At 55.1% G+C, this 461,373-nt stretch carries 415 protein-coding genes, 1 tRNA gene, 1 other RNA gene, 9 pseudogenes, 2 riboswitches and 1 other annotated feature (2 of these 429 running past the window's edge); of the genes and pseudogenes, 265 read left to right on the top strand and 161 right to left on the bottom strand.

Annotated elements, in window-relative coordinates:
* The 5 genes from ACWI0H_RS07275 to ACWI0H_RS07295 form a co-directional block, all read left to right on the top strand.
* Window positions 1-606, top strand: partial view of a methyl-accepting chemotaxis protein gene (locus ACWI0H_RS07275; protein ID WP_485875804.1) — the 3' end only. It extends 1,572 nt beyond the left edge of the window; only the last 606 of its 2,178 coding nucleotides appear in the window; the start codon falls outside the window, past its left edge; its stop codon occupies window positions 604-606.
* Window positions 607-858: 252 nt separating this feature from the next.
* Window positions 859-2,703 (top strand): dihydroxy-acid dehydratase, encoded by a 1,845-nt coding sequence (ilvD, locus tag ACWI0H_RS07280; RefSeq protein WP_336269722.1) that lies wholly within the window; start codon window positions 859-861, stop codon window positions 2,701-2,703.
* A gap of 54 nt (window positions 2,704-2,757) precedes the next feature.
* The gene (locus ACWI0H_RS07285) at window positions 2,758-3,816 is read left to right on the top strand and encodes an oxidoreductase (protein WP_336269723.1); all 1,059 of its coding nucleotides are present in this window, start codon (window positions 2,758-2,760) and stop codon (window positions 3,814-3,816) included.
* 195 nt (window positions 3,817-4,011) lie between these two features.
* Window positions 4,012-4,629, top strand: a complete 618-nt coding sequence (locus ACWI0H_RS07290; protein WP_336269729.1) for a DUF6036 family nucleotidyltransferase — start codon at window positions 4,012-4,014, stop codon at window positions 4,627-4,629.
* 2 nt (window positions 4,630-4,631) lie between these two features.
* Window positions 4,632-5,060 (top strand): hypothetical protein, encoded by a 429-nt coding sequence (locus ACWI0H_RS07295; RefSeq protein ID WP_101145329.1) that lies wholly within the window; start codon window positions 4,632-4,634, stop codon window positions 5,058-5,060.
* 23 nt (window positions 5,061-5,083) lie between these two features.
* Here ACWI0H_RS07295 and nudE read toward each other — a convergent pair whose 3' ends face one another.
* Window positions 5,084-5,725, bottom strand: coding sequence for an ADP compounds hydrolase NudE (gene nudE, locus ACWI0H_RS07300; protein ID WP_336269732.1), 642 nt, complete (start codon window positions 5,723-5,725; stop codon window positions 5,084-5,086).
* Between the two features lie 77 nt (window positions 5,726-5,802).
* On the opposite strand from nudE, the gene yrfG reads away from it, so the two are divergent.
* The 6 genes from yrfG to ACWI0H_RS07330 all read left to right on the top strand — a co-directional run bounded on the left by yrfG (window position 5,803) and on the right by ACWI0H_RS07330 (window position 11,698).
* Window positions 5,803-6,495, top strand: coding sequence for a GMP/IMP nucleotidase (gene yrfG, locus ACWI0H_RS07305; RefSeq protein ID WP_176302781.1), 693 nt, complete (start codon window positions 5,803-5,805; stop codon window positions 6,493-6,495).
* On the top strand, window positions 6,492-6,881 hold the full coding sequence (gene hslR, locus ACWI0H_RS07310; RefSeq protein ID WP_101145327.1) for a ribosome-associated heat shock protein Hsp15: 390 nt from the start codon (window positions 6,492-6,494) through the stop codon (window positions 6,879-6,881). The genes yrfG and hslR overlap by 4 nt, the downstream gene beginning before the upstream one ends.
* Window positions 6,882-6,979: 98 nt before the next feature.
* Window positions 6,980-7,855, top strand: a complete 876-nt coding sequence (hslO, locus tag ACWI0H_RS07315; RefSeq protein ID WP_176302783.1) for an Hsp33 family molecular chaperone HslO — start codon at window positions 6,980-6,982, stop codon at window positions 7,853-7,855.
* A gap of 309 nt (window positions 7,856-8,164) precedes the next feature.
* Window positions 8,165-9,718 (top strand): phosphoenolpyruvate carboxykinase, encoded by a 1,554-nt coding sequence (locus ACWI0H_RS07320; RefSeq protein WP_336269734.1) that lies wholly within the window; start codon window positions 8,165-8,167, stop codon window positions 9,716-9,718.
* Window positions 9,719-9,935: 217 nt separating this feature from the next.
* On the top strand, window positions 9,936-10,433 hold the full coding sequence (gene msrB, locus ACWI0H_RS07325) for a peptide-methionine (R)-S-oxide reductase MsrB (RefSeq protein WP_336269736.1): 498 nt from the start codon (window positions 9,936-9,938) through the stop codon (window positions 10,431-10,433).
* 50 nt (window positions 10,434-10,483) lie between these two features.
* Entirely contained in the window at window positions 10,484-11,698 is a 1,215-nt protein-coding gene (locus tag ACWI0H_RS07330; protein WP_101145323.1) for an alpha-hydroxy acid oxidase, read from the top strand.
* Here the strand turns inward: ACWI0H_RS07330 and ACWI0H_RS07335 are convergent.
* Entirely contained in the window at window positions 11,688-12,548 is an 861-nt protein-coding gene (locus ACWI0H_RS07335; RefSeq protein ID WP_336274655.1) for a LysR substrate-binding domain-containing protein, read from the bottom strand. The two genes, ACWI0H_RS07330 and ACWI0H_RS07335, sit on opposite strands and share 11 nt — an antisense overlap.
* 121 nt (window positions 12,549-12,669) lie before the next feature.
* Between ACWI0H_RS07335 and ACWI0H_RS07340 the strand changes: the two genes are divergently transcribed.
* From ACWI0H_RS07340 to ACWI0H_RS07360, 5 genes are all read left to right on the top strand, one after another.
* The gene (locus ACWI0H_RS07340) at window positions 12,670-12,921 is read left to right on the top strand and encodes a DUF1127 domain-containing protein (protein ID WP_176302786.1); all 252 of its coding nucleotides are present in this window, start codon (window positions 12,670-12,672) and stop codon (window positions 12,919-12,921) included.
* 80 nt (window positions 12,922-13,001) lie between these two features.
* On the top strand, window positions 13,002-15,350 hold the full coding sequence (locus tag ACWI0H_RS07345) for a Tex family protein (protein ID WP_336274654.1): 2,349 nt from the start codon (window positions 13,002-13,004) through the stop codon (window positions 15,348-15,350).
* A gap of 180 nt (window positions 15,351-15,530) precedes the next feature.
* On the top strand, window positions 15,531-17,171 hold the full coding sequence (gshA, locus tag ACWI0H_RS07350; protein WP_336274653.1) for a glutamate--cysteine ligase: 1,641 nt from the start codon (window positions 15,531-15,533) through the stop codon (window positions 17,169-17,171).
* Window positions 17,168-17,665 (top strand): disulfide bond formation protein B, encoded by a 498-nt coding sequence (locus ACWI0H_RS07355; RefSeq protein ID WP_336274652.1) that lies wholly within the window; start codon window positions 17,168-17,170, stop codon window positions 17,663-17,665. Before gshA ends, ACWI0H_RS07355 begins: the two co-directional genes overlap by 4 nt.
* A gap of 43 nt (window positions 17,666-17,708) precedes the next feature.
* Window positions 17,709-18,572: an alpha/beta hydrolase gene (locus ACWI0H_RS07360; RefSeq protein WP_336274651.1), complete on the top strand. Its 864-nt coding sequence runs from the start codon at window positions 17,709-17,711 to the stop codon at window positions 18,570-18,572.
* Here ACWI0H_RS07360 and ACWI0H_RS07365 read toward each other — a convergent pair.
* The 5 genes from ACWI0H_RS07365 to ACWI0H_RS07385 form a co-directional block, all read right to left on the bottom strand.
* Window positions 18,569-19,249, bottom strand: coding sequence for an ABC transporter ATP-binding protein (locus ACWI0H_RS07365; RefSeq protein WP_336274650.1), 681 nt, complete (start codon window positions 19,247-19,249; stop codon window positions 18,569-18,571). The genes ACWI0H_RS07360 and ACWI0H_RS07365 overlap by 4 nt on opposite strands.
* Complete coding sequence (locus ACWI0H_RS07370; RefSeq protein ID WP_336274649.1) at window positions 19,242-19,994, bottom strand: ABC transporter ATP-binding protein; 753 nt, start codon at window positions 19,992-19,994, stop codon at window positions 19,242-19,244. The genes ACWI0H_RS07365 and ACWI0H_RS07370 overlap by 8 nt, the downstream gene beginning before the upstream one ends.
* Entirely contained in the window at window positions 19,987-21,042 is a 1,056-nt protein-coding gene (locus ACWI0H_RS07375; RefSeq protein ID WP_295711879.1) for a branched-chain amino acid ABC transporter permease, read from the bottom strand. The genes ACWI0H_RS07370 and ACWI0H_RS07375 overlap by 8 nt, the downstream gene beginning before the upstream one ends.
* Window positions 21,035-21,955, bottom strand: a complete 921-nt coding sequence (locus ACWI0H_RS07380; protein WP_336274648.1) for a branched-chain amino acid ABC transporter permease — start codon at window positions 21,953-21,955, stop codon at window positions 21,035-21,037. The genes ACWI0H_RS07375 and ACWI0H_RS07380 overlap by 8 nt, the downstream gene beginning before the upstream one ends.
* A 63-nt stretch (window positions 21,956-22,018) precedes the next feature.
* Window positions 22,019-23,161, bottom strand: a complete 1,143-nt coding sequence (locus ACWI0H_RS07385) for an ABC transporter substrate-binding protein (RefSeq protein ID WP_336274647.1) — start codon at window positions 23,159-23,161, stop codon at window positions 22,019-22,021.
* A 455-nt stretch (window positions 23,162-23,616) separates the two neighbouring features.
* On the opposite strand from ACWI0H_RS07385, the gene rsd reads away from it, so the two are divergent.
* Entirely contained in the window at window positions 23,617-24,105 is a 489-nt protein-coding gene (gene rsd / locus ACWI0H_RS07390; protein WP_336274646.1) for a sigma D regulator, read from the top strand.
* A gap of 29 nt (window positions 24,106-24,134) precedes the next feature.
* Here the strand turns inward: rsd and ACWI0H_RS07395 are convergent.
* A pseudogene (locus ACWI0H_RS07395) lies at window positions 24,135-27,214 on the bottom strand (efflux RND transporter permease subunit).
* The gene (locus tag ACWI0H_RS07400; RefSeq protein ID WP_485875805.1) at window positions 27,198-28,316 is read right to left on the bottom strand and encodes an efflux RND transporter periplasmic adaptor subunit; all 1,119 of its coding nucleotides are present in this window, start codon (window positions 28,314-28,316) and stop codon (window positions 27,198-27,200) included. Before ACWI0H_RS07400 ends, ACWI0H_RS07395 begins: the two are co-directional and overlap by 17 nt.
* A 243-nt stretch (window positions 28,317-28,559) precedes the next feature.
* Here ACWI0H_RS07400 and ACWI0H_RS07405 point away from each other — a divergent pair, with 243 nt between their 5' ends.
* The 3 genes from ACWI0H_RS07405 to ACWI0H_RS07415 all read left to right on the top strand — a co-directional run bounded on the left by ACWI0H_RS07405 (window position 28,560) and on the right by ACWI0H_RS07415 (window position 30,296).
* Window positions 28,560-29,534: a malate dehydrogenase gene (locus ACWI0H_RS07405; protein ID WP_101145309.1), complete on the top strand. Its 975-nt coding sequence runs from the start codon at window positions 28,560-28,562 to the stop codon at window positions 29,532-29,534.
* A 173-nt stretch (window positions 29,535-29,707) separates the two neighbouring features.
* A complete protein-coding gene (locus tag ACWI0H_RS07410; RefSeq protein ID WP_176302808.1) occupies window positions 29,708-29,938 on the top strand; it encodes a hypothetical protein in 231 nt (76 codons plus the stop codon).
* Window positions 29,928-30,296, top strand: coding sequence for a type II toxin-antitoxin system VapC family toxin (locus tag ACWI0H_RS07415; RefSeq protein WP_485875806.1), 369 nt, complete (start codon window positions 29,928-29,930; stop codon window positions 30,294-30,296). Before ACWI0H_RS07410 ends, ACWI0H_RS07415 begins: the two co-directional genes overlap by 11 nt.
* 12 nt (window positions 30,297-30,308) lie before the next feature.
* Here the strand turns inward: ACWI0H_RS07415 and ACWI0H_RS07420 are convergent, their stop codons facing one another.
* The gene (locus tag ACWI0H_RS07420; protein WP_336274642.1) at window positions 30,309-30,965 is read right to left on the bottom strand and encodes a histidinol-phosphatase; all 657 of its coding nucleotides are present in this window, start codon (window positions 30,963-30,965) and stop codon (window positions 30,309-30,311) included.
* 225 nt (window positions 30,966-31,190) lie between these two features.
* Here ACWI0H_RS07420 and ACWI0H_RS07425 point away from each other — a divergent pair, with 225 nt between their 5' ends.
* Entirely contained in the window at window positions 31,191-31,682 is a 492-nt protein-coding gene (locus ACWI0H_RS07425; protein WP_240716294.1) for an RNA pyrophosphohydrolase, read from the top strand.
* Window positions 31,683-31,770: 88 nt separating this feature from the next.
* Window positions 31,771-34,032, top strand: coding sequence for a phosphoenolpyruvate--protein phosphotransferase (gene ptsP, locus ACWI0H_RS07430; protein ID WP_336274659.1), 2,262 nt, complete (start codon window positions 31,771-31,773; stop codon window positions 34,030-34,032).
* Here the strand turns inward: ptsP and ACWI0H_RS07435 are convergent.
* A complete protein-coding gene (locus tag ACWI0H_RS07435) occupies window positions 34,029-34,829 on the bottom strand; it encodes an NRDE family protein (protein WP_336274641.1) in 801 nt (266 codons plus the stop codon). The two genes, ptsP and ACWI0H_RS07435, sit on opposite strands and share 4 nt — an antisense overlap.
* 209 nt (window positions 34,830-35,038) lie before the next feature.
* Between ACWI0H_RS07435 and ACWI0H_RS07440 the strand changes: the two genes are divergently transcribed.
* The 18 genes and pseudogenes from ACWI0H_RS07440 to ACWI0H_RS07525 all read left to right on the top strand — a co-directional run bounded on the left by ACWI0H_RS07440 (window position 35,039) and on the right by ACWI0H_RS07525 (window position 55,245).
* Window positions 35,039-36,205, top strand: coding sequence for a response regulator (locus ACWI0H_RS07440; protein WP_485875807.1), 1,167 nt, complete (start codon window positions 35,039-35,041; stop codon window positions 36,203-36,205).
* Between the two features lie 224 nt (window positions 36,206-36,429).
* Window positions 36,430-37,227, top strand: coding sequence for a prolipoprotein diacylglyceryl transferase (gene lgt, locus ACWI0H_RS07445; protein ID WP_485875808.1), 798 nt, complete (start codon window positions 36,430-36,432; stop codon window positions 37,225-37,227).
* Window positions 37,228-37,383: 156 nt separating this feature from the next.
* Entirely contained in the window at window positions 37,384-38,157 is a 774-nt protein-coding gene (locus ACWI0H_RS07450; protein ID WP_485876174.1) for a thymidylate synthase, read from the top strand.
* A complete protein-coding gene (locus ACWI0H_RS07455) occupies window positions 38,154-38,693 on the top strand; it encodes a dihydrofolate reductase (protein ID WP_485875809.1) in 540 nt (179 codons plus the stop codon). The genes ACWI0H_RS07450 and ACWI0H_RS07455 overlap by 4 nt, the downstream gene beginning before the upstream one ends.
* Before the next feature lie 20 nt (window positions 38,694-38,713).
* Complete coding sequence (locus ACWI0H_RS07460; protein WP_485875810.1) at window positions 38,714-39,502, top strand: ProQ/FINO family protein; 789 nt, start codon at window positions 38,714-38,716, stop codon at window positions 39,500-39,502.
* 264 nt (window positions 39,503-39,766) lie between these two features.
* The gene (locus tag ACWI0H_RS07465) at window positions 39,767-40,849 is read left to right on the top strand and encodes a porin (protein WP_485875811.1); all 1,083 of its coding nucleotides are present in this window, start codon (window positions 39,767-39,769) and stop codon (window positions 40,847-40,849) included.
* 338 nt (window positions 40,850-41,187) lie between these two features.
* Window positions 41,188-42,774, top strand: a complete 1,587-nt coding sequence (gene pgm / locus ACWI0H_RS07470) for a phosphoglucomutase (alpha-D-glucose-1,6-bisphosphate-dependent) (RefSeq protein ID WP_176302818.1) — start codon at window positions 41,188-41,190, stop codon at window positions 42,772-42,774.
* Window positions 42,775-43,094: 320 nt separating this feature from the next.
* The gene (locus tag ACWI0H_RS07475) at window positions 43,095-45,014 is read left to right on the top strand and encodes a sensor domain-containing diguanylate cyclase (RefSeq protein WP_485876175.1); all 1,920 of its coding nucleotides are present in this window, start codon (window positions 43,095-43,097) and stop codon (window positions 45,012-45,014) included.
* Window positions 45,015-45,158: 144 nt separating this feature from the next.
* Entirely contained in the window at window positions 45,159-46,106 is a 948-nt protein-coding gene (locus ACWI0H_RS07480; RefSeq protein ID WP_485875812.1) for an AEC family transporter, read from the top strand.
* Window positions 46,107-46,192: 86 nt separating this feature from the next.
* Window positions 46,193-46,269 (top strand) — tRNA-Arg (locus tag ACWI0H_RS07485).
* 132 nt (window positions 46,270-46,401) lie between these two features.
* A complete protein-coding gene (locus ACWI0H_RS07490; RefSeq protein ID WP_485875813.1) occupies window positions 46,402-47,652 on the top strand; it encodes a tyrosine-type recombinase/integrase in 1,251 nt (416 codons plus the stop codon).
* A gap of 544 nt (window positions 47,653-48,196) precedes the next feature.
* Complete coding sequence (locus ACWI0H_RS07495) at window positions 48,197-49,318, top strand: Fic family protein (RefSeq protein ID WP_101145296.1); 1,122 nt, start codon at window positions 48,197-48,199, stop codon at window positions 49,316-49,318.
* Between the two features lie 371 nt (window positions 49,319-49,689).
* Window positions 49,690-49,860: a hypothetical protein gene (locus ACWI0H_RS07500; RefSeq protein WP_485875814.1), complete on the top strand. Its 171-nt coding sequence runs from the start codon at window positions 49,690-49,692 to the stop codon at window positions 49,858-49,860.
* Window positions 49,861-49,917: 57 nt separating this feature from the next.
* Window positions 49,918-51,488, top strand: a pseudogene (locus ACWI0H_RS07505) (IS3 family transposase).
* 10 nt (window positions 51,489-51,498) lie between these two features.
* Window positions 51,499-51,984 carry a hypothetical protein gene (locus tag ACWI0H_RS07510; protein WP_485875815.1) on the top strand — a complete coding sequence of 162 codons (486 nt, stop codon included), beginning with the start codon at window positions 51,499-51,501 and terminating at the stop codon, window positions 51,982-51,984.
* A 577-nt stretch (window positions 51,985-52,561) separates the two neighbouring features.
* Window positions 52,562-53,778, top strand: a protein-coding gene (locus ACWI0H_RS07515; RefSeq protein ID WP_101146781.1) for an IS3 family transposase whose coding sequence is annotated in 2 segments (ribosomal slippage) — window positions 52,562-52,847 and window positions 52,847-53,778 — 1,218 coding nt in all. Because the reading frame shifts where the segments join, the coding sequence is not laid out codon by codon here.
* Window positions 52,837-52,953, top strand: a sequence feature (AL1L pseudoknot). It overlaps the preceding gene by 117 nt.
* A 90-nt stretch (window positions 53,779-53,868) precedes the next feature.
* Window positions 53,869-54,651, top strand: coding sequence for a hypothetical protein (locus ACWI0H_RS07520; protein ID WP_336270568.1), 783 nt, complete (start codon window positions 53,869-53,871; stop codon window positions 54,649-54,651).
* A 105-nt stretch (window positions 54,652-54,756) separates the two neighbouring features.
* Window positions 54,757-55,245, top strand: coding sequence for a CreA family protein (locus tag ACWI0H_RS07525; RefSeq protein WP_101146555.1), 489 nt, complete (start codon window positions 54,757-54,759; stop codon window positions 55,243-55,245).
* A 15-nt stretch (window positions 55,246-55,260) separates the two neighbouring features.
* Here the strand turns inward: ACWI0H_RS07525 and ACWI0H_RS07530 are convergent, their stop codons facing one another.
* Both ACWI0H_RS07530 and ACWI0H_RS07535 read right to left on the bottom strand, forming a co-directional pair.
* A complete protein-coding gene (locus ACWI0H_RS07530) occupies window positions 55,261-55,824 on the bottom strand; it encodes a CAP domain-containing protein (RefSeq protein ID WP_332870634.1) in 564 nt (187 codons plus the stop codon).
* Complete coding sequence (locus ACWI0H_RS07535) at window positions 55,817-56,305, bottom strand: pyridoxamine 5'-phosphate oxidase family protein (protein WP_101146553.1); 489 nt, start codon at window positions 56,303-56,305, stop codon at window positions 55,817-55,819. The genes ACWI0H_RS07530 and ACWI0H_RS07535 overlap by 8 nt, the downstream gene beginning before the upstream one ends.
* Before the next feature lie 194 nt (window positions 56,306-56,499).
* On the opposite strand from ACWI0H_RS07535, the gene ACWI0H_RS07540 reads away from it, so the two are divergent.
* The 4 genes from ACWI0H_RS07540 to ACWI0H_RS07555 all read left to right on the top strand — a co-directional run bounded on the left by ACWI0H_RS07540 (window position 56,500) and on the right by ACWI0H_RS07555 (window position 60,076).
* A complete protein-coding gene (locus ACWI0H_RS07540) occupies window positions 56,500-56,595 on the top strand; it encodes a DUF333 domain-containing protein (RefSeq protein WP_232774878.1) in 96 nt (31 codons plus the stop codon).
* Window positions 56,596-56,725: 130 nt separating this feature from the next.
* Window positions 56,726-57,838, top strand: a complete 1,113-nt coding sequence (locus ACWI0H_RS07545; protein WP_101146552.1) for an RNA-guided endonuclease InsQ/TnpB family protein — start codon at window positions 56,726-56,728, stop codon at window positions 57,836-57,838.
* 196 nt (window positions 57,839-58,034) lie between these two features.
* Window positions 58,035-59,003: a GlxA family transcriptional regulator gene (locus ACWI0H_RS07550; protein ID WP_336273025.1), complete on the top strand. Its 969-nt coding sequence runs from the start codon at window positions 58,035-58,037 to the stop codon at window positions 59,001-59,003.
* A 206-nt stretch (window positions 59,004-59,209) separates the two neighbouring features.
* Window positions 59,210-60,076, top strand: a complete 867-nt coding sequence (locus ACWI0H_RS07555) for an ABC transporter substrate-binding protein (protein ID WP_336273024.1) — start codon at window positions 59,210-59,212, stop codon at window positions 60,074-60,076.
* Window positions 60,077-60,144: 68 nt separating this feature from the next.
* On the opposite strand, the gene ACWI0H_RS07560 is transcribed toward ACWI0H_RS07555, so the two are convergent.
* From ACWI0H_RS07560 to ACWI0H_RS07575, 4 genes are read right to left on the bottom strand one after another with little or no spacing between them, the layout of a single operon-like run.
* Window positions 60,145-60,966: an alpha/beta hydrolase fold domain-containing protein gene (locus tag ACWI0H_RS07560; protein ID WP_101146549.1), complete on the bottom strand. Its 822-nt coding sequence runs from the start codon at window positions 60,964-60,966 to the stop codon at window positions 60,145-60,147.
* 14 nt (window positions 60,967-60,980) lie between these two features.
* A complete protein-coding gene (locus ACWI0H_RS07565) occupies window positions 60,981-61,436 on the bottom strand; it encodes a thioesterase family protein (protein ID WP_336273023.1) in 456 nt (151 codons plus the stop codon).
* Window positions 61,436-62,389 carry an L-carnitine dehydrogenase gene (locus tag ACWI0H_RS07570; protein WP_336273022.1) on the bottom strand — a complete coding sequence of 318 codons (954 nt, stop codon included), beginning with the start codon at window positions 62,387-62,389 and terminating at the stop codon, window positions 61,436-61,438. The genes ACWI0H_RS07565 and ACWI0H_RS07570 overlap by 1 nt, the downstream gene beginning before the upstream one ends.
* Window positions 62,386-63,279, bottom strand: a complete 894-nt coding sequence (locus ACWI0H_RS07575; protein WP_336273021.1) for a beta-keto acid cleavage family enzyme — start codon at window positions 63,277-63,279, stop codon at window positions 62,386-62,388. Before ACWI0H_RS07575 ends, ACWI0H_RS07570 begins: the two co-directional genes overlap by 4 nt.
* 284 nt (window positions 63,280-63,563) lie before the next feature.
* On the opposite strand from ACWI0H_RS07575, the gene ACWI0H_RS07580 reads away from it, so the two are divergent.
* Together ACWI0H_RS07580 and ACWI0H_RS07585 are read left to right on the top strand one after the other, a co-directional pair.
* Window positions 63,564-64,841: a PQQ-dependent sugar dehydrogenase gene (locus tag ACWI0H_RS07580; protein ID WP_336273020.1), complete on the top strand. Its 1,278-nt coding sequence runs from the start codon at window positions 63,564-63,566 to the stop codon at window positions 64,839-64,841.
* A 112-nt stretch (window positions 64,842-64,953) separates the two neighbouring features.
* Entirely contained in the window at window positions 64,954-65,271 is a 318-nt protein-coding gene (locus tag ACWI0H_RS07585; RefSeq protein ID WP_336273019.1) for a c-type cytochrome, read from the top strand.
* 50 nt (window positions 65,272-65,321) lie between these two features.
* On the opposite strand, the gene ACWI0H_RS07590 is transcribed toward ACWI0H_RS07585, so the two are convergent.
* The 7 genes from ACWI0H_RS07590 to ACWI0H_RS07620 form a co-directional block, all read right to left on the bottom strand.
* A complete protein-coding gene (locus ACWI0H_RS07590; protein WP_336273018.1) occupies window positions 65,322-66,509 on the bottom strand; it encodes a lipocalin-like domain-containing protein in 1,188 nt (395 codons plus the stop codon).
* Between the two features lie 10 nt (window positions 66,510-66,519).
* Window positions 66,520-67,578: an ABC transporter permease gene (locus tag ACWI0H_RS07595; protein ID WP_336273017.1), complete on the bottom strand. Its 1,059-nt coding sequence runs from the start codon at window positions 67,576-67,578 to the stop codon at window positions 66,520-66,522.
* Entirely contained in the window at window positions 67,484-69,001 is a 1,518-nt protein-coding gene (locus ACWI0H_RS07600) for an ABC transporter permease (protein ID WP_336273016.1), read from the bottom strand. The genes ACWI0H_RS07595 and ACWI0H_RS07600 overlap by 95 nt, the downstream gene beginning before the upstream one ends.
* Complete coding sequence (locus tag ACWI0H_RS07605) at window positions 68,998-69,663, bottom strand: ABC transporter ATP-binding protein (RefSeq protein WP_336273015.1); 666 nt, start codon at window positions 69,661-69,663, stop codon at window positions 68,998-69,000. Before ACWI0H_RS07605 ends, ACWI0H_RS07600 begins: the two co-directional genes overlap by 4 nt.
* A gap of 46 nt (window positions 69,664-69,709) precedes the next feature.
* Window positions 69,710-71,269 carry a sensor domain-containing diguanylate cyclase gene (locus tag ACWI0H_RS07610; RefSeq protein WP_336273014.1) on the bottom strand — a complete coding sequence of 520 codons (1,560 nt, stop codon included), beginning with the start codon at window positions 71,267-71,269 and terminating at the stop codon, window positions 69,710-69,712.
* Between the two features lie 482 nt (window positions 71,270-71,751).
* Window positions 71,752-72,531: an OBAP family protein gene (locus ACWI0H_RS07615; protein ID WP_336273013.1), complete on the bottom strand. Its 780-nt coding sequence runs from the start codon at window positions 72,529-72,531 to the stop codon at window positions 71,752-71,754.
* Window positions 72,532-72,573: 42 nt separating this feature from the next.
* Window positions 72,574-73,727 (bottom strand): IS3 family transposase gene (locus tag ACWI0H_RS07620; RefSeq protein ID WP_485875816.1). Its coding sequence is split into 2 segments (ribosomal slippage): window positions 72,574-73,490 and window positions 73,490-73,727, totalling 1,155 coding nucleotides; the frame shifts between segments, so codons are not numbered across the junction.
* Window positions 73,728-73,996: 269 nt separating this feature from the next.
* Here ACWI0H_RS07620 and ACWI0H_RS07625 point away from each other — a divergent pair.
* Window positions 73,997-75,205 carry an amino acid deaminase gene (locus ACWI0H_RS07625; RefSeq protein ID WP_336273012.1) on the top strand — a complete coding sequence of 403 codons (1,209 nt, stop codon included), beginning with the start codon at window positions 73,997-73,999 and terminating at the stop codon, window positions 75,203-75,205.
* A 20-nt stretch (window positions 75,206-75,225) separates the two neighbouring features.
* Here the strand turns inward: ACWI0H_RS07625 and ACWI0H_RS07630 are convergent, their stop codons facing one another.
* The 5 genes from ACWI0H_RS07630 to ACWI0H_RS07650 form a co-directional block, all read right to left on the bottom strand.
* On the bottom strand, window positions 75,226-75,906 hold the full coding sequence (locus ACWI0H_RS07630) for an HAD family hydrolase (RefSeq protein ID WP_336273011.1): 681 nt from the start codon (window positions 75,904-75,906) through the stop codon (window positions 75,226-75,228).
* The gene (locus tag ACWI0H_RS07635; protein WP_336273010.1) at window positions 75,903-76,877 is read right to left on the bottom strand and encodes a 2-hydroxyacid dehydrogenase; all 975 of its coding nucleotides are present in this window, start codon (window positions 76,875-76,877) and stop codon (window positions 75,903-75,905) included. The genes ACWI0H_RS07630 and ACWI0H_RS07635 overlap by 4 nt, the downstream gene beginning before the upstream one ends.
* 47 nt (window positions 76,878-76,924) lie before the next feature.
* The gene (locus ACWI0H_RS07640; RefSeq protein ID WP_336273039.1) at window positions 76,925-77,908 is read right to left on the bottom strand and encodes a sugar kinase; all 984 of its coding nucleotides are present in this window, start codon (window positions 77,906-77,908) and stop codon (window positions 76,925-76,927) included.
* A gap of 92 nt (window positions 77,909-78,000) precedes the next feature.
* Window positions 78,001-79,011 carry a LacI family DNA-binding transcriptional regulator gene (locus ACWI0H_RS07645; protein ID WP_431313159.1) on the bottom strand — a complete coding sequence of 337 codons (1,011 nt, stop codon included), beginning with the start codon at window positions 79,009-79,011 and terminating at the stop codon, window positions 78,001-78,003.
* A 72-nt stretch (window positions 79,012-79,083) separates the two neighbouring features.
* Window positions 79,084-80,823: an HD domain-containing phosphohydrolase gene (locus ACWI0H_RS07650; RefSeq protein ID WP_336273008.1), complete on the bottom strand. Its 1,740-nt coding sequence runs from the start codon at window positions 80,821-80,823 to the stop codon at window positions 79,084-79,086.
* A 289-nt stretch (window positions 80,824-81,112) separates the two neighbouring features.
* Here ACWI0H_RS07650 and ACWI0H_RS07655 point away from each other — a divergent pair, with 289 nt between their 5' ends.
* The 5 genes from ACWI0H_RS07655 (at window position 81,113) to ACWI0H_RS07675 (ending at window position 85,623) form a co-directional block, all read left to right on the top strand.
* Window positions 81,113-81,937, top strand: coding sequence for a methyltransferase domain-containing protein (locus ACWI0H_RS07655; RefSeq protein WP_485875817.1), 825 nt, complete (start codon window positions 81,113-81,115; stop codon window positions 81,935-81,937).
* Complete coding sequence (locus ACWI0H_RS07660; RefSeq protein WP_485875818.1) at window positions 81,934-82,938, top strand: methyltransferase; 1,005 nt, start codon at window positions 81,934-81,936, stop codon at window positions 82,936-82,938. Before ACWI0H_RS07655 ends, ACWI0H_RS07660 begins: the two co-directional genes overlap by 4 nt.
* A gap of 192 nt (window positions 82,939-83,130) precedes the next feature.
* Window positions 83,131-83,871 (top strand): SDR family oxidoreductase, encoded by a 741-nt coding sequence (locus ACWI0H_RS07665; protein ID WP_176304202.1) that lies wholly within the window; start codon window positions 83,131-83,133, stop codon window positions 83,869-83,871.
* Window positions 83,872-83,893: 22 nt separating this feature from the next.
* Entirely contained in the window at window positions 83,894-84,736 is an 843-nt protein-coding gene (locus tag ACWI0H_RS07670) for a fumarylacetoacetate hydrolase family protein (RefSeq protein ID WP_485875819.1), read from the top strand.
* Between the two features lie 158 nt (window positions 84,737-84,894).
* Window positions 84,895-85,623: an SIMPL domain-containing protein gene (locus ACWI0H_RS07675; RefSeq protein WP_336273005.1), complete on the top strand. Its 729-nt coding sequence runs from the start codon at window positions 84,895-84,897 to the stop codon at window positions 85,621-85,623.
* A 43-nt stretch (window positions 85,624-85,666) separates the two neighbouring features.
* Here the strand turns inward: ACWI0H_RS07675 and greB are convergent, their stop codons facing one another.
* Entirely contained in the window at window positions 85,667-86,197 is a 531-nt protein-coding gene (gene greB / locus ACWI0H_RS07680) for a transcription elongation factor GreB (protein ID WP_008957606.1), read from the bottom strand.
* Window positions 86,198-86,357: 160 nt separating this feature from the next.
* Here greB and ACWI0H_RS07685 point away from each other — a divergent pair, with 160 nt between their 5' ends.
* The 6 genes from ACWI0H_RS07685 (at window position 86,358) to cysN (ending at window position 91,644) form a co-directional block, all read left to right on the top strand.
* On the top strand, window positions 86,358-87,017 hold the full coding sequence (locus ACWI0H_RS07685) for a hypothetical protein (protein WP_339886209.1): 660 nt from the start codon (window positions 86,358-86,360) through the stop codon (window positions 87,015-87,017).
* A gap of 72 nt (window positions 87,018-87,089) precedes the next feature.
* On the top strand, window positions 87,090-87,782 hold the full coding sequence (locus tag ACWI0H_RS07690; RefSeq protein ID WP_485875820.1) for an NUDIX domain-containing protein: 693 nt from the start codon (window positions 87,090-87,092) through the stop codon (window positions 87,780-87,782).
* 28 nt (window positions 87,783-87,810) lie between these two features.
* The gene (locus tag ACWI0H_RS07695) at window positions 87,811-88,257 is read left to right on the top strand and encodes a DUF1249 domain-containing protein (RefSeq protein WP_176304173.1); all 447 of its coding nucleotides are present in this window, start codon (window positions 87,811-87,813) and stop codon (window positions 88,255-88,257) included.
* Complete coding sequence (locus ACWI0H_RS07700) at window positions 88,257-89,003, top strand: metallophosphoesterase (RefSeq protein ID WP_485875821.1); 747 nt, start codon at window positions 88,257-88,259, stop codon at window positions 89,001-89,003. The genes ACWI0H_RS07695 and ACWI0H_RS07700 overlap by 1 nt, the downstream gene beginning before the upstream one ends.
* Window positions 89,004-89,164: 161 nt before the next feature.
* Complete coding sequence (gene cysD / locus ACWI0H_RS07705; protein ID WP_485875822.1) at window positions 89,165-90,202, top strand: sulfate adenylyltransferase subunit CysD; 1,038 nt, start codon at window positions 89,165-89,167, stop codon at window positions 90,200-90,202.
* On the top strand, window positions 90,202-91,644 hold the full coding sequence (gene cysN / locus ACWI0H_RS07710; RefSeq protein ID WP_336273000.1) for a sulfate adenylyltransferase subunit CysN: 1,443 nt from the start codon (window positions 90,202-90,204) through the stop codon (window positions 91,642-91,644). The genes cysD and cysN overlap by 1 nt, the downstream gene beginning before the upstream one ends.
* An 81-nt stretch (window positions 91,645-91,725) precedes the next feature.
* Here cysN and ACWI0H_RS07715 read toward each other — a convergent pair whose 3' ends face one another.
* From ACWI0H_RS07715 to ACWI0H_RS07725, 3 genes are read right to left on the bottom strand one after another with little or no spacing between them, the layout of a single operon-like run.
* Window positions 91,726-92,535, bottom strand: a complete 810-nt coding sequence (locus ACWI0H_RS07715) for an ABC transporter substrate-binding protein (protein WP_336272999.1) — start codon at window positions 92,533-92,535, stop codon at window positions 91,726-91,728.
* A 53-nt stretch (window positions 92,536-92,588) separates the two neighbouring features.
* Entirely contained in the window at window positions 92,589-93,320 is a 732-nt protein-coding gene (locus ACWI0H_RS07720) for an ATP-binding cassette domain-containing protein (RefSeq protein ID WP_336272998.1), read from the bottom strand.
* Entirely contained in the window at window positions 93,317-94,021 is a 705-nt protein-coding gene (locus ACWI0H_RS07725) for an ABC transporter permease (protein ID WP_485875823.1), read from the bottom strand. Before ACWI0H_RS07725 ends, ACWI0H_RS07720 begins: the two co-directional genes overlap by 4 nt.
* Window positions 94,022-94,191: 170 nt before the next feature.
* Between ACWI0H_RS07725 and ACWI0H_RS07730 the strand changes: the two genes are divergently transcribed.
* The 5 genes from ACWI0H_RS07730 to ACWI0H_RS07750 all read left to right on the top strand — a co-directional run bounded on the left by ACWI0H_RS07730 (window position 94,192) and on the right by ACWI0H_RS07750 (window position 99,060).
* Window positions 94,192-95,079 (top strand): substrate-binding domain-containing protein, encoded by an 888-nt coding sequence (locus ACWI0H_RS07730; protein ID WP_485875824.1) that lies wholly within the window; start codon window positions 94,192-94,194, stop codon window positions 95,077-95,079.
* A gap of 109 nt (window positions 95,080-95,188) precedes the next feature.
* Window positions 95,189-95,752, top strand: coding sequence for a type 1 glutamine amidotransferase domain-containing protein (locus ACWI0H_RS07735; protein WP_485876176.1), 564 nt, complete (start codon window positions 95,189-95,191; stop codon window positions 95,750-95,752).
* Entirely contained in the window at window positions 95,752-96,870 is a 1,119-nt protein-coding gene (locus tag ACWI0H_RS07740) for an App1 family protein phosphatidate phosphatase (RefSeq protein ID WP_485875825.1), read from the top strand. Before ACWI0H_RS07735 ends, ACWI0H_RS07740 begins: the two co-directional genes overlap by 1 nt.
* 84 nt (window positions 96,871-96,954) lie before the next feature.
* Window positions 96,955-97,629 carry a zinc metallopeptidase gene (locus tag ACWI0H_RS07745; RefSeq protein ID WP_485875826.1) on the top strand — a complete coding sequence of 225 codons (675 nt, stop codon included), beginning with the start codon at window positions 96,955-96,957 and terminating at the stop codon, window positions 97,627-97,629.
* A gap of 129 nt (window positions 97,630-97,758) precedes the next feature.
* Window positions 97,759-99,060, top strand: coding sequence for an IS1380 family transposase (locus ACWI0H_RS07750; protein ID WP_035565795.1), 1,302 nt, complete (start codon window positions 97,759-97,761; stop codon window positions 99,058-99,060).
* A gap of 278 nt (window positions 99,061-99,338) precedes the next feature.
* Here the strand turns inward: ACWI0H_RS07750 and ACWI0H_RS07755 are convergent, their stop codons facing one another.
* The 5 genes from ACWI0H_RS07755 to cmoA form a co-directional block, all read right to left on the bottom strand.
* A complete protein-coding gene (locus ACWI0H_RS07755) occupies window positions 99,339-100,073 on the bottom strand; it encodes a class I SAM-dependent methyltransferase (protein ID WP_485875827.1) in 735 nt (244 codons plus the stop codon).
* 44 nt (window positions 100,074-100,117) lie between these two features.
* Entirely contained in the window at window positions 100,118-101,089 is a 972-nt protein-coding gene (locus tag ACWI0H_RS07760; protein WP_485875828.1) for a thymidylate synthase, read from the bottom strand.
* 63 nt (window positions 101,090-101,152) lie between these two features.
* Window positions 101,153-101,716 (bottom strand): NUDIX hydrolase, encoded by a 564-nt coding sequence (locus ACWI0H_RS07765; RefSeq protein WP_485875829.1) that lies wholly within the window; start codon window positions 101,714-101,716, stop codon window positions 101,153-101,155.
* A 57-nt stretch (window positions 101,717-101,773) separates the two neighbouring features.
* Window positions 101,774-101,877, bottom strand: a riboswitch (TPP riboswitch).
* Window positions 101,878-101,991: 114 nt separating this feature from the next.
* Window positions 101,992-103,002 carry a tRNA 5-methoxyuridine(34)/uridine 5-oxyacetic acid(34) synthase CmoB gene (cmoB, locus tag ACWI0H_RS07770; RefSeq protein ID WP_485875830.1) on the bottom strand — a complete coding sequence of 337 codons (1,011 nt, stop codon included), beginning with the start codon at window positions 103,000-103,002 and terminating at the stop codon, window positions 101,992-101,994.
* A 2-nt stretch (window positions 103,003-103,004) separates the two neighbouring features.
* Window positions 103,005-103,748, bottom strand: a complete 744-nt coding sequence (gene cmoA, locus ACWI0H_RS07775; RefSeq protein WP_336272988.1) for a carboxy-S-adenosyl-L-methionine synthase CmoA — start codon at window positions 103,746-103,748, stop codon at window positions 103,005-103,007.
* A 159-nt stretch (window positions 103,749-103,907) separates the two neighbouring features.
* On the opposite strand from cmoA, the gene pgi reads away from it, so the two are divergent.
* The 4 genes from pgi to serB all read left to right on the top strand — a co-directional run bounded on the left by pgi (window position 103,908) and on the right by serB (window position 110,972).
* Entirely contained in the window at window positions 103,908-105,590 is a 1,683-nt protein-coding gene (gene pgi, locus ACWI0H_RS07780; RefSeq protein WP_485875831.1) for a glucose-6-phosphate isomerase, read from the top strand.
* Between the two features lie 294 nt (window positions 105,591-105,884).
* Window positions 105,885-107,780: a DNA topoisomerase IV subunit B gene (parE, locus tag ACWI0H_RS07785; protein WP_485875832.1), complete on the top strand. Its 1,896-nt coding sequence runs from the start codon at window positions 105,885-105,887 to the stop codon at window positions 107,778-107,780.
* Between the two features lie 6 nt (window positions 107,781-107,786).
* Entirely contained in the window at window positions 107,787-110,042 is a 2,256-nt protein-coding gene (gene parC / locus ACWI0H_RS07790) for a DNA topoisomerase IV subunit A (RefSeq protein ID WP_485875833.1), read from the top strand.
* Between the two features lie 3 nt (window positions 110,043-110,045).
* Window positions 110,046-110,972: a phosphoserine phosphatase SerB gene (gene serB / locus ACWI0H_RS07795; RefSeq protein ID WP_485875834.1), complete on the top strand. Its 927-nt coding sequence runs from the start codon at window positions 110,046-110,048 to the stop codon at window positions 110,970-110,972.
* A gap of 88 nt (window positions 110,973-111,060) precedes the next feature.
* Here serB and ACWI0H_RS07800 read toward each other — a convergent pair whose 3' ends face one another.
* The 6 genes from ACWI0H_RS07800 to ACWI0H_RS07825 are packed head-to-tail and all read right to left on the bottom strand — an operon-like array spanning window position 111,061 to window position 116,931.
* Window positions 111,061-111,447 (bottom strand): Na+/H+ antiporter subunit G, encoded by a 387-nt coding sequence (locus ACWI0H_RS07800; RefSeq protein WP_008958593.1) that lies wholly within the window; start codon window positions 111,445-111,447, stop codon window positions 111,061-111,063.
* Window positions 111,448-111,490: 43 nt separating this feature from the next.
* Entirely contained in the window at window positions 111,491-111,760 is a 270-nt protein-coding gene (locus ACWI0H_RS07805) for a K+/H+ antiporter subunit F (protein WP_008958594.1), read from the bottom strand.
* The gene (locus tag ACWI0H_RS07810; protein WP_008958595.1) at window positions 111,754-112,251 is read right to left on the bottom strand and encodes a Na+/H+ antiporter subunit E; all 498 of its coding nucleotides are present in this window, start codon (window positions 112,249-112,251) and stop codon (window positions 111,754-111,756) included. Before ACWI0H_RS07810 ends, ACWI0H_RS07805 begins: the two co-directional genes overlap by 7 nt.
* On the bottom strand, window positions 112,248-113,762 hold the full coding sequence (locus tag ACWI0H_RS07815; RefSeq protein ID WP_485875835.1) for a monovalent cation/H+ antiporter subunit D: 1,515 nt from the start codon (window positions 113,760-113,762) through the stop codon (window positions 112,248-112,250). The genes ACWI0H_RS07810 and ACWI0H_RS07815 overlap by 4 nt, the downstream gene beginning before the upstream one ends.
* Window positions 113,759-114,091 carry a Na+/H+ antiporter subunit C gene (locus tag ACWI0H_RS07820; protein ID WP_101146281.1) on the bottom strand — a complete coding sequence of 111 codons (333 nt, stop codon included), beginning with the start codon at window positions 114,089-114,091 and terminating at the stop codon, window positions 113,759-113,761. The genes ACWI0H_RS07815 and ACWI0H_RS07820 overlap by 4 nt, the downstream gene beginning before the upstream one ends.
* Window positions 114,091-116,931 (bottom strand): monovalent cation/H+ antiporter subunit A, encoded by a 2,841-nt coding sequence (locus ACWI0H_RS07825; RefSeq protein WP_485875836.1) that lies wholly within the window; start codon window positions 116,929-116,931, stop codon window positions 114,091-114,093. Before ACWI0H_RS07825 ends, ACWI0H_RS07820 begins: the two co-directional genes overlap by 1 nt.
* A gap of 175 nt (window positions 116,932-117,106) precedes the next feature.
* Here ACWI0H_RS07825 and ACWI0H_RS07830 point away from each other — a divergent pair, with 175 nt between their 5' ends.
* The 3 genes from ACWI0H_RS07830 to ACWI0H_RS07840 are packed head-to-tail and all read left to right on the top strand — an operon-like array spanning window position 117,107 to window position 120,872.
* Complete coding sequence (locus ACWI0H_RS07830) at window positions 117,107-117,997, top strand: ion transporter (protein ID WP_485875837.1); 891 nt, start codon at window positions 117,107-117,109, stop codon at window positions 117,995-117,997.
* Between the two features lie 16 nt (window positions 117,998-118,013).
* On the top strand, window positions 118,014-119,720 hold the full coding sequence (gene leuA, locus ACWI0H_RS07835; RefSeq protein WP_485875838.1) for a 2-isopropylmalate synthase: 1,707 nt from the start codon (window positions 118,014-118,016) through the stop codon (window positions 119,718-119,720).
* Between the two features lie 33 nt (window positions 119,721-119,753).
* Window positions 119,754-120,872 carry a hypothetical protein gene (locus ACWI0H_RS07840; protein WP_485875839.1) on the top strand — a complete coding sequence of 373 codons (1,119 nt, stop codon included), beginning with the start codon at window positions 119,754-119,756 and terminating at the stop codon, window positions 120,870-120,872.
* A 96-nt stretch (window positions 120,873-120,968) separates the two neighbouring features.
* Here the strand turns inward: ACWI0H_RS07840 and ACWI0H_RS07845 are convergent, their stop codons facing one another.
* The 12 genes from ACWI0H_RS07845 to epmB all read right to left on the bottom strand — a co-directional run bounded on the left by ACWI0H_RS07845 (window position 120,969) and on the right by epmB (window position 136,534).
* A complete protein-coding gene (locus ACWI0H_RS07845) occupies window positions 120,969-123,005 on the bottom strand; it encodes a pyrroloquinoline quinone-dependent dehydrogenase (RefSeq protein WP_485875840.1) in 2,037 nt (678 codons plus the stop codon).
* A 10-nt stretch (window positions 123,006-123,015) separates the two neighbouring features.
* Window positions 123,016-123,381 (bottom strand): hypothetical protein, encoded by a 366-nt coding sequence (locus tag ACWI0H_RS07850; RefSeq protein WP_336272974.1) that lies wholly within the window; start codon window positions 123,379-123,381, stop codon window positions 123,016-123,018.
* Between the two features lie 271 nt (window positions 123,382-123,652).
* Window positions 123,653-125,476 (bottom strand): allophanate hydrolase, encoded by a 1,824-nt coding sequence (gene atzF / locus ACWI0H_RS07855; protein ID WP_336272973.1) that lies wholly within the window; start codon window positions 125,474-125,476, stop codon window positions 123,653-123,655.
* Between the two features lie 11 nt (window positions 125,477-125,487).
* Window positions 125,488-126,201 carry a hypothetical protein gene (locus ACWI0H_RS07860; RefSeq protein WP_336272972.1) on the bottom strand — a complete coding sequence of 238 codons (714 nt, stop codon included), beginning with the start codon at window positions 126,199-126,201 and terminating at the stop codon, window positions 125,488-125,490.
* Window positions 126,198-127,277, bottom strand: a complete 1,080-nt coding sequence (locus ACWI0H_RS07865; protein WP_336272971.1) for an isopenicillin N synthase family dioxygenase — start codon at window positions 127,275-127,277, stop codon at window positions 126,198-126,200. Before ACWI0H_RS07865 ends, ACWI0H_RS07860 begins: the two co-directional genes overlap by 4 nt.
* On the bottom strand, window positions 127,274-130,900 hold the full coding sequence (gene uca, locus ACWI0H_RS07870) for an urea carboxylase (protein ID WP_485875841.1): 3,627 nt from the start codon (window positions 130,898-130,900) through the stop codon (window positions 127,274-127,276). Before uca ends, ACWI0H_RS07865 begins: the two co-directional genes overlap by 4 nt.
* Before the next feature lie 75 nt (window positions 130,901-130,975).
* Window positions 130,976-131,614 carry an urea amidolyase associated protein UAAP2 gene (locus ACWI0H_RS07875; RefSeq protein WP_336272969.1) on the bottom strand — a complete coding sequence of 213 codons (639 nt, stop codon included), beginning with the start codon at window positions 131,612-131,614 and terminating at the stop codon, window positions 130,976-130,978.
* 10 nt (window positions 131,615-131,624) lie between these two features.
* Complete coding sequence (locus tag ACWI0H_RS07880; protein ID WP_336272968.1) at window positions 131,625-132,347, bottom strand: urea amidolyase associated protein UAAP1; 723 nt, start codon at window positions 132,345-132,347, stop codon at window positions 131,625-131,627.
* Entirely contained in the window at window positions 132,344-133,138 is a 795-nt protein-coding gene (locus tag ACWI0H_RS07885; protein ID WP_336272967.1) for an ABC transporter ATP-binding protein, read from the bottom strand. Before ACWI0H_RS07885 ends, ACWI0H_RS07880 begins: the two co-directional genes overlap by 4 nt.
* Window positions 133,135-133,962: an ABC transporter permease gene (locus ACWI0H_RS07890; RefSeq protein ID WP_336272966.1), complete on the bottom strand. Its 828-nt coding sequence runs from the start codon at window positions 133,960-133,962 to the stop codon at window positions 133,135-133,137. The genes ACWI0H_RS07885 and ACWI0H_RS07890 overlap by 4 nt, the downstream gene beginning before the upstream one ends.
* Window positions 133,963-134,023: 61 nt before the next feature.
* Window positions 134,024-135,100: a putative urea ABC transporter substrate-binding protein gene (locus ACWI0H_RS07895; RefSeq protein ID WP_336272965.1), complete on the bottom strand. Its 1,077-nt coding sequence runs from the start codon at window positions 135,098-135,100 to the stop codon at window positions 134,024-134,026.
* Between the two features lie 58 nt (window positions 135,101-135,158).
* A riboswitch (guanidine-I (ykkC/yxkD leader) is annotated at window positions 135,159-135,277 on the bottom strand.
* Window positions 135,278-135,499: 222 nt separating this feature from the next.
* Entirely contained in the window at window positions 135,500-136,534 is a 1,035-nt protein-coding gene (epmB, locus tag ACWI0H_RS07900; RefSeq protein ID WP_336272964.1) for an EF-P beta-lysylation protein EpmB, read from the bottom strand.
* A 107-nt stretch (window positions 136,535-136,641) separates the two neighbouring features.
* On the opposite strand from epmB, the gene efp reads away from it, so the two are divergent.
* Both efp and epmA read left to right on the top strand, forming a co-directional pair.
* Complete coding sequence (gene efp, locus ACWI0H_RS07905) at window positions 136,642-137,208, top strand: elongation factor P (RefSeq protein WP_176304143.1); 567 nt, start codon at window positions 136,642-136,644, stop codon at window positions 137,206-137,208.
* Window positions 137,209-137,314: 106 nt separating this feature from the next.
* Window positions 137,315-138,295, top strand: coding sequence for an EF-P lysine aminoacylase EpmA (epmA, locus tag ACWI0H_RS07910; RefSeq protein ID WP_176304142.1), 981 nt, complete (start codon window positions 137,315-137,317; stop codon window positions 138,293-138,295).
* Here the strand turns inward: epmA and asd are convergent.
* The 3 genes from asd to rsgA are packed head-to-tail and all read right to left on the bottom strand — an operon-like array spanning window position 138,292 to window position 141,067.
* Window positions 138,292-139,176, bottom strand: a complete 885-nt coding sequence (asd, locus tag ACWI0H_RS07915; protein WP_485875842.1) for an archaetidylserine decarboxylase — start codon at window positions 139,174-139,176, stop codon at window positions 138,292-138,294. The genes epmA and asd overlap by 4 nt on opposite strands.
* A gap of 10 nt (window positions 139,177-139,186) precedes the next feature.
* A complete protein-coding gene (locus tag ACWI0H_RS07920; RefSeq protein ID WP_485875843.1) occupies window positions 139,187-140,029 on the bottom strand; it encodes a sulfurtransferase in 843 nt (280 codons plus the stop codon).
* Between the two features lie 18 nt (window positions 140,030-140,047).
* Complete coding sequence (gene rsgA, locus ACWI0H_RS07925) at window positions 140,048-141,067, bottom strand: small ribosomal subunit biogenesis GTPase RsgA (protein ID WP_101146270.1); 1,020 nt, start codon at window positions 141,065-141,067, stop codon at window positions 140,048-140,050.
* A 170-nt stretch (window positions 141,068-141,237) separates the two neighbouring features.
* Here rsgA and orn point away from each other — a divergent pair, with 170 nt between their 5' ends.
* Window positions 141,238-141,831 carry an oligoribonuclease gene (gene orn / locus ACWI0H_RS07930; protein WP_485875844.1) on the top strand — a complete coding sequence of 198 codons (594 nt, stop codon included), beginning with the start codon at window positions 141,238-141,240 and terminating at the stop codon, window positions 141,829-141,831.
* Between the two features lie 5 nt (window positions 141,832-141,836).
* Here orn and queG read toward each other — a convergent pair whose 3' ends face one another.
* On the bottom strand, window positions 141,837-142,964 hold the full coding sequence (gene queG, locus ACWI0H_RS07935; RefSeq protein ID WP_485875845.1) for a tRNA epoxyqueuosine(34) reductase QueG: 1,128 nt from the start codon (window positions 142,962-142,964) through the stop codon (window positions 141,837-141,839).
* 97 nt (window positions 142,965-143,061) lie between these two features.
* Here queG and ACWI0H_RS07940 point away from each other — a divergent pair, with 97 nt between their 5' ends.
* From ACWI0H_RS07940 to ACWI0H_RS07990, 11 genes are all read left to right on the top strand, one after another.
* Entirely contained in the window at window positions 143,062-144,534 is a 1,473-nt protein-coding gene (locus ACWI0H_RS07940) for an NAD(P)H-hydrate dehydratase (protein ID WP_485876178.1), read from the top strand.
* Between the two features lie 11 nt (window positions 144,535-144,545).
* A complete protein-coding gene (tsaE, locus tag ACWI0H_RS07945; protein WP_485875846.1) occupies window positions 144,546-145,079 on the top strand; it encodes a tRNA (adenosine(37)-N6)-threonylcarbamoyltransferase complex ATPase subunit type 1 TsaE in 534 nt (177 codons plus the stop codon).
* Complete coding sequence (locus ACWI0H_RS07950) at window positions 145,070-146,533, top strand: N-acetylmuramoyl-L-alanine amidase (RefSeq protein WP_485875847.1); 1,464 nt, start codon at window positions 145,070-145,072, stop codon at window positions 146,531-146,533. Before tsaE ends, ACWI0H_RS07950 begins: the two co-directional genes overlap by 10 nt.
* Window positions 146,534-146,564: 31 nt before the next feature.
* On the top strand, window positions 146,565-148,499 hold the full coding sequence (gene mutL / locus ACWI0H_RS07955; protein WP_485876180.1) for a DNA mismatch repair endonuclease MutL: 1,935 nt from the start codon (window positions 146,565-146,567) through the stop codon (window positions 148,497-148,499).
* Window positions 148,500-148,550: 51 nt separating this feature from the next.
* Entirely contained in the window at window positions 148,551-149,489 is a 939-nt protein-coding gene (miaA, locus tag ACWI0H_RS07960) for a tRNA (adenosine(37)-N6)-dimethylallyltransferase MiaA (RefSeq protein ID WP_339882843.1), read from the top strand.
* Window positions 149,490-149,655: 166 nt separating this feature from the next.
* A complete protein-coding gene (hfq, locus tag ACWI0H_RS07965; RefSeq protein WP_007114649.1) occupies window positions 149,656-149,904 on the top strand; it encodes an RNA chaperone Hfq in 249 nt (82 codons plus the stop codon).
* Between the two features lie 37 nt (window positions 149,905-149,941).
* Window positions 149,942-151,252 carry a ribosome rescue GTPase HflX gene (gene hflX, locus ACWI0H_RS07970; RefSeq protein WP_176304135.1) on the top strand — a complete coding sequence of 437 codons (1,311 nt, stop codon included), beginning with the start codon at window positions 149,942-149,944 and terminating at the stop codon, window positions 151,250-151,252.
* 147 nt (window positions 151,253-151,399) lie between these two features.
* Window positions 151,400-152,671: an FtsH protease activity modulator HflK gene (gene hflK, locus ACWI0H_RS07975; RefSeq protein ID WP_485875848.1), complete on the top strand. Its 1,272-nt coding sequence runs from the start codon at window positions 151,400-151,402 to the stop codon at window positions 152,669-152,671.
* Entirely contained in the window at window positions 152,672-153,562 is an 891-nt protein-coding gene (hflC, locus tag ACWI0H_RS07980; protein ID WP_008958621.1) for a protease modulator HflC, read from the top strand. It abuts the gene before it with no gap.
* 199 nt (window positions 153,563-153,761) lie between these two features.
* Window positions 153,762-154,958 (top strand): ATP phosphoribosyltransferase regulatory subunit, encoded by a 1,197-nt coding sequence (locus ACWI0H_RS07985; RefSeq protein WP_485875849.1) that lies wholly within the window; start codon window positions 153,762-153,764, stop codon window positions 154,956-154,958.
* Window positions 154,958-156,253 (top strand): adenylosuccinate synthase, encoded by a 1,296-nt coding sequence (locus tag ACWI0H_RS07990; RefSeq protein ID WP_485875850.1) that lies wholly within the window; start codon window positions 154,958-154,960, stop codon window positions 156,251-156,253. Before ACWI0H_RS07985 ends, ACWI0H_RS07990 begins: the two co-directional genes overlap by 1 nt.
* A gap of 85 nt (window positions 156,254-156,338) precedes the next feature.
* Here ACWI0H_RS07990 and cobO read toward each other — a convergent pair whose 3' ends face one another.
* A complete protein-coding gene (gene cobO, locus ACWI0H_RS07995; RefSeq protein WP_472956189.1) occupies window positions 156,339-156,938 on the bottom strand; it encodes a cob(I)yrinic acid a,c-diamide adenosyltransferase in 600 nt (199 codons plus the stop codon).
* Between the two features lie 254 nt (window positions 156,939-157,192).
* Here cobO and ACWI0H_RS08000 point away from each other — a divergent pair, with 254 nt between their 5' ends.
* From ACWI0H_RS08000 to ACWI0H_RS08015, 4 genes are all read left to right on the top strand, one after another.
* A complete protein-coding gene (locus ACWI0H_RS08000; RefSeq protein WP_007114656.1) occupies window positions 157,193-157,678 on the top strand; it encodes a YajQ family cyclic di-GMP-binding protein in 486 nt (161 codons plus the stop codon).
* Window positions 157,679-157,752: 74 nt separating this feature from the next.
* On the top strand, window positions 157,753-160,383 hold the full coding sequence (gene pepN, locus ACWI0H_RS08005; protein ID WP_485875851.1) for an aminopeptidase N: 2,631 nt from the start codon (window positions 157,753-157,755) through the stop codon (window positions 160,381-160,383).
* Window positions 160,384-160,433: 50 nt separating this feature from the next.
* Complete coding sequence (gene yegS, locus ACWI0H_RS08010; protein WP_485875852.1) at window positions 160,434-161,393, top strand: lipid kinase YegS; 960 nt, start codon at window positions 160,434-160,436, stop codon at window positions 161,391-161,393.
* A gap of 43 nt (window positions 161,394-161,436) precedes the next feature.
* Complete coding sequence (locus ACWI0H_RS08015) at window positions 161,437-162,219, top strand: hypothetical protein (RefSeq protein WP_485875853.1); 783 nt, start codon at window positions 161,437-161,439, stop codon at window positions 162,217-162,219.
* 80 nt (window positions 162,220-162,299) lie between these two features.
* On the opposite strand, the gene ACWI0H_RS08020 is transcribed toward ACWI0H_RS08015, so the two are convergent.
* The gene (locus tag ACWI0H_RS08020) at window positions 162,300-162,503 is read right to left on the bottom strand and encodes a cold-shock protein (protein WP_007114660.1); all 204 of its coding nucleotides are present in this window, start codon (window positions 162,501-162,503) and stop codon (window positions 162,300-162,302) included.
* Between the two features lie 135 nt (window positions 162,504-162,638).
* Between ACWI0H_RS08020 and ACWI0H_RS08025 the strand changes: the two genes are divergently transcribed.
* Window positions 162,639-163,295: a LysE family translocator gene (locus tag ACWI0H_RS08025; protein ID WP_101146255.1), complete on the top strand. Its 657-nt coding sequence runs from the start codon at window positions 162,639-162,641 to the stop codon at window positions 163,293-163,295.
* 30 nt (window positions 163,296-163,325) lie between these two features.
* Here ACWI0H_RS08025 and ACWI0H_RS08030 read toward each other — a convergent pair whose 3' ends face one another.
* Complete coding sequence (locus ACWI0H_RS08030) at window positions 163,326-165,275, bottom strand: transglycosylase SLT domain-containing protein (protein ID WP_485875854.1); 1,950 nt, start codon at window positions 165,273-165,275, stop codon at window positions 163,326-163,328.
* A 137-nt stretch (window positions 165,276-165,412) separates the two neighbouring features.
* On the opposite strand from ACWI0H_RS08030, the gene ACWI0H_RS08035 reads away from it, so the two are divergent.
* The 4 genes from ACWI0H_RS08035 to sixA all read left to right on the top strand — a co-directional run bounded on the left by ACWI0H_RS08035 (window position 165,413) and on the right by sixA (window position 169,555).
* Complete coding sequence (locus tag ACWI0H_RS08035) at window positions 165,413-165,745, top strand: YkvA family protein (protein WP_008958631.1); 333 nt, start codon at window positions 165,413-165,415, stop codon at window positions 165,743-165,745.
* Window positions 165,746-165,878: 133 nt separating this feature from the next.
* Window positions 165,879-167,813, top strand: a complete 1,935-nt coding sequence (gene htpG / locus ACWI0H_RS08040; protein ID WP_101146252.1) for a molecular chaperone HtpG — start codon at window positions 165,879-165,881, stop codon at window positions 167,811-167,813.
* A 166-nt stretch (window positions 167,814-167,979) separates the two neighbouring features.
* Window positions 167,980-169,083: an NAD(P)H-dependent glycerol-3-phosphate dehydrogenase gene (locus tag ACWI0H_RS08045; RefSeq protein ID WP_101146251.1), complete on the top strand. Its 1,104-nt coding sequence runs from the start codon at window positions 167,980-167,982 to the stop codon at window positions 169,081-169,083.
* Entirely contained in the window at window positions 169,076-169,555 is a 480-nt protein-coding gene (gene sixA / locus ACWI0H_RS08050; protein ID WP_101146250.1) for a phosphohistidine phosphatase SixA, read from the top strand. The genes ACWI0H_RS08045 and sixA overlap by 8 nt, the downstream gene beginning before the upstream one ends.
* Window positions 169,556-169,725: 170 nt before the next feature.
* Here sixA and gatB read toward each other — a convergent pair whose 3' ends face one another.
* The 3 genes from gatB to gatC all read right to left on the bottom strand — a co-directional run bounded on the left by gatB (window position 169,726) and on the right by gatC (window position 172,999).
* Window positions 169,726-171,180, bottom strand: coding sequence for an Asp-tRNA(Asn)/Glu-tRNA(Gln) amidotransferase subunit GatB (gene gatB, locus ACWI0H_RS08055; RefSeq protein ID WP_101146249.1), 1,455 nt, complete (start codon window positions 171,178-171,180; stop codon window positions 169,726-169,728).
* On the bottom strand, window positions 171,180-172,640 hold the full coding sequence (gatA, locus tag ACWI0H_RS08060; protein ID WP_485875855.1) for an Asp-tRNA(Asn)/Glu-tRNA(Gln) amidotransferase subunit GatA: 1,461 nt from the start codon (window positions 172,638-172,640) through the stop codon (window positions 171,180-171,182). The genes gatB and gatA overlap by 1 nt, the downstream gene beginning before the upstream one ends.
* A gap of 71 nt (window positions 172,641-172,711) precedes the next feature.
* A complete protein-coding gene (gene gatC, locus ACWI0H_RS08065; protein WP_008958637.1) occupies window positions 172,712-172,999 on the bottom strand; it encodes an Asp-tRNA(Asn)/Glu-tRNA(Gln) amidotransferase subunit GatC in 288 nt (95 codons plus the stop codon).
* A gap of 228 nt (window positions 173,000-173,227) precedes the next feature.
* On the opposite strand from gatC, the gene ACWI0H_RS08070 reads away from it, so the two are divergent.
* The 7 genes from ACWI0H_RS08070 (at window position 173,228) to tldD (ending at window position 183,120) form a co-directional block, all read left to right on the top strand.
* Window positions 173,228-174,265, top strand: coding sequence for a rod shape-determining protein (locus ACWI0H_RS08070; RefSeq protein WP_008958638.1), 1,038 nt, complete (start codon window positions 173,228-173,230; stop codon window positions 174,263-174,265).
* A 23-nt stretch (window positions 174,266-174,288) separates the two neighbouring features.
* The gene (gene mreC / locus ACWI0H_RS08075) at window positions 174,289-175,218 is read left to right on the top strand and encodes a rod shape-determining protein MreC (RefSeq protein ID WP_485875856.1); all 930 of its coding nucleotides are present in this window, start codon (window positions 174,289-174,291) and stop codon (window positions 175,216-175,218) included.
* Complete coding sequence (mreD, locus tag ACWI0H_RS08080; RefSeq protein WP_176303074.1) at window positions 175,218-175,706, top strand: rod shape-determining protein MreD; 489 nt, start codon at window positions 175,218-175,220, stop codon at window positions 175,704-175,706. Before mreC ends, mreD begins: the two co-directional genes overlap by 1 nt.
* Window positions 175,703-176,284: a Maf family protein gene (locus tag ACWI0H_RS08085; RefSeq protein WP_485875857.1), complete on the top strand. Its 582-nt coding sequence runs from the start codon at window positions 175,703-175,705 to the stop codon at window positions 176,282-176,284. The genes mreD and ACWI0H_RS08085 overlap by 4 nt, the downstream gene beginning before the upstream one ends.
* A gap of 67 nt (window positions 176,285-176,351) precedes the next feature.
* Window positions 176,352-177,815: a ribonuclease G gene (gene rng, locus ACWI0H_RS08090; RefSeq protein ID WP_176303076.1), complete on the top strand. Its 1,464-nt coding sequence runs from the start codon at window positions 176,352-176,354 to the stop codon at window positions 177,813-177,815.
* A 2-nt stretch (window positions 177,816-177,817) separates the two neighbouring features.
* The gene (locus tag ACWI0H_RS08095) at window positions 177,818-181,672 is read left to right on the top strand and encodes a YhdP family phospholipid transporter (protein WP_485875858.1); all 3,855 of its coding nucleotides are present in this window, start codon (window positions 177,818-177,820) and stop codon (window positions 181,670-181,672) included.
* Entirely contained in the window at window positions 181,669-183,120 is a 1,452-nt protein-coding gene (gene tldD / locus ACWI0H_RS08100) for a metalloprotease TldD (protein WP_485875859.1), read from the top strand. The genes ACWI0H_RS08095 and tldD overlap by 4 nt, the downstream gene beginning before the upstream one ends.
* Before the next feature lie 37 nt (window positions 183,121-183,157).
* On the opposite strand, the gene yjgA is transcribed toward tldD, so the two are convergent.
* The gene (gene yjgA / locus ACWI0H_RS08105; RefSeq protein WP_336272957.1) at window positions 183,158-183,679 is read right to left on the bottom strand and encodes a ribosome biogenesis factor YjgA; all 522 of its coding nucleotides are present in this window, start codon (window positions 183,677-183,679) and stop codon (window positions 183,158-183,160) included.
* Window positions 183,680-183,787: 108 nt separating this feature from the next.
* Here yjgA and pmbA point away from each other — a divergent pair, with 108 nt between their 5' ends.
* Window positions 183,788-185,128 (top strand): metalloprotease PmbA, encoded by a 1,341-nt coding sequence (pmbA, locus tag ACWI0H_RS08110; protein WP_485875860.1) that lies wholly within the window; start codon window positions 183,788-183,790, stop codon window positions 185,126-185,128.
* A gap of 3 nt (window positions 185,129-185,131) precedes the next feature.
* On the opposite strand, the gene ACWI0H_RS08115 is transcribed toward pmbA, so the two are convergent.
* The 10 genes from ACWI0H_RS08115 to ACWI0H_RS08160 all read right to left on the bottom strand — a co-directional run bounded on the left by ACWI0H_RS08115 (window position 185,132) and on the right by ACWI0H_RS08160 (window position 192,315).
* A complete protein-coding gene (locus tag ACWI0H_RS08115) occupies window positions 185,132-185,401 on the bottom strand; it encodes an HPr family phosphocarrier protein (RefSeq protein WP_008958647.1) in 270 nt (89 codons plus the stop codon).
* Between the two features lie 45 nt (window positions 185,402-185,446).
* Complete coding sequence (rapZ, locus tag ACWI0H_RS08120) at window positions 185,447-186,379, bottom strand: RNase adapter RapZ (protein WP_008958648.1); 933 nt, start codon at window positions 186,377-186,379, stop codon at window positions 185,447-185,449.
* A gap of 89 nt (window positions 186,380-186,468) precedes the next feature.
* Window positions 186,469-186,939, bottom strand: a complete 471-nt coding sequence (locus ACWI0H_RS08125) for a PTS sugar transporter subunit IIA (RefSeq protein ID WP_485875861.1) — start codon at window positions 186,937-186,939, stop codon at window positions 186,469-186,471.
* A gap of 4 nt (window positions 186,940-186,943) precedes the next feature.
* The gene (hpf, locus tag ACWI0H_RS08130; RefSeq protein WP_007114683.1) at window positions 186,944-187,252 is read right to left on the bottom strand and encodes a ribosome hibernation-promoting factor, HPF/YfiA family; all 309 of its coding nucleotides are present in this window, start codon (window positions 187,250-187,252) and stop codon (window positions 186,944-186,946) included.
* A gap of 98 nt (window positions 187,253-187,350) precedes the next feature.
* The gene (locus ACWI0H_RS08135; RefSeq protein WP_336272953.1) at window positions 187,351-188,766 is read right to left on the bottom strand and encodes an RNA polymerase factor sigma-54; all 1,416 of its coding nucleotides are present in this window, start codon (window positions 188,764-188,766) and stop codon (window positions 187,351-187,353) included.
* 123 nt (window positions 188,767-188,889) lie between these two features.
* A complete protein-coding gene (gene lptB, locus ACWI0H_RS08140) occupies window positions 188,890-189,639 on the bottom strand; it encodes an LPS export ABC transporter ATP-binding protein (protein ID WP_485875862.1) in 750 nt (249 codons plus the stop codon).
* Between the two features lie 11 nt (window positions 189,640-189,650).
* On the bottom strand, window positions 189,651-190,142 hold the full coding sequence (lptA, locus tag ACWI0H_RS08145; RefSeq protein WP_485875863.1) for a lipopolysaccharide transport periplasmic protein LptA: 492 nt from the start codon (window positions 190,140-190,142) through the stop codon (window positions 189,651-189,653).
* Window positions 190,143-190,153: 11 nt separating this feature from the next.
* Window positions 190,154-190,723: an LPS export ABC transporter periplasmic protein LptC gene (gene lptC, locus ACWI0H_RS08150; RefSeq protein WP_176303084.1), complete on the bottom strand. Its 570-nt coding sequence runs from the start codon at window positions 190,721-190,723 to the stop codon at window positions 190,154-190,156.
* Window positions 190,723-191,265 carry a KdsC family phosphatase gene (locus ACWI0H_RS08155; RefSeq protein WP_485875864.1) on the bottom strand — a complete coding sequence of 181 codons (543 nt, stop codon included), beginning with the start codon at window positions 191,263-191,265 and terminating at the stop codon, window positions 190,723-190,725. The genes lptC and ACWI0H_RS08155 overlap by 1 nt, the downstream gene beginning before the upstream one ends.
* A gap of 63 nt (window positions 191,266-191,328) precedes the next feature.
* Window positions 191,329-192,315, bottom strand: a complete 987-nt coding sequence (locus tag ACWI0H_RS08160) for a KpsF/GutQ family sugar-phosphate isomerase (protein WP_485875865.1) — start codon at window positions 192,313-192,315, stop codon at window positions 191,329-191,331.
* A gap of 317 nt (window positions 192,316-192,632) precedes the next feature.
* On the opposite strand from ACWI0H_RS08160, the gene ACWI0H_RS08165 reads away from it, so the two are divergent.
* From ACWI0H_RS08165 to hisD, 9 genes are all read left to right on the top strand, one after another.
* A complete protein-coding gene (locus ACWI0H_RS08165) occupies window positions 192,633-193,454 on the top strand; it encodes an ABC transporter ATP-binding protein (protein ID WP_101146239.1) in 822 nt (273 codons plus the stop codon).
* A 36-nt stretch (window positions 193,455-193,490) separates the two neighbouring features.
* Window positions 193,491-194,291, top strand: a complete 801-nt coding sequence (gene mlaE / locus ACWI0H_RS08170; protein WP_176303087.1) for a lipid asymmetry maintenance ABC transporter permease subunit MlaE — start codon at window positions 193,491-193,493, stop codon at window positions 194,289-194,291.
* 16 nt (window positions 194,292-194,307) lie between these two features.
* Complete coding sequence (gene mlaD, locus ACWI0H_RS08175) at window positions 194,308-194,772, top strand: outer membrane lipid asymmetry maintenance protein MlaD (protein ID WP_179914819.1); 465 nt, start codon at window positions 194,308-194,310, stop codon at window positions 194,770-194,772.
* 74 nt (window positions 194,773-194,846) lie between these two features.
* The gene (locus tag ACWI0H_RS08180; protein WP_339886034.1) at window positions 194,847-195,488 is read left to right on the top strand and encodes an MlaC/ttg2D family ABC transporter substrate-binding protein; all 642 of its coding nucleotides are present in this window, start codon (window positions 194,847-194,849) and stop codon (window positions 195,486-195,488) included.
* The gene (locus ACWI0H_RS08185; protein WP_472956224.1) at window positions 195,485-195,823 is read left to right on the top strand and encodes an STAS domain-containing protein; all 339 of its coding nucleotides are present in this window, start codon (window positions 195,485-195,487) and stop codon (window positions 195,821-195,823) included. The genes ACWI0H_RS08180 and ACWI0H_RS08185 overlap by 4 nt, the downstream gene beginning before the upstream one ends.
* Before the next feature lie 108 nt (window positions 195,824-195,931).
* Entirely contained in the window at window positions 195,932-196,183 is a 252-nt protein-coding gene (locus tag ACWI0H_RS08190; protein WP_007114696.1) for a BolA family protein, read from the top strand.
* A gap of 10 nt (window positions 196,184-196,193) precedes the next feature.
* Window positions 196,194-197,456, top strand: coding sequence for a UDP-N-acetylglucosamine 1-carboxyvinyltransferase (gene murA / locus ACWI0H_RS08195; RefSeq protein ID WP_472956225.1), 1,263 nt, complete (start codon window positions 196,194-196,196; stop codon window positions 197,454-197,456).
* Between the two features lie 76 nt (window positions 197,457-197,532).
* Entirely contained in the window at window positions 197,533-198,186 is a 654-nt protein-coding gene (hisG, locus tag ACWI0H_RS08200) for an ATP phosphoribosyltransferase (protein WP_035566316.1), read from the top strand.
* Between the two features lie 13 nt (window positions 198,187-198,199).
* Window positions 198,200-199,528 (top strand): histidinol dehydrogenase, encoded by a 1,329-nt coding sequence (gene hisD / locus ACWI0H_RS08205; protein ID WP_472956228.1) that lies wholly within the window; start codon window positions 198,200-198,202, stop codon window positions 199,526-199,528.
* Window positions 199,529-199,569: 41 nt separating this feature from the next.
* Here hisD and ACWI0H_RS08210 read toward each other — a convergent pair whose 3' ends face one another.
* Window positions 199,570-200,835 (bottom strand): Do family serine endopeptidase, encoded by a 1,266-nt coding sequence (locus ACWI0H_RS08210; RefSeq protein WP_176303093.1) that lies wholly within the window; start codon window positions 200,833-200,835, stop codon window positions 199,570-199,572.
* A gap of 129 nt (window positions 200,836-200,964) precedes the next feature.
* On the opposite strand from ACWI0H_RS08210, the gene ACWI0H_RS08215 reads away from it, so the two are divergent.
* Window positions 200,965-201,726: a Nif3-like dinuclear metal center hexameric protein gene (locus ACWI0H_RS08215; protein WP_472956230.1), complete on the top strand. Its 762-nt coding sequence runs from the start codon at window positions 200,965-200,967 to the stop codon at window positions 201,724-201,726.
* A gap of 62 nt (window positions 201,727-201,788) precedes the next feature.
* Here the strand turns inward: ACWI0H_RS08215 and ACWI0H_RS08220 are convergent, their stop codons facing one another.
* The gene (locus tag ACWI0H_RS08220) at window positions 201,789-202,247 is read right to left on the bottom strand and encodes a ZapG family protein (protein WP_035587068.1); all 459 of its coding nucleotides are present in this window, start codon (window positions 202,245-202,247) and stop codon (window positions 201,789-201,791) included.
* A gap of 208 nt (window positions 202,248-202,455) precedes the next feature.
* On the opposite strand from ACWI0H_RS08220, the gene zapE reads away from it, so the two are divergent.
* The 8 genes from zapE to ACWI0H_RS08260 all read left to right on the top strand — a co-directional run bounded on the left by zapE (window position 202,456) and on the right by ACWI0H_RS08260 (window position 208,827).
* Window positions 202,456-203,640 (top strand): cell division protein ZapE, encoded by a 1,185-nt coding sequence (gene zapE, locus ACWI0H_RS08225; RefSeq protein ID WP_336272944.1) that lies wholly within the window; start codon window positions 202,456-202,458, stop codon window positions 203,638-203,640.
* A gap of 185 nt (window positions 203,641-203,825) precedes the next feature.
* Complete coding sequence (gene rplM / locus ACWI0H_RS08230) at window positions 203,826-204,254, top strand: 50S ribosomal protein L13 (RefSeq protein WP_008958668.1); 429 nt, start codon at window positions 203,826-203,828, stop codon at window positions 204,252-204,254.
* Between the two features lie 13 nt (window positions 204,255-204,267).
* Window positions 204,268-204,657, top strand: a complete 390-nt coding sequence (rpsI, locus tag ACWI0H_RS08235) for a 30S ribosomal protein S9 (RefSeq protein WP_008958669.1) — start codon at window positions 204,268-204,270, stop codon at window positions 204,655-204,657.
* A gap of 209 nt (window positions 204,658-204,866) precedes the next feature.
* Window positions 204,867-205,466 carry a ubiquinol-cytochrome c reductase iron-sulfur subunit gene (petA, locus tag ACWI0H_RS08240; RefSeq protein ID WP_008958670.1) on the top strand — a complete coding sequence of 200 codons (600 nt, stop codon included), beginning with the start codon at window positions 204,867-204,869 and terminating at the stop codon, window positions 205,464-205,466.
* The gene (locus tag ACWI0H_RS08245; protein ID WP_008958671.1) at window positions 205,466-206,725 is read left to right on the top strand and encodes a cytochrome b; all 1,260 of its coding nucleotides are present in this window, start codon (window positions 205,466-205,468) and stop codon (window positions 206,723-206,725) included. The genes petA and ACWI0H_RS08245 overlap by 1 nt, the downstream gene beginning before the upstream one ends.
* Window positions 206,725-207,492, top strand: coding sequence for a cytochrome c1 (locus tag ACWI0H_RS08250; protein WP_008958672.1), 768 nt, complete (start codon window positions 206,725-206,727; stop codon window positions 207,490-207,492). The genes ACWI0H_RS08245 and ACWI0H_RS08250 overlap by 1 nt, the downstream gene beginning before the upstream one ends.
* Before the next feature lie 149 nt (window positions 207,493-207,641).
* The gene (gene sspA / locus ACWI0H_RS08255; protein WP_008958673.1) at window positions 207,642-208,268 is read left to right on the top strand and encodes a stringent starvation protein SspA; all 627 of its coding nucleotides are present in this window, start codon (window positions 207,642-207,644) and stop codon (window positions 208,266-208,268) included.
* 67 nt (window positions 208,269-208,335) lie between these two features.
* On the top strand, window positions 208,336-208,827 hold the full coding sequence (locus ACWI0H_RS08260; protein WP_472956235.1) for a ClpXP protease specificity-enhancing factor: 492 nt from the start codon (window positions 208,336-208,338) through the stop codon (window positions 208,825-208,827).
* 95 nt (window positions 208,828-208,922) lie between these two features.
* Here the strand turns inward: ACWI0H_RS08260 and ACWI0H_RS08265 are convergent, their stop codons facing one another.
* From ACWI0H_RS08265 to ACWI0H_RS08280, 4 genes are all read right to left on the bottom strand, one after another.
* Window positions 208,923-209,495 carry a BON domain-containing protein gene (locus ACWI0H_RS08265; RefSeq protein ID WP_336269319.1) on the bottom strand — a complete coding sequence of 191 codons (573 nt, stop codon included), beginning with the start codon at window positions 209,493-209,495 and terminating at the stop codon, window positions 208,923-208,925.
* A gap of 86 nt (window positions 209,496-209,581) precedes the next feature.
* Window positions 209,582-210,172, bottom strand: a complete 591-nt coding sequence (locus ACWI0H_RS08270; RefSeq protein ID WP_008958676.1) for a phosphoheptose isomerase — start codon at window positions 210,170-210,172, stop codon at window positions 209,582-209,584.
* 62 nt (window positions 210,173-210,234) lie between these two features.
* Window positions 210,235-210,606 carry a YraN family protein gene (locus ACWI0H_RS08275; protein ID WP_485875866.1) on the bottom strand — a complete coding sequence of 124 codons (372 nt, stop codon included), beginning with the start codon at window positions 210,604-210,606 and terminating at the stop codon, window positions 210,235-210,237.
* A complete protein-coding gene (locus tag ACWI0H_RS08280) occupies window positions 210,596-212,101 on the bottom strand; it encodes a penicillin-binding protein activator (protein WP_485875867.1) in 1,506 nt (501 codons plus the stop codon). The genes ACWI0H_RS08275 and ACWI0H_RS08280 overlap by 11 nt, the downstream gene beginning before the upstream one ends.
* A 114-nt stretch (window positions 212,102-212,215) precedes the next feature.
* Between ACWI0H_RS08280 and rsmI the strand changes: the two genes are divergently transcribed.
* The 17 genes from rsmI (at window position 212,216) to lpxC (ending at window position 231,271) form a co-directional block, all read left to right on the top strand.
* Window positions 212,216-213,073: a 16S rRNA (cytidine(1402)-2'-O)-methyltransferase gene (gene rsmI / locus ACWI0H_RS08285; RefSeq protein WP_485875868.1), complete on the top strand. Its 858-nt coding sequence runs from the start codon at window positions 212,216-212,218 to the stop codon at window positions 213,071-213,073.
* A gap of 32 nt (window positions 213,074-213,105) precedes the next feature.
* Window positions 213,106-213,476, top strand: an RNA gene (rnpB, locus tag ACWI0H_RS08290) — RNase P RNA component class A.
* 67 nt (window positions 213,477-213,543) lie between these two features.
* Entirely contained in the window at window positions 213,544-214,500 is a 957-nt protein-coding gene (gene rsmH, locus ACWI0H_RS08295; protein ID WP_485875869.1) for a 16S rRNA (cytosine(1402)-N(4))-methyltransferase RsmH, read from the top strand.
* Window positions 214,501-214,514: 14 nt separating this feature from the next.
* Entirely contained in the window at window positions 214,515-214,850 is a 336-nt protein-coding gene (gene ftsL / locus ACWI0H_RS08300) for a cell division protein FtsL (RefSeq protein WP_485875870.1), read from the top strand.
* The gene (locus ACWI0H_RS08305; RefSeq protein ID WP_485875871.1) at window positions 214,847-216,553 is read left to right on the top strand and encodes a peptidoglycan D,D-transpeptidase FtsI family protein; all 1,707 of its coding nucleotides are present in this window, start codon (window positions 214,847-214,849) and stop codon (window positions 216,551-216,553) included. Before ftsL ends, ACWI0H_RS08305 begins: the two co-directional genes overlap by 4 nt.
* Before the next feature lie 18 nt (window positions 216,554-216,571).
* Window positions 216,572-218,065: a UDP-N-acetylmuramoyl-L-alanyl-D-glutamate--2,6-diaminopimelate ligase gene (locus ACWI0H_RS08310; protein ID WP_485875872.1), complete on the top strand. Its 1,494-nt coding sequence runs from the start codon at window positions 216,572-216,574 to the stop codon at window positions 218,063-218,065.
* Complete coding sequence (locus ACWI0H_RS08315) at window positions 218,065-219,417, top strand: UDP-N-acetylmuramoyl-tripeptide--D-alanyl-D-alanine ligase (protein WP_485875873.1); 1,353 nt, start codon at window positions 218,065-218,067, stop codon at window positions 219,415-219,417. The genes ACWI0H_RS08310 and ACWI0H_RS08315 overlap by 1 nt, the downstream gene beginning before the upstream one ends.
* A gap of 14 nt (window positions 219,418-219,431) precedes the next feature.
* A complete protein-coding gene (gene mraY / locus ACWI0H_RS08320; protein WP_008958685.1) occupies window positions 219,432-220,514 on the top strand; it encodes a phospho-N-acetylmuramoyl-pentapeptide-transferase in 1,083 nt (360 codons plus the stop codon).
* A 58-nt stretch (window positions 220,515-220,572) separates the two neighbouring features.
* On the top strand, window positions 220,573-221,961 hold the full coding sequence (gene murD / locus ACWI0H_RS08325; protein ID WP_485875874.1) for a UDP-N-acetylmuramoyl-L-alanine--D-glutamate ligase: 1,389 nt from the start codon (window positions 220,573-220,575) through the stop codon (window positions 221,959-221,961).
* Window positions 221,958-223,139 (top strand): putative lipid II flippase FtsW, encoded by a 1,182-nt coding sequence (ftsW, locus tag ACWI0H_RS08330; RefSeq protein ID WP_485875875.1) that lies wholly within the window; start codon window positions 221,958-221,960, stop codon window positions 223,137-223,139. Before murD ends, ftsW begins: the two co-directional genes overlap by 4 nt.
* 36 nt (window positions 223,140-223,175) lie before the next feature.
* Window positions 223,176-224,270, top strand: coding sequence for an undecaprenyldiphospho-muramoylpentapeptide beta-N-acetylglucosaminyltransferase (murG, locus tag ACWI0H_RS08335; protein WP_472956707.1), 1,095 nt, complete (start codon window positions 223,176-223,178; stop codon window positions 224,268-224,270).
* A 53-nt stretch (window positions 224,271-224,323) separates the two neighbouring features.
* On the top strand, window positions 224,324-225,736 hold the full coding sequence (gene murC, locus ACWI0H_RS08340; protein WP_179914899.1) for a UDP-N-acetylmuramate--L-alanine ligase: 1,413 nt from the start codon (window positions 224,324-224,326) through the stop codon (window positions 225,734-225,736).
* Entirely contained in the window at window positions 225,733-226,674 is a 942-nt protein-coding gene (locus ACWI0H_RS08345) for a D-alanine--D-alanine ligase (RefSeq protein WP_485875876.1), read from the top strand. Before murC ends, ACWI0H_RS08345 begins: the two co-directional genes overlap by 4 nt.
* Window positions 226,675-226,698: 24 nt before the next feature.
* Window positions 226,699-227,412, top strand: coding sequence for a cell division protein FtsQ/DivIB (locus ACWI0H_RS08350; protein ID WP_008958691.1), 714 nt, complete (start codon window positions 226,699-226,701; stop codon window positions 227,410-227,412).
* Between the two features lie 314 nt (window positions 227,413-227,726).
* On the top strand, window positions 227,727-229,016 hold the full coding sequence (gene ftsA / locus ACWI0H_RS08355) for a cell division protein FtsA (RefSeq protein WP_008958692.1): 1,290 nt from the start codon (window positions 227,727-227,729) through the stop codon (window positions 229,014-229,016).
* A 34-nt stretch (window positions 229,017-229,050) separates the two neighbouring features.
* Complete coding sequence (gene ftsZ, locus ACWI0H_RS08360) at window positions 229,051-230,226, top strand: cell division protein FtsZ (RefSeq protein ID WP_101146218.1); 1,176 nt, start codon at window positions 229,051-229,053, stop codon at window positions 230,224-230,226.
* 133 nt (window positions 230,227-230,359) lie between these two features.
* Window positions 230,360-231,271, top strand: coding sequence for a UDP-3-O-acyl-N-acetylglucosamine deacetylase (gene lpxC / locus ACWI0H_RS08365; RefSeq protein WP_485875877.1), 912 nt, complete (start codon window positions 230,360-230,362; stop codon window positions 231,269-231,271).
* A 182-nt stretch (window positions 231,272-231,453) separates the two neighbouring features.
* Here the strand turns inward: lpxC and ACWI0H_RS08370 are convergent, their stop codons facing one another.
* A complete protein-coding gene (locus ACWI0H_RS08370; protein ID WP_485875878.1) occupies window positions 231,454-231,918 on the bottom strand; it encodes a DUF721 domain-containing protein in 465 nt (154 codons plus the stop codon).
* Window positions 231,919-232,031: 113 nt separating this feature from the next.
* Here ACWI0H_RS08370 and ACWI0H_RS08375 point away from each other — a divergent pair, with 113 nt between their 5' ends.
* The 4 genes from ACWI0H_RS08375 to ACWI0H_RS08390 all read left to right on the top strand — a co-directional run bounded on the left by ACWI0H_RS08375 (window position 232,032) and on the right by ACWI0H_RS08390 (window position 237,592).
* Complete coding sequence (locus tag ACWI0H_RS08375; RefSeq protein ID WP_101146215.1) at window positions 232,032-232,394, top strand: hypothetical protein; 363 nt, start codon at window positions 232,032-232,034, stop codon at window positions 232,392-232,394.
* Between the two features lie 104 nt (window positions 232,395-232,498).
* Window positions 232,499-235,231, top strand: coding sequence for a preprotein translocase subunit SecA (secA, locus tag ACWI0H_RS08380; protein WP_485875879.1), 2,733 nt, complete (start codon window positions 232,499-232,501; stop codon window positions 235,229-235,231).
* A gap of 54 nt (window positions 235,232-235,285) precedes the next feature.
* Window positions 235,286-236,515 (top strand): bifunctional glutamate N-acetyltransferase/amino-acid acetyltransferase ArgJ, encoded by a 1,230-nt coding sequence (gene argJ / locus ACWI0H_RS08385; RefSeq protein ID WP_176303112.1) that lies wholly within the window; start codon window positions 235,286-235,288, stop codon window positions 236,513-236,515.
* A 120-nt stretch (window positions 236,516-236,635) separates the two neighbouring features.
* Window positions 236,636-237,592, top strand: a complete 957-nt coding sequence (locus ACWI0H_RS08390) for a Nudix family hydrolase (RefSeq protein ID WP_472956249.1) — start codon at window positions 236,636-236,638, stop codon at window positions 237,590-237,592.
* A gap of 96 nt (window positions 237,593-237,688) precedes the next feature.
* Here the strand turns inward: ACWI0H_RS08390 and ACWI0H_RS08395 are convergent, their stop codons facing one another.
* Window positions 237,689-238,591, bottom strand: a complete 903-nt coding sequence (locus tag ACWI0H_RS08395) for a carbon-nitrogen hydrolase (protein ID WP_472956251.1) — start codon at window positions 238,589-238,591, stop codon at window positions 237,689-237,691.
* Window positions 238,592-238,601: 10 nt separating this feature from the next.
* Window positions 238,602-239,669 (bottom strand): agmatine deiminase family protein, encoded by a 1,068-nt coding sequence (locus tag ACWI0H_RS08400; RefSeq protein ID WP_485875880.1) that lies wholly within the window; start codon window positions 239,667-239,669, stop codon window positions 238,602-238,604.
* Between the two features lie 180 nt (window positions 239,670-239,849).
* On the opposite strand from ACWI0H_RS08400, the gene ACWI0H_RS08405 reads away from it, so the two are divergent.
* Together ACWI0H_RS08405 and ACWI0H_RS08410 are read left to right on the top strand one after the other, a co-directional pair.
* Window positions 239,850-241,091: a lipoprotein-releasing ABC transporter permease subunit gene (locus ACWI0H_RS08405; protein ID WP_485875881.1), complete on the top strand. Its 1,242-nt coding sequence runs from the start codon at window positions 239,850-239,852 to the stop codon at window positions 241,089-241,091.
* Window positions 241,092-241,116: 25 nt separating this feature from the next.
* A complete protein-coding gene (locus ACWI0H_RS08410; protein ID WP_485876182.1) occupies window positions 241,117-241,845 on the top strand; it encodes an ABC transporter ATP-binding protein in 729 nt (242 codons plus the stop codon).
* Window positions 241,846-241,868: 23 nt separating this feature from the next.
* Here the strand turns inward: ACWI0H_RS08410 and ACWI0H_RS08415 are convergent, their stop codons facing one another.
* Window positions 241,869-242,420: a DUF2062 domain-containing protein gene (locus ACWI0H_RS08415; protein WP_485875882.1), complete on the bottom strand. Its 552-nt coding sequence runs from the start codon at window positions 242,418-242,420 to the stop codon at window positions 241,869-241,871.
* Window positions 242,421-242,517: 97 nt separating this feature from the next.
* On the opposite strand from ACWI0H_RS08415, the gene ACWI0H_RS08420 reads away from it, so the two are divergent.
* Genes ACWI0H_RS08420 through murB form a run of 7 tightly spaced genes read left to right on the top strand, consistent with a single transcriptional unit; the run spans window position 242,518 to window position 250,139 of the window.
* On the top strand, window positions 242,518-244,785 hold the full coding sequence (locus ACWI0H_RS08420) for a DNA internalization-related competence protein ComEC/Rec2 (protein ID WP_485875883.1): 2,268 nt from the start codon (window positions 242,518-242,520) through the stop codon (window positions 244,783-244,785).
* Window positions 244,786-244,841: 56 nt separating this feature from the next.
* Window positions 244,842-246,578, top strand: coding sequence for a lipid A export permease/ATP-binding protein MsbA (gene msbA, locus ACWI0H_RS08425; protein WP_485875884.1), 1,737 nt, complete (start codon window positions 244,842-244,844; stop codon window positions 246,576-246,578).
* Window positions 246,575-247,603, top strand: coding sequence for a tetraacyldisaccharide 4'-kinase (gene lpxK, locus ACWI0H_RS08430; protein WP_485875885.1), 1,029 nt, complete (start codon window positions 246,575-246,577; stop codon window positions 247,601-247,603). Before msbA ends, lpxK begins: the two co-directional genes overlap by 4 nt.
* Window positions 247,604-247,616: 13 nt before the next feature.
* Window positions 247,617-247,850, top strand: coding sequence for a Trm112 family protein (locus ACWI0H_RS08435; RefSeq protein WP_485875886.1), 234 nt, complete (start codon window positions 247,617-247,619; stop codon window positions 247,848-247,850).
* Window positions 247,850-248,626, top strand: a complete 777-nt coding sequence (gene kdsB / locus ACWI0H_RS08440; RefSeq protein WP_008956814.1) for a 3-deoxy-manno-octulosonate cytidylyltransferase — start codon at window positions 247,850-247,852, stop codon at window positions 248,624-248,626. Before ACWI0H_RS08435 ends, kdsB begins: the two co-directional genes overlap by 1 nt.
* Before the next feature lie 18 nt (window positions 248,627-248,644).
* A complete protein-coding gene (locus ACWI0H_RS08445) occupies window positions 248,645-249,109 on the top strand; it encodes a low molecular weight protein-tyrosine-phosphatase (RefSeq protein ID WP_485875887.1) in 465 nt (154 codons plus the stop codon).
* A 1-nt stretch (window position 249,110) separates the two neighbouring features.
* Window positions 249,111-250,139 carry a UDP-N-acetylmuramate dehydrogenase gene (gene murB / locus ACWI0H_RS08450; protein ID WP_485875888.1) on the top strand — a complete coding sequence of 343 codons (1,029 nt, stop codon included), beginning with the start codon at window positions 249,111-249,113 and terminating at the stop codon, window positions 250,137-250,139.
* 103 nt (window positions 250,140-250,242) lie between these two features.
* On the opposite strand, the gene rne is transcribed toward murB, so the two are convergent.
* Window positions 250,243-253,494, bottom strand: coding sequence for a ribonuclease E (gene rne / locus ACWI0H_RS08455; protein WP_485875889.1), 3,252 nt, complete (start codon window positions 253,492-253,494; stop codon window positions 250,243-250,245).
* A 731-nt stretch (window positions 253,495-254,225) separates the two neighbouring features.
* Between rne and ACWI0H_RS08460 the strand changes: the two genes are divergently transcribed.
* From ACWI0H_RS08460 to sppA, 3 genes are read left to right on the top strand one after another with little or no spacing between them, the layout of a single operon-like run.
* Window positions 254,226-255,167, top strand: a complete 942-nt coding sequence (locus ACWI0H_RS08460; RefSeq protein WP_336273032.1) for an RluA family pseudouridine synthase — start codon at window positions 254,226-254,228, stop codon at window positions 255,165-255,167.
* A gap of 35 nt (window positions 255,168-255,202) precedes the next feature.
* Window positions 255,203-255,856: an HAD family hydrolase gene (locus ACWI0H_RS08465; protein WP_176303125.1), complete on the top strand. Its 654-nt coding sequence runs from the start codon at window positions 255,203-255,205 to the stop codon at window positions 255,854-255,856.
* Between the two features lie 24 nt (window positions 255,857-255,880).
* Complete coding sequence (gene sppA, locus ACWI0H_RS08470) at window positions 255,881-256,999, top strand: signal peptide peptidase SppA (RefSeq protein WP_485875890.1); 1,119 nt, start codon at window positions 255,881-255,883, stop codon at window positions 256,997-256,999.
* Between the two features lie 42 nt (window positions 257,000-257,041).
* On the opposite strand, the gene ACWI0H_RS08475 is transcribed toward sppA, so the two are convergent.
* Window positions 257,042-257,659, bottom strand: coding sequence for a Maf family protein (locus ACWI0H_RS08475; RefSeq protein ID WP_485876184.1), 618 nt, complete (start codon window positions 257,657-257,659; stop codon window positions 257,042-257,044).
* Between the two features lie 231 nt (window positions 257,660-257,890).
* Here ACWI0H_RS08475 and ACWI0H_RS08480 point away from each other — a divergent pair, with 231 nt between their 5' ends.
* The 15 genes from ACWI0H_RS08480 to ACWI0H_RS08550 all read left to right on the top strand — a co-directional run bounded on the left by ACWI0H_RS08480 (window position 257,891) and on the right by ACWI0H_RS08550 (window position 271,037).
* Window positions 257,891-258,421, top strand: coding sequence for a YceD family protein (locus ACWI0H_RS08480; protein ID WP_485875891.1), 531 nt, complete (start codon window positions 257,891-257,893; stop codon window positions 258,419-258,421).
* Window positions 258,422-258,457: 36 nt separating this feature from the next.
* Entirely contained in the window at window positions 258,458-258,628 is a 171-nt protein-coding gene (rpmF, locus tag ACWI0H_RS08485; RefSeq protein ID WP_008956805.1) for a 50S ribosomal protein L32, read from the top strand.
* Window positions 258,629-258,671: 43 nt separating this feature from the next.
* Window positions 258,672-259,724, top strand: a complete 1,053-nt coding sequence (gene plsX, locus ACWI0H_RS08490) for a phosphate acyltransferase PlsX (RefSeq protein WP_008956804.1) — start codon at window positions 258,672-258,674, stop codon at window positions 259,722-259,724.
* Between the two features lie 108 nt (window positions 259,725-259,832).
* A complete protein-coding gene (gene fabD / locus ACWI0H_RS08495; protein ID WP_336272931.1) occupies window positions 259,833-260,792 on the top strand; it encodes an ACP S-malonyltransferase in 960 nt (319 codons plus the stop codon).
* Window positions 260,793-260,850: 58 nt separating this feature from the next.
* Window positions 260,851-261,594, top strand: coding sequence for a 3-oxoacyl-ACP reductase FabG (fabG, locus tag ACWI0H_RS08500; RefSeq protein WP_101146194.1), 744 nt, complete (start codon window positions 260,851-260,853; stop codon window positions 261,592-261,594).
* 124 nt (window positions 261,595-261,718) lie between these two features.
* Window positions 261,719-261,952, top strand: coding sequence for an acyl carrier protein (gene acpP, locus ACWI0H_RS08505; protein WP_008956801.1), 234 nt, complete (start codon window positions 261,719-261,721; stop codon window positions 261,950-261,952).
* 192 nt (window positions 261,953-262,144) lie between these two features.
* Window positions 262,145-263,383 (top strand): beta-ketoacyl-ACP synthase II, encoded by a 1,239-nt coding sequence (gene fabF, locus ACWI0H_RS08510; RefSeq protein WP_008956800.1) that lies wholly within the window; start codon window positions 262,145-262,147, stop codon window positions 263,381-263,383.
* A gap of 6 nt (window positions 263,384-263,389) precedes the next feature.
* Window positions 263,390-264,202: an aminodeoxychorismate lyase gene (gene pabC / locus ACWI0H_RS08515; protein ID WP_485875892.1), complete on the top strand. Its 813-nt coding sequence runs from the start codon at window positions 263,390-263,392 to the stop codon at window positions 264,200-264,202.
* 47 nt (window positions 264,203-264,249) lie between these two features.
* The gene (gene mltG, locus ACWI0H_RS08520; protein ID WP_485875893.1) at window positions 264,250-265,257 is read left to right on the top strand and encodes an endolytic transglycosylase MltG; all 1,008 of its coding nucleotides are present in this window, start codon (window positions 264,250-264,252) and stop codon (window positions 265,255-265,257) included.
* Window positions 265,258-265,315: 58 nt separating this feature from the next.
* Window positions 265,316-265,969 (top strand): dTMP kinase, encoded by a 654-nt coding sequence (gene tmk / locus ACWI0H_RS08525; RefSeq protein WP_008956797.1) that lies wholly within the window; start codon window positions 265,316-265,318, stop codon window positions 265,967-265,969.
* Window positions 265,960-266,946, top strand: a complete 987-nt coding sequence (locus tag ACWI0H_RS08530) for a DNA polymerase III subunit delta' (RefSeq protein WP_336269286.1) — start codon at window positions 265,960-265,962, stop codon at window positions 266,944-266,946. The genes tmk and ACWI0H_RS08530 overlap by 10 nt, the downstream gene beginning before the upstream one ends.
* A 44-nt stretch (window positions 266,947-266,990) precedes the next feature.
* Window positions 266,991-267,326: a PilZ domain-containing protein gene (locus tag ACWI0H_RS08535; RefSeq protein WP_008956795.1), complete on the top strand. Its 336-nt coding sequence runs from the start codon at window positions 266,991-266,993 to the stop codon at window positions 267,324-267,326.
* Between the two features lie 69 nt (window positions 267,327-267,395).
* Window positions 267,396-268,226 (top strand): TatD family hydrolase, encoded by an 831-nt coding sequence (locus tag ACWI0H_RS08540; protein WP_336269285.1) that lies wholly within the window; start codon window positions 267,396-267,398, stop codon window positions 268,224-268,226.
* A gap of 37 nt (window positions 268,227-268,263) precedes the next feature.
* Window positions 268,264-268,827: a DUF1285 domain-containing protein gene (locus tag ACWI0H_RS08545; protein WP_485875894.1), complete on the top strand. Its 564-nt coding sequence runs from the start codon at window positions 268,264-268,266 to the stop codon at window positions 268,825-268,827.
* Window positions 268,824-271,037: an ATP-dependent helicase gene (locus tag ACWI0H_RS08550; RefSeq protein WP_485875895.1), complete on the top strand. Its 2,214-nt coding sequence runs from the start codon at window positions 268,824-268,826 to the stop codon at window positions 271,035-271,037. Before ACWI0H_RS08545 ends, ACWI0H_RS08550 begins: the two co-directional genes overlap by 4 nt.
* A 73-nt stretch (window positions 271,038-271,110) precedes the next feature.
* On the opposite strand, the gene ACWI0H_RS08555 is transcribed toward ACWI0H_RS08550, so the two are convergent.
* Window positions 271,111-272,775, bottom strand: coding sequence for an electron transfer flavoprotein-ubiquinone oxidoreductase (locus ACWI0H_RS08555; protein WP_485875896.1), 1,665 nt, complete (start codon window positions 272,773-272,775; stop codon window positions 271,111-271,113).
* Between the two features lie 473 nt (window positions 272,776-273,248).
* Between ACWI0H_RS08555 and ACWI0H_RS08560 the strand changes: the two genes are divergently transcribed.
* The 15 genes and pseudogenes from ACWI0H_RS08560 (at window position 273,249) to ACWI0H_RS08630 (ending at window position 286,793) form a co-directional block, all read left to right on the top strand.
* Window positions 273,249-273,998 carry an electron transfer flavoprotein subunit beta/FixA family protein gene (locus ACWI0H_RS08560; RefSeq protein ID WP_035566169.1) on the top strand — a complete coding sequence of 250 codons (750 nt, stop codon included), beginning with the start codon at window positions 273,249-273,251 and terminating at the stop codon, window positions 273,996-273,998.
* Between the two features lie 56 nt (window positions 273,999-274,054).
* Window positions 274,055-274,981 carry an electron transfer flavoprotein subunit alpha/FixB family protein gene (locus ACWI0H_RS08565; protein ID WP_101146183.1) on the top strand — a complete coding sequence of 309 codons (927 nt, stop codon included), beginning with the start codon at window positions 274,055-274,057 and terminating at the stop codon, window positions 274,979-274,981.
* A 201-nt stretch (window positions 274,982-275,182) separates the two neighbouring features.
* Window positions 275,183-275,794: a superoxide dismutase gene (locus ACWI0H_RS08570; RefSeq protein WP_008956788.1), complete on the top strand. Its 612-nt coding sequence runs from the start codon at window positions 275,183-275,185 to the stop codon at window positions 275,792-275,794.
* Window positions 275,795-276,043: 249 nt separating this feature from the next.
* Window positions 276,044-276,265, top strand: a complete 222-nt coding sequence (nrdH, locus tag ACWI0H_RS08575) for a glutaredoxin-like protein NrdH (RefSeq protein WP_008956787.1) — start codon at window positions 276,044-276,046, stop codon at window positions 276,263-276,265.
* A 9-nt stretch (window positions 276,266-276,274) separates the two neighbouring features.
* Window positions 276,275-276,709, top strand: a complete 435-nt coding sequence (gene nrdI / locus ACWI0H_RS08580; RefSeq protein WP_083832196.1) for a class Ib ribonucleoside-diphosphate reductase assembly flavoprotein NrdI — start codon at window positions 276,275-276,277, stop codon at window positions 276,707-276,709.
* A complete protein-coding gene (nrdE, locus tag ACWI0H_RS08585) occupies window positions 276,691-278,871 on the top strand; it encodes a class 1b ribonucleoside-diphosphate reductase subunit alpha (RefSeq protein ID WP_485875897.1) in 2,181 nt (726 codons plus the stop codon). The genes nrdI and nrdE overlap by 19 nt, the downstream gene beginning before the upstream one ends.
* A gap of 80 nt (window positions 278,872-278,951) precedes the next feature.
* On the top strand, window positions 278,952-279,923 hold the full coding sequence (nrdF, locus tag ACWI0H_RS08590) for a class 1b ribonucleoside-diphosphate reductase subunit beta (protein WP_008956784.1): 972 nt from the start codon (window positions 278,952-278,954) through the stop codon (window positions 279,921-279,923).
* 47 nt (window positions 279,924-279,970) lie between these two features.
* Complete coding sequence (locus tag ACWI0H_RS08595) at window positions 279,971-280,375, top strand: NUDIX hydrolase (protein ID WP_485875898.1); 405 nt, start codon at window positions 279,971-279,973, stop codon at window positions 280,373-280,375.
* A 101-nt stretch (window positions 280,376-280,476) separates the two neighbouring features.
* Window positions 280,477-281,696 (top strand): annotated as a pseudogene (locus ACWI0H_RS08600) (IS3 family transposase).
* Between the two features lie 188 nt (window positions 281,697-281,884).
* Window positions 281,885-282,667 (top strand): DUF3450 domain-containing protein, encoded by a 783-nt coding sequence (locus ACWI0H_RS08605; RefSeq protein ID WP_485875899.1) that lies wholly within the window; start codon window positions 281,885-281,887, stop codon window positions 282,665-282,667.
* Window positions 282,664-284,010 (top strand): MotA/TolQ/ExbB proton channel family protein, encoded by a 1,347-nt coding sequence (locus tag ACWI0H_RS08610; RefSeq protein ID WP_485875900.1) that lies wholly within the window; start codon window positions 282,664-282,666, stop codon window positions 284,008-284,010. Before ACWI0H_RS08605 ends, ACWI0H_RS08610 begins: the two co-directional genes overlap by 4 nt.
* A 1-nt stretch (window position 284,011) precedes the next feature.
* A complete protein-coding gene (locus ACWI0H_RS08615; protein WP_101146176.1) occupies window positions 284,012-284,554 on the top strand; it encodes a MotA/TolQ/ExbB proton channel family protein in 543 nt (180 codons plus the stop codon).
* A complete protein-coding gene (locus tag ACWI0H_RS08620) occupies window positions 284,547-284,954 on the top strand; it encodes an ExbD/TolR family protein (protein ID WP_101146175.1) in 408 nt (135 codons plus the stop codon). The genes ACWI0H_RS08615 and ACWI0H_RS08620 overlap by 8 nt, the downstream gene beginning before the upstream one ends.
* On the top strand, window positions 284,951-285,727 hold the full coding sequence (locus ACWI0H_RS08625) for an energy transducer TonB (protein ID WP_485875901.1): 777 nt from the start codon (window positions 284,951-284,953) through the stop codon (window positions 285,725-285,727). The genes ACWI0H_RS08620 and ACWI0H_RS08625 overlap by 4 nt, the downstream gene beginning before the upstream one ends.
* Window positions 285,728-285,731: 4 nt before the next feature.
* On the top strand, window positions 285,732-286,793 hold the full coding sequence (locus ACWI0H_RS08630; RefSeq protein ID WP_485875902.1) for a tetratricopeptide repeat protein: 1,062 nt from the start codon (window positions 285,732-285,734) through the stop codon (window positions 286,791-286,793).
* 149 nt (window positions 286,794-286,942) lie between these two features.
* Here ACWI0H_RS08630 and xthA read toward each other — a convergent pair whose 3' ends face one another.
* Window positions 286,943-287,770, bottom strand: coding sequence for an exodeoxyribonuclease III (gene xthA, locus ACWI0H_RS08635; protein WP_485875903.1), 828 nt, complete (start codon window positions 287,768-287,770; stop codon window positions 286,943-286,945).
* On the bottom strand, window positions 287,770-288,024 hold the full coding sequence (locus tag ACWI0H_RS08640; protein WP_101146171.1) for a hypothetical protein: 255 nt from the start codon (window positions 288,022-288,024) through the stop codon (window positions 287,770-287,772). The genes xthA and ACWI0H_RS08640 overlap by 1 nt, the downstream gene beginning before the upstream one ends.
* A 144-nt stretch (window positions 288,025-288,168) precedes the next feature.
* Between ACWI0H_RS08640 and rhlB the strand changes: the two genes are divergently transcribed.
* Together rhlB and dinG are read left to right on the top strand one after the other, a co-directional pair.
* Window positions 288,169-289,443: an ATP-dependent RNA helicase RhlB gene (gene rhlB, locus ACWI0H_RS08645; protein ID WP_232774769.1), complete on the top strand. Its 1,275-nt coding sequence runs from the start codon at window positions 288,169-288,171 to the stop codon at window positions 289,441-289,443.
* Window positions 289,444-289,448: 5 nt separating this feature from the next.
* Entirely contained in the window at window positions 289,449-291,578 is a 2,130-nt protein-coding gene (gene dinG / locus ACWI0H_RS08650; protein WP_485875904.1) for an ATP-dependent DNA helicase DinG, read from the top strand.
* 56 nt (window positions 291,579-291,634) lie between these two features.
* Here dinG and ACWI0H_RS08655 read toward each other — a convergent pair whose 3' ends face one another.
* Window positions 291,635-292,711, bottom strand: coding sequence for a 3-deoxy-7-phosphoheptulonate synthase (locus ACWI0H_RS08655; protein ID WP_485875905.1), 1,077 nt, complete (start codon window positions 292,709-292,711; stop codon window positions 291,635-291,637).
* A gap of 391 nt (window positions 292,712-293,102) precedes the next feature.
* Between ACWI0H_RS08655 and rpoE the strand changes: the two genes are divergently transcribed.
* The 5 genes from rpoE (at window position 293,103) to ACWI0H_RS08680 (ending at window position 297,854) form a co-directional block, all read left to right on the top strand.
* Window positions 293,103-293,702: an RNA polymerase sigma factor RpoE gene (gene rpoE / locus ACWI0H_RS08660; protein WP_176303149.1), complete on the top strand. Its 600-nt coding sequence runs from the start codon at window positions 293,103-293,105 to the stop codon at window positions 293,700-293,702.
* Between the two features lie 297 nt (window positions 293,703-293,999).
* Window positions 294,000-294,725 carry a sigma-E factor negative regulatory protein gene (locus ACWI0H_RS08665; RefSeq protein WP_485875906.1) on the top strand — a complete coding sequence of 242 codons (726 nt, stop codon included), beginning with the start codon at window positions 294,000-294,002 and terminating at the stop codon, window positions 294,723-294,725.
* A 61-nt stretch (window positions 294,726-294,786) separates the two neighbouring features.
* Entirely contained in the window at window positions 294,787-295,824 is a 1,038-nt protein-coding gene (locus ACWI0H_RS08670; RefSeq protein WP_485876185.1) for a MucB/RseB C-terminal domain-containing protein, read from the top strand.
* 31 nt (window positions 295,825-295,855) lie between these two features.
* Complete coding sequence (locus ACWI0H_RS08675; RefSeq protein WP_485875907.1) at window positions 295,856-296,308, top strand: SoxR reducing system RseC family protein; 453 nt, start codon at window positions 295,856-295,858, stop codon at window positions 296,306-296,308.
* Between the two features lie 133 nt (window positions 296,309-296,441).
* Entirely contained in the window at window positions 296,442-297,854 is a 1,413-nt protein-coding gene (locus ACWI0H_RS08680; protein WP_485875908.1) for a DegQ family serine endoprotease, read from the top strand.
* Window positions 297,855-298,032: 178 nt separating this feature from the next.
* Here ACWI0H_RS08680 and tnpA read toward each other — a convergent pair whose 3' ends face one another.
* Window positions 298,033-298,458 carry an IS200/IS605 family transposase gene (gene tnpA, locus ACWI0H_RS08685; RefSeq protein WP_176304144.1) on the bottom strand — a complete coding sequence of 142 codons (426 nt, stop codon included), beginning with the start codon at window positions 298,456-298,458 and terminating at the stop codon, window positions 298,033-298,035.
* A gap of 21 nt (window positions 298,459-298,479) precedes the next feature.
* Between tnpA and ACWI0H_RS08690 the strand changes: the two genes are divergently transcribed.
* Entirely contained in the window at window positions 298,480-299,547 is a 1,068-nt protein-coding gene (locus ACWI0H_RS08690) for an RNA-guided endonuclease InsQ/TnpB family protein (protein WP_485875909.1), read from the top strand.
* A 36-nt stretch (window positions 299,548-299,583) separates the two neighbouring features.
* On the opposite strand, the gene ACWI0H_RS08695 is transcribed toward ACWI0H_RS08690, so the two are convergent.
* The gene (locus ACWI0H_RS08695; protein WP_101146163.1) at window positions 299,584-300,084 is read right to left on the bottom strand and encodes an MgtC/SapB family protein; all 501 of its coding nucleotides are present in this window, start codon (window positions 300,082-300,084) and stop codon (window positions 299,584-299,586) included.
* Between the two features lie 283 nt (window positions 300,085-300,367).
* Here ACWI0H_RS08695 and lepA point away from each other — a divergent pair, with 283 nt between their 5' ends.
* The 7 genes from lepA to acpS all read left to right on the top strand — a co-directional run bounded on the left by lepA (window position 300,368) and on the right by acpS (window position 306,687).
* Window positions 300,368-302,182, top strand: coding sequence for a translation elongation factor 4 (lepA, locus tag ACWI0H_RS08700; protein ID WP_176303154.1), 1,815 nt, complete (start codon window positions 300,368-300,370; stop codon window positions 302,180-302,182).
* Window positions 302,183-302,197: 15 nt separating this feature from the next.
* Window positions 302,198-303,001 (top strand): signal peptidase I, encoded by an 804-nt coding sequence (lepB, locus tag ACWI0H_RS08705; RefSeq protein WP_485875910.1) that lies wholly within the window; start codon window positions 302,198-302,200, stop codon window positions 302,999-303,001.
* Window positions 303,002-303,068: 67 nt separating this feature from the next.
* Window positions 303,069-303,761 (top strand): ribonuclease III, encoded by a 693-nt coding sequence (rnc, locus tag ACWI0H_RS08710; RefSeq protein WP_035566125.1) that lies wholly within the window; start codon window positions 303,069-303,071, stop codon window positions 303,759-303,761.
* Entirely contained in the window at window positions 303,758-304,657 is a 900-nt protein-coding gene (gene era / locus ACWI0H_RS08715; protein ID WP_176303156.1) for a GTPase Era, read from the top strand. Before rnc ends, era begins: the two co-directional genes overlap by 4 nt.
* An 8-nt stretch (window positions 304,658-304,665) precedes the next feature.
* Complete coding sequence (gene recO, locus ACWI0H_RS08720) at window positions 304,666-305,361, top strand: DNA repair protein RecO (RefSeq protein ID WP_176303157.1); 696 nt, start codon at window positions 304,666-304,668, stop codon at window positions 305,359-305,361.
* A 52-nt stretch (window positions 305,362-305,413) separates the two neighbouring features.
* On the top strand, window positions 305,414-306,244 hold the full coding sequence (gene pdxJ / locus ACWI0H_RS08725; RefSeq protein ID WP_485875911.1) for a pyridoxine 5'-phosphate synthase: 831 nt from the start codon (window positions 305,414-305,416) through the stop codon (window positions 306,242-306,244).
* 62 nt (window positions 306,245-306,306) lie between these two features.
* Window positions 306,307-306,687 (top strand): holo-ACP synthase, encoded by a 381-nt coding sequence (gene acpS, locus ACWI0H_RS08730; RefSeq protein ID WP_101146156.1) that lies wholly within the window; start codon window positions 306,307-306,309, stop codon window positions 306,685-306,687.
* Between the two features lie 54 nt (window positions 306,688-306,741).
* Here acpS and ACWI0H_RS08735 read toward each other — a convergent pair whose 3' ends face one another.
* The gene (locus tag ACWI0H_RS08735) at window positions 306,742-309,474 is read right to left on the bottom strand and encodes an ATP-binding protein (protein ID WP_485875912.1); all 2,733 of its coding nucleotides are present in this window, start codon (window positions 309,472-309,474) and stop codon (window positions 306,742-306,744) included.
* Window positions 309,475-309,565: 91 nt separating this feature from the next.
* Between ACWI0H_RS08735 and cysM the strand changes: the two genes are divergently transcribed.
* From cysM to ACWI0H_RS08775, 8 genes are all read left to right on the top strand, one after another.
* Window positions 309,566-310,474: a cysteine synthase CysM gene (gene cysM, locus ACWI0H_RS08740; RefSeq protein WP_336272916.1), complete on the top strand. Its 909-nt coding sequence runs from the start codon at window positions 309,566-309,568 to the stop codon at window positions 310,472-310,474.
* A 2-nt stretch (window positions 310,475-310,476) separates the two neighbouring features.
* A complete protein-coding gene (gene rlmD / locus ACWI0H_RS08745; RefSeq protein WP_485875913.1) occupies window positions 310,477-311,880 on the top strand; it encodes a 23S rRNA (uracil(1939)-C(5))-methyltransferase RlmD in 1,404 nt (467 codons plus the stop codon).
* A 77-nt stretch (window positions 311,881-311,957) separates the two neighbouring features.
* A complete protein-coding gene (gene relA / locus ACWI0H_RS08750) occupies window positions 311,958-314,234 on the top strand; it encodes a GTP diphosphokinase (protein ID WP_485875914.1) in 2,277 nt (758 codons plus the stop codon).
* Window positions 314,234-315,073, top strand: coding sequence for a nucleoside triphosphate pyrophosphohydrolase (mazG, locus tag ACWI0H_RS08755; protein WP_485875915.1), 840 nt, complete (start codon window positions 314,234-314,236; stop codon window positions 315,071-315,073). The genes relA and mazG overlap by 1 nt, the downstream gene beginning before the upstream one ends.
* Before the next feature lie 37 nt (window positions 315,074-315,110).
* Window positions 315,111-317,759 carry a phosphoenolpyruvate carboxylase gene (ppc, locus tag ACWI0H_RS08760; RefSeq protein ID WP_472956327.1) on the top strand — a complete coding sequence of 883 codons (2,649 nt, stop codon included), beginning with the start codon at window positions 315,111-315,113 and terminating at the stop codon, window positions 317,757-317,759.
* Between the two features lie 44 nt (window positions 317,760-317,803).
* Entirely contained in the window at window positions 317,804-318,343 is a 540-nt protein-coding gene (locus tag ACWI0H_RS08765; protein ID WP_485875916.1) for a DUF924 family protein, read from the top strand.
* Window positions 318,344-318,379: 36 nt separating this feature from the next.
* Entirely contained in the window at window positions 318,380-319,441 is a 1,062-nt protein-coding gene (gene rluF / locus ACWI0H_RS08770) for a 23S rRNA pseudouridine(2604) synthase RluF (protein ID WP_101146149.1), read from the top strand.
* Between the two features lie 26 nt (window positions 319,442-319,467).
* Window positions 319,468-319,743, top strand: a complete 276-nt coding sequence (locus tag ACWI0H_RS08775) for a DUF1294 domain-containing protein (protein WP_101146148.1) — start codon at window positions 319,468-319,470, stop codon at window positions 319,741-319,743.
* 30 nt (window positions 319,744-319,773) lie between these two features.
* On the opposite strand, the gene ACWI0H_RS08780 is transcribed toward ACWI0H_RS08775, so the two are convergent.
* Genes ACWI0H_RS08780 through ACWI0H_RS08790 form a run of 3 tightly spaced genes read right to left on the bottom strand, consistent with a single transcriptional unit; the run spans window position 319,774 to window position 322,162 of the window.
* Window positions 319,774-320,454, bottom strand: coding sequence for an anthranilate synthase component II (locus tag ACWI0H_RS08780; protein WP_101146147.1), 681 nt, complete (start codon window positions 320,452-320,454; stop codon window positions 319,774-319,776).
* A complete protein-coding gene (locus tag ACWI0H_RS08785) occupies window positions 320,451-321,869 on the bottom strand; it encodes an anthranilate synthase component I family protein (protein WP_101146146.1) in 1,419 nt (472 codons plus the stop codon). The genes ACWI0H_RS08780 and ACWI0H_RS08785 overlap by 4 nt, the downstream gene beginning before the upstream one ends.
* Window positions 321,866-322,162: a Trp family transcriptional regulator gene (locus tag ACWI0H_RS08790; protein WP_101146145.1), complete on the bottom strand. Its 297-nt coding sequence runs from the start codon at window positions 322,160-322,162 to the stop codon at window positions 321,866-321,868. Before ACWI0H_RS08790 ends, ACWI0H_RS08785 begins: the two co-directional genes overlap by 4 nt.
* Before the next feature lie 126 nt (window positions 322,163-322,288).
* Here ACWI0H_RS08790 and ACWI0H_RS08795 point away from each other — a divergent pair, with 126 nt between their 5' ends.
* Window positions 322,289-324,181 (top strand): monovalent cation:proton antiporter-2 (CPA2) family protein, encoded by a 1,893-nt coding sequence (locus tag ACWI0H_RS08795; protein WP_101146144.1) that lies wholly within the window; start codon window positions 322,289-322,291, stop codon window positions 324,179-324,181.
* On the opposite strand, the gene ACWI0H_RS08800 is transcribed toward ACWI0H_RS08795, so the two are convergent.
* From ACWI0H_RS08800 to ACWI0H_RS08840, 9 genes are all read right to left on the bottom strand, one after another.
* The gene (locus tag ACWI0H_RS08800; protein ID WP_101146143.1) at window positions 324,178-324,741 is read right to left on the bottom strand and encodes a hypothetical protein; all 564 of its coding nucleotides are present in this window, start codon (window positions 324,739-324,741) and stop codon (window positions 324,178-324,180) included. The genes ACWI0H_RS08795 and ACWI0H_RS08800 overlap by 4 nt on opposite strands.
* Window positions 324,742-324,801: 60 nt before the next feature.
* Window positions 324,802-325,626, bottom strand: coding sequence for a class I SAM-dependent methyltransferase (locus tag ACWI0H_RS08805; protein ID WP_101146142.1), 825 nt, complete (start codon window positions 325,624-325,626; stop codon window positions 324,802-324,804).
* A gap of 6 nt (window positions 325,627-325,632) precedes the next feature.
* Window positions 325,633-327,336, bottom strand: coding sequence for an AMP-binding protein (locus ACWI0H_RS08810; RefSeq protein WP_101146141.1), 1,704 nt, complete (start codon window positions 327,334-327,336; stop codon window positions 325,633-325,635).
* An 89-nt stretch (window positions 327,337-327,425) separates the two neighbouring features.
* A complete protein-coding gene (locus ACWI0H_RS08815) occupies window positions 327,426-328,331 on the bottom strand; it encodes a hydroxymethylglutaryl-CoA lyase (protein WP_101146140.1) in 906 nt (301 codons plus the stop codon).
* Window positions 328,332-328,341: 10 nt separating this feature from the next.
* Window positions 328,342-330,423 carry an acetyl/propionyl/methylcrotonyl-CoA carboxylase subunit alpha gene (locus ACWI0H_RS08820; protein WP_101146139.1) on the bottom strand — a complete coding sequence of 694 codons (2,082 nt, stop codon included), beginning with the start codon at window positions 330,421-330,423 and terminating at the stop codon, window positions 328,342-328,344.
* Window positions 330,420-331,244, bottom strand: coding sequence for an enoyl-CoA hydratase/isomerase family protein (locus ACWI0H_RS08825; RefSeq protein WP_101146138.1), 825 nt, complete (start codon window positions 331,242-331,244; stop codon window positions 330,420-330,422). Before ACWI0H_RS08825 ends, ACWI0H_RS08820 begins: the two co-directional genes overlap by 4 nt.
* A gap of 12 nt (window positions 331,245-331,256) precedes the next feature.
* Window positions 331,257-332,864 (bottom strand): carboxyl transferase domain-containing protein, encoded by a 1,608-nt coding sequence (locus ACWI0H_RS08830; RefSeq protein WP_336272899.1) that lies wholly within the window; start codon window positions 332,862-332,864, stop codon window positions 331,257-331,259.
* A gap of 10 nt (window positions 332,865-332,874) precedes the next feature.
* Window positions 332,875-334,044: an isovaleryl-CoA dehydrogenase gene (locus ACWI0H_RS08835; RefSeq protein WP_008956737.1), complete on the bottom strand. Its 1,170-nt coding sequence runs from the start codon at window positions 334,042-334,044 to the stop codon at window positions 332,875-332,877.
* A gap of 87 nt (window positions 334,045-334,131) precedes the next feature.
* Window positions 334,132-334,599: a MerR family transcriptional regulator gene (locus ACWI0H_RS08840; RefSeq protein WP_485875917.1), complete on the bottom strand. Its 468-nt coding sequence runs from the start codon at window positions 334,597-334,599 to the stop codon at window positions 334,132-334,134.
* A gap of 361 nt (window positions 334,600-334,960) precedes the next feature.
* Between ACWI0H_RS08840 and ACWI0H_RS08845 the strand changes: the two genes are divergently transcribed.
* The 10 genes from ACWI0H_RS08845 (at window position 334,961) to ACWI0H_RS08890 (ending at window position 345,037) form a co-directional block, all read left to right on the top strand.
* Window positions 334,961-335,752, top strand: a complete 792-nt coding sequence (locus ACWI0H_RS08845; RefSeq protein WP_485875918.1) for an ABC transporter ATP-binding protein — start codon at window positions 334,961-334,963, stop codon at window positions 335,750-335,752.
* The gene (locus ACWI0H_RS08850) at window positions 335,749-336,492 is read left to right on the top strand and encodes an ABC transporter ATP-binding protein (RefSeq protein WP_485875919.1); all 744 of its coding nucleotides are present in this window, start codon (window positions 335,749-335,751) and stop codon (window positions 336,490-336,492) included. The genes ACWI0H_RS08845 and ACWI0H_RS08850 overlap by 4 nt, the downstream gene beginning before the upstream one ends.
* 186 nt (window positions 336,493-336,678) lie before the next feature.
* Window positions 336,679-337,902 (top strand): ABC transporter substrate-binding protein, encoded by a 1,224-nt coding sequence (locus ACWI0H_RS08855; RefSeq protein WP_176303184.1) that lies wholly within the window; start codon window positions 336,679-336,681, stop codon window positions 337,900-337,902.
* A 90-nt stretch (window positions 337,903-337,992) separates the two neighbouring features.
* Entirely contained in the window at window positions 337,993-338,880 is an 888-nt protein-coding gene (locus tag ACWI0H_RS08860) for a branched-chain amino acid ABC transporter permease (protein ID WP_176303185.1), read from the top strand.
* A gap of 5 nt (window positions 338,881-338,885) precedes the next feature.
* Complete coding sequence (locus ACWI0H_RS08865; protein ID WP_485876187.1) at window positions 338,886-339,878, top strand: branched-chain amino acid ABC transporter permease; 993 nt, start codon at window positions 338,886-338,888, stop codon at window positions 339,876-339,878.
* A 262-nt stretch (window positions 339,879-340,140) separates the two neighbouring features.
* Complete coding sequence (locus ACWI0H_RS08870; RefSeq protein ID WP_295708962.1) at window positions 340,141-341,295, top strand: acyl-CoA dehydrogenase family protein; 1,155 nt, start codon at window positions 340,141-340,143, stop codon at window positions 341,293-341,295.
* Between the two features lie 16 nt (window positions 341,296-341,311).
* On the top strand, window positions 341,312-342,427 hold the full coding sequence (locus tag ACWI0H_RS08875) for an enoyl-CoA hydratase/isomerase family protein (RefSeq protein WP_485875920.1): 1,116 nt from the start codon (window positions 341,312-341,314) through the stop codon (window positions 342,425-342,427).
* Window positions 342,424-343,371: a 3-hydroxyisobutyrate dehydrogenase gene (gene mmsB / locus ACWI0H_RS08880; protein ID WP_485876189.1), complete on the top strand. Its 948-nt coding sequence runs from the start codon at window positions 342,424-342,426 to the stop codon at window positions 343,369-343,371. The genes ACWI0H_RS08875 and mmsB overlap by 4 nt, the downstream gene beginning before the upstream one ends.
* Before the next feature lie 190 nt (window positions 343,372-343,561).
* Complete coding sequence (locus tag ACWI0H_RS08885) at window positions 343,562-344,188, top strand: glutathione S-transferase family protein (RefSeq protein ID WP_485875921.1); 627 nt, start codon at window positions 343,562-343,564, stop codon at window positions 344,186-344,188.
* Between the two features lie 99 nt (window positions 344,189-344,287).
* Entirely contained in the window at window positions 344,288-345,037 is a 750-nt protein-coding gene (locus ACWI0H_RS08890; protein WP_485875922.1) for an SGNH/GDSL hydrolase family protein, read from the top strand.
* 44 nt (window positions 345,038-345,081) lie between these two features.
* On the opposite strand, the gene ACWI0H_RS08895 is transcribed toward ACWI0H_RS08890, so the two are convergent.
* Window positions 345,082-346,005: a ketopantoate reductase family protein gene (locus ACWI0H_RS08895; protein WP_485875923.1), complete on the bottom strand. Its 924-nt coding sequence runs from the start codon at window positions 346,003-346,005 to the stop codon at window positions 345,082-345,084.
* Between the two features lie 132 nt (window positions 346,006-346,137).
* On the opposite strand from ACWI0H_RS08895, the gene ACWI0H_RS08900 reads away from it, so the two are divergent.
* The 9 genes and pseudogenes from ACWI0H_RS08900 (at window position 346,138) to ACWI0H_RS08940 (ending at window position 357,116) form a co-directional block, all read left to right on the top strand.
* Window positions 346,138-346,764, top strand: coding sequence for a LysE family translocator (locus ACWI0H_RS08900; RefSeq protein ID WP_485875924.1), 627 nt, complete (start codon window positions 346,138-346,140; stop codon window positions 346,762-346,764).
* Window positions 346,765-346,817: 53 nt separating this feature from the next.
* On the top strand, window positions 346,818-347,408 hold the full coding sequence (locus tag ACWI0H_RS08905) for an O-methyltransferase (RefSeq protein WP_485875925.1): 591 nt from the start codon (window positions 346,818-346,820) through the stop codon (window positions 347,406-347,408).
* Window positions 347,409-347,509: 101 nt separating this feature from the next.
* On the top strand, window positions 347,510-348,001 hold the full coding sequence (locus ACWI0H_RS08910; protein ID WP_485875926.1) for an arsinothricin resistance N-acetyltransferase ArsN1 family B: 492 nt from the start codon (window positions 347,510-347,512) through the stop codon (window positions 347,999-348,001).
* A 399-nt stretch (window positions 348,002-348,400) separates the two neighbouring features.
* The gene (locus ACWI0H_RS08915; RefSeq protein ID WP_485875927.1) at window positions 348,401-349,810 is read left to right on the top strand and encodes an aminotransferase-like domain-containing protein; all 1,410 of its coding nucleotides are present in this window, start codon (window positions 348,401-348,403) and stop codon (window positions 349,808-349,810) included.
* A gap of 99 nt (window positions 349,811-349,909) precedes the next feature.
* Complete coding sequence (locus tag ACWI0H_RS08920) at window positions 349,910-350,365, top strand: FixG Ig-like domain-containing protein (protein WP_485875928.1); 456 nt, start codon at window positions 349,910-349,912, stop codon at window positions 350,363-350,365.
* Complete coding sequence (locus ACWI0H_RS08925) at window positions 350,362-352,419, top strand: putative bifunctional diguanylate cyclase/phosphodiesterase (protein WP_485875929.1); 2,058 nt, start codon at window positions 350,362-350,364, stop codon at window positions 352,417-352,419. Before ACWI0H_RS08920 ends, ACWI0H_RS08925 begins: the two co-directional genes overlap by 4 nt.
* A gap of 269 nt (window positions 352,420-352,688) precedes the next feature.
* Window positions 352,689-355,426, top strand: a pseudogene (locus tag ACWI0H_RS08930) (ATP-dependent Clp protease ATP-binding subunit).
* Window positions 355,427-355,568: 142 nt separating this feature from the next.
* Window positions 355,569-355,988, top strand: coding sequence for a phosphate-starvation-inducible PsiE family protein (locus tag ACWI0H_RS08935; protein ID WP_101147050.1), 420 nt, complete (start codon window positions 355,569-355,571; stop codon window positions 355,986-355,988).
* Between the two features lie 159 nt (window positions 355,989-356,147).
* Window positions 356,148-357,116: an LLM class oxidoreductase gene (locus ACWI0H_RS08940; RefSeq protein WP_101146953.1), complete on the top strand. Its 969-nt coding sequence runs from the start codon at window positions 356,148-356,150 to the stop codon at window positions 357,114-357,116.
* Window positions 357,117-357,163: 47 nt separating this feature from the next.
* Here ACWI0H_RS08940 and ACWI0H_RS08945 read toward each other — a convergent pair whose 3' ends face one another.
* Both ACWI0H_RS08945 and ACWI0H_RS08950 read right to left on the bottom strand, forming a co-directional pair.
* Window positions 357,164-357,985: a CmcJ/NvfI family oxidoreductase gene (locus ACWI0H_RS08945; protein ID WP_485875930.1), complete on the bottom strand. Its 822-nt coding sequence runs from the start codon at window positions 357,983-357,985 to the stop codon at window positions 357,164-357,166.
* A 283-nt stretch (window positions 357,986-358,268) separates the two neighbouring features.
* Window positions 358,269-358,451, bottom strand: a complete 183-nt coding sequence (locus ACWI0H_RS08950) for a hypothetical protein (protein WP_485875931.1) — start codon at window positions 358,449-358,451, stop codon at window positions 358,269-358,271.
* Window positions 358,452-358,562: 111 nt separating this feature from the next.
* Here ACWI0H_RS08950 and ACWI0H_RS08955 point away from each other — a divergent pair.
* A pseudogene (locus ACWI0H_RS08955) lies at window positions 358,563-359,816 on the top strand (IS256 family transposase).
* A 24-nt stretch (window positions 359,817-359,840) separates the two neighbouring features.
* A pseudogene (locus ACWI0H_RS08960) lies at window positions 359,841-360,194 on the top strand (integrase core domain-containing protein); the annotation flags it as partial.
* A 120-nt stretch (window positions 360,195-360,314) separates the two neighbouring features.
* Here the strand turns inward: ACWI0H_RS08960 and ACWI0H_RS08965 are convergent.
* From ACWI0H_RS08965 to ACWI0H_RS08990, 6 genes are all read right to left on the bottom strand, one after another.
* Window positions 360,315-362,966: an excinuclease ABC subunit UvrA gene (locus ACWI0H_RS08965; protein ID WP_101146950.1), complete on the bottom strand. Its 2,652-nt coding sequence runs from the start codon at window positions 362,964-362,966 to the stop codon at window positions 360,315-360,317.
* 58 nt (window positions 362,967-363,024) lie between these two features.
* Window positions 363,025-364,359: a DUF3422 family protein gene (locus tag ACWI0H_RS08970; RefSeq protein WP_101146949.1), complete on the bottom strand. Its 1,335-nt coding sequence runs from the start codon at window positions 364,357-364,359 to the stop codon at window positions 363,025-363,027.
* Window positions 364,360-364,544: 185 nt separating this feature from the next.
* Window positions 364,545-364,943, bottom strand: a complete 399-nt coding sequence (locus ACWI0H_RS08975; protein ID WP_101146948.1) for a VOC family protein — start codon at window positions 364,941-364,943, stop codon at window positions 364,545-364,547.
* Window positions 364,944-364,986: 43 nt separating this feature from the next.
* On the bottom strand, window positions 364,987-366,096 hold the full coding sequence (locus ACWI0H_RS08980) for an S-(hydroxymethyl)glutathione dehydrogenase/class III alcohol dehydrogenase (RefSeq protein ID WP_003291553.1): 1,110 nt from the start codon (window positions 366,094-366,096) through the stop codon (window positions 364,987-364,989).
* 59 nt (window positions 366,097-366,155) lie between these two features.
* On the bottom strand, window positions 366,156-366,380 hold the full coding sequence (locus ACWI0H_RS08985) for a metal-sensing transcriptional repressor (RefSeq protein ID WP_012218028.1): 225 nt from the start codon (window positions 366,378-366,380) through the stop codon (window positions 366,156-366,158).
* A 60-nt stretch (window positions 366,381-366,440) separates the two neighbouring features.
* Window positions 366,441-367,220, bottom strand: a complete 780-nt coding sequence (locus tag ACWI0H_RS08990; RefSeq protein WP_232774929.1) for an SDR family oxidoreductase — start codon at window positions 367,218-367,220, stop codon at window positions 366,441-366,443.
* A 108-nt stretch (window positions 367,221-367,328) separates the two neighbouring features.
* Here ACWI0H_RS08990 and ACWI0H_RS08995 point away from each other — a divergent pair, with 108 nt between their 5' ends.
* The 6 genes from ACWI0H_RS08995 to nhaA all read left to right on the top strand — a co-directional run bounded on the left by ACWI0H_RS08995 (window position 367,329) and on the right by nhaA (window position 374,708).
* Window positions 367,329-368,243 (top strand): LysR family transcriptional regulator, encoded by a 915-nt coding sequence (locus tag ACWI0H_RS08995; protein ID WP_101146947.1) that lies wholly within the window; start codon window positions 367,329-367,331, stop codon window positions 368,241-368,243.
* 409 nt (window positions 368,244-368,652) lie between these two features.
* Window positions 368,653-369,777, top strand: a complete 1,125-nt coding sequence (locus tag ACWI0H_RS09000; protein WP_485875932.1) for an alkene reductase — start codon at window positions 368,653-368,655, stop codon at window positions 369,775-369,777.
* Window positions 369,778-369,843: 66 nt separating this feature from the next.
* Complete coding sequence (locus ACWI0H_RS09005; RefSeq protein ID WP_485875933.1) at window positions 369,844-370,827, top strand: LLM class oxidoreductase; 984 nt, start codon at window positions 369,844-369,846, stop codon at window positions 370,825-370,827.
* 136 nt (window positions 370,828-370,963) lie between these two features.
* Window positions 370,964-371,269, top strand: coding sequence for an ArsR/SmtB family transcription factor (locus ACWI0H_RS09010; RefSeq protein WP_284453721.1), 306 nt, complete (start codon window positions 370,964-370,966; stop codon window positions 371,267-371,269).
* Between the two features lie 212 nt (window positions 371,270-371,481).
* On the top strand, window positions 371,482-372,471 hold the full coding sequence (locus ACWI0H_RS09015) for a zinc-dependent alcohol dehydrogenase family protein (RefSeq protein ID WP_485875934.1): 990 nt from the start codon (window positions 371,482-371,484) through the stop codon (window positions 372,469-372,471).
* A gap of 371 nt (window positions 372,472-372,842) precedes the next feature.
* The gene (gene nhaA / locus ACWI0H_RS09020; RefSeq protein WP_485875935.1) at window positions 372,843-374,708 is read left to right on the top strand and encodes a Na+/H+ antiporter NhaA; all 1,866 of its coding nucleotides are present in this window, start codon (window positions 372,843-372,845) and stop codon (window positions 374,706-374,708) included.
* A 69-nt stretch (window positions 374,709-374,777) separates the two neighbouring features.
* On the opposite strand, the pseudogene ACWI0H_RS09025 reads toward nhaA, so the two are convergent.
* A pseudogene (locus tag ACWI0H_RS09025) lies at window positions 374,778-374,972 on the bottom strand (transposase); the annotation flags it as partial.
* A 204-nt stretch (window positions 374,973-375,176) separates the two neighbouring features.
* A complete protein-coding gene (locus ACWI0H_RS09030; RefSeq protein ID WP_101146944.1) occupies window positions 375,177-376,190 on the bottom strand; it encodes a GlxA family transcriptional regulator in 1,014 nt (337 codons plus the stop codon).
* Between the two features lie 63 nt (window positions 376,191-376,253).
* Here ACWI0H_RS09030 and ACWI0H_RS09035 point away from each other — a divergent pair, with 63 nt between their 5' ends.
* Window positions 376,254-376,556, top strand: coding sequence for a putative quinol monooxygenase (locus ACWI0H_RS09035; RefSeq protein ID WP_475372294.1), 303 nt, complete (start codon window positions 376,254-376,256; stop codon window positions 376,554-376,556).
* Between the two features lie 301 nt (window positions 376,557-376,857).
* Window positions 376,858-378,651, top strand: a complete 1,794-nt coding sequence (locus ACWI0H_RS09040; protein ID WP_485875936.1) for a DUF3422 family protein — start codon at window positions 376,858-376,860, stop codon at window positions 378,649-378,651.
* Window positions 378,652-378,941: 290 nt separating this feature from the next.
* On the opposite strand, the gene ACWI0H_RS09045 is transcribed toward ACWI0H_RS09040, so the two are convergent.
* The 5 genes and pseudogenes from ACWI0H_RS09045 to ACWI0H_RS09065 all read right to left on the bottom strand — a co-directional run bounded on the left by ACWI0H_RS09045 (window position 378,942) and on the right by ACWI0H_RS09065 (window position 383,930).
* Window positions 378,942-380,822, bottom strand: coding sequence for a monovalent cation:proton antiporter-2 (CPA2) family protein (locus ACWI0H_RS09045; RefSeq protein WP_485875937.1), 1,881 nt, complete (start codon window positions 380,820-380,822; stop codon window positions 378,942-378,944).
* 368 nt (window positions 380,823-381,190) lie between these two features.
* Window positions 381,191-381,430 (bottom strand): annotated as a pseudogene (locus ACWI0H_RS09050) (IS1380 family transposase); the annotation flags it as partial.
* 141 nt (window positions 381,431-381,571) lie between these two features.
* The gene (locus ACWI0H_RS09055; protein WP_485875938.1) at window positions 381,572-382,192 is read right to left on the bottom strand and encodes a tyrosine-type recombinase/integrase; all 621 of its coding nucleotides are present in this window, start codon (window positions 382,190-382,192) and stop codon (window positions 381,572-381,574) included.
* Between the two features lie 42 nt (window positions 382,193-382,234).
* A complete protein-coding gene (locus ACWI0H_RS09060; protein WP_485875939.1) occupies window positions 382,235-383,620 on the bottom strand; it encodes an MFS transporter in 1,386 nt (461 codons plus the stop codon).
* A 34-nt stretch (window positions 383,621-383,654) separates the two neighbouring features.
* Entirely contained in the window at window positions 383,655-383,930 is a 276-nt protein-coding gene (locus tag ACWI0H_RS09065) for a metal-sensing transcriptional repressor (protein ID WP_008957440.1), read from the bottom strand.
* Window positions 383,931-384,063: 133 nt separating this feature from the next.
* Here ACWI0H_RS09065 and ACWI0H_RS09070 point away from each other — a divergent pair, with 133 nt between their 5' ends.
* Genes ACWI0H_RS09070 through ACWI0H_RS09080 form a run of 3 tightly spaced genes read left to right on the top strand, consistent with a single transcriptional unit; the run spans window position 384,064 to window position 386,052 of the window.
* Entirely contained in the window at window positions 384,064-384,432 is a 369-nt protein-coding gene (locus tag ACWI0H_RS09070) for a hypothetical protein (RefSeq protein WP_176304977.1), read from the top strand.
* Between the two features lie 53 nt (window positions 384,433-384,485).
* The gene (locus ACWI0H_RS09075) at window positions 384,486-385,220 is read left to right on the top strand and encodes a HupE/UreJ family protein (RefSeq protein WP_485875940.1); all 735 of its coding nucleotides are present in this window, start codon (window positions 384,486-384,488) and stop codon (window positions 385,218-385,220) included.
* Between the two features lie 16 nt (window positions 385,221-385,236).
* Complete coding sequence (locus tag ACWI0H_RS09080; RefSeq protein ID WP_485875941.1) at window positions 385,237-386,052, top strand: hypothetical protein; 816 nt, start codon at window positions 385,237-385,239, stop codon at window positions 386,050-386,052.
* A 396-nt stretch (window positions 386,053-386,448) separates the two neighbouring features.
* Here ACWI0H_RS09080 and ACWI0H_RS09085 read toward each other — a convergent pair.
* Window positions 386,449-387,878, bottom strand: a pseudogene (locus ACWI0H_RS09085) (IS1182 family transposase).
* 83 nt (window positions 387,879-387,961) lie between these two features.
* Here ACWI0H_RS09085 and ACWI0H_RS09090 point away from each other — a divergent pair.
* The 3 genes from ACWI0H_RS09090 to ACWI0H_RS09100 all read left to right on the top strand — a co-directional run bounded on the left by ACWI0H_RS09090 (window position 387,962) and on the right by ACWI0H_RS09100 (window position 392,349).
* Window positions 387,962-389,014, top strand: coding sequence for an efflux RND transporter periplasmic adaptor subunit (locus ACWI0H_RS09090; protein WP_485875942.1), 1,053 nt, complete (start codon window positions 387,962-387,964; stop codon window positions 389,012-389,014).
* Entirely contained in the window at window positions 389,011-392,076 is a 3,066-nt protein-coding gene (locus tag ACWI0H_RS09095) for an efflux RND transporter permease subunit (protein ID WP_485875943.1), read from the top strand. The genes ACWI0H_RS09090 and ACWI0H_RS09095 overlap by 4 nt, the downstream gene beginning before the upstream one ends.
* Before the next feature lie 129 nt (window positions 392,077-392,205).
* Entirely contained in the window at window positions 392,206-392,349 is a 144-nt protein-coding gene (locus ACWI0H_RS09100) for a hypothetical protein (RefSeq protein WP_336272868.1), read from the top strand.
* Between the two features lie 200 nt (window positions 392,350-392,549).
* Here the strand turns inward: ACWI0H_RS09100 and ACWI0H_RS09105 are convergent, their stop codons facing one another.
* The 4 genes from ACWI0H_RS09105 to ACWI0H_RS09120 all read right to left on the bottom strand — a co-directional run bounded on the left by ACWI0H_RS09105 (window position 392,550) and on the right by ACWI0H_RS09120 (window position 394,883).
* Window positions 392,550-393,104, bottom strand: coding sequence for an invasion associated locus B family protein (locus ACWI0H_RS09105; protein WP_485875944.1), 555 nt, complete (start codon window positions 393,102-393,104; stop codon window positions 392,550-392,552).
* A gap of 235 nt (window positions 393,105-393,339) precedes the next feature.
* The gene (locus ACWI0H_RS09110; protein ID WP_485875945.1) at window positions 393,340-394,095 is read right to left on the bottom strand and encodes a phosphatase PAP2 family protein; all 756 of its coding nucleotides are present in this window, start codon (window positions 394,093-394,095) and stop codon (window positions 393,340-393,342) included.
* A gap of 150 nt (window positions 394,096-394,245) precedes the next feature.
* Window positions 394,246-394,377: a hypothetical protein gene (locus ACWI0H_RS09115; protein WP_336272865.1), complete on the bottom strand. Its 132-nt coding sequence runs from the start codon at window positions 394,375-394,377 to the stop codon at window positions 394,246-394,248.
* 329 nt (window positions 394,378-394,706) lie between these two features.
* Window positions 394,707-394,883: an EAL domain-containing protein gene (locus tag ACWI0H_RS09120; RefSeq protein WP_485876190.1), complete on the bottom strand. Its 177-nt coding sequence runs from the start codon at window positions 394,881-394,883 to the stop codon at window positions 394,707-394,709.
* 73 nt (window positions 394,884-394,956) lie between these two features.
* Here ACWI0H_RS09120 and ACWI0H_RS09125 point away from each other — a divergent pair, with 73 nt between their 5' ends.
* Window positions 394,957-396,258, top strand: coding sequence for an IS1380 family transposase (locus ACWI0H_RS09125; RefSeq protein ID WP_485875946.1), 1,302 nt, complete (start codon window positions 394,957-394,959; stop codon window positions 396,256-396,258).
* A gap of 105 nt (window positions 396,259-396,363) precedes the next feature.
* On the opposite strand, the gene ACWI0H_RS09130 is transcribed toward ACWI0H_RS09125, so the two are convergent.
* The 5 genes from ACWI0H_RS09130 to ACWI0H_RS09150 form a co-directional block, all read right to left on the bottom strand.
* Window positions 396,364-398,025 (bottom strand): sensor domain-containing diguanylate cyclase, encoded by a 1,662-nt coding sequence (locus ACWI0H_RS09130; RefSeq protein ID WP_485875947.1) that lies wholly within the window; start codon window positions 398,023-398,025, stop codon window positions 396,364-396,366.
* 211 nt (window positions 398,026-398,236) lie between these two features.
* Window positions 398,237-398,824 (bottom strand): NAD(P)H-dependent oxidoreductase, encoded by a 588-nt coding sequence (locus tag ACWI0H_RS09135; RefSeq protein WP_485875948.1) that lies wholly within the window; start codon window positions 398,822-398,824, stop codon window positions 398,237-398,239.
* Window positions 398,825-399,001: 177 nt separating this feature from the next.
* A complete protein-coding gene (locus ACWI0H_RS09140) occupies window positions 399,002-401,254 on the bottom strand; it encodes a putative bifunctional diguanylate cyclase/phosphodiesterase (RefSeq protein WP_485875949.1) in 2,253 nt (750 codons plus the stop codon).
* A 35-nt stretch (window positions 401,255-401,289) separates the two neighbouring features.
* Complete coding sequence (locus ACWI0H_RS09145; RefSeq protein ID WP_485875950.1) at window positions 401,290-402,753, bottom strand: ATPase domain-containing protein; 1,464 nt, start codon at window positions 402,751-402,753, stop codon at window positions 401,290-401,292.
* Window positions 402,754-403,632: 879 nt separating this feature from the next.
* Window positions 403,633-404,577 carry an IS5 family transposase gene (locus ACWI0H_RS09150; protein WP_101147219.1) on the bottom strand — a complete coding sequence of 315 codons (945 nt, stop codon included), beginning with the start codon at window positions 404,575-404,577 and terminating at the stop codon, window positions 403,633-403,635.
* Window positions 404,578-404,744: 167 nt separating this feature from the next.
* Between ACWI0H_RS09150 and ACWI0H_RS09155 the strand changes: the two genes are divergently transcribed.
* Window positions 404,745-406,163, top strand: a complete 1,419-nt coding sequence (locus ACWI0H_RS09155; protein ID WP_485875951.1) for a methyl-accepting chemotaxis protein — start codon at window positions 404,745-404,747, stop codon at window positions 406,161-406,163.
* Window positions 406,164-406,259: 96 nt separating this feature from the next.
* Here the strand turns inward: ACWI0H_RS09155 and ACWI0H_RS09160 are convergent, their stop codons facing one another.
* The 3 genes from ACWI0H_RS09160 to ACWI0H_RS09170 are packed head-to-tail and all read right to left on the bottom strand — an operon-like array spanning window position 406,260 to window position 409,749.
* Window positions 406,260-407,240: a putative bifunctional diguanylate cyclase/phosphodiesterase gene (locus tag ACWI0H_RS09160; protein WP_485875952.1), complete on the bottom strand. Its 981-nt coding sequence runs from the start codon at window positions 407,238-407,240 to the stop codon at window positions 406,260-406,262.
* Complete coding sequence (locus ACWI0H_RS09165) at window positions 407,155-408,972, bottom strand: PAS domain S-box protein (RefSeq protein ID WP_485875953.1); 1,818 nt, start codon at window positions 408,970-408,972, stop codon at window positions 407,155-407,157. Before ACWI0H_RS09165 ends, ACWI0H_RS09160 begins: the two co-directional genes overlap by 86 nt.
* On the bottom strand, window positions 408,973-409,749 hold the full coding sequence (locus ACWI0H_RS09170; RefSeq protein WP_485875954.1) for a hypothetical protein: 777 nt from the start codon (window positions 409,747-409,749) through the stop codon (window positions 408,973-408,975).
* A 254-nt stretch (window positions 409,750-410,003) separates the two neighbouring features.
* On the opposite strand from ACWI0H_RS09170, the gene ACWI0H_RS09175 reads away from it, so the two are divergent.
* The 6 genes from ACWI0H_RS09175 (at window position 410,004) to ACWI0H_RS09200 (ending at window position 415,695) form a co-directional block, all read left to right on the top strand.
* Window positions 410,004-410,405: a DUF2784 domain-containing protein gene (locus ACWI0H_RS09175; protein ID WP_339885525.1), complete on the top strand. Its 402-nt coding sequence runs from the start codon at window positions 410,004-410,006 to the stop codon at window positions 410,403-410,405.
* Window positions 410,406-410,494: 89 nt separating this feature from the next.
* Window positions 410,495-411,730, top strand: coding sequence for a GGDEF domain-containing protein (locus ACWI0H_RS09180; protein ID WP_485875955.1), 1,236 nt, complete (start codon window positions 410,495-410,497; stop codon window positions 411,728-411,730).
* Window positions 411,731-411,783: 53 nt separating this feature from the next.
* Window positions 411,784-413,154 (top strand): CHAD domain-containing protein, encoded by a 1,371-nt coding sequence (locus ACWI0H_RS09185; protein ID WP_485875956.1) that lies wholly within the window; start codon window positions 411,784-411,786, stop codon window positions 413,152-413,154.
* A 189-nt stretch (window positions 413,155-413,343) separates the two neighbouring features.
* Complete coding sequence (locus tag ACWI0H_RS09190) at window positions 413,344-414,723, top strand: S8 family serine peptidase (protein WP_485875957.1); 1,380 nt, start codon at window positions 413,344-413,346, stop codon at window positions 414,721-414,723.
* Window positions 414,724-414,791: 68 nt separating this feature from the next.
* Window positions 414,792-415,031: a hypothetical protein gene (locus ACWI0H_RS09195; protein ID WP_336274894.1), complete on the top strand. Its 240-nt coding sequence runs from the start codon at window positions 414,792-414,794 to the stop codon at window positions 415,029-415,031.
* Between the two features lie 112 nt (window positions 415,032-415,143).
* Window positions 415,144-415,695, top strand: a complete 552-nt coding sequence (locus ACWI0H_RS09200) for a GrpB family protein (protein ID WP_485875958.1) — start codon at window positions 415,144-415,146, stop codon at window positions 415,693-415,695.
* A 165-nt stretch (window positions 415,696-415,860) separates the two neighbouring features.
* Here ACWI0H_RS09200 and ACWI0H_RS09205 read toward each other — a convergent pair whose 3' ends face one another.
* The 3 genes from ACWI0H_RS09205 to ACWI0H_RS09215 all read right to left on the bottom strand — a co-directional run bounded on the left by ACWI0H_RS09205 (window position 415,861) and on the right by ACWI0H_RS09215 (window position 419,434).
* The gene (locus tag ACWI0H_RS09205; protein ID WP_485875959.1) at window positions 415,861-416,766 is read right to left on the bottom strand and encodes a nucleotidyl transferase AbiEii/AbiGii toxin family protein; all 906 of its coding nucleotides are present in this window, start codon (window positions 416,764-416,766) and stop codon (window positions 415,861-415,863) included.
* Window positions 416,767-416,798: 32 nt separating this feature from the next.
* Window positions 416,799-417,422 (bottom strand): type IV toxin-antitoxin system AbiEi family antitoxin domain-containing protein, encoded by a 624-nt coding sequence (locus ACWI0H_RS09210; RefSeq protein ID WP_485875960.1) that lies wholly within the window; start codon window positions 417,420-417,422, stop codon window positions 416,799-416,801.
* Window positions 417,423-417,508: 86 nt separating this feature from the next.
* Window positions 417,509-419,434, bottom strand: coding sequence for a DNA topoisomerase III (locus ACWI0H_RS09215; protein ID WP_485875961.1), 1,926 nt, complete (start codon window positions 419,432-419,434; stop codon window positions 417,509-417,511).
* A gap of 209 nt (window positions 419,435-419,643) precedes the next feature.
* On the opposite strand from ACWI0H_RS09215, the gene ACWI0H_RS09220 reads away from it, so the two are divergent.
* Window positions 419,644-420,885: an ABC1 kinase family protein gene (locus ACWI0H_RS09220; protein WP_485875962.1), complete on the top strand. Its 1,242-nt coding sequence runs from the start codon at window positions 419,644-419,646 to the stop codon at window positions 420,883-420,885.
* 77 nt (window positions 420,886-420,962) lie between these two features.
* Window positions 420,963-422,777, top strand: a complete 1,815-nt coding sequence (locus tag ACWI0H_RS09225; protein WP_485876191.1) for an SEC-C metal-binding domain-containing protein — start codon at window positions 420,963-420,965, stop codon at window positions 422,775-422,777.
* A gap of 48 nt (window positions 422,778-422,825) precedes the next feature.
* Here the strand turns inward: ACWI0H_RS09225 and ACWI0H_RS09230 are convergent, their stop codons facing one another.
* Complete coding sequence (locus ACWI0H_RS09230) at window positions 422,826-424,187, bottom strand: AmpG family muropeptide MFS transporter (protein WP_485875963.1); 1,362 nt, start codon at window positions 424,185-424,187, stop codon at window positions 422,826-422,828.
* Between the two features lie 97 nt (window positions 424,188-424,284).
* Between ACWI0H_RS09230 and ACWI0H_RS09235 the strand changes: the two genes are divergently transcribed.
* From ACWI0H_RS09235 to ACWI0H_RS09250, 4 genes are all read left to right on the top strand, one after another.
* The gene (locus tag ACWI0H_RS09235; RefSeq protein WP_485875964.1) at window positions 424,285-424,803 is read left to right on the top strand and encodes an FKBP-type peptidyl-prolyl cis-trans isomerase; all 519 of its coding nucleotides are present in this window, start codon (window positions 424,285-424,287) and stop codon (window positions 424,801-424,803) included.
* Window positions 424,804-424,923: 120 nt separating this feature from the next.
* Complete coding sequence (gene ccoM / locus ACWI0H_RS09240; RefSeq protein ID WP_157826455.1) at window positions 424,924-425,079, top strand: cytochrome c oxidase subunit CcoM; 156 nt, start codon at window positions 424,924-424,926, stop codon at window positions 425,077-425,079.
* 214 nt (window positions 425,080-425,293) lie between these two features.
* Complete coding sequence (locus ACWI0H_RS09245) at window positions 425,294-425,794, top strand: hypothetical protein (protein ID WP_485875965.1); 501 nt, start codon at window positions 425,294-425,296, stop codon at window positions 425,792-425,794.
* Window positions 425,791-426,939: a GGDEF domain-containing protein gene (locus ACWI0H_RS09250; RefSeq protein WP_485876193.1), complete on the top strand. Its 1,149-nt coding sequence runs from the start codon at window positions 425,791-425,793 to the stop codon at window positions 426,937-426,939. The genes ACWI0H_RS09245 and ACWI0H_RS09250 overlap by 4 nt, the downstream gene beginning before the upstream one ends.
* Here the strand turns inward: ACWI0H_RS09250 and ACWI0H_RS09255 are convergent.
* The 4 genes from ACWI0H_RS09255 to ACWI0H_RS09270 form a co-directional block, all read right to left on the bottom strand.
* Window positions 426,923-427,357, bottom strand: coding sequence for a group I truncated hemoglobin (locus ACWI0H_RS09255; RefSeq protein WP_485875966.1), 435 nt, complete (start codon window positions 427,355-427,357; stop codon window positions 426,923-426,925). The genes ACWI0H_RS09250 and ACWI0H_RS09255 overlap by 17 nt on opposite strands.
* 63 nt (window positions 427,358-427,420) lie before the next feature.
* A complete protein-coding gene (locus ACWI0H_RS09260) occupies window positions 427,421-428,206 on the bottom strand; it encodes a DUF3034 family protein (protein WP_485875967.1) in 786 nt (261 codons plus the stop codon).
* A 122-nt stretch (window positions 428,207-428,328) separates the two neighbouring features.
* Complete coding sequence (locus tag ACWI0H_RS09265) at window positions 428,329-430,686, bottom strand: bifunctional diguanylate cyclase/phosphodiesterase (protein WP_485875968.1); 2,358 nt, start codon at window positions 430,684-430,686, stop codon at window positions 428,329-428,331.
* Between the two features lie 49 nt (window positions 430,687-430,735).
* Entirely contained in the window at window positions 430,736-431,413 is a 678-nt protein-coding gene (locus ACWI0H_RS09270; protein ID WP_485875969.1) for a carboxypeptidase regulatory-like domain-containing protein, read from the bottom strand.
* A gap of 380 nt (window positions 431,414-431,793) precedes the next feature.
* Between ACWI0H_RS09270 and ACWI0H_RS09275 the strand changes: the two genes are divergently transcribed.
* The 3 genes from ACWI0H_RS09275 to ACWI0H_RS09285 are packed head-to-tail and all read left to right on the top strand — an operon-like array spanning window position 431,794 to window position 433,333.
* Window positions 431,794-432,066, top strand: coding sequence for a hypothetical protein (locus ACWI0H_RS09275; RefSeq protein WP_157826454.1), 273 nt, complete (start codon window positions 431,794-431,796; stop codon window positions 432,064-432,066).
* Window positions 432,067-432,112: 46 nt separating this feature from the next.
* The gene (locus tag ACWI0H_RS09280) at window positions 432,113-432,880 is read left to right on the top strand and encodes a hypothetical protein (RefSeq protein WP_485875970.1); all 768 of its coding nucleotides are present in this window, start codon (window positions 432,113-432,115) and stop codon (window positions 432,878-432,880) included.
* 15 nt (window positions 432,881-432,895) lie between these two features.
* Complete coding sequence (locus tag ACWI0H_RS09285) at window positions 432,896-433,333, top strand: PqqD family protein (protein WP_485875971.1); 438 nt, start codon at window positions 432,896-432,898, stop codon at window positions 433,331-433,333.
* Here ACWI0H_RS09285 and ACWI0H_RS09290 read toward each other — a convergent pair.
* On the bottom strand, window positions 433,330-433,881 hold the full coding sequence (locus ACWI0H_RS09290; RefSeq protein ID WP_485876194.1) for a transglycosylase SLT domain-containing protein: 552 nt from the start codon (window positions 433,879-433,881) through the stop codon (window positions 433,330-433,332). The two genes, ACWI0H_RS09285 and ACWI0H_RS09290, sit on opposite strands and share 4 nt — an antisense overlap.
* Window positions 433,882-433,951: 70 nt before the next feature.
* On the bottom strand, window positions 433,952-435,670 hold the full coding sequence (locus ACWI0H_RS09295) for a proline--tRNA ligase (RefSeq protein WP_485875972.1): 1,719 nt from the start codon (window positions 435,668-435,670) through the stop codon (window positions 433,952-433,954).
* A 295-nt stretch (window positions 435,671-435,965) separates the two neighbouring features.
* Here ACWI0H_RS09295 and ACWI0H_RS09300 point away from each other — a divergent pair, with 295 nt between their 5' ends.
* A complete protein-coding gene (locus tag ACWI0H_RS09300) occupies window positions 435,966-436,400 on the top strand; it encodes a hypothetical protein (protein ID WP_485875973.1) in 435 nt (144 codons plus the stop codon).
* A gap of 70 nt (window positions 436,401-436,470) precedes the next feature.
* Here the strand turns inward: ACWI0H_RS09300 and ACWI0H_RS09305 are convergent, their stop codons facing one another.
* The 3 genes from ACWI0H_RS09305 to ACWI0H_RS09315 form a co-directional block, all read right to left on the bottom strand.
* Window positions 436,471-437,886: an amidase gene (locus ACWI0H_RS09305; RefSeq protein WP_485875974.1), complete on the bottom strand. Its 1,416-nt coding sequence runs from the start codon at window positions 437,884-437,886 to the stop codon at window positions 436,471-436,473.
* A gap of 90 nt (window positions 437,887-437,976) precedes the next feature.
* Window positions 437,977-438,840, bottom strand: a complete 864-nt coding sequence (gene nfo, locus ACWI0H_RS09310) for a deoxyribonuclease IV (protein ID WP_485875975.1) — start codon at window positions 438,838-438,840, stop codon at window positions 437,977-437,979.
* 47 nt (window positions 438,841-438,887) lie between these two features.
* The gene (locus ACWI0H_RS09315; RefSeq protein ID WP_485875976.1) at window positions 438,888-439,643 is read right to left on the bottom strand and encodes a glycerophosphoryl diester phosphodiesterase; all 756 of its coding nucleotides are present in this window, start codon (window positions 439,641-439,643) and stop codon (window positions 438,888-438,890) included.
* Between the two features lie 198 nt (window positions 439,644-439,841).
* Between ACWI0H_RS09315 and ACWI0H_RS09320 the strand changes: the two genes are divergently transcribed.
* The 5 genes from ACWI0H_RS09320 (at window position 439,842) to ACWI0H_RS09340 (ending at window position 446,230) form a co-directional block, all read left to right on the top strand.
* Complete coding sequence (locus ACWI0H_RS09320; RefSeq protein ID WP_485875977.1) at window positions 439,842-440,819, top strand: NADPH:quinone reductase; 978 nt, start codon at window positions 439,842-439,844, stop codon at window positions 440,817-440,819.
* A gap of 245 nt (window positions 440,820-441,064) precedes the next feature.
* Window positions 441,065-443,014, top strand: a complete 1,950-nt coding sequence (locus tag ACWI0H_RS09325; protein WP_485875978.1) for an SLC13 family permease — start codon at window positions 441,065-441,067, stop codon at window positions 443,012-443,014.
* 124 nt (window positions 443,015-443,138) lie between these two features.
* The gene (locus ACWI0H_RS09330) at window positions 443,139-443,897 is read left to right on the top strand and encodes a DeoR/GlpR family transcriptional regulator (protein WP_485875979.1); all 759 of its coding nucleotides are present in this window, start codon (window positions 443,139-443,141) and stop codon (window positions 443,895-443,897) included.
* Window positions 443,898-444,019: 122 nt separating this feature from the next.
* Window positions 444,020-445,507: a glycerol kinase GlpK gene (gene glpK, locus ACWI0H_RS09335; RefSeq protein ID WP_485875980.1), complete on the top strand. Its 1,488-nt coding sequence runs from the start codon at window positions 444,020-444,022 to the stop codon at window positions 445,505-445,507.
* Between the two features lie 498 nt (window positions 445,508-446,005).
* Window positions 446,006-446,230, top strand: coding sequence for a hypothetical protein (locus ACWI0H_RS09340; RefSeq protein ID WP_008956668.1), 225 nt, complete (start codon window positions 446,006-446,008; stop codon window positions 446,228-446,230).
* 73 nt (window positions 446,231-446,303) lie between these two features.
* On the opposite strand, the gene ACWI0H_RS09345 is transcribed toward ACWI0H_RS09340, so the two are convergent.
* The 11 genes from ACWI0H_RS09345 to betI form a co-directional block, all read right to left on the bottom strand.
* A complete protein-coding gene (locus ACWI0H_RS09345) occupies window positions 446,304-447,947 on the bottom strand; it encodes a glycerol-3-phosphate dehydrogenase/oxidase (RefSeq protein ID WP_485875981.1) in 1,644 nt (547 codons plus the stop codon).
* A gap of 156 nt (window positions 447,948-448,103) precedes the next feature.
* Entirely contained in the window at window positions 448,104-449,870 is a 1,767-nt protein-coding gene (locus ACWI0H_RS09350) for an ABC transporter substrate-binding protein (RefSeq protein ID WP_485875982.1), read from the bottom strand.
* A gap of 93 nt (window positions 449,871-449,963) precedes the next feature.
* Window positions 449,964-450,236: a DUF2160 domain-containing protein gene (locus ACWI0H_RS09355; protein ID WP_008956665.1), complete on the bottom strand. Its 273-nt coding sequence runs from the start codon at window positions 450,234-450,236 to the stop codon at window positions 449,964-449,966.
* Window positions 450,237-450,248: 12 nt separating this feature from the next.
* Window positions 450,249-451,145, bottom strand: a complete 897-nt coding sequence (locus ACWI0H_RS09360; RefSeq protein ID WP_176303502.1) for a carbohydrate ABC transporter permease — start codon at window positions 451,143-451,145, stop codon at window positions 450,249-450,251.
* Window position 451,146: 1 nt separating this feature from the next.
* Entirely contained in the window at window positions 451,147-452,034 is an 888-nt protein-coding gene (locus ACWI0H_RS09365; protein ID WP_101145344.1) for a carbohydrate ABC transporter permease, read from the bottom strand.
* A complete protein-coding gene (locus ACWI0H_RS09370; RefSeq protein WP_485875983.1) occupies window positions 452,027-453,127 on the bottom strand; it encodes an ABC transporter ATP-binding protein in 1,101 nt (366 codons plus the stop codon). Before ACWI0H_RS09370 ends, ACWI0H_RS09365 begins: the two co-directional genes overlap by 8 nt.
* Window positions 453,120-454,217, bottom strand: coding sequence for an ABC transporter ATP-binding protein (locus tag ACWI0H_RS09375; RefSeq protein WP_485875984.1), 1,098 nt, complete (start codon window positions 454,215-454,217; stop codon window positions 453,120-453,122). The genes ACWI0H_RS09370 and ACWI0H_RS09375 overlap by 8 nt, the downstream gene beginning before the upstream one ends.
* A gap of 224 nt (window positions 454,218-454,441) precedes the next feature.
* Entirely contained in the window at window positions 454,442-456,928 is a 2,487-nt protein-coding gene (locus ACWI0H_RS09380; RefSeq protein ID WP_485875985.1) for an acyl-CoA dehydrogenase, read from the bottom strand.
* Between the two features lie 202 nt (window positions 456,929-457,130).
* A complete protein-coding gene (betA, locus tag ACWI0H_RS09385) occupies window positions 457,131-458,804 on the bottom strand; it encodes a choline dehydrogenase (RefSeq protein ID WP_485875986.1) in 1,674 nt (557 codons plus the stop codon).
* A gap of 204 nt (window positions 458,805-459,008) precedes the next feature.
* Entirely contained in the window at window positions 459,009-460,478 is a 1,470-nt protein-coding gene (gene betB / locus ACWI0H_RS09390) for a betaine-aldehyde dehydrogenase (protein ID WP_176303507.1), read from the bottom strand.
* A 23-nt stretch (window positions 460,479-460,501) separates the two neighbouring features.
* Window positions 460,502-461,122 (bottom strand): transcriptional regulator BetI, encoded by a 621-nt coding sequence (betI, locus tag ACWI0H_RS09395; protein WP_335597262.1) that lies wholly within the window; start codon window positions 461,120-461,122, stop codon window positions 460,502-460,504.
* 191 nt (window positions 461,123-461,313) lie between these two features.
* Between betI and ACWI0H_RS09400 the strand changes: the two genes are divergently transcribed.
* A protein-coding gene (locus tag ACWI0H_RS09400) for a choline ABC transporter substrate-binding protein (RefSeq protein ID WP_339884722.1) crosses the window boundary here: on the top strand, window positions 461,314-461,373 show its 5' portion. It continues 876 nt past the right edge of the window; the window shows 60 of its 936 coding nt (coding positions 1-60); the start codon lies at window positions 461,314-461,316; the stop codon falls past the right edge of the window.

Genomic DNA, 461,373 nt, shown 5'->3' on the forward strand with positions numbered 1-461,373 from the left:
GGTATCGCCTTCCAAACCAATATTCTGGCGTTGAATGCTTCGGTGGAAGCTGCACGCGCAGGTGAGCAGGGGCGTGGCTTCGCCGTGGTGGCCAATGAAGTGCGTAATTTGGCGGGGCGCAGTGCCGATGCCGCTGGGGAAATTCGCCGCTTAATCGACTCTTCCTCCCAGGAAATCAGCGGTGGTGCCCAGGCGGTGAAAGAGGCTGAAGCGGCTATTGATCAGGTCGTGACTCAAGTAATGAAAGTCAGCGATATCATGGAAGAGATCAGCTCCGCATCTGATGAGCAGAGCAGCGGTATCGCCCAAATCAATACTGCTGTCTCCGAGATGGATCATGTCACCCAGCAGAACGCTTCCAAGGTACAGTCAATTTCCAGCGCCGCTCAGGACCTCACCCGCGAAGCATTAAGCCTCGCGAACGTCATCGCCGCCTTCCGGTTAGAGGGCGCGGCAGAAGAGAGCAGCGAAACCGCTCGCGAGCGTATGCTTAAGCAAGTAGGCTTTCAGCCAACACTTCCCTTAGCTGCCGCATCCCCTCAGGGGCACTTGCCCCAACGCACCGCTGCCCCTCAGCCAGCCGAAGAGGCGTGGGAAACGTTCTAATGAATTAGCGCCATGGAAGGCGCTTTTCTCTCTACTTCGAGCCTCTACATCTAGCCTCTGTATCTAGTCGCTGCATCTAGTCTCTGCGTGGCGCTCATGCCACAATCGAAGGCCGTTGATTATTCAGACATCCTAGCCTACGGCCTTTTATGTTGTGGGCGAATAAAAAAAGAGCATTGTCTTTAAGCTTTTATCCAAGAAAGCTTTTGCGATGGTTATTAAAAGATAGATATTAAGAGAGTAGAGGACGCCATGCCAGAGTATCGCTCACGTACCACCACCGCTGGTCGTAATATGGCCGGTGCACGCGCCCTGTGGCGCGCCACCGGTATGCAGGACGGTGACTTTCAAAAGCCGATTATTGCCGTCGCCAACTCCTTCACCCAGTTTGTGCCGGGCCATGTTCACTTAAAGGACATGGGCCAGCTAGTGGCGCGGGAGATTGAGAAAGCGGGCGGCGTAGCGAAAGAGTTCAACACCATTGCGGTGGATGACGGCATCGCCATGGGTCACGACGGCATGCTCTATTCGTTGCCTAGCCGTGACTTGATTGCCGACAGCGTCGAGTACATGTGCAACGCCCACTGTGCCGATGCGCTGGTATGTATCTCCAACTGCGACAAAATTACCCCTGGGATGCTGATGGCCGCGTTGCGCCTGAATATTCCGGTTATCTTTGTCTCTGGTGGCCCCATGGAGGCGGGTAAAACCAAGCTGCTTAACCATGGCCTTGATTTAGTAGACGCCATGGTAATGGCCGCCGATGACAGCGTTGATGACGAAACCCTCGCCGAAGTCGAGCGCAGCGCGTGCCCCACCTGCGGCAGCTGTTCAGGAATGTTCACCGCCAACTCGATGAACTGTCTGACCGAGGCGCTAGGCTTGGCTTTGCCTGGTAACGGAACCGTGCTGGCCACCCACTCAGATCGTCGTCGCCTGTTTGAAACCGCCGGTCACCGCATTGTTGAGCTGGCCAAACGCTATTACGAAGGCGATGAAGCGCACCTGCTGCCCCGTGCCATTGCTTCCAAAGCAGCGTTCAAAAACGCCATGACGCTGGATATCGCCATGGGGGGCTCTACTAACACCATTCTGCACTTCCTGGCTGCTGCCCAGGAAGCCGAGGTGGACTTCACCATGGCGGATATCGACCGCCTCTCCCGTGAAGTGCCCCAGCTCTGCAAAGTGGCGCCCAACACTCAGAAATACCATATCGAAGACGTCCATCGTGCGGGCGGTATCATGGCGATTCTCGGTGAGCTGGACCGTGCACACGTACTGGATACCTCGGTGCCCACCGTGTATGGCGACAGCCTCAAGGCCGCGCTGGATGAGTGGGACATTATGCGTTCGCCCAGCGCCGAAGTAGTTGAGTTCTTTAAAGCCGGGCCGGGCGGTATTCCCACACAGACCGCCTTTTCCCAAAGCGCCCGCTGGCCGAGCCTCGACGGCGACCGCGCCACGGGCTGTATCCGCGACCTGGAACACGCCTTCTCCCAGCAGGGTGGCTTGGCCGTGCTGTATGGCAATATCGCGCTGGATGGTTGCGTGGTGAAAACCGCCGGGGTCGACGAATCAATCCTGGTATTCGAAGGCCCCGCGCATGTGGTCGAGTCCCAGGATCAGGCGGTTGCCGATGTATTGGCGGATAAGGTCAAAGCGGGCGATGTCGTCGTGATCCGCTATGAAGGCCCCAAAGGTGGCCCCGGCATGCAAGAGATGCTTTATCCCACTTCGTATCTCAAGTCTAAAGGGTTAGGAAAAGCCTGCGCGCTGCTCACCGATGGTCGCTTTTCGGGCGGCACCTCTGGGCTTTCGATTGGTCATGTGTCGCCGGAAGCCGCAGCTGGGGGCGCCATTGGCTTAATTGAGCAGGGCGATATCATCCGTATAGATATTCCTAACCGGACGATCAACGTCAACCTGAGCGATGCGGAGCTGGCGGCTCGCCGCGAGGCGATGGAGGCAAAAGGCGCTACCGCCTGGAAGCCCGTTGAACAGCGCCCCCGCAAGATTACCCCAGCGCTGAAAGCCTATGCGCTATTGGCCACATCTGCCGACAAAGGGGCCGTTCGAGACCTAAGCAAGCTGGATTGATAGGGCACTAAGCTCGGCAATCATCAGTCGCAGTCACAACATTGAAGGAATCAAATGAAGGCAATTATTAACGTTGGATTAGTCGGCTACGGATTTGCGAGCCAAACCTTCCACGCACCGCTTATTCAGGCCACGGAGGGCCTGGATTTGGTAGCGGTATCCTCAAGCGATGCTGCTAAGGTGCAGGCGTCACTTCCTAACGTAGAGGTAGAGGCCCAGGCGTTGGCGCTTTGCAAGCGCAGTGATATTGATTTGATTGTTATTCCGACACCCAACGACACGCATTTTTCGCTCGCGAAAGCGGCGCTGTCGGCGGGCAAGCACGTGGTGGTCGATAAGCCATTCACGGTCACGCTGTCGGAAGGAAAGTTGCTCAAAAAGTTGGCGGATGAAAAAGAGTGTCTTTTGTCGGTATTTCATAACCGCCGTTGGGATAGCGATTTCTTAACCGTTAAAGCGTTGCTTGAAGCGGGGACGCTAGGGCGTGTGGTGAATTTTGAATCACATTTTGACCGCTTCCGCCCGGAAGTGCGTGATCGCTGGCGCGAGAAATCGACCCCCGGAGGTGGCATCTGGTACGACTTGGGCCCGCACCTGTTGGACCAAGCCTGTGAATTGTTTGGCATGCCTCAGGCAATCTTGCTGGAACTAGACGCACTACGTGACCGTGCCCAGGCCGACGATGACTTCCTGGCGCTGCTCGATTACGAAGGCTTTCGCGTTACCTTGGCCGCTGGCACATTAATTGCCGATCCAACCCCGCGTTTTCGGATTCATGGCACCCAAGGCAGCTTCGTTAAGTACGGCCTGGATCCCCAGGAGGGTAGGCTGAAAGCAGGCGAAGTGCCCGCACCGCAGTGGGGCGAGGATAGCCAACATGGCACGTTAACGCTGCGCGAAGGAGAGGGTGAAAACGCGCCGCTGGTGCGCCGTGAACTTCCGACGCTGCCGGGCGATTACTTAGCTTACTACCAGGGTATTACTGCTGCTATTCGTAATAAAGCGCCGCTACCGGTAAGCGTCGACGACGCCCTGCGTTCGATGGCTCTGCTGGAAGCGGGGTTGGACAGCCACCGCCAGCGGCGCTGGATTACATTGAAAAATCATCTTTAAATAAGTAAGAGATAACGATCGCGAGCTAAAGCTGCCACCATTAGTGCTACTGAGTCGTCTGGTAGCTTGTTATGGGATGTTGGCCGCTTCCGCAGTAGTTCAGGAATTCGGTGAAATGTGTACTTTTTGCTTTGACAGGCTGATGCTGAGAGCACTGCGAGAGTTGGTTTTGGGCTTATTGAGGAAGGGGATGACGTGCCGATAGAACCTGGTGAATATCCAATAATCGAGCCCAAAACAGCGTTAGGACGTGCACTCGTTGAGTTTTTCCATGTGCTTGAGTCTGTGTATGCAAGTGGCGAAAAAGGCATTTTTCAAGTGATTGTATTTGGAGGCTGCGCGGTTCACATTCATTCTCGAGCACGGGGTAGCGCGGATATAGACGCCGAAGTCGCATCTCATGGCTTGGCCAGAAAATCCGATATTGTTGCGCTTCTGGACGAAGACACCTATGTGTTCACTGATGAAGATGGCGTAGTACAAATACTAGAGCTAGATGCTAGTTTCAATGCGACGCTGGCCCCTTTACACGAAGATTACGAAGATCGCATCATTCGGTTAGTGACACAAAGCAATATCCCCAACGTAGAAGTCTACGTTGCGAGTGCGCTTGATGTAGCAATTACCAAGCTTGGTCGCTTTGGTGACCGTGATCAAAGCGATATCCAAACGTTGCTACAGCTTCCTTATATAGACATCGAAGAATTTGAACGGTTAGCCCGAGAAGCAATCAGCTACTATGTGGGGGACGAAACTCGCATTTTGGGAAACCTAAAAGTGATGCTAGATGATTATTATCGTAACGAGGACTAGTTATGGAAGCTTCTGTTAAACGCAAGCTGCTATATCGAGTGGGGGCTCATTCTCTTGAAATCGCAGTCGATGACGTCAAGCAACTTGCAGATTCCATCTGGTATAAAGGTTATCGGCCAACGTGGGCTGAGCTCGAAATACTTCGTTTAGAAATGCCTTGTGAGGCATTTCAGCGTTCGCTTTGTGTGCTTGAATTGCTAAGCCAGTACCCTGTCTGCCGTCGAGATACCGCACAGCATCTACAACGATTGACCCGTCAATATCATCATCAGTTGATTGGGCACGACAATGTCCTTCCCCAAGGCAGATATTCTCCTAGCAAGCGATGGGGGCTGACTGATACCACCATTTCACTTCGCAAGGCACTGTTACCTCTACAAACACGGATCTACGCTGATTCTAAAAAGCATCGGCATGGTCTAAGCGCTTGACGGGGGTAGAGCCAATGAGTGCCTCAAAGCAAATCCGTCGCATTATTGCGCTTCTCTTCGCGCAGCCTGTCTCGCGCAATGTAAAGCGCGGCAATCGCACGGGCTTCGTGAAAATCCTCGCGCAATAGCAGTGAAGGAAGCTCCTCAATGGCGTGAGTTTCCACAATCAATGGCTCGGGTTCATCCCCTGGCAGTCGCTTGGGGTAAAGGTCGGTGGCAAGCAGCACCTGCATGCGATGGCGCATATAGTTCGGCGCCAGGGAAAGCTCAACCAGCGGCTCGATGCGGTGCGCACCCACGCCACACTCCTCCATCAGCTCGCGATTGGCCGCGGTGATAATATCTTCACCGGGGTCGACCAGCCCTTTTGGCAAGGTGAGCACATAATCTTCAAACCCGGCGGCGTATTCGCGAATCAGCAGCACATGCTCCGGGTCAGGCATTGCTACCATCATCACCGCGCCTCGGTCCGCGCCGGTTAAACGTTCAAATTGGCGCTCTTCGCCATTGGAAAAACGCAGATCCAGTGACTCAATCTGGAATAAACGGCTTTGGGTGATCTGCTTGCGAGCAAGAATCTGTGGCTTTTGCTGGTAACCCGAGCGGTTAACGCTGCCATCTTCAGGGTGATTAAAGGTTGGGCGAGTAGGGGGGGACGTAGACATAAACATGTGCCTCCATGGCTGGTAAAAGGCGGTTAAGCTACAATAGCACGCTTACTCCTAACGTGACTGGAGCGGCAATGATTGATTGGCGCGAGATAGACACTGTCCTCCTTGATATGGATGGCACGCTGCTGGATTTACACTTCGACAGCCATTTTTGGCTTGAGCATTTACCGCGGCGCTACCGCGAATTGCACCAACTGGATGAAGCCTCTCAGGAAGCGCTGCGCGCGCGTATTATCGGCGAGCAGGGCACTTTAAACTGGTACAGCCTAGCGTACTGGAGCCGCGAGCTGGGCGTGGATATTGTCGCCCTGAAACGAGAAATCCAACATCTGATAGGCCTGCGCAGTGACGCACTGGATTTTCTCAAATGGCTTAAGCTAGCACATCCACGGGTGGTGCTTGCCACCAACGCTGATCGCGCCAGCCTTGCCCTGAAACTGCCCCTCACCGGCCTGGAAAGCTACTTGGACGCCATCGTCTCTTCCGAAGACGTGGGCGCCGCCAAAGAGGAGCAGGCGTTCTGGTTTGCGTTGCAGGAAATCGAGCCTTTCGACCCGGCGCGCACGCTGTTTATCGATGACAATGCCCGCGTGCTTGAAAGCGCTCGTGAGTTTGGTATCAAGTATTTGCTGGGCATTAAGCAACCTGACAGCCAGCGGCCCGAAAAAGAGCTACAGGAATTTATAGCCCTTGATCGGTTCGCTCATCTGTTACCCGAACAACTGCCGGAACAGCAGTCTGAAACGCAAGGAGTGCCTAAATGAGCGAGAGCGTACGCTTAGATAAATGGCTCTGGGCAGCACGTTTCTTTAAGACCCGCGCACTGGCTAAAAAAGCCATTGAAGGTGGCAAGGTTCACTACGATGGTGGCCGCGCTAAAACCAGCAAACAGGTGGAAATCGGTGCGCTTATTCGTGTACCACAGGGCTGGGAGATATTAGAGGTAGAGGTGGTATCGCTTTCGGATCAACGACGCGGTGCACCAGAAGCGCGCACACTCTATGCAGAAACCGACGCAAGTGTGCAGCGTCGTGCCAAGGAAGCTGAAGCAAGGCGCCTCACTAACGAGGCGATGCAGCATCCGCTCAAACGCCCTGATAAAAAGCAGCGCCGCGATATTCAGCGTTTCCAACGCAATCAGGGTGAGTAGCCCTCGCGGCTATTTACTCAGTGCAGCAGCATCAATAGCCCAGTTAACGATTAGTCGCAGCTAAACACCCGCCGTCCTTTATAGTAGGTTGCCAAATTATGTCCGATCAAATTCAACGCTTTATGTTCGATCACACCAATGTCCGCGGCGAGATCGTCACCCTGGCGGCCGCCTATCACGAAGTGTTGGATCGCCACGCCTACCCACCCGCGGTCAATGAGCTATTGGGTGAGCTGTTAGCTGCCGTGGCGCTACTCACCGATACCGTTAAGCTGGATGGCACGCTAAGCATCGAAGTGCGCGGCCGCGGCGTTCTGTCATTACTGATGGCCGAATCCAATCCCGGTGGTGAATTGCGGGCGATTGCCCGCATCGCGGAAGACGCCGACCTGCCTAGCGAGCATGCCTCTTTCCGTGAGCTGGTCGGTGAGGGCCAAATCGTCATCACCCTCGACCCCCGTGAAGGTCATCGCTACCAAGGCATTGTCGCGCTGGATCAGGAGACGCTAGGTGGCTGCCTGGAAGCCTACTTTACGCAATCCGAGCAGTTGCCAACCCGCCTATGGTTAGCGGCTGATGAGAAGCGCGCAGGTGGGTTGCTGCTCCAACGCCTCCCTGAAGAGTCACAAAACCAGGATGTCGATGCCTGGGACCGTAGCGTGCAGTTAGCCGATACGATTAAAACAGAAGAGCTGCTCGGCCTTGAACAGCGCGAAGTGCTGCACCGCCTTTACCATGAAGAAACCGTGCGCGTTTTTGAACCCAAAGCCCTGCGCTTTGGCTGTACCTGCTCCCGCGAACGAATGAGCCATGCACTGCACACGCTAGGCAAGGAAGAACTGCGAGATATTCTTCACGAACAGGGCGCTATCGACACCCAATGCCACTTTTGCCATACGAAATATCACTACACGGCGGCGGATATTGAAACTTTGTTAGATGACCCTGAAGCCCCATCGCCTACGATTCACTAAGTATGTAGTCGCGGCTGGGCAGTCGGGCGTTTTTTAGTGCCGCTAGGCGGACCAGTAGAACCAATGAATTTGGCCGCTGTTGCAAACGATCGTTTTAATTTTTACTGCGCTGCAACACAAAATGTAGTGCTTTTGTAGTAGTTTAACTACAAGATATTTGATCTTCGCCCCCGTTTCCTGGGGGCTTTCTTTTTGCCATAATGCGCCGGACTTCAGCGTGCCCAGCCGATTTAGCAGGCTGGGATGACATTTAAGGCGTCGGTGACGCCCGGTAACGAGATATAACGGCCTTAAGGCCCAGGAATCGACATGACCACGACTCAAGCTCCCCAAGCCCACGTCAATCTCAGCAGCGCCGAACTTATCGAGCGCGCCGTGGCACGTGGCGAAGGCCGCCTCTCGGCTAACGGTGCCCTGGTAGTTAATACCGGCCTGCGTACCGGCCGTTCACCGAAAGACCGCTTTATTGTTGATGAGCCCTCTACGCGTAGCCAAATTGATTGGGGCAGCGTCAACCGTCCCTTTGATGCTGAGAAATTCAACGCCTTGTGGGATCGGGTCGATGAATACCTGAACAGCCAAGAGCACTTTGTCTCTGAGCTTCATGTGGGTAGTGATTCTACCCACTATCTGCCGGTTCGTGTTACCACCGAAACCGCTTGGCAAAACCTGTTTGGCCGTACCATGTTTGTGCGCCCTTTGGCCTACAATCAAGCTGCTAAAGACGAGTGGGCCATTCTTAACGTGGCGGGCTTTGAGTGTGATCCCTCTCGCGATGGCACCAACTCTGATGGTTGCGTGATCATCAACTTCGCCGAGAAAAAAGTGCTTATCGCGGGCATGCGCTATGCCGGTGAAATGAAAAAAGCCATGTTCTCCGTGCAGAACTTCCTGCTACCTGCCGCCGACGTGCTGCCGATGCACTGCTCCGCGAACGTGGGGGAAGATGGTGAAACCTGCCTCTTCTTCGGTCTTTCGGGCACCGGTAAAACTACGCTTTCCGCTGACCAGGCACGCTTCTTGATTGGTGATGATGAACACGCTTGGGGCGACGGTATCGTCTTCAACATGGAGGGTGGCTGCTACGCTAAGTGCATCGATCTTTCCGAGAAGAACGAGCCGGTCATCTGGAACGCTATCAAGTTTGGTACCGTGCTGGAAAACGTAGTGTTGGATGATCGTCGTGAGCCCGACTACGCCGACGATAGCCTGACCCAGAACTCCCGCGCCGCTTACCCGCTGGAGCACGTTGAAAAGCGCGTAGCGGAAAACCTGGCGGGCGAGCCGAATGCGATTGTATTCCTGACCTGCGATATGTCAGGCGTATTGCCCCCAGTGTCGATTCTTTCCAAAGAAGCTGCGGCGTATCACTTCCTGTCTGGCTATACTGCCAAAGTGGGCTCCACTGAAATGGGCTCTTCTGAAGGCTTGGCCGCCACGTTCTCTACCTGCTTTGGTGCACCGTTCTTCCCGCGTCCAGCGCGTGAGTACGCTGACCTGCTGATCAAGCGTGTCGATAAGCAGGATGCTCAGGTTTACTTGGTCAACACCGGCTGGACCGGTGGTGCTTACGGCGAAGGTGGTTCGCGCTTCTCTATCCCGACCACGCGCGCCATCATCAGCGCGATTCAGTCGGGTGTACTGCGCGATATCGACACCAAGCATATCGATGGGCTCAATCTACAAGTGCCTGTTGCCGTGCCGGGCGTTGATTCAAGCCTGCTCGACCCGCGTGAAACGTGGCAGGACCGCGATGCCTACGACCGTCACCTTAAAGAGCTGGCGACCAAATTCGTCGATAACTTCAAGAAGTTTGAAGGCGTTAATGAAGCGATCATCCAAGCGGGCCCCCAACTAACCTGATGGTTAGCGGCTGGTAGATGATTGAACCGGTGTGTTTGCTCGTTAAAGAGGCAAGTAGAAAAGCAATTGGCGGGTGTAAGTAGTCGACGGTTAGAACGACTAAGTGCTTAGAAGTGATCGCCATTAGAAACGATTGACGCCAAAATGGGACAGCGCTTCGGCACTGTCCCATTTTTATTGTCTACTTTCTTCGCAGAACAGCAAGGGAGTGATACCCATGAAAAGACGTCAATTCTTAGGCTTAGCGGGACTCACCGGCATAGTAGGTGCCATACCAAGCCTGTCGTTTGGCTTTCCACGGCTAGATCTTGAACCTGCGCCAGGTTTGGAAACGCTCGAGCTTAGCGAAGCCGAGTGGCGGGAGCGACTCTCCGATGAAGCCTTTGATGTGCTCCGTAAGCACGGGACTGAACCTGCCTTTTCCAGCCCCTTGGATAAGGAGTGGGGGGAGGGCGAGTATCGTTGCGCTGGCTGTGATCTATTACTGTTTACCAGTGAAATGAAATATGATTCCGGTACCGGCTGGCCGAGCTTTTTTGAGCACGTAGAAGGACATATGCTCACCGAGCTTGATTTCAAACTAATTTGGCCCCGCACTGAATACCACTGTGCCCGCTGCGGTGGCCATCAGGGCCACGTATTTGAAGATGGCCCCGATCCTACCGGCCTGCGATGGTGTAATAACGGAGTGGCGCTGCGTTTTGTGCCAGCGTGAGCAAGTGGATAGATGGGCGGGTAATCTAAAATAATCAGTAGGAGGGTGGTGTGAAAGGTTGGCTCCAACAACGATGGACTCGAAAAAAACTTGCCCGTATCCATAACTTGCACGACGTAGAACGGCTCGCCAAAAGAGCGCTACCACGACCTATTTTTGGCTATATCGATCATGTCGCAGAGGATGGGCGAACCCAGCGCGCTAACCTCACTGCTTTTGATGATTATCGCTTTATGCCCAAGGCGTTTGTCAATGTGTCGCAAATTGATCTGCACACAGAGCTTTATGGCAAACGCTACGCCGTGCCTTTCGGTATTGCCCCTATGGGCATCAGTGCGCTTTCTACTTACCAGGGCGACCTAGTGCTAGCGCGAGCAGCAGCGAATCGCAACTTACCCATGATCATGAGTGGTTCATCGCTGGTGCCTATGGAAGAGGTGGCGAAGGTGGAGGGTGCCGACTGGTTCCAGGCATACTTACCCGGCACGCCAGAAGGCATCGAAGCTCTGCTCAATCGGATCAAGCGAGCCGGTTTCAAGAAGCTGGTGGTCACGCTGGATTACCCTGTGCCGCCCAATCCGGATAATTTCCGGCGTTCAGGTTTTTCATCCCCTTTGGAGCCAACGCTTCGCTTGGCAATCGATGGGTTGATGCGGCCAGGCTGGTTGTGTAATACCTTTCTTCGTACGCTCTGTAAACAGGGAATGCCGCATTTCGAAAACAACCATGCGGAACGGGGAGCACCCGTGATCTCTCGTCAAGCAGCGCGGGACTTCTCAGGGCGTCGCCATTTTGACTGGGGCTATCTCGATCTGGTGCGGCGGTTATGGCCCGACACGCTGATCGTCAAAGGGGTGCTAAACCCCGAGGATGCGGTACGTGCCCGCCAAGCCGGGGTAGATGGGATTATCCTCTCCAACCACGGCGCCCGTCAGTTGGATAGCACTATCTCTCCGCTCCAGGTGTTGCCAGAGATCAAGCGTCGCATTAGCGATATCCCCATTATGATCGACAGCGGGTTTCGCCGTGGCACCGATATCATCAAGGCCTTGGCGCTGGGCGCTGATTTTGTATTCGTGGGGCGCCCCTTTAATTACGCTGCTGCTTGCGCAGGACAGGAAGGCGTAGAGCATGTTGCCACTCTTTTAGAGCGTGAAATCGAGCGCAATATGGCGCTATTAGGGCTGACCACGCTTTCCCAGTTGGACCGTTCATGCCTCTATCAACCCTCATCCGGTAAAGTAACATCAGCCATCACAACCTAAACCCTTCAACAATATGCTCTGCTAGGCTGGCGATAATTGGTGATTGGGTAGAAGAGGTGCGCTGTAAAACGATGGACGCTTCTGGTAATTCGGGGAAGCCCTCCTTTACACCCAATATCTGCATATCGGCAGTGACCAGGCTTCGCATCCAGGCAGACACGGCCAAACCCGCGCCAACAACGGCTTGCAGGGTAGCCAAACTGGGGCTGCTGTAAGCAATTCGATAGGTTCGTCCTGCGCGGTCTAGCGCATTACAAGCGTGGCGACGGCAAAAGCAGGGTGCCTCGAATATGGCAAGCGGTACCGGTGTCTGTAAATGGGTGCTGTGGCTCTCTGCGGAGACCCATACCATGGGTTCGCGTCTTAATATGGTGCCAATCTCATCGCCTATTTCCCGGGTCATAATGATCAGATCCAGGCTCTCTTGCGGCTGCTGGGAGAGCACCGAAGAGGGCGCGCAATGTACATCGACGTCCACCAACGGCCAGGCCTGAGAGAAAGTTCTCAGAATGCCGGGTAGGAAGCGCATCACATAGTCATCCGGCACGCCCAGGCGTACACGGCCCACCATGTCCGGCTGGCGCAGCAGCGTCAGTGCTTCGCCCTGCAGCGATAAAATCTTGCGTGCATAGCCAAGCAGCGTGTGGCCCTCGCTGGTCAACAACAGTTGGCGATTCTGGCGCACGAAAAGTGGGCGCTCGATAACGTCCTCTTCCAGGCGTTTCATCTGCATACTGACGGCCGATTGAGTGCGGTTTACCGTCTGAGCGGCGCGGGTAAATCCGCCCTGGTCGACTATCGCCACAAAGGTACGCAGCAGCTCATGATCGATGGTGGGTAGTGTCGCCATGGTTATCAATCTTTTTGATGTTGGGTATAAGAAGTATTCGTTGGATTGACTTTAGGCGCTGTTCAATACTTCCTTCAACACTTATTCACTACGCCGTTGTTGGCGGCGAAGGGAGGTTGAAATGGAGCGCTCGTTAGCCTGTTTACAGCACAGCCAGTGTCCTTTACAGAACGAACACTGCCAGTCAATTAAACAGGAACAACCCAGAACTACCTGGGGAGAAAAGTTCTATCGCTGGCGCCAATTGCGTCGCGAGCGGGATACCTTGCGCCATTTGAGCGACGATATGTTGAAAGATATTGGCCTCAGCCGCGAAGCCGTTCAGCGTGAAGCACGACGCCCCTTTTGGGATGATCATGGCTGGCGGCGCTGATGCCGCAAGTCATGCCAGCCATGGCACGTTTGTGATACCTTATTGGCACTTAAAAATGCTGCATGAGTTAGTTGCAATTTATGGATGTCAATCAGCGTATTATTTCCCGCCTAGCCACCGAGCTAAGCGTAAGACCCGAACAAGTCGCCGCCACGGTAGAGCTGCTGGATGGCGGTGCCACCGTGCCGTTTATTGCCCGTTACCGTAAAGAAGTCACCGGTGCGCTGGACGATATTCAACTGCGCCAACTGGATGAGCGCCTGCGCTACCTGCGCGAGCTGGAAGAGCGCCGCGCCGCGGTGATCGCCGCCATTGATGAGCAGGGCAAGCTGGATGGCCCGCTGAAAGCAAGTATCGAGGGCGCAGAGACCAAGCAGCGGCTGGAAGATTTATACCTACCCTTTAAGAAGAAGCGCCGTACCAAAGCGCAGATTGCCCGCGAGGCGGGGCTCGAACCACTGGCCGATGCGCTGTTGGCCGACCCGACACTCAATCCCGAAAGCGAAGCTGGCAACTACCTGCGACCGGCAGAGGGTGATATCCCCGCCATCGAGGATGCCAAGGCCGCCCTGGATGGCGCCAAGCAGATATTGATGGAGCGCTTCGCGGAAGACCCCGAACTGATCGGCCAACTGCGTGAACGACTTTGGCAAGAGGGCGAACTCAGCGCCCGTGTGCTGGAAGGCAAGCAGCAGGAGGGCGCCAAATTCTCCGATTATTTCGAGCACGACGAAAAACTCGCCAAAGCGCCGTCACACCGTGCCCTGGCGATGTTCCGGGCGCGTAATGAAGGCGTGTTGAGCCTGTCGATTCGCCTGCCCGGTGAAGAGGAAGCCCCAGTGCATCCCGCCCAGGTCACGATTGCTAGGCACTTCGGCATCAGCGACCAGGGCCGCGCGGCGGATAAATGGCTAGCCGAAGTGGTGCGCTGGACTTGGCGCGTTAAGCTTTACACTGCGCTTGAGACCGAGCTGCTTGGCCGCTTACGCGAACAGGCCGAGCTCACAGCGATCGAGGTTTTTGCAGCCAACCTGAAAGACCTGCTGCTAGCCGCACCGGCGGGGCAGAAAGTGACGCTTGCCATCGACCCCGGTCAGCGCACCGGCTGCAAGATCGCGGTGATCGATGCCACCGGCCAGTTTGTCGATCACACCACCATCTACCCGCACGCACCGCAAAACCAGTGGAATGAGTCTTTGAGCGTGCTGGCCAAGCTGGTCAAGCAGCACGGCGTCGAGCTGATTGCGGTAGGCAACGGTACCGCCAGCCGTGAAACTGACAAGCTGGCGGGCGAGTTACTGAAAGCGCTGGCCCCAGCGCACCGCGTGAGTAAAGTAATGGTGTCGGAGGCGGGCGCCTCGGTCTACTCCGCTTCTGAGTACGCTTCCCGGGAAATGCCCGATCTCGATGTTACCGTGCGGGGCGCTGTCTCGATTGGCCGTCGCCTGCAAGACCCTCTCGCTGAATTGGTTAAAATCGAACCCAAATCGATTGGGGTGGGCCAGTATCAGCACGATGTCTCCCAGGTGCAGCTATCGCGTAGCCTGGAAGTCGTGATTGAAGACTGTGTTAACGCTGTGGGCGTCGACCTCAACACCGCGTCTAGTGCACTGCTTTCGCGAGTGGCGGGGTTAAGTGCTGCGCTGGCTGAAAATATCGTTGCTCAGCGCAACGTTAAGGGCGCCTTCAGAAGCCGTAAAGAGCTATTAGAAGTTAGCCGACTGGGCGCAAAAACCTTTGAACAGTGCGCCGGTTTCCTGCGCATTCACAATGCCGATAATCCCCTGGATGCCAGCGCCGTTCACCCGGAAGCCTATCCGCTGGTCGAGCGTATCGCCAAGCAGAGCGGTCGTGAAGTACGCGGCTTGATTGGCGACAGTGCCGCGTTAAAAGCGTTAAAGCCTGCCGACTTTGCCGATGAGCGCTTTGGTGTGCCCACGGTGAGCGATATCTTGAAAGAGCTGGATAAGCCTGGTCGCGATCCGCGCCCGGAATTTAAAGCCGCCGAGTTCCGCGAAGGGGTCGAAACACTTAACGATCTTAAACTCTCGATGGTGCTCGAAGGCACGGTCACCAACGTGACACACTTTGGTGCTTTTGTGGATATCGGTGTCCATCAGGATGGCTTGGTGCATATCTCAGCACTGTCGGACCGCTTTATCGACGACCCACGCAGCGTGGTGAAAGCCGGGGACATCGTCACCGTTAAGGTCATGAGTGTGGATATTCCGCGTAAGCGGGTAGGGCTGTCGATGCGGTTGGATGACCAGCCGGAAACCGAAAACGCGGCTAATAAGAGCAATGGCTCGCCAACACAACAGCATAGCGGCTCGCGTAAACCTGCGCGCAGCAGTGCAAGGACAACTGAAGCACCGGCGCCAATGGGCGCGTTAGGCGCCGCGCTGTTAAAAGCGCGTGGTGGCAAATAGTCGCGCGCTTTGAAAGCTAATGTTTGGAAAAGCGTCGTGTCTTGAATAGCGTCGTGTCTTGAAAAAAACATGGTTGCCGCCATATCCTGGTTTCTATTTTTGAAACAGCGATGATGGCGATGCCACCTGACTACACCAAGGCCCGCTCACAGCGGGCTTTACTGACAAGGAGTGTTCACCTTGCCTGAACTACTCACTGTGCCATCTGCGCTGACCGCGCAAGTCGAGCGCCTGATCCCCAGTGCGCGCCTTGGTCGGTTGGGCCGCCTGCGTCGTGGGCTTGAAAAAGAGGGGCTGCGGGTTGATGCCAATGGACACATTGCCCAAACGCCGCACCCCCACGCGTTAGGCTCTAAATTGACACATCCGCATATCACCACCGACTATTCAGAGTCGCTGCTTGAGTACATCACGCCGGTTTACTCCGACCCGAGTGAAGCGCTGTCGTTTCTGTCTGACCTGCATACCTTTACTTATCACCACCTGCAGGATGAATGGATCTGGCCTGGCAGTATGCCATCACGGCTTTCAGGTAATGACAGCGTGCCGATTGCCGACTACGGCTGCTCCAATGTCGGCACCATGAAGCATGTTTACCGCAAGGGGCTGGACATGCGCTACGGCCGCATCATGCAGGCGATTGCGGGCGTTCACTACAACGTATCGTTGCCCGATGACATGTGGCATGCCCTGCGTGAACTGGATAAAGCCACCAACATCCCGTTCAACGATTACCGCTCTACCCGCTATTTCGGCATGATCCGCCACTTTCGCCGCCACAGCTGGCTACTGCTCTATCTGTTTGGCGCCTCACCGGCTATCGACAAGAGCTTCTTGCCGGAAGGAAAAGTGCCTGAAAAGCTGCAGGCACTCAGCGACGACACCTATTTTGCGCCCTACGCGACGACGCTACGTATGTCCGACCTGGGGTACCAGAACAAGGTGCAGTCGCAGCTCAAAATCTGTTTTAACTCGCTATCTAACTACGTCAACACCCTGCGTCATGCCATCTCATCGCCATGGCCGGACTATGAGAAAATGGGCGTTAACGTCGATGGCGAATGGCGTCAGCTGAACGCCAATATTCTGCAGATCGAAAACGAGTACTACAGCGATATTCGCCCCAAGCGTGTCGCCAAGCACAACGAAACCCCCAGCCAAGCCCTCGAAGCCCGTGGCGTGGAGTACATCGAAGTGCGCTGTCTCGATCTCAATCCTTTCGACCCTCTCGGCGTGACCGAAACCCAGATGCGCTTTGTGGACACCTTCCTAATGTGGTGCCTGCTCAGCGACAGCCCGTGGATCTCCGACGAAGAGTGTGACCGCTTGGATGACAACCGTCGCTGGGTCGTCGAGCGCGGCCGTGATCCTGAGCTCAAACTGTTTAATCATGGTGAAACGACGTCGGTGCGTGAGTGGGGCGAACAAATATTCGCCGAGATGGGGGAAGTCGCCCGCCTGCTGGATGCCGTCGAAGAGGGAAGCCCTCATGCTGACGCGCTAGCAGAACTCGCTCCACGCCTAGCAGACCCTTCGCTAACGCCATCAGCCCAGGTGCTCGAACGGCTCAAAGCGAACGGCGGCTCGCTAAGTGATTTAATGCTTAGCCTGGCCCAGGAGCAGGCGGAGCAGCTGAAAGCAGAACCTATGCAGCGCAGCCGTGAAGCGCTACTTGCTCAACTGATTGAAACCTCGCACCAGCAGCAGCGCGATATTGAAGCCGCTGATAATGAAACCTTTGAAGCGTTTCTAGAGGCTTATTTCGCCAAGGCGCGCGAGTCCCGGGCCCTTTCCGCGTTGCCATCTGAGGCTCATCAATGATCCTGCATGCTTATCGTTCGGTTGCCCTGGCCGGTTTGGCCTTCTGCGTTCTAATGATGGCGGTGGCGCTTGGCCTGGAGCATATCGGTGGCTTTGAGCCTTGCCCGCTATGCATTTTCCAGCGTGTCGCGGTGATCGCGGCGGGCATTGTGTTTGCCATTGCCGCCATCCATAGCCCGGCCGGGCGGGTCGGTAAAGTAATTTACGGAGTGCTGGCGCTGGCTGCCGTAGGCACCGGTGCCTTTATCGCCGGGCGTCACGTCTGGCTGCAAGGCTTGCCCGCCGATGAAGTGCCTTCCTGCGGCCCCGGGCTTGATTACATGATGGACATCCTGCCCATGCAGGAGGTGGTGGCCATGGTGCTGACCGGCTCGGGGGAGTGCGCTAATATCGATTTCTCGCTGTTAGGCCTCTCGCTACCCGCCTGGACGCTGATCGGTTTTGCCATTCTGGCAATCGCCCCGTTATGGATGCTGGTTAAAAGCCGGGGTTAGCCATGCGCCAGGGATAAGAAGCGCCAGCTATAAGGAGATCGGCATGCTTTATCGACACTTCACGACTCAGGAAGAGATCGACCGCGCCTACGACCCGATGGTGGGGCGAGACCCGTTGGTGTTGGTAAAGGCGTGGCGTGAGCGCAGCGAAGCATCAAGAGCCAGCCATCGTACAACGCTCGATCTGCCTTATGGCCCAACGCTTGCTGAGCGCATGGATATCTTTCATGCCGATGCATCTCATGACGAGCATCCAAAAGCCCCGGTGCATGTGTTCTTCCATGGCGGCTACTGGCGCTCGCTGAGCCATCGTGAATTCAGCTTTATTGTCGATGATCTGGTGAATGCCGGTATCACTGTCGCGGTGGTCAACTACGCGCTCTGCCCGCAGGTACGCTTTAGCGAACTGGTACGGCAGAGTCAGGCCGCGATTGCCTACCTGTACAAGCATGCCGCTGAGGTGGGCGTCGATCCGGAACAGCTGAGTATTTCGGGACACTCGGCGGGCGGGCATCTATGCGCCATGCTGATGTCGACGGATTGGGAAGGCGCCTTTGGGTTGCCAAATCAACTGATTCGCGGCGCCCTCTGTATCAGCGGGTTATACGACTTGCGGCCCTTCCCATGGTCATGGCTGCAGCCCAAGCTTCAACTCAGCGGGCGGGATGTGCAGGAGTTCAGCCCATTATGGCTGCCGTGCCGGGTGCCTGCGCCTATAAAGCTGGTGGCTGGAGCAGGGGAGTCTGAAGAGTTTGAAAGGCAGATGAGTAGCTACGCTGAGCATTTGAGCCAGCAAGGCCAAACAGTGACTCAGCAGCTACTTCCCGACGTGGATCACTTCTCGATTCTTGAGCACTATCTCAACGATGGCTGCTTTGTTGAGTGGATTAAAGCATTTCACGCCTAAACGCCCAGGTAACGGTCGCGGATAACGCTGTCCAGCGCAGCGGGTTTGCCATCCCATACCGTGCAGCCTTTTTCTAAAATGGTGCAGCGGTCAGCGATGGGCAGAATTTCGCTTAACGACTTATCGACCAACAAGGTGGCCTGACCCTGCTCTTTGAGCAGCCGAATCGCCCGCCAGATCTCCTGTCGAATCACCGGTGCTAACCCTTCAGTGGCTTCATCCAGCACCAGAAGACGTGGGTTGGTCATTAGCGCACGGCCAATGGCCAGCATCTGTTGTTCGCCACCAGAGAGCGTTTTGGCCATTTGCGCGCGGCGTTCTTCCAAGCGCGGAAATAGCGTTTCCACTTTCTCCAGTGTCCACTCGCCCGGGCGGGCCGTGACCAGCAAATTTTCGCGTACCGATAAGTTGGGAAAGCAGCGACGACCCTCCGGCACCAAGCCAAGCCCCGACTTAGCAATGCGATAAGCGGGCAGGCGACGTATATTTTGAGCTTCGAACTCAATGGTGCCGCGGCTGGCTGGGGTCAGCCCAAAGATCGAGCGAATGGTGGTGGTTTTGCCCATACCGTTACGCCCCATTAAAGCCACCATTTCACCGGCGTTAACGTCAAGGCTTACGCCAAACAGCGCCTGGGAGGGTCCATAAAACGTCTCAATGTCAGCAACTTTAAGCATCAGAATCTCCCAGGTAGGCTTCCCGAACGCGTGGATCCTGCTTAATTGTCTGGCTGTCGCCATGGGCGATTACGCTGCCAGAGACCAGCACCGAAATACGATCAGCCAAACGAAAAACCGCTTCCATGTCGTGTTCGATCAGCAGAATGGGCACTTCCAGCTTCAGCGCCTCGAGCAGCTCGGTCAGTTTTGCCGAGCCCTCCGGACCCAAACCAGCCATTGGCTCATCCAGCAACAGGGCACGGGGCTTGAGCGCCAGGGCACAGGCGACTTCAACCTGACGACGCTCACCGTGGGAAAGCTCGAATACCGGTGTCCAGGCGCGGTGGCTGAGCTGCATCCGTTCCAGCGCCTCATAAGCTGGCTTTAGCAGCTGTTGATCTTTGGCGACGGGCTTCCAGAACCGAAAACTGTGACTCTGTAGCGCTTGTACGCCCATCATCACATTGCGGATCACCGATAGCGGTTCAGCCAGCGATGACACCTGAAAGCTCCGCCCCAGTCCAAGACGTGCGCGCTCGGCAATGCTCATCGTGGTAATGTCGGTACCAGCCAGATAAACGCGGCCCTCGTCGGGGCGCAGGCTGCCAGCAATCTGGCCGATTAACGTAGATTTACCCGCGCCGTTGGGACCAATCAGGGCATGGATTTCTCCCTGCTTAAGATCCAGCGACACATCGTTAGTCGCCTGTAGTGCTCCAAAGCGCTTATGTAGTTTTTGCAGTGACAGGACAGCTTCACTCATTGCGCTCACTCCCGGCCAGCCAACCCATCACACCGTGCTTGGCAAACAGCACGACGCCAAGCAGCACCAGCCCTAGAAAGAGTTGCCAGTACTCGGTGATGCCACCCAGGAAGGTTTCCATCATCACAAACAGCACCGCCCCGGCCAGCGGGCCATAAAGGCGCCCCACGCCCCCCAGGATGACGATGACCATCAGCTCGCCGGAGAAGTGCCAGCTAAGCATCGAAGGGCTGACGAAGCCGTTCAGGTCCGCGTAGAGCGCCCCGGCAAGCCCGGTGATGGCCGCCGAGATAACGAACGCCACCAGACGAATGGGATACGGGCTGACCCCCGCCGTTGCCAGTCGTACGTCATTCAGACGTGCCATGGTCAGCGCAGCACCAAAGCGCGATTTCATCAGTCGCGAGGTGATCGCCATGGCCAGTACCAGCCCGGTGAAGCAGATCAGGAAATAGGTCAATGCATCACTGCTGTCGAACAAGTTGTTACCGACCTGGGGCAGGGTGTTGCGGATATAGATAGGCAGCCCATCCTGACCGCCGTAGGTGGGCCAGGAGTTGGCAAAGTAGTAGATCATCTGCGCAAAGGCGAGGGTGATCATGATGAAGTAGACGCCGGTGGTGCGTAGCGAAATGGCGCCGATCGCCAGGGCCAGCAGGGCGCACAGCACGACGGCGGCCAGCCATACCACCAGTAGGCTATCGCTGCCCGGCACGCTGAAGGGCCAGCTCATGAATGGCGTCATGTCGAAGGCATGGTAGGCGCTGATGCCCGCCACGTAGCCACCCAGGCCAAAATAGGCCGCATGACCGAAGCTCACCATGCCGCCATAGCCAATCGCCAGGTTGAGCCCGACGGCTGCCATGGCAATGATGGTGACCCGCGAGGCCAGATTGACGTAATAAGTGTGACCCAAAAAATAGGCGGCCACGGGCAGTAACAGCAGCAGGCCGAGCAGGATCATCTGAACCAGCCCCTTGCGGTCGAAGTGGCTCTCCGCGTGGGTGGCTGGCGCAGCGTTCTTGGAAAGGGAAGTGGTATTAGTCATTGGCAGCAAACAGTCCCTTGGGCTTGAACGCGAGGATGACGGCCATGAGGATATAAATCAGCATCGCAGCCAGTGAAGAACCGACCCCAGTGGCTTCAGAAGGCGGCATGAATGTTTGGAAAAACAGCGGCAGGTAGACGCGCCCCAAGGTATCGACAACCCCCACCAGCAGCGCCCCGAACAGCGCGCCCTTGATCGAGCCGATACCGCCGATCACGATGACCACGAAGGCTAGGATCAGCACCGGCTCGCCCATGCCGACCTGCACAGACTGTAATGCCCCCACCAGCGCGCCGGCCAGGCCCGCCAGCGCAGCCCCCAGGGCAAACACCACGGTATACAGCTTGGCAATGTTGACCCCTAGTGCGCTAATCATTTCGCGGTCGCTTTCGCCCGCCCGAATGCGCATGCCTAGCCGTGTGCGGGAAATCAGCAGATAAAGGGCAATCGCGATAGCGACCCCCACCCCGATCAGCACTAGCCGGTAGACCGGGTAGCGGGTATCCCCCGGCAGAGTAACAAACCCCGTAAGCCAGGAGGGCGGACTCAGCCATAGAGGCGAAGAGCCGAAGATCCAGCGTGTGCCTTCTGAGAAGATCAGTATCAGTGCAAAGGTCGCCAACACCTGGTCGAGGTGAGGGCGGTGATAAAGACGGCGTATGACCAGCAGCTCGACCAGTGCGCCGACCAGGGCTGCGGCCGTCATGCCTGCCGCCAGGCCGATCAGAAAAGAGCCTGTTGAGGCTGTGACCGCGGCCGTGGCATAGGCGCCCACCATGTAAAAAGAGCCGTGGGCAAGATTGATCAGCCCCATCACCCCGAACACCAGGGTGAGGCCGCTGGCCATCAAAAACAGCATCGTGCCTAGCTGAACGCCGTTAAGTAGTTGCTCGATTAGCAGGGTAACGGACACGTTGGTTAACCTTGACGAAGGTGAAGAGAAATGGCTGGGTGCACGCACCCAGCCGAGGCCAGCTTACATGTCGCACTGCTCGTAGTAGACATCCTGGATATCTTCAATCGCCACACCGATCAGGCGATTGGTGGGCTCGCCATCATCACCTTCCACCACTTCACGTACATAAATATCCTGGATGGGGTGCTGGTTGGGGCCAAAGCGGAACTCACCGCGCACGCTATCAAAGTCAGCGGCCCGCAGTGCTTCGCGGAAGGCATCTTTGTCATCGGGGTGGGCAGTTTCCAGCGCGCTGAGAATCAGATTGGCAGTGTCATAACCCTGTGCCGCGTAGAGCGTCGGCATGCGGTCATAGGCGGCTTGGAAGCCCTCGACGAAGCGGTCGTTGGCTTCGTTTTCCAGATCGTAGGCCCACAGTGATGTATTGCGGGCACCAATCGCAGCACTGCCGACCGCTTTGATAAGAATTTCATCAAACGAGAACGCCGCGCCAAAGATCGGCATGTCAACGCCCGAGCTTTCCCACTGCTTCATAAACGAAATGCCCATGCCGCCGGGCAGGAAGAAAAACAGGCTGTCGGCATCGCTATCGCGAATCTGAGCGATTTCGGCCGCGTAGTCGGTCTGGCCCATTTGGGTATAGAGCTCACCGACGACTTCACCCTCATAAAGGTGCTTGAAGCCCGCCAGTGCATCGGTGCCCGCCGGGTAGTTGGGCGCCATGATGATCGGACGCTCATAACCCTGTTCGCGCATGTAGGCACCCATGGCGCCATGCAGGTTGTCGTTCTGATACGCCACGTTAAAGTAGTTTTCGTGGCACATGCGGCCAGCCAGGTCGGAAGGGCCGGCATTGGGGGAGAGGTAGAAGGTGCCCTGACGCACCACTGACGGTACGACCGCCATCGCCAGGTTCGACCAGATAATCCCGGTCAGAATATCGACCTCATCTCGCTGCATGAACTCATTAGACAAGCTGCGCGCCAGATCCGGGCGTCTAGCGTCATCCTGGATCAGCACTTCCACATCGTCCCGGCCCGACTGCTCGAGCGCCAGCATAAAGCCATCGCGAACGTCCACGCCCAGGTGCGAGCCCCCGCCTGAAAGCGTGGTGATCATACCAATTTTGACGTCTTCAGCATGTGCGCTTAGCACGCTTGAAGAGAGCAGTAAGCCAAGGCCAAAGCGGGATAGCATTTTCATGGTAATTTCCTTGTTTTAATTAACCCTTGCCGCATTTTTTAACGAATGTCATCTTGCTGAAAAATATCGTTTAGAACAACAAACTCAGCGGCCATTTGGTCGCTACTGGTTTAGAGCAAGCCATGTTATAGCCTATCGAGAGAACGGTGTCGTCATAAGGCTACAGCCCGGTGCGTTATCTGCTTGGCATACGTTGCATACGGCTTTGCTCGCAATACTGGCGCTAAAGTGAGAGCATCATTTCAGGCAAGGTCAAGCCAAGCCAGTTGGTATGAGCTGGTATGAGGGCGCTGGTTATTAGCTATAGAAGAAAGGGTTATTATTAATGAACCCTTTGTACCAAGGAAACCGCGCCTGCTGGGATTGACAGAGGTAGGTGTAGGCGCGACTCTAAGCCTACTCGTTATTTAGACCGGCTAATGGTCGTTAAATCGGTGAGTTTAAGGAGAAACCCCATGCTCGAAGATTGCAAAAATGCCCTGGAGCGCTGGGGAGGCGTGCATGCTCTGATCGACCGCTGGCTGGATCAGCGTCGTCAGTTGTTAGTCAGCTTTATTGAGCTAAAAGAGGCGTGTGACGCTGAACTGGAAGCGGTGAGCAAAGCACCCATTGATACCTTCAGTGAGCTATTGATGGACTACATCAGCGCCGGTCACTTTGAGATTTATCCTCAGCTATCGGAAGAGGCGCAGGCCTTTGGTGATGAGGCTGCGTTAGTTATCGCAGAGAAGTTGCTTGAGCGTCTGGAAATGTCAACCGAGATGGTTCTGGAGTTTGATACCGATTTCGGCTCTACCCTTCGCTGCGAGCAAAATATTGCCCGTTTGCCTGCCTGGATCGACCGTCTAGCGCGTGGCCTTACCGAACGCTTCGCGCTGGAAGACCAGCTGATCGCACGCTTACACGCCGCCCATAGCCCCGAGCACGCCAAAGCCCCCGCTTAATATTCTCATTTGGCTGGGGAAGGACAGCTTTAGCTCGCGGTTCTCTCACGCCGCAACTTACCCCCAATCACCAGCATGCAGGGGGTAAGCAGCAGCGTTAGTGCGGTGCCGAAGGTGAGGCCACCGGCGATGGCGCTCGACATTTGCGTCCACCACTGGGCGGAGGGCGCATTAAAGCCAAGGGCAGGGGTAAACAGATCGACATTGATCCCCAGCACCATCGGCATCAGACCTAAAACCGTGGTAATCGCCGTTAACAGCACCGGGCGAAGGCGTAAGCAGCCTGCTTCCAGGGCGGCCTCGCCGGGCGTCATGCCTTGGCCGCGCAGCTCGTTGTAGGTGTCGATCAACACGATATTATTATTAACCACGATACCCGCCAGGGCAATCACGCCCATGCCCACCATGACAATGCCGAACGCCTGGCCGGTAATCAGCAGGCCCATGAGCACGCCCGCGGTGGAGAATACAATCGCCGAAAGCACCAATCCCGCCTGATAGAAGCTGTTGAACTGAGTCACCAGAATCAGCGCCATCAGGCCAATCGCAATCATGAACGCGCTGGCCAGGAACTGCATCGACTCCTGCTGATCCTCCTGCTCACCGGCGGCATTGACCATTAAGCCATCAGGCAAGCTATCGCGACCCGCCTCTAGCAGCGCCGCAGGCGCTCATCGGCAAGAAAACCGGGAGCGAGATCCGCATCAATGGTAATCGCCCGGCGGCCGTCGATACGGTTAAGGGTGCCCACCTTGGGTGCCGGTTCAAGGGTCACAAAATGCGAGATAGGCACCTGTCCCCGCTGGGTGTTGATGGTCAAGCGTTCCAGCTGATCCAGCGAACGCCAGTTTTGCGGCAGGCGAACGCGGATATCCACTTCATCGCTGACTTCGGGCGGACGATAGCTCGCCACCTGCAGGCCCGTGGTCAGCAATTGCACCGCGCTACCAATGGTCGTGACATCGGTGCCCATGCGCGCCGCGGCTTCGCGGTCCATATTCACCTGCCACTCCACGCCGGGCAGGCTGCGGTTATCCTGAATGTCGGTAAAACCACCCAGTTCGCGCATTAACTGCGCTAACTGGTTAACGCCTGCATCAGCGACGTCAGGATTCGTAGCGCTCACCTCCAGTACGATGGGTTTTCCGCCGCCAGGGCCCATTTCCTGCTCCTGGAACTCCAGGGTAATGCCGGGAATATCCCGAGCGCGCTCGGCCATATCATCCAGAATAGCCTGGGCAGGGCGCCGCTCATGCCAGTCGATAAACTGGAACTGCAGCATGCCAATCACATCACTACCCATCTGCTCGTTAGGCACTGCAAACGAGCGCGCATAAAGCGCTCTCACTTCGCTCATGCCGGATAGCTTCGCTTCTACCCGCTGTACAATGGCATCGGTCTCCACGGCGGAGAAGTCGCCGCGGGCGCGTACCAATACCTGGGCACTATCCGGCTCTACGTTGGGGAAAAAGTCGACACCGTGGTTGAAACGCGCGTAGCCGGTATACAGCAACACCATTAATAGCACGGTGACCAGCAGCACCCAGGCAGGGTGCTTAAGCAGCCTGGTCAGCAGGTGGCGATAGCCACGCCCAAAGGACGTTGTAGCCTCATCATTGTTAGTCGTTGATTGCTTCGTGTCGGTGCGGGTAAACAAGCGCCCTAGGGTAGGCAAGAACACCAGCGCCATGGCCAGCGATGCCAGCAAGCATAAAATCACCGTGGCGGGCAGGTACTTCATAAACTGCCCCACTACGCCGGGCCAGAACAGCAGGGGAATAAATACCGCCAGCGTAGTGGCCGTCGAGGCAATCACCGGCCAACTCATTCGCGAGGCAGCATTGAGCCACGCTTGATGGGGCGTTTGACCATCGTGGAGATAGCGGTCGGCAAGTTCACTCACCACAATCGCGCCGTCGACCAACATGCCGGCTACCAGAATGAGCGCAAACAGCACCACGATATTGAGCGTAAATCCAAATGCCCACACCAGCAGAATGCCGGTTAAGAAGGCGCCGGGAATGGTCAAGCCTACCAACAGCGCCATACGCCAGCCCATCACCGCGACCACCACAATTAGCACCAGCACCACAGCGGTAAGCACGTTGTTGAGTAGCTCAGAGAGCATGTTTTCAACGGTGGTCGACTCATCGAGAATGGTCGTGAAGCGAAGCTGCTCAGGCAATAAATCATCGGCTTCCGCCAGGCGCTCACGCACTGCGTCAATGGTGGCGATGATATTAGCCCCGGCACGTTTGGAAACTTCCAACACCACCGCAGGCTGATCATCAATACGGGCAAAGCCTTCGGGGTCTTTGTAGGTAGGGTTGATCCACGCCACATCACCAAAGGTGACGACGCGATCCTCATCCACCTTGACCGGCATATTCATGACATCGTCAAGGGACTCAATAATGCCGGGGACTTTTAAGGCCAAGCGCCCCGCGCCAGTATCCAAACTGCCTGCTGCCACCAAGCGGTTATTGCGCGACACCTGGTTGAACAGCGTGTCGAAATCGACCCCATAGCTCTCGAGCACCAGCGGATCTACGACGATTTCCAGCAGGTCTTCCCTCTCACCGGCTATGTCCACTTCCAGCACATCGGCGATGCCTTCGATCTCCTCCTGCAGTCGCCGGGCAATCGTCATGCGTTCGCGGGTATCCAGTTGCCCGGAGAGGCCGATAGTTAACACCGGAAACTCGGATACATTGACTTCCATGACCCGCGGCTCATCGGCCTCGTCAGGCAGCTCGCTACGGGCAATATCCACGCGATCACGAACGTCGGTTAGCGCGGTATCGGGGTCAAAGCCAGGGTCGAACTCCAGCGTAATCGAACCATGGCCTTCGCTGGACTGGGCGGTAAACTTGCGCAGTCCCTCAATACCGCGCAGTTCCTGCTCCATGGGGCGTATCAGCAGCCGCTCGCCATCCTCGGGGCTGACACCCTCCAACGACAGCGAAACGTAAATCATCGGGATGGTGACGTCGGGATTGGCTTCTTTAGGGATCATCTGCCAAGCAGCGATGCCCGCCAGCAGCAGGCTCACCAGCAGCAGTAATGTCGTACGGGAGTGGGCTAGCGCTGCATTAATCAACTGGCGCATGAACGCTATCCTGTTCCGCCGGCTGTGAAATAATTGCCTCTTCAGCAGGCACAGGTGTCACCGTTTCGCCGGTATCCACCATGCCTGCGCCTAGCGTAATGAGGCGTAGCGGGTCGGGTAGGCCGGTCACGTAGGCGCGCTGCGTATCGGCACTCACCAGCTCCACAGTGGTCTGCTGCACCTGATCGTTTTCATCCAGATGTTTGACGGCCAGTTGGCCCTCACTGTTCAAGCTGAGCAGGGCAGGCGACAGGGTGTGCACCTGGCGGGGTGGCAGCGTAATTGTCAGTTCCGCGCTACCACCCGCTAGACGTTTACCGGCAGGGTTATCCAGCGTAGCTTCGATGTAAAAAGTGCGCGTGGCCTCTTCTGCGCGGTGGCTGATAAAAGTCAGCTCGCCTTCCAGGTGGTCGCCATTGAGTAATCGTGCGGTGATCGGCAATCCCTCGCTCAAATCGCCTACCTGCTGCTGAGACACCCAGGCGGCACCCTTCAAGCGGCGGTCGTCCACCAACTGGGCCCACTCTTCTCCGGGCTGTAATAGGTCACCTACCTCTACCTGCACGCGATCGATCACACCATCGAAAGGCGCAGTGGGGCGGCTGTCATCCAATTGCTTCTGCAGTTGAGCCACCGAAGCGGCGCTGGCGCTGAGCGAACTCTGCAGGCGCAAAAGCTCGGGCTGCGAAATCAGCTCCCGCTGGCGCAGGTTGCGCGCCCCGGCATACTCCGCTTCAGCGACCGCTAGCTCGTCACGGGCCTGCTGCAGTTGTTCAGGCAGGGCGTCGTTATCCAGGATCAGCAGCGTATCACCCGCCTCAACGCGGCTACCTTGGGCCACCGGCTTTTCAACAACAAAGCCTGCGACGTTGGCACGCAGGGTGGTTTCGCGCTGGGCGGTCAACTGGCCTTGAATGATCTGTTGGGGAATAAACGGCGTACTCTGCTGTTCTACCACTTCGACCCGTGGCCCCGATTCGTTACGGGGGGCAGCTTCCGGTGCCATGGTCTGAAAACGCTGGAAATTACCAAAGGCGAGCCATATCACCAACGCCAGCACCAGTAGGCTAGCCAAGGCATAAGAGAAGGGAATTCGTCGCATGGGGGCGTCCATGTCCTTAGCATTACAAGAAAGGAGGGCATTAAGCCGAAGATACCATAGCGCAACTCGGCCTTTTCAGCGAGTGGCAGGCCGCGACGAGAATGGTAAGTACGGTAAATGGGTAGTCGTCTCTTGTCTGATTGAGTTTTTGCCCAACTGGGCATACCATCTTTGCGTCTTGAGTTCTGTTGAGCCACCCCTCAGGCGAGAACCATCCCTAGGCGAACCTATCAAGGAGCAATGATGAAAGATCCAGTACGTATTGCGATTACCGGCGGTGCCGGTCAGATCAGCTACTCTCTTATTTTCCGCATCGCCGCTGGCGACATGTTGGGGCCGGATCAGCCTGTCATTCTCCAGCTGCTGGAAATTCCCCAGGCAATGGACGCCCTGAACGGCGTGGTAATGGAAGTTAACGACTGTGCTTTCCCGCTGGTTCAAGACATCGTCGCGACTGATGACCCGAACGTCGCGTTTAAAGACGCTGACTTCGCCCTGTTGGTAGGTGCGCGTCCGCGTGGTCCAGGCATGGAGCGTAAAGATCTGCTGGAAGCCAACGCCGCGATCTTCTCCGTTCAAGGTAAAGCGCTGAACGACCACGCTAGTCGCGATGTGAAAGTGCTGGTCGTGGGTAACCCGGCTAACACCAACGCGCTGATTGCTTCCTGCAACGCGCCGGATCTGGACGCTGGTCAGTTCACCGCGATGACGCGCCTGGACCACAACCGCGCCCTAACCCAGCTGGCACAGAAAACCGGCAAGCACGTCACTGACGTCGAAAACATGATCATCTGGGGCAACCACAGTGCCACCCAGTATCCGGATCTGGCCCAGTGCAAAGTCGACGGCAAAGCGGCGTTCGATCTGGTTGAGCGCGACTGGTACGAAAACGACTTCATCCCCACCGTGCAGCAGCGCGGCGCGGCAATCATCAAAGCACGTGGCGCTTCTTCTGCCGCTTCTGCTGCCTCTTCAGCCATCGACCACATGCACGACTGGGCGCTGGGCTCCAAAGGTATCGTCAGCATGGCAATTCCGTCTGACGGCAGCTACGGCATTGAAGAAGGCATCATCTACTCCTACCCGGTTCGCTGTCAGGGTGGCAAGTATGAAATCGTTCAAGGCTTCGAAATTGATGCTTTCAGCGAAGAGAAGATGAAAGCCACTGAGAAAGAACTACGCGAAGAGCGTGCAGCCGTCGAGCACCTGCTCGGCTAAACGCGCCTGCTGACGCTTTTATATTAGCGGCAGTCAACGCAAACCCCGCAAGCATAAACTTGCGGGGTTTTTTGTTGGGGCTAGTTGTGAGACCTACTCTTTTAGTTACTCGAATTTTTGGCAGAAAGAGTGTCAAATGGCTAGATGAATAAATTGGGTGCAAGGAGTTTACGATGCATGCGATAGAATTTGAGACTGATATTAAGGATGGAGTGGTCAAAATTCCCGATGAATATGGGTATTTAATGAACCAGCATGCCAGAATTGTGGTGCTGTATGAAAATACACTGGAGGAAAAGGCTTCTGTTAAACAGCATGGGATAGACTTTACGTCTGTAAAAGCCCCTTCCTTGGTCGCTCAGGATGGAGTCGAATACCAAAGGAATCTGCGGGATGAGTGGTAGCTATCTTCTTGATACCAACGTCTTCATTAATGCCATTGAGCGTCAGTTGCTCCTGCCTTCAGCCCATTACGCCTACTCTGTCATCACTGAGCTTGAGCTTCTGGCTTTTCCTGGTTTGCTAGCAGAGGAAGAGCATGCCATTAAGGCGATACTGGGTCAGTTGACAAGAGTAGAGCTGGATTATCAGGTCAAAACTGAAACCATCAAGGTGCGACGTAGTACTCAGATGAAGCTGCCGGATAGTATTATCTCTGCCTCCGCAATGGTGGCAGCATCTACGTTGGTTACTGACGACGTCAAGTTAGCAGAAAAACATGCTGGCAACGTGATCTCGCTTGATACGCTTCTGAGCCGTTAAATATTTACCACCTCAATCCCGCAAAGTCATAATACGCCACTGGCGCTCTTCGGCGACATTGCGCAGAGTGTCATCGGGGTCAACAGCGACAGGATGCTCGACTATTTCTAGTAGCGGTAAATCATTGTGCGAGTCGCTGTAGAACCAGGCGCCTTCCATGCTCAGGTCTTGGTCTTTCAGCCACTGCTCTAGGCGGGTGACTTTGCCTTCGCGGTAGCTCAGCGTGCCGGAAACACGGCCGGTGTAACGGCCCTGTTCCACTTCCGGATTCACCGCAATCAAGTGATCGACACCCAAGCGCTCAGCAATCGGCGCGGTAATAAAGCGGTTAGTGGCGGTAATAATCAGCAGCGTGTCGCCTTTAGTGCGGTGACGGGCCAGCAGCTCTTCCGCTTTGGGCAGGATGTTTGGCTCGATTTTGCTGGCCATAAACTGCTGGTGCCACGCCGAAAGCTGCTCAGGGGAGTTATCGGCCAAGGGCTTAAGCGCCATTTTCAAAAAGGCGGCCATATCCAGAGTGCCCGCGTTGTAATCGGCCATGAAACGTTCATTGGCTTCCCGGTAAGCGACCGGGTCGACGGCCCCTTGTTCGAGTAAAAACTCGCCCCAGGCATGATCGCTGTCGATGGATAGCAGCGTATTATCCAAATCGAAAATGGCCAGACTCACGGCGCTCCCCTTTTTTAGTCAGTGGTAGTAAGCGGTTAGTGTTGGTGTAAAAGCCGTTGTTAAGGCAAATAGCGGACGCGGATTATCGCAGAGTCGCACGGTCATTCCCACCAGCGATAAGGCTAATACAAAGTAAGCATTCACCACTTAGCGTTATATTGTATTGATACGCTTGTCACCCTTGTGGAAAAATGGGGACAACTGAAAATTTATAAGGTGATGTCCGTGATCGACGCTGACGGCTTTCGCCCCAATGTTGGCATCATCATTGCCAATAGCCAGGGGCAGCTGCTTTGGGCGCGTCGGGTAGGACAAAATGCGTGGCAATTTCCCCAGGGGGGCATCAATGCAAGCGAGACGCCACAAGAAGCGCTTTTTCGTGAGCTTTTCGAAGAGATCGGCCTAACCGCCGACGATGTTGATATTGTTGCCTGCACCCGGGGCTGGCTACGCTACCGTCTGCCACGACGTATGATTCGCACACATTCGCGTCCGGTCTGTATAGGCCAGAAGCAGAAGTGGTTTTTACTTAAAATCCGTTGCCAGGAAAGCCAGATCTGTATGACGGCAACCCCCACACCCGAGTTCGATGGGTGGCGGTGGGTGAGCTACTGGTACCCGCTAGGGCAGGTGGTGCCTTTTAAGCGAGAGGTATATCGGCGCGCGCTGCGAGAGTTGTCTCCCCGCGTTCAGCGCCTGGCACAGGATGAAGATTAGGGCGACGGGCCGCTGCCCAAGGTAGGGCAGCGGCAGTCTGCCAGGAAATTCCTCAGCGAGGCAAATAATAGTGAAAAGTAAAACGTCCATGCTTGAGGTGCTGCGCCGGGTGATTCAGGAAGTGAATGGCGCGCGCAACCTCGACGCCGCGCTGTCCACGATGGTACGCCGAATTCGTAAAGCGATGCAGACCGACGTGTGCTCCTTCTACCTCTACGATAAGGAGCTTGAGTCGCTGGTATTGATGGAAACCATTGGTCTGCGTACCCAAGCAGTAGGGCGCGTAGTCCTGCCGATAGGCGAAGGCCTGGTGGGTTTGGTAGCCAAACGCAGCGAGCCGCTTAACCTCGAGGACGCCCAGACCCACCCGCAGTTCCGCTATTTTGAAGCCACTGGAGAAGAGCGCTACTCCAGCTTTTTGGGCGTACCTATCATTCACCAGCGGCTGATGCTCGGCGTGCTGGTTGTTCAGCAAGCCGAAAAACGCCGCTACGACGATGAAGATGAAGCCTTCCTGGTCACCATGGCTGCGCAGTTGGCGGGGGTATTAGCCCACGCTTTAGCCACAGGGAATCTGTTACGCCCGGCGCTTGCCGGTGGGCAGGCAATGTTTAAAGGTGTGGCTGCCTCGCCAGGGATGGCCATGGGGGAGGCGGTGGTGATTACCCCTCCATCCGATCTCAATAGCGTGCCTGATCTCATTCCAAGCGATCAGGACTATGAGGTAGCGCGCTTAAAGGAGGCGATCGGTAAAACGCGCAGCGAAATTCGTGCGGCGGCCGAGCGCTTGGCAAGCCGTATCTCTGCACAGGAGCTGGCGCTGTTTGATGTCTACCAACAAATGCTTGGCGAAGCGGCGCTGGCCGATGAAGTGGAAAAGCGCATTCGCGAAGGGCAGTGGGCACCTGGGGCGCTCGCAGATGTAGTGCGCCGCCACGTGCAGTACTTAGAGCGCGTCGACGATAACTACCTGCGTGAGCGCGCCGCCGATATTCGCGACCTGGGCCGCCGGGTGCTAGCGCACCTGCAGGAAGATACGCCGTCCACGCCGGAAACCTACCCCGATAACGCGATTTTGGTCGGCGATGAGATCAGCGTGGCCATGCTGGGAGAAGTCCCCCGCGACAAGCTCAAAGGTCTGGTCTCGGTGCGCGGCTCCAGCACATCCCACGTGGCAATTGTCGCCCGCGCCATGGGCATTCCTACGGTGCTGGGCATGGTGGATTTACCGCTGCCGCGCCTAGGTGGTGCACCAGTGGTGCTGGATGGTCACCGTGGCCGTCTGTTCGTACGCCCAGCGCCTGAACTGAAAGCACGCTATGAAAGTCTGATTGCTGAAGAGATTGCGCTTAGCGAGCTGTTAGAACACGAGCAAGATCTACCCAGCGCTACCCCCGACGGCCACGCCATGCCGCTAATGGTGAATACCGGGTTAGCGGTCGATGCCACCGCGCTGCTTAAAAGTCGTATCGGGGGAGTGGGGCTCTACCGTACCGAAGTGCCGTTTATGATTACCGAGCGGTTTCCCGGCGAAAAAGAGCAAACCAAACTCTATCGCGACCAGCTTGAAGGCTTTGCGCCGCTGCCAGTGGTGATGCGTACTCTGGATATTGGTGGCGACAAAGATCTGCCTTATTTCCCGATTGAAGAGGCCAATCCTTTCCTTGGCTGGCGCGGCATGCGCGTAACGCTGGATCATCCCGAAGTGCTGATGGTGCAGCTTCGCGCGATGCTTAAAGCCTCCATTGATCTGGATAACCTGTACGTCCTCTTCCCGATGATCACCAATGTCGAAGAGGTAGATGAAGCGCTGAGGCTGCTGGATCGTGCCATTCTAGAGCTGGGCGAAGAGGGTATTACCGTCGTAAGACCCAAGGTCGGCGTCATGATTGAAGTACCCGCCACTATCTACCAAATGGACGCGCTGGCGAAGCGAGTCGACTTTTTCTCCGTAGGCAGCAACGATCTTACCCAGTACTTGCTGGCGGTAGACCGCAATAACCCACGGGTATCGAGTCTGTACGATGCCCTGCACCCAGCGCTGCTCGGTGCGCTTCTGGAACTTGCCAACGACGCTACGCGGCTTAATAAACCCATTTCTTTATGCGGTGAATTAGCCGGTGACCCGGCTGGGGCGCTGCTGCTGATGGCAATGGGCTTTACCAGCCTATCCATGAACGCGCCCAGCCTACCCAAAGTACGCGCGGCAATCCGCCGAGTACCATTTACCGATGCCCAGCAGCTGCTCAAAGAAGTGATGGGGCTGGATACACCTGCCCAAGTACATGCGCATTTAGATCAGCGTTTAGATGAGTGGCAGTTGGCGCATTTGATGCCTCCACGCGACTAGGACGCAGATACCAATGAGTCGCTGGGAAGCGCCAGGGTGGTTTCACCCTCAAAGCGCCCCAGCGGCCCGAAGCGCTGCTCGCTAATGTCGATATTCCCTTGGGCGTCTAACGTCAGCCACGAAGTGGCACGGGTGCCATATCGCTCGCCAACAATAAACGCCGCCGATAGCTGACGCTCCAATTCAAGCCCCACACCGGTATCCGGTAACTCCTCCACCGCAGCCTCCTGAGGATTTTGCATCGCGCGCTGCACGATGTGAGGCCAGGCTTGAACTGGGCCTTCTTGGAAAAGCGTATGTTCGAGTGCACTACGCACATGTAAAAGCTTTGGCCAGGGGGAGTTAAGGTCGGCATTGGAGAGGCCATGCACGCCGGGGGCCACCTCGCTTAAGGCTAGGCGGTCACGACCACGGTGCAAATGCCACATCCGCTGTGGCGTGGCAACTAACAAGTTAAAGCCTGCATAGCGTAATGCCCCGCCTTGACCAAGCTTGGTGAGCCACGCGTTAATATCGTCACACTGCAGGGCGTTCGCGACCAGTTCGCCACGGCTAGGCGCGCCGGGGGGCACGCTCAGTTGTAAATCGCGTACATTGGTCAAGGCTGCTACGACACCGCCACGCTTGGCAGCCAGCCACGAGCCACCAGCCTCCAAATCACGACCACCGATAATGGCAGGGTTATCTTTCCACTGCGCAAGTGGCGCGGTAGGGCGTACATGGAACTCATCGCGGTTGCCCATCAGCCGCAAAGGTGTCGGCGTGCCGGGTTGCCAAGCAAACGATATCAAGCACATAACAAACTCATAGGCGAAAAGGGTGAAATACGTTCAACGCAAGAGCAGCATGACAGTAACGAAGCATAGACGTACACTGCTATCAGTATCAGGTTAGTAGTATAAATTACCACCCATAGGGTGTGAGTGCCGTCATAGTGGCAGGTATCTCAGCGGTTAAACAGCGGTCACGTTATCAGCGGCCATTCGGCCAAGAGGAAGGCGAGATCATGCAACGCTATCAAAGGGAGCACTTTTGGAACGCCATTGTGTGGCCGCTGTTGTGGCCGTTACTGCTTTTACAAGCGGCACTGATTGTGCTCTGCCTGGTAGTTGGTGCAATGGTCTGGTGGGTGTCGCCAAGTTACGCTTCCTGGAGCACCCTGCTATGGTTAATGGCCGCCCTGCTCATCGGTAGCAGTTTGAATGTCGGCGCCTTCCTAATGCTGCTCAAAGCGCGTAGTCGACGTAACGATATTCGTTTCATGCAAGAGCTCGCCGAGCTTGAACGGCACAGTCAGATACTGTGCGCCACCGCTGAACGTGCGCAGCTTGAGCAACAATGCTCCTCGCCGGATGCTTCCGACGAATCTCATCTTCCCCTGCAGCGTCTGGCCAGCGTTAACGACATGCTAGCCGGGCTTAAGCGCCGCATCAACTACTCGAAAGTGGCTAATGCCGCCACTAAAAGCACCCAGCATGAGCATGAACAAACGCTACTGGACGACCTTCAACATCAGCAGCGGCAGCTCAAACACTTAATGGCGGGGCGTGACAGAGCGCGGGAAGAGTCACGTTTAAAGTCGGGTTATCTCATCCTGCTCCAGCGTGAAACTGACAGCTTGTTTGAGCACTTAAATGCAATGGCCGAAAACGATATTACCGATAGTTGTCGGCAAAATATTATGGATGTGAGCGAGCGGCTGTCAGATATTCGTGCGCTATTGGCTAACCTTGTTCAGCATACTGCTGAGGAAAGCATGGTGAAGGGAAGTGCTAATTTACGTGTGCTGGTGGTTGATGATGGGCCGGTGAATTTAATGCTGGCGCGGCAAATGCTGGAAACCCAGGGTCTTCAAGTCGAAGGTGTAAGTAGCGGCGAACAGGCGCTTGAACGCCAGCAAGGCGCCTTTTTCGACCTGGTGTTTATGGACATTTTTATGCCCACCTTGGATGGGCTTGAGACCACGCGGCGTTGGCGTGAATATGAGCGCACCCATAGTGGTAGTCAAAGCGTGCTGGTTGCGCTGACGGCCAACGTCGACAACGCCGGGCGTGATGCCTGCCTAACAGCCGGTATGGATGACCTGCTTGCCAAGCCGTACCAACCTGAAACTCTTCTCAGCATGATTAGCCACTGGTTTCCTGGCACGTTTAAACCGATACCTCCTGCATGACCATCGTCCCGAATGACCCTCGTCGTCGCGTTCGATCAATGAATCCTAGTCGCTGTCGCTCGGAGTTAGGAGCTGGCGTTGAGATGTGGTTTGCGTTTTTCAGTATTGTTGCCACCAGCGTTCCATTTGCCCGCTTAGGCGTTAAACTTGCTCGCTAGCTAATGGTGTGGGCGCTTTAGTGATTCGTGAGTGAAAATTCCCTTTGGTCAGAGTAGAGAGTGTAAATGATTAATTACCCGACGATTGACCCAGTGGCGATCTCCTTAGGGCCGCTGCAAGTCCATTGGTATGGCTTGATGTACGTAGTGGGTTTTGTCGCAGCATGGTGGCTTGGTTGTCGGCGGGCATCGCGCCTCGGCCTCAATAATGATGATATCGGCGATTTGCTTTTCTACTGTGCGATCGGGGTGGTGGCAGGTGGGCGCTTAGGTTACGCGCTGTTCTACGGGCTAGGGCAGTGGACAGCCGACCCGCTGTGGATCTTCCGCGTATGGGATGGCGGCATGAGCTTTCACGGAGGCCTACTCGGCGTACTGCTGGCGGCCTGGATATTCGCTCGGCGCAAACAGCTAGCCTTCTTAACCCTGACTGACTTTATTGCCCCCTTGGTACCCATCGGTTTGGGGGCGGGGCGCATCGGCAACTTTATCAACCACGAGCTACCGGGGCGCGTGACCTCGCTGCCCTGGGGCATGCCGTTTCCCGGTATGGCGCCTGAACCGCGCCACCCATCCGCACTCTATGAAGCTTTGCTGGAAGGCGTTGTGCTGTTCGCTATTCTCTGGTGGGTCTCCGCCAAGCCCACATCTCGCGGCTTTCTATCCGGGCTGTTTTTAGTCTGCTACGGCGTTTTCCGCTTTATGGTCGAGTTTGTCCGCATGCCCGATGCCCATATTGGCTATCTTGCGTTTGGCTGGTTCACCATGGGTATGCTGCTCAGCCTCCCCATGATTGCCCTGGGCCTATTCATTATCGCCTGGTCACGCTCCCAGCCAGTGGATGTGAAAATCCAAAAAGTGTAGAAAAAAGAGCGCTTAGCTAACTGGTTAAAAACAGGGGTAATCTTCGCATTGCCCCTTATGACCCCACCACCTAGAATAAACGGCTACACCGCCTGTTAATTTGGAAATTCTGTGACTGTACCAACGCCCGCGCTTGAGCAACCCTATTTAGACTTGATGCAAACCGTTTTGGAGCATGGCGTTGACCGCCACGACCGCACAGGCGTGGGTACGCGTTCCGTGTTTGGCCATCAAATGCGTTTCGATTTATCGCGTGGTTTTCCGCTCATTACCACTAAAAAACTGCACCTTCGCTCTATTATTCACGAACTTCTATGGTTCCTGAAAGGCGACACCAACATCGCCTACTTGAAAGAGAACGGCGTGCGGATATGGGACGAATGGGCAGATGAAAAGGGCGACCTAGGTCCCGTTTACGGCTACCAGTGGCGTAGTTGGCCTGACCCAAAAGGTGGCAGCGTTGACCAGATTGCCAAGGTGTTGGAGCAAATTCGTACCTCGCCACAGTCGCGCCGACTGATTGTTTCCGCCTGGAACCCAGCCCAGGTCGATGAAATGCAGCTACCGCCGTGTCACTGCCTGTTCCAGTTTTATGTTGCCAATGGAAAACTCTCGTGCCAGCTCTATCAGCGCAGCGCCGATATTTTCCTCGGTGTACCGTTTAACATCGCTAGCTACGCCTTGCTACTGACCATGGTGGCACAGGTGACCGGCCTTCAGCCGGGGGAGTTTATTCACACCCTTGGCGATGCGCATTTGTACAGTAACCATCTAGAACAGGCCAAAGAGCAGCTCACGCGTACGCCCAACGCTGCGCCAACGCTCGTGCTCAATCCAGACGTTGATGACCTGTTCGCGTTCCGCTTTGAAGACATTCAGATCGAAGGATACGAAGCGCACCCACACATCAAAGCCGAGGTCGCGGTATGAGCCACGCAAGCGATAGCTTCGATTCCCTGGTGCCAGTAGCAATGATCGTGGCCATGGCAAAAAACCGAGTGATTGGTGTCGAGGGCAAGCTACCCTGGTACCTGCCGGAAGATCTCAAGTTCTTCAAACGTATTACCCAGGCTAAGCCCTTGGTCATGGGCCGGAAAACTTATGCCTCTATTGGCAAACCGCTGCCGAATCGGCTGAACGTAGTCGTTACCCGCAATCCCGATTTCAGCGAGGAAGGCTTGCGTGTTTGCCACGACTTGCCCGCAGCGCTGGAACTGGCCGACCAGCATGCCACTATAGAGGCGGCAGAAGAGATCATGGTGATGGGGGGCGGAGAGATTTACCGCCAAGCGCTACCCTTTGCTCAGCGGCTTTACATCACGGAAGTGGATATCGACGTAGAAGGCGACGCCACGTTTCCTGACTTCGCACTCAGCGAATGGCAAGAAGTACAGCGCGTAGCGGGGCAGCCAGCAGAAGGGCAGCCAAACTACGATTTTGTGGTCTACGAGCGTATCGCCGACTGAAAAGGTCAAAGGAGAAGGTTATGGCCGCCAGCTTAATGAATATTTTAGATGACTTAGAAGCGCGTCTTGAACGCACACAAGCTGAGCTGCAAGCCCTGCGCGAAGAAAACCAGCGGCTAATGCAGCAGTTGGCGCTGCAAAATGCTCCAGAGCCAAGCGAGCCAGGCCAGGAGAGGGCGGCCACCGCTGAATCCCACCGCGAAGGTGCTCCTGAACCAATGGTCACTAAGAGCGAAGCGTCTGCCCAGGCAATCTCTGAACCAGCAGCGTCCGCTCCACAAGCTGTACCAGAGCATAACGAACAAGAGGGGCCTGCCGAAATAGCACAAACAGTTCAAACAGCTGAATCTGCCCAAGCACCTTCGCCGCATGCACTGCTTAATCAATGGTATGAACGCTATCCAAAAGCGTTCTTTAAAGGCCATACCAAACCGCTCAAAGTAGGTATTCACCAAGACTTGGCGGAGCGCGAAGAGTGGCCCAATAAGCTGATTCGTCGCGCACTGGCCAACTACGTAAACCTTCCCCGCTATATAAAAGCCGTGCGTGTAGGCGCTGAGCGGGTAGATTTAGACGGCCAGCCTGCCGGTAAGGTTGATAAAGAGGCAGCGCAGCATGCATCAGAAAAACGCGGCGAAAAAAAAGAGAACGAACAACCTAAGAAAAGCCCATCCAAATCAAAACCTGTTGCCCCAAAGCCCCGGCAAGTGGCGGTAGAGCAGGCTGAAAGTGAAAAAAGTGAATCGCATAAGCCGCTTAGCTTAGAAGACAAATTGCTAGGCTTGCAGCAAAAATTCAAAGGGCGCTGAGACCAGGCCTGAGCGCAGGGGTTCCATAAAAAAATGCAAATAGTAAAGAAACACTGTTTTTTTTCTATTGCGTTCTCTGGGATCCCAGTATAGAGTTTGCCTTGCGAGCATTGGACTATAACAAGGCTTAGTTGAGGACATGCCGCATACCACCGGGAAAAACCGGGGATGGAAAAAGAGCATGGCCCGCAAAAGCCACCTGCCGACTTATTAAGAGTCGAGCAGTAACGATCGAAACAGTATACGAGCTAAGGAATTAAAATCATGAAAAAGACACTTCTAGCGACTGCTATCATCGGTGCCATGGGCGCCTCCGCAGCAGCCCAAGCTGCAACCGTTTATGACCAAGACGGTACTAGGCTGGATGTCTATGGCCGTATCGCCATGGGTATTGCTGGTGGCGGCGAAGAGTTTAATGGTTCCGGTCAGCGTATTAATAATGACGCTGAATTTGTAGACGTCTTCTCACGCCTTGGCCTACGCATGAGCCATGACGTTTCACGTGACCTGACTGCTTTTGGTCGTCTTGAGTGGCGTTTCCGTGCGGACGAATCTGGTAACCGCAACGGTAACAACTTTGATGCCTTCTCTGAAACGCGCCAAGCATACCTGGGTTTACAAAGCGATCAGTTCGGTACTTTCCAGGCTGGTAACTTTGACAGCTTCTACAACCAGTTTGTTTCTCTGCCATTTTACTGGCAAATCGATCGTGGTCTAGAGTTTGCTGGTCACCCGAAACAATCGCGCGGCGACTCTATCGGTTACTACACACCCGACATGAACGGTTTTACTGCTGCCCTGCAAGCTAAGCACTACAGTTCGCGCGGCGCAGTGGAGGGAAGCCTTGAAGATGAAGATTCTGAAGTGGCAGCCCAGGGTGCCGTTCGTTACGCCCAAGGACCTGTGACCATCGGCCTAGGTTTTGTTGACGATGTTGAAGATGGTGATGGCGGCAACGGTGAAATGCTCTACGGCTTGATCGGTTCTTACGACTTCACCGATCAGTTCACTGCTCGTTTAGGTTACGAAACTCGTGACAACAACTCTGATTATACACCTAGCGCTACTGGTGAAAATGGCTACGATAAAATTGGTGTAGGCGGCACTTTTACGACGGGTCCTTGGGCATTCGCTCTTGACTACTATAATGTAGACCTTGAAAGTGACGATACTCGACATGCGTGGGCAGCAGGTACTTACTACAATGTATCCAGCAATTTCGACGTCTTCGTTGAAGTCGCTGATGGTGATTCTAGTGTTAGCAGTGACGAATCCAGCATTGGCGATAACTTCGATTCACTGAAAGAAGACGTTTACTGGCTGACTGGCGCACGTTACCACTTCTAAGCTTGGTTTAAATACCATACTTAAAGGGTAAACTGCCTAGCAGAACCAATAGAACCGGCCTCTTATGAGGTCGGTTTTTTTATGTGTAAATTAGAGCGCAGCTCGCCTATTAATTGCCTGGGGTGCGGTACTGTTTCCATAAGTATATAACTTTTCAGTTACTTAAAATTTACAAAAAAGCCAACCATTTTTCTGTGCTTGGCTTTTTGTGATGTCAATGATCTTGTTTTAAATACCAGTAATACTTGTATAACAGGGATAATAGATATCCATACGCGCGTGCAAGCGTCTAGTAAATATGATGGGATAGTTCGTTTACGTAAAAGGAGATCAGAAGAATGGAAACTATTTTAAAAGAATTCTACGAACAACAGCCGAGTGCTAGCGTTCCTAAGGAGTGCATAACGTTTGGTACCTCCGGCCACCGTGGCCGCTCCAACGAGCGTACATTTAATGCCGCACATATTTATGCAATCACCCAGGCAGTGGTCGATTATCGTATTGATGCGGGCTATCAGGGACCGCTGTTCCTGGGTTTCGATACCCACGCGCTTTCTCGCCCCGCCTGGGAGTGTGCGCTGCAGGTGCTGGCCGCCAACAGGGTGTCGGTGTTTGTTGAGAAAGATCAGGGCTACACCGCAACACCGCTGATCAGTCAGGCGATTTTGCATCATAATCACCCACAGGATCAGACGGTGCCGGCGCTCGCGGATGGCCTAATCATCACGCCTTCGCATAACCCGCCGGAAGATGGTGGCATTAAGTACAACCCACACCACGGCGGCCCAGCGGATACTGACGCCACCGGCTGGATTGAGCTGCGTGCGAATGCTTACCTTCTGCGTCAGCTAGAAGATGTGCCCACCGTGCCGGTTGATGAGGCGATCGCCCATGCCCAGGAGTACGATTTCACCGCTCATTATGTGGCTCAATTAGGCGCGGTGGTGGATATAGCCGCAATTCAGAAGGCAAACCTAGCGCTTGGTGTCGACCCGATGGGGGGCACAGCATTGCCAGTCTGGCAGGCGATAGCGGCGCACTACCATCTCAATCTTGAAGTAGCGAATACTACGATTGATGCTGATTTTGCGTTTATGCCGCCGGATCACGACGGCAAAATTCGTATGGATTGCTCAAGCTCTGCAGCAATGGCCAATTTGCTCAAGATTAAAGGCCGCTTCGATATAGCGTTTGGTAACGACCCGGATGCTGACCGACATGGAATTGTTGACGCTAATGGCTTGATGAACCCTAATCACTTTTTAGCCGTGTGTATCGATTACCTGATCACTCATCGCCCAGAGTGGGCCGCTAGCTTGAAGATTGGCAAGACGCTGGTGTCGTCTTCGATGATCGATCGTGTAGTGGCTTCCCACCAGCGCGAGCTTTATGAAGTGCCGGTAGGCTTTAAGTGGTTTGTGGATGGTTTGCACGAAGGCTGGCTGGCCTTTGGCGGCGAAGAGAGCGCAGGCGCCAGCTTGCTGACCCGTGAAGGCAGAGCGTGGTCTACCGATAAAGACGGCATTGTACTCTGTTTGTTGGCAGCGGAAATCATGTCGGTTACTGGCAAAACGCCCAGCGAGTATTACCGCACGCTCACCGAGCGCTTTGGCGAGCCTTTCTATAAACGCGTGGATACTCCCTGTTCCCCAGAAGAGAAGGCTGCGTTTAAAAACCTGACTGCAGAAAGCGTAACGGAGAAGCAGCTTGCTGGCGATCCGATTACTGCGGTGCTAGTCAACGCACCCGGCAACGGCGCTGCTATTGGCGGTATTAAAGTCACCACCGAAAACGGTTGGTTTGCCGCTCGCCCCAGCGGCACGGAATCACTTTACAAGGTATATGCCGAAAGCTTCAAAGGAGAGCAGCATCTGGACGAGCTAGTCGAAAATGCCTCCGCACTACTAGCAGGTGTGTTGCAGTAGCTAATGTGAAACCAGTTTTATTACCCATGAAATAGAGGGCTCCACAATTAAATTAATTTTAAAAGTGGCTTATAGTTGATACGTATCAACGTATGCGCGGGTCGGAATTTTGTTATGTTGGTGGATGAATTGGAGTGGACGATACTGCTCCACTTACCACCGCAAATGGGTATAAATGCTGCCGTTATTTTATAATTTAAGGCTATCCAGTGCCTCTGGCTAACCCACTGAAACTAACACTCACCTCTCGCTCATTAAAAAGCCGGCTTCTGCTGGGGCTCGCGCTTACTTGGTTTTTGGTGGTATCACTGGTGCTCGGCATGTCGTGGCAGTTGGGTAAAACCATGGTGCATGAGGCCAATATGTCTCATCTGCGTTATGAAGCTACGCTGCTTGCCGACGAAGTGACCCAGCAGATTGAACAACGTTTTCAGGCATTAGAACGCTTAAGCGACATGATTGGTGCCACCGATGATGCGAGTTGGATCAGCTACCAGCTGCGTCAGAATGATGGTCTGTTGGCTTGGTTTGAGGGAATTGTGGTTGCTAATCGTGAAGGAGAGGTCGTGGCTGACTGGCCAGCTATTGTGGGCCGAGTAGGACTCCACACGGCCGAGCTTGAATACTTCCGTATGCTGCGCGGTACTCTTCGGCCTTACGTTAGCGAGCCATTTCAAGGGCGAGCTAGTGGTATGCCTATGGTGTTAGTCAGTGTCCCACGCCTTACTGAACAGGGTGAGTTCGATGGTTTCGTGGGCGGCATTCTTAGCCTGGATTCAGGCGGAATGTTTGGTCGCTTGGCCAAGGTTCGCTTGGGTGAGAGTGGCTATGCGGCTGTTGCTACTGCATCCGGAAAAATTTTGTATCACCCTAACAGCCGCTTGATTAATGCCAGCGTACCTGACAAGGAATTTAATCCTGGATTGGATCTTGCTTTGGATGGCTGGGAAGGTGATGTTGTTGACGAATTATTAAATGGCCAAACAGCGCTACAGTCTTATGCTCAAGTGTGGCCTGCCGGTTGGGTCGTTGGCTTCTATTTGCCGATTGAGCAAGCGCAATTGCCGCTGGCTAATTTCATCCAGAAACTTTGGTGGCTATGGGTGTCGCTGGCAGTATTGATGTTGCCCCTGTTGTGGTGGCTGTTAGGTCGTGAGCTTTCGCCCCTTAAGCATCTGGAAAAACAGATTGGTGAGGTGGGGCTGGGCCACAGAGAGCACGTCAGCCTGGCCACCAATATGCAGGAACTGCAGCAAGTCGCATCCACCTTTAACCGGGTAGAAGAGGAGCGGCAGCTACTGCTCAGTAATCTTCAGGAGCGCGAGGCGTTTCTTGACTCAGTGCTCAATGCCGCACCGCAGGGCATGTTTGTCGCCAATATTAAAGGTGACATCACTTACATGAATCCAGCATTGCTTGAGATGCTGAATATTTCTCCTGATCTGGCTATGGAGTCATGGCTCACTCAAATTCACGTTGACGATATCACCGGTACCAAGGATATGTGGGTCCATAGCCTACGTACCGGCAGTGACTTTGTGCGTCAGTTACGCTTTTTACGCAGCGATCAAGAGCTGCTGTGGCTGGATATTCATGCTCGCGTGGTTATGCTTTCCCAAGATGGCCATACCCTTGGTTTGGTGGGAGTTGTGAAAGATATAACTGAGCGACGGGAACAGGAAGCTATTCAGCGTTGGGAGGCGGAGCATGACCCGCTAACGGGTTTGCTGAATCGTCGAGGTTTTGAGCGCCGCCTTGAAGAAGCTTTTGCCGATTTTCAAAAAACCAGCACGCCTTCGGCCCTGTTGCTGTTCGATTTAGATCACTTTAAGCCTATCAACGATGAAGGCGGGCATGCTTTGGGCGATGAAATGCTGCGTCGTATTGCTCAAGTGGTCGCCTGGGAGGTGCGTCGTAGCGACCATGTAGCGCGTCAGGGCGGTGACGAGTTTGGTGTACTGCTGCCTAGTTGTACCCTTTCTCGGGCGAAGGCAGTGGCGGAATCTTTGCGGCAAGCAGTGGGGGAGATATCCGTGACTCACCAAGGGAAAGAGTACATGGTGACGCTCAGTATTGGCGTCACCACCTTTGATGAAGTTGACGCCAGTGTAAGCAGCGTTTTAGAGAGAGCCGATGCCGGGAGTTACAAGGCTAAAGATCAGGGCCGAGATGGGGTGGTCGTCAATATGCCCCAAAGTCATGATGATGATGTCATGGAACTCTTCGATCAATTTAAATAGTTACCACATGCCCCAAAAGCCGTCTTGTGTGCCTGTGGCGTGCTTACTAGTCGACAAAACTTGCCCAACAGTAGAATATAAGCAGGTGCTGAACTTACTGCTAGAAGCCAGTTTTTTAAAATCAAGGCAGATCGAGATACTGTTGTGAACCTAATCGAACTCTTTGCTCGCACGCTGGATATCACGCTGCCTGTGTTTGCGATGGTGTTTATCGGCCTGAGCCTTAGGCGCTTGAAATTGATCGACAGCGCTTTCGTCTCAACTGCCTCAGCCTTAGTCTTTAAAGCGACGCTGCCCACTCTGATTTTTCTTAGTTTGATAAAAGCCGACCTAAGTGTTGCGCTAGATATTTCACTGATGGTGTTTTTTGCGGTGGCGACGCTGGGGCAGTTTCTGCTGAGCTGGGTATGGGCGCATTACCGTGTCGCGCGTGAAGATCGCGGTATATACGTGCAAGGTGCGTTTCGTGGCAATTGCGGTGTAGTGGGGCTAGCACTTGCAGCGGGTATGTACGGTAACTACGGCCTTTCAGCGGGTAGCTTGCTGTTAGGCGTGGTTATTGTGTTGTACAACGCGCTTTCGGTGGTGGTGCTGGCGTTCTATCAGCCTGGGCAGTCCACTGACTGGCGCAGCTTGCTAAAGCATGTTGCCACCAACCCGCTGATTATCTCGGTCTTTGCCGCATTGCCATTTACAGCTCTCTCTATCCCTCTGCCCAGTTGGTTGATTACTTCAGGGGATTACTTTGCTTCCTTAACCCTGCCGTTGGCGCTGATTTGTATCGGCGCTACGCTCTCTGTATCAAGCATGCGTGACAGTAGTCAGGTGGCGCTAAGCGCTAGCTGGATGAAAATGGTGATATTGCCCATTGTCTCAACGGCAGCCGCTTGGCTAGTGGGCTTTTCTGGAGCACAGCTGGGTTTGCTGTTCCTGTTTTTTGCCAGCCCTTCGGCCGCGGCAAGCTTTGTGATGGTAAAAGCGATCGGTGGCAATGTAGCGTTAGCGGCCAATATCATCGCCATTACCACACTGATGGCGAGCATTACCGTCACGCTGGGCGTGTTTGCCCTGCGTTTGCTTGGTTGGATTTAGCAATTAGGTTGAAGCGGGCCAACTCGGTTGGCCCTGCCTAACCGGACGCGTTATACTACGCGCCCTCAAGTTTGTACTCCGCTTAAGTCCCTGTAGCTCAGTAGGATAGAGCAGCCGCCTCCTAAGCGGCAGGTCGCAGGTTCGAATCCTGCCAGGGACGCCAACGGGCTATCTTGAGAAGTCCTGACAAAGCCAAAAATGATGTGTAACACTCTGAAAGACATTATTTTTTAGCCCTCATTGTTCCCCAGCATTCCTTTCAAAACCGGCTGCAAAGTGGTATACAGAATGGTATATGCCCCCATTCGAAGATGCTCGGTATACCGCCATGGCACTAACCGTTCGACAGATAAACTCAACCAAACCTAGCACGAAAATTTTAGCCCTCAACGATGGCCAAGGATTAGAACTTAGGATCTGGCCCGATGGTCGTCGTGGGTGGCGTTTGCGCTACACACGCCCTAATGGCAAGCGCAACATGATTAGCCTTGGGAAATATCCAGAAGTGAGCCTTGCCGAAGCGAGGGAGAAGCGGGCGGACATAAGGCGTTTAATATCTCAAGGCACCGATCCAGTTGAGCAAAAGCAAAACGATAAGCGGCAGCAACAGTACGCTGCACAAAACACATTTGAGGTGCTGGCCATGGAGTGGCACGCGAGCATGGTGCCGCGTTGGAAAGAGACCTCTAAGCGAGCCAACGATAGTAAGCGTGTGCTGGAAATGTACGTTTTCCCAAAGGTGGGTAATCGCGCCATTGAGAGCATTCTGCCCTTAGAGTGGCTTGAGATACTACGCGCGCTAGAAGACTTGGGAAAATTTGAGCAGAGACGCCGGCTACACGCCTTCTGCAGGGATATCTATCGCTACGCCATCATAACGGGCCGGGCTAGCTTTAACCCCCTCACCGACCTCAATACAGCGCTTAAACCCTATAAGCGTGGAAGCTTTCACCATATTTCTCAGGAAGAACTGCCCGAACTTGTACGTGATATTGAGGGCTACGATAAGAGCCCTATGGTGCGTATTGGCTTGAAGCTATTGCTGCTGACGGCTGTGCGCCCTGGTGAGCTGCGCATGGCTGAGTGGAAAGAATTCGACCTACAAGACGGAATCTGGAAGATCCCCGCTGAGCGTATGAAGATGGGCAGGGCGCATCAAGTCCCTTTGCCCACACAAGCCGTTCATGAGTTGCGCTACCTGCACAAGCTAACAGGAACTTTCAAACTGCTGTTCCCAGGTCGAAACAACCCCCGTAAGCCGATATCCGATGCCGCCTTTAACATGGCCTTAAAGCGCCTTGGCTATGAGGGTCGGTACGTTCCCCATGGCTGCCGCCATGTGGTGGCCACCGGTTTGAAAGAATTGGGTTACCCAAGAGAATGGATAGAGCTACAGCTATCGCACAAGCTGCCAGGGATCGAGGGCGTTTACACCCACGCCCAGCACATGGCCCCGGATCAAAGGCCCGCCATGATGCAATTTTGGGCGGATTATCTATTTGGGACAGATAGGCAAGGGGGCAGGCTGTTTTCAGGAGAGAGTTAGGGGAGAAGTATATGAAAGTCGAGCTACATACAGGCCTGTAAGTTTCTTTGATTGAAAACTAGCGTTGTAGGATTGCCCAAATGCACGTCAAGATAGCTTTATTCTCATAAGTTTCCAAAAATGAGAAGCTAGTATCGTAGGTTTGCACAGATGCACGTCAAAACAGCTTCGTTCTCATAAGTTTCTAGAAGTGAGAAGCTAGCATCGTAGGTATGCATAGATGCACGTCAAGTTGGTTACGTTCTCATAAGTTTCTAGAAGTGAGAAGCTAGCATCGTAGGTTTGCATAGATGCACGTCAAGTTGGTTACGTTCTCATAAGTTCTTGGAAGTGAGAAGCTAGCTCTGTAGGTTTGCATAGATGCACGTCAAAATAGGTACAGTCTCATATAGTTCTAAAAATGAGATTCTAACCTCTGCTAAGCATGCATCTCATGATCAGGCATCCATAGAGGTATTGAAAATAATGTTGACTCTCAAAAATTGATAAATATGATGTACTATATTTGGCGTTCAAGAAATTGAAAATTTGAGAGGCAATTGAAATGGAGTTAAATTTAGACGAAGCTGTAAATTATCACTACGATAAATTTCCACCTCAAAAAATAGATTATGGCAAGTTTGTAGACAAACTTATAAAAGCTACAGATGCAATTGCACGCTATGATCAAATGCTAAAAAACATGCACAATAGCGAAATACTGCTTGCCCCTTTAAGGAATCAAGAAGCAGTTATCTCTTCTAGAATGGAGGGAACTGTTAGTACTATGGATGAAATCTTGCAATATGAGGCTGATCATGAAAATGAGGCGGCTAGTACACCTAGTGTAAGGTCTGAAGTTATTGAAACAATACTTTACCAAAGGGCGTTGAAGGCCGCTCAAAAAGCTCTAAATGATGGCTATCCAGTTTCTCAGTCGCTGCTTAAAGGAGTACACCAACGACTTTTATCATTTGGTAGAGGGGCATCAAAGTCACCGGGGGAGTTTAAGCTTGAGCAAAATTATTTGGCTGATAGGAATAAAAAGAAAATACTTTTCATTCCCGTTAGCCCAGAGCGGCTACAGGATGGATTAGATGTATTGTTCAAGTATATCAATGAAGATCCTAGCCCAACGCTCGTTAAAGCAGCATTGGCGCATATAGAGTTTGAGGCCTTACATCCGTTTAAAGATGGTAATGGAAGGATTGGGAGGATGTTGATAACTTTGATGTTATGGAAGTACGGAACTATTTCAGCACCTCATTTTTATATTAGTGGATATTTTGAAGAAAATAAGGATGAGTACATTGATACGATGAGGCGAGTATCGGAGACAGGGGATTGGGAAGAATGGTGTTCTTTTTTTCTAGAAGCCGTAGAGCAACAGGCAATACGGAATTTAACTGTTGCTGAAAATATAAGGTCGTTATATGAAGAAATGAAAATTTTATTTGCTGAGTTGTTGTCTTCAAAATGGAGCGTGACTGCACTAGATTTTGTTTTCACTAACCCTGTATTTCGTAATAACAAATTTACTTCGCAAAGTGGGATTCCGGCAGCTACTGCTGCAAGATTTACTAGAATTATGTTAGATAATGACATAATACGTACAGTCGAGGAGGCATCAGGGCGACGGCCAGCCATGTATTCCTTTGAACCTTTGCTGAAACTAGTCCGTGTTTAAGCGATATATTGTTTATTAATAGCTAATTAAGATTGAGTCGTAGTTTATGTTTAGTTTAAAGCCGCTGCCCCCGCAGCGGCTTTTTTGCTTATACAAGAGAAAATTTTTTACCTCGGTGTAAGTGGCACCACTTACACCCGGCCCTGCTGGCAAGGTTTTGGCGAGGGCGTCAAGCTTACTCGGGCTACTGGAGCATTTGCTGGGAACGAGACCGCGAGGACATAAACCCATGACCGACAACACACACCAACCCACCTTCAAAACGGTGAACCAGATCCCGCTAGGCAATCGCTTGTTGCGCCGTAAAGACGTGGAACAGAAAACCGGAAAGAGCCGTAAGGCTGACCACGGCCACAGCGCACCACTTCGGCATGATCGGCCCCGCATTCGTGGAGCAGATACTCAAGGAAACCGACCCCGACTACTTTTATCGGCGGTTTGCTGAGGTACGGGAAGGATTCAACTCTGAAGGCCCCCAGGCGGGCAGGGTAGCGGATCGCTTCGCCATCATTGGGCTAGCCGGGCCCCCTCTGTCAGCCTAGTTGTCCAGTTGGCAATATCGCCTAAATCACATCCAGAGGGAGCGGCATGGAGCACGTGTGCCACGTTATTCTAAAGAGCGTAAAGCGGCTGTCTTGAAAAAGTTACTGCCGCCCCACAATCGTAGTGTGGTGTCAGTTGCCACTGAAGAAGGCATCTCTGACGCGACGCTGTATAGTTGGTTAAAACAGTGTCGAGAAAAAGGAGTACCTGTGCCGGGTTACACCCAAAGCGACAGCGAATGGTCGCCAGACGCCAAGCTCGCGGTGGTCATCGAAACTGCCACCCTGTCAGAAACAGAGCTTGGGGCTTACTGCCGCGAAAAAGGTCTTTATCCCGAGCAGATCCAGCAGTGGAAAGCCGCTTGTCTCCAGGGCGCTGGTCAACAAGACGATCAGCAAAAAACGGCACAAAAGCAGCGTAAAGAAGACCGTAAGACGATCAAACAGCTCAAAGCGGAAGTGCGCCGCAAAGATAGAGCCTTAGCGGAAACCACCTCGTTACTGGTGCTCTCAAAAAAGCTCGACGCCTTGTACGGCGAAGACCCGAACAGCGGCGGGGACGACTGACACCGCTTGAGGAACGTGCAAGGCTCATTGCGTTGTTTGATGAAGCGGTCACCGGGGGCGCTTCCCGTTATCAAGCAGCGGCGATTATCGACGTGAGTGAGCGCACGCTGAAACGCTGGCGTTCTGGGGAGGGCGCTGTGGCTGAGGATCAGCGTCTACACGCGGTACAAGGCAGTCAGCCGCATCAGCTGACTCATGAGGAGGAACAGGCCATTTTAAACGCCTGCAATCGCCCCGAGTATCGAAGCCTACCGCCGTCTCAGATCGTGCCGTCACTGGCTGATCAAGGGGTCTACTTGGCCTCCGAGTCGTCGTTCTATCGGGTACTGAAAAAGCACCAACAGCAGCACCACCGCGGGCGCATGAAGCCACGTCGCCCAGTGCCTGAGCCGACGAGCTTTACGGCCACTGGGCCTAACCAAGTCTGGTGCTGGGACATCAGCTACTGCTCTTCCGTTGTGCGTGGCCAGCACTGGTATCTTTACCTGATCATGGATATCTACAGTCGCAAAATCATCGCCTGGGAAGTCCACGATGCGGAATCAGGCGAGTTAGCGAAACACCTGCTGGAACGCGCCTTATTGCGCGAAGGTTGCTGGCACCAGCCTCCAGTGCTGCACTCGGATAACGGTGCGCCGATGACGTCTTATACGCTGAAAGCGAGGTTAACAGAGCTTGGGATGTTGATGTCTTACAGCCGACCGAGAGTGAGCAATGACAACCCTTACTCAGAAGCGTTGTTCCGCACCGTCAAATATTGCCCCGCATGGCCTACAAAGGGCTTTGCATCGCTAAACGCGGTACGTGACTGGATGCTGACGTTCGAACGTGCTTACAACGAAAAGCACCTGCACAGTGGCCTTCGCTACGTGACGCCCGCTGATCGGCATCGAGGTGTCGACCGAGAACGCCTTGAACATCGCAAAGCGGTGTATGAAAGCGCCAAGCGCCGACATCCACAGCGCTGGTCAGGCAACACCCGAAACTGGGAAGTACCTGGTTCGGTAGCGCTCAACCCTGGCAAGCTGCAGGAAGTTGAGCGTAATAAACGGGCTGCTTAGAGGCAGCCATTTGGACAACTGGGTTGAAAATTACCGCGGGGAGCTGGCGACCACTTACGGAATTTTGCCGTGGGAAGAAGGCACCGCCGCCAACGCAAGCCGCCAGCTATTCCGCGAGTGGATCGCCAGGGTAGGCGACGGTAACGCAGAAGATCGTCAAATACTTAGCGCGCTATCGGATTTTATCGCCATGCACGGTGATAGCCGCTTTTCCAATATTGCTGCTGAGCTACCCAACTCCAACATTAAGCACCGAGCAGGTTACTTCGAGATCGAGGACGGCAAGCGTCTTTACCTGTTCAACCGTGCCTCACTGACTGAGGCGGCAGCGGGGTATGGCCGTGACCGCGTGATACGCACCCTGGAAACCTACAACGTGCTAGCCAAAACCGACAGTGGCCGCCGCCAGAAAAACTACCGCCTCCCAGGAGGAGGGAGCACGCGCTTTTTCGTCATTGATCCCGACAAGCTGGATGCAGAGCGAGGGGGCGAATGATGGATAGGCTTTTTACGCGTGAACCTAGTTTCTGTGGCAACACTGGCTACAACGGCAACACCCAGCAACCACGGGGCTTGCAGCCGTTGCCTATTAATAAGAGAGGTGGCAACAAAGGCAACACATATCTTTATATCTATAGAGCACCTGATTTTGTCTGTTGCCGTTTTAAAAAAGCGGCTACAGGTTGCCAAAAAATACCAATTAAATCAATGGTGTTACCGGTGTTGCCTCGTTGCCCGCGTTTTTGAAATCAGTCAGGGGAATTATAGGGGAGTGGTTTCGTTCGTTATGCGAACACTTCCTGATTGTCTCCTTGCCGTGCCCCATCCCCCTTTCTGGCAGGCGCTTTTTGCCTTGCTCACGTTTTCCCAACCGTGGGGCCTTGGCTCCACATCCTCACCCTGCACCCCAACCGCCCAATGGAGGGCCTGATGAACCAACCAGCAACCACCACTCAACAGACCGACCGTAACAGCAACGAGGGCCAAACCATGGAAACCGCAAAACCGGAAGCACAAGCACCCTGAACCGCCCCGTCTTTACCGGAGACTCCATATCTTGAGAGGATGGAGTTATGAACTCACCAAAACGATATTCCCCGGAAGTGCGGGAGCGAGCTGTTCGTTTAGTTATTGAACAGCAAGGCGAATACCCGTCCAAGTGGGCGGCGATCTGTTCCATTGCCAGCAAGTTCGGTTGTACACCAGAGACCTTGAGAGCTTGGTGCAAACGCACAGAACTCACGCAGGAAAACAGCTCGGTTAACCTGTCTGAACATGAACGACTCAAGCAGCTAGAGCGTGAAAACACCGAATTGAAGCGTGCCAATGAAATTCTCCGTAAGGCGGCTGCTTTTTTCGCCCAGGCGGAGCTCGACCGCAAACCCAATTGATGGTGTCATTTATCGACGAGCATCGTGCTCAGTTCGGGGTCGAGTCGATTTGTAGCCAGCTGCCAATCGCCCCATCGACGTATTACCACCACAAGGCACTTGAAGCTGATCCTGAACGGCGGGCAGACCGGTATCGGCAGGATGAGCTTCTGACGGCTGAGGTTCAGCGGGTGTGGGAAGAAAACTTCTGCGTCTACGGTGCCCGTAAGGTCTGGCGGCAACTCCGCCGTGAAGGCGTTAAGGTTGCTCGTTGCACTGTAGAACGGCTCATGCGCCGCCTGGGAATTCGCGGCGTGGTGCGAGGCCAACGCCCCTTCACGACCATCAGTGATCCCGGCCAGAAACGGGCACCTGATTTAGTGAAACGTGACTTTACGGCCATGCGTCCTAATCAGCTTTGGGTGGCCGATTTTACCTATGTCGCTACCTGGTCTGGCTTCGTTTACGTTGCGTTCGTTATCGATGTTTATGCACGCTGTATCGTGGGTTGGCGTGTAGCGACGTCGATGAGAACAGCACTGGTGCTGGACGCTCTGGAGCAAGCTCTGTGGGCACGAAAACACAGACAAGGGTTGATCCACCATAGTGATAGGGGAAGCCAATATCTCTCGATCCGCTACACCGAGCGTATGGCTGACGAGGGTATCAATGCCTCAGTCGGTACCACCGGCGACTCCTACGACAATGCGCTGGCCGAGACCATCATCGGCTTGTTCAAAACGGAGGTGATCCATCATCGTGGCCCATGGAGGGGACTGGATGCCGTTGAGTATGCCACGCTAGAGTGGGTTGACTGGTTCAACAATCGTCGACTGCTGGAACCCATCGGAAACGTTCCACCAGCAGAACGAGAAAGGACGTATTATCGTCAATTGGAGGAGTCGGGTGAAGCTGCCTGACTCAAACAAACCGGTCTCCGGAATAACCGGGGCGGTTCAATACTACTTATATTTATCCTCTTGTCTTCAATTAGCGAGGTCTTTGCGCAGGTGCAATTGCAGCATCCTGACCAATTTTACACAAACGGCGATAAAACCGATGGCTGGACCCGTGATTCAGAAAAAAGACTCAGGTCGACGTTTTGGTTCGCGAAGAACCCAGAAAATAGCCTTGAGTACCAACAACAAATTGTGATTGTTTATGATGACGCCCCAGATAAAGCGTACTACTTCGATTCGACTACCAAGAAATTCATTGGTCGATTTGATTTGGCATCCGAACAATATTCGCTCCTCCGCCCAGAATATCGTCGGGGGCGAATCGAGGAAATCGATGAGTCGTGGTTCCCCCCGCCAAGCAATTTACCGACTATTGGCGAAATGTTTGAGCCTCCCCCTGTGTGTGTGCAAGAACATTTTCTCTGCTTGATTGAGACTGACAACGAAATTAACCCAGCTACAGACGTACGGCCAAGTTCAATAAAAATGATGATGCCGCCACCCACTGCGAAGTTCCCGCGGCTTCATGAAAGCTCCTGGGATACGAGTTATACAACTGACGATGGCAGTCATGTTCGAGCACGTGTGGATTTTAAAGGCAGTAGAGGTGCTTACCGGTTGGCTGGCAGTGAAGCCGTTGGAGATCTTTTCAATATACAGTACAGCAGTGGGCAAGACGCGATTTCCATCACAGGGCAGTGGTCGCTCAGTAATAATGGTGGCTATTTTTTATTTAGCGTTCCAAAGGATAACATGGATGTTTTCTGGGGAGAGTGGGGCTTTGTGCGTCATAGTATTTATGGCACTTGGAGTGGTATACGCAGACCACGGTAAGGTCAGCCCCCGTTATCTAAATACTATAAGGAAGCATTTTATGTTGCCTCAGACATACTCCTCTCCTGCCCACCATTAGGCTAATTATTGCAAAGGAAGCTAACCATGTTTTTTTCTAAACGCGCCACTTTCAGGGCGCTCATTCTTATGTCTGCATTGTTCCCACCCGCGCTGCTCGCTCAGGATGCTCACATCGGTAGCGTGCGAACCGAGTTCAAGCTGCTTGGCCCGAACAATACGATCGAAGTGGAGCGCTTCGATGATCCGAAAGTGCAGGGCATCTCCTGCTATCTTTCCTACTCTCAAATTGGTGGGATCTCGGGCGCGGTAGGGCTTGCTGAGGAGGCGAGTGAAGCTAGCGTAGCGTGTCGGCAGACGGGGGAGATTGTGTTTGACCCCGCTGAGGTAGATGAGCAAGAAGTAATTTTTACACAGCGGCGCTCGGCACTGTTCAAAAATATGCGCGTTGTCCGGATGCACGATACCGAAACGCAGACTTTTGTGTACCTCACCTACAGCACCAAACTGGTAGATGGCTCGCCTAAAAATGCGATTACGGCCGTCCACTATGGTGGGTTAGGAGGCGGCCAGTAATTGACTCGTGTGTGCTTAGCGAGGGTTGCCGAGTGTTTGTGTCCAGTAGATTGAATAGCGCGATTCTGAATCTTTGGCTTTCGCCATGCCCATCTCGGTAAAGGCGTCATTCATGATGTTGCGGCAATGGCCGGGACTCTCTAGCCAGCCTTCCACTGCTGCGGACACCGAGGTATGGCCAGCGGCGATATTTTCACCCACGGCTTGCCATGCGTAATTCTGATTATTGACGCGTTGCTCAATTCCCGCGCCATCCGGGCCTGTATGGCTAAAGTAGTCATTCTCGGCCATGTCCTGGGAGTGGCTCTTGGCCGCTGCTTCCAGCTTGCAGCTCCAAACTAACGATCCCACGGCCTCAAACCGTTGATCGCCGCATTGCCGCTGCTGGCTGCGCGCCTCGTTAATCAGCGTGAGCATTTCCCGCTCTTGATCGGTGAGTTCACACTGATCTTGCACGCTGGCCTTATCGCTCTGGGATTCGTCAGTTGCCCATGCGCTATTTGAGCCCATGAGCATGACAAGCATTAGGCTGAAAAGCGCCCCGGCAGTAGGGCGCTTCTTGGTAAGGAGGTTAGCCACCGAATTTTTCATTCTCGCCTAGGTCTGGAGTGGCGTCCTTTTTGAGATTAGCTTTGGCGATCTCATAGAGCTGAAAGGTTTTACTCTCTTTGGCTTTCCAGTGCTCACCCATCTGGACTTTAACTTCAAGCAGTGCGACGTCTGGATCATCCTTGCCTTCAGGAAACCAAGCGCCGACGAAAGGGTTCCAGTATTTTTCGATCAGATCACGGTTATCGATCAGGTTGGCTTTGCCCGAAAGCGAAACGTACACGCCATCTTCCTGATCAGAAAAACTGAGACAAACATCATGATCACTCTTGGTTTCAAACACTTTTTCAGCACTGCGGCGAGTAAAGAACCACAGGGTGCCATCATACTCTTCCTGCACTAAGTGCATCGGCCGAGCTCGCGGCATATCGTGATCCAGCGTAACGAGCATGCCAACTTTAATGTCTTTGATCATCTTCCAGATCTTTTGCTTATGTTCAGGGCTGGACATAGCTTCACTCTCCTTATGAATTAAGTATTGCGAATAGCCATCGACAATGCTTGTACGTCGATGTTGCTAGCTACAGCCTAGCTACCATTGTCGACATCAGCAAACGCCAAATAGTGCAGGTAAGGTGGTTACTAATGCCGTGCAGGATTAAAGTGGATGGCTACACGCTTTAATGTTGATAGCAGGAGGCTGCCATGTGGTTGGGTACCGGACGCTATTGCCACTTGCCGGATGGCCGGGTCGAGAACCAGTGGCGGCTATACCGTATGGAGCGGCTCGACAACGACTAGGGCTTTATTGAAAAGCGCGGAGCACCCCATCCAAGGCACGTTTTGGGCGTAGATGGATAGCACGGCGTCCGAAAGGACGCCTTGTTTCTAATGCTTGCGATCTTACATAAATGCATATAAGTTGTAAGAAATGAAAACCGAACGCGCTTTCAAATACCGCTTTTACCCCACGCCCGAGCAGGCAACCTTGCTGGCACGGACGTTTGGATGCGTGCGGTTTGTCTGGAACGCGGTGCTGCGCTATCGCACCGATGCGTTCTATCAGCGTCAGGAAAAGATCGGCTACAATGACGCTAGCGCATTTCTAACGCAGTTGAAAAAGCAGCCTGACACCGCGTTCCTGGCCGACGTCAGTTCGGTGCCGTTGCAGCAATGCCTGCGGCATCAGCAAATGGCGTTCAAACACTTCTTTGCCAAGCGGGCTCGCTATCCGAGCTTTAAATCCAAAAAGCATCGCCAATCCGCCACCTTTGCTAGTTCGGCATTTTCGTACCGTGACGGACAGATCACGCTGGCCAAGTGCAGCGAACCGCTGAACATTCGCTGGAGCCGCGATCTACCTTCTACCCCTAGCACCGTTACGGTATCCAAAGACGCGGCTGGTCGCTACTTCGTTAGCTGTCTGTGCAAAGTGGAGGCCGACACCCTGCCGATCACGCCGAAGATGGTGGGCATTGATCTTGGGCTGAAAGATTTATTCGTCACCAGTGACGGAAAGCGCGTTAATAATCCGCGTCATACGGCGCGCTATGCCCGCAAGCTGGCGCGGGCGCAGCGGCAATTGAGCCGCAAGCAAAAAGGCTCCAACAACCGCGCCAAGGCGCGGCTAAAGGTTGCTAAATGCCACGCTAAAATTGCCGGTAGTCGGCTTGACCACCTCCATAAACTCACCCGCCAGATCGTCAACGAGAACCAAGTGATCGCGGCGGAGAGTTTGCAGGTTAAGAATATGGTCAAAAACCGACATCTATCCAAAGCCATAAGCGATGTTGGCTGGGGCGAGCTGGTGCGCCAGCTTGACTATAAAGCGGCCTGGGCGGGACGGCAGTTCGTCCAAATCGACCGCTGGTACCCCAGCAGCAAACGCTGTTATGGCTGTGGCTTTGTGATGGCCTCACTACCACTGAATGTCCGCACCTGGGACTGCCCAGACTGCGGCACCCAAGGCATTGATCGTGACCTCAATGCCGCCCGCAATATTCTACAAGCAGGCACCGCGTTGTTAGCCGGTGCCGAGAGTTGAAGTAAATACCGAAGGGCATTCGGGAATTTACGCCTGTGGAGTTTGTGTCAGACCGGCAATGCCAAGGTATTGAAGGCGGCGAACACCGAAGCAGGAACCAGGAAGGTAACAACTTGGGAATCCGCCACTATCATCTCTGATTTAGTGGTCGGAGGATGTCAATGAACGCTTTCCATGACTGATATCGAGCACGAATATGCGTCTTAGTTATACAGGCCCACTACCGGAAATGGTGGGCTTTTTATTGTTGCCCCAGTATTCGATGATGGCATTCTTTGCGGCGGTAGAGCCGCTGCGGATCGCTAATCGCATTGCCAACCGTCCGCTGTTCGATTGGACCTTGATCAGCGCTGATGGTGGGCCGGTGACGGCATCTAACGGTATGACGCTGATGGCGGATCAAGCAACGGCGGATGTCCATCACTTGCCTTCGCTGGCGGTATGCAGCGGGTTTACGCCGGAAGCCCATCTCACTCGACCATTAATGGCCTGGCTTCATCAGTTGGATCAAGCGGGCTGCTGCTTGGGCGGTATTGATACCGGGGCATTTTTGCTCGCGGCCACTGGGTTGCTAAAACACGAGCGGGTGGCGCTGCACTGGGAGAGTTTGCCTGCATTTCGTGAACGCTTTCCGGGTATTGAGACCACGGATGAGCTGTATGAGCTGGGGGAGCGGCGCTTCTCCTGTGCGGGTGGGGCGGCGGCCATGGATATGGCCCTTGAGGTGATCGCGCGCCGGCATGGCGCGAAGCTGGCCATCGATGTGTCTGAGCAACTGATTCATGACCGAATTCGCACTCGCAGCGACCAGCAGCGCATGGCGCTGGTGAAACGCCTTGGCACCCACAACCGGCGCGTGGTTGAGGCGGTGGCGCTGATGGAGCAGAACCTTGAAGAGCCGCTTTCCCTTGAAGAGGTCGCGAGCCGTTTAGAAGTGTCAGTTCGCCAACTTCAGCGCTTATTCGAGCAGGAGCTAAACGTTACCCCGCGGCAGTGGTACTTGCAGCTGCGCATCAAGCGCGCCCGGCGACTGTTAGCGGAAACAGATCTTGCCGTGCTGGCGGTGGGATTAGCCTGCGGGTTTAACTCGTCATCTAGCTTTGCGCGTTCATTTCGTATGTATTACGGCTATTCGCCGCGGCAAGTACGCGAGGAAAACGTTTAAGGCCTAGTGTTCGTCGTGTTATGTCTGGTAAGCGTCGCCTAGTGCCTAGTAGTGGTAAGGCAGCCGCGCATACTAACTAAACCCATCTAATAAGAGGTTTAGCCATATGTCTGTCACTACTAATTCTGGCACTACTCTCTGCCACTACCAAGTCATTGTCGCTGAAAGCGGGGTTTCTACTCTCTGCGTTCGTTGCCACGCCTGCTATGGCAGAGCTCGATGAGCTGCGTTTTGGGGTGCCGCCGTGGCCGGGGGTGACGGTTAAGTCTGAAGTGGCTGCCCAGCTGGTTGAAGTGATGGGCTATGAGACGCGCCAGCAAGATCTGGCCGTGAGCGTCATTCTGGAAGGCCTGTCGAGCAACGACCTGGAAATCTATCTGGGCGGCTGGTACCCGGTACAGACTGATATGGTCGAGCCGCTGGTAGCGGATGGCAAAGTCGAGAAGGTGGTTTCCAATATCAGCGGGGCCAATTCCGGGCTGGTGGTTCCCCAGTATGTCTACGATGCCGGCGTGACCACGGTGGCTGAATTAGCAGCGCATCGCGATCAGTTCGACGGTGAGATCCAGGGGATAGAAGCGGGCACCGGGATCAATGAGGCCATTCTCAACGCCATCGATAACGACCTGGCAGGTCTGGGGGATTGGCAGCTTCGTGAAAGCTCGACCTCGGCCATGCTTGCCCAGGCGGAGCAAAAAATGGCTGACGAGGAATGGGTCACGTTTGTCGGCTGGGAACCTCACTGGATGAACGTGAGCTTTGATTTAGCCTATTTAGCCGACAGCGATGATGCGGGCGTGGCATCCATTGAAAGCACCGTGTGGACTATTACCCCGGCAAGCCTTGCCGATGAGGCACCACAGGTGCACCGCTTCCTGTCGCAATACGTGGTGGCGATCGAGGACCAGAACGAGTGGGTGCACGAGTACAGCTACGAAGAGCGCCCGGCGGATGAAGTGGCGAACGAGTGGATTGGTAACAACCTGGATACCGTTGCCGAATGGTTAGACGGTGTTGAAACCCGCGATGGCAAATCCGCTATTGAGCAAGTGCGGGCCCAGTTTGATTCTTAATAGCTCGGCTCTTAATAGCTCGACGCTTAAAAGCACGTTTTTTACGAACTGAACGACGAAACGGCGCCTTAATGATTAAGGCGCCGTTTTAGTGTGTGGCAAAAGTCCTGCCAAGCGGCACTCATGTCGGGTAGCTGAGTGTGGGCGTGAAGCGCGCCATGTACCATCTGCGGCGCACAGCGGTAGCCAATGGACGCCCCCGCTTGCTGCCAGAGCACCACCGCCGTTTCGACAGGCCGCGTTAACGGGTCGTGCTCCACGGTGAGCACTTCGATGCTGCTCGCAGGAGGGCTACAATCCCGCTGGGTGGCGATAATCTCAGGGCACTGTTGACGAATACTGAGCACATCGCTGCGTGACAGTAGTGGTGCTTCCTCCCCAAGGCAGCTAGTTGAAAGTTCGCCGACCGGTGGGTAGATCAATCCGAGCGGCGGTGCTTCATTAAGCTGATGGGCAAGGTCGATAGCCAGTCGTCCGCCCGCGCTGTCACCCACCAGCGCAACAGGATGAATCGCTTCTAACACCGCTTGGCAGTCTGCCAACATGGCGGGGTAAGCCACCTCTGGCGCCAGCCGATAGTTAACGCTCACCACTTCACGCTCAAGGGTTTGTGCCAAGCTGGCGGCGAGGCCGTGGTGGCTCTCCGCTGAGCCGATCGTAAAACCGCCGCCATGGATAAACAGCACGCAGCCTGGCGTTCGCCGTTGGGGGATAAAGCGGCGCACGCTAACACCCTCACAAATGCTATTGTCGATCCGCATTCCTGCCGGGTCGGGTGGGGCGACGGTGCGACAAAGCTTATCGTAGGCACGCCGCGATTGAGGCAAGGGTAGTTCCTCCATCATGGCCAGCCCTGCGCTAAAGCGTTGAATAAAGGCGTCTACGTTCATCTTTGATGTCACCCTCAGCGTCGAATACCGATGGTGCGGCCAGCAAGCTCCGGCCAGGCATCGCTCTCTGCCCGCGGCAGTGCCGCCACATGATTTGCGACCGTTTCGGGAAACGGGCTTGGTCGCCCGGAAGCTTGCTTCATGCCCATCAGCATCTGTTCGCTGGTTGCCAGCAGGTTGCCTTCGTCATCGAACATGGCGAAAAATACGTGCAGGCGTTTTGCATCGCTATCGAGCAGCGTTAGGTCAATATTGAGCGGCTGACCTTGGTGCGCCTCGCGGCGATAGCAGAGGTGGGTTTCCAGCGTATAGATCGTGTAGCCATAGTGCTCACGGCCTGCTTCGTCTAAGCCTATCTGGTCAATCAGTGCTTCGCAGGCCTGGGAAAAGACGCGGGCGTACTCCGCGTCGTTCATGTGCCCGTTGTAGTCGACCCACTCGGGGGCGACGTGGGTTTCATGGATGATCATTAAATGCGTCCCTTTAGACCTTCGGCTTCCGGCCAGTATTTTTGCACTACTTCCAGCAGCTCGACTAAAAAGTCATCCCGGCGCCGGTCCAGCGTGGCCACTGAACGCCCCGCGGCCTGGTGCTCACAGCCTTCGACCACTTTGTCGATGAGTTCGTCGGTGAGTTCGGGGGCTTCCAGCTTGGTCCAGGGTAGTTTTAATGCGGGGCCAAACTGCTCCAGCATATGACGCATGCCAGGCTCGCCGCCCGCCAAGTGGAAGGTTAAAAAGGTGCCCATCAATGGCCAGCGGAGCCCGCAGCCGTAAACCACCGCCGCGTCGATCTCTTCGGTGGTGGCCACGCCATCGTTGACCAGGTGCAAGGCTTCACGCCACAGCGCTTCCATCAAGCGGTCGGCGATATGGCCCTCTATTTCACGGCGCACCACCAACGGCCGCATGGCGAGCGACTGATACAACTCTTGGGCGCTGGCGATTTGGGCGGGCTGGGTGGCCTCACCGCCAACAAGCTCTACCAATGGCAGCAAATACACCGGGTTGAAGGGGTGAGCGACGATCACCCGCCCAGGTGCTTGCTGGCACTGCTGCTGCAGGTCGGTGGGTTTGAAGCCGGAAGTCGACGAGCCAATGATGACGTCCGGTGCGGCGGCAGCATCGATAGCGGCTAAAATTTCTTGCTTTAGCGGTAGGCGCTCGGGCACGTTCTCCTGAATCAGGTCCGCGCCGTTCACAGCCTCTTCAATCGTGGTCGCAAAGGTTAACCAATCAGGGCTAGCACCGGGCGCAAGGCCAAGCTGGGTTAACGAAGCCCAGGCATTGTCGATAAACGATTGGGTGCGCGCTGGCGCGTTGGGATCCGGGTCGAAGGCGACGACGTCCCACCCTTGAGCGAGGGCGCGGGCAATCCAACCGTTGCCAATCACGCCAGTACCAATCACGGCTAAGCGGCTCATACAGCATCTCCTGACGGGTTACGTAACTTCAGATGTGCCCGGGTTTCTGCAGGTGTCATTACTCGGGCGCCGAGGTTTTCAATGATGGTTGACGCTTTCTCGACCAGTTGGCCGTTGTTAGCCAACACGCCTTTTTCTAAAAACAGGTTATCTTCCAACCCGACCCTTGCGTGGCCACCCAGCAGCACGGCTTGGGCGACCATGGGCATTTGATGGCGACCAATGCCAAAAGCGGCCCAGTTAGCGTTGGTAGGTAATTTGTTACGCATGGCCAGCATGGTTTCGGTGTCCGCTTCGGCGCCCCAAGGAATACCCAGGCAGAGCTGGTAGAGCGGGTCGCCATCGATCAATCCCTCTTGCTGAAGCTGGCGAGCAAACCAGACGTGGCCCAGATCAAAGCACTCCAGCTCCGGTTTAACACCTGCGGCTTGAACGAGGCGGGCGTGCTCGCGCAGCCAGTCAGCGGGGTTGACGTAGACCATGTCGCCAAAGTTGAGGCTGCCGCAATCCAGCGTGCACAGCTCGGGGAGCAGCTCGCCGACCGGGGCGTGACGTTCGGCGGGCGTTTGGATATCGGTGCCAGGGCCACCGCGTGTTGGGTCTGTGGCATCGGGGATCCAGTCGCCGCCGCCGCCCGCGGTGATGTTCATGACGATATCCACATCGGCCTCGCGAACGCGCTCCATTACTTCGCGGAACTGCTCAGAAGAGTGGCTGATGCCGCCGGTCTCTGGGTCGCGAACATGGATATGCGCGATGCTGGCCCCGGCGCGAGCAGCTTCAATGCAGGAGGCCGCGATGGCCTTGGGTGTCACGGGAACGCTGGGGTTTTTGGCGGTAGTATCCCCTGCGCCGGTAACGGCACAGGTGAGAATGACATTGCGGTTCATGGCGTGCTCTCTAGTCAGCAGTTTATTCGCTTACTAGTGTGTCGCGGTGTGCAGACATTGGTTGTCATAAAGCGACATTCGCTATACACAGGGTGCGGTTTTTGATCTCCATTGGTGAATTGACTCCTCCTCACTCCCCACAATGGGGATTGCTCAATTCGCAATGTGCTGATTAGAAACTTGGTTCACGGTAAATATTGACCGCCATGGTTGCCGATCTAAACTAAATAAGCGCGTGCAATGTAAATAAAAATTACAAACAACTTAAGGAAGGAGAGCTTGCCATGTCCCCCAAAACCACTCTGCGACCGCTATGTGCAGCCATCGCCTCTGCGGTTATCGTCGGCTTCCCAGCGGTCACGACTGCCAATGAGCCTGAACTCAGCCAGACTGAGGTGTTAACCGGTCTTGAAAATCCTTGGGATATGGCCTTTCTGCCCGATGGGACGATGTTTTACACCGAACGCTGTCGTGGGCTTTCGGTACGGCTCCCCGATGGTGAGGTAGAGCATCTGCTAGGCATGGAAGGCACGGAGGAGTACGCCACCACTGCCGATGATCTTGTTTGCGAAGGTCAGGCCGGGATGAACGGTGTGGCCATCGACCCCGATTTTGACGAAAACCGCACGGTCTACGTTTACTCTGCCTCCAACATGTCTGAGCCACGCACTAACCGTGTGCTGCGCATGACAGTCAACAGTGAGTTTACTGAGGTATCGGATCGCACCGACATTGTCGAGGATATTCCGTACAAGCCCGCCGCCACCGACCACCCGTTCGGCGATGCTGGCGCACACAATGGCGGACGTATCCGCTTCAGCCCGGAGGATGGCTACCTGTATGTGACCACTGGCGATAACCATAACAGTGAGATACCGCAGTCACCGAAGCTTCTTGGTGGCAAGGTGCTGCGTATCGACCGGGATGGTAAGGCTGCCGAGGGTAATGAACCGCCTGAGGGCTTCGATCCTCGCATCTATACTTATGGGCACCGCAACGTACAGGGCATTACCTTCCACCCAACTACTGGACAACCGATTGTGACGGAACACGGCCCCTGGCATTCGGATGAGATCAATGCGCTAGTTAATGGTGGTAATAGTGGCTGGGATCCGAAACCCAACATGGCGGGCCGTGGCGACTGCCCGGACGATTATTGCGGTTATGAGCCCAATCAGACCGAGGGGATGGATCCAAAAGAGCGTGCGGCCTATATGCCGGTGACCGACACCGAAACCTACCCTGACGCTATGCAGCCCGCTTGGCAGAACGATGGGCTTTCTCAAGGTATCTCGTCTGCCGAGTTTCTTGTCGGCGAGCAGTGGGGCGATTGGGACGGCCGTTTGGTTGTCGGTTTTATGGGCATCGGTTTCGGCGGTACGCCGGTGGGGCAGCGTATTAACCTGATTGATATCGCGGAGGATGGTCTTTCGGTAAATGACGTTGCCGAAATGCCGGTGCCTATGGGAGCGGCTCGCTTCCGTTCGGTGGTACTGGGCCCGGAGGGTGATCTTTATACAGCGGTTGATGAAGGCAGCATTTACCGCATCACTCCGGAATAAGCTAATGGCAGCCGCACTGGCATAGCTCCTGGCATAGCTCAGTGCGGCTGCGCGCTCACCCACACCAACTCATGCTTTTTGATCAAGACCACTCTACTGGGAAAAGGTCACTATGAAGGTATCGCTGTTTTTCATTATTACGATGGCGCTGGCGATGGGGTCGACAAGTGGTCAGGCGGCAGATAAGTCCGCCGGAGAAGCGCTATTTGCCGACGCATGTGCCCAATGTCACGGCCCAAAAGGGAAGGGAATGGCTAGCTTTCCTTCACTTAGCGGGCGGGATGCGGAGTATATTACTTCCCGCCTTGAAACGTACCGAGCTGGTGAAAAGGTGGGATCAAACTCTTTCTTGATGATCCCCAATGCTACCGATTTATCGGATGATGATATTGCTAATCTAGCTGCTTTTATCACAGAGAGCGCCGAGTGACATGGCTGTTTAAAAGAGCCGCATTAATTACGCCACTTGCTTATTGCTTATTAATACCCGGTCATTTCCAGATGTCCGTCGCCAAGCGGCCCGCCGCTGGCGCGGTCACTGATCTCCACTTCGCCCTCCCAGTACGGCACGCTGGTACTCATCCAGCGGTTGGCGTGGGGCGCTTCGACGTTGATATCGACACCTGCTGATGGCACTTCCAGCCGCCAGCGGGTGGGGATTTCTCGCCCGGCGACAGTCGACGTTGCCAGCGGGGTCATGATGATGTCGGTATTTGCTAATGGAGTGGGTTCACCTTGCGGAGTAATCCAGGTGCCCGAGCGGTAGTCAGCGCCTTGCTCTTGATCAGTGTTGTCACCACCGCCCCGTAGTTGAAACGCCATCAGCTTGTGACCGTCGTTAAAATGCAGCGATAGCCAATCCCAACCTGACTGTCGAGCATCGAGTAGCTGGCTGCTCCATTCGCGATCGAGCCAGCCACGACCACTGACGGCTTGGGTCTCGCCATTGAGGGTTACATCGCCTTCAATTCTCCAGAAGGGCTGGCTGTAGTACATAGAGCCCTGGCCATTGGTGGCTTTCTGGCTGAACCCTTGTTCCCCATGCAAAACCAGTGGCCCTTGGGCGGTAAGCGTTAACGTATAGCCAAAGCGCGACTCGCCTTCGCCGCTGTAGGCGGTGAGCGTTAAGGGGCTGAAATCGCTGCTGCCGGCCTCTTCGCTTGCTTTAAGCTGCCAATCATCTAACCAGGCATGGAAGGGGCTGGAGATGATGCCTGCTTGGCTATCCTGGGGAACGCTCAGGTCGGCCTGAGAGTGGCTGCGCCCGAAACGCTCGGCCACTTCGTGTTGTTCTCCTTGGGAGATCGCCATATGGGCCATCCAGAGTTGGTCAGCCGCCCAGGGTGTAGGAGCAGGGCGCTCGCTCGGCGGCGTTAACGCTTGACGAAAAAGTGTCCACTGCAGGCCAAGTGGCTCGCCAGAGGCATCTTCTAAGTTGGCAGTTAAGTACCACCACTCGATGCGGTAATCCGGGTGTGCAGCGTGATCAGTTGGGAATGTAAGCAACTGGTTTGGCTCGGCATGTTGAAAGCCATCAGCCTCCTGGCCCAGCCCGGCAAAGCCTGTGTCAGCAGGCGACGTTGATTCTTCTGAACTGCAGCCGTGAAGCATCAGCGTCGCGGTGAACGCAAGTAGAAGACGGAAGTTTTGCAGTCGACTTAAACTCATTGATTTAGGCTCACTGATTGGCCTCTTCTGCTAGTAACGTGCGCGGTGAGGCACGCCAAAAGCGCAGCGCAGGCAGTGCTGCAGATAACAGCGCCACGGCAACCGCGGTCGCCAAGGTGACAGCCATTTCCCAAGGGAATAGATAGAGCGGTAGGCGCCAACCAAAGGCAGCCACATTAATGATCGCCACCAAGCCCCAGGTGATCGCGATACCCAGTGGCAGTGCCAGCAGGCCGGTGACCAATGCCGCACCCCCCAGCTGCACCAAGCTGAGCTGGGCTAGCTGTGCCCTAGGAACACCCAGCGCCCAAAGCGGTGCTAGCTGTTGGCGTCGGCTGCGTGCCTGGGCAAGAAGGCTAGCCAGCAGTGCCAGGGCCGCGACCGCTAAGGTCAGTACATTCAGGGCACGGGTGATGGTAAAGGTGCGCTCGAAAATCTCGGTGGCGATGCGCTTGATCTCGCGTTGGTCGCTAAGGGCATCGCTGCCCAGGCCAAAGCGCTCGGTAAGTGCTTCACGCAGGGCATCCACATCGGCGTTGGGATGCAGCACCACGCCCATCGAGCTAGGCGGGGCATCAAAACGCGCGGCAAGCTGGGGCGATGCCATGAGAATCTGCCCGCTGGGATTACCGTAATCAGGGTAAGTCGCGGCGATGGTCAGCGTTTCATTGGCGCCCGGCGCGCGAAGGGTTAGCTGGTCGCCGGGGGAAAGATTCTCAGCAGTAGCGAGTTGTTCGTTAATAAAAGCCGCGCCATGTTCAAAGGCTGCCCAGGCAGCGTCGCGGTCTTGCTGGGTCGTCAGGAGAGGCCAGTGAGGTGTCAAAGATTCGCCTGGCGTAATGCCATAAAGCTCGATAGGTGTGCCCAAAGTGCGACTGCCTTTGTGCGTGATGATGGACTCGAGTATGGCCTCGCTTCGCCGAGTGAGCAGGCGATCTGAGACGCCAGGGCGGTCAGCCAGCCAAGCATCAATATCAGTATATTGCTCGGCGGGAGCATTCAAATAGAGGGGGGCGACCAAGCGCTGATCCAGCCACTCTAAAAAGGTGAGACGAAAACCACCGACCATACTGCCGACCCCTAGATTGGTCGCCAGGGCGATGAGTAGGGCCATCATGGCAAGCGAGAGCTTGGGTAGCTGAAGCTGCATATCCGCCAGTGCCCAATGAACTAGCGGGCGTCGTCGGGCGAGATGTGTCAGCACTTTCAATACGAGGGCTAGCAAGGGGGGGGAGCCACAGTGCGCTGGCCAGAAGTAACGCGGCAACCAGCGCAAAGCCTGCCACTAAGCCATCGCCCGGGGGCTGAAAGCGAAGCCAAATATGCAAAGCTAGCGAAACGCCCACTGCGAAAGCGCCGCCGATACTCATCAACATTAACTGTCGACGGTAACCACTTCGCCAAGCCTGCATCTGGCCTAATTCCAGCATGTTTAAGCGCGCAGCGCGCCACAGCACGCCGCCGCCCGCCAGCAGTAGCCCGCCAAGGCTAACCGCTAGCCCGCCGACCCAGTAATGCCAGGGTAAGTTGAGCTCTCTACCAACGCCTGCGCCATACAGCGAGCCTAGGGTGGCCGCTACATCGGGCAGTAATAGGCGTGCCAGCCATACGCCGCTGGCGATGCCAGCAGCGGCACCTATCAGGCCAAGCAGGATGAGTTCTACGCCGAGCGCTAGAACCAGACTACGCCCTGAGACCCCCAGTACTCGTAGGGTACGCAGCATGCCCAAGCGTTGTTCCAAAGCCAGACCTAGCGCGGCCTGCACGATAAATAGCCCTACGACCCAAGCGAGTAGACCCAACGCGGTAAGGTTTAAGTGAAAACTTTCGGTAAGTTGGCCGGGGGTGGCGATGCGTGTGGCACGGGTGAGCGTTAATCCGGCCGGTGCCTTTGCCAGTGCCCCCGGCGCGGCCACAAGGCGTGTGATTTCTTCACCGCTTTCAAGTAGCCGTGCTGCAGCGGCGATATCCATCATTAGCGTGTCCGGCGGTAGCGCTGGCGCTGAGATGAGCGGCGGGAGTGTCTTGCCGTTCGCCAGGGTAGTGGTGGCCGTTAAGGTGTCGGGGGCTGCACGCGTTTGCCACGGCGGTGTCAGGAAGGCGGTTAACGATCCCGAGGAGTCTGCTTGGGCCAGCGGGTTATTATTAGCCAGGGTCAGCGGATCAATGCCGATCAATGTTAGCCGGGTGCCATCTTGAGTGACAACGTCACCCTCTAGCATGGGCGAAACGGGCAAGCCCGCTTGGCGTAGGGCGTGATAGTCCGCACGAGTGAGGGGAGCGCCATCGCGTCGCTCAAGCTGATCCAACTGGGTATCAAACATGGCATCGGCGCGGTCGTAGCTGTCGCGAGCCGTGGCGTTGATGGCTTGAATGCCACTCCATAGAGCGCTAGCTACCCACAGGCCGAGCAGTAGCATGGCTAATTGGCCAGGGTGACGCCGATAGTGAGCGAGCAGCGTCGCCAGCACCGTGGGCAGGGCTTTGATCATAATGCCGTGTTAATCAGTTGTCCGTGGCGTAAACGCAGGCAGCGGTCCAGCGGGGCGGCCACTTGCGGGCTGTGGGTCACGACTAGAAGAGCGCACTGGGTTTCGCGGACAAGGCTTAATAGCAGTTCAAGCACTTCACCTGCGGTGGTTTCATCCAAGTTGCCCGTCGGTTCGTCGGCTAGTAACAGCGGCGGGCGCGGGGCTAAAGCGCGGCCAATGGCCAGGCGTTGTTGTTGCCCGCCGGAAAGTTGTTCTGGGTAACGTTTTTCCAGCCCCTCTAGCCCCAGCCGTGCGATTAAATAGGCTGTCCAGTCGGTATCGTCACGGTTGGCCAGACGCGCCTGAAGGCGCAGATTGTCGATGACCGTTAGGCTGGGGACTAAGTGAAATTGCTGAAATACTAAGCCCAATTTTTCGCGGCGTAGCTTGGCGCGGTCGGGTTCGGCTAGCGTCGATACATTCTTTCCCGAGAGTGTGATGCTGCCCTGATCAGGCAGATCCAAACCGGCAGCAAGATGGAGGAGGGTGGATTTTCCACTTCCCGATTCGCCCATTAGTGCGAGGCTTTGGCCGGGTGCTAAGCGAAGGGAGACATCGTCGAGTACTTTTAGCGGGCCTTGAGGTGTCGTATAGGTTTTATGGACCTGATGAAGTTCCAGCATGGGCTGCCCTTATTGCTGAGGAAAGGCACTAATCGCAAACGCCAGACTAGTCATCAATAGGCGTAATCGGTGCGCCGCGCTCGCCATACACGGCTATGCCGCCGCGCCCTGTGCGCTTGATGAAATACATGCTTTTATCAGCCGCATCAATTAGCTCGCCTGCGCTGCCAAACCCGCCATCATTTAAACAGGCAATACCAATAGAGACGGAGACATGGATGGGAACATTGCCATCGCGACCCATTGGGATTTTTTCTAAACGCTCGCCAATTCGCTTTGCGAAAACATGGGCAGCTTTGGCGTTTTCATCAGGTAAAATGATCAAAAATTCCTCACCGCCCCAGCGGCCGGCCAAGTCACCTTCGCGAATTAACGCTTGAAGCGTCTTGCCGAATTTTTCGAGCACTTGGTCGCCCATTTGGTGCCCGTACTTATCGTTCAGTTTTTTGAAATGGTCCAGGTCAATAAATACGACTGACATGATGCGAGACTGTTGCTGACACAGGGCAAAACGCTTTTGCATCTGCTCTTCTAGCCAGGCACGGTTCGCAAGGCCTGTGAGCGTATCGGTTCGCGAGCGCTCTTCTAACTCATCTTGTCGTTGACGCAGCAAAGCGAGTTCCGCCTGTTGCATCTCAAGACGCGCATTGAGCTGTAACGTCTGCCGAAATAGCAGTTGTTGCGCCTCAGCAAGCAGCGATTCGTTATCTTGTAGCGGAGGGGCTGCCATCTGCAACATGTCAGCCAACGCCGGTAACTGCTGCTGAATATTTTCTAATAAATGCCGCAAAGAGATGGTGTGGGTGCCCCGATAGGTTTCAAATTCCCTTATCACAGTGACTAATGACTGTGCTGGGTTTGAAGAGAGCCAGGCATCGGCGATGGGGCCAGATAACTGAATACATACCATGTCCGGGGCGGCAATGTCGTATTCACCATGGCTATCACAGATACGTTGGGCGAGAGGTGTTGGAACTCCCCATTTAGCGGCAATCCAAGCACCTACTTGAGAGTGGTCACAGCCAAAAAGCCGTTGTTCTGATTCTGATAACTGCCGATGTGATAGAGCGGCTTCAGCATATAAATGACTGCTTTCTATAGGATAAGTTGCACGCAAGGCAATAATGCCAATGTCTTGAAGCAAGGCTGCCGTAAAAACAGGTCCTGCCATGTCGGCGCAGAGATGAATGGCAAGGTGTCGTGCTGCTAACGAGGCAATGATCGAGCGCATCCATACACGCTGATAATGGGTATCGACCGCCCTGTTTTGAAGTAGGCTGAAACTCATTACTGCTGCCAGTGTGGCATCTAACCCCAGGCGGGCAGCCGCTTCATGGCACGTGTGCACTTTAATGTGGGTACGCGAGAAAAAGGCACTGTTCGCAAGCGTAATGATTCGCATGGTTAAGGCTGGATCACGCTCAATGGCGTTGGCATACTCGCTAACCGAAGGGTGCTCTGTGCGTGCTATCTTCAAGACATTAATAGCGACAGAAGGTAGAGAGGGCAGATTAGGACACTTGAGGAGATCAGCTACTAAAAATGCAGGTAGTGCAGTCGCTAAGGCTAGATCTTTCGAATAGTCTTTTCCCTGAATGACCTCCATTACTCTCTCCTTGCTTTTTATTGGCTAGTTTCAGCAGCCTTCAGCCTTTCCTGGCTATTGCGTCGAAGCCGATGATGTTCGTATTCAAGCGTTCGTTTTAATTCATCATAGGTGAATCACGGACAAAATACTTATATTCGGTTCTACTGATTTTTCTTTGTCGATCCCAAAAGTACTCTAATCGGTACTGTTTTGTAAGATATCTCCTAGTTATTTGTAAGTAATTTCTTACGTAGGGGTAGGAAATTAGCTATTTTTAAGAACTTATACCTGGCTTGTTACTTTGAGTTTCTTTTTTTTACTCCCGGTTGCTTTAGATTTCTTTCAATGACAGGCACCATTTATAGAGGAAATTTCAGCCCAATTAGTTAAAGCGCAAGCAATGTGCAGTTAGCCAGCAGCACGTTTAGATATAGGTCTTTTATGTGTGACGCCGCAGTCGGTAACTTGGGTTTTGTACTAGATTTTCTCGCCAAACTATTTTAATAAGAAGGCTTGGCCTCGACGCCAGGGATTGGCTGTGTTGGCCTAGGAAACTCGCCTTTTAAGGCATCAATGCCGCTTTGTGGCTTTGCTAATGGCACTAAATCTTGCCGTGCTCTACGCCGTTCTTCTGTATCAATGCCCATTCGTTGGTCACGTTCCTCAATCAGGCCTGGTTTCGCCTCGCCGTCACGATTGAACGACCACGCAAGAGAGGGCTCTCCAAGGGGTAATGAAAGTTCATTGCCCTCACTATGCGCTGTACCCCACGTATGCCATGTTTTACCGTAGCTGTTCACCTTGCTTTTCATAAGTTCATGTTCGGCAGCTACTGGTAAGTTAGGGGCAACCAACTGGCCGGAAAGAATCTCACCGTTATGCGGATGCCAGTATTGTTTCTCTTCTTCTGGGAGTTGCTCGAAGAGTGTTTCAGAGATGATGTATTCAATACCGTTTAGCTTCGCATCATCAGTATTGCCGTCGTAAAGAGCGCACTGTAAGAAGTCTTCATTTACCTGATCACAGAAGTGATGGGCCTCAAACTGGTGCAGTGGCTCTTTTTTTAACGGGTGAAAACCGACGAGGTAAACATTAAGACGCGATGGGGGAGCGTCTGTTTGCATCATGCTTGCTCCTGCTTCTAATAGTTGAGATTTTGCACTCTCAGCTCTACCAGGAACCTCAGTAGTCGAGTGCGTCTCCCCCATGCCGGTGCAACCAGCTAGAGTAAAGATCGATGCGACAAACGTACCGTAATGAAAGCCATTAATGTTGAGCATAAAACCACCTACTATTTGGCTATATGAATCGCCCCGGATATTCTAGACACCCGTTAGGCTCTTAAAGTAACGCCTTTCATACTCAACCGGTGACAAGTTATCACTTGTGCTGTGTCGGCGCTTTGGGTTGTAAAACATTTCAATGTAATTGAAAACGTCACGTCTAGCCGCTTCGCGTGTTGAATAAATCTGTCGCTTGATTCGCTCTCGCTTGAGAAGTTGAAAGAAGCTTTCAGCAACGGCGTTGTCATGACAGTTACCACGTCGGCTCATGCTGCCTACCAAGTGATTTGCTTTCAGAAAGCTTTGCCAGTCTCCACTGCTAAACTGGCTTCCTTGATCCGAATGCACCATCACCGTTACTTGTGGCTTGCGTCGCCAGACGGCTGATAACAAAGCATCCAATACCAACTCCGTAGTCATGCGAGACTTCATCGACCAGCCAACCACTTGACGGGAAAACAGGTCGATAACTACTGATAAGTAAAGCCAGCCTTCGTAAGTGCGGATGTACGTGATGTCCGTCACCCAAGCAATATTTGGCGCTGTTACTTCAAACTGACGGTCTAAATGGTTAGGGGATACAACAGCCGGTTTTCCACCACCATAGCCGCCAGGGCGTCGTCGATAGCCCGTCTGAGAGCGTAAACCTTCCCTATTCATAAGACGCGCCACACGGTGCTTCCCGCAAGCTTCGCCAGCTTCACGCAAGTCCTGGTAGACTTTGCGATAGCCATATACACCGCCGCTTTCAAGCCAAGAGTGCTTGATCAATCCCAGCAGGCGCTCATCTTCCCGTGCTCGATTAGAGAGCGCTTTTTTACACCATGCGTAGTAACCGCTGGGGTGCACTGCCATCACCTGACACAAGCGACGTACCGAATATTGGCTCGCATGATTTTGAATAAACGCGTACCTCAGTCGGACTCCCTGGCGAAGTACGCGGTGGCCTTTTTTAATATGTCTCGCTCTTCTGATACGCGTTTGAGCTCGGCCTTCAAACGACGGTTTTCAGCTTGGAGATCATCATCCTCTTGCCGTTGTTCTACCGGCTTATCGTAGCGCTTAATCCAGTTGTATAGGCTGTGACCTGACACGCCTAGCCGCTCAGCGACCTCGGCCACGCGATGGCCGCGCTCTACCACCTGTTTGACGGCTTCGATTTTGAATTCTTCAGTGTAGCGGGGATGGCTCATGGTTCCTCCTAGATACCTTTAGTATAAGGCCTGGAGGTGTCTACGAAACCTGGGGCGATTCAATAAACATATTGCAATATGTTTTTGAGGTTAGCCTGTTACCGGTGATTTTCAATTTAGTGCGCTATGTTTGACCTATGATAAATGGTGCCAACCACCGCGTGTTTGATGCAACGGGGCGCCTGCGCGGCCTAGCCGAACTGCGCGGTGTGGTGCTGGCGGTGCGGCAGTTAATACTCAGATAAGCGGCCACGTTCTAAAGGAGACGTATGCGTTCAAATGGATTAGCGGTAGATAAAGGTGGGGTGGAGCTCGGCTCCAATTTATTGTCCGGTGTCAGCCTGCCTGCAGCGGTGGTGCATGAGGCTCCGCTCGCGCACAACTTGATGTGGATGCAGCGCTTCGCAGAAGCTCACGGTGCTCACTTGGCCCCCCATGGAAAAACCACCATGACGCCCGCGCTTTTCCATCGACAGCTCCAGGCAGGTGCGTGGGGTATCACACTTGCCACTGCGCCCCAGTGTCGTGCTGCCTTTGCCAATGGCATCACCCGAATATTGATGGCGAACCAATTGGTGGGCCAGGCCAATATGGCCATTATCGCCAGTCTGATCGAGCAGGGCGCTGCGTTTTACTGTGTAGTCGATAGCCATGAGAACGTGCGCCAGCTAGGGCGCTTTTTTGCTGAACGGGGCTTGACGTTATCGGTGCTTATTGAGGTAGGCGTTGAGGGTGGCCGCTGTGGCTGTCGCAATCAGCAGCAAATTCTTTCGCTGGCAGAGGCGATTGGCAATGAGCCAGCGCTCTCCCTCGTGGGGTTAGAGGGCTATGAAGGTGTAGTTCACGGGGATAATCCCGAATCAGGTATTCGTACCTATGCTAACTACCTGGTGGATGTTGCCGTAGAGCTTGAAGCTGCTGGACGCTTTGCTGAAGAAAACCCGATTGTCACCGCGTCAGGTTCCGCCTGGTATGACGTGATTGCGGAGTCCTTTCAGGGCGCACCACTGCAGGGGAAATTTAACCCCGTGCTACGCCCAGGTTGCTACATCGTTCACGACCATGGGCTTTATCGTGAAGCGCAATCGGCCGTATTAGACCGTCGGCCGGATTTGCAACAGGGGCTTGTGCCTGCCTTGGAAGTCTTTGCCCAAGTGCAGTCGCTTCCCGAACCTGGGCTTGCGATTGTGGCGCTAGGTAAGCGTGATATCGGACATGATCAGTTGCCCATTGTCCTGCGTCGCTACCGGGAAGCTGGTACGCCAGCGCAGCCGTTATCGGTGGCTGGCTGGGAAGTGACGAAAATCATGGATCAGCACACGTTCGTGCGGCTATCTGACGATGCCCAGGACGTTCAGATCGGTGACATCGTTGCGTTTGGTGCCTCCCATCCATGCCTGACGTTTGATAAATGGCGCCAACTGCTGCTTGTCGATGACGCCTTGAACGTGAAAGAACACATGGCGACCTGCTTTTAAAAGCCTCCTCGCTCCTGCCGCTAAGCGATAGCGGCGGTCGATAAGCGTGAAATTGCCGCTGGCAGTTCGCTTGCGTGATGAATCCCCACGGCGCCCTCGGGGGTGCTTTCCTCGTTCGGGAAATGGTTGAGATGAATAACGTGCATATCTGCCGCTAGGCCGGCTTCCACTCCCACGGCCGCATCGTCAATCACAATACAGCGTTGGGGGGCAAAGCCCATGGCGGCCGCCGCTTTAAGGTAAAGCTCAGGGTCGGGTTTCCAGACATTGAGGGTATAAGCGCTAAATAAATTACCTGCAAAGTGATGACCCAGCTGGGTGCTTTCCAGGGCGCAGCGAATTTTGCGCTCTGGTCCATTAGAGACCACGGCTTTAGAGTGGCTGCTTAACTGTTCTAACGCGGCGGGCATGCCAGGTATCGCGATAAGTTCAGTGCGCATGCGCGCTTCCATACGTGTTCGCATACCCGCCTCAAGCTGGGGAAAAGCGTCTTCTTCTAAAGCCTGAAAACGGTTTTCCAGCGTTTGGACAATCGTCTGGAAACGTACCCCTCTAAATTCGTCCATATACTGCTGTGCTGAGAAGGGTAAACCGAATTCGGGAAGGATCGCGCCCATCACCTCGGCAAGCAGTATTTCGCTATCCACCAGGGTGCCGTCGCAGTCGAAGAGTAAGCAGAAAGGCGAGGTATCAGTACTCATCGGCAGGCTTCCTCATTCACTAGGCTAATTGGGCGTTCGCCCTGCAGCGCTAGGCGAATATTGTCCACCGCGCGCTGGGCCATGGCGTCGCGGGTTTCATGGGTGGCGGAGCCTATATGAGGTAGGGCAACCACATTCGGCATCTTCAGCAGTGGGGAGGAGGCGGAGAGCGGCTCCTGTTCAAAGACATCCAGCCCAGCGGCTTGGATAACGCCGTTTTCGAGGGCGTGAATCAAAGCGCTTTCATCGACGACTTTGCCTCGGGCGATATTGATAAAAATGCCCGAAGGTTTCATCAGCGCGAACTCCTGGGCACCGACCAATCGTTCGGTTTCGGCCGTGAGTGGGACCGTCACGCAGACAAAATCGGCCTCGGCTAGCAGCTCGTTGAGTTCGCGACGCTGCGCGCCTAATTCGCTTTCTAATTCAAGCTTGGGAGAGGCGTTGGAGTAAATCACTTTCATGCCAAACCCTAGGGCGCCGCGCCTGGCCACCGCCTGACCAATGCGTCCAAACCCGACCATGCCCAAGGTTTTGCCATGTACATCGCTACCAAACAGTGCAGGGCCAATACTCGCTTGCCACTTGTCGGCTTTGACCCACTCGGCTAATTCAACTACCCGGCGAGCCGTGGCCATGATCAGGGTAAAGCCGGTATCGGCGGTGGTTTCAGTGAGCACATCCGGTGTGTTGCATAGCATGATGCCGCGTTTGGTCAGTTCATCAACAGGGATGTTGTCGTAGCCAACAGAGATAGTCGCAATGACTTCCAGTTTAGGCGCTGCGTCTAACAGCTGGGGGGTAATCGCTAAGCCGGAACCGATAATGCCATGAACATTAGCCAGTAGAGCGTGATTAGCAGGATCATTCAGTGCGGTCGTTTTCGGCAGCACCTCCACCTCAAACAAGCCGCTAAGCTCGGCTAACTGAGCGTCGCTGAGTCGTCCTTGAACCGCTAGTTGTTTTTTCATTGTTGTCTCCTGGTTATAAAGCGCTTAACAAAGCATAACGGGGCGAATTAAGCAGTGGGTTGATCGGTTTCAAGCGCTTGAAGTTGCTGGCGGTTAGGTAGGCCTTCCATATCGCCAACCACCTGAATGGCTTGAGCACCAATGAGGTTGCCCCGTTGGGCTGCTTGACGTGCCGAGCAACCGTCAAGCAGGGCGCTGATCACGCCGACAGCGAAACCATCGCCAGCACCTACGGTATCCACAACGTCTGCTACGTGGCAACCGTCTACCGTAAAGCTCTCTTCCTGCCCACCTAGGTTGCCGCGATAATAACTACCTTCCGGCCCCAGCTTGATGATCACCGCCGAGGCGCCTTGATCCAGATAGTAGCCTGCTACGTCGTAAGGCGTCTTCTGCCCAGTGAGAAGTTGGCCCTCTGAAAGCCCAGGTAATACCCAGTCGGAGAGCATGGCAAGGGCATTGAGCGTCTCGCGCATGTCAGCTTCACTGGCCCACAGGCTGGGACGTAGATTGGGGTCAAAAGAAATACTGGCACCCTTAGCTCGGGCTTCTTTAAGCGTATGGTGAGCGAGTTCACGGGCAGAGGCGGAGAGGGCGGGAGGAATGCCCGTTGCATGTACATGGCGCAGGGCGCCGAAGTCAATATCGCTAGCGTCTTGTGGGGATAGGTGGCTGGCCGCGCTGCCGCGACGAAAATACTCCACTTTTGGGTCTGCGCCGCCAAGTGCGCGCTCTTTAAACAGTAACCCAGTAGGGTGCTGTGTATCTGTATGAAGGTGACGGCAATCCAGCCCTTCGTTTTCTAACGTATTGCGAATAAAGTCGCCAAAGCTGTCACTGCCCACACGGCTTAACCAGCCGACATGAAACCCTAAACGCGCCAGGCCAATCGCCACATTGGTATCTGCGCCTGCAATCCGGCGCTGAAAATGCTCAACGTCGGAAAGCTTGCCGGGGGAGTCTGCCACGAACATCGTCATGGCTTCGCCAAAAGTGAGGACTTCTGGTGGGTTAGTAAAGGAGTGGGACATATGGTTAGTCATCTCTTGATGTTGTTGGTCGTCGGTTAATGGGAACGATACCATTTATGCTGCTTTTATAAAGCTTGGGCGATCATAAAATGCTAACGCCGGGTGGAGCCTCTTGCGATTAGGGTAGGTGCAAAACTCAATGTTGTCGGCTGCGGCGATGTTTGCGGTGCAATTCTATGCCTCAAGCAGTGAAGCGCCGTTTTCCCGATAGCATCGGTTGGCTGGGCAAGCGTGGTTATGCCAGGAGGCACTAGGTCGCACCAGTCGAGTTCATCAATGCCCATTAATCCGACTTGACCAAGCGGTAGGCCTAGCTGCTGGAAAAGGCGCGTTATCGTCAAGGTCACATTGCCGTTGCCACACAGTACGGCGCAGGCGTGTTGAGGATGGACGGTTAAAAAATGGCTTAGCGCCTGGCGCGTGTTGGTGTCACCTGTTAACAGTAGCGTTGCATGGCTTAACGCACGCTGTTGGGCACGCTGGTTAAAGCAGGCCAGCCGCCGTTGCCGTGTGCTTGACTGTTCAGGGGCTTCGCTGACATACAACACGGCTTGGTAACCCTGGGCAGAAAGGTGATCAAGTGCGCTATCAATCGCTAGCGGATTATCAAGCCCTACTACTTCTGCATCCACATTGCTGACTTCGCGGTCTAGCAGCACGACTGGCGTTCCATGGCTGATGAAAGCCTGTAGTTGAGTTTCGGGGCTGCCGGTGGCATTAACCACCAAGCCTGCCACCTGATACGCACCCAGAAGGTCTAAATGCTGGCGTTCCTGCTCAGAATCGTTGTCGGTATTGCATACCAATAATGAGTAGCCGTACTGACGGCATGCTTGTTCGACACCGTGGGTAATCGCCACGGAAAAAGGGTTGCGGATATCCGCTACCAGCATTCCGATGAGTTTGGAGCGCCCACCCTTCAATCCACGCGCCATTTGGTTGGGCTGGTAATCTAAAGTGCTTGCTGCCTGGGCAATGCGGTCCTGAAGAGTGGGCGATAGACGTTCCCGTTCATCGCCAAAATAGCGCGAAACGCTGGTTTTTGAAGCACCGGCTAAACGAGCGACTTCAAGAATGGTAGAACGCCGACCTGCAGATGACATAATGGACTTCATGAAATGGTAACGGTTCCATTTTGATTATACTTAACATCAAAAGCAACGGTACCTAGTCAATTAGGCGTGATTAACCATATGAATATCGTACTCGGAGGGATTCACCGTGCCCTCCAGTCGACCAATTTGGGTGAAATCATTGTTCTCAAGGACGGTATCAATAGACGTATCTTTGAAAGATAAATTTTTAATAACGTTTACTTTGCAGGGCATACCCTTAGCGTCAACGTCCATAATCCAGGCTAGGAAACCGTTTGAGAATTTAGCCAAGCTGCCGATGGGGTAAAGGCCAAAGTGTTGGATATACTCCACAAGTAATGATTTCTCATAAAGACTAGCAAGGTCATTAACCCAGCGATAGGCATCAAGCGGTTGTCGTGGCTGTTGACTGTTTCGCTCATGGGTCAATTTGTTGATAATTTTTATGACACTGATTAAACGCACCCGCTCTGACAATACATCTGCGGTTTTACCGTCCGGATAGCCACTGCCATCCAGGCGCTCATTAGCATTTAAAATAATGTCACGGCAGGTAGGGCTGGGCGTCCACCCAAGGCTTGAGAGCTTATGATCCAGTGCTTGCACGTGGCTTTTAAGTATTTCCGTTTGTGACGGTGAAATATGCATTTTAAGGGAGGGCAGTTTCTCACTAATCAGTAGTGGCTTGCCCATGGTGTGCAGAAGGGCGCCAGCTACTGCTTCTCGTGTCTGCGAGTTGTGTGGGTCACGACTGATTAATATCATCGCTAGTTGACTCGCCACCTGTACGGCATGGCGTACCCACTCAGGCTCGTTATGCAAAAATGCGAGCGCGTACTTCACTACTTTCTGATCTTGGTTAACCATGTATAGGAGGCTATCAACACACTCATATAGGCTCTCTTCGGGCAGCAAATTTTTGCTTTTAATAAACATTAATATGACTTGTAGCTGATGAGCGATTTCCTGAATGCCTCGCAGTAACGGAGATTTTTGAGTGTTTTGGATTTGCTCCCGCTCTTCTTTGTACTGTAACTTCTTCTCTTTAGCATCGGCTATAAAAAGCCGTGACTTCACCCGTGAGGCATTGTCTTGCAGGCCAGAGCGAAAAGCGGCTTCGAACTCAGACTCCGATACATAATGGAAAAGTGTCTCGGTCATAGTGGCTGACATGTTAATAAACTCAATACCAATGGCCGCATAACCATGGCTACCAAAAGGACGCATATGGCGGATACGCCCCTCGGCCGTAAATGTATCGCTATTGGGGAACTCAAGGGTCACGCCTGGGAGTATCTGATTGACGGTGAGTGCCATGCTATCTTCAAGACTGACATATACCAGACAGCCCCCCACCGATAAATTGCGTACCTTGCCTTCCAGATAAAGCTCATGCAAAAAAACATTAAGGTGCGCGCGGGCCTGCATGCCAAGAATGAAAGGGACACGTAGAGCGCCGCGATTGTCGGAGGCAAAAATCGAATTGGGGAGTTGGCACTCCAAGTGATAAGTGCAGGTATCAATTTTGGTCACGTGAGCAGGCACATGCTCAATATTATAGATTTGCTCCTCTTCTCCGGTGCCGTGCCGAAGCGTTTCAATGTCAAAGCAAATGGTATCGTTTTTTAAGTAAGGAGATAGGGAGTTGCCAGAATAAGTTATTTCTAATGTTATTTTTCCGCCGTCCAGATCTGTTTTTATAGCGGTTGCTTCAATAGCGTAAGCCGCTTCTTTAGAAAATATGGAGATAGAGTGGTCTTTGTGAAGTAGCGACTTTAGTATTTGGCTTGTGGCGTTTGGTATTGCTGTATGTATGGACATGTCATATTCACCATATTTGTTTTTTAGTTAGCTATTGTCTTGGTGATGACTTTTATAAATTAGCATTATTATAGTAGCGCTAACCTCCTTGACCTCCAGAAATGCCTGTTGATGAGTTGATTAGTCATCATTTAACGCCTATTTGCAAATCTATTCATGTTTATTTTTGTTATGTAGGATGGTTTTTTGATAGCTTTTTGCTATAAGAAGCGGTGTTAGGTATGCCGTTCGGCTGAGCAGGACGAATCAGGTAAACTGCGCCTTTCCTCGCAAAAGCGATGCCCACGGTATGCACCCAAACGATGTACCAAAAAGCTATGACCTAACAGAGGCTGGCGATCGCTATTTCGATGGCTTGGCCGATAAGTTCTCCCGTTCGCTCTATCAGGCGCCCCGTGGCGAGTTGCGCTTAGCGATGCTTGACTATTTATTGCCGCAAATGTTGCTTTTAAACGAGCAGAACGTCCTCGACGTGGGCGGTGGTCTGGGCCAACAAACGGCGTGGTTTGCCAAGCGTGGGCATAAGGTAACCATGGCGGAGCCTTCGAAAGACATGCTCAGTTATGCCCAACAGTGGCATCACGATGACCCGACGCTACCTCCCTCCTCCATTACTTACCAACAAGCATCCCTGCAGGACCTGCCCCAGCAGGCACCGGGGGCTTGGTCGCTGATTACTTGCCACGCAGTGTTGGAGTGGCTGGGTGACCCGCAAGCAGCCCTGGCTACCTTAAGTGATCTGCTGGCGCCTGGTGGCCAGCTTAGCTTGATGGTGTTTAATCGTGACGCGCTGCGTTTCTCTAATGTGGTTAAAGGCAATCTTGAGAAGGCGTTGAGTGACCGATTGGAGGGGAAAGGAAAACGGCAACGTTTAACGCCCATTTCGCCGATAACGCACAACGACATTGCCCAGTGGAGCGCAGCAAACGGACTGAAAATAGATGCCGTCGCTGGCATCCGGGTGTTTCAAGATTACTTACGCCATCCCCCCGCAACGCCTGCAGAAAAAGAAACGCTACTGGCGCTGGAGAAACAGTACTGTCGCCAAGACCCGCACTGGCGATTGGGTCGTTACCTACTGTACACATTAACGAAACCGGAGAGCCCTGAATGAGTGCCCAAGCCCCTGCGTGTCAGTTATTAGAGCGCCAAAGAGATAAGTACGCAGCGCTATGGGTCGTAGGCCCGCCTGTGGATAGCTGGCTTATTGACCAGTCAGCGGGCGTGTTGAGCGGTGATTTTGCGGTGCTAAATGAGTGGAAGGCAAAGGGCAAGCAAGCCCGGACACCTTTTGACTTGGCCCCGGGAGAGCCATTAGGGAAAGAAGTGGTGCTGTTTTGGCCAAAAGCCCATCAGTTAGGTATCTGGTGGCTGAAGTGGTTATGTGAACAGCTACCTAGCGGCACCCCGTTAGAGATTGTGGGGGAGCATCAGGGGGGTATCAAGCGCGTGCCCAAGATGCTGGATGAGCTGGGAATGACGTGGGACAAGCGCGATAACGCGCGTCGCTGTTCACTCTTTGCCACCCATACCATTGCGTTAAATTCAGCTAGTGATAGCGCTTGGCAAAACATTGAAGCGCTGGGTTTAACGTTGGCCAGCCATCCCGGTGTCTTTGGCCATGGCAAAGTCGATGAAGGAACGCTGTTAATGTTGGCCAGCATTGAGGATAGCTTGCCGAAAAAACCGCTCAAAGTACTGGATATGGGCTGTGGCGACGGTATTGTCAGCGCTTGGTTGGCCCAGCGAGGTCATCTGGTGACCGCCGTAGACGTTAGCGCCTTTGCAATAGAAGCCTGTAAGCGCACTTTAACTGCGAATGGTTTAGAGGGGCGCGTGCTGTGTAGTGATGTGTTCAGCGCACTTGAGGGCGAACAGTTCGACTGGATTGTCAGCAATCCCCCCTTCCATAAAGAGCGTGATATCAGCTATGGCCCCAGCCAGCGCTTAATTAGCCAAGCGTCTGAACATTTAAGCTCCGGAGGGCGCCTAGTGATTGTGGCGAATGGTTTTCTGCCTTATCCCGATCACTTACAACGCGCTTTTCAAGATTTTCATATCTTGGCGGATAATCGCCGCTTCAAGGTATACGGTGCAAAGCAACTAAGTCGCTAGCCTCAGCCGCCACCAGCTTCGACTAAAAATGAGATTTCATAAGCCGCTATTTGGCCCTAGGTACGCTTGCCAGGGCCAAAGTTGCTCGTCCATACTCGATTTATTGGTCAAGCTATCATACAGTCAGATGTTCCGACTCTAGGCATGTGCCTACCATTCTGGGTCATGCCGCTACCAGGGATGTGCCACATGATGCGACTCAACAACAAAAATGCACTGGTCACCGCCGCTGCGAATGGCATTGGACGCGCTACCGCCGAACGCTTTGTAGCTGAAGGCGCGCGCGTATTTGCAGTAGATATCGATATTGCCACGCTAGAAGGTGTGGAGGGCGTTGATGCCTACTGTCTGGATGTAACGGACAGCAAAGCGATTCATGAACTGGCTAGCTCACTGCCTAATCTGGACATACTCTTCAACTGTGCGGGCATGGTGGCCGGTGGCTCCGTACTCGAGTGTGATGAGGCTACCTGGCAGCGCTCGCTGGATTTAAATGTCACTTCCATGTTTCATACCTTGCAGGCTTTTTTGCCAGGCATGTTGGCAAACGGCGGTGGCAGCGTTATCAATATGGCTTCTTTGGCATCCAGTGTTAAAGGGGTGGCGAACCGCTGCGCTTACGGTGCTTCCAAAGCCGCCGTCATCGGGCTCACCAAATCAGTCGCCGCCGATTTCATGACCCAAGGTATTCGCTGCAATGCCATCTGCCCAGGCACTGTCGACTCGCCCTCGTTAAAGCAGCGTATTGCAGAGCAGGCGAGTAAAGAGGGGCGCAGCGATGCTGATGTTCTGGCCTCCTTTATTGCGCGCCAGCCAATGGGCAGGCTGGGGCGGGTGGAGGAAGTTGCAGCGCTAGCCACTTTCCTGGCCAGCGATGAAGCAGCGTTTATTACAGGCACCACACAACTGATTGATGGCGGCTGGGCAAACTGATCATTTAATAAGGTATAACACTATGAAACTTTTACGTTTTGGAGCGTCTGGTCAGGAAAAGCCGGGCATCCTCGATAGCCAGGGAAAGGTGCGTGATCTTTCGGGCGTCATTGACGATATCGCCGGTGACCTGTTGAGCGATGAAGCGCTGCAGACACTGCGTGATACGGATCTTTCTGCCCTGCCTGAGGTAGCGGCGGATGTGCGTCTAGGGCCCTGTGTGGGTCGGGTCGGCAAGTTTATCTGTATTGGCCTCAACTACTCCGACCACGCGGCAGAAACCGGCGCCGAGGTGCCGCCAGAGCCCGTGATTTTTAACAAATGGACCAGCGCCATCTGTGGCCCCAATGACGATGTTGAAATACCTCGCGACTCGAAGAAGACCGATTGGGAGGTTGAGCTTGGCGTGGTTATCGGCAAAGGCGGTCGTTATATCGATGAAGCCGATGCTATGTCCCATGTGGCTGGCTACTGTGTGGTCAACGACGTGTCTGAGCGTGAGTTCCAGCTGGAGCGGAGTGGTACCTGGGACAAGGGCAAAGGTTGCGATACGTTTGGCCCCTTGGGGCCCTGGCTGGTCACGCGCGATGAGGTGGCTGACCCTCATCAATTGAGCATGTGGCTGGAAGTGGACGGCAAGCGTTACCAGGATGGCAGTACGCGCACCATGGTGTATCAAGTGCCTTTTCTGATCAGTTACTTGAGTCGTTTCATGAGCCTGCAGCCAGGTGATGTGATTTCAACGGGAACGCCACCAGGTGTAGGAATGGGCCAGAAGCCCCCGGTTTACCTACGCGACGGGCAGCAAATGCGCTTAGGTATCGAAGGCTTGGGTGAGCAGCAGCAGCGCGTCGTACAAGCCTGAACGCGACGAGGCGGTGGTATGCTCACCAAAAGCCACGATCGCTAATATTCACCGCTTCCTCAAACTTGCCACAATCAGCCGCCCACGAATTGACCTTTAAGGTCTATGATGCAAATAAGTAGTCGTTAATTTAACGGCAGTTTGTGGGAGTGGCTGAAATGGCGGGCAGTATTCGAAATACGGCGGTACTGGCAAGTGCCGTTTTGCTTGGTGGGTTGTTAGCGATAGGGCTGGTTGTCGGCGGCAGCTATATCAAGGGGGCTGCCGAAGTGTGGCAGCAGTCGTCCCGCAGCGTGACGGTGCGCGGCTTGTCAGAGCGCGAAGTGCCAGCAGATTTAGTGCTTTGGCCGTTCAACTACAGTGTCAGCGCCAACACCTTGAGTGACCTGGAGCAGCAGCTATCCGATGACGAGCAGTCGATTCGCGCTTTCCTTCAGGCCCAGGGATTTGCGCCGGAGCATGTCAGTTCCACTCCGCCGCGAATTACCGATCAGTTTAGCAATCAATATAGCGGCCAGCGCCCAGACGAGCGTTACCGGGCTGAAGCAACGCTATTACTGCGCTCACCTGATGTCGAGGGCGTGATTGAGGCGATCCCTAGCGCTACTTCGCTGGTGCGTGAAGGCGTGCTGCTTTCACCCAGCTATGAATACCGTACGGAATTCCTGTTTACCGGCCTGGATGCGATCAAACCCGAAATGATTGCAGCGGCAACGGCGGATGCGCGCAACGCCGCACAGCAGTTTGCTGAAGATTCCGGTAGCCAAGTGGGGCAGATTCGTCAGGCCACTCAAGGCTACTTTTCCATTGAAGATCTGGATAGCTATACGCCACAAACCAAACGCGTCCGCGTCGTCACCACGGTGGACTATTCTTTACAGGACTAGTCTTTGCAAGATTAGGCTTAGGAACGCGCCAAGGGAAGGGCGGTCAGCCCGTGTAGTCTAGGGCGGTGATGGTATAAAACATCTCACCATTGGGGGTGAGTACCTTCGCCTCATCGCCTATCTGCTTGCTCAGCAGGGCCTTGGCCATGGGGGCATCGATACTGATCCAGCGTTTTTTAGTGTCGATTTCATCGTGGCCAACAATTCTGAGATGTACCTGCTCGCCGTTTTCATCTTCCAGGCTCACATAGGCGCCGAAAAATACCTTGCTAGTATCGGCAGGCAGCCGATCGACAATTTGCAGTTCGTCTAAACGTTTTGTCAGGTAGGTAATCCGGGCAATAACGCGGTTTAACTCTTTCTTGTTGTAAGTGTAATCTGCGTTTTCACTGCGATCGCCCTGAGCGGCGGCTTCGCCGACTTTCTCTGATAGGGCCGGGCGTTTAACCCGTGAAAGATGATCCAGTATAGCGCGCAGACGTGACGCCCCTTCCGGGGTGATCAGGTTGCTCTTAGGGGCTTGACGCGGATCTTTGGCTGGATCGCGCCAGCGGGTCATGTTGCGGCCTTTCATTACCTGTTCCCCTTCGTGTTTCGAGCTACCTACTTTACGTTAATTGCGCGAAGCATACCAAGCAACATGCCACTGGCGAATCATTCAAACGTTCGTTACATTATGTGAGAGGCCCACCATTGGTGGGGCTACGCTGGACAATAATAATTCAGGAGCATGTATGCGAACTCTCTCTTTTTTACCCATGTCTTTACCACGTTCCCTGATCGCCGCCGCGATGGGCACCGCGCTGGTGCTGTCACCGTTGACCGCGACCGCCTTCGAAGGCGAGCTGTTTTCACTGAAAAATCGCTGGGAGCATACCGTGACAGAAATGCCTGCCAATGAGCGGGAAAATACGTTGAAAGCGTTGGCAGGCGAAGTGGAACAATTGGCTGAACAGCACAAAGATGAAGCAGATGTACTTGTCTGGCAGGGCATTATTTTGGCCTCCTATGCCCGGGAAAGGGGTGGCTTGGGTGCGTTGGGAACTGCAGGTGATGCGCGCGATGCGCTAGAGGAAGCGATTGGAATCGATCCGCAAGGGTTGAGCGGTTCGGCCTACGTCACGCTAGGCGCGCTTTACGACCGGGCGCCGGGTCGGCCACTCGGGTTCGGTAATAGTGAGACGGCTGAACGCATGTTTCAGCGTGCCCTGGAAATCCGCCCGGACGGTATCGATGTTAACTACTACTATGCCGCTTTCTTGAAAGAAGAGGGCAATGAGCAGGCAGCGCGTGAGCACGCCCAGCGGGCGGTTAACGGCACTGCTCGCGAGAACCGGCAAGTCTCGGATGAAGCGCTGCGTCGAGATGCCGAGACGCTGCTCAATCAGCTTTAATCCGCTAACTGGATTGGCATTCCCGGTGGCAAGCACTGATAATAGAGCGATTGTCACCACCGGGAGTGCCCCATGGCGTCTAGCCCTAAAAACGCTGAGTTTGGAAGTTCTCCATCTCAAGAGGCCCCTTTTCGAAGCACATCGCTTAGCGTTCCGCAGTTAAAGCGCGGTGATGTTGAGCTGCTCAAGCGTGAGGCGTTGCATCAGGGGTTTTTCCGCCTGGAAGGCCTAGAGCTTCGTCACCGCCTATTCGAAGGTGGCTGGAGCGAACCAATACGCCGAGAAGTACACAGCCGTTTTGATGCAGTGGGTGTGCTGCTTTACGACCCCGCCCGCGATTTAGTGGTGTTGATTGAGCAGTTTCGCGCAGGCGCCATCGATGATGCCGTGTCTCCCTGGAAGCTCGAACTGGTGGCGGGCTTGGTGGAAGATGGCGAGTCGCTGGAAGACGTGGCCCGCCGTGAAGCGTGGGAGGAAGCGGGTTGTAAAGTGGCCGAACTGACCAAATTACATACTTATTATCCAAGCCCTGGCGCCTGCAACGAGCAAGTGACCCTATTTTGTGGTTTGGTGGATTGCCAAGGGCTAGGCGGGATTCATGGCTTAGACGAAGAGCATGAGGACATTCGGGTGCATGTCATGCCGTTTGCCAATGCCTGGGAACTCTTGACGCAAGGACGACTCGACAACGCCATGTGTCTGATTGGGCTACATTGGCTTAATAGCCAACGAGCCTCACTTCGCGCCGTTTCACAGCGGCGATGACACAAAGCGAAACAAACGAGGAGTGAATATGGCGAGAACGGCCTATGTCACCGATTTAAAATCGCTCCAAGGGGAGTGCAGCGCCAATTATTTGCGTTTGGTGCGCCTGGTGGGCGATATGGAGGCCGGCCAGCGCCGTGATATTGCCCTGCGCGGTGATAAACAGCATTTCGGTGACCTGCACCTCTATATTCAAGAGCAGGCGCCTTATACCACCATGGTGAATGTTTCCCAGACTGGCCCGCTAGACACCGTTATCGAGGGGCCGCGCATGCGTGTGCATCTCTATCACGATGTCCGCATGGCGGAAGTGACCGACTTTCAGCGCGAGCGCCATTTTAGCGGCCGTTATCGATACCCGAACGCCCGCATGCATCAACCGGATGAAAAGCTCCAGCTCAACCGCTTCTTGGGCGAGTGGTTGGCTCACGGCCTTGCCCACGGCCACACCATTGACGTGCCGGAGATGCCCTGATGCGTGTGGTTCAGATTACCGACGCTCATCTCTATGCAGACACCGAGGCTCGCTCCCGCGCAGGTATTCCCTGGCGGCAGTTTCAGCAGGTAATCAGTGCCGTTGTGGCTGAGCAACCTGATATCGTGCTGTTTACGGGTGATGTCAGTCAGGATGAGTCCACTGCTTCTTACGCCTTGGCGGTGCAGGCGATGGAGCAGCTGCCTTGCCCTTGGTACTGGCTGCCAGGTAATCACGATCAGCCCGAGTTCATGGCTGTCGAGCGTCCGCTGGTGGATAAAGTCGACTTGAATGCCTGGCACATCCTGCTGCTCAATACCCAGGTAGAGGGCAAGCCTTACGGTGAACTCGGGAGTGAGCAGCTTGCTGCGCTGGCGGAACGTTTGCAGGCTGACACTCGGCCAACCTTGATTGCCATGCACCACCCGCCGGTGAATGTGGGGGCAGTGTGGATGGATGCCATTGGCCTTCAGGATCGTGATGCTTTTTGGGAGCTGCTAAGCAAGCATGCGCACGTTCACATCATCCTGTTTGGCCATGTACATCAAGCCTACGCCGAACACCGCAGCGTGGGTGAGACCACTATTGACGTTTACGGTTGCCCAGCCATGGCGGATCAGTTCCTGCCCGGTGCCGAGCACTTCGCTATTGATGAAGCATCCCGCCCTGGCTACCGCGTTATCGATTTACAGTGGAGTGAGCGCCTAGGCAGCGAGTGGCAGAGCTGGATTGAGCGTATTGATTGACAGATCGGTTCCCTTACTTAGTCTTCGTTAGGTGATTAAGGAATAAAAAGATAGTTATTAATTCTTTTGGGTTATTATCGTCTCGGCGTTACCCTACCCGCATTCGAACATAAAATACTTCTAGCTTGTGTAACGAGCTTGTTCTTGCGAGGTAAGGGGCTATGACCCAATTGTCTACACTGTCTTTAAAGGAAGGGTCTTCAAAGGAACGGTCTTCAAAAGAGCAGTCTTCAAAGGCAAGTTCTTCAGAGACGCGATCTTCAGCGCCACAGCAGGAGGCTTTTAGTGCTCCTGATGCCGCGCGCTTGACCCACCTCAAGCAATTAGAAGCCGAATCTATTCATATTATCCGTGAAGTCGCCGCTGAGTTCTCCAACCCAGTGATGATGTACTCCATAGGTAAAGACTCGTCGGTCATGCTGCATCTAGCGCGTAAAGCCTTTTATCCAGGTACACCGCCATTCCCGCTGATGCATGTAGATACAACCTGGAAATTTCGCGAAATGATCGAGTTTCGTAACCGCATGGCAGAAGAAGCGGGTATGGAGCTAATCGTGCATACCAACGAAGAGGGGCGGGCGGCCAATATCAACCCGTTCGATCACGGTAGTGCCAAATACACCGATATCATGAAAACCCAGGCGCTCAAGCAGGCGCTGGATAAATACGGTTTTGATGCAGCCTTTGGTGGCGCCCGCCGCGATGAAGAAGCCTCGCGTGCCAAAGAGCGCGTTTACTCGTTTCGCGATAAATACCACCGCTGGGATCCCAAGAATCAGCGCCCAGAGCTTTGGAACGTGTATAACGCCAAGGTCAATAAAGGCGAATCAATCCGCGTATTCCCGCTCTCCAATTGGACTGAGCTGGATATCTGGCAGTATATCTATCTGGAATCGATCCCCATTGTTCCTCTTTACTACTCTGCCAAGCGCCCGGTAGTCGAGCGCGACGGTATGCAGATTATGGTCGATGACGACCGCTTGCCTTTAGCGCCTGGTGAAGTGCCGGAAGAGAAGTCGGTGCGGTTTAGAACGCTAGGCTGCTACCCGCTGACCGGCGCTGTGGAATCGGAAGCTGCGACGCTTCCGGAAATTATTCAAGAGATGCTGCTGACTCGAACCAGTGAGCGAAGTGGTCGTGCCATTGACCGCGATCAAGTAGGTTCGATGGAGAAGAAAAAGCGCGAGGGGTACTTCTAATGTCTCATCAATCCAATTTAATCGCTGATAATATCGAGCAGTACCTACACGAGCATGAAAACAAAGATCTACTGCGCTTTATTACTTGCGGCAGCGTGGACGACGGAAAATCGACGCTAATCGGTCGCATGCTCCATGACTCAAAAATGATCTTTGAAGATCAGCTAGCGGCGATCACTCAGGCCTCTAAAACCAGCGGTACTACCGGTGATACCGTTGATTTGGCGCTATTAGTGGATGGCTTGCAGTCAGAGCGCGAGCAGGGTATCACCATCGATGTGGCGTACCGCTTTTTCTCTACCGATAAGCGCAAGTTTATTATTGCCGATACGCCTGGGCACGAGCAGTACACGCGCAACATGGCCACCGGTGCTTCCACCGCCAGCCTGGCGATTATTCTGATCGATGCCCGCTACGGGGTACAGACTCAGACCCGGCGCCATAGCTTTATCGCCGATCTGCTGGGTATTCAGCATCTGGTGATTGCGGTTAACAAGATGGATCTGGTGGGATTCTCCGAGCAGCGTTTTAATGAAATTGTTGCAGAATACCGTGCCTTTGCTGAGAACCTGCAAGCGCCGGATATTCGCTTTGTGCCAATGTCGGCGCTCAACGGCGACAACGTAGTGAATCGCAGCGAACAAACACCCTGGTATTTTACCAACAATTACCAAGGGGAAACGCTGATCGAGCTATTAGAGAGTGTCGAGATCACACGCGATCAGAACCTCAGCGATCTGCGTTTACCGGTTCAGTACGTTAACCGGCCCAATCTCGATTTTCGTGGCTACTGCGGCACCCTGGCTGCAGGTGTCATTCGCCCTGGGCAGGCGGTCAAGGTGTTACCTTCGGGCAAAACCTCTACCGTGGCGCGGGTCGTTACCTACGATGGTGATCTTGCCGCCGCTTATCCAGGCCAAGCAATTACTGTGACCTTGGAAGACGAAATCGATATCTCCCGCGGTGATTGGCTGGTGGCAGCGGATAGCGAATTGCCGCTTTCCAATACTTTCAAAGCCGATATTGTCTGGATGCATGAAGAGGTGTTAACGCCAGGCAAGCTTTATGATTTTAAGTTGGCGACGCGCGATCTTTCCGGGCAGGTAAGCGCCATTGATTACCAAATCGATGTCAATACGCTGGAAAAGCATATGACGCATTCGCTGGGCCTTAATGCGATTGCTCGCTGTGATGTGGAATTGACCGCGGCCATTCCGGTGGATAATTATCGCACCAGTCCTGGCACCGGCAGCTTTATCATCATTGATCGTCTGACCAATGTCACCGTAGGCGCCGGGATGATTCGTGGCACGGCAAGTGAGGTAGGCATTGCCACGCAGTCAACCGATTGGGCCGCCTTTGAACGCGAACTGAATGCGCTGGTGCGTAAGCATTTTCCCCATTGGGAAGCCAAAGATATCAGCGGCTTATTCAACCGCTAAAAAGCTTTGACACACCAGCACAGCGCCAAACACAACGGCCCGCTTTAAAAGCGGGCCGTTGTGTTTGGATGAGTTTAAATATTACTCAGCGTTAGGGAAAAACAGCTGCTGGCCGTCTACCTCAAAATCCGCAATCGCTTGCTGACCCTCTTCAGAGACCAACCACTCGTGCCACTGAGCCGCAAGATCGTGTTTCAGATCTGGGTGGCGCTCTTCAGAAAGCAGTAGGCTGCCGTACTGGTTAAACAGCGCTTCGTCGCCTTCAAACAGCAGCGTCAAATCCTGAGGATTTTCAAACGCGACCCAGGTGGCACGGTCGGTAAACGTATAGGCATCCATACCCGCCGCGGTGTTCAGTGTCGGCCCCATGCCGCTGCCCAGCTCACGATACCACTCGCCCTCAGCCGTCACTCCCGCATCTTCCCACAAACGCAGCTCAGCGCGGTTAGTGCCGCTGTCATCGCCGCGCGAAGCAAACGGGGACTCGCTTTCCGCTATGCGCTGCATGGCCTCAATGACGTTTTCACTGTCACTGATGCCCGCCGGGTCATCACTCGGCCCAACGATAACGAAGTCGTTGTACATCACGTTCAGGCGTTCAGTGGCATAGCCCTCCGCCACAAACTTCTCTTCACCCGCAGTGTCATGCACTAAAAGACTATCGGCATCGCCACGGCGACCGATTTCAAACGCCTGGCCGGTGCCGACAGCCACCACACGAACCTCGATGCCCGTTTCTTCGGTGAAGGTGGGGATGATCGCGTCGAACAAACCTGAATTTTCAGTGGAGGTGGTGGAAGCCAGGGTGATGTAATCATCGGCCGCCATCAGCGTGCCGCTAAAGGTCATACCCAGGGCGCCTGCCGTTATCAATGCGGTGGATTTCTTCATTTTATTGCTCCTTGCTCATTTTTGATTAGTCACAGAGTTCATGCTTTTCAGGGTTACCAAACCAGCTCACCCCGAATAAATGCCCCTGCCTCGGGTGAAGAGGGGGCAGTAAAAAAATCATTGGCTGGGGTATGTTCGAGTAATTCGCCGTTATGTAAAAAAAGCACATCGTTGGCTAAGCGACGCGCTTGATGTAAATCATGGGTAGTCATCACGATACGGGTACCGCTGTGATGGAACTCAAGCACCGCATCTTCCACTGCTTTGATGGCAGCGGGGTCTAGCGCGGAGGTAGGCTCGTCTAGAAACAGCACTTGGGGATTGAGCAGCCATGCTCGCGCCAGCGCCAAGCGCTGCTGCTCGCCGCCGGAAAGTACCCGCGCCGGGCGTCTGGCTAAATGGGCTAAGCCAAACTTCTCAAGTGCACTCATTGCCTGCGCTTTACGAGATAGTCCTTTTAGCTCGGGGCGCGGCGTTTTGTTGATGGCTAGCACAAAGGTGAGATTGTCCAGCGCTGAGCGACGCAACAGCACCGGGCGCTGAAACACCATGGCTTGTGGAGGTGGCTCGCCTTGCCAACGAACCGTGCCGTTAGTAGGCGTTAACAGGCCGTGGGCTAAGCGCATGAGTAGGCTTTTTCCCGCGCCGTTAGGGCCCATAATTAGCGTTCGCTGGCAGCCTGCCAAACGCAGGGTGGTTGGCTTGAGCAGCGTGTGACCACGATGAATAAAACTCACACTATCGAGTTCCAGTGCCGCGACGGGAGGAGTGTGGTGTGCATTCATCCCAACCGCCTTTTCGCCGTTTCGCCGATGACATGGGCAATTGCGTTAATCATGGTGACTAGAGTGAGCAGAATAATCCCCAAACCCAACGCCATGGGCAGGTTGCCCTTGCTGGTTTCCAGCACGATGCTGGTAGTCATTACACGCGTAACGCCATCGATATTGCCACCCACGATCATTACCGCGCCTACTTCCGCACTGGCGCGGCCAAAGCCAGCTAAGATCACCGTCAATAGCGCAAAGCGGGCATCCCACAACAGGGTAGGGATCATGCGGCTGCGTGTTAGACCCAAGGAGTTCAACTGTTCGGCATACTCGCCATGCAGTGCCTCGACTTGTTGGCGAGTAAGAGCGGCGATAATCGGCAGTACCAGAATCACTTGAGCGATGACCATCGCCGTGGGGGTAAACAGCAATCCCCATTCACCCAGCGGCCCTGCGCGTGAAAGCAGCAAATAAACGCACAACCCCGCAACCACTGGCGGTAAGCCCATCAGGGCATTAAGGGCGACAATCACCACGTTACGCCCGGGAAAGCGCCATAACGCGAGGGCGGCACCTAAGGGCAGTGCCATTAGGCTGGCGATAAACACCGCCATCAGCGATACCTGCAGTGAGAGCATCACGATGGAGATTAGCGCGCTGTCCATACTCAGGATTAGGGTGAGAGCCGTACTAAAAGCGTTGTCACTGGTCAGCATTGAGCGTCGGTTTCACTTTTGTATGTAGAGCTGTTGTAGGAAACTGTTGTTCGAAGATTGGCATGATGTAACGAAAAATGACTTAATGCACGGCGTCCTGAAATTTATGCAGTCGTATGCAGTGAAAATACAAAAAGGGTTTGCATTTTATCCAGTGGGGCTACCTTGCGATGTCTAAATCACATGCTTACCTGACCACCGCAGAAGTCGCTGACTATTTGCGCTTAAAAGAGCGCAAGGTGTATGACTTGGTACGCCAAGGCCAGATCCCCTGTAGTCGGGTCACGGGAAAGTTGCTGTTTCCCCGGCAACAGATCGATTTATGGGTGCTGAACCACTTGGAAGGCGATCAGGCACAGCGTTTATCGGTGCCGCTAGTAGCGGCCGGTAGCCAGGATCCGCTGCTGGAGTGGGCTATTCGGGAAAGCGGCTCTGATTTGGCAATGCTCTGCCAAGGCAGTGGCGACGGCGTTCGGCGGTTACTTGATGGCAAGGCGATGCTGGCGGGTATTCATCTGCTGGATGCTTCTACTCAGCGTTATAACGAACCCAGCGCGCTCGGCTTAAGCGGCATGCGTGATCTATTGATAGTGCACTGGGCAAAGCGCCGCCAAGGGCTGCTTTTACCCGCAGGCAACCCAATGAGCATCACCGGGCTAAATGATTTAAAACGGCCAGGGATCCGCGTGGCGCATCGCCAGCCCGACGCTGGAGCAGCACGCTTGCTGCACTGCTTGCTACAACAAGCCGGCATTGAAAGCTCAGCGATCAACTGGGCGCCACATGCCTCCTTAAGTGAAGATGATTTGGCGCTTAGCATTGGTCAGGGCGAGGCGGATGTTGGGCTGGGGGTTGAAGCCGCCGCCCATCGCCAGCACCTCGGCTTCGTGACACTTTGCGATGAGCCGTTTGATTTAATCATGCAGCGGCGCAGTTATTTCGAACCTTCAATACAGCGACTATTGGCGTTTGCTCAGCAAGCGCGTTTCGCCGAGAGGGCAACACAGCTGGGGGGGTATGATATTGCCGAACTAGGAAGGATTGTGCATAACGCCTAGCGCGCTATTCGCTAATCTGCGGTGTCAGTAGGAGAGCTTGACCCTGATTCAATATACGCCACACTAGTGAGGCGTTACTAACGCAAATCATCACGAAAAGGAGAGCATGATGAAACAAGCACTGAACGGTAAACGTGTTGCTATTTTAGCCGCAGATGGTTTTGAAGAGTCTGAGCTGAGCGTACCGCGTGCCGCCTTGCAGAAAGAGGGTGTCGAGGTTCATGTGGTCACCCCCGACGGTAAAGGTATTCGCGCCTGGGCGGAAACCGACTGGGGCGACACCTATGAAGCCGATAAAGCCCTGGCTGATGCCACTGAGTCTGACTATCACGCCCTGGTACTTCCCGGTGGTTTATTCAACCCCGACGAACTGCGCATCAACGACGATGCCTTGAGTTTCGTTAAAGGGTTTTTCCAGGCAGGTAAGCCTGTTGCCGCTATCTGCCATGCGCCGTGGATTTTAATTAATGCGGGCGTGGTTGATGGCCGCCGCATGACCTCGGTACCCAGTGTCGCTCAAGATTTACGTAATGCTGGCGTCGAGTGGGTCGATGAGCCAGTTGTTGTGGATAGCGGCCTGGTGACCAGCCGGACGCCAAAAGACTTGGATGCCTTTAACGCCAAGTTACTCGAAGAGCTGCAGGAAGGGCGTCACTCCGGTCAACACGCTTGATGAGCGTATTGCGCCAGTGGGCAAGCTTTGTCAAAAGGCTTGTCCACGTTATTGCCAAACCCATCAAAGGAGACAGTAGCCGCGGCGGGATGGTCGTTCACCCTTACCGTGGCTATGGCTCCCAGCGTGAAGTTTTTGTCATGGGCCGGGTGTTTCGCCAAGCCGCTCTAGGACGAGCCATTCCTCGCCATGGCATGCTACGCGATACTGCGGACGTAGCGCGGCGCGTTTTACGCCGGGGGCTGGCCGATGCGCAGGTAGAAATTCACATCGGCGAAAATAAGCTCTGCGTCGGCACGGATCGAGATGGCTACTTCGACGTCCACTTACCGATTAGTCACACCCTGCCCATTGATGTCTCCTGGCACCGCGCCGATATTCTAGTGCACTGCTCGGGGCAGACGCCGGTGCGTACTCACGTAGAAGTTTACGTACCTCCGCCAGAGGCGGATTTGCTGATCATCAGTGATATTGATGACACCGTTATGTTTACCGGGGTGGCGGAAAAGCTCAAAATGCTTTACCGCTTATTTGTTAAAAAACCTCATCGCCGCACCGCCTTTCCTGGTGTTGCGCCGCTTTATCAAGCTTTACATCGTGGCGTTAGTGAGCGCGCCGAGCGGCCCATTTTGTATGTATCCCGTGGCCCTTGGGCGATATATGAAATGCTGGAAACCTTTTTTCAAATCAATCGCATCCCCGTTGGGCCGATTATTTTTTTACGCGAATGGGGCATCTCTTTGCGCAAGCCTTGGCCGCGCCGTGCAGAAGAGCATAAGCGTGACCTGATCGACCGTATGTTGACGCTTTATAATGATATGCCGTGTATTCTCATTGGCGATAGCGGTCAACACGATCCAGAAGTGTATACCGAGATAGTGAAAGCCTACCCAAATCGGATTAAAGCGATTTATATTCGTCAAGTGGATAAAAACCCCAAGCGCGAGCAGGCGATCCAGCGGTTGCGGGATGAGTTGGCCGGCACCCAGTGTGATTTAGTGCTCGCCGCGGATAGCGTGCTGATTGCCGAACACGCCCACGCCCAGGGCGATATCTCTGCCCACGGCTTAGCGGCAGTACAGCGCGAAGTTGAGGAGCAACGCAACGATCCCGCATAACGCTGTTGCCAAGTCAGCCCCCATGGTAAAAGTACGCTACGAAGAAGTGTGTTTAACGACGGTTGTTTGTAGATAGGGGCTGCCATGGTTGTTGTGCTGATCATTTTTGCGCTGGCGGTGTTTGTGCTCCCCAATGTTTGGGCCAAGTGGGTGCTTAAACGCCATACCCGCGGTCGTGACGATTACCCGGGGACGGGTGCAGAGCTTGCCGATCATTTGCTGCGCCGACTGGGGATTGAGGGCGCCAGCGTTGAGCGCACTGAGTTTGGTGACCACTATGACCCTGAAACCCGCTGCGTACGTCTTTCTCCAGATAACTACGATGGGCGTTCGCTAACGGCTGTCACGGTGGCTGCCCACGAAGTAGGGCATGCCATTCAGCATCACCAGGGTTACGCGCCGCTACTGGCCCGTAGCCGCTTAGTCGGCGTTGCCCAAAAAGCCGAAAAACTTGGGGCTGTGCTGATGATGGCTGCGCCTTTTCTGTTTTTATTGACGCGTCTGCCGGGTGGTTTAGCCATTGTGATTGCCATGGCGGTGATCAGCTTTGGCACCGCGGCAATGGTTCATTTGGTGACCCTGCCAGTTGAGTTTGATGCCAGCTTTAACCGGGCGTTGCCGCTGCTAAAAGAGTATGTGCCGCCTTACGATATGCCCGGAGCCCGACACGTACTCACCGCTTGCGCCTTTACCTACGTAGCCGCCTCGCTGGCCAGCGTCATGAATCTTGGGCGCTGGCTGGTGATTTTGCGGCGGTGAGCGTGTATTGAAGCTGTGTTTGCAGTGTCACTAACCCGGATTTCTCACAGGGTATAAAAGAAAGCGGCTGAAAGTGCTATGATTTCAAGAACCTAACCAATCCATCAAGCACCAACAGCCGCTTCCAAAATGGTACCTGAAAAGCTGACCTTCTCGCCACTCTCACGCCGCCAAATTGAAGCCGACTTCTCCGGGGGCCACATTACGTCGGACGCCGGATTACTCCTGCTTCGTGAAGTCGATAAACAGCATCGCCTGACACGCCGCTTGGCCGCCGTGCTTCATGATCCCCGCGCACCGGAACAGGTTCGTCATAAGCTCGACACTTTGGTTCGTCAGCGGGTGTTCGGTGTCGCCGCTGGCTATGAAGATTTCAACGACCATGAGGCCCTGCGCTATGATCAGGCCCTTCAGACAGCGCTCGGTGAAGAGGATACGCTGGCAGGCAAGTCGACGCTGTGCCGGGTGGAGCAGAACGCCGATCGGCAAGCAATAGTGAAGGCCCATGAGTTGCTGTGGCATCACTTCATTGAACAGCATGACGAACCACCAAAGGAGATCGTGCTGGACTTTGATGGCACCGACATCCCCGTGCATGGCGAGCAACCCGGCAAGTTCTTTAACCGTTATTACGATCACCACTGCTACTTCCCACTGTATGTCTTCTGTGGGCGCCACTTACTGGTGAGCTATCTGCGCACCAGTGACCGCAGCGACAGCCGCCATAGCTGGGCGATCCTCGCCTTACTGGTACGCTTTATCCGTCAATACTGGCCCGATACGCGCATCGTGTTACGAGGTGATAGCCACTTTTGTCGTCCCCGGATGCTGAACTGGTGTGATCGGCATCACGTCGACTACATCGTGGGAATCGCCAAGAACAGCCGGCTGCTCAAGGAAGTGGACGTGCCCATGATGCTGGTGCGCAAGACCCAATGGCAGGTGGGAGGGAAAGTAGCGGGGACGTTCCGCTTCCAGTATCAAGCCCACTCCTGGAAATACTCACGCTGGGTGGTGGCCCGCCTAGAAGAAGGCGAGTTAGGCTCTAATCCCCGGTTTATCATCAGTTCCCGTTACGATGATGGCTTCAAGCTTTACTACGAGCAGTACTGTGCCCGGGGTGACATGGAGAACCGGATCAAGGATCAACAACTGAGCCTGTTTGCTGACCGGACCTCCAGCACGCACTGGTGGGCCAATCAGTGGCGGCTGATCTTGTCGGGCTTCGCTTATACGCTGTTCGAGCGGTTACGGACTTATCTGAAGCACACGCCCTTCGCGCGCATGAGTCCGAGCAACCTGAGGCTCAAGCTCATCAAAGTAGGCGCGGTCATCATCCGCAATACGCGTCGAATCCGAGTACTCATGAGTGACAGCTACCCCTATAAAACGGCGCTATCCGATCTCGTCAGGCGGTTGGTTCCTAACTGACTGCTCGGGCGCCCCCGGCCCGAAGCAATGGGGGAAAGGGGGAAGTGTGTCTGAACGCCGGAAAGTGGTTAAAAAGTAGCCGATGTAAGTCGAGCCAGTAGGTGTTTAGCGGTGTTACAGCCTGAGTGCGGTACTGGCTGAGGTACTATGAGAAATCCAGGCTAAGTGTCTATGCATAATTTTTCGTGTATTAAAGGTTATAAAAATAAGTAGCTTACTGGATATTTGTACCTGATTTACTTTTGCATAGGTACTTAGCTAATATCTACTGTCTGTCTTTATTGCTTTGTGGCGCGCAGTAGAATATAGGGTTTTGTGTCCTGTAGAGTGCGGAATTCATTCGTATGAACTGGCAACTGCGAATTGTCAAATGGTAGATTACGTTCTGTGGTTAGCGAAAGCCCCGCTGCGGCGAATGTATGTCGATATGTGGACAAATCCCATTGCTTATCGACAATCTTTAATGGTTGCTGCCTTCCCGGTATCTTGAGGTAGACTGGGCGATTATCTCCATCTTGATAGGAAATACTATGCTCTCCATTGCGGTAGGTCGGATAATCGACTCCGGTGGTTTGAGGATGAGTGTCGAGGATGTAATAGGAACCGCCAGGTTTAAGCACGCGCATTACTTCCGTAGTGATGCGTACTAGTTCACGTCTTTCGGGAATGTTAATAAACAGAAAACAACTAATGACAGCTTCAAAACTGTTATCAGGAAATGGCAAATTTGGACCATGGATTTGCTCAAAGCGAAGACGGTTAGTGCCTGCGGATATTGCTTTTTCAATCATTGTTGGAGAGATGTCAACACCGGTGACATAGTCGAATCCGTCGTCTATTAATCTTCTGGACACTTTGCCGCTGCCACAGCCGTAGTCCAATACACTAATCCCCTTGCCATGAGAGTAGGTTAAGTCCGCGATGAGTGGTTGATAGCCAAAAGCGTTCTCCACCCAATCATCATAAGCGTCAAAAAGCTCGGCGATATTTTGTTCAGTCCAATTAGTATTCATAAAAATAAATCCCCCTAATATTTGCTCATGTATGAATGCTTGTACTATCCCCAGCGATTAATAAGAAACGGTTGATAGTAGGGGTTAATTATCTCTAACGCCTTTTGAGGCAGCGCACTCCCTATCTTGATTTGGCGATAGATCCAGAACAACATCAGCACATCTCGCCAATACGTCGTGAGATTAAGATTAGCCATATCATTAAAAGTCAACAAGCCGCTACGGATCTCTGATTCATATTCCAATAGTATGCGTATGGTAGTCGGAGAGGTGCCAATTGGCATTAAAGGTATTGTGTCTGATTGGGGTATAGTTTCATTACTATTCAAAAGTTCAAGCGCACGCTCATGTGTGCTTTCATAGACGTGAATAGAACCAACTTGATGTGTGTAGTGACCGATTTTGCAGCCTATGCGGGTAGCAATATACTCTTGCAAGAAAGTAAAAGAGAAAATATCGTTCAGCATGCCAACGTAGGCATCGTTTGCACGCATATAGCTGACCATGTGTAGCTTTTCTTCGCGGAGTAGCAACTGAAGACCCAAGGTACATGAAACGTCGATATTGCGTCGATAAAGATCCTCTTCCGCACTGAATATTTGCAGGACAGCGCGCTTACTGTCGGGATCGTCATTTTTAAGGATATCAATCACTCGTTCGATTTGATCGAGCGTGTCTGCACCAAAGTTTTTAAGACGAGCTCCGTAACCAGTACCAGGTAGGCTTATACCATCTGGGCTATAGCGTTGCATTGAAGGGGCGTACCAGGAAATAAATGCTAAGTCGTTTTTACCTGATAAATACCATAACGCTTCTGCATAATTAAAAACAATATTTTGTTTGCGTATTTTGCTTAGGCAAAAACGATCAAGAGGATTGTCGAGTCGGATATTGACGCCAATGAGTTCTCGCTCTTTATTTCCTCTAGGTGAGTTAACATATTCATATTCAAAGCAGATTTTATGCAGTGTATCTCTGTAGAGGCTGGTGAAATTCGTATAATGTTTGTGCATCATTATATCCATCTCTTCCGGTGGACAAAGAGGCGTATTTTGCTGATACGAGTGATGGCGAGTAGTTTAAAAAGCTGAGTTGGAGCCGTGAGTCGCGTTTGATTTTTCTTTGATGACCAAACTGTGCAAATTAAAGGCTTTCACGACAGTATCTGCGACGTGATCAGCTAAGGCTTCATTGAAGTTGAGTTTTCCGTTTATAACTTTCGCCCAGCGGCAGTCCGCAGCATCATCACCAGGCTGTAGCTCGCCATCAACGTAGTGACATAGGAGGGCAACCAAGGCGAAGTGGTGGTGATTTCCCTCAGGGTCATATCCGATCACTTCTACTACATCAATTAACGGTCCTACCAATGCTGTGATACCGGTTTCCTCCATTAATTCGCGCTTTGCTGCACAATGTAGGCTTTCTCCCGGTTCCACTGATCCTCCGGGGAAGCCCCAAGTGCCCCGTTGAGGTTCTTTACTACGTTGGACGAGGAGCACTTCATTATTACGCAGAGTTACGGCGATTGCTGCCAAGCGTGGCTTGGCAAGTGCGGAGTTCAGGCGGTTTTTATCAGACGTGTTAAAAGGAGAGGTACTACTGAGCGTAGATGCGTTAGCGGGCGTTGAGTTAACTTGCGACACGATGCACTCCTGCATTGAGATTCGGATAATACAGGCGTAGGTGTCAAAACAGATTCATATATGGTTTATGTCCGTTCCTACGCCGGTATAAGCCGGATCAGGTTCAAAGGGTTTGGATAACGCCATCTCAGCCTGAATAACAGGCACCCCTCGGAAAAGTTATTGTTACAATGAGTTTTAGTATAAGTCAATATTTAGGGGGCGGTTCAATGCGGCGGCTTGGCGGACGCCGGGACGGTTTTGACACCCTCTTCGCACACTTGGCTAACGACTAATCAGCCCGGCTTATTCGCCAAAATCACCGCCCGCCGTGGGGCGGGGTAGCCTTCGATGGTGCGGGTGCGGTCGTTGGGGTCGAGAAAATCAGCCAACGATTGGTAGGTCATCCACTCGGTTGAGCGCTGCTCGTCTAAGGTGGTAGCGGCTTCATCCACCACGCGGACGTTGGTAAAGCCGCAGCGCTCCAGCCAGTGGCAGAGCGCTTGGGAAGAGGGCAGGAAGTAGACGTTGGGCATGGCGGCGTAACGTTCGCCGGGCACAAATACGGTCTGCTCGTCGCCTTCGACTACCAGGGTCTCCAGCACCAGCTCGCCGCCCGGAACTAACGCGGCTTTTAACTGCTGCAGATGTTCCAACGGGGCAGGGCGATGGTAGAGCACGCCCATGGAAAATACCGTATCGAAAAAGCTCAGGTTCTCCGGCACGTCTTCTATACCCACGGGTAAGAACTGCGTTCTACCGCCATCGGCATCGCCGACGAAGTGGCGTACCGCCTGAAACTGCCAGTAGAAGCGCGGCGAAGGGTCGATCACCAGCACAAACGCAGCCCCAGCCCCTGCCATCCGCCAGGCGTGGTAACCGCTGCCACCGCCCACGTCGAGTACCTTACGGTATTTTAGCGGCGCCAAGTGGGGAGCCACTCTCTGCCACTTCCAGTCCGAGCGCCATTCGGTATCAATATGAATGCCACCCAGTTGAAAAGGGCCTTTACGCCAGGGGGCGAGCTTTCTTAGCAGGTTAAAGCACTGACGCTGCTGGCTGTCACTCAGGGCAAGGTCGACGGTGACCGTATCGCTGTTGAAGTCCACGTGCCTGTCAGAGGGCAGCGCTGGCAGTTTAGCAACAGCCTTTTCCCAGGCGGAGAGGTCGCCATGGCGGTTACGATCTAACCCGTGGGCTAACTGCTCAGGTAGCTTTGCAAGCCAGGGTGTTAGCGAAGCATCCAGGGTTGCTTGATCCAAAAACGCCTGATAAATCGCACGATGATCGTCGGGTAACGGCGCCACCTTTAACCCTCCTTAAACGCAATTAGCGAGGCAAAGTTAAGGTACTGGAACCAGGTCATCGAGCGTGGAAAGCCAGCCTGCTTCAAGCGGCCATGGAGGGCGTCGAGGGTATCCGGTACCAGTACATTTTCAAGGGCGGTGCGCTTTTGGCTTATTTCCAGGTCGCTATAGCCATTAGCACGCTTGAAATCGTGGTAGCGTTCTACCCGCCAAGCGTTGTCGCGCTCGTCGGCGTCGACGGTTTTCTCCGAGAGAATCAGCACGCCGCCGGGTTCCAGTGCTGTATAAAGCCGCGCCAGTAGCGCATCGCGGTCGGCGGCGGGTAGAAACTGTAGGGTAAAATTGAGAATGATCATGCCCGAAGGTGCATACTCTAGGGTACGAATGTCGGCTTCTTCGACCTGCATAGCGTACGCTGGGCACTCATCGGCAAAAGTTTGCCGAGCCTGGGCGACCATGGCGGGCGATAGGTCAACGCCCGTATAGCGAAAGGCGTCGGGTGCCAGCGCCCCTGCCAGCGCAAGGCCGGAAGCGCCCAGTGAGCAGCCCAAATCATAGACATGGGCGCCGTGGCGCAGGTGGCGCTGGGCAATTAAGCTCAGCATGCCAAGAATTTGCCCGTAGCCGGGTACCGAACGGCGGATCATGTCAGGAAAGCAGGCGACTACCTTTTCGTCGAAAGAGAACCGCGCAACTCGGTCAAGGGGTGTCGAAAAGATAGCGTCACGGTAAGATGCATCACTCATGGGCAAGCCGGGATCATGGAAAAGGCGTGCTAGTTTACGCGCCCTTAATTGACGAGAACAGGCCTGTCTAGCACAGACTCACATAGAACAGCCCTGTTTAAGGTTATTAACCTGTTTAATGAACCCCGCTGCAAGGATTGACGCCACTGGAGAAGCTAAATGGCCTCAGCATCAAGCGCTACACCCGATACGTTACCGGCATGGCAAACGCTAAAGCATCACGCTGAAACGCTGCAGCACGTTCACTTGAAAACGCTGTTTGGCACCGAGCCCTCCCGCTGGGAAAGCTTTACTCGCCAGGTGGCGGGTTTGACGCTGGATCTTTCCAAGCAGCGCTGGGATGACGATACGCTCGAGCATCTGTTTACGCTGGCTAGCGAAGCGGGCGTCCCCTCTGCCATTGAGGCGCTGCTGAGCGGTAAGCGAGTGAATGTCAGCGAAAACCGCCCGGCGTTACACACGGCGTTGCGTTTGCCTGCCGATGCGACACTGGAGGTTGAGGGTGAAGATATCGTTGCCGCTGTGCACGAAAGCCTTGCCCAAATGGAACGCTTGGTTAGCCGGCTGCACGCAGGGCAGTGGCGTGGTGCCACCGGCAAGCCGATTCGACATGTGGTTAATCTAGGCGTAGGCGGTTCAGATCTGGGCCCACTAATGGTGACCCATGCGTTGACAGATTTCCGGCCCAAAGATATTCATCCGGTTGAGGTGCATTTTGCTTCCACCATGGATGGCTCCCAGCTAGCGGACTATCTGAGCCGGTTGAATCCTGAAACCACTATCTTTGTGTTGTCATCCAAGTCGTTCACCACCATTGATACGCTCTCCAACGCTAACACTGCTCGGGAGTGGTTGCTTAGCCGCTTGACCCAGCATGGCGCGACGCCGATTAGCGCTGAGCTGGTGGTGCGTCAGCACTTTATCGGTGTGTCGGCGAGCCCTGAGAAAATGACCGAGTGGGGCATCGCTGACGATCACCAGTTAACCTTCTGGGAGTGGGTAGGCGGACGCTACTCGCTGTGGGGCACCATTGGCTTACCGATTGCGCTAGTCGTGGGGATGGATAATTTTCGCGAATTTCTAGCCGGTGCCCACGCCATGGATCGCCACTTTTCTGAAGCGCCCATGGAAGATAACTTACCCATACTGCTTGGCTTGGCGGGCATCTGGAACGTCAATTTTCTGGATATCCGTGCGCACTCCATTCTGCCCTACGACGGTCGGTTGGAGTATTTCGCTGCCTATCTTGAACAGCTTGAGATGGAGTCCAACGGCAAATCGGTTACCCGTCAAGGCCAGCCGATTAACTACTCTACCTGTCCGGTGCTCTGGGGGCAGCTTGGCCCCAATGCTCAGCATGCTTTTTATCAGCTACTGCATCAGGGCACGCAAGCGGTAGTGTGTGATTTTATTGCGCCACTCAAGCGTTACGACGAGGTGGAAGACCCGGATACCCGCCGCCATCTGAAAACTCAGCACCGTCTGGCGCTGGCTAACTGCTTTGCTCAGTCCCGGGTGCTTATGCTGGGCGATGACGCCTTGGAAGATGATGGCCCGCGGCCAGAACACAAGCGCTACCGTGGCAACCAACCTTCGACGACGGTGCTGCTTGACCAGCTGACGCCCGCAACCCTGGGCTCACTTATCGCTCTTTACGAGCACAAGGTCTTTGTTCAGGCGGTGATTTGGGATATCAACCCGTTCGACCAGTGGGGCGTTGAGCTGGGCAAACAGATTGCCACGGATACCCAGAAAATTATCGACCATGAGGGAGATCTATCGCGGATGGATGCTTCCAGTAAGGGATTGATTGAGGCATTTTGGGCGGCAGAGCAGGAGTGAGCCGTGCAATTTTGTCGCTAGTATATTGTGGACACATACAGAAAGGGCGCCGTGGATAAGTCGTAGAGGGGGTCATTTGCCATGGCCGGCAAATGTAGCGCCCAGGGATGGGTTTACAGCGCCCCCTCGTAGACTTATCGACGGGGAAGCCCTTTCTGCTTCGCCATTGATAAGCATGGCTAGATATACAGCTTTTTGCTTTTCCGCTATCCTGTGCGTCTTTGCAAGCCGCCAATTACGCGTTTCAGCATTCAATATGGCTGCCAGTACGATTTTTCAGGGAACCGACGTTACATGACCCAGTTTGATGCCTCTCAGTACGGCGCGAGCTCCATCGAAGTCCTGTCGGGCCTCGAGCCGGTACGTAAGCGTCCCGGTATGTATACCGACACCACTCGCCCCAACCACCTTGCCCAGGAAGTCATTGATAACAGCGTCGATGAAGCGCTGGCGGGCCATGCTACCGAGATTAACGTCGTGCTACATAGCGATGGCGGTATTGAGGTGCAGGATAATGGCCGGGGTATGCCGATTGATCTGCACCCAGAGCACGGTGTTTCAGGCGTTGAGCTGATCTTTACCAAGCTGCACTCGGGCGGCAAATTCTCCTCCACCAGCTACCGCTTCTCGGGTGGCCTACACGGGGTGGGGGTGTCGGTGGTTAATGCGCTATCGCGCCGGCTAGATGTCGAAGTCACCCGTGATGGCGCACGCCATGCCATGGCCTTCGAGTTCGGCGAGAAAGTCGAAGAGCTTCATGAAATTGGCAAAGCCCCTAAGCGAGCAAGCGGCACTTTGGTGCGCTTCTGGCCGGACGAAAGCTACTTCGATAGTCCCAAGTTAGCGCTCACGCGGCTGAAACACCTGCTGCGTGCCAAGGCAGTGCTTTGCCCCGGCTTGAAAGTCACCTTGGTCGAACCCGACGGCACCACCACCGAGTGGGAATTTGCCGATGGCCTGCGCGACTATTTGGTTGAAGCCACCGACGGCTACGAAGTGCTCCCCCGCGAACCTTTCGTTGGCCACTTCAATGACGACGAACATGGGGTCGATTGGGCGGTTCAATGGCTACCGGAAGGCGGTGAAGCGCTGCTGGAGAGTTACGTCAACCTGATCCCCACCCCGCAGGGCGGCACTCACGTCAACGGCTTTCGTTCAGGGCTGCTGGATGCGCTGCGGGAGTTCTGTGAATACCGCAGCCTGCTGCCCCGTGGGATTAAATTGACCGCCGATGACCTGTGGGAGCGCGCCTCTTTTGTGCTCTCGGTAAAGATGCTCGACCCCCAGTTTGCCGGACAAACCAAAGAGCGGCTCTCGTCGCGCACCATTGCTGGCTTTGTATCGGGGGTGGTGAAAGACGCTTTCTCGCTGTGGCTTAACCACCACGTGGATCAGGCCGAAGCGATTGCCGAACTTGTCATTAGCGCGGCGCAAAATCGTCAGAAAAAAGCCAAAAAAGTGGCCCGTAAAAAGGTCACTTCCGGCCCGGCGCTGCCCGGTAAGCTGGCGGACTGCTCCGGTCAGGACCCTGCTCAGAGCGAGCTGTTTTTAGTCGAAGGGGACTCGGCGGGTGGCAGTGCCAAGCAGGCGCGTAACCGTGAAACCCAGGCGATCTTGCCGCTGCGCGGCAAGATCCTCAATACCTGGGAAGTGGAAACTCACGATATCTACGGCTCCCAGGAAGTTCATGATATCGCCGTGGCGATTGGCGCCGACCCCGGCAGCGCTGATCTGGAAAAGCTGCGCTACCACAAAATCTGTATTCTCGCCGATGCCGACTCCGACGGCCTGCACATCGCTACGCTGCTCTGCGCGCTGTTTGTGCGCCACTTTCCGAGCTTGGTCGACGCAGGGCATGTCTATGTAGCGATGCCACCGCTTTACCGCATCGATCTGGGCAAAGAAGTGCACTACGCCCTGGATGAGAGCGAAAAAGCCGCCATTCTCAAGCAATTGGCCAACAAGCGCGGCACGCCTAACGTTCAGCGCTTTAAAGGCCTGGGTGAAATGAGCCCGTTACAGCTACGTGAAACCACCATGTCGACGGAAACCCGGCGCCTGGTGCAGCTCACCCTGACGGAGGGTGACGGCACCATGGAAATGATGGATATGCTGCTGGCCAAAAAACGCGCCGGTGACCGCAAAAAGTGGCTGGAAGATTACGGCAACCTCGCAGACATTGAGGTATAACCCCCGATGACCATGGATATTCAAGTAGCGGAGGGCGACGTCGAACGTCTCTCCCTGCGCGACTACACCGAAAAAGCGTACCTCGACTACTCGATGTACGTCATTCTAGACCGTGCGCTGCCCAATATCGGCGACGGTATGAAGCCCGTTCAGCGCCGCATCATTTACGCCATGCGTGAGCTGGCGCTGCACGCCAACGCTAAGTATAAAAAGTCGGCGCGTACTGTCGGTGACGTACTGGGTAAATTTCACCCCCATGGCGATAGCGCCTGCTACGAAGCCATGGTGTTGATGGCGCAGCCGTTTAGCTACCGCTACCCGTTGGTGGATGGTCAAGGCAACTGGGGTAGCCCCGACGACCCCAAATCCTTCGCCGCCATGCGCTACACCGAGGCCAAACTCTCCAAGTTTGCCGAAGTGCTGCTGGGTGAGCTCGGCCAAGGCACCGTCGATTGGGCACCCAACTTCGACGGCACCATGCAAGAGCCGCTGGTACTGCCTGCCAAATTGCCCCATGTGTTGCTTAACGGCGGCACAGGGATCGCGGTGGGCATGGCCACCGACATTCCGCCGCACAATGTGTCGGAAGTCGTCGAAGCCACCTGCCATCTGCTGCGCAACCCCAAGGCGACCACTGCCGATTTAATGGAATTCGTGCCTGCGCCGGATTTCCCTACCGATGCGGAAATTATTACCCCGCCTGCGGACCTGCGTAAGCTCTACGAATCAGGCCGCGGCTCGGTCAAACTGCGCGCCCGCTACATCCGTGAAGAAGCCAATATCGTGATTACCTCGGTACCCTACCAAGTCAGCGGTGCCAAGGTGCTGGAGCAGATCGCCGCGCAAATGCAGGCCAAAAAGCTACCCATGGTGGCCGACCTGCGCGATGAGTCGACTCATGAAGAGCCGACTCGGCTGGTCATTGAGCCGCGCTCCAACCGCATTGACGTTGAATCGCTGATGGCGCACCTGTTCGCCACCACCGATTTGGAAAAGAACGTGCGAGTGAACATGAACGTGATCGGCCTGGATGGGCGCCCACGGGTCATGCCGCTGCCGGAAATGCTGGGCGAATGGCTACAGTTCCGCCGTAGCACGGTGCGCCGCCGTTTAGAGCACCGCCTAGGTAAAGTCGAGGATCGTCTGCATATCCTGGAAGGCCTGCTGATTGCCTACCTCGATCTGGATGAAGTAATCCGTATTATCCGTGAGGAAGACGATCCAAAAGCCTCGCTGATGGCGACCTTCAGCCTCTCCGAGCGCCAAGCGGAAGCCATTTTAGAGCTGCGCCTGCGTCATCTTGCCAAACTCGAAGAGATGAAAATTCGCGGTGAGCAGAATGAGCTGGAAAAAGAGCGCAAATATTTAGAAGGTCTGCTGGGCAGCGAAGCCAAGCTCACAACGCTGATCGAAAAAGAGATTCGCGCAGCGGGTAAAGAGCATGGTGATGAGCGCCGCTCACCGTTGGTTGAGCGGGCAGAGTCCAAGGCGCTGTCTGAAGTAGAACTGTTAGGCGCTGACCCGATTACCGTGGTGCTCTCGGATAAAGGCTGGATTCGTGCTGCCAAGGGGCATGATATCGACCCCGAAGGGCTCTCCTATAAAGCCGGGGATAGTTTCCAACTGGCGGCAAAAGGTAAAACCAACCAGCCGCTGGTGCTACTGGACGATACCGGGCGTGCCTATACGCTGTCTGCGCATAACTTACCCAGTGCGCGGGGCCAGGGTGAGCCGGTTACCGGGCGTGCTAACGTTGCCGCCGGAGCGAAAATGGCGGGGCTGATGTTTGCGCCACCGGAACGGCGCTTCGTACTTGCCACTGATGGCGGCTATGGCTTTGTGGCGCGGCTTGATACGCTCACCGGTAAAAACAAAGCCGGTAAAGCGGTACTTAACCTGCCCAAGGGCTGCAATGTCATGGCGCCAGTGGAAGTGCCTGAGGGTGACGAGGAGCTGTGGGTGGCTTCTGTTTCAAATGAGGGCCGACTGCTGCTGTTCCCCTTGGATCAGTTACCCGAGATGTCTAAAGGTAAGGGCAATAAAATGCTCGATATCCCAGGCCCACGAGCCGCCCGCCGGGAGGAGTTTGTTACCGGCATTGTGGTGCTTGCCGCCAGTGATGCGCTGTTGATCCATGCAGGCAAGCGCAAGCTGACGCTAAAAGCCGACGACTTGGCATACTATCGCGGTGAGCGCGGTCGGCGTGGTAGCAAGCTGCCCCGCGGCTTCCAGAAAGTAGATCGACTAGAGGCAGGAGAGTAAGTAATGGCACGCGGTGATTTGATCCTAACCGTACTAGCGTCGGATTTAACCGCCGACGTAAAAGCTCAGGTAGATGCTCTCATTACCCAGTTTAATCTGAACGTGAAGAGTACCCAGCGGCTTGCCGATGTCTCAGTTAAGCCAGGTGACGGCATCGACTGTGTTGAGTACTGTTTGGCTGGCGACGCAGATAGCAAAGCAGTGCGCGACGCCGCGCTTTTGCTGAGTGAAACGCTGGGTATTGATATCGTTGCCCAACCAGATACTCGCGATCACGTTCAGCCCCGTTTGGTCTGTTTTGATATGGACTCTACGCTGATCAAAGCTGAGGTGATTGATGAGCTGGCTCGCCGCCATGGCGTGGGTGAAGAAGTTGCCGAAGTCACCGAACGTGCCATGCGCGGGGAGCTGGATTTCAAGGCGAGCTTTCGCGAGCGGATGAGCAAACTGGTCGGTTTGGATGAGTCGGTGCTGGCGGAAATCGCTGAGGAGCTGCCGCTGATGGAGGGCGTTGAGCGCCTGATGGTCAATCTAAAACGGTTAGGCTATCGCACCGCCATACTCTCCGGTGGCTTTACCTACTTTGCCCTCCACTTACAGAAGAAGCTTGGCTTTGACGAGATCCATGCCAATGAGCTGATCATCGAGAATGGCAAAGTGACCGGCGAGGTAAGCGAGCCAATCGTGGATGCTGAGCGCAAAGCCGAACTGCTCGAAGTCATTGCACTGCGACAGGGCTTTACACTCGATCAGACGATAGCCGTGGGTGACGGTGCCAACGATCTTAAGATGCTTGCCAAAGCGGGGATGGGCATTGCGTTTCGGGCCAAGCCGTTGGTGCGTGCCCAAGCGTGTCAGGCGATCTCGACATCGGGTCTTGACGGTGTGCTCTACCTGCTCGGCTATCAGCAGCAGGATTTAACACCGTAGAGCAGTATAAAAGTAGGAAGTATAAGAGTGGGCAGTAAAAAAGCGGGTGGTGCTTTCCAGCACCACCCGCTTTTTATTTTATGCCGATTCAGCCATGGCCCTTATCGGGGTGCGGTACCGGTTTGTCGCCGACTTCTTCAGCCCTTAACTCGACCGGATGCCCCTGCGTCTTGACCGCATGCTTCAATCGCAGGTGTAAGCCAGATTTGGCCAGCAGGTGGGCGCTGACGGGGGCGGTAATAAACAGGAAAAGCGTAATCAGCAGTTCTTGGATATCCGGTTTGCCGTCCACGCTCCAGAAATACAGCATCGAAGCGATGAGCATGCAGCCGATGCCCAAGGTGGTGGCCTTGGTGGGGCCATGCAGGCGCATATAGAAATCGCGCAGGTGCGCCATCCCCAGCGAACCGATAAAAACAAAGATTCCGCCGGCGATCAGCAGCAGTGAAATAAGCGCTTCAACGATTACAGACATAGATCCCCCGGGCTTTTGTTCATCGTTTGATAATTCATGTTAATCATTCGATGATGTCTCCGCGCAGAATATATTTGCAAACCGCCACGGTGCTGATAAAACCTAGCATTGCGATCAACAGCGCTGACTCGAAATAGGTTTTGCTGTTCAGCCACAGCCCCAGCAGTACGATAAGCGCAATGGAATTAACGTACATGGTGTCTAACGCGAGTACGCGATCAGGCAAGCTGGGCCCAATAGTCAGGCGGTAGAGGTTCATCAACAGCGCCATCACGACCAGAGCTAAGGTGATATAGAGTGCAATGCTTAACATTCGTAGATCTCCTTAAGTGGGCGTTCATAGCGCTCGCGAATCTGGTTAATCAGCGCTTCCTCATCGTCCACGTTCAAGGCGTGAATCAGCAGTGATTTACCATCCATACGCAGATTGGCCGACACGGTGCCCGGTGTCAGGCTGATCGTGCTGGCGAGCAGCGTGATGGTGAACCGCTCCTCTAGCATTAGCGGGTATTCAATAAAATGGGGTTTAAGCTTGCGCCATGGGTTGGCGATCAAGTAAGCCACTTCAAAGTTGGCAGTGATAATGTCGCCCAGCACACGGAAGATAAACCGCAGCAAGGCAAAGGGTTTGGCGATAAGAGGCCGTGCATCCCAAAAACGATGGGTTAGTAGGGGGATCAAAATAGCTAACGAGCCGCCTAACACGAACTGGCCAAACGCGTAGCTGCGTACTAACAACAGCCACACGACGAGTAGAAGTATCGATAATACAGGCGTGGGTAGCCAGGAGCGCGGGGCGATCATTGGGCATCTCCAGCAGCATTGGGTAGTAGCGTGCGAATCAGCACCTGAGGGTTGGCTAATTGGTCAGCGGTCGCTTGAGTGTAGCTGCTCACCGGCCCAGCCAGTGCAACTAACAGCGGCGCTGCGCTAAGCAGCCAGATAACGCCAAACCACTGGCGACGTGGCAATGGTGAACCACTCACGTTGCCACGATGGCTACGCCAAAACAGCGTAGAGCCAGCACGGGAAAGCGCAACCAGCGAGGCTAGGCTGGTCAACAGCAGTAACGGCCAAAGCCAAAGACGCTGCGTGCCTTCGGCAGCATTAAGCATTAATGCCTTGCCGATAGCGCCTGAAAACGGCGGAACGCCAGCGACGGCGATGGCGCCAACGAAAAATAGCATAGCGAGTCCAGCGCCCTGAACCATCGGACGACCCTTCACCAGGCGCGTCCCCGCTTTACCACGCTGCAGGCTGATCATTTCCGCCAACAGGAACAAACCACCGGTAACCAGCGTGGTGTGGATCAGGTAATAGAGCAGGGCCGAGACAGCCTGAGGTGAGCGCATGCCGATACCCGCCAGCAGCGTGCCTACGGATACCAACACCAAATAAGCCACCAGCAAGCGCAAGTCTCGTGCGGCCATTACGCCGACACCCGCGGCCGCCAAAGTGGCAAGCGAGAGCCACCAAACCCAAGGTTGCTCCAGTGCTTCCAGCCCGCCAGCGGTGTCGCCAAACAGCAGTGAATAGACACGCAGAATAGCGTAGATACCTACCTTGGTCATGATGGCAAACAGCGCTGCTACCGGCGCAGGCGCGGATGCGTAGGCTTTGGGTAGCCAGAAGTAGAGTGGCAAGATGGCTGCTTTTAACCCAAACACCACCAGTAGCATTAATGCGCCAGCGGTGACTAAGCCTTCACGCTCTGCGGGCAGTTCAGCCACGCGGATTGCCATATCGGCCATATTGAGTGTGCCCGTGGCGCCATACAGAATCCCCACCGCGATGAGAAACAGCGACGAGCCTGCCAGGTTGAGAACCACATAGTGGACGCTGGCTTGAATGCGCGCTTTGCCACCACCGTGCAAAAGCAGCGCGTAAGAGGCCAGTAGCAGTACTTCAAAAAAGACGAACAGGTTAAACAAATCACCGGTTAAAAAGGCGCCGTTGATGCCCAACAGCTGCCACTGAAAAAGGCCATGAAAGTTACTGCCTTTTTCATCATCCCCCGCGCAGGCAAACACAACGGCGCCGACCGCCAAAACAGCAGTGACCAGCAGCATCAGTGCCGATAGGCGATCCAGTACTAGCACAATGCCGAACGGCGCTTGCCAATCGCCCAGAGCATAATAAGTGACCTGATCACTGGCGGCTTGGCGCAAAAGGCCGATTGCAACTAGCAGGAGTAGCACGGTGGCGGCAACGCTGACAGCACGCTTATAGCGCACTAAGCCTTGCCGTTGGTAGAGCAGTAATATACCCGCCACTAGCGGTAAAACGACAGGAAAAACAATCAGATGCTGCATCATTCTCGGTCTTCCTTTTTACCGTCGACGTGGTCGTTACCCACTTCACTGCGCGCTCGCATAGCTAAAATCACCACGAAAGCGGTCATCGCGAAGCCGATGACAATGGCGGTGAGCACCAGCGCCTGGGGGAGTGGGTCGGCATAGCTCGTTCCTTCAGACACGATGGCTGGCCCATCAGTGGTCAGCCCCCCCATCGAAAACAGAAACAAATTCACTGCGTATGAGAGCAGCGTTAGGCCGACCACCACAGGAAAGGTGCGGCCTCGCAAGGTCAAGTAGAGACCGCAGGCGGTCAAGACGCCGGTGGTCATTGCATAGAGCAGTTCCATTAACGAGGCTCCTTAGCAGAAGAAGTTGCTGCTGCGGCATCGGTGTCTTTTTCCGAGGCTTCGGTCACCGGACGGTGCGCCGTAGTGACTTTGCCAAGGTTGGCCAAAATCATCAGCGTGGCGCCTACTACGGCTAAGTACACGCCCAGATCAAAGAGCAGCGCGGTGGCCAATTCAAAGGTACCGATCAGCGGTAGGCTGAAGTAACCGAATGCGGAGGTGAGGAACGGATGACCAAACAGCCAGCTACCCAGCCCCGTGAGCGTAGCAACGGCGACCCCGATAACGGCTACCGGTTGGAAGGGGAAATCCAGACGCTCTTGCGCCCACTCCACGCCACGCGCCATATACAACAGAATGAGGGCGACTGCGGTAATCAGGCCGGCAATAAACCCACCGCCCGGCTGATTGTGGCCACGCAGGAAGATAAACGCAGAGACCAGGAGCGCCAGCGGTAGCAGTGTCATTGAAATTGACGTTAGCACCGCCGGGTAGCGATCGGGTGACCATACCCGTCCCTCTCCGTCACTGTGCGGCATAAACAGGCGTAAGCGGTTGAGCAGCTTAAAGATCGCCAAGCCTGCAATGGCTAGTACGGTGATTTCCCCTAAAGTATCGAAACCACGGAAGTCGACTAGAATGACGTTGACGACGTTGTAGCCCCCACCACCGGGCTTACTATTTTCCACAAAGAAGCTGGAAATCGACAGTGTATCGCGCGTCATAACGGCGTAGTTAAGGCTGGCGATCACCAGGCCAAGTGAGCCAGCCAGCAGCATATCGCGAACGTTGCGTAGTGGGCTGGATTCGCGCGGCGTTTTTTGCGGTAAGAAAAATAGCGCCAGCATCAGCAGAATCATGGTCACGACTTCCACAGAAAGCTGTGTCAGCGCTAGATCGGGTGCCGAGAAACGGGCAAAGGTCAGTGCCACAAATAGGCCCACTACCGACAGCATCAATAGCGAAATCAACCGATAGCGATGGGTGGCGGCGGTCGCCACGCCACCAAACATCAGCATCCCAGCGCCTAGAATAAGGATGCCGTCCAGTGGCTGATTTCCTGCCGCGCCGGTCAAGTCAGTGATTTTTACGAGGCCAATACCCCCCATTACCAGCGCCGCCAGCCATAGCCAACCCACATAGCGTTGAAGCGAATTGCCTTCCAGAGCAGCAATCAGTTGCTCAGCACGGTAGCCGATCGAGATAAGAATGCGCTCAAAAACGCGTCGGGCGTCAATGCCTGCAAATTGTTGCGTAAATCGGCGAACATCACCATGGCGCCAATACAGCGCAATCCCGACGACAAAGGCCAGCAAGCTCATGATGAGCGGTAGATTAACGCCGTGCCAGATAGCCAGATGAAAATCGAGCGGGCTTCCAATCACCGCTTCGCTAGCAAGGTCTAACAACCCTGTGGCCATAAATGCCGGGAAAAGGCCGACCACCACACAAAGCACCACTAATATTTCAACCGGAAGGCGCATCAAATGGGGCGGTTCATGGGGCGTTTTGGGCGGTTCTTCACGGGCAGGTTTGAAAAAGACGGCGTGTACTAAACGCAGCGAATAAGCGACCGAGAGAATGCCGCCGAGGGCTGCTAGCGCGGGTAATAGCCAGCTCACCCCACCCAAAACGGGCGTTGCTAGCGACTCGGTAAAGAACATCTCTTTAGATAAAAAGCCATTGAATAGCGGCACGCCCGCCATGGCGGCAGCCGCCAGGGTGGTCAAGAGCGCCGTGACAGGCATGGCTTTTTTCAGGCTACCCAGCTGCTTTAGCTCCCGGGTGCCGGTTTCATGATCGATAATGCCTGCACTCATAAACAGAGCGGCTTTGAAAGTAGCGTGATTGAGGATATGGAACAGTGCAGCCAGGATCGCCATGGGGCTGCCAATGCCTAACAGCACCGTGATTAAACCTAAATGACTGACCGTGGAGAACGCTAAAATGCCCTTCAGGTCGGTTTTCATCAAAGCAAACCAAGCGCCGTAGAGCATGGTGACGATGCCGACGAGGGAAACGACCACGCTCCACAGCTCACTGCCAGCGATGGCAGGGTGCAGCCGCGCCATCAGGAAAATGCCCGCTTTAACCATGGTCGCAGAGTGGAGGTACGCGGATACTGGCGTGGGTGCCGCCATCGCATGGGGCAACCAAAAATGGAAAGGGAATTGTGCGGATTTGGTAAAGGCCCCCAGCAGTACCAAGCCGAGCATGAGCGGGTAGCGCGGGTCGGCAAGAATGACGTCTCCGCTGGCTAGCACATCGCCCATATTGAAGCTGCCCGCCATATCGCCTAGCAGCAGTAAACCAGCCAGTAGCGCAAGGCCGCCCGCGCCGGTTACCGTTAGCGCCATACGGGCGCCTTTGCGTGCATCACTGCGGTAGGACCAATAACCGATCAGTAAAAACGAAGAGAGGCTGGTTAATTCCCAGAATAGCCATAGCAGAATCAGGTTATCTGACATTGAAATACCGACCATTGACGCCATAAAAAGCATCAGGAAGGCGTAAAATCGGCCAAAGGGTTCATCTTTTGCCAAGTAGTAGTGGGCATAGAGAATAATCAGTAGGCCAATGCCCAGTATCAACAGATTAAACAGCAGCGATAGCCCATCGAGGCGGAACGCTAAGTCCAGCGCCAACTCAGGCATCCAGGTGGCCGAAAAACGTAGTTGCTCACCGTCTAGCAGAGCTGGCACGTTGAGTAGCGTCATTACTAAGGCGGTCGCTGGCAGCACTGCCGTCGCAAGGGAACAGAAGCTGCGACCACGCTGTGCGGTAAGTGCCGGCACCAGTACGCCTAGCAGAGGCAATAAGGCTATCCAAAGCAGTGTCATGGGGGATCATCCAGCGGCTAAAGTTAAAAAATTCAAAAGAGTACCAACAGAGCGCTTTGAGGGCGTTCTGATGGCGTAGGATACATCAAGTGAAACAACAGGATATCACTTGTGTAGAAGGTGTGTAGTTTTAGTATAAAGTGTGCCGGTCAACCGTTGAGAGATTTTACGTTCCATGAGTGAACCCTTTAATACCTGGCAAGCCCGTTTTGAAAGGCTGCGTAGTAATAAGATTTTTGAAGCGGTCGTGATTGCCATTATCGTCATTTCTGCCCTGGTGATCGGGGCAAAAACCTATGAAGAAACCACTCAAGTGGAGCAGTGGCTGCTCTATCTTGATATGGCGGTCACCATATTTTTCCTGATTGAGATTTTAATCAGGATAGCCGCTGAACGCACGCTGCTGAGTTTCTTCAAGAAAGGGTGGAACGTCTTTGACTTTCTCATTGTGACCGCCAGCCTGATTCCCATGGATGATTCTGAAATGGTGCTGCTGGCCAGGCTACTGCGTATTTTCCGGGTGCTGCGCTTGGTGTCGATGATTCCCGAGCTACAAATGCTGTTAAGCGCCTTGGTCAAGTCGGTGCCACGGATGGGGTATGTCGTCCTATTGATGTTTATCATCTTCTACATATACGCCGCCATTGGGAGCTTCCTTTTCCACAATGTGGACGAGGGGCTATGGGGCAATATTTCCCTGGCCATGTTGACGCTATTTCAAGTGGCGACCTTCGAGAGCTGGGCCACAGCGGTGCTTTACCCGGCCATGGAGGTTTATCCCTACGCCTGGATCTATTTTTTAACCTTCATCTTTTTGAACGCCTTTATTTTTCTCAATATGATGATTGGTATTGTGCTGGACGTGATGCAGAAAGAGAGCGCGCAAATGGCGCTGGACAACGGCGAAGGTGAAGAAGCCGAGCTGCAGTCGCTGCGCAATGATGTTCGCGGTCTGAAAACGCAGCTTGACCGTATGGAGTCAGCGCTCTCTCAAGCATACTCGCCAGCCCCAACACATCAGAATGATGCGGGCGGTAAACACAGCGACAAGCCCACCACTGACTGATTTTAGGAGAGCCGCCATGATGTTGTCTGACCCCGCCAAAAAGTACCGCCCTTTTGTTGCCGTTGATCTGCCTGACCGCCAGTGGCCGAGCCAGCGCATTGAAGCAGCGCCTGTCTGGTGCAGTGTGGATCTGCGCGACGGTAATCAATCGCTGATTGACCCGATGGATCAGGAGCGTAAGCAGCGTTTATTCGACATGCTGTTGAATGTTGGCTTTAAGCAGATTGAAGTCGGCTTTCCCTCGGCCTCACAAACCGATTTTGATTTCGTACGCTCGCTGATCGAGCAGGATAAAATCCCTGAGGATGTGACCATTCAGGTGCTGACCCAGGCGCGTCCACACTTGATTGAACGTACCTTTGAGGCACTTCAGGGTGCTAAAAACGCTATCGTCCATGTCTATAACGCCACTGACCCGATGTTTCGCCGGGTGGTGTTTAACGTCGATAAAGCCGAGTGTGTGCAAATCGCCGTAGAGGCTACCCAACAGATTCGCGCGCAGATGGAAGCCGCACCGCAAACCAATTGGACGTTTCAGTACTCCCCAGAGCTCTTCACCACCACCGAGATGGATTTCGCCGTTGAGATCGTCGAAGCGGTCATGGACGCTTACGGCACCAGTGGTGATAAGCCGATGATCGTGAACCTGCCGGCCACGGTAGAAGTCGCTACGCCCAATAACTATGCCGACCAAATTGAGTGGTTCTGTCGCCACGTCAAAAATCGTGATCATCTGATTGTCAGCGTTCACCCCCACAACGACCGCGGTACCGGCGTGGCGGCAGCAGAATTGACGCTAATGGCGGGAGCTGACCGCGTTGAGGGCACGCTGTTTGGTAACGGCGAGCGTACCGGTAATGTCGATATCGTCACATTGGCGATGAACATGTACACCCAGGGCGTTCACCCGCAGCTCGATTTCTCCAATATCACTCCGATCATGCGCGAAGTGGAGTACTGCAACCAGTTGCCGGTGCATCCGCGCCACCCCTACGTGGGCGATTTGGTATTCACCGCGTTCTCTGGCTCTCATCAGGATGCGATCAAAAAAGGCATGGCGGATCGCCGCGCTAATCCAGATGCTGTGTGGGATGTACCTTATTTACCTATCGATCCGCTCGACGTGGGCCGCAGCTACGAAGCCGTTATCCGGGTTAACAGCCAATCGGGTAAGGGCGGTGTTTCTTACCTGCTTGAGCAGGAGCACGGCATTGAGTTGCCGCGTCGCCTTTCGATTGAGTTCAGCCAGGTGGTGCAGGAAGTCGCTGAGCGCACCGGGCGCGAGATTACGTCAAAGATGATCTACCAAGCGTTCGCGGATGAGTATCTGGAGCAGCGAGCACCCTTTGGCTTGGTGAGTCATCGGCTCTCTTCTGAACCTGACAGCCCCAAAGTGACACTGGAAGCCATCGTTGAGACTGATGGCAGCCGCCAAACGCTCAGCGGTGGAGGCAATGGCCCGCTAGCCGCCTTTGTTAAAGCACTGGCCGCCGCCGGGCACGATGTGGAAATCATCGACTACCACGAGCACTCCCGCGGTCAAGGCGCCGATGCTGAGGCAATCGCTTACGTGGAAGTACGTATCGATGGTAAAGCAGTGTTCGGAGTGGGCACTGATGAAAGTATCACTAGCGCTTCCATGAAAGGCGTCCTTAGCGCCATCAACCGCCATCACTCTACTCAACCTGCGGCGGCGAATGTGACGGCGGAAACATTGGGATAATTAGTCAGCTACCAATTTAGCGAGGCGAAAGCGATGCGGCCCTGGCAGATAATAGTGATGACCGCGATGGTAATCGCAGGGCTTGCCTCCGCGTTGGCTTCCCACGAACCGTTTGAGTCTCAACTGGTGCGTCTGGAAGCTCAGCGGGCGCTGCCCGCGCTAGAGGCGTCGCTTCAACAGGAAGCTCTAGAGATCAACGCGCTCTTTCTTCATTATGCCTCGGATCAGGCGTTATGGATGAGTGCTTCGTTGGCAATGTTGCGCCATGGCGATGTGGCCCGCGAAGTATTAAAAGAGTATGGCCTGTCACCTCAGTTCCAAGAGGTGTTAACACGCTTTGGCGCAGACGCCGTTTTGCCTATCAGCTACTTTCGTACTCACGATGTGGCCACGCTACGTGCACAGCACTGGGTCGGCGAGCGCTATCAACAAGTCAGTCGCTGGTGGAGTGATGAAGAGGTAGCTACGAATGAGGAATTAACCCCTTTCCGGCGCGGGCAGATGGGCATTACGCTACTTGAAGATAATGGTCACGCGCTGCTTAACCAATTTGTAGTGAGTGAACAAGGCGAAGTGGAGTGGCTGCAGAGTGAGCGAGTGGTCGCGGGCGTAGGCGATTTCTTTACTAGTGGCCTTCGCGATCTCGAAAGCCAGTGGCGGCAGGGCGACGCCATTGGTGCAGCCGATCTAGGCTGGGCTGGGGTAGATCTGCTGGTCATGGCCAGCACCGTTAAGGTGCTGCGGGCAGGCAGAGCCGCACGTGCTGCTCGTGTAGGTAGTATCGAAGCGCAGGGTGCTCGGACAGGGCTCCGCCAAGGGGTGCTGGCTACCAGCAGCCGTTTTGCGACGTTACCGCGCATGGCCAAGGTCGCCGCCCTGGCGGGCACCGCTTATGTGGTGGTTCGCCACCCAAGCTTAGTGAGCGCACTCGGTGCCAATCTCTCGACTTGGCTTGGCTGGCCGGTCTGGTTCGGTCAGTTTCTTTTCTGGCTGATCGTCCTACTGCCCATCCTGTTTATTGCTCGCTTTGTCTATCGCTCGTTACTCACGCCACTATTGTGGCTGTTGGTACCACTGATGCGGGTTTGTTTCGGGGCGGCAAATAAACAGTTAGCCAAGCGTACCAAGCCTCAGACCAGTGATCTTGGCTGAATCAGTATGAAAAAGAGGCTATTGACGCAATCGGGGCGGCCTTAAAGGCCGCCCCGATTGTTAATTGCCCATTTTTTCTGGTCGATTGTGCTAGCGTTATTCTGGCAGCGCGTAAACCGCGATCTGATCACCTACCTGATCTTTCAGGATGGTATTGCCACCGGAAACAAAGGCGACATATTGTCGGCCGTTGTACTCGTAGACAGCAGGGTTTGAGACGGAGGGTGCTTCGGTCTGATCCGACCAGAGCTCTTCGCCGGTTTCAAGGGAGTAAGCACGCACCTTGGCATCCATGGAGGCGCCGATAAAGATAACGTTACCCGCGGTGACCGCAGGGCCACCAATGGTAGGAGAGCCCCAGCTTTCGGGCATATAGAAGCCATACTGCTGCGATGCTCCCAACGGGCGACGCCATTTGATATCGCCGGTCGTCATGTCGAGAGCTACAAGCTCACCAAAAGGCGGTTCCCAGCAGGGCATGCCTAGCCTGTTGAGGGCAACCTCAAGGCGCATGCCGTAGGGCGCACCTTCCTGTGACGCAAAGCCACTCTCGTTGCCCGATGCTCGATTGGCTGACTCGTAAGCTTCACGGTCATAAAGCCTGATGTACTGCACGATATGCGACGTGTTGACCACCGCCGTCTGGCTCTCTGGGTCGAAGGCTACGCCGCCCCACTGCACGCCCCCTGCGCTGATGGGAAAGCCTAACGTTCCTTCTCCCTCGGTAGTGGGTGGGGTGTACATACCTTCATAGCGAAGTTCCTCCCACAGTGCTGAACACTCACCGAAGCTAACCGCGTCGGCTAGCGCCCAAACCTTGGGCTTTTCTGCCTGATCCATCAGCGGGGCCGGTTTAGTGGGGAAGGGCTGAGTGGGCGCATAGACTTCCCCTTCAACGGAGCCGTCACCACTCGGAACCGGCCGCTCTTCAATCGGCCAGACGTCTTCACCGGTTTCACGATTGACCACAAACAGAAAGCCCATCTTGGTTGCCTGGATCAGTGCCGGTATCTCTTCACCGTCGACTGTAATGTCCATGAGCGTGGGCGCAGAGTTGATATCGTAATCCCAGATGTCGTGATGAACCCACTGACGTGACCAGACCACTTCGCCCGTTTCAATATCCAAGGCAGTGGTTGACGTACCGAGAGGGACTTCTTCCGTACGATTACCGCCCCAATAGTTAGGCGACGGGGAAGACACTGGAAGGTAGACCAAGCCAAGCTCTTCGTCGGCAGACATGTGTGTCCACACATTGGCGGTGCCGCTCTGCTCGCGCATCTGATCGCTCAGTGCCTGGAAGGTCCATTCAAGTTCGCCGGTGCGAGCATTGATGGAAAAGACGGTGCCAGGGGGAGCCTCTTCATAGGCCCAATCCATGCCTGCCCAACCCAGAATCAGACGATCTCCCACCACGGTAGGCGGCTGCAGCAGCGACAATGGCCACTTATCGTTGGTGTCGTTCCACTGATTGGCATTGAGCACGCCGTTATCGGCAAACCCTTGGCACGGCTCGCCGCTGTCGGCATCGACCGCAAACAGTCGCGCATCCATGGTGCCCATGTAGATGATTTTCTGGCAGGACTCGCCAGCCACCGGATCATCGGCCTCCCAGTAAGCCACGCCACGATTCTTCAAAGCAGGCTGGGTGAGGGCTTCAAGAGAGGACTGGGTATCGAAGCTCCATTTCTCTTCGCCACTTGCTGGGTCTAGCGCGATAATCCGGTAGAACGGTGTGCCGATGTAGAGCGTGTCGTTGGCAAAGACGGGGGTCGCTGACCACACCGTCGCCGGTAAATCGCCCGAACCATCGGCGACATCGCCGGTATGGATTTCCCACACCTTCTCTAACTCGCCGACATTATCGGCGTTAATCTGATCCAGCGGGCTATACTTTTGCGCGTTGAGCTGGCCATGAAAGCTATCCCAGATGGGCTCGCCAGGCACCAGCGGAATAGGGGCAGTGTTGGTTGCCTCTGCCTCACTGTTTGCCGGACTACTTGCCGGTTCATCTGGCGAGTCTTGTGCCAATAACGGCATGGGAGACAAGCAAAGCACCAGCGCAGTGGCCGTGCGCCAACCCAATGTGGCAGGCGTAAAACGAGGGCGTTTAGTAACTGAAAAAGTGGGCATCGTCGGCTCCTCAGGCATGGGCAGGTTGGGCATGGTGCGAAGGACGAACCATATCAAGTATCAGGCCGATGAAACCGACCCCCATCGCCGCGCAGATCCACCACTGATGCAGCAGCATACCTGCGAAGAACGTACCCAAGAGCCCCAGTAGGATGAGAACGCGTAATAGGATGGCCGCTTTTTTATGTTTGACGGCTGCAAGAAGGAGCGCCAACACCCCCAGCGCGAGACAGGCCAAAATGGCTACCAGGGCGCCGAGTGTACCCGTCACGCCAGTGAGAGGTACAAAATAAGCATAGAGAGCGATGGCAAGCCCAGCGAGCGAGGCAATCAATAGCACTATTGCCCCCAGCCGGGTCGGACGTAATGTCGACATAGCGTTATTTCCTCCTTGAAAAGTTTCAGAATAGTAAGGCGAGCGCCTCACCACAAAGTAATTAGCACTATAACGTTAGCAGATAACGAAGTATTTTTGGTACGCAAACGGCAATCGAAAAAACAAAACCCACTTTGGGCGTCATTTAGCACCAGGACGCCCGGAGTGGGTTTTTTGAAATGTTGTCGCCCTCAAAAGCGGTATCAATGTTACGGCACGCTATGAGTGGTAATGCTTGTGGGTTTGGAAAAGTACAGTGTCTTAACGGATATTAGTTTGCCTGGCTGTTTAGCCACGCCTTCCAGCTTCCGTATTCGGTAATATCCTCGGCTTCGCCACTATCGTTGAGTGCACCGGCGGTACAAATAAAACCACACTTCCAACTACCATCGGCAAGCTCCACCTGGCCGAGGCCCAGCGGAGCAGGGATGCCTGCTAGGAAACTGCCCAGAGTCTCGATCGGCAGTCGCCATACTTCTACTTCAATAGCTTGGCCATTTGCGTCCGGTAGCATCGCGGGGCGTTTGGGCGGCCCGCCTGCCAGAGCAAACAGTTTATAGCGTGGTGCGCTTTGAGTAGCAGTGATCAGCACACCACCGCGATCAGTGAGCTGATGGTTGAGCGGCAAGCCTTCAAGGTGAGCGCCACACACCACTAGTTCTATGGTGCCGTCTTGTGCGGGTGTGGTGAGTGCGGAAAGTGGCGAATGCGGGATGCCTGTCGCGCCTAACGGCAGCATCAAGCGAGCTTCAAGCCCACGCGCTAGTGAGAGCAGCGATAAATCGGCAAATGCAGGCCCGAATAGCGTGACACCCACGGGAAGGGCTCGCTCACTAAAACCCACCGGTACGGCTAGCGCGCTGTAGTCCAACAGATTCATAAAGTTGGTCCAGGTGCCTAGGCGGGAATTGACGCCAATCGGGTCCGCGGCTACTTCGGCCTTGCTGGGGTGGGTGACCGTTGTAGGCGAGAGTACTACATCCACTTGGCTGATGAGCATATCGGCTTGGCGCTTATACTCTGCCAGTTTATAGCGCGCATCGAAGGCGTCTACCGCGAGCGGCGTGGCGCCCCCTTGGGTGATTTGAAAGGTCACTGGATGCACCGAATCCGGGTGGCTTTTCATCAAATCACGAATCACATGGTAGCGCTCGGCCACCCATGGGCCTTCATAAAGCAACCTTGCCGCGGCCAGCAGAGGCGTACAGTCCAGTTCGACTTTCTCGCCGCCCAGCGCCTCGAGTTCATTAATCGCTAGCTGCATCCCTTTAGTGTAGGCCGCATCGGTGTGCCATTGGGATTCCAAAGGCACGCCAAAGCTAAAGGCCGCGGGCGCCTTACCGTAGCGCTTTCCGTGTACGGCAAAATCATGCTGGCGTGACCAGGCGCACTGGTCGTCATACACGGCCGTGACTGCCAGCAGTTTAGCGGCATCGTCTGCGGTGAGGCTGAACAGGCTGATGGTATCCAGCGTGGCGCAAGCCGGTACCACTCCCCGCGTACTGAGCAGCCCAAGGCTTGGTTTCACGCCGTAAAGGTTATGGAAACAGGCCGGTACGCGCCCAGAGCCTGCGGTATCGGTGCCTAGCGCGAAGCTGACCATGCCCGTCGCCGTGACCACCGCCGATCCACTGCTAGAACCGCCCGGTATTAGCGTCGGATCAAAGGCGTTGGCCGGTGTGCCATACAATTCCAGTGCCCGCTCGCCAACTAGCCCTGTCGCAAACTGATCTAGATTGGTTTTCCCCATAGGAATCGCGCCTGCATCGATCAGTTGCTGCACTACAAAAGCATTTTCTGTGGGGGTATAAGCGTAGGCTGGGCTGCCAGCGGTAGTGGGTATTCCCGCGAGGTCGATATTGTCCTTTATCGCAAATGGAATACCGTAAAGTGGCAGCGTTTTTGGTGACTCTCCCTCCAAGCGCTGTAGATACGGGGTCAGCTGTTCACGGTTCAGGCGCGTTATCCAGGCAGAGTCTTTGCCGTGGCTATCGGCCTGCGCGAGTAGCTCGTCGATTAATGCAGTGGGCGTCAGATTACCCTGTTGGTAGGCGGCGTGAAGACTTGCAATATCCAGTGACATTGAGAGTGCCATGGTTGGCTCCTTTAAAATTGTATCATCGCAGCGTTGTCTGGAGAGTGGTTGGCTCCGTTTAGGAAGCGCCCCCGCCGCCAGGGCTGTGTAGAAAGCTCGATTCGCCAGCCTTCTTGATTGCGTTGGCAGTAGTCGAAACAGAGACTGACTTGCCAGCGAAGGTCGTCGATGGTGGCATGGCTTGGCAGGGTGAACGGGCGTTGGAGCGTGGCTGACGATTGGCGAGGGGTAATCGCAATGGCGTGATCCCCCAGCGCTAGCCAGCGCAGGCGACCAAGCTCATCGATGCGAGTCGTCTCTTTTGCATGTGGGGCAGTGAACCGCTGCCAGTGCTCGACGTAATGCCCAGCCGGGTGCTGCTCTTCAACCGTGTGGTCATTCAGCCAGCGCAGCAGACCAACATCTTTTTCCAGGCTGGGGCAGAGGTCCTGAAAGCGGTGCCAGGTGCATACACCGCCTTCAATCTGGGTCAAGCCCGCAAAGGCGGTAAGGCTTGCCAGCCACTCAAGCTGCGGTCGGCTGCACGCCTCAAGGGTTTGGATGCCGCTGAAGTCGGGTGCGTCAGCGGGGATGCGCAGGTCGGCATGCCACTGCTGGCCCTGCAGCCATACCACTTGGGTGGTGGTATCGGTTACGCGGTAGGGCGGTGTATTGGGCTCTGCATAGAGCGTACGTTGCCAACCCCCTTGGTACTGCTCTGGCACGCCAGGAAGCGGTATCGTCATCGATTTGCCTCCTCGTTGCCCGATCCTTTTTTCTTGCCGTGCTGACCCAGGCTGCCTACTTCACGGGCACCGTCAGGCAGCTCGATTTCTCCCCGCGCTAGTCGATCACGCAGGTAGCGAAAGGTTTGGATGGTTTGGGCGTAGAGGTGGTCGCCTGCTTTCAGCGCTGAGTAATGGGCTTGTCCGTGACGAGCGACCAGCTCGGGGAGTGGTTCGACCACGGTGTGGTAGTCACAGGCAAAGAACAGCGGAAACGAGTAGCGCTCCTCTTTCACTTTGCGTACTCGGTGAGAGGTGGCGACAAACTCGCCGTTGCTCCAGATCTCTAGCATATCGCCAATGTTGACGATCAAAGCGCCCTCCTTGAACGGCACATCGATCCACTCACCTTTGCCATTCATGACTTCAAGCCCAGGCGCGGTAGGCAGCAGCAGGGTAAAGCACTCGTAGTCAGTGTGGGCGCCGATGCCTTGAGCATCCTCGGCATCTGGGTTGAACGGATAGTGAATCAGGCGTAGTTGGCTGGGCGGCTTGTTGATGTGTTGAAGCAGTTGCTGGGGAGACAGACCCAGCGCCATGGCAAAGCCACTCAGTAGTGCGCGCCCAACGTGGTAGGCGGCGTCGTAGTAAGCGGCTACTGGCGCTTTGAAACCAGCCAGGTCAGGCCAAGGGTTAGGGCCGAGCAGCGGTGTTCCGGCCAGCACGTCCGGGTCATCGCTAGGTAGCTCGAAAGCGAGGTCGAAAGCCTCTTTCATGTCGGGCTTGGCTGGGTCTGGAGACTCTTCACCGGGCGGCACATAGCCGCGATGGTGGTGGTAGTGGCCGATGTAGCGCTCCATTTTGGTCGCTTCAGGCTGTGCAAAGAAACGCTTGGCCTGATTAATCAGCGCTTCGCGCAGGGAGCCATCAATGCCGTGGCCCACCATTTGGAAGAAACCGACTTCACGGGCAGCGCGGCCCAGCTCAGCGGCGACCTCGCGGCGTGCCTGGTCATCCCCGTGCAGCAGGGGATGAATGTCGATAACGGGGATCTCCTGAAAGTTTGCTAGGCGTTCGTCTGCCGCAGGCGTGTTCATGCGTCAGCCTCCTCTTCTTGGGTGAGTACTACCAGAGGCTGGCCGGGGCCAATGGCTGCCCCTTCGGCAAGCGGCAATCTGGCAACGCGCCCTGCGCAGTGAGCCGTGACCTCTACCTCCATTTTCATCGACTCCACCAGCGCCACGGGCTGACCTGCGGCGACCTGTTCGCCCTTTTTGACCAGCAGTTTCCATAGGCTGCCGGTCACCGGGCTTTCGATACCAAGTTCATCCTCTCCCAGCGTTTCGACCTCTGCGCTAGCCGGTGCCTGGTCTTCAAAGGTGAACTGGCCGTTGGCGCGCCAGGCGGCCATTTCAGCCTGGAAGGCTGCTTCTCGCTTGGTGCGAAACGCCTCAATCGCTTCGGCGTTCTTATCGATATCGGCTTGGTAGTCGGCCAGTTTGAAGCGTGCCGTTTCAATGGGCAGCTCGAAGCGCCCGTGGGGAAAGTCACGGCGAGTTTGCTGTAGTTCTTCGTGGCTGACTTCATAAAAGCGAAGTTGATCAAAAAAGCGCAGCAGCCAAGGGTTATTGAAGTGCTGGGTGGTGCGGTAACGGTTCCACATCTGCAGCGTGCGACCAACGAACTGGTAGCCGCCGGGGCCTTCCATGCCATAAACGCATAAATAGGCGCCGCCAATACCCACCGAGTTTTCCGCTGTCCAGGTACGGGCGGGGTTATATTTGGTGGTGACCAGGCGTTGGCGCGGGTCGAGGGGTGTCGCGACGGGCGCCCCCAGATACACATCCCCTAAGCCCATCACGAGATAACGAGCGTTGAAGACGATATCGCGCACTTGCTGTTCACTTTCGAGGGCGTTGATGCGGCGAATAAAATCCAGGTTGCTGGGGCACCAGGGGGCGTCGGGTCGTACGCTGCGCTGATACTTGTCGATGGCTTCCTGGCAGGCGGGGTCATCCCAGGAGAGCGGTAGATGCACGACACGCGACTCTACTTCCAACGACTCGACATCGATTAGCGCCTGCTCGGCTTTGTGAAGGTGCGAAAGCAACTCATCAAGGCTAAGTTCCAGCGGCTCATAGTGAACCTGCAGCGAGCGAATGCCGGGGGTTAGTTCCCGTAGGCCGGGCAGCGAATGTTCCTGTAACCACAGCATCCAGGCGTGTACGCGAAAGCGTAGCGCGATATCCAGCTCCATCGCACCGAACTCAATGAGCAGGAAATCATCCCCGGCGCGGCGGTATACGATTCGCTCCCCGGCCTGCTCGGCTGGGATGTTGCGCAGGATCGGGGTGTCTCGTTCTGGCTGAATATCTTCAACAGGGTTCGCTGTGAGGGTTTCCAGCTGGGCGAGCTGGCGCTCTTCGAGTGTGCGAGCGTTGGCGAGACTCACCGGTACAAAGCGGACCTTGTCACCAGCGGTAAGTTGACCCAGCTTCCAGCGTTCAGCGCGCACCACAGTTGCCGGGCAAACAAAGCCACCCAATGACGGGCCGTCCGGGCCAAGAATGACCGGCATATCGCCGGTAAAATCGATGGTGCCAAAGGCGTAGGCGTTATCGTGAATGTTGGAAGGGTGGAGTCCTGCTTCACCGCCATCCGCCCGTGCCCACTCTGGGCGTGGGCCAATCAGCCGTACACCGGTGCGGCTGGAGTTGTAGTGCACTTCCCACTCGTGGTCGAAGAAGCGTTCGATATCACTATCGGTGAAAAAGTCTGGCGCGCCGTGGGGGCCATAAAGCACGGCAATTTCCGTCACGCTTTCGGAATCGTTGCCAATGGCGGGGGCTAGCGCGCTATCCAGCGTGCGTGAGGGCGCAGGCATCAGCGTGGGCAGCTCCAGCATATCGCCGCTGCGCAGTGCCCGCCCGCCATGGCCGCCAAACTGGCCTAGCGTGAAGGTGCTGCGAGAGCCCAGATAGCGAGGGCATTCAATGCCGCCGCGCACTAGAAAATAAGCGCGTGCCCCAGCGGTGGCTTTGCCTAACGTAAGAGTGGCACCGACCGGAACATCAATGACTTCCCAGTGATTAATGGGGTTGCCATCCAGCGAGGCGGGCAACTTGGCGCCTGCTAGCACGACCTGTGTGGCCCGGTGAAAGCGCAGCGTGGGGCCCTGGAGGGTAATTTCTAGGCCAGCGGCATCCGTGGGATTGTCGAGCAGGCGATTGCCAAGGCGAAACGACCAGTCGTCAAACGGGCCGGAAGGCGGCACACCCACATCCCAGTGACCCTGGCGACCGGGAAAATCCTGAATTGTGGTGAGCGTGCCAGGGGCGATCACTTCCATGGCGGGAGGTGCCCACGCCAGGGTGGTAAGCCAGTGGGTGTCGATATCCGCCTGCTGAAAGCGTTCGGCACGCAGAACGTGGGCAAGCCAGCTACGGTTGGTGGCAATGCCATACACGCTAGCGCTGTCCAGCGTATCCGCCAGCTGTGCCGTCGCCTGCTTGCGGCTTTCGGCATGCACCATCACTTTGGCTAGCATGGGGTCAAATAGCGGTGACACTTCCAGGCCTGCCTCAATGGCGTGGTCGATGCGCAGGCCGCTGGCTTCAGGAAAGATGACTTCCGTTAGGAGCCCGGCGCTGGGGCGAAAATCGTGAGCGGGGTCTTCGGCGTACAGGCGTGCCTGGATGGCGTGACCAGTGGGGGAGAGTGTCTGGGCAAGTGTTTCCAGGTGGGGGAGTTCACCCGCGCCGAGTTTCACCATCCATTCGACGATATCGACGCCGTAGACCAGCTCGGTGACGCCGTGCTCCACCTGTAGGCGAGTATTAATCTCCAGAAAATAGAAAGCTTCACGCTCGGCGTCGTAAATGAACTCAACGGTTCCCGCGCTGCGGTAGTTGACCGCTTTGCCTAGTTGCACCGCCGTGGCGTGCAGTGATTGGCGCACGGCTTCGGGGAGGTTCGGGGCCGGGCACTCTTCCAGTACTTTTTGATGGCGGCGCTGTGTAGAGCAGTCGCGCTCACCGAGGGCGATGACACTGCCCTGGCCGTCGCCAAACAGCTGTACTTCCAGATGACGGGCACGTGCGATATAGGCTTCTAGGAAGACACCGCCATCACCAAAGTTGCGCTCGCCAAGGCCTTTCACCGACTCAAAGGCGCGTGCCAGCTCCGTCTGAGAGTGGCAGACCTGCATGCCGATACCACCGCCACCAGCAGTGGATTTCAGCATGACCGGGTAGCCGATTCGTTCGGCGGCCTGTTGGGCCTCTTCGAGAGTCTCCAGCAGCTGTGATCCTGGCACCAGCGGTACGCCTGCCTTTTCGGCGAGTGCGCGGGCTTCGTGCTTGAGGCCAAACTGCTGTATCTGCTCGGCGGTGGGGCCTAGAAAGACGAGCCCGGCGGCATCGCAGGCGGTAATAAAGCGAGTGTTTTCCGAGAGGAAACCGTAGCCAGGATGGATGGCCTGGGCGCCGCTTTGTTGGGCGATAGCGATCAGCTTGCCGATGTTCAGGTAGGTATCGCTGGCCGCCCCCTCACCGAGTGAGTAGGCCTCATCGGCTTGATGCACATAAGGGGCGTCGCGGTCGGCATCGGCGTACACCACCACGCTCCCCACGCCTAAAGCTTTAAGCGTGCGTAGAATACGGGCGGCAATCGCGCCGCGATTGGCAATCAGGACTTTGCTAAACGTTTTATGGATGGACATGGCACTGCCTGCAAACAAAGGCGGGTCGTCCCGCAGGTTGTTTGGCCTTCTAGGGTCGTCCCTAGGGCGAATTACTTAACCCCAAATCAGTAGCTCGATGGGTGTGGGGTTGTAGCCGTTGCAGGGGTTGTTGAGCTGAGGGCAGTTGGAGATCAGCACGATGACATCCATTTCTGCGACCATTTCCACATACTTGCCCGGTGCGGAGATACCGTCTTCAAACGTCAGCCCGCCGTCAGCGGTCACCGGTACGTTCATGAAGAAGTTGATGTTGTGGGTGATGTCCCGCTTGCTCAGGCCATACTCTGGGTGGTTGGCGATGGCCTGCATCCAGTTATCCCGGCAGGAGTGCATGTGGCGCTTTTCCAGGTCGTAGCGCACGGTGTTGCTTTCGCTGGCGCAGGCACCGCCTAGGGTGTCGTGGCGGCCGCAGGTGTCGGCGGTGAGGGTAAGCATCGTGCGGCCTTCGCTGGAGATCAGCTTGGAGCCCGCCGTGAGATAGACCGCTCCCTGTTCGCGAACGGTATCCATGGCGCTGTAGCGCTCGGCGGTGTCGTCGGCGCTGAAGAACAGCGTGTCAGCCGCTTGGTTGCCTTCCAGGTCTAAAATCCGCAAGGTTTGGCCCTGCTTCACGGTGCCAATATAGTGATCGCCCGCATTAACGGTAGTGCGGCTAAGTGCGTTTTCGGGGCGTAAGGTACTCTCGATAATCATGGTTTTCCCCTTAAAGGCCGAGGTGATAGAGACGGTTATTGGCAAAGCCACGGGCGTTTTCTGGCCGTGAGCGGTAGCAAGGATCGTCCTCTGTCGGTGGCTCAGCAGTACCTAACGCGATATCGACGCCACGGCGCGGGTAGTCAGTGGCAGGGTCCAGCGGGTGAGGGCAGGTATGCAACAACACGAGGGTATCCATCTCGAAGCGCAGCGTGACGCTGTTGCCCGGCTGGCAGTGGTTGCTGACATAGTGCAGCTTGCCTTCGTCATCGCTCTCGACGCGGGAGAAAAGGTTGAGATTGGCAGCCATGTCTCGGCGGCCAAGCCCATACTTGGCGAGTTCGACCAGGAAGGCGTCGAAGCCGGTGCGCGTCCAGTCATTGTGGGCCTGCTGGTAGCTCACTGGCTGCCAGCCTTTGGACAGCAGGTGCTGGGGCAGCAGGTTGCCGCCAACGCTGTCGTGCCAGCCAAGGTCATCATGAGTGATCGAGGCAAAGATGCGACCCATATCCGAGTAAAGGCAGTGGCCTTGAGTCAGCTTGAACGTGTGCTGGCACTTCAAGGTGTCCGGCAGGTTCAAGCGCTCCAACAGGTTTTCTGGATTGTAGCAGAGTAGTCCTACGTTGCTGTTGGCCTCCTGGGCGGTCAGGGTCAGTGTTGTGCCGCGACGTAGTCGAAGTGACCAGTGGTGCCCGCCGGGTAAATGAGTGGTGTAGGATGGTTCGCTTTTCATAGCAGCGTCTCCTGGGTGTGGGTTTTCAGACCGCCCTGATGAAGTGCTTCCGTTAAGGCTGGCGTTGGACGGTCTCTCGAAATGGGCAGGTCGTAGGTAATGGTGGCGCCATAGGCTTCCGGGGCTTGAGGGTCGTGGCGGGTTTTGTCAAACACCCATAGCCGTGTGCCCAGCTCAAAGGCCTCTTTTAGGTCGTGGGTGATCATGAAGATGGTGAGCTGCTGCTCTTGCCAAAGTCGTGTGATCAATTCGTGCATGTCCTGGCGAATGCCGGGGTCCAGGGCACCAAATGGCTCATCCAGCAACAGCATGCGTGGCCGCATCATGAGCGCCTGGGCGATGGCTAGACGTTGCTGCATGCCGCCGGACAGCTCATGGGGATACTTATTAAGCGCATGACTTAGGCCAACTTCTTCAATACGTGCTTGGGCTTTCTCAATCGCGTGCCGTTTGGCAGTGCCAAAACTTTTTCCAAGCAGCTTGGCACTATGCAGCTCATCGGCAATCATCACGTTGCCCAGCACAGTCAGGTGTGGAAAGACGGAATACTTCTGAAATACCACCCCTCGATCCGGGCCGGGTTCGTTAGGAATGGGCTTACCATCTAGCAGAAGGTTGCCTTTTGAAATGGCTTCAGTGCCCAGCAACATCTTTAAAAACGTAGTTTTGCCGCAACCAGAGGCACCGACCAGCGTGACAAATTCTCCCTGCTCGACGCTGAAATTAAGGTTCTCAAGCACGACGTGATGGCCGTAATGCTTTTCTAGGCGTTTGGCGGACAGTAGGCTCATGATTTGTCTCCTTCGCCCGAGTGGTACCAGGGAAAGGCAAGGCGCGATGTCCAGGCGAGAATCTGGTCAAGAAGGAACGCCAGCAGCGTAATCCACGCCACGTAGGGCAGAATCACGTCCATCGACAGGTAGCGGCGAACCAGAAAAATGCGGTAGCCAAGCCCTTCCTGAGCGGCAATGGCTTCGGCAGCAATCAGAAACAGCCACGCGGTGCCAAGCGCCAAGCGGGTGGCGTTTAATAGCCGTGGCGTTAACTGTGGCAGCAACACTCTTAACAACACCTGCCAGGAACTGGCGCCTAAAGTTTGCGCTTTGATTAATTGCTCATCGGGAAGCCGCAGTGCGTGGCCCTGCAGGTCACGAATCAGAAAGGGGGTGACGCCAATAACAATCAGCGCAATCTTGGCCGCCTCACCAGTGCCAAAGGCAATAAATAGAATTGGTAGGATCGCCATGGGCGGAATAAGCGAGGCTACCGTCACCAGCGGCGAAAGCTTGGCGCGAATAATCGGGATGCCGCCACTTACAATACCCACCACTAGGCCAATCAGAGCACTGATACCTACCCCAATTACGATGCGCTCCAGACTTGCGAAGGTGTCTGTCCACAGCACAACCTCGCCCGTACGCACGTTCTCGGCGGTGGCCAAGTGGTAAAACGAGTTTGCCATGGTCGAGGGTATGGGCAGCAGGCGGTCATTAGGGTTTTCCGCCAGTCGTGCATTAGAGAGGCTTAAATAGAGCATCGCCAGTAGCAAGAAAGGCAGCAAACCCAGGAGCCAACGGCCGCCCCGAGAGGGCGCTAAATTAATCAATCGCTTCATAGCGGTTGTCCATAGAAGATGAGAGCTGAGGGAGTGGCAGATGCCACTCCCATGGCGCTAGTTACTGAGCGTCGAGATAAGCTTGCGTAAAGCTTGGGTCGAAGCGCAGCTGTACATTGCTCTCATCGCCAAACACACCGTTGGGGGTTTCAATGCCTACCACGCCAGCATTAGGTGCCATATCGCCCAGTAGGCCGTGCTCAAAGCTGAACTCTGCTACTCGTTCCATGGTGGCGAGCAGGTCTGGGCTTTCCATCAACTCAATTGCTTCTGTTGGGTCGGTATATAGGTAGGTGGCGTCCAACTGGTTCTTGTAGCCTTCCAGATCCGTGCCTGCAGCATCGGCCATAATGGTCAGTGCGTTTTCGTCACCGGCTTCGACCAAACCCATCACTTCATACCAGGCACCCACCAGGGCATGGCCAAGTGCGGGGTTATCCGCCAGGGTCTGGGTATTGACGACCATCATGTCGAGAATTTCACCTGGGATTTCCGCTGAGGTGTACACCACGTTGCCAGCAGGCATGTCGGCAATGGCGCTTAGCTGCGGGTTCCAGGCGGCTACAGCTTCAGTGGTGTCACTGGTGAACAGGCCGACTATATCCGCATCGGAGGTGTTGACCGTTTCGATATCACGCTCTGTCAAACCGACGCTCTCGAGTGCGCGGGCCAGAAAGTAGTGGGAGACGCTGAATTGAACGAGATTGACCTGACGGCCCGCTATATCGGCCAAATCATCGCTGCCTTTTAGCACGATGCCGTCGTTGCCATTGGAATAATCATTGATAATCAGTGCGGTGGAATCGACGCCGCTTGCCGCCGGAATTGTGAGGGCATCCATATTGGTCATGGCACAGCCATCCACGTTGCCGGAAGTGAACTGGTTGATCGACTCCACGTAATCGTTCACCTGCACGACATCGATACTAATCCCGTACTCGTCGGCCCACTTATCGACCACGCCTTCTACGTCGGCATAAGCCCAAGGCATCCAGCCGGCATAAATCGACCAGCAGACACTAAAGTCGCTGCGTTCTTGCGCTTGGGTAGGTGTGATCGTCAATGATGATGCTAGTAGCGCCGCAGTCAACGGAGCGAGGGGCAGGCTTTTTAGAGCAGAGCGGTTGGAACGGGTCATGAGAGCCTCCAGCGGCTAAGAAAAAAACTCAGGGGCATCGGCGCATCACTGTGCCTTATCCTCCCGGGCTTTTATCCCGCCGTGTAACCCTGCGATTGCAAGGTCGATTGCTCTCGGACCAGCCACGACCATCAGGGGCATATCGTTGATGGCGTCGGAACCCTAGCGATCTATTGGAAACTCAATTGTGTGGCAGCGAAGGCAGCCAATACCCCATGTGTAACGTTTATCTACACAGCAAAATATTGGCCGCCATATATAAAATATATTATTTTTAATAAGTTAGATTGATTTTAGAGGTGTGCCTAAAGAGTCAATGCTTAGATGATGCATCGTCGTGGTGCGTAGTTTGGGCGCTACGCACCATGATGAAACAGAGAATTTGGGGAGGGTCGAAAGTCACAAAGGCGTTTTGCTCATTTTGCCAGGCACTTCGCGGACTAGCCGGGGCATAAGAAAGCCTGGTAGGTGTTCCAGTAACTCTTTTACCAGTGCTTGCGCCACTGCATCGGGTACATCAAAGTGGGCGGCACCCTGAACCGGGTCAAGCACGTGCAGGTAGTAAGGCAGCACGCCTGCTTCAAATAGCCGTTCAGAGAGAGTTGCCAGCGTAGGCACGCTGTCGTTGACACCTTTTAGAAGAACGCTCTGGTTCAGCAGCGTCACGCCTGCTTGCTTGAGGCGGGTACAGGCATCTACCACGGCCTGATCAATTTCATTGGCGTGGTTGATATGCAGCACCACCACTTTTTGCAGGCGGCTTTTGTTTAACCAGCCGAGCAGTGCGTCATCAATCCGGTCAGGAATCACCACGGGCAAGCGGGTATGTATGCGCAGCCGCTTGAGGTGAGGGATGCTTTCAAGCTGTTCGACCAGCCAGGCAAGCTGCCGGTCGCTTGCTGCTAGAGGGTCGCCGCCGGAAAGTATCGCCTCGTGAATGGAGGGGTCGGCACGCAAGTACTCTAGCGTTCCCTGCCACTGCGCCCGGGAAGGCGAGTTCTCGCTATACGGGAAGTGGCGGCGAAAACAGTAGCGGCAGTTGATTGCACAGGCTGGGCTTGCAATTAGTAGCACGCGGTTAGCGTATTTATGAATCAGTCCTTTAGCGGGCTGATGATCGGCTTCTTCCAGCGGGTCAGCGACGTAGCCTGGAGTCGTTGAGGCTTCCTTGCCCAAGGGCAGCACCTGAAGAAGCAGGGGGTCGCTCAAATCCGCATGGGCTATTTTAGCCAGATAGGCTTCAGGCACACATACCTCAAACAGCTCATGACCTAGCTGAGCGCCTGCCAGCAGGTCGCTGTCTAGCCCGAGCCGTTCGCACAATACCTGCGGGTCGCGGATGGCCTGTGAGAGTTGCTGTTGCCAATTGGAACGGACCATCGTGTGGCACTGTTGTTGCGTTTCAGAGGCTGAAATAATGATGTTCTCCTGCAAAAAAGCCCTCCTTCGGGTTATCATGCGCGCACTTATTGAATGACGCTATCAACGACGAAGCAGGGCTTCGTGCATCACGTTACTGACATAAAACATTGAGAGGCATTATGGCGAACTATTCTACCAATGAATTCAAAGGCGGTTTGAAAGTAATGCTCGACGGCGATCCTTGTTCGATCGTCGAAAACGAGCTGGTCAAGCCTGGCAAGGGGCAGGCGTTTAACCGCGTTAAGCTGCGTAACTTGATGACGGGCCGTGTGGGTGAGAAGACTTTCAAATCTGGTGATTCGCTGGAAGGCGCTGATGTCATGGATTTGGAGATGGAGTACCTCTACACCGATGGTGATATGTGGCATTTCATGAAGACCGATGGCTCCTTTGAGCAGTACGCCGTGGAAAAGAAAGCCTTGGGTGATACTGCTAAATGGCTGAAAGAGCAGGTGCCCTATATCATTACGCTTTGGAATGATAAGGCCATTTCTGTGACGCCGCCCAACTTCATTGAGCTGGAAGTGGTTGAAACTGATCCAGGTTTGAAAGGCGATACGGCGCAAGGTGGCTCTAAGCCTGCTACGCTATCATCTGGCGCTGTAGTGCGCGTGCCGTTGTTTATCAATCAGGGCGAAGTGTTGAAAATTGATACGCGCAGCGGGGAATACGTCTCTCGCGCTTAATCACTTTTCGCGATGTTTTTCGGTTTGGTAATGATGATGGCCACGCTTTTTGCGTGGCCATTTTTTGCTAAAAATAGCTTGTCTATAGCTTATCTAAGGAGAAGTGATGGCCATTGATTGGCAACCCTCGGCGTCGATTGAAACGCTCCGCGAGCGTGCACGGTTAATGGCCAAAGTGCGGGCATTTTTTGACCAGCGTGACGTGCTGGAAGTGGAAACGCCGGTCTTGGGGCAGGGGGGGAGCACGGATGTGCATCTGGTATCGCTTCATGCCCTGGCTCGCACCGATAGAGGGCAGCGCCGTTTATGGCTGCAAACTTCGCCTGAATTCCATATGAAGCGGTTATTGGCGGCCGGTAGCGGACCGATATTTCAGCTCGCCAAAAGTTTTCGCGATGGTGAAGTCGGGGCTCGCCACAATATCGAGTTCACCATGCTGGAGTGGTATCGGCCGCAGTTTACGCTGGATAAACTAATTGATGAGACGGCTACCCTGGTCATGTCACTGCTACCCAGTTTCCCCGGTCCGGTCGTGCATTATCGCTATCGGGAGCTTTTCCATACCCACCTAGAGGTGGACCCCTTTACCACGTCGCTGGAAAAGTTGCGTTTGGTTGCCGCGGAGCGGGCGCAAATGTCTGCGCAATCCTTGGCCGGTGAAGATCGCGAGACCTGCCTTGACCTGCTTATGAGCGTAGTGATCGAGCCACAGTTAGGCCAGCATGAGCTAAGTGTTGTGGTTGATTATCCCGCTAGCCAGGCCGCTCTGGCGCAACGTCACCAGGATGTAGATGGTGAGTGGGTGGCTTCCCGCTTCGAGCTCTACCTGAAAGGTGTTGAGTTGGCCAATGGTTACCAAGAGTTGACCGATGCCTCGGAACAGAGAGTGCGGTTTACGGATGATAACGCTGAGCGCCGCCGCTTGGGCTTGCCGGAAGTGGATGTGGATGAGCGTCTGCTGGCCGCTCTAGAGCACGGCATGCCAACTGGTGCGGGTGTCGCGCTGGGGATTGATCGCCTCATTCAACTGGCGCTAGGCAAAGCACGCCTGGAAGACGTGCTCGCCTTTTCTACGCCTCGCTGCTAAACCATCGGCTCGCTAGTAGGGGGAGTATTGCTATCATGAGTCGGTTTATCAATGTGGCCCAGCGCTTGCCCCATACTGACCATGACACCCGTAGGATAGTCGTCAAAGACAACCGGTTTAGTGAAGCACATCACTACCGTGGAGCCGAGTTTGAAACGGCCCATTTCAGCGCCTTTTTCCAACGTGATAGGTTGCCCAAACTGCATGCGCTGAGGCTGGCCTGCAAGCGGTGTTACCTGGCCTGACCAGACGGTCTCGATGGCCGCTACAATCATTGCACCTACTAACACCATTGCCATGGGGCCGTGCTCGGTATCAAAGATGCACACTAGGCGTTCGTTACGGGCAAACAGGCCCGGCACATAGTTGGCGGTTGCCTGGTTGACCGAGAAGAGTCGTCCGGGTACGTAAATCATTTCTCTTAATGTACCGGTCACCGGCATATGCACGCGGTGGTAGTCTCGTGGAGAGAGGTAGACAGTGGCAAAGCTGCCGCCGAGAAACTCTTCCGCCAGGGCCGTGTCGCCGCCAAGCAAGGTCTGCGCAGAGTAGGTGTGGCCCTTAGCTTGCACCAGTTGGCCGGCCTGTAGGCGCCCGTATTGGGAGAGCGTGCCATCGGCAGGGCTCAATATTCCTTCGCCTAATGGGCGCGCATCGGCTTTTAACGCCCGGGTAAAAAAGTCATTGAACGTTGCATAGGCGCTAGGGTCGGGTTCCAACGCTTGGCTCATGTCGACATTAAAGCGTTTGATAAAGGCCTTGATCAGGGTGCTTTTCACCCAAGGGTTGTCGCACTGGCCGAATTTGCCGGTTAGACGCGAAAGAGCGTGCTGAGGCAGTGGGTACTGAAGTAGCGAAAAGGCTTTTTGGGAAAGAGTCACAGTAATATTTTCACTTCTCAATCGGGGTGTCGTCGCGGTTGCCCCATTCACCCCAGGACCCCGCGTAGCCACGCATATTAAAGCCTAGTGCCTTGCCCACCAGCCAGGTAAAGCTGCTGCGGTGGTGGCTCTGGCAGTGGGTAGCGATTTCCATATCGGGGGTCAGGCCCAGGGCGCCAAGTTCGGTGATCAACTCGGCGTAATCGCGAATGCGCAGTGCGCGCTGTCGGTCCATGGCGTGGAGCCAGTCCATATTAACGGCACCGGGAATGTGCCCCAGGTGCTTGTTGTTACCTCGGACGCCATCGTACTCATCTTTGGAGCGCGCATCCCACACCGCGAAGTGTTTATCGCTGAGCTTCTCTTTGATCTCTTCAAACGTGATCAAGGCGTTAGGGTTGAGAATTTCAGCGTGATACTCACTTTGGGTGGGGGCGGTAGGCTCGGTGCTCTCTTCCAGGCCTGCATCGCGCCAGGCGTGTATGCCGCCATTCAAATAGGAGTAACGCGTATGGCCGATGAGCTCTAATGTCCACAAAAGACGTGCCGCCCAGCCACCGCCTTCGTCATCGTAGGCCACCACGTGGGTGTCGCGGGTTAGACCTAATGCGCTGAACAGACGTGAAAGCGCCTCAACGCTAGGAACGTCACTCGGTACCGGCCCTTCACCGCGCATTAAATAGCGAAAGTCGAGGAAGATGGCGCCGGGCACATGGCCCTGACGGTAGCTGTCGCCATTGGCTGGCACATCAATGATCAGCAGCTGTGGGTCATCTAAATGCGCCTGCAGCTGTTCCGGTTCAATAATCAGCGGCAGAAGGTTAGCTTCCGACGATTGGCTTTCAATACTCATGGGTAACTCCTATCAACGTTAGCTATCCAAACTATCAAGAATCCGTCGATAGCTGGCAAAGCGTGCTGGATGAATCTTGCCTGCCTCGACCGCTGCGAGTAAAGCGCAACCGGGCTCATTACGGTGACGACAATCACGAAAACGGCAGTAACCAATATAGTCGTGAAACTCAATGAAACCGTCGGTGACTTCCTGCTCGTTGAGGTGCACCAAGCCAAACTCGCGAATACCCGGTGAGTCGATGACATCGCCATCGGCCACATCAGCTCGGCTCATGGTATAGAGGCGTGCCGTGGTGGTGGTATGGGTGCCCTTGCGGGAGTCTTCCGAGAGCGCGCCAATACGCAGGTTTTCATCCGGTAGCAACAGGTCGATTAGCGAGGATTTGCCCACGCCGCTTTGACCAACGAATACGGAGGTGCGCCCTTCAAGCTGACTGCGCAGCTCATCCAGCCCGGTGTCTGTGGCGGTGGTGGTGCGCACGACGGGGTAGCCTAAATCGCGATAACGCTCTAGCAGTTTACCGAGCTCGCCACCATCTTCTGGTAGCAAGTCGGTTTTATTGAGAACCAGCACTGGCGCAATGCCGGTAGCTTCGGCGGCGACCAGGTAGCGGTCAATAAGGTTGGCGTGAGGTGCAGGCTCTACCGCAAACACGATCAACAGCTGATCAATATTGGCGGCCACCGGTTTGAGCAGGCCGCGAGCGTCGGGGCGCTTTAACACGCTGTCGCGCTCTTCCCGAGCCACTACCACGCCGGAGCCTTCCTGACCTGCACGCCATATCACGCGGTCGCCGGTGACCAGACCATCCAGGTTGGCGCGTAAGTGACAGCGCACCGGTTCATTATCGCTATTGCGCACCTCTAGGGTGCGGCCAAAGTGAGCAACCACGCGGCCCGGCTGTTCAGCACCGTATTCGCCAGCGGCGAGTTTTTCAGCATCTTGCACATCACGCTTTTCCGCACGCTGGGCACGTTCCGCCTGGACTTTCTCGACTCGCCACTGCTGCTGACGACTTAATTTACGTTTGCTCATGACCACCTGATGATCGCTACAATAAACGTCATTGTACCTATCAACGATGGCATTGTACTTATCAAAGATGCCATCAAACAGCCAGGCGGTTCTATATGGGCTGCTTGATGTTGTCATTTAAGGCACACTGGCACGATATTAATGACCATTTAGGCAAAGGGATAACGGTAATGAGCAACGAAACAACGGATTCAGCGGCGCCACGCAATGATCTGCTGATATGGATTGATCTAGAGATGACCGGTTTAGATCCAAATAAAGAGCGCATCATTGAAGTAGCCACACTCATTACTGATGCGGATTTGAATGTGGTCGCGGAAGGGCCGGTCATTGCGGTGAAACAGCCCGATAGCCTGCTGGCGCAGATGGACGATTGGAACCAGAAAACCCACGGCGAGTCGGGATTAGTCGCCCGGGTGAAAGCAAGCCAAGTGGAAACTGCCGAAGCCGAGCAGCAAACCCTGGCATTTCTGCAGCAGTACGCAGTGGCCGGATCGTCACCCATGTGTGGCAACAGTATCCATCAGGACCGGCGTTTTCTTGAGCGTGAAATGCCTGCGCTGCTCAACTTTTTCCACTACCGCAATCTTGATGTGTCTACCATAAAAGAAGTGGCCAAACGCTGGAATCCAGGCGCCTTGGCGGGCTTCAGCAAACAGAATGTGCACCTGGCGATGGATGATATTAAAGAGTCGATTGCTGAGCTGGCTCACTACCGTAATACGTTTTTGCGCGTTGAACAGCGCAGCGACGAAGAAGAGTAAAGCGGTTAAGACATATCAGTGGCAATACGCCTGCCGCGCTTGAGGCGTTGTTCCTCAAGCGCCCAGGCGACGTGTTCACGCACCAGTTCGCTTGGGTAGGCTCGGCGCGCCCATAGCGCGGCTTCCGCGGCCTCGCTCCAAGGGGCGTTTCCTAGGCCTATGGCGATATTGCGCAGCCAGCGCTCGTAGCCAATGCGCCGAATAGGGCTGCCAGCGGTTTTATCCAGGAACTCCGCCTCGCCCCAAGCAAACAGGCTGATTAGCGTAGCGCGATCTAAATCATGGCGCGGCGCAAAGTCATCTTCCTGGGTCATGCGGGTAAAGCGGGTAAAAGGGCATACCAGTTGGCAATCGTCGCAGCCGTAAATACGGTTGCCCATGGCGCGGCGAAACTCAACCGGTATGGCGCCGTGTAGTTCGATAGTGAGATACGAAATGCACTTGCGTGAGTCGACCACCTTATCGTCAACAATAGCGCCGGTGGGGCAGGCGGTGCGGCACGCGCTGCAGCTGCCGCAGTGCTCTTGCTCAAATGGCGCATCGATAGGTAGGGGAAGATCCGTATAGAGTTCGCCCAGGAAAAACAGCGAGCCCGCTTTGGGGTTAAGCAGCATGGCATTTTTGCCGAACCAGCCAAGCCCGGCTTTTTGGGCCAGCGCGCGCTCCATTACCGGTGCTGAGTCGACAAAAGCGCGGTAACCAAATTCGCCTACTTCTTGCTCAATCTTTTTTGCTAATTGGGCTAACCGTTTACGCATTAGCTTGTGATAATCGCGCCCTAGGGCGTAACGCGATACATAGGCGCGGTTGGGCTGACCCAGTACCTTTGTGCTTTCCACTTCAGCGGGCAGATAATCCATGCGTACGCTGATAATGCGCTGAGTGCCGGGTTCAAGCTCTGCGGGGCGAGTGCGCTTGCTGCCATGCTTGGCCATAAAGCCCATCTCGCCGTGGTAGTCATTTTCCAGCCACGCGTCGAGATGGCTTTCATGGACCGACAATTCAGTGTCAGTAATGCCGACTTGCTGAAAGCCCAGCTCTCGCCCCCAGGTTTTAATCAGGTCGGCAAGACGAGCAAGTTTCTGGTCAGTCATTGCACTATCAGAACGTGCAAAGGCAGTGGAATTAGACATAGTCAATCAACAGCAAGGCATTAAGCGCGCTATGCTAACGCATCAGCAGCCATCAAAACATGTGAAAGGAGTGATCGTGACGATCCCGAATACTTCCATGCTACGCCCTCTATATAAAGCCGCCCAGGTGCGCGAGCTCGACCGGCGCACCATTGCCGGTGGTATCGATGGTTTTGCATTGATGCAGCGTGCCGCCTCAAGCGCTTGGCACAGCTTTCGTTCACGCTGGCCTCAGGTGCGCAGCTTAACCGTAATGTGTGGAAGTGGTAATAACGGAGGCGACGGTCATGTGCTGGCAGCGCTGGCCATGCAGTCTGGCCTCAAAGTGCAGCGAGTGACGCTGAAGCCTCTTGATGAGCTAAACGGAGACGCAGCCCGCGCTGCACAATTGGCAACCTCCGCGGGCGTAGGTTGCGAAGAGTGGGAACCCAGCACTGTATTGACGGGCGAAGTCATTATTGATGCCTTGTTAGGCACCGGTTTGACGGGTGAGGTAGAGGGCCGGTTTCGGCTTGCCATCGAAATGATCAATGCTGCTCAGAGGCCGGTACTGGCAATTGATATTCCCTCGGGATTGGTTGCTGATACCGGCGCAGCGACAGGGGGTGCCGTTAAGGCTGCCTGCACGGTGACTTTTATCGGCGATAAGATCGGTTTGTATACTGGTGATGCACCCGCTTATACCGGTGAGATCGATTTTCGCCCGCTGGGTGTTAAAGCCCAGGCATATTTTGATATTCCAGCCACCGCTTGGCGGCTGGATGATTCGCTCTTAGCGGATGCCTTTGCTCCCCGGCTGCGCACGAGCCATAAAGGGGATATGGGACATATGCTGGTGATGGGCGGCGCTCCCGGCTTTGGCGGCGCGGCGCTACTGGCCAGCCAGGCCGCTGCGCGGATGGGGGCGGGTAAGGTGAGCTTGGCGACGGCCCCTGAGCATATCACCGCTAGTTTGGTACGCTGCCCGGAAGTAATGGCCCACAGCGTGCGCGGTGGCGCCGAAGCGGCTGAGCTGACTGCGATGGCCGACGTTGTCGTGGTAGGGCCGGGGCTTGGTCAGGCGGCCTGGGGGCAGGCTGTATTACAGAGTGCGCTTAAGTCAGACGCGCCGTTGGTAGTAGATGCTGATGGGCTGAATCTTTTAGCACGCCAGTGGCCAGATATTCGACGCGATAATTGGATATTAACCCCGCATCCCGGTGAAGCGGCACGGCTATTGGGCTGTTCCGTGGCGGAGGTTCAGGCCGACCGACCCGCCGCTGCCCAGGCCCTGCAGCGGGCACGTGGCGGCGTGGTGGTGTTGAAAGGCGCTGGTAGTTTGATTGCTGGCCCCACTGGTTTAGTGGTGTGCCCCTACGGAAACCCAGGCATGGCTAGCGGTGGCATGGGCGATGTGCTCAGTGGCATGCTAGGTGCATTGATGGCGCAGCGCGGAGATGTGGAGTTCAGTGCCTGGCTAGCCACGATGGTGCACGCGTTAGCGGCGGATCGAGCAGCACAACAAGAAGGCGAGCGTGGCCTGCTGGCGAGCGATCTGGCATCCTATGCGCGAAAATTGATTAATCCGTGAAGGCAGCCCACATGCAGGTGCAATTAGACAACGAAGAGGCTCAGGTCGCGTTTGGCGAAGCGCTAGGGCAGGTATTACAAGGTCGTGGGTTGATCTACCTGGAAGGTGAGTTAGGCGCCGGTAAAACCACGTTAACACGGGGTATTCTACGGGCGTACGGCCATCAAGGGGCGGTGAAAAGCCCCACCTATACGCTGATAGAGCCCTACGAACTGGGTTCTCAGCGCGTGAATCATTTAGATCTGTATCGTTTGTCAGATCCAGAAGAGCTTGAGTTTATCGGCGGTCGCGATGTATTAGCCGACGATGCGCTGTGTATTATTGAGTGGCCCAGCCGCGGGAAAGGGTGGTTGCCAACGCCCGACCTTCGCCTTGTTTTGACAGTCGCTGCTCAAGGCCGTTTGGCCTCTTTAACGGCTTGCAGTGATTTGGGCGCGCGTATCCTGTCATTGCTAGAGCGCCAAGCCCATGAAGTAAGCCAGGCCAGTGCAACAAGTAAGGTAAGCGACGATCAGTTGGAGAATGGTGTGATTCAATGGAAATGAAGGCCGCCACGGCTCGTGTATTTCGTTTATTAGCCGTTAGTTTTTTTGCCCTTGCGGCGGTTAGCGTACAAGCGTCCAGCGTCGAAAGCATGCGCTTATGGGCGGCGCCTGATCACGCGCGTCTGGTGTTTGATCTGTCTGCGGCCACCAGTGCCAATGTGTTTTCGTTACAAAATCCCGCGCGTTTAGTGATCGATTTAGACGATACGCAAATGGATACCGACCCCAATACTCTGCCCCTGAACGACAGTGCCATTACATCGGTGCGCACGGGTACTCGTGAGGGCGGCGGTTTGCGCGTTGTGCTCGAACTCAATCGCGCCGTCGAGCCACGCCATTTCACCCTGACGCCGAATGATCAATACGGGCATCGGCTGGTGGTGGATCTCGAGTATCCGGGTGAAAGTGCCGTTGAGAATCCCATTGATCCTATCGAGGCGATGATTCGTGAACAGGAAATTCAGGCCCAGCGCGCCACGGCCCAAGCACAACTGCCCGGGAGTGTCGCGACACCAAGCAACGACGCACCGGCTGAAGTGCAGGAAGCCAAACCGCATCCGCGTAGAGATATCATTATTGCGGTGGATGCTGGGCACGGTGGCGAAGACCCCGGGGCCATCGGCCCTTCAGGAACCCGTGAGAAAGATGTGGTGCTGGAAATTGCCCGCCGGTTAGCGGCGGAAGTCAACGGCACTGAAGGGTTCAAAGCCGTACTGGTTCGAGACGGTGACTACTACCTGGGCCTTCGCCAACGTACCGCCCTGGCACGCGAGCAGAAAGCTGACTTTTTCGTCTCGATCCACGCCGACGCCTTTACCAGTCCCCGCCCTCAAGGCAGTTCGGTTTATGCGCTCTCGCAACGTGGCGCTACCTCGGAAACCGCCCAGTGGCTGGCAGATAGCGAAAACCGCTCTGACCTGATCGGCGGCGTCGATGGAAGTTTATCGCTACGCGATAAGGATCAGGTGCTGCGCGGTGTGCTGTTAGATCTCACCATGACCGCCACCTTGAATGACTCACTCTCTATTGGCGGGCAAGTGCTGGAACAGTTGGCGAGGGTGAATCGGTTGCACAAATCGCGGGTCGAACAGGCCGGGTTCATGGTGTTGAAATCGCCGGATATTCCTTCTCTATTGATCGAGGTTGGTTTTATTTCAAACCCTGATGAGGAGCGCCGCTTGCGGGATCCGGTGCACCAGGGAGGCCTATCGCAAGCGATTTTCAGTGGCTTGCGTGACCACTTCCAGCGTTACCCGCCGCCCGCTAGTTTGCTGGCTTGGCAGCGCGATAATCAACGTCGCCCTGCGGGGAACGAATACCGTATTCAGTCAGGCGATACTCTGTCGGCGATAGCTGTCCGCCACGGTGTACCTGTGAATCAACTGAAGCAGGCCAATGATATTAATGGTGATGTGATACGGGTTGGCCAAGTGTTGCAAATCCCCCGTTCATAAAAATCGTTTTTGAGGTGTTGTGTTGACTGAGATGACCGCCGCTACATCGCGTATTCAGGTGCTCGACCCACGGTTAGCCAACCAAATTGCGGCTGGCGAGGTGGTAGAGCGCCCCTCGTCGGTCACAAAAGAGCTAATAGAAAACGCGATTGATGCGGGCAGCCAGCGTATTGAAGTGGAGATTGAGCAAGGCGGCACGCGGCTTATCAAGGTGCGCGATGACGGCATTGGTATCGGCGAAGATGATTTGCCGCTCGCTTTGGCGCGCCATGCCACCAGCAAAATCGGTAGCTTGGAAGATTTAGAAGGCGTTAGCTCGTTAGGTTTCCGAGGTGAAGCGCTGGCTTCGATTAGCTCCGTTTCCCGTTTGGAGCTCATTTCTAACGCCCAGGAAGACCCTCGTGATGGTTGGCGGGTAGTCGCGGAAGGGCGAGGTATGGAGGCGCGAGTAACGCCAGCACCCCATCCACGGGGAACCAGCGTTAGCGTGCGTGATCTGTTTTTTAACACCCCCGCCCGACGCAAGTTTCTGCGCACCGAAAAGACCGAATTCGCGCATGTGGAAGAAGCTTTTCGTCGTCAGGCGCTGTCGCGCTACGACATTGCCTGGGTATTGCGCCACAACCAGAAAGTGATTCATCAACTTCCTCCTGGGCACTCGGCGGCAGCTCGCGAGCGGCGAATTGCCTCGCTGCTAGGTAAAAACTTTATCGAGCACGCCCGCTATATCGAACGCGAAGCGGGTGGTTTGCGACTAAGTGGTTGGGTGGGGCTGCCGACTCACTCCCGCTCTCAGGCTGATCAGCAATACTTTTTCGTTAATGGCCGTGTGGTGCGTGACCGTTTGGTGGCCCATGCGGTGCGTCAGGCGTATCGCGATGTGCTGTTTAACGGTCGGCATCCGGTGTTTGTGCTCTACCTGGAGCTTGATCCCGACGTTGTCGACGTCAATGTTCACCCTACCAAACATGAAGTCCGTTTTCGTGATGGCCGTATAGTGCACGATTTTCTGTACTCCAGCCTGCATCACTGCTTGGCGTCCTCTAAGCCTGCAGAAAGCGGTGACGGAAATAGTGATGAAGAGGCGACTGGTGTCGTTGCTTCTCAGCAGCAAGAACATAGGCAGCCGCCCCAGGTAGGTGCGGGGGCAGACGAAAACGTCGAGCAACCTCGCTGGCAGCAGCAGGGCATTGCGCTGACTCACTCTTCGGATCGCCACCCTGGTGCTGAGCGCGTACGCCGCTTTATGCAAGGCTATCAGGCGCTCCACCCCAACCATGAAGAGACGCTGTTAACGCCGCAGGTTGACGTGGCGAGTGAAGGCGAAAACGAAGTGCGTGAAGCACCTCTGGCGATGCCTGATAACGACCCCACGGTGGCACCGCCGCTTGGGTTTGCGCTGGGGCAACTGCACGGTATTTATATTCTGGCCCAGAACGCTCAGGGTTTGGTGGTGGTGGATATGCATGCCGCCCATGAACGAATTGTCTATGAGCGTATGAAAACACAGCTAGCGGCTGCTAAAGGATTAGATGCCCAGCCGCTGCTAGTGCCGGTTTCTATCGCCGCTAGTCGGGCAGAAGTGGCGACGGCTGAGAGCGAGCAAGAGGCCATTGCCAAGCTGGGCATTGAGCTGGATGTTGCCGGACCAGAAACACTGCTGGTGCGCCAGTTGCCAGCGTTGCTCTCCCAGGCGGATCCAGAAGCCCTGGTACGCCAGATGTTGGAGGAGCTGGCGCGTTACGGGCGGACCCATCAAGTCGAGGCGCGGCTTCATGAATTGCTCTCCACCATGGCTTGCCACGGTAGCGTGCGCGCCAACCGGCGGCTCACCATTGATGAAATGAATGCGCTGCTGCGCGACATGGAGCGCACGGAGCGCAGTGATCAGTGCAATCACGGCCGACCCACCTGGACGCAGATGGGGCTAAAAGCGCTTGATCGGCTGTTCTTAAGAGGCCAATAGCAGCACGATCGAAAATTTAATTTCTGTTAAATATTGGAGCACTACCCGCGCATGGCTGATACGCGCCCTTGGGCAATTTTTTTGATGGGCCCGACAGCGGCCGGGAAAACCGATACCGCGATGGCGTTGCATGAGCGCTTAGGGCATGAGCTGATCAGCGTTGATTCAGCGATGGTGTATCGCGGTATGGATATTGGCAGCGCCAAACCTAGTACCGCTGAACTTGCCCGTGCACCCCATCACTTGATTGATATCCGCGACCCTGCTGAGCCTTATTCAGCGGCTGACTTCCGTGAAGATGCGATAAAACTGATGCGACAAATCAGCGCGGCAGGCCGGGTTCCTCTGTTGGTCGGCGGTACCATGCTTTATTACAAGCGGCTGATAGAAGGTGTGGCCAATTTACCTTCGGCTGACCCGGTCATTCGCCAACAGCTTGAAACGCAATGGCAATATGAGGGGCTGGAGTCGCTGCATAAACGATTGGCTGAAGTGGATGCAGTTTCCGCTCAACGTATCCATCCCAATGATCCTCAACGCTTAATACGTGCGCTTGAAGTGTATTATGCCAGCGGGCGGCCAATGAGTGAGTTATGGGCGGAGCAACAGCCTGAAACCTTTCCATGGCGCGTGTTGTCGATAGCCTTGGCACCTAGTGATCGTGGCCTTTTGCATCAGCGTATCGCTAAGCGCTTTGAACTAATGATGGATGAGGGCTTGATAAATGAAGTCACTGCCCTCAAAAAGCGTAATGACTTGCATTTAGGCCTACCGGCGATGAAGAGTGTTGGTTATCGTCAAGTGTGGGAGTACCTGGAAGGTGAATATGATTACGCCACGCTTGTTGAGCGGGGCATAATCGCGACTCGCCAGCTCGCAAAGCGTCAGCTAACGTGGTTAAGAAGCTGGCCGTCGCTTGAATGGGTAGATTCGCAGCGCCCTGACGCGCTTGATAAGGTATTGAAACTCGTGCGTGAAAGCGGTGCTTAGCGTAAGATAGTTCTTCAAGATAGTGATTTAGTAAGCGTATGTTTTCGAATGGCCACTTGGCTTTTCCGACAACATTAGGCCTTTCGGGCAAAAAGATTGCGGCGTAGCACTAGTAGGGCACGCCATTTGATAATTAACCCCCAACGACAGTTTTAGGGAGAGCAACATGTCCAAAGGGCAGTCCCTTCAAGACCCGTACTTGAACATTCTGCGCAAAGAGCGCATTCCGGTCTCCATCTTTTTGGTCAATGGCATTAAGCTTCAGGGCCAGATCGAATCGTTTGACCAGTTTGTTATCTTGTTGCGCAACACCGTCAGTCAGATGGTTTATAAACACGCTATTTCTACGGTTGTTCCGTCTCGTAACGTCCGCTTGCCTGCGCAAGACCCGGCAGAGCAAGACGCCGAGATTTAACACCGCTGGATAAGCAAGAGATTCCACGAGGTATTGATTGTTTTTCGAACGCCCAGACGCCGGTGAAACGGCAGTTCTTGTTCATGTCGATTTCTATGATGAGCAAAAACGTGAAGACCCGGGTGAGTTTCTAGAGCTCGTACGCTCTGCGGGTGCAGAGCCTGCGACTCTACTCACTGCCAGCCGCCACCGGCCTGACTCACGCACATTTATTGGGTCAGGAAAGCTGGAAGAGTTGCGGGCAATGCTCGCGGCTCACGCGGCAGAATTGGTGATCTTCAACCACAGCTTAAGTCCCTCTCAAGAGCGCAATGTTGAGCAAGAGCTCAAGTGCCGAGTGCTTGACCGTACCGGTCTTATTCTCGATATTTTTGCGCAGCGGGCAAGAACGCATGAAGGTAAGCTGCAAGTAGAGCTTGCACAGCTTGAATATATGTCGACTCGCCTAGTACGCGGGTGGACACACCTTGAGCGCCAAAAAGGCGGGATTGGCCTGCGCGGCCCAGGTGAAACTCAGCTTGAAACTGACCGACGCCTGCTGCGTGGACGGATTAAATCGATTCACAAGCGGCTTGATAAAGTGCGTAGCCAGCGCGATCAGAATCGTCGCGCCCGTGCTCGTGCTGAAATCCACAGTGTATCGCTGGTGGGCTATACCAACGCGGGTAAATCGACGTTGTTCAACGCGTTAACTAACTCTGATGTTTACGCCGCTGATCAGCTGTTTGCCACACTAGACCCAACGTTGCGTCGGCTTGAAATTGAAGACGTCGGACCTGTGGTAATGGCTGACACCGTCGGGTTTATCCGTCATTTACCGCACAAGCTGGTCGAGGCGTTTCAAGCGACGCTTCAAGAAGCTTCAGAAGCGTCGTTGCTGGTACACGTGATTGATGCAGCAGACCCTGACCGCGAGTTAAATGTGGAGCAGGTGGAGCTAGTGCTAAAAGAGATTGGTGCAGATGATGTGCCAGTGCTCAAAGTCATGAATAAAATCGATAAGCTCGACAGCGCGCCGCGTATTGAACGTGATGGTCATGGTGTGCCAGAGGTGGTTTGGCTCTCAGCGCAGCAGGGCCAGGGGCTTGAATTGCTTCATGAAGCACTGACCGAACGCTTAGCAAACGATGTGATTGGCTTCTCGCTGACACTTAACCCTGAGCAAGGTAAGCTGCGTGCTGGTCTTCACGAACTAAATGCAGTTCGTGAGGAAGCTTTTGATGAGCAGGGGCATTCGGTGCTAGATGTGCGTTTGCCGCGGCGCGATTTTAATCAGTTGATGGCTCAGTTAGGCGAGCGTGCCAATACTTATTTACCGGTAGCGTTACAAGAATCCGATGAGTGGTAGGCTACTCATTACGAATCTTAAAGCACTGCTTGTATTCTGCTTTGTATAAAAATGGTACAAGGTTTATAGAGCAATAATATCAAAACGCAATGCTATCGTTTAAAACGCTGGCATTTGCGTTAGCGAATACCTTAGTGGAGACGAAGTATGGCCTGGAATGAGCCTGGTGGTGGCAACCAGCACGACCCTTGGAGTAGTGGCGGCCGACGCGGTGGAAATGATAACGATGGAAACCGTGGTAGTAATAATGGTGGCAACAACGGCAATAAAGGAGGCGGTAACCAAGGTCCTCCTGATCTGGATGAAGCGCTGAAAAAATTTCAGGATAAGCTCAACAGTATGCTGGGTGGCGGTAAAAAAGGCGGCAGCAAAAAAAGCGATGGCGGTGGCGGTAAAAGCCGTAACCCTTTCGCTTTGCCTGGCTTACTGATTATTGTTGCGCTGGCGATTTGGGCCGCGATGGGCTTTTACTTAGTCGATCAATCCGAGCGTGGTGTTGTGCTTCGTTTTGGCGAGTTCCAGGGCATTGTAGAACCCGGCCTGCAGTGGAATCCGCCGTTGATTGATGATGTGCGGATGGTGAATGTGACGCGCGTGCGGTCATTGACTCAAACGCAGTCCATGCTGACCCGCGACGAAAACATCGTTGAAGTGGAAATTTCAGCACAGTACCAAGTCGCTAATCCCCGTGATTTCGTTCTAAACGTACGTGATCCCGCTATCTCTATTGAGAATGCGTTGGACTCGGCGCTGCGTCACGTGGTTGGCGGTACTGATATGATCGATATCCTGACCTCGGGTCGTGAGATTCTGGGTAGCTCTGTTTCTAGTCGTCTCCAGTCCTATCTCGATAACTATGGTGCTGGTATTCGTTTACAAACCATCAACATTGAGTCGACGTCTGCGCCTGCGCCGGTAATTGATGCCTTTGATGACGTTATCCGTGCCCGTGAAGATCGCCAGCGTACGATCAACGAAGGTATGGCTTACGCCAATGCGATTATCCCGGCTGCCCAGGGTCAGGCCCAGCGTGTGGTTGAGCAGGGCCAGGGTTACCGTGAGTCGGTGGTTGCTGAAGCACAGGGTCAAGCCAACCGCTTTAACTCGCTACTCTCCGAGTACGGTAATGCGCCGGATATCATGCGCGAGCGTATGTATCTAGACACTATGGAAGATGTGTTTAGTAATTCGCCGAAAGTGCTGCTGGATGTGAGCGAAAACGCCCCCTTAATGTATCTCCCGCTGGATCAAATGCGCGGCGGTACTAGTGGCAATCGCAGCAATTCATCGTCTGGCAATAGCGAGAATAGCAGTGATGAGCAGTTGGACGCGGATGTGCTTGAGCGGCTACGCAGTACCCAGAGTAGCTCATCAACGAATACCAATAGTAGTAACTCCATCCGCAGGGAGGGCCGGTAAATGATTAATAATCGATCCCTGCTGATTGTTGGTGGTCTGGCTGCCGTGGCGTGGCTGGCGAGCAACACTCTGTACGTGGTAGACGAAACTGAACGTGCCGTTAAGCTGCGTTTTGGTGAAGTCATCGAAGAGAATATTCAGCCTGGTTTGCACGCAAAAGTGCCGATCGCGCAAACGATTCGTAAGTTTGATACGCGTTTGCTGACGCTGGATACCGATACTAGCCGTTATCTGACGCTTGAGCAGAAAGCGGTAATCGTTGACTCCTACGTTAAGTGGCAAGTTATTAACCCAACGCGCTACTACGAGGCGACCGCTGGCGATGAGTTGATGGCTATTCGCCTGATTCAACCGCGCGTGGATGAAAGCCTGCGTAATGAATTTGGTCGTTTGAATCTTCAGGAAATCATCGCTGAACGACGTGATGACCTGATGACCGGCCCCACCGCCGAGCTCGATGAGCTAATGCGTGAAGAGCTAGGTGTGGCTATCCGCGATATTCGTATTAAGCGGATCGACCTGCCTGAAGACGTCTCGGCAGCTGTTTTTGACCGTATGCGCTCCGAGCGTGAGCGTGAAGCTCGCGAGTGGCGTGCTCAAGGTCAGGAAGAGGCTGAGCGTATTCGGGCCAACGCAGATCGTCGCCGCCAGGTGTTGCTTGCTCAAGCCAATGAGCGCTCCGAAACACTGCGTGGTGAAGGTGATGCCCAGGCTGCTGCGATCTTCTCTGAGGCGTATGGCCAGAATCAGGAGTTCTTCTCCTTCTGGCGCAGCCTAGAAGCTTATCGCGAAAGCTTTGCTGACGATGGCAATCTGATGGTGCTGGAGCCGAATAGCGATTTCTTCCGCTATTTGCGTAACCCAGAGCCGGAAGGTAGCGACAGCGAGTAAGTCGCTTTTGGCCGGTGCACCTCGTCTCGTCATTCCTAGGGCTTGGCGGGGTTTATCCGGCCAATAAACGTGATAGAATTTATCAACCGGGCGTCGCCCGGTTTTTTTGTGGCCCTCATTTAACGCTGGCGTCGGCAATCATATTGCTTCGTTACTGCTTGAGTTTGTTGGGCCTTCATCGTCTTGCAGGATTGTTCACATGACCATCGCTGACCGCTGGCTACTGCCCGACGGCATGGATGAGGTGCTTCCGCCTCAGGCAAGCCGCATGGAAGAGCTGCGCCGCGCGCTGCTCGATCTTTACCATTGCTGGGGCTATGACCAAGTAATGCCGCCGCCGGTGGAGTTTCTGGACTCCTTGTTAACAGGTACCGGGAGAGATCTCGATCTGCAGACCTTTAAGCTGACCGACCAGCTCACTGGCCGCATGATGGGGGCCTCCGCTGATGTAACGCCGCAAGTGGCGCGTATGGATGCGCATTCGCTAAAGCGGCAGGGGTCAGTGCGCCTTTGTTATTGCACCAACGTATTGCGTGCAAAGGCGGATCAGCACCAAGGCGGGCGTAGCCCCGTGCAGGTAGGCGCTGAACTGTTTGGCCATGCCGGGCTTGAGGCTGACAGTGAAATTATTCACTTGGCGCTGGCCAGTATGAAAGCGGCTGGCGCTCAGGAGATCCACCTGGCGCTTGGGCACATCGGTATTTACCGCAGCCTAGTTGAAGCAGCAGCGCTCAGTGATGAGCAGGAAAGCGCGCTATTTGAAGCGCTGGCGCTAAAATCACCTACGCAATTAGCACAGCTTGTAGACGCTAGTGTTAGTGACCCGGCATTAGCGGATATGCTGTTGGCGCTTGGTGAGCTGCATGGCGGAGCGGATATTTTAAGCCAGGCGCGCGAGCGTTTTGCGGGCGCTCCTGCCTCAGTCACGGCGGCATTGGATCAGTTGGATGCGCTCTATCAAGGCGTATTGGCGCGCTTTGATGTGTCGCTCTACTTTGACTTGGCTGAGTTGCGTGGCTATCAATACCATACCGGTATGATGTTTGCCGCCTACGTGCCGGGCTATGGGCATGCGCTTGCTAAAGGCGGGCGTTATGACGATACAGGGCGTGCCTTTGGTCGTGCTCGCCCCGCTACCGGTTTCTCGATGGATCTTAAACAACTGGCGTCGTTGGCGCTGGCTGCCCCGAGTCGGGGTAGTATTTGGGCACCCGCCCAGCAAGATGAGTCGCTCAACGCTGCCATTGTTGCACTGCGTGAGCAAGGGGAACGCGTGATTCAAGCGCTGCCTGGGCAGCGTACTGGGCCGGCGGAGCATGAATGTGACCGCCGTCTTGAGCTTATCAATGGTCGTTGGCAGCCAACGGCCCTGACACAAGAGACGAGTGCATCATAATGGGTAAGAATGTCGTAGTGCTGGGCACCCAATGGGGTGACGAGGGCAAAGGTAAGATTGTTGACCTGTTGACTGAATCAGCATCCGCCGTGGTGCGTTTCCAAGGTGGTCACAATGCTGGCCATACGCTGGTCATTGACGGTGAAAAAACGGTTCTTCACCTGATACCTTCAGGCGTTTTGCGTCCAGGCACCACCTGTGTGATTGGTAATGGCGTGGTGCTTTCACCTGAAGCGCTGATCAAAGAAATCCGTGAGCTGGAAGCCAAAGGCGTACCGGTTCGTGAGCGCCTGCGCCTTTCACCTGCTTGCCCGCTGATCCTGCCTTACCATGTGCGCCTGGATCAGGCCCGTGAAAAGGCCCGGGGCATCGCTAAAATTGGCACCACCGGCCGTGGCATTGGTCCCGCCTACGAAGATAAAGTGGCCCGCCGTGGCTTGCGCTTAGGGGATATGCTTCATCGCGAGCGCTTTGCTTCCAAGCTGGGCGAAGTGCTCGACTACCATAACTTCGTGTTGGTGAATTACCATGGCGAACCGGCGGTCGACTTCCAGGAAGTGCTGGATACTGCAATGCAGATGGCTGAAGAGCTGCGCCCAATGGTCTGCGACACTGTCAGCATGGTGCACGACCTCCGTAAAGCTGGTGAGAACATCCTGTTTGAAGGTGCTCAAGGCTCGCTGCTGGATATCGACCACGGTACCTACCCGTACGTAACCAGCTCAAACACCACTGCAGGCGGCACCGCCACTGGCTCTGGCGTCGGCCCGCTCTATTTGGATTACGTGCTGGGCATTACTAAGGCATATACCACTCGCGTTGGCTCAGGCCCATTCCCCACTGAGCTATTTGACGTTGATGGCCGCCACCTTGCCGAGCGTGGTCATGAGTTTGGTGCCACGACTGGCCGTGCACGCCGCTGCGGTTGGTTTGACGCCGTGGCCCTGCGTCACGCGGTGCAGATCAACTCGGTCTCTGGCATCTGCCTGACCAAGCTGGATGTACTGGATGGGTTGGAAAATATCCGCGTCTGCGTTGGCTATCGCAGTAAAGATGGCGACGTATTGGACAACCCTGTGGATTCGGAAGGCTATGAAGCTGTCGAACCGCTTTATCAGGATTTACCAGGCTGGAAAGAGTCCACGTTGGGTGCTAAACGGGTCGAAGATTTGCCTGCCAATGCCCGCGCCTACATTAGCTTCCTTGAAGAGCAGGTGGGTACGAGTATTGATATCATTTCTACTGGTCCAGACCGTATGGAAACCATCGTGCTGCGTAACCCATTCGATAGTTAATAACGGTTCAAGCTGGCTATTGATGAGCAGATGAGCAAAAGGGGCAACTGAGTTGCCCCTTTTCTGTATGTATAAGCTTATATATTTAAAAGTCGATGCCACGGCGCGCTTGTAAGCCGTTATTGAAGGCATGACGAACTTCCTGCATTTCGGTCACCGTATCGGCCATGGCGACTAGCTCGCGATGGGCATTTCTTCCCGTAATAATCACCGTCTGTTCCATCGGGCGTTTCTCCAGCGCTTGTTTAACGGTTTCAATGTCCAAGTAACCAAACTTGAGCATATAGGTAATTTCATCAAGCACCACCAGATAGATCTCTGGGTCCGCTAGCATACGCTCGGCGTCTTTCCATACTGCGTGGCACGCCTCTGTATCCGCTTGGCGATTCTGGGTGTCCCAGGTAAAGCCGGTGGCCATTATCGCCACCTCAAGATTGGTGTCTTCCTCTAGACGGTTACGTTCGCCGCACTCCCAGAGACCTTTAATAAACTGCACCACGCCAACTTTATAGCCATAACCCAAGGCACGGGTGACCGTCCCCCAGGCTGCGGTGGTTTTGCCTTTGCCGTTACCGGTATTAACAATGATTAGGCCGCGCTGTTCGTCGGCACTGGCGACTTTCTCATCTACGCGTGCTTTCAACTTCTGCATGGAGGCTTTATGGCGGGTCTCGCGGTCACTCATGATGTCTCCTGGGTAACGTTTTTTAAGATGGCAAGAAGCTTGTCGCGCTAGCCTAAGTCATCTAACAGGGGTTGAACATCTTTTTGAAGAGCTTGATGGATAACCTTTGTATAGATTTAGGTGGGTAATAATCAGGTTTTGGTTCAATAAAACATGCTTCAAAACCGAAAAGGACAAGAGATAAACAACAGAATTGGCCCCTAGGGGGCTGGCTGCTCTAGAATAGGTGGTCATGTCTTGTCAGGAATTACATCATGCCTTCATTTGATATTGTCTCAGAGTTCGATAAGCACGAAGGTGCTAACGCCGTTGATCAAGCCAACCGCGAAGTGCAGTCGCGTTTTGATTTTAAAGGCGTCGACGCCAGCTTCACTTTGGAAGGCGATAAAGTGCAGCTAGAGGCGGAAGTTGATTTCCAGCTTAAGCAAATGCTTGATGTGCTGCGAGCCCGTCTTATCGCCCGTGGCATTGATGCCCGCTGTATGGACGTTCAAGACCCGGTGCTCTCCGGTGTAAAAGCCCGCCAGGAAGTTGCTTTAAAGGAAGGGCTTGATGCGGCGGAAGCCAAAGATGTGGTTAAGCGCATCAAAGCCAGCAAGCTCAAAGTACAGGCACAAATTCAGGGTGAGAAGGTGCGGGTAACGGGTAAAAAGCGCGACGATTTACAAGCTGTTATGGCGTTGCTGCGGGGCGAAGAGGGGCCAGATTTGCCGCTCCAGTTTGATAACTTCCGCGATTAGAAGGGCACCGCCACTCGCCGCCGTCACCCGGTATTAACTATATAAATATTCGTTTTATACAGGAGTCACGCATTATGTCTGATCCGCAGCCGGTTTATTTAAGCGACTACCAGCCACCCGCTTACCGGGTAACTCATACCGAGCTGACGTTTGATCTTGACCCCGCCGCGACCCGTGTGAAAGCGCGACTGTTGATAGAGCGACATGCGAAGGCTGACGCGAATGCGCCGCTGGTGTTAAACGGCGAACATTTAAAGCTCATCTCCCTGTCGATCGATGCAACGCCGCTGAATGAATCCGCGTATCAAGTAGATGCAGAGACCCTAAGTATTGCCAATGTTCCAGAGCGGTTTGTGTTGGAGAGTGAGGTAGAGATCGCACCGCAAGAGAACACGGCGTTAGAAGGGCTTTATCAGTCCAACGGCATGTACTGTACTCAGTGCGAAGCCGAGGGTTTTCGACGTATTACCTTTTACCCCGACCGCCCAGATGTCATGGCGACCTTCAAGGTCACGGTGATCGGCGATCAGCAGCGTGAACCAGTATTACTGGCTAACGGTAACCCGTTAGAGCGCGGCGAGCTGGAAGGTGGTCGTCATTTCGTCACCTGGGAAGATCCGCATCCCAAGCCCTGTTACCTATTCGCTCTAGTGGCAGGCAACCTGCATCGCGTAGAAGACCACTTCACCACCATGAGCGGTCGCGAGGTCACGCTGCAAATTTGGGTGGAGCAAGAGAACCTGGATAAGACCGAACATGCTATGGCCTCGTTGAAACGCGCCATGGTGTGGGATGAGCAGGCGTATGGTCGTGAGTACGACCTGGATCTATTTATGATCGTGGCCGTCAATGATTTCAATATGGGGGCGATGGAGAATAAAGGCCTTAATATCTTTAACTCCGCCGCGGTGCTCACGCATCCCCATACCGCTACCGATGCCGCCTTTCAGAATGTTGAAGGCATCGTCGCCCACGAATACTTTCATAATTGGTCGGGCAATCGTGTCACCTGTCGCGACTGGTTCCAGCTTTCGCTGAAAGAGGGCTTTACAGTCTTCCGTGATCAGTGCTTCTCGGCGGATACCAATTCAGCACCGGTTAAGCGCATCCAGGATGTCTCCTTTTTCCGCACGGCACAGTTTGCCGAAGATGCTGGTCCTACGGCGCATCCGATTCGCCCTGACCACTTTATTGAAATTACCAACTTCTACACCCTGACGATTTATGAGAAGGGAGCAGAAGTCGTACGCATGCTGCGTAATTTAGTGGGGGAAGAGAATTTCCGTCGCGGCTCAGATCTTTACTTTGAGCGATTCGATGGCCAAGCGGTGACGATTGAAGACTTTGTAGGCTGCATGGCGGAAACCTCCGGCGAGGATTTAAGCCAGTTTATGCGTTGGTACTCCCAGGCAGGTACGCCGGATATTGATGCTCACGGCGAGTATGACTATGTGCATGGTGAATATCATTTAACGTTGCGTCAGCGCACGCCCGCGACACCAGGCCAGCCCGATAAACTGCCGCTGCATATTCCCGTACGTATGGGGTTAGTCGGTACAAAATCAGGTCAAGACTTAACGTTAACCCTCAATGGCGAAAAAATAGGCAAAGATGCCGTTATTCACCTACGTGATGATGAGCAGACATTTGTCTTTACTGATGTCGCTGAAGCGCCGGTGCCGTCTTTACTACGTGAATTTTCAGCGCCCGTTAAGTTGCACTTCCCCTATTCACGAGAAGATCTTGCCTTTTTGTTGACCCATGACAGCGATGGCTTTAATCGTTGGGACGCTGGCCAGCGCTTGGCGCTCTTGGCGTTGGATGACTTAATTGCTGCTCACCGCAACAGTGTCGAGAAGGTGATGGACAGCCGTGTGGTTGATGCCTTTAAAACACTTCTGAACGGCCCAATGAGCGATAAGGCGGTATTAGCTGAAATGCTGACGCTACCTTCAGAAGCGTACATTGCCGAGCAGCAGCCCATCGTAGATGTTGATGCCATTCATGCGGCACGTGAGTTCGTGCGACAGTCGTTAGCCGTTGCTCTGCGCGATGAATTTATTGCCATCTACGAAGCCAATGTGACGGAAGAGACTTACGCGCCAACGCCAGAGCAAATTGCCCAGCGAAGCCTTAAAAACGTGGCGCTCTCCTATCTCATGTCGATCGAGGATGAGCAGGGCTTAGCGCTGTGCGAAAAGCAATTTGCCGCCGACCACAATATGACCGATGTGCGTCAGGCTCTCACGTTACTGGTGCACAGCGATCGCGATGATTTGGCCTCGCCAGCATTGAAATCATTTGGCGAAAAATGGGCGCATGACCCCTTAGTGATGGATCAGTGGTTCACCATTCAGGTTTCACGCCCGCAGGAAGATGTGCTTGAGCGCGTGAAGTACCTGATGCAACACCCCGCTTTTTCACTTAAGAATCCCAACAAAGTGCGTGCCCTCATTGGGGCGTTTGCCCAGAACCGAGTCAATTTCCACCGCTTAGATGGTCAGGGCTACCAGCTGTTGGCCGATGTGGTGATTGAACTCAACCGGCTTAATCCAGAAATTGCCGCGCGGCTTATCACGCCGCTAACGCGCTGGCAGCGTTTTGATGAAACCCGCCAAGTATTAATGCGGTCTCAGCTAGAACGTATTAGGCAACAGCCGCTGTCTTCAAATGTGTATGAGGTGGTCGAGAAAGCATTGGCATAGGTACAGGCATGGTGGGCAAAAGCAGTTAACCAAGGAAAGGAACAACAACGGTGACAGATTCGCAGCAACACTATTTACTTATTATTAATGGTAAATCTGCCGGTAACCCGGCATTGCGTGAGGCAGTCAATGAACAACGCCAAGCAGGGATGCAAATTACTGTTCGAGCTACCTGGGAAGGGGGCGACGCTGCTGATATTGCTGAGCTATCTGACACCATGGGTATTACGCATGTGATTGCCTGCGGTGGCGATGGCACGGTTAGCGAAGTCATGAACGGGTTGATGCGTTTGCCCCATGACCGTCGGCCGGCATTAGGTATCGTGCCATTGGGCAGTGCTAATGATTTTGCCACCTCAGTTGGTTTGCCATTAGAGCCAGGCCCTGCTTTAGCCGCCGCAAGAGCGCTAAGTGCTTACCCCATTGACGTTGTACGTGTGACAGCTGGTGCGGGTGGTGAGTCCGCAACCAGCTACTATATCAATATGACGACCGGGGGATTTGGCGCTGAAATTACCTCATCAACGCCGAAAACCCTAAAGAGGCTATTGGGAGGCGGCGCGTATTCATTGATGGGCGCGCTCAAAGCATGGCGACACCGCAGCTATCGCGGCACGCTACATTGGGATGAAAAAGAGGAGAGTGCATCGCTACTGTTGCTAGCACTAGGCAATGGCCGCCAATCAGGCGGAGGGCAGGTACTGGGGCCACGGGCCAAGCTTGATGATGGTCGTCTGGATGTGCTTCTGGTCAAGGACTTTAGTTCGGTGACAGAGCTGAGCAAGTTGATTAGCGAGCTGCAAAGCTTTCCCTCTGAGGGGCGATTTGTGCGCTATTTCACCACGACTCAACTAACGCTGACGACACAGGCGGGTGATCCGCCCTGGCCATTAACGCTGGATGGTGAGGCGCGCTGTTATGACCATTTCTGTGCCGAAGTAGTACCTCTAGCGTTGCGTGTGTTGTTACCAGAAGAGTGCTCCTTGCTCTCTTCCAGCAACCAGCCTTAACTGATTTGACTCAGTTTTAAACGTTATAAAGGAGAAGTATCTAATGGCAAATCGCGTGTGGATACCTGTAGTTGCCGCAATGGCTCTACTGCTGAGTGCCTGCGGTGACTCCCAGGAAGATCCCACCGTAACACCAGATGATAATGCTGATGTGACGGATGATGAGACAGTGCGCGAAGAGGAGTCCCCAGCAGCGGCTGAAAATGCGGCCGAAATGTCTAGCCCCGAAGAAGTAGAGGATGATATTGAGGCACAGCAAGCCGCTGAAGAACTTGAGCAAGCGGAAGCTCTGGACAGCCAAAATGGTGATAGTTCTGCTGATGCTGCGACGGTAGAGGCCGAAGAAGATACGCTTGCCGCCGACCCTGACGATGTGCTTGATGAGGAAAGCGCAATGCCGGGGGAAGCAACCCGTTCGGATGTCGATGAGATGATTGCCGAAACTGAACGCCGCTTTGAAGAAGCGGAAAAGCGCCTTGAAGAGCAGTTTCAAGAGGTAGAGCAGCAGGCGCCCACGTTAGAGCCGATGGAAAATGAAGATTTCTCGTCTAGCTGGGACGAAGACAGCAGCTTGCCAGAGCGGACGCCGTTGGAAGATAACCGTGAAGCTACCGACGTTGAGGCTTTGATCGAGGATACAGAGCGTCGCTTTGAAGAAGCGCAGCAGCGTCTTGAAGAGCAGTTTCAGGAATTGGAGAGTCGAGAGGCCGAGACTGGCCCAGCGATCGAGTCAGACGCGAGTGATAGTGATATAGGCGCTAGTGAGATGGATGAGCTTGATACCAGTGCAGATAGCCAAGCAGCTAACCGTAATCGTGAGGAATAAACAGTTGTGGCTAAGCTGAGCCTTAAAAATCAGCCATAAAAAAGGCCCGCGTTAGCGGGCCTTTGTCCATCCAGTAGCAATTAAGCTGGGCGGATGTTGGAAGCCTGAAGGCCTTTTTTACCCTGAGTCACTTCAAAGCTGACTTTTTGACCGTCTTGCAGGGTCTTGAAGCCTTCAGCTTGAATTTCGGAGAAGTGGGCGAACAGATCGTCTCCGCCGTCATCAGGAGAGATGAAGCCGAAGCCTTTAGTATCGTTGAACCACTTAACTGTGCCAGTTGCCATTTTCTATTTCCTTAACATGCTTAATATTCAAACGGGCAACTCAATTGTCCACCCGCTACAATTACTCTAGATGCAAACGCGGCTGTCGTCCAGCCACATACCTAAGATTTTTTATTTCTTTGCGAGCAAGCACAAATGATGCAGTTGGGTTTTGTTGATGCGCAGTTTATTTCCTTCCTGGTGGCTATCACGCTGCTTACGATTAGCCCTGGCGTTGACACGCTGCTAGTCATCCGTAACACGGCTCGTGGAGGCATTCGCGATGGTGTGACTACCAGTGTAGCTATCTGCTGTGGACTGTTTATCCATGCCACTATCTCTGCGTTAGGCATCTCGCTTATTCTGCTGCAATCGGCCTGGGCATTTCATATGTTGAAGCTGGTAGGGGCGGGATACTTGATTTGGCTGGGGATCACCAGTTTATTGGCAGCGCGGCGAGGGCAGCCGCTGCCCGTTAATGGCGTACTAAAAGATACGCCTGCTGTTTCTCGCTGGCAGCCAGTCAAAGAGGGCTTTTTGTCCAATGTGTTGAACCCCAAAACGGTGGTCTTCTACATGGCGTTTTTGCCTCAGTTTATCGCCCCCGGCGATCCTGCTTTGCTGAAATCCCTTTGGCTGGCTGGCGTGCATTTCATTATCGCCAATATTTGGCAGATCAGCGTGGTAATGATGGTGGGGAGTGCCGGTAAGTGGCTCGCCAACGCGCGTTTTGCGCAAACCTTGAACGCCGCTACGGGAACCGTGTTGGTTATCTTTGGTATCCGGCTTGCACTCACTCAGCGCCCGGTTTAGACCGGGCACCAAGGCTAGTGGGTAGCTAGCCTAACGACGGGCGAGCAACGCCCGGTCGTAGCGTACCTGCTGTTCGTTATCGCTCAGCAGCGAAACGCCTTCGCTGTTGCCACCGTTAGCAAGGCTTTCAAAAATCACACGATAGCTCAGGACGGCCTGTACGTAGTCGCGGGTTTCGCGGAAGGGGATGCTTTCCACAAATAGGTCAAACGCCTCCACGCCATCACCTAGCCATTGATCAACGCGACCAGGGCCAGCGTTATAAGCCGCAGCGGCTGCTAAGCGATTGCCCTGGTAGCGTTGCAGCTTGTCACGCAAGTAGGTGCTTCCCAAACGGATATTTAGCTCTGGGTCCAGCACGCCGTAGGGGCCTGGATCGTTAATGCCCAGCTCGCGGCTGACTTGGCTAGCAGTGCCTGGCATTAGTTGCATTAAGCCTCGCGCGCCTGCAGGCGAAAGGGCGTTTGGATTATAAGCACTTTCGCGGCGGGTAATGGCCATCAGTAGGTAGGGGTCAACGCCGGTGAGCCGGCCCCAGTGCTGAAAGCTATCGTGGTAGGCCTGGGGAAAACGCCAATCCAAGGCGTCCCACATCTCGGCTGCAATGGTGGTTTGCACCAAGCGAGCATGCCACTGCTGCTGGGCAGCATAATCGGCTAATGCGCGTGCCTGCTGTGGAGAGCCAGTTTGTACTGCATGCAGCCACTCGCTATTGGCAAGCCCATCTTCACCAATACGAAGCAATGCCTCTGTACGCTGCACGGCAGGCAGTTGCGCTATACGCTGCCGCGACGCTTCGTCAAAATGATTACGTTCCATATTCAACTGGTAGGGCTGACCGAGTTTTTCGGCGGCGGCAAAGCCGTAAAAACTGCGATCTGTCGCCGCCTGCTGGTAACGTTCCTCAGCGGCTGTATGGTTGCCAAGTTGCGCGTTGGCACGGCCCAGCCAGTACTGCCAGCGACTATTTTCCTGTTGGTCTACCGGCATTTCGGTAACCCAGTGAAGCACGCCGTTCCAGTCACGGTTAGCCAATGCATGGCGAACACGCAGTTCTAAGACACGCTCGCTCTCAAGGGTTGGTAGTACGCTGTCGACCCAGCTAAGTGTACCCGGCACATCGCGGACCAAAGCGTAAAAAGCCAGCTCTTCCTCAATGGCTGCACGGTCGCTGGGCAGCAGGTTTAGGCGTGGTGATAGCGCTTGCCAAGCAGCAAACGCTGCGGGGGTATCTTCTCGTGTAAATCGCTGCATGGCCGCCTGATAAAAGCTAGCGGTAGCCGCACACTCCGGGCCTAGGCACGAAGGCGCCTGAGTGATTGCGTGACTGCTGGTGGTGACACTGTCGATGGTGTCCAGCGCGGTTTGCCACTGGCCATTTAATAGCCCGCCCAGATAATTTGAAAGGCGCGTTTCTCCGGCTTGCCAAGCCAACATTTTGCGTTCCCAGATGGCCGCGGCATCAATAGTGCCGTTAGCGCGCAGGCGGTTAAACAACGGATCGCAAGCCTCAGGCTGTGAACTGCCCGTACGCCAGAGTTTAAGGCCTGCTTCGCTGGCCTGCTGGGGCTGAGTAGCCAGTAGCGCCGTGTAGTAATAGCATTGCCGCGCTGTACCTGCTGGCTCGCCATCAGCGACCGCTAGTAAGTCGTTGTAGCGTCCTGCATGGCCATACTTAGCAATCGCTTGGCCGCGCATCCAGACCGCTAGTGGTGAATCAGCATACTGGTTGATAAAACCTTGCACGCTGTCTGGCGATAGATGGGGCAGTTGCCCCCTCAGCCGGTGATATTCCACATAGCCCTTTAAGGGATGGCTTTCTATTGAGCGGGTATCAACCTGCTCCCACTGCTGCTCTCTTGCGGCAGCGAGTGCATCGCGTAACTCACTGTCTGAGGCGGCCCACGAAAACGCGGGTAGCCCCACCAGCAGGGTTGTACATAGTGCGCGAGCGGTATGGCGAAATGGCGAAGCCAACATGGTGCTCTCTCTCTATCAATTTAACTCTGTTTAAGCTCGGTGGAGGTAGTCCACAGGTATTATCGAGCAACCGCTATACTGAACGAATGTAAATAACCATGATCTGACTGCCCAGATACTAGGAGGATTTAATTACGATGGCCCCATTATCCACTTGGTGGTTCCTGCGTCGACTCAAATCCCGCGTTTGGGCGGCAAAACGTATTGTGCGTGCGCTAAAACTGTTTGTACCAATGTCACGTGACGTGATCCGTGGTGATTTTCGCCCCATCCCCTGGTCGGCATTTGGCATGATGGCCTTAGCCTTGGGTTATTTGGTACTGCCGTTTGATTTGATACCCGATTTTCTCATGCTCATCGGTGTGGTGGACGATGTGCTGATTGTCGGCTGGTTGCTCAACCGGATCGACCAGCGCTTAGAAGGTTATCGTGCTTGGAAATACGGTGACCCCGACCTAACGCCTACTTAACCTCTGTTGTTTCTTAGCCCCAGCTGCTTGAAAAAGTGCTGTTTATCCCCATATTTGATCCACGAAACCTTTTTATGCCTCTGCTGAATAGCGCAGGGGCAATTGACCAACGTGATCCAGAAGGGATAAGCGCATGACTACTGCTACCCACGAACAAGCGACTGATAAATCGGCTAACCACGAAGAAACGCTAGGCTTTCAGACGGAAGTTAAGCAACTGCTGAATTTGATGATCCACTCTCTGTACTCTAACCGAGAGATTTTCTTACGCGAGCTTATCTCAAATGGCGCCGACGCCTGCGATAAGCTTCGCTACGCGGCCCTTGATAACGATGCGCTCTATGAAGGCGACAGTGAGTTGCGTATCGAAATCGAGCATGACCACGAAGCCAACACTATCACCCTGCGTGATAACGGTGTAGGCATGAATCGCGAAGATGTGATTGCTAACTTAGGCACCATCGCGCGTTCAGGTACCGCTGAATTTCTCAAGCAACTTTCCGGTGAGCAGCAGAAAGACGCCAAGTTGATTGGTCAGTTCGGCGTTGGTTTCTACTCTGGCTTTATTGTTGCTGATGAAATCGCAGTGCGTACCCGTAAAGCAGGTACCGATGCCAGCGCAGGTGTCGAGTGGCGTTCCAAAGGGGAAGGCGAGTTTACCGTTGCTGATATCGAGCGAGCCCAGCACGGGACCGAAATTACCCTGCACCTGAAAGAGGATGCCAAAGAGTTCGCCGATGATTACCGGCTACAAAGTCTGGTACGTAAATATTCGGATCATATCGAAGTGCCCGTGCGTATGCCGAAGACTGAAACGGCGAAGGACGACGAAGGCAACAGCATTGAGGGTAGTGAAGTAACGACCTGGGAAACCATTAATGAGGCCACGGCGTTATGGTCGCGTCCCAAGAGCGAGGTTTCCGACGATGAGTACAAGGCGTTCTACAAGCACGTTGCCCACGATTTTTCCGACCCGCTGACCTGGAGTCACAATAAGGTCGAAGGCAAGCTTGAATATACCAGCCTGCTGTATGTGCCAGGGCGTGCACCGTTTGATATGTTCGATCGTGATGGGGCGCGAGGAGTGAAGCTCTATGTTCAGCGTGTCTTCATCATGGACGATGCTGAACAGTTCCTGCCGCTCTATCTGCGCTTTATTAAAGGTGTGCTGGATACCCGCGAGCTGTCGCTCAACGTTTCTCGTGAATTGCTCCAGCAAGACCCCAATGTCGATAAAATCAAGTCGGCGCTCACCAAGCGCGGCTTGGATATGCTCAAGAAGCTTGCTAAGGACAAAGAGCAGTACCAAACCTTCTGGAATACCTTTGGTAGCGTATTGAAAGAAGGGCCGGGGGAAGATCCGTCTAACCGCGAAAAAATCGCTGGTTTGTTGCGCTTTGCTTCAACCCACACCGATACGGCTACCCAGGAACATGCGTTGGCTGACTATGTCGAGCGCATGAAAGAAGGCCAGAAGAAGATTTACTACGTCGTGGCTGATAGCTTTAATGCAGCGAAAAATAGCCCGCATCTGGAAATCTTCCGTAAAAAAGGCATCGAAGTACTGCTGTTGTCGGATCGTATTGATGATTGGTTGATGAGCCATCTGACTGAGTTCGATGGCAACACCTTTGCCGATGTCGCTAAGGGCGAGCTTGATCTTGGTGATGTAGAAGATGAAGCAGAGAAGAAAGCCCAGGAAGAGACCGCTAAAGCGAAAGAGGATCTGGTTAAGCGCGTCAAAGAAGCGCTAGGCGACGGCGTGCAGGAAGTGAAAATCACGCATCGCCTGACCGACTCGCCCGCCTGTGTAGTGTTACCCGAGCATGAGATGGGCTATCAGATGCGCCGCATTATGGAAGCGGCAGGGCAGCCGCTGCCCGAGGTGAAGCCGATTCTTGAACTGAACCCCAGTCATGCGCTAGTGGCCCGCTTGGAAGGGGCTGAAGGTGATTTGTTCACGCAGCTTTCCTACATCCTGCTGGATCAAGCCATCATTGCTGAAGGCGGTCATTTGGATGATCCTGCCGCCTACGTGAAACGCCTTAACAGTGTGCTGACCGCCTAGAAGGTTCTTACACCAAGGCGCTATGGCTTAGGCGTTAGTAACTAACGCTCATATTTATCAGCGCCCAAAACGGCCCGTTTGGTTACCCAAGCGGGCCGTCTGTTTTAGTAGGCTAGTTTTGATAAAGTGGGCGTGTACGTTCTGCGAGACTTATTAGGACACCATCATGGCTGAGCAGCAAATTAAGGTCGCCGTACTCGGAGGCGGTAGTTTCGGTACGGCATTAGCAAGTATTGCCGCCGATAATGGCGCCCACGTCCGTCAGTGGATGCGTGACGAAACGCTGGTCGCGCAAATAAATAACGAACACCGTAACGGGCGCTATCTGCCGCATTACGCAATGAATCCAGCCGTAGAAGCCTCAACCGATATGCAGGCTGTATTAGCTGATGCCTCCCTGGTACTGATTGCGATTCCCTCAAAGGCCTTTCGCAGCGTGGTGCAAGCAGCAAAAGCGTGGCTGAGGCCTGAGCAAATTCTGGTAAGTACCACCAAAGGGATTGAGCAGGACGGCTTCTTGCTCATGAGCCAGGTGCTTGAACAGGAGACAGGCTTTAGCCACATTGGTGTGATTGCAGGGCCTAACTTGGCATCTGAAATTGCCGATAAACAGTTAACCGCTACGGTCATTGCTAGCGCTGACCCGTTAACCCGCACGCGGGTTCAGCAAGCGCTGGGCTGCCGTTATTTCCGCGTTTACGCCAGCGATGATCGCCACGGTGTTGAGTTAGGTGGCGCACTAAAAAATATTTACGCCATTGCGGCGGGCATGGCGGCGGCGCTGGGTATGGGTGAAAACACCCGCAGTATGTTGATGACCCGCGCGCTGGCTGAAATGAGCCGCTTTGCGGTTGCCCAGGGCGCTAACCCGATGACTTTTTTAGGCTTGGCAGGCGTAGGAGACTTGATCGTTACCTGCTCGTCTAATTTATCGCGTAACTACCGGGTTGGCTATGCCATGGGAGAGGGGCGGACGCTTGAAGAAGCCGTTGATGCACTTGGCCAAGTGGCGGAAGGCGTTAATACAGTGAAGCTGGTATGCGCCAAAGCGAGCGAGATGGGTGTTTATATGCCGTTGGCGGAAGGGCTTCATCACGTACTGTTTGACGGCGTGCCTGCTCAAGAGATGGCGCGCACCCTGATGATGGGCGAGCAGAGTAGTGATGTAGAGTTTATTCTGCCCCGTGAGGCCGTTCAGCAGGCTCATCGCGACCAAGCCCATCATGACCAGGCTCCTCCCTCTCAAAAAAACGGAGGCTCGAATGCCTGATATGTTGATCATGCGCCATGGCGAGGCTGGGCCAGGGTATCCCGATCATGCGCGCCGCTTAACATCGCGCGGTGAGCGTGAGGTCGAAAAAATGGCGCGCTGGCTGGCCGAGCGTGTGGCTGCTGGTGAATTGCCAATGCCAACGCTTTATGCCAGCCCCTACGCACGAGCGCAGCAAACCGCGCAAGCGCTGTGCGACGCGCTGGGTACTCCCCTTGAGACGCTAGATTTTATTACCCCAGAGGACTCACCCAGCGCTGTGAGCGACTGGCTGCTTGAACAGCCTGAGGGCACGCCGATTATGCTGGTGAGTCATATGCCGCTGGTGGGCGATTTGGCGGGGCTGTTGGTCGAGGGGAGTCCAGCCCAAGGCATTGGTTTTCCTACCGCCGCCATCGCTGAGTTTGAAGCCGAGGTCTGGGCGGCAGGCTGCGCGCAGCTGAAGCGTTTTACCCAGCCCAGCCAGCTTTGATGGCCATAAAGACCAAAAAGCGGCTGCCGGGGCAGCCGCTAGTTGTTCGAAAATTTCAGTTCCGGATCAACTCGTAGCGGGGGTCTTTCGCCAAGGATGGCGAAAGTAGCGCCCAGGGAGGGGTTTACAGCGCCCCCGCCAAGAGTTGTTCGGATTGTCCAAAACTGCCGTTACAACAGCGCGTCGAGCTTCTCTTTTAGCAAGCCATTCACCTGCTGCGGGTTGGCGGTGCCACGCGATGCTTTCATTACCTGACCGACAAAGTAGCCGATCATCTTGCCGCGTTTTTCCGGCTCCGAATCACGATACTGGGCAACCTGGGCGGGACTGTCGGCGATCACTTGATCAATCATCGCTTCAATCGCGCCGGTATCCGTTACTTGTTTGAGCCCTTTGGCATCAATAATATCGTCGGCGGATTCGCCCTGGCCATTCCACAGCGCCTGAAAAACCTCTTTTGCCGCTTTACCGTTGATGGTGTTGTCCAGCACGCGACTGATCAGCTGGCCTAGCTGGCGCGCCGAAATCGGGCTGTTGGCAATGCTTAGGTTTTCGCGATTAAGGGCGCCGGAAAGCTCACCCTGTACCCAGTTAGCCGACTGCTTAGCGTCGCCGCACTCGTTATGCACGGCCTCAAAGAACTCGGCCATATCGCGGCTGGCTGAAATGACATTGGCGTCATAGGCAGATAGCCCCAGCTCGTTTTGGAACCGTTCGCGCTTATCGGCAGGCAGTTCAGGTAACTGGCTGCGTAAGTGATCCAAGTAGGCTTGATCAAGAACTACTGGCAGCAGGTCGGGGCAGGGGAAGTAGCGATAGTCGTTGGCTTCTTCCTTGGTACGCATGCTGCGGGTTTCATCGCGATCCGGGTCGAATAGGCGCGTTTCTTGAACCACGCTGCCGCCATCTTCGATCAACTCAATTTGACGCTCAACTTCAAATGCAATCGCACGTTCGACGAAGCGGAAAGAGTTAACGTTTTTAATCTCTGCGCGCGTACCAAAGGCCTCCTGACCCGTGGGACGCACTGAAACGTTAACGTCGCAGCGCATGGAGCCTTCCGCCATGTTGCCGTCAGAAATGCCCAGGTAGGTGACGATCGAGTGAATCGCCTTGAGATACGCCGCGGCCTCTTTCGCGCTACGCATATCGGGCTCTGAAACGATTTCCAGCAGCGGTGTGCCCGCCCGGTTCAGGTCAATCCCGGTCATGCCATGAAAATCTTCATGCAGCGACTTGCCAGCATCCTCTTCAAGGTGAGCATGGTGAATGCGGATACACTTGGTGCTGCCATCTTCCAGGGTAATCTCAATGTCGCCAGGCCCCACGATGGGGTGATACATCTGACTAGTCTGATAGCCCTTGGGCAGGTCGGGGTAAAAGTAATTCTTACGGTCAAACACCGACACTTCAGCGATATCCGCATGCACCGCCAAGCCGAACTGAACGGCCATCGCCACCGCCTGTTCATTAAGCACCGGCAATGTGCCGGGCAGGCCTAAATCGACCGCGCACGCTTGGGTGTTGGGCTCAGCGCCAAACGCCGTTGAGGCACCGGAGAAAATTTTTGAACGCGTTGCGAGCTGAACGTGGACTTCAAGCCCAATCACGGTTTCCCATTGCATTAGGCGTACTCCTCGGCAAAGGCAGGACGTTGTAGGTGCCAATCGGTCGCTTGTTGAAACTGGTGAGCGACATTTAGCAACTGCGCTTCGGCGAAGTGGGTGCCGAGAATTTGCAGGCCCATCGGCCGACCATTGGAAAAGCCAGCCGGTACGCTGATGCCGGGGATGCCCGCCAGGTTAACCGCGATGGTGTAGATGTCCTGTAAGTACATTGATACGGGATCTTTTTTAGCGCCTAGGTCGAAAGCAGGCGTGGGGGAGGCCGGTCCCATCAGCACATCCACATCTTCAAAGGCGTCTAGGAAGTCTTGGCGGATCAGGCGACGTACTTTTTGAGCCTTGGTGTAGTAGGCGTCAAAGAAACCTTCCGACAGCGTATGAGTGCCGATCAGGATGCGCCGCTTGACCTCTTCACCGAAGCCCTCAGCCCGTGAGCGGGTATACAGATCAATCAAATCGCTGGGATTGTCGCAGCGATGACCAAAGCGCACGCCGTCGTAGCGCGACAGGTTCGAAGAGGCTTCGGCGGGGGCGATAACATAGTAAGCCGGAATCGCATAGTGGGTGTGCGGTAGGCTGACTTCGCGCACGGTCGCGCCCAGAGATTCGTACACTTTCACTGCTTCGCGTACGGCCTTTTCAACATCGGGATCTAAGCCATCGCCAAAATACTCTTTAGGCAGGCCAATCTTTAAGCCTGAGAGCGGAGCATTAAGGCTTTCCACATAGTCCGGCACGCCGCGGGTGACGCTGGTGGAGTCGCGTCCATCGTGACCGGCAATAACGCCCAACAGGTGTGCGCAATCTTCGGCGCTACGTGCCATGGGGCCTGCCTGATCAAGACTTGAAGCGTAGGCAATAATGCCAAAGCGAGATACACGGCCATAAGTGGGCTTCAAGCCAGTGATGCCGCAAAACGCCGCCGGTTGGCGGATGGAGCCGCCGGTATCGGTGCCCATGGCGGCAGGTATCAAGCCAGCCGCGACCGCTGCCGCGCTGCCGCCAGAGCTGCCGCCCGGTACCGCGGTCAAATCCCAAGGGTTTTTAACCGGACCGTAGTAGCTGTTTTCGTTGGACGAGCCCATGGCGAACTCATCCATATTGGTTTTGCCCAGACTAATCGTGCCCGCCGCGTTCAGCTTTTCAACGACGGTGGCATTGTAGGGGGCGATAAAATTATCCAGCATTTTTGAGCCGCAACTGGTTTTTACATCGCGAGTACAAAAAATATCTTTAAGCGCCAGAGGAATGCCTGCCAGCGGCCCTGCAGTGCCCGCCGCCCGGGCGTTATCTGCTATTTCAGCGTGCTTCAGCGCTTGCTCAGCGGTCACGCTGATAAAACTGTTCAGTTTGCCGTCAGCTTTTTCAATGCGCTGCAAATAGTGAGCGGTCAGCTCTCGGCTTGAGAACTCGCCGCTTTTTAAGGCAGCAGCGAGTTGCGTTAATGTTTTCTCATACATGACCCGGAAGCTCCGTTCAGGGGCGAAAAAAAGAGGCGGTGTGGGTGGCTCGGGTTAGCTCGGCAACGTTATTATTCAACGACGCGAGGCACCAGATACAAGCCGTTTTCCACTGCCGGAGCACAGCGCTGAAAGGTATCACGCTGGTTAGATTCGGTGACTTCATCGGCGCGCAGTCGCTGAGTCGCATCTAACGGATGAGCGAGCGGCTTAACACCTTCAGTATCAAGGCTTTGTAGCTGATCGACCATGTCCAGAATCCGGCTTAGGTCTTCTACAAAGCCGCTGGCTTGGTCATCGCTGACGGCGAGTCGGGCCAAGTGAGCGGCCCGGCGCACATGAGATTCTTCAAGCGCCATGATCGATATTCCTCGTAAACGTAATTGAACAATATCCGCTTTAAGCGGTATACATACCGATATCAAAAAAACGTCTTGTGTAGCAGACGTGGAAAATAGCCGCAAAAGGTACCACATATTGGCCTTCACGGGCAGTATTAGGCACGACTCGTGCTTGCTGCCAGGGGGTTGCGGTGATACCGTTTGCATCCGCACAGGGTTCCCGGTCTGCACTAGGTAACAACATCCATGTTTAAACGTTTAAGGGGGCTGTTTTCCAGCGATCTATCGATTGATCTGGGTACGGCCAACACACTGATTTATGTACGCGGTCGCGGCATCGTGCTTGATGAGCCGTCCGTGGTTGCTATTCGCCAGTCAGGCAATATGCGTAGCGTCGCGGCAGTCGGTACTGATGCCAAGCGAATGCTGGGTCGTACGCCTGGCAACATTACGGCAATTCGGCCGATGAAAGATGGTGTCATTGCCGACTTCACCGTCACCGAGCAGATGCTTCAGCACTTTATCCGCAAAGTGCACCAGAGCACCTTTTTAACCCCCAGTCCACGTGTGCTGGTATGCGTTCCTTGCATGTCAACGCAAGTCGAGCGTCGGGCGATTCGCGAGTCAGCGGAAGGTGCCGGTGCTCGCGAGGTGTTCTTGATTGAAGAACCCATGGCAGCGGCTATTGGTGCGGGTCTTCCGGTTGATGAAGCGCAAGGGTCGATGGTGGTCGATATCGGTGGTGGTACCACTGAAATCGCGATTATTTCACTTAATGGCGTGGTCTATTCCGAGTCTATCCGGGTGGGCGGCGACCGCTTTGATGAAGCGATCACTGCTTACGTGCGTCGCCACTACGGCAGCTTGATTGGTGAAGCGACGGCCGAGCGCATCAAAGAAGAGATCGGCTGTGCCTACCCAGGGGGCGAGCTACGTGAAATTGATGTGCGTGGCCGTAATCTGGCTGAAGGTATCCCGCGCAGCTTTACGCTCAATTCCCACGAAATCCTGGAAGCATTGCAGGAGACGCTGGGTTCCATTGTGGCAGCGATCAAAAGCGCGCTTGAACAATCTCCCCCTGAATTGGCGTCCGATATCGCCGAGCGTGGCTTGGTGTTAACGGGTGGCGGTGCTTTATTGCGCGATTTGGATAAGCTCATTGCTGAAGAGACAGGTTTGCCGGTGATTGTGGCTGAAGATCCGTTGACCTGCGTTGCTCGTGGCGGTGGTAAAGCGCTGGAAATGATTGATCAGCACACCTTTGAGTTGCTGTCGAGCGACTAATCGCAGCGGTTAATTGCGGGGGATTGCCTATTAAACCGCTGTTTTCGCACGGGCCACTGCCGGGCTATCGGCTGTTTTTTTGCGTATTGGCTGCCAGTGCTTTGATGTTTGTCGACCAGCGTTTCACGCGTATGGAACAAGTGCGTGCGCAACTGTCGACAGTTGTTGCTCCTATCCAATGGGTGGTTAGCGTGCCTAGCGACCTGTTGAATTGGGGGTCGCTGGCGCTTTCTGATCAACAGGCTCTGGTGGATGAAAACCGGCGTTTGCGTGAGCAGATTCTTACCCTTTCCCATCGTGGTCAGCGAATGGCGAATTTAACAGCGGAAAACAGCGAGCTGCGCGAATTGCTGAGGGCCGCTGAACGTCGTGATATTCCCTATATCACGGCGGAGCTTTTATCGCTGGATAATGACCCTTTTAGTCATCAAATGGTGGTCAACCGTGGGCACCGTAACGGCGCCTACGTGGGGCAGCCGGTGATTGATGCCTCTGGCTTGGTGGGCCAAATTACCGCTGTCTCTGCCTACTCCAGCCGCGTGCTGCTATTGGCGGATGCCAGTCATGCCTTGCCGGTTCAGCTAAACCGCAATGGATTACGCTTTATTGTTCAGGGGGCAGGGCGTTACAGCAGTGTTAATGTGATGCATGTTCCTGATACGGCGGATATTCGCGAGGGGGACTTGCTGACCACTTCAGGGTTGGCGGGGCGTTTCCCGCCGGGTTATCCCGTCGCACGCGTAACAGAGGTTTTCCACGACCCTGGTCAGCCCTTTGCGCGTGTAACGGCCGAACCCATGGCGCAGTTACAACGCTCGCGCCACTTCTTGCTGCTTTTCCCACCTCCGCGTGTGGAAGTGGAAGAGCATGCGTGGGATGAAACGCTGGATATCTCGGCAGAGGCGTTACGCTCCTCGCTACGGCTTGCTAATCCCGATCAAGAGGTGCCCTGATGGCGCGCGCACCGGTTGTGCCTATTTTAGCTATTTGGCTAAGCCTGCTATTGGCGTTATGTTTACAAGTCATGCCGCTTGCCGATGGCTGGCAGGTATATCGGCCTGAATGGCTGGGACTCATGCTAATTTACTGGTGTATGCGAACTCCCGACAGAGTCGGCGTTTTTCATGGCTTTGTACTAGGCATTCTGATGGATTTAATCGAAGGCACTGCGCTGGGGCAGCATGCCCTCATCTATTCGCTCTTAGCGTTTCTTTGTGCATTGGTGTACCCACGCTTCCGGGCTTATTCACTGGTACAACAGTCGGCTCTTGTGTTGGTGTTGCTCGGCTTAGTGCAGCTCGTCGCGCAGTGGCTGCGCACCATCGTGGGTGATTTTTCAATTCACCTGGCCTTTTTAATTCCCTCGCTGATCAGTGCATTTTTGTGGCCGTGGTTGTCTACCATGTTCCAAGCATTCGAGCGCCGGTTGGCCGCTTCATGACCGCACCTGTTTTATGCTTAGCGTCTGCCTCACCACGCCGTCGGGCCTTGCTGGAATCTATTGGTGTGTCGGTCACGGTTCACCCCTGTGATATTGATGAGACACCACTGGTTGGTGAGTCGGCCCAAGCGTATGTGCAGCGCTTAGCGATTGCCAAAGCCAAGGCGGCAGCCCCCCTAACTGACTTACCTACGTTAGGTTCAGATACCGCTGTCGTTGTTGATGGGCGAATTCTAGGTAAACCGGTGGATGCCGAGCAGGGGGCTGATATGCTGCAGCTGCTTTCCGGGAGGCAGCATGAAGTGCTTACCGCTGTGGCGGTGAGTGGACCTAAAGGTATGCTCTCCTGCTGCGTGACCACCCAGGTGACCATGCGAGAAATAGAAGCGCATGAGATTGCTGCCTACTGGCGTACCGGCGAGCCCGCTGATAAGGCAGGTGGGTACGCCATACAGGGATTAGCAGCGATCTTTGTAAAACAGATTCATGGCAGTCATTCGGCGGTGGTAGGGCTACCACTGTTTGAGACGGCACACTTGCTACGTCGACAGGGAGTCCCCATCTGGCAGCGCGTTTAACTCCCCTTGGATGAGAGCGCCACCTAGATCGCTGGCAAGGAATACGTCAACCAACAAGGAATTTTGCATGAGCGGTGAAGTTCTCATCAATTTAACGCCAATGGAAACCCGCGTCGCGCTGGTTGAAAATGGTGTTTTGCAAGAGGCACTGATCGAGCGTTCCCGTCGGCGTGGCATCGTGGGCAATATCTACAAAGGCAAAGTAGTGCGTGTGCTGCCTGGAATGCAGGCTGCTTTTGTTGATATTGGCCTGGAGCGGGCGGCGTTTATTCATGCCCATGAAGTAATGCCGCCAGGTACGCCTCCAGATGAGCAGCAAACTATCGGTCAGTTGCTTCACGAGGGGCAGGCGCTGGTGGTACAGGCCACTAAAGATCCTATTGGAAGCAAAGGAGCACGCTTAACCACGCATCTTTCGATCCCTTCCCGTTATTTGGTTTACATGCCGGACTCGCCACACCATGGCGTATCGCAGCGCATTGAAGATGAGCGTGAACGCGAGCGCTTAAAGGCATTGCTGGATAGCAGCGTGGCAGAGCAAACGTTGGAAGTAACGGGTGGCTTTATTGTTCGCACCGCCGCTGAAGGGGTGGGCGATGAAGAACTGAAAGGTGATATGTATTTCTTGCTGCGTCTATGGCGCAAGGTGAGTGAGCGTAAAGTTACCGCAACGCCACAAAGCGTTATTTATGATGATTTACCGCTCTTTATGCGTACCCTGCGCGACGTTATGCGCGACGATATCGAAAAAGTGCGTATCGACTCACGGGAAAACTTTGTCAAGCTGGTAGAGTTCGCTGAAGAGTTTATGCCTGATGCGGTCGAGCGTATTGAGTACTACCCCGGCGAGCGCCCTATCTTTGATCTCTACAGCGTCGAAGATGAGATCCAGAAAGCGTTAGGCCGTAAGGTACAGCTCAAGTCTGGCGGCTATTTGGTTATTGACCCCACTGAGGCTATGACCACCATCGATGTGAATACTGGTGGTTATGTGGGGCACCGCAATCTTGAAGAAACTATTTTCAAGACCAATCTTGAAGCAGCGACGGCGATTGCCCGCCAGCTTCGGCTGCGTAATCTGGGCGGCATTATCATTATCGACTTTATCGATATGATTGACGTTGAGCATCAGCGGCAGGTATTGCGGGTGCTGGAAAAAGCCTTAGAGCGCGATCACGCCAAAACCAAGTGTACCGGCGTCACTGAACTAGGCCTTGTTCAACTTACTCGTAAGCGTACCCGGGAAAGTTTGGAGCAGACGCTCTGTGAAGCCTGCCCCACCTGCAGTGGCCGTGGAACGCTGAAAACCCCGGAAACGGTCTGCTATGAAATCTTTCGCGAGATTCTCCGAGAGGAACGCGCCTATAGTGCCGAAACTTACATGGTGCTTGCCTCGCAGTCCGTCGTTGATCGTCTATTGGATGAGGAGTCAGCTGCGGTAGCAGATCTGGAGACATTTATTAATAAAACGATCCGCTTCCAGGTTGAACAGCACTACTCCCAAGAGCAGTACGATATCGTACTGATGTAATCATGCAGACTCGTTCGCTAGTGCGTTGGAGTTTACTGATAGCGGCCTGGCTGCTAGGCAGCACCGCTATGCTGCTGCTATTGCTCCGCTTGGCCTTCAGTCAATCCGACGCTCTTACCCCCCGCATTGAAGCGCTGCTTGAAGCGCGTATTGGCGTGCCGGTCACTATTGAGCGGTTATCGCTTTCCTTCGCCCGGAGCGACCTGCTGTTAAGCCTTGATGGGTTGAGCGCAGAAACGCCCGATGGCCAAGCACTGTTTTCCCTGGACCATGCGGGGCTGCGTTTGGATACTTGGGCATCACTTGTCAATAGGGCGCCGATTTTTAGCGACGCACGCATAAGCGGAACCGAGTTTCATCTCTATCAAGGCACGGGAGCTTCTTGGCAATGGCCTGAGCCTGCCGAGTTGCCGCTATTAATGGCGGCTGAGCCGGATGTCGATCTGGCGGCTATTGATGACTGGGCCGGACTCATATTACGCCAGCGTCTATGGGTAGATGACACCCGCGTGGTGCTGCATGGTAGGCACGACACCGTGATGTTACATGCGGAGACACTGCTGCTGACTGGGGATGAGCGGCGCACACGGCTGGAAGGCGCGATCAATATTGCGGAATCTTTACAGCAAGCGCGCAAGGTTGCCCTTCCCGCGGCTGAAATGAAGGTTGAGATGCAGCCCGGTCGACATGGCTTTAGCGACTTTTCTGCCGCACTGCAGCTGGATATTCAGCTTGACCAATTGGTAGTGCTGGCCGCGATGTTCCGTCCTGATCATGCCGCCTATTTAGAGCAGGCCGGGGGGAGTGCGCGGCTATGGGGCCGTTGGAGCGCTGGGCGTCTTGAGGAGGCTCGTATTGCCGTCGATGTGCCCCAGTTAACCCTTCGCCATAATGTTCAGTACGCGGTGCTAAGGGATATTGAGGCGAATGGCTTATGGCAGCGTGACGGCGACGGAGGCGAGGCATGGCTGAGTGGTGACGCTGATAGTGTCGAGTGGGCGCAACCCCCCGGGGGCAGCGTTGGCCCGGCCTTGCCGCGATACTGGCACGCCACCCATCAACCAGGGAGGTGGGAAGTTCGCACCAGTGCCTTTGAACTCGCCTCGCTGACAGCCTGGCGCGATTATGTATTGCTACCTGAGTCAGTAACGCGAGTATTGCAAACCCTTGCCCCCCGCGGGCAAGTCCAGGGGTTGCACGTTGGACAGCAAGAGGGTCGCTGGGGAGTCGATGCGGCCCTAACCGGTGTCGAGGTCTCGCCTTGGCAGCAGGCCCCTGGCGGCGGCCCGTTGGATGCCTGGGTGCAGGCGCGGGATTTTCGTGGCCGTGTACTGTTTAGTAGCGACGGCGACAGTACCCTCTATTTCCCCGAGTTTTTTACCGCTCCCATGCTGTTAAGACGTGCCGAAGGGGAAGTGGAGTGGGTATACGATGGCCCCAATACAATGGTGAGTGGCAAGAACCTCAGCGTTGACTGGGATGGCGCTCAGGTGTCGGGTGGTTTTGGTTTAGTCACCGGTAATCAGCGCGGCCATTTTGGCTTAGATCTAGATTTTAGTGAGGTGGACGCGCTAGACCGACCGCTGGCTCAGTGGCTGCCGCTTAGCGTGATGGATAAAGGACTACGCGATTGGCTGCTCAACGATATCGGTGGCTATGTCACCGAGGGGTCGTTACAGCTAAGCCAACCCTTAGGAGAAACGGTAACCGCTGAGGATTTTACCGCCACACTTGCGCTGGCAATTACACAAGGCCATTTGCCGATTGCGCCAGGCTGGCCACGTCTTGATGACGTTGAAGGCCGTCTAAAATGGCAAAATAAGGTGTTAGAGGCTGAAGTTGAACATGCCCAAAGCCATGGCGTGACTGCTTCAGAGGGTGAAGTGGTGATGGAGAATGAGATACTTAATCTATCGGGCCAGCTGCAGGCGGATGGTTCAGCGTTAACGACCTTTTTACAGGCGATGCCCGATATTGATCTTTCCCCACTGAGTGATTTGCGCGTAACGGGCGATGTTAATGGCGATATTGCCTTGTCGCTACCGCTGGAAACGCCTGATGCGCTGCAACTGGAAATTAACGCCTTGCCAAGCTTCTCCGAAGTGGTTTATCAGCCGTTGGATTTACGGCTTCAGTCGGTCGAGGGTGACCTCGCTTGGCTGCAGGACGGAGAGAGCAGCGGGCTGGTGGGTGACGCCAGTGGCCAATTGCTAGGCGGGCAAATAGCCGCAGATTTTCACACCCAAGACGACAGAATAGAGCTGCAGGGTAATGTAGCGACCTCCGCACTTTTTGAGCTCGCTGGGTTGGATGACAGCCAAGGGCGCCTGCCGCTAGAAGGGCAGCTACAGTGGCAAGGCAATGTCAGCTTAATGCCCACGCCAACCCTGCGCCTGGAAAGCCGTCTACTCGGTGTCACCAGCCATTTACCGGCACCGTTTGCCAAGTCGGCCCAGCAGCCATGGCCCTGGAGTGTGGCGGCTGACATTGAAGCTGGACGGATCCAAAGCCGTTTGGCTGATATTGCTTCCGCACGACTTCAGCAGCGTAACGGCTCTCTTGCCGGGTCGCTATATCTAGGTAATGAGGCAGCGCGCACGCACGCTTGGCCTACGAAGGCTGGGTTAAGCATTGATGCCGATGTGCCGCGTATTGACCCGCTGGCTTGGCAGCAGGCGATTGCACCGTTAATGGCAGAAGGCGCGTCTACGCCCAGCAATGGTAACGGCCAGGTGCCCTTAACAGTAGCGTTATCGACACCCTGCGTGGTTTATCAAGATGAGTGTTTAGGCAGCCTTAGTGCCACCGGTGGCATGAACGGTGACCTCATTGATATGGATTTAAGCGGTAATCTTGTGACCGGGCGCTTACAGTACAATGCGCAATCGCCGCAGCCCTTGGATATGACGATTGAAGCGTTGTCACTTGATCGTTTGCTGGCGTTAGCTAACAAGCAACATGACAGTGATGCGCCTACGCCAGACTCCTGGATGCAAGCGGTTAAAACCCAGCGCCAGGCGCCAGCCGCCATTCCCGATTGGCTGGCCGATGTGCCTAATGGGCGATTGCGATTATCCGAAATTTCCATGGGGCCACGCCGTTTCGGTCCGTTGACGGCCTACTGGCAAACCGATGGAGAGCGCTTTTCGCTCACTCCGGTTGGGTTGACCCTTGGCCAGCTCTCCGCGCGAGGCGAGTTGTACTGGGAGGGTAATGCCTCTTCCAGCCACACCCGTGCGGATATCTCAATTCAAGGTGGGGATATCGGCACCGCCCTTGAGCGCCTAGACCAGCCTGTGGCCATGCGCAGCCGCAGCACCGATGTGGTGGCCTCGCTGGATTGGCCAGGCGCCCCCTGGCAACTTGCGTTAAGGCATGCCGATGGCTATATCAGCACCGACATTCGTGACGGCAGCTTCGTCACCCTGGAATCGGCACCGGCGCGGTTAATCGGCTTGCTCAATTTCGATAACATCTTACGACGGCTGCGCTTGGATTTTTCTGACGTTACCGGCCAGGGCACTGCATTTGACCGGGTCAACGGTACCGCCGATGTAACCGGTGGACTGCTAACACTTCGCGGCCCATTGCAAATTGACGCCCCGGCCACCACCCTAACGCTAACAGGCAACGTCGATCTTGTAACGCGTGAACTTGACCAGCGGCTTGGCGTCACACTACCAGTGACGCAAAGTTTGCCGATCGCGGCCATTGCCGTTGGTGCGCCCATCGTCGGCGGCGCGCTATTCCTCGCCGATCAACTGTTTGGCGACGCCCTTGATCGCGCCACAACGCTTCATTATCGCGTGCGAGGCCCATGGACTTCGCCGCAGGTTACTTTAGAAGGCCCCCAATGACCGCATATAAAAGTGATGTAGATACCGCTGCAGCCATCCTGTTGACTCCCGGAGGGTTGGATTTAGACGCTCTGGAAACAGGGTTGGGCTACGCCATGGGCGCGGGTATTGACTACGCCGACCTTTATTTTCAGCGGACTTGGCAAGAGGGCTGGGTGCTGGAAGATAGCGAGGTAAAAGAGGCCAGTTATAATATCGATGGTGGTGTCGGCGTGCGTTCGCTAGCGGGTGAGAAGACTGGTTTTGCCTACTCCAACCAAATTACCGCCGATGCATTGATGGATACCGGCCGCACCGCGGCTGGCATTGTGCGCAGTGGTAAGCGCTTGCCTGGGCAACTGGTTAGTCCGGTGTCCGCCATGTCGCGCTATGCAGGGATTGATCCCTTGGCTGGCCTGAGTGCTGAAGAGAAAGTCGCCATGCTGAAACAGGCTGACCGTGTGGCGCGTGCTGCCGACCCCAGTATTAGTCAGGTAAGTGCCTCCTTATCGGGCACCTATGAAGTGGTGTTGGTGCGGGCTAGTGACGGCACGTTGGCGGCCGATATCCGCCCGCTAGTGCGCTTCAATGTCAGCGTGATTGCGGTTAAGAATGGGCGTCGCGAACGCGGCAGCGCCGGTGGCGGCGGTCGTTACTCCATGGCTAAACTGCGTGATGATCAAGTGGCGGAGCAGTACGCCAAAGAGGCAGTGCGTCAGGCGTTGGTTAACCTGGAAGCCATTGATGCACCCGCAGGGCAAATGCCTGTGGTGTTGGCATCCGGCTGGCCGGGAATCTTGCTGCATGAAGCGGTAGGGCACGGCCTTGAAGGTGATTTCAATCGTAAAGGCAGTTCCGCCTTTGCTGGCAAGATGGGCGAGCGTGTGGCCGCTAAAGGCGTCACCATTGTCGACGATGCGACGATATCGGATAGCCGTGGCTCAATGAGCGTGGATGACGAAGGGACGCCGGGTCAGTATACGCCGCTTATTGAAGACGGCATTTTAACAGGCTATATGCAGGATAAGCTCAATGCCCGATTAATGGGCATGGCGCCCACAGGAAACGCGCGGCGTGAATCCTTCGCCCACTTGCCGATGCCACGCATGACCAACACGGTCATGCTGGCTGGTCAGGATGTGCCTAGCGATATTATCAAAAGCGTTAAGCGCGGTATTTACGCGGTCAGCTTTGGCGGCGGCCAGGTGGATATTACCTCGGGTAAATTCGTGTTCTCCGCCAGCGAAGCCTACCTCATTGAAGATGGCAAAGTGACGGCGCCGGTGAAGGGAGCCACGTTAATAGGTAACGGCCCAGAAGCGATGCAGCGGGTATCCATGATTGGCCACGACATGGCGTTGGACACCGGGATTGGTGTGTGTGGTAAAGAGGGGCAGGGCGTGCCGGTCGGTGTCGGCCAGCCCACCCTGAAATTGGATGAGCTGACCGTTGGCGGCACGCAGTCTTAAAAAGCTTTTTTCAAGAACTGTTTTTAAAGCGCCTGTTTTAAAGCGCTAAGGTTTCGCGAAGGTGTTTGAAGAGCTTACGCGAGCTGGTCGGTGGTTTGCCCTGCTCGCGTTCCCGCTGGGCGTTGCGAATTAATTGACGCAGCGTTTGGCGGTCCGCGTCGGGATGCTCCGCCATGAACAGGTCAACAGCATCATCGCCTTCGTCAATTAAGCGTTCACGCCATTTTTCAAGCCGGTGAAACGCATGGTCGCGCTGCTCCTGCTCTTGTTCGATGGAGTCGAACACGCCTTGGATGGCGGCGAGATCCTCTTTACGGATAAGTTTGCCGACGTACTGCATATGGCGGCGGCGGCCTTCATGAGAACGAATCCGCGAGGTTTCCTCGATAGCACGCAGCATATCGTCAGAAAGGGGGAAGCGGGCGCGCTCTGCCGGTCGCATGGCGATTAACGTTTCCCCAAGTGCCTGTAAGGCATGCATTTCGCGTTTGAGTTGCGACTTGCTTGGGCGTTCTTCCTGCTCTTCAACTTCAACGGGGTCGGGACGTTGCTTACGCATAGTGTGGCTCACAGATAAAATTCGTTGCGGCATTATACCAGCTGCGAGTACAACATTGATTCGCCGAAGACATTCTCTTGGAGACATTCGGTTGAGATAGGAGGCCATATGGCACAGGCATTTGATGCATCCGCGCAGCAGTCGTTACTGACCGCGCGGGCCGAAGAGGCGCTAGCGTTGGCAAAGCGCTTGGGCGCGGATGCTGCCGAAGTAGGCGCAAGCGTCGATCAGGGAATAGGTGTTAGCGTACGCCAGGGTGAAGTTGAAACGGTTGAGTTATCCCGTGATCAGGGCATCGCCGTGACGCTTTACGTAGGCCAGCGTAAAGGTAGTGCTTCATCAACGGATGCTAGCAGTGCCTCGATCCAGGCTGCGGTAGAAAAAGCGCTGGCGATTGCCCGCTATACCGGAGAAGATCCGGCCGCCGGTTTGGCCGATGCATCGTTGATGGCCACCGAGTTACCCGATCTGGAAGTGCATTACCCCTGGGTACTCACAACCGATGAGGCGATCGAGCTAGCGCTTGCTTGCGAGCAGGCGGGGCGTGATGTTGACGGTATCTCTCAGTCGGATGGCGCATCACTTTCGAGTGGCGAAGGCGTGCGCGTTTATGCTAATAGCCACGGCTTTTTAGGCACCCAAAAGGGCAGTAGTCACTCTCTTTCATGCATGCTGATTGCACAGGATGCGAGCGGTATGCAGCGCGACTACGACTACACTTCTGCACGCGATCCCAAGGCACTGCGCGACCCCGCCGAGGTGGGCCGTGAGGCCGCCGAGCGTACGCTGCGCAGGCTCGGCGCAAAACGTCCGCCCACGGGCACCTTTCCAGTGCTATTTGACCCGTCGCTGTCCAGTGGATTGATTGGTCATTTACTGAGTGGTTTAGCAGGTGGTGCTTTATATCGCCAAGCCTCTTTTCTGTGTGATCGGCTTGGCACGCCGCTGTTTCCTGATTGGTTCAGCCTTGAAGAACGTCCAATGGAAATCGGTGCCACAGCGAGTTCGCCGTTTGATGGCGAGGGCGTGCAAACCCGTAATAATCGTTTTATCGATCAGGGCAGCATTGCCAGCTATATGCTCTCTTCCTACAGCGCTCGTCGGTTGAGTATGCAAACCACGGGCAATGCTGGTGGGGCACGAAATGTGCGTTTAGTGGCACCACTGCAATCCCGTGACAGTCTATTAAAAGAGATGGGCCGGGGGATTTGGGTAACCGAGCTGATGGGGCAGGGCGTTAACGGCGTGACCGGTGATTACTCACGTGGCGCTGCAGGGTTTTGGGTAGAGGATGGAAAAGTACAGTACCCGATCGAGGAGTTTACGATTGCCGGGAACCTGGAGCGGATGTTTGCCGGGTTAGTGGGGATTGGCGATGACACCGATACCCGTGGCAGTGTTCACACGGGTAGTTGGTTAATTGATGCCATGACCGTAGCGGGAGATTAAAAGCTACTGATCTTCCTCAAAACGAGCATCGAACAGCGCTTGAATAGCATCAAGCGCCTGTTCGGCGTCATCGCCTTCAGCGTTGATGGTTAGCTCGGTACCGCAAGGGGCCGCGAGCATCAGCAGTGACATGATGTTGGCGGCGTCAGCGACCTGTTGCTGTTTTTGAACACGTATTGTCGCCGTGAACTGTTGGCCGCATTTTACCAGTTTGGTCGCCGCGCGTGCATGCAGGCCGCGTTGATTGGTAAGTGTGAGAATTCTTTCTGGCACCCTGGTTCCTTTTCGCCGAGTGGTGTCATTAATGGATAGAAGCGCTTAAGACGTTGCTTGCTGCTCGTCGGTTTGGGATGTGCTGGCGGGCGGAGCAGCTAGCTGTTCATTTAATGTGTACTGCAAGCCTAACTCGCGATGACGTAATTGAATTTCGCCCATACTGTGTACTAATCGCTCTGCTAGCTGTTCGACCATATAGACCGAGCGGTGTTGCCCACCGGTGCAGCCAATCGCGATAGTCATGTAGCTACGCTGGCTATCTTGGTAAGCGGGCAGCCAGCGCTCAAGCCAAGCCTGAATATCGTTAGTCATGGCGTCTACGATGGGATAACCGCTTAAGAAGGCCACTATGTTCGCATCGCGGCCTGTGAATTGGCGTAGCGTTGGGTCCCAATATGGGTTTGGCAGGCAGCGCACGTCGAAAACCAAATCAGCATCCAACGGCACACCGCGCTTATAACCAAACGACTCAAGCGTCAGCGTGAGCTTGTCGCGCCGCTGATGGGCGACTTGGTCGGTAATGCGACGACGCAAATCGTGAACTGATAGCCGCGAGGTATCGATCAATAAATCGGCTAGATCACGAATGTCGAGCAGCGTTTCTTCTTCTTTATTGATAGCCTCTTCAAGCGTCATTTCGCTATCGCGCGTCAGCGGGTGACGCCGCCGTGTTGCGGAGTAACGCTCAAGTAAGATGCGCGCATCAGTGGTCAGATAGATCACTTGAAAATCAATTTTACGTTGCCGCAAATCCTCTAATAAAGAGGGCAGTCGTGCCAGGGCGCCAGGCAAGTTACGGGCATCAATACTGACCGCCAAATGGGCGCGGTCGCCCTGGTCGCGTAATTCGTCCACCAACGACCCCAGCAACATGGCAGGGAGGTTATCAATCGCATAGTAGCCAAGATCTTCAAGCGCTTGTAAGGCGATAGATTTACCTGACCCAGAGCGGCCGCTAATGATCACAAGTTGCATAGAGTCTCTCTTTGCTTTGATCAAGCTGCGTTAAGGGTGGTGAGCGCAAATCAACCTGCCGTTGAGTACCGCTTGGCAGGTTTAGGCTTTCAGGAAGTTATTTGCTCACGAATTTTAGCGGTAAGCAACTCAAGTAGTTCGCGCTGGCTGCCTGCTTTACGCAGTTTCTGACGCGTATCCGCATCGTTCATGATGGTCGCTACCTGGCCGAGCAGAGAGAGATGTGTGTCATCAGCCTCTTCTGGCACTAGCAATACAAACACCAGATCCACCGGGTCGCCGTCGATAGCATCAAAATCAATCGCTTCTGCGAGTTTTAAAAAACCAGCAATTGGGGCCGAGCAGTGAGGACTACGCGCATGGGGAATAGCCACGCCGTTACCAATCCCGGTACTGCCTAAGCGCTCACGGCCAATTAAACGGCTAAACACTTCTTGGCTGTCCAGACTGGGGATATTTTGGGCAATAAAGGTGCTGAAAAATTCCAGCACCCTTTTTTTGCTGCCCCCGGGTACGTCAAAGAGAACACGTTCCGGGGGGAGTATGGTTTCCAACGTCATTGAATTAACGCACGCCTGCGCCTTGGGCGCGAGCTTGTGCTTTTTCCTTATGTTTAACGAGTTGCCGATCAATTTTGTCCGCTAATGCGTCAATAGCGGCGTACATATCACTGTCTAGGGCTTCCGCATGTAAATCAGCACCTGCTGCGTGCAGTGTACAGGCGGCCTGCTGGCGCTCTTTCTCCACAGATAAGGTGACTTGCACCGTGGTTATGTTGTCGTAATGGCGCTCTACACGTTCAAGCTTTTCGTTGACATAGTCACGCAAGGCGTCAGTCAGTTCTACGTGATGACCAGTGATATTAACTTGCATTGACGTACTCCTTATCCATCGGACTGTACTTCGATTGTAACCCTTTTTGCCGCGTTGCAAAGCCCTTGTCGAGAGTTTCCCTAAAACGTTGATTTGTGCTAGCGCAAACGACGTCGCTCGCTAGAGGAGGGAATGCCCATGGCTTCACGGTATTTAGCCACCGTTCGACGCGCTACTTGAATTCCCCCCTCCCCTAATAGCGTGACTAAGCGGCTATCAGAAAGCGGCTTGCCTGGCGGCTCCTCTTGAACCAATTTCTTCAGCCGAGCGCGGATAGCGGTGCTTGAATGGCTGTCACCATCCTGGCCGCTGACTTGGCTTGAGAAAAAGTATTTGAGTTCAAATACGCCGCGAGGCGTATGAATAAATTTCTGAGTGGTTACCCGGGAAATAGTCGATTCGTGCATTTCCACGGCCTCGGCGATATCGGCCAATATGAGCGGCTTCATGGCTTCTTCGCCGTGTTCTAAAAAGCCAATTTGCCGGGTGATAATCTCGCGGCCAACGCGCAGTAGCGTATCGTTGCGGCTAGAGAGGCTCTTGATCAGCCAGCGTGCTTCCTGCAGGTGTTCTTTTAAAAACTGATTGTCCTGACTTTTATCCGCACGCTTTATTAAGCTTGCGTAGTCGGGCTGAATGCGAAGCCTTGGCAATGCCTCAGGATTGAGCTCTAAGTGCCAGCCTTCGTGGTCATGGCGTACGACCAGGTCGGGCGTTACATAACTATCATCGGTATCGCCATAGGCGCTGCCCGGGCGTGGATCAAGGCTACGAATGAGGAGAATGACATCAGCCAGCTGGTCATCATCGAGTCCCAGGCGGCGTTTTAGTAAGCGCATGTCATCTTTGCCGAGCGCTTCCAGAAACTGCCGTACTAAGCGGCGGGCAGGAACCAGCAACGGCGTATCATCGGGAAGAGTGGCCAGCTGCAGCATCAGGCACTCCCGCAGGTCGCGGGCGAATATTCCTGTTGGCTCAAATTGCTGAAGCTTAAGCAGAATGGTTTCTACTTCGCGCTGGCTAAGCCCATCGACACCTTGGGCGCGAAGCCCTTCACGTATGTCGTTGAGCGGCTGAGTTAAGTAGCCATTAGCATCTAACGCGTCGATAAGACTTTCTGCGACAAGTTGCTCTCGCGCGCCAAAATCAGTCATGGCTAGCTGCCACAGCAAGTGCCCATGAAGACTCTGGCCAGCAGCCTGGCGCTCAAAATCAGGTCCTTCGCTGCTGGAGCCACCGTGACTGCCCATATCTTGGTAGGTGTCAGACCAATCACTATCTACCGAGAGCTCGGTGGGAATGCTCTCTGACCACTCTTCCTCTTTGGGCTCGCTGGCAGCCTGTTCGCCAAATTCATCCTCTTGTTCCAGCATGGGGTTGGCATCTAGGGCCTGCTGAATTTCTTGACGTAAGTCCAGCGTTGATAGCTGTAACAGAGCAATGGCCTGCTGCAGCTGAGGTGTCATGGTCAGCTGTGTGCCCATGCGCAGTTGAAGAGAAGCTTTCATGACCATCTGAGAACCACTCGTTAATCAGAATGCTCCACCCTAGTGTGAGTAGGTCTCCGGTGCAAGTGCAATAAGCATGCCATTGGTAGTAAAGTTGTTGTAGAGCGCTAATTAGAAGTGAAAAATAGGCTAGAGGCGGAAATCAGCGCCTAGATAAACCTCCCTCACTTTCTGGTTAGTGAGTATCGAGGCTGGAGAGCCGCTGGCGATGATTTGACCATCGCCCACGATGTAGGCGATATCACAAATATCCAGGGTTTCGCGAACGTTGTGGTCGGTAATCAGTACGCCGATGTGGCGCTGCTTTAATGCCCGAATAATGGTTTTGATCTCGCCCACCGAAATGGGGTCTACGCCAGCAAAGGGCTCGTCCAGCAGAATGAATGCGGGTTCTGTCGCCAGTGAGCGAGCAATCTCCACACGCCTGCGTTCACCGCCTGAAAGGCTCATGCCCAGGTTGTCGCGAATATGGGTAATGTGAAAATCTTCAAGTAGCGCTTCCAGGCGCTGCTCGCGGTCGCTACGGCTGAGCTCTTTGCGCGTTTCGAGTATCGCCATAATATTATCGGCAACCGATAATTTACGAAAAATAGACGCTTCTTGCGGTAGGTAGCCGATACCCGCCGCAGCGCGTTCATGCATTGGGGCGCGGGTTAGATCTACATCGTCGATACCCACTTTGCCAGCATCGGATTTCACCAGCCCCACAATCATATAAAAAGAGGTGGTTTTGCCTGCACCGTTGGGGCCGAGCAAGCCCACAACGCTGCCTTGGGAGATCTCTAAATTGATGTCTTTAACAACTCGGCGTCGCTTATAGCTTTTGGCCAAGTGATGGGCATATAGGGTTTTGATTGGCGCAGTTTCTGTAGTTGCCAAGGCTTGGCTCCCTATTGTTCGGGCTGAAGCGTCATGCGTATGCGCTGGGTTTCGCTGCCGTCAACGTCAGAGCGCGCCTGAATCACTTCACGGTCAATAAAATACTCAAGGCGACCGCCGGTGAAGGTGTCTTCTTGTTGCGTTAATTCGGCTTGGTCGATTAGCTCAACGCGGCGTTCAGCGACGTGATAAATAATGCGCCTTGCCCACCCTTCTGTAGGGCCTTCTTGCCCTTCAGCTTGATGACGTAAGTAGGCGCGCTCACCGGTGGAGGTCGCGCGGGAGAGCTCGCCTGCCTCGTTGCGTTCGATTTCTACTCGCTCGCCACGTAATTGCATTCCGCCTTGGCGAATATCGACATTGCCTGTATAGACAGCGGTCCCCGCTCGCTGGTCAAGGTCTAAGCGGTCGGCTTCAACTTCTATCGGGGCTTGGCTGTTTTGGGCCAGTGCCGAGAGCGGTAACGCAAGGGCAAAAAGGGCGGTATATAGCAGTGATTTCATGGCAAATCCTGTTAGCGCTGCGTGGCCGGAGGGTGCGTGCCACGCACATTGTCAGTTAAGCGCACTTGGCTTTCGTTAAGCCAGACGTCCATGCGCGACGCGTTCATTTGCTGGGGCGGCTGTTGTAGCACTACCGGTGTTTCACTCCACGCATGCTGGTTTAGCCCGTCATAGTGCAATAACTCAGTATCTAACTGCCAACCTTCATCCGGTGCGATCAGGCGAGCGGAGCCTGACATCAGCAAGACCTGAGTGGACGTGTTAAGCGTGCCTACATCGGCGCTAGCCAGCCACTGGCGGTTTTCGCTGTCGTATAAGATAGCTTCTGGCTCTTCTGTCCAGGTTTCACTACGCTGCGGCGTATGGATCAGGCGTGGGGTTTTAAGCGCCTGTAATACGCTACCATTTTCACCGAAAAGAGTGATCTCTGCGTTTTCCAGCACGTGGCCTGGCTCCTGGGCCTGTGCTTCAGGATCTATAGCTGTGTCTTGAGGCCCCCGTGGGTCAAGCCACACCAGTAGTGCCCCCAGGGCTACGACCAACCCGGCTAACCATACGCGTACTTTTACCTGCTTCACCATTAGGTGCGACCGTGAAGATAAGTGTCTAGCACCGCCCCCCAGTGCCCTTGAGATTCAAGCAGTGTGTCACAGATTTCACGTACTGCGCCGTGCCCACCTAGTCGTTCCGTGGTCCAGTCGGCGTGGGTATGTATGTAATCTGGCGCATTAGGGACGGTAATGCCGACACCGCAACGCTTAATAGCGGCCAAGTCAGGCAGGTCGTCGCCACAGTAGGCCACCTGCTCTAGCTCTATATCGAGACGCTGGCAAAGCCCGCGCAGGGTAGCAAGCTTGTCTTCACAGCCTTGGTGGATCAGGTCGATACCCAGCGATGCGGCGCGCTGGCTCACCATGGGAGAGTCGCGGCCCGTCACTAGCGCTACATGTATGCCCACTCGCTTGAGAAGCTTCAGCCCATGACCATCCTGAGTATGAAATGCTTTTATTTCGATGCCGTCAGCCTGGAAGTAGAGGCGGCCGTCGGTCAGTACGCCGTCAACATCCAACGCTAATAGGCGCACGCGGCGGAGTCGATCAAGTAGCGCATTGGGTAAGGTCATAGAACCTCCATATCATTAAATTCGTAAAGCGGGTCGGTAACGTTGCTGAATGACGCCGCTGACTTAAATAACGCCGCTGGCAAGCAGGTCATGCATATGCAGCGCCCCGATAGGGCGCTGTTGTTCATCAACTACTGCTAGCGCCGTAATGCGGCTCTCTTCCATGATGCGGACCGCTTCCGCCGCCAGGATATCGGGGCCGATGCGCTTGCCCGGCCGGGTCATTACATCGTCAACGATGACATCACGCAGGTTGTGAAACTGGTCGAGCGTGCGTCGAAGGTCACCGTCAGTGTATACCCCGGCTAGGCGGCCATCGCTATCTACCACGCAGGTAAAGCCTAGCCCTTGACGAGTAATTTCCAATAACGCGTCGCGCAACGGGCTCCCCAGGGGGACTTGGGGCAGGCGCGCACCGTCGTGCATTAGATCTCTAACGCGCAGTAACAAGCGTTTGCCTAAACTGCCGCCAGGGTGGGAGAGGGCAAAATCTTCAGCGGTAAAGCCACGCGCCTCCAGCAGCGCCACAGCCAGGGCGTCGCCCAGAGCGAGCGCTGCCGTTGTGGAGCTGGTGGGGGCCAAGTCGAGCGGGCATGCCTCACGCTCTACGCCGCTGTTCAGGTGCGCATCAGCGTGTTTGGCCAGCGTGGAATCGGGGCGCCCTGTCATACTGACTAGCGGCGTACCCAGGCGTTTAAGCAGCGGTAAGAGCGCAGTGACTTCGGCGGTTTCCCCCGAGTTGGACAACGCCAATACCACATCGGAACGGGTGATCATGCCTAAATCGCCGTGGCTGGCTTCACCAGGATGAACGAAAAAAGCTGGCGTGCCCGTGCTGGCAAGTGTAGCCGCCAATTTGCCAGCGATATGCCCCGATTTTCCCATGCCGGTCACTACCACGCGGCCTTGGCAGGCGAGAATTAGCTCGCAGGCACGGTCAAAATTTTCATCTAGCTTGGCTTGAAGGCCGCCAATGGCTGCCTGCTCAATTTGCAGCGTACGCAATGCACTTTCGCGTAGTAGGCTGGGTGGAGCGAGAGGCTGGCGCATAGCGTTTTCTCTTAATCATTGAACATATAAAAAGTAGTAACCACCAAGAATAACATCTTGGCACCCTTTATAGGCAGTCGTTGAGATAGTAGTTGGAGACGTTAGCCCGGATGCGATTTGACGATAAGGCGGCCTGCTAACGATGCGCTATCAATAAATGGGTAGACCAGCAGAAATGCTCAAGCAGGCCGTCGTGTTTTGTAGCGTTATAGTACAATGTTTGATAATGTTTTAGAAACACTGTTTTATAATCGCGATAGCCGCAAGTAGGGTATGATGGCTAACCCAAGTGCGCCTGGTTAAGAGTCAACTGATCCATGATAGATGCTCCATTTATTGAAATTGAAGACCTCCATTTTTCACGTGGCGATCACGAGATTTTTCGCGGCATAAATATGACGATTCCCCGGGGCAAGGTAACCGCGATTATGGGGCCAAGCGGTACTGGGAAAACCACACTGCTTAAGCTAATCGGCGGCCAATTGACGCCAGAGCGTGGGCGGATAGTGATCGATGGGCAGGATGTTCATCGGCTATCTCGTAAGGCGCTATTTACGTTACGCAAGCGGATGGGGATGCTATTTCAAAGTGGCGCGCTGTTTTCCGATTTAGACGTATTCGAAAACGTTGCTTTTCCGTTACGCGTTCATACTGATTTGCCCGATACCATGGTGCGCGATCTGGTGCTACTGAAGCTGCAGGCGGTAGGGCTGCGCGGCGCGCGCCATTTGACGCCCGCAGAACTGTCGGGAGGCATGGCGCGGCGGGTCGCACTGGCTCGTGCCGTGGCGCTGGACCCGGAGTTGATCCTGTATGACGAACCCTTCGTTGGTCAGGACCCTATCTCTATGGGCGTTTTAGTGCAGCTTATTAAGCGACTTAATCAGGCGCTGCAACTCACCTCTGTGGTGGTGTCTCACGATATTAAAGAGACTCTGAGCATTGCAGACTATCTCTATTTAATTGCTGATGGTCAGGTGGTTGCCCATGGTACGCCGCAAACCTTAGATACGAATCAAGACCCCAGGGTGAGCCAGTTTATTCATGGCGAGCCCGATGGCCCAGTGCCGTTTCACTATCCCGCTGAGGCATTTTATCGCGATATTTTGGGCGAGCCCCCGATGACAAAGACAGGCTAATGGCTTCAATGCAGGGTAAATACAGGGCAGGGACAAATGCAGTCAAAATTTTCTAACGGCACCGCGCGTATTACCCGATTGGGGCGTCGAGGGTGCGATTTAATGGAAGCATTAGGCCGCGCGGGGGTGTTTCTCTTCCAATCCGCTGTCGGTGTGCCATCCCGTGAGGGTTGGCGCTTATGGTTGCATCAGATGCATTTTGTCGGTGTGCTCTCACTCGCCATCGTGTTGGTGTCTGGGCTGTTTATCGGCATGGTGCTGGCACTGCAGGGCTATACCATTCTGGTCGATTTCGGCGCTGAGCAGGCGCTTGGGCAGATGGTGGCGCTGTCACTGCTGCGTGAGCTGGCGCCTGTGGTGGCTGCGTTGCTGTTTGCTGGCCGTGCGGGCTCGGCATTGACCGCTGAGATTGGCTTGATGAAAGCCACCGAGCAGCTCACCAGTATGGAGATGATCGGTGTTGATCCGCTGCGCCGGGTGGTCGCTCCGCGGCTATGGGCGGGCTTTGTGTCGCTACCCATTCTAACCGTAGGTTTTAGTGTGGTGGGTATCTGGGGTGGCTACTTGGTGGGCGTGGAGTGGTTGGGCGTTTTCGAGGGCTCTTACTGGAGCAACATGCAGGCCAATGTGGCTTTTGTCAGTGATATTGGCAATGGGATGATCAAAAGCGCTGTGTTTGCGCTGGTGGTGACCTGGATTGCTGTCTTTCAGGGCTACGACCTGGTGCCGACCTCAGAAGGCATATCTCGTGCTACCACACGCACGGTAGTGTATTCGTCGCTTGCAGTTCTGGGGCTTGATTTTGTGTTGACTGCCGTCATGTTTGGCGGCCTTTAATGGGTGGAGCAGTTTCATGAGACGCAGTAAAACCATGGAGTTCGGTGTTGGCCTGTTTATGATTGCTGGCATTTTGGGACTTGTATTCCTCGGCTTGCGTGTTAGTGGACTGACACTCTCCGCGCCCGCTCAGTCGTTTCAGTTGGAGGCCAATTTTGCCAATATTGGTAGCTTAAAACCTCGCGCTCGGGTCACTATGGCGGGGGTGACGGTGGGGCGCGTTGAATCTATTGAGTTGGATACGCAGTGGTTCGATGCACGGGTAGTGCTAAGCCTGGACAGCGAGTTGGAAGGCCAGCTCTCCAGAGACACGATAGCGTCTATTCTTACTGCCGGCTTGTTAGGCGAGCAGTATATCGGCCTTAGCGCAGGCGGTGACCCTGAGATGCTGGAGGAGGGTGACACGATTCGTGATACTCAGTCGGCGCTGGTGCTGGAAGAACTTATCCAGCAATTTGTGTCCAACATGGCAAGTAATTAATGTTTCAACTAATGAGGCACGAGCCCAGTGCATTAACGGGTCGGGAGATAATGGTTATGAAGGGAGTAAACGGGATGGTAAGTCGTTGGTTGCTGGTGGGTATGATCATGGTGGGGTTAGTGTTGCCGCTACAGGCCCTAGCACAGAGCCAGTCCCCTGAAGCATTGGTTCGCGATAATGTTGAATCACTAATGGAAGACCTTGATGGTCGCCAAGATTATTACGCTAATAATCTGGGTGAGCTTGAGGCGTTAGTGGATAGAAATCTCGACCAAGTGGCTGATTTTCGCTATATCGGTGCCAGTGTGATGGGTAACTATTTCCGCAACGCGACCCCAGAACAGCGCAGCCGTTTTGCCGATGTGTTTCGTCAAACGCTGATTGATACCTATACCCGTGGGCTGGTGACATTTGATTATGACGAGCTACGAGTGCTGGATGCCCAGCAAGCGCAGCGCTATGACGATCAAGCTAGTGTCGCGATGGAAGTGGTGGCGAATAATGGTCAAGTGTACCCCGTGAGCTATAGCTTAAGGCTTTCTAATGGCGAGTGGCGGGTGGTCAATGTGATCGTAAATGGCATTAACCTGGGTTTGACGTTCCGCAATCAGTTCGACCAGGCCATGCGCGATAATAATCGCGATTATGATGCTGTCATCGACGGCTGGTCGCCTGAGGTGGGTGTTGAAGAGCTTGAACAGGGAGGCGATGCGTGACAACGCTTTTTACACGCCCCGGTGTCACGGTGGATGCTGAAGACGCTACCCTGCAAGTAGTCGGTGATGTGGATGTGACGTTGGCGGCTGATTTGGCCGCCAGCGGTGTTACGTGGCTCAAGCAAGCCGACTTAACCTCACTAACACTGGATTTTAGCCGCGTTGAAAAAGCCAGCAGTGCTGCCATCAGCGTGCTGTTTGAATGGTTGCGCACGTGTCGGCAGCGCGAAATCCAGGTTCAGGTTATCCGCTTTTCAGTTCCTCTACGCCGCCTTGCCTCATTAGCCGAACTGGATGCATTGATTGATCATCCATCAGCGACCTTGGCTGTTTAGAGCTAGGCCATTTAAAACTACGCCATCGCCAAGCGCGCTACTTTTCTTTATTATGTCGCCCCAATTACGTTTATTAATATTGACGACCCCAAAGGAGTTTTTTGCGCCATGCAACCCAACGAGGTAAAAGCACTGCTTGAATCCCGTATAGACGGATGCCAGTTCCATATTCAGGGTGAAGGCTGTAATTTTCAGGTGATTGCGGTTGGCGATGCCTTTGAAGGTCTCTCTCCGGTCAAGCGTCAGCAGCTCGTCTACGCTGCTCTCAGTGATGAGATCGCCTCTGGCGCGCTCCACGCCATTAGTATCAAAACGTTTACTCCGGCGCAGTGGCAAACTGCACCGGAAAACGTCCAGTAACGGTCGCTCCATGGATAAATTAATCATTACCGGCAATGGTTCGGTAGACGGTGAAGTGTGGGTGAGCGGTGCCAAAAATGCAGCGTTACCCATCTTGTGTGCCAGCCTGCTGGCCGACGGCCCCGTAGTGATTGGTAATTTGCCACACCTGCAGGATATTACCACCACCTTAGAGTTGCTTGGGCGTATGGGGGTTGAGCCGGTAATGGGTGAGAAGCTGAGTATCCAGTTAGATGGTTCTCAGGTGACACAATGCCACGCACCTTATGAGCTGGTTAAGAAGATGCGCGCTTCCATCTTGGTGTTAGGGCCACTGCTTGCCCACTTCGGTAAAGCCGATGTGTCGTTGCCCGGTGGCTGCGCGATTGGTTCGCGGCCGGTGGATTTGCACATCCGCGGTTTAGAGGCCATGGGTGCTGAGATTCGCGTTGAAGCGGGCTACATCCGTGCGCGGGTCGATGGCCGCCTGAAAGGCGCGACGATTTACTTTGATACCGTGACGGTAACCGGTACCGAAAACCTACTGATGGCGGCGACGCTGGCCGATGGCAAAACCGTTCTGGAGAACGCTGCTCGCGAGCCTGAAATCGTCGACTTGGCAGAGTGTTTGATCAAGATGGGCGCTAAAATCAGCGGCCAAGGTACTGACACTATTACCATTGAGGGCGTTGAGAAACTCCACGGCTGTGAACACGATGTCATGCCCGACCGTATTGAAACGGGCACGTTTCTGGTAGCCGCTGCCATGACAGGCGGGCGAGTGAAGGTTAAGCGTACCCGGGCGGATATCCTGGATGCGGTCATCGCTAAGCTGGAAGAGGCGGGTGCTGAGATTACCAGCGGTGACGATTGGATTGCTCTGGATATGCACGGCAAGCGCCCCAAGGCGGTAAATATACGCACGGCTCCTTATCCAGCGTTCCCCACCGATATGCAGGCGCAGTTCGTGGCTATGAACTCAGTGGCCGTGGGGCACTCTCGAGTGGTCGAAACGATCTTCGAGAACCGCTTTATGCACGTTCAAGAGCTTAACCGCATGGGCGCCAATATTGTGCTGGAAGGTAATACCGCTTTGATTGAAGGGGTTGAGAAGCTATCCGGCGCGCCTGTCATGGCGACCGATCTACGCGCTTCCGCTTCGCTGGTGATTGCAGCGATGATGGCCGAAGGGGAAACCCTGGTCGATCGTATCTATCACATTGACCGTGGCTACGAGTGCATCGAAGAAAAATTGCAGTTACTGGGCGCGCGCATTCGCCGTATTCCTGGCTAAACCATGCGACCAAACTCGCTTGCTACGAATTCTGCATGCTACCGGCGGTGCATGCTATTAACCACTGGCCTAAACGATGAGTAAGCAACTGATTTTAGCCCTCTCGAAGGGCCGCATTCTGGAAGAGACGCTGCCACTGCTGGCCGATGCGGGCATCACGCCCGCCGAGGATCTAAGCAAAAGCCGTAAGCTGCTGTTTGACACCAACTTGCCAGACGTCAAGCTGGTGATTATCCGCGCAACCGACGTGCCCACCTACGTTCAGTTGGGTGCCGCGGATGTGGGTATCGCTGGGAAAGATGTACTGCTTGAGCACGGCGCTGAAGGGCTTTACGAGCCGCTGGATTTGGAGATTGCTCGCTGTAAGTTGATGACGGCGGGCGTTACCGGCCAGTTGCCAGCGCGCGCCCGGCGTCGGGTGGCCACCAAGTTTGTTAACGTGGCCCGCCGTTACTACGCCGAGCAGGGCATTCAAGCCGAAGTGATCAAGCTTTATGGCGCCATGGAGCTTGCGCCCCTGATGAACCTAGCGGACGAAATTGTCGATATCGTTGATACCGGCAATACACTGCGGGCGAATGGAATGGAGCCGCGTGAGTTAATCGCCCATATTAGCACCCGACTAGTGGTGAATAAGGCAGCCATGACCATGAAGCATGAGCGCATTAAGCCGTTACTGGCCCGCCTAGACAGCGCGGTCAAAAAGCGTCAGGCACAGCTTGCCGAATGACATGAGGTGACCCATGAGCGAACCCAATAGCAAACAACGTAATGCCACCATTTCACGCCTGTCGACAAGCGATGCAGACTTTAACCATCAGCTTGATGCGCTGTTAGATTGGGAGGGGGTGTCAGACAAAGCAGTTCAGGCACGCGTAGAAGAAATTCTTGCCAGTGTTAAACAGCGAGGCGACGCCGCAGTAATTGAAGCTACCAACCGCTTTGATAGGCTTTCTGTTAGCTCAATGGACGAATTGCAACTCACACCTGAGCAGTTGAAGAAGGCGTTTGATCACCTGCCTTCTGAGCAGCGTGAAGCGCTTTCCAGTGCTGCCGAGCGCATTAAGCAGTACCACGAGCGCCAAAAGCCCAGCTCCTGGCAATACGAAGAGGCTGACGGCACGGTGCTGGGACAGAAAGTCACCCCACTGGATCGCGCCGGTATCTATGTGCCGGGGGGGAAGGCGGCTTACCCCTCCTCGGTGCTGATGAATGCGATTCCTGCCCATGTGGCCGGTGTCCGAGAGATTGTCATGGTAGTGCCTACGCCGGATGGCGTGCTCAATGAGTTGGTATTGGCTGCGGCCCACCTGGCCGGGGTCGATTATGTCTTCACCATCGGTGGGGCTCAGGCGGTGGCTGCGCTTGCTTATGGCACAGAAACGGTGCCTCGCGTCGACAAGATAGTTGGCCCAGGCAATATTTATGTCGCCACCGCAAAGCGGGCGGTATTTGGACAGGTGGGAATCGACATGATTGCCGGCCCCTCGGAAATCATGGTGGTGTCCGATGGGCTGACTGATCCTGATTGGTTGGCGATGGATCTGTTCTCCCAGGCCGAACACGACGAAGACGCGCAGGCGATCTTGGTGAGCTGGGATAAGGCGCACTTAGCTGCCGTTGAGGCTGCGATTGAGCGCCTGCTGCCGACACTAGAGCGCGAAGAGATTGTGCGTGAATCGCTACGCCGGCGTGGGGCGTTAGTGCTTTGTCAGGACGCCCAAGAAGCGATTACGCTGATTAACCGGATTGCCCCTGAGCATCTGGAACTTTCGGTCGCTGAGCCAGGCACTTGGTTGGACGATATCCGTCACGCCGGGGCGATCTTTATGGGGCGTTACACTGCTGAAGCGCTGGGAGATTATTGCGCGGGGCCCAATCACGTGCTGCCTACCTCTGGAACGGCACGTTTCTCGTCACCGCTAGGTGTCTACGATTTCCAGAAGCGATCTTCGATTATTCACTGCTCGGCAGGCGGTGCATCTGAGCTGGGCAAAATTGCCTCGGTATTGGCGCGAGGCGAGTCATTAACCGCCCACGCCCGTTCAGCTGAGTACCGTATTCGCGATTGAGGCCCACCAAATATCGTGCCAACGCGTTCAAACTGTTACCGCTATGAGTCGCGTTGGCCGGGCACCTCTTCATTAATCGGAATAGCGGGAAGCGGGCGTTCGCCCACTTCTAATGTCATTTCCATGCGCTCGCCGCTGCGCACAATGGTTAACGGCAGCGACGTGCCGGGGGGGATTGAGGCGATTTCGCTCATCGTGGAGCGAGCATCCAGAATGGGCTCTCCGTCCACGGCGAGTAGTACATCGCCAGGCTCTAGACCTGCTTGCGCAGCCGGACCACCGCTGACGACACCGGCAACAATGACGCCTTGAGGTGTTTGCAGCCCAAAGGAGGCCGCGAGTTCGCGTGATAGCGCTTGTGCCTCTATACCCAGCCAGCCACGAATCACACGTCCTTGAGTAACCAGTTCATCTAGGATGCTGTGGGCAAGGTTGGCGGGGATCGCAAAGCCAATACCCTGGGAACCCCCTGAGCGTGAGAAAATGGCGGTATTAATACCCACCATGGCACCGTCAGGGTTGACCAGCGCGCCGCCAGAATTACCTGGATTGATCGCAGCATCTGTCTGAATAAAATCTTCATAGGCGTTGAGCCCTAGGTGATTACGTCCCGTGGCGCTAATAATGCCCATGGTGACGGTCTGGCCCACCCCAAAAGGGTTACCAATGGCTAGCGCTACGTCGCCCACTGCTACGTCGGCAGAATCGGTCAGTTCAATAACCGGCAAGTCGTCCAAATTAATGCGCAGCACGGCTAAATCACTTTCAGGGTCGGTGCCAATCACTTCGGCCAACGTTTCGCGCCCATCACGTAACGCCACCTGAATTTCGTCGGCGCCATTGATAACGTGGTGATTGGTTAATACGTAGCCGTCTTCACTCACAATAACCCCAGAGCCTAGGCTGGAAAGCATCCGCTGGTGAGTCGTCGCATCGTCGCCCTGGCTATCAAAAAATTGCTGGAAGAAGGGGTCCGACATCAGTGGGTGCTGATCGCGTTCCACAATACGTGATGAATAAATGTTAACCACGGCCGGCGCTGCTTGTTCGACTGCTCGTGAATAGCTCACCGGGCCCTTATTGCGGGATAGAGGTGCAGCCTGGTGTATTTCTGGAGCTGGGCGATTAGGGTTGGGTTCCACTGCCGCTGGGACCGTAGAGATCACCGGGGCCGGAGATTGAGGCGCCTGTGGCGGTGAATCACGAAATGGGTTGGGAAGTTGCTCGGGGAGCGCAAACAGGATCACCACAGCGAGCAGTACGCCAGTAACAACAGGCCATAGGTAAGGCAGCACATAGCGTCGCATGTAATAAATTCCTTAACGAGTCAGTCTCACTGTTCGCGATAAAAAGCAGCGAGTTTTACAATGGTTTAATGGTAACACTTTCTTAGCAAGTTCCTCACGGGTGCATTTAAATCAATAAAAGGACGCAATATGATTCATCGTGACCAATTAGTGGCAGCCTGTGACCATCAGCTGCGGGCTGCTCAGTTTAAAGATTATACGATTAATGGTTTGCAGGTAGCGGGTAGTGAGCACGTTAAACGCGTTATAACGGGAGTGACAGCCTGTCAGGCTTTGCTGGATGAAGCCGTTGCTTGGCAGGCGGATTTGGTGTTGGTGCATCATGGCTATTTCTGGAAAAACGAGCCCGTTGCGATCACCGGCATGAAGCAGAAGCGGATTAAAACACTGCTTGATAACGATATCAGCCTGCTGGCGTACCACCTACCGTTGGATGCTCACGCCGAAATGGGCAATAACGCCGAATTGGCTAGGCGTCTAGGCTGGAAAGTGGAGGGGTGTATTGATGGCGAGCTAGGAGAAGGGCTTTTATGGTCAGGATGTTTAGCGCAGCCACTTTCTGTACAGGATCTCGCAGTGCAAATTGCGCACACCCTTCAGCGTGAGCCTTTGGTCATTGAAGCCCCGCAGGTGGGCGATATTGAGCGCATTGCCTGGTGCACCGGTGGGGCGCAAGACATGATTACGGCAGCCTTTGAGGCGGGGGCGCAGGCCTTCGTATCGGGTGAAATATCCGAGCGAACTACCCACTTGGCGCGCGAAATGGGGATCCATTATATCGCCGCTGGCCATCACGCTACAGAGCGTTATGGAATCCAGGCCATGGGTGAGTGGTTAAGCGATGAGTATGATGTTGAGCATCGCTTTGTGGATATTGATAATCCTGCTTAACACATTAAGCGCCCCGAAAGATCGTTGACGAGAATCGGGGCAGCTTATTGACGTTTGGTTACTTAATAGCGGGGCGGTTGAGGCGTTGCCACCTCGTTACTTTTCAAGCCAAAGTCCTCAGATAACGTTCCGCCTTTACCGTCGGCGTAGTCGCGCGGGGTAGCGGGAGCCGCTGTATCAGCCTGTGCCTGCTGTTCAGAGGTAGAATTGATGCCAGAAAGATCAAGGCTTGGCTGAATCGCCGCATCGCGAATGTCCCATTCCTCAGCATCCTCTTTTAGCTGAAGTTCTAGTTGGTTGGCTTCATCGCGAATATTGCTGAGCCGCTGATAGATCCCGGTCAAATGGCTGCCCACGCTGTTCTTCATTTCAGCGATTTGATGTTCGCGTTCGAGTAGCTTTTGACGCATGGAAGCAGCCTCACGCTGGCTTTTGCTGAAGAGGCGGTAACTGCCCAATCCAACGATTAAGCCGACGATAAAACCGATAATGGCAAAGGTTAATGGTGAGCTTGCGTCCACAGTGTTCTCCCTGGCGCCTTGAATATAACCGCAGACTGCATTAGCCAGCAGCTTTTGAATTAAACAGGCTGCCATTATAGGCGTCAGTCTGCCGGTTGGGTCAATCCACTCATGCGCTTAGACGTCTCTACGGGTATAATCACAGCCTTTCTTAGGGTTGCCAGTCGTTGTGCTGGCTACTGCCTTACATGCTGAGGGAGGCGATTGCATGTCATCAACATCTGCGGATAGGGCAATGTCTAAAACACGCCCAGCATCGCCTATTGAGCGCTACCGCGCGGATTTAGAGCGTGAGGATTTTCAATATGATGCGGCGCAGGAATCAGCAGTAAAACATTTGCAGCGGCTTTATGATGAGCTTGTAGCTGCACCGACGACCGTGCCGAAGACCTTGGTTGCCCATAAGGGCTTGAAAGCCAAAATGGCCGGCTTAATGGGTAAAAAATCTTCCTCTGCCGATAAACCGGTCTTGCCTCAGGTAAAAGGGCTCTATTTTTGGGGAGGGGTAGGACGTGGCAAAACCTATTTAGTTGACACGTTTTACGAATCCCTTCCTTTTCCTGACAAAATGCGTACCCATTTCCATCGCTTTATGCAGCGCGTCCATAACGAGCTGACACACTACAAGGGTGAAAAAAATCCCCTCACGCTAATTGCGGGTAAATTTGCCACTGAGGCGCGTGTGATTTGCTTTGATGAATTTTTTGTCAAAGATATTACCGATGCCATGATACTTGCCAACCTGCTGGAGGCGCTTTTTGAGCGCGGGGTGGTGCTAGTGGCAACCTCAAATATCGTGCCTGATGACCTGTATAAAGAGGGTCTGCAGCGGGCCCGTTTTCTGCCTGCCATTGAGCTTGTCAACCGGCATTGCAGCGTGGTGAACGTCGATTCAGGCGTTGATTATCGTCTGCGCGCACTTGAGCGGGCTGCTATTTTTCACTCACCGCTGGAAGAAGCGGCTGAGCATGAACTTTCGCGTAGCTTTCGTGAAATAGCGGGGCAGGCGGGCGAAGTAGATGCGTCGCTAGAAATTAACCATCGTGTGCTCAAAGCCCGCCGTTTGCATGATGATATTGCTTGGTTTGAATTTCTTGAGTTGTGTGACGGTCCGCGTAGTCAAAATGACTATATTGAGCTGGCCCGTGAGTTTCACACCGTGTTGGTCTCCAATGTAATGCGAATGGATGCCAAAAAAGACGATCAGGCGCGACGTTTCATCAATATGGTCGATGAATTTTATGACCGCGGTGTGAAGCTGCTAATGTCGGCAGAAGTGCCGATTGAGCAACTTTACAGCGATGGCAAGCTGACGTTTGAGTTCCAGCGTACGCTTTCCCGGCTACAGGAAATGCAGTCAAAAGAATACTTGGCGTTGGCGCATAAACCCTAGAAGGCAAAGAGTCTATCGGGCAAGTAAAAAAGTCACGATACGGCTTAACTTGTCGCTGTCCTTACTGTAGAATGCCGCCTCGCTACATGTTGCTTGCGTAAGCTGGCAACCAAAAAGAATAGGGATGGTGCTTCGCCGTATAGCGGTGTGAGTCACCCAATACATTTAATCTGGTGATTTTATCCATGAAGACGTTCAGTGCTAAGCCGCAGTCCGTCCAGCGCGACTGGTATGTTGTCGACGCTAAGGACAAAACGCTCGGTCGCCTGGCAACCGAGATTGCTCGTCGCCTACGCGGCAAGCATAAGCCCGAATTTACCCCTCACGTTGATACCGGCGACTACATCGTTGTTATCAACGCAGAGAAAGTCCATGTGACCGGCAACAAGGCGAAGGCTAAAACCTACTACCGCCACACTGGTTACCCGGGCGGTCTGCGCTCTATGACGTTCGACAAAATGCTTGATCATGCGCCCGAGCGCATCATTGAGTCTGCCGTTAAAGGCATGTTGCCGAAAGGTCCTTTGGGTCGCGCCATGTACACTAAGTTAAAAGTGTACGCCGGTGCCGAGCATCCGCATGCTGCCCAACAGCCGCTTGAACTAGACATCTGAGGAAATCTTCGCCATGACACAGCAGTATTACGGTACCGGGCGCCGCAAGACTTCCACCGCTCGCGTGTTTATGAAGCCAGGCTCTGGCAAAATCACTGTCAACAACCAAGACCTAGACCTTTACTTTGGTCGTGTTACCGGTCGTATGGTTGTTCGTCAGCCGCTTGAGTTGACCGAAACGCTAAGCCAGTTTGACATCTTCGTGACTGTCGCTGGTGGCGGTGGTTCATCTCAGGCAGGCGCTATTCGCCACGGCATTACGCGTGCCCTGATGAATTACAATGAAGACCTGCGTCCTTCGCTACGTGCCGCTGGTTACGTAACGCGTGATGCACGTCAAGTTGAGCGTAAGAAAGTCGGCCTGCGCAAAGCACGTCGTCGTCCGCAGTTCTCTAAGCGTTAATTCTTTACGCTATGCGGCAAAACGCCCAGGTCACCGACCTGGGCGTTTTTTATTGAAATATCATAAAATTATATTGCTCGTACCACTATGGTCACGGGCGGTTGTTCTTGTGCACAGCGCTTTGTTTTTTTACCATAGAGCGTATTTGATATTCGTCGTCGCAAGACGCCTTTGCGGCGAAGCGGGTAAGCTGATGGGAGAAACCTGAAATGGCAGATAACGGCGTAAACAAAGGCCGACGCCGTTTCCTCGTAGGCGCCACCTCCGTTGTGGGTGCGGTAGGTGCTGTCGGGGTTGCGGTACCCTTTGTGGCTTCTTGGCAGCCTAGTGCCAGGGCAAGAGCGGCGGGTGCTCCTGTTCAAGCGGATATATCGAGGCTTGAACCAGGACAGCGTATGACCGTTGAGTGGCGTGGTCGTCCTATATGGATTATAAATCGTACACCAGAGATGATTGAGCGCACTGAATCGCTGGGTAGTGACCAGTTAGCTGATCCTGATTCGGAAGTGCCACAACAACCTGCGTACATTGATGGTGGGTTGCGGTCGATTCGACCTGAGATTGGGGTGCTGATTGGTATCTGTACACACTTAGGTTGCTCGCCACTTTTTCGCCCTGAGCCTGATGCAGAGGGCGTAGGCGTCGATAATTGGCCGGGTGGTTTCTTCTGTCCTTGCCATGGTTCTCGCTTTGACTTAGCTGGTCGTGTGTTCAGTAACGTTCCTGCGCCGACTAACCTCGAGGTTCCACCCTACCGCTTTGAGAATGACGACATCATTGTCATCGGCGAAGATGAGGAGAGTGCCTAATGGGTAACCCGAATAAAGCCAAAGCGGAAAAGGGCGTCATGCGGTGGGTAGATGATCGCTTTCCTGCGACTCAAATGTGGCAAGAGCATCTATCTAAATATTACGCGCCAAAAAACTTCAACTTCTGGTACTTCTTTGGCTCGTTAGCGCTGCTGGCGCTAGTTAACCAAATCCTAACCGGGGTTTGGCTGACGATGAGCTTTAATCCCTCGGCTGAAGGTGCGTTTGATTCTGTCGAATACATCATGCGCGATGTGGAGTGGGGCTGGTTGATTCGCTATATGCACACCACCGGCGCCTCTGCTTTCTTTCTCGTTGTTTACCTGCATATGTTCCGTGGCCTGTTATACGGTTCTTACAAAGCCCCCCGCGAGTTAGTGTGGGTCTTTGGCATGACGATTTACCTGGTGCTAATGGCGGAAGCCTTTATGGGCTACCTGCTTCCTTGGGGCCAAATGTCCTATTGGGGCGCGCAGGTTATCATTTCGCTATTCTCTGCCATTCCCGCTATTGGCCCTGATTTAGCGCAGTGGGTGCGCGGTGACTTCCTGATCTCAGGGATTACCCTTAACCGTTTCTTTGCGCTGCACGTGGTGGCCCTGCCCATCGTTATTTTGGCGCTTGTAGTGCTGCATATCATTGCCCTGCATGAAGTGGGTTCAAATAACCCCGACGGTATTGATATCAAGCAGAAGAAGGATGAGGCCGGTGTTCCGTTGGACGGAATTCCTTTCCATCCCTACTACACGGTTAAAGACTTGGTAGGTGTCGCGGTATTCCTGTTTGTTTTCTGTGTGGTGGTGTTCTACTTCCCAGAAGGCGGAGGCTACTTCATTGAGCGGCCTAACTTTGATCAGGCTAACCCGCTGCAAACACCTGACCACATTGCGCCCGTTTGGTACATGACGCCGTTCTACGCCATTCTTCGTGCGATTACCTTCTCGGTGTTTGGCTTAGACGCCAAGTTCCTGGGCGTTATCTTTATGGGCGCGGCGATAGCAATATTGTTTGTGCTGCCTTGGTTGGATCGTAGTCCGGTGCGCTCTATGCGTTATAAAGGCTGGATGTCGAAAGTGATGTTGCTGCTGTTTGCCATCAGCTTCGTTATTCTCGGTGTTTTAGGTGTGTTGCCATCAACGACAGGGCGAACCATTCTGGCGCAAACATGCACCGTGATTTATTTCGCCTTCTTTGTCTTGATGCCTGTCTACACCAAGCTTGAGAAGACTAAACCCGTTCCAGAAAGGGTGACTGGCTAATGAAAAAGCATCTATTAGGACTCCTTTTCGCCTTAGTGCCAGTAACCGCGATGGCTGCAGGAGGCGCAAGTGTGCCTCATTCGATGGAGCCTGATCTTCACGATCAAGCCTCGCTGCAAAACGGCATGAAGCTCTACGTTAACTACTGCATGGGTTGCCACTCGCTTCAGTACCAGCGTTTTGCCCGTGCGGCTGACGACTTGGGGATGCCTCAGGATCTGGTGGAAGAGAATCTGATTTTCTCACCTGAGTTGGCCTATAACGACCAAATGCACATTGCTATGGACAGTGGCGATGCAGAGGGTTGGTTTGGTGCGCCGCCGCCTGATCTATCGCTGAAAACACGTGTGCGAGGAACCGATTGGATCTACTCCTATCTGCTCGGTTTTTATAAAGATCCCAGCCGTCCAACCGGCGTCAACAACACGGTATTCGATTTGGTAGCAATGCCTAACGTGTTGGAGCCTCTGCAGGGCGTGCAAGAGCTGGTGTGCGCTGAAACGGATCATCCTGTAGAAGGGCAAGAGCCGGATGCGCTATCAGGTAAGTATCAGTCTTGTGACGTGCTGCAAGTCACAGAGCCTGGAGAGCTCGAGCCTGCTGAATTTGAGGAAGCGGTGTATGATCTTACTAACTTCCTGGCTTATGTAGGCGAGCCCTCCAAGCTTCAGGCCCAGGCACTGGCGCCTAAGGTGCTGATCTTTATTTTCATTTTTGGTGTGATTGCTTACCTGCTCAAGCGTGAGTATTGGCGAGATATCCACTAATTAGTAGTAGCTGATCGTCAGTAGGGCGCACGGCGTGAGCTGTGCGCCTTTTTCTTGTCAGCATGACAATAAAGCAAAGCAAGCTAGCTTCCCCTAAGGGTGTGCTGGCGTGTTATTATCCAAGATTGTTTTGAAGTGAGGATGCTTTCATGGGTGTTGTGGCCAAGCGGTCGTCGATGATCTTTTACTCAGGTGGTGATGATCATTTCAGTCATCGTGTGCGCATTGTGCTGGCCGAGAAGGGGGTCGCCGTTGATATCGTCGATGTTCTCGACGAAAAACCACCAGAAGAGCTGGCAGACCTCAATCCGTACAACAGTGTACCGACACTGTTAGATCGTGACCTGGTGCTTTATGAGTCCAAAGTCATGATGGAGTATCTGGATGAGCGTTTCCCGCATCCTCCGTTGTTGCCTGTTTACCCAGTGGCTCGGGCGCAAAGTCGTCTATGGATGCACCGCATTGAGCGTGAGTGGTGTCCAATGGTTGATCAGATTCGCAGCGGTGGAAAGAAAGAAGCGGATAAAGCGCGTAAAGAGTTACGCGAAAGCTTAATTGGTATATCGCCAATTTTTGAAGATATGCCGTATTTCATGAGCGAAGAGTTTACGCTGGTGGATTGCTGTTTAGCGCCTGTGTTGTGGCGTTTGCCGGATCTCAATATTGAACTGCCTGAAAAACAGGTTAAGCCGTTGCTGGCATATATGTCACGTGTATTTGAGCGTGAAGCGTTTAAGGCATCTTTAAGTGAGCGTGAAAAAGAGATGCGCGCTTGAATTCATTCGGCTCCCGTTCGCTTGTTTAGAGGCAGGGAGCCTTACTTGTAAGGAGGAGGGAGTCTAGATGAAATCGAGTCGCCCCTATCTCGCCAGAGCGCTTTATGAGTGGCTGCTGGATAATGAGCTAACGCCTTATCTAGTAGTGGATGCTACTTTGCCAGGCGTCGAGGTGCCTCGCCAGTTTGTCCAGAATGGCCAGATTGTTTTGAACGTGGCACCTACTGCCGTGCGCGATCTTTTTATGGAGAATCAGGCAATAGGCTTTAATGCCCGCTTTGGTGGGCAGCCGATGCAGGTGATGATTCCGACGCCGGCTTTGATTGCTATTTATGCCCGGGAAAATGGCGCTGGAATGGTTTTTGGCCATGAGCCTGAGCTGGGTGAAGACACCGAATCTTTTGGGGATATTGAGGACGACGAGAAAGCCTCTGGTAAGCCTGAGCTTTCGGTCACTGAGCCAGTTCATGATGAACATGGCGATCCCAAAACTTCAGCCGAAACCTCTGATAAAGCTTCTAGCACTAAGAAAAAACCAACACTGCGGGTTGTTAAATAACGCTAGTTAAATAACACCTGTGGTATGTATTAAAAAGCCTCGCTTTTATCAAGCGAGGCTTTTTTATGCGAGCTGAAAATGAAAGGGCGTACAGATTAGTCGATGTAGTCAAACACCTTGACGATTCGCTGTACGCCGCCAACTGCGGAGGCTGCATTGACGATGCGGTCGGCTTCTTCACGCGTCACGCTGCCCATCAGGTAAACGCTGGCGTTTTCTGTAGTCACTTTTAGTTTAGAGGAATCAATGTGATCATTAGTTGCCAGGTGGCTGATGACGTTGGTGGTTAGCCATGTGTCCGTCAGGCGCTGGCTGGCCGGTAGGCGAGCGGCAATGGTGAGTTCGTTATGAACTTCATTGACCCCACGTAAACTGCTGGTGACTTCGCCTGCCATCGCGCGTAACTCTTCACTAGGCACTTGTCCCACCAATAGCACCACACCGTTATAGGCATGGGCGCGGATGCGGGCGTCGCCTAGTCGCGCATCGGCACGCTCAAGTGCGTCGTCAACTTCACGCTCTATGGTGGCATCAATGGCTTCAACGTCGTCGCTACGTTGGGCATAGTTTGACTGATTGGAAGCGGAGTTATTGGCACAGCCGCTGATAAACATTACCGCGCAAAGCGCAGCAGCGATAAAACCGCGAGAGGAGAGGTGCTGGGGCATCGGTATGGCTCCTTGGTGCTAGCTAGCTGTTAAAAAATTAATCAAAGTCCGTTTATGTTAACGCTATAAACAAGGACTGCTGGTGTTTAAGCGCTGCCAAACAGTTGTTCGTCGATAAGATCGCATAGGCAGTGAATTACCAAAAGATGAACCTCTTGGATGCGCGCCGTCGAGGTGGCAGGAACGCGGATTTCACAATCATCCTGGCCTAGCAGCGAGGCCATATCGCCGCCATCGCGACCGGTAAGGGCAACAACGGTCATATCACGATCATGCGCCGCCTGGATAGCTTGCACAATATTGCCTGAATTGCCGCTAGTTGAGATAGCCAGCAGCACGTCACCCGGTTGGCCCAGTGCGCGGATCTGTTTTGAAAATACCTCATTATAGCTATAGTCGTTAGCGATAGACGTTAGCGTGGATGTGTCGGTGGTGAGCGCTAACGCAGGCAGGCTTGGCCGTTCACGTTCGAAACGGTTGAGCAGTTCAGAGGAGAAGTGCTGGCTGTCGCCTGCACTGCCGCCATTGCCACAGCTAAGTATTTTTCCTTCGCTAACAAGGCACTGCACCATCATTTGGCTTGCCACTTCAATAAAGGGCGGAAGCACTTCGCTGGCATACGTTTTAGTGTCGATGCTGGCGTTAAAGTGGCCGAGTATCCGAGATTGAAAGTCCATCAGGGCTTCCTGGTTAAATTAAAGTGTAAAGACCGTTTTAAAGACAGTTAATTTAAAAACAGTCAAAAGGCATCAAAAGCAGCTTTCACCCAGTGAAAATCAAGATCGGGGGACTTGCCAGTAATCGCAAGGATATCAAAGCGGCATGGCGATGAAAGCCCACCGCGAGCGATATATAACCTGGCTGCACGAACCAATCGCTGCTGCTTTTGGTAGGTGACCGTTTCTAGTGGATGTCCGTAGCGCGTCGTTGTGCGGTGTTTGACCTCGACAAAGACGAGAATATCGCCATCTCGCATTACCAAGTCAAGCTCACCCCCTTTCACGTGATGATTCTGTGTGACGAGGGTGAGTCCCTGTTGGCGCAGCCATTGAGCAGCTATCTGCTCAATAGCTGCGCCGCGGGCACGAGCGGTATGGGCGTTATTCGTCACTGACGTTACGGTTAGGGATCAAAATAGGCGATGGAACACCGTTTTGGAATTTTGCCCAAGGCAGCTCACGGTAAATGCGGCCGTCGTCGTTTAAGTAAAGCATGCCGGTACTGCCGTTCAAGCCGTTGAGCTCGTTAAGATTCGAGAAGCGAAGCGCCAGCTCGTAAGCATCAACACCCATGGCCATTAGCCGGAACATAGACGCATCCGATTCATCGCGTAGGCTCTGATAGGTGGATGCAAAAGGAAGCGCTTCTTCACCACCAACCGCAGCATCGGGAATTTGCCAGGGGATATCCATAAACATGACATCGTTTAAATCTTGATCAAGGCGCGTTTGCAGGCGGCCTTCATGTAAATGTGATGTGGCATAAATTGGCAGATCAGGGGCGTAATAATAGTCCATGGTGGGCGGCACTTGGCGCGCATATTCCGGTAACGCGAGTAGGAAAAGTGCGTCAATATTGCTTAGGCGGGCGCGTTCGCCGCTGACATTGAGAGCGGTTTGTACCGCATTAGAGACTGAGCTATCAGGGTTATAGCGTACGGCGTTGGCAACTTCACCGCCTTGGCTATGCCACTCATTCCAAAAGGCTTCACCTACGCGGCGCCCCCAGTCGTTATCAGGCACCATCATGGACATTTGGCGGTGGCCATCCTGCCACGCACGGCGAGCCGCTTGGCGTGCTTCATCTTCAGCGGAGAGGCCGTACTGGAATAGCCGCTGTGCTTGGTTGTTATCGCCACTGCCATAGTTAAGCGCCAGCGTAGGAAGGGGAACACTATCGCGTTGCTCTAGCTGGGTGACTTGGCTTTTATCTAATGGGCCAATCATTAGCTGCGCATTCATTTGCTGGGCGCGGTCATAGAGCTCATCAAGTGAGTAGCTCGACGCGTCGAGAAAGCTGAGTTCGGTATTACCCCCTTTTACATCATGGTGCTGACGCATGGCGGTGGCGATGGTGTTAGCGACGCTACTAAGCGGGCCGGATTCGGGTAGTGCCACCACGATACGGCGTATTGCCTGACCTTCAAGCTCAGGCAGCGCGACCGTTACCGCGCCAGGTTGGCCAAGCGCTTCACGAGCCCAGCGCTGACGCTCTGCAAGCCGCTCTTGCTGGCTAGCCTGCATTGGCAGTTCGTCGTCGAGTACTTGTGTGGCGCGTAACACGGCGCGTGGTTCGTCCAGTGCGCGGGCAAGTTCGGAAAATAGCAACGCCCAGCGCACACGGTCAGGCTCTGATAGCAGGCTTTCATCGATTCCGTCGGCGGTTTCAAAGGCTCTGTCGCGCTCACCCTGCCTCGCCAGAATGTTGGCTGCTTCCAGGCGCGTTTTAGCTGCTTGTTCGGGTGCCTGCTGTTCCGCTTGGTTGAGTAATTGACCTGGGTCTTCAACAGGCACGCGGTCTACCACGCTTGGCGACTGCATCGCACAGCCAGCAACGAGAAATGCCACAAGGGTAGCGGCGAGTAAGCCACGTAATGACTGTTTCATGTATCCTTCCTTAAGTTTCCATTTGCGCTGTCGCTGCTTGCCAGCGTTTGCCGAGGCTACGGCACAAGCATAGCGCACCGATAGAGCAAGCCATCAACGAATTGAGAGTCAACAATGCCAGACCATAATCCGGGTACATTGTACGTGGTTGCCACGCCAATTGGGAATTTGGACGACTTAACCGCACGTGCCGCTCGGGTATTAGGGCAAGTCGCGCGGGTTGCAGCTGAAGATACCCGCCATAGCGGCCGCCTGTTGGCGCACTTAGGCTTGAATAAGCCGATGGTCTCCTTACACGAACACAATGAAGCGCGTCGTGTGGATACCTTGGATAGCTATCTCGCCGCAGGAGAAGATATTGCCTTAATCAGCGATGCAGGAACACCGTTGATTAGCGATCCAGGTTTTGTGTTGGTTCGTGAGCTGCGGACGCGAAACCGCCATATCGTGCCGATTCCTGGCCCCTGTGCGCTGATCACCGCGCTGTCAGGAGCCGGGCTGCCCACCGACCGATTCGTATTTGCTGGTTTTTTGCCCGCTAAGCCAGGTGCTCGACGTCAAGCACTAGAAGGCTGGAAAACTCGTGAAGAGACGTTGGTGTTTTACGAGTCGCCTCACCGTATTGTGCACACCCTTGAGGCGCTGCAGGAGCAAATGGCCGGGCGGGATGTGGTATTAGCGCGTGAGCTAACCAAAACGTTTGAGACATTTTTGCACGGAACGCCTGAGAGTTTGCTTGAGCAGTTGGCGGCAGACCCTAATCAAGCTCGCGGCGAATTCGTCATTATTGTGGCTGGCGCTCCGCCGGTTGAGCAGAGTGAATATCAGAATATATCAGCGGAGGCCTTGCTAGAGGCACTGCTGGCAGAGGGCGTGGGCGTTAAGCAGGGCGCTGCGATTGCCGCGCGAATGCTCGGTGGCCGCAAGCAAGTTTGGTATGCTCGTTTGCAAGCAATTAAAGGCGAGCATTGAGGCAAGTCGAGGGCGCTGGTATGCTTGCCGCCGGAGTTGGCCAGACAGTCGCCGCTAATACCCCTTAAAAGGTGTTGGGGGAGGAAAGTCCGGGCTCCATAGGGCAGAGTGCCAGGTAACGCCTGGGCGGTGTGAGCCGACGGAAAGTGCAGCAGAGAGTAGACCGCCTAAGCCCCTGAAATAAACCGCTGGGGCCGGTAAGGGTGAAAGGGTGCGGTAAGAGCGCACCGCGCGCCTGGTAACAGTGCGTGGCATGGTAAACCCCACTCGGAGCAAGACCAAATAGGGACCCAATGGCGTGGCCCGCGCTGGGTCCGGGTAGGTTGCTTGAGCGCTGTGGTAACGCAGCGCCTAGAGGAATGGCTGTCCACGACAGAACCCGGCTTATCGGCCGACTCCCCCATTTCCACATCAGGGCGTGCATGCACGCTCTTTATTACGTTGTCTCTAACATCTTGTGTGAGAAAAAAATGCCTTCTCCTGACGCTGAACAGGTTGCTTCCCGCTTTCGCCATACCAGCGTACTACTGGAAGGTGCTATTGATGCCCTGGTGCATGACGATCAGGGCATCTATTTAGACGGTACTTTCGGGAGAGGCGGTCACTCACGGGTAATTCTTGACCGTCTGAGCGAGCAAGGTCAGCTGCTCGCCATGGATCGCGATCCTCAAGCCATTGCCGCAGCGGCTGACATTGATGATTCGCGCTTCCAGATTACTCAGCGTGAATTTGCCCAGCTTGCCGAGTTTGCCCGTGAACAAGGCGTGTTCGGGAAGCTTTCAGGGGTGCTGCTTGATATAGGCGTTTCCTCCCCTCAGCTTGATGATCCCGAACGCGGTTTTAGTTTTATGCGTGATGGCCCGCTGGATATGCGCATGGATCCTACCCAGGGTCAAAGCGTTGCTGAATTCTTAGCGCGTGCCAGTGAAGCTGATATTGCCTACGTGTTTAAAACCTACGGTGAAGAGCGTTATGCCAAGCGTTTAGCCCGGGCAGTGGTCACTCGTCGAGTCGAGAAGCCATTCACCCATACGGTGGATTTGGCTGAAGTACTTAAAGTTGCTCACCCCGCCTGGGAAAAAGGTCGTCACCCAGCCACCAAAGCGTTCCAAGGGCTGCGTATATTCGTCAACGGCGAGCTTGAGCAATTAGACAGTGCGCTTGATGCGGCGCTTGAGGCGCTTGCCCCCGGCGGTCACTTAGTGGTTATCAGTTTTCACTCGCTGGAAGATCGCCGCGTGAAGCGCTTTATCCGTCATCATGTGCGCGGTGACACTGACCTTCCGCGTGGAGTGCCTATTCGCGACGATCAATTGAATCGGCGTCTTGAGGCGTTAGGCAAAGGCGTGCGGCCAAGTGAGGAAGAAGTGGATGCTAATCCTCGCGCACGAAGTGCCGTCATGCGGGCTGCACGCAAACGGATGTAATCACGGATGTAATCATGAGCATGGATCGGATTGAGCAGTGGGCAACCACGCTACGCACCGAATGGCCTTTCAAGCTACGCCTGCGCGCCTGGCCAGTGGTTATTAGCCTGTTATTTTTACTCTGCATGGCCTCTGGGTTAGCTGTTGTCATTACTACGCATATGACGCGGGAGCAATTTGCTCAGCTGCAACAGCTAGAGCAAGAAGAAAACCAACTGCAAACAGAGTGGGGGCAGCTGCTACTTGAAGAGGGCGCATGGTCAACCCCAGCCCGCATTGAGCAAATTGCCACTGAGCGCCTGGGCATGCGAATCCCCGATGTCCATGATGTTGAGGTGATTAGGCCATGAGAGGTGAGCGTCGAGGAGGTACCTCCCGCCAAGCGCCAATTGCGCCCCCTTTGGGTGGTGGTCGGTTCCTGTTTATCTTGTTTGCGATTGGCCTAGCATCCGCTATTTTAATCGGCCGCATTACGCTGCTTCAGGTAATTGACCGCCCCTTTCTGCAAAGCCAGGGGGATGCACGTACCCTTCGCCATGAAGCGATTCCCGCCCACCGCGGCATGATTACCGATCGTAATGGTGAGCCACTGGCTATCTCTACGCCAGTCGTCACCATTTGGGCGAACCCCCAGGAGTTGCCCGAGGATGCCATTCAGCGCGTTATGCTAGCTCAGGCGTTAGGGATGACGCTGGATGACTTTGAGTCGCGTGTAGCACGCTTTAGCGAGCGTGAATTTATGTATTTACGCCGCCAAATGACGCCCGCCGCTGCTCAGCAGATCCTTAATCTGCGGACCCCCGGTGTTTATCCCCAGCGTGAATACAAGCGTTACTATCCTGCTGGCGAAGTGGCGGCGCAATTATTGGGTGTCACCAACGTTGATGACATTGGGCAAGAAGGTTTAGAGCTCTCCTATCAGCCCTATTTGGCAGGCCACCCTGGGCAACGGCGAGTGATTAAAGATCGCCGTGGGCGTTTGGTGCGTGAGCTTGGCGTGATTAACGAAGCCCAGCCGGGGGGGAAGCTCACCTTGGCTATTGATCAGCGTATTCAGTATATGGCGTACCGTGAGCTGCGTGCGGCGGTTGCTGAGAATGAGGCTGATGGTGGCGTGCTGGTAATGATGGATGCGCGCACGGGGGAAGTGTTGGCTATGGCGAACTTGCCCTCCTATAACCCCAATAACCGGGCAGGGCTCGATCCGCGTGGGTTGCGTAACCAAGCTCTGGTGGATGTATTTGAGCCTGGTTCGGTCATGAAGCCTCTGGCCATGGCAGCTATTTTGGAAAGCGGGGTGGTAGACCGCGATGTCATAGTGGATACATCGCCCGGTTGGATGCGGCTGGACCAATTTACAATTCGCGATTTTCGTAACTATGGTGAGTTGGATCTGGCCGGTATCCTGGAGAAATCATCGAATATCGGTATGTCACGTTTAGCGTTGCAACTGAGCGATACCGCTATTTGGGAAAAATATAACCAGTTAGGATTAGGGCAAGCGCCCGGTACAGGTTTTCCTGGTGAGTCAACGGGTAGTTTGCCCGCACCGGTGCGCTGGTCGCGCAGTGAGCGAGCAGCGCTCTCTTATGGTTATGGACTCTCTGTTTCCGCGGTGCAGCTAGCGAGTGCTTACACGGCGTTAGCTAATGATGGTGTTCGTTTGCAGCCCTCTCTTTTACGCCTTTCTGAGCCCCCTCAGGGCATTCCTGCTATATCGCCCACGGTTGCGAATGATCTGCTCAATATCTTGGAAACCTCGGTAGCCGCTTATACCGGTGGTCGGCGAGCCCGGGTGGAAGGTTATCGCGTGGGAGGGAAAACGGGCACCGTACGTAAGACCGGACAGCAAGGCTATACCACCGATGCTTATCGCAGTGTGTTTGCGGGGATTGCGCCTATTTCTGATCCGCGTATTGTCACTGTAGTCATGATTGATCACCCCAAGGCTGGCGAATTTTATGGTGGTGCTGTCGCCGCCCCGGTTTTTTCCAGCGTAACGGGTAATGCTTTGCGCTTGTTGGATGTTCCGCCGGATCACGATGCTGAGTAGTTTTTCTAAGGAGTTTGCATGACGCTGAGTTCAGTCGATGTGGTGTCGGCGCTTGCGCACGTATGGCCTAATTCACCACTGCCCGCCGATTTGCCTGAGCTGCCGGATCTAGTACGCATAGAAATGGATTCCCGCAAACTACAAACGGGCGATGTTTTTGTGGCAGTGCCGGGCAGTCAGCGTGATGGCCGCGATTTTATTGAGCAAGCGCTCAATGCGGGTGCTGCGCTTGTGTTAGCGCAAGGCGAGCCCGGTCAGGTGCTGCTTGAAGGCCGCGTGCTGAAACTGCCGCATCTTTCGGTGCGCTTGGGTGAGTTAGGGCGCGCCATGTTTAAAGTGCCTAATGATCTTGAAGTGATTGGCGTGACCGGTACCAACGGTAAAAGCTCCGTCACTCATTATATCGCTGCACTTAGCGAGATATTAGGAACGCCCACCGGACTGATTGGTACGTTGGGTGTAGGGCGTCCCGGTGAGTTGCGCGATAGCGGCTTAACCACGCCTGGCGCCTTAGCGCTGCAGGCGACACTGGGTGAGCTTGCCAGTCAGGGTGTGCGGCGTGTTGCGCTTGAGGCCTCTTCCCATGCGCTGGATCAGTACCGCTTAGAAACGGTAAACGTAAGCGTAGGCGTGTTTACCAATCTGACGCGCGACCATTTGGATTATCATGGCAGCATGGCCGCCTATGCAGCATCCAAAGCGAAGCTTTTTCGGCGCTCGGAGCTCCGTCTAGCGGTAGTCAATGGCGATGACCCCTTGGCACGCTTAATGCTGGCAGGTTGCAACAGTAATGTACGGGTACTGGCGACGGGTAAAGATGAAGCCGTTACCTTGCGCGTGCTGGACTGGCAGGCATCTGAGCAGGGGCAGCAGGCAATGATTGCGACTCCCGATGGCGAGAAAATGCTTAGCTTAGGTTTAATGGGGCGTTTTAATTTAGATAACGTGCTGTTAGCGATGGCTGTGTTGTACGGATTAGGCGAATCACTCGACGATCTCTTCTCAGCCGCGTCTTCGCTGACGCCGGTGCCGGGCAGGATGGAGCGCTATGGTGGTGACGGCACGCCTACCGTGGTGGTGGATTATGCGCACACGCCGGATGCGCTTCATAGCGCGTTACAAGCGCTGCGTGCCCATCTGGGTGATGCTGGCAAATTGTGGTGTGTATTCGGCTGCGGGGGAGAGCGCGATACGGGTAAGCGAGCCGAAATGGCTAAAGCTGCCGAGGCGCTGGCAGACCACATTGTCGTTACCGATGATAATCCTAGGCACGAGCCCGCTGAGCAAATCCGCCAACAGATTTTGTCTGGGTTCTCTGACACCGCGAACCCTATTGAAATCGGGGATCGTCGCGAGGCTGTGGCCACCGCTATTCAGCAGGCGGCTGTTCAGGATGTCGTGCTTATCGCCGGAAAAGGCCATGAGGCGTATCAGGATATCCAAGGGGTTCGCCATGCCTATGCCGATAGCGAAGAGATCCAGCGTGCCTTCGCTGGGCGGAGAAGCGACTAATGCAGTGGACACTTGGCCAGCTCGCCTCAGTGCTGGGTATTGAGACGCTTGTTGATAGGGCGCAGCTGCTAGTCAGTTCAGTCGTAACCGATAGCCGCAAGATCGAGCCTGGCTGCCTGTTTGTTGCCCTTAAAGGCCCCCGCTTTGACGGTCATGATTTTGTTGCGCTTGCCCACGAGCTCGGTGCCGTAGCGGCATTGGTAGAGGCGCCCGTTGCTGTCGACTTACCCCAGCTGGTATGTCCGGATACACGTTTGGCCCTGGGGCTGATTGCCGGTGCGCACCGGCGCGCATGGCATGGTCCCGTGGTAGCCGTCACCGGCAATAGCGGTAAGACGACCGTCAAAGAGATGTGTGCTGCTCTGCTAGCGCCTTTAGGCGACGTATTAGCCACTCAAGGTAATCTGAATAACGACTTTGGCGCGCCGCTGACCTTATTACAATTGCGGCCGCATCATCAAGCCGCGGTGATTGAGCTGGGCGCTAATCATTTAGGTGAAATCGCCTGGACAGCCCCGCTGTCCAAGCCCGATGTGGCGATTATTACCAATGTCACCGGTGCCCATGTGGGCGAGTTCGGTGGCATGGGGCAGATTGCCCAGGCGAAAAGTGAGCTGCTGGTCGGGCTGGGCGAGCAGGGTACTGCTGTTCTGAATAGGGATGATCACTATTTTACGTTTTGGGCTGCTCGTGCGGCTCCGCGGCGGGTGGTGAGCTTTGGTTTTCACCCCGAGGCGGATGTGAGCGCCGCAGCGCTTTCCTGTGATTCGCAAGGGCGGTATGCTTTCACGCTATTGCAGCATGGTCGAGCGCTGGGCCAAGTGCGTTTGCCTTTACTGGGCAAGCACAATGTCAGTAATGCGTTGGCCGCTGCAGCTGCGGCATTAATGCTAGGCGTGCCGGAAGAGCAAGTGATATCACGCCTGGAATCGCTGCAAGCGCTTGCCGGTAGGTTGGTCGTGGTATCCGGATTGCAGGGTGTCACTGTGCTGGATGACACTTATAATGCCAATCCTGGAGCGGTCAAAGTGGCCCTGGATACCTTGGCCAGCTTTCCTCCACCACGCTGGTGTGCGTTAGGGGCGATGGGCGAACTGGGGGAAGCATCGGCTGCGCTGCACGCCGATATCGGCCACTACGCCGCCGAGCTTGGTATTGATGAGCTGTTAACGCTGGGCGAGGCCGCACGTCCCGCCAGCGAAGCCTTTGGTCGTGGGCTGCACTTTAACGATCACGAGACGCTAACGCGTTATGTCACTCATACTTTGCCGCCTGACACCACGTTGCTGGTGAAAGGGTCGCGCAGTGCGGGCATGGAACATGTCGTCAATGCACTGCGTTCGGATAAATAAGGTAAACGCCGTTCATGTTACTTCACTTGGCGAATTTTCTGTCGCAGTACCAATCTGATTTTCAGGTCGTTAACTATTTAACCCTTCGCGTAATTTTAGGCGCTCTCACGTCGTTAATGCTCTGCTTATGGCTGGGGCCATGGATGATTCGGCGCCTGGTGGAAGGGCAGATCGGGCAATCCGTGCGTGACGATGGGCCGCAGTCCCACCTCTCAAAAGCGGGCACCCCCACCATGGGTGGGGCAATGATTTTGCTGGCCATTGCCATCAGCACCTTGTTATGGGGTGACTTAACCAACCTTTATATCTGGGTGGTGCTAGGCGTCACGCTCGGCTTCGGCGCCATCGGTTGGGTCGATGATTACCGCAAAGTAGTGGAAAAAAATCCACGCGGTTTACCCGCTCGCTGGAAGTATTTCTGGCAGTCGGTGGTGGGTTTGGGGGCGGCGCTGTTGCTCTATTTAACCGCCTCCACGCCGGTCGAGACCAGCCTGCTGGTGCCGCTGTTCAAAGAGGTGGCGCTGCCGCTCGGTGTCTTCTATATCGTGCTTACCTATTTCGTGATTGTAGGGAGCTCCAACGCCGTCAATCTAACTGATGGCTTAGATGGCCTAGCTATTATGCCGACGGTGCTCGTGGCCATGGGCTTGTCGGTATTCGCTTATGCCAGTGGCAACACCGTTTTCGCCGAATATCTGCATATTCCGTTTATTGCCGGAACCGGTGAATTAGCCGTGTTCTGCGCAACGATTGCTGGCGCTGGGCTGGGGTTTTTATGGTTTAACACTTATCCCGCCCAGGTCTTTATGGGCGACGTAGGTGCCTTGGCGTTAGGGGCTGCGCTGGGTGTGGTGGCCGTGATCGTGCGCCAGGAGATTGTGCTGTTTATCATGGGCGGTGTTTTTGTCATGGAAACGGTGTCGGTCATCCTTCAGGTGGGATCCTACAAGCTCACCGGGCGTCGTATCTTCCGAATGGCGCCTTTGCATCATCACTATGAATTGAAAGGCTGGCCTGAGCCGCGGGTCATTGTCCGCTTTTGGATTATTACCGTGGTGCTAGTGCTGCTTGGCCTCGCAACGCTCAAAGTTCGTTAATGCATCTGACCATGAGTGCGTCGACTGATCGTTGGCATGATGCGAGAGGGAGCTTGTAATGGTTCAAGTAGCTAAGGGAGTAACGCTGGTTGTCGGGCTGGGGCTTTCCGGTCGGGCGATCTGCCGTCATTTAAGTCGCTTAGATGTACCTTACATGGTAGCGGACACGCGGGCCGAACCGCCGGGGCTTGATGATTTTCGCGCCGCGCATCCGGGGGTGGAAATTCACTGCGGCTCGCTTACTGAGCTGGACCTGCGCGATGTGGAAGAGGTGGTGGTAAGCCCTGGGCTTGACCCAAGAATGCCGGGCTTAAAAGAGCTGGCGGATCAGCTAAATCCTCGCACTGGGGAGCCGATGGTGGTGGGTGAGATGGCCCTGTTCGTGCGTGCCGCGAAGGCGCCCATTGCTGCTATCACCGGTTCTAATGCGAAGTCGACGGTGACCACACTGCTCGGTGAAATGGCAGCGGCGGCAGGCGTGAATGCGGCAGTGGGCGGTAATTTGGGCACCCCCGCGCTGGACTTGTTGGCCAGCCACCCGGATGCCGCGCTCTATATCCTTGAACTCTCGAGCTTTCAGCTGGAGACGACTCCTTGTCTGGGGGCGAGCTGTGCCGCGTTCCTGAACCTGTCCGAAGACCACCTTGATCGTCACGGTGATATGCACGGTTATCGAGCTGCAAAACAGCGTATCTTTATCGGCGCCCAGCACGCGGTGGTGAATGGGGATGACCCTCTGACATGGCCTAACTATCCCGTTGACCAAGTGGCCTACTTTTCCCATGACGCTCCGGTGGAGGGCCAGTGGGGGCTGGCGCGTGATCAAGGTGAGTTAATGCTGATGCAGGGTGACACGCCCTGGTTGAGCATTGACAAGTTACGCATGACTGGGCAGCACAATTACCTTAATGCACTGGCTGCGCTGGCGATGGGGCAGGCATTAGGGTTTGCAGCGGCGCCCATGTGTCGCGCACTGCGTGACTTTAAAGGGCTGGCACATCGCAGCGAAATGATAGCGCGTATCAACGATGTCACCTGGGTTAACGACACCAAGGGCACCAATGTGGGCGCTACTCTGGCGGCCATCAATGGCATTGGCGTTACGTTGGAAGGACGTTTGATTTTATTGGCCGGTGGGGTTGGCAAGGGTGCAGACTTTACCCCGTTGGCCGAGCCTTTGAAGAAGTGCGCGCGTCATGTGCTGCTGTTTGGGTTGGATGCTCCGCGATTGGCGGAGGCGTTGGATGGTCACGTAACGACTCAGCAGGTAGACGATCTAACTCAGGCCATGCAAGCAGCGTTTGAAATCGCTCAGCCTGGAGACTGCGTGCTGCTATCACCTGCCTGTGCAAGCCTGGATCAGTTTGCTAATTACCAAGAACGCGGCGAGGTATTTCGCCGCTGGGTGCACCAACAGGCAACGTCCACTACTGGGGGAGCGTCATGAGCCGACTTCAGCGTCTGCGTACTGTTCTTTCCACGCGGGATTTGCCCTGTGATATCTGGCTGGTGATGGCGGCAGTAGCCTTAGCGGGTTTGGGCTGGGTAATGGTGAGTTCGGCATCAATTGGCTTACTGGAAGATACTTACCACTACTCCCGCCAGCACGGCGTTTTCCTAGTACTCGCTATCATGGCATGTGTATTTATGCTCTGTGTGCCGCTGGAAGCCTGGCGCCAGAATGCTGCGCTTATTCTGCTTGCCTCTATCTTTCTGTTGGTTCTAGTACTGATTATTGGACAGGAAATTAACGGCAGTAAGCGCTGGATAGCATTGCCGGGGCCGTTGCCTAGTTTGCAGGTCTCTGAATTTGCCAAAATCGGGCTGATTTTTTATATGGCGGCGTTCATGTCGCGTTTTACTTATGACCTGCGTCGCCGGGCGTTCAGTATGTGGCGCCCGCTTGCCGTGCTGGCAGTGCCTGTTGGGCTGCTTTTCTTAGCGCCTGATTTTGGCGGCATGGTGGTCTTTACCGTTTGCGTCATCGGTATGCTGATGATGAGTGGCGCATCGCTAGTACTGCTTGTGGGCAGTGGCGCGCTGCTTGGCTCAGGGGCGGTTATGATGGTGGTGATAGAGCCCTATCGACTGGCGCGTTGGACTAGTTTTCTTGACCCCTGGGCAGATCAATTTGCGACAGGTTACCAATTAACCCAGGCGCTGATTGCCTTCGGGCGAGGGCACGTGACTGGCACCGGCCTGGGCAACAGTGTGCAAAAACTACACTACCTGCCGGAAGCGCATACCGATTTTATCTTTGCGGTGATCGCCGAGGAGCTCGGAATGATCGGCGCGATTATTGTCGTGCTGCTGTTTACGCTATTTATTGCGCGCGCTATGTGGGTAGGGCGCAAAGCGGAGATGGCCGGGCATCTTTTTGGCGCTTATGTAAGTTACGGCATCGGGTTTATTGTGGCTGCGCAGGCGTTTATTAATATGGCGGTAAGTTCCGGGCTGTTGCCAACCAAGGGTTTAACATTGCCGCTAATGAGCTATGGCGGTTCAAGTCTATTGGTGACTGGCGTGATGGTGGGGCTGCTGCTGCGCACGGATGCCGAAACGCGTCACCGCCCCCGACGTGCGTCCACCCCGTATAAATCGCGCCATGAACCGCGTTTATCGTAACGTTATGCCGCTTGGTGCTATCAGGAGTTTGATGTGATGACTAATGTTAGGCGACGAGTGCTGATAATGGCAGGTGGCACCGGCGGCCATGTGTTCCCGGCGCTTTCCCTCGCCAACGCACTGCAGAAGCAGCAGGTGGATGTTGAGTGGCTGGGCAGCCCCAGGGGGATTGAGAACCGTCTGGTGCCTGAGGCGGGTATTAGATTGCATACTATTGCCATCAGCGGGCTGCGCGGTAACGGCATAACCGGCTGGCTAAAGGCGCCGGTGAATCTCACCCGTGCAGTCTTAGTAGCGCGGACGGTGATTCGAGAGTTCAAGCCGCATGTCGTGGTTGGCCTGGGTGGCTTTGCCAGTGGCCCCGGCGGGTTGGCGGCTTGGTTGACTCGCATCCCCCTGGTTATCCATGAACAGAACGCTGTGGCAGGGCTGACAAATCGCGTTTTATCGCGACTGGCTAAGCGTACCTACGCCGCCTTCCCAGAAGCCTTTGGCTCGCGCGCCGAAGTGATTGGAAATCCCGTGCGTGACGATATCGCTGCCTTGGGTAGCACGCCACGAAATGCTGGCACGCTCTCTGCACGGCCACTGCGTCTGCTAGTGGTTGGAGGCTCGCTTGGCGCAGTTGCACTAAACGAACGCTTGGCGACAGCGCTTGCTGCACTGCCAGTTGAGCAACGACCCGAGGTCCGCCATCAGGCGGGTAAAGATCGTGATGTTGCTACTGCCGAAAATTATCAGCAGCACGGCGTAAACGCTGAGGTTTGTCCCTTTATTGATGATATGGCTGCTGCTTATGAGTGGGCCGATTTAGTGGTATGCCGCTCTGGTGCGCTCACCGTGGCCGAGCTGGCCGCCGCCGCCAAGCCTGCATTGCTGGTGCCTTTTCCCTTTGCGGTCGATGACCATCAGCGTATCAACGCGCAGGTGTTAGTTAAGGCGGGGGCCGCCAAGTGCGTTGTACAGTCTGAGCTGACGGTTGAGCGTTTAAGCGACTTTTTAAATGAATTGCTCGTCCCCAATACCCTGGCTGCGATGGCGGCGAACGCCCGTCAGGCCGCGCATTTGGATGCGACTCAGCGCTTGGCTGAAGGGTGTTTGGCGATGATAAAGCTAGGAGATTCTGCGTGATCGATAAAGACAAACCCACGACACCCTCACGTGGCACTCCCGCTGGCCCAGGCATGCGTCGCATTCGACGCATTCATTTTGTGGGTATAGGTGGCGCTGGTATGTGCGGTATCGCAGAGGTGCTAACCAACCAGGGCTACATCGTCAGCGGTAGTGATATGAAAAACTCTTCAGTCGTCGAGCGACTGCGCCAATGCGGTGTATGCGTGGCGATTGGTCATGCTGAAGCAAACGTAGAAAGCGCTGACGTGGTGGTGGTGTCTAGCGCAATCGATGAAACCAACCCTGAAATTCGCTGGGCCCACGAGCATCGTGTACCGGTCGTGCGCCGGGCTGAGATGCTCGCCGAGCTGATGCGCTTCCGTCACGGTATTGCCGTAGCGGGTACCCATGGCAAAACCACCACGACCAGTTTGACGGCGACCCTGCTGGCAGAGGGGGGGTTAGACCCGACCTTTGTGATCGGCGGCAAGCTGACCAGCGCCGGTACTAATGCTCGCCTGGGCGAGGGCGACTACCTTGTTGCCGAAGCCGATGAGTCCGATGCCTCATTTCTGCACCTGCAGCCAATGGTATCCATCGTTACCAATATCGATGCTGACCATATGGCGACCTATGGCGGTGATTTTGAGCGGCTGAAAAGTACCTTTATCGAATTTCTGCATAATCTACCGTTTTATGGCCTGGCGGTGCTGTGTATCGATGACCCGCATGTCCGTGTGCTGTGCGATCAGGTGAAGCGGCAATTTGTGACCTATGGGTTTGATAGCGATGCTGACTATCGCATTGTCGATTTTGCCCAGCGCGAAGGAGAAGTTTCGTTTACTGCGTTACGCCCAGGTGGCGCTGAGCCGCTAGCGGTACGCTTGGCCATGCCTGGGCGGCACAATGCTCTCAACGCCATGGCGGCGATTGTTGTGGCTACTGATGCAGGCGTCAGCGATAGTGCAATTTTGAGTGGGTTGGCGAGCTTTGCAGGCGTGGGTCGTCGGTTTCAGGTGCATGGGCATTTCCCTGCACCTAAAGGCGGCGGCGACATCATGCTGGTGGATGACTACGGTCACCATCCGCGTGAAGTCGACATGGTTATTCAGGCCGTTCGCGCTGGGTGGCCCGAGCGCCGCCTGGTGATGCTTTACCAACCCCATCGCTATAGCCGTACCCGCGATTTGTATGAAGACTTTGTACGCGTACTTTCCCAAGTCGATACGTTGGTGCTGCTCGATGTTTACAGCGCCGGTGAAGCTATTATTCCTGGTGCCGAGGGGAGAACCCTGGCCGGGTCGATTCGCCAGCGTGGAGAAGTCGACCCACTCTTTGTCGAGCATAAGCACGAGTTACCGGTGCTGTTAGCCAATGTGTTACGGCCAGGCGATATTTTAATTACCCAGGGTGCTGGTGATGTGGGGGGGATTTCCCTGCGTCTGGCACAGGCACAGCTAGCGATGAACGAGGTAGATCTGTGAGCGTTGACGTAACAAACCCTGAGTCGCACGGAAAAGTCGTTGTCGTTTACGGCGGTACGTCTGCTGAACGCGAGGTATCGCTTAAAAGCGGGGCGGCAGTACTTGAGGCCCTTCAGCGTAAGGGCATCGATGCCTGTGGTTATGACCCCCGCGACAACGGCCTGGTGGGATTAGAGCAGCTGGCTCCTTCAGTGGTCTTCGTTGCCTTGCATGGGCGCGGCGGTGAAGACGGCACGCTGCAGGGGGCGTTGGAGTTACTCAATATCCCTTACACCGGTAGCGGAGTGCTCGCTTCAGCGCTGGGCATGGATAAGCAGCGCACCAAGCAGGTATGGAGTGCGGTTGGCTTGCCGACACCAGAGAGCATCATGCTGGATGCCGGTTCGGATTGGTCAGCCGTGGTCGCCCGGCTTGGCTTGCCGCTGATTGTGAAGCCCGTGCATGAAGGCTCAACGCTAGGTATTAGCATTGTCAAAAGTCAGGCGGCGCTTGAGGCTGCGTATCACGAGGCGGCGCAGTTCGACGCACGCGTAATGGCAGAGCGCTTTATCGTCGGCGACGAGTACACGGTCGCGCTGCTGGGTAGCCAGGTATTGCCAGCGATTCGCGTTGAAGTGCCGGGCGGTTTCTACGACTACGAAGCGAAATATATCGCCAATACCACTCAATATCATTTGCCGTGTGGGCTGCCCACGGAGCAGGAGGCGGCGTTAGCGGATATATGCCAACAGGCGTTTGCCGCGATTGGCGGCGTTGGTTGGGGGCGAGTGGATGTCATGCGCGATAGCGAAGGGCGTTTCTGGCTGCTGGAAGTTAATACCGTGCCTGGGATGACCGACCATAGCTTGGTTCCCCAGGCAGCGGCACATGCGGGTATCTCATTTGACGAGCTAGTGATGGAAATTTTGAATACCGCTGGCAGGCAGTTATCGCTATGACGAGTTTGTTATGAAGGGTGCCTTATGAAAAGGCGTAATGCCTGGTTGGGCGTTATTCTATTAGCCTTGCTGATGGGCGCCGGTGGCCGGGCGCTTTGGCTGTGGCTAGACCGCCCGATTGAGCGGGTGTCAATTCGCGGTGAATGGGAATATGTCAGCGCTGACTATCTGCGTACCCAATTGGCGCCCTTGGTGGTCGATGCCACCTGGCTTTCGGCGGATCTGGGTGAGCTGCGCGACCGCGCTTTGCAAGTGGGCTGGTTAAATGAAGTGCGTATTACCCGTGAGTGGCCCAATGCGTTAGTCTTTGAACTAATTGAACAACAGCCGGTCGCACGCTGGAATGATGATTTTTTACTTAACCCAGAAGGCGAGCCTTTCGCATTTGCCCCCTTAAACCCGCCCTCAGGTTTGCCTGATTTGGCCGGTCCCGGCGGTAGCAGTGAAGAAGTGTTAACCTATTATCATCGTCTAAAGCGTCACTTTGAGCAGTTATCGCTTGATCTTACGCAACTCCGTTTAGAGCCACGCGGCGCATGGCGGCTGCAATTAAATGAAGGCGCTTGGGTGATGTTAGGACGTCGGCAGCATGAAGTCCGTTTGGCACGTTTATCGGCTTCATGGCAACGCGAGTTGAATTCGCTAAGCGAGCAAATTCGCTATATAGATCTGCGTTACCCTAATGGTGTCGCTGTCGCTTGGCACGGAGAAAGTGAATTTGCTGTGCAAGATGAGTAACTCTTCTATTACTTGATGCAAATAAGGTGTAAAAGTGAGTGGTTGCCATCGTTGAAAAAGCCAATAATCGGCTTTAAATTGCTTTCTATGCCTATTATTGTGGGTTGATGCTAGTCGTATTGCGACTATTGTTTCTATACTATGGGCCAGACGCTGGTTAAGTGGTTTTTAATTTCAGCTATTTGTAATTAGTGAGTGTCAGAAAAAAACCACTGTTTATTTTGGATAGCACGCTTTCAATGTTAAGCGTTGGATTAAGCGGCACCCAATTAATATTTATTTTTTAACAATCACGCAAGGAGATTTCCCGACTCATGGCAGGCTCACCCAACGCATCCAATATGGTGGTCGGGCTGGACATTGGAACGTCCAAGGTCGTCGCGATAGTCGGTCAACCCACCGATGACGGCGGAATTGAAATTGCCGGTATTGGTTCGCACCCTTCGCGTGGTATGAAGCGTGGTGTTGTGATCAATATTGAATCAACGGTGCAGTCTATCCAGCGCGCAGTTGAAGAAGCCGAGTTGATGGCTGGCTGTGATATCCATTCAGTATATGTTGGCGTGGCCGGTAGTCATATCAGTTCAATGAACTCTGACGGTGTTGTTGCTATTAAAGAGCGTGAAGTGACACCTTCTGATATTGAGCGCGTTATTGATTCTGCTCGGGCGCGCGCTATTTCTGAAGGCCAGCGGGTATTGCATGTATTGCCCCAAGAGTTTTCGATTGATGCTCAGGGGGGGATTCGCGAGCCGCTAGGCATGTCCGGGGTGCGCTTGGAAGCTCAAGTGCATTTAGTGACGGCCGCCTTAAACGCAGTGCAGAATATAGAGAAATGCGTACGTCGCTGCGGGCTAGAGGTAGATGCTATTATTCTGGAGCAGCTAGCCTCAAGCATGGCAGTGCTGACAGAGGATGAGCGTGAGCTGGGCGTCTGTATGGTGGATATCGGCGGCGGCACGACTGATATGGCTATTTTCAGTGAAGGCGCCATACGTCACACGGCGGTTATACCTATTGCTGGTGACCAAGTGACTAACGATATTGCCATGGCCCTGCGAACGCCAACCCAACACGCTGAAGAGATTAAAGTTAAATACGCTTGCGCACTAACTCACTTAGCGTCAAGCGATGAAATGATTAAAGTACCTAGCGTAGGTGATCGACCTGCGCGTGATCTATCGCGCCAAGCACTGGCTGAAGTGGTAGAGCCGCGCTACGAAGAGCTATTTACGCTAGTAAGAGATGAATTGCGCCGAAGTGGCTATGAAGACATGGTGGCTGCTGGGATTGTACTTACCGGTGGAACCTCGCGCATGGAAGGGGTTAGCGAATTGGCGGAAGAGATTTTTCATATGCCGGTTCGCATCGCATGTCCGCAGAATGTAAGAGGTTTGGCGGACGTCGTTCGTAACCCAATTTATGCGACGGGCGTAGGTCTGCTGCATTATGCCTTGCAGGAAACGCGTTATGGGCAAGGCCTAAAAAACCACGGGGGAGTGGTTGCTGCCCATAAGGGTCGCAATGAGCTTTCCCGGCGTGATATCAAGGAAGACCATTCGGCGCTGGCTAGAATTAAAGGCTGGTTCAAAGGAAATTTCTGACAGGGCCGCAAGCGCGGTTCAGGAGACGGGGCTTATGTTCGAATTGGTAGATAACGCACCCTCGAGCAGTGCGGTCATCAAAGTGGTTGGTGTTGGCGGCGGTGGCGGCAATGCTGTTAACCACATGGTCGAAAGCAATATTGAAGGCGTTGAGTTTATCTGCGCTAACACTGACGCTCAGGCGCTTAAACGCTGTTCAGCAAAAACCGTGTTGCAGCTGGGTAGCGAAATCACTAAAGGATTAGGCGCAGGTGCCAATCCCGACGTGGGACGCCAGGCGGCTATGGAAGACCGTGAGCGTATCGCGGAATTGCTGGTAGGCGCTGATATGGTGTTTATCACTGCCGGTATGGGCGGTGGGACCGGCACCGGTGGTGCTCCTGTAGTGGCACAGGTCGCCAAAGAGCTAGGGATTCTCACCGTCGCGGTGGTGACTCGCCCCTTCCCCTTTGAAGGGCCGAAGCGAATGCGTGCCGCCGAGGAGGGTATGAAAGAACTCTCCGAGCATGTTGATTCGTTGATCACGATCCCCAACGAGAAGCTGCTTTCTGTGTTGGGCAAAAATGCGACACTGCTAACGGCTTTCAGTGCGGCTAATGACGTGCTGCTAGGCGCTGTACAAGGTATCGCAGAGCTGATTACCAGCCCAGGTATCATCAACGTCGATTTTGCTGATGTGCGCACCGTGATGTCTGAAATGGGCATGGCGATGATGGGTACCGGTGGGGCGACGGGCGAGAATCGTGCTCGTGAAGCTGCCGAGAAGGCCATCCGCAGCCCGTTGTTGGAAGATATCGATCTTCATGGCGCGCGGGGTATTCTGGTCAACATCACTGCTGGTCCTGATTTGTCCATCGGCGAATTCAATGACGTCGGTGCCACTGTTCAAGAGTTTGCGTCTCCGGATGCGACTATCGTGGTGGGCACCTCAATTGATATGGAAATGTCCGACGAGCTGCGTGTGACCGTTGTGGCTGCTGGTTTAGATGGGCAAAAACCTAAGACGGCCGCGCGCGAGCCTGCCCGCCGGTCAGCTGCAGAATCCTCGGATTACCGCAAGCTGCAACAGCCAACGGTAATGCGTCAGCAGGCGACAGCACGCGCTGAAGCAACCGAAACAGCCGCTAAACCTCGTCCTGAAAAGCGTCGCTCTACTGAAGCCGATGACTATTTGGACATCCCCGCGTTTTTACGCCGTCAGGCGGATTGATTCTACAAAACAGCTTTATTGCAACAGTCGGTGAGCGTTTTATTGGCTAAAACGCTCGCTTGCTGTTAAAGTGAACACTGTTTGATAACTTTTCTCTACGGTCACTACCGTCACCAGAGTACGATTACTGCCCATGATCAGACAACGCACCCTACAAAACGTCATACGCGCCACCGGAGTGGGCCTACATTCTGGCAAAAAAGTCCACTTAGCGCTGCGTCCGGCGCCCGCCAATACTGGGATTGTGTTTGTTAGAACCGATCTGGATCCTGTCGTACACGTGCCAGCGCGCGCTGAATTGGTTGAAGATACCAAGCTATGCACAGCACTCTCCAGTAACGGGGTTAAGGTCGCTACCGTTGAGCACCTTATGTCGGCTTTTGCAGGGTTGGGCATTGATAACGCTTATGTGGACGTAAGCGAACCTGAAGTGCCGATTATGGATGGTAGTGCTAGTCCATTTGTTTTTTTGATTCAGTCAGCGGGTATTTTGGAACAGAATGCCGCGAAGAAATTTATTCGCATCAAGCATCGTGTAGCCGTTACCGATGGTGATAAAGAGGCCGTTTTCTTGCCCCATCAAGGGTTTAAAGTCTCGTTTGCGATTGATTTTGACCACCCCGTTTTTGAACAGCAGAAACAGACGGCGTTGATCGATTTTTCGACCACATCTTTTGTCAAAGAAGTGTCACGTGCGCGTACCTTTGGTTTTATGCGTGATTTAGAGTTTTTACGCTCTAACAATTTGGCATTAGGCGGTAGTTTGAATAATGCGATCGTGGTAGATGATTACCGCATTGTTAACGAAGGTGGTTTGCGCTACGAAGATGAATTCGTCAAGCATAAAGTATTAGATGCCATCGGGGATTTATACCAGTTGGGCTATAGCTTGATTGGCGAGTTTCGTGGTGTTAAGTCAGGGCATGCGCTGAATAATCAGCTGTGCCGTGAGCTGATGGCTCAGCCTGACGCTTATGAAATAGTGACGTTTGAAGAAGATAAGGCCGTGGCGCCGATTTCTTATGCTGCACCCGCAATGGCATAGTACAGCCGCTAATAGACAAGCTGTTATTGGCTAATAGGGCAGACCGAAGGGTTGTCGTAGCAATGGTAATATCAATAAAGCATCGCTTAGGCGGTGCTTTATGCATTTTGCCGCCAGCATTCACTTTACGCCTAGAGCGTTAATAGCCGGTAAGTTTGTTTGCCTAACCCTTATGGCAGCTATTACTCGTTGGGTGGCCGAGCATGAGAGGCAAGCCGTTCAAGGGCGCGCTTTAACGTGGGATTGGTCGTCTCTTCAGCGCATTCAGCCAGGGTTTTGCCTGCATCTGCTGAAAGACTGCGTGTATTACGTGGCGGGGCGACGATAGGGTGCACAGGGCGCACTTTAAAGGTAAAACCGCTCACGCTTTCAAAGCCAGGCAACTGATGAAGCAGCTCTAATAGGCGACGCTGCTCAAAACGTAACCAGGTTAGCCAGCCCGCTTGACCACTGATCAATGTTAAGCGACCTTCGCGAAAGCCACCGACAAAAATATGTTTTCGCATCTCTTCGGGCAGATGCGCGCGAAGATGCTGCTGCGCCTGGTCAATTAAACGAGATAGGCGCATTAACTGACTAATATCGCCCGACTTTGAGAGTAGGCGGGCAATGGGCTGTGCGCGAGAACGCTTAACCTTTATACTCATACGCTTAATTCCTAGGGCACCGCTATCCTAGGGTGCCGCTAATGATGATGTCGGAGACATTAACCGATCTCAACTTTAGCAGATTTTACCACGCTCAGGAGCCGGTCTACAGCATGTCACCTACGCTTGATGTTCAATCAGCTTTGCCGCGGCGCCATCGCCGGTATGGCTTAGCGCGTTGGTGGCTGGCCGGCTTATTAGTAAGTTGCCTATTACCCGCGAGTTTAAGCCCTGCGGATGCTTTTCGCAGTGGCGAACGCAGCGTTACTATCTGTTTATGGGTACCCGCGATTTTACGTGCGCAGTCGCACTGGATTGCTAAACGGCAGCGCGCTCTGCGCCGTTGGGCTCAACGCCCTAGGCGCTTTGCCCCGATGCGGCGTCTCAGCAGTTGGCTTGCGCCGATGGCCCTGCTGGTGGCGGCGCGTGATGTTTTGACCCAGCGCGGCCCTCCTGCCCATCAAGTATGCCGTTAAGATACTTACTTTGTCCCTACGCTGGTAGGTAGAAGACCTGCAGAAAAAGGTCTGCCGTATATAGGCAAAGTCCGATGGGTTGTTCGTGAATACTTGGATATTTCATGCTTAATAATTTATTACGTAAAGTCGTTGGTTCTAAAAATGACCGCGATGTAAAACGCATGTATAAAAATGTGCCTCAGATTAATGCCCTAGAAGCAGAATTTGAGGCATTAAGTGACGCTGATTTGCAGCAAAAAACAGCGCAATTGCGCGAACGTCTCGCGTCAGGTGAGTCCCTAGATGCGCTGTTAGCTCCCGCCTTTGCAATCGTCCGAGAGGCCAGTAAGCGCGTGATGGGCATGCGTCACTTTGACGTGCAGATGGTGGGTGGTATGACCCTGCACCGTGGCCGTATTGCAGAAATGAAAACCGGTGAAGGTAAAACCCTGGTGGCAACGCTGGCGGTGTATCTGAATGCGCTAACGGAGAAAGGCGTTCACGTGGTGACCGTGAACGACTATTTGGCCCGTCGTGATGCTGAGTGGATGCGCCCGCTGTATGAATTTCTAGGCCTTTCCATTGGTGTTATTTTCTCCGGCCAGTCTGGCGAAGAGAAGCGCCATGCCTATCAGTGCGATATTACCTACGGCACCAATAACGAGTTTGGCTTTGATTATCTACGCGATAACATGGCGTTTTCGTTAGAAGACAAAGTGCAGCGTGGCCTGCATTTTGCGATTGTCGATGAAGTTGACTCGATTCTTATCGATGAAGCGCGTACACCGCTGATTATTTCGGGCGCGGTAGACGAAAATACGGATCTCTATAAAGTCGTTAATCAGTTGGCCCAGCAGCTTGAGAAAGGCGAAGAGAGTGAAGATGAAGATGCCCCGGTGGTCGGCGACTTCTTAGTTGACGAAAAGCAGAAACAGGTAGAGCTAACGGAGCAGGGTCATAACAAAGTTGAAGAGCTAATGCGCGGCGAGGGTTTATTGGGTGATGAAGAATCACTCTATGCCGCACAAAACCTCAATTTGCTCCAGCATATGCATTCGGCCCTGCGCGCCCGCTACCTCTATAATCGTGATGTCGATTACATCGTTTCTGAAGGTCAGGTAGTCATCGTCGACGAACACACTGGCCGTTCGATGCCAGGGCGCCGCTGGTCGGAAGGCTTGCACCAGGCTGTAGAAGCCAAAGAGGGCGTTACGGTACAGCGCGAAAGCCAAACGCTTGCCTCCACCACCTTCCAGAATTATTTCCGTCTGTATGAGAAGTTAGCCGGTATGACCGGTACAGCGGATACTGAAGCCTTTGAATTTCGTCAAATTTATGGCCTCGACGTGGTGGTTATTCCTACCAACCGTCCATTGGCACGTAAAGACCTGAACGATCTAGTCTATTTGAGCGCTGAAGAAAAATACGAAGCGATCATTAAAGATGTCAAAACTGAGACGGAAGCTGGGCGCCCTGTGCTGGTTGGTACGGCCTCAATTGAAACATCGGAGTACCTTGCCAATCTGATGCGAGAGGCAGGCCTCGCGTTCAACGTGCTTAACGCCAAACAGCACCAGAGTGAAGCCGAAATTATCGCTCAGGCAGGCCGCCCAGGGGCAATTACCATCGCCACCAACATGGCTGGCCGGGGTACCGATATCGTGCTGGGCGGCAATTGGGAGGCTGAATCGGCCAAGCTACAAAACCCAAGCCAAGAGCAGGTTGATGCGTTAAAGGCTGAGTGGCAGGCACGCCACGATGCTGTGTTGGCCGCCGGCGGCTTACATGTGGTGGGGTCTGAGCGCCATGAGTCTCGGCGTATCGACAATCAGCTGCGTGGCCGTGCTGGTCGCCAGGGCGACCCTGGCTCCACGCGGTTCTTCTTGTCGCTTGAAGACAGCCTAATGCGTCTGTTTGGCTCTGATCGCGTTAAACGCTTGATGCAGGCGTTAGGGCTTGAGCATGGTGAAGCCATTGAGCATAAAATGGTCTCCAATGCGGTTGAGCGTGCCCAGAAAAAAGTCGAAGGACGTAACTTCGATATTCGTAAGCAGCTGCTTGAGTACGATGACGTTGCCAACGACCAGCGCCGGGTGATCTACGACCAGCGTAATGAAATTCTCGCCGCAGACGATGTGGCTGATGCCGTTATCGGTATTCGTGAAGAGGTAATGGAAACGGCAATTAGCAGCTATGTTCCTCCTCAGAGCCTACCCGAGCAGTGGGATTTGCCCGGTTTGGAAGCGCACCTGAAAACAGAGTTTAATCTTGATGCGCCCGTGGTTAAGTGGGCTGCTGAGGATGATCGCTTTAGCGAGGAGCAGTTGCGTGAGCGGCTGCAGACCATGCACCGTGAAGCCTATGCGGCAAAAGTGGCTGCAGCGGGCGAGAAACTGATTCGTCGCTTTGAGAAGCAAGTCATGCTGCAGGTGCTGGATACGCGTTGGAAAGAGCACCTTCAGTCAATGGATCATCTACGCCGTGGTATTCACCTGCGTGGCTATGCCCAGAAAAACCCCAAGCAGGAGTACAAGCGTGAATCGTTTGAGCTCTTCCAACACCTGCTTGACCATATTAAAGAAGATGTAACGCGCATTCTGAGCCACGTTCAGGTTCGCCAACCCGAGGAAGTGGATGCCCTTGAGCGTCAACGCCGCGAAGCGCTGGAGCGCGAAACCGCCACCGCCGCTAGTCGCCATGACGCCCCGGCTCCTGAGCAATCTGAGAGCGATCAAGAAGCGCCTGGCAGTGAAGGGCGTCCAGTGCGTCGCGAAGGCCCTAAGGTGGGCCGTAACGACCCCTGTTTTTGTGGTTCAGGTAAAAAGTACAAGCAGTGCTGTGGAAAATTAAGCTAACGGCGATTGTGTCTGAGATAACGTCTGACCAAGGTTTGCCTAAAGGAGAGAATCATGGCAGTGGGAAACACTCCCTTTCCAGAGTTGCCACCCCTGAAAGGGGTGCGCCTTGGGGTTGCAATGGCGGGTATCAAAAAGCCGGATCGTCGTGATGTGGTGGTGATTGAACTGCCCAACACAACGACGGTATCGGGGGTTTTTACCCGTAACGCCTTTTGTGCAGCGCCGGTAATAGTGGCCAAGCAGCACCTTGAACAGTGCCGTGCGGAGCACCGCTCGCCGCGTTATTGGTTGATCAATACCGGCAACGCGAACGCAGGCACTGGCGAGGCAGGCTTGCTCGATGCGCGGGCATGCTGTGCTGAACTTGCCAAACAGGTGGGAGTTGCGGCTGAGGATATCATGCCGTTCTCAACCGGCGTGATTGGTGAACCGCTGCCAATGGAGAAACTGCTAGCGGGATTGGCACCGGCGCTTGAAAGTTTGTCCAGCGCCAGTGTTGCCTGGGAGCACGCAGGCCAAGGCATTTTAACCACCGACACCCGGGCCAAAGGGGCCAGTGTCACGGTTGAAATAGGTAATCAGCAGGTAACGATTAACGGCATCACGAAAGGGTCGGGCATGATCAAGCCCAACATGGCGACCATGTTGGGCTTTGTGGTGACCGATGCAGCTATCGAGGCACCGCTACTGGATCGGCTATTGCGTGAAACCGTCGATCGCTCGTTTAACTGCATCACGGTGGATAGCGATACCTCTACCAATGACGCCTGTATGTTGGCGGCGACCGGCACTGGCCCTCGAATCGCTGATGAAGCGCAGATAGCCGCGTTCAGTAACGCTTTACAACGGGTAATGACCGAGCTGGCGCAAGCGATCATTCGTGATGCTGAAGGGGCGACCAAGTTCGTCACCCTGCAGGTTGGCGAAGCGCAAAGTCGGCAAGAAGCGCTTGATGTAGCCTTTACCGTTGCTCATTCGCCGCTAGTCAAAACAGCGCTGTACGCTTCTGATGCCAACTGGGGGCGTATTCTAGCAGCCGTCGGGCGGGCACCGGTGAACGATTTTGACGTTAACCGCGTGGTGATTGACCTGGGCGATGTGCGTCTAGTCGAACAAGGCGGACGCGCGGCAGGCTACACCGAAGCAGCAGGAAGCGCTGTGATGGCGCAGCCAGAAATTACCATTCGCATTAACTTGGGGCGCGGCGAAGAGAGTGCCACGGTGTGGACCTCTGACCTCTCTCATGACTATGTGTCTATCAACGCGGATTACCGCAGCTAGTCAGTCTCTCTCTGTTGGGGGCGGTGGTTGGCAGAGATATGGACACACGCAGCGAGATAGCGCCGATGGCAGAAGCGTTGGTGCGCGCAGTGGATCAAGACGTAACGAGTATATGAGTATATGAGCATAAAGGTAAAACGACGGGTTCACGTCGCGGCAGCTGCGATTATCAGCGCCGATCAACAGCAAGTACTGATCGCCCGTCGGCCGTCAAACGTTGATCATGGCGGACTGTGGGAGTTTCCAGGTGGCAAACTAGCACCTTATGAGACCGGTCTTGAAGGATTAAAGCGAGAACTGCATGAAGAGCTGGGCGTCGAGATTGTTTGTGCTCAGCCCTTGATTCGCGTTCACCATGAGTATCCTGACAAGCATATCCTGCTTGATGTCTGGCAGGTGCATGAGTTTGCCGGAGAGCCTTTTGGCCGTGAAGGGCAGGCCGTGCGCTGGGTGCCTATGAGCGAACTCTCCAACTATCCTTTCCCGGCAGCAAATTTACCGATACTGCGGGCGGTAAGGTTGCCTACCGAGTATTTGATCACCAACGAAGAGGCTGACGAAGCGCGTTTTGATGCGTTTTTGGAGCGCGCGCTGCGTGAAGACAAGATTCGCTTGGTGCAGCTGCGTGCCAAGCAGTTGGACGAAGCGGCTTATCTCGCCCGTGCTCAGCGAGCTCTGACTCTATGCCGTGAGCACGGCGCGCGGCTGCTGCTGAATGGTGAACCCACGCTGCTGGATCATATTGACGCTGATGGCATTCATTTGACCAGCGAGCGTTTGATGCAGCTTGAGCGTCGTCCGATTGCTGAAAATAAATGGCTTTCCGCATCGACGCACAACCAAAAGCAGCTTACCCAGGCAGCCGTATTAGGCTGTGACTTTGTCAGCCTGTCGCCGCTGCGCACCACGCCATCGCACCCTGAAGTCGCTCCGCTCGGTTGGCATGACTTTCAACAGTTGGTCGAACGTGCCGGCATGCCGGTGTTTGCATTAGGTGGTATGACGCGCTTTGATGCCAATCACGCCCGTGCCGTAGGCGCTCAAGGGATAGCCTCAATACGTGACTTCTGGAAGTAATCGGTCGCGTTAGCCCGCTCTATACCATCAACAACGCCTGCCTGAGTATTTATCCCAGGCAGGCGTTTTGGTTTGTTGGCGTTTTATCGAGGTTGGCTAGTCGCGGTAACGGCGAGTTAAGTCCCCATAGGCATCTATTCGGCGATCCCTCAGATAGGGCCAAATGCGGCGAGTATTTTCACTGCGCGCCATATCAAGCTCAACGACTAACTGTTCGGTCTCTTCTCCCGCATGCGCCAATAGTTCACCTTGCGGCCCACAAATAAAGCTGCCGCCCCAGAACTGAATGCCATCGCCGACTTCGGAGTGATCTGCCTCAAAACCAACCCGGTTAGCGACCAGCACGGGTAAGCCGTTGGCGACACCGTGGGCGCGCTGAATCACTGTCCAGGCATCTTTCTGGCGTGCCTTCTCAGCGGCATCGTCATTGGGGTCCCAGCCAATCGCTGTGGGGTAGAGCAGTAAGTCCGCACCGGCCAGGGCCATCAGCCGGGCGGCTTCCGGATACCACTGATCCCAGCAAACCAGCACGCCGAGACGACCTACGGATGTCTCAATGGGTGTAAAGCCTTCGCCGCGGGCGCTGTCATGATCACCCGGCGTGAAGTAAAACTTCTCATAAAACCCAGGATCATCGGGAATATGCATCTTACGATACTGGCCAATACGGCCTTTGGCGCGGTCATAGACCACGGCGGTATTGTGGTAAAGCCCTGGGGCGCGGCGTTCAAACAACGAACCGACCAGGACAATGTCCAGCTCCTTAGCGAGTGCTGCAAGACGCTGGCCGGTCGGGCCATCCAACGGCTCCGCTAGATCAAACAGCGAAGGGTCTTCGAACTGGCAAAAGTAGTGAGTGGCATGCAGCTCTTGCAGCAGTACCAACTGAGCGCCTTGTTTAACGGCACTGCGAATACCTGCTTCACTGGCAGCCAGGCTTTGCGCTTTATCAGGCCACGCAGGTTGCTGCACAACAGCGACGGTTAGCGTCGTCGACATGGTGACTCCTTTAACAAATAGCGGTCGCGGGAAACGTACTCTGGGTAAGCGTGCCTTGTGGAAGCTGCATGGTTAAGCAGTGCAGGCTGCCATGTTGGCGAATAACGCTGACGCACTCAATCGGAATTAGGGTGTGTTCGGGAAATGCGATTGCCAGCGCGTGTAGCGCGGTGACATCCGCCGGGTCGCCGTAAGTAGGAACCAGTACGGCTTGATTGATGATCAGAAAATTAGCGTAAGTGGCTGGTAGGCGGTGGCCGTCATCAGGGTCGAAGCAGGCCTGGGGCCAAGGCAGCGCGATCAAACGGTAGGGTTCACCATTGCGTTGTCGAAACGCCTGTAACGCCTGCTCCATCGCCGCCAGTGCCGGATAATGAGGATCATTGGGATCATCGCAGCGTACATAGGCGATGGTGGTTGGGTCGCAAAAACGGGCAAGCGTATCGATATGGCTGTCGGTATCGTCGCCTTCTAAATGCCCATTGGCCAGCCATAATACGCGGTCAACGCCAAAATCTTGGGCGAGCTGTGCTTCTATATCCTCTCGCGATAGCGTGGGGTTGCGGTTGGGATTAAGCAGGCATGCTTCGGTGGTGAGCAGTGTGCCTTCTCCGTCGGTTTCGATACCGCCACCTTCCAGCACTAAATTCCGTGTCGCTACCGGGCAAGCCCAAACGCCCGCCTCGGCAAGCCACTGGGTAAGCAGATTATCACGCTCAGCGGGGAACTTACCGCCCCAGCCGGTAAAAGTGTAATCGAGCATCATCATCTGGCCCTGCTCATCGATAACACTGATGGGGCCATGGTCTCTCGCCCAGGTATCATCAGTGGGTGCGACAATAAGCTGCAGCCGGGAAGCAGGCACGCCGTAAGCGTCAAATGTAATGGCTAAGCGTTGTTGCGTTAGCTCATCGGGTACGCAAATCAGCACGCGCTGAAAGCGTGTCGTGGCTATCACAATACGTTCCAGGGTGGCTTCGATGCGAGCAAGCATGGGCGCCCAATCGCCGTCAGGCCGCGGCCAAGTCAACTGTATCCCGTCTTGGGGATACCATTCGGGTAGCAAACGATAAGTCATAAAAGCGCAGGCCCACGGTCAGCAGTAAATCGGCGCAATGTAGGCGGTGGCGGGGCAAGTTGCAAGCGTAACGTTTTTAATCTGAACGCTCGCAGGGCTGATCGCTCTAATGGCCGTTTGGAACATGCAGCGAGACTAAAAAAACCGTACCATGAGCGCTTATTGATAAGGAATGACGCCATGCTTGATCGTTTGCCTTTTCTGGTGGGGCTGCGCTACGTGCGCGCTAAACGCCGGAACCATTTTATTTCGTTTATTTCGCTTACCTCAATGCTGGGGTTAATGTTAGGGGTCGCCGTACTTATTCTGGTGTTGTCGGTAATGAACGGCTTTGACCATGAGCTGAGGACGCGCATTTTAGGCATGGTTCCCCACGCTAAAATTGAGTCCCGTGTGGGAATGGTCGAATGGGAGTCTCTGGCCGAAGAGTTGATGCAGCGAGAGCGGGTCATTGGCGCGGCGCCTTTTGTCGAACAACAGGGCATGTTCTCGGTCGGTGGCCGCAATCAGGGGGCCATGGTTAATGGCATCAACCCTGACTGGGAAGACCGAGTATCTATCATTGGCGAACACATGACGCAGGGGGAGCTAGCTGATCTCGTACCCGGCGAGTGGAATGTGGTGCTGGGGTCGATGTTGGCGCGCAGCCTGGGCGTTGGGGTTGGGGACCGGGTGACGCTTTTGGTGCCTGAGGCTTCGATTACCCCGGCGGGGGTGTTTCCTCGCTTAAAGCGCTTCACCGTGAGCGGTATTTTTAGCGTCGGCGCTGATTTAGACGCTAACTTGGCCTACGCCAATATTGAAGATATGCAGACGCTTGCCCGCTTGGGTGACGCCATTGGCGGGCTTCGCCTTCAGCTCGACGACCTGTTTGCTGCTAGTAGTGAAACTCAGGCCATTCTCAACGAGCTTGGCCCTGAGTACCTCGGTAGCGACTGGACGTTCTCTCATGGCAATTTGTTCCAGGCGATACAGATGGAAAAGCGCATGATTGCGCTGCTATTAACCGTCATTATCGCCGTGGCAGCGTTTAATATCGTCTCTACGCTGGTCATGGTGGTGACGGATAAGCGCGCCGATATCGCTATTCTGCGCACCATCGGGGCCACGCCGCGCTCTATCATGGGCATCTTTATTGTTCAGGGCATGGCCATTGGCTTGATTGGCATTGCGATTGGTGTGGCGGTGGGCGTGCTGCTGGCACTCACTATCGCTGACCTGATTGGCTGGGTCGAAGTGACGTTGGGCATTCAGTTCTTGGATGCTGGGGTTTACTTCATTAGCGATTTACCTTCTCGCCTACAGTGGGATGATGTTAGCCGTATCGTATTGGCAGCCTTTGGGCTGACATTCCTGTCCACGCTCTATCCTGCTTGGCGTGCGGCGCGGGTTCAGCCAGCGGATGTATTGCGCTATGAATAATGGCTTCAGGAATAAGGATGACATGATGTCTACGAATACGATGTCTACCCACGCACAACCAGGCGCAGCCATTATGCTCGATTGCCAAGCGCTGACTAAGACTTACAGCGAAGGTCCTCAGGACCTAACGGTGCTCGATAAGCTCAGCCTGCAAGTGCGCGCTGGAGAGCGGGTGGCTATCGTCGGCAGTTCGGGCTCCGGTAAGACCACATTGCTGAATCTGCTGGGAGGGCTCGACCGCCCCAGCGAAGGAAGTGTGGTGATCGCTGGTGAGCCGCTATCGGGTTTGAATGAAGCGGCGCTGGGCAGCTTTCGAAACCGCTACATTGGGTTTGTGTATCAGTTTCACCACCTGCTGGCGGAGTTCACCGCCGTAGAAAATGCGGCGTTGCCGCTGATTATTCGCGGCCAGTCGAAAAAGGCGGCCGAGCAGCGGGCGATGCAGATATTGGAGCGAGTGGGCATGCAGCCGCGTGCCGACCATAAGCCAGGTGAGCTTTCTGGTGGTGAGCGTCAACGCGTGGCGATTGCCCGGGCACTGGTTACCGACCCCAGCTTGGTGCTGATGGATGAACCCACGGGTAACCTTGATCAGACCACTGCAGCGACTATTTTGGCGCTGATGGATGAGCTGGCCAAAGAGAGCGCCTGTGCCTTTGTGATTGTGACCCACGATGTGAGCCTTGCCGCTCATCAGGATCGTGTGCTTAAGCTGGATGCAGGTAGGTTGGTCGAGCAAACGCCAGCGCGTTAACGATGGAGATAGGCTCTTAAAGCTTAATCATCAAATTCTGCTTCAATCTGCGCACGCCGCTGCCGACGTTTTTGGCGGCGGCGTTTCCAATTATGGGAGACGTGCCAGCGCCAGATTAAGCGGATACCGATATTGACGACGATCGCTAATATCAACGCTGTCACCAGCGAGCCAACGATCAGAGGCGGCATAATGTCGTGCATCTGTTCGGCAATCCAGCGCGTTGAAATACGCGAGGGGGCTTCTCGTACAGGCGCACCGAGTATGAAAGTGCCCATCCGATAATTGCCGTAAAAAATGAGCGGCATTGTTAAAGGGTTAGTGATCCATACCAAACCGATCGAAAGGGCTAAGTTGCAGCGCGTTAAGCGAGCACCCAGCGCAGCGACCACCATCTGAAAAGGGATGGGGAGCATGGCGCAAAACACGCCCACGCTAAACGCATTGGCAACGCTTCGGCGAGTTAGTAGCCACAAACCCGGGTCTGCAATCAGCGGTGCCATAAAGCGTAGCGAGCGCTGTTTTCTGATGGTGTCGGGTTTGGGCATGTAGCGCTGCAGGAACCTGCGCGGCATGACGGATACTCTTACCTATCGATGCTGCCCATTATCCATATAGCGTTGCCCTTCGGCTATGCTAGGCCATCAATGAACATTCGACAGGGAGAGTTCTATGCGGTTAGGGGTCGCCATGCCCGCTGCACTTGCAGCTCTCGCTGGAGGGATTTTGGCATGGTACAGCCATGCCGCTGGGATGACCTCCAATGCGTTCGGATGGGTGCTGGTAGCCGCGTTGTTGATAGTGGCGTGGCAACCCCGCCGAGGTATATGGCTACTGATGGGTCTATGGGTATTTGCAGGCGTTCAGCAGCAATGGGCGAGCCGTTTGCCGACAGGCCTGACTGGTGAGGATATAGTCGTTGAAGCCATTGTGCTTAACGCTCAGCCGTCGGGAGACGCAACGCGTCTGATCCTGCGTGTTGATAGCTGCCAAGGCCCGGCACAACGACCACGTTGCTCGGTGATAAACAAGGTGCGGGTAACGGCTTATAGCGATGAAGCTTTTTATCCCGGTGAACAGTGGCGAATGACGCTACGTTTGCGGCCTCCCAGTGGTTTTGCCAACCCCGGTACGTTTGATTATGAGCAGTGGCTATGGCGTGAGGGAATTCACGCCACTGGGTATCTGCGCCAAGATCCACCGCCGGTTCGGCTAGCTTCCGCCGGGCCATCGCTGCGTCAGTTGGGGGTGGGTTTTTTAGCCCAGCAGGCGCTGGATGAGCGCACTAAACGCTGGTTGGCGGCACTGACACTGGGTGATAGCGAACAGCTTACCCAAGATGACTGGTCGTTGTTGAATGCGACCGGCACCACCCATCTGGTCGTTATTTCAGGCTTACACGTTGGGCTGGTGACGTCATTTGTATTGATGCTTGCCAAGCTCGGTGCGCGCTTAACGACGCCTACCAACTGGCGCATGCGCGCTTGGCCTTGGTGGGTGGCGGCGGTAGCCTGCGTCAGTTACGCCACGCTTGCCGGGATGGCACCGCCCGCTATGCGTGCCATGGTGATGACGTTGATTGGCCTGTGGGTGCTTAGTGGTCGACATGCACCGAGCCCATGGCAAGGGTGGTGGTTGGCCATTGCGCTGGTGCTCTTCGTTGATCCGTTGGCTCTGTGGCGGCCCGGTATGTGGCTGTCATTTGTGGCGGTGGCATGGTTGATCACTATTTGGCAAGGGCGGCGGCGCCCTCGGGGAATTAAGGGCTGGTGTTGGGCGCTGGTCAGATCGCAGTTACTGCTTGCACCGTTAATGGCCGCCGCTGTGCTGGTAGCATTTGGGCGCATAGCGCCCGCCGCTCCGCTGATTAACCTAGTGGCCGTGCCGTGGGTGAGCTCCATCATGGTGCCTACGGCGTTACTGGGTTGGTTATTATCGCCGGTGCCTTTTCTAGGCCATGCTTTGTGGTGGCTGTTTGAGGCTGCGCTTAATATTTTCCATTTACTGTTGAGCCTCTCTGTCCAGCACTGGCCGCTATGGGAGCCTGATCGGCCATTAACTTATCCGCTGGCCTTTGCGCTGTTGCTACTGTCACTCTGTTGGGGATTGCCTGTGGTGCTGCCGGGGATGCGGCTAGCCGCTACAGCATTGGTGGTGGCGCTGCCTTGGTGGTCGCTATCGTCAATGACTCCCCAGCAGGGGCTTCGAGTGAGTGTGCATGATGTGGGGCAAGGGCAGTTGATAGAGCTGCGCAGTGAACATTATCGACTGCTTTATGACACTGGACCGCGCTTTCGCGGCGGTTTTATGCCGTTGGAAACGCTGTGGTCGCCGGGTCAGCGCTTTGATCAAGTGATCGTTAGCCACGCCGATAATGACCATGCGGGTGGCGTTAATGCGTTATTAGCCGAGCATCAGGTTAATCAGTGGATAGCGCCCGCGGGTGAGACCCTGTCAGTCACCAGTCGGGCGTGCCAGCGAGGTCAAACCTGGCAGCGCGATGGCGTTGATTATCGCTTTTTATGGCCGCCAGCGGGCGCTAATGCGTTATCACCCAATGATCGATCCTGCGTGTTGGAAGTCAGTGTAGGCGAGCATCGGCTGCTCATCACGGGGGATGTGAGTACCGAGATAGAGCGACGGTTTTTGCTTGAAGTGGATTCGCCTGTCTCTATGCTTGTCGCGGGGCATCACGGCAGTGGAACGAGTTCGGGTATTCAGTTCGTACGTCATACCGCCCCTGAACATGTTGTTTTTAGCGCAGGACGTGATAACCCTTTTCAGCATCCGGGAGATGCCGTTGTGCGCCGTTTTCGTGATCAGGAGAGCTGTTTGTGGAGTACGGCTCAAGACGGCGCACTGCGTTTCTGGCTGGAAGCTGCTCGTCCTTTAGAGGTTAGAACGACGCGACCAGGGTCAAGTCGACGCAATCGGTGTTGAACCACGTCGCCATCAGGTAGAATTCACCGCATTGCACACTATTGCCGGGAGCGCGTGTGGCTGATTCAAGTTGGGGTATTTACAAGCGGTTATTGGGCTATGTTAAGCCACATTGGCGCGCGTTTTCGCTGGCGCTGGTGGGGTTTGTGGTATACGCCGCGTCGAGTACCGCACTGGCGGAAATGATGAAGCGGCTGATTGATGGCATTCAAAACCCGGATGCGGCCTTCCGGTTCTTCTTGCCACTGTTTGTCATTATTATGTTCTCCGCCCGCGGGGTAGGTACTTTTTTAAGTACTTACTTTATGGCTTATGTGGGTCGCTACGTGATTCATACTCTGCGCTGCGATGTATTTGCTCATCTTCTTCATCTGCCTGGCCGGTTTTTTGATCACCACTCCAGCGGTCAACTGGTATCGCGGGTGACCTACCACGTCGAGCAAGTGGCAGGGGCGGCCACCAAAGCGGTGACGATTATTTTGCGTGAAGGCTTGTTCGTCGTCGGCCTGGTGCTTTATCTGCTCTGGACCAACTGGATGCTCACGCTACTGTTTTTAGGCGTGACGCCGATTATCGCCGTCGTAGTGAGTTACGTCAGTAAGCGGTTTAGGCGTATCTCCAAGCGCATTCAGCACTCTATGGGCGATGTGACCCATATTGCATCGGAAGCGTTGTCTGGCTATCGCGTAGTGCGCACCCATGGCGCAGAAGATTATGAAAAGCAGCGCTTTGAGCGAGTGAGTGAAGAGAATCGTCGTCAAAGTATGAAAGAGGCCATGACCCGGGCGGTTAGCTCGCCGGTAATTCTGATGCTGGTGGCTATCTCTATGGCGCTGCTGGTATGGCTGGCGATGGCGCCCTCCCTGATGGAGAACATGACTCCCGGTGAGTTTGTCGCCTTTATTACGGCCGCCGCCCTGATGATCAAGCCGGTGCGACAATTGACTGAGATTAACGGTGAGATTCAGAAAGGGTTGGCGGCAGCTTCAGAGCTTTTTGGTCTACTGGATATGACGCCGGAGCAGGATAACGGTAAGCGTATTGCCAGCCGTTTAAGCGGTGAGGTCGTGATCGATAAGGTTAGCTTCCGCTATGCTGACGACCAACCCGAAGTACTGCATGAAATTAATCTACGGCTGGCGCCAGGTGAACTGGTGGCGATAGTCGGTCGCTCGGGAAGTGGTAAATCTACGCTAGTGAGCCTATTGCCGCGCTTCTACAGGCCTAGCCAAGGCAGTATCACCATTGATGGCGTCAATGTTGATGAGTACGCGCTTGGGCCGCTGCGCCAGCAGATTGCCTTGGTCTCCCAGCAGGTGACGCTATTTAATGCCTCAATTGCCGATAACATTGCCTATGGGGTGGCTAATCCTGACCCGCAGGCTATTCAAGCGGCGGCTGAAGCGGCCTATGCCCACGAGTTTATCGACAAACTACCCGATGGCTATGCGACCACCGTAGGCGAAAACGGCGTGATGCTCTCGGGTGGGCAACGTCAGCGGCTGGCGATTGCTCGAGCTATCTTCAAGGATGCACCGCTGCTGGTACTCGATGAGGCCACCTCGGCGCTGGATACGGAATCCGAGCGCTATATTCAGAAAGCGCTGGAGCGCGTTTGTGAGGGGCGCACTACATTGGTGATTGCCCACCGCCTGTCCACCATCGAACGGGCCGACCGGATCGTAGTGATGGACCAGGGGCGTATTATTGAAGAGGGTAGCCATCAGGCGTTGTTGGATGCCGATGGCGCCTATGCAGCGCTGCATAAGTTGCAGTTTCAAGAAGCATTATGACCCTGCCTACAAAAGCGCAAAAGACTCGGACACTGGCAGAGCGTTGGCTGCAAGGTGTCTATCAGGGTAGCCGTTGGCTTTGGCCGCTGAAGCCCTTAGGGGCGCTTTATCAATGGGGAATGGCCCGCCGTGAACAGGCCTACCAGCATGGTAATAAGGCTACGTGGAAGGCCCCCGTGCCGGTAATTGTGGTCGGCAATATTACCTTAGGCGGGACCGGGAAGTCGCCGTTAGTGGCGTGGTTGGGCAATTGGCTGGTGGCACAGGGCTGGTCGCCAGGTATTGTTACCCGCGGCTATGGCGGAACATCCTCGCACTATCCCTTGTTTGTCACCGCCGCCACTAATGTTACCGAAAGCGGCGATGAACCCTTGATGCTCGCGCAGCAGACAGGGCTACCGGTAGTGGCAGACCCCAAACGGTCACGCGGCGTGGAGGCGCTAGTGGCGGCGGGTTGCGATATTATTTTGAGCGACGATGGCTTGCAGCACTTGGCGCTGGCGCGGGATATTGAGCTAGTCGTGGTTGATGGTGCCCGCGGTTTAGGTAATGGTCGCTGCTTACCCGCCGGGCCGCTGCGCGAATCGCCCAGCCGGTTGCAACGCGTTGATGCCGTGATCGTCAATGGTGACTCACAACAGGCGTTGCCGGTCGGCTCTGTGACCACTATGCAGTTAGCACCGCGTTATTGGCGCCGCTTAGATGACGGTGCTCGGTTTTCGCTAGCGCCGCTGCCGTTTTCGCTACCAGTTCACGCGGTGGCGGGTATTGGCAATCCCGAGCGCTTTTTTCGCACGCTTTCCGATTTGGGGGTCAGTGGTGACTGGCACCCGTTGGCCGATCATCAGCATTACAGCGCTGACGCGCTAAAATTTGCAGATATCCGCCCGATTATCATGACAGCCAAAGATGCCGTCAAATGTTATGCCCTGGCACCGCCGAATAGTTGGGTGCTAGATGTGGAAGCAGCGCTTCCACCCGAATTTGAACACTGGCTGGCAGCGCGGCTGTCGGCACTTTCCTAAAGGAGTCACGCGCATGGATAAGGAACTGCTGGCAATGCTGGTCTGCCCGTTGTGTAACGGCAAGCTGAAATATGACCGCGAAGCCCAAGAGCTGCGTTGCCACTACGATGGCTTGGCCTATCCCATTCAAGAGGGTATTCCCGTCATGCTGCCGGAAGAAGCCCGTGCCATGGATGCCGATGAGAAACTGCCTACTTCCCCTGGTCGCGCGCCAGGGAGCGCTTCAGGACAATCCGGAGGCGTTTAATGGCTTCTCCTGACGTTGCCGTGCCTGACTTTACGGTTGTCGTACCCGCCCGCTATGGCTCCACCCGTTTGCCCGGCAAGCCGCTGTTAGAAATTGCCGGAGAGCCGATGGTCGCCCACGTATGGCGTCGCGCATGCCAAAGCCATGCCAGCCGGGTTGTGGTGGCCACGGACGATAGCCGCATTCGCGATGCCATGTTGCCCTATGGTGCTGAGGTGATCATGACGCGCGACGATCATCCGTCGGGCACTGACCGCTTAGCCGAAGTGGCTGATATCTTAGCGCTAGCGGATGACGCTCTGCTGGTTAATGTGCAGGGCGATGAGCCTTTGATTCCGCCTGCCTTGATTGATCAAGTGGCTCTTCGCTTGGCCGATGACCCCGAGGCATCGATTGCCACGCTGGCAGAGCCTATCAACGATGTCGACACGCTGTTTAATCCCAATGTGGTCAAGGTGGTGCGCACACTGCAGGGTCGAGCGCTGTATTTCTCGCGTGCGCCCATTCCCTGGGATCGGGAGCATTTCAAACAGGCGCCCACGCTACTGGCGACCGATGCCTGGCTGCGCCATATCGGCCTCTATGCTTACCGCGCAGGTTTTCTAGCGGCTTACCGTGACTGGCCAGCCTCTAGCCTGGAGCAACTTGAGCAGCTTGAGCAACTGCGTGCGTTACAAAACGGCCACGCGATACAGGTAGCCTTAGCCTGTGAGGTAAATCCCGCGGGTATTGATACTGCCGAGGATTTAGCCCGTGTGCGTGCGCTGCTTGCCTAGCGCCTAAGGAGAGTTGTTGTGAAAGTGTTATTTGTGTGTCTAGGCAATATTTGCCGTTCGCCCACCGCAGAAGGTGTTTTTCGCCGAGCCCTTGAGCAAGCAGGGCTAGCCGACGACGTTGAAATAGACTCCTGTGGGGTCGGCAGTTGGCATGTGGGCAAAGCGCCGGACTCGCGCGCCCAGCAAGCGGCCTTATGCCGTGGTATCGATTTAAGTGGCCTGCGTGCCCGCCAGTTAAATGTGCAGGATTTTGCTGAATTTGATTACGTGCTGGGTATGGATCAGGACAATTTGCGCGCCATACGTGACCTGAAACCCGCCAATAGCCAAGCTCATGTCGGCCTGTTTTTAGATTTTGCCGGGACGCCTGGTACAGAGGTGCCTGATCCTTATTATGGCGGGGATGAGGGCTTTGAAAACGTTCTAAATATGATTGAAGCCGCATCAGACGGGCTCGTTCAACACCTCAAACGTGAGCGCTGAGGTGGCGGCTTTTAATCTGCAGACCAATATTGATTTAACCCTTGCCAATACGCTGCGGCTACCTTGTCACGCCGAGCACTATGCAGCGCCGGGCACGCTGTCAGCACTGCGCACTGCACTCGCTTATGCGCACGCTCAGGGCTGGCCCGTGACGTTGCTGGGCGGTGGCAGCAATGTACTGCTGCCTGAGCAGTTGCCGGGCCTGGTGCTACGCCCAGCCTTAAAGCAATGGTGGTTGAGACATCCGAAAGGCGCTCAACAAGGGGGTGTGTTTGCCCAAGTGGGCGCTGGGGTTAATTGGCACGCCTTAGTCATGGCGACTGCCGCACGGGGGTTGTGGGGAATCGAAAACTTGGCGCTAATTCCCGGTAGTTGCGGGGCGGCACCGGTGCAAAATATTGGCGCCTACGGCGTTGAGCTTGCTGACACGCTGCAAGCGGTGCAGGTCATGGAGCTCGCCACTGGACGCTGTTATTGGTTAAGTACTCAAGAGTGCGCGTTTGGTTACCGGGACAGCATCTTTAAAGGCGAGTTAGCCGATAGTGTTGTGATTACCCAGCTAATAGTGCGTTTATCACGCATGCCAGCGCCGCAACTGCATTATGGCGATCTTGCCGCGCGGTTATCTGCCACACCCTCGCCGCTTGAGGTTGCTGAAGCCGTTTGTGCTATTCGCCGCGAGAAGCTACCCGACCCTGAGGTGCTTGCCAACGCGGGAAGTTTCTTCAAAAATCCGCTAGTAAGTGATGAGCAGGCAGCACAGCTGTCGCGTCAGTATCCTGCGATGCCCCATTTTCTCCAGGCGGGAGGGCAAACAAAGTTAGCGGCAGGTTGGTTGATCGACCAGTGCGGTTTAAAAGGAATGCGCGACGGCGCCTTTGGCGTACACCAGCATCAAGCGCTGGTGCTGGTGCATTTTGGTGGCGGTGATCGCCTCGGCTTGATGAAAATCGCCAACTATATCGCCGCTCAAGTAAAAACACGCTTTGGCGTGCTGTTAGAACCCGAGCCACGTTTTATTAATCCTTAACGCCCTTTGCCAGCGAATCCTTCTGCCGTTTTTAAAAGGCGTCTCCTAAACTGCAAAATCCCCGCTTAAGCGGGGATTTTGCTGTTGCAACACGCGACCGATTTTACTCGGAGTGGGTGTCCTGTTGCGCCTGTTTACGCTTTTCTCGCGGATCGTTGTGAGCCCGTGTGCGACGGCGACGTGGCTTAGGCGTTTCTTCAGTGACTGCGTCTTCAGCGGGTGCTTCGCTAGCAATCGGCTGAGCAGGCTGAGGCTCTACTTCAGTCGTTTCTAGTTCGCCGCTACTCTGCTCGACGCTCTTTTCTTCCTCGCCTTGCTTTTCCTCAGCTTGCTTTTGCTCGCTGCTGGATGGCTCTTCAACTGAAGAGGCCGCGTCGTCACGCTCAGAAGTCCTCTCAGAAACGCTTGGCGTTACTGCTTCCTGGCGAGTTTCCTGGGCGTTAGTTGACGCTTCAGGCTGGCGCTGTTCGCTGCTTTGATCCGTGTTAGCGCTACTGAGAGGCTCAGCGGCAGCTTCTTCAATAGTGGCCGCCGGATCGACCGCGTTGGCCGCAGGCGGTTCGATAGCTTCAGGTGCTACCGATTCGCTAGCACTTGGCTGGCTATCAGCAGTTTGCTCAGTTTCAGCAGGCTCCGAGTTGGTGGCTTCGGTTGCTTCTGAGTTCACCTCAGGTGGCGCTGATGTAGTCTTACTCTCTTCAGAATGAGGTTCCGTCGTTTCAGAGGCAGCAGCAGGTGCGGGCTCTTCGCTGGTGACGGGTTCACTCGGCTTGGCAGCGGCTTCCTGCTCAGCGGTCTCAGAAGCAGGTTGAGCAGCTTCATCGGCAGAGGCGGCGACGTCAGCATTCGATGTCTCGGCAGCCGTTGCTTCTGAAGCCGGTTTTTCTGTAGCAGGTGTCTCTACTTCCGGTGCCGGAGCTTTCGCGTTTGACGTTTCGGTTGTCGGCGCAACAGGCGCTTCATCCGCTGGTTCAGCGGTTTCTGGCGCTTCATTTGCCACTTCTGCCTGCAGCTTTAACTGCTCGGCTTCTGCCTGTGGGTTGATCGCCTGGGTACGTGTACGGTTACGCGGGTTGTTACGCGTACGCTTCGGCTTGCCGTCATCCTGCTTGGCTTCTGGCTGTTTGGCAGTTTCATCGGGTTGGCTGTCTTGGCCAGCTTCGCGACGTGGCTCTTTCGGCGCTGCGCTTTTGCCGTTGTTGCTCTTTTTAGAGCTATCTTTGCCAGAACTATCTTTGCCGGAACTATCCGACTGGCTCTCTTTACGAGGCGCTTTGTTGGCCGACTCTTCGGTGGCATCGTCTTGCTGGGGATGGCGACGACGATTGCGAGTGCGGCTGGGGCCGCTGCGCTTGTCGCTGTTATCGTCACCGGCAGGACGCGGAGCAGTGGTGGGTTGCTCGCTTTTTTGCTCGGCTTTTTGTTCAGTTTTTGGCTCAGACCGGGTGCTGCTATCGCTGCGCGACTCGTTACGGCTAGTGTTGTCGCCGCGCTCATTGCGTGAGGGCTTCTGCCGCGACTCACTGCTGCGCTGATTGGTTTTACGCTCGCTTGGCTTGCGCGGTGCCGGGGTTTCAGTCTTGGGCTCTGGCGTAGCTTCAGTATTACTTTCGTCGCTGCCTAGCAACTTGGCGAAACCACGGATAAAGCGGCCAATGACGCTGGGTTGCTCGCTGGTCGCCGGTACTACTTTCGCCGCCGGGGCAGCAGCAGGCGCTTTCTCTTCGGTTTGTAGCGATGCCGGCGCAGGGGCGTTATGCGTAACGCTTTTCACTGCTGCTTCGGCGCGTTGAGCGGGCGGTACGAAGCTGGGTGTTGGCTCTTTGCCTACTTCGGTATCCGTGGAGAGCTCAAAGCTCGAAAGGCTTTGAGTGTCATCCTCGTCTAAATGATCATCGCGCAGGCGCTGAACGTCGTAGTGGGGCGTATCCATATCAGGATTGGGTAGCAGCACAACGCGAACATTTTGGCGGGACTCTAAATCGGCCAGCACACTGCGTTTTTCATTGAGCAGATACGTAGCGACGGGTACCGGCAGAATAGCGCGAATCTGCGCGCTGTTCTCTTTCATGGCCTCTTCTTCAATCAGGCGCATGATCGATAGCGACAGCGAACGCACATCGCGAATGGTGCCTTGGCCATTACAGCGCGGGCAAACCACGCCGCTGGTTTCACCCAGCGAAGGACGCAGGCGCTGACGGGACATTTCCATTAGGCCAAAGCGTGAGATGCGACCAATCTGCACGCGCGCGCGGTCTAGCTTAAGCGCATCGCGCATGCGGTTTTCAACTTCACGCTGGTTGCGCGCAGGCCCCATGTCGATAAAGTCGATGACGACTAACCCGCCGATGTCGCGCAGGCGTAGCTGGCGGGCGATCTCGTCGGCGGCTTCAGAGTTGGTCTGTAGGGCGGTTTCTTCGATATCGCTGCCGCGGGTGGCGCGGGCCGAGTTGATATCGATGGAGACCAGTGCCTCAGTGTGATCGATCACAATCGAGCCACCGGAAGGAAGCTTCACTTCGCGCTGGTAGGCCGTTTCGATTTGCGATTCGATCTGAAAGCGCGAGAACAGCGGTACTTCATCAGCATAAAGTTTAATCTTCTGCTGATACGAGGGCATGACCTGGCGAATAAAGCCCAGTGCTTCGGCGTGAATCTCGGGGCTGTCGATCAATACTTCGCCGATGTCCTGGCGCAAGTAGTCACGCATAGCGCGAATGATGACGTTGGATTCACGGTAGATTAGGAATGGGGCAGGGCGCTTGGCGGCTTCAGTGGTGATCGATTCCCACACCTGGACCAGATAATCCAAGTCCCACTGCAGTTCTTCCGGGTTACGGCCAATGCCCGCAGTGCGCACAATCAGGCCCATTTTGTCCGGCACGGTCAATTGACCCATGGCATCTTTGAGCTGACTACGCTCATCGCCTTCGATACGGCGAGAAATGCCACCCGCACGCGGGTTGTTGGGCATCAACACCAAAAAGCGGCCAGCCAGGCTGACAAAGGTGGTAAGCGCGGCGCCTTTATTGCCACGCTCTTCCTTGTCGACCTGAACGATGACTTCTTGGCCCTCTTTGAGTACTTCTTTAATGCTGGGACGTCCGGAAACGTCTTTTACAAAGTACTCTTTAGAGATCTCTTTGAGCGGCAAAAAGCCGTGGCGGTCAGCGCCGTAATCGACAAAGGCAGCTTCAAGTGAGGGCTCTACACGGGTGATTTTACCGCGATAGATATTGGCTTTTTTCTGTTCTCGAGCGCCGGATTCGATATCTAAATCGTACAGGCGTTGTCCATCAACTAAGGCGACGCGCAGCTCTTCGGGCTGTGTCGCATTAATAAGCATCCGTTTCATGTTGTCTCGCATAGCGTTGCGTACCGGCGAACTGCCTATGGGGTGACGTAGGCGAACCGCTGGGTGCTGCGTGCTTGTGCTCGGCGCATTGCAATGCTGACGCGTCAAGCCGGGAAGGCATCATAGCCAACCCGGCCAGTAGGGCGTTGAGTACGTGGCGGAGGCAGGACGTGTTCCGGTGGTTGTCACATCCATCCGGCCCTGCTGACACCGCCGACACCTGGCATTCATCGATTCACCAACGCCGGCCACCGGCACAGCGTTGAACTTGTCGCCCGGAGTCAGCCAGCGCCTTGTGACGAGAAAGGAGGGGGCTGCTCAGGGCGTGGCGTTGTTAAGTTACTGCCTGCCGTTAAGGGCTAGGCTTATGTTCATCTGCCGGCATAAAAAACGGGCGGCAGATTTACTGCATTTTTTAAGATCAGATATTGGTACTGGAAAAACGAGCAATGCGTACACTGACGTCGTCTTTCGTGTTCAGGCCTGCGTGTTAGTCGGGCAGGCGCATTAACCGAGCTCAGCGTTGACGTTTTCTGCTAACCAATTTAACGAATTAGCTATCTATCAGCTAGTCACTAGCGATAGACAAGAAAGCTTTCTGTGCTTGGCTGGTGAACGTTTTGGAATATAACAGTAAAGACAACGACCAGCAATTGACGCAATGCCCTTGGGTCTACGCTAGAATGCCGTTTTTAGCTGATGTCACCGAACTACAGCAGGAGCAAGCGGCAATGTCCGAAGGGCGTGAAGTACAGTGGGTGGATATTGCCCCAGAGCAGGCTGGGCAGCGAATTGATAATTTTCTCATGACGCGGCTCAAAGGAGCGCCACGGGCGCTTATCTATCGCATCGTGCGTAAAGGCGAAGTGCGCGTTAATAAAAAGCGCGTAAAGGTGGATTACCGTTTGCAAGCAGGCGATTTAGTTCGCGTTCCGCCGCTGCGCTTGGCGCCCCGTGAGGCGGTCAAGGAAGTGAGCGATAATTTACGCGACCTGTTAGTGGGCAGCGTTATCATGGAAGGCCCTGATTGGATGGTGCTCAACAAGCCTTCAGGCTTGGCGGTGCATGGTGGTAGCGGGGTTAAAATCGGTTTGATCGAGGCACTGCGCCAGGTGCGCGATGATTTGAGCTTCCTGGAGTTGGTTCACCGTTTAGATCGCGATACGTCTGGTTGCTTGTTGCTGGCCAAATCCCGCGATGCGTTGGTGACGCTTAATGAGTCACTGAAAAAACACGGCATGGATAAGCGCTATCTGGCCTTGGTGAGCGGGCGCTGGCCAGCGCGTAAAACCTACGAAAGCGCGCGTTTGGATCGCTTTGATGCGGGCAATGGCGAGCGTCGGGTAAGGGTTGATCCCAATGGTAAAGTGTCGCGTACTCATTTCTCGGTGGTCGAGACGTTCGAAAAAGCCACCTTGATTGAAGCCGAACCAGTGACAGGGCGCACCCACCAGATTCGTGTGCACGCTGCCCATGCAGGCCATGCACTGCTGGGCGACGATAAATACGCCACCCGTGAAAGCGGTTTTCTTACCAAGCAATTAGGGCTGGGGCGTTTGTTTCTGCATGCGCGTGCGCTTACCTTTCCCGAGCCCACCAATGGTCGACCGGTGACCGTCAAAGCGCCACTGCCAGAGGCGCTGGAAGAAGCGCTTAAGCGTGCTCGCCAATAAGCCGTTTACTAATCCGCCCTTGATATGGAGCTGCCATGCAGTACGAGCTGATTATATTTGATTGGGATGGCACCTTGATGGACTCGGTGCCGCGGATAGTGTCGTGCATGCAGGCGGCTGCGCTGGAAGCCGAGTGGGGAGAGCTCTCGGCGGCGGAGGTGGAAGATATTATTGGATTAGGGCTGCCTGAGGCCATTGCCCAGCTTTGCCCAGGTATTTTACCAGCTCAGGCCGAACGCCTACGTGAGCGTTATTCGCACCATTTTGTGACGGCGGATGCGACGCCGATGCTGTTTTTTGCCGGGGTTGAGGCGCAGATCGCCCGTTTGCGCGGTCGTGAACAGCAGCGGCTAGCGGTTGCGACCGGCAAAAGTCGCCGTGGCCTCGACCGCATTTTTGCTGAGACCGACAGCGGTGCCTGGTTTCACGCCAGCCGCACGGCGGATGAAACCCGCTCGAAGCCACATCCTCAAATGCTTTCGGAACTGTTGGCTGAGCTTGAAGTGCCCGTCGAGCGAGCGGTGATGGTCGGCGATACAGAGTACGACTTGGAAATGGCGCGAGCGATTGGTATGGATCGAATAGGCGTGACTTACGGGGTGCATACGCCAGAGCGTTTGGCACTGAGTCGCCCCAAGTGGATTGCCCATAGCATCGATGAGCTTTTTGATCGGTTGTACGGTGAGTAGCCAGCGTTTACATAAGGACATTTTATGAGCGACGACCCAATCCGCCCCGGTGGCACAAACGACGGACGTGACGGCCCGACCAATGATGATCGCAATGAGGTGAGGAAGGATCGTTGGACACAGGGATCAGAGGTGCCTTCTAGTAAGGGCGCTAAGCCGGTGTCGGGTGCGCCAGACGATGATGCCGAAACTCTGCGCGAACGCCAGCGGCTGGCGCAACTGGAGATGATGGATCACTGGATAGGCGGTGTGTTAACGGAACAGCGCCGCACTCGCCGCTGGAAGCTGTTTTTCCGTCTGATGATGCTCACTATTGTATTGTTGGTGCTGTTTACCACCCTTTATAGTCTGTTTTGGGATTCGCCTAGTGCCACCGCGCCCACACAGCGCCACTTAGGTATTGTTGAGGTCAATGGGGTAATTGCCAGCGATTCTCCTGCCAATGCGGAGCGTATTATCGAGGGGCTGAATAACGCCTGGGAGGCGCAAGACGCTGCGGCCGTGGTGCTGCACATTAATAGCCCAGGTGGTAGCCCGGTGCAGTCTCAGCGTATCTATGCAGAAATCATGCGCCTACGCGAACAAGGCGATAAGCCGATTATCGCAGTGATCGAAGATATCGGTGCCAGCGGCGCTTATTATATTGCCGCGGCGGCGGATGAGATTGTTGCGTCGCCCGTGAGCCTGGTGGGTTCTATTGGCGTTATTTACGCGGGCTTTGGTTTTGAAGAGGCAATAGCGCGTATTGGTGTGGAGCGCCGCGTGCTGACTGCTGGTGAAAATAAAGCCTTTCTTGACCCGTTTCAGCCGCTGGATGAAGAGGCGGAGCAGTTTTGGCAGGGAGTGCTCAGCCAAACTCACCGTCAGTTTATTGATGATGTGCGTGCGGGAAGAGGTGAAAGGCTTAGCGACAGCCCCGATATATTTTCAGGCCTGGTCTGGAGTGGTGAGCAGAGCGTTGATCTAGGCTTGGTTGACCAATTAGGCAGCCTTGAGCAAGTGGCGCGTGACCGAGTGGGAGGCACCCATTGGGTCGATTATACGCCGAGTCTTGATCCATTTGAGCGCCTGACGCGCCGCTTTACCCAGGTCGTCGCCGAGGTGTTGGGCGTCAGTGCGCCCGCTACCCCGCTGCGCTTCTAAGCGCTTAGTTGCCAAGCCCTTGGTTGTCAGCTCTATTGATAATCAGGAGGCGCCAAGCGGGTCTAAACCCGCTTGGCGCAGCATGTCGCAAAGCGCAATTAGTGGTAACCCAATCAATGCGTTAGGGTCGCGGCCTTCAAGCTTCTCAAACAGCGCTATGCCTAAGCCTTCCATTCGAAAGCTGCCAGCGCTGTCGAGTGGCTGTTCTTTGGCGACATAGTTTTCAATTTCCTGGGTGCTCAAGTGGCGGAAAACCACCTCGAATGGCTCGACGTGTACCTGATGACGCTGGTGGCGTGTATCCAGCAGCGCTAAACCGGTCAAAAAAGTGACACGCTGGCCGGAAAAGCGGCTTAGGTTAGCGCGTGCCTTGCCTTCGGTATGCGGTTTGCCAAGAATGTCGCCTTCAAATACTGCTACTTGGTCAGAGCCGATAATGCAGTGGTGGGGGAAATGGTGCGCAACGGCGTTAGCTTTGCTGAGCGCTAGTCGATGGACCAGAGCGTGGGGTGTTTCGCCACTATGGGGCGTTTCATCAATATCCGGCGAATAGCATTGGTAGGGGAGCTGCAGTCGATCCAGCAGCTCGCGTCGCCAACGCGAGCTGGAGGCCAGTACCAGCTCGGTCGTTGATACCTGACTGCTTGATGGCTCGGTCATTGCGGATGAAGTCACAAATAGCTCCTGGCTGGGTAGTGGCGCATGTCTAAGGGATGTGTGTGCAACGTGGCGCAAATGCAATTTCAAAGCAGTAGAGTGTAGCGAAAGCAGCTAAACCTGCCTATGTTGGCCGTTTATTGAGGCCGCGGTTGGTTATTTATTGAGGAAGGCATGAAGAAATATACCGACAGCTTTGACACCAGCAGGGGGAGTGCCTATCATTGCGCGCCTATGTTGACCTCACAACTCCCCAGTCGGGTTGAGCCTTATAAGCTCGCAGCCCGCCACGAACGAATCGAAGGCTTGGTAGCGCTGGATAAACTGCCACGTCTTGCCGAAGAAGCGGGTGTCCAAACCGGCGACTGTCATGTCGTGCTTGAGTTTGGCGTCAATGCTCAAGGTCGTCGTGAAATTCGTGGCCACTTGCAAGCGACGTTGGCGCTTGCCTGCCGACGCTGCCTGGTGCCGCTGCCTCAAGAGGTGAGCAGTGACTTTTTGCTTGGAATGGTCACTGACGAAGCCTTAGCGGCCGAGTTGCCTGCTAGTCATGAACCGGTGCTGGTGGAAAAGGAACAGCTGGATCTTTTGACGGTGGTTGAGGATGAATTGATTCTTAGCCTGCCTCAAGTGGTCTATCACGATGAAGCCGAATGTCATGTCTCGGCGGAGCAGCTGGTCAGCAAAACAGAAGGCGCGGCGGCAGAAACAACGCCAGCGACGAATCCATTCGCGGTGCTCAATGTCTTAAAAGGCAAAAAATAAGCACCCTTTAACTTAAATACCTTGGAGTAAACACCCATGGCAGTTCAACAGAACCGTAAAACTCGTTCCAAGCGCGGCATGCGTCGTAGCCACGATGCACTGACTGCTCCGACGCTGTCTCAAGACAAAGAAACCGGTACGACTCACCTGCGTCACCACATTTCTCCAGACGGTTTCTACCGTGGTCGTAAAGTGATTGAAGTATAAACCTCAATTGCGTTATTAAGCGGCTAAACGGACTCAGTGCGGTATGCGCCTAGCGATAGATGTGATGGGGGGTGACCAAGGCCCTCATGCGATTATCACAGGTGCTGCAAAGGCAGTGGTGGAACACCCAGACCTTGAGCTGATTCTGTTTGGCCCGCGTCAGCAGATTCTTGCTGAGCTTTCACGCTTGCCGCAGCCTCTGGCTGCGGCAACGTCACGTTTGGTGGCGCGTGAAGCACCAGACTGCATTATGCCATCGACAACCGCTGCCTGGGCGCTGCGCAGGGGGCAGGCGACCAGTATGGTGCGCATGCTGCGAAGTGTCGCTCAGGGCGAGGCGGTTGCCGGTGTAAGTGCGGGTAATACGGCAGCGCTTGTGGCATTAGCAAGGCGCGAGCTGGGGATGGTCGAGGGTATTTCTCGGCCAGCGATCAGTACCGCGATTCCAGCGCGCCAAGGGCGTCGCTGCTATTTGCTGGACTTAGGCGCCAATGTGGACTCTCCCGCTCATCGGCTGGTGGATTTTGCGCTAATGGGCGCGGCGATGGCGCAGTGTGTCGATGGCACGGCTATGCCACGTGTTGCGCTGCTCAATGTTGGTGCTGAGGCCACTAAAGGATGCGCCAGCGTTCGCGAAGCTGATCGTTTGCTGCGCGAGCATGCCAATAGTGGTGCTTTTGATTATCAAGGTTATGCCGAGGGTGGTGACCTGTTTAAAGGCCAGCTTGACGTAGTGGTATGCGATGGCTTTGTGGGTAACGCTGTGCTCAAGGCAAGCGAAGGGTTGACAAGTATGTTGGTTGAACGCGTACAGATGGCGTTTGAATCGCGCTTAAGTGGCCGTTTAGCAAGCCTACTGGCCAAGCCTGTGTTGAGGCGTTTAAAGCAGGAGTTAGATCCTGTGCGCTATAACGGGGCCAGTTTGTTGGGGTTGCGCGGTATCGTGGTGAAAAGTCACGGCAGTACCCATGCCGATGGTTTCTACTACGCTATCCAGCGTGCTCTTCAGGAAGTAGAACATAATTTACCTGCGCGGATCGCAGGCCGTTGGCAGGCGCCATTAAGTGAAGCAGTGGCACCTGCGAGCCATGATTAGATAATAAATAGTTTATTTTTTGCGAGTTTATAGGTGGCATCAGGATGTGCCAATAATCTCGCCTATCGCTCATATGAGCAAATGCCTACAAGTGCAAAGGTGAACGACATGTCTCAACCCCTTGCCCTCATTTTCCCCGGGCAAGGCTCTCAGCAGGTTGGAATGCTGCGAGAGCTGGCCGAGCGCTATAGTGTGGTGGGAACGACATTTGAGGAAGCGTCGGATGCTTTGGGCTACGACTTATGGAAAGTCGTCCAAGAGGGTCCTGAAGCATCGCTTAATGCAACCGCGTGCACCCAGCCCGCATTACTTTCTGCCAGCGTCGCTATTTGGCGCGTTTGGCAGGAGCTAGAAGGGCCTCGGCCTACTGTAATGGCGGGCCATAGCTTGGGCGAATACAGCGCGATGGTGTGCGCTGGCGTCATGAGCTTTGCCGAAGGCGTTAACTTAGTGCGTCTGCGCGGTGAGGCCATGCAGGAAGCCGTTCCCGCGGGTGAAGGTGGTATGGCAGCCATCCTTGGTTTGGCAGACGAGGCGGTTGAAGCCGCCTGTGAAAAAGCCGCCCAGGGCGACGTGGTGTCTGCTGTTAACTACAACTCCCCTGGGCAGGTCGTAGTGGCAGGCTCAAAGGCGGCCGTGGAGCGGGCTATCGTTGCCTGCCAAGAAGCGGGGGCCAAGCGCGCTATGTCATTGCCCGTTTCCGTTCCTTCGCATTGTGCGTTAATGCGCCCGGCCGCCGAGCGTCTAGCGGAGGCTATGCAGGCGATTAAATTGCGAGCGCCACGCTATACCGTGATTCAAAATGTTGACGCCAAGGCGCATGCGGATACCGCGACACTGCGTACACGCCTCATCGAACAGCTTTATCAGCCAGTGCGCTGGAGCGCCTGTGTTGAGGCAATGGCCAGTCAAGGTGTTGAAGTATTTATTGAGTGCGGGCCTGGAAAGGTGTTGACCGGCCTCAATAAGCGTATCGTGAAGGGTAGCAAGGGGTTGGCAGTAAATGATCCTGACAGCCTGAATGCTGCGCTTGAGCTGGCGCGTGAAACGTTGGCTGATAAAGCGTGACCAAGGGTTGTGTTATTCCGCTATCCTTGCTTGATTACACGGTTAGAGGCAGAACGTTATGACCCAAGAAAGTAGAGTTGCCCTGGTAACAGGGGCCAGTCGCGGTATTGGCCAGGCCATTGCTCGTGAGCTAGGTCGTCAAGGCCGTATCGTCATTGGCACAGCGACGAGCGAGTCCGGTGCTGAGAAAATTGATGCTGATTTAAAAGAGAATGGCATTGAAGGCGCAGGTCTGTGTCTTAACGTGACCGACCAGGCCAGCATTGACAGCGTATTGAAAACCATCACTGAGCGCTTTGGTGCGCCGACCATTTTGGTTAACAATGCCGGTATCACGCGAGACAATTTGCTGATGCGTATGAAGGAAGATGAGTGGGACTCCGTGATGGATACCAACTTAAAATCTGTCTATCGTGTTAGTAAGGCGTGTTTGCGGGGTATGACCAAGGCGCGTTTTGGGCGTATTGTGTCGATCAGCTCTGTAGTGGCAACCATGGGCAACCTGGGCCAAACTAACTATGCTGCAGCAAAAGCGGGTATGGAAGGTTTTAGCCGTGCTTTAGCGCGTGAGGTGTCTTCTCGCGCCATTACGGTTAACGCGGTGGCGCCGGGCTTTATTGCCACCGATATGACCGAGGCGCTGCCTGAGGCCCAGCATGAAATGTTACTTAAGCAAATTCCGTTGGCTCGTTTAGGAGCACCGGAAGAGATCGCCGCAGCGGTTGGCTTTCTGACCAGTGATGCAGCCGGTTACATCACCGGTGAGACGCTTCACGTGAATGGCGGCATGAATATGCGTTGATGGCCTTGGGGATGGCGGTTGCGTCGACCCAAGGGCGTCTATAAACTACCCCGCAGCTTTTGGCTTGCGGTTTCCAAATAGCTGGTTATCAAAAACGGCTAATGTGAACGACTGGAGTACGTTAATGAGTACTATTGAAGAGCGCGTTAAGAAAGTGGTAGCAGAGCGCCTGAACGTTAAAGAAGAAGACATCCAAAACAGCTCTTCTTTTACAGAAGACTTGGGTGCTGATTCGCTCGACACCGTTGAGCTGGTCATGGCTTTGGAAGAGGAATTCGATACTGAAATTCCTGATGAAGAAGCTGAGAAAATCACCACGGTTCAAGAAGCCATCGATTACGTGAACGCCCACCAGTAAGGGCTGCGTCGATGCATCGAACCAGGGTGGGGTGCTAGTCACCCGCCTTAAGAGCCGTCCTTTCGCAGGGCGGCTTTTTTGCTTTGCTGCCACAATGCTTATAACGTTCAATCTCCGTTATACTGTTGACCAAATTTAAGCAGCGAATGACCCAAGTGGGTCGCGTCACCATGGATGCCTGGAGGAAAGCTAATGGCACGGAAAAGGGTAGTGGTAACTGGGTTAGGCCTGGTGACCCCAGTGGGCAATAGCGTAGATGAATCGTGGGCCAACATTGTTGCTGGTAAAAGCGGTATTACGCCTATTGAGCATTTTGACACCAGTGGCTTTAACACGCGTTTTGGTGGGTCGATCAAGAACTTTGATATTAGTCCGTACCTGAATCCTAAAGATGCTCGCAAGATGGATCTCTTTATTCAGTACGGTATGGCGGCGGGCGCTCAAGCGGTTGAAGATTCCGGTATCGAGTGCACTGAAGAGAATGCGGATCGTATCGGTGTGGCTATCGGTTCAGGCATTGGCGGTCTACCCATGATTGAACATAACCACAACGCGCTCAACAAGGGTGGGGCCCGTAAGGTGTCGCCGTTCTTTGTGCCGGGTTCCATCATTAATATGATTTCGGGCAATATGGCGATTCAGCACGGCTTTAGAGGGCCGAATATCGCGATTACCACTGCCTGTACCACCGGTACCCATAATATTGGCTACAGCGCGCGCACGATCGCCTATGGCGACGCAGACGTCATGGTCTGTGGTGGTGCCGAGATGGCGACAACCCCGCTAGGTCTGGGCGGCTTTTCAGCTGCACGCGCGCTCTCAACGCGTAATGATGACCCTCAGGCGGCCAGCCGCCCGTGGGATACTGATCGCGATGGCTTTGTGTTATCGGACGGTGCGGGTGTGTTGGTGCTAGAAGAGTATGAGCATGCCAAAGCGCGCGGCGCTCACATCTATGCCGAGCTGGTCGGTTTTGGCATGAGTGATGATGCTTACCACATGACATCGCCACCGGAAGACGGCCGTGGTGCAGCGCTCTCTATGCGCAATGCCATCAAAGATGCCCAGGTTGACGTTTCTGAAGTGCACTATATCAATGCCCATGGCACTTCAACCGCGGCAGGTGACCTGGCAGAAAGTCGAGCCATTGAGAACGTACTGGGTGATGCAGCCAATAATGTGGCCGTGAGCTCTACCAAGTCGATGATCGGCCACCTGTTGGGTGCCGCTGGTGCGGTAGAGGCAGTGTTCAGCATTCTGGCAATTCGTGACCAGATCGCACCGCCGACCATCAACCTGGATAACCCGCAGCCGGGTTGCAATCTGGATTATGTGCCGCACACCGCGCGGAACATGCGGATTGATATGGCGCTTTCCAACTCCTTTGGCTTTGGTGGTACTAACGGTTCGCTGTTATTCAAGAAGGTGTAATTGACGATGTTGCCGCCCGCGTTATCTGACGAACAAACTGTGCCGTTTGATGATCGCGGGCTAGCGTATGGCGATGGTCTCTTTGAAACGGTACTGTTGCGTGCAGGTGCACCGGTGCTGTGGCGCTATCACACAGACCGCCTAGCGAAGGGGTGTCGGCGCCTAAATATACCGTTACCTTGCCAAGCAGCACTAGATGCCACGTGGCAGGGTGATTGCACCGCTGAGCTGGAAGTACTCAAGCTTATCCTGACGCGTGGCAGTGGCGGGCGGGGTTATGCGCAGCCGGATGAAGTAACACCGCGTTTGCTTAGTCGCCGTACGCCATTTCAGCCCTCGATTCAGCGCTGGCAGCAGGGTGTCACAGTCAGGCTTTGTGATTTGCACCTTAGCCGCCAGCCGCGGTTGGCCGGTATTAAGCATCTTAATCGGCTGGAGAACGTACTGGCCCGCCAGGAGTGGAGCGATGCCGCGATCGCCGAAGGTCTGCTCGCTGATAGCGAAGGCCGGGTCATAGAAGCCACCAGTATGAATGTTTTTTGGCTGCAGGCGGGGCAGGTGTTCACGCCTTTTGTTGACCAATGCGGCGTAGCAGGAACACTGCGCGCTGGTTTAATTGATCAAGGTGTCGTTGCCCAGGGGGGGGTGTCGCTGGATCGCCTTGCAGAGGTCGAGCGGCTATGGGTAGCAAACTCTGTTCAGGGAGTGTGGCCCGTGTCGACGCTGCTAGCAGCGGATGGCTCGTTGCTGCAGCGCTGGGCTGTGAGTGAGTCTGATCCCTTCCAACGCTTGGCCCATCAGTTGTTAGGCTTTGCCTAAACGCCAGCCTTCTTATCAATATCGCCCCGCAATTATTTTGAGGTGTCATGGTGAAACGGTTATTAACCGCTTTGTTAGTCGTAGTCATAATTGGGGCTGCCGGTGCAGTAGGTGGTTATTTTTATTGGCAGAGCCGCTTAGAGGCACCGCTAGCGCTTGATGAGCCAACGCTTTACCAAGTGCCTTCTGGTGCGGGGTTTCATCAGGTGGTGGCGGAGTTGGAATCCCAGGGCATACTGGAAGATGCTTGGGCGTTTCGCTTATTAGCGCGGGTGGAGCCTGAGCGCGTGCCGCGGCTGCGTACTGGGGAATATCAGCTTTTGCCGGATATGAGCGGGCTGGAAATGATGGCACTGCTAGGCAGTAATAACGTTGTCACCTATCCGCTGACGATTCCTGAGGGGTGGACCTTTCGTCAAATGCGCGACTTGCTCAATGCCGCGCCAAAACTTGACCATCGCACGGCTGATTTGAGCGACGAAGAGGTGATGACGCTACTTGATCGTGAAGGCACCTTTCCTGAGGGATGGTTCTTTCCCGATACCTATCGTTACCACCTGGGAATGAGCGACGTCGATATTCTAAGCCAGTCGCTTGAGCGTATGGAACGAATTCTGGGCGGTGTCTGGGAAGAGCGTGCCGACGACCTGACTATTGAGTCGCCCTATGAGGCGCTTATTATGGCTTCTTTGATTGAGCGCGAAACGGCTGCGCCAGAGGAGCGGCGCGAGATTGCCGGGGTGTTTAAGCGCCGTATGGAGCAGGGCATGCGCTTACAAACCGACCCGACGATTATTTATGGCATGGGCGAGCGCTATGAAGGCCGCATCACCCGCGCTGATCTTCGTGAAGCGACGCCTTATAACACTTATGTGATTGATGGCATACCGCCCACGCCGATCGCTTTGCCGGGGCGTGCGTCATTGGAAGCGGCGGTAAACCCGTTGCCCGGCGAAACGCTCTATTTTGTTTCCCGGGGCGATGGCACGCATCACTTCTCGCGTACATTGCGGGAGCATAATAATGCCGTTAACCGCTATATTCGCAATCGATAATCGCCATGACCTATCTTCAAAGTCATCACCATATTGATCACCACAGTAAGGGAGCATGATGAGTAAGCGGGGACGCTTCATTACGCTGGAAGGCGGCGAAGGTGTGGGAAAGTCTACCAATGTGGGCTTTGTCGCTGAGTGGTTGGAAGCCCAGGGGCTGGAAGTGGTGCGTACACGTGAGCCGGGGGGGACTGAGCGTGGCGAAGCTATTCGAGCCCTGCTGCTTGACCCCGCCCCCCAAGAGCCGCTGCATGTGGATGCCGAGCTGCTGCTTATGTTTGCTGCTAGGGCGCAGCATTTAGCGGAGAAAATTCTGCCTGCCCTGGCAAGAGGCGCATGGGTAGTGTGCGATCGCTTTACTGACGCTACCTTTGCCTATCAGGGCGGCGGCCGAGGCATTGCCAAGGAGCGTATCGCCGTGCTGGAAAATTTTGTTCAGCAGGGACTTTCGCCCGATTTAACACTTTTGCTCGATATGCCTAAAGAGGCGGCAAAGCAGCGTTTAGAAGTACGCCTGCGCGATCGTCACGAGCAGCTTGACCGTTTTGAGCAAGAGCAGGCCGATTTTTTCCAAGCTGTACGCGACGCCTATTTGGCACGAGCAGAAGAAGCCCCCGAACGTTTTGCAGTGATTGAAGCTCAACACTCCCTTGAAGAAGTACAGGCGCAGATTCGTAGGACCCTTTCGGCGCGAGTAACAGCATGGCGTTAACCGGTGTTATGCCGTGGCACCTTGCCACCTGGCATCAATTAACCCGTCTGGCCGATGGAGGGCGGATGCCCCATGCGCTGCTCATTCATGGCGCCCATGGGGTAGGTAAGCAGCAGTTGGCGGAGGCGTTAATCGCCCGGACACTTTGCGCCACTCCTGCCGACCAGGCCTGCGGCCATTGCCATAGCTGCGCGATGTTGGCATCGGGGTACCATCCTGATTTGCTGCGGGTCTCGCCGGAAGAGGGCAAGCGCCAGATTCGTATTGACCCTATTCGCGAGGTTAACCGTTTTGTTTCGCAAACGGCTCAGCAGGGGGGATACCGGGTCATTGTCATTTCACCGGCTGAGGCAATGAACGTTGCCGCTGCTAATGCGCTGCTCAAAAGCCTTGAGGAACCCGGCGATAAGACGCTGTTTATTCTGCTCTCTGACGTGCCTTCACGGATGCTGCCGACGATCCGCTCGCGCTGTCAGCAGTGGTCCCTGCCCAGTGTTGCCTTTGAGGCATGTCGCGGTTGGCTGATCGAGAAACTTAACAGTGCCGACGAAGCCTACTTCTGGTGGCAGGTAGCGGGTGGCCTGCCGCTGCTGGCGGTGGAGCTGGCCGCGCCCGAAGAGCGTGCTTTGCGCCACCAAATTCACGACAGTTTTGAGCAGTTGGTGCGCGGCGCAGAGCCTGTCTCAGAGGCCGCGCGACTGGATCGCCAGGCGATTGATGCCATCTTGTGGTACGGTATCGCCTGGCTGGAAGACCTGATTCGTCTCGGTTTATCCGGTGAAGCGGCAGTGCTGCACAATCCTGATCTTGAGCCGCTTTATCGTCAGGCGGTCAAAAATGGCCGGGTGCAGGATTGGTTTCGCCTGCTGGATTATGCCCGTGAACAGCGGCGTCTGTTGGCGGTGGGAGCTAACCCAAATCCCCAGTTGGTGCTTGAGGCGTGGTTGGTTCGCTGGGCGGCTCTGCTGCGCTCCTAGCGGAATGTGTTCTCCCTATTTCACAGTAATCTAGCGAGGTTGTTATGGCAGCCCAAAAAGCGCTCTCTCTTAACATTCCCGATGTGCCGACACTGCTCTCCGCTTATATGCCATTTCTGGACCGTGGGGGGATTTTTGTGCCCACTCAGACTCCCTATGCACTGGGTCAGCAGGTATTTTTACTGCTGACGCTGCCGGGTGAAAGCGAACGTCTTTCAATCACCGGCCACGTGGTATGGGTCTCGCCCGAGGGTGTCAGCGGCCGCCGCATTCCTGGTATTGGTCTACATTTCAGCCAGCAAGATTATCCTGTGCGTGACCGCATTGAGACGCTGCTTGCCGGACAGTTGGATAAGGCAGCCCCGTCGTTCACGCTCTGATTAAACCGTCGTTGATACCTTTAAAGTAAGCACCATGGTGTTAACGCCCTATCCGTTGTCGAGACCTGCATGTTTGTTGATTCGCACTGTCACCTAGACCGTTTATCTGACCAGACTCACGGGGGCGACCTCGCTGCCACGCTGGAGGCTGCGCGCGCGGCCCACGTTAGCCAATTTCTTGCGGTCGCCGTTACCTTGGAGGAGTTGCCGCAACTCGCAGCCATTGCTCGTGCGCATCACGATGTGGCGATCTCTGCTGGTTTGCATCCTTTGCATCACAGTGAGAGCGAGCCCAGCGTTGAGGATATAAAAGAAGCTGCCGAGCAGTATGGTGCGGTAGCCATCGGCGAAACCGGGCTGGATTATCACTACCGCGACAGCGTGCCGGTAGACGTACAGCACGAGCGTTTCAAGCGTCATTTGATCGCTGCGCGTGAGTTAGAACTACCAGTGATTGTGCATACCCGTGAAGCAAAAGAAGAAACCCTGGCGTTGCTGCGTGAATATAGCGACCCTCGCGTGGGCGGTGTATTACACTGTTTTACTGAAGACTTGGCGATGGCCCGTGAAGCCGTAAGGCTGGGCTTTTACATTTCGTTATCGGGGATTATCACCTTTCGTAACGCTGCACCGCTGCGCGAGCTAGCCCGCCAGCTGCCGCTGGATCGCCTGCTAATCGAAACCGATAGCCCCTATCTTGCTCCTGTTCCTTATCGCGGCAAGCCCAACGAGCCGGCCTGGGTAGTGGAAGTGGCGGAGTGCATCGCTAACGAGCGGGGGATCAGTGTTGATGAGGTCGCCATGCAGACCACCGCCAACTTTTATCAGCTCTTTCGTGCCGCCGCGCCTGATGCTCCGCACCATGTCAAAGAGGCGTTAGAGCAGTCTGGGCTTCTATAGCCGTGTGAGTTGAATGCGCTTAAGCAAGGAGGGCGAGATGAATATCGATAGATTGCTGCTGCAGCGTGACGAAGTGGGAGGCACTATTCCTCCCCTTGACCAATGGCAGCCTCCGCTCTCTGGAGACATGAACCTGCGTATTCACGCCGATGGCAGTTGGTGGCACGAAGGACAGACCTTTGCCCGTCCCAAGGTGGCGCGTTTATTGGCCACGCTGCTACGTCTTGACGAAGATGGTTACTGCTTAGTCACGCCGGTAGAGCGTTGGCGGATAGAGGTGGAAGACCTACCGCTGGTCGCGGTAGAGGCCGACTTTCACGACGATGCCTGGTGGTTCACCACCCAGTTTGACGATGTCGTTCGCTTGGATGCCGAGCACCCGCTTTCCGTCACTTTAACGCCTCAAGGCGAGTCAGTTCCGCAACTGCCGGTACGTTTTGGGCTGGCCGCCAGGCTGCACCGTAATGTGTATTACCAGCTTGTTGACGCAGCAGAAGCCCGTGAAAACGACGATGGCACTACTGAGATTGGGTTAATGAGTGCTGGTCAGTGGTTTGCGCTCGGTCAGCTTGACGATGAAGCATCAGGCGAGGCGCCGTGAAGTTAACCGCTGAACAGCAGGCCGTTGTGAATCATACCGCCGGTCATGCGCGGGTGGCGGCCGTCGCAGGCGCAGGTAAAACCACTACCATGGCCGCTCGGGTGCTACACCTGTTGGCCCGTGGTGTGCCGCAAAAGCGCATTCTGGTGTTGATGTTTAACCGTTCCGCCAAGGATGATTTTCAGCGCCGTTTAGCGTCAATGGCGCCTGCCGGGCAGGCGCTGCCGGATGTGCGCACGTTTCACTCGCTGGGCCACCGCTTAACCCAAAGCCTATGTCGCTGGGGGGCGCTTGCGCCTCGTCAGCTATTATCCGCCGATTGGCAATTAGAGAGGCTGCTTCGTCAAGCGAGCCTTAATGTGCTGCGCGACGCAGTTGAGCGCCGTGATGCTGCGCTAGAAGGAGATCGGCTTGAAACCTTGGCCCACTTCTGCGGCTTGGTTAAAGCAGAGATGATTACCCCTGAATCGCTCTATGAACGACTCAATGTTGACCCGGATACCGACTATTTTCCGGCCGCTTTTGCCGAGGCGGAGCGGCTACTAGAGTCGGAAGGGGTGATGACCTACGCTGATTTACTTTATCGCCCTTTGCAGGCATTAGAGGAGGATAGCGCCCTGCGTGGTCGCGTCGAGGGGTTTCTGGATCATGTCATTATTGACGAGTATCAAGATATTAATGCCGCTCAGCAGCGCCTTTTATCCGTGCTGGTGGGCAGCCGTGCCGAGGTAATGGCGGTCGGCGATGCTAACCAATGCATCTATGAGTGGCGTGGCGCCAAACCTGATACGATGCTGCAAAATTTTACCGCCACCTTTGGCGAGGCCACCGACTACCCGCTATCTACCACGTTCCGTCATGGCCATGCCTTGGCGCTTACCGCTAATCATGCCATTGCCGCCAATCAGCGCCGCCCCAATCAGCTGTGTCTGGCCGCGCCCAATAATCCTGAGACGCGCGTCTCGGTCGGGCAGGGCAGTCGGCTGTTACTGGATGCCTTGATGGATTGGCAGGCCCAAGGGCGTGCGTTTAACGAGGCCAGTTTGCTGGTGCGTAGTTGGGCGCTTTCAGTACCTTTCCAGCTGGCGCTTTTGCAGGCGGGAATCCCGTTTCGGCTTCAGCGCGAGGATCGTTTTGTCTTTCGTCTGCCGTTGGTACAGGCACTCGCTGGGTACTTGAAGCTGTCGCGTCGTCCCGATCTGCTGCGCGATCCGCAGCAACTATTACTGCTGCTTTCCCAGCCAACTCCCTTCGTTGCCCGTGAGCGGCTTCAGCGTTTGGCACACCAACTGGCGACTACTCAGCAGTGGCCTGAGCGACATGACCCCATGTTAACGGCGTTAAAGCCGATCCAGCGGCGCACCCTGAAAAAGCGCTGGCTGCTGCTTTGTGAGCTACCACAGCTGAGTGCATGGCCACCCGCTAAGTTGCTACGCCACGTGGTGGATAGTATTGATGCAGAAAAAACGCTTAAGCGTGCGGCAGCGCGGCGGGATAAAGGCGAAGAGGATGTGCGCTTACTCGACGTATTGATCGAACAAGCGCAAAGCGTGCAAGACCCAGACGCTTTTATCGAGTTACTTGAGCGCCCGGTAGAAAACCAAGCGGGCGGCGTGCTGATTAGTACTGTACACGGGGCAAAAGGGCTTGAGTGGCCACTAGTGGCCGTTGCGGGTGTGAATGAGGAAGATTTCCCCCACTATAGCCGCGATAACCCACTCAGCGACGAACGCCTTGAAGAGGAGCGGCGGCTGTTCTACGTGGCCATCACTCGCGCCCAAGAGCAATTGCTAGTTCTTCATGACGGGGGTGTGCACCGGCCTAGTCGATTTATTGCCGAAAGTGCTTGGCAAGACAGTATGCGTGTAGCCTCCTGCTTGGCGAGTGCCAGCGCACCTGCCGCTTCGCTCCAGGTGGCGTCGGTCAGTCTGGTTGAGCGCTATCTGGCGCGGCTTGGTCGTGACGATATCGTCCTGGCAGCACCCCAGGTCGAAGAGGCCAAGGCCGGCTACTCGGGAGATATCCATTTTTACCCTGGGCAACGGCTTCATCATGCGGTGTTTGGCGAGGGGGAAGTTGCAGCGGTAGAAGGAAGTGCCAGCGACCCGGTCATTGATGTGCGCTTTGATCAGGCAGGAAGAAGGCGGCTCATTGCTCGCCGTGCGCCAATTCAAGTGTTGGAAAGCCAGCAAAGCGCGACACTTTCATAGCCTAAGAAAGAAACGTCACGGCCCGTTATCGCTTGCCGTGACGTTCATACCGTCGCTGCTGGTGTTGATTCAATTACATATTGGGGTAGTTAGGCCCGCCGCCGCCCTCGGGCGCCACCCAGGTAATATTCTGAGCTGGGTCTTTAATATCACAGGTTTTGCAGTGTACGCAGTTCTGGAAGTTAATCTGAAAACGCGGCTTTCCTTCGCTATCTTCAACCACTTCGTACACACCGGCTGGGCAGTAGCGCTGTGCCGGTTCTGCATATTTAGGCAGGTTCTCACGGATCGGTAGCTCCGGATCCTCCAGGCGTAAATGGCACGGCTGGTTTTCTTCATGATTGGTATTCGACAGAAACACTGATGACGGTTTGTCGAAGGAAAGCTTTCCATCCGGCTTGGGATAGTTAATCTTTTCAAACTCGTCCGCAGGCTTCAAGGCGCCGTGATCGGTAGTGGTGTCATGCACGTTGGGTAACTTGTTGCCCAGCAGCTGGTGGGCAAAGTTATACGCGCCGCCACCGATGGTGCCATATTTATGGATAGCCGGGCCGAAGCTGGCGCTCTCTTTAAGCTCTTGATACGCCCAGCTGGCTTCCCACTTCTGAGTAAAACTCGTCAGTTCCTGAGCGCCCTCATCACCGCCTTTAATTGCCTCAAACACGCTCTCGGCAGCCACTAAGCCCGACTTCATGGCGGTGTGTAAGCCCTTAATTTTGGAAAAGTTGAGCGTGCCCGCATCACAGCCGACCAGCAGGCCTCCGGGGAAAGTCATTTTTGGCAGACAGTTAAAGCCACCTTTGGTAATGGCCCGGGCGCCGTAAGCAACGCGTTTGCCTTCCTTAAGGTATTGGCTAATAGCCGGATGATGTTTCATACGCTGAAATTCATCAAACGGTGAAAGCCATGGGTTTTGGTAGCCAAGATCCATAATCAGGCCTACCACCACCTGCTGATTTTCCGCATGGTACAAAAACCACCCGCCGTGGGTGTTGTTATCTAAAGGCCAGCCTGAGCCGTGAACTACTAGGCCAGGTTCATGTTGCTCGGCAGGTACATCCCACAGCTCTTTGAGGCCAATACCGTAGTGCTGGGGGTCGCGACCCGCATCCAGCGAGAAGTCTTTAATTAAGCGCTTCCCAATATGGCCGCGCGAGCCCTCAGCAAATAGTGTGTATTTGGCGCGCAGTTCCATACCCGGCATGTAGCCATCTTTGGGTGTACCATCAGCGGCGACGCCCATATCACCAATCAGAATGCCGCGCACAGCATTATCTTCAATGATAACGTCCTGGGCGGCAAAGCCTGGAAAGATTTCAACGCCGAGCGCTTCTGCCTGCTCGGCCAGCCAGCGGCAGAGGTTACCGGCACTGATCACGTAACGTTGCTGATCGCCACCGGTGTTATGCATACTTTTCGGCACAAGTGCGTTAGGCACTTTTTGCGCTTTCTCGGCGTCCTTAAGCAAAACAACGTCATCGCGAATGGCGGGCGTATTGAGCGGCGCGCCGCGTTCTTTCCAGTCTGGAAAGAGTTCAGTCAGTGCGCGGGGCTCAAAAACCGCTCCTGACAAAATATGAGCGCCAACTTCTGAGCCTTTCTCAACCACACAGACCGTTAATTCTTGCTCCGCCTCGTTAGCTTGCTGCATGAGTCGGCAGGCGGCGGAAAGCCCGGATGGGCCAGCGCCGACAATGACGACATCAAAGTCCATTACATCGCGTTCAACAGTTTCCACCCGGCTTCTCCTTATTCTCTTTAAAGCGCCAATATCTGTAAAAGCTAGTGAAGGCCTACTTATGGGTACTAGCTTATAAACAGATGGCCTTAATTTAAAACGGTCGTTTGCTTCTGGTTATGCCCCATGATAGGCATAATACCTGTGTCAGGTCACGCCTACGATGGTGCAAACAGCATTTCTTGGTTGTATGTGTTGCTAGCGATAGTTCAGTGCTAAGACCAAGGCATTAGCTAGCAAGTATTGTCACTAACTGGCAGGCTATGGCAAATTGATAGGGTTTTTCAATCATGTACCTATCAAACGCTTGAATGAATTTGACGGCACTGCCATTTTTGGCAGTGCTCGGGCAAGATGTTTTGCTAATAACGTATGCAGTAACTCTATTACTAGTCGCTATTTAATAAGGGGTGCTCGCGAAGCGGGTGCCATCCCAGGTTAACGGCTTTTATTACAAGCCAAGCGAGGAACCTATGAAAGTACTCGTCGCGGTGAAACGCGTCATCGACTACAACGTCAAAATCCGCGTGAAAGCGGACCACTCCGATGTGGACTTGACCAACGTCAAAATGGCCATGAACCCTTTCTGCGAAATTGCCGTGGAAGAAGCCGTGCGCCTGAAAGAGAAGGGCGTGGCGACCGAAGTCGTCGCCGTCACGGTAGGGCCCAAAGCCGCCCAAGAGCAGCTGCGCACCGCGCTGGCGCTGGGCGCAGACCGTGCCATTCATATTGAAACCGACGAGCGTGTCGAATCACTCGCGGTCGCCAAACTGCTAGCCAAAGTGGTGGACGAAGAGCAGCCCGGCCTGGTGATCCTCGGCAAGCAAGCCATCGACACCGATAACAACCAGACCGGCCAGATGCTCGCCGCGCTGACGGGCCTGCCGCAAGGCACTTTCGCCTCGGAAGTCGCGGTGGACGGGGACAAGGTTAACGTCACCCGTGAAATCGACGGCGGCCTGCAAACCATCGCTCTCACGCTCCCGGCGATTGTCACCACCGACCTGCGCCTGAACGAGCCGCGCTACGCCAAGCTGCCGGACATCATGAAGGCCAAGAAAAAGCCGCTGGATGTAAAAACTCCTGCCGACTACGGCGTGGAAGTGGCCTCTAAGGTGAGCCTGCTCAAGGTGGAATCCCCTGCCGAGCGCAAAGGCGGTGTCAAAGTGGCCTCGGTCGACGAGCTGATCGACAAACTGAAAAACGAAGCCAAAGTTCTTTAAGGTCGGTTCTTGACTCTCCGTACTTTGAGATAAACGCTTTGAAAGGAGCTGATGCTATGAGCATTTTGGTACTTGCCGACCTACATGAAGGCCAACTGGCTGGCGCCACCGCCCACGTAGTAGCGGCCGCCCAGGCCATTGGTGGCGATATTGATATTTTGGTCGCCGGTGAAGGCGTTCAAGCGGCAGCAGACGCTGCGGCGAAACTCGACGGCGTTAATAAAGTACGCGTGGCGGACAACGCTGTTTACGCCCACCAGCTTGCCGAGCCCATGGGCGCGCTGCTGGTAGAACTGGCCGATGGCTACAGCCACGTACTGGCCAGCGCTTCTACCACCGGCAAGAACGTCCTGCCGCGCCTAGCCGCGCTAAAAGACGTCAGCCAGCTATCGGATGTGCTGGGTGTCGAGAGTGCCGATACCTTCCTGCGTCCGATTTACGCCGGTAACGCCATTGCAACGGTGAAAAGCGATGATGCGCTGAAAGTGATCACCATTCGTACCACCGGCTTTGATGCCGTCGGTGAAAGCGGCAGCGCCACGATTGAAGCGGTGGATTTTGTCGCCGAAAACAGCCAATCCAGCTTCGTCAAAGAAGAGTTGGCCCAGAGCGACCGTCCAGAACTAGGCGGCGCCAAGGTGGTGATCTCCGGTGGTCGCGGCATGGGCAACGGCGAGAACTTTAAGCTGCTGGATGGCATTGCTGACAAGCTGGGCGCCGCTATTGGTGCTTCCCGCGCGGCGGTCGACGCTGGCTTTGTGCCCAACGACATGCAGGTCGGTCAGACCGGCAAAATCGTCGCGCCGGACCTGTATATTGCCGTGGGTATCTCGGGTGCCATTCAGCACTTGGCGGGCATGAAAGACTCCAAAGTCATCGTCGCCATCAATAAGGACGACGAAGCGCCGATCTTCCAGGTGGCCGACTATGGCTTGGTGGGAGATCTGTTCGAGATCCTGCCGGAGCTTGAGAGCAAGCTGTAAGCATTTGAATGATCTATAAACATTGAGCCGACTTCGCCAGAAGTCGGCTTTTTTGTGATGGGTACATTAGGTAAACTGCCAATAGTTGACTAAAGTACTGGGGCAAAAGGTAAGAAAATCCACCCCGGTGGTTGAAAAAGCTGCGGGCTGACCGCACATAGGTAAGTGAAAGCAACGAAAGCCACTCAAGGAGATGATGATATGGCACATACACTACCCGAATTGCCGTACGCATATGACGCTCTCGAACCAAACATTGATGCAATGACGATGGAAATTCACCACTCTCGTCACCATCAAACTTACATCAACAACCTGAATGCCGCGCTTGAAGGCACAGGTCTTGAAGATGTACCTGTCGAAGAACTGGTCGCTAATCTGGATCGTGTTCCGGAAGCCAAGCGTCAAGCCGTTATCAATAACGGTGGCGGTCATGCCAACCACTCTATGTTCTGGCAAATGATGTCGCCTAACGGTGGCGGTAATGCTCAAGGTGATGTTGCAAAAGCGATTGATGCCGAGCTCGGCGGCCTTGAAGCTTTTAAAGAAGAATTCAAAAAAGCGGCCGTTGGTCGTTTTGGTAGCGGTTGGGCATGGCTCTCCGTTACACCTGAGAAAAAACTGGTAGTCGAAAATACCCTGAACCAAGACAGCCCGCTGATGCACGGCAATACGCCGCTACTCGGTTTGGATGTTTGGGAGCATGCGTACTACCTGAAGTATCAAAACAAGCGTCCTGACTATATTGCTGCGTTTTTCAACGTGGTCAATTGGGAAGACGTTGAGCGTCGTTACCAGGCTGCGATTAGCTAATACGGCTATGACCCGTTAATGGCGTCAGTTCTGGCGCTGTGAAAAAACCGCCCACTTTTAGTGGGCGGTTTTTTTATTGTCAGGGATAGCCTTGGGTATTAGCTGTCAATATCCTGTGGGTAAAAAATACCACATATGCTTGAATTGATTTTCCAATGGTCTATATATAGTATGCGTTGTGTCTTTTAGTGAGGGCGGGCACTAGATGTGCTCTACCCGAAAAATGCCGCTATGAAAAGGGGGTTACCCATGGAAATTCAGATTTATAGCAAGCCAGCTTGTGTTCAATGCACCGCTACTTACCGTGCGCTCGACAAGCAGGGGCTCGATTACACCGTTATCGATATTACCGCAGAGTCCGGTGCCCAAGAAGAAGTAGAAGCGCTGGGCTATCGGCAGCTTCCCGTCGTAGTCGTCGGCGAAGATCACTGGTCGGGTTTCCGTCCGGATCGTATTCAAGCCCTGGCGTAAGCCGACAACATGCTGGCAAGTTGCTCACACACACCGATGGCCGGCAATTTGGTGTACTTCTCTACTAAATCAGGTAACACCCATCGTTTTGTAGAAAAGCTTGGTTTTGTCGCCACGCGGCTGCCGCTAAATCGAGATGAGCCTGCGCTACGTGTTTCCCAGCCTTATATTTTAGTTACCCCTACGTATGGTGGGGGAAGTTCACAGGGTGCCGTACCCAAGCAGGTCATTCATTTTCTCAACGACACGCATAACCGGAACCTCCTGCGGGGAGTCATTGCTGCGGGAAACACCAATTTTGGCGAAGCATATGGTCTTGCTGGCCGCATCATTGCGAAAAAATGCCACGTACCGCTGCTGTATCGATTTGAATTATTTGGCACTGACGATGACGTGGTCAACGTGCGCAAAGGAGTAGAAGAGTTTTGGAAACGACTAACGTAGCTACCCAGAATGTGTCAGAAACAAAACGGCCTGCGGCGGCTCCTGAGGCGCGTACGCTGGATTACCATGCCCTCAATGCCATGCTTAATCTATACGGGGCCAACGGCGAATTACAGCTGGATAAAGATCGCGAAGCGGCACGCCAGTACTTTTTACAGCACGTTAACCAGAACACGGTGTTCTTCCACTCGCTAGAAGAGAAGCTCGATTACCTCGTGGAAGAGCAGTACTACGAAGCGGAAATGCTGGGCCAGTACAGCTTTGCCTTTATCAAAGCGTTGTTCGAGCAGGCCTATGCGTATAAATTTCGCTTCCCAAGCTTTTTGGGCGCCTTCAAGTACTACACCAGCTATACGCTGAAGACGTTTGACGGCAAGCGTTATCTAGAGCGCTATGAAGACCGTGTCTGCATGGTCGCGCTGACCTTGGCCCGGGGCGATGAAACGCTGGCCAAGTCACTGGTCGATGAAATCATCTCCGGCCGTTTTCAGCCCGCGACACCCACTTTCTTGAACTGCGGCAAACAGCAGCGCGGCGAACTGGTGTCATGCTTCCTGCTACGCATCGAAGACAATATGGAGTCGATCGGTCGCTCCATTAACTCGGCGCTGCAGCTTTCCAAGCGGGGCGGTGGCGTTGCCTTCCTGCTCTCCAATATTCGTGAGTCTGGTGCGCCCATCAAGCGCATTGAGAACCAGTCATCGGGCATTATCCCGATCATGAAGCTGCTGGAAGACGCGTTCTCCTACGCGAACCAACTGGGCGCACGTCAGGGCGCGGGAGCGGTCTACCTGAATGCTCACCACCCGGACATCCTGCGCTTTCTCGACACCAAGCGGGAAAATGCCGACGAGAAAATTCGTATCAAAACGCTCTCCTTGGGCGTGACGATTCCGGATATTACCTTTGAACTCGCCAAGCGCAACGACGACATGTACCTGTTCTCGCCCTACGATGTGGAGCGGGTTTACGGTGTTCCGTTTGGTGATATCAGCGTTACCGAGAAATACCAGGAGATGGTCGCAGATGCGCGTATTCGCAAGCACAAGATCAATGCACGCGCCTTCTTCCAAACGTTGGCAGAGCTGCAGTTTGAGTCGGGTTACCCGTATATCATGTTTGAAGATACGGTAAACCGCGCCAACCCGATTGCTGGCCGTATCAATATGAGCAACCTGTGCTCGGAAATCCTCCAGGTCAACACACCGACTGAGTATGACGATGACCTCGGTTATCGCCATATCGGCCAGGATATCTCCTGTAACCTGGGCTCTATGAACATTGCCAAGGTGATGGACGCAGGGGATATCGGTACCAGCGTTGAAATTGCCATCCGCGGTCTTACCGCTGTTTCGGAAATGAGCAACCTGCGCAGTGTGCCTTCTATTGCCGAAGGCAATGCCCAGTCGCGGGCGATTGGCCTTGGCCAGATGAACCTACACGGCTATCTGGCGCGTGAGCACATCTACTACGGCTCCGATGAGGGGTTGGACTTTACCAATCTCTACTTCTACTGCGTGGCGTTCCACGCCATACGTGCGTCCAACCGGTTAGCGATTGAGCACAAGGATACGTTTGCAGATTTTGCCAACTCCACCTACGCCTCGGGAACCTTCTTCGATAAGTACACTGACCAGGCGTGGCTGCCCCGTACCGACAAAGTACGTGAGCTGTTCGAGCGTAGCGGTATTGCGTTGCCGACCCAAGATGATTGGCAGGAACTGAAAGCGTCGGTCATGGCCCACGGTTTATACAACCGTAACCTGCAGGCGGTACCGCCCACCGGCTCAATCTCTTACATCAATAACTCCACCTCCAGTATTCACCCGGTGGCGGCGAGAATCGAGATTCGTAAAGAGGGCAAGCTAGGCCGTGTTTATTACCCGGCACCGTTCCTGGATGAAGCCAATTTTGACTACTTCCAGGACGCCTACGAAATCGGCCCGGAAAAGATCATCGATACCTACGCGGAAGCCTCGCAGCACGTCGACCAAGGGCTATCGCTAACACTGTTCTTCCCAGATACCGCTAGCACGCGCGATATCAATAAAGCGCAGATTTACGCCTGGAAAAAAGGCATCAAAACGCTTTACTACATTCGCCTGCGTCAAAGTGCTTTGGAAGGCACCGAGGTAGAAGGCTGCGTTTCTTGCACGCTGTAATCAGCAAGCGCTTTGTATCTGTTATTGAATGCCCGGTGTTGATCGCCGGGCATTGAACGCTACGTTTTGAGAGCAATGCCATGAACACCATGCAACGTTTATCGCGAGTTGATGCGATTAACTGGAATCGACTCCAGGATGATAAAGACCTGGAAGTGTGGAACCGTCTGACCAGTAATTTTTGGCTACCCGAAAAGGTGCCCTTGTCTAATGATATTCAGTCCTGGAACACTCTGACTGAAAAAGAAAAGCAGCTGACGATCCGCGTATTCACCGGCCTCACACTGCTGGACACCATCCAAAGCAGCGTGGGTGCACCGGTATTAATGGAGGATGCCCGCACTCCCCACGAAGAGGCGGTTTACACCAACATCGCCTTCATGGAATCAGTGCACGCACGCTCCTACAGCTCAATTTTCTCGACGCTCTGTACCACCCGTGATGTGGACGATGCCTTTCGCTGGAGTGAAGAGAACCCTACGCTGCAGGCGAAATCTCAGCTGATATTAGAGCGTTACCGCTCGGATGATCCACTAATGCGCAAAGTCGCCAGCGTGTTTCTTGAGTCATTTCTGTTCTACTCCGGCTTCTACCTGCCAATGTACTGGTCAAGCCATGCCAAGTTGACTAACACCGCCGACCTGATTCGCTTGATCATTCGTGACGAAGCAGTGCACGGCTACTATATTGGCTACAAGTTCCAACAGGCACTCGCGGAAGCGACGCCAGCGCGGCAGCAAGAAGTCAAAGATTACGCCTACGAGCTGCTACTGGAACTTTACGACAACGAAGTGCGCTACACCGAATCGCTGTATGACGAAGTTGGCCTAAGTGAAGACGTGAAGAAATTCCTTCACTACAACGCCAATAAAGCGCTGATGAACCTTGGCTATGAGCCACTTTTCCCCAGCAGCGTCACCGATGTGGATCCGACTATCATGGCGGCGCTTTCACCCAACGCCGACGAGAACCATGATTTCTTCTCCGGTTCCGGCTCTTCCTACGTGATCGGCAAAGCCGTCGCCACCGAAGACGACGACTGGGCGTTTTAATAGGGTTAGGTATTAATGGTTTAGGGTGGAGAACGAAGGAGAGGGGTATGACAGGGAATGTTGGTAGTGTACTGAAAATTGCCGCTGCCGTGGTGAGTGACCCAGATGGGCGCTTGCTATTGGTACGTAAGCACAATACGTCTTTCTATATGCAGCCAGGCGGCAAAATCGATGCCGGTGAGAGCGCGCTAGAGGCGTTGTGCCGCGAGCTGCAAGAGGAGCTTGGCTTGCATGTTAGGGAGGATGAGCTGATGCCGCTCGGAATGTATTCCGTGCCAGCGGCTAATGAGCCGGGCGTGATGCTTGAAGCGCATCTGTTTGGCCTTGTTATTGACGAGCCTGTCGAGGCGGCCGCTGAAATTGCCGAAGCAAAATGGGTGACCCGTGAAGCGGCTTGGCAGCTTCCTCTAGCGCCGCTGACGAAAGAGTATGTAGCAGTAAAGCACACATAGTGATGTTTGTGATGAAAGGGCGCTGATAGGCGCCTTTTTTATGCGCTTGACCCGTCCTGAATAGAGTTGACACGTTCCCGTCCTTATTTTGGGAGAGCGTGATGAGTCAACGAGTTAAGCGCACACAGAAAGACTATACTCTGGCCTTTAAACAGGCCGTGGTAGAGCAAGTGGAACGTGGAGAGATGACCTATAAACAGGCGCAGAGTCGTTACGGTATTCAAGGTCGCACGACGGTATTAAAGTGGTTACGTCGATATGGCCATCAGGACTGGAGTCCCGGTGCCACACAGCGCTTTAGAAGGAGTCCCGACATGCCCCGACCACTTACCCCTGAACAACGGATCAAAGAGCTTGAAGAAAAGTTGCGGCTTGCTGAGCAAAAGGCTCAGTTCTTCGAAGCTGTTGTGGAGGTGATGGAGAAGGATTACGGGGTGTCCGTAAAAAAGCAGCCAGGCAAGTCCTCACGCAAAAACGTGTTGCCGGATTAACCATCAGCAGGGTATGCCACCTTCTCGGCATCAGCCGCCAGGCTTGGTATCAGGCTAAAAAAGCGCAGCAGTCGCGAGAAGCCCGGGAGCAGCGGATCGTCGATTTTGTTCGAGACATACGACTTACCCAGCCCCGACTAGGCACCCGCAAGCTGCATCACTTGCTGCACCGCCAAACAGATCAAGAGCTGCACGTGGGACGAGATCAGCTCTTTCAGGTCCTTCGTGCGCGGCGTCTGCTGGTGCCCATACGCCGAGCTTATCATAAGACGACGCACAGCCATCATCGCTTCCGGCGACATCCGAACCTGCTCAAGCCAGGCCCCGAGCAGGTGGTTGCCTGCCGCCCTAATCAGGTCTGGGTCGCTGACATTACCTATCTACCGACGCGTCACGGGATGAGCTATTTAAGTCTGGTCACCGATGCTTACTCCCGCAAAATCGTCGGTCATCACGTCCATGAGAGCTTACGTAGCCAGGACGTAGAGCAAGCGTTACGCAACGCTCTACGCCAACGGTTAGGAAGCGAGCCGTTAATCCACCACTCGGATCGAGGCATCCAATACTGCTGTGACAGCTATCAGAAGATACATCACCAGTACGGTATCCAGTGCTCAATGACAGACGGTTATGACTGTTATCAAAACGCTCTCGCAGAACGTGTAAACGGGATATTGAAGACTGAATTTCTCTTGGTTCAGCCAGGAGATGTTTGTCAGGCGCGTACGATGGTGAATGAGTCCGTCGAGATTTATAACAGTCAGCGGCCACACCTAGCGCTGAAATACAAAACGCCCAATGCAGTGCACTGGGCGTTTGAGATGAAATAAGTGTCAATCTATTTTAGGACTAGACAGCTCGATGAGAGATAACGCCTGATTGTTAATGATAAATATTGTCATTTATTATATTAGTGGTAGGCTAGACGCGTAAAAGTTAAACGCAAATCGTTCTAATACCTAATTAGTTTTTAGCCGGGCGGTGACAGCCGCTGGCTACTCAGTGACGGAGAGTCGACGTGCTGAACAGGCCTTTTTTTGCCTTACGTGGATGGTGGCTAGCAGGGGTGCTGGCCAGTGGCACGCTGCTGGCAAGTGAACAAGCAGTGGCTCAAGCGGCCGAAAGTGTCGAAGCCCAGCAAACCCAAGCAGCGCTTCAGGAGCAGATTGATGCTGCTGATGAGCAGACCCGTGAACAGCTTGAAGAACTGCGCCGTCTGGAGCGTGAAACCCGCCAGCTGAAGGCTGACAACGCCTCACTGACCGGGCGCTTGGCGGAAGAGGCCGAGCGTCAGCAGCGGTTGGCGACGGCGCTGGATACGCTGGAAGAGACCCGCGCAGCGCTGCCCGTGATCGAACAGAATATGGCCGAGCAGCTTAGCAGCTGGATTGAGCGTGACCTGCCGTTTTTACGTGAGGAGCGGTTGGCGCGGGTTGAGCGTCAACCCGATGAGCAGGGTCAAAACACCATTGAACGTATTAATGGACTGCTAGAGGCCTGGCGCGTTGAGCTCGACTATGGGCAGGAGATGGATAGCTGGCGAGGCCGTTTAAGCCAGGATGACCGCGAACGCGAAGTGGATTTCTTGCGCATCGGGCGTATCGGCTTTTATTACCTAACCCCCGATGGCCGTGAGGGCGGTGTTTGGAGCGCTGAGAACGGCGCATGGCAGCCGCTGGATGACGAGTACCTGCGTGAAGTGCGCAGTGGGCTGCGTATGGCGGAAGATCAGCGCGCTCCGGATCTATTAACCTTGCCGCTCTCAATCAGTGCCAATGACCAGCAGGGAGAGCAACCATGAGTCGGCTAACACTTCGTCAATTGGGCTACGCCTGCGTTGTATTGGGGCTGGTAGCGGTAAGTGGCGTATCAATGGCGCAAACCGAAAGCACGACTTCTCTGCGTGAAGCCCGTGAGGCGGCTGAAGAGCGTGACCAGCAGCGGCTAATGAACTTTTTGGATGACCAGCAGGCGCTAGAGTCCGCGCTGGAAGAGGCGCGCGCCGAGCATGAAGATGCCCAGCAGCAGCATGAAGCACTACAGGCGCAGCAGGCAGAGCAAACAGATCAAGCCAGCGAGCTGAGCGAACGCCAGGCAGAGCAGGGCGAAGCGCTTTCGGGTCTGCTAGCCAATCTTGCCCGCCATAGCTCTGAGGTTCGCAATACGCTTGGCGAAGAGAGTCTATTAACCCTGGAAGAGGGTTCACTACCGCCACGTCTGGATGAAGTGGAAGTGCTTGAGCGCCATCAGCTGGAAAACGTGGTGGATCGCTTGGCGACGTTAACCGCGCGCACCGGGCGTGCCGAGCGGCTTTCAATGCCAGTCGCCGATGCTAATGGCGAGGTAGCCGAACGTGAGTTGATGCGGTTGGGAGATTTTGCGGCCTTTACCGAGAACGAGCTTTTAGAGCGCGGTGAAAATGACGGCAACCTTGTGGTATTGCCGCGTACACCTGATGCCATTGGCGGTTTACTAGCGGATTACTACCAGGGTGAAAGCCATGTCTTCGCTGTTGATCCTACTCAGGGCAGCGTGCTGGAAGCCCTGGCCCAGCAGCCCAGTCTGTGGGAGCGATTCCAGCAAGGCGGTTATGTCGGCTATGTGGTCGTTGCATTAGGTATTTTAGGCCTGATCATTGGGTTAGGGCAGTACCTCTATTTAGTGCTCGTTAGCTTGCGTGTTAATCGACAGCGTCAGTCGCTCAGCCAGTTAAAACCTAACAACCCACTGGGACGTGTATTGTTGCGTTTTGAAGGTATGGACAAACACCAGACCCCTGAAGCGTTGGAAGCACGTTTGGATGAGGCGGTGCTGGCTGAGCTACCAAAGCTGGAGCGCAGCCAATCAATGGTCAAGTTGCTGGCCGCGATTGCGCCGTTGCTTGGGTTGTTGGGTACGGTCACCGGCATGATCGTAACTTTCCAGGCGATTACCGTGTTTGGCACCGGCGACCCGCAACTGATGGCGGGCGGTATTAGCCAAGCACTGGTAACCACTGTACTCGGTTTGATTACCGCCGTGCCGCTGCTGTTCGTGCAGACAGCCCTGTCGGGTCGTAGCCGCTATTTAACCCATGTGATTGAAGGGCAGGCGAGCGCGACATTAGCTGATCATCTCGAATCTCACACGCCCGCGGTGAACTGATATGTCCACTCTTCCTCTCTGGCTCGAACCCGTTGAGCGCTTAGTGGAAGCGGGTGGCGCGGTATTGGTCGTGCTGGCAGTGGTGGCTGTGCTGGTATTTGCCATGGCCATGGAGCGCTGGTGGTACTACCGAATTACCTGGCGTACCGCGCGGCGTCAGTTATTGCGTCGTTGGGCAGCGCGCAGCGACCACACCAGTTGGAGCGCCCGTACGCTACGTCATGTGTGGGCGGAGGCGCTGGTCGCTAGACTGCGTAAGCCCTTGCCATGGCTGAAACTGCTGGTCGCGCTGTGCCCTTTATTGGGCTTGCTAGGCACGGTGACTGGCATGATTAGCGTGTTCGATAGCCTCTCGCTAAGTGAAACCCATCAAGCGCGCGCCATGGCGGACGGTGTCGCCCGAGCGACGCTGCCGACCCTAACCGGTATGGCCATTGCCGTGGTGGGGCTTTTATTTATTAGTCGTTTAGAGCATGTCATTCGTCGTGAAGACCAGCGGCTGCAAGATCGCTTGGCGCGGGCACTGGAGGAAAGTGATGCGTAGACGCCGTTCTATAGAAGCTACTGCAGAGAGTAATGAGGTGAATCTTACCCCCATGCTCGACGTGGTATTTATCATGCTGATTTTCTTTATCGTCACTACTAGCTTTGTTAAAGAGAGTGGCGTGGAGATTGATCGCCCTGAATCCAGCGCCGCGACGCCGCGCCCAGACGCCCAGGTGCTTGTGGCAATTTCCCCAGAAGGCGCCGTATGGGTGGATGGTAGTCCGGTGGATACTCACCGGGTCGGCCAGCAGGTCGCCGATATGCTCAGTGACGATGGCTCGGTGGTTATTCAGGCGGATCGTGAATCCACCACGGGCCTGCTGATCGAGGTAATGGATCGCCTGCGTGAAGCGGGCGTTGAGCAAGTGGCGGTGGCGGCGAGTCGGAGTGGCTCATGATGCGGCACCTGCTGTCGTTATTAGGGGGCGTCGTGCTGGCGGTGGGGCTGTTCTGGCTGCTGGCGCAGTTGGTAGCTCCACCTGAGCGTGAGCCTGAGGAGCTAACCATGAGCATGGCGATGACGATGGTGGAAGCGCCTGAGGTTGCTCCCCAGCACGAGGCACCGCCACCGCAGCCAGTCGAAGCAGCGCCGCAACAAGCGCCGCCGCCCATGCCAGCTCCTGAACCACCGCCAGTGGCTGATAGCACTATTAGCTTGCCGGAAGTAGAGCTGCCGGATGAGCCCGTTGAGCCCGTTGAGATGGATAGCGAGCTCCCTGAGCTAACGGAAGTGGAGCCGGAGCCCCAACCTGAGCCCGCTCCAGAACCCACGCCGGAGCCTCCGCCGCAAGAAGCGCCTACAGAGCCAGCGCCCACTCAGAGCGCTCCTTCAAGCGTGCCGGAAAGTGCGCCTGCGCAGCAAGAAGCGGCACCGGCAGCTGAACCATCCCCCTCTAACGAGCCGATTAGCGTAGGTCAGGCGACCCCCACCAGCCGGGTGAATCCAAGTTACCCCGCGCGCGCTCAGCGGCGTGGCATGGAAGGGTTTGTAGAGGTCGCCTTTATGATCCGGCGTGATGGCAGTGTGGATGCTTCTTCAATACGGATTACCAATGCGCAGCCGCGCCGTGTATTTGACGATGCTGCAAGGGACGCTATTGCGCAGTGGCAATTTGAATCAAGCGATCAGTTGCGCAATGCCACCCAGCGGATCGAGTTTCAGTTGAGGTAGCAATATGAAGCGTCTTTTAATTTTATTGCTAAGTGTCTGGTCGTTTTCAGCGCAGGCGAGTCCCGCATTGCCTGGGGATATTATTGCCGACCTCAACGCGCTGCAGAGCCAATTGCAAGAGGGGGAGCTAAGCAGCGTTGTCGAGCGTGCCACCGCCCAGGCTGAGCGGCTAGCCTCGGGTAATCAATCGGATCAATGGGCTAGTGCGCTCTATCAACAGCTGGCTGCAGGCGCCTTGGCGCGCCAGGATCAGCCTGCTGCGGCAGCGGATCGGCTGGCGATTGCCCGTGGCTTAGACGGTGTCGATAGTGCCCAAGCAGCCCGTTGGCTACGTGAGGAGGCCTCGCTGCGCCGTGCTGCCGACCAGCATGATCAGGTCATTGAGCTACTCAGGGAGTGGTTAACCAATCAGCAGGATATCGATACGACTTGGCAGTTAATCCGCTTGCTGGCGCAACAGGAGCATTGGGAAGAAGCCGCCGACTGGCTTGAGCAGGCGCTTGATGAGACGCCAGAACTCAACGAAGCACAGCAGACGCTGGCGCTTGCTGTGTATCGCAATGCAGGGCAAGGCGATCAGGCGTTGGGCTGGCTGCTAGATGGCTTGAGTGCGCAAAGCGACGCTGCCGATTGGCGCCAAGCCGCCGGGCTTGCCCAGCAGGCTGGTCAGGCAGGGATGGCTGCTGGGCTGTGGGAAACGGCGTGGCAATTAGGCAAATTAACCGAGCAGGAAGATTTTTGGCTGTTGATTCAGCTTCATCTCGCTGGCGGAACCCCCGCTAGAGCAGCAGAGCATCTAGAGCGGGCTCTAAATGAGGGCGATATTGTCCGCGATGAAACCCACCAGCGTTTGCTTGCCAATGCCTGGCGGCAGGCTAAAGACGTTGAGAAGGCTTTGAATGCTTGGCAAGCGTTGGCGCTGCATACGCAGACAGCCGCCGACTGGCGAGCCTATGGTCAGCTCGCTTACGCCTGGGGTGAGGATGAGCAAGCGAAACAAGCCTTTGCCCGCGCCTCGTCGCTAGGTGATAAAGAGGCGGAGCAGTGGCTGGTCAGCTTTAATTAGTCAATTTAACTTAGTAAAAACACGTTTATTCAGTTCCATGAGTCGGCGATAGGGTAGAGCGAGGGTCTTTTTCCAGGGATGGAAAAAGTAGCGCCCATGGATGGGTTTACAGCGCCCTCGCGGCGCCCTAACGCCGCAGGCAGGGAAGGCTAGGTTTTAAGCGCAATATCAAAGTCACTCCAGGTAGGCGCGTGATCAGAGGGGCGTTCCATGCCGCGCAGATCGTAGTCGATACCCGCGCCGGTGGTCTGATCGGCTAACGCCTTGGTGACGAGAATATAGTCAATGCGCAGGCCGCGCTTGGGCTCCTGGTTAAACCCTTTTGAGCGGTAGTCAAACCAGCTAAAGCGGTCATCGGTTTGTGGATAGCTGAGGCGATAGCTGTCGGTAAGCCCCCACGCTTTGACCCCTTCGAGCCATTCGCGCTCAATGGGTTGAAAGCTGGTTTTACCTTCGCGCAGCCAGCGCTTGCGGTTGGCCTCGCCGATGCCAATGTCCTGGTCTTCTGGCGATATATTAAAATCGCCCATGATGGCGAGCCGCTCGTCAGGGCGGTACTGCTCGTTGAGCAGCCGCGCTAGCTGACCATAAAAGCGCTCTTTGTTTGGAAACTTAGTGGGATGGGTGACGTTTTCGCCCTGAGGGAAATAGCCGTTCCATACCGTCACGGCATCCCCATCTTCCGCGAGTAGGCGAACGCCGATCATACGGCACTGGGCATCTTCTTCATCATCGGGGAAGCCATAAAACACTTCTTGAGGTGCCTGACGGCACAGTAGGGCAACCCCGTAGTGGCCTTTTTGGCCGTGATAAAAGACGTGGTAGCCCATGGCTTCCACGTCAGTAATCGGGAACTCGCTATTCTGAACCTTGGTTTCCTGAAGCCCAATCACGTCCGGCTGCTGAGTGTCGATCAACGCCTGTAATTGGTGAAGCCGTGCTCGGATGCCATTAATGTTGAACGAAACCAAACGCATTATGAATCGCTCCCCTTGGGATTGTTGGATTCACTGCCTTTGTCAGGGTGAATGGCAATATCCTGCCCACTCTGCTGGCGAGCGAGTTTTCTCACTGCCTGGAGTTTGCGCTGCTGTTGCTTTTTTGCCACAAAGCGGCGCGATGGAGCCACTTGGTCAGGGTTGTCGTGGCGCCATTTTTTATAATCTTTACGCCGGCCGGTACGAATAGTTACTTTGTCGGCCAGTGAACGAGTTTTTTTCTTACGCGTCATGTCGCGCTCCTTACGTCGATTTGACGGCTATTCTAACAGGCCTTGGGACTCCTTCGACAGCAGGACGCGCTCTTATCGCCAAGCCCTGGTACAATGCGCACGTCAAGAAGCCAACTTCCACAGCAATGGACAGATAGACAGCCTATGAGCGAGTCGGAACAGACCACAGCCCCGGCCCAGAATCGCAAGCCAAAACGCCGCCGTCGTAAACCGCGTCGTCGCCAGTCGAACTGGGATCTTCGTCAGTTTCAGGTGCCCGCCGTGGCCGGCAAGTGGCGCTTTCATGACTTTGATCTGCCGCTGCCATTAATGCGCGCTATTCACGCCCAAGGGTTTGAATACTGCACACCTATTCAAGCCGAGGCCCTGCGCCAAACGCTATTAGGTGGCGATATTGTCGGCAAGGCGCAAACGGGAACCGGTAAAACCGCGGCCTTTTTGATCTCTGTGATGGCCTACTTCCTGGAAGAGCCAGCACCCAATGGTCAAAAGCCAGGTGCACCGCGCGCCTTGATTATTGCGCCTACTCGCGAGCTGGCGCTGCAGATCGAAAAAGATGCTAAAGCGTTAGCACGATTTACCCAGCTCAATGTGGCGAGTGTGGTCGGCGGTATGGACTACCAGAAGCAGCGTGAAAGTCTGGGCAGCAAGATCGATATTCTAGTAGCAACGCCAGGGCGCCTGCTGGATTTCCATCAGAAGCGTGATATCGACCTTAATGAGGTTGAAGTATTGGTGTTAGATGAAGCCGACCGCATGTTGTCGATGGGCTTTATTCCCGACGTGAAGCGGATTATTCGCTACACGCCGAAAAAAGAGGAGCGCCAGACCTTCCTCTTTTCGGCCACCTTTACTGACGACATCTTGAATCTCGCCAGTCAGTGGACGCTTGATCCTGCCCACGTCGAGATCGAAGTGACCGTCGAGAATCAGGCGGATATCGATCAGCGTGTGTATTTGGTGTCTGATGACGATAAGCAGCGCTTGTTGGTTAATCTACTCCAGCAAGAGAGCTTTGAGCGCGTTATGGTCTTTGGTAACCGCCGTGACTTGGTGCGCAAGCTTGACGATCTACTCAAAAAAGCTGGCGTAAGCGTGGCGATGCTGTCGGGTGATGTGCCTCAGGGGCAGCGTATCAAAACGTTGGAAAGCTTCCGCGAAGGCGAAATCCAGGTGTTGGTCGCGACTGACGTTGCTGGACGTGGGATTCACATTGAAGACGTCAGCCACGTTATCAACTACACCCTGCCGGAAGACCCGGAAGACTACGTACACCGTATCGGTCGTACCGGTCGAGCTGGCGCTAAGGGTGTCTCGATTAGCTTCGTTGGCGAAGAGGATGCGTTCTCACTGCCGGAAATCGAGCGCTATATCAACGACAAGCTGCCCTGCGTGCATCCGCCGGAAGGTATGCTCTAAGCCGCATGCTGGATGACGCCCTCAAAAGCGAGATTCAAGACGCTTACCGTCGCGTGGTGGATACCCTTGAGCTAACACCACGCTACGGCCAGCGCATGATGATCGCCGAAATCGCCCGAACCCTCGGTAATATCGAGAGCGACAGCGAAGGTAAGCGCACAAGCGATACCCATGTGTGTGTGCTTGAAGCGGGCACCGGCACTGGAAAAACGCTGGCCTATCTAATCGCCGCCTTGCCCATCGCGAAAGCGCGCGGCAAGCGGCTGATTATTTCCACGGCCACGGTCGCTCTCCAAGAGCAGGTGCTGAATCAGGACTTACCCTCGCTTGCTAGCCACAGCGGCATTCCCTTTCGCTACGCGTTAGCCAAAGGGCGTGGTCGCTATGTGTGCGTGGCACGTCTGGATCAGGCGCTCGAAGGCACTGAACCCAACCCAACGCTCTCTCTGTTTGAGCAGTCGCTGCAAACGCAAAGTAGTGACTTTACGGTCATTGCCAGCGATATGGCGCAAGCTTATGGCCAGGGCGAATGGGAAGGGGATCGTGATAATTGGCCAGAGTCGATAGACGATGCGCACTGGCGAAGACTCACAGTAGATCATCGCCAGTGTACGGGCAGGCGCTGCGGGCACTTTGGTGCCTGCGCGTTTTTCCGTTCCCGTCGTGAGCTTGAGAATGCGGATGTTATCGTCGCCAATCACGACCTTGTGCTGGCTGACTTGGCCTTGGGTGGCGGCGCTATTCTGCCCGACCCGGCGGACTGCATCTTTGTGTTCGACGAAGGCCATCACCTGCCCGAGAAGGCGCTTTCCCATTTTGCTCACCGCTTTGCAGTGCACGGCTGCTTGCGCTGGCTAAAAACGTTGAGAAGCAGTTTGACCGACCTTCACCAGGCGTTGGCTATTCAGCCAACGGTGTCGCGGCTGTTGGTCAGCTTGCCAGAGCTGATTCATAACCTGGAACCCGCACTAGGCGATGTGTTTAGCATGGGTCATCAGTTGGCGGAGCGGCCAAATGGTTTGGCTGATGAAGAGGCCACTCATCAATCGCGTTTTGAAAAGGGCCAAGTGCCCGATGCTCTACGGGAGCAGGCGCAGCAATTGTTGGTGATGTTCGCCTCGCTGTCGCGCTGCTTGGAGAGCATTAGCGACATACTGCGTGAAAGCCTTGATCCTGATAAGCAGACCGGCCTTGATCGTGAGCAGGCGGAAACTTGGCTGCCGCTCGTCGCGTTGCTTCATGGGCGTGCCTTAGAGGCGCATGCGTTGTGGCAGGCGTTTAGCGAGCAGGATATTGCTAACGAGGCGCCCAGCGCTCGCTGGATTACCCTAAGCCGGGTAGCCGGTGAGCCGGAGGTTGAGTTTTCGGCCAGCCCCGTTTCAGCCGCGCATACCCTGGCCAAACATTTATGGGGACGCTGTCACGGGGCGGTGGTCACCTCTGCGACCCTGACGGCCCTGGGTCGCTTTGAGCGCCTGCAAGAGCGGGCAGGCTTGGCGAATCGCTACCGCTATCAGGCGCTGCCGAGCCCCTTTGATTACGCCAATGCCGTGCTGCGCGTGCCTAAAGAGGCCACTGACCCTGGTGACAGAGAAGCCCATGAGCGGGCGATTGTGACTTTTGTATCGCAATTGGCTGATAAAGAGGCGACGTTAGTGCTGTTCTCCTCTCGAGCTCAGTTGCGGGCGGTCGATAAAGCGTTGCCCGCGAGTGTGAAAGAGCGGGTGCTCGCTCAGGATGCACTGCCCAAGCGCGAGTTGATCGAGCGCCATCGGGCGGTGGTAGACAGAGGCGAGGGCAGTATCATTTTTGGCTTGGCGAGCTTTGCCGAGGGCATCGATCTTCCAGGCGACTATTTGACGCACGTGGTGATTACGCGGCTACCTTTTGCGGTGCCTGATGACCCGGTGGGTGCTACGTTAGCGGAGTGGATAGAGAGCCAGGGCGGTAACGCATTTATGCGTATTAGCGTGCCTGATGCGTCTATCAAGCTTGTGCAGGCCTGCGGGCGATTGATTCGTAAGGAGAGTGATCGCGGGACGATCACCTTGCTGGATAAGCGGGTGATTACCCGTCGCTACGGGCAAGCGCTGCTGGACGCACTGCCACCATTTCGGCGCGAAATTAGTCACTAGCGATTATCCAGTGTATTGGGAAGCAATAAAAACCCCGCCGAAGCGGGGTTTTCGACCTACTGGGCGATGCGCTTGGCTAGCGTGTCGGCAAGTTTATCGTTCATGCGGTTGAAGGTTTCCACCGTGGTGTCCCAATCGATGCAAGCATCAGTAATCGAGACGCCATACTGCAGCTGGCTAAGATCCTGTGGCAATTTTTGATTGCCCCAGCCGATGTTGGATTCAACCATCAGGCCTATGATGGAGGTGTTGCCTTCCAGGATTTGGTTGGTAACGTTTTCCAATACTAGCGGCTGTAGCGCTGCGTCCTTGTTGGAGTTGGCGTGGGAGCAGTCGATCATAATGTTGGGCGAGAGTTTGGCTTTCTCGAGCTCTTTCTCTGCCAGGGCAACGCTTACGCTGTCGTAGTTGGGCTTGCCGTTGCCGCCGCGCAAAACCACGTGACCGTAGGCGTTGCCGCGGGTACGAATAATCGCCACCTGACCTGCCTGATTAATGCCCAGGAAGTTGTGCGGGCTGGCCACGGACTGAAGTGCGTTAATCGCCACATCCAGGCTGCCGTCGGTACCGTTTTTAAAGCCGACAGGGCAGGAGAGGCCGGAAGCCATTTCCCGGTGAGTTTGCGACTCGGTCGTGCGGGCGCCAATCGCTGACCAGCTAATGCAGTCTTGCATGTACTGAGGAGAGATGGGATCGAGTGCTTCGGTAGCGAGCGGTAAGCCCATTTCAGCGAGGTCGACCAGCAGTTTTCGAGCGATGTGCAAGCCTTCATCGATCTCAAAAGAGTCGTTGAGGTGCGGGTCGTTGATCAGGCCTTTCCAGCCCACCGTTGTGCGCGGCTTTTCGAAATAGACGCGCATCACTATATACAGGCTGTCGCTGACTTGATCGGCAAGTTTGCGAAGACGGCGGGCATAATCAAGCGCTGCTTCCACGTCGTGGATAGAGCAAGGGCCGACCACTACCAACAGGCGTGGATCGCTGCCATCCAAAATGTTCTGGATGGTTTTACGCCCCTCTATTACGGTGCGCTCTGCTGCATCCGTTAACGGGACGGCATTCTTGAGCGCTTCTGGCGTTGTGAGAACGTCTTGAGCGAGGACGTTAAGGTTATTAACCTGCTGTTCTGACATCTTGCTACCTGTGCTTGCGTAATGGCTGAAAAAGTGAGGGGACGATAAAAGTGGCGTCTACTATCGCTTGCCGGGGAGGTAAAAATCAATTGTTGTGGAACTATAGCAGCATTAAAAGTGTCAGCCGCAGGGTTTTGTGAAAGGAGCTAAGTGCTTGATGCCCTGCACGGAACGCGCAACACTGAGGCTCTGTTTTAACTGGGCCCTGTCTTTAAAATTCGGTACCGTTATAAAATGCAACAACATATACGGGCGATGTATTCGCTCTTTTATTCACTCTATTATTAATCAATGCCCAAGGGACGCTATGCTGCTTGCTGTGAACGCCCACTTGTTAGGGCTAATAGGAATGGGGCTCGGCGCACGCCGTACGAGCTGGAGGAGCGTGTGAATGGGCACTCGGGAAACAGACCAACAGCTTGTGGAACGTGCCCAAAAAGGCGATACGCGCGCTTTCGATTTGCTGGTAAAAAAATACCAGCACAAAATTATCGGCTTGATCGGTCGTTACGTTCATGATCACTCTGAAGTGCAGGATGTTGCTCAGGAGGCATTTATCAAGGCGTATCGCGCCTTGGGCAAGTTTCGCGCCGAAAGCGCGTTTTATACCTGGATGTACCGTATTGCTATCAATACTGCCAAAAATTATTTGGTCTCGCGAGGCAGGCGTCCCCCGGGCAGCGATCTAGATATTGTTGATGCTGAAATTATCGATCAAAGTGGCCGATTGGCCGATTCTGAATCACCGGAAGCGGCCATTGCTAGAGATCAGCTTGAAGCAGCGGTTTACCAAGCTATTGCCAACTTGCCTGATGATCTGCGCACAGCGATTACCTTGCGAGAACTGGATGGTCTTGCTTATGAAGATATCGCTCAGGTAATGCAATGTCCGGTGGGTACCGTTCGTTCACGAATTTTCCGCGCTCGGGAAGCGGTTGATGAGCATATTCGTCCGTTAGTATCGACGGTCAGGAACAGTCGCGATGAATAACGGTCATTAATAAAAGGGCTAGGTGATCGCTTTGAATCGCCATCACAAAAAATGAAGGTTTTACTTTTTTTGTGAACTGTCTGGCACGTTTAGCGTCATAAAGCATGACTATCTTGATGAACACAATGGTTGTATCAATGTACAAAGCGTCATGAGCTTAGCGTTGTAATCTGGTTAGGTAGATAGCCTAAGTAGTGTGTAACGGAGTCTTGGCCTTGGAAGTCGTCGGCGTGATGGTGCTTGTTCTAAGTGGCCGCTATGCCAGTACTTCTTTTAAACAGTGTGAGGGTGTGAAGTATGAGTCAAAACACACGGGAATCACTTTCGGTGTTGATGGATGGCGAAAGTGATGAGCTAGAGCTTCGCCGAGTGTTGAAGGCGCTGCCTAACGATGATGACGCCGCCGATACTTGGCGCCGCTATCATCTTGCACGCAGCATGATGCAACGTGAGCAGGGTGTCGATGTAAGCGTTGATCTTTCTGCTGGCATCATGGCCCGATTGCGTGACGAGCCTGCTCCTATAACGCAAGGTTCAGACCAAGTGGCCCATCGCACTGGAGGGATATCGTTTGCCCGTGGTGCTGGCGTTGCTGCTGCTGTCTCCTTGATGGTTATTACAGGTGTGCAGTTCTTTGGCAGCGATTCGCCGGTTGGTCAAGGTGGCGACATTGCAACGACTGCTTCCAGTACTAATGGGGGGACTCAAGTGCAACCCGTTAGTTTGGCGTCTCAGCCGACAGTTGCTGGGCGTGCAGATATGCCGATGTTTGAACCTACGCCGTTTAGGCTTAGCGGGCAGTCAGGTCAAAGTGGTTTGATGAATATTAGTGAAGCTGGCTTCTCAGCGCAGACTCCTCAGGGAGTCACCGCTTCACAAGGCACTAACATTGATGTTGATCAGATCGGCTTATTACAATCTTATTTAAAACAGCACACCCAAAGTGCCGCTTACGGCAGTGGTGACAGCTGGATGCCGCTGATGCGTCCTTCTGCAGTAACTGAGCCACTAGGGCAGCGCTAAGCCTCAATGACGGGCTTTTTCATAGCGCCTATTAGGTGAGCAGGGAGTGGGAGTGCGCGAGATGGAAGTGCGCAATATGATGGTTGCCCTGCGGACTAAGCGAGCATGGGGGCTAGCAACTGCAGCTGTGGCTTGTATGCTCTCTTTTAATGTCTATGCAGAGAGCATAAATAAACAATCAGAAAGCCACGCTGGTTATGAATGTGCAGCGGTTTCGCAGCAGGCGCCTAGCAGCGCAACACAGTGGCTTGAGCGTGGTTTGTGGGCCAGCCACTGTTACGCCTTTCAAGCAAGAGCCGTCGCTATTGATTCAATCGGGGTTCGCACTCTTGCGCTTTCGCACCGAATTCAAGACGGTATTCGACAGCAGGTAGTTCAGTATTTAGATGGTCCCTCTGTCAGTATCGAGCGACGCTCGCCAGTCGGGCGGTTAGCCTGGACAGAAGAGGACAGCACTGGTGAGCTGCCTTCGCCAGCGCGGTGGGCCGCTCACCTTGAGCAGTTCTATTCCATTGAGCTTGAAGATAACGCGCGTGTTGCTGGTCGTGAAGCGGTTAAACTAATGTTTGAGCCTCGCGATCAATGGCGTTTTTCCCATGAGTGGTGGCTAGACCAAGACACTGGCCTGTTGCTGAAGCATGTACTCATTGACCAGCAAGGGCGAATCATTGAAACTTTTCAAATCACTCAGCTTCAATCGCCTCGAAAGTATACTGGAATCGTTAGGGTAGATGGTTCAAAGGTCGTGCTGGGCACTCCCTGGCAAGTTACTTGGTTGCCCGAAGGTTTTGTTACTCAACCGATTAATTTTACCGGCAATGATCGGCATCAACGAGTTTATAGCGACGGTTTAGCGACGGTAAGTATTTTTGTAGAACCTCTTTCCTCTGATGCTACTACCGCTTTAAAAGAAGGCGTCCAGCAACTGGGTGTTTCTGCTGTCGCCATTGAGCATACAATGAGCGCTAAAGGTCGTTGGCAGGTGGTGGCCATTGGTGAGCTACCTGTAGCAACACTCCAACGGATCGTCCGTTCAATCAATTTTGATTTGCTTGAATCTCAGACCAGTAGTGATAGCCACGATGAGGATGAGCCTTAGTGTTTTCGTTTTACGTATGTCAAGAAATGAAATGACGGCCTCTACTGCATGCTCCACCCTGCTGCGCACTGGCACTGTTGTAGGGTTTAAGCCCCAGCATCTTATTATAGAAATGTCTGCCCAAGAGAATTGTGAGCAGTGCGCGCAGGGAAGAGGGTGCGGTTTAGGATTGTTATCGCGTCGGCGCAGCCAGCACATTGCTATAGCACTTCCTGAGTCAGCCCTAGATATTGAGCAGCGTTATCCATTAGGGAAGTTGGTCACCATAAGCTTGCCAAGTGCATCCGTCACGCTACTCGCTTTTTTTGTTTATGGGCTCCCTTTACTGCTAGCGCTGTTGCTATCCGGCATAGTCTCGCGTGTTAGTGACTTAATTTGGCTGCCGCCACTGATCTTTTTTATCGCCTTGGTGGGCGGTGCGCTAAGTATTAACTACCTATTGCGTGGGCGAGGGGAACGCTTTCGTCCACGCTTGGTCAATTAGAAGGTTAATTTAGTTCTCCGGCACTTTTCTATGGACTGTTTCTATAAAAAATTTCTATAAACAGTTCCTATGAACGTTGCTGTGAGTCATTGATCTGCCTTCGATTACTATCACCTTAAGTAGGAGCTCTTGCATGAAGCGCTTGATTCTCCCCTCCACCCTATGGGTATGTGTGGTGGCATTGCTAACCTTTGGCCAAGCGGCCAGCGCACAGGGTTTGCCTGATTTTACCGAGCTGGTAGAGGATGCCGCCCCTGGGGTGGTGAATATTTCTACCAGTAGAACGGTTCAGCGTAGCAGTGTCCCTGGTTTTGAAGGGTTCGGCGGTCAGGAAATTCCAGAAATTTTCCGCCATTTTTTTGGCGATAGCTTCCCCGCGCCGCCTAGCAATGGGCAAGGACGTAGTGAGGAGCGTCAATCCTTAGGTTCTGGATTCGTTATTAGTGAAGATGGCTACGTGATGACTAACGCACACGTTGTTCAAGACGCTGATGAAATTCTTGTGCGGCTCAATGATCGACGTGAGTTGAGTGCCCAAGTGATTGGTAGTGACCCACAAACCGATGTAGCACTCCTCAAAATAGAGGCCAATGACCTGCCGGCACTCACGCTGGGCGATTCTGATGAGCTCAAAGTTGGCGAATGGGTAGCGGCGATTGGTTCGCCTTTCGGATTTGAACACTCCGTCACGGCGGGTATCGTCAGTGCAATCAATCGCACCTTGCCGCGTGATGCGTATGTTCCCTTTATTCAAACGGACGTGGCGATCAACCCCGGTAACTCCGGTGGTCCGCTGTTTAATCTTGAGGGCGAAGTGGTCGGCATCAACTCACAAATCTTTACTCGTAGCGGCGGTTTCATGGGTGTCTCATTCGCGATTCCCATCAACGTGGCTATGGATGTTGCCGAGCAACTGCGTGAAGATGGCCGAGTTAATCGCGGCTGGTTAGGTGTCATGATCCAGCCGGTCTCCGAAGATTTGGCTGAGTCGTTTGGCATGGAGAGTGCGATTGGTGCGCTGATTGCTGACCTTGATCCCGAAGGCCCCGCCGCGCAGGGTGGCCTCCAGGCTGGTGATGTCATTCTTGAAGTCAATGGTGAAGAGGTTGAGCGCTCAAGCTCGCTGCCGCGTCTGATTGGCAAAGGTGAGCCCGGGACCGAGGTAGAGCTTACCTTGATGCGTGATGGTGAACAGCTGACCGAATCAGTAGAGCTGGGCAGTTGGCCGGACGCCGAGCAGCAGACTGCTCAAGCCACTAGCGAAAACCAAACACGTCTTGGCGTAATGGTCTCTGAAATTGATGATGCTATGCGTGAGCAGCTGAATATCTCAGGTGGCGTGGTAGTTCGCCAAGTTGAGTCAGGTAGCGTGGCAGCTAAAGCGGGAATTCGGCCTGGGGATGTATTGGTAAGTATCGATCATCGCAGCGTCTCTTCTTCAGAGGAATTAATGAGCATTGTCAAAGAGTTGCCTACTGATCGTGCCATTCCGTTGCGCCTGTTCCGCGAGGGTCGTTCGCTGTTTGTAGCGCTTCGCCTAGAATAATCCATCTATTGTTACTCATAGTCCGGCGGTTCTCGCCGGACTATGGCTGCTAGCCTGCCTCACTCGATAATTAAGCTCGCTAGGCTGTATTTCCTACCTCTATTTCCTCCGACCACTTTATCAGATTTGCGCGGAAAACCCCGTACTTCTAGTGCGGGGATGTAGAGCGCGTCGCCCGCTAGGGCGACTTGTTGGGGCGGTTTTGTCCCTCAATGTATTGACGGACTACCGATATAGGCGCACCACCGACACTTCCTGCAAAGTAACTGGGGCTCCATAGGGCGTTTTTCAGGTATGCCGGTTTCGCCAGCTCAGGGTGCAATAGCTTCATACGCCTGCTTGATACGCCTTTCAGGCTGTTCACCAGTTTGGATAGCGCCACCTTTGGCGGGTAGTTCACCAGCAGATGAACGTGATCCGTCTCGCCATTAAATTCCACCAGCTCTGTTTCGAAGTCAGCGCATACCCGCCGAAAAAGAGCTTCGAGGGAGTCGAGGTGTTCGGCATTAAAGATCCTGCCTCGGAATTTTGTTACAAAGACCAAGTGGGCATGAATCATGAAAACGCAATGCCTACCAGTTCTAATTTCTTGTTTAGTGTCCATAGACCAATTATGCTCCAAAGCATGAAACAGACCAAGACCTTGAAGGTTCGAGTCAAAGACAAGCACGTCGCCCAACTCAATCGTATGGCGCGCAACGTGAACTTTGTCTGGAACTACCTCAACGAACTGAGTTCACGAGCGATTCGTGAGCGCGGTCTGTTTCTATCGGCCTACGATATGCACCCCTACACAAAAGGTGCAGGCACGGACCTGGGACTGCACAGCCAAACGTTGCAGGAAGTCGCCCGTGAATACACGACTCGCCGCAAACAGTTCAAGAGGTCGCGGTTGGCGTGGCGCAAGTCCGGCGGTGTTCGTCGCTCACTAGGCTGGATTCCAGTGAATACCGGCGCGGCTAAGTGGAAGAGTGGTCAAGTGTTCCACAACGGCACCTACTTCAAGGTCTGGGATAGCTACGGCCTTAGCCAATACAAATTCCGTTCAGGCAGCTTCAATGAAGATGCCCGAGGCCGTTGGTACTTTAATGTCGTGGTTGAGGTGGATATTCCGCCTAATCAGGCCCAGGGTGAGGTTGGCATTGATCTTGGCCTTAAAGATACCGCGACATGCAGCGACGGCCAAAAGCTGGAGGCAGGGCGCTTCTACCGCGACTTGGAAGCCAAACTGGCAGCCGCCCAAAGAGCGGGCAATAAGGGGCGTGTGAAAGCGATCCACGCCAAGATCAAGAATCGTCGCAAGGATGCCAACCACAAGTTTAGCCGCAACCTGATCAGCCAGTACGGCACTATCGTAGTAGGTAATGTCAGCGCCTCAAAGCTGGCAAAAACCAAGATGGCCAAGTCAGTGCTGGACGCTGGCTGGTACCAATTGAAGACGATGCTGGAATACAAATGCGACCACGCAGGCACCGTCTTCAAAGAAGTCAATGAAGCCTACACCACCCAGACCTGCTCGAATTGTGGCGCACTGCCCAAGGAAAGGCCGAAAGGTATCGCAGGTCTTGGAATAAGAGACTGGATATGCAGCGAGTGTGGTGCCTCGCATGACCGGGATGTGAATGCAGCCCGCAATATCCTAAGTCTTGGGGCAGGACGTTGCCCTCAAGCAGTTGGAATCCCCCGACTTTAGGCGGGGGAGGACGTCAATTCCTCTTGCCTCTTTTGATCACTCCTCATTCTTTTTTTCACGTTCTTTACTCTTACCTTTTTTATCAACAAGGTTCTTTATAATGTCGTGCTCGAATCGGCCTAACATCACCATGATGATTAATCCCAAAATAGTGACCATAACGGCTAATGGGAAATTATTGATGCCTGCGGCAACGCCGACGGCACCGGCCAGCCAAATCGAGGCGCCAGTGGTAATCCCTTCGATATGGGCGCCACTGCGAATGATACTGCCAGCACCCAAAAAACCTATGCCACCAATCACTCCCTCAACAACACGATTAGGATCAATACTTGCCGCGTGATCCCCTTCACTCGTGGCAAATAGCACGCTCATGCCAACAATGATAAATGCAGACGAGCCAAGTGACACCAGCATATGGGAGCGGAGCCCCGCGGGTTTGCCACGAAGCTCCCGTTCCAAGCCAAGGCACAGGGCCAGCCCGGAGGCAACAAGCAGGCGGGCTAGCATATCCAGGATGGGGATTTCGGTTTCCATGACATTCCTTTTCAAGCTCATCCAATAAAAAACCTAGTATAGGAATAAGCAAATACCATGAAATAGTTAAAGTTGGCTTGCCCCTATGCCTGCACAAGGGGTGAAAAATAGTACGTGTAGAACCTTAGTAAGGTGATTAGGTAGCGGTTATTTTTGGCATTTTTTGATGAACATAGCACCGGAACCCCGCTAACGGTACAATGACACCAAATTTCGACTGCGCATTTCAAGGTACTTTTTTTAATCGTACTCGATTGCCTACATACCCGGATTAAATCGGCAAATGACCCAAGAAAACGATAGTAAAATCAAGCATATAAGAAATTTCTCTATTATTGCACATATTGACCATGGTAAATCGACGCTCTCTGATCGTTTGATTCAGACCTGTGAAGGGTTAACGGAACGTGAGCTTAAAGAGCAAGTGCTCGATTCCATGGACATTGAGCGTGAGCGTGGTATTACCATCAAGGCTCAGTCGGTGACGCTGGATTATACGGCTGCCGATGGCCAGGTTTATCAGCTCAACTTCATCGATACGCCGGGGCACGTTGATTTCTCTTACGAAGTTTCGCGTTCGCTCTACGCCTGTGAAGGTGCACTGCTGGTAGTCGATGCAGCACAAGGCGTGGAAGCCCAGTCGGTGGCCAACTGCTATACCGCGATTGAACAAGGTCTGGAAGTTCTGCCGGTACTTAACAAAATCGATTTGCCTCAGGCAGATTGTGACAAGGTTTCTCAGGAAATCGAAGAGATCATTGGCCTTGATGCTACCGATGCCTGCCGGGTGTCAGCTAAAAGCGGTATTGGAATTGACACTCTGCTGGAACGCTTGGTGCGTGATATTCCGCCACCCAAAGGCGATCCCGATGCACCCCTGCAAGCGCTCATTATCGACTCCTGGTTTGATAACTATCTCGGCGTAGTCTCACTGGTGCGTCTATTTGATGGGACGCTGCGCAAAGGCGATAAGATCCGTATTAAATCGACGGGCCGCGACTGGGGCACGACAGAAGTGGGTATTTTTACCCCCCAGCGTAAACAGACTAATATCCTGCGTGCCGGTGAAGTTGGTTTTATTGTCGCTGGCATTAAGGAGATTCACGGGGCACCGGTGGGCGATACGATTACCCATACGAAAACCCCTGACGTCGCGCGCTTACCTGGTTTCCAAAAAGTGAAGCCACAGGTTTATGCCGGTATGTTCCCGGTCAGCGCGGATGATTACGAAGACTTCCGCGATGCGCTAGAAAAACTGGCGCTTAATGATGCTTCGCTTGAATATGTGCCAGAGAACTCCGATGCCCTTGGCTTCGGTTTCCGTGTGGGCTTTCTTGGCACGCTACACATGGAAATTGTGCAGGAGCGCCTGGAGCGTGAGTATAATATTGACCTACTCACCACGGCGCCAACGGTTGTTTATGAACTAGCGATGAAAAACGGCGACGTTAACTACGTCTCCAACCCCTCCAAACTGCCTGACATGGCCGACGTAGATGAAATGCGCGAGCCGGTTGTCCGCGCCAGCATCCTGGTTCCCCAGGAGTATGTAGGCAACGTGATTACCGAGTGTGAACAGCGCCGGGGTACACAGCGGGATATGCAGTTCTTAGGCAACCAGATTCAACTGGCCTATGAGCTACCCATGTCAGAAGTGGTCATGGACTTCTTCGATCGCTTGAAATCTATATCGAAAGGGTATGCATCGCTTGAGTACAACTTCGAGCGATTTGAAGAGGCTAAATTGGTGCGTTTAGACGTGCTCATTAACGGTGATAAAGTCGATGCATTAGCCGTCATTATCCACCGTGACCATGCCCACCCTCGTGGCCGTTTACTGGTGGAAAAAATGAAAGAGCTAATTCCACGGCAAATGTTTGATGTGGCTATCCAGGCCGCTATCGGTGGTCAGGTAGTCGCGCGCTCGACGGTCAAGGCACTACGCAAAAATGTGACCGCCAAGTGTTACGGTGGCGATGTCAGCCGTAAGAAGAAACTGCTCGAGAAACAGAAAGCGGGTAAGAAACGCATGAAACAAGTGGGGCGTGTGGAAATTCCCCAGGATGCCTTCCTTGCTGTGCTCAAGGTAAACGACTAGGAAAGAACACCACCCATGGATTTTTCATTACTTTTGGTACTCGCCGTTGCGCTTTCGGGCGTTGTTTACCTGTTGGACGTGCTGGTATTAAAACCCAAGCGCCGCCAACGTTTCGCCACAGCAGAAGCCAATGCCAAGGAAGGACTTGACCCTGCTACCAGTGAAAAACTGCTTAAAGAACCTTGGCCGGTCGACTACGCACGTTCATTTTTCCCGGTGCTATTGGTCGTGCTGTTGGTGCGTAGTTTTGTCATTGAACCCTTCCAAATTCCCTCGGGTTCAATGCGACCAACGCTCGAAGTAGGCGACTTTATTCTAGTTAACAAATTCGCTTACGGATTACGATTACCCGTGGTGAATACTCGCTTTATTGAAGTAGATGATCCCGAGCGTGGCGACGTGATGGTGTTTCGTTTCCCAGGTGAACCGTCGGTGAATTTCATCAAGCGTGTGGTTGGCATGCCAGGGGATCGTATCCGTTATGAAGGCAAACAGCTCTTTATCAACGGTGAAGCGGTGGCTAAAGAGTTGATTGAAGAGGGCCCCGAAGGTTCTCCCCAGCAGCTATTATTAGCTGAACGCCTTGGCGACGCTGAGCACTTTATTTATAACAACCCACGAGACCCAGGCCCGCAGATGCGTGAAGTAGAAGTGCCAGAAGGGCACTATTTCATGATGGGTGATAACCGAGACCACTCCAACGACAGCCGCTATTGGGGCTTTGTGCCGGAAGAGAATATTGTTGGCCGTGCGTTTGGAGTATGGATGCATTGGGATGGCGGGTTGCCAAGTTTTACCAGCGTGCGGCGTATTGAATGAAGCACCTGCTTAGATTGTGGTTAGTCAGTTATGTCACTTTAGTTAACGTCAATGACGTAGGAGAGCTGTGAGTAATTCCTTGAACGCTTTTTGCCGACGAATCGGCCATACCTTTGGCGATGATACGTTATTGGAATTGGCCTTGACCCACCGCAGCTTCGGTGGTCGTAACAATGAGCGCCTGGAATTCCTGGGTGACTCCATTGTCAATTTTGTGATCGCCGAGGCGCTGTTTCAGCGCTTCCCCCAGGCTCGTGAAGGTCAGCTTTCACGTCTGCGTGCGCGGTTGGTGAAAGGCCAAACGCTGGCGGAGCTTGCCCGGGAAATGGAGTTCGGTGAGTGCTTGCGGCTAGGCTCTGGTGAGATGAAAAGCGGTGGGCATCGCCGTGAATCGATCCTGGCGGACGCGGTTGAAGCCATCATTGGGGCTATCTATCTGGATGCTGGCATGGATGTGGTGCGTGACCGTGTATTGGATTGGTATGCAGAGCGATTGGAAAATATCTCGTTGCAAGATACCCAAAAGGACCCCAAAACGCGTTTGCAGGAGTTTTTGCAGTCGCGTCAAGCCGCCTTGCCGCGCTATGAAGTTGTCTGCGTGAAGGGCGAGGCGCATGCCCAGACCTTTACCGTGGAGTGCTACATTGACCTGCTGGTTGAGCATACCACTGGTAAGGGTCCTAGCCGCCGTCATGCTGAACAGCAAGCAGCAGAAGAAGCACTGTCGTACCTCGAAAAAAGCCCTGGAGAAAAATCATGAGCCAAACCTGCGGATTCGTTGCCATCGTCGGCCGACCCAACGTGGGCAAATCGACCCTCATGAACCGTATTTTGGGGCAGAAAATATCGATTACCTCCCGGCGCCCGCAAACCACACGCCACCAGGTAATGGGTATTAAAACGGAGAATGAGACCCAGTTCATCTACGTCGATACGCCGGGCATGCACATCATGTCCAAGGACCGTAATAAGGCGATCAACCGCTTTATGAACCAGGCGGCTACCCAGGCACTGCGTGACGTAGATTGTGTGGTGTTTATTATCGACCGCACTCGCTGGACCGAAGAAGACCAGGCGGTGTTGAAGCGCCTGGAACACGTCAAAGCGCCGGTTATTTTGGCGGTCAATAAAGTCGACCGTCTCGGCGAGAAAGGCGATCTTTTACCGTGGTTGGCTGAGGTGGGTGCTCGACGCGACTTCGCTGCCATCGTGCCAATTTCAGCTAAACATGGCACCCAGGTGGATACCTTGGAAGAGGAGGTGGCCAAGCATCTCCCTGAAAGTGTTCACTTCTTCCCAGAAGACCAGATTACCGATAAAAGCCTGCGTTTTATGGCGGCTGAACTGGTACGTGAAAAGGTCATGCGTCAGTTGGGCGATGAACTTCCTTATCAGATGACCGTTGAAATTGAAGAGTTCCGCGAGACCGAGCGTGTCACGCATATCAGCGCACTCATTCTTGTTGAGCGTCAGGGCCAAAAAGTCATTTTGATTGGTGAAAACGGCGATCGACTCAAAAGCATTGGTCGTGAAGCGCGCCTGGATATGGAGCGCGCGCTGGGTACGAAAGTCATGCTGAATCTCTGGGTGAAAGTGAAGCGTGGCTGGTCGGATGACGAGCGCGCCTTGAAAAGCCTGGGTTACGACCTCGATTGAGTGTAGCGATGGCGCCTGAGCCGGCTTTTTTACTTCATCGTCGGCCTTACCGTGAAACCAGTGCGCTGGTAGATCTACTAACCCTCGATCACGGCAGAGTGCGTGCTGTCGCCCATGGTGGGCAACGGCCCGGATCAAAATCGCGCCAACGTTTGCAGCCTTTCACACCGCTATTCGTGACGTGGCAGGGCAGCCGTGATTTAAAGCGGCTGACGCTGATGGAATCACGCGGCCAAACGGCATTGTTAGCGGGTGAGGGCTTGCTATGTGGGCTTTACGCTAACGAGATCGCCACTCGGCTATTGCCGCTTGAGTTACCAGCCTCTGATGTATTCGCCTTTTATACGGCGCTACTGGAAGCGTTGCCAGCACCCGCTGAGAGGGCGTTGGCGTTGCGCCGTTATGAGTGGGCGCTATTGGAAGCGCTTGAAGCAACACCGCAGTTTACAACACCGGAGGGCAGCGTCTTGGACCCCCAACTGCGCTATCGTTTTGATGCAGCGACGCGCGCTTTTTCCCCGGCCGAACGCGGTTTAGATGGCCGCACGCTGCGTTATATTGAACAGGGTGACTGGCAGCATGAAGGGCTCGCTAACGCTTTGAAGGCAGTGATGCGTGCCGCACTGGCACCGCACCTGGGTTCCACCGTCTTACGCTCGCGGGAATTAATGCTCGATTTAGCGCGACGTCGCCATCGTCCTTAATGGTTGAATTTCTTGCTCACAAACTCTTTCTTATCGCTGCGCTGGAGGCACTATGCACCCCCCTCGGATACTGTTAGGCGTCAATATTGACCACATTGCGACACTTCGCCATGCCCGAGGTACCCGCTACCCTGATCCTGTTCAAGCCGCGCTAGTGGCAGAAGAGGCGGGGGCTGATGGTATTACGGTGCATTTGCGTGAGGACCGTCGTCATATTCAGCCTCGTGATGTGCGTATTCTGGCCGAAGTGCTTAATACCCGCATGAACCTGGAAATGGCGGTTACCGAAGAGATGCTGGCGCTGGCTGAAGACGTGCGTCCAGCCCACGTTTGTCTGGTACCTGAGAAGCGTGAAGAACTGACTACTGAAGGTGGCCTGGATGTGGTCGGCGGTTTTGACGCTATTGCCAGCGCCTGCCAGCGATTGAGCGCAGCGGGCTGCGACGTCTCTCTGTTTATCGATCCTGATATAGAGCAGATCGATGCTGCCCAGCGTGCGGGGGCTCCTACCATCGAGCTGCACACGGGCGCTTACGCAGAAGCTCGGCCAGGCAGCGATGCGGCGAATGCGGAGTATCACCGCTTAACAGCTGCCGCTACGCATGCTGTCTCACTAGGATTGGTGGTCAATGCCGGTCACGGCTTGCACTACCATAACGTTGAAGCCATTGCGGCATTGCCAGGCGTCAACGAGCTTAATATTGGTCATGCCATTATTGCCCGTGCGCTGTTTGTTGGCCTGAAAGAGGCCGTACAAGAAATGAAACGCTTGATTATCGCAGGCCAAGAGGCGGGGTTAATGGCAGCTCTTGATGCCCACGATCATGAGCACGACCATGAACATACAGAAGATCATGTGCATAACGGATGCTGCGGGCATTGATCAAAGATTGACTCTTTAGAGATTGACTATTCAGGAGTCCCTACCAAGAGGTTTTTTAGGCGATGATTGTGGGTATTGGCTCCGATATAGCGCGTATTGAGCGCTTTACGCGGGCCGTGCAGCGGCACGGCCCGCGCTTTGCGCAGCGAATTTTAGGGCCTGAAGAGCATACGCTTTGGCTCCAGAAATCCCAGCCTGCCGCCTTCCTCGCCAAACGTTTTGCTGCCAAGGAGGCGTTTGTTAAAGCGCTAGGGCTTGGCCTGCGCCACGGAATGCAGTGGTGTGATATCCAGGTGCTTAATGATGCCTTGGGTAAGCCTTACTTCGTGCTTGACGGTAAAGCAGAGCGGCTACTCCAGGCGGCAGGCGTCACGGCGAGTCATATCACCTTGAGTGACGAAGCCGAGTACGCGGTTGCTTTTGTGGTGTTGGAACGCACATAGCCAGCCAAGATCGGACGAAGATTTGTTTTTGGTCTTTAGGTATTAGTTATTGGCTTAGGACCTGAGTAAAAACGGGCGGTGTGCTTTTAGTCGTGCCATTGCACGATATAAGTCCTCCAGTAGCCCCTCTACATGGTCTAAGCCGCTGGTCCGCAGCCGTGTCTCCAGCGTCTCTACCAGCAATGCCAGCTCCGGCGCGCCGCAGTAGCGGCTGGCGCCATTCAATCCATGGACCCAATCGAGCAGCATCGGCAAATTTTGTTGCGCAAAAGCGCTACGCATGTGTTGTTCGCTTTCATCCAAGCTGTCGATCAAACGTTTTAGCTGCTCCCGTGCGAGGTACTCTTTACCGCCTGCTAGGCGTGCGCCTATCTCAAGATCCACAACGGGTAGCTTGGCGGGCGTCGTGTGGCTAAATGACTTAATAGTGGTTTTGCTACTGCTCGTTGCAGAAGGCGTTGCATTGCTGTCGGCTAGCTGATGGGTAATCCCCAAAAAGCGATGCAGCAGTTGATGTAGCTGAGCCTCATCAATGGGCTTTATCAGGACGTCATCAAGGCCTTCGGCGAGCCACTTTTGGCGTTCACTGCTAAGGACATGAGCGGTGACCGCTATAATGGGGCAGCGAGCCCATGTACTGCTGAGTCGGCGCAACGCTTGGGTGGTTTGTACACCATCCATGCCAGGCATACGAATATCCATCAGCACCATATCTACGTTGCTGGTTCTCGCAAACTCTAGTGCTTGGTGGCCACTTTCTAATGCCGTGATATGCAGGGCGGGATCTTCAAGCATATTTTTGAGCAGCTCACGGTTCGGCGCATTGTCATCCACAATCAACAACTTGACGGGTTGAGACGACGCTGGCAGAGCGGCTAACGCCCCAGGCTTCTTATCGGACACAAACGCCGGCAGCAGTAATTGCTTAAGCGATGCCACCAATTGAGCGCGTGAAAAGGGTTTGTAAAGCGTTTCACCGCCCTGGGGTAATCTTAAAGGGGGCAGGTCAAAACTGTTGCCGTTGGCTAAAATCAATACAGGGCAAGGCGTTTGATCAATGACTTTTTGCCAGTAGCGGTGGCGCTCGGGCGTATAATCACTGTGCTCCAACCCCAATATCAGCAGTTGTGCCGGCTCAGGGGCATCAAACGCAATCGGTTGCGCTTCCCAGCGCTGCAGCAAATGCTCCAACACATGGCGAGTAGGCGCATGTGTTTCATAGAGGCAAATAGTGGGGTTGGCTAGGCTAATCTCCGCTGGTCGTTCGATTGCTTTGTAAGCCAGTAGGGGTAGTGTAAAGGAGAAAGTGGTGCCTTGGCCCAGTACACTCTCCAGCTCAATCTCGCCGCCCATGCGCTCAATGAGCTGGCGGCAGATAGTAAGCCCCAGGCCACTGCCGCCAAACTCACGCGAATGGCTGGGTTCAGCCTGGGAAAAGGCGCTAAATAAGGCCTTCTGATGGGCATCGCTAAGACCAATTCCGGTGTCACTAACGCTGAGGTTAAGCACGACATGCTGGCCTTCCTGGTTATCCAGCATAACACGCACAATCACGTCACCTTCATGAGTGAATTTGAGCGCATTACCAATCAAGTTATTTAACACTTGATGAATACGCAACGGATCACCGCTCAGTGGTGTAGGGACATCGTCATACACCATCGCCACTAGGTGTAACTGCTTGCGCTGGGCTTCAGGCGCGTGAAGCCCTATCACTTCATCAACCAGTGCGACGATATCAATATCCGCTTCTTCAAGGGTAAGGCGATTGGCCTCAAGCTTGGAAAAGTCGAGCACGTCGTTAACCAACATAAGCAGGTTGTCGCAAGCGCGATGCACGTGCTGCAACCATTCCTGCTGGCGGGTATCCAGCGATGAACGGCCCAGCAGTCGGCAAAACCCAATAATGCCGTTGAGTGGGGTGCGAATCTCATGGCTCATGTTGGCTAAGAATTCGGATTTCACCGCATTCGCCCGCAAAGCGCTGCGGTGGGCCAAATCGAGCTTTATATTCTGCTCCTCAATGGTTTCCATGGATTCTTGCAGTTCGCTGGTGGCCTGCTCAATTTGCGTTTGCATATCCCGCTGGGCCTGCTGAAAGTGTTCAGCGAGGGTATTAATGTGGCTAGTTAGGTGGTTAAGTTCCGCCGCATTAGAAGGCATCAGATGTAGCCGATAGTCACCGCGGGATAAACGATAAAGTGCTTGGTTAGCTTCTTCGATAGGGCGGGTGGTATAGCGACTGATGGCGAAGGCGATTAAAAACATCAGCAGGCCAAGCAACATGCCGCCTAAGCTAAGACTAGCAATCAATTTATAACGGCCCAGGGTGAGCGCTCGGGTGTCTATTTCAATAACCAGCCAGCCTGCGCTACTACTGATCGTGCTGGCTAAGCTTGTATTGGGCTGGGTAACCTCTAACGGTAAGCGCAGTCGCCAAGCCTCTTCTTCCATGAGCAGTTGGCTGCTAGCGGGCGCTTCCAGAGTGGGTCGCGCAGCGTTGCCCAGTAATAAAAGACGATCGCCTTGCGCATCAAAGAGCGCAACCGCCCGCAATCCTCTCATGGTGAGAAGTTGGCGGGCCAGGGCCTCAAGACGCTGAGAATCACTCTGTGCGACTGCGTCAGCAAAACTGGGTGACAGCAGCTCGCCAGCATTTTCCAAGCGTTCTTGCTGTGCCGCCCGAGCTTCCGTACCACTCTGTATGACCAGTAATACAGCCATCATGGCGTACACCAGGAGCGGGAAACCGAGTAGGGCAAATAGAAGTCGGGTATTCAATGACATGAAAAGAAGCTCGCTGATTCAATGAGGTTGCCTGTCCAGGTCAAGGCAGCACCGATATAATGCAGCATAACGGTTACGATAAGGAATTTTCATGAACGATCTTAAGGGCTATCCCACGTTGGAAGAGATTGTTGGCAACACGCCATTAGTGCGCCTGAAGCGCATTAGCGCCGGTCGCAACAATACCCTGCTGGCCAAGCTTGAAGGCAATAACCCAGCGGGTTCGGTCAAGGATCGTCCCGCACTCTCCATGATCAGCGAGGCGGAAGCCCGTGGTGATATTACCCCCGGCGATACCCTGATTGAGGCAACCTCAGGTAATACCGGTATTGCGTTGGCTATGGCGGCGGCGATCAAAGGCTACAAAATGGTACTCGTGATGCCGGAAAACGCCTCGGAAGAGCGTAAGCAGGCGATGGCAGCCTATGGGGCCAAACTCATTTCGGCCAGTAAAGCCGGTGGCATGGAGGAAGCTCGGGATATAGCGGATGACATGATCGCCAGGGGCGAGGGAAAACCGCTCAATCAGTTCGCCAACCCGGACAACCCGTTGGCGCACTATCGCACCACTGGCCCTGAAGTATGGCAACAAACCGGTGGCGAAGTGACTCACTTTGTAAGCTCAATGGGCACCACGGGCACTATCATGGGCGTGTCACGCTATTTAAAAGAGCAAAACCCGGCTATTCAGATTGTCGGCTTGCAGCCCGCCGATGGCGCCAGCATCCCTGGTATTCGCCGCTGGCCAAAAGAGTACCTTCCCGCCATCTTTGAAGCGCCCCGGGTGGATGTCACACTTGATATCGGCCAACAAGAAGCCGAAGAGCATATGCGTCGTCTAGCCCGCGAAGAGGGCATTCTGGCTGGGGTTTCATCAGGTGGTAGTTTGGCAGGCGCGCTGCGCATTGCCGAGCAAACCGAAAATGCGGTGATTGTGTTTATTGTCTGTGACCGCGGTGACCGCTATCTCTCTACTGGCCTATTTGCCCCAGGAGTATAACCATGGCCATGTTGGGAAAAAGACGGCCGTCTAGGCCCGCGTCAGGTCATTCTGGGCTTGCTGGCACGCCCGGCGGCAAAGCGCGTCATACGGCTACAGATGATGATACGTCGCCCTTGGTGATTGAGCGCTTAGCGCACGATGGCCGTGGCGTCGCCCACTCAGCCAACGGTAAAACCGTGTTTGTTGATCAGGCGTTGCCCGGTGAACAGGTAGAGGTGGCGATTCATCTAACGCGCAAACGCTTTGACGAAGCGCATGTTAAATCACTGCTAACGTCCTCTGATCAGCGTGTTACGCCCCCGTGCCCGCATTTTGGCCACTGTGGCGGCTGCGATTTACAACATTTAAATATTGATGCCCAGCGCACCCACAAGCGTGAGGTGGTGCGTGACCTGTTTGCGCGTCAAGGCATCACGCTAGGCGAGATTGGCTCGATTCAGGGCGATGCCCAGGGTTATCGGCGTCGTGCACGGCTAGGCGTCAAGGTAGATAGCCAGGGCAATACGCGCCTCGGCTTTCGTGCTGCCCATAGCCATCGCTTAGTCGATATCGAGCGCTGTCCGGTATTGGTTGATTCCTTACAGCAGTTGTTAACGCCACTACGCGAGTTGCTCCAACGCTTAGATGCTCCGCGACATGTGGGTCACATAGAATTGCTGGCAACGGCGACCACCCAAGTAGTACTGGTTCGTCAACTCAAAGAGCACCTTCAGGATGCCGAGCGCTGGCAAGCTTTTGCCCAGCAGCATCAAGTGGCTTTAGGCACCTGGTTGGGGCGTGAAACACCCACGCTGCACTGGCATGGCGCGCCCCCGGTGCTGGAAGAGTCGCTAACACTCAACGACCAGCCACCGCTAACGCTAAGTTTTGCCCCAGGCGATTTTTTACAGGTCAACGCCCAGGTTAATCAGCAAATGGTTGCCCAAGTGATGCAATGGTTGGCGCCCAAGCCAGGGCAAAAGCTGCTCGATCTGTTTGCAGGTATCGGGAATTTCAGCTTGCCCATCGCCGCGGCGGGTGCTGAAGTGCACGCGGTGGAGGGCAATCCTGCCATGGTGGCGCGGATTGCGATAAATGCTAAAAACAACGCGCTGATGGTTAGCGGCCAACAGGCCGACTTGAACGACTCCGCCAGCGTTAAAGAGCTGCTATATGATCATCGTGATAGTGATGCGCTAGTGCTTGATCCGCCGCGCAGCGGTGGGGAAGCAATTTGTCAGGCGCTGGCGCGCCACCCGGTGCCCAGAGTGGTCTATATTTCTTGTGATCCCGCAACGCTTGCCCGGGATGCGGCACATCTTGTGCGTGCGGGTTACCGGGTTAAGCAAGTAGCAGTGGCAGATATGTTCCTTCACACTGCGCATATGGAAACACTAATGTTGTTTGAAAATGATGCTGTTTGAAGCTGATGCAGCTAAATGCGTCAAGCCACGGTGACAGCCGTGTGGAGATCGTCCCCCAGAATGGATGAGTGATAGTCATGGTAAAAGTGCGTGAAGACCAGCCGCTAACCGCTAGCGGAAAGGTGGATATACAACAATGGTTAACGCGCCTGCAAGAAGATGTGCGCCTACGTGATCCCGAGCGTTTAGTCGAGGCCTGTGATCTTGCTGAAACGTTAGAACTAGAAGCCCCTCGTACGCATCGTGTATGGCTTTCGCCGGGTTCCAGCTTCCGCATGGGCCTGGAAATGGCCGATATCCTTGGCGATTTAAAGTTGGATCAGGCCGCGCTGGAAGCCGCCGTTCTCTACCGTGCGGTGCGGGAAGGCTTACTGAGCCTTGAAGCGGTGACAAAACGCTTTGGAGAAGAAGTCGCGAGCCTGATCGATGGCGTGCTGCAAATGGCCGCCATCAGCTATCCATTGGCGCCTGACCATGGCATGGGCCAGCATAACCAGCAGGAAAACCTGCGCAAGATGCTGGTTAATATGGTGGGCGATGTGCGCGTCGCCTTAATCAAAATTGCCGAACGCACCTGTGCGCTGCGCCAAGTAAAAGACGCTCCACGGGAAAAATGTTTACAGGTGGCCAGGGAAGTCGCAGATATTTACGCACCCTTGGCTCACCGTTTGGGTATCGGCCAGCTCAAATGGGAGCTGGAAGACCTATCGTTTCGTTACTTGCACGAAGACGAATACAAAGCGATTGCCAAGCTGCTGGCGGAAAAACGTCTCGACCGCGACCGCTATATCCACGATGTGGTAGAAACTATCAAGGGCTTGATGGAGGCCCAGCATATCCACCGCTACGATGTGGATGGGCGGGCCAAGCATATCTACTCGATCTGGCGCAAAATGAAGCGTAAGCGGATCGATTTTTCGCAAGTTCACGACGTGCGCGCAGTGCGGATTCTGGTGCCGGAAGTCGCCGACTGCTACACCGTGCTGGGCATCATCCATTCGCGCTGGCACCACGTGCCGAACGAGTTTGATGACTACATCGCCAACCCCAAGAAAAATGGCTACCAGTCACTACACACCGCCGTCATGGGGCCGGAAAACAAGGTGCTCGAAATCCAGATTCGCACCTTTGCTATGCACGACGAAGCGGAACTGGGCGTCTGCGCCCACTGGCGCTACAAGGGCCACGATACTACCGCTAAGAGCCGTAGCTATGAAGAAAAAATCGCCTGGCTGCGCCAAGTGTTGGAGTGGCAGGACGAAGTGGGCGGCTTTGGCGACCTGCGCGAAGGGCTCTCCAGCGATGTCGCACCTGACCGCATCTACGTGTTCACCCCCGATGGCCATGTAATCGATTTACCGCGGATTGCCACGCCTATCGATTTTGCCTACCGAGTGCATACCGAAATTGGCCACCGCTGCCGGGGCGCTAAGATCAATGGGCGCATTGTGCCGCTCACCTATAAGCTCAAAACGGGCCAGCAGATCGAGATTTTGACCGCCACTAAAGGCGGGCCTAGCCGCGACTGGTTAAACCCCAGTTTGGGCTATGTGCGTACCTCCCGGGCGCGGGCCAAAATTCAGGCGTGGTTCAAACATCAGGCGCGGGATCAAAACCTGGATGAAGGGCGCGCGCTGTTTGACCGCGAAATGCGCCGCCTGGATGTCGAAGGGCTTGATCTACCCAAGCTCGCCAAGGCGGTTAACTACCTTAATGCTGACGATATGTACGCCGCCATTGGCGCCGGTGATCTGCGTATTGGCCAAGTGTTGCATCAGGCCCAACAGCTGTTCGGCGAGACTGACGACCAGGAGCAGCTTAATCGCCTGCTAGCCAAACCTCAGCGTCAATCTAGTAAAGCTACGAAAAGTGATATCACGGTGCTTGGCGTCGGCAACCTGAAAACCAGTATGGCGAACTGCTGTCGGCCAGTGCCTGGCGAACCGATCATTGGCTTTATCACCCAGGGGCGTGGCGTCACCGTGCATCGCCAGGACTGTAGCAATATTCTGCAATTGCGCCTGGACGAACCCCAGCGCATTATCGAGGTAGAGTGGGGCGAGCGCGCCCAGACCCGCTATCCGGTGACCATTGAGATTCAAGCCTGGGACCGCTCTGGGCTGCTGCGCGATGTGACAGGGCTGCTCGGCAATGAAAAAGTCAACGTACTCGCCGTGAACACATTGACCGATACCGACGAGGGCATCGCCCGTCTGCGCATTACCTTGGAAGTCGACGGCCTGGAATCCCTGGGGCGTCTGTTCTCCCGCATCCAGCAATTGCCAAACGTCACCGAAGTACGACGTTTGCGCAACGCCGACCCGGAAAAGCAATCACGTAAGGGAGGGGCATAATGCGCCATGGTATGGACGACCTGCTGATCCTGATGCAAGTGCTGCGTGACACCGAACAGGGCTGCCCATGGGACTTACAGCAGGACTGGGACAGCATCGTGCCGCACACCCTGGAAGAAGCCTACGAGGTCGCCGATGCCATTGAACGGCGGGCCTTCGACGAGCTACCCGGTGAGCTGGGTGATCTGCTCTTTCAGGTGGTCTATTACGCTCAGTTTGGGGCAGAAGAGCAGCGCTTCGACTTTGACGATATTGTCGATACGCTGACCGCCAAGATGCTGCGCCGCCACCCGCACGTCTTTCCAGAGGGCACTCTGGCTTCCCGCCGCCCGCCAGGCGTAAGCGCCGAAGAGGTGCAAACTCAGCAGGTCAACAGCCGCTGGGAGTCGTTGAAGGCTGAAGAGCGTGCCGAGCGTACGGCCAAAACGCCCTCGGTACTCGACGATGTACCGCGCACACTGCCTGCACTGAGCCGGGCTGCCAAGCTGTCTAAGCGCACTGCACGGGTAGGGTTTGATTGGCCAGACGCCAAGGGCGTGGTAGCGAAAATTCGCGAAGAGCTGGCGGAAGTGGAAGAGGCGCTCGCCGCTGGTGATCAACAGCACGCTCAAGAGGAAGTTGGCGATCTGCTGTTTGCAGTCACCAATCTTGCCCGCACATTGAACGCTGACCCTGAACAGTGCCTACGCGCGACCAATGCAAAGTTTGAACGCCGCTTTCGCTATGTCGAAGGCGAGCTTAACGCTGCCCAGCGACCGCTGGCGGAGGCCTCGTTAGACGAGATGGAAACCCACTGGCAGGCAGCTAAAGCACAAGAAAAACAACCTACCCATTCCTGAATTATTATTGATGCGACCCCTGCAGGAGGCCATGCCAATGAGTCACGACCTACACGAATCTCTGCGCGATAATGTGCGTATTCTGGGCGATAGCCTGGGGCGAACCATTGCCGACGATTTGGGCCAAGCATTTGTCGATAAGATTGAAACCATTCGTGCTCACGCCAAGCGCGGGCGGCAGGGCGATTCTCTGCAGCAGCGCGAATTGATCGAGTACCTGCGAGATCTGCCTGAGAAAGATCTATTGCCGGTCACCCGGGCGTTTAACCAGTTCTTGAACCTCGCTAATATTGCCGAACAGCATTACCGGGCGCGCTTTCGCCGCGTAGAGGATTACAAGCCAGGTTCCCAGCCGGTGCTAGGGGAGTTGCTTGAGCGGGCTCAGCAGGCGGGTAACTCGCCACGCAAGCTGGTCGAAACCCTCGCCAATATGCGCGTTGAACTGGTACTCACCGCTCACCCCACCGAAGTTATCCGGCGTACGCTGATTCAAAAATATGACGCCATTGATGAGTGCCTGACTGCCATTGAAAGCTCCGAAGATTACCCTGAACGCGGCACTCGCGCCCAGGGGCGTCTGGAAGAACTGATCAGCCAGGCATGGCACACCGATGAGATTCGCCACGAACGCCCCACGCCGGTTGATGAAGCCAAGTGGGGCTTTGCCGTCATTGAAAACTCACTCTGGCAGGCAGTGCCGGACTTCCACCGCGATTTGGATAACCTGCTGCTGGATACCGCCGGTGAGCGCTTACCCCTGGATGCCGCGCCGATTCGCTACGCCTCCTGGATGGGTGGGGATCGCGACGGTAATCCCAACGTGACCGCCCGGGTCACCCGCGAGGTATTGCTACTGGGCCGCTGGATGGCCGCCGATCTTTACCTGCGCGACCTGGATCAGTTAAAGACTGAGCTCTCCATGTGGAAGGCCAACAGCGCGCTTAAAGCCGAGGCGGGCGATGTGGCCGAACCGTATCGCGAAGTGCTAAAGCGCCTGCTGACAAGAATGGAGTCAACCCGGGATTGGGCCAAGGCCGAGCTTGAGGGGCGTAACTATGACGGCGGGCCGATTATTGAAACCCGTGATCAGCTCTATTCCCCGCTGCTCGGCTGCTACCGCTCACTTTGCGATGTTGGTCTCGACACCATCGCTAACGGCGCGCTGCTGGATACCTTGCGCCGGGTCGCCGTATTCGGCGTTACGCTGACCAAGCTCGATCTGCGCCAGGAGGCCAGCCGCCACGCACAGGTGATTGAAGAGCTGACCAGTACGCTTGGCCTTGGCCACTACCGCGAATGGGATGAAGCCCAGCGTCAAGAGTTCCTGCTGGCCGAGTTGGCTTCCCGTCGCCCGCTGATTCCGCGCCGCTGGGAGTGTTCTGCCGAGACCCGGGAAGTGCTGGATACCTTTAAGGTGATTGCCCAGGAACACTCCGAAGCGCTGGGAACCTACATTATTTCCATGGCCGCTGAACCGTCGGACGTGCTCACCGTGGCACTGCTGATGAAAGAGGTAGGAGGGCAGGTCACGCTGCCTATCGCACCGCTGTTTGAAACCCTCAACGACCTGGATCACGCAGGCGATGTGGTGGACCAACTGCTGGCGATACCGAGCTATCGTTCGCTGATTGATGATCGCCAGGAAGTGATGATCGGCTACTCAGATTCAGCCAAAGATGCCGGTCAGTTGGCCGCCGCTTGGGCGCAGTACCGCGCCCAGGAGTCGCTGGTCAATGTGTGTAACCGGCACGGCGTCGATCTAACCCTGTTCCACGGCCGCGGTGGCACCGTAGGCCGTGGCGGCGGCCCGGCCCATGCGGCGATTCTCTCCCAGCCTCCCGGCTCGGTGAACGGCAGCCTGCGGGTGACCGAACAGGGCGAGATGATTCGCTTCAAATTCGGCCAGCCTGATATTGCCCTACGCTCCATGGAGATTTATGCCTGCGCGGTGCTGGAAGCCACACTGTTGCCGCCTCGCGCGCCGGAACCGCATTGGCGTGAAGAGATGGATCAGCTCGCCAAGGTCGCGCATGGTGCTTATGTCGGCGTGGTGCGGGAAGACCCCGATTTTGTCCCTTATTTCCGGGCAGTCACGCCGGAGGGCGCTTTAGGAAGGTTGCCGCTAGGCTCACGTCCTACCAAGCGCCGCCAGGATGGCGGCGTAGAGACCCTGCGCGCGATTCCATGGATTTTCGCCTGGACGCAGATTCGTCTGATGCTGCCAGCGTGGCTGGGCAGTGGTGAAGCCTTCTCGACCCGCTTAGAGCAGCCCGGCGGACGCGAGGTGCTGCAAGAAATGCGCACTGAGTGGCCCTTCTTCGGCACTTATCTCGACATGCTGGAGATGCTGTTGGCCAAAGCCGACGTGGCCATTGCCGCCTACTACGAGCACCGCCTGGTCGATGAACCATCGCTTAAAGCGTTGGGTAAAAAACTGCGTGAGCGTTTTGCACGGCTCGAAGATGCGGTGCTCGATATTCTCCAGCAGGAGAAGCTGCTGGAGAACACACCGCTGATTCGGCAGGCCATTGATGTACGCAATCCGTACATCGATCCGTTGCATGGCCTTCAGGCCGAGTTGCTGCAGCGTAACCGCGATGCGGACGGGGCGATCAGTGCTGATTTGTCACGTGCGTTAATGGTGACAATGGCGGGCATCGCTGCGGGTCTGCGTAATACGGGTTAAACAAGACCGGCCAGCCTGTTAATGATGCTAACAAGGAGGCGTCAATGCCCTCAGATGCTCAAGCGGTACTCGACTTTTGGTTTGAAGCGTTGACGCCTGCTCAGTGGTTTAAAAAAGACCTTGAGATGGATAGCACTATTCAGTCGCGTTTTGGTGAACTGCATACCCAGGCGGCGCAGTGTGAATGTTATACCTGGCGGCAAACGGCTCAGGGGCGGCTGGCGGAAATCATCGTGCTGGATCAGTTCTCGCGCAATATCTTCCGCGATGATGCGCGCGCTTTTGCCACCGATGCGCTGGCTCTAGCTCAGGAGGCAGTGGCTGCGGGTGCCGACGCTGAGCTAACCCCTCAGCAGCGGGCATTTTTGTATATGCCCTATATGCATAGCGAATCTGCCGCCATTCATGCCTTGGCGATGAAATTGTTCGACCAGCCGGGATTAGAGAATAATCTCGATTTTGAAGTGCGTCACAAGGCGATCATTGATCGCTTCGGGCGTTACCCGCACCGCAATGCACTGTTGGGGCGGGCCTCTACCGACGAGGAGTTGGCTTTTCTAAAGCAGCCCGGCTCCTCTTTTTAACTTTTTTGTTCACTCCTTTTAGCCACATGGCGTTTTATGTCGTTACGAAAATCTACCCGTATCAATAAATACATTAGTGAAAGTGGAATGTGCTCTCGCCGTGAGGCTGACCGCTTTGTGGAGCAGGGCAACGTGTGGATTAACGGTCGCCGCGCCACTACCGGCGACCAAGTGGTAGCGGGGGATCTGGTCAAGGTCAATGGCCAGGAGATCGAGCCACAGGAAGAGGAAGATCTGGTTCTTATTGCGCTGAACAAGCCGGTGGGCATCGTTAGCACCACCGAGTCCAGCGAAAAGGACAATATCGTTGAGTTTGTAAAACACGGCACGCGCATTTTTCCCATCGGTCGGCTCGATAAAGACTCCCAGGGGCTGATTTTTTTAACCAATAACGGTGATTTGGTTAATAAGATTCTGCGTGCCAATAACAACCACGAAAAAGAGTATCAGGTGACGGTGAATAAGCCGATCACCGACGAGTTTATCGAGGGCATGCAGGGCGGTGTGCCGATTCTTGGCAAGGTGACCAAGCGCTGCAAAGTGCAAAAAGAGTCCACCTTTGTGTTCACTATTACCTTGGTGCAGGGACTCAATCGGCAAATTCGCCGTATGTGCGAATACTTCGGCTATGAAGTTACCCAGCTTATTCGCACGCGCATTATGAATGTGCCCCTTAAAGGATTAGCCCTGGGGGATTGGCGCGATCTCACCCCTAAAGAGATTGACACCATTATCGCGCTGACCGAAAAATCAGAAGCCGTGCCAGAGAAGAAGAGTAAAGCTAAGCCTGAAAGGCCCAACTACAGCTCAGGCGCTGGCAAGGCAAAGCCGCCCGCTGCCAACAAAGGGCGCCCGAAACCGGCCAAAGCGGGCACCAAAGCCACCGGGGCTAAACCTAAACCACTTCCCAAAGGTAAAAAGGCCGCTAGTGGAAAAGTTAGCACCGGCCCGAAAAACAGTGCTGGTAAACCTCTCCCCAAGGGTAAAGCGCCCGGCAAGCCCAGTGTTAAAAGCAAGCCTAGTGCAAAAGGTAAGCCCGTTGGCAAAGGCCGCGGTAAGCTAGCGGTTGCGGGCAAGCCTTCTCAGCGACGCAAGTAGCTCCTCCTCCTTCAAGAGTCCTTACTGTGATCCCAATCGTCGCTTTTTATGCTGTGATTAGCATGCTCGCTTACATTACCTACGCCATCGACAAAAAGGCGGCTATCAATAACCGCCGTCGAGTGAGCGAGAAAACGCTACATCTGCTTGGGGTAGTGGGTGGCTGGCCGGGTGCGTTCCTGGCTCAACAGCGGCTGCGGCATAAAACTCAGAAAACCGCCTTCCAGGTTACGTTCTGGCTGACGGTTATTGTAAATCTGGCCTGTGCGGGGTGGCTAACTGTTTCATTGAGTCTCATTTAGCCACCCGTTTAGCCACCCTATGCTGCGTGCCTACGCTCTGGCTTGATCGTTGGGCGCGAAAAGAAAGTTGGCTATCAACTCCTTACCGCCTTCGGTCGCGAATGATTCGGGGTGAAATTGAATGCCGTGAATCGGGTATTCCCGGTGTTTAACGCCCATAAGCTCGAATTCACCCATTGCCTGCCAGCGGCTGCGCTGCTCAAAATTATCCGCTTCCAGGGCACCCACGGTGGCGGTTACTTCCAGGCACTCGGGTAAAGTGGTCGCATCGGCAATCAGTGAGTGATAACGCATCACCTCAAGCTGGTCGGGCACGCCGTTAAACACCGAGCGATTGTCGTGGTTGATTGGGCTGATCTTGCCGTGCATGGGTAGCGGCGCTTTAACCACCTTGCCGCCGAACACATGCACGATGCCCTGCATGCCCAGACAAACCCCTAGCAGCGGGGTGGTCTTACCCAGTTTTTCAATTACCTCGGCGCACACGCCAAAGTAGCGTGGGTCATCCGGCGAGCCGGGGCCGGGGGAAATAATGATGCGATCCGGCGCCAGAGCCTCAATGGCGTGGTAGTCGATTTGGTCGTTACGTTTAACGATGATCTCAAAATGAGGCAACCCGCCGCGATTCTTCTCCGTGGTCAAGATTTCACCAATAAACTGGTAAAGGTTATAGGTGAAGGAGTCGTAATTATCGATGATCAGCACCTTCATGCGGGGCTCTCCATATCCGTGCTCATAAAAGGGGCCAGGGCCTTGCGAGTGCCAGCGAACTTGCGGCGAATCTCTTCGTACTCATCCTCGGCGTTGCTATCGAATACGTTGCCGCCGCAGGTTTGTACGTAGGCGCGCTCGCCGTTCACAAACACCGTGCGAATGGGGATGGCAAAGGTGCAGTCGCCGTTAAACGAGAACTGGCCCACCGCACCGCCGTAGGGGCCGCGCCCGTCGGTTTCTAGGTCATCGATGATTTTCATCGCTTCAATCTTGGGTGCGCCGGTTAGCGTGCCCGCGGGGAAGTTACTCGCCAGCGCCGTAAACATGTCTTCGCCTTCGGCAATAATCCCGACAATTTCGCTGGAGATATGCTGTACGTGGCTAAAGCGCTTGATATCCATCAGGCTGCGCACTTTTACTGTGCCAAACTGGGCCACCCGGCCAATATCGTTGCGGTGCAGATCCACAATCATATTGTGCTCGGCGATCTCCTTGGGGTCGTTGAGCAGCGCCCGGGCTAGCTGGGTGTCTTCCTGGGGCGTTTGGCCGCGCAGGGTGGTACCCGCCAGCGGGAAGGTTTCCATCTCACCCTGGCGCAGGCGGAACAGTAGCTCGGGGCTTGCGCCGATCAGCTTCTGCTTGCCGAATTTGACGTAGTACATCTGGGGCGACGGATTGATGGTGCGCAACTGATCATAAAGGGCCAGCGTATCGCCCTCAATCTGAAAGCGCTTTTTAAAGCCGACCTCGCACTGAAACACCTTGCCGTCGATGATGTCCTGCTTCACCTTAGCAACCGCCTCGGCGTGCTCGGCTTTGCTCATTGTGTCGCCCAGCGCGGTGATGTGCAGTGGGCCTGCGGGTTTTTCGTCGGCGTCGATCAGTGTCTGCAGAAACTCGTAACGACTATTGTCGTAATAGAAGTAGGTAACCTCCCCGGTCATCTTGTCGAGGATCAGGCCATCTTTGTAGAGCCCAAAGCGGAAGGTATCGAAGTCGTCGCTGGCTTTTAGGGTCAACGAGGGCTCGAAGTACTGCATGGCATCGTAACCGAGGTAGCCGCTTAAGCCACCCGCGTACTTACGCGAAATAATATTTTGGGGGATCAGGCTACGCAGTAGTTCATAAGGGTTATCGCTTGGGTACTCGTTTGCATTGCCGTCACGGTCTTCGATAGTTAGCGTGTTGCCATTGGCATACAGCGTGTATTCGGGGTCAAAGCCGATGATCGAATGGCGTGCAATATGGCTATCTTCGCCAAGCGACTCCAGCATGTAGCAGGTATCAAACTGCCGCTCGATTTTTTGAAACAGGGCAAAGAAGTCGCAGTCCGCCGCCAGCGTCACGTAGTGAGGTTTGCGTGGCAGCGTAAACGGCTGCGGGCCCGAAGCATGCGTATTGGCAATGGTCATGGTGCATCATTCCGTGAAGAAGCTTGTGAAGAGGGTAGCGGTGTTGAAGCGTGCAAGGTGGCCAGCGCGCGCGAACCGCGGGAAACCGTGGCGATACCCACCCCTAGAGTTTCGGCAATTTTGCGGTGCGGCACTCCTTCACGCAGCAGTTTAAAAATCTGTAGTCGTTTACTGATTTCTTGATACTCTGCGGGAGTCAATAGGTCGGCCAGTGCTGCGTCCATTGCCTCGGGTGAGTCTATGGCGAGCAAGTGGCTAATAAGCTCAGCCTGGTAGTGATCGTTTGCTGTCATGTTGTAAAGATACGTTTTGAAACCATCGAGGGATGCCATCGGTTAAAAAGTAATGTACTAGCGTACTAGTACGCTACATTATTGCTCAGGGAAGTCAAGCAGCTCGTTCTATTTTGAGGAAACACGATGACTGGCTATTTTATTCAAGCCTTTATTTATCTTGTCGCCGCGGTAATTGCGGTTCCCCTTGCCAAGCGTTTTGGACTGGGCTCAGTGCTGGGTTATTTGGTCGCCGGGGTAGTGATTGGCCCGATCCTGGGGCTGGTGGGCCAGGAAACCACCACTATTCAGGATTTTGCGGAATTTGGCGTGGTAATGATGCTGTTTTTGGTCGGCATGGAGCTTGACCCGAAAGGGTTATGGGCGATGCGCGTGCGGCTGCTAGGGCTGGGTGGGCTTCAGGTAGTGCTAACCGCTGCTGCAGGCACTGCTATTGCTTTGTGGCTAGGGCTAGTGATGCAAACAGCCCTGGCGGTGGGGCTCATTTTTGCGCTCTCTTCCACGGCGATTGTGCTGCAAACGTTGAACGAGAAGGGGCTTGCCAAAACTGAAGGGGGCCGCAGCGCCTTTTCGGTGCTGCTGTTCCAGGATATTGCCGTTATTCCCATGCTGGCGCTAATTCCGTTGCTGGCACTTCCCGAGTTAATGGGCGACGTTAGCGATGATGGCCACGCCAGCTTAAGTCTGGTCGCACACTTGCCCGGCTGGGCACATGCCTTGGTGGTCGTGGCGGCCATCGCGAGCGTGATAGCGGCAGGCTACTATTTAATGCCCCTGCTGTTTCGCTATGTGATTAGTTCTGGTCTGCGCGAAGTATTTACCGCCACCGCCCTGATGCTGGTCATCGGCATTGCCGCGTTAATGAGTTTGGTTAATTTATCGCCTGCCCTCGGCGCGTTCCTGGCCGGGGTGGTACTTGCCAACAGTGAGTTCAAGCATGAGTTGGAAGCCAATATTGAGCCCTTTAAAGGACTGCTGTTGGGGTTGTTCTTTATTACCGTGGGGGCAGGTATTAACTTCTCGGTGCTGGCGGCGGAGTGGGGCACGGTTCTCTCGTTAGGTGTGGCCGTGATCGTGGTAAAAGGCGTGATTCTGCTCGGCTTAGCACTGCTGTTTCGGGTGCGTGGCAGCAATGGCTGGCTATTCACCCTGGGCCTTGCCCAGGCAGGTGAATTTGGTTTTGTGCTACTGACCTATAGCGTTCAAAACAGTGTCATTCCAACCGACATCTCCCAGGTGCTCTCACTGGTTGTGGCGCTCTCGATGTTTTTAACACCGCTACTGTTTATTGCTTACGACCGGTTGGTTCTGCCGCGCTACCGCAGTGCCAAGAACGACGACCGGGAAGCCGATACAATAGAAGAGCAGGCCCCGGTGATCGTTGCGGGCGTAGGCCGGTTTGGGCAAATTATTTGTCGCCTGCTGCGCGCCAATAATATTCCCATAGTGGCGCTGGACCATGAGATCGAACAGATTGAAAACCTGCGCAAAATTAACATCAAAAGCTACTTTGGTGACGCCAGCCGTTCCGACTTGCTCGAAACCGCTGGTATCGAACATGCCCGGTTAATCGTTATTGCCTTGGACGACCGCGACCGCGCTGTGCACATGGTCAAGCATGTGAAGCAATACTATCCCCATGTTTGGGTGCTAGCCCGCGCCTTTGATCGCGGCCATGGCTATCAACTACGAGAAGCAGGCGCTGATGACGTCGTCAGTGAAACCTACCACTCCGCATTGGAACTGGGCGGCGATGCGCTAACGGCGATGGGTGTCCACCCTATGCGGGCCAAGCAAATGACCTGGGCATTTGTGCAGAACGAAGATGCCCATGAGGATGAACTGTTTGAAGCCTGGAAGGAGATCGAGGGGAGTATTAGCTTCAGCCCCCGCTATGGCGAGCTGTTTATGAAGCTGGAAGAAGCGCTGAATAGTGCGATGCAACAAGAGTGGCACGAGCCCCAGCGGGAAGACGTGCCGATCTGGACGCCTCCCGACCAGCACCGTGATAACGTTTAAAAGGGAATATGCAACGAGGCGCTTAGCATAGTGAGGTGTTCAAGGGTGGGGGAGTTGATACGTTCGTATTCCAGTCGGCTAACAAGCCGATTGACCGTTACGGTGGCACCGAAGCCTTGCAGCATCGCGGTGCCACTTTCATCGGCACCTTCCACATCGCTTTCACCGCGCCATTCGGTGATGCCGGACTTCGCATAGACGCTAAAGGCGCCCATGCGAACACCGGCGACAATGGCGCCGCCTAAACTTAAGGTATCCATAATCAGCGGATTGACACTGGACGAGGTGGAGATTTCTTCGCTTTCCCGGTAGGCGATTTCCGCGCCAATATCCAGTTGAGGAAGCCGCCAGGGGCTAAAGCCCGCTGTTACGCGAAAGCCGCTGGAGTAGTTGTCCAGGCTTTGCAGGTCGCTACCTTCCAGGATAACGCCGTTTTCAAGCTGCATGAGTTCGCTATCGGGGGCGGTATAAGCCATCACCGGCGGCTTATCATCGGCGTAGCTGCTAAACCAGGGAACAGCACAGCACAGCAGAGTGATTGCCAAGCGTTTCATTGGCATTTCTCGTACACCTATTGTCGTATACGTATGGGTAGAGAAAAAAAGCTATTCCTAATCAGGTTAGCAACTGACTTGGATTTCCACCACTTTAATTGCGCCGTTGGCTAGGTTATCGACTAAATTTTTTCCCATGGTGGTAAAGCGCTCGCCGAACACCCACTTGGGGGAGAGCACCGCTTGGCGTGGCGTCTGTTCTTTTTGGCGCTGACGTTGGCGCCACTCTAAGGCTATTTCGCTCCAATCTTCAACATGTTCAAGCACAAAGCCGCCCGTTTCGAGCAAATGGGTTAATGACGTTAAGGTCAGTAGATGCGAGTGCTCAGGAGAAGCCGCCCATGGCACTGGGTAGTGAAGCTGTACCACGTGGGGGCCGCTGACAACCTCATGCATGACTAGCTGCCCGCCTGGGCGCAGAACCCGTCGGCTTTCTGCGGTTACCCTGGCTGCGTCAGGCATATTCATCAGGCTGTGTTGAAACAGCACGGCATCAAAACTGTTATCCGCAAACGGCAGGGCACTGGCACTGCCGGTGACCCAGGCAAGTGGTGGTGCGTTAGGTTGGTTAACTCGTGAACTCAGCGCTCTATTTAACGCACTAAACCCATGAGTAATATCCAGCCCGGTCATTTGAAAGCCGAGCATTGCGCCCTGGCGCATCAATCCTCCCAGCCCCGCGCCGATATCCAGCACCTTGCTATGAGTGGCTGGATTGAGCCGTTCAAGCAGTCGTGTGGAAGCCGCTACGCCGCCGATATGCAGTTGATCCAGCGGCGCCAGTTGGTAAAGCGTTGGGCCGTCGGGGTAGTGGGCGTCAATCTGCGCCAACACATTATCAGCGCGTAGGCCGCGCTGATAATGGTCTGCCAACGGATGGGATGTAGGCATGGTCAGTTACGGCTCTTGATCCAGGCCTAGCTCCTGAATCGAAATTTCGCGCATCTTGAATTTCTGAATCTTGCCGGTGACCGTCATCGGGAATTCGTCAACGAACTTGAAGTAGCGCGGAATTTTGAAGTGGGTAATTTTGCCTTTGCAGTACTCGCGCAACTCTTCTCCGGTCACATCACCCGCCGTGCTGTTGAGTTTCACCCAAGCAATCAGCTCTTCGCCGTACTTCTTATCCGGCACGCCGGTGACCTGTACTTCTGAAATCGCCGGGTGGGCATAAAGGAACTCCTCAATCTCTTTGGGGTAAACGTTCTCACCACCGCGTATCACCATATCTTTGATGCGCCCCACGATCTGGATGTAGCCCTCTTCATCCATAGTGGCCAGGTCGCCGGTGTGCATCCAGCCTGCTTCGTCAATCGCTTCAGCGGTGGCTTTGTCGTTGTTCCAATACTTCAGCATCACGCTGTAGCCGCGGGTACACAGCTCACCGATTTCACCTCGAGGAAGAATACCGCCATTGCCGGGGTCGACGATTTTATTTTCCAGGTGCGGTTGGGTGCGTCCCACGGTAGAAACGCGCTTCTCGATGCTGTCGTTAGCGCCGGTCTGGGTAGATACCGGGCTGGTTTCCGTCATGCCGTAGGCGATCTGCACGCCCTTCATGTTCATCTTGCTGATCACCTGCTTCATAATTTCAGCGGGGCAGATTGAGCCCGCCATAATGCCGGTGCGCAGTGAAGAGAGATCGGTGCCAGGGAAATCCGGGTGATCAAGCTCAGCGATAAACATGGTTGGCACGCCGTAAAGGGCGGTAGCTTTTTGCTCGTGCACCGCCTTGAGCACCTTGCCGGGATCAAAGCCTTCATCCGGGTAGATCATGGTGGCGCCGTGGGTCATACAGCCCAGGTTGCCCATGACCATGCCAAAGCAGTGGTAAAGCGGCACGGGGATCACCAAACGGTCTTCGCTGGTGAAACCCATGCTTTCCGCCACAAAAAAACCGTTATTGAGAATATTATGGTGGGAAAGCGTCGCCCCTTTGGGGAAACCGGTAGTGCCGGATGTGTACTGAATATTGATGGCGTCGTCGAACTGTAGCGTTGCCTGCAGGTCGTCCACGTCGGTCTGGCTGACTTTGTTGGCCTCCGTCATCAGATCGGCCCAGCGCCACATGCCATTCAACTTTTCGTGACTCAGGTTTATCACGCACTCAAGGTCGGGTAGCTTCTGGGATTTCAGCTTGCCCTCGGCGCAGGCTTTTAATTCGGGTGCCAATTCGTAAAGCATGCCGCTGTAGTCAGAGCTTTTGAAACTGTTGGCAGTAACCAGAAAGCGTGCACCTGACTGATTTAGCGCGTACTCCAGCTCATGAGTACGGTAAGAGGGATTGATGTTGACCAGAATGGCGCCAATTTTGGCGGTGGCAAATTGTGTTAACGTCCATTCGCTGCAGTTAGGTGCCCAAATGGCCACCCGGTCGCCTTTTTGAACGCCGATCGCGAGCAGGGCGCGGGCGCAGCGGTTGACCTCTTCCTGAAGCTGCCGGTAGCTCCAGTGGATATTCTGATGCAGCACAATCAGCGCGTCGTTATCGGCATATTGCGTGGCGATCTGGTCGAATTTGTCGCCAATCGTCATGCCCAGCAGCGGCTTGTCCGCCGTGCTGCTGGTGTAGCTGGGTAGAGTCAGTGCGTGTGAAGACATTTCAGGTCTCTCCGATATTTTTCTTGTCTGAACATGATGGCAGAGAAGGTTGAGCTACTTGGCTTCTTTCTTATTATTGATGACGCATTTTATCGGCTAGCGCCCAGTGCTAGAGCAACTTTGGAACTGGGCTTGCGGCCTAGCTCCTGTGTAATCCAATAACCGGTATCGATGACGGCCTGCAGGTCGATGCCTGTCTTGATTCCCAGCCCTTCAAGCAGATAGAGCACGTCTTCGGTGGCCACATTGCCGGAAGCGCCCTTGGCATAGGGGCAGCCGCCGAGACCAGCGGTGGCGGCATCGATGATACTGACGCCTTCTTCCATCACCGCGTAAAGGTTCGCCAGCGCCATGCCGTAGGTGTCGTGAAAGTGAGCGGCCAGAAACTCAATGGGCACTTGTTGGCTCGTCGCCTCAATCATCCGTTTAGCAGCCAGCGGCGTACCGACGCCAATCGTGTCACCTAGCGACACTTCGTAGCAGCCCATCTCATAAAGCGCTTTGGCCACCTCAGCCACTTTGGCGGGGGCGATCTCGCCTTCATAAGGGCAGCCCAATACGCACGAAACGTAGCCGCGTACGCGCACGCCAGCCTCACGGGCGCGCTCTAACACAGGCTCAAACCGTGTCAGCGACTCGGCAATCGAGCAATTGATGTTCTTTTGCGAGAAGGCTTCTGATGCCGCGCCAAATACCGCGACCTCTTCAACGCCCACCGTCAGGGCGTTTTCAAGCCCTTTTAAATTGGGCGTTAGCGCGGAGTACACCACGCCTGGCTGACGCTGAATGCCGCCCATGACCTCAACGGCGTCGCCCATTTGCGGTACCCATTTAGGCGAGACGAAGCTGGCCGCTTCGATATGGGTGATCCCCGCGTTGGCAAGCCGCTCGATCAGGGCGATCTTGGTCGCGGTGGGCACCATCGCCCCTGGCTCGTTTTGCAGGCCGTCCCGAGGGGCCATTTCAAATAACTTGACGGACGTAGGCAGTGCCATGAATGAGCTCCTATTCGCTGGGGGCAAAGTCGAGAAGGATAGCGCCCTGGCTGACCGTCTCGCCCGCCTGGAAATGGAAGGTTTCCACACTACCGTCAGCCGGGGCGGTCATGGTGTGCTCCATTTTCATCGCTTCCATCACCATCAGCGGCATGCCTTTCTCAACATTAACGCCGGGCTCCACCAGTAGAGCCACCACCGTGCCATTCATGGGGGCAGTGAGAGTAGATTCCGCTTCGTGGTGGCCATGATCAATGGCATCGATGCGCCGCCAGAACAGACGGGTTTCACCGCTGGGATCGGCCATCACGACCACATGACCATCGCGGCGCGCCTGCAAGCGGCGGCGGTGGCCATTCAAGGTAATGGCAACCGCGTCGCCGGTGAGCGGCTGCAGGCTCGCGGTTAGCGTTTTATCGCCGATGGTGAGGTTCCAAAGTGATTCGCCCGCGTTGCGTTTACCTTCGACGATCACTACCGCGTCATCGCTGTCAGCGGCTTGAACATTCGTAGGGTCACACAGCGCAATGCGAATGGTGTGTGGCGCATTCAAGCGGAAGCCGTCGTGGCGATCCCAGGGCGAGTCGCTTTCGCACTCTTGAGCAAGTTGATTCAGGCCAATCAGCGCCGCGCTGGCGTAGGCTTCTGTGCTGTAAGTGCGCGGTGCAAACAGCGTCGCTTCATTGCGCTCGATAAAGCGGGTATCCAGCTCCACGTTCTTAAAGCCGGGGTGGGTCGCCAGGCGCATTAAGAAGGCGCGGTTAGTCACTACGCCTTGTACGTCCAGTGCCGCTAAGGCGCGGTTAAGCGTTGCCAGCGCTGCATCGCGGTCGGCACCATGAACGATTAGCTTGGCGAGCATGGGATCGTAGTGCATCGATACCGCGTCACCACTCTCTACACCGCTATCTAAACGCACCTGATCACTGCTTAGACCAGCGCCTTCTAAATCCAGCGCAAAGCGGTTCAGTAGGCCGGTAGCAGGCAGAAAATCCTGCTCCGGGTCTTCGGCGTAAATGCGTGCTTCAAAGCTATGGCCGGTAATCGTCAGCTCATCCTGGGTGCAGGGCAGCGGTTCACCCATGGCCACGCGTAGCTGCCACTCGACCAGATCCTGGCCGGTGATCATCTCGGTCACCGGGTGCTCGACCTGGAGGCGAGTGTTCATCTCCATAAAGTAGAACGAGCCATCCGCATCTAGCAGAAACTCGACGGTGCCTGCGCCCACGTAGCCGATCTCCTGAGCGGCGCGTACGGCAGCATCGCCCATGGCGCAGCGCAGCTCCGCTGTCATGCCGGGGGCGGGGGCTTCTTCGATCACTTTTTGATGGCGGCGCTGAACGCTGCAGTCCCGCTCGAATAGATAAACGCCGTTGCCATGGCGGTCGCAGAATACCTGCACTTCCACGTGGCGTGGCTGCACTAGGTATTTCTCGATCAGCATGCGGTCGTCGCCAAAGGCGGCCTTTGACTCACGGCGGCAGCCATCTAACGCGGCCTGAAAACCATCACTTGATTCGACCACGCGCATGCCTTTACCACCGCCACCGGCGCTGGCTTTTAACATTACTGGGTAGCCAATTTTGTCGGCTTCGCTGCGCAGCAGAGCGTCGTCCTGGTTATCACCATGGTAGCCGGGCACTAGCGGCACGCCCGCATTGGCCATCCGTGCTTTGGCGGCGGATTTATCACCCATGGCAGCAATGGCTGAAGCCGGCGGGCCAACGAAGGTGATGCCCGCTTCTTCAAGGGCTTTGACGAAGGTACCGTTTTCGGAAAGAAAACCGTAGCCGGGATGAATAGCGCCGGTGCCGGTACGCTTGGCAGCTTCGATGACTGCATCGATATTAAGATAACTTTCCCGCGCGGCGGCGGGGCCTAAACGCACGGCCTCATCGGCTTCACGCACGTGGCGTGCGCTGGCATCGGCGTCAGAGTAAACCGCGACGGTTTTCAGGCCCATACGGCGCGCAGTGCGCATCACCCGGCAGGCGATTTCACCGCGGTTGGCGACTAGAAGCGTGTCAAAAGGCGTCGTGCGAGCGGCTTTTTCGGCTCTTTCGTTTTTTTCAATAGGGGGTGAATGACTCATGAGCGACGCTCCGAAGCGTGGGGTGTGTTATTAGACTCGGCCCAGACGGGGCGGCGCTTTTCAAAGAAACTGGACAAACCCTCTTGCCCTTCTTGGCTTACCCGCAGCTTGGCGATCACCTGGCAGGTATGCTCGCGGGTCTCGTCACTGTCAGGCGCTTTAGCAACCGCGGCCATCAGCGCTTTGGTGGCGCGCTGGGCCTGGGGCGAGCCGGCCAATAGGGTGGCCAGCAGGGTGTCCACTTCGTCGTCTAGCTTGTCGTGTTCCACCACCAGATGGACTAAACCCAGCGCGAGCGCTATTTCGGCGTCCATTACTTCTGCGGTTAACGCATAGCGGCGCATCTGTCGCTCGCCCAGGGCTCGCTGCACGTAAGGGCTGATGACCGCGGGCGATAGGCCGATTTTGACTTCCGAAAGGCAGAATTTGGCTTTACCCGAGGCGATTACTATGTCGCAGCAGGCGGCCAAGCCCACCGCACCGCCAAAGGCTGCGCCTTGCACGCGGCAGACGGTCGGGCAGGGCAGTGTATCCAGGCCGTGCATCAGGGCTGCCAGCTTGCGGGAATCGGCGACATTATCGTCAAGGTCGTAATCGACCATGCGCTTCATCCAGTTCAGATCGGCACCGGCCGAGAAGCTTTTGCCTTCTGAACCCAGCACTACCGCGCGCACTTCGCCCGCTTCGGCTTGCCTATGCAGTGCTTCAAGGTGTGCGTTTAGCTCGGCAATCAGGCCGTCGTCAAAGGCGTTATGAACCTCGGGGCGGTTTAAGGTCAGACGGGCGACGCCGCCTTCAATGATCAGTGTTGAGTAAGCCATGGTGATTGCCCCTTACATCCGGAACACGCCGAAGCGCGTCTCTTCGATTTCTGCATTCATCGCGGCGGCAAGTGACAGGCCGAGCACATCACGGGTTTGCAGTGGATCGATCACGCCGTCGTCCCACAGTCGCGCACTGGCGTAGTAGGGGTGGCCTTGGTGCTCGTACTGCTCGCGAGTGGGCTGCTTGAAGGCTTCCTCTTCCTCTTTGCTCCACTCGCGGCCTTCGCGCTCATGCTGCTCGCGCTTAACCTGCGCCAGTACCCCCGCCGCCTGTTCGCCGCCCATCACTGAAATACGCGCGTTGGGCCACATGAAGAGCAGGTTAGGATCATAAGCTCGCCCACACATACCGTAGTTGCCGGCGCCGAAGCTGCCGCCAATCAGTACGGTGTATTTTGGCACCTTGGCGCAGGCCACAGCGGTCACCAGCTTGGCACCGTGCTTGGCAATACCTTCGTGTTCGTACTTGGAGCCGACCATAAAGCCGGTGATGTTTTGCAGGAAGATCAGTGGAATCTTGCGCTGAGCGCAGAGCTCGATAAAGTGCGCGCCTTTCACCGCACTTTCTGAAAACAGCACGCCGTTGTTGGCTACGATGCCTACCGGGTAACCGTGAATATGCGCAAAGCCGGTGACCAAAGTTTCACCGTAGTAGCGCTTGAACTCATCAAAGTCGGAGTCATCGACGATGCGGCCAATTACTTCGCGCACGTCATAGGGCTTTTTAAGATCCGTTCCCACGATGCCATACAGCTCGGCAGGGTCGAGCTTGGGTGGTTTGGGCGCCTGCATGGCCAGTTGGCCGCGCTTTTGCCAGTTCAAGCGGGATACACAAGCGCGGGCAAGCTGCAGCGCATGAGCATCGTTTTCCGCGTAGTGGTCGGCCACACCGCTGACTTTGGCGTGCACATCGGCGCCGCCTAAATCTTCCGCACTAATGCTTTCGCCGGTGGCAGCTTTTACCAAGGGCGGGCCACCCAGGAAAATCGTGCCCTGCTCTTTAACGATGATCGACTCGTCTGCCATGGCGGGCACGTAGGCGCCGCCCGCGGTGCAGGAACCCATCACCACGGCAATTTGCGGAATGCCTTCAGCCGACATGGTCGCCTGATTATAAAAGATACGCCCGAAGTGGTCGCGATCGGGAAATACTTCGTCCTGGCGGGGTAGGAAGGCGCCGCCTGAATCGACCAAATAGATGCACGGCAGGCGATGTTTACGGGCGATTTCCTGAGCGCGAATATGTTTTTTTACCGTCAGCGGAAAGTAAGTGCCGCCTTTTACCGTGGCGTCGTTAGCAACGATCACGCACTCGACGCCAGAAACCCGACCAATGCCGGTGACCACGCCCGCCGCAGGAATCTCGCTGTCGTAGATCTTGTGCGCCGCCAGGGCGGAAAATTCTAAAAACGGCGAACCTTCATCGATTAGATGATCGATGCGGTCGCGGACAAACAGCTTGCCCCGGTTTTCATGGCGCTCGCGGGCTTTAGCACCGCCACCCTGGGCGACGGCAGCGGTCAGTTCACGCAGTTTGTGAACTTCACCGAGCATTGAGGCTTCGTTGGCTTGGAACACATCGCTGCGCGGGTTGATCTGGCTATTCACAGTGCTCATGGCGCGACCTTTATTTGCTTTCGGTGAAGAGTTCGCGGCCAATCAGCATCCGGCGAATCTCGCTGGTACCCGCGCCGATTTCATACAGCTTGGCGTCGCGCAGCAGGCGCCCGGTGGGGTACTCATTGATATAGCCGTTGCCGCCGAGCAGTTGAATGGAGTCCAGCGCTACTTGAGTGGCTTTTTCGGCGCAGTAGAGAATCACACCGGCAGCGTCTTTGCGTGAAGTTTGGCCACGATCACAGGCACCCGCCACAGCATAAAGATAGGCGCGGCAAGCGTTCAGGGTGGTGTACATATCCGCCACTTTGCCCTGCACCAGTTGGAACTCACCAATCGATTGATTGAACTGCTTGCGCTCGTGGATATAGGGCATCACCACATCCATGGCGGCCTGCATAATGCCAATCGGGCCTGCGGCCAATACGGTGCGCTCGTAATCCAAACCACTCATGAGTACGCGTACGCCTTTGCCTTCCCCGCCTAGAATGTTTTCAGCGGGAACGGCGCAGTCCTGGAAGACCAGTTCACACGTGTTGGAACCGCGCATGCCCAGCTTGTCGAGCTTCTGGGCGGTAGAGAAACCGGGCATACCTTTTTCGATAATAAAGGCGGTAATGCCTTTGGAGCCCGCTTCCGGGTCGGTTTTGGCGTATACCACCAGCACATCGGCATCCGGACCGTTGGTGATCCACATTTTGTTGCCGTTAAGGATGTAGTGGTCGCCATTCTGCTTGGCACGCAATTGCATCGAGACCACATCAGAGCCTGCGCCGGGTTCCGACATGGCCAAAGCGCCCACGTGATCGCCGCTGATCAGCTTGGGGAGATACTTGGCTTTCTGTTCGGGGGAGGCGTTGATCTTGATCTGGTTAACGCACAGGTTGGAGTGGGCGCCGTAAGAGAGCGCTACCGATGCACTGGCCCGCGAGATCTCTTCCATGGCGATACAGTGGGCGAGATAGCCCATACCGCTACCGCCATCCTCTTCAGAGACGGTGATGCCGAGCAGACCCATATCACCAAACTTCTTCCACAGATCATTAGGGAACTCGTTATTGCGGTCGATTTCGGCAGCGCGGGGAGCAATCTCGCTGGCCGCAAAGGCGTTGACCTGCTCACGCAGCATGTTCAGCTCGTCATCGAGGCCAAAATTAAGTTCTGAGTAGTGTGAAAACATGGTCAATCACCTGTTGCAGATTTTTGTATTAGCTTGTGTTAGCTATTTGTGTCGGCGAGTCGAGCTGGCGGTATGTCGCGCGACGAGTCAGTGCATAGTGGCGGAAGAGGGAGCAGACGCTTTGTCGGACGTACCCGTGCGCTCCTCTTCGTTCTGTTTTTCCTGGGGCTCTTTTTCTAGTAGTTCTTCGAGTGCCTGGCGGCAGCGAATCTCAGCACTTTCAAGCTCTAGCTGCACCATGGTGATGTCTTTCATTTGTTGGTCTAGCGCCGCACGGCGTTCGCCTATCTTGCTAAGCATTAGATGCAGCTGTTTTTTGCTGCCGCTGCGGGTTTCGTCCCAAAGCTCGAACAGTTCACGAATCTCTGCCAATGAAAATCCCAGCCGCTTGCCGCGAATGGTAAGTTTCAGCCGCACACGGTCTTTGCTGCTGTAAACCCTGGTTTGCCCACGCCGGGAAGGGTGGAGCAACTCCTGATCTTCATAAAAGCGAATGCTACGGGTAGTTAAATCAAACTCGCTGGCCAGTTCACTAATCGAGTAAGTTCTGCTCATGGTGTCGTTCTCTCAAAAGGCATTGTTCTTAAGGACAGTTCCTAAGAATAAGTCCCAAGATATGCTTCCTATGGAACACTGCCAATGAGGCTAAAACAAGTTTACGTTAACGTAAAGCTATTGTTGTTAGCAGTTGAAAAGCGTTGAATGCTTGTAAGTGACTGATATATAACTTTTGCAGTCGCTTTTTTATGTGTGAAAATAGCGCTGATAGACCAAAGTTGTAATTGTATTGCCATACTGAGAGTTGCTAGTTTGCACGTACATCTTACGTTCAGGTAAGGCGGCGGCAAGCGATTTCGCTACTTCCTTATTACCTGTAATAGAGTCAGCACGACAACAATAAGAGGCTTGCCACTCTATGAGTGCAAACGATGTCCTTCAGGGACCTGTCCTCGAAACCCGAGGGCTAACCAAAGAGTTCCGTGGGTTTACCGCTGTGGACGACGTTAATCTTCAGGTACAGGAAGGGCATATTCACGCGCTGATCGGCCCCAATGGCGCCGGTAAAACCACTGTGTTTAACCTGCTGACCAAGTTTTTGCCGCCTACCCGTGGCGATATTTTGTACCGCGGACACTCCATCACCAGTAAAAAATCCAACGAAATTGCCCAGTTGGGTCTGGTGCGTTCGTTTCAGATATCAGCGGTGTTTGCCCATATGACGGCGCTGGAAAACGTGCGTGTGGCACTGCAGCGCAAACTGGGTACCTCGTTTCACTTTTGGAAATCTGAAAAATCGCTGGATCACCTCAATGAGCGAGCGCTTGAGCTGCTAGAAGAAGTCGGATTGCGTGAATACGCCGACACCTTAACGGTAGAAATGCCCTATGGGCGCAAGCGGGCGCTTGAACTTGCGACCACACTGGCACTAGACCCCACCATGATGCTGCTTGATGAGCCGACCCAGGGCATGGGCGCTGAAGATGTCGATCGGATCGTGGCGTTAATTAAGCGCGTGTCGAAAGGGCGCACGGTATTAATGGTGGAGCATAACTTAAGCGTTGTTAGCCGCTTGTGCGACCGCATCACCGTGCTGGCACGGGGCGCGGTATTGGCCGAGGGCGATTACGATACGGTCTCTCGTAACCCACTGGTGCGTGAAGCCTATATGGGCAGCGACGCTGCAGAGGAAGAGGGAGCCACGGTATGAATACCGCTGAAGCGCAAGCACCGATCGAGAATGCTCAAAGCCTGGAAATGTTGCGGGTGCAGGATCTACACGCCTTTTATGGCGAGTCGCATATTTTGCACGGGGTCAATTTTGATGTGAAGCGCGGCGAGCTGGTGACCCTATTGGGCCGCAACGGCGCCGGGCGCAGCACCACGCTGAAATCGATCATGAACATGGTGGGGCGGCGTACCGGCTCAATCGTGATTAACGGTAATGAAACGCTGCACATGAAGCCGCACCATATTCCTCGGCTAGGGATTGGCTACTGCCCAGAAGAGCGCGGCATTTTTGCCAGTTTAGATGTGCATGAAAATCTCTTGTTGCCGCCAACGGTTCGCTCCGGCGGCATGAGCCTCGATGAAATCTACGCCATGTTTCCGAACCTCTATGAGCGGCGTAGAAGCCAAGGTACGCGGCTTTCCGGGGGTGAACAGCAGATGTTAGCCATGGCGCGCATCTTGCGTACCGGGGCGCGCATGCTGCTGCTGGATGAAATAACCGAAGGGCTCGCGCCCGTTATCGTGCAGAAGCTGGCGGAAGTGCTGGTGAAGCTCAAGGAGCGCGGCATGACCATCGTGCTGGTGGAGCAGAACTTCCGCTTTGCGGCGCCCCTTGCGGATCGCCACTTCGTGATGGATCACGGTCAGATTGTCGAAGAAATCAGCGCCGCGCAGCTGCCATCGCGCCGGGATCATCTCAACTCAATGCTGGGGGTATAACGCTCGGTTTATAGGCCACTCGGTTTATAGACCTTCAAATGCACTTTACGCCAACAATTTCGCTGCTCACAAAACAACAATTTTAATCAGTAATCTGCAGTACGCACTTTCACGACAGCTCAACGACTACTCGACCACGAGTCAAGAACTACACAACAACAAAGGCCCCCGGGCCAGGAGACGAACATGACCTTTATGAAAAAAACGCTGGCTGCCAGCATCGCCGTTGCAGCAGCTTCAAGCCTTGCTGTGTCTACTGCTCAGGCTGATATGAGCGACGGTGAAGTACGCATTGGCTACCTGGCCGATATGTCCGGCACCTATCGCGACTTGGCAGGCCCAGGCGGCCTGACCGCGATGGAGATGGCGGTGGCCGATTTTGGTGGCAGCGTCAATGGTGCTCCCATCGTGATTTCCAGTGCGGATGACCGTAACAGCGCCGACGTAGGTGCCAATACTGTGCGCGGCTGGATCGATCAGGATAACGTCGACATGGTAGGCGGCCTGGTCGCCTCCTCGGTCTCGATTGCAGTTACTAAAGTGCTGGAAGAGAACAACGGCCTTGGGATCGTTTCCGGCTCTGCAGCATCAAGCATTACCAACGAGCACTGCACGCCTAACCACATCCACTGGGTCTACGATACTTATCCGCTCGCTAACGGTACCGCCAAAGCGGTCGTTGAGCAGGGCGGCGATACCTGGTTCATGCTGACGGCTGACTATGCATTCGGTCATGCGCTTGAAGCCGACGTGACAAAAGTCGTGGAAGAAAGCGGCGGTGAAATTGTCGGCGGTGTGCGCCATCCGTTCCCGACTAACGACTTCTCCTCTTATATCCTTCAGGCCCAAGGCTCGGGTGCCAAAATCATTGGCTTGGCCAATGCCGGTGCTGACACCGTTAACGCGATTACCACGGCCAGCCAGTTTGGTTTGACCCAATCCGGCCAGCAGCTAGCGGGTCTGTTGATCTTCCTGAATGACGTTCACGCCCTTGGCCTGGAAGCCACGCAGAACTTGCTGCTGACGACTGGCTGGTACTGGGATATGGACGAGCAGTCCCGTGAATGGTCACAGCGCTACTTCGATGAAGTGGGCCGTATGCCGACCATGGTACAAGCCGGTATCTACTCCAGCACGATGCACTACCTGAAAGCCGTGGAAGCCGCTGGCACTGACGACCCTGAAACCGTGCGTGCTCAGATGGCTGACATGCCCATCGAGGACTTCTTTGCCCGCAATGGCCGCATTCGTGAAGACGGCCGCATGGTGCACGACATGTACCTGGCTCAGGTGAAAACGCCAGAAGAGTCGACCGGTGAGTGGGATCTTTATGAAATCCTCAGCACCATTCCCGCCGAAGAAGCCTACCGTCCGCTGTCTGAAAGCCAGTGCAAATTGGTACAGAACTAATTTTCGGACTCGCTAGCAATCGCAAGTGACGTTTAGTACCGGTTGGCGGCAAGTTGCCGCCAACCGTTTGACGGCGAGGAGAATCGCGTTATGACGATGATATTCGGCGTGCCATTGGCCGTCTTCATGGGGCAGCTGACGCTGGGCCTTGTGAATGGGGCCTTTTACGCACTGCTTAGCCTGGGTCTGGCGGTCATCTTCGGCCTGTTGAAGATCGTCAACTTCGCCCATGGGGCGCAATACATGTTGGGGGCTTTCGCCGCGCTGTTGGGCTTTCGTTACCTGGGCATTAACTACTGGCTGGCGCTGTTCCTGGTGCCACTTGTAGTTGGCGCCTTCGGGGTATTGCTGGAGCGCTTTCTGCTGCGCCGAATTGCCCACCTGGACCACCTTTACGGATTGCTGCTGACCTTTGGTCTGGCGCTGATTTTTGAAGGCACGCTGGTCAACTTTTTCGGTGTTTCCGGCGCGCGCTATGCAACACCCGAGATTTTGCAGGGTGGCTTGAACCTCGGCTTTATGTTCCTTCCTACCTATCGTGCCTGGGTACTGGTCGCTGCGCTGGCAATGTGTCTGTTTACCTGGTTTATGATCGAGCGGACGCGGTTGGGGGCCTACCTGCGGGCGGGCACTGAAAACTCGCAATTGATGCAGGCCTTTGGCGTCAATGTTCCGCTGCTGATCACATTGACCTATGGCTTTGGCGTTGCCCTGGCCGCGTTTGCCGGGGTGCTTGCCGCGCCGCTCTACCCGGTATCACCTACCATGGGCTCCAGCCTTCTCATCGTCGTGTTCGCGGTGGTGGTTATCGGCGGCATGGGTTCGATATTAGGTGCCATCATTACGGGCCTTGCGATGGGTATCATCGAAGGGCTGACCAAGGTGTACTACCCAGAGGCCTCCAATACGGTGATCTTCTTCGTCATGATCCTCGTGCTCATGTTGCGCCCCGTTGGGCTGTTCGGTAAGGAGGCATAAGCATGATGACGGAAACTCAATCAATGGCAGCACCATCCGCAGTACTAGAGCGCCAGAAGCGCGCCAAGTTTCGCCGCAATATGTTCTATCTGGCGTTGATCGTGGTAGGGCTGGTGGCGCCATTTTTGGCCTACCCCGTGTTCTTGATGAAAGTGCTCTGTTTTGCACTGTTCGCCTGCGCCTTTAACCTGCTGCTTGGTTATGCTGGGCTGTTGTCCTTCGGCCATGCGGCTTTCCTGGCTACCGGTGGCTACGTAACGGGTTACCTGTTGGCGAGCTACCCAGGGCTAACGCCAGAGCTGGGTATTATCGCTGGCACCTTGCTGGCCACTCTGCTGGGCGTGCTGTTCGGGGTGCTCTCCATTCGCCGCCAGGGCATCTATTTTGCCATGGTCACCCTGGCCATCGCCCAGTTGGTGTATTTCATGTTTGTGCAGGCGCCGTTTACCGGCGGTGAGGATGGCTTGCACGGCGTTCCCCGCGGCGAACTGTTTGGCTTTATCAGCTTGAGCAGCAACCTCGCGATGTACTACTTCGTGTTTGCGATTTTCATCTTCGGCTTTGCGCTGATTCAGCGCACGGTGCACTCGCCGTTTGGTCAGGTGTTAAAAGCGATTCGTGAAAACGAGCCCCGCGCGGTATCGCTTGGCTACAACGCCGATGCCTACAAGCTGGTAGCGTTCGTTATCTCTGCCGGTTTGGCCGGGCTGGCCGGTTCGACCAAAACCGTGGTCTTCCAGTTGGCCTCGCTGACCGATGCCCATTGGCATATGTCTGGCGAGGTCATTCTGATGACCCTACTGGGCGGCGTGGGAACGCTGCTGGGCCCGCTGATGGGGGCGGGCGTAGTGGTCAGCCTGCAGCATATTCTGGCGCAATCCCCGCTGGGGAACTGGGTGAGCGTGATCCTTGGCATTATCTTTGTGATCTGCGTGCTTAGCTTCCGCAGTGGGATTGTTGGAGAGCTGGATAAGATGTACCGAAAGAACTTCAAGTAGCCGCTTTGAACAGTGGCTGCTTGAAAAAAGTTCTCTGTCCCGTACTTATTGGTTCTTCCCGTTGGGCGCCGCTTGGCGCCCTTTTTTCTGCCTCTTTTTTCAATCACCTTTTTCAATCCCATTTTCTGTATGACGGCCGAGCTTCTACACCTAAGGTCGCAAACGTTGGCATGTTGCTTGTGGGCGGGTAAATGGATAAGTTAACGTTAACGTCAATTACAACGACAATAGCAGTGCGCACGCGCATTCGCGGAGATACACCATGAATTTTGAACTTAACGAAGACCAGGTCGCCTTTGCCGATATGGCGCGGGCGTTTGCCCAAAACGAGCTGGAGCCCCATGCGGCCGAGTGGGACCAAACCTCGTTTTTTCCAGTCGATGTGATTCGCAAAGCGGGCGAGCTGGGATTTTGCTCGCTGTATGCCCCAGAAAGCGTGGGTGGTTTAGGGCTTTCGCGGCTGGATGCCAGCATCATTTTCGAGCAGCTCGCCATGGGCTGCACCTCGACCACCGCGTATCTGACCATTCATAACATGGTGACCTGGATGCTGGCGGATTTCGGCACACCAGATGCCGTCGAGCAGTGGGGCGCAAGGCTAGCCACGGGTGAGCTGCTGGGCTCCTACTGCCTGACCGAGCCTAACTCAGGCTCCGATGCCGCCTCGCTAAAAACCACCGCCAAGCGCGATGGCGATCACTACGTGCTGACTGGCAGCAAGATGTTTATTTCCGGCGCGGGTAGTACCGATTTTCTGGTGGTAATGGCGCGCACCGGTGGTGAGGGGGCGAGCGGTGTGTCGGCGTTTGCGGTCGATGCCAAGAGCGACGGCATTAGCTACGGGCGCAAGGAAGAGAAGATGGGCTGGAACAGCCAGCCCACTCGCATGATCACGTTTGAAGATGTGCGGGTGCCCGCTAATCATTTGCTCGGTAACGAAGGCGACGGCTTCAAAATCGCCATGAAAGGCCTTGATGGGGGGCGGATCAATATTGCTACCTGCTCGATCGGCACTGCCCAGCAGGCGATTAACAAAGCGCGGGAATACATGCTGGAGCGCAAGCAGTTCGGCAAACGGCTCGCCGAGTTTCAGGCGTTGCAGTTCCGCTTGGCCGATATGGTCACCGAGCTGGTCGCTGCACGGCAATTGGTGCGTATGGCCGCTACCAAGCTGGACGCTGGCCACGCCGATGCGCCGACTTATTGCGCCATGGCCAAGCGCTTTGCCACCGATGTCGGCTTCAAAGTATGTGACGAAGCGCTGCAAATGTACGGCGGCAACGGCTATATCAAGGAGTACCCCATGGAGCGCTACGTGCGCGATACCCGGGTGCACCGGATTCTCGAAGGCACCAACGAAATCATGCGCCTGATCATCTCCCGCCGGGTATTGGCAGACGGCGCCACCGAGCTGTAAAGGATAAGGAATGCCCATGAGCAGTGTACTGTTTACCGAACACCCCGCCCAAGACGGCCACGTCATCGCCGAAATAAAGCTGGATGCCGAGCGCTCGCTGAACGCGTTAACGCTTGAGATGTGCGAAGCGATGTTGCCGCGCCTGCGCGACTGGGCCACCGATGAGCGCGTGGTGGCGATCCTGCTGGATAGCGCTGGCGAGAAAGCGTTTTGTGCCGGTGGTGATGTCGTCAATCTGTATAAAACGATTACCGGCGAGGGCGACCCCAGCTTTCCCGAGCGTTTTTTCGAAACCGAGTACCGACTCGACTACCTACTGCACACCTACCCCAAGCCGGTGATCTGCTGGGGGAGCGGTATTGTAATGGGCGGCGGCATGGGGCTATTGAGTGCCAGCAGCCACCGCGTGGTGACCGAAACCTCGCGCTTGGCCATGCCGGAAGTCACTATCGGCCTTTACCCGGATGTGGGCGCCAGCTGGTTCTTGAATCGCCTGCCTAACGGAACCGGGCGCTTTTTAGCCATGACCGGCTGTCAGGTCAGCGCGCCGGATGCCGTTCACCTCGGCCTGGCCGACCGCTGTATTGCCAGCCACCACCGGGATGCATTGCTGCAACAGCTGATCGATGCGCGTTGGGGTAAAGGGGCCGACACCGATGCCCACGGCGTGGTCAACCGCATTATGCGCGAGTTAGAGCAGACCTCGCAGCCGGTGTTTGCCGAGCTTGAAGCCCCCGTTTATCAGCACGCATCACTGATTCGCGAGCTGATGGATCACGACAGCGTCGAGCAGATCGTTGCCGCCATTGGCGCGGTAAAAAGCGAGAATAAGTGGTTCAACAAAGCGCAGAAAACGCTGGCTCACGGCAGCCCGGTGTCCATCAAGCTGATCGATGAACAGTTGAAGCGCGCCAAACACATGTCGCTGGCGGAAGTATTCCAATTTGAAATGGCGCTTTCGGTGCAGTGCTGCCGGCACCGCGAATTTCCAGAGGGTGTGCGCGCGCTGCTGGTCGATAAAGATGGCCAGCCCGCATGGACTTATCCGGACGTCGCTTCGGTCGAACAGAGTTTTATCGATGAACTGTTAGCTTCGCCGTGGGAGACCAGCCCGCTCGCCGATCTAAAATAACTAGCAGCCCTAACGTCACTCCTCATCAACAAATAATAAGGACAACACGCATGACTACCGTCGCGTTTATCGGTTTAGGCAATATGGGTGGCCCGATGGCCGCCAACCTATCGAAAGCGGGTTTTAACGTTCGCGCTTTTGACCTTTCAGAAGACGCACTAGAAACAGCCAAAGCCAACGGCTGCGAAGTCGCGTTTTCAGCCCAAGAAGCCGCCACCGGTGCGGATTTTGTCATCTCAATGCTGCCCGCAGGCAAGCATGTGCGCGGACTCTATGTTGAAGGCGATACGCCGCTGTTCGAAGTGATCAAGCAGAGCGCGCTGGTGATCGACTGCTCCACGATTGATGCCGATACAGCCCGCAGCGTAGCCGCCGAAGGCGAGAAGCTAGGCGTTGGCTTTGTGGATGCGCCGGTTTCCGGCGGGGTAGGCGGCGCGCAAGCGGGCACACTAACGTTTATCGTGGGTGGCTCGGAGGCTCAGTTCGAACAGGCCAAACTAGTGCTGGACGTGATGGGCAAAAACATCTTCCACGCCGGAGACCATGGCGCCGGGCAGGTGGCCAAAGTGTGCAACAACATGCTGCTATCCATCCTGATGGCGGGCACCTGTGAAGCGATCAATATGGGCGTCAAAAACGGCCTCGACCCAGCGGTGCTATCAGAAATCATGAAGCAGAGTTCCGGCGGCAACTGGGCTCTCAACGTTTACAATCCCTACCCAGGCGTCATGGAAAACGCCCCCGCTTCGAAAAACTACCAAGGCGGCTTCCAGGTAGACCTGATGATCAAGGATCTGGGCCTGGCCATGGATGTCAGCCAGCAAAGCGCCTCCGCAGTACCCATGGGCTCCGCCGCCCGCTCGCTGTTTACCCTGCATAAAGCGAAAGGTAACGGCAAACTCGACTTCTCCAGCCTGATGAAGCTGTATCAGGATGAAGCGTAAAACGAGAGGCGAGAGGAGTAAGAGGTGAGGGGTTGTAGCGCGTGGTAACGAGTAGCGAGTGCAACGAGAAACGAGGCACCCGTATGGACGGCCCCGCGCGAATGGGCGGCAAAGCCGCCCCCAACTTGCCACCCAACCCCGCGAGAGGCAAACTCAGCTTCCTCACTCTGCTCAAACAAAAAGGATTGCCATGATCACGCTTTGGGGCCGCAACAACTCCACCAATGTCAAAAAAGTACTCTGGGTGCTAGAAGAGCTGGAACTGCCCTTTGAGCAAATTCAGGCGGGACTTCATCACGGGGTCAACAACACCCCAGAATACCTGGCCATGAACCCCACCGGGCTGGTGCCGCTACTCAAAGACGACGCCACCGATAGCGTGCTGTGGGAATCCAACGCCATTATTCGCTACCTGGCCGCCCAATACGGGCAGAACAAGCTTTGGATCGAAGCGCCCGCCAAGCGCGCCCAAATGGAAAAGTGGATGGAGTGGGCCAACAGCACGCTAACGCCAGCTCACCGCAAGATCCTGATGGGATATGTCAGAACATCGCCCGAAAATCGCGATAACGCCGCCATTGAAGCAGCGGTGAAAGAGTGCGAAGCGCTATTTGCCATCATGGATAACGCGCTGGCAAATCAGACCTGGTTTTCTGGTGAGGAATTTGGCTTGGGCGATATCGCCATCGCGCCCTTTATTTACAACATGCTCAACAGCGGCCTAACCTGGCAAACCCACCCCCACCTGGAGCGTTGGTACCAACAGCTCACTGAACTGCCTAGCTTCCAAAAAGTGGTGATGATTCCGGTGACGTAATGCTTGAACTTGAATGAGGTAAGCACTTTCATTCTTGGTGGCGAGTAGCGCTTTGCTAGCCTAGTCTTACGTAGGAAGAACAAAAATAGAGGAAATCACATGCTTCTTACACGACTCAGCTTCATCAGTGGCTTGGCAGCCATCGCGTTATTCGCTGGAAACATAGCTTACGCTGCCGACGATTCTACCAAGCGAATTATGGTCTATGGAGACTCCAATACATGGGGTTACATACCCGTAGAAAGTGGCCCTACTACGCGTTATTCAGCAGATGTGCGCTGGCCAGGCGTTATGGAAACCGAGCTTGGCTCCGAATATGAAGTGATTGAGGAAGGCTTGAGCGCACGCACAACAGATGTACCTGATCCTTCACTCCCTCATATATCCGGCGCTGGGCTTGATGGTTCCGCCTATTTGTCATCCGCTATCGCAACACATCATCCGCTTGATTTAGTTGTGATCATGTTAGGTACGAATGATGTTAAGGAAATGTTCGATCGCTCACCGTTCAGAATTGCATTGGGTATGGGAAAGCTGATCGATATTGTTGAGCAGACTGGCGGTGGAGTCGGAACCTCATATCCAGCGCCAAAGGTGTTGGTGCTCTCACCGCCTCCACTGGGAAATGTAGCGCCTGAGGAGCGCGCCGAAAGGTTCGCTGGCGGTGTCGAGAAAACGGAAGCACTTCCCGCTCTCTACGAGGCAATTGCAGAAGCTGCTGGCGCGGAATTTTATGATGTCGGTACGCTGGCAACCACGGATGGAGTAGACGGCGTTCATTTCTCTTCAGAAACGCACAATGCGATTGGCGTCGGCGTTGCCGAAAAAGTCATGTCAATTATGGAGTAATTGGGTGCTGTAGTGCCTAGCATCCCTTCTCAATGATGAAGCGTTCATAAATAAATCGCTTCTAACTCCGCTATCTCATTATTGAGCGCTTGCAACGTATTACATGCCAAACCATGGCGCCGCGCGCGCTCGATCAATGGCCCTAAAATCGCCTCCCGCTCGGTGGGGCGTTTGGCCTCTACATCCTGCAACATCGACGCCTTATTTTTCGCAGTGTTCTCCACCACTTGCCAGACCAACGCCAGCCACGCTTCTTCATCCTGGCCGTTATTGGGAGGCGCAATACCTTCGGCGAACATAATCGCCGCAACTTCCTTTACCACGGCTACCACACGGCCCGCATACTCCTCACTGCGCAGTTCACCATTACGCACACCATGTAGCGCCACCAGCGGATTGATTGCTGCGTTCACCGCCAGCTTTTGCCACAGCCGTTGGCTAATATCAGCCACCGCCGTAGCAGTAAACCCCGCCTGAGTGAGTGATTGCGCCAATGTTTCTGCCAACTCACCGTGCTGATTGTTCAAATCCCCCACAAAAGTATGCCCGCGCCCCGCATGCACCACGCCATCATCACCGGTTATGTAAGCCCCTTCAGTGGTGGTCGCACACAGCACCGGCCCCGGCCAAGCCTGGGTGATCCGCGGTTGTGCTAAAAATCCGTTTTGCCACAACACCAGCGGCGTAGTGGGGGGAAGCGAGTCAGCAACGTCTTCCAGCGCTGCCTCAGCGACCATCGCTTTAGTGGTGATATGCACAAAGGCGGGTGGTTCATACGTTTCAGGAGCCAACTGAGCAACAGTAAGAATGTTGAGAAGCCGCTTGCGTTGTTCGCCTTCCGGGGTGGTAAGCGTTTGCTGTGCAGGCAGCGCTCGTCGGCCAATTAGCGTGGTGGCCGCTAAAGGTGAAAGCGAATGAGCCAACAGGCGGCCAATGGCGCCAGGGCCGATAATCCAATGTAAAGACATGGCGATTACTTTGTTTGTGGTGGTAGCAGAAATTCAGAATGACAGAAAACGTTATAAAACCACTAGTAGAACGCTCCATCCTTTGTAAAGCTTATGCTAACTTAGCGTTAACCACTCGCCAGGTAGCGTCCCATGTCGATTGAAGTCTGGTTTGCCTTTGCTCTTGCATCCGTTGCCTTGCTCGCGATCCCTGGGCCGACGATTTTAACCGTGGTTAGCTACTCTATCGCCCAAGGTAAGCGTGCCAATATTCCGCTTGTCGCCGCGGTGGCGTTGGGTGATTCAACCGCGCTGATTTTTTCGCTACTCGGATTGGGTGCGGTGTTAGCTACCTCGGCCTTTTGGTTCACCGTTATCAAGTGGATCGGCGGTTTATATTTGCTGTATATGGGCATAAAGCTGTTACGTGCCGGTATATCGTCGGTGCAGCCGGTGTCTACAGCGGTATCAGGTTCGCGCTGGAAGCTCTTCAGCAATACCTATCTCGTTACTGCGATGAACCCAAAGGGCATTATCTTCTTCGTCGCTTTCTTGCCGCAATTCGTTAATCCAAATGACGACGCAGGGCAGCAGCTTTGGATTCTTGCGGTCACGTTCGTGGTGTTGGCAACGCTGAATGCCACTCTTTACGCTGTGTTCGCATCATCAGTGCGCAAGTTGTTGACATCACGACGTGCGCAGCGCCGTTTTAACTTCATTGGTGGAACGTTACTGTCTGCCGCAGGTGTGTGGGCGCTGCTAGCCAAGCGGCCCGCGTAAGCAAAAGCCGGTAAATCTGGTCACAGCAACGCTGTTTATATCTGGAGACAAACGTGAGTGGATCGCTTCAAAAGCTGTTAACGGAACTGGAGCAAATTGGCCAACAAAACGATGCCGCCGTTTCTGAACGCCCACGGCGTATGCTAAATATCACCCGTGATACGGGGGAGTTTCTGTCTGTGCTCGTTCAAGCAACCAATGCGCAACGAGTATTGGAGATCGGCACTTCCAATGGGTACTCAACTTTGTGGCTGGCCCAGGCTGCTCAGGTGATTGGTGGGCACGTTACCACTGTTGAATTTTCCGAATTCAAGCTTGAATTGGCCGCGAGGAATTTTGAGCGTTCTGGTCTCTTTGATGTCATTACCCAGCATCGAGGGGAGGCGGGTGAACTGCTCAAAGGTATGGACGATGCCTGTTTCGATCTGGTCTTTTTAGACTCAAATCGCTCTGATTATGTGCATTGGTGGCCGAATATCCGGCGCGTTTTACGCAAGGGAGGACTTCTCGTGGTGGATAACGCCACTTCTCATGCAGATGAAATGGCTTCCTTCGTGGCGCAGGTATCGGCAGACACCAATTTTATCACGTGCACTGTACCCGTCGGCAAAGGTGAGTTTTTGGCAACTCGGAGCGGTGGTTAAAGGGCAGCTTAGTGTAAAAAGGCGCTCCAGCTAATCTAAATCAGAGGCTAAATTTTGCAGCTCTATGAGCTTAAACCATTAAAATATTCACGGAATAAATCATGATCAGAGATGCTGTAAAGGGCGATTCAGCCGCAATAGCGCACATTTATAATTACTACATTGAAAATACCGTTATTTCATTCGAAGAAGCACCCGTGTCGGATTCAGACATCCAACTTAGGATTGAGAATGTTCAGGGGGTAGGGTTACCGTGGCTGGTGGCTGTGGAAGACGATGCTGTGGTGGGTTATGCCTACGCAACAAAATGGAAAGAGAGAAGCGCCTATCGATTTTCAGTCGAAGTCAGCGTCTACCTTTCCCACCAAATGCAAGGCAGGGGCTTGGGGGCAAAACTCTATGAAGCGATTTTTTCCAGGCTCAAAGAGGGTGGAATTAACGCTGTGATTGGTGGCATCACGCTTCCCAATCCAGCCAGTGTTGCTTTGCATGAAAAAATGGGTATGAGAAAAGTAGCCTACTTTGAAAAGGTAGGGTTCAAATTCAATCAGTGGCACGATGTAGGCTACTGGCAGCTAAACTGGCACAGCTGATTGTAACGCACGCGCCTGTCCATCTCGTTCTCAATCAACAACGCTGAAACGCCCGGCGCTCCCTCCAGCCCGACATACAAAAAGAAGCTAATGATGTAGCCAGTATTACGGGCGACTGATTTCTAATGACGGTAGTAGGCATAGTCTGGTAGCGTTGAGGCTAAGCAAAATTGGCCAATTGCAGGCTGCATGAATAAGACTAAACGCAGTCGATTACTGCTGTGAGACTCTTTGCTAGGAGCCCGCTTTCGACCGAGGGTGTGTGAAGATGTAGTGGCCGTTATAGTTTGCCATGATGGCCTATGCACTACCTTTGAACCCCTTTTAAAATGGGTGGATTACTGAATCTATTACGCCGATGATGGCATGGTCCACACTAAGTTCTGGGGGAGACTCTCTTTGGCTGAAGGAACGTACCGCTATCAGCAGCTGCAGCAGTGGATACTGCAAGGCATCATTGACGGTCGTTGGACGCCGGGGGATCGTCTACCATCCATTCGAGAGATATGTACACAACAGGGCGTGTCAAAAGCCACAGTCCAGCATGCCCTGCAGCGACTTGAGGCGCAGGGGTTTCTGGAGGTTCGGCCAAAGGCAGGCCATTTCGTTACCCTGGCGCCTAAAGCCACTGCACCGCCGAGAACCACCTCCCGTATTGAAGCGCCTCGCCCCGTCAATGTTAGTGATTTACTGCTGGACATTATGGATCGAAATGCCGCGTTCGACCTTCTGCCCGAACTGCATGCCGGCGAACTGCCACCAGGAATCGTAAGCCTCAACCGGGCCATTGGGAGGGCTCTTCGGAGGCAGCGTGGTGCCGACTTCCAGTATTACGACAAACCTGCAGGCGATCTGAAGTTGCGAGAGCAGCTTGGGCTTCTGCTGGCTAAACGAGGGTGGCCTGTTACGCCAGATGAACTATGTATAACCTCTGGCTGTCAACATGCCTTGTTCCTGGCGCTCATGGCCTGCTGTCAACGCGGGGACATAGTTGCCGTGGAATCTCCGGGTTTCTATGGGGTACTGCAGCTGCTGGAACAACTCGGTTTGCAAGTGATTGAAATACCAACCTCCACGGCAAGTGGTTTGGATATGGATGCCCTTGAAGAAGCCCTGGGGCGCTGGAACATCCAGACATGCGTCGTGTCTCCGGCGTTTGCTACGCCAGGAGGGGCGTTGATGTCCGAGGCTCCCCGGCGACGCCTGATGGCGCTGGCGGAAGAGTACGATCTGGCCATAATCGAAGACGATATATACGCCGAGTCCGGGTTTTCCCGGGTACCCGACACCCTTAAGGCGCTGGATGATAGCAATCGTGTCATCCACTGCAGTTCGTTTTCCAAGGTGTTGTCCCGGGACCTGCGCCTGGGTTGGATTTCAGGGGCACGCTGGCATCAGCGGATACTGAATCTGAAAATGGTGACTCAACTGGCCAGTAGCCGCTATTTGCAACAGGGCGTTGCAGCCTATATGGAAGAGGGTGAACTGTCCGCCCATCTTCGCAGGCAACGGAAGTTGATGAGTGAGCAACGCGACCGCCTACTGGCTTCACTGCTCGCATGGCCGGTGTCGGTAAGAGTGACGGCGCCCCAGGGCGGTCTGGCGGTCTGGCTGGAGCTGCCTGCAACGGTCGACACCCTGGCTGCATACCCCAAGGCGCTTGACGCAGGTGTTGTGATCACGCCCGGCCCGCTTTTTTCCGCATCGGGTAAGTATGGCAATTGTCTGAGGGTCAGCTTTTCCCATCCCTGGGATGAGCGAAGAATCCGCGCCCTGAATCAACTACCAGAGTTGCTGAATCTCACCTGACTGCCCATCTGTCCCTATCGAAAATTAAAAATTTGAACCTGCACCGATCCGGCGAAACTGGATAATCTCACTTTCAAATAGAACGAATGTAAGTGAGTAATGAGCCAGAATAAACTGCTTCGCAATATCGATACCAAGCCTTACAGCTCCAGGCTCATGGATAAAATTCATACCCGCAGTTTCAAGGGCTATTTCAGGCGCCTGAGAATCCTTGGTGGAGCCCTCCTCTTTGCCCTGTATTTTGGAACTGTCTGGTTAACCAGCGGAGACCGCCAGGCGGTCTTATGGGACCTTTCTGAATTGAATATCTTCAATAAGGGTCAGCACAGCCAGAGTTATAACATCGGTGTGTCTGGAGTGGACGGCCTGCAACTGAGCTCTGTAGCGACTGTGTCTGTAGGAGCAGGGGAGAGAGTTGAGCTGCCGGTTACCATATCCGTTGCACCGGAGTCCCTTGAGACTGAAGTCAGTGCTATCAATGTCCATCTTCAATCAGTGAAAGATCCGGCACTGAAACTCGTCGAGAACAGTAAATTTATGGGGACAATCCGATGACTGACCAGCCCGTGCATGAGGTCATGGATCGGCTTTCTCCCTCAATCTTCGCCGGTCTACTGACCGTCAATGGTGTGCTCACGTACGCCAATAAAGCCGCGTTGGATGCCATTGGCGCGCGAGCTGAGGATGTGCTGGGCCGACCGTTTGATGCCACCCCCTGGTGGGGGTTCTCAGACCAGAGCCGGCAACGTCTGCGCGATGCAATACGGGCCGCCGGACAGGGGCATACATCCCGTTTTGACGTGCTTATCCTTGATCGCAATGGTCGAGTGCGGACCATGGATTTCACCCTGCACCCGGTCTACGACGGCAAGGGAAACATCACCTATATGGTACCTTCCGCGCGCGACATCACGGAGCGCAGGCAGGCTGAGCGGGAGCTGCGGCTGACCCAGTTCGCAGTGGATAACGCGCGGGGCGCGATGTTCCAGATCGATGCCGACGGGCGGGTACGCTATGCCAATCGCGCGGCCTGCGACATGCTCGGGTACGCCCGCGAAGACCTTACAGGACGCTTGCTTTCCGATATCGATCCCACCATGACGGAAGGGGTCTGGCGGGAGCATTTGCACGAGTTGAAGGCGCAGGGCTCGGCACGACTTGAGTCACTCGCCCGCCGCAGCGACGGGGGACTGATCCCCATCGAGGTAACCGCCACTTACATCGAGTACGAAGGTGAGCCCGTCAGCTTCTCCTATGTCGACGATCTCACGGCCCGCAGGGCGTCCGAGGAGCGCATCCACTATCTAACCCGATTCGACGGCCTTACCCGGTTGCCGAACCGGACTGCACTCCACGAACGCCTCGAACAGGCCATCGAGTCGGCGCAACTCAGCAACTCGTCTGTGGCACTTCTGATTGTCGGGCTCGACCGCCTGGGGCTGGTCAACGACGCCCTGGGGCACGCGGGCGGAGACGAGGTGCTCCGCGCCATCGCCGAGAGGCTGTCCGCATGCGCGGAAATACCCGCGACCGTGGCCCGTATTGGCGGGGACGAATTTGCGATCATGTACACGACAGATACGCAGCAGGATCTCCATGCCGAGTATTGGACTCAACGCATCCTTGAGTCGGTCTCCGAGCCCTTGCGGATCAACGATCAGGAGATCTGCGTAACCTGCAGCATCGGTTCTGCAGCCTATCCATTCGACGGAGCGGACTCGGGAGAGCTGTTCAAGAATGCCACGTCAGCACTGCGCCGCGCTAAGGGCCGGGGGCGCAACATGCACCTGGCCTATGCCTCGGCGGCGGCCAATCGGGATCCGGAGCGATTGGCCCTGGAGTTGGCGCTGCGCGGCGCGCTTAAGCACGGCGAGTTCAGCGTGTATTACCAACCCCGTATTGACGTGGACAGCGGTGTCCCCGTCGGCGCTGAAGCACTTCTGCGATGGCATCACCCCCACATGGGCATGATCTCACCGGCGCGGTTCATCCCTGTTACGGAGGAGACAGGCCTGATTGAATCAATCGGGGAATGGGTACTACGTGCGGCGTGCGAGCAGAACCGGCTCTGGCGTGAAAGTGGCCTGATGCCCGGACGCATCGGCGTGAACCTCTCTGCCCGACAGTTCCGCCACGCAGACCTCGCGCTGCGGGTGGTACAACTGCTCAAGGAGACCGGACTTGACCCGCAACACCTGGAACTCGAGCTGACCGAGAGCATGCTCATGGAGGATGTCGATACGGCGGTCGCAACGATGACGTGCCTCAAGGATTACGGCGTGAGCATCGCGGTGGATGACTTCGGCACCGGGTATTCCGGCCTGAGCTACCTGAAGCGTTTCCCGATCGATACGCTTAAGATCGACCAGTCGTTCGTCCGCGAAATCACAAGCGATCCGGCCAGTGCCGCGATCGCCGACGCCATCATCGCCATGGCTCAGCGCCTGAACTTGGATGTTATAGCCGAGGGCGTGGAGACACCGGAACAGTGCCGATTGCTGCGTGAAAGCGGATGCCGGTATATGCAGGGTTACCTGTTCGCAAGGCCGGTGCCGACAGAGGATCTAACTAAACTGTTGCGTGTGGGGCACGTCGGCAGGCACCTCTGACGCGGTTTGTGTTGATGCGGCTTGTTCGAACACGGCCAGCAGTAAAAAAGAACCAGGGTATGGAGTTGGTGCTGGCGGTTCATTCGCCCGGGATGGCGGGGCCCTGCTGCTGCTTGCCGCCTTGCTTTCAGTCTACCTCGGGCTATACTTATTTAATCTTCTCCCGGGCTCTGCCCCCTCCCAAGTTTTACTGGGCTCCGCCTCTTCTCCAAGGCTTAGCGGTTCCTATATGACTGTTGTAAGCCATACAACGGTACAAAGGAGGGATCATGAACAAGAGTCCAGAAAAATCGCAGCAAATATCATGCGATATCTGCCAACAACGCCCTGCGGCTCTGCAGGTAACCGTTTCACAGGCCGGACGCAGACGCACTCTCAACGTATGCCAAACGGATTATTTGCGCCTGAGAGCACGAAGTGCCTCTCCGTTTGAATCCCTATTTGGAAGCGGGCTGCTCGCCGACGATTTCTTCGAGCGGCTGGCGCGAGACGAGGATTTCGGCTTTGGCAGGGTCGCCAGCCGAGAGAACGGTCGGCCGCAGGATAGCGAATCGGTCGCCCTCGGTGACTTACTTAGCGAGCAAAGCGAGCAGATTCTGCAGCAAGCCGCGGCTACAGCGACGGAGTGGGGTTCGCAGCTGATTGATACCAGCCACCTGCTTTACGCGCTGGCCGATAACGATGTGGTGCAAGCGCTCCTCAAGCGATACCAGCTATCGGCCAAGGACCTCAAGGCCCAGATTGAGCAACTGACACCCAAAGCTGCGAGCGAACCTGAAACGGACGGGCCTACAAAGATCGGCGTTTCCCCACGAGTGAAAGCCGCGCTACAGCGCGCCTTCCAGGCGTCGAGAGACCTCGGGCATGGCTATATTGGTCCCGAACACCTTCTGATCGGTCTGTCCGAGGAGGAGGGGCTGGCCAGCGACTTGCTGAACCGTTATGGCCTCTCAGCACACGGTCTTCGGCAGAAGGCTGTGCAGGTGGTCGGAAAGGGGGCACAGGAGGGGCGACTGCCGGAGCAAAGCGACACGCCCACCCTGGACAAGTACAGTCGGGATCTTACGGCATTGGCTAACGAGGACAAGCTGGACCCGGTGATCGGGCGAGCGGCCGAGGTCGAGACCCTGATCGAGGTTCTTTCCCGGCGCCGCAAGAACAACCCCGTTCTTATCGGTGAACCGGGCGTCGGCAAGACCGCCATCGTCGAAGGGCTGGCGCAGCGAATTGTTCACAACGAAGTGCCGGACCTGTTGCAGAACAAACGGGTGGTTGAGCTAAACATCAATTCGCTGGTGGCGGGTTCCCAATATCGTGGTCAATTCGAGGAGCGGATCAAACAAGTCCTCGACGAGATTACGTCCCACCAAAACGAGATTGTGCTGTTCATCGACGAGCTGCACACCATTGTCGGCGCCGGATCGACCGGGGGCGAAGGCGGGCTGGACGTCGCGAATACCCTCAAGCCCCAACTGGCGCGTGGCGAACTGCATTTGGTCGGGGCGACCACGCTGGCCGAATACCAGAAGCACATTGAAAAAGACGCAGCGCTAGAGCGGCGGCTGCAACCGGTGTTCGTCGCCGAACCAACGATTGACCAGACCATCAATATACTAAGGGGGCTCAGGGATCGACTGGAGGCTCATCACAAGGTGACGATCACCGACGAGGCGATTGTCGCTGCAGTGGAGATGGCCGACCGCTACGTCACCAACCGGTTCCTGCCGGATAAGGCCATTGACCTGATAGATCAGGCGGCTGCCCGGGTACGAATCGGTGGCACTTCGCGGCCGCCGGAGCTTCACGAGCTCGGTGCACAGATCGACCAGCTGCGGCGTGAGCGTGACTACGCATCCAACCGCAAGAATTTCGAGCGCGCGAGCGCGCTGGAAGCTCGTATCGAAGAACACCAGGGCGACTATGACCAAGGCCTGGAGGAATGGAACACGACCCGGAGCACTAGCGCTAACCAGGTGGGCGTCGAGGATGTGGCACAGATCGTTTCGCGCCTGACCGGCGTTCCGGTGGCAGAGCTCACCACGGAGGAGCGCACCAGGCTGATGGAGATGGAACAGCGTCTGCATCAGCGGGTCGTCGGTCAGGACGAGGCAGTAAGAGCCATATCCGATGCCGTGCGTTTGTCTCGCGCCGGGCTGGGCGACCGTCGCCGTCCCATCGCAACCTTCTTCTTTCTCGGACCCACGGGCGTGGGAAAGACAGAGCTGACCAAAGCCCTTGCGGAAACAGTATTTGGTGATGAGGAGGCGATGATCCGCGTTGACATGAGCGAGTACATGGAGCGGCACACGGTCGCGCGCCTTATTGGGGCGCCTCCCGGGTACGTCGGGTTCGAGGAGGGGGGCAGCTTACCGAAAGGGTACGCAGAAAGCCGTACAGCGTCGTTCTGCTTGACGAGTTCGAGAAAGCACACATGGATGTCCAGAATGTGTTGCTGCAGGTCTTCGAGGATGGGCGGCTCACTGATGGCAAGGGGCGTGTGGTGGACTTCACCAATACCATCATAATAGCCACAAGCAATATCGGTTCTGATCTCATCCGGGAAAACCTCGAGGCCCCGGAGGACGAGCGCAAGGACGCCGCGGAATTGAAGTCGGAACTGTTGAACGTGCTCCGTCGTTATCTCCGCCCGGAGTTCATCAACCGCATCGATGAGATCATTGTATTCCACGCACTCGACCGCAAACAGATCCGTGACATCGTAGGTATGCAGCTCGAGCGCGTGAAGCGTATCGCGCACGGACAGGGCTTGACGGTGGAGTTCGACGACTCGCTCATCGACCATTTGGCGGATGTCGGCTACCGGCCAGAGTTCGGTGCGCGCGAACTTCGTCGCCAGATCCGATCCCTGATCGAGACGCGCCTTGCGAGTGCCGTATTGCGCGGCGACATAGAGGAAGGCGATAGCCTGCGCTTCATCTACGACAAGGATCGAGGTGAAATCCATTGGGAGAAGGAAACAAAGGTGCCTGCCACCGAACCGGAGTGACGAAGCCGCGCGGGCGGCGGACAGGAGGGCATGATACATGTCCAGAGGAAAGCCCCTACAAGGGGGTGGCGGTAGTAGGTCGCGCCGCGTAGGTTCCGCACTCGCTGGACGGTTCTCAGAGACACGCCTTGCTTGGCCGAACATGTCCTACTACCAGCGCTTCGAGCAGATTGTGGCGATAATTCTCACGCTGCTGCTCAGTCTCGTGGTCGCGGTGGCTCTCGTCCATCTGACCTGGCGCATCCTCACGCTGATTGTGCTTGGTGTTGTCGATCCTGCCAACCAATCTGTCTTCCAAGTGGTCTTCGGCATGGTCATGACGTTACTGATTGCCCTGGAATTCAATCATTCCGTGCTGAGTATAGCCGAGCGTCAGAATAGTATCGTGCAAATCAAGACCGTCCTGCTAATTGCGCTCCTCGCTCTGGTTCGAAGGTTCATTATCCTCGATGCCACAAAGATCGACCCCATGACTCTGCTGGGGCTGAGCGCGGCGATTCTGGCTCTCGGCGCAATCTACTGGCTGGTGCGAGAGCAGGAGGGGAGGCAGAAGCGCGAATAGTGAAGAGGCTAGCGGGAGGGTCGTTACGAGAGTGAGGTGCGCGCGAATCATGACACCATGATGCTCAGTGAGTATCAACCCGGGTCGGGTAGGCTTGTCGCACTCGACTGTACCGCTGTATCCCGCGGCCTTGCAGCGGGAATAAATGGAGGAAAGGGCATGTTTACTCCGAATTCCATTCCCTATCAGCAACAAGCTGGCTTTCAGCGCACCTATCGCCAAGGCCGCCTGAGCCTGGGCCTTTTCTTCCCTCTCGAAGCCTTTACCGGCGATATGCCAACTATGGCCAACCAGGTAAGCTTGGCCCAACTTGCCGAACAATTGGGTTTCTCTGCCCTCTGGTTTCGCGACGTGCCGTTACGCGATCCCAGCTTCGGTGATTCCGGTCAGGTGTTCGATCCCTGGGTCTACCTGGGTTTTATGGCAGCACACACTCGCTCGATTGCGCTGGGTACCGCCTCGGTCATCCTGCCAATCCGTAATCCCCTACACACTGCCAAGGCCGCAACGAGTGTTGATCAGCTCAGTGGTGGCCGTCTGTTACTCGGCGTGGCTTCCGGTGACCGTCCAGTAGAGTTCCCAGCATTCGGTGTCGACCCGGAGCAACGCGGCAGCCTCTTCCGCGAATACCTCAAGGTATTTCGCGAGGTTCAGCGCAGCAGTTTCGTACCTATAACCTGGTCCGGCGGCACGCTTCAAGGAGCTGATCTGATTCCCAAGCCAACCACAGCGGAAATTCCATTCTTCGTGACCGGCCATAGCCGCCAGACGCTGGAGTGGATCGCCCGCTACAGTCATGGGTGGATCAGTTATCCGCGACCCCCGAAGGCCCAGCAAGCGGTTGTCGAGAGCTGGCGCACGGCGGTTCGTGATGAATGTGGCGAGCTGTTCAAACCCTTCACCCAGTCACTTTACCTCGACCTGACAGATAACCCGCAGACACCCCCACGGCCGATCCACTTGGGGTATCAACTGGGACGGCATCACCTTATTGCGCTGCTCCACAGTTTGCAGAAGATCGGCGTAAACCATGTGATTATCAATTTGAAATACGGCCAACGCCCCGCCGGTGAGGTGATTGAGGAAATCGGGCAATTCGTTTTACCTGACTTCGCCATGTCGACATAAGCCGGTCAGATACTGTACGGAGGAGGCCGTCGCCAGGTGGTCAACACCTAACCGAAGAAGGCCAGGGTGCGAACCTCGATACTCTCGCGAGGCGGGGCTCCTGGCGGCGTATGGGGGTCCTGGAAGGCGGTATGGGGAGTGAAGCGGGCACGGCCGTCGTGGCGTGAGTCATACCCTTTGATTAGCAAGGCTTCGTCACGGCGCATGTCCGGAAAATAGTACCAGCGCTGGCGCGGATTGTAGGCCAAGTGGTAGATCTCACCGATACGATCCGGGTAGACCAGGTCGGTGGCCAGCAGGTCATCGGGGTCGAGCGTCGATGCGTCCAGCAGGGCCAGCGGCGAACGCTTGACGGGCCCGCTTATCGGGCGCCAGAGGTTGATCTGAGCCACTGGCACCGCTGCCAGCGCGTCGGCCTGTTCGCTGCCCAGCACGTCGCGGATACGTTCAAGCCCCGAGCGCTCGGTGTAGTCATTATGCACGCGGCTGGCCGGGCCGCGAATGCCCCGTTGCTCGGCATCGCTACGCCGGGTGTGGTCGAAGATGACGACCCGGCTCGCCCCCGTCAGTTCTTTGATCAAAGCCTCGACTTCGGCGTAGTAGACGCTTTCCACCAACGTATCGTCGTAAAGGTCGTCGACCACCGTATCCCGCCGATGAAGTTCGAACCCCTGCTTGTCCAAAGATAGGCTGTCTACCAGTGGTCGGCCGTTGTATATCGTGACATCGCGCTCCTCCTGTTCTGCAAAGTAGCGCGGTTCACTTTCACCGGTCAGGGCTTCGGTATGCACATAGGGCTTCGCGTCGTGCTTGACCAGATAGGTGAGCGTCGTGGTAATGCTGTCGGGCATATCAGTCGTGCGCTGCAAGAAACACCTCCCGATCCGCTGAGCGCGTCCAGAGTGGTGTCACCGTGGAGTCGCGATAGCTAGTGTGGGTTTCTTCACTACCAAGTATAGGCCATCAGACGGGAACTTTCCCTGCCTTGACCCTGTTCTTTGGCAAATGTTACGTCGCGTTGTAATCGCTCACTGGGTTTACCTTCGCGTAGTGGGCTATAGTGTTACTAGAGTTCCACTCTGTATTTCCTTTACCCGTCAACCTGAGGTCATTATGGCCGAGTCGACCCACAATCCGAACGGTCAGCCGGCCTCAACCGACACCGTGTATGGAATGCCGGCCTATGCCGATAGGGCGGCGGCCGTGAACGAAGTGCATGCACGCCCACACCTCATGATTCAGGCCCCGAGGCAGATGTCCGAGCCGCCTGGCCAGCGGCACCGCGATGACCGCAGCCACCAGGTATATAAACGCCTGAACAAAGTAGTCAGTCATCAGTTATGTCCTTGGAGTTATGATGATTTCTGGTGTACGAGGAGATAGGTGGATGGCGTATCCTGTTGATTGATCACGACCAAGATCTCAATCAACAGAAGGTGATACGCCATGACCAAGTCTACCCTGAGAGCTCTTTCACAACCAGAAGAACAGGTGACAGATCCGCTGACAGAGTTGCTGCGCAACGGTGCCCGCGAACTGATCGCTTAGGCCGTAGAAGCTGAACTTCAGGTGTTACTGGAGCAGCATGCTGAACATCGACTGCCGGATGGCCGCAAGGCCGTGGTGCGCAATGGCTATTTGCCAGAGCGCACGGTCCAGACGGGTACCGGCGATGTCGAGATCAAGGTGCCGAAGGTCAGGGATCGTAGCGGTTCCGGCGTCCGCTTCAACAGCTCTCTGTTGCCGCCGTACCTGAAGCGCGCCCGGAGTGTCGAAGAGCTGCTGCCCTGGCTGTATCTGAAGGGCGTGAGTACGGGCGATTACCAGGATGCGCTGTCCGCGTTGCTGGGCGATCAGGCCAAGGGGCTTTCCGCCAATACCATCAGTCGGTTGAAGCAGCACTGGATTGACGAGCACCGCGGCTGGTGTCAGCGTGATCTTAGCCAGAAGCGGTATGTGTACTGGTGGGCGGATGGCATCTACAGCAACGTACGCATGGATAATCGCCTCTGCCTGCTGGTGATCATCGGCGTCACAGAGCACGGCCGCAAGGAGCTGGTCGCCGTTGAGGACGGCTTTCGCGAGTCAGAAGCCAGTTGGTCAGAGCTGCTGCTGGGCCTGCGTGAGCGAGGCCTGACGACAAGTCCTAAGCTGGCGGTCGGTGACGGTGCTCTTGGGTTCTGGAAAGCAGTGGCCAAGTGTTACCCCGATACCCGTCATCAGCGCTGCTGGGTGCACAAGACAGCCAATATCCTGTCTGCACTGCCGAAGTCCGTTCAACCCAAGGTGAAGGCGGCACTGCATGATATATGGATGGCAGAGACACAGGACGAGGCACACAAAGCCTTTGACCGGGCGCTGGTTCGCTTCGAGTCGAAGTATCCTGGTGCCATGGAGCGCCTGCGCAAGGATCGGGAAGAACTGCTGGCGTTCTACGACTTCCCGGCAGAGCATTGGGTTCACATCCGGACAACCAATCCGATCGAATCCACGTTCGCGACTGTCCGGCTGAGAACCAAACGAGCGCGAAACTGCGGCTCGCGAGAGACCACGCTGGCGATGGTCTACAAGCTGCTGGAGTCAGCCCAGAAGAACTGGAAGCGGATCAAAGGATTTAATCTGCTGACTCTCGTGGTCAACAACGTGAAGTTCAAGGACGGCGAACAAGTACAGGATCAATCAGACAGGAACGTGGCCTGATGTCCGTACACCAGATTTGACAATAACTCCGATAATCCGTTTGCAGAGTCACTGTTCCGAACCTGCAAATATCGGCCGGACTGGCCATCAGCAGGCTTTAAAAGCCTTGATGAAGCAAGGGGATGGGTGCTGAAGTTTACGCGGTGGTACAACTACGAGCATAAGCACAGTAAGTTGCGGTTCGTCATGCCACATCAGCGCCATACAGGGCAGGATGTTGCGATACTGGCTCAATGCAAAGAACGAATTGAAGCCGCTAAAGCAGCTAACCCAAGTCGTTGGGGAAACCGCGAGGTTAGGAACTGCACACCAGTGGGACCGACAACGCTGAATCCTGAAAAACAGCAGACTAAACAGATAGAAAAAAAGGCCGCTTAAAACGGTCAATGGTGACAACTAACTTAAAAAACGCCGCTCAACTAGCCAAGATAGTTGTCATCAACAGGTCATCCTAATTGTCGCAAGCATCCAAATGGCCTGAACATTTGGCGAACTAAGCTACTCGGCCCGCGCTAACTCCCGTGCCAGGAACGGAGCGGTTCGGCTGCCAGACTTTCGGGCCACCTGCTGAGGGGAGCCCGCCACCACGATGCTGCCGCCGGCAGCGCCCGCGCCTGGCCCTACGTCGATCACCCAGTCGGCTTGGGCCACCGCACGCATGTCGTGCTCGATCATCACTACGGTATTGCCGGCATCGACCAGGCGCTGCAACTGCACCAGCAGCCGGTCGGCATCCGAGGCGTGCAGCCCGGTGGTCGGCTCGTCGAGCACGTACAGGCTTCGGCCGCGCTGGCTGCGCTGAAGCTCGGTCGCCAGCTTGATGCGCTGCGCCTCGCCACCGGAAAGCTCGGTGGCCGGTTGCCCCAGGGGCAGATAGCCCAGTCCGATGTCGCGCAGCAGTTGCAGGGGCCTTGCCACCGCGTCTTCACCCGCGAAGAATTCGCTGGCCTCGTCCACGGTCATCTGCAGCACCTCGGCGATGTTGCGCCCGTTCCACTGCACCTTCAGCGTGGCCTCGTTGTAGCGCGCGCCATGGCAGGCCGGGCACGGCGCGTACACGCTGGGCATGAACAGCAGTTCCACGCTAACGAAACCCTCGCCCTCGCAAGTCTCGCAGCGCCCCTTGGCGACGTTGAACGAGAACCGTCCGGCATCATAGCGGCGGCGTCGGGCATCGGGCGTGGCGGCGAACAGCTTGCGCACATGGTCGAACAGACCCGTGTAGGTAGCCAGGTTCGACCGCGGCGTGCGCCCGATCGGCTTCTGGTCTACCTGCACCTGGCGCTGTATGGCGTCCACGTCGCCCGCCAGATGGCCGCCGGTCGCTTCGACCACTGCCGGCCCTTCGCTGGTGGCGCTTTCGGCGGCATCGTCTTCAGGCTCGTGGCCCAGGTGCAGCAGCACCAATTCCGGCAGGGCCTGCGCGATGAGGCTGGATTTGCCGGAGCCAGAGATGCCGGTAACGGCTGTCAGCACGCCCAGCGGAATGCGCGCATCCACGCCATGCAGGTTATGGCGGTGGATGCCCTGCAGCTCCAACCAGCCGGTTGCTTCGCGTGCTCGGCTTCCGGGTGCGGGAATTTCGTCGAACAGGTAACGTGCAGTACGCGATTCGGCAATCTTGCGCAGCCCATCCGGCTCGCCGCTGTAGAGCACGCGGCCGCCACGCTCCCCGGCATCCGGCCCGACATCCACGAGCCATTGCGCGCGGCGCATCAGGTCCAGGTCGTGCTCCACCACAAACACCGAGTTGCCCGCGTCGCGCAGCCGGTCGAGTGCATCGTACAGGGCCTGGCTGTCGGAGGGATGCAGGCCCGCCGAGGGTTCGTCGAGTACGTACACGACGCCGAACAGCAGGGAACTTAATTGCGTGGCCAACCGCAAGCGTTGCAACTCGCCGGCCGAAAGCGTCGGCGTGGCCCGGTCCAGCGTCAGGTAGCCCAGGCCTAGCTCGCGCAGTTGGTGCAGGCGCGCCATCACGCCTCCAGCCAGGCGCTGCGCGGCGAGGCGCTTTTCTTCCGACAGCGCGGAGGTATGGCGCACGTCGGGCGATACCGCATGGACCGCATGGCCGGTGGCAGCGCGTTCGGCACGCTCGCGCCGGGTCGATTCCTTGTCTGTAGCCGCACCCGCTGCATGGGCGCGGAAATCGCCCTGTGCGATGGGTTCGAGCAATGCCGCCAAGTGGTCCAGCGGCATCTGCATAAACGCGCCGATGTCCACCCCAGCGAAGGTAACCGACAGCGCTTCGGGCTTGAGCCTCTTGCCGTGGCAGGTAGGGCACGGTTTGCCCTCCATGAACCGGGATACGCGCTTTCTCATCAGCGCGCTCTGGGTATTGGCAAAGGTGTGCAACACATACCGCCGGGCGCCGGTGAAGGTGCCCATGTAGCTCGGCTCCATCTTGCGTTTGAGCGCGGTGCGGGTTTCGGCAGGCGTGAAACCGGCGTACACCGGCACCGTTGGTGTTTCCTCGGTGAACAGAATCCAGTCGCGATCCTTTTTTGGCAGGTCCTTCCACGGCCGGTCAACGTCGTAGCCCATGCTGACCAGGATGTCGCGCAGGTTCTGGCCCTGCCAGGCGGGTGGCCAGGAAGCAATCGCCCGCTCACGGATGCTCAGGGAGGGGTCGGGCACCATGTTCGCCTCGGTCACCTCGTACACATGACCCAAGCCGTGGCAGGTCGGGCACGCCCCCTGCGGCGTGTTCGGCGAAAAATCCTCGGCGTAGAGCATCGGCTGGTTGGCGGGATAGGCGCCGGCGCGCGAATACATCATCCGCACCAGGCTGGACAGGGTGGTCACACTGCCCACGGAGGAACGCGCATTGCTGGCCCCCCGCTGCTGCTGCAGCGCCACCGCTGGTGGCAGGCCGTCGATCGCATCTACGTCCGGCACGCCCGCCTGGTCGATCAGGCGCCGTGCATAGGGGGCCACCGACTCAAAGTAGCGTCGCTGCGCCTCAGCATAGATGGTGCCGAAGGCCAGCGAGGACTTCCCGGAGCCGGAGACACCCGAGAACACCACCAGCGCATTCCGCGGGATAGAGACGTCCACCTCTTTGAGGTTGTTCTCACGCGCGCCACGCACCTGCACGAGGCCGCTGGCCGCAGCGGTACAAGAGGATTCACCGAAAGAATTGCTTGGCATGTTGTTCTCCTCTGTTCAAACGGACGGCGCAGCTATCCCGTGCCAGGACGGCAGCTCGTCAGGAAGGTTTCTCTTCCGCCGCCGTGTCGCTGTGGGCGTGTCTTATCCTGCGGACGATCCACCAGATCGTCAGCATCACCGCAGGTACCAGAACCGCCATCACCTGCGCCACGCTGTCGTGAACGAGCGGAATGCCCTTGAGCAGGTAGCCGAGAAGACTCACGACGTAATAAGAAATTGCCGCGACCGACAGGCCTTCGACGGTTTGCTGAAGGCGCAATTGCAACTTGGCCCGGTTATTCATCGAAGCCAGCAGATCGCGGTTCTGGCGTTCAAGTTCGACGTCGATCCACGAACGCAGCAACGCGATGGCTCGGGTCAGTTTGTCGGAGAGCTTGGCCTGGCGCTCCTTTACGGATTGGCACTCCCGCATGGCTGGAGCGATGCGACGCTGCAGGAAATCCGCCCAGGTGCTGTATCCGGATACGGCCACTTCTGAAAGCGCAGCCAGCCTTTCCTCGACGATCTCGTAGTAGGCACGGCTGGCGCCGAAGCGATAGAGATTTGCCGCGATGCCAGCTTCCAGTTCGGCGGCCAGACCTGTCAATTCGGAAAGCAGCACGTCGCTATCGCGGCGTTCTACCAAATTCGTACACATCTCGTCAGTGATCGCAGCAAGCCGCGACTCCATGTGTCGCAGCTCCGACGTCATCGATCGCGTCAACGGCAGAGACAGCAACGCCAAGGTACGGTACGTCTCGATCTCCAATAGAAGTTGAGCCAGCGCACCTGCCCGCGCCGGGGTCAAATCACGAGCAAGGATGAGGATCTGCGTCAGGCCATCCTCATCCTGTCGGAAGTCGGTCAAGATGGCGGCAGAGCCGTTCTCTACCAGCGAGTAGCACAGGCTGGCAGGATCGAAGCGATCAGCCTCCTTCTCCGTTTCTGGTATCCACGGAAGAAGTCTCAAGCGGATGCCGGATATGACCGGGCCCGGAGGAACAAATCCATGTTTGAAGGGATTTTCTCCGCAAGGCTCTCCCGTCTTGGAATCCAGCGAAGCGCACCAGAGATACGTGGAGAACTCGGTGTGCTTTTCACAGTGAAGGTCTCCCTCATCCCATGTCATGCCGTGTAGCGGCGTAGCGTGGTCGGGCTCGGCAACGCCCAAGCGATGAGACAACTCGCTCATCGCCATCTGATCCCTGGTCTGGTCACCTTCGGTCATGAAAGCGAGCTGCAATATACCGCGGGGGGCCTCAAGCAACAGATGCGGGCGCGCATGCACTTCACCCACGGCTGCAGCACGATCGGCATAAGCCGGCATGCCGTACACGGTGGCGGTTGGGGTGGGTTGTACGGTCATCGTATTGATATTGGCCGGCTCTTTCATAACGACCTCATTTCTCATTGGTTGAAAAGCACGCTTCAAAACAAATGCCCGCAGCCATGTGTTTCGCACATGGCTGCGGGCCGATCTTCATGAGCAGGCACCGCGTTACACAGTCCGTCTAACAGGCTCACCGTATAATAGAGGCTTGTGCTGACCCTGTCAGAACGCTCTCAGCTTCCTTGCTTTCAGACGAAGGTGTACGAGCAGATCTTGTTGCCCGCCGGATCACGCAGGTAGGCCGCATAGGCACCCGGCAGGTGACCACGTGCGCCAGGCTGGCCCTCGTCAGTGCCGCCTGCGGCAAGGCCGGCGGCGTGGAAGGCATCCACTTCAGCGGGAGTGGCGGCCGCAAAGCCGATCGTCACGCCGTTGCTGGAAGGCGCTTCACCATTGCCCGGGCGGGCGATGATGAAAGCCGGCTTTTCGCGACCGAAAAGTACCCATCCGTTGTTGAAAGGACCGAGGTTCTTGATGCCAAGAGCACCCAGAGCGGCGTCGTAGAACGCGACCGACTTCTGAAGGTCGGCAGCGCCGATAAAGATGTGCGAAAAGATGCCATCGCCAGAAATGACAGGAGTGGACATGATTAATTTCCTTGGTGGTTGGTGTTGAATGGGTAGTGGGCGGTCAGTAGTGGATCACCGTGCGAATCGACTTGCCTTCATGCATCAGGTCGAAGGCCTTGTTGATGTCGTCGAGGCCCATGGTGTGGGTGACGAACGGGGCGAGATCGATCTCGCCTTTCATTGCGTCCTCCACCATGCCGGGAAGTTGAGTGCGGCCCTTGACCCCGCCGAAAGCCGAGCCCTTCCAGGTGCGACCGGTGATCAACTGGAACGGGCGCGTCGAAATTTCCTTGCCTGCACCAGCCACGCCGATGACGATCGACTGGCCCCAGCCACGATGTGCTGCTTCCAGTGCCGAGCGCATCACGTTGACGTTGCCGATGCACTCGAAGGTGTGATCGACACCCCAACCGGTCATCTCGATGAGAACCTCGTGAATCGGCTTGTCGAAGTCCTTCGGGTTGAGGCATTCGGTCGCGCCGAAGGTACGAGCCAGCTCGAACTTCGCTGGATTGGTGTCGATGGCGATGATGCGACCTGCCTTGGCCTGGCGTGCCCCCTGAATCGCAGCGAGCCCGATACCGCCGAGGCCGAAGATGGCCACAGAGTCACCCGGCTGAACCTTGGCCGTGTTGTGAACAGCGCCGATGCCGGTGGTCACACCGCAACCCAGCAGGCAAACATGCTCGGGATTGGCGTCCGGGTTGATCTTGGCCAGCGAGACCTCGGCCACCACGGTGTATTCGGAGAAGGTCGAGCAGCCCATGTAGTGGTATATCGGCTGGCCGTTGTAGCTGAAGCGGGTAGTGCCATCGGGCATCACGCCCTTGCCTTGGGTGGCGCGCACCGCCACGCACAGGTTGGTCTTGCCGCTCTTGCAGAACAGGCACTCACCGCACTCGGCGGTGTACAGCGGGATCACGTGGTCACCCGGCTTGACCGAGGTCACGCCCTCGCCGACCTCGACCACGATGCCGGCCCCCTCATGGCCCAGCACCGCCGGGAACACGCCTTCCGGGTCCTCGCCCGACAGGGTGAAGGCGTCGGTATGGCAAACGCCGGTATTCGTGATCCTGACAAGCACCTCGCCCTTGCGCGGCGGCTCGACGTCGATCTCGACGATTTCCAGTGGCTTTCCAGGCCCGAAGGCAACTGCTGCACGTGATTTCATGATGTCGCTTCCTTTACTAGCTAACTAAGTTTTCCCTCACCGAGGGTACCCTGGCGCCTCTACCGCAGGTAGGAGCGGACGATGGAGATGGTCTCGTCAATGGACTTGTTCTGCGAATCGCTCCTGATTTCGCTACTGGGAAACTCTTCCCTTAGATAGCTCTCCAGAACCGTTGCCATCAATCCGTTGACAGCTCCACGAACAGCCGCAAGCTGCTGAAGAATTGCAGGGCATTCAGCACCTGCATCGAGCGCTTGCTTCTTTTCTTCCGGGCCATGTGGCACTCACCGCTTTTCACTCCAGATAAGCGGGGCCTGACGCCGAAGAGACAGGCCCTCAACTCATTAGAATTCCTGCACGGTTGGGCGCAGAACGATCTCGTTAATATCCACGTCAGCAGGCTGCTCAATTGCGAAGGCGATAGCTCGCGCGACGGATTCGGCGGGAATTGCATGCTTGTAGAAATCCACCACGAAATCGCGGCTCTGTTGGTGGGTGCTGCCGAATTTCAGTTCGGAGTCCACGGCGCCCGGCTCGATAGTCGTGGTGCGGATGCTGCCACCGACTTCGTGACGCAGTCCTTCGGAGATAGCCCGCACAGCAAACTTGGTGCCACTGTACACGGTGCCACCCGGGCTGAACACCTTCACGCCTGCAACCGATGCGATGTTGATGAAGTGACCACTGTTTTGTTTCTGGAAGACTGGCAATGCAGCCGCGACTCCGTACAGCAGACCCTTGATGTTAATATCGATCATGCGATCCCACTCGTCAGTGCGAGTATCGCTGAGCGGTGCAATCGCCATCAGTCCGGCATTGTTGATCAGTACATCAATGCGACCGTAGGTGTCCACGGCACCTTGAATGAGTGTTTTGACCTCTTCCTGAGAGGTGACATCGGTCTGATACGCGATTGCCTGACCACCTGCATTGGTCAGCTCAGCCACCAATGCGTCGAGTTTATCTTTGCGGCGTGCAGCCAGCACTACGCGAGCGCCAAGCGCAGCAAGGTGGCGTGCAGTAACCTCACCCAGGCCGCTACTGGCACCGGTGATAACGACAACTTTTCCAGAAATGTTATTGCTCATGCTAAGAACCTCATCGGTGGTTTTATACTTCGCCATGGTTGGTTAACCTGGCAGTGCGCAAACTTTAGACCCATGATTGATCTCAATAAATGGAAATGATTGGATTATGCTATTCCTGAAAATGGAATAAATGGGAGGGGCAACATGCTTAACCGCATGGAGATGGTCAGGATTTTTTGCACAGCAGCAGAGGCAGGTAGCTTCCGCGAAGCGGCAACTCGATTAGGCATCTCCCCACAAGGGGTGACTCGAGCCATTCAAGCCCTGGAAACTGAGCTTGGCGAATCACTGTTCCACCGCAATACCCGCCAGGTGAGCATCACTGCTTTCGGTCAGGATTACGCCAAAGATGCCAGGTCAGCTCTGGATCATTTCGATACGCTATTCCGGTCGCACAGGACGGAGCCTGAGCTGTCAGGTAGGGTGGGGATTACGGCGCCACATGCTATTGGCAGGCGCTTCCTAATACCGTTTCTTCAGCCCCTGGCCGCTGCACATCCTGACCTGCAATTCGATCTCCGCTTGGAAGATCAGATGACTGATGCCGTTGAAGCGCATATCGATATTGGTATCCGGGTGGGGGTTATTCGCGACCGGCGCTACGTTGCACGTGCCTTAGCTCCCGTGCCGTTTTACGTTGTCGCGTGCCCGTCTCTCATAGGCCAAAAGACACCACCTGAATCTTTGGATGCCTTAGCTAAGCTGCCACTTTCAGTCCTGATCGACCGGAAAAATGGCCGCCCTTGGCCTTGGCTATTTGCCGACGGGCAAACGTTCGCGCCCAGGCAGCCAGCGCTTATCTGTGATGATCCAGATACGGAATTGGAAGCCACCCTGGCAGGCATGTGTTTTGGCCAAATTCCTGCCTATCTGGCTGAGCCTCATCTGCGGTCAGGAAAGCTGGTTGCCGTTTTGGCTGATCACGCTCCAGCACCATGGGATCTGTTCATATACCGCCCGCAGCAGGGTCCTGTATCGAAGCGGGTGCGATTGGTGTACGACCACCTTAAGCAGGCTTTCTCAAACCCCAGGCTATTTCCCCAGGGCCTGGGGGAATAGCCTGAGACTCATAGACAACCCTGGTGCGAAGCACGGCGCGTTCCCAGCTGATCCAGAAGTGAGCTGCAAGGGCGTGAAAATATGCATACGTGCCGGAAATAATAGCGACATATTGACATATATAGATATTGCGAATAGCCTTGACTCGTAACCCGCACTAGAAACCTCAGGTGGTACCCCCATGAAAGATTCCAGCGATACCTACCATGAGACCTCAGCCCATGCCCCTTTGGTGGCGATAAGAAATCTGGCCCAGGACGGGAAACTCACAAGTCAATGCTGGAAGCCTACAGCCAGAAGAAGAATATCTACGTCAGCCTCAACGAAGCACCGCTAGGCTCTTCAGAGCTCGTTGATCCATGTTTTTCGACCTACGACATCGAATATTTTAGATATGCAGGTAAGCAAAATGACACACTCAGAACTTTTTAAAACCACTCAGCTGGGCCCATACACCCTCAAGAACCGTATCGTTCTGCCGCCACTGACGCGTTCGCGCAGCTCCCAACCCGGCAATATTGCGAACGACCTGATGGCCACCTATTACCGTCAGCGCAGCGGTGCTGGCTTCATGGTGACCGAGGGCACACAGATTGAGCCCCGAGGACAGGGTTATGCCTGGACACCCGGCATTCATAGCCCGGAACAGATACAAGGCTGGCGTAAGGTCACCGACGCTGTTCACGCCGAAGGAGGGGTGATCTTTGCTCAACTTTGGCATGTGGGCCGCGTGTCGCACACATCGCTGCAACCCGGTGGTGAAGCACCCGTCGCGCCATCAGCCATCCGCGCGGACAACGTCAAGGTGTTCATCGAAACTGGCCCCGGCACGGGTACACTGGCCGACCCTTCGACCCCACGAACCCTGTCCACCGAGGAGGTAAAGGAACTGGTTGAGCTCTACGCCCAAGCAGCCCGAAATGCTCTGGAAGCAGGTTTTGACGGGGTGGAGCTTCACTGCGCGAACGGGTACCTGGTAAACCAGTTCATTTCGGCCCATACCAACCAGCGTGATGATGAATATGGCGGTTCGCTGCAGAATCGTCTTCGTTTCCTGCGCGAAATCACCCTCGCCGTTGCTGGTGTGGTCGGCAAGGAGCGCGTGGGCGTTCGCTTCGCCCCGCTGTTCGCGACCACAGACGAAGAGCGCGTCTACCTTGGTCTGGTCGAAGAAGATCCTCATCAAACCTACATCGAGGCAGTGAAGATCCTCGAGGAAGTGGGCATAGCCTACCTGTCGCTCGCCGAAGCCGATTGGGAAAACGCACCCGAGCTGCCTGAGACGTTCCGGGAAGCTGTTCGTAAGACCTTCAGCGGCAAGATTATCTATGCCGGCAGGTACACCGCTGAACGAGCAAATCGCGTGATAAAAGCTGGCTGGGGCGACCTGATCGCTTTTGGCCGCCCCTTCATTGCGAACCCCGACCTGCCCGCGCGTATCGCCAACAACTGGCCGCTTAACCCAGTTGATCCAAGCAGCATGTACGGCGGTACCGATAAGGGCTACACCGACTATCCTACTTACACACCCTAAGCGCTCAGAGCCACGCCCCATAACTCAGGGGCGTGGCTCAGCGTTTGCTGACCGAGGAAGTTAAGCATGTACCAACCGAGCACGACTCCCTACCAAGAGCATAGGGGATTCAAACGGACCTTCAGGCAGGGGCATCTAAGCCTTGGGCTGTTCTTTCCCCTGGAGGCTTTCCAGGGTGATACACCGAGCATGCTGGATCAGGTCGCGCTGTCCAAACGTGCAGAGGCACTAGGTTTTTCGGCGCTCTGGTTTCGCGACGTCCCACTCAGGGACCCAAGCTTCGGCGATGTCGGCCAGGTTTTCGACCCTTGGGTGTATCTGGGCTACATCGCAGCCCATACAACAAAAATCGCACTAGGCACCGCCTCCATCGCCCTTACGTTGCGTAATCCCTTGCACACGGCAAAGGCCGCAGCGAGCATTGATCAGTTGAGCGGAGGTCGTTTGCTCCTGGGAGTAGCCTCTGGCGATCGTCCCGTGGAGTTTCCCGCATTCAGCGTTGATCCAGAAAAGCGTGGCGAGACCTTTCAAGAAAACTTCAATGTGATACGCCAAGCCCATCGAACACACTTCGAGCCCATTCGCTGGAGTCACGGCGAGTTACTGGGGGCCGATCTCGTCCCCAAACCTACGACTCGGGAAATACCGCTATTCGTAACCGGACATAGCCGCCAGTCGCTCGATTGGATCGCCCGTGAAAGCCATGGATGGATCAACTATCCACGTCCGCCAAAAATGCAGCGACTCATCGTGGAAGATTGGCGACAGGAAACGGCTAAACAATGTGGCACTATCTACAAGCCGTTCTTGCAATCGCTGTATATCGACCTGGATGAACACCCATCCACACCACCCTCGCCTATCCATCTAGGATTCCGGCTGGGACGTAACTACCTTCTGGCCTTGCTGGATGCACTTCAGGAAATCGGTGTAGATCACGTCATCCTGAACCTCAAGTATGGTAAACGCCCCGCAGCAGAGGTTATCGAGGAACTTGGCAAACATATCGTCCCGCAATTCGGCGCGCAGGTGCCCGATAGTCCTACCTGACAGGGCAATAGGATTCCACTCCAAGCCTGCCCATCACTGCGAAGGGCAGGCGCGGAGATCATGGTGAAGCCTTCCAATTTGCTGCGTAAATCAGGAAGATATCCAGATAGCGGAAAAGAGTAGGTATAAAAAATTCATGACTATTGACGTCAACGAAGCCCTGAAAGCATTAGCGAACCCGATGCGCCTTACCATCCTCAATTGGCTCAAGGAGCCCAGGACAGCCTTTCCCGGGCAGGAGGTCGATCCAGAAACGGTAGGCGTGTGCGTCAGTATCATCCAAGAGCGCACGGGCCTCTCTCAGTCAACGACATCGCTTTATCTCGCAGCTCTACAGCGAGCGCAATTGGTGACATCGCAGCGGATCGGCCCTTGGACCTACTACAAGCGCCACGATGAGAATATCGATGCCTTCCTCAAGGCGCTGAAAGAAAGAATCTAGGTATGCAGACCCAGGAAGTCATGGTGCATTCTTCAGCCCTCATCAGGAGGGTGCGCCATGGCTACAGGTCTTCATACTTTGACAGCCGCCAAGTAATACGCCGTCGTAGGCCATTATTTAGCGCCAACCAATGACTAAATTTTTGTTACCTTTCGAGTGCCCGGATACTTTCCGGATGTACGTCGAGGCCCATTGATAAACGAGGTATCTATATGGCACGCATTGTCAGAATTCATGAATACGGTGACGCCAGCGTTCTGAAGCTGGAGGATCTGGAAGTATCGGCACCAGCAGCAAACGAGGTGCAGATTAGTGTTAAAGCTATTGGCTTGAACCGAGCCGAAGTGATGTTCCGCAATCACGCATACCTACAAGAAGCGCAGTTCCCCAGCCGCTTAGGCTACGAGGCCGCAGGCATCGTAACGGCAGTTGGGAGCGACGTAACCGAGATCACTATTGGTGACTCGGTCGCTCTGATCCCACCTTTGGATATTGCTCGCTGGGGCACCTACGGCGAGTTGGCCAATGTACCAGCCCACCTGGTGGTAAAGAGCCCTGAGAACTTGTCCTTTGAAGAGGCTGCGGCGTCTTGGATGCAGTACGTCACCGCCTGGGGAGCATTGATTGAACAGGCGAAGCTACGGCAGGGCGATTTTGTCATCGTTACCGCCGCGTCAAGCAGTGTTGGCTTGGCCGCCTTCCAAATAGCTCGAATGGTCGGCGCCACATCGATTGCGATCACTCGAACTCACGCGAAGAAGCAAGCCCTGCTTGATGCAGGCGCTGCGCATGTCATCGTCAGCGATGAAGAGGATATCGTCGAGCGTGTTATGACGATAACTGCCGGTCAAGGCGCTCGCGTTGTATTTGATCCTGTAGGCGGGCCGTCCTTCGAACCTCTCACGCAGAGCATGGCGCGGGGCGGAATTTTGCTGGTGTACGGCGCACTCAGCTCTGAACCGACACCATTTCCACTGTTTACCGTGCTGGGCAAAAGCCTGACTTTGAAGGGTTATCTCTACGCAGAGATTGTGGCCGACCCTGAAGCCCTGGAGAGAGCGAAGGCTTTTATTCTGCAAGGGTTGAAGTCCGGCGCGTTGCGCCCGATCATCGCAAAGACATTCGCACTTAGCGACATCCAGGATGCCCATCGTTTCCTTGAAGCCAATCAGCAGATCGGCAAGATCGTGGTAACTGTCTGACCAGCAATTATGGGGCTGAGAGCGTAATCCTTCGGCCCCGATTCAAGCCAGCCCTGATGACCGCTTTTGGCCGATTCTGTGTATCCGTCCGGCCAACACACCTTCCTGGCCCCGACGCCAAAGGCGATGGTGTCCACCTGATTTAAGTGGACACCATTTCTAGCTTTTTAAGCCGCTGGGCAAACCTATTTTCCCGAGGGCGTGGCGCGGCCGGGTTGGTATCAGCCAACGGACAGAGGTGTTGAGCGCAGGCTGGGAGAAAGACTCGCTTGGCTGCGTTCGCTCGATGATGAGACGCCGCCAGAGGCGGACGCCTGATCGGTCCATCCGAAACCGGCCCATCGTGATCTCACAAACTACAGGATAAGCACATGCCAGCCTCTTCTTTCGGTGAATCCTCGGCGCATATCAGACGCAGACGCGTTGCCCACTATCTACGCACGGAGTCTGGCGCTGCGGCGCTGCTGGTGATCGTCACGGTTGTGGCGCTCGTGTGGGCGAACTCGCCGCTATCCAACGCCTATTTCGAGTTGTGGCACCTAGACGTCGGGTTCAACTTCGGGCCACTGCGCCTACACATGGATCTGCATCACTGGATCAACGACGGCCTGATGGTCGTCTTCTTCTTCCTGATCGGCCTGGAGGTGCGTCAGGAGTTCGCCCACGGATCGCTCCGGGACCGCAGCCGTGCCCGCCTCGCCCTGATCGCGGGGGTCACGGGTGTCGTGCTTCCCGCGCTGGTGTATGTCCTGATCGTGAAACTAGCCGGAAGTGAGGGCCTGCACGGGTGGGGTGCGGTGGTCGGCACCGATACGGCGTTCATGCTGGGCACCTTGGCGATCGTCGGCCCGCGGCTATCGGGTCAGTTGCGCGTGTTCCTGCTCACCCTGACCGTGGTCGATGACTTCCTCGCAGTGTCCATCATCGGCATCGTCTATAGCGAGGAGATCCGGATCGTCCCGTTGCTTATCGCCCTCGCCAGCCTCGTTGGATTGTGGTTGTTGGGGCGCACCCGGCAGTGGCGGGCGACGCCGTATGTGTTGATCGTGATCGTGCTGTGGTTCGCGACCGTGTACTCCGGCATCCATGCCTCCCTGGCCGGGATGGCTGCGGGGCTCCTGATCCCCGCCTACGCGACGCAGCGTCACAAAGTCGTCGCGGCAAGACAACTGTTCCGTGACTTCTGGCAGTCTCCGAGTGCCCCATCGGCCCACGCGGTGGACCGCGGACTATCCCGCGGTATCTCTGTGAACGAGCGGCTGCACGAGTTCCTGCGGCTGCCGGCGGCACTGCTGATCGTGCCGGTGTTCGCCTTGGCGAACGCCGGGGTGGATCTGCGTGGCGGGTTGCTCGCTGAGGCCTTCGGCTCGCCCGTGACCTGGGGCGTCATCTCGGGACTCGTGCTCGGTAAGCTCCTAGGCATCGGGCTCATCACTCTAGCCGCAGTCCGCCTCGGACTGGGGCGCCTGCCGGTGGGCGTCGGGATGGGGAGCGTGTTCGGTGGTGCGGCGCTGTCCGGGATCGGTTTCACCGTGTCGCTGCTCATCATCGGGCTCGCGTTCGGTACGACCTCTGACCTGGGCCGCCAGGCGACGGTCGGGGTGCTCGTGTCGATGTTACTCGCCACGTTGCTGGGGTGGCTCATATTCAAGGTCGCCGCTCTCAAGTGGGGGGAGGAGACTGCCGATTTGCCGATGGTACTTGAGCCACCAGTCGATCCGGAGGTCGATCACATCCGCGGTCCGGAGGACGCCCAGCTCACGCTCGTGGAGTACGTTGACTTCGAGTGCGCGTACTGTGCACACGCCACCGGTTCGTGGGACGATCTGCGCGCCCACTTCGGGGACGACCTGCGGTATGTGGTGCGCCAGTTGCCGCACCACCCCCACGGGCCGATCGCCGCGCGGGCGTCCGAGGCGGCATCGAACCAGGGGATGTTCTGGCCGTGGCTGGACTTCGTGTTCACCCGTCAGCATGCGCTGGAGCGAGAGGACTTGATCGGCTACGCCGCCGAGCTGGGTCTTGACATCGATCGGTTCATCGCGGATCTCGACAGCCCCGCAGTGATAGAGCGTGTCGAGCGTGACCTCGTCAGCGCGGTCGCCAGCGGTGCGCACGCCACGCCGACGTTCTTCGTCGAGGGTCGCCGCCTGCGCGGCAGCTACGACGCCCGCTCTGTCACCGCAGCGCTCGAAGCCAGCCGCCGCGGCATCCGAACTCAGGAAGTTCCGTCCTGAGCGGATGAACTACAAGATAAGAACATGGCAAACAATTCTTTCGGTGAATCCTCTTGTACCGCTGCGGCCTGCATTGAAGCGTTTGTAGACCTTATTCCAGTAGCCAAACGCCTTGGGCAGGTCTCTCCAGCGACATCCCGTGCGCATGCGGTACAGCATGCCCTCCACGGTCATTCGTAGATCACGCTTGTTGTAGATGGCCTTGTGCAGCAGAATTTCCCGCAGCTTCGACCAATGCTCATCGCTGAGCAGTAATCGGGGCATTGCAAGCTCGTATCGATGTTGGGTCAGAGCTTCAACGATACGGGCTTGCTCTTATAGATCAATGGGTTAGCGCGAAATGGCAACAGACCCTAGCAAACCAGTTCAAATAACGTGGCGCAGTAGTTTTATCAGGTCCAAATGCGCCGTTTGGCCTGCGTCAGTTTCGCGGCGGTCTCCAGCCGTACATATACCAAACGCCTCTGGTCATCCGCCGCGTCGCAACTCCCTGACACCCCGGCCCAGCTTGCGGCGCAGCAGGGCCCGCAGGGTCGCCCCATCCGAATACCCGACCTGTGTGGCGACCTGGTCGACGCTGGCGTTTCCGGTGCGCAAGAGATGGACGGCATGCTCCACGCGCAGGTCCTGGAAATACGACAGTGGTGTCTTGCCCAAAACGCTTTGCAGCCGCCGCGCCAAGGTGCGCTCGCTTGTGCCCGCGGCGCTGGCCGCCTCCGCCAGCGAGAACCCCTGCGCGAGCCGACGTCTGGCCCAGCTCTCGAAGCGCTCCACCATTGGGTCGGCATGCGCAAGGTGGTCGGGAATCACGAACTCGGCTTGCGAACTGCGTGCCTCGACCAGCAGATAGCGTGCCACCAGGGCCGCCAGCGCCGGACTGCGCCCCCGGATGATGTGCAAGGCCAAGTCAACGTGGGCCAAAGCGGCACCCGCGGTAGTGAAGCGTGTCGAGTTCACGATCATGCGTGACTCGTCCAACGTGACGTTCGGATAGCGCTGCCGAAACATCGGCCCCAGCCACCATGACGTCGTCGCACGATGCCCATCAAGCAGGCCACTCTCTGCAAGTAAGAAACTACCGGAGCAGGCGGCACCAAGGTGCGCGCCAGCGGTGGACCACAGCTGTAGCGCGGCGACCGCATCGGGCACGTCGGGGCGTGTGAGCCGAGCCGAGAGCGTGTCAGGCATCTTGTCACCAAACGCGGGCACGAGCACGACGTCTGGTTCCGGCACACCACGCGCAGTGACCACGGGGACCGTCAAGCCCTGCGCCGTTAGGATGCGACGCCGCACGCCCACCAGCGTGAGCTCTATGTGCGCGGGAGCCTGTGGCAGCGAGCTCGACATCGCATTGGCCAAGCCCACTGTGTCAGTGAGCGCCGCAAGCCCCAGATCAAACACGCCATCACAAACAAGGATATGAAGTTTCATGGCAATAATGATATCAAAGTTGTCATTTTTGTCTATATAAATGGTTGTCATGAAGACTTAGACTGCAGGCTCGTCGGTGCTTTCACCTAAACCATTTACCCAAAGGATTACAATATGACCAAGCTCGCCCTGTTTGTTCGCCTCGAAGCCAAACCCGGCCAGGAGGCTGCGCTTGCCGACTTCCTGGCCAGCGCACTGCCGCTCGCCAACGCCGAATCCGGCACCACTGCCTGGTTTGCATTGAAGTTTGGCCCTTCGACGTTCGGTGTGTTCGATGCCTTTGCCGATGAGGCAGGTCGCCAGGCACATCTGAACGGCCAGATCGCCGCGGCCTTGATGGCCAACGCCGAGACCTTGCTCAGTTCTCCGCCCAATATCGAGAAGGTCGAACTGCTTGCAGCCAAACTGCCTGCATGACAACCCGGCCTTGACTCAATCAGGTCACGCTGCGTAGGGCCACACGGCCCTACGCAGCCCCCCTCGATTGCCGGGGGGATGTTCGGCGACAATTAGGATGACCAGTTGACGACAATTCTCTTGGCCGGTTGGGTGTCTCAATAGGTACCTTGTTTTCTGTTCGGAGTTCAAGGTGCCAAGAATATTAAACGCGCATACATGTAAAAGCGAAGCTCACCTGAGATTACGGTAAGGCGCATTCCTTAAGTACTCTTAGCTATCTAAGCCCAGAGAGGAGGACAAGCGCAAGGACGACGCGGAATTGAAGTCGGAGCTGTTGAACGTGCTTCGTCGCTATCTCCGCCCGGAGTTCATCAACCGCATTGATGAGATCATCGTGTTCCACGCGCTCGACCGCAAACAGATCCGTGACATCGTAGGCCTGCAGCTCGAGCGCGTGAAGCGTCTCGCGCACGGACAGGGCTTGACGGTAGAGTTTGACGACTCGCTCATCGACCATTTGGCGGATGTCGGCTACCGGCCAGAGTTCGGTGCGCGCGAACTTCGTCGCCAGATCCGATCCCTGATCGAGACGCGCCTTGCGAGTGCCGTGTTGCGGGGCGACATAGAGGAAGGTGATAGCCTGCGCTTCGTCTACGACGATGATCGAAGTGAAATCCGCTGGGAGAAGGAAGCAAAGGTGCCCAGGGTTTACCTTCGCGTAGTGGGCTATAGTGCTATAATAACCCCACTCAGTATTTTCCTAACCCGCCAACCTGAGGTCATTATGACCGAGTCGACCCACAATCCGAACGGTCAGCCGGCCTCAACCGACACCGTGTATGGAATGCCGGCCTATGCCGATAGGGCGGCGGCCGTGAACGAAGTGCATGCACGCCCACACCTCATGATTCAGGCCCCGAGGCAGATGTTGCAGTTCGCTTTCATGACGGGAGGAGATCTGACTAAGGATAAGTTGGCGGTGAATGAGTTGTCTGGTCGTCTCCGCGTGGCTGAGCCTGACCAATCTACCGCATTTCATGGCTTGACCTGGGAAGACGGAGGACTGCATTGCGAAAAGCACTCGGAGTATTCCACGTATCTGTGGTGTGCTGAGCTTGATCCCGAAACCGGAGAACCATGCGGCGAGAATCCGTTCAAGCATGGATTCATCCCTCCCGGCCCGGTGGTATCGGGCGTGCGCCTGACCTTTCTTCCATGGAATTCAGATACTGAGAAGGAGGTAGATCGCTTCGATCCTTCCAGCCTTTGTTACTCGCTGGTAGAAGGTGGGGACGCTGCCATCCTCACCGATTTCCGACAGGATGAAGACGGCCTGACGCACATCCTGATCCTTGCGCGTGATTTAAAACCCGCACGAGCGGGGGCGCTGGCGCAACGCCTTCTGGAGATCGAGACCTATCGGACCTTGGCCTTGTTGTCGTTGCCGCTGACCAGGTCAATGACGACGGAGCTGCGACGCATGGAGTCACAACTGGCGATGATGACTGATGAGATGTCGACGAGCTCTGAAGCACGGCGTGACAATCACCTTCTACTGTCAGAATTGACCAGTCTGGCGGCAAAACTGGAGGCCTGCGTTGCTGCGAATCTCTATCGATTTGGCGCCAGCCGGGCTTACTACGAGATCGTTGAAGAGAGGTTGGCAGCGCTATTGGAAGAGGGTGTGTCCGGATACTTCACCTGGCAGGATTTTCTTCAGCGTCGTATTGCGCCTGCGATGCGAACCTGCCTTTCGGTTAAAGAGCGCCAGGCCAAGCTCTCCGACGAACTGACCCGAAACATCTCACTGCTGCGCTCCTGGGTCGATGTCGAACTGGAACGCCAGAATCGGGACTTGCTGGCGTCGATGAACAACCGGGTCAAGCTACAATTGCGTCTTCAGCAAACGGTTGAAGGCCTGTCTGTGGCAGCAATTTCATATTACGTCGTGAGTCTTTCAGGCTATTTCCTGAAGGGAATTCCATTCATTTACGATGTTGCCACACCGGTGATGTCGGTACTGGTACCCGTCGTGATGCTGTTGATCTGGTGGAGAGTTCGTCGGATCAGGCATGCCCACGACGATTCCACGGCGTTGGAAAAATCTTACTGACGACCTGGCGGCTTGAGCGCGGAATGGGCTGGCGCCTTGGCGAAGGGGACTTGGCGGCTGAATCGACCCCCTGGCATTTGACGGCGGCCCGACCTTCACCTTGGCCGGTGCACCGGTCGTCCGGGACACCAGTTAGCCAGTCAGAGCCAATAGGTCACCCCCATCCCTGGCAGTCAGTCCCTTCCGTCGTCAACCGCTCACGCCGTCCCCCATTCCTTTTTGTGACCATGAAGCCGCAGAACCACATTCGTTTCGGAACAATTCATCCAACCCGCCTTTTATTATGGTGATCAACCACTGTTCCTTGGTGGTGTCCACGCCGGTGCTTCGTCCTCGATTCGCCGGGCGTCTTCGCGCATGGCGTGCCCTAGCGACTCGTCCAGTTTCATGAACAGCTCCCCGTAGCGCGGGCTGAAGTGGATGCCTTCCTCGATGTTGCGCCAGGCGTTGAACAGTTGATCTTCGTGGGCTTTTTCACTGGCGACAAAGGATTGGCTCATCCGGCGGGCGCGTTGTGGGTGAACGCCCATGGCGGTGAGGGCCTCGCTGCCGAGTTCCAGGGCGGAGTAATAGGTCTCGCTCACCACGTCGTCAGCGCCGGCTTCAAGCAACTCGTAACCATGGCCCCGGTCGAAGGCGCGGGCCAGTATCCAGACTTCCGGATAAAGTTGTTTGACGTGGCGCACCATGCTCACGGCCCGATCGCGGTCATCGATGGCGACGATGAGCAGGCGTGCCTCGGCAATGCCGGCGGTTTCCAGCAGCTGGATGCGGGTGGCGTCGCCAAAGTAACTTTTCAGCTGGATCCGGCGCAGGTTTTCGACCTGCTCCAGGGCGTGGTCCAGGGCAACGCTGGGAATGTTGTTGGCGCGAAGCAACCGGCAAACGATCTGCCCGAAGCGGCCGACCCCTGCCACGATCACCGGCGCCTGCTCTTCTATCTCATCCGGCTCTGCTTCTTCATTGGAAGCCTTCTGATAGCGCGGCAGCACCACCCGGTCATAGACAATGAACAACAGCGGTGTCAGGAACATGGACAGGGCCACCACCAGTGACAGCACCTGAGCGGTGTCTGCAGGGATAACTTGGTTCTGGGTACTGTAGGTCAGCAGCACGAACCCGAACTCACCGGCCTGGGCCAGCCCGAGGCTGAACAACCAGCCTTCACTGCCGCGGATGCCGAATGCGAAAGCCAGGCCAAACAGAATCAGCGTCTTGCCAATGATAACCGCCAGGGCGAGAAGAAAGACCGTATCCCAAGAAGCCGCCAGAACGCCGAAATTGATTCCCGCGCCTACGGTCATGAAGAAAAGCCCTAGCAGCAGCCCCTTGAAAGGTTCGATATTGGCTTCCAACTCGTGCCGGAATTCGCTGTTGGCGAGGACCACACCGGCCAGGAATGCGCCGAGCGCCGGCGACAGATTCACCAAGCTCATCAGCGCCGCGATGCCGATAATCAGCATCAGGGACGCGGCGGTGAATACTTCCCGCATGCCGGATCGCACCACGTAGCGGAACAGCGGCCGACTCAGGTAATGGCCACAGATAATCACGATCACGATCGCACCGACAACGGCCAGCCCATGCGCCCAGCCCGGCAGGTTCTCAACCAGGCTGAGGCTGCTATGCCCGCCCTCGCTGCCACTACCGGACATTTCGGACACGGCCAGCAGCGGGATAACGGCCAGCATGGGAATCACCGCAATGTCCTGGAAAAGCAGCACTGAGAAGGCACTCTGGCCACCTTCGGTTTTGACTAGGCCCCTTTCGGTAAGTGTCTGCAAGACAATCGCTGTTGAGGAAAGGGAGAAGAGAAACCCTACCGCCACGGCTGTTTGCCAGGCCATCCCCAGGGACCAAGCAAAACAAGTGGCTGCGGCTGCAGTCAGTGTAACCTGCAGGCCGCCAAGACCGAGCAGCCGAACCCGCATGGCCCAAAGGGATTTGGGGTCAAGCTCCATCCCCACCAGGAACAGCATCATTACCACGCCGAACTCAGCAAAATGCTGAAGAGTGAGGGCCTCCTGGCCCACCAGTCCTGTCACCGGTCCTATGACCACACCGGCCACCAAGTAACCGAGTACCGACCCCAGCCCGAACTGTCTGGCCAGTGGCACCGCTATTACCGCCGCCACCAGGTAGATAAACGCCTGAACAAAGTAGTCAGTCATCAGTCATGTCCGTGGGTCGAAAATCACATACCCATTCTTCTAACATTAGACCAACGGCTGCATTTCGCTTCCGGTATCGAAAATGGGGGACAAAAATGGGGACATACCTGTTTTTCTTCACCACAATGCTCAGTGCGGCCATAGCCGTCAACTGGTATCCCGCGTGATTCATCACGGTCTTGTTAAAGTGGCTGATCGCACGCTTCCGGCTCTTATTCTTCTGCCAACGACATGGCAGCACCGCCACATATGCTCATTTATTCTCTAAATACTTGTCGCTTATAATATCAAGTAAAGAGGGCGGGGCGCTTGCTCACGGCCCCCTCGACCACTGGACGATGCCTTAAGAAAGGCGGTCGTGGCGGCGGTTAGGACAATGCGGCCAATCTTGGCCCTCCTCGCATCAGGGTTGGCCACCAATTGTCGGCGGCGGCTCCCAGGTGCAAGGTCACCCGCAATGCATGCATGGTGAGCGTGGCGGCGACTTTCAGCACCTGCTCGCGAAACCTCATTAGGCTCCACCTCTTACGGTTTTGATTCCCCATCAGGCAGCTCAGGCCGTGCGGATATTGTTTCAATCTAACCATTAGTTCTAGTTCGTTCTGGGCCTTCGGCCCTCCACCGGATGGCCTTTTCTCCGCTTCGCTACGTAAAGGCCGCTGCTGAATGTTGGCGTTACATCAGGAAAGTCTCAATGGCGGCTCCTGGCTGGATAACGACGGCCCGGAATAGGCCGTCGTATATCATTGTCAAACTTCTGTCTGTTCTGCCATTTCCAACGCGTCATCTACCTCAATCCCTAGATACCTGACGGTGCTTTCCAGCTTCGTGTGACCCAGGAGAAGTTGCACTGCCCTCAAATTTTTCGTGCGACGGTATATCAGCGAAGCTTTTGTACGTCGCATCGTGTGCGTGCCATAAATTGACGCATCTAGTCCTATTTCGGTAACCCAGGCTTTCACAATACGGGCATATTGGCGCGTTGAGAGAGGCTTTGCGCTATTGATTCGGCTGGGAAACAGAAAATCCTCGCTCCGGAGCTTAGAAATTTGTATCCAGTCGATAATAGCGATGCGAGTTTGCTCGGTAATTTCGAATTGGACAGGTCGATGTGTCTTTTGCTGCATCACGATGGCTCGTGGGGATATGCACGCACCATGGGCTATATCTCGGACTCGTAAATTGACGAGGTCGCAGCCTCGTAATTTGCTATCGATGGCTAAATTGAAGAGGGCGAGGTCTCTCGTCTTTTTGGCAAGCTGTAGGCGGACACGGATGGCCCAGATATCTCTGAGACGCAGTGGTGCCTTCTGCCCAACCAACTTGCCTTTATTCCAAGGAGTAAAGGGGTTTTGAGTCGAAACGTTCATGGCAAGATCCTCCATCGGGTGGAGATCAAAGAATGGAACATTTCACCTAAGCTTGTGCTGTGATGGCCACTGAGAATGGTGGTCATCGATAACAAAGACGTGCCGATGTGAGCCTCGATAATGATGGTGGGAATGGCGATGAGGTTCCGGCCCCTCCCATTCCTCATGCTCGTGTTGATGGTGTTCATCGTGGTAGTGCAGATGGGTATGGGTTATGGCTGCGTGCTCGTGCTCAAGAGTTCTCAGGTCAGATTTATGCCAGATAAGGGCTGTGAGCGCCGTTGCTGCCAGAGCAATCGTTCCCAGCAAAGCGAACGTTCCCGTCAGTCCCAGGTTTCCCCCCAGCCAACCTGCCAACGGATAAGTGACCAGCCAGCAGCTATGTGACAAGGAAAATTGGGCAGCAAACAGCGCTGGACGATCCTCCGGCTGACACGAGCGTTTGAGCAGGCGTCCGGAGGGGGTCATAACCAACGAGGCCCCCGCGCCCAACAGCAACCATAGCCCGGCAAGCCCCGCAAACGATGGGCCAAGCCAGCCCAGGCAGAGGCTGAGTGCCATCATAACGCCACCCAACAGCATGACTGGCCGTTCTGGTATCCGATCCAGCACCTTGGGCAGCAATAAGGCCACCAGCATGGAACCTCCACCTGCTGCGGCAAAGGCCAGGGCTACCTCTTTCTCGCCCAAACCCAACACCGAGCGCACAAGCACCACCGTGTTGACGATTTGCATGGCCCCGGCGGCTGAAACCGCCAAGTTCAACGCCAGTAGCCCGCGCAGCCGGGGCGTCTTCAGATAAATCCGCATGCCGCGGGTAACACGACGCCAGACGCTAGGGGCTTCCTCTAGGGTAAGAGGTGCAGGCAGGGTTGCCGATATAACCAGGGCGGCAGAGATAACGAACGCCAGAGCGTTGAGTACAAACAGGACATCAAACCCCATCACCATCAGTAGTGCCGCCGCCACCATCGGGCTAAGAAGGTTTTCTAAATCATAGGCGAGACGTGATAGGGATAATGCTCGTGTGTACTGCTCTTCGTCTTCGAGAATGTCAGGTATCGTCGCCTGGAAAACGGGCGTAAAGCCAGCTGAACAAGCATTGAGTAGAAAGATCAGCACATAGATTTGCCACACTTCTGTAACAAAAGGCAGTGCACAAACCACGGCTGCACGCAGTAAGTCCAGGCTAACCAAAAACGTGCGCCGAGGCAGGCGTGATGCATAGGCGCCGACCAGAGGGGCAATGCCCACGTAAGCGACCATCTTGATCGCCAGCGCCGTGCCTAGCACGGCACCCGCCTGACCTTCAGCGAGATCGTGAGCCAGTAACGCCAGCGCAACCGTGGTTAGGCCAGTGCCGATCAGTGCAATGACCTGAGCTAGAAAGAGGTGGCGGTAAATGCGATGGGCGAGTACATCGAGCATAGAACTTCCTCAAAAGAGGGATGCCTATAAGCGGTTAAAGGTAGCGTGCAATCGTCTTAAACTCTTCAGCCCGCGCCCGCTGCGTTTGATTCTGAGTACCCAGGGCTTCGTCTAGGCAGTGGTCGATGTGATCCAGCACTAAGGTGCGTTTAGCTTGCTGAATGGCTTTTTCTACCGCATGGAGTTGTTGAGCGATGTCCAGGCAGTGGCGTCCATCCTCTACCATCTGGGTCACACTCGAAAGATGCCCCCGAGCGCGGTTCAGGCGCTTGACGATATCGGGATGTGACTGGTGAGTATGCATTGTCATTTTCTTTTCCCTTATTATATTCCTATCCCCCCGGAGGGGATGGTAATCTATCGCCGTTATTCTGCCAACGCTATGGTTCAAGGCAGACGGTTATCTATTTTTATGATTTTTACTTTTATCCTGGTTGCTCTACATGCTCAATCGGCTGCGCCACCGCCTTGGCTATCTGACCTTTCTGTTGCTGTTCCTGCCTAGCCTGGTACTCACCAGTGTGGGTGAGGCGCGTGCGCATGGGGCGGCGAGCATGGTTAGCGTTGAGTTGTCTCTCCATGAGAATGTGCAGAAGGGCCATGGGCATACCCATGGCCACGAGCACGAAGATAGTCGCCACCTCCATAATGAGAGTGGCAGTCACTTTCACGAAAAAGCGGATCGGCCTGGGACGGGCATTGCCGTCGAGTCGAACTTCCGCGACGCCCTGCGGCTAGGCGAACGCAGCGGCCTACCGCTGCGTCGTGTCTACCGCTTGGAGCGTCCTCCACGGCCGGTCATCGCTGGATGACTGGGGCCGTCCACTGGACGGCCAACACTTAATGACAGACCCGTGGAGGTTTTATGTTTCCATCCCAACTAGGGGGTGCGTTCGGCTTGCCTGTTTTGGCCCGACGCCACGCGCTGACCCTTTTCACACTGCTGGTGATGCTCCTGGGAGCCAGTGGTGAAGCCCTTGCCCACGCCGTTGCTGAAGGCGACAAAGGGTACATCCAGGAGATCTATGGCGTTCACCTGATCTCATTCGTCTATCTCGGTGCCAAGCACATGGTGACGGGGTATGACCACATCCTGTTTTTGCTAGGGGTGATTTTTTTCCTCTATCGAATGCAGCATATCGCCATCTACGTCAGCCTCTTCGCCATCGGTCACTCTACGACCATGCTGCTAGGGGTGTACTTTAATATCGGCATCAATAGCTACCTTATCGATGCCATCATCGGTCTCTCCGTTGTCTACAAGGCACTCGATAACATCGGTGCTTATCAGCGCTGGTTCGGCTTTCAGCCCAATACCAAGGTGGCGACGCTGGTCTTCGGCCTGTTCCATGGCTTTGGCCTGTCGAGCAAGATCATTGAGTACGATATCGCTTCTGATGGATTAGTCCCCAATCTCCTGGCGTTCAACGTCGGGGTAGAGATCGGCCAGCTACTAGCCCTGAGTGCCATCCTTATCGTGATGGGTTTCTGGCGACGTACCAAGGGCTTCTTACGCCACGCCTACACCGCTAACGTCGCCATGATGTGCGCTGGCTTTATGCTGGTTGGTTATCAGCTCACCGGCTATTTCATCGCCTAATTCAGGAGAGACCCAAATGTACAATACCGACCTTCCCACCCGTGCCGAGCTACCTTCGACGGGTAAGTTACTTCGATCTACGTTGCTGGCTGCGGTAATAGCCATTGCTTTATTGGTTACTGTGGTGCTGCCCGCAGAGTATGCCATCGACCCTACCGGCGCAGGCCGCTTGTTGGGGCTGACCGAGATGGGTGAAATCAAGACCCAACTGGCCGAGGAGGCCGAGCTTGACCAGGCCAATGATCAAGCCAGTGCTCAGCAGGCGTCTCAACCCGCTGCATCTCAAGAGACCGCCAGTGATCGCCAGCCTGAGACGGCAAGCGATGCTGATGCTCAAACTTCCACTTCGGATGCAGAGATGGCTCCCCAAACAGCCAATTCAGCTTCAGCGAGTGATCCAGTTGCACCTTCGCCCACTGATTCTGAATGGGTGATGACCAACGCTAGCGTGGCTCTGGCAGAGGCATTGGCTACTGAGAAAGCCGTTTCCCAGACGGCGCAAGCGGAAGAAGCGTCCCCGTGGAGCGATGAGGTGAGCTTTACCCTGACGCCAGGGGAAGGCACGGAGTACAAACTCACCATGCAAGAAGGGGCGGTTGCTACCTTTGCCTGGGCATCAGAAGGTGGCCCGGTCAACTTTGATACGCACGGTGATGGTAATGGTAACTCCATCAGTTACGAGAAAGGCCGTGGCGTGCCCGAGGATGAAGGTGAGCTAGAAGCCGCTTTTACTGGCAATCACGGTTGGTTTTTCCGTAACCGCAATGATAGCGATGTGACTATTGTCTTGCGTGTGGGTGGAGATTATGGGGAGTTAGTTAAGGCCCTTTAACGGATTAGCCTCTAGCGCTCTCTTGAGTGCTAGAGGTTTTCTTCGAACCAGTGTCATTAAAGTATTCGTAGCTGTATTGGTTTATTGATATACCACTTGATATAAAAAATTATCTTCAAGCGCATGAGATGATGCAATAGCTCAGTTAGCAAAACCATTTAGGCGTATATGCGAAATATCTTAAAGTCGGCTTCTGGTCGAGGCTGTGTGAAAACTCCCAAATCCGTTGCCTGTTTCCGCATCCGGCTGTCAGGCCGCGTCCAGCGGCCAACGAGACGTCTCAAAGCACTTCCGCCATCGCCACAGACGAGGTTATTCAAGATCACGCGCCCCGAGAAATCCTTCCTAGAGAGCGTCATAGGGCACTACAGGCGCTATTAAAGAGCAGCAGGCACGCTATGCCCGCATCGCCTGAATCAACCCCTTGGTTCCAAGGATCTTTATGACACGTTTCATATTGTAGGCCAGCACGTGAAGACTCATTTCCGTGCTGACGCTCTTGAGGCTCCTGGTCAGAAAATGCGTCGATTCCATCCAGGCCTTCAGTGTGCCGAACGGGTGCTCGACTGTCTGGCGTCTGAGACGCATCATTTCCGGTTTCTGGTTCAGCCTAGACTGTACCGCCTCGAGCACATCCTCATGCTCCCAGCGCTTTATACGCCTGTGTTTACCAGTGGTACATTTCCCTTTCATCGCGCAGGTTGGGCAGGCTGAACTCCAGTAGCAATGCAGCGTCTGACCCTTTTCGACGCTCTTGAAACGCCAGATCAGTCGCTCTCCCGCAGGGCAGTGGTATTCGTTGCTTTCGGGGATGAAGCGAAATGCCTCTCTGGGAAACATTCCCTTGGCCTGGCTCGGTGAGGTTTTCGGTTTGGGGAGATAGATGGTGATACCGGCCTTGTGGCACGCGAGAATTTCTTCTCCCTTAAAGTAACCGCGATCCGCCACGACACTGAGATCTTTGATGCCGCTGGCATCATGTGCCTGCTTGGCCATCCTGGAAAGTTGACTGCGGTCACTACCGACGTTGGTGACCTCATGGGCGATGATCAAATGATGCTGACTATCGACGGCCGTCTGTACGTTGTACCCCACTAGCCCGGTGCCTCGCGTCGTCATGGAGCGAGCATCGGGATCCGTCAACGAGACCTGCTGGTCAGGTGCCTGGGTTCTTTGTATCTCAATGGCCTGTAGTCGCTGCACTTCCTCGGTGAGAGCGGCGATCTTGTCCTTCAGCTGTGCTGTCTGCGCCTCTGTGACAGCGGGGTCGCCTTGGTCAGCTGAGTCGAGTTGGCGCAGGTAACGCTCGATGCTCTTCTCGATCTCCTCTGCGCGCCGCTTCATCTTGGCAAACGTAAAGTTGCGGTCACGGTTGTTGACCGCCTTGACTTGCTACCGTCGATGGCCACGATCGCTTGTGTGAAGAGCCCCAGGCGCCGGCAAAGCACGACAAAGTCTCGGCAGATGGCGCGGATTGCCTTGCCGTTGTGCTTTCGAAAATCGGCAATCGTCTTGAAGTCCGGTACCAAGCGTTCTGTCAGCCACATCAGCTCGACATTGCGCTGCACCTCGCGCTCCAGGCGACGGCTGGATTGAATGCAATTGAGGTAACCGTAGAGGTAGATTTTCAGGAGTACCGCAGGGTGATAGGCGGGCCGGCCGGTAGCATGGGGATCGACACCCTTGAAACCGAGTTGCCTGAGATCAAGGGCCTCAACGAAGGCCTCGATGGCTCGGACCGGGTTGTCCTCCGAGACAAAATCATCAAGAAGCTCAGGGAACAACGTGGCTTGAGACCGGGACTCACCTGCAGCGAAGCGCTTCATCGGCACCTCCACGAGCTGTCACGGGTAGAGTATAGCGGTAGCCTCGTTTTCACACAGCCTCGGCCGAAAGCGGCCTTTCAATTGTGTCTATCAAACTAAGGACGATTCACTCCTTATCCGTCAACGTGACGACATTAGAACCTCAGACGCTTCCGACCACTATCGCGGCCAATGGTGATATCGCGGCATGGCAGGAGATCATTATCGGTACCGAAATCGGTGGCCTGCGGCTGGTAGAGGTCAAGGTAGGCGTGGGTGATGAGGTCACGGAAGGGCAGGTGCTGGCCGTGTATAACGCCACGACGGTGCGCGCAGAGCTTGCCAGGAGCCGCGCCGCCGTGGCGGAAGCCGAAGCAACGCTTGCGGAAGCGAATGCCAACGCCCAGCGCGCCCGCGGTTTGAAAACCACGGGATCGCTTTCAGAGCAGCAGATTCAGCAATACGAAACCGCAGAACTCACCGCCAGGGCGCGGCTAGGCGTTGCGCAAGCGCAGAATGAAGCCCAAGCGCTACGCTTGGCTCAGACGCAGGTGGTCGCCCCAGACGACGGTTTGATTACCTCCCGCACGGCCACTGTTGGCGCTGTTACAGGCGCCGATCAGGAATTGTTCCGATTGACGCGCCACGGTCGGCTGGAGTGGCGGGCCGAGGTCGCCGCTTCCGATCTGAATGAGCTGCGAGCCGGCCAGACTGCCAGGGTCACCGTGCCCGGTGGATATGAACTCGAAGGGAGGTTGCGCACCATTGCGCCGCTAGTGAACACCGCTACACGCAATGGGCTGGTTTATGTCGACCTACCGTTAAGCGACGTTGCTCGGGCGGGGATGTTTGCGCGGGGTGGATTCGAGCTGGGCAGCCGTCAAGTGTTGACGCTACCCCGCGCCGCGGTGCAGCTTCGCGATGGCTTTGGCTACGTCCATCGCGTCAGCGATGAAGGCCAGATAACGGAGCAGAAAGTTTCCCTGGGCCAGCACACGGATGATCGCATCGAAATTCGCGACGGGCTTGAGCCCGATGCCAAGGTGGTCGCCTCGGGTGGTGCTTTTCTGGGAAACGGTGACCAGGTTCGGGTGATTGAAGAAGAGCCGGCTCATTCACCCCAAACGGACGATACCGACGTCGAGGAGGGGGTATGAAGCTGAATACCTCCTCCTGGGCGATTCGCAATCCTATTCCGGTTGTTCTGCTCTTCATCCTATTGACCTTCTGGGGGCTCATCTCCTTCCGAGGCTTGCTTATTCAGGACTTGCCGGATGTGCAGCTGCCCCTCGTGGAGGTCTCCGCCTCGTTGCCGGGGGCGGCCCCCGCCTTAATGGAGACCGAGGTTGCCCGCAAGATCGAGGACTCCATCGCTACCGTCTCCGGTGTCAAAAACATCACTACAACGCTGACGGATGGCAATGCCGACATTGCTATCGAATTCAGGCTGGAAAAGTCCGTGCAAGAGGCTGTTGAGGACGTGCGCGACTCTGTTGCTCGCATCCGCTCGGATCTACCCGCCGACCTGCGTGATCCAATGATTCGTAAGGGTGAGTTTTCCAGTGAGCCGATTGTACGCTACGCGGTGACCTCCTCCGATCTAGACGATGAGGCACTCTCCTGGTTCGTCGATGACAAAATGACCAAGGCCGTATTGGCGGTGCCCGGTGTTGGTTCGGTTCGGCGTATCGGCGGGGTCGATCGCGAAGTCCGCGTGGCATTGGCTCCGGATCGTCTGCTGGCGATGAACACGACAGCGCTGGATATCTCCCGCCAGTTGCGTCAGGCGCAGTTGGAGGCCCCCGGTGGCCGCGTTGATGTCGGCGGAGCCGAACAGGCCGTGCGCATCATCGCCAACGCTGAATCCGCAGCTGAGCTTGCGACGATGGAGCTGGCACTCAGCGATGGCCGGCGTATTCGCCTTGATGAGGTGGCAACGGTTACCGATACCGTGGCTGAGCGGCGCTCAATTGCATTTTTGGATGGCGTGCCCGTCGTCGGCGTCGAGATGACCCGTGCCGAGGGGTACGGCGAGGTGGATGTGGCCGAGGGCGTGCAGTCTGCGCTCGCGGCGTTGCAGGTGCAATATCCTTATGTCGAGGTCGAAGAAGCCTTCAATTTCGTTGGGCCGGTGCTGGAGAACTATCAAGGCTCCTTGCACATTCTGTTCGAGGGCATGGCGCTGGCAGTGCTGGTGGTGTTCTGCTTTCTGCGCAATTGGCGTGCCACACTGATTGCGGCGGTTACGCTGCCGCTGTCGATCATCCCTACCTTCGCTTTCATGCACCTAATGGGCTTCACGCTCAATGTGGTGACGCTGCTGGCGCTCTCGCTGGTGATCGGGGTGTTGGTTGATGATGCCATTGTCGAGATTGAGAACATCGAACGGCACCTGCTAATGGACAAGCCCCCGCGCCAGGCTGCTATGGACGCAGCGGCGGAAATTGGCCTCGCCGTGGTCGCCACCACCTTTACGTTGATTGTCGTTTTTCTGCCCACGGCCTTCATGAGCGGCACCGTCGGGCAATTCTTCGTTCAGTTTGGTTGGACAGCCTCGGTAGCGGTGCTGTTTTCGCTTCTGGTGGCGCGCCTGCTGACGCCTATGCTGGCGGCGTATCTGCTGCGAAAACCCCAACATCCCTCGCGCGATCCAACGTGGATTAGCGTCTATCTTGTCGTCGCCCGTTGGTGCCTGCGCCAGCGTAAGACAACGCTCCTCGCGGCGGCGGCCTGCTTTGCAGGAGGTATCTGGCTGGCCTCGACCCTGCCGGGTACCTTCATACCCCCCGATGATAATTCCCAGACGCAGGCGACGCTCACCTTGCCGCCCGGTAGCACCTTTTCTGAAGCGGAGGCGCTTGCCGAGCAGGCACGCTCACGACTGGCGACGCAACAGCATGTAGTCAGTGTCTTCGCGGCTGTCGGTGGGGGCTCCGGCAGCAGTGACTCTGATGTGACCTCGGTGGAACTGACCGTTGGTTTGGCGGATCGCGCAACCCGCGCGGGCGTTACGCAGCAAGACATAGAGCAGCAGTTACGTATTGCACTCGCCACGCTTCCCGGCGTGCGAACTCGCGTAGGCGACGAGGGAGATGGCTATGAGTTGGTGCTCGCCGGTGAGGGTAGCCGGGTGCTTGAACTTCATGCCCGCCAAGTCGAGCGGGAGATGCGCGCCATTCCCGGCATCGGCGCGGTGAGTTCGACGGCCAGCCTGGTCAGGCCTGAGCTCATTGTACGCCCTGATTTTGCCCGCGCCGCCGACCTGGGGGTCTCAGCTCAGGCCATCGCCGATACGCTGCGCATCGCGACAGTGGGGGATAACGCCGAGGACCTTCCTAAGTTGAACTTCAGCTCGCGTCAGGTGCCGGTGATGGTCCGGCTGGCGGATGCCGCTCGGGAGGATATGGCGACCCTTAAACGGCTACCAGTGCCTGGTGCGAACGGACCAGTGCCGCTGGAGAGCGTGGCTAACGTTGAGTGGGGCAGCGGACCTTCGGAAATCACCCGGCATGATCGTCTGCGCAACGTCAATTTCGAGGTGAGCCTGCAAGGGCAGCCTTTGGGAGAAATCGAACAGGCCGTGCAGGCACTGCCCAGTTTACGTCAGTTGCCGCGCGGCGTGTTTCAGAAAGCAGAAGGCGATGCAGAGGAAATGGCGGAGCTTGCCTCAAGCTTCGGGATTGCCATGCTGACCGGCGTGCTGTGTATCTATATGGTGCTGGTGCTGCTGCTCAAGGATTTCATGCAGCCGGTTACGATTCTGGTAGCACTAATACTCTCCATCCCCGGAGCTTTTCTGGGTTTGTTCCTCACGCAAACGCCTGTGTCGCTGCCTGCCATGATCGGATTGATCATGCTGATGGGGATTGCCACCAAGAACTCGATCCTGCTGGTGGACTACATCATCATCGCCCGTCGGGTGCACGGGTTGGAACGCGTGGACGCCATTCTTGATGCCTGCAAAAAACGTGTCCGGCCTATCGTGATGACGACGATCGCCATGGGGGCAGGCATGATGCCGGTTGCCTTGGTATGGGCCGGCGATCCCAGCTTCCGGGCTCCCATGGCCTTCGTCGTGATCGGCGGGTTGATCACCTCGACGCTGCTGAGCCTGCTGGTTATTCCGGTGGTGTATAGCTGCCTGGACGATGCAGTGAGATGGGCCACCAAGCGCTTAGGACGATTGACTCATACGCCTACGCCTCCAGCAACGGATTAGGACAGCCTTAATCAAGAGTGGGCGTCGGTGTCATCCTGATAAAGAATGATCTTCGCGTTTGTGTAGGATAGAAAGATAGGAGAGTGTGTAGCGATGACAAATTGCGAGTGATCCTCGACAAGCTGGTGAATGGCGGTGCACGTCGTCGGCGCGAACACTGTCTTCGGCGTACTTTTCGGTTACTTGTTCTGGCGATACGGCTTGGAGGCGGCGATTATCGCTCACGCGTTTGCACATGTGGTGGGCTATGTCGTTAGCATTGCAGCGGAATAACAATGTCGATGCAGCGGACACCAGAAAGCGTCATCTACCGTATCGTTCGAGACTCAGACAATCGTGCCGGAATGCTACGTGGTAGAGGGTCGTTTGTGCATTAAGTCCACTGCAGCAGGCGGAAACGCAAGCCTGCTGACAGCGGCTGGGTAGACTTGCCGGCCCTAGTGGGCCGGCTTTGTTGGGGAAGGCCCCTAAGATCAGCGAGCGATGCGGGTACTGGCGTCGGTGAAGCCGGTCAGCGAAATATCCAGATCCAGGCGTTCACCGCGTGGATCAATCATGCTGAGGGTTGCTGTACTGCCACTGCGGAGTTGCTGCAGCATCGCTGGTTCAATGGGGACGTCAGCACGGCAGCCTTGCTCCTGGCAGACCTGATAGGGGAACTGGATTGGCTCACCGTTATCCACACTCAATTGCAAGCCTGCTGCCAGACGTACCCCCAGCGGCACGAAGAAGCTCATCACCGGGTCATCGATCTGGGGCGGGTAGTCAAGAATTACCTGCATCAAGGGCTGGTCGCTGCCAGGTTGCGTAACCATTTGCGCCATCGCACACGGAGTCGGGCCTTCGGCATTGCTCTGGCAGCGGACTTCCCAATCCTGGAACGATTCGGTGGTGACATCATTACCGGCAGCCGCCCGCGATTGTTGGCTGAAGGCGTTGGGAGACAACGCTAAGAGCGATAATAGCCCCATCTTGCATAGGTTTTTAGATAGGTTTTGAGTCAGGTTTTGAGTCAGATTGTGCGGCATTGGCGTACCCTCCTGTTGGTTCGCTGATGGTGAATAATCATACTCACCATGCCTGTTTGTTCGCTTGAGGTCGAGCCCCTTAGGTTAACAGAGCTAGGTTAACAGAGCGTGGCTGGGCGGTTTACTTTCCTCTCCACTCAGTCTTCTGTTCTTAGTCGGCTGGATGGCGACTATCGTTTTTCCCCACGCCACTGGACAATACTCATTGGTGTTGCCCAGCGCTACTTTAGCCACGTTATTCAGTGTCCGAACTGCTAACTTCTGTTTCTACCTGCCCGCGCCGCTGCATCCAGCGCATTACGATCCAGCACAGCGCTGCCCAGCTTGCCCCGGCTGTCCAGCCAGCAAGCACATCAGTCGGCCAGTGAACCCCAAGATAGACGCGGCTTATGCCGACCAGCAGGGTCAGTAATATCGCCAGAATCAAAAGGTAAGCCTTCAGCCTCAGTGCGGGCTGCACGCGGGTGAGTAGCGCGGCCAGGGTGAGGTAGGTCACCGCAGACATCATTGAGTGCCCGCTGGGAAAGCTCGCGGTGTAAACCATGGCTTCATGAGGCACGAGATCCGGGCGAGGACGATCAAAGCCCAGCTTCATCACGGTGCTGAGAAGTATGCCGCCCGGCACTGCAATTGAGGCAAAGAGGGCCGCGCGATAGCGGCCGGCGAGTAATAGGTAGCCCAGGGCGCCCAGCGTGATGAGTACCAGCACACCGACACCGCCAAGCGCGGTAAAGTCCCGCCCCATTTCCTCGACCCAGCCTGGCCCGATCGGGTCGCTAAGATCGGCGGGATTGCGAAGCGCGAGCAGCAGGCTTTCATCAACGGTCTGGGTATCCCCCTCAGTGACTTCATCGGCCAGCGCGACGAATCCCCACACCCCGCCGGAAAGTACCGCAACGCAAAGCAGCATCGCTAGTTCGTAGCGGCCGAGCCGAGCCAGCAAGGAGAAGCTATGGCGTCCAGCTTGTCTAATTTTTTCATGGCGCTTCATTTGCAACTCCTTTGCTTTGATAAGTGGTACGCAACGTCTATTCTGACGCTTTTATGGTGTCAGTGTTATCACTAGCGCAGAAAACTACTTACTTCTAAAGCAGGATGACGTTTTACCAGGGGGCCGTAATTTCCACCACCGCTTAGACACTCAAGATAGCGCCAACGTACAACAGCCCAATGTCAGTGTTACCTTTTCGAGATCAGGCAATAGGCGATTCAGTTCTTCTTCCGGCAGTCGGCTAAGCAACGCGTTTTGTTGAAAATCACGCGGTTCAAGCATTGAATACCCCTCTCTCATTATCTCAAGCGTCATGCAGTCTTGTTTAAACTAGCACTGGGGAGCATGTGTTATAGGTATTTTTATACGGTGATTTACGCCGATTCACATACACTTAGATAAGTATAGAGTATCGGGAGCACAGAACTGTGAATAACAACTGGGCCATCTTTAGCTGGGTTCTCGCAAAACAGCAGCCAGCTATTGGCATCGAACTCTTTGCCAACTTGAGGCTCTTTCACCTCAAAGTGGTCATTTGAAGAAGGAACCGCAGCAATAACGACGATACCCGAGGGAGCCCAAATCAATTGGAGAGGTTCAGGCAATTCGCATTATTGAACTGTTCTTTCATGTAGCCACTTTTCGAATACCAGGGGTAATAGAGGTTTAGCGATAAAATATCCTTGAGCTTCGTTGCAGCCTAGTTCCACAAGGCGGCGGTAGGAGATATCGTTTTCTATTCCTTCTGCTACCACTCGGTAGCCTAGCCTGGATTTCTCACGGGGTATAAAAGAAAGCGGCTGAAAGTGTTAACGTTTCAGGGCCTTACACCAAAAACCAACACCAACCGCCGCTTCCAAAATGGTACCTGAAAAACTGACCTTCTCGCCACTCTCACGCCGGCAAATTGAAGCCGATTTCTCTGGGGGCCACATCACCTCCGATGCTGGATTGCTCTTGCTACGGGAAGTCGATAAACAACATCGTCTGACGCACCGCTTGGCCTCCGTGCTTCATGATCCCCGCGCACCGGAACAGGTTCGTCACAAGCTCGACACTCTGGTGCGTCAGCGGGTGTTCGGTGTCGCCGCGGGCTACGAAGATTTTAACGACCATGAGGCCCTACGTTACGACCAAGCGCTTCAGACCGCGCTAGGTGAAGATGAAGTCTTGGCGGGTAAGTCTACACTGTGTCGGAGCGAGCAGAAGGTAGACCGGCAAGCGATGGTGAAGGCCCATGCGTTACTGTGGCATCACTTCATTGAGCAGCATGACCAACCCCCCAAGGAAATCGTGCTGGACTTTGATGGCACCGATATTCCCGTGCACGGCGAGCAACCCGGGAAGTTCTTTAACCGCTATTATGATCACCACTGCTACTTCCCGCTGTATGTCTTCTGTGGCCGCCATCTGCTAGTGAGCTATCTGCGTACCAGTGACCACAGCGACAGCCATCACAGCTGGGCCATCCTGGCGTTACTGGTGCGCTTTATCCGCCAGTACTGGCCCGATACGCGCCTTGTGTTACGAGGTGATAGTCACTTTTGTCGCCCCCGGATGCTGAACTGGTGCGATCGGCATCACGTTGACTATATCGTGGGTATCGGTAAGAACAGTCGGCTGCTCAAGGAAGTGGACGTGCCCATGATGCTGGTGCGCAAGACCCAATGGCAGGTGGGAGGCAAAGTGGCAGAGACGTTCCGCTTCCCGTATCAAGCACACTCTTGGAAATACCCACGCTGGGTGGTCGCTCGTCTAGAAGAAAGCGAGCTGGGCTCCAATCCCCGATTTATCATCAGCTCCCGTTACGACGACGGCTTCAAGCTTTACTACGAGCAGTATTGTGCTCGGGGCGACATGGAAAACCGAATCAAGGATCAACAACTGAGCCTGTTTGCTGACCGGACCTCCAGTACGCACTGGTGGGCCAATCAGTGGCGGCTGATCTTATCGGGCTTCGCCTATACGCTGTTCGAGCGCTTACGTACTTACCTGAAGAAGACCCCTTTTGAGCGCATGAGCCCAAGCAACCTGAGGCTCAAACTCATCAAAGTGGGCGCGGTCATCATCCGCAATACGCGCCGAATCCGGGTGTTGATGAGTGACAGCTACCCCTATAAAGCGCAACTATCCGATCTCGTCAGGCGGTTGGTGCCGAACTGAATGCGCGGGCGCCCCCGGCCCGACGCAATGGGGGAAAGGGGGAAGTGTATCTGAACGACGGAAAGTGGTTAAAAAGTAGGCAATTTAAGATGTACCAATAGGTTTTTAATAGCATGGCGGCCTGGGTGCGGTACTTGCTGAGGTGCTATGAGAAATCCGGGCTAGGTCATGGGCCATTGAGATCATGGAATTAACCAGCGTCTCGGTGCGCGCGTCCTGACCAAGCTCGGTGATAAAGCGGCGGTCTATTTTTACGGTGTGGGCAGGAATCTCATGCAGATAGGAGAGACTGCTATAGCCGGTACCAAAATCGTCAATAGCGATTTGCAGTCCTGCCTCTATTATCGCCTTAAGCTGGTTGGCCGCTACCTGCCCCTGGCCAATCAGAGCGCTTTCGGTAAGTTCGACTTCTATAGCGGTACTCGGAAGTGACATGCGTGCCATCTCATCCAAAAGCCGCTCGGCAAAATCTTCCTCCTCAAGATTAGTGGCTGAGACATTGACCGAAATCTGGAGTGTTTCTCCCTGTTGATGCCAAACCGCCGCCTGGCGAATGGCTTGACGCAATACCCACTGCGTTAACGGTTTTGCCATGGGGGTATTTTCGATCAGGGGAATAAATTCGCCAGGCGATACTTCACCTAAGGTTGGGTGATGCCACCGCAACAACGCTTCCGCTCCTAAGCACTCGCCGCTTCCAAGGGAGACGCGTGGTTGGAAAACCAGGTAAAGCTCATCCTCATTGTCTAGTGCCCGGCCGATGTCGCCCAGTAGGGTAAAGCGTCGTTGATGATGGGCATCCAAGTCCAGTGAAAAGAGCCCAGCAACTTCTCCAGCCTGACGAGCATCCAGGCAAGCGGCATGAGCGATTCGCAAGACATCCGCGGCCGTAACTTCGCCCAGACAAAAGGGAGCGATGCCCATGATGGGGTGTATCAAGACTAGAGCGTCGCGAGTGGATTCGAGTGCGAGTAGCGCTTGGCGTAAACGAAGCGCCTCTTCCAGCAGCTCAGCATCACTCGCTTGGTTCACCAGATGCATGAATTGACATCCGCCTAGGTAATAGAGCGTTGATGATGGACCAATGGCCTGTTGCAGGCAAGGAGCTGCAATCCGTGCCAGCTCATCAAGAAAAGCGGGCCCCATGGTGCGGTGGAACATACTTAATTCGCTGGCATAGACCACCTCGGTAAATAACGCAACTCTTCGTCCGTTCGGCACATCCCGCTCCATATCCTGCAAGTCTTCGGCAAACTGGTGGCGGTTGGAAAGGCCCGTCAACGGGTCGATCCGGCCGAAGGCGTGCTGCAACTCAATCTGTGCCATTACCATGGCGGCCAGATCGCGAAGCGTTGCCTGCTCTTGTTCAGATACCTCACGTGGTTGAGTGCCCAGAACGCACATCGCGCCCAAGGTATGGCCTTCACGAGTCACTAGTGGAGCGCCCGCGTAGAAACGAATGCCTGAGTTTGCTAAATAGCTATTTCGGTAGCAGTCCGAGGCGAGAAGATCTTGGATGATAAGGGGGTGAGAGGAGTTACAGACATCTGCGCAGGGCGCTGTTTCACGGGGTATCTCCCAATGATCAACGCCTACCCTAGACTTAAACCATTGACGGTTTTCATCAGTAAGCGACACCGCTGCGATTGGCAAACCGAAAAGTTGACTGGCCATCCGTGTGATCCGGTCAAAACTTTCACTAGGAGAGGTATCTAGCAAGTTTAACTGACGGAGCGCGAACAAACGATCCTGTTCTTGGGTACTCATTATGCGTTCACTACCTTGTGGAAAATATTGATCCTTGAGTAATGATTATAGTAGTCAAATGTGGATGTTATTGATTAATAAAATACACTTCCTTATGCTTTTTACAGTAAAGGGACATTAATGGCTCCGACATCGTCTGGGGCAGAATTTATCGTTTGAGCTTGAACAGAGGATATCTTGGCTTCGAGAAGTGGCATCTCCACTGCCGGTCTCACTTAGCTTTTGCCCCGAGCTCATGCAGCTTGCGGAACCACTCGTTGCGTTTCTGCTCTTTCATTGTCTCCACGCTACCGACCAGTGTCTCACGCACCGGCGAGAAGCCGACAAAGCCGAGGATATTGCGCTCCAGCGATTTGACGCTGTGCGCCCGGTAGAGATGACGATAGATCACCGCTGGCATGCCCATGGTTACCACTATCCGTGCCGAGCGTCCGGTCAGCCCCTTTTTTCCCAGCGGGTTGCCTTCCACGTACTCGAAGGCGAAGCCTGGGCGCAGCACTTGTTCCAAGAACGCTTTGACCAGAGCTGGCATGTCGCCAAGCCATAGTGGAAAGATTAACACTAGGTGCTGGCACCAGCTAATAGAATCCTGCGCCGCCGTCAGTGAAGAGGGCAGAGGCGTCGTTTGCCACTCCTGCTGGCTTCGCAGCAGTGGGAATTCCAGAGAGGCGAGATCGATCAGGCGCACCTTATGGCCATTGGCCTGGGCGCCTTCGCTATAGTGCTCAGCAAGAGAATGGCAAAGGTGCGCCTTACTGGCATCGGGATGGCCCTGCAGGATCAGGATTCGCTGGCTCATTTGGCGGGTTCTCGCTGCAAGCAGAGTGATAAAAGGTAGCATTCAGTATAGACACAAGGAGAGACGTTCAGGCGTATTCGATTGCATGTGCCGTTCTTGCTGAAAAGCGTAAGAGGGCGCCTTGGTTAGGCTAACGTTCTGATTGTGCCCGCCTTCTTTGCACATATTACATTGTCACTATTCCCTTAATCGTGCTTCGAGCGCCTGAGCGGGTATGGCGCGGCTAAACCAGAAACCCTGCCCCCAGCCGTTGGAGCCGGCCGTTTCTAGCAGTATCTGGCGTTGTTCATCGGTTTCAATGCCCTCGGCAACAGTATGCAGGTTTAGGCTGGCGGCCATTTGCTGAATGATCGACACCAGAGCCGCGCCCTTGCTATTCGGCTTCTCTAGCTCGTTGATGAAGCTGCGATCAATCTTCAGGGTTTGTATAGAAAGGTGTTGTAGTCGGCTCAGTGAGGAATAACCGGTGCCAAAGTCATCAATAGCAAGCTGAAAGCCTTGTGTGTGAAGTTCTTCCAGCAGCCTCTCAATGGCTTCCGGGTCGGTCATCAGGGCATTTTCGGTAACTTCCAAGTGTATCCAGCAAGGATCGATATGTGGTTTCACCAAGGCAGCAAAACTTTCTGCGATACAACCCGAATGCAGCTGGTTAAGGCTGACGTTAACCGCCATGGAAAGCTTGTAGCCCTGGTCATGCCAAGCCTTCAACTGTCGAGCGGCGGTTTCCAGTACCCAGTCACCGAGAGGTTTGATTAAGCCAGTCTCTTCGACCACTGGCATGAAAGCGCCGGGCATGAGGACTTCTCCATTGGCCTGGGGCCAACGGATCAGCGCTTCGACGGCGACAATATTGCAGCTGTCGAGCTCAAAGATCGGCTGGTAATAAAGTTCGAACTGTTGGTTTTCCAACGCTTCGCGCAAGCGCGATTCCATGGCGAAGCGCTGCTGGCGGCTGGCCGAGAGGTCTTCTGAAAACAGCAGACGGCATCCACTGCCTTGACGCTTGGCTTCGAACATCGCTTTGTCGGCATTTTCGATCAACAGGGTGGCATCACGCCCATGGTCGGGGAACAGACTGATCCCGATGCTGGCGCCAATATGGTGTGTGAATCCGCCTTCCAGCATGGGTTCTGATACGTGATCAATGATCCTATCGGCCAGCGCACAGGCGTTGGTGATAATCTCTTCCCGCGTCGAGGGGCCGCCTTGGCGAGGGTCATGATTCATCAGTACCAGAAACTCGTCGCCTCCCTGACGAATCACTTGGTCGTCATTACGCACGGCGCCTTTTAAGCGTTGGCCGACTTGAAGAAGCACACGGTCGCCCACCTCGTGCCCCAGGGCATCGTTGATCAGTTTGAAACGATCGAGATCGATAAATAGCACCGCACCGGAGGTTTCTTGGTGCTCTGCGGTGTCTAACATGCCATTCAGGTAGTGGATGAAATGACGACGATTGGGCAGGCCGGTTAGTGCATCGGTATAGGCCAAATAATGAATTTCGGCTGACTGGTGTTGGCTTTCCCGCAGGGTGCGTAAGGCGTTTAAGCCGAATACTAGGTTGTCGGCAAGCCGTTTTAGTAGCTGACATTCCTCTTGTCCAAAATGCTCACGGTTCTGCGAGTAGATGGTCAGACATCCCAGAGGCCCGGACTCAAAGATCAATGGCAAGGTGATGGCCGAGGCCAGATTGTGTAAGCGCGCACGCTCCTTGATGTGAGCGAGAGTGGGCTCCTGCGAGATGTCGTTAACGACAAAAACCTCACCCGAGCGTAGTGCCTGACCGACTGTTCCTGATCCCTTCAGATCTTCTCCCCAGCCCAGCGTGAGGTCGGACAAAAAAGCTGCGGCCTGCCCGGTGCTGGCTTGAATTTCGATAGGCTTGTCGGCGTTATCGATGGCAAACCCTACCCACGCAAGGCTGTAGCCCTCTTCATCGACGATAGTCCGGCACAGAGAACGAAGCATCTCGTCTTCGCTCTTGGCACGGACGACGACCCTGTCGCAGGCATTTAGGGTACGCAGGGCGCTGACAACGCCCTCAAGCTGCTGCCGGTTATTCTCCTGTTCTTGCGACAGGGCGCGCAGGCGCAGCAGGTTATCGATTCTTGCCTTCAATTCGGCCTGGGTGGTCGGTATGCGCATGATGTCGTCGACACTGAGACCGAGTTCTGCGGTGACACGCGGTGGAAGGCGCGAACGGCTGTCGGCGACCAGCAGTACCGGCAGGATCATCGGTGCGGCCTGTTGGCGCAGGTGTAATATGCGTTCACGGTAATGTTGTAGTGACGCTGTGTCCGCCACGATTAGGTCGACCTCCCTGGTCGTTCTGTCGCTCTGAGCTAAAAGCGTGTTCTGCAAATGTACGTCGTCTCCGACCATCCGCTTAAACAGTTCAGCATTAGCTTTGTTTGCCAAAGCGATAGCCATGACGGGCCGTCTCACGTCTTGGTATTCGCGAGCCGTCACTGTGTGCCACTATCAAAATTAGGCTGAATCACTTCCGGTACGCCACTTAGTAATCCCCGCATGCCATGCAATGGCCGACCAACCATAAGTCCATCCGAGGTGATATCGAACTCGCGCAGGGCTTTCTCGAAGCTGCCGGTTCGCTTTTTGAGTACACCGATGGTCTTGCGCAGCTCGCCGTTCAGTTCGATGTAGCGAAGCATGATGATGTTATCGGCCACATAACTCAGCCCATATTCCGTTACGCGCGCTTGGTTGCCGGTAATAGTGAAGACTTCATTGACCAGTACCACGGTCACGCCCATGTTGACCAAGTAGCGGCATAGGGCGTGAACGCGCTCCTGCAGATTTTCACCCGCCATCGATTGTTGATACCCCGAGAGGCTATCAATCATCACCATGGTCGTACCCGCTTCCTCAACTTCCTTACGGACACCCGCGGCGAATTGGTCAGGGTGATAGAGCAGGGGTTCGATGGCCTCGAAGCACAGGTGGCCTTTCTCGACCATTTTCTCGATAGGTAGCCCGATCTGCCTACAGCGGGTGAAGAAAGTCGATTCACTCTCATCAAAATTGTAAATCACTGCCCGTTCGCCGTTGGCCGCCGCTTGGCTCATCAGTTGGGCACCCAGCGTTGTCTTACCTACGCCAGTGGGCCCGGAAAGTAAGGTCACCGTGCCGCGCTCAATGCCGCCATGGGTGAGCGCGTCGAGCTCGGGGAGGCCAGAGCTGATCTGAGTGTGAGAGTTAATACGAGAATGATTGTTGGGCATGAGGCGCGGAAAAAGCGTCATGCCTTGTTTGTTAAGTTGATAAAAGTGCTGGCCTTCTTCAAAGCCAGAGCCACGTAGCTTGGTGACCCGGCATAAGCGACCAAACTCCGTGTGATCTAGGCTGATCACTCCGTCGCTCAAAAAAGGCAATGCTTGATCGTCTTCGTCCGCGCTTTCCTCGGAGGTAATCATTACCGTTGCCCCTTCCCCGGTTAGGGTTCGCAATAACGACAGCACCTGCTTGCGAAACTGAAACGTGTCTGCCGACAGGTAGCGCATTTGGCTGAGCGAATCGATCACAACACGCTTTGGCCGATGTTCTCTAACATGATCGAGGATCTTGTCATGGATGGTATTGCCTTCGACGTCCCAACTTTCCAGTAGGTTATAGGTATTGTTTCCGACATCGTTAGTCTGGCCGGGCGACACATCCAGCACGTTAACTCCATCAAGTGAGAGCCCGCTACGTCTAGCGTTATCGCGCAGTTGCTCCTCGGCTTCCCCCAAGGTAACCAACAGATTATCCGACGCATGCTCAGTCGCCAGAAAATGCATGCTGAGTGTGGTCTTGCCCGACCCTGGGCCACCCCGAATTAGGTAGGCTCGCTGTGGAATCAACCCACCATGAAGTATCTTGTCGAGGCCAGCGACTCCGGTGAGCAAACGTGGGTCGTGGGTGTGGGTCATGCTTAGCTCCTATTTTTCGGCCAGGCTAGTCGGGTGGTCAATTACTAGGCAGCATTTAGCAGTCGGCATGATGCCAAACGGTATTCATGTATAGGTACATGTAAAGTGGGAATGAGGCTGAAGAGGAATATCAAATCACGCCTGTAAAGTGAAGAAATGTGGAGCCTGTGAGCCTAGCTATTATTTATAATATGCAAACCTTAATCATTGTGAGCACCATACGCAAGCCGTTTGTAACGATACATTTTGATGCCTGACTTACTCGGCTGGTCTTAACCTTTCCTCTGGATTAACACTACTGATTTAATGAGATTTTCCTTAAAAAGAATAATGCCCTTTGTTGGGGCCTCTTCCCTGTTGTCGAAATTTAACTACCAGTATCTGCCCGTGGGCGAGGACCCTATCAGGCGAGACGAGATGTCCTGCCTAGACTGCGTAGCTACTTCAATATCTTCCTCTTAGTTTTAGAGAGACAAGTCGCTTATAGGCCGTAGGTAGCGGTTAAGCAGATCGCTATAGGCGTTGAACTAAAGAAATATAAAGAAAAGTCGATGCCATAAATATCCTTGAGAAAATTAGGTTTTCCAGGGAGCGGGGTTAGGTAAAAAATAACGTGCATAAAATGGGAAGAAAATGAGAAACATTACATTAAAAACCTTACTGACTATACTATTGCTAATGATGATTAGTATGACCGCGATTATCGGCGCGGTGTCTATTTTTGGCGGGTTAGCTTCTAAGGAAGGTCTGAATAACTGCCGATATTCATCACCGCTCACTTGAGCCGAGAAAAAATCGAAAATTCAGACATTCTTCTCCCGTTCTTTGTGTATTTTTGCCCGTTTCCCGCTCATTGAGCGGAAAACGGGCGCAATCGCCCTATTCCCATAGGTATTTCTCACTGATCAGCAGGTTGCTGAACGCCGCCAGCAAGTGCAGGCGCTGAGTGTTTTTGGCCAGTCCACGATAGCGAGCCTTGCCATAACCAAAAACTTGTTTGATGTACCGAAAGGGGTGCTCCACCTTGGCACGGATACTGGCTTTGATTTTTTCGACTTTCTGTCGCCTGGCATCTAGCTGCTTGCGGGTGCCAGGCCGTTTGGCAATATACCAAGAGACATCGTTGCGGTGCTTGTGCTCGTCTCGTTTTTGAATACCAAGGTAACCGGCATCACCGAAGACGCGTTGCTCTTCACCGTGAAGGAGCTTATCGGCAGGCACAATGTCATGGACATTGGCAGCCGTGGTCTCAATGCTGTGAATCAACCCAAGCTTATCGTCGACACCTATGTGCATTTTCATGCCAAAGTGCCAAGAGCTACCTTTTTTAGTTTGGTGCATTTGCGGATCGCGCTCGCCTTTTTTGTTTTTGGTGGAACTAGGCGCAGAAATGATAGTGGCATCGACAATGCTCCCTTCGCGCAGCATCAGGCCATTTTTCTCCAGGTGGTTGTTCACTTCCTGGAACAGCACCTTGCCAAGGCCGTGGCGTTCCAGAAAATGGCGAAACTTGAGAATCGTGGTTTCGTCCGGCAATCGGTCCAGTTTCAAACCGGCGAATTGGCGCATGGACTCGATCTCGTAGAGGGCGTCTTCCATGGCCGGATCGCTCAGGTTGTAAAACAATTGCATGCAATGGACGCGGAGCATGGCAGACAGTTGATACGGAGGCCGCCCGCTCTCGCCCTTGGGGTAATAACGGGCTACCTTCTTCTCCAACTGCGTCCAGGGGATCAGCTTGTCCATCCGCTCCAGAAAGAGTTCGCGGCGGGTCTTTCGCTTCTTGTTCTGGTACTCGGCTTCTGAGAAGGTGATTTGATCCATGGCAGCACTGAATCCTATGCAGTTGACGATAGCCGTATTATCGCTGATGGCAGTGACTTTTTCAGAGCTTCCCTAAAAGTAATATCAATGAGCTGGCTGAGATCAGCGTCGAACAAGCCAATACCGCAAATCGCATGGAGTCCAACTTCCTGTAAATGCGGCTGCGTATGTTGCGTTATGAGGAGTTTTCGCGGCTTGGCGACGATGAGCTAACAGCAACCGCGCTCAATCAGACGCAAGAAAGCCTGGATAGAAGCCTGGTCAGGTTTGAAGAGTTTCGTGATATCAATGTTGATGCCTCACAGCGTCGTTTTCCCTACTTCAAGGCCGTGATTAACGGCTTTGAAAAGCTCGTCACCCCTGGGCTGATCGATGCCATCGAAGTTGGTGATGTCGAAACGATGCGGCAAGAGAGCCAACGACTCAGCACACTCGGTGCGGAATTTTCGGACAGTGTGCGTGCGTTCGCGGGTTACGCTGAGGAGCGTGCTGCCGAAATGCAGGCGGATGCCGCGAGTAATGTTCAGCAAACCATTATTCTGACCGCAGTGTTCTTGCTGGTGGCTATTCTGCTGACCATTGGTGCTTATGTCGGCATTCAGAAACTACTCGTGGCGCCACTGCGCCATGCTGGCAAGATCTGTGCACACATTGCCAAAGGGGATCTCACCAATCAAATTGAGGTACGTGGCCGGAACGAGATCAGCACCCTGAACCAGGCGCTGCAGGAGATGCAAGCCCGTCTCGTCGACATCATCGGCTTGTTACGCCAGAGCGGTGATCAAGTGGCGCTCAGTTCCCGTGAGATAGCCGCGGGCAGCGAGGACCTAGCGACTCGTACCGAAGAGCAGGCCTCAGCGCTGCAGGAAACGGCTACCAGCATGGAGCAGATTAACTCAACCGTTCGCCAGACCAGTGAATCCGCTACCTCGGCCAACCAGCTCAGTGAAGAAGCGGTCGGTAAGGCGACAGAGTCTCGTGAAGCCGTTATCCGCACCTCGCAGTTGATGGAAACCATGCAAGTCAGTTCACGACGCGTGCAGGACATCATCGGCACTATCGAAGAGATCGCCTTCCAGACCAATATCCTGGCTCTGAATGCGTCAGTCGAAGCTGCCCGAGCTGGTGAGCATGGTCGCGGCTTCGCTGTGGTAGCAGGAGAGGTACGCAAGCTCGCAGGCAACTCTGCCGAAGCCTCCAAAGAGATCCGTGCCATTATTCTGGAAATCACCCAGAATATTTCTGCCGGAGCTGAACAGTCGGGTCAGACACAAGAGGAAATGGACGCCACTATGCAGGCCATCCAGAAGGTCACGACCATGATGCAGGCGATTCAGAGTGCCGTGCAAGAGCAGGAGAGTGGTATCAGCCAAGTGTCGATAGCCGTCAATCAGATGGACAGTGCAACCCAGCAAAACGTTTCTCTGGTCGAGCAGACCAGCACCGCGGCGGCGTCACTGGAAGACGAGTCTGTCCGCCTGGCAGATCTTGTCAGCACCTTCCAGCTCAGAGAAGGCGCTGCATCGTTGGCTCCCTCACTGCCGCAAAAGCAGCTGCGTGCCGAGGTGCCCACTGCAGCAAGCTAACGATAATCTAATGCGGGCCAGCAGGCTCATATAACGAAAACCATTGAAGACTCAACATCAGGGTGGCCTCCGTGGAGGATCACCTTGATGTTGCCGTTATACGTTGTGTGTCATCAGTGCTTTTTGCGTGAGCCAAGTGATGAGGCTGTCCAGCGGCATTGGTTTGGCAAACAGGTAGCCTTGGAAAACCTCGCAGCCTAGCGACATCAAGTAGTCGTGCTGTTCTACCGTTTCGATACCTTCGGCAACCACCCTGAGGTCAAGCTCCAGTGCCAAGGTGATAACGCCCTGGCAGATAGCAGCGTTCTTGTCGCTCTTGGCGGCATCCTGCACGAAGCTACGATCGATCTTGATCTTATCAATGGGCAGGTCGCGCAAGTAACTCAGACTGGAAAAACCGGTGCCGAAGTCGTCAATGGCGGTGCTGACCCCCATGCTGCTCAGGGCGTGGAGGATATCGATGGCGCCGTCGGCATCACGCATCAGAATGCCTTCCGTCAGTTCCAGTTCCAAATGCTCAGGTGCAAGGCGCGTCTCGCTCAGTACATTGCGTAACGTGCTGAGAAAGTTGGGGCGATGAAACTGAAGGGGCGAGAGGTTGACGGCCATGCGTCCTTTTAATAGGCCTTGTTCCACTAACTTGTGGGCGTCTTTGCAGGCCTGCCGCATTACCCAGCGGCTTAATGGAATGATTTGTCCAGTTTCTTCCGCAATGGGAATAAACGTCGCTGGCGAGATAAAGCCCTTGGTCGGGTGGTACCAGCGAACCAACGCTTCCAGTCCGTCGACATCGCCTTCGCGATTCAGCAGGGGCTGATAATGTAGATTGAGATGGCCGTGCTCGATGGCCTCCTGAAGCTCGCTGCGCAGGGTGACGCGCTGACTGAGCTTGCTATCGAGATCTTCCGTGTACATCTGATAGGTGTTACGACCTTGCTGCTTGGCTTTATACATGGCCATGTCTGCGTGCTGAAGCAGTCGCTCCGGCTCATCAAGCCCGCCGCGATTCACGGCGATACCAATGCTGGCCGATACGTGCAGTTCGTGCCCGCTGATCCGGGGGGTTATTGAGTGCATCCAGCAGCCTGCCGGCCACTTCTTCGGCTTCATCGGGGTAACTTAAGTCGGGTAGCAGCAGCACGAACTCATCGCCACCCAAACGGGCGAGGGTGTCACTGACCCGCAACCCTTGCTGTAGCTTCTCTGCCACGCTGATCAAGAGCTGATCACCAACGTTGTGGCCGAGCGTATCGTTGATCGGTTTGAACTCGTCCAGGTCAACGAACAGTACGGCCAACGTTTGGCCATTGCGAGCCGCCAGTTCGACGTCATGGGCCAGGCGATCGCTGAAGAGCGCTCGATTGCCAAGGCCGGTCAGAACGTCGTGGGTCGCCTGATAAGCCAACTGGCTCTCCTGCTCCTGACGCTCGGAGATATCATTGATGATGCAGATGAAGTGGCTTACCCGCTGGTTAGCATCCTTCACCGGCGACAGGAACAGTTGGTTCCAAAAAGGGGAGCCATCACGACGATAAGTGCGCACGGTAGTGGTCAGGCTAATGCCTTGCTGGATTGCTGCTTGGATCTGCTCGGTGTCCGCAGTATCCGTTTCAGCGCCGCTGAGGAGTAGCGGTGCATGGCCGACGACTTCTTGCGCTAGGTAACCGGTGATTCGTGTGAGCGCGTGGTTCACATAAACTACCTGTTTTTCATCCGTACGAACGTCAATGATCATGGCGCCGTTGCCGCTTGCCTCAAGGCTACGCTCCAGAATATGCAGCCGCTCCACGGCGGCAACGCGATCAGTGATGTCCTTGGCAATACCGAAGACCCCGCTGACCTCCCCATCGACCACGATGGGCACCATCGTTACTTCCAAATCTTGAGAAGCCCCTTCGCGTACGAAACGCATGGTATAGCTGCTGGGCAGGCCGTTGGCGGCACGCTGGAAAGCAGCCTCGGTACGCTCAATATCCAGTCGGGAACACGCTGGCTCACAGACGACTGAGCGGAAGTGTTTGCCCAGTAGTTCGCTTTCCGAGAGTCCCACGATGGCTTCCGTAACGGGATTGAGGCTTTCGTAGGTGCCGTCACGTTGATGAGCAAATACCGCATCTGGGTTTTGGGTGAACAGGGAGCGGAAGCGCTGCTCATTTAGATGTAAAGCGGCGGCCTGTTGGTTACGGAAGGCGATAAGGGCACGGCTGATGATCAACTGATAAGATAAAACCAACCCCAGCAGGCCGAATATCACCGGTAAAGCGCCGGGCAGGCTGCTCAACGACAGAGGCCCGTCCAGTGCTGTAATCGTGAAGGTTGGCCCGCCGGGCAGCGTCACCTTGCGGGAGTCAAACGCCCTCGGGATAAGGGCTCCGTGCCAATCTTTGGCAGCCAGCGTGCCCCACGTTTGGTCGTTTGAGGTATACGTGATGGTAAAGCCACTCGTATCCAGATGACGCTGCAACTGGATGATCTCGGCTAAGTCGATAGCCGCCAGCATGGTCGTCTGCCCACCATCAAGCGTCACCGCTAGTAGGCCATGGCTGCTGCGTTCGGGATCAGGAAAACGCCAGCTGATAAGCTGATGACGTTCATTTTGCTGACGTAGCCAGCCCAGGGTTGCAGGGCTGATCAGCTGATCCATCATCCATAGTAGGTTTGTCGGTTCGCGACCCGCTCGCCAGCGTACCTGGGCGTCATCACCTAAGTGAACGATGGCCAGCAAGCTGGGTTCATCACGCATATAGGTTCGCATCTCTACCTCTTGGAGCTCGCGAACCACACTACGACCTTCGCCTCTTAATGCCATTCAGCGCTCTGTGAGGCGCTCAACCTGCTTTACTCTTGATTCAATGCGCTGCTCCATGCCGTCGGCGACATTTTTTACTAGTGTATCGGCAGCGCTGAGACGGGCGTTGTACTGAACCCAGCTGCTGGCCAGCCAGATCATAATACTGACTGTGACGCCTAACACTCCGGCGATAATGGCAGAGCGAGGCAGCGGTTGCGTCGGATAGGTGCGCAGATGGGCAATAATCAGTAGAGCAGCGCCTAGCAGCAGGCAGAATAAGCTACCCATGGAGGTGAGACCTGCCACCGAGGCGTGTGGCGTAGGGGGGATCAATGGGTAAGTCAGCGTAGTGACGCCGATGACGATCGACACCCAGCCGATCACGCGATAACCGCGCCGGGTGCCCCGCGATGCCGGAGAAAAGAAACAACTCGTTCCCATTAGCAGAATCAGCAATGAAGGTATCTTGCTTAGGCGTGGCTGCCCGGTGAGCCATGAAAGCCCGTTGTCTGTTCCTGGGGCGAGGAGATCGTGGCCAAGGCTATCACCACCCAATGCGATCATCAGGCCACCAGCCAAGCACCGCCAGCGTGACTGATGGCTCAGCATGGCCAGCAGGCCGCCACTAACCAATAGCACAGCAAGGGTGCCGTCAAGGCTCAATCGCCACTGTGGTGGTAGCGGAAGGTGTGCAACGCGGTCAAGCAGCAGGCTGCTGACACCGATCAGCAAGCTGCTAGTGAGCAGAATCAACAGCCAAGCCTGCATGGCGAGACGACGGTTACTCTGAGCCATCAATTGTTGTTGTCCTTCGGCTATGGTGTGAGGATAAAGCATTGCCCCAATGGGCGGAGACGCTGGGAGAGGCCTTACAGATGGTCTTTTAGTCGGCAGTGACTAAAAATATTGCGCTGTTATACAGGAGTAAGCTTAGTGCGCAATTAGCGATAAGTAGTATAAAAAGGGTTTTATTAACGAACTCGGGTATCCATTTAAACAAATATTTTAGTTTTAGGTGGAGGTGCTTTGTGACAGGTAGCCCATTTCCTATGTCACCATTCCTGCTACTTTTGCTAGCCGACGCTATTCTTATACTTCATGTAATGTTTGTGGCCTTCGTGGTACTCGGCCTGTTCGCAGTGTACGCAGGCTATTTCCTGAACTGGCAGTGGGTGCGCCATCGTGTTTTCCGCATCGTGCATGTGTGTGCGATTGGCTATGTGGTAGGTCAAGCTTGGTTAGGTATCGTTTGCCCGTTAACCACCTGGGAAATGGTGCTAAGGGCAGAGGCGGGTACCGCCACCTATTCGGGGTCATTTATTCAGCACTGGCTGCATAGCCTGCTCTATTTCACGTTGCCTGCGTGGGTATTTGTGGTGGTTTACACGCTATTCGGTAGCCTAGTGTTGGTCAGTTGGCTGGTGGTCAAGCCGCATAAGCGTGTTCGTTAACTCACCCCAGTTGACTGTTCCGGTTAGTGGAGTAGTTTTGTTCACTGAACCCGAAAGAAATCGCCGCGTTACTCAGGGAGTATGGGGCCTTGCCATTACAAAAAAAGCGGAGTCAGGTGCATTGGTTAACGGGCCAATTTTGCGACGCTGGCAGCGAGTCGATGTATCGCCGATCTATCCAGGAAAGCGTTAGGTTGGAATTCAGTCTTTCCTTGAGTGTTGCCACTTTAGTCTTTGGCATGTTTGCGATTTCGGATTACTACTTGCTCGGTCTCACCCGAAAGTTTTACCTGCTCCTTACCATGCGCATCGTAGTGGTAGGCCTTTGCCTGCTTGTGGCCTTCCTTGTCAGGTACGGAAGAGGGCGCTTTTATCGGGCTTGGTTGCACGCCTTGCCATTGTGGATATTAGCAACGGGTATCATTTTGATTATTCCCTTGCGCCCCGAAAGTCTCTCCACTCAAATCACCGCGGTGGTAGTCGCCACTATGGCGTTCTATCTTCTAATTCCCAACCTACTAACCGTGGTGGTGTTTGCCAGCCTCTACTTAAATATTGGCTTTTTAGTCGCTGCTGTTCTGTTTACGGAGATTGCCCCGATAACGGCTCTTCGCATCGCACTTTTGTTGATTATGGGCATCGTGGTGGGGTTCTTTGCCTTGCTGCGTTTGGAGAGTCTGCAGCGTAAGCAGTATGCGTTGCTTTTCGAAGAGCGTGATCAAAATCACCAGTTGCACAACGAAATTGCGCACCGAAAAGCACTGGAAGAGCAACTGCGAGTAGTTGCTGAGCGGGATGCGCTGACCAGCCTTAATAATCGCGGCCATTTTATGAAATTGGCCAAAGCCTTATTGCAACGCTCCCAATCCGAAAAGGCGCCGTTTAGCCTTTTTATGATTGATGTGGATCATTTCAAAAGCATTAACGATACCTGGGGGCATAGCCATGGGGACTGGGTGTTGACCAAAATCGCTAAGGTTTGCGCAGAGTCTCTGCGTCCATCGGATGTAATAGGACGTTTTGGTGGTGAAGAGTTTGTAGTGGCCCTGCCGAACACTAACCCAAACGATGCGCAAATCATCGCTGAGTGTTTGAAAAAGAAGGTCGCTGAGCTGCCGTTAAAGGAAGAGATGAGCGAGCTGAGCCCAAGTGTCACCATCGGGGTGGCTACAACGAATAGTGATGGGGTTGATCTAGACTCTCTCATCACACGGGCTGATCAGATGCTTTATGCTGGCAAGCGCGGCGGCAGGAACCAAGTCGTGGTGTGTCGCGATGGTATAAAAGAGGGCGAAGGCAGGGGTGCCTTTAATCTTACTCAATAGATGATGCGCATGTACTAAACTTCGTTCAACACCCCTTACTTGTGAGCGAACCCATGCGGCACTTATACCTAATGCGGCACGCCAAGGCCAAACAGCCCAGTGCCGATATGACCGACCACGAACGGCCGTTGCGAAAGCGGGGGAAGCGTCAGGCAGCGGCGATGGCGCCTGTGCTGCAGCGCTGGCAAGCGTTGGAAGGGGAGGTTTATGTCAGTACAGCAGCTCGCACGCGGGAAACCTTCGACGAGATCGCGGTGCAACTGCCTGAGCATACTCTGATCAATCAGGTTCACTTCGATGAAGACCTTTACACTTTCGATGGCGGCGGGCTGCAGGCATGGCTCAAAGCGCTGCCGGATGAAGACGAAAGGGTGCTGGTGATTGGGCATAACCCGGCGCTGCATGATCTGGCCCGTTGGCTCGATAAGACAGCGCCGCATTTGCTGCCCACCGGTAGTGTGCTGCATTTCACGCGGCCTGATACTGCCTGGAAAAGCGTAGGGCAGGGCGATGCCAAGCTAGTGGGGTGCCTCACCCCGGAAGCGGTCAGTTATCCACTTTTCAAGCGCCTTGCCCCCCAACCACCCAAACACAAAGGCGACACCGCCAGCCGTATCTGCGCCATGCTGGAGCACCAGTATCAGATGATTCGGGCCTTGGAGCCTGGTGTCATCGCCGGTGTGGATCCTGAGTTTCTGCACCAGTACCGGGTCAATCTGCGCCGCAGCCGGGCAGTGGGTGAATCCGTGCACGCCATTACCCGAGTGCCTGGCCTGAAGAAGATGCTTAAGCGGCTCAAGCATCGTGCCCAGGCCACCAGTGACCTGCGTAATATTGATGTGTTTCTGGAGGATATGGCCAAGACGCCCCCGCCGCTCTCTTCGGTAGCTCGCCAGGGGTTAACGCAGTGGCTGCAGGCTAGCCAGCGGGAACGGCATCAGACGCTGTGCCAGCAGTTAAATACACCGGAGTACGCTGAGGAGCTTGAGGGCTGGCAGAGTTTTATCGCTTCCGATGATGTTGGGAAAGCGCTGTCAAAACTCACACCAAAACGCATCAAGGCGGTACTGGATGCACGCATCGCACGCCACGATGAGGATTTGGCGGCACTCTCATTAGACGCTCAAGACGCCGAGTTCCATGAGCTGCGCAAAGGCGTGAAGCGGATTCGCTACCTGGCTGATCTGAATCCGCAAACTCCCGAGCCGTTCCTGACTGAATTGAAGTATCGCCAGGGCCTACTCGGAGAGTATCAAGACCTGTGTTCCCGTCAAACTTGGCTGGATGCCTTCGGCGCAAGCCCTAATAACGACCCGCAGCAACCCCAGGAGTGTGCCCAGTGGCGCGCTTCGTTAGAGAGGCCGAAGCTGGCGCTGCGCAAGAAAGTAGTGGCGTTGAAACCTCTTTCCAACGTGGCAACTTAGCGTAACGATGTACCTGAAGTGCTCGCCCTTCGGGATGACGAGCGTATTCCCGCTGAACGCAATCAATCTGGCGAAGATCATTAGGTGCGTTAAGCTGAAAGCACGACTTTCTGCATAGAGAAGCTTTGCTTTCTATAGGTAAGCACTTGAGCCGCAACGTTTGAAAGCCAGACGAAATGGAGGTCAGCGATGGCTAAAAAACCGACAGGCCGTGGAAATGGCAGCAAACCCACACGCGCAAGCAGGGCGCTTGCCACCGTATCGTGTAGCACCGAAAAGCTGCTGTTGGCGGCCCTGGAGCGGGGAGGCAGCTGTCTGGAAACAGGACGTTTTCTTATCAGCTTTCGTGACGGATGTATGGAAGAGGGTATCAAGTCGTTAAAAGCCCAGAACTTTCGGGTGGCCGATGCCCGTGACTTTACCGATCAGGCCGTCAGCCTGGAAGACGCTGGGGATGCCGAAGCGATGGTATTTCCCGAGCTAGGCGTGGCACTGGTGGGTGGTGATGCCTTGGAGCAACATGGCATGAGTGTGTTGGATAAGGTGTCAGCGGATAGTCCTATCGAAATCATTGAGCCGGAGTACTTTGCGTTTTCCGAGAGCTCTGGTTTTAAAAGCTCTGGTTTTAAAAGCTCTGATTTTAAAAACTCTGGTTCTAGAAATTCGGAATACCTCCGCGGCTTCTTGCGGGCAGCGAGCACCATCGCGCACGACTTGGGTGTCGACCTTGATAGGGAGGACACCGGTGAGGGGACTGAGTCTGATGCTCAGCAGTCGACATGGGGGCTTACCCGTTGCAGGGTGCCACAAAGCAGCTGGAGCGGTGCAGGCATTAAAGTGGCCGTGCTGGATACCGGGATGGATCTTGGCCACCCGGATTTCGAGGGTAGGGAGTTCGTTACCCGCTCATTTGTCGGTGAGCCGGTGCAAGATATGAATGGTCACGGTACGCACTGTATCGGCACGGCCTGTGGCCCCCAGGCACCCAGTGAAAACAAACAGCGCTACGGGATCGCGTATGAAGCGGAGGTCTTCGTCGGGAAGGTGCTGACCAACTCGGGCAGTAGTACCGGGGCGGGCGTACTGGCTGGCTTGAACTGGGCTATCGCCAATCGGTGTGAGGTAATCTCAATGTCGCTTGGCAGCCAGAGCCCGGTGCAGGCCGCCTACACCCATGCGGGTGAAGCGGCGCTGCGTAATGGGTGCCTCATTATTGCCGCGGCGGGGAATTCTGCGACCAATACAGGCGCGCCTGCCAACTCGCCTACGGTGATGTCGGTGGCGTCCCTGGACCAGAACCTGAAGCCTTCCAGCTTTTCCAATCATGGCAAGATCGAGATTGCCGCGCCTGGGCGCGATATCTTCTCCTCATGGCCACGGCCTACTCGGCATAAGGCGATCAGTGGCACCAGCATGGCGGCGCCACACGTGGCAGGCTGCGCGGCCCTTTGGGCTCAGTCTGATGACGCATTGAGGGGAAGGAAGCTGTGGCAGCAGCTGATGGCTTCGGTGCAAGCGCTGCCATCGCCTGAATCCAACGTGGGAGCAGGATTGGTGCAAGCGCCCTAACGTGGGCGACGCGCTGTGCAGCCACTTCTTTCAGGCCGCCCAGCGCACTCACTATGGAGATATGCCAGATGCCAGCGGTAGCGCTATGGTTGATCACTATTTCCAGCGATCAACCGATAAATGAAGTGGCCACACGCCTCAGCGAGGAAGGGCTGACCATCAAGGACATTCTTGAAGAAATCGGCTGTATAACCGGCTCGGCAGACGATGTTACTGCGGAACGGCTAAAGCATATACAAGGCGTGGTGGATATTGCGCCCGATATGCAGATTGATGTGGGGCCGCCGGGGACGGATGAGACTTGGTAAATGTAGGGGAGAAAAGATGCAGTATGCAAACGCATTTAGTCATAAAAAATGGGCCAACATTGAGCTGATATAACAAAGCGTATCAATACTCTAAACAGGGAGCATGAAAGTCGTGGATGAAGCGGAATCCTTAAGTCGAGCGATTAACGAGGAGGTGGTGCTCACTCCATACAATACTGCTTGGCCAGCTTTGTTTGAGGACGAGCGAGATAGGCTTTTGGGTTTGTTTCCTGGTGAGTTTGTGGCAATCGAACATATTGGTAGCACTGCCGTACCTGGGCTTTCTGCCAAACCGATCATTGATATCTTGGCAGGCGTCGATTCTATGCCAAACGCCGATGATTTAATGACACCGTTATGCGCTTCAAAATATACAACCTCAATGGAGTACAACGCCTTGTTGGTTGGGAGACGCTGGTTGATGCGGTGGGCCAATGGGCGCAGGACACACCATCTGCATTTAATGGTACATAACTGTCAGGAATGGAATCGGCGATTAGCGTTTCGCGATCTACTTCGTGTTGATATTGGGCTTGCACAGCAGTATGAGACGAAAAAGCGTCAGTGGGCGGCAGATTTAAAGAGTGATCGAGAAGCTTATACGGAGGCTAAAGGAGAATTTATTTGTGAAGCACTTAGCTTTGGGGGTAAGGCTTGCTGCTAGGTGGTTACTTTTGAGTAATCACTTAGTAAGCTGAGCTTGAGACAAGGGGTTATAACGTTTGCTTGATAAGGATAATGCACCAAACTTTTTATGAGAGTTAGTCATCGAACCGTTTACGTTTATTTGCGGCGAGCTTTAGTGTTTGATGTTGTCTTCGGAAAATACCTAGCCATCGACCTGCCGACTCCATGGTCCGGGTGGGTGCCAGATTTTCTGCACGAGGCCGGCGGCTGTTTTTTCTATCACAGGAGCAAGAAATTCCAACACCGCTGCGACAACCTCCGAAAATGCCTCCGGCACATGGGGTTGGCCAAGGCGCTTACGAAAAGCCTGCCATTGTGGCTGCTTGCTGTCCACAAAAGCGGTAGAAAAAGGATTGGTTTCAGGGAGCTCCGTATGCCGGTTGGCAAAGGTTCTTGTTATTGCGCCAGCTAGGTCCGAGAGTGTGAAAGAGTGCTGCCGCGAGAGTGACCAAATATCGTAAAAGTCTTTCATGCGGCTGTTTAGTTCGCCCAGCTTAATCATCGCCTGAAATTTCTCAGCAATGGATGATTCTGGTGAGTAACAAAGAATTCTGTCGGTGGGGAAGCCCAGCAAGGCAGGACACGTCTGCCAGGAAGGCAGTGGGAAAATAATGTCGCCAAAGCCAATATCCAATTGCATGGGAATTTTGGCGTTGCCGAGCAACCCTGTAAATGTCACCCTAATCCCTTGATAGTCGGCGTCTTCGGTAATGGCTTCGGCTTTTAAAGTATTTGAATCAAAAGATAAACCATCATCCACAACGCCCGTGGCCAGCACATCGCTCACTTGGGCCAGAATAGCCTCTGGGCGATTGCTTGTTTGGCCCAGCATATCGATATCACGCGTCGGTCGTATATCCGGCCCCTGCATAACCCATAGCAGCAGGGCGCCCTTAAGGGTAAAACTGCGTTTATGAGTCGATTGGCTAAGCCGGTAAAGAAAACGCTCCATGGCGTAGTACTGTAGTAACTCCTGAAAGGGGCGTTTTTCTTCTCGGGATTTGTTCAGCAATTTCTGGCGAACAGAGGCGGTGATGTTTTGGGCCACGATCATCTCCTTTCGCTTTGCGTGGGCTTTCTTCACAGCTTGGCCTCCACATAAGGCGCCATGACCTTGGCGACGCGACAGATATTAGCGTATTCCATTATCTTCCCAGGCAGGAAGGTTTTGCGGGTGCGGTAAAGCTCCAGAGCCTCCAGCACCACATCCATGCCGATGCGATTACGGAACTTGAAGCAGTCCGCCAGGGTTTTTTCCGGGTTGTAGACCTGTAGCGTGATGCCATCTACCTCGACCTGCTCGATACCTTCGCTAAAGGCTTGGCCGGAGAATCGGTATCCGGCCACTGGGGGGTAATCCAAAATCGGCAAGCGGGCATTCCGTTCCACCGCTAAATGAACTTGGTGGGGAATTTGCGTGGTGATGCCGTGCCAATCCAGCGCCGAAATGAGGCATAGCACGGCATGAGGAAAACGGGAAACGGTGGCCACCAAATCCGGATTTTCAATCGGCGGCAGGTCCACTAGCCTGTACAGGCCACGGCTGAGCGGCTCGATAAGTCCTTCATCGCGGAGCCGATAGAACTGGTGTCGGCTAAGGCCCCGAGCCAGTGCCTCGCTCAGGCGAAGCTGTCCGCCGTGCTGGCGGAACAGGGTTTGGAGGTGCGCCCGAGAAGATGGGGGGGTGGAGTCTTGGACAGACAAATTGTCACCACTTGTTTATATCTGGTGACAGTTTGTCTGATTGCTAGTGAAGATTCAAGCAGCGTTAGTGCTAGTTGCAAGTAATTTCAGCGAGGGTTGGCAGCTTTGCGCTTCGGGTAGTTGGCGCGTTTGGTTTTAGTAGTTTTCCTTGTCTTACCCGGACGCTTCGCTGCGCCACCTGCCTCACCCTGTGCGCTCTGCAAACTCTGCCTGAGCTTTGCCGCGTCGCTGTGAGTGAGCAGGCCGCGTAAATCATCCAACAACGCCTGCTGAAAGGCGCCGGGGTCGTCCTGCTGTTCGGAAATCGCGCGTAGGCGCTGTTCCCAAAGGGCGGTTCGTTCGGGGGTGCTGACGGCGCTGGGTAGGGCGGAGATCAAGGCAGTGCCAAGCTTGGTGGCGCGCAGGGCTTTTTGCTGGCGAACTAAGTAGCCGCGCTGTACTAGGGTTTCGATAATGCCCGCGCGGGTGGCTTCGGTGCCCAGGCCGTCGGTGTCGCGTAGGGTGCGGCGTACGTCAGGATCATCCACGTAGCGGCCAATGTTCATCATGGCCTTGATCAGGCTGGCATCGGTGAACGGTTCCGGCGGGCGGGTTTCCTTCTCTTCAACCCCTGCGCCTAACGCTTGGCAGGGCTCCCCTTGGGTGAGCGGGGGCAGCGGTGGGGTTTCATCGCGGGTGGTGAAGAGTGGCTTCCAGCCGGGGTCGAGAATGCTTTGCCCGCGGGCGCGGAAGGCTTCATTCAGTAGCGTAAACTCCGCTTTGACCTCGAAAGTGCGCAGCGGGCGGTAGAACTGCGCCATCACGTTGCGCACGATTAAGCGGAACACATGGCCTTCGGTGCCGGAAAGCTGACTGAAATCTGCCGGTTTGCCGGTGGGTGCGATCGCATGGTGCGCGCCCACCTGCTTATCGTTCCACGCCTTGGAGCGCAAAGTGAAGTCTGCGCCCTTCAGCCACTGCTGAAGTTCCTGATCGTTTTGGCAGGCGCTGGTCAGGCTGCGCTGGGCTAGCTGAAGATGCTCCTCGGGCAGGTAGCGGCAATCGGAGCGGGGGTAGGTAATCAGCTTGTGGCGCTCATAGAGCCGCTGGCAAATATCCAACACCATCTGCGCGGAAAGTCCATGGCGGCGGGCGGCATCTACCTGCAGCGCGGAGAGTGAGTAGGGCAGCGGCGGTGCCTGGCGTTTCTCCTGCTGGTCGAGCTTGGTCAGTTGCCCTGATGCGCCGGGTAACTGCGCTGCTAGGACATCCGCGGGCGCGCGATCAATCAAGCGCCCTTGATCATCGAGAGGTTCATGCTCTTTGGGGGCCCACCAGGCGCGCAGTTGACCCTGGGCAACTTTGAGATCCACCCATAGTGGATAGAACGGGTGGGGTACAAAGTCACGGATGGCGTTGTCGCGACGCACAATCAGCCCCAGGACTGGGGTTTGCACACGGCCTACGGAAAGCACGCCGTCGTGACCCGCTTGGCGGCCAGTGAGTGTCCACGCACGGGTTAGATTGATGCCATACAGCCAGTCGGCACGGGAACGCGCCTGGGCTGCTAGAAAGAGCGGCTGGTACTCAACGTTGGAGCGCAGCTTGGCAAGTGCCCGGCTGACGGCGGGCTTGTTAAGATCGCTAATCAGCAGCCGCTGCACCGGGCCGCGATACTTCATGTACTCAATGACTTCCTGCACCAGCAGCTGACCCTCGCGATCGGGATCACCAGCGTGAACGACATCGGTGGCCTGTTTGATCAGCTTACGAATCACTGCCAGTTGGCCGCGTGCTTTAGAACGAGGCATCAATTTCCACTGGTGCGGCACAATCGGGAGGCGATCTAAACGCCACTGTTTATCGGCGGGATCGTAGGCTTCCGGCGGCGCTTGCTCTAATAAATGCCCCAGGCACCAGGTGACCGTGGTGTCACCACATACCACAGCGCCATCTTGGCGTCGGCTAGTGCCCGGTAACGCCTCGGCAATGGCTTGGGCGAGGCTGGGTTTTTCGGCAATTATCAGGCGCATAGCAGCGAAGCCTTTATCGTATCCTTTGATGGCGCCTATGGTAGCAGACGCCTTCATCGTTAGTGACCGGGATTGGTTTGTGTGGTTGAGATACGTAGTGTGATGCAGTAAGTGATCAATGCTGTTAACTTGTATAAATTGTGTATAGATAATTTTATTTGCTGGCACTGTCGTTAGTCATAAAAACAGTGACGTGAGGGGCATGACCAATGCGTGAACAAGGCAGAACATGGCGCTTGATGGGCTTGGGCGCACGAACTGGTGGGGCGTTGCTGAAAACCCGCTTAGGTGGCCAGGCGGATTGGCGCGCCCTGGGGGAAGCGTTGTTCGAAGGGCTTTCCGAACTGAAAGGCCCGGCCATGAAGCTTGCGCAAATCATGTCTCAATGGGATGACCTGCTGCCCCCGGATCTTGCGGAGGAGCTAGCTCGCCTTCAGCGCCAAGCCGAACCCATGCCGTGGCCGCGTATCCGTGAAGCGTTGGTACTGCAGTACGGTGACATCGACCACTATTTCAGTGAGATTGAGGAGCGACCCTTTGCCAGCGCTTCCATGGGGCAGGTGCACCGTGCCACCACCCATGAGGGCGAAACGGTGGTGCTCAAAGTGCAGTATCCGGGCCTTGCCGACGTATTAGAGAGTGATTTGGTTCAGGTGCGGCGCATCATGCGGTTAGGCCGTTGGTTTAAGGTGCCACAGGCGCGGTTGGATGCCCTGTTTAATGAGCTTGCCGAAAGCCTGAGGGGAGAGCTGGATTATCAAGCTGAAGCCGATACATTGGCCCGTTACCGTGAACGTTATAAAGATGACCCCCGGCTCGTTATTCCCGAGCCGCTACCAGCGTTTTCCGGCCAACATGTGTTGGCAATGCGCTATGTCCAAGGCACGCCGCTGCGAGAACTGGCAGACGCCGATGATGCCACCCGCCAGGGCATTGCCCAGACATTGGCAGACTGGATTACTCAGGAGCTGTTTACCTACGGCGAACTTCACGCCGACCCGCACGCCGGTAACTTCGCTGCAGACGCCCAAGGGCGACTGGTTATTTATGATTTAGGTGCCGTCATCGCCGTGCCCGAGGAGCGCATCAAAGCAATGATGCAACTGCTTGATGCCACCTTGAAGCATGACCCCATGGGCATGGATGAGGCGCTGATGCAGATGGGCGGTCGCCAGGGGCAGGGCGCGCCGTTAGCTCTCTATCGCGAATCGGCGGAGTGTATCGCGCCGCTATTCGCGCCGGGTGAACAGGATTTCAGCGACGTGCGTGTTCACCGCCGTTTACGCGAGCTCACGCCGAAAGTGTGGGCGGCGATGGATCGTCTGCAGCCGCCCGCGGATACGTTGTTGCTCTCTCGCGCGCTCAATGGTCACTACTGGAATTTGGTGCGTTTAGGCGCGAGGCTGGATATGCATGAGCGCACACGCCCATTGCTTAAATGGGCGCATTAACGATAAACCGATTGCCGCTGCGATGGTGTCAGCCTTCGTGATAAACTATGTCGCCTTTAAACACAGTGGAGATGGCAATGCTGGCGGTATGGGTCGATCAGCTGCTGGGGTTTGCCTCTGGGGCACTCTCGGCAATCAGGCAGCAAGAGCATTATCCCGATTTCATGACCTGGGTGCGCGCCAAGGGCGCGGACGCCTTTGAAGGCGATGTGGCCATGGCACAGGCGCTGGCGCCAGTGTTGTGGTCACAAACCCCGCTGGAGCGGCTTAGCTTTGCCTGCGAGCCACTTGCCACGCCGGGGCGCAACGAGCCGTGCTGGTGCGACTCTGGGCGCAAATTTAAGCAGTGCTGCTACAAAGTCGAGTTTCCCACCGACATCCCCGATCAGATGATGTGGATGCTCTCGCTGCGTGAGTGGAAGGGCGCTACCCTGAAAGCGGCGCTGGATAGCCAGCAGGCACCGGCGCAAGCGCTGCTGGAAGCGGGCCTTATTGCGGCTGAAAGCGGCCAGACCGGTCGCGCCATGCAGATTCTAGAGTCACTGTTTGATGGCAGCGACTGGTCACGGCTGCCCGAGCAGGCTGAACCCGCCTTTGAAATCCTGCTGGATATTTATCAAGAGCGCGGTTTTACCCGCAAGCGTGCCGATCTGCTCGACGATGTCATGGAGCGCGGCCCGCTGTTCCTGCGTGGCGTCGCTCTCGAACGTCTGTGCCTGATGCACCTGGATAATGATGACTTGGATAGCGCCCGGGGTGCCTTTGTAAAAGCCCAACAGGCGCTGCCCGATTCGCCGACGTTGGCTTACATCGAAGCCATGCTGCTGCTGCATGAAGGCCACGAGCAGGAAGCCAAGGAGCGCGCCAACTTCTGGTATCGCCGCCTGGTTCGTCAGGGCGAACTGGACGAAGACCAACTGGATTTCCTGGCCGCTCTGGCGGAAAACCCCGGGGCAACGCTAGCAGACCAACTGCTCAGTGCAGAAGAAGACCTGGCCACACCGCTGGTATCGCTTCAGGCGCTGCTGGCTGCACTACCTACCGCGCCGAAAATCGATATTCAGGCTGACCCTGAAAGTGGTCGATTGCTATATAACACCAGCGCCCGCGAAGCGACGTTGTTTGCCGCTTGGCATGAGCAGTTTCAGGTGTTGGTGGATGAAGACGTGGCGCTGGGTTTCCGCGATGACCCCTGGGGCAATGCGGTTGAATGGATGTCGGCGTTGTGCGCGCATCCAGAATGGCTGGATGCCCCGCAGGTGGTGCAAGATTTAACACTGGCTCTTACCAGCCGTTTTGGCAGCCTGCCGTGGATGGCACCTAGCCTGCTGGAGCCGTTGGCACTGCGTCTTTCACGCTGGATGGAACAGGCCCGTGCCGAGGGCGACGGCAACCTATGTTGGGATGATGCTGACAATGCCATACTACTGCGCACCGGCCTGGCGCTGGTGGTCGGTATGGAGCGTGGCGCGCGCCAGCACTCTCGCGAGCTGGCCGAAGAACTATTGCTGATCGACCAGGAAGATAGCTTGGGGCTGCGTGAGTTGGTGTTGGATCAACTGCTACGCGACGACCGTAACGAAGAAGCGCTGGCGCTTGCCGAAGATAATGACGACGGCTCGCTGGTGCTGGGGTTGCTGATGGGCAAGACCTTGGCGCTCTATCGGTTAGAGCAGCGCGAAGCCGCTGAAACGGCGCTTAGTGATGTGCTTGGTCATAACCGCTACGCGCTAGAGCTGATCTGCGCCGAAAACCCGCGGCCTTCCATGCCCCACCCAGATGGCCAGGTTGACCCCGGCTCCCGGGCCGAAGCCTGGCAGTACCGCACGCTGATGCGCGATCAGTGGCGTACGACGCCGGGCGCCTTGGATTGGCTTGAATCACACCGCTAGCCCAAATATTCACTCGTCTAATCCTTCAAGCCTGGCCTTCAAGCCTGTTTAAGCAGGCTTGGGGGTAGGCACTAACTGCTTGTCGCGGTTGATCCAGATGGCAAGCACAATGGCGGGCACGCCGAGTAGAGTGGCGATGACAAAGAAGCTCGGGTAGCCCTCGGCAGTAACCACGAGCCCGCCAAAACCGCTCAAGAATTTCCCCGGTAGCGTCATCAGCGATGAGAAAAGCGCATACTGCGTCGCGGTATAAGCGCGTGAAGTGAGGCTGGAAAGAAAGGCGATAAACACCGCACTGGCCAACCCGTTGGCGAGGTTGTCGCCAATAATCGTGACGACCAACATAGGTAGTTGATTACCCACTACCGCAAGCGCCGCGAACAGCAGGTTGGTCACCAAGACCAACCCCGCCCCGAAGATTAGCAGCGGGCCGATGCCGTAACGCACCACCAGCAGCCCGCCTAGAATCCCGCCAGTAATACTCATCGCGATACCAAACATATTGGTCACGTTAGCAATTTCCGCCAGCGAAAAGCCCAAATCGATATAGAGCGGATTGGCCATAGAGGCCATGGCCAAATCGCTGATTCTAAACACTGCAATAAACACCAAAATCCACAGCGCTTTTACCCCATAGCGGCTAAAGAAGTCGGTAAAAGGGCACACCAACGCGCCAATGCTCCAGGCGCCCATACGGCGTAAAAATTTGGGTTTACCACGGCTGGCGCGAATAAAGGCACGGACTCTCGGCTCGTGAATAAGCTGAATGGAAAGTGATGCGCGTTTGGGTTCCGGGCGCAGCAGTACGGTCAGCACGCCAATGCTCATCAGTGCTGCCATGCTGAGATACGCAACATCCCAAGAGGCAGACGCCGCGATATAGAGCGCCCCTGCGCCAGCGGCAAGCAGGCCTCCACGGTAGCCAATAATATAGGTCGAGGCCATGGCTGCCTGGACGTTGTCATCCGCGGATTCGATCCGGTAGGCGTCGATGGCAATATCTTGCGTCGCTGAGCCAAAGGCAACCAGCAGTGCAAACAGGGCCACCCAGCCGAGATTGCCGACCGGGCTTAAACCGGCGAGTCCCACCAGCCCGGCAGCAATCATCCCTTGCGCTAATAGCATCCAGCCGCGGCGCTGGCCGAAGGCGCGGGTCATCAACGGTAGCGCTAACCGGTCAACGACCGGGGCCCAGAAAAACTTGATCGAGTAGAGCATGCCGATCCAGGCAAAAAAGCCGATCGCCGCAACTTCCACGCCATCGCTGCGTAGCCAGGCGGAGAGCGTCGAGAACACCAACAGAAAAGGCAGCCCTGCAGAAAACCCCAGAAACAGCATGGTGATAACGGGCGCACGACAATAAATCGCCAGCGCAGCAAGCCAACTGGGCTGGGGGGTGGGGCTTAACATTAAGCGCTACTCCTGGAAAGACGTTAGCAATGGCCAAGTGATAAACTGAGGCAGTGTTCGATTACAAAGCCGACAGCTTACCGGAGAGGAGTTTTCCATGTCGATTACGGCGCATCAGGTAGTTACCTTGCACTATGTTCTTAGCGACGTGCTCAACGATGGCAGCAAGCAGGTATTGGATGACTCCCAGGCGCGCAATAAGCCGCTGGAGTATCTTCACGGCCACGACAATATTGTGCCGGGGCTGGAAAATGCCCTAGCGGGCCAAGCGGTTGGCGCCGAGCTAAGCGTTCAACTGATGCCTGCCGATGCCTATGGTTTACGCAACGAGGCGTTGATCCAGGAGGTCAGCCGTGGCTCCTTTGGCAATGCGGAATTGACCCCTGGCAGCCGTTTTCAAACCGAAGGCGAAGCCGGTCCGCAAATTGTCACCGTGCTGGAAGTGGAGGGCGACCGTGTCACTGTGGATACCAATCATCCGCTTGCCGGGCGCACGCTTAACTATCAGGTAACGATTCTGGACGTACGCGACGCCACCCGCGCAGAGCTTGCCAAAGGCCACCCGTTACCGCCGGGCACTGAGCACAGCAAAGTTGAAGACCGTAAAGTTCTATAACGTGGCTGCACTGCTATGAACGCCCAAAAATTGACTAGTATCAATTTCCTATTCAACCGCGTACTCCCGCCACTCGCAACTTGACCTAGGTCAGCATTCTCCCACCGTTGAGTGACTAGTATGAACGCATACATCACGGCGGGAGGATTCACCATGTATTGGGATGACACAGTTGTTTTCGGATTGGTCACCGTCGCTTTGGTTATCGCTTTTATGGTGGGTTGGGTCGGCTTCGTGATTCGCGATCATCTGCGTAAGGATGAACGCAAAAAATAGCCGACCTGCCTTGCGTCAACGTTGTCAGGGGAGGGGGTTTACTAGCTTAGTGAGCCTCTTGTTGCCAGCCCACAGTGGGCTGGCTTTTTTACGTTTCATATTCCATATTTCATATTCATCGTGAGTTGAAATTATATAGCCAGCGTTGAAAAGAAAAGCTAGGCGGGCTCTGGTAAAGTTCGTTGAAAGGATTAACACATCAGGAAGCTTTGCCATGAACGCAGTTGTCTTACAACGCAGCCCATGGGTTCGTGCACGTGGTCTATTAGCGTGCGTGTTAATTAGCACTAGCACCTTATTGCCCGCGTCTGCCTTTGCACAAGCATTGGATATTATCAATGGCGATGTCACCCAGAAGATCGCTTTAAGTGATTTACACGCTATATCTGATACCACTTTTACACTTTACGACCCTTACCAGGGGCGCGATGTAGAAATGCAGGGCGTAGCGTTTCAAGATTTTTTGATTGATCAGTTTGGTGAAGTACCGCCAGCGCTGCACTTCACCGCCTGGGATGACTACGAAGTGACCCTTGAAGGGTGGGACGACCCCTCCTGGTATTTAATTACCTCAGAAGATGGTGCCCCGTTAACCATTCGTACACGAGGTCCCGTGCGGCTGGTAGAGCGAGACTATAGTGGCCGCGATGTCGCGAACCTGCGGGATTTCAATGACTGGATCTGGATGATTCGTAGCATAGAGGCGAAGTGGTGATATCCAAAGCCAAGCCTGCGGTGGCGCCATCCATTCAACCACGCCCTTTAGCTCGCCAGCCTCGCTATGTCACATGGCTGTCGCTGAGCGTGATGAGCTTTTTGGCGCTGATGGTGCTGATTGTTTATGAGTCGCGCTGGGTTTACCCAGAAATACAGGCCTATTTTAGCCAGACGGGCAATTTGACCGGTCAGCAACTGGCCACCCGTTCGCGGGTTTACTTACAAAATGCCCAATCCGAGCTGCTAGCCGACCAGCCTGAGCAGGCAGCTTTCGCTGCGGCTATCACCGACATTGAGCTCTCTTACGGCTTATCCGACATGCATGTTTATCGGCATCAGTATGAGTGCACGGAGCCAAGCCTGAGAATTTTAAACCGTGTATTAGCACGATTAGAGGTGGCCGAAATTGATCGAGTCGGCGCGGTAGGCGAGTTGTTTGGGCCAATACAGTGCCTTACCCACATTGAGATGGATCAGTTAGACCAGCGTGGTGCGGCGATCAATGATTTCTCCGTAAGCACTCGCCAACATAACCAAGTACTGACGTATTCCAGCCTATTGATCTTCGTGATGGGGCTGGTGTTTTGGTGGCTTCATGAGCGCCAATTACGGCGCACCGATCATGCAACGCAAGAGACTTTCGAGTGGATGCAGCGCGCGATGCGTGATCCGCTCACCGGAATCGGCAATCGCAGTGCTTTGCATCAAGATGTGTTAGCGAAACAGCACCAATCGTTGGGGCTGATCCTTCTTGATATCGATTTTTTCAAGCAGTACAACGATGCTTATGGGCACCCGCAAGGTGACATGCTTTTACGCCAATTGACCACTTTGATTGGGAAAACGCTTAATGATGAAGCGCAGCTCTACCGTTTGGGCGGTGACGAATTTGCGGCACTCCTTCACTGCCCCGACAATGAAACGCTGAAAAGTTGCTGCCACCAGTTGATTGAAGGGTTGCATGAAGCTGGTTTTTCACACCCCGCCCATCCCGATAAAAAAGGCGTCACCTTGAGCGTTGGCGGCAGCTGTTTTGTAGCAGCTGAACATACGTTTGCCCACGCCTACGAAGCCGCCGATAAAGCGCTCTACCGGGTAAAAGCAGCAGGGCGTGATGGTTGGCAGGTTACTGAAGACGCATAATCTCTGCATACAAGGGGGCGAGCCTCCCCAGTAGTTCATTGCGTGCGCCAAGCGTAATACCTTCCTCCTCCATCGCCGCGTCGAGATGTTCCACCACACGATTAAAATGTACGTTCGTCACTCCCATATGCTGGTGGGCACGATCCATCGGCGGGCCTTCGTAGCGGCAGGGGCCGTCGCTGATATCGCATAGTTGGCTAGCCAGCGATTCAGCAAATAAGTCGATATTCGTGTTTGCAAAAAACACCACCACCTCGGCATCATCCGCAATCCGGTATAAGAGGTTTTCAACCACTGCGTCGATCGTAGGCTGCCCTCCCAGGCGCTCGTAGAGCGTCGCTTGGTTGCGATTGTGTGCACAGCTGGCCAGAGAAAGTGCGATGGTCGCCAACATAAGAGCCATTAAATAGCGGTGCATTGTTATGTCCTTGTGGATGAGCTCTCGCAGTGAACTTAAAACAGTGAACTTAAAGTAGTGAACTTAAAAAGCGGCCTGGAGTGAAAGATACCAGCCGCGCTGGGAAGACAGGCCAGCAATGTCGCCTAAATCCAGCCAAGCGCCTGTGAGCGATAGATGCTTATTGAAAAAGTAGGCACTGTAAAGACTTTGCCAGTCATCTTCTCTCGCCGCGCTTAGGTTGTCGGGTTTCTGACGATACTCAGCGCCAATAACCCAATGGGGAGTAACAAACAGCCCCACGCTACCCTCGGCTAGCCACGAGCGGCCATCTTGGTTGCCACCAAAACCGAGTAGGCCTCCCTGGTTGGCATCGGTATTGCGCAGTGTTGTGTTGAGCAGCACGTTGCGGCCCGCAACTGCACTAAACAGCAGTTTGCTGGCGCTGAGATAAATATCGGTACCGTGTGTTTCGTCGGCACCCAGGGCGGTGGGGATGGTGCCGTCAACGAGCCGTTTGTGCTGTAACCCAACGCTCCAAATGCCCCAGGGGTGATAAAGCACATCGCCCAGTAAACGTACTTTAGCACCGTAAATATCCTGAACCAGTTCGCCGCCTAGCGTTTCTAAATCAAGCGTTTGACGCGCCACAGAGACTTCAGCTCGATCGTAAACGTTCAGACTGGCGCCGGTTACCGTCAGCCGGTAATCGTCTACCCAGGCGCGGGTAGCGGCGGCGGTAACGCCTACTTCCTGCTCGCTTGCTGTGCTGGCAAGCACCGCCCAGGGAGATAAACCACCCCCCGCTGCGCCTTCAATGGCACTCACCCCGCCGGTACCTAAAATACGGCTACCAGCATGGCTAGGCATGACGGCTATCGCCAAACTAAGGGTGATGCAAGCGACAACGAGACGACAAAGTAAGGCCTTCGATATGGTTCTGAGCGAAGCTAAATACATTGGTACGGTGTAGCGTAACGTCATGGGGTTCTCTAGTTAGGTTCCATGGGCGATAGGGTGGGGAGGGGAAGCACCAGCGGGGCGAAATTATCCAACCAGCTGGTGAGCTCTTCAGCGGGCATCGGCTTGGCAATCCAATAGCCTTGTAGATAGTCACAGCCGAGCGTGCTAAGTAGTTCAGCACTGGCTCGATTCTCAACTCCTTCTGCAACCAAACGCAGGCCTAAGCTGTGGCCCATCTCGATTGTCGAGCGGACAATGGTGAAGTCGTCCTGCTGGGTGTCGAGTGCCAGCACAAACGATTTGTCGATTTTCAGCTCATGCACGGGCAGGCGCTTAATTTGTGCCAGTGAGGAGTAGCCGGTGCCGTAATCATCAATGGCGATACACAACCCTAGTTGGGTGAGTTCTAGCAGGGTGGTCATGGCCGCATCCATATCCTGCATTACCGCACTTTCGGTCACTTCTAAGCTCAATTGGTCGGCGGTGAGCTGATAACGCTTGAGGAGATCGGCTAGGTGTGTCGCTAACTGCGGATCCATAACATCGCTGGCGGAGAGGTTAACGGCTACCGACAAGTGATAGCCACGCCGCTGCCAAGCTTGGATCTGCGCGCAAACGTGGCTTAGCATCCACTGACTAAGCATGCGGATATTGCCCGAGCGTTCGGCCAGCCCAATAAATTCATCGGGCGGCACAAAGCCCAGTGAGGGATGACGCCAGCGCATCAGCGCCTCACACTGATGGACTAATCCCGTATGAATATCCACCTTGGGTTGATACGCCATCCACAATTCCCCATTGCCCACGGCCTCCTGCAGGTCACGAATGAGCGTGAGCTGGCGCAAATGATGTTCATCTTGCCCCTCCAGGTAGTGTTGATGCGCATGCCGATGGCGGCGTGCCATGTCTAACGCTATATCAGCACGGCGCAATAATAGCTGAGGGCTGTCACCATGCTCGGGGTAGTTCGTTTCACCCGCTGAAAGCGAGGGGGTGATGGGCGATTTATCCAGGTCAATGGGTTGGTTTAGGATGCCAAACAGCTGTGTCCGCCACGCAACGCTGCTACTGGGTTGTTTGACGAGCAGTAACAGTTCATCGCCATCCAGCCGATACGCTTTGTTTTCTGGCGCAGGCAAATGTTGCAAACGATTGGCCAGAGTGGCCAATAGATGATCCCCAAGCGCGTAGCCAAAGGTGTCATTAATATCGCGAAAATTATTGATCGCTAGGCGCAGTAGCGTGAAGGGCTCGCCCCGTTGGATTGAGAGACTAATATCTTCCTGGGCGCTGATACGATTGGGTAAATCGGTGAGTAAGTCGTGGCGGGATTGGTGATGAAGTACGGCTTCCCGCTGAATAATATCTTCCTGCATAGAGAGCAGTGTTGATGCCAATAGGCCCGTTTCACTACGCTCTTGGCCAATTGATAAGCGGGTAATACGCTCACCCTGGCCGATACGCCGCGCCGCATTGGCCAGCTCTATGAGCGGTTTGCTCATGCTTCGCGCGCTCCACATGGCCACCAATAGGGTAAACAGCAGGATTAACGCGACAATACCGAGTAGCTGCCACTGCAGTGAACGGTAAGCCCCCAGCAGCTCGTTGCGCGAAAGTTGCAGTAATGCATAGGTTTGATTGTTGTCATCGGCATAGAGCGGGGTGGCATAGGAAAAATACTCAGCATCGGGTGTCATTTGGCTAGTGGATGAATATTCCCCTTTCATGAGTTCGTCACCGCTGCCGTTCATTAACTGCCGTGCTAATTGCTCTTGGTGGGAGCTTGCGAGGTAGCTTATCTCGCCGTTATCGCGATAGTTGACCACGCTTATTTCAAGCCCGGTTAGCGCATTAATCTCCTCGGTCACTGCTTCGTTGATTAAAAAGCCCATCCCCACCCAACCAATCAGATTCGGCGCACGCACAGGCAGCAGGGCGAACTCATACGGCTGCCCCTCGGCAATCACGACGCTAACTGCGGTGCCCTCCTGGCGCGCGCGCGCCAAGAGCTGCGGGAAAGGCATCGGGCTATTTTGTACATGATGGCTGCTTGCCAAAATATGGCCATCAAGGCTACTTAAAAGCACCATGTCGGCATTGGCACGGTCGCCATGGTTGGCCAGCACGGAGTAGAGGGTTTCGGTATCCTGGGTAGAAACGGCGCTCTTGAAGCCGAAATCATCGGCCAGGATAGCGACGTTATCTCTTAACTGTTCGCCGCGTGAATCCAGCAATTGCTGCAGTACGTTGGCGCCTACCTCTAAACGCTGGGAGCCTTTGGCAAGAACGTCGTTTTGCGTAGCGCGGAGAAACGCCACGCCAGTGGCGAGTTGAGAGACAATCACCACCGTTAGCAGTACCAGCATCAGGCGTGTTCGAAAGCGCATAGCAACCTCGAAAATGGCGGATCAACGTATTTTAAGCGCTGGAAAGTGCCTAACTGGCATCTTTAAATCGCTGCTGAAGAGGAGACAGCGTTGGCTCGGGCGGTGGCAACGCGTTGAGCTCTAAACGGACGTCCAACTGATCTGTGTCGGTAATTGTCCCGTCCCACCAGCGTTGTTGACTGTCATCAAGGCGAGGATGCCAAACACGTACACGATGCTGGCCTGGCGGTAAAACGGGTAGGGTCAGCGTGCCGTCGGCATTCGTTATTGCCGCATAGGGCGCATCGCTGACCACTATAAAGGCCTGCATATGGTCATGGATATTGCATCCCAATACGACGACCCCTGCCTGATCAAAATGAACGGGTGGGGGTGTTTCCTGTAGGTACAGATTCAAATCAAACGTTTTCGCCGGTGAAAAAGAGTAAACGTGGTGGCGTGTGGTGTCCTGATTGGGAAATGCCACATAACTGCCGGTGGGCACGGTTAGCACCCTGGGATGAAAGGTCGCATCGCGCTGATAGATATTCTGTTTTTGTGGCTGATTGGCAGATGCTGAGTCGTAGTAGACCTCCACAACGGCATCCTCAAGGGGTAAGCCTTCGTCGCTGTTGACGGTGATCTTTGCAGCGTTAGCTGTCGTGCTAAAGAGAGTTATCGCCAACCCAACGAGCGCAGCAGTGAATGTGCTGATAAAACCAACATAAAGGCGACGTTGTATTGGCATTGGAAGTCGGCATCTCACGTTGAGGGGTAATATATGTCATTGGCAGCGTGTTTTTCTGATGCTGCGTTGAGGCTAATAGTGAAAGGATTATGCAAGAAAGTCATGCTTTCGGCTTAACGGTAAGCCAACTCTTGCAATAAAGAGTAAACAATAGGGAAAACAGCCCCGATTAGTGGCGCTCTGTTGAAGCGGTGGTTAAAGTGAATACTGAGAAAACGGTGTTCGATAACTGCGGAGAAGTGATATGAGCACTCAGGATGAAGTCACCACAATGCTAAAACAGCGGCGTTCACGCCGACAGGTCTTGGCTAGTCTAGGGCTTGGCGCAGCGGCGCTTTACGTGGCTCCTACACTGCTTTCAACGGGGCAGGCTGAAGCACATGAACGCGGGCGCTCTCGCCCTAAGGGCCGCCATCAGCATCAACATCAACATCATTCGGGGCGTCGCCACTCAAAGCCCAGCTTTTCACGGCCTGACCATTCAAGACCCCATTATTCACGGCCGAACTATTCCAGACCTCACTATGACCGGCCGAACTATTCCAGGCCAAGCTACGACCGGCCAGACTATTCACAGCCTGGTTATTCTCGCAACGGTTATTCGCGTCCCCAGCGATATGACGAACGTCCTCGTTGGGAACGTGATGGTGTGATTGAGCTGCGTATCAGCCGCCTACTCCCACGCGGCTGGTGAAACCGATGATGACGTCTGACGCCGAAGCTGTTGATTACGCGCTCACCGGTCTGGGGCCGTGTATTCGCCTGGTGAATGCTCAGCCACTGCTGCCGGTTCTTCAAGCTGCCATGCCAGGCTGGCCGCTTACCCCATGTCCGTTACAGCCAAACAAGCCAGATATTTGTGTTTGGCAGCAGGAAGAGGGGTTTTGGCAGCAGGCACCGGCATTGCCCAAGGGGATGTGGCTGGAAACGCCAGTCAGCACGGCGTGCAGCGTTATTGCAGATATGTCTGGGGCCTATTTGCGCCAGCATCCAGCCTATATTGGATTGCACTGCGGTGCGGCTGAGATAGACGGTCAATTAGTCATTTTTCCTGAGTCTCACCGTGCCGGTAAAAGTACGCTGACGTGTGCGTTTGCAGCCGCTGGATACCGTGTTTTTGGGGATGATGTCGTGGCGCTGACGCCTCAAGGAAAGGGGGTTTCGCTGGGTGTCGCGCCACGTTTGCGTTTACCGCTTCCCACCACGATTGCGGACGAGTTACAGGACTTTATTCATCGGCACCGAGGGCCGAGCGATGATCGCTATGGCTATGTCGCGTTGGACGAAACATTGCTGGCTCGCCACGGAGAGCAGTGCCCGGTCGGTGCCATTATATTGATTGACCGGGATAACAGTGTTGCTCGTCCCCAGCTTACGTCGCTGCAACATGGAGAAGGGTTGTGGCAACTGTTAAAGCAGAATTTTGCCGACACGCTTTCCGACCAGGAACTGATTGATAAATTCTGACCTCTGGTACAGCGCATGCCCTGTTTCCTGCTGCGCTATTCAGATGCATACGAAGCGGCCGCTTTTGTAGGGCGCGAACTAAAAGAGGCGCTTCACGCCCAGCCGGCTACTTACACATCGCCTTCACAGGCCGCGGCAATGCCTGAGGCTGCGGCGCTGGATCGAAACGATCTGCGCCAGTGGCGAGCGCGTCCAACGGCGCATGAGTATCCTCTCGGCGATGAGCTATTCGTGATCGTGGAGGAGGCGGGCGAGATCCATCGTATGAACGTAACTAGCCGAGCGGCATGGGCATTACTGCAGCATGAAGCACTGACCATCGAGGAGCTAAGCCAAACGCTGGTGGCATTTTTTATGCCGGTCTCCCTTGAGCAAGTACGTAGCGACATGGCTGAGTTGCTGGGGCAGTTCTTAGCCGTTGGCTTAATTGAGCCCGTTGCAAGCGCCTCTTAACGCGATCTAGGCTGGCGCCACGTATCTCGCCACGCATGCATGACGCGTTCTGGGTACCACGTCTCTCCCAAGCTGCCATTATATCGCGCCAACGCACGAGTAAAGTCGCCACTCTCAATGGCTAAGTAGTGCGCCAAAATCGTACAGCCATAGCGCAAATTACGCGGTGGATGAGTTAAGTCGTCGATAGGTAATCCTAGCTCGCTAACCCAAAAGGGCATGATTTGCATCAAGCCGACAGCACCTGCCGATGAAATGGCATCGGCTTTGAACGCGCTTTCCACTTGGATTAAGGCTAGGACCAAATCAGGCGGCAAACCAGCTAGCCTGGCTTCTTGATAGATGCGCGTTAGCAGAGTTTGACGCTGCTCTGGATCATCAATAAAGCGCGCTAGTGGGGAGTCCATCCGCATACGCCACTGGCGTGATGCCCATTGTTGTTGAGTAGTTTGATGCTGTTGGTTGGCCGCTTCTAGCGTAGGCCGCAGGGCCGTTGGCAGCGGCTGTGCCGCCGCAGGCCCTGCAGTACTGAGCACCAGTATGCCCAGCGCCAGCCTAACGGTTAGCCACCGCGTGGCGCTAAACAAAACGCTGGGTGCGGTGGCTGCTTTGGTGGAGTTAGCGGGCCTTCTCACGCAAAAAGTCGATAATTTGATCTGCGGGCACCATGGTTGCTTCGCTATCCCGGCGGCCTTTGTACTCCAGCTCGCCATTATCCAAGCCGCGATCACCAATCACCAGCCGATGGGGAACGCCCATTAGTTCTAGGTCGGCAAATTTAACGCCGGGGCGAGTGTCGCGGTCATCTAATAATACGTCGAGACCCGCAGCGCTGAGTGCTTGGTAAAGGCGCTCAGACTCTTCACGGACACGTTGGGATTTGTGCGCATTCATTGGCACTAATGCCACTTGGAAGGGGGCAATGGCGTTGGGCCAGATAATCCCGGATTCGTCGTGGTTCTGTTCAATGGCAGCGGCGACCACGCGGGTCACGCCGATACCGTAGCAGCCCATCCACGGGTGGCTAGTTTTGCCGTTATCGCCCAGCACGTTGGCGTTCATGGCCTGGGAATATTTTTGGCCAAGCTGGAAAACGTGACCCACTTCGATACCGCGCTTGATAGAGAGCGTGCCCTGACCATCCGGCGAAGGGTCGCCTTCCACCACGTTGCGAAGATCCGCTACTTCGGGCAGAGCAACGTCACGCTCCCAGTTAATGCCGAAGTAGTGCTTGTCATCCACATTAGCACCAGCGCCGAAGTCGCTCATTAGTGCCACGCTGCGGTCGATAATCACCGGCATCTTTAAGCCGACCGGGCCAAGTGAGCCTGGGCCGGCACCCACCGCCGCACGAATCTCTTCTTCGCTGGCCATGGTCAGCGGTGTGGCGACTTGGGGCAGGTTTTCAGCTTTGACTTCGTTGAGCTCATGATCACCACGAATCAGCAGCGCGATCAGGCCGCCTTCGGCTGCATGAACCATCAACGTTTTAACGGTTTTTTCAATCGGCAGCTCGAACTGTTTCACCAATGTAGCGATGGTTTTGGCATCAGGCGTATCGACCAGACGCAGCTCTTCGCTGGGTTCAGCACGAGTTGCCTGGCTGCCAAGCGGAGCAGGTAGCGCCTCGGCTTTCTCCATGTTGGCCGCATAATCGGAGGAGTTGGAGAACACGATATCGTCTTCACCGGAATCGGCGAGTACGTGGAATTCGTGAGAGCCGGTGCCGCCGATCGAGCCGTTGTCAGCGATGACGGGACGAAAGTTAAGCCCTAAACGCGTGAAAATGCGAGTGTAGGCATCGTACATATCTTGATAGGTCTGCTTCAGTGACGCTTCATCCAGGTGGAAGGAGTAGGCATCCTTCATAATGAACTCACGCGAGCGCATCACCCCAAAGCGTGGACGAATCTCATCGCGGAATTTGGTTTGAATCTGGTAGAAATTGATCGGCAGTTGCTTGTAGCTGGCGATCTCTTTGCGCACCAAGTCGGTAATGACTTCTTCGTGGGTCGGGCCAACGCAGTAGTCGCGGTCATGACGATCTTTTAAACGTAACAGCTCAGGGCCGTACTGCTCCCAACGGCCAGACTCCTGCCAAAGTTCTGCCGGCTGAACGGCGGGCATCAGTACTTCTTGTGCACCGGCACGGTTCATCTCTTCGCGCACGATGGCTTCTACTTTACGCAGCGTACGCAGGCCAAGCGGCAGCCATGTATAAAGCCCTGAGGTTAAACGGCGAATCATCCCGGCGCGTAGCATTAGCTGGTGGCTAATGACTTCGGCGTCGGCCGGGGTTTCTTTCAGAGTGGCAATCAATAATTGGCTGGCGCGCATGGGTTAGAGCATTCCTTAGAGCTTAGAAAATAGCGTTTAGAAGAAAATGTGCTTGGAAGAAGCCATACTCACATTCAGGGCGGTAGCCCCGTTAGCGTTGAATCGGGCCATTGTACGGCCTAGCGGTTAAAGCGGCAAAATAGTGCTTATCGCCAAATCATCTATGCTTTTGGCAGGCTGTGCTAAACTACGTTGGATTTAGAGCGCGATAGTTGGCAATGAATAGCCATAAAAAAATGCTGTACGACAGCATGTTACGCCGACTATGGTTACTTTTTTGATTGAGGGATTCTTCATGCATCAAGCAGTTCGTCGCTGGTTGACACGCGCCGTGGTTGGCGTTTCCATCGTGTCATTAAGTGGTTGCGGTACGTTGTTTCATCCTGAGCGAAAAGGCCAGATGAGTGGCGATATTGATCCGGTTATCGCTATCGCCAATGGGGTAGGGTTACTGTTCTTTATCGTACCTGGGGTGATTGCCTACGCCGTGGATTTCTCTAATGGCACCATCTATCTGCCCGGCCGCAACAGTGCCTCAGTAGATGTTCACCAGTTAGACGACGCTATGGATGTGGCTTCCCTGGAAAAAATACTCTCTGAGAAGGCTGGTCAGCCAGTGAGCTTAGAGAGCGAGTTAGTCATGATTGAAGAAATGGGCAGCCTTGATGAAGCGCTGGCCATGGTGCGTATGTCAGGCGTGCTGGACGAGGAAAAGCTTTCCGCGATGTAATGTTTAACGTTGCTCGCTAAAACCCAGCCCGGCTTTCTGCCGGGTTGGGTTTTTTTATGCTGAGTATACGTTACGCATACTGGGCAGGATTGGGAACGCTGGGAAAACGTGGAGGATAGGCTTCCATGTAAGCGTGGCAAGCGCGTAGAACACGAATATCATCAAACTTGCCGCCGGCAAGCTGGAAGCCGACTGGTAAGCCGTTATCGGTAAACCCGCAGGGTACCGATGCGACGGGTTGCTGGCTGAGGTTGAAGGGGTAGCTAAACGGCGCCCACTCTTCCCAATCCTGCATACCGCTACCTGGGGGCACTTCCTGATTAATTTCAAACGGACTGACTGCCACCGAGGGCGTCATCAGTAAATGATATTCTTGATTGAAGTGTTCCAGGCGCTGCGTTAATGCTGCGCGGTCTGCCAGGGCACGAAACAGCTCAACGGCTTTCCAGGGCTCTGCTTCGCGGGCATTGGCTACCATGCCGGGATCTAAAAGTGTGCGCTGATGTTGGCTCGTTTGCGACCACTGCTCTAATGAGGCGGTAAACCATAGCTTGCGAAATGTCTCCAGTGGTGACGAAAAGCCTGGGTTTACCTCGACGATTTCAGCGCCCAACTCCTCCAATCTCATGGCCGCTTCATGCACACGCTCGGCAATTTGCGGGTCTACCTTGGCGTAACCAAGATCCGCGGAGTAGCCAATCCGCAGCCCGGTTAATCCTTTGTCCAGGTCGACCCCCCAGCACTCAGGCTGGCCGCGAGTGGCGTAGGGGTCTCGATAATCGTAGCGACCTATCACATTCAGCATGCTGACCGCGTCGCGCACGGTGCGTGTTAGTGGCCCCAGATGTGAAAGGCTGGGCTCTTTTGCGGGCGGCCATTGAGGTGTCCAGCCGTAGGTGGGCTTGAAGCCAAATACCCCCGTAAACGCCGCAGGAATACGGATCGAGCCGCCTGAATCGCCGCCCTGGTGAAGCACGCCCATATTGAGAGCTGCGGCTGCAGCGGCTCCGCCGGAGGAGCCGCCAGGGGTCAAGCGGGTATCCCAGGGGTTGGCCGTGGCGCCAAAGACACGGTTGTCGGTGACCGCTTTCCAGCCGAATTCGGGCGTATTGGTCTTGCCCAGCATCACTGCCCCAGCTTCTCGCAACATGCGGGCCGGAGGCGCATCGGTATCGCATGGCGCGTCGGAGGAGGTCAGCGACCCTTCCCGGCAGGGCATGCCTGCCACCTGAGTCAGGTCCTTCAGCGATACCGGCACCCCATCGATGGGGCTGAGTGGTTTACCTTGCCCCCAGCGCCTTGCCGAGGCTTTTGCCGCTGATTCGGCGCCTTCGGCATCCACGTGAACATAAGCGTTCACGTCTGGGTTGAAGCGCTCGATCCGCTCAAGGGCGGCTCGGGTCGCTTCGAGGGGGGAAGCCTCACGGCTTGCGAACAAGTGAGCTAAGGTCTGGGCATCCAGGCTGCCAAGATCGGTACCGCTCATTGCATACTCCTTACGTCGGCTGGGCTTGGGAAAGGAGTCTAAGGGTAGGCAAGCATTGCCTGGGGTGCAAAAGCCGCAGCCATACAGAGTTTAATGGCTCGGCGCGACTTCTTCGGACGCCTGGGCGCGCAGCCAGCTGATCTCCTCGGCCCATATCTCAGGCTCGACGGTTTCCAGTATTAAAGGAATGTCGTCAATCCGGGCATCCTGCATGATAGCGGTAAAGGCTGGTAGCCCGATATTGCCTTTGCCCAGGCTATGGTGGCGATCCACACGGCTGGCGAATCCGCTTTTGGCATCGTTCAAATGCATACCACGCAGGTAGTTGAACCCCACCACTTTGCCGAGCTCATCAAGCGTCGCCTGTGTCGCTTCTGTACTGCGCAGGTCATACCCGGCGGCAAAAGCATGGCAGGTATCAATACATACGCCAACGCGGGTTTTATCGTCTACATGCTCAATGATCTCGGCCAGATGCTCAAAGCGCCAACCCAGGTTGCTGCCTTGCCCGGCGGTGTTTTCAATCACGGCCGTGACACTTTGGGTATGCACAAGCGCTTCATTAACGGACTCGGCAATACGCTTTAAACAGTCGCTTTCGCTGATCTTGTTTAGATGACTGCCTGGGTGGAAATTGAGCAACGTCAGGCCGAGCTGCTCGCAGCGCTGCATTTCATCTAAAAAGGCCTCCCGGGATTTGGCTAGGCCTTCCTGCTCCGGGTGGCCCAGATTAATCAGGTAGCTGTCGTGGGGTAAAATCTGCCCAGGTGAAAAAGCGTGTTTAGCACAGGCATCACGAAAGGCTTGAATTGCGTCATCGGTGAGGGGCTTGCCTTTCCACTGGCGCTGGTTTTTGGTGAACAGCGCAAAGGCATCGGCACCGATCTCCACCGCCCGGTGAACGGCTTGGTCTGCGCCGCCAGCGGCGCTCACGTGGGCTCCCAGGTATTTCACAACGGACTCCTTGTCATTGTTTGAACGTACTCAAGCATCTGAATAGATCAATGGCTATCTAGAAAGCGCTTGAACGCAGCGGGTTCGTCGGTAATCACCCCGGCGATACCCCACGCCCAGCGGCTATGGAAGGCGCTGGGATCATTGGCGGTATAGCACAGGATCTGGTAGCCGTCCTGTTGCATGGCCTCGACCTGGGCGCGCTTTAGGCGTGACCAGGACGGATGCACACTAAAAGCGTCAATGGCTTCGCACTGTGCTCGCCAGGTTTTGGGTACGCCATTGTACAGCACGCCCAGCGCCAGACGCTCCTTACCTGCCAACTGACGGCAGTGAGTTAGAGCCTCGGTATTGAAGGAGGAGATGATAAGCCGTTCGGGGGGCAGGGTGTCCAGCATCTCGGGCAGGGCGCGCTCCACCAACGCGATGGGGTCGCGTCCTTTGTTGACCTTGATCTCCATGTTGACGCCCATTTTCAGCTCGTTAAGTAGCGCCAGCATTTCTCCCAGGCTGGGCATCTTTTCACCTGCAAAGCGATCACCAAACCAGCTGCCTGCATCCAGCGCTTGTGCCGTTGCCCAACTCATTGAGGCCAGGCTACCTCGCCCGTTCGAGCAGCGCGACACGTCGGCGTCGTGCCAGATGACCGGGGTGCCATCACCGAGCAGTTGCACGTCCAGCTCTACCCAGGTGGCGCCCGCCTGATGGGCCGCGCGCACTGCGGCCAAGGTGTTTTCGGGAGCAGCGGCAGAGTAGCCGCGGTGGGCAATCAGCGAGGGAACTTGAATAGCGGGATGCGTCATGACAGCGCTCTAAGCCTTGGACGATAAAGGAGTGTAGATTCTAGCATGGGGGGATGACAGCGAGATTTCACCGCTAAACAGCATAGGGGTGAAAATAGGCTAGCGTGCTAGCTTGATTTAAACGTCATGACGCGCTTGTATAGCGGCACCTGTTGTCTTGACTATCTTGTACAAACCCAACAATGAAAGGAAACCCTAATGTCTAAGCGTATCCAATTTGCCCAGACCGGCGGTTCCGAGGTGCTTGAACTGGTCGACGTGAACCCCGCTGAACCCGGCCAGGGCGAAGTGCGTATCGCCAATAAAGCCGTTGGCCTAAATTTTATTGATATATATTTTCGTACCGGGCTTTATCCCGCCCCTGCTATGCCTTCTGGCCTTGGCACCGAAGGCGCCGGTGTAGTCGATGCTGTCGGCGCTGGCGTAACGCACTTAAGCGTCGGTGATCGCGTCGCTTATGCCCAAGGGCCTTTGGGCGCTTATGCAGAACTGCATACGCTGCCTGCGGCGAAAGTGGTCAAGCTCCCCGATTTTGTCGATTTCGAGACGGCAGCGGCCAGTATGCTCAAGGGCCTGACCGTGCAGTACCTGCTGCGCCAGACCTATGAGCTGAAAGGCGGCGAAACCATTCTGTTCCATGCGGCTGCCGGTGGGGTAGGCTCGATTGCCTGCCAGTGGGCGAAGTCATTGGGCGTTAAGTTGATCGGCACCGTTAGCTCCCAGGAAAAAGCGGATCTCGCCATGGCCAATGGCGCCTGGGCGACGATCAATTACAGCGAAGAGAACGTAGTCGAGCGGGTACGCGAGCTAACTAACGGCGAAATGTGCGATGTGGTGTATGACTCAGTAGGCAAGGATACCTGGGAAATGTCGCTGGACTGCCTGAAGACACGCGGCTTGATGGTGAGCTTTGGCAACGCTTCTGGCCCGGTGGATGGTGTCAATATCGGCATCCTCAACCAGAAGGGCGCGCTTTATGTGACTCGCCCCAGCCTGAACGGTTACGCCGATACGCGCGAGCGTCTGGAGATGATGTGCCAGGAGTTCTTCGCCATGCTTGAGAGCGGAAAGATCAAGATTGACATCGCCAACCGCTATCCGCTGGCGGAAGCGGGTAAAGCCCAGGACGCCCTACAGAGCCGTAAAACTACCGGCTCGACTATTCTCTTGCCCTAACTCCTACCTAAGTACCCTACATACGCACCCAGCTGACGCATTCGGCTCTCAACGCTTGCCACGTTATTGGCAAGCTGGCCAGGGCCGAATGCCTTGGTTGGCTATTCAACGGTCGATGCGTATGCAGGGACTATACCTGTGTATAGTAAACGTCTAATGTGCGTGGAGAATAGCCATGCCTGTGGCGTGGCGTGCATCAATCGTATGCTGCCGTTATCAAACGGTGGCAAGGGAGTAGGAAAAGGATGTCGGCTGAGGACATGAGTGTTGAGAGCTCAGGTGCTGAGGGCTCAGGTGTTGAGAGTCTCAATCTTGAAGCGTTAGGTCTTGAATGGTTGGCGCTTTCGCCAAGTACGTTGGTGTTTATCGTGCTTGGCTTGACGCTGGTTGCGTTCATATGGGGACGCTTTCGCTACGATCTAGTCGCGTTGGCGGCATTGCTGGGATCGGTCATGCTTGGGCTAGTGCCTGCCGAGAACGCCTTTATGGGTTTCGGCCATCCGGCGGTGATTACAGTGGCCGCCGTGCTAGTACTTAGCCGGGGCTTTGAACGCTCCGGTGTGGTCGATATTATTTCCAATCAAGTGTTAAAAGTGGGTGAAAACCTGCTGCTTCAGCTATTAGTGCTGGTGGGTACCGTCGTGTTGTTATCGGGCATTATGAACAATGTGGGCGCTCTCGCACTGCTGTTACCGGTGGCGATGCGGTTGGCTCGTGAACATAATACCTCGCCCTCTTTACTGCTGATGCCGCTGGCGTTCGGGTCTCTGCTGGGCGGCCTGACAACCTTAATTGGCACGCCACCCAATATCATTATCTCTAGTTACCGGCGCGATGTGACGGGTGAAGCGTTTAGCATGTTTAGCTTTTCGCCTGTCGGGATTGCGGTGGCGCTGGTGGGGCTTGTGTTTATTGTGTTGGTGGGCTGGCGCTTGACGCCGAAGCGCAGCGGCCAAGCCTCTACCGATGAAATGTTCGATACCGCCAACTATTTGGTGGAATTGAAAGTAGGTGAAGAGTCGAAAGCCAAAGGCTTAACGTTACAGCAACTGCGCGATGAGCTGGACGAAACCATCCCCGTGTTAGCGGTCGTTCGCGATGATAACCGTCGTGCTGGCTATAACTTCCACGGCGCCTTGGAAGAGGGCGATATCCTGCTGTTGGAAGCAGGACCCGATGAACTCCAGATGCTGGAAGATAAGGTAGGGCTTAGTGCGATAGCCGAACTGGAAGAGGAGGCGGACGGCCCTGAGCACACCGCAAGCGGCGAAGAGGGCGAGAAAGCTGGCATGGGTGAAGCGAAAGATGCGGCACAGGACCGGCAGCCGGTGGATACCGAAGGCTTGCAGCTAATTGAAGCCGTGGTACGCAATGATTCCATGATGATTAACCGCAGCGTGCGTCAGTTACGCCTGAATCACCAGTTTGGCCTGCACTTGGTGGCCGTGGCCCGTGACGGTGGGCGCTTGAAGCAGCGCCTGCGTGATATCCGGTTCAAGAATGGTGATGTGTTACTGCTACAGGGCAGTGAGAATGAAATGTCCGATAGTCTGGCCTCCCTCGGTTGCCTGCCACTGGCTAGCCGGGAATTGCACTTGGGGCAGCCGCGCAAGCTGGCAATGTCGATCGCCATTTTTGCCTTAGCAATTATTGCCATGCTGTTCGATCTGCTGCCTGCGGCAGTCGCCATGAGTACCGCTGCTTTGATTTCGCTACTGATTGGCGTATTGCCGTTGCGCGAAGGGTATCAAGCCATCGATGGCCCTGTGATCGTGCTGTTGGCCGCAATGATACCCGTGGGGGAGGCGCTTGAAACCAGTGGCGGCGCCGACCTGATTGCCGATGCACTGCTGCGCTTTGGCAGCGACTGGCCGGTGGTGGTCACCATGGTGGGGCTGTTCCTGCTCTCTATGCTGCTCTCGAATGTGGTCAACAACGCGGCGGCTGCGCTGCTGATGGCGCCGATTGCAGTCAGCCTGGCCAATGGGTTCGATGTCTCGCTCGATCCGTTCTTGATGGTGGTGGCCGTAAGTGCTTCCTGTGCGTTTTTAACTCCCATCGGCCATCAGTCGAATACACTGGTGCTGGGCCCAGGGGGCTATCGGTTCGGTGATTACTGGAAGCTGGGGCTACCGCTTTCGCTGGTAGTACTGGCTGTCGCTATCCCGCTGATTCTTCTAGTATGGCCGCTTTAAAAAACGTCTAACGGTCCGGCCTGTCGGTGTGATGGTAGCGAAGAGGGGATGAAGGCTATTAGGTTTCGAAAATTTTGCTAACCTATTACGTTCAGAAACCAAGAAAATCGAACAGGCCGGGCTTATGAACCAACAATTTCGTCAGGATGCCATTGTCGAGCTAGTTCGTCAGCACGGCTACATGAGTATCGAACAGCTCACCGACCACTTTGCGGTGACACCGCAGACCATTCGGCGGGATTTGAATACCCTGGCTGATGAAGGCCGTGTGCGCCGTGTGCATGGCGGTGTAGGCATCGAATCCAGCACGGTGAATACCGCCTACAGCACGCGCAAGACGCTTCACCTGGTAGAGAAGGAGCGCATTGCCCGCTGTTTGGCACAGCACATACCCAACCACTCTTCGCTGTTCATCAACATCGGTACCAGCAATGAGGTGATTGCCCATGCATTGCTGGAGCACCAGGGCCTAGAGATCATCACCAATAATCTCAATGTGGCGGCCATTCTTCAGCATAAAGAGGATTTTACCGTGATCATCGCCGGGGGGCAGGTGCGCTCGCGTGATGGCGGGATTATTGGGGAAGCCACCATCGACTTTATCAATCAGTTCAAGGTGGATTACGGCATCATCGGTATCAGTGGCATCGACGAGGATGGCTCACTGCTTGAGTTTGACTACCAGGAAGTGCGCGTCGCCCAAGCGATTATTGCCAATTCCCGGCGCATCTACCTAGCGGCAGACTACTCCAAATTTCACCGTAACCCGGTGGTGCGGCAGGGCAATCTGGAGCAGTTGGATGCGCTCTTTACCGACCGCAAGCCGCCAGAATCGATCCAGCGCTTGCTGACTCAGCACGATGTGGCGCTGTATATCGCCTAACCTAGCTGTTTCTGTGTTGGTTTCAACCTTGAGCATTTCAAGCGGCTGGAGTAGCCTTAAAACATAATAAAGCGAAAGCAAGTCAACAAAATCGAAAGACACTACAACAAAGCGAACTCGACATGTCCTCTTATATACTCGCCATTGATCAGGGTACCACCAGCTCGCGCGCCATTCTCTTTGACCGCCAAGGTCAGGTCGCTGCTGTCGCCCAGCAGGAATTCATCCAGTACTTTCCCCATGACGGCTGGATTGAGCACAACCCTGAAGATATCTGGGAAACAGTGGTGGCCACCTGCCGAGAGGTGATGGCCAATGCCGAGATTACGCCAGAGCAGATTGCTGGCATCGGCATTACCAACCAGCGTGAAACCACTATCCTGTGGGATCGAAAAACCGGCAAGCCGCTCTATAACGCCATTGTGTGGCAGGATCGCCGCACCTCGGACTTGTGCCAATCGCTGCGCGATCAAGGGCACACCGATATCGTTCAAGCCAAGACCGGCCTATTGATTGACCCCTATTTTTCGGCGACCAAACTGGCCTGGATTCTGGATAATGTCGAGGGTGCAAGGGCGCGCGCCGAGAAGGGTGAGCTAGCGTTTGGAACGGTGGATAGCTTTTTAATTTGGCGATTAACCGGTAGCCAGCAGCACGTGACCGATGCCACTAACGCGTCACGCACCGCGCTTTTCAATATTCATACCCAGGAGTGGGACGACGAGCTACTGGCGCTATTTAATATTCCCGCCAATCTGCTGCCCGAAGTGAAAGATTCTAGCGATGATTTCGGTACTACTGAGGCGCACTGGCTGGGCGCACCGCTTCCTATCGCCGGGGTAGCCGGTGACCAGCAGGCGGCGTTGGTCGGGCAGGCATGCTTTCAGCCAGGGATGGGTAAGAGCACCTACGGTACCGGCTGCTTTATGATCGTGAATACCGGTGAGACGCCTTCGCTTTCGCGTAATCGCCTGTTGACCACAGTCGGCTATCGGTTGAACGGTAAGCCGACTTACGCGATGGAAGGCAGTATTTTCGTGGCCGGGGCGACAGTGCAGTGGTTGCGCGATGGTTTGAATCTGTTTGCTGATGCCTCGGAAACCGAAGCGTTGGCTCAGAAAACCCGCAGTGGGCATAGCGTTTATCTAGTCCCCGCCTTTACGGGTTTGGGCGCGCCGCACTGGGACCCAAAAGCACGTGGCGCGATTTTTGGGTTAACCCGCGATACCGGTATTGCTGAAATAGTCGCCGCGGGGCTCCAGGCGGTGTGCTACCAAACCCGTGACCTGCAGCACTGCATGAATGACGATATGGAGGCGCCGCCGGGCAATTTACGGGTTGACGGTGGTATGGTGAAAAACAGCTGGGTGATGCAGTTTCTTGCCGATATGCTGGGCGTGCAGGTGGATCGCCCCACCATATTGGAAACCACTGCGCTGGGGGCTGCTTATTTAGCAGGTCTGCGTCTGGGCTGGTATCAAACCCTGGAAGAGATCGAACAATTGTGGCGCTGCGAGAAGAGCTTTATGCCCACCATGGAAGAAGCTACACGTGAGCAGCTTTACCAGGGCTGGTTGGATGCGGTGTCGAGAGTCCGCTCCACGCCTTAGATAATGACCTGAATTCAACTAATAAGTGCAGCACCCCTACTTAAGCACACTATCTATTCACTCTTTCGATTCTTTATAATGCGGCGGCCAATTAAGCAATTGGCCGCCTTTCTTCGCTTTTAGCGCCCCTCATGAAAGTCTTTAACACCATTAACGCTTATTGAGCGTTTATGTAGTCGAGTTACAACCATGCCTGCGGCCAATGACGCATTGTGAGCTTTCCTGCTGTAGCCCATAGTGAGGTCATGGATCAGGAAGGTGACTCGTTATCCCGAATCACTGAACTAATCCCTGCTACAGAACGATAGCGCTTCAGTATTACCCTAGCGCTAAAGGGCGAAGGTCTTGTAACGCTTGTGACCGTTTCGCAGTTACCGAACTGGGCACTTATCCGGCCCAGCATGAGTAGCAACGTCACCATACGTCGTTAATTAAGATGGCTGCTTTTAAACCGATTGGCGGTTAGGCAGCGGATGACCATACCATGAGGTAGTACTAATGAACTGCATCGAACTGAGCCAACAAGCCAATAGCATCGCCAGCTCCTTCAGCAAGCAAGATCTCGCCAGGTTGGTTGTGGCGCTGAAGGGTAATCGTGAGTCACTGCAACATGCGGTTGAGGTTATCGACACAGTGGATAGTCGTTCAGGCTGCACACTGGAAGAGGCCTGGGATGAAGTGCTCGCGGGAGACTCTCAACTTCGTATTGAAGATGAAGAGTAAAATAAAACAATTGCTTAAATAACCATTAGCCCCCCTTATTGATATAAGGGGGGCTTTTTAGTTTTATAGACAATTAAGCATTGGCCATGGGTGTAAAAGGCAGTGATGTGTCCCGGTGTTGTTCGAAGTAACTGTTAAAGTGCTCTTCCGCATCGTCGCCAAATAATACCCGACAGGCTTCTTTCAGACCGTTTGAATGGCGCAACTGCTCATGGGGCACAACCAGCGAAACCTTGGCCCGGCGGCGTAAAAAATCTTCAAGCTGGGTGATCATTTCGTGATCGCGGGCGTGCTCAAGTTCACAGCGAATATACTCGGTGCCCTCAATCAGAATTTCACCCTGGGCAGGATCCTGGCGGATTTTTTCCAACATCTGAATAGCCTGGTCGGCATAACGCCGCCAGAGCCGTGTGGAGAGCAGTTCAGATGAGGTCTGGGCGGTCATGGCATCCAGGTTCATGCGCTTGGCCTGATCCATAAACTGCTGCTTGACGGGGTTGGGTGGTTCGCCGTACCAGAGGAATTTAGGGTCTGTGAGGGTAACGCCTAACTGGCTGATCTCTTCGGCAATTTCATCACCCACATTCAAGCAATCGGTGAGCTTGCCGCCAAAGATACTGATATGCGCGCTTTCGGCATTAGTGTCGACTACATGCTTGCGCGATAGCTGCAGGAAGTCTCGATCGTTGCCTTGATCATCTTTGATCGCTAATGGTCGTACGCCGCAGCGGGTAGAGATAATATCGTCCTGGCTCAATGGCTTGGCCAGGGTCAGACGTTTGTTGATATTTTCCAGCACAAAGGCGATATCGCCAGCGGTGACTTCCACCTCCGGGTGCTCCATATGGGTATCGGTAGTTCCGATGCAGGTACGGTTACCCATGGGAATGACAAAGAACAATCGGCCATCGTCAGCAAAAAACGCCAGCACCCGCTGTGAATCCGTTAATTGCGGAACGATGAGGTGAATGCCTTTGGAGTAGAGGTGGTGGTGAGTGGTTTTTTGGCCGGTCAGCTCATTATGCTGATCCACCCACGGGCCGGCCGCATTGATGAGTACCTTGGCGCGTATATCGAAGGTGTTGCCATCCATCACGTTGCGTGCCTTGGTCACCCACAGGCCATCCTGGCGCTCGGCGCCGAGTGATTCGACGTAGTTGGCGGCAATCGCACCATAGTTAAGCGCTTGGCGAACAAAGTTGAAGACAAATCGAGCGTCGTTATCGTGCAGGTAGGCGTCAGAATACTCAAAACCGCCAACGGCCCCCTCAATGTCGATGATTGGCTCTTCCTGCTTGATTTTATTCGGTGAGAGCAGACGCGGCAGTTTGGTGAAGCCGTTGCCCATCAGCCAGTAAAGCCAGGTGCCCGCCCATAGGTAGCGTGGAGAGTGGCGGAAACCTTTTGAAATAGTGGTTAGGAAACGGATTTCCTGCACCGTAGAAGGGTAACTCTTGATCAAGTGATTACGGCTTTTGCATAGTTTACGAACCAGGGCAAAATCCTTGCTTTCCATGTATTTAATGCCTCCCCACACCAGGTTGGAGGAGTGCATGCTGGTACTGCCGGCGAAGTCGCCGCGATCAATTAGTGCGACTTTTGCGCCTTTGCCAGCCAGCGCTGCTGCGGTGGCGGCGCCATTGATGCCGCCGCCGATAATCAGAGCATCAAAGGTCTCGTTAGGTAGCTTCTCAATGTTTCTATTTCGCAGTTTCATAGCGGATCCAATTAACCAATCAATAGCCCGGTTGCAGTGGGTGTTCTCTCTTTTGCTCTGGCATACCGCCAATGAAACCCTTGGCAGGGCGGGCGACTGCCCGCCCTGCAAGCTTTGACGCGTAGTTTTTCTAAACTTAGCTATTATTAAGTTTAGTTACTCTTGGCGCGTACCGGCGGCCATCCAGGCTTCCATCATTTCATCGTAAGGAACGGTGGTGCCTTGCGGCATTTCGTTATCCAGCTTGGCTTTCGGGGCGCCTTCCTGATCCAGCCAGACCTGTGGATCCTGCTCTTCGTTCAGTACAGGCGCGTAGCTGTCGAAGACGTTAGCGCGGGCCAAACGGTTCATGGTGCTGTCCAGGTCTGCCGCTAGCTTGTCGAGACCTTCCTGGGGTGTGACTTCACCACTCATGACCGGTGCAAGATTCTGCCACCACAGCGGTGCCATGCGCGGATAGTCAGGTACGTTGGTACCGGTCGGGGTCCAGTTGGACTCGTTGGGGCTGCGGTAGAATTCCACTAGGCCACCCAGCTTGGGTGCCATTTCGGTCATCTGCTCAGAGAAGATGTCAGACTCACGAATCGGCGTTAAACCATGCATGAGTTTTTCCAGCGAGGTGGTTTTCGCCACGGTGAACTGGGCAAATAGCCACGCAGCGGTGCGGCGGTCTTCCGGTGTTGAGTCGAAGAACGTCCATGCGCCCACGTCCTGGTAGCCAACCTTCATACCCTCTTCCCAGTAGGGGCCGGTGGGGGAAGGAGCCATGCGCCACAGCGGATTACCTTCATCATCGGTCACGGCAACCGAAGGGTCGGTCATGTCGGCGGTGAACGCGGTGTACCAGAAGATTTGCTGGGCAATATGGCCTTGCGCGGGCACGGGGCCTGCTTCACCAAAGGTCATGCCCTGCGCTTCTTCAGGTGCGTAGTCGCGTAGCCAATCGACGGCTTTCTGCATCGCAAACACGCAGGCCGGCGAGTTGGTAGCACCGCCACGGCTGACGCTGGCGCCTACCGGCTGGCTATCTTCATTGACGCGGATACCCCAGTCATCCACCGGGTTGCCGAAGGGAACCCCTTGGCTGCCCATGCCTGCCATGGAGAGCCAGGAGTCGTGGAAACGCCAACCTAGTGACGGATCACGACGACCGTAATCCATGTGACCGTAAATCTTGGTGCCGTCTATCTCACCCACGTCCTCGGTGAAGAACTTGGCGATATCTTCGTAAGCGGTCCAGTTGGTGGGTACGCCGAGTTCGTAGCCGTAGATTTCCTTAAACTGGGCCATCAGGTCGGGGTCGGTGAACCAGTCATGGCGGAACCAGTAAAGGTTGGCGAACTGCTGGGTCGGTAGTTGGTAGATGCTGCCATCTGGGCCGGTACCATATTGCAGGCCGATGAAGTCATCCAGGTCCAGCGTGGGCAGGGTGTAGTCGGCCCACTCGTTCTCCATCGCTTCAGAGAGGTTGATGGTGGTGCCATAGCGGATATGCGTGCCAATGGAGTCGGTATCATTGACGAAACCGTCATAGATGCTGTTGCCCGACTGCATCTGGTTCTGCATGGTATCCACGACATCGCCTTCACCAATGATGTTGTGGGTCAGGTTGATGCCGGTCAGCTCACTAAAGGCTTCCGCTAACACTTCGCTTTCATAAACGTGAGTAGTGAGGCCTTCCGCCACGGTTTGAATGTCCATGCCACGGAAAGGCTCGGCAGCCTTGGCAAACCACATCAGCTCTTCGATCTGCTCGTCACGGCTTAGCGTCGAGTTCTGGAAGTGCTCGTCGACCAAGCGTTCAGCAATGGCGCGGGCATCCTGTTCCTGCGCTGACAGGGTACCCGATGCCAGTAACAGACCGGCGGCGAGGGTTGTCAGTTTGAACTTAGTCAGACTGGACTTGTTGTAGTGCTTTTGCATGGTGACCTCGTTTTGTTGTGTTCTTCCCTGATGGCTTGGCCGTCCTTGATACCGAATAACGCTGGAGAGCTTTTTTCGAAACCCTGCTAAGGGCTATCCCCAGCGCATTAAAACCAGTAGCCATACGGCTGATACCGCTAGTGCGATCCAGATGGATAATGAGGTGAAACCAATCACTCCCAGGTGGATAAAGGCCGCCGAGAGCAGGCCGATAAACAGCCGGTCTCCGCGAGTAGTGGCAATGGGCAGGAACCCCTTGCGCTCTATGGTGGGAGACAGAATCTCCCATATTGTCATCCCCGCCAGCATGGCAGCGATTGATGAAAAGAATATGGCGGTGGGCATGGTCCATACCATCCAAGACATGGTGCGCTCTCCTCAGGTACGGCCTAGGGCAAAGCCCTTGGCGATATGGTTACGGACGAAATAGACCACCAGAATGCCGGGAATAATGGTCAGTACACCGGCGGCGGCCAGGGTGCCCCAGTCAATTCCGGAGGCTGTCGAGGTCCGCGTCATGATCATACCAATCGGCTGGGCATCGGTGGCTGTTAGCGTGCGTGCCAGTAGCAGTTCCACCCAGGAGAACATGAACAGGAAGAACAGCGTGACGCCGATCCCGGAGCGGATCATCGGAATGAAAATCTTGACGAAGAAGCGCGGAAAGCTATAGCCGTCGATATAGGCGGTTTCGTCGATCTCCTTAGGCACGCTGCTCATGAAGCCTTCCAGAATCCAGATCGCCAGCGGAATATTGAACAGGCAGTGGGCCAGCGCGACAGCAATGTGGGTGTCGAAAAGGCCCACCGAGTAGTAGAGCTGAAAGTAGGGCAGCAGAAAGACGGCGGGGGGAGCCATCAAATTGGTCAGCAGCCAGAAGAACAGGTGCTTGTCGCCGATAAAGGTGTAGCGGCTAAAGGCATAGGCGGCCGGAAGCGCCACACAGATAGTGATCAGCATATTCATGGCTACGTAAAGCATCGAGTTGACGTAGCCCATGTACCAGCTTGAGTTGGTGAAGATGCCAATATAGTTGTCAAAGGTCAGGTTTTGCGGCCACAACGTCATCGAGCCGAGAATTTCGCTGTTGGTCTGCAGCGACATGTTGATCAGCCAGTAAATGGGCAAAATCATCAGCGCCAGATAAAGGCCAAGCAGTATACGTGAGCGCCAATGCGCCCGAGCAGTGCGGTTACGCCGCTTGGTAGATGAAACTTTGCTAAAAATCGTGTTGTACTTTTCACCGCGCTGGGTGTTTTCGAGTTGGTAGCTCATGTTAAGCACCTCCATGCGGGGGCTTGTCTTTCTGCATGTGCATGATGGTGGTGTAGAACACCCAGCTCACCAGCAGAATGACAAGGAAGTAGATCAGCGAGAACGCGGCAGAAGGGCCCAGGTCCTGCTGGCCGATCGCCATGGTGGCCAGCGACTGACTCAGGAAGGTGGTCGAGCTGCCAGGGCCGCCGCCGGTCAACACGAAGGGCTCGGCGTAGATCATGAACGAGTGCATGAAGCGCAGCAGGACGGCAATAACGAGCACATTGGTGAGCTTGGGCAACTGGATATAGCGAAACACTGCCCACTTGGAGGCACGGTCAATACGTGCAGCCTGATAGTAGGCTTCAGGAATCGAGCGCAGGCCGCTGTAGCAAAGCATTGCCACCAGCGGGGTCCAGTGCCATACATCCATTAGCACGATGGTTACCCAGGCATCGCTGGCGTCACCGGTGATATTGTAGCTGATGCCCAGTTCGCGCAGCCCCCAGCCCATTAAGCCAATATCGCCACGGGTAAAGATTTGCCAGATGCTGCCCACGACGTTCCAAGGGATCAGCAATGGCAGGGTAATTAATATCAACACCGCCGAGGCCTGCCAGCCGCGTTTGGGCATGATCAAGGCAATCCCTATTCCCAGCGGAATCTGGATAGCCAGAATAATCAATGAGAACGAAATCTGGCGCAGAAACGCCGCTTGTAGCGCCTCATCGTTAAGCATGGTTTTAAACCACTCGGTGCCAGTGAAAAAGCTGGCGTTAGGGCCGAGCACATCCTGCACCGAGTAGTTGACGACGGTCATCAGTGGAATGATGGCGGAGAACGCCACCAATACCAGCATGGGAAGCACCAGCAGCCACGCTTTGTTGTTGGGTACCTTGTTATTCATGGCCGGTCTCCACGAGGTATTCATCGATATAGAGGGCGAGTTTTGCTGTATCGAACTCAGCAAACGCCGCTTCTCCCACGGGTGAGTGCCCTTCGGGAAGGCGTGCCTTGAAGGTTTGTCCGTTGAGCTTATAGGTCAGCAGGGAGTAAGTGCCGAGGTCCTGCACACTGATGACCTCGACGGGCAAGCTTTCAGCGCTTGGGCTTGCGCTAATGTCGATAAACTCGGGACGGATACCCAGCTTGATGTTGTTACTGCTGGCATGCGCAATGGCACGTTTGATCGATTCACTGACCGGCAGTGATTGGTGGCCGAACATGGCCTGTTCATCTTGATACTCGACGGCCATGAAATTCATGCCGGGACTACCGATGAAATAGCCTACAAAGGTGTGGGCCGGGCGTTCAAACAGCTCCCGTGGCGTACCGAACTGCACCACTTGGCCGTCATACATCACGGCTATTTTGTCGGCGAAGGTCGACGCCTCCAACTGGTCGTGGGTGACGTAGATCATGGTGATATTGAAGCGCTCGTGAATCTCTTTGAGCTTACGGCGCAGCTTCCACTTTAGCTGTGGGTCGATTACCGTCAGTGGCTCATCAAACAGAATGGCCGTCACGTCATCGCGCACCAAACCGCGCCCCATAGAGACTTTCTGCTTCTCATCCGCGGTCAGGTTCTTCGCCTTGCGGTTCAGCAGTGGCGTCAGTTCCAAAATGTCGGCGACTTCCAGTACCTTGGGTTTCACCCGATACTCGGGAGTATTCATATTGCGCAGGGGAAAGGCGAGGTTGTCGAACACCGTCATGGTGTCGTAGATCACCGGGAACTGAAAAACCTGGGCAATATTGCGCTCTTCGGGGGGGAGTTCGTTAACTCGCTGACCGTCAAAAAGGACGTCACCCTCTGAGGGTTCAAGCAGGCCGGAAATGATATTGAGCAGCGTCGATTTACCGCAACCCGATGGCCCCAAGAGCGCATAGGCACCGCCTTGATGCCAAACGTGATCCATCTGCCGAATAGCGTAATCCGCTGCACCCTTGGGCGTTTTTTCATAGGAGTGCGCCAGACCCTTTAAAGTGATCTCAGCCATGGGCAGCTCCTCCTTGACTTACAGGAATATGAACCGTGTGTCCCTGTTTGTCGAAGGCGTAAAGTTGATGGGTGGGGAAGTAAACCTTCAGGGGTTCATTAACACTAAACTGGTGGATGCCTGCTAAGTGCAGCACTAAGGGGAAGCGCTCGTGGTGAACATGCAGGAAGGTTTCAGAACCGCTGATTTCAGCTACATCCACATGGACATCCAGCGCTAGGTCATCGGCTCGTTGTGGTTGCAGGGTGAGGTGTGAAGCACGGACACCAAAATCATAGTCACCTGGCTCTAAGCGCTTTAGCTTGTCATCGCAGGGAAAGTGTAACGTTTGATCGAAAGTGATTTCGGTATCGGTAAGCTGACCGGGAACAATGTTAATTGGCGGCTCGGAGAACATCTCGGCGCTGAAGCGGCCGTTTGGCTCCCGGTAAACCTGTTCGGTAGGGCCATACTGAAGCAATCTGCCTTCATGCAGTACAGCGGTGTTTCCACCCAGCGCCAGCGCCTCATTGGGCTCGGTAGTGGCATACACCGCGATGCAGTTGCGTGCTTTGAAGAGATCACGCAGCTCATCGCGCAGCTCTTCGCGGAGCTTGTAATCCAGGTTGACCAGCGGTTCATCAAACAGAATTAAGTCGGCATCTTTGATCAAGGCCCGCCCCATGGCAGTACGCTGCTGTTGACCGCCGGAAAGCTCTTGCGGGTAGCGGTTAAGCAAGTGTTCGATATGCAGCATTTCAGCAATTTCGCCAACACGCTTATCAATCTCGCTTTTTGGGTGTTTGGCCAGTTTCAGTGGCGACGCAATGTTGTCGTAAACGGTGAGGCTGGGATAGTTGATAAACTGCTGGTACACCATGGAGACGTTGCGCTTGCGCACGGAAACGTTAGTGACGTCCTTGCCATCCATGATGATCTTTCCGCGGGTAGGGGGCTCAAGCCCCGCCATAAGACGCATTAGAGTGGTTTTTCCGGCCAGCGTCCGCCCTAGCAGCACATTGAATGAGCCTGGCTCAAGCGCTAAGTCTATTCCACTGATATGAGGCACACCGTTAACGATGTGATCGATATTTTGCATATGTAAGGACATGCCGATCTCGCTAGCGTCATTGTTATTGGAGCATGCTATTAGAAAGGCGACAAAATAGGTGAGGCCGCTTTCGTTTACGAAAGGCTAGTTGATCATTTGCGAACTTGCAACGCGTTTTTGGGCGATAAGACTAGGCATTTAGGCGTAGAAAGCGAACACAAAAAGCCGACTACTGTCGCGCAGTAGTCGGCTATGCCTATCAGTAACTTACTGAATAATAGTGGTTACTTAACGTTTTCTTCTTCCTGCTGTGGTGCAGGTGTTGTTTTGCCGTTGTGATCGATCAGCGTGGACTTGTTCTTGGCAAATGCGTCGTAGGCAAAATCATCCACGGTGAGCATTTCCAGAACCTCGGCCTCAAAGGTGCGCATGAAGTTGGCATCTTCTTCATTGATCAGACCTTTTTCCAGACCGGCCTCTACACGTGCCTCTGGATGCAGCGCCGTTTGAGGGAGCTCGCCTTTGGCATATGCCTTGTTCAATGTGCGGTAGATCGCTTCGGCGCGGTCATAATCGACCAACAAAGCGTTGTAGCGCGCCAGCGGGTTGCGCTGCTCGCCGTCGTCTGTATCCCAGGTATTTTCCAGCAGCTTCGTGCGCAGGGCGCTGTGTGTAGAAACACGCTTAGCGATATCCCGCGCCAGGTCGTCGTGGGGTTTGTTCCAGCGGCGGCCGGTCGGCATCACCACGGCGTTGAGGGTCTTGCCCAGCGCACGGTTGGGTAGATTATCGAAGATCTCCACAAACGCCTGTTCGGCACGCTGAAGCAGGAAGCGACAGCTGTAATGCAGCAGCGCTTCTTCGCCTTCTACCTTGCTACCCGCCTGCCACTGCTTGAGCACCATAGAGGTCAGATAGAGATTAGAAAGTACATCCCCCAGCCGGGCGGAGATCATTTCGCGTTTCTTCAGCGCTGAGCCCAGGCTTGCCATAGCTGCGTCGGCGCATAGGCCAAAGCCAGCGGAAAGGCGGGCAATGTCCTGAGCATAGATGGTGGCTGGGCCATCAAAGGGAACGCTGGATTTGCCGATGCCAAAGCCGAGGGTAAAGGCGCGCGCGGCGTTACCAAAGATCAAGCCCGCGTGGCCAAAGAAGGCTTTATCGAACGCCTTCATGTCATTGGTGTCTTTTGCAGCCAGCTCTTCAAGCACGTAAGGGTGGCAGCGGATCGCGCCCTGACCAAAGATCATCAGGTTGCGGGTCATGATATTGGCGCCTTCCACGGTAATTGCTACCGGGTTGGCGCTATAGCCGATACCGAGGTAGTTGCGCGGGCCTAGTGTCACCGCCTTGCCACCGTGAACATCCATGGCATCACTAAGCAGCACGCGCTGGAACTCGGTCAATTGACTTTTCAGAATGGCTGAGGGCACTGCAGGCTTTTCGCCGTGATCGATCATGTTGGCGGTTTGATACACAGTGGCCTGGGAGATATAGGCCAGCGCTGCCATGCGGGCAAGGGGCTCTTGCACACCTTCCATTTCGGCCACCGGCACGTTGAACTGGCGACGTACGCGAGTGAAGCCGCCGCTCCAACCCAAGGCGTAGCGTGCGGTACCGGTAGCGCCGGAGGGGAGCGTGATGCAGCGGCCGATCGAGAGACACTCGACCAGCATCCGCCAGCCCTGGCCGATCATGTCCGGGCCACCAATGATGGTGTCCAGCGGTACAAAGACATCTTTGCCGATAATCGGGCCATTCATAAACGGGCTGCCGATAGGATGGTGGCGGCGGCCGATTTCCATGCCAGCGGTATCACGGGGGATCAGTGCCAGCGTAATACCGCGATCTTCTTCATTACCCAGCAGTTTTTCCGGGTCAAATAGACGGAAGGCAAGACCGACGACAGTGGCAATAGGCGCCAGGGTGATCCAGCGTTTTTCGAAGTTAAGGCGCAGACCAAGCACTTCTTCGCCATTAATAGTCTGCTTACATACAACGCCGGTATCGGGCAGTGACGTGGCATCAGAACCTGCACGAGGGCCGGTGAGGCCAAAGCAGGGAATCTCACGGCCATCGGATAAGCGTGGCAGGTAGTGATCTTTCTGCTCTTGAGTACCGTATTTAAGCAACAGCTCGCCAGGCCCCAAGGAGTTAGGTACGCCCACGGTGACCATCAGGGTTTCGTTGGCGGAGAGCTTTTGCAGCACCATGGACTGCGCTTTGGCCGAGAAGCCCAGGCCGCCGTACTCCTTCGGAATGATCATGCCGAAGAAGCCCTCTTTTTTCAGGTAGTCCCAAAGCTGCTGGGGCAGGTCTGCACGCTCTTGGGCGATATCCCAGGCGTTACACATGCCAGCGGCTTTGGCACACTGATTGGCTAAGAAGGCTTTTTCATCGTCGCGCAAGCCTTCGTCTTTAAAGGCGAGCAGCTTTTCCCACTGGGGTTTGCCCGAAAATAGCTCACCGTCCCAAGAGACGCTGCCTGCTTCCAGGGCCGTGCGCTCGGTGGCGGATACTTTGGGCGCCACTTTTTTAAAGGTGGCGAATAGGCGCGGCGTCAGCCATTTGCGACGCAAGGCGGGCAGGCCTGCCACGGCGACAGCGGCGGCGCCAATCAATAGCAGAACGCCGATCACTTCAGCGTCTAACAGCAGGCCGACAAGGCCTAATACGCCAAGCACCACAAGCGCCGCGGGGGCGCCTGCTTCGCGACGCATGACCACGAGCAGGCCACCAATGGCGAGCACGATAAGGAGTAGGGTGAGCATAGTAGTTCTCTCTGTTTCAGGCCTATAACGACAGCCTGCTGTTGTTAATGAGCGCGTTAATCGAACACTTGTTTGAATATTGGCAGATAGGCGCGGTTTTATGCAAGCCTTTAGGTATGTTTACACCCGGATGCCTTGTTAGATATAAAAAAATGCCATGGCGTGAAGCCATGGCATGTTGAGTAGCGAACAGAGGGAATGTTCAGGCGCGTTTGGCAGGCGCGCCGTTGGCGACGTAGTAGTCCACACTCGACCGGGGCAGCGGCTCATTACCCTTGATGCGGTCGGCGATCTTTTCCGCCAGCATGATGGTGGGGGCATTAAGGTTGCCGGTAGGAATCACCGGGAAGAGCGAGGCGTCGACCACGCGCAGACCTTCAATACCATGCACGCGCCCCTGGCCGTCGGTGACCGCCATCTCGCCTTCGCCCATTCGGCAACTGCCGCAGGGGTGATAGGCGGTTTCGGCATGCTCTTTGACGAAGGCGTCGAGTTCGGCGTCGGACTGCACGTCCGGTCCCGGCGCTATTTCACGACCCCGGTACTTCTCAAAGGCTGGCTGGGCGATGATGTCACGGGTGAGGCGGATAGCATCACGGAACTCTTGCCAGTCTTTCTCTTTGGCCATGTAGTTAAACAGGATGCTGGGCGCCGCATGTGGATCTTTTGACGTCAGGCGGATACGGCCGCGACTTTCAGAGCGCATCGAGCCGACGTGGGCCTGGAAACCGTGGGCCTGCACCGCGCTCTTGCCGTTGTAGCTGATGGCGATGGGCAGGAAGTGGTACTGCAGGTTGGGCCACTCCTCTTCATCCCGGCTGCGAATAAAGCCACAGGATTCAAACTGGTTGCTGGCGCCAACGCCGGTACCATTAAACAGCCATTCGGCGCCAATCTTAGGCTGGTTGTACCACTTCAAGGCCGGGTAAAGTGAGATTGGCTCTTTGCACTCGTACTGGATGTACATTTCCAGGTGATCCTGGAGATTTTCACCCACGCCGGGCAGGGCGTGAACCGTCTCGATATTCAGTTCGTTCAGCAGTTCTGGATTGCCAATGCCTGAGCGCTGCAGAATCTGCGGCGAGGCGATAGCGCCACCGCATAGCAACACTTCGCGGCGTACGTAGGCCTGCTGTTTTTCGCCTTTTTGTTCATAGCGAACACCAACGGCGCGTTTACCTTCAAACTCAATCACATCGGTAACGGCATGAGTTTCGATGGTCAGGTTATGGCGCTTCTTGGCAATGTCTAGGTAGCCCCGGGCCGTGGACGCGCGGCGGCCTTTGGGCGTGACGAAACGGTCCATGGGGCCGAAGCCCTCTTGCTGGTAGCCGTTGACGTCTTCAGTCTCTGGGTAGCCTGCCTGTTTACCAGCTTCAATAAAGGTGCGATAGAGCGGGTTGTTAGTGGACTTTGGCGTGGTCACGCTCACCGGTCCATCGCCGCCGTGATAGCTATTGGGCCCAATGTCGCGGGTTTCGCACTTTTTGAAGTAGGGCAGGCAGCTCAGGTAGTCCCAATCTTCAAGTCCGGGCTGTTTGGCCCAGTTGTCGTAATCGAGCGCATTGCCGCGGATATAGCACATGCCATTAATCAGCGAGGAGCCGCCCAGGCCTTTACCGCGGCCACACTCCATGCGGCGGCCGTCCATATAGGGTTCGGGGTCGGTTTCGAAAGCCCAGTTATAGCGCTTACCCTGAAGCGGGAAGGCAAGGGCGGCCGGCATTTGAGTGCGGAAATCGAAGCGGTAGTCCGGCCCACCCGCTTCTAGCAGCAGTACGCTGACGTTGCTGTCTTCGGTGAGGCGAGTCGCGAGTACGTTGCCCGCCGAACCTGCACCGATAATGATGTAATCAAATTCGCGTGGTTGAGACATAGAGTCTCCTTTAGAAATCTTGCTGAGTCGAGGAAGGGAGCCGGTAGGCATAAAAGCGAAGCGTCTTTTTCAGGGCCGGAAAGTGCTCCATGCGATTCCGGCATTCCCGCCATCCTTGGCGGTCAGATGAAAAAAGCCGAGCGCCCATGGATGGGTTCACAGCGTCTTCGTGTTATGCCTACCGGCGGAGCTTAGTGCTGAAAGTTAAAACACTGACTCAAACGGCCCCATCTCGATTTGAACTGACTTGGTCTGGGTATAGTGGTTAAGCGTCTCGATACCATTCTCGCGACCAATACCCGACTCTTTATAGCCGCCTACCGGCATCTCGGAAGGTGACTCACCCCAGGTATTGATCCAGCAGATACCGGCTTCCAACTGATGAATGACGCGGTGGGCGCGATTCAGGCTCTCGCTGAAGACACCTGCGGCTAGGCCATAGTGGGTGTCGTTGGCGCGGCGAATGACTTCCGCTTCGTCATCAAAGGCGAGTACTGACATCACCGGGCCGAAGATCTCTTCGCGCACAATGCGCATTTCGTCGGTACAGTCGGTGAAGATCGTTGGTGCAGCCCAGGCGCCATCGGCAAAGCTGCCAGTGTTCCAATCGTCGCCGCCTACGAGCAGACGAGCACCTTGCTCCTTGCCCAAAGCAATGTACGAAAGTACTTTTTCTTGATGTTCAAAGCTAACCAGCGGGCCAAAGTTGACGCTCGGGTCCATCGGGTCGCCTGCTTTGATGCGCTTGACGCGTTCTACCAGCTTGGCTTCAAAGGCCTCTTTAACGCTGCGCTCAACAAATACCCGCGTGCCGTTGGTGCAGATTTGGCCGCTGGAGTAGAAGTTGGCCATCATGGCGGCGTCTGCGGCGCGGTCAAGGTCGGCATCCGCGAAGACCAGCAGCGGCGATTTGCCACCTAGTTCCATGGTGACGTCTTTTAGCGTCGAGCTAGCGGCGGCGGCCATGACTTTCTTGCCGGTTCCCGCTTCGCCGGTGAACGATACCTTGGCGATTCCGGGGTGCTCAGTGAGCATGGCGCCTACGCGGCCATCGCCCTGTACCACGTTAAAGACACCGTTGGGCAGGCCAGCTTCGGTAAAGATTTCCGCCAGTTTCATCACGGTGAGTGGCGTGACTTCACTGGGCTTGAACACCACCGCGTTGCCTGCGGCCAGTGCCGGGGCGGCTTTCCAGCAGGCGATTTGAATGGGGTAGTTCCAGGCGCCAATCGCACCAATTACGCCGAGCGGCTCGCGGCGGGTATACACGAAAGAAGTGTCGCGTAGGGGAATCTGGCTGCCCTCAATGGCAGGCGCTAAGCCAGCGTAGTACTCCAGCGCATCTGCGCCGGTAACGATATCGACGCTAGCTGTTTCGCTGATCGGTTTGCCGGTATTGCGGGTTTCCAGCTCGGCAAGCTCGTCATTGCGCTCTCTCAATAGCGCAACGGCGCGCAATAGGATGCGCGAGCGCTCCATGCCGGTCATTGCAGCCCATTCCCGCTGGCCCCGCTGAGCAGCTTCTACGGCCGTGTCGACATCCGCTTGGCTGGCTTGACCAATCGTGGCAAGCAGGCTGCCATCAAAAGGGTTGGTGACAGTGAAGGTGTCGCCTGATGAGGCATCTACCTGGCGACCATCAATATAGAGTGGCTGTACGTTTTGAGCGGCCATGTCGGTCTCCATGAATAAGAAAATTAACTGTAAATGTTGGATGCTTTCGTAGTGCATCCATGATGAGCAAAAAGCTGGTCGAGATAGGTGTGCGCAAGGTGGCGGGCTTCTGCCGCGTCAAGACCTTCAGGCGTCAGGGCGCCACGCAGCCATAGGCCATCAATCATGGCCGCCAAGCCGCGGGCCGCGTTACGGGCCTCGGCGTGGGGCATGACGCGTTTAAACTGGTGACATAAGTTGCTGTAAAGGCGGCGGTCATTGACGTTCTGCAAACGCTGCAACATCGGTTTATGCATGCTGCTGGCCCAGAAGGCTAACCAGGTTTTAGCGGCAGGGCCGGTGACCTGGGTGCGATCAAAATTGCCCTCGATAATGGCGCCGATATACGCACGCGGGGAGTCATCTTCCAACGCATGGCGGCGCACTGCCACGGCCTTGGTAAGATCAGTCAGAATTTGCCGCATGGTGGCCTCGAGCAGGCCGTCTTTACCGCCAAAATAGTGGCTGATAATACCCGCTGAAACCCCCGCATGGCGTGCAATACGCATGACGGTGGCTTCTGCCAGACCGACTTCATCAATGGCTGCCATGGTCGCGTTGATCAACTGCTGGCGGCGTATCGGTTCCATTCCCACCTTTGGCACAGCGTTCTCCTAATTCGTTGAATGCCTAACTTGGGTAGATGCTTGAAACCCAGGCGCAGGCATGATTACCTAACCATGATGGCATTTTTTTATTGAACGTTCAATCAATAAAAAGACGCCGACATTTACACTGAATGCGACCACTGCCACCACTGAGTGTTCGCAGCAGACGTTTAAGGGGAACCACGATCATGAGCAGAACTTCTTCACGCTACGCAGGTGCTTTATTGCTGGCAGCAGGCCTACCGGCG

Source organism: Halomonas sp. NYA30 (assembly GCF_976980765.1).

Coding starts and splice junctions, on each gene's coding strand:
- nrdH (WP_008956787.1), top strand. CDS start 276,044: ATGGAAATTCAGATTTATAGCAAGCCAGCTTGTGTTCAATGCACCGCT.
- efp (WP_176304143.1), top strand. CDS start 136,642: ATGGCGAACTATTCTACCAATGAATTCAAAGGCGGTTTGAAAGTAATG.
- mazG (WP_485875915.1), top strand. CDS start 314,234: ATGCGCCATGGTATGGACGACCTGCTGATCCTGATGCAAGTGCTGCGT.
- ACWI0H_RS08180 (WP_339886034.1), top strand. CDS start 194,847: ATGGTAAGTCGTTGGTTGCTGGTGGGTATGATCATGGTGGGGTTAGTG.
- betA (WP_485875986.1), bottom strand. CDS start 458,804: ATGTCTCAACCACGCGAATTTGATTACATCATTATCGGTGCAGGTTCG.
- ACWI0H_RS09010 (WP_284453721.1), top strand. CDS start 370,964: ATGACTATTGACGTCAACGAAGCCCTGAAAGCATTAGCGAACCCGATG.
- ACWI0H_RS08395 (WP_472956251.1), bottom strand. CDS start 238,591: ATGTCGACGACGCTAACCGTCGCTGTTGTGCAGCAACCTGCGTGGCCT.
- ACWI0H_RS09345 (WP_485875981.1), bottom strand. CDS start 447,947: ATGAAACTGCGAAATAGAAACATTGAGAAGCTACCTAACGAGACCTTT.
- ACWI0H_RS09350 (WP_485875982.1), bottom strand. CDS start 449,870: ATGCAAAAGCACTACAACAAGTCCAGTCTGACTAAGTTCAAACTGACA.
- ACWI0H_RS08935 (WP_101147050.1), top strand. CDS start 355,569: ATGTCCTACTACCAGCGCTTCGAGCAGATTGTGGCGATAATTCTCACG.
- lpxC (WP_485875877.1), top strand. CDS start 230,360: ATGATCAGACAACGCACCCTACAAAACGTCATACGCGCCACCGGAGTG.
- ACWI0H_RS08030 (WP_485875854.1), bottom strand. CDS start 165,275: ATGTTGGCTTCGCCATTTCGCCATACCGCTCGCGCACTATGTACAACC.
- ftsW (WP_485875875.1), top strand. CDS start 221,958: ATGAGCCGACTTCAGCGTCTGCGTACTGTTCTTTCCACGCGGGATTTG.
- ACWI0H_RS08640 (WP_101146171.1), bottom strand. CDS start 288,024: ATGACGCGTAAGAAAAAAACTCGTTCACTGGCCGACAAAGTAACTATT.
- ACWI0H_RS07600 (WP_336273016.1), bottom strand. CDS start 69,001: ATGATCAAAGCCCTGCCCACGGTGCTGGCGACGCTGCTCGCTCACTAT.
- ACWI0H_RS08535 (WP_008956795.1), top strand. CDS start 266,991: ATGGCAGCCCAAAAAGCGCTCTCTCTTAACATTCCCGATGTGCCGACA.
- cysM (WP_336272916.1), top strand. CDS start 309,566: ATGAACGATCTTAAGGGCTATCCCACGTTGGAAGAGATTGTTGGCAAC.
- ACWI0H_RS09045 (WP_485875937.1), bottom strand. CDS start 380,822: ATGACTGACTACTTTGTTCAGGCGTTTATCTACCTGGTGGCGGCGGTA.
- ACWI0H_RS08675 (WP_485875907.1), top strand. CDS start 295,856: ATGACGGCCTCTACTGCATGCTCCACCCTGCTGCGCACTGGCACTGTT.
- ACWI0H_RS09075 (WP_485875940.1), top strand. CDS start 384,486: ATGTTTCCATCCCAACTAGGGGGTGCGTTCGGCTTGCCTGTTTTGGCC.
- ACWI0H_RS09300 (WP_485875973.1), top strand. CDS start 435,966: ATGCATCAAGCAGTTCGTCGCTGGTTGACACGCGCCGTGGTTGGCGTT.
- ACWI0H_RS08315 (WP_485875873.1), top strand. CDS start 218,065: ATGCAGTGGACACTTGGCCAGCTCGCCTCAGTGCTGGGTATTGAGACG.
- ACWI0H_RS08545 (WP_485875894.1), top strand. CDS start 268,264: ATGAATATCGATAGATTGCTGCTGCAGCGTGACGAAGTGGGAGGCACT.
- ACWI0H_RS07660 (WP_485875818.1), top strand. CDS start 81,934: ATGAGTGCCCAAGCCCCTGCGTGTCAGTTATTAGAGCGCCAAAGAGAT.
- ACWI0H_RS08800 (WP_101146143.1), bottom strand. CDS start 324,741: ATGCCAATGAAACGCTTGGCAATCACTCTGCTGTGCTGTGCTGTTCCC.
- plsX (WP_008956804.1), top strand. CDS start 258,672: ATGCGCCTAGCGATAGATGTGATGGGGGGTGACCAAGGCCCTCATGCG.
- nrdI (WP_083832196.1), top strand. CDS start 276,275: ATGCTGGCAAGTTGCTCACACACACCGATGGCCGGCAATTTGGTGTAC.
- ACWI0H_RS07535 (WP_101146553.1), bottom strand. CDS start 56,305: ATGTCCAGCCCTGAACATAAGCAAAAGATCTGGAAGATGATCAAAGAC.
- ACWI0H_RS07415 (WP_485875806.1), top strand. CDS start 29,928: ATGAGTGGTAGCTATCTTCTTGATACCAACGTCTTCATTAATGCCATT.
- ACWI0H_RS09035 (WP_475372294.1), top strand. CDS start 376,254: ATGACCAAGCTCGCCCTGTTTGTTCGCCTCGAAGCCAAACCCGGCCAG.
- dinG (WP_485875904.1), top strand. CDS start 289,449: ATGCTGGATGACGCCCTCAAAAGCGAGATTCAAGACGCTTACCGTCGC.
- hslO (WP_176302783.1), top strand. CDS start 6,980: ATGTCCGATCAAATTCAACGCTTTATGTTCGATCACACCAATGTCCGC.
- acpS (WP_101146156.1), top strand. CDS start 306,307: ATGATTGTGGGTATTGGCTCCGATATAGCGCGTATTGAGCGCTTTACG.
- ACWI0H_RS07610 (WP_336273014.1), bottom strand. CDS start 71,269: ATGGAGGTCATTCAGGGAAAAGACTATTCGAAAGATCTAGCCTTAGCG.
- ACWI0H_RS08875 (WP_485875920.1), top strand. CDS start 341,312: ATGAGCAGTGTACTGTTTACCGAACACCCCGCCCAAGACGGCCACGTC.
- ACWI0H_RS08910 (WP_485875926.1), top strand. CDS start 347,510: ATGATCAGAGATGCTGTAAAGGGCGATTCAGCCGCAATAGCGCACATT.
- ACWI0H_RS09030 (WP_101146944.1), bottom strand. CDS start 376,190: ATGACAACCATTTATATAGACAAAAATGACAACTTTGATATCATTATT.
- ACWI0H_RS08940 (WP_101146953.1), top strand. CDS start 356,148: ATGTTTACTCCGAATTCCATTCCCTATCAGCAACAAGCTGGCTTTCAG.
- ACWI0H_RS08950 (WP_485875931.1), bottom strand. CDS start 358,451: ATGACTGACTACTTTGTTCAGGCGTTTATATACCTGGTGGCTGCGGTC.
- rsd (WP_336274646.1), top strand. CDS start 23,617: ATGCTCGAAGATTGCAAAAATGCCCTGGAGCGCTGGGGAGGCGTGCAT.
- ACWI0H_RS07500 (WP_485875814.1), top strand. CDS start 49,690: ATGATCGGCCCCGCATTCGTGGAGCAGATACTCAAGGAAACCGACCCC.
- ACWI0H_RS07640 (WP_336273039.1), bottom strand. CDS start 77,908: ATGTCCCACTCCTTTACTAACCCACCAGAAGTCCTCACTTTTGGCGAA.
- ACWI0H_RS08405 (WP_485875881.1), top strand. CDS start 239,850: ATGCTTGATCGTTTGCCTTTTCTGGTGGGGCTGCGCTACGTGCGCGCT.
- lptA (WP_485875863.1), bottom strand. CDS start 190,142: ATGAAATCACTGCTATATACCGCCCTTTTTGCCCTTGCGTTACCGCTC.
- ACWI0H_RS09155 (WP_485875951.1), top strand. CDS start 404,745: ATGTTGCGTTATGAGGAGTTTTCGCGGCTTGGCGACGATGAGCTAACA.
- sppA (WP_485875890.1), top strand. CDS start 255,881: ATGAGCGACGACCCAATCCGCCCCGGTGGCACAAACGACGGACGTGAC.
- ACWI0H_RS09145 (WP_485875950.1), bottom strand. CDS start 402,753: ATGACCCACACCCACGACCCACGTTTGCTCACCGGAGTCGCTGGCCTC.
- ACWI0H_RS09260 (WP_485875967.1), bottom strand. CDS start 428,206: ATGCCTAGCCATGCTGGTAGCCGTATTTTAGGTACCGGCGGGGTGAGT.
- ACWI0H_RS08980 (WP_003291553.1), bottom strand. CDS start 366,096: ATGAAATCACGTGCAGCAGTTGCCTTCGGGCCTGGAAAGCCACTGGAA.
- glpK (WP_485875980.1), top strand. CDS start 444,020: ATGTCCTCTTATATACTCGCCATTGATCAGGGTACCACCAGCTCGCGC.
- rng (WP_176303076.1), top strand. CDS start 176,352: ATGAGCGGTGAAGTTCTCATCAATTTAACGCCAATGGAAACCCGCGTC.
- era (WP_176303156.1), top strand. CDS start 303,758: ATGAGCCAAACCTGCGGATTCGTTGCCATCGTCGGCCGACCCAACGTG.
- ACWI0H_RS09230 (WP_485875963.1), bottom strand. CDS start 424,187: ATGTTAAGCCCCACCCCCCAGCCCAGTTGGCTTGCTGCGCTGGCGATT.
- ACWI0H_RS08630 (WP_485875902.1), top strand. CDS start 285,732: ATGAAGCGTCTTTTAATTTTATTGCTAAGTGTCTGGTCGTTTTCAGCG.
- ACWI0H_RS08260 (WP_472956235.1), top strand. CDS start 208,336: ATGAAATCGAGTCGCCCCTATCTCGCCAGAGCGCTTTATGAGTGGCTG.
- nrdF (WP_008956784.1), top strand. CDS start 278,952: ATGAACACCATGCAACGTTTATCGCGAGTTGATGCGATTAACTGGAAT.
- ACWI0H_RS07615 (WP_336273013.1), bottom strand. CDS start 72,531: ATGCTCAACATTAATGGCTTTCATTACGGTACGTTTGTCGCATCGATC.
- hflC (WP_008958621.1), top strand. CDS start 152,672: ATGATTAATAATCGATCCCTGCTGATTGTTGGTGGTCTGGCTGCCGTG.
- rpoE (WP_176303149.1), top strand. CDS start 293,103: ATGGGCACTCGGGAAACAGACCAACAGCTTGTGGAACGTGCCCAAAAA.
- ACWI0H_RS09130 (WP_485875947.1), bottom strand. CDS start 398,025: ATGAGTACCCAAGAACAGGATCGTTTGTTCGCGCTCCGTCAGTTAAAC.
- ACWI0H_RS08885 (WP_485875921.1), top strand. CDS start 343,562: ATGATCACGCTTTGGGGCCGCAACAACTCCACCAATGTCAAAAAAGTA.
- secA (WP_485875879.1), top strand. CDS start 232,499: ATGCTTAATAATTTATTACGTAAAGTCGTTGGTTCTAAAAATGACCGC.
- ACWI0H_RS08265 (WP_336269319.1), bottom strand. CDS start 209,495: ATGCCCCAGCACCTCTCCTCTCGCGGTTTTATCGCTGCTGCGCTTTGC.
- ACWI0H_RS09270 (WP_485875969.1), bottom strand. CDS start 431,413: ATGCCAATACAACGTCGCCTTTATGTTGGTTTTATCAGCACATTCACT.
- ACWI0H_RS07830 (WP_485875837.1), top strand. CDS start 117,107: ATGAGTGAACCCTTTAATACCTGGCAAGCCCGTTTTGAAAGGCTGCGT.
- ACWI0H_RS08480 (WP_485875891.1), top strand. CDS start 257,891: ATGTTGACCTCACAACTCCCCAGTCGGGTTGAGCCTTATAAGCTCGCA.
- ACWI0H_RS07465 (WP_485875811.1), top strand. CDS start 39,767: ATGAAAAAGACACTTCTAGCGACTGCTATCATCGGTGCCATGGGCGCC.
- ACWI0H_RS08210 (WP_176303093.1), bottom strand. CDS start 200,835: ATGCGACGCTATGTGCTGCCTTACCTATGGCCTGTTGTTACTGGCGTA.
- hflK (WP_485875848.1), top strand. CDS start 151,400: ATGGCCTGGAATGAGCCTGGTGGTGGCAACCAGCACGACCCTTGGAGT.
- cmoA (WP_336272988.1), bottom strand. CDS start 103,748: ATGAGTGATGCATCTTACCGTGACGCTATCTTTTCGACACCCCTTGAC.
- parC (WP_485875833.1), top strand. CDS start 107,787: ATGACCATGGATATTCAAGTAGCGGAGGGCGACGTCGAACGTCTCTCC.
- ACWI0H_RS07685 (WP_339886209.1), top strand. CDS start 86,358: ATGCGAACTCTCTCTTTTTTACCCATGTCTTTACCACGTTCCCTGATC.
- ACWI0H_RS09215 (WP_485875961.1), bottom strand. CDS start 419,434: ATGCGCCTGATAATTGCCGAAAAACCCAGCCTCGCCCAAGCCATTGCC.
- ACWI0H_RS07880 (WP_336272968.1), bottom strand. CDS start 132,347: ATGAAAAGCGAACCATCCTACACCACTCATTTACCCGGCGGGCACCAC.
- ACWI0H_RS09070 (WP_176304977.1), top strand. CDS start 384,064: ATGCTCAATCGGCTGCGCCACCGCCTTGGCTATCTGACCTTTCTGTTG.
- ACWI0H_RS08995 (WP_101146947.1), top strand. CDS start 367,329: ATGCTTAACCGCATGGAGATGGTCAGGATTTTTTGCACAGCAGCAGAG.
- ACWI0H_RS08975 (WP_101146948.1), bottom strand. CDS start 364,943: ATGTCCACTCCTGTCATTTCTGGCGATGGCATCTTTTCGCACATCTTT.
- ACWI0H_RS07820 (WP_101146281.1), bottom strand. CDS start 114,091: ATGGAACTGCTCTATGCAATGACCACCGGCGTCTTGACCGCCTGCGGT.
- ACWI0H_RS08855 (WP_176303184.1), top strand. CDS start 336,679: ATGACCTTTATGAAAAAAACGCTGGCTGCCAGCATCGCCGTTGCAGCA.
- ACWI0H_RS09365 (WP_101145344.1), bottom strand. CDS start 452,034: ATGAATAACAAGGTACCCAACAACAAAGCGTGGCTGCTGGTGCTTCCC.
- murC (WP_179914899.1), top strand. CDS start 224,324: ATGCGTCGCATTCGACGCATTCATTTTGTGGGTATAGGTGGCGCTGGT.
- ACWI0H_RS08400 (WP_485875880.1), bottom strand. CDS start 239,669: ATGACTTATCGTTTGCTACCCGAATGGTATCCCCAAGACGGGATACAG.
- ACWI0H_RS08850 (WP_485875919.1), top strand. CDS start 335,749: ATGAATACCGCTGAAGCGCAAGCACCGATCGAGAATGCTCAAAGCCTG.
- ACWI0H_RS08695 (WP_101146163.1), bottom strand. CDS start 300,084: ATGGAAACCGAAATCCCCATCCTGGATATGCTAGCCCGCCTGCTTGTT.
- ACWI0H_RS08070 (WP_008958638.1), top strand. CDS start 173,228: ATGTTTAAACGTTTAAGGGGGCTGTTTTCCAGCGATCTATCGATTGAT.
- ACWI0H_RS09150 (WP_101147219.1), bottom strand. CDS start 404,577: ATGGATCAAATCACCTTCTCAGAAGCCGAGTACCAGAACAAGAAGCGA.
- ACWI0H_RS07580 (WP_336273020.1), top strand. CDS start 63,564: ATGTCCCCCAAAACCACTCTGCGACCGCTATGTGCAGCCATCGCCTCT.
- ACWI0H_RS07740 (WP_485875825.1), top strand. CDS start 95,752: ATGAGCGTATTGCGCCAGTGGGCAAGCTTTGTCAAAAGGCTTGTCCAC.
- ACWI0H_RS09055 (WP_485875938.1), bottom strand. CDS start 382,192: ATGAACGTTTCGACTCAAAACCCCTTTACTCCTTGGAATAAAGGCAAG.
- ACWI0H_RS08565 (WP_101146183.1), top strand. CDS start 274,055: ATGAGCATTTTGGTACTTGCCGACCTACATGAAGGCCAACTGGCTGGC.
- ACWI0H_RS08155 (WP_485875864.1), bottom strand. CDS start 191,265: ATGACCTTACCCAATGCGCTACTTGATCGACTCCGCCGCGTGCGCCTA.
- ACWI0H_RS08475 (WP_485876184.1), bottom strand. CDS start 257,659: ATGACCGAGCCATCAAGCAGTCAGGTATCAACGACCGAGCTGGTACTG.
- ACWI0H_RS07495 (WP_101145296.1), top strand. CDS start 48,197: ATGGAGTTAAATTTAGACGAAGCTGTAAATTATCACTACGATAAATTT.
- ACWI0H_RS08625 (WP_485875901.1), top strand. CDS start 284,951: ATGATGCGGCACCTGCTGTCGTTATTAGGGGGCGTCGTGCTGGCGGTG.
- ACWI0H_RS08085 (WP_485875857.1), top strand. CDS start 175,703: ATGACCGCACCTGTTTTATGCTTAGCGTCTGCCTCACCACGCCGTCGG.
- fabD (WP_336272931.1), top strand. CDS start 259,833: ATGTCTCAACCCCTTGCCCTCATTTTCCCCGGGCAAGGCTCTCAGCAG.
- ACWI0H_RS09280 (WP_485875970.1), top strand. CDS start 432,113: ATGATGACGTCTGACGCCGAAGCTGTTGATTACGCGCTCACCGGTCTG.
- murD (WP_485875874.1), top strand. CDS start 220,573: ATGGTTCAAGTAGCTAAGGGAGTAACGCTGGTTGTCGGGCTGGGGCTT.
- ACWI0H_RS07475 (WP_485876175.1), top strand. CDS start 43,095: ATGTCGTGGCAGTTGGGTAAAACCATGGTGCATGAGGCCAATATGTCT.
- ACWI0H_RS07725 (WP_485875823.1), bottom strand. CDS start 94,021: ATGCTGACCAGTGACAACGCTTTTAGTACGGCTCTCACCCTAATCCTG.
- ACWI0H_RS09060 (WP_485875939.1), bottom strand. CDS start 383,620: ATGCTCGATGTACTCGCCCATCGCATTTACCGCCACCTCTTTCTAGCT.
- ACWI0H_RS07715 (WP_336272999.1), bottom strand. CDS start 92,535: ATGAAGAAATCCACCGCATTGATAACGGCAGGCGCCCTGGGTATGACC.
- pepN (WP_485875851.1), top strand. CDS start 157,753: ATGTCTGATCCGCAGCCGGTTTATTTAAGCGACTACCAGCCACCCGCT.
- ACWI0H_RS08370 (WP_485875878.1), bottom strand. CDS start 231,918: ATGAGTATAAAGGTTAAGCGTTCTCGCGCACAGCCCATTGCCCGCCTA.
- cysN (WP_336273000.1), top strand. CDS start 90,202: ATGTCTCATCAATCCAATTTAATCGCTGATAATATCGAGCAGTACCTA.
- atzF (WP_336272973.1), bottom strand. CDS start 125,476: ATGGCACTCTCAATGTCACTGGATATTGCAAGTCTTCACGCCGCCTAC.
- ACWI0H_RS08815 (WP_101146140.1), bottom strand. CDS start 328,331: ATGGCACTGCCTACGTCCGTCAAGTTATTTGAAATGGCCCCTCGGGAC.
- nudE (WP_336269732.1), bottom strand. CDS start 5,725: ATGTCTACGTCCCCCCCTACTCGCCCAACCTTTAATCACCCTGAAGAT.
- gatB (WP_101146249.1), bottom strand. CDS start 171,180: ATGCAATGGGAAACCGTGATTGGGCTTGAAGTCCACGTTCAGCTCGCA.
- ACWI0H_RS08015 (WP_485875853.1), top strand. CDS start 161,437: ATGGCAAATCGCGTGTGGATACCTGTAGTTGCCGCAATGGCTCTACTG.
- ACWI0H_RS07865 (WP_336272971.1), bottom strand. CDS start 127,277: ATGAACACGCCTGCGGCAGACGAACGCCTAGCAAACTTTCAGGAGATC.
- uca (WP_485875841.1), bottom strand. CDS start 130,900: ATGTCCATCCATAAAACGTTTAGCAAAGTCCTGATTGCCAATCGCGGC.
- ACWI0H_RS09135 (WP_485875948.1), bottom strand. CDS start 398,824: ATGAGCCAGCGAATCCTGATCCTGCAGGGCCATCCCGATGCCAGTAAG.
- yrfG (WP_176302781.1), top strand. CDS start 5,803: ATGATTGATTGGCGCGAGATAGACACTGTCCTCCTTGATATGGATGGC.
- ACWI0H_RS07565 (WP_336273023.1), bottom strand. CDS start 61,436: ATGATCATCCATGAAACCCACGTCGCCCCCGAGTGGGTCGACTACAAC.
- rluF (WP_101146149.1), top strand. CDS start 318,380: ATGTCGTTACGAAAATCTACCCGTATCAATAAATACATTAGTGAAAGT.
- cobO (WP_472956189.1), bottom strand. CDS start 156,938: ATGAGTGACCGCGAGACCCGCCATAAAGCCTCCATGCAGAAGTTGAAA.
- ACWI0H_RS08045 (WP_101146251.1), top strand. CDS start 167,980: ATGGCTGAGCAGCAAATTAAGGTCGCCGTACTCGGAGGCGGTAGTTTC.
- tnpA (WP_176304144.1), bottom strand. CDS start 298,458: ATGGACACTAAACAAGAAATTAGAACTGGTAGGCATTGCGTTTTCATG.
- ACWI0H_RS07450 (WP_485876174.1), top strand. CDS start 37,384: ATGCAAACCGTTTTGGAGCATGGCGTTGACCGCCACGACCGCACAGGC.
- mraY (WP_008958685.1), top strand. CDS start 219,432: ATGTTACTTCACTTGGCGAATTTTCTGTCGCAGTACCAATCTGATTTT.
- ACWI0H_RS07800 (WP_008958593.1), bottom strand. CDS start 111,447: ATGTCTGTAATCGTTGAAGCGCTTATTTCACTGCTGCTGATCGCCGGC.
- ACWI0H_RS07550 (WP_336273025.1), top strand. CDS start 58,035: ATGCGTCTTAGTTATACAGGCCCACTACCGGAAATGGTGGGCTTTTTA.
- ACWI0H_RS08785 (WP_101146146.1), bottom strand. CDS start 321,869: ATGACCATTGCCAATACGCATGCTTCGGGCCCGCAGCCGTTTACGCTG.
- ccoM (WP_157826455.1), top strand. CDS start 424,924: ATGAACGCATACATCACGGCGGGAGGATTCACCATGTATTGGGATGAC.
- ACWI0H_RS08655 (WP_485875905.1), bottom strand. CDS start 292,711: ATGTCAGAACAGCAGGTTAATAACCTTAACGTCCTCGCTCAAGACGTT.
- ACWI0H_RS07920 (WP_485875843.1), bottom strand. CDS start 140,029: ATGAGTATTGAAAGCCAATCGTCGGAAGCTAACCTTCTGCCGCTGATT.
- ACWI0H_RS08825 (WP_101146138.1), bottom strand. CDS start 331,244: ATGGCTTACTCAACACTGATCATTGAAGGCGGCGTCGCCCGTCTGACC.
- ACWI0H_RS08845 (WP_485875918.1), top strand. CDS start 334,961: ATGAGTGCAAACGATGTCCTTCAGGGACCTGTCCTCGAAACCCGAGGG.
- ACWI0H_RS09325 (WP_485875978.1), top strand. CDS start 441,065: ATGTCGGCTGAGGACATGAGTGTTGAGAGCTCAGGTGCTGAGGGCTCA.
- parE (WP_485875832.1), top strand. CDS start 105,885: ATGACCCAGTTTGATGCCTCTCAGTACGGCGCGAGCTCCATCGAAGTC.
- recO (WP_176303157.1), top strand. CDS start 304,666: ATGGCGCCTGAGCCGGCTTTTTTACTTCATCGTCGGCCTTACCGTGAA.
- ACWI0H_RS07885 (WP_336272967.1), bottom strand. CDS start 133,138: ATGAGCCTACTGTCCGCCAAACGCCTAGAAAAGCATTACGGCCATCAC.
- ACWI0H_RS08215 (WP_472956230.1), top strand. CDS start 200,965: ATGATTCATCGTGACCAATTAGTGGCAGCCTGTGACCATCAGCTGCGG.
- ppc (WP_472956327.1), top strand. CDS start 315,111: ATGAGTCACGACCTACACGAATCTCTGCGCGATAATGTGCGTATTCTG.
- ACWI0H_RS07730 (WP_485875824.1), top strand. CDS start 94,192: ATGTCTAAATCACATGCTTACCTGACCACCGCAGAAGTCGCTGACTAT.
- gatA (WP_485875855.1), bottom strand. CDS start 172,640: ATGTATGAGAAAACATTAACGCAACTCGCTGCTGCCTTAAAAAGCGGC.
- pdxJ (WP_485875911.1), top strand. CDS start 305,414: ATGCACCCCCCTCGGATACTGTTAGGCGTCAATATTGACCACATTGCG.
- ACWI0H_RS08990 (WP_232774929.1), bottom strand. CDS start 367,220: ATGGCGAAGTATAAAACCACCGATGAGGTTCTTAGCATGAGCAATAAC.
- argJ (WP_176303112.1), top strand. CDS start 235,286: ATGGCAGTGGGAAACACTCCCTTTCCAGAGTTGCCACCCCTGAAAGGG.
- ACWI0H_RS07750 (WP_035565795.1), top strand. CDS start 97,759: ATGGTACCTGAAAAGCTGACCTTCTCGCCACTCTCACGCCGCCAAATT.
- ACWI0H_RS09080 (WP_485875941.1), top strand. CDS start 385,237: ATGTACAATACCGACCTTCCCACCCGTGCCGAGCTACCTTCGACGGGT.
- ACWI0H_RS08780 (WP_101146147.1), bottom strand. CDS start 320,454: ATGAAGGTGCTGATCATCGATAATTACGACTCCTTCACCTATAACCTT.
- ACWI0H_RS08270 (WP_008958676.1), bottom strand. CDS start 210,172: ATGGACTTTCAATCTCGGATACTCGGCCACTTTAACGCCAGCATCGAC.
- ACWI0H_RS07890 (WP_336272966.1), bottom strand. CDS start 133,962: ATGAAGCGATTGATTAATTTAGCGCCCTCTCGGGGCGGCCGTTGGCTC.
- rsgA (WP_101146270.1), bottom strand. CDS start 141,067: ATGAGCAAACGTAAATTAAGTCGTCAGCAGCAGTGGCGAGTCGAGAAA.
- ACWI0H_RS09380 (WP_485875985.1), bottom strand. CDS start 456,928: ATGCTCACCCTACTCCTTATCGTGCTCGCCATTGGTGGCCTGCTCGTG.
- ACWI0H_RS08670 (WP_485876185.1), top strand. CDS start 294,787: ATGGAAGTGCGCAATATGATGGTTGCCCTGCGGACTAAGCGAGCATGG.
- ACWI0H_RS08350 (WP_008958691.1), top strand. CDS start 226,699: ATGAAAAGGCGTAATGCCTGGTTGGGCGTTATTCTATTAGCCTTGCTG.
- ACWI0H_RS07690 (WP_485875820.1), top strand. CDS start 87,090: ATGGCGTCTAGCCCTAAAAACGCTGAGTTTGGAAGTTCTCCATCTCAA.
- ACWI0H_RS07840 (WP_485875839.1), top strand. CDS start 119,754: ATGCGGCCCTGGCAGATAATAGTGATGACCGCGATGGTAATCGCAGGG.
- ACWI0H_RS07845 (WP_485875840.1), bottom strand. CDS start 123,005: ATGCCCACTTTTTCAGTTACTAAACGCCCTCGTTTTACGCCTGCCACA.
- murG (WP_472956707.1), top strand. CDS start 223,176: ATGACTAATGTTAGGCGACGAGTGCTGATAATGGCAGGTGGCACCGGC.
- ACWI0H_RS07560 (WP_101146549.1), bottom strand. CDS start 60,966: ATGAACGTAGACGCCTTTATTCAACGCTTTAGCGCAGGGCTGGCCATG.
- ACWI0H_RS07815 (WP_485875835.1), bottom strand. CDS start 113,762: ATGATGCAGCATCTGATTGTTTTTCCTGTCGTTTTACCGCTAGTGGCG.
- ACWI0H_RS08965 (WP_101146950.1), bottom strand. CDS start 362,966: ATGCCAAGCAATTCTTTCGGTGAATCCTCTTGTACCGCTGCGGCCAGC.
- ACWI0H_RS09305 (WP_485875974.1), bottom strand. CDS start 437,886: ATGAGCGGTACCGATCTTGGCAGCCTGGATGCCCAGACCTTAGCTCAC.
- ACWI0H_RS07670 (WP_485875819.1), top strand. CDS start 83,894: ATGAAACTTTTACGTTTTGGAGCGTCTGGTCAGGAAAAGCCGGGCATC.
- ACWI0H_RS07570 (WP_336273022.1), bottom strand. CDS start 62,389: ATGAGCCGCTTAGCCGTGATTGGTACTGGCGTGATTGGCAACGGTTGG.
- ACWI0H_RS08970 (WP_101146949.1), bottom strand. CDS start 364,359: ATGAAAGAGCCGGCCAATATCAATACGATGACCGTACAACCCACCCCA.
- ACWI0H_RS08095 (WP_485875858.1), top strand. CDS start 177,818: ATGCAGACTCGTTCGCTAGTGCGTTGGAGTTTACTGATAGCGGCCTGG.
- ACWI0H_RS09320 (WP_485875977.1), top strand. CDS start 439,842: ATGTCTAAGCGTATCCAATTTGCCCAGACCGGCGGTTCCGAGGTGCTT.
- ACWI0H_RS09065 (WP_008957440.1), bottom strand. CDS start 383,930: ATGACAATGCATACTCACCAGTCACATCCCGATATCGTCAAGCGCCTG.
- ACWI0H_RS08870 (WP_295708962.1), top strand. CDS start 340,141: ATGAATTTTGAACTTAACGAAGACCAGGTCGCCTTTGCCGATATGGCG.
- ACWI0H_RS07365 (WP_336274650.1), bottom strand. CDS start 19,249: ATGCTTAAAGTTGCTGACATTGAGACGTTTTATGGACCCTCCCAGGCG.
- hslR (WP_101145327.1), top strand. CDS start 6,492: ATGAGCGAGAGCGTACGCTTAGATAAATGGCTCTGGGCAGCACGTTTC.
- ACWI0H_RS08920 (WP_485875928.1), top strand. CDS start 349,910: ATGAGCCAGAATAAACTGCTTCGCAATATCGATACCAAGCCTTACAGC.
- ACWI0H_RS08165 (WP_101146239.1), top strand. CDS start 192,633: ATGATAGATGCTCCATTTATTGAAATTGAAGACCTCCATTTTTCACGT.
- ACWI0H_RS08465 (WP_176303125.1), top strand. CDS start 255,203: ATGCAGTACGAGCTGATTATATTTGATTGGGATGGCACCTTGATGGAC.
- ftsZ (WP_101146218.1), top strand. CDS start 229,051: ATGTTCGAATTGGTAGATAACGCACCCTCGAGCAGTGCGGTCATCAAA.
- murA (WP_472956225.1), top strand. CDS start 196,194: ATGGATAAATTAATCATTACCGGCAATGGTTCGGTAGACGGTGAAGTG.
- ACWI0H_RS08680 (WP_485875908.1), top strand. CDS start 296,442: ATGAAGCGCTTGATTCTCCCCTCCACCCTATGGGTATGTGTGGTGGCA.
- ACWI0H_RS09190 (WP_485875957.1), top strand. CDS start 413,344: ATGGCTAAAAAACCGACAGGCCGTGGAAATGGCAGCAAACCCACACGC.
- ACWI0H_RS07630 (WP_336273011.1), bottom strand. CDS start 75,906: ATGAGTACTGATACCTCGCCTTTCTGCTTACTCTTCGACTGCGACGGC.
- ACWI0H_RS08160 (WP_485875865.1), bottom strand. CDS start 192,315: ATGCGCCAGCCTCTCGCTCCACCCAGCCTACTACGCGAAAGTGCATTG.
- ACWI0H_RS07825 (WP_485875836.1), bottom strand. CDS start 116,931: ATGACACTGCTTTGGATAGCCTTATTGCCTCTGCTAGGCGTACTGGTG.
- hpf (WP_007114683.1), bottom strand. CDS start 187,252: ATGCAAGTTAATATCACTGGTCATCACGTAGAACTGACTGACGCCTTG.
- ACWI0H_RS07940 (WP_485876178.1), top strand. CDS start 143,062: ATGCTACGCCCTCTATATAAAGCCGCCCAGGTGCGCGAGCTCGACCGG.
- ACWI0H_RS07805 (WP_008958594.1), bottom strand. CDS start 111,760: ATGTTAAGCATTGCACTCTATATCACCTTAGCTCTGGTCGTGATGGCG.
- ACWI0H_RS09125 (WP_485875946.1), top strand. CDS start 394,957: ATGGTACCTGAAAAACTGACCTTCTCGCCACTCTCACGCCGGCAAATT.
- orn (WP_485875844.1), top strand. CDS start 141,238: ATGAGCAACGAAACAACGGATTCAGCGGCGCCACGCAATGATCTGCTG.
- ACWI0H_RS08530 (WP_336269286.1), top strand. CDS start 265,960: ATGGCGTTAACCGGTGTTATGCCGTGGCACCTTGCCACCTGGCATCAA.
- fabF (WP_008956800.1), top strand. CDS start 262,145: ATGGCACGGAAAAGGGTAGTGGTAACTGGGTTAGGCCTGGTGACCCCA.
- ACWI0H_RS09330 (WP_485875979.1), top strand. CDS start 443,139: ATGAACCAACAATTTCGTCAGGATGCCATTGTCGAGCTAGTTCGTCAG.
- ACWI0H_RS09105 (WP_485875944.1), bottom strand. CDS start 393,104: ATGCCGCACAATCTGACTCAAAACCTGACTCAAAACCTATCTAAAAAC.
- sspA (WP_008958673.1), top strand. CDS start 207,642: ATGGGTGTTGTGGCCAAGCGGTCGTCGATGATCTTTTACTCAGGTGGT.
- ACWI0H_RS08020 (WP_007114660.1), bottom strand. CDS start 162,503: ATGGCAACTGGCACAGTTAAGTGGTTCAACGATACTAAAGGCTTCGGC.
- lgt (WP_485875808.1), top strand. CDS start 36,430: ATGATTAATTACCCGACGATTGACCCAGTGGCGATCTCCTTAGGGCCG.
- ACWI0H_RS09005 (WP_485875933.1), top strand. CDS start 369,844: ATGTACCAACCGAGCACGACTCCCTACCAAGAGCATAGGGGATTCAAA.
- greB (WP_008957606.1), bottom strand. CDS start 86,197: ATGAAAGGCCGCAACATGACCCGCTGGCGCGATCCAGCCAAAGATCCG.
- ACWI0H_RS07370 (WP_336274649.1), bottom strand. CDS start 19,994: ATGAGTGAAGCTGTCCTGTCACTGCAAAAACTACATAAGCGCTTTGGA.
- ACWI0H_RS09095 (WP_485875943.1), top strand. CDS start 389,011: ATGAAGCTGAATACCTCCTCCTGGGCGATTCGCAATCCTATTCCGGTT.
- ACWI0H_RS09170 (WP_485875954.1), bottom strand. CDS start 409,749: ATGGCTCAGAGTAACCGTCGTCTCGCCATGCAGGCTTGGCTGTTGATT.
- sixA (WP_101146250.1), top strand. CDS start 169,076: ATGCCTGATATGTTGATCATGCGCCATGGCGAGGCTGGGCCAGGGTAT.
- ACWI0H_RS09165 (WP_485875953.1), bottom strand. CDS start 408,972: ATGGCATTAAGAGGCGAAGGTCGTAGTGTGGTTCGCGAGCTCCAAGAG.
- ACWI0H_RS07320 (WP_336269734.1), top strand. CDS start 8,165: ATGACCACGACTCAAGCTCCCCAAGCCCACGTCAATCTCAGCAGCGCC.
- ACWI0H_RS08595 (WP_485875898.1), top strand. CDS start 279,971: ATGACAGGGAATGTTGGTAGTGTACTGAAAATTGCCGCTGCCGTGGTG.
- ACWI0H_RS08410 (WP_485876182.1), top strand. CDS start 241,117: ATGTCTACGAATACGATGTCTACCCACGCACAACCAGGCGCAGCCATT.
- msrB (WP_336269736.1), top strand. CDS start 9,936: ATGAAAAGACGTCAATTCTTAGGCTTAGCGGGACTCACCGGCATAGTA.
- ACWI0H_RS08665 (WP_485875906.1), top strand. CDS start 294,000: ATGAGTCAAAACACACGGGAATCACTTTCGGTGTTGATGGATGGCGAA.
- ACWI0H_RS08375 (WP_101146215.1), top strand. CDS start 232,032: ATGTCACCTACGCTTGATGTTCAATCAGCTTTGCCGCGGCGCCATCGC.
- htpG (WP_101146252.1), top strand. CDS start 165,879: ATGACTACTGCTACCCACGAACAAGCGACTGATAAATCGGCTAACCAC.
- ACWI0H_RS09185 (WP_485875956.1), top strand. CDS start 411,784: ATGCGGCACTTATACCTAATGCGGCACGCCAAGGCCAAACAGCCCAGT.
- rpmF (WP_008956805.1), top strand. CDS start 258,458: ATGGCAGTTCAACAGAACCGTAAAACTCGTTCCAAGCGCGGCATGCGT.
- hisG (WP_035566316.1), top strand. CDS start 197,533: ATGAGTAAGCAACTGATTTTAGCCCTCTCGAAGGGCCGCATTCTGGAA.
- ACWI0H_RS08280 (WP_485875867.1), bottom strand. CDS start 212,101: ATGAAACAGTCATTACGTGGCTTACTCGCCGCTACCCTTGTGGCATTT.
- ftsL (WP_485875870.1), top strand. CDS start 214,515: ATGAGCATGGATCGGATTGAGCAGTGGGCAACCACGCTACGCACCGAA.
- ACWI0H_RS07335 (WP_336274655.1), bottom strand. CDS start 12,548: ATGGCGACACTACCCACCATCGATCATGAGCTGCTGCGTACCTTTGTG.
- tldD (WP_485875859.1), top strand. CDS start 181,669: ATGACCGCATATAAAAGTGATGTAGATACCGCTGCAGCCATCCTGTTG.
- ACWI0H_RS09015 (WP_485875934.1), top strand. CDS start 371,482: ATGGCACGCATTGTCAGAATTCATGAATACGGTGACGCCAGCGTTCTG.
- ACWI0H_RS09000 (WP_485875932.1), top strand. CDS start 368,653: ATGACACACTCAGAACTTTTTAAAACCACTCAGCTGGGCCCATACACC.
- ACWI0H_RS07745 (WP_485875826.1), top strand. CDS start 96,955: ATGGTTGTTGTGCTGATCATTTTTGCGCTGGCGGTGTTTGTGCTCCCC.
- ACWI0H_RS08820 (WP_101146139.1), bottom strand. CDS start 330,423: ATGAGTCATTCACCCCCTATTGAAAAAAACGAAAGAGCCGAAAAAGCC.
- rsmH (WP_485875869.1), top strand. CDS start 213,544: ATGCCTTCTCCTGACGCTGAACAGGTTGCTTCCCGCTTTCGCCATACC.
- acpP (WP_008956801.1), top strand. CDS start 261,719: ATGAGTACTATTGAAGAGCGCGTTAAGAAAGTGGTAGCAGAGCGCCTG.
- ACWI0H_RS08310 (WP_485875872.1), top strand. CDS start 216,572: ATGACGCTGAGTTCAGTCGATGTGGTGTCGGCGCTTGCGCACGTATGG.
- ACWI0H_RS09285 (WP_485875971.1), top strand. CDS start 432,896: ATGCCCTGTTTCCTGCTGCGCTATTCAGATGCATACGAAGCGGCCGCT.
- nhaA (WP_485875935.1), top strand. CDS start 372,843: ATGCCAGCCTCTTCTTTCGGTGAATCCTCGGCGCATATCAGACGCAGA.
- relA (WP_485875914.1), top strand. CDS start 311,958: ATGGTAAAAGTGCGTGAAGACCAGCCGCTAACCGCTAGCGGAAAGGTG.
- pgm (WP_176302818.1), top strand. CDS start 41,188: ATGGAAACTATTTTAAAAGAATTCTACGAACAACAGCCGAGTGCTAGC.
- ACWI0H_RS08435 (WP_485875886.1), top strand. CDS start 247,617: ATGGATAAGGAACTGCTGGCAATGCTGGTCTGCCCGTTGTGTAACGGC.
- ACWI0H_RS07665 (WP_176304202.1), top strand. CDS start 83,131: ATGCGACTCAACAACAAAAATGCACTGGTCACCGCCGCTGCGAATGGC.
- ACWI0H_RS07755 (WP_485875827.1), bottom strand. CDS start 100,073: ATGAATACTAATTGGACTGAACAAAATATCGCCGAGCTTTTTGACGCT.
- ACWI0H_RS08615 (WP_101146176.1), top strand. CDS start 284,012: ATGTCCACTCTTCCTCTCTGGCTCGAACCCGTTGAGCGCTTAGTGGAA.
- ACWI0H_RS09295 (WP_485875972.1), bottom strand. CDS start 435,670: ATGCGCGCCAGCCAATTATTGATTGCCACTCTGAAAGAAACCCCGGCC.
- ACWI0H_RS08860 (WP_176303185.1), top strand. CDS start 337,993: ATGACGATGATATTCGGCGTGCCATTGGCCGTCTTCATGGGGCAGCTG.
- ACWI0H_RS09225 (WP_485876191.1), top strand. CDS start 420,963: ATGCTGGCGGTATGGGTCGATCAGCTGCTGGGGTTTGCCTCTGGGGCA.
- ACWI0H_RS07895 (WP_336272965.1), bottom strand. CDS start 135,100: ATGACCCGTTCCAACCGCTCTGCTCTAAAAAGCCTGCCCCTCGCTCCG.
- mreD (WP_176303074.1), top strand. CDS start 175,218: ATGGCGCGCGCACCGGTTGTGCCTATTTTAGCTATTTGGCTAAGCCTG.
- ACWI0H_RS07810 (WP_008958595.1), bottom strand. CDS start 112,251: ATGATCGCCCCGCGCTCCTGGCTACCCACGCCTGTATTATCGATACTT.
- ACWI0H_RS07400 (WP_485875805.1), bottom strand. CDS start 28,316: ATGCGACGAATTCCCTTCTCTTATGCCTTGGCTAGCCTACTGGTGCTG.
- ACWI0H_RS07435 (WP_336274641.1), bottom strand. CDS start 34,829: ATGTGCTTGATATCGTTTGCTTGGCAACCCGGCACGCCGACACCTTTG.
- ACWI0H_RS08245 (WP_008958671.1), top strand. CDS start 205,466: ATGGGTAACCCGAATAAAGCCAAAGCGGAAAAGGGCGTCATGCGGTGG.
- ACWI0H_RS08125 (WP_485875861.1), bottom strand. CDS start 186,939: ATGACGTTGGAAACCATACTCCCCCCGGAACGTGTTCTCTTTGACGTA.
- ACWI0H_RS07585 (WP_336273019.1), top strand. CDS start 64,954: ATGAAGGTATCGCTGTTTTTCATTATTACGATGGCGCTGGCGATGGGG.
- rhlB (WP_232774769.1), top strand. CDS start 288,169: ATGAGCGAGTCGGAACAGACCACAGCCCCGGCCCAGAATCGCAAGCCA.
- ACWI0H_RS07735 (WP_485876176.1), top strand. CDS start 95,189: ATGAAACAAGCACTGAACGGTAAACGTGTTGCTATTTTAGCCGCAGAT.
- ACWI0H_RS08830 (WP_336272899.1), bottom strand. CDS start 332,864: ATGAGCACTGTGAATAGCCAGATCAACCCGCGCAGCGATGTGTTCCAA.
- ACWI0H_RS07675 (WP_336273005.1), top strand. CDS start 84,895: ATGGCGGGCAGTATTCGAAATACGGCGGTACTGGCAAGTGCCGTTTTG.
- ACWI0H_RS07440 (WP_485875807.1), top strand. CDS start 35,039: ATGCAACGCTATCAAAGGGAGCACTTTTGGAACGCCATTGTGTGGCCG.
- rne (WP_485875889.1), bottom strand. CDS start 253,494: ATGAAACGGATGCTTATTAATGCGACACAGCCCGAAGAGCTGCGCGTC.
- mlaD (WP_179914819.1), top strand. CDS start 194,308: ATGAGACGCAGTAAAACCATGGAGTTCGGTGTTGGCCTGTTTATGATT.
- petA (WP_008958670.1), top strand. CDS start 204,867: ATGGCAGATAACGGCGTAAACAAAGGCCGACGCCGTTTCCTCGTAGGC.
- pabC (WP_485875892.1), top strand. CDS start 263,390: ATGTTGCCGCCCGCGTTATCTGACGAACAAACTGTGCCGTTTGATGAT.
- kdsB (WP_008956814.1), top strand. CDS start 247,850: ATGGCTTCTCCTGACGTTGCCGTGCCTGACTTTACGGTTGTCGTACCC.
- ACWI0H_RS07875 (WP_336272969.1), bottom strand. CDS start 131,614: ATGATTATCGAGAGTACCTTACGCCCCGAAAACGCACTTAGCCGCACT.
- ACWI0H_RS09360 (WP_176303502.1), bottom strand. CDS start 451,145: ATGAGCTACCAACTCGAAAACACCCAGCGCGGTGAAAAGTACAACACG.
- gatC (WP_008958637.1), bottom strand. CDS start 172,999: ATGGCGCTTGAAGAATCTCATGTGCGCCGGGCCGCTCACTTGGCCCGA.
- ACWI0H_RS07595 (WP_336273017.1), bottom strand. CDS start 67,578: ATGGTCGGTGGTTTTCGTCTCACCTTTTTAGAGTGGCTGGATCAGCGC.
- tsaE (WP_485875846.1), top strand. CDS start 144,546: ATGCAGGTGCAATTAGACAACGAAGAGGCTCAGGTCGCGTTTGGCGAA.
- ACWI0H_RS08735 (WP_485875912.1), bottom strand. CDS start 309,474: ATGTCATTGAATACCCGACTTCTATTTGCCCTACTCGGTTTCCCGCTC.
- ACWI0H_RS08135 (WP_336272953.1), bottom strand. CDS start 188,766: ATGGTCATGAAAGCTTCTCTTCAACTGCGCATGGGCACACAGCTGACC.
- ACWI0H_RS07720 (WP_336272998.1), bottom strand. CDS start 93,320: ATGAATGCACACCACACTCCTCCCGTCGCGGCACTGGAACTCGATAGT.
- ACWI0H_RS08190 (WP_007114696.1), top strand. CDS start 195,932: ATGCAACCCAACGAGGTAAAAGCACTGCTTGAATCCCGTATAGACGGA.
- ACWI0H_RS07355 (WP_336274652.1), top strand. CDS start 17,168: ATGATCCTGCATGCTTATCGTTCGGTTGCCCTGGCCGGTTTGGCCTTC.
- ACWI0H_RS09220 (WP_485875962.1), top strand. CDS start 419,644: ATGCGTGAACAAGGCAGAACATGGCGCTTGATGGGCTTGGGCGCACGA.
- ACWI0H_RS08835 (WP_008956737.1), bottom strand. CDS start 334,044: ATGTTTTCACACTACTCAGAACTTAATTTTGGCCTCGATGACGAGCTG.
- ACWI0H_RS08610 (WP_485875900.1), top strand. CDS start 282,664: ATGAGTCGGCTAACACTTCGTCAATTGGGCTACGCCTGCGTTGTATTG.
- ACWI0H_RS07490 (WP_485875813.1), top strand. CDS start 46,402: ATGCCCCCATTCGAAGATGCTCGGTATACCGCCATGGCACTAACCGTT.
- ACWI0H_RS08390 (WP_472956249.1), top strand. CDS start 236,636: ATGAGCATAAAGGTAAAACGACGGGTTCACGTCGCGGCAGCTGCGATT.
- miaA (WP_339882843.1), top strand. CDS start 148,551: ATGGCTGATACGCGCCCTTGGGCAATTTTTTTGATGGGCCCGACAGCG.
- zapE (WP_336272944.1), top strand. CDS start 202,456: ATGTCATCAACATCTGCGGATAGGGCAATGTCTAAAACACGCCCAGCA.
- ACWI0H_RS09175 (WP_339885525.1), top strand. CDS start 410,004: ATGTCACCATTCCTGCTACTTTTGCTAGCCGACGCTATTCTTATACTT.
- ACWI0H_RS08305 (WP_485875871.1), top strand. CDS start 214,847: ATGAGAGGTGAGCGTCGAGGAGGTACCTCCCGCCAAGCGCCAATTGCG.
- mlaE (WP_176303087.1), top strand. CDS start 193,491: ATGCAGTCAAAATTTTCTAACGGCACCGCGCGTATTACCCGATTGGGG.
- hisD (WP_472956228.1), top strand. CDS start 198,200: ATGAGCGAACCCAATAGCAAACAACGTAATGCCACCATTTCACGCCTG.
- ACWI0H_RS07555 (WP_336273024.1), top strand. CDS start 59,210: ATGGCAGAGCTCGATGAGCTGCGTTTTGGGGTGCCGCCGTGGCCGGGG.
- ACWI0H_RS08890 (WP_485875922.1), top strand. CDS start 344,288: ATGCTTCTTACACGACTCAGCTTCATCAGTGGCTTGGCAGCCATCGCG.
- leuA (WP_485875838.1), top strand. CDS start 118,014: ATGATGTTGTCTGACCCCGCCAAAAAGTACCGCCCTTTTGTTGCCGTT.
- ACWI0H_RS09195 (WP_336274894.1), top strand. CDS start 414,792: ATGCCAGCGGTAGCGCTATGGTTGATCACTATTTCCAGCGATCAACCG.
- ACWI0H_RS07385 (WP_336274647.1), bottom strand. CDS start 23,161: ATGAAAATGCTATCCCGCTTTGGCCTTGGCTTACTGCTCTCTTCAAGC.
- fabG (WP_101146194.1), top strand. CDS start 260,851: ATGACCCAAGAAAGTAGAGTTGCCCTGGTAACAGGGGCCAGTCGCGGT.
- ACWI0H_RS07360 (WP_336274651.1), top strand. CDS start 17,709: ATGCTTTATCGACACTTCACGACTCAGGAAGAGATCGACCGCGCCTAC.
- ACWI0H_RS07645 (WP_431313159.1), bottom strand. CDS start 79,011: ATGTCATCTGCAGGTCGGCGTTCTACCATTCTTGAAGTCGCTCGTTTA.
- ACWI0H_RS08035 (WP_008958631.1), top strand. CDS start 165,413: ATGGCCCCATTATCCACTTGGTGGTTCCTGCGTCGACTCAAATCCCGC.
- ACWI0H_RS08805 (WP_101146142.1), bottom strand. CDS start 325,626: ATGCCTACATCCCATCCGTTGGCAGACCATTATCAGCGCGGCCTACGC.
- lepA (WP_176303154.1), top strand. CDS start 300,368: ATGACCCAAGAAAACGATAGTAAAATCAAGCATATAAGAAATTTCTCT.
- ACWI0H_RS08560 (WP_035566169.1), top strand. CDS start 273,249: ATGAAAGTACTCGTCGCGGTGAAACGCGTCATCGACTACAACGTCAAA.
- rlmD (WP_485875913.1), top strand. CDS start 310,477: ATGGCCATGTTGGGAAAAAGACGGCCGTCTAGGCCCGCGTCAGGTCAT.
- yjgA (WP_336272957.1), bottom strand. CDS start 183,679: ATGCGTAAGCAACGTCCCGACCCCGTTGAAGTTGAAGAGCAGGAAGAA.
- ACWI0H_RS08460 (WP_336273032.1), top strand. CDS start 254,226: ATGTCCGAAGGGCGTGAAGTACAGTGGGTGGATATTGCCCCAGAGCAG.
- ACWI0H_RS07625 (WP_336273012.1), top strand. CDS start 73,997: ATGCGTTCAAATGGATTAGCGGTAGATAAAGGTGGGGTGGAGCTCGGC.
- ACWI0H_RS08925 (WP_485875929.1), top strand. CDS start 350,362: ATGACTGACCAGCCCGTGCATGAGGTCATGGATCGGCTTTCTCCCTCA.
- ACWI0H_RS07460 (WP_485875810.1), top strand. CDS start 38,714: ATGGCCGCCAGCTTAATGAATATTTTAGATGACTTAGAAGCGCGTCTT.
- ACWI0H_RS07405 (WP_101145309.1), top strand. CDS start 28,560: ATGAAAGATCCAGTACGTATTGCGATTACCGGCGGTGCCGGTCAGATC.
- ACWI0H_RS09115 (WP_336272865.1), bottom strand. CDS start 394,377: ATGCTTGAACCGCGTGATTTTCAACAAAACGCGTTGCTTAGCCGACTG.
- ACWI0H_RS07340 (WP_176302786.1), top strand. CDS start 12,670: ATGGAGCGCTCGTTAGCCTGTTTACAGCACAGCCAGTGTCCTTTACAG.
- ACWI0H_RS09275 (WP_157826454.1), top strand. CDS start 431,794: ATGAACGCGGGCGCTCTCGCCCTAAGGGCCGCCATCAGCATCAACATC.
- ACWI0H_RS07760 (WP_485875828.1), bottom strand. CDS start 101,089: ATGATGCACAAACATTATACGAATTTCACCAGCCTCTACAGAGATACA.
- ACWI0H_RS09370 (WP_485875983.1), bottom strand. CDS start 453,127: ATGGCTGAGATCACTTTAAAGGGTCTGGCGCACTCCTATGAAAAAACG.
- ACWI0H_RS07455 (WP_485875809.1), top strand. CDS start 38,154: ATGAGCCACGCAAGCGATAGCTTCGATTCCCTGGTGCCAGTAGCAATG.
- serB (WP_485875834.1), top strand. CDS start 110,046: ATGGCACGCGGTGATTTGATCCTAACCGTACTAGCGTCGGATTTAACC.
- ACWI0H_RS07655 (WP_485875817.1), top strand. CDS start 81,113: ATGCACCCAAACGATGTACCAAAAAGCTATGACCTAACAGAGGCTGGC.
- ACWI0H_RS08420 (WP_485875883.1), top strand. CDS start 242,518: ATGCGGTTAGGGGTCGCCATGCCCGCTGCACTTGCAGCTCTCGCTGGA.
- lepB (WP_485875910.1), top strand. CDS start 302,198: ATGGATTTTTCATTACTTTTGGTACTCGCCGTTGCGCTTTCGGGCGTT.
- ACWI0H_RS08540 (WP_336269285.1), top strand. CDS start 267,396: ATGTTTGTTGATTCGCACTGTCACCTAGACCGTTTATCTGACCAGACT.
- rapZ (WP_008958648.1), bottom strand. CDS start 186,379: ATGCAACTTGTGATCATTAGCGGCCGCTCTGGGTCAGGTAAATCTATC.
- xthA (WP_485875903.1), bottom strand. CDS start 287,770: ATGCGTTTGGTTTCGTTCAACATTAATGGCATCCGAGCACGGCTTCAC.
- ACWI0H_RS07575 (WP_336273021.1), bottom strand. CDS start 63,279: ATGAACCGCAATGTCATTCTCACCTGTGCCGTTACCGGCGCAGGGGAT.
- ACWI0H_RS08250 (WP_008958672.1), top strand. CDS start 206,725: ATGAAAAAGCATCTATTAGGACTCCTTTTCGCCTTAGTGCCAGTAACC.
- ACWI0H_RS08025 (WP_101146255.1), top strand. CDS start 162,639: ATGATGCAGTTGGGTTTTGTTGATGCGCAGTTTATTTCCTTCCTGGTG.
- ACWI0H_RS07605 (WP_336273015.1), bottom strand. CDS start 69,663: ATGCTGGAACTTCATCAGGTCCATAAAACCTATACGACACCTCAAGGC.
- ACWI0H_RS09160 (WP_485875952.1), bottom strand. CDS start 407,240: ATGCACTCAATAACCCCCCGGATCAGCGGGCACGAACTGCACGTATCG.
- ACWI0H_RS07410 (WP_176302808.1), top strand. CDS start 29,708: ATGCATGCGATAGAATTTGAGACTGATATTAAGGATGGAGTGGTCAAA.
- ACWI0H_RS07285 (WP_336269723.1), top strand. CDS start 2,758: ATGAAGGCAATTATTAACGTTGGATTAGTCGGCTACGGATTTGCGAGC.
- pgi (WP_485875831.1), top strand. CDS start 103,908: ATGGCCTCAGCATCAAGCGCTACACCCGATACGTTACCGGCATGGCAA.
- cysD (WP_485875822.1), top strand. CDS start 89,165: ATGACCCAATTGTCTACACTGTCTTTAAAGGAAGGGTCTTCAAAGGAA.
- ACWI0H_RS08840 (WP_485875917.1), bottom strand. CDS start 334,599: ATGAGCAGAACTTACTCGATTAGTGAACTGGCCAGCGAGTTTGATTTA.
- ilvD (WP_336269722.1), top strand. CDS start 859: ATGCCAGAGTATCGCTCACGTACCACCACCGCTGGTCGTAATATGGCC.
- ACWI0H_RS07540 (WP_232774878.1), top strand. CDS start 56,500: ATGTGGTTGGGTACCGGACGCTATTGCCACTTGCCGGATGGCCGGGTC.
- ACWI0H_RS08810 (WP_101146141.1), bottom strand. CDS start 327,336: ATGTCTTCACACGCACTGACTCTACCCAGCTACACCAGCAGCACGGCG.
- ACWI0H_RS09375 (WP_485875984.1), bottom strand. CDS start 454,217: ATGTCCTTACATATGCAAAATATCGATCACATCGTTAACGGTGTGCCT.
- hfq (WP_007114649.1), top strand. CDS start 149,656: ATGTCCAAAGGGCAGTCCCTTCAAGACCCGTACTTGAACATTCTGCGC.
- betB (WP_176303507.1), bottom strand. CDS start 460,478: ATGGCCGCTCAAAACGTACAGCCACTCTATATTGATGGTCGCCAGGTA.
- ACWI0H_RS07545 (WP_101146552.1), top strand. CDS start 56,726: ATGAAAACCGAACGCGCTTTCAAATACCGCTTTTACCCCACGCCCGAG.
- lpxK (WP_485875885.1), top strand. CDS start 246,575: ATGACCCTGCCTACAAAAGCGCAAAAGACTCGGACACTGGCAGAGCGT.
- ACWI0H_RS07985 (WP_485875849.1), top strand. CDS start 153,762: ATGACCATCGCTGACCGCTGGCTACTGCCCGACGGCATGGATGAGGTG.
- ACWI0H_RS09265 (WP_485875968.1), bottom strand. CDS start 430,686: ATGCGCTTTCGAACACGCCTGATGCTGGTACTGCTAACGGTGGTGATT.
- ACWI0H_RS08000 (WP_007114656.1), top strand. CDS start 157,193: ATGCCTTCATTTGATATTGTCTCAGAGTTCGATAAGCACGAAGGTGCT.
- ACWI0H_RS08415 (WP_485875882.1), bottom strand. CDS start 242,420: ATGCCGCGCAGGTTCCTGCAGCGCTACATGCCCAAACCCGACACCATC.
- rplM (WP_008958668.1), top strand. CDS start 203,826: ATGAAGACGTTCAGTGCTAAGCCGCAGTCCGTCCAGCGCGACTGGTAT.
- queG (WP_485875845.1), bottom strand. CDS start 142,964: ATGTCTAATTCCACTGCCTTTGCACGTTCTGATAGTGCAATGACTGAC.
- ACWI0H_RS07295 (WP_101145329.1), top strand. CDS start 4,632: ATGGAAGCTTCTGTTAAACGCAAGCTGCTATATCGAGTGGGGGCTCAT.
- ftsA (WP_008958692.1), top strand. CDS start 227,727: ATGGCAGGCTCACCCAACGCATCCAATATGGTGGTCGGGCTGGACATT.
- ACWI0H_RS07860 (WP_336272972.1), bottom strand. CDS start 126,201: ATGACGATACCGCTTCCTGGCGTGCCAGAGCAGTACCAAGGGGGTTGG.
- ACWI0H_RS07345 (WP_336274654.1), top strand. CDS start 13,002: ATGGATGTCAATCAGCGTATTATTTCCCGCCTAGCCACCGAGCTAAGC.
- tmk (WP_008956797.1), top strand. CDS start 265,316: ATGAGTAAGCGGGGACGCTTCATTACGCTGGAAGGCGGCGAAGGTGTG.
- ACWI0H_RS07990 (WP_485875850.1), top strand. CDS start 154,958: ATGGGTAAGAATGTCGTAGTGCTGGGCACCCAATGGGGTGACGAGGGC.
- ACWI0H_RS09235 (WP_485875964.1), top strand. CDS start 424,285: ATGTCGATTACGGCGCATCAGGTAGTTACCTTGCACTATGTTCTTAGC.
- ACWI0H_RS07695 (WP_176304173.1), top strand. CDS start 87,811: ATGGCGAGAACGGCCTATGTCACCGATTTAAAATCGCTCCAAGGGGAG.
- ACWI0H_RS08900 (WP_485875924.1), top strand. CDS start 346,138: ATGTCGATTGAAGTCTGGTTTGCCTTTGCTCTTGCATCCGTTGCCTTG.
- ACWI0H_RS09255 (WP_485875966.1), bottom strand. CDS start 427,357: ATGCACCGCTATTTAATGGCTCTTATGTTGGCGACCATCGCACTTTCT.
- mutL (WP_485876180.1), top strand. CDS start 146,565: ATGACCGCCGCTACATCGCGTATTCAGGTGCTCGACCCACGGTTAGCC.
- lptC (WP_176303084.1), bottom strand. CDS start 190,723: ATGGTGAAGCAGGTAAAAGTACGCGTATGGTTAGCCGGGTTGGTCGTA.
- ACWI0H_RS07850 (WP_336272974.1), bottom strand. CDS start 123,381: ATGTCGACATTACGTCCGACCCGGCTGGGGGCAATAGTGCTATTGATT.
- ACWI0H_RS09110 (WP_485875945.1), bottom strand. CDS start 394,095: ATGAAGCGCCATGAAAAAATTAGACAAGCTGGACGCCATAGCTTCTCC.
- ptsP (WP_336274659.1), top strand. CDS start 31,771: ATGCTTGAGGTGCTGCGCCGGGTGATTCAGGAAGTGAATGGCGCGCGC.
- ACWI0H_RS08765 (WP_485875916.1), top strand. CDS start 317,804: ATGCCCTCAGATGCTCAAGCGGTACTCGACTTTTGGTTTGAAGCGTTG.
- ACWI0H_RS08895 (WP_485875923.1), bottom strand. CDS start 346,005: ATGTCTTTACATTGGATTATCGGCCCTGGCGCCATTGGCCGCCTGTTG.
- ACWI0H_RS09340 (WP_008956668.1), top strand. CDS start 446,006: ATGAACTGCATCGAACTGAGCCAACAAGCCAATAGCATCGCCAGCTCC.
- ACWI0H_RS07375 (WP_295711879.1), bottom strand. CDS start 21,042: ATGACTAATACCACTTCCCTTTCCAAGAACGCTGCGCCAGCCACCCAC.
- ACWI0H_RS09140 (WP_485875949.1), bottom strand. CDS start 401,254: ATGGCTATCGCTTTGGCAAACAAAGCTAATGCTGAACTGTTTAAGCGG.
- ACWI0H_RS09355 (WP_008956665.1), bottom strand. CDS start 450,236: ATGTCTTGGATGGTATGGACCATGCCCACCGCCATATTCTTTTCATCA.
- rsmI (WP_485875868.1), top strand. CDS start 212,216: ATGCCAGACCATAATCCGGGTACATTGTACGTGGTTGCCACGCCAATT.
- ACWI0H_RS07635 (WP_336273010.1), bottom strand. CDS start 76,877: ATGAAAAAACAACTAGCGGTTCAAGGACGACTCAGCGACGCTCAGTTA.
- rpsI (WP_008958669.1), top strand. CDS start 204,268: ATGACACAGCAGTATTACGGTACCGGGCGCCGCAAGACTTCCACCGCT.
- ACWI0H_RS09245 (WP_485875965.1), top strand. CDS start 425,294: ATGAACGCAGTTGTCTTACAACGCAGCCCATGGGTTCGTGCACGTGGT.
- ACWI0H_RS07700 (WP_485875821.1), top strand. CDS start 88,257: ATGCGTGTGGTTCAGATTACCGACGCTCATCTCTATGCAGACACCGAG.
- ACWI0H_RS08795 (WP_101146144.1), top strand. CDS start 322,289: ATGACTGGCTATTTTATTCAAGCCTTTATTTATCTTGTCGCCGCGGTA.
- pmbA (WP_485875860.1), top strand. CDS start 183,788: ATGGCACAGGCATTTGATGCATCCGCGCAGCAGTCGTTACTGACCGCG.
- ACWI0H_RS07950 (WP_485875847.1), top strand. CDS start 145,070: ATGGAAATGAAGGCCGCCACGGCTCGTGTATTTCGTTTATTAGCCGTT.
- ACWI0H_RS08865 (WP_485876187.1), top strand. CDS start 338,886: ATGACGGAAACTCAATCAATGGCAGCACCATCCGCAGTACTAGAGCGC.
- epmA (WP_176304142.1), top strand. CDS start 137,315: ATGGCCATTGATTGGCAACCCTCGGCGTCGATTGAAACGCTCCGCGAG.
- ACWI0H_RS09315 (WP_485875976.1), bottom strand. CDS start 439,643: ATGACGCATCCCGCTATTCAAGTTCCCTCGCTGATTGCCCACCGCGGC.
- ACWI0H_RS07590 (WP_336273018.1), bottom strand. CDS start 66,509: ATGAGTTTAAGTCGACTGCAAAACTTCCGTCTTCTACTTGCGTTCACC.
- ACWI0H_RS07525 (WP_101146555.1), top strand. CDS start 54,757: ATGTTTTTTTCTAAACGCGCCACTTTCAGGGCGCTCATTCTTATGTCT.
- mltG (WP_485875893.1), top strand. CDS start 264,250: ATGGTGAAACGGTTATTAACCGCTTTGTTAGTCGTAGTCATAATTGGG.
- ACWI0H_RS07650 (WP_336273008.1), bottom strand. CDS start 80,823: ATGTCCATACATACAGCAATACCAAACGCCACAAGCCAAATACTAAAG.
- ACWI0H_RS08570 (WP_008956788.1), top strand. CDS start 275,183: ATGGCACATACACTACCCGAATTGCCGTACGCATATGACGCTCTCGAA.
- ACWI0H_RS09100 (WP_336272868.1), top strand. CDS start 392,206: ATGGCGGTGCACGTCGTCGGCGCGAACACTGTCTTCGGCGTACTTTTC.
- ACWI0H_RS08790 (WP_101146145.1), bottom strand. CDS start 322,162: ATGACAGCAAACGATCACTACCAGGCTGAGCTTATTAGCCACTTGCTC.
- ACWI0H_RS08690 (WP_485875909.1), top strand. CDS start 298,480: ATGAAACAGACCAAGACCTTGAAGGTTCGAGTCAAAGACAAGCACGTC.
- ACWI0H_RS08620 (WP_101146175.1), top strand. CDS start 284,547: ATGCGTAGACGCCGTTCTATAGAAGCTACTGCAGAGAGTAATGAGGTG.